We start from the raw sequence: 459,196 nt of genomic DNA, 5'->3' as shown, positions 1-459,196 counted from the left end.
TCTGCAGCCTTCCACCATGGGTGACGGACAGAGAGCGATCATTGACTCGAAAATTCCAGGGAAGCAGTCTTCCACCGCTCACAAAATGCAAACACTGGTGCTCTGAAAGGTCGTCGGGCCTTTGGGGCTGTGGATGCTCAGCCAGATACTTTGGTGAAGCACAGGTGATCATTTGTTGGTAGGCCACTGTACGTGTGAGTAACCGAGAGTCCTCCTTGGGCGGCCCGATACGCATGGCCAGATCAAATCCTTCATCGATCAGGTCGACCAACCTGTCCGAAAAAGTGATATCCACGCTCAACGAGGGCCAATCTTTCAGGCAGCATTCGATGTGCTGGAGAACATGGAGCCTGCCCAATGCAACCGGCAGGCTCATCCGCAGCCGTCCACTGGGTGTCGAGCGACGAAACGCCAAGGCGTCCTCCACATCGTCCAGATCCTGGAGAACACCCACACACCGCTCATAAAGAACCTGGCCGTCGTCCGTCATGCTCAAGCTACGAGTAGTGCGATTGAGCAGGCGTACTTGCAAACGAGCCTCAAGCCTAACTATCGACTTCCCCACCGCCGAACGAGTGAGCCCCAGCTGCTTCGCCGCCGCAGTGAAGCTGCCAGCATTTACGGAGCTTACAAAGGCGGCAATGTCGTTCAGGTTATGGAGTTCCATGGAGACCTCTGAGCGTCAACGTTCGGGCGGCTTAGCGCCTGTTATGGGGAACCCTATTCCCCAATACTAAGCATAGTATCTCAATTAGCTAATCCACTCCCAGCGATCAATTGAGGTCATTATGAACACTAAAGTACAAGCAGCCGTCCAAACCTGGGCCAACAGCCTGAGCGATCTAGTACCCGTTCTTAAGGGAATCGATACCACTACGAAAATGAGCGACATCCGCGACTCTTACGCAAAAATGCTCGCGCAAAATCCTGCGCCTGCTGGCGTCAAATTCGAAGCAGTCGACATGGGTGGCGTACCGGGCACACTGGTTACCCCTGATGAGATCAAAACCGACGCAGTCATCATGTACATCCACGGTGGTGCGTACATTGTTGGCCGTCCAGACGGCTACCGCGGCATCGGCGGCAACTACGCAAAAATGCTCGGCGCTCGTGTGTACATGCCGGACTACCGCCTTGCCCCTGAGCACAAGTTCCCAGCCTCTATTGACGACACACTGCGCGCCTACGAGTGGCTGCTTGAGCAGAAGATCCCAGCTAACAAGATCGCGTTGTCTGGCGAGTCAGCCGGTGGCGCGATGGTTGTCAGCGTGATGGTGGCTGCGAAATCGAAAGGGCTTCCACTGCCTGCGGTTGGCTCCTCCATCTCGCCTTGGGCGAACCTTGAACACACCGGGGCTTCCATGAGCAATCGGGAAGGTCTGGATCCGCTGAACTCCAAGCCTGTCCTGGATATCCTCGCTAGAGCGTTCCTGGGAGATACGCTGGCCAATCATCCTCTGGCTTCTCCTGTGTTTGCAGACGTCACCGGTCTCCCACCCATTTTGGTGCAGATCGGGGAGAACGAGTTGATGTTGAGCGATGCGATGCGACTTGCAACTCACCTCGCGGATAACCGCGTTCGCGTCAGCCTGGAGGTATGGCCCGCGATGTTCCACGCCTGGCACTTCTACGCCACCATGCTGCCGGAAGGTCAGCAGGCAATGGAAAGCTCCGTGCGCTTCATTGAGGATGGCCTGGCCGACGCTAGTCGCTGAAACGCACACCCAGCGCGACGGCTTTCTCGCTGTCGCGTCTCTGTTCACGCTCTAAAGAATCTGCTTCCGCTGTCCAAACCTTTGAACATGCGCCCGCCCACTCAGAGATACCTTCACCAGACGCCCCTTCCGTAAAATCATGTCCACGGAACTCAGAGGATGCACTGGTGATGAAAAATCAAACGCGAAGAGGCAAGCAAGCGAGACATCCTGCAACACCCACCCTTTGCTTTTACCCCGCAAACCCGCCACCCTGCGCGCCGCCGATCAGACCCTGCTGACGGCAAGGAACCACGGCCGCCACTGGCCCCTCTTCTTTAAACACCTTTGCAAGGCCCACCGTCATGACGAACGGACGCGACCATCGCATCGACTTCTTTCGGGGTCTGGCGCTGATTTTCATTTTTTGGGATCACGTGCCGGCCAACCCGTTCGCGCAACTGACGCTGCGCAATTTTGGTTTCAGCGACGCCGCCGAGGTGTTCGTGTTTCTCGCCGGCTACGCCGCAGTCCTCGCTTACGGCCGGGTGGCGCAGCGTGACGGTTATGTCGTGGCGTGCCTGCGTATCCTGCGGCGCACATGGGTGTTGTACGTCGCGCACATCTTTTTGCTGACGCTGCTGATGGGCATCGTTTTCGTCGCCAACAACCACGTCGAAACCCGCGACATGGTGCGGGAGATGGGGCTGGAGTATTTCGTCGGCAACCCGCAGCAGGCGCTGGCCGATGAATTGTTGCTGAGGTTCAAGCCCAACCTCACCGACCCGCTGCCGCTGTACATTCTGCTGATGGGCGCTCTTCCGATCATTCTGCCGATCATGCTGCGCAACGCGGCGCTGGCGATCGGCCTGTCGATTGCGCTGTACATGATGGTGCCGCTGCTCGGCTGGAACCTGCCCGCCTACGAAGGTGGCGGTTACTGGTATTTCAACCCGGTCGCCTGGCAGTTGATCTTCGTGCTCGGCGGGGCCTTTGCCTTGCACACCCAACGCGAGCTGACCGCAAAACCCAGCGCTCGCCCGCTTTGGCAACAGCCGCTGTTTCTTGTAGCGGCGACCTACCTGGTGATGGCCGGCGTCATCACCGTGCTGTGGAAATTTCCCGACGTGCATGACGCGCTTCTGCCTTCAGCGTTGACCCAACTGATCTATCCGATCAGCAAGACCGACCTGTCGCCGGTGCGCTTGCTGCATTTCCTTGCGCTGGTTTATGTCGTCGCAAAGGTACTGCCGACGTCGGTAACCTGGCTCGACAACTGGCCTGTCCAGCAGACCTGCCGGATGGGTCGCTATTCGCTGGAGATCTTCTGCCTGGGCGTGCTACTCGCCCCGCTCGCCGACATGGCGAACGCGCTGGCGGACGATGTCTGGCAAATGCGCGTGATCACCGCGCTGCTAGGCCTGGGGTTGATGCTGCTGTTGTCGAACTGGCTGGAGTTGAACAAGCGGTTGGGAAGCCCGAAGGCGACGCGGGTGGTGAAGGTTTGATGGGGACATCACCGCCGTTTTAAGGACCGGCATCTCATCACGCTTCAAACCGTTCAAAGCCCCCAAACTTTTCGGTCGGCGGGTCCATCATGATGGGGGACTCAGGTTGCACATCGGAAAAGTCTTACGCCCCAGCGCACAAAATCCCCTCCGCGCCCACCAGCGTCTACGCTTGTACCAAGTGCGATGTGCAGGCTGGACCGGGCTTACGATATGGGCGCTTTTTGGCATTCCGATACGAAGAAGGCTGCGGTCAAGGCTGACAGTCAGGGGAACGGATCAGTGCCAGGCCATGCTCGCCCACGACGTTACGTGTGGCGTTTTTTGCTGGCGGCGGTGCTGGTCGCAGCGGTGATTCTGGGATTTGTGGTCTCGACCGAAGTGCGCAGCTCGCGTTTGCAGGCCCAGGAATTCAGTCAACTGGCCCAAGGCCTGAGCTACACCGTCGAGGCCGGCCCCAGTGATGCTATTGTGTACCCTGGTGACGGGCCCTTTGACAAACGTCTGGGCTATTCTGCCCTCGACGAATTCCTGCCGCGCTTGCTCAAGCGTGACTACCTGATCAGCGCACAGGCGCGTTTCTCTCCCGATCTAATGTCCTACGCCAAGCGCGGTTTCTTCGTGCCGTATCAGGAGAAGATTCAATCCGGCCTGACCATTTCTGACTGTCGCGCCGAGCCTCTCTATCAATACACCTACCCGCAGCAGCTGTACCCGACCTTCGCCGCCATCCCGCCCGTGCTGGTCAACAGCCTGCTGTTCATCGAGAACCGCGACCTGCTGGATGAACAGCGCCCGCTGGCCAATCCGGCAGTGGACTGGCCAAGGTTCTTCAAGGCGGCGCTTTCTCAGGTGGGAAAAATGGTGGGGTTGCCGGGGCAGTCGGCCGGTGGCAGCACACTGGCGACTCAATTGGAGAAGTACCGGCACTCGCCGGACGGCCTGACGCTGTCGGGCAGCGAGAAGATTCGTCAGATGGTGTCCGCCAGCGTTCGCGCCTATCAGCCGGGCCAGCAGACCCTCGAGGCGCGGCAGCGGGTGGTGCGCGATTACCTCAACAGCGTGCCGCTGTCAGCGGTCCCCGGTCATGGCGAAGTCCACGGCATGGCCGAAGGTTTGCGGGTCTGGTACGGCGCGGACTTCGACCGGACCAATCAGCTTCTGATCGCAAAGACGCAGGACGAAAACACCCTCGCGGCGCAGGGATTGGCGCTGCGTGAAGTCCTGTCGTTGGTGATTGCTCAGCGCAGGCCCTCACACTTCCTGGCGAAGGGGCGCAAGGAACTCGCGGATCTGACTGACAGCCATCTGCGCGTGCTCGCACAGAACAATGTCATCGATCAACCGCTGGCCGACGCCGCACTGGCGGCCAGCGTGACGTATCGCGACTGGGTGCAGCAGCCGACGGTGCAGCCGATTGAGAGCAACAAAGGCATCACCGTCGCCCGCACGCGGCTGTCGAATATGCTCAATCGTTCGCTGTACGACCTCGATCGTCTGGATCTGTCAGCCACCAGCACGCTGCAAAATGACCTGCAGGTCAGCGTCGGTCAGTACCTGCGGGACCTCGCCAAACCCGAATTTGCCGGTCAGATGGGCTTGATCGGCGAGCACCTGCTCACTCCGGCGAGCACCCAGGCGGTGCGTTACAGCTTCACCCTGTTCGAGCGCGATCCTGATGGCTCGCGAGTGCGTGTGCAGACCGACAGCACGGATCAGCCGTTCGATATTAACGAGGGCAGCAAGCTGGAGCTGGGCTCGACGGCGAAAATGCGCGTGCTGACAACCTACTTGCAGATCATTGCCGAGCTGCACGACAAGTACGCCGATCAGCCCACTGGCGCCTTGAAGAAAGCCCCCGTTGAAGAGTCAGACAGTCTCAGCCGCTGGGCTATGGATTACCTGATTCAGAACACCGATCGTGACCTCTCGAAGATGCTCGCTGCCGCGCTCGATCGTCAGTATTCGGCCAGCCCCGGCGAAAGCTTTTTCACCGGCGGAGGCCTGCATCATTTCAACAATTTTCGCCGAGAGGATAACGCCCGAAACCCGACCCTTCGCGAAGCTCTGCGGGAGTCGATCAACTTGCCGTTCATTCGCCTGATGCGCGATCTGGTGCGCTACACCACTTATCAGGGGCCCAACAACAGCGCGGTGTTGCTCAAGGACGACAGCGACCCGAGGCGTCAGGAATACCTGGCCGAGTTCGCTGACCGCGAGGGCAAGTCATTTCTGTTGCGCTTCTGGAAGCGTTACAAAAACAAATCCACCCAGGACCGGCTCGACACCTTTCTCGATGGGGTGCATCCCGCGGCGAGCCGACTGGCCGCCGTGCACCGCTACCTGCTGCCGGATGCCACGCAAAGCGCTTTCAATGCATTCGTCCGGGCGCACATGGCCGGGGAAAAAAGCAAAACGGCGCTGACCGAGAAGCGTCTGGATGAACTCTATTTCGCCTACGGCCCCGGCAAGTTCGATCTGCCGGATCAGGGCTACGTTGCCCGCGTTCACCCGCTGGATCTGTGGCTGGTGGGGTATCTGCTGCAGAACCCGGACGCCAAGTTCAAGGATGCCGTCGCGGCCAGCCGTTTCGAGCGGCAGGAAGTCTACAGCTGGCTGTTCAAGAGCCGGCACAAGAGTGCTCGCGACAGCCGCATTCGCACGATGCTGGAGATCGAAGCGTTTCTCGACATCCATCAGCGCTGGCAACGGCTGGGGTACCCGTTCGATCATCTGGTGCCGTCGCTGGCGACTGCGATTGGCAGTTCCGGTGACCGACCCGCCGCGCTCGCCGAACTCATCGGCATCATTCAAAACGATGGCATTCGCCTGCCGGTGTTGCGCATCGACAGCCTGCATTTCGCGGCGCAGACCCCTTACGAAACACAACTGGTGAACAACCCCGAGCTGGGAAAACGCGTGCTGCCATCAGAAGTCGCTGCGGCCATGCGCGAGGCGCTTTCCCAGGTGGTGGACGCCGGCACGGCGCGGCGCGTGTCAGGTAGCTTCAAAACTCAAGCTGGCAGCGGGCTGGCCATGGGCGGTAAGACCGGCACCGGCGACAACCGCATCGAAAGCGTCGGCGCAGGCGGGCGAATCCTGGCGTCCAAAGCGATCAATCGCACCGCGACCTTCGTGTTTTTCATCGGCGACAACCATTACGGCACCCTGACGGCGTACGTCCCGGGACGCGCTGCCGAGAGCTTCAAATTCACCTCCGCCCTTCCGGTGCAAGTGCTCAAAGGCATGGCGCCGATTCTTAATCCCTACCTGGAACCGGGCACTTTCACACAGTGCAAGGCGCCCGTCCCGACGCAGGTGGCAACGCGTCTGTAGCCGGTTTTCATTGAAGTCATCGAGTGCATCACCCAGAAACCGGACAACAACCGTTCGTCTTAACGCGTCTTGTGGAGACAATAAGATATATCTTAAGGTATATCTAACTTGTACCAAGAGATGAAAAAAATGAAAGACCACTCACACGATCACCCCCACCATCACCGCCCTCACTTCGGCGAGCACGGTGACGGCCGCGATGGTTTTGAGAAACGTACCGGCCGTGAACGCGGCGGCCGCGGCCCGCGAGTATTTGCGCCGGGCGACCTGAAACTGCTGCTGTTGGCGCTGATCGCCGATCAGCCCTGCCACGGGTATGACCTGATTCGCCAGATCGAAGCGCTGTTCGACGGCGCCTACAGCCCGAGCCCTGGCGTGATTTATCCGACACTGACCTTTTTGGAAGAAAGCGAGTTGATCGAGGGCGATGCCGATGGTGGCAAGAAACGCTACCGCATCACCGACGCCGGTCAGCAGTTCCTGACTGAACAGGCCGTCGCGCTGGATGGCGTGAAAATGCGCATTGACGTCAGCAAGCGCTCGCTGCGCGGCCACGATCGTCCGCCGGAAATTCACGAGGCCGTGCACAACCTGCGTCATGCCTTGCAGATGCACCACGGCCGCTGGAACCCTGAGGAAATCCTGCGGGTTCGCGACCTGCTGAACGACACCGCGAAAGCCATCGTCGACGGCCAACAAACTGCTTCGGAGACATCGGAATGAATGCACCACAGGGGATTCACCGCGTCAGCCACGAGATCAAACGTCGCAAGCTGGCAGTGTTGAGGGTGACCGACATCACCCCGCGCATGCGCCGCATCACCTTGCACGGGCCGGAGTTGGCAGGGTTCATCAGTCTGGGCACGGACGACCACGTCAAACTGTTGTTCGCCACCACGCCCGAAGAGCAGGCAGCGCTGGACAGCGAGGCGCCGTTGCAAAACGCTGAAAGCCCACGTCCGGCGATGCGCGATTACACCCCGCGGCGCTACGACCCGCAGACCGGCGAGCTGGACATCGACTTCGTGCTGCATGGCGACGGTCCAGCGGCGACCTGGGCGGCCCAGGCTGAGGTCGGACAAACGCTGAATATCGCCGGGCCCCGGGGTTCGATGATCGTGCCGGACATGTTCGACAGCTACCTGCTGATCGGCGACGAGACCGCCCTCCCCGCCATCGGTCGTCGGCTGGATGCATTGCCAGTCGGTCGGCGTGCGCTGGTGGTGGTCGAAATCGATGACGCAGCGGAGCGCCAGGCGCTGACCAGCGAGGCGCAGATCGAGGTCATCTGGGTGGTGCGTGGCGAGCAGGATCTGCTTGATGTAACGCGCCAATTGACCCTGCCCCCAGGCAGCCTGTATGCCTGGGTAGCGACCGAATCGTCCCTGTCACGCAAGGTGCGGCGCGTGCTGCTGGATGACTTCAAGCTGGACGAAGCGACTGTAAAAGCTGCCGGATACTGGCGCGCGGACGGTTCGGACGAGGAGTGAGGTGTACGAGATCCTCGGGATGATTGAGTACTGCCAGCGCCCCAGATTCGGGGCGCGTCATCCATACAGGTTACGACTGCCCTCTACGGCCCAAAACCTTGTCTATCCCATAAACGACTGACCCAATGACCACAAAACCTGCCAGCACGCCCAGCGCATTGGTCAGCGCCTTGGCCACTCCCAACGTGCCGATATCGAGAAATGGATAGAGGTAGTCGCCGAAGGCATTTCCGCGCAGCAGCAAATAGCCGAAGTACACGACGGGATACAGCATCCACATCAGCACATGCCGAGGTTTCAACAGGCCTTTGGGGACGAAGAACAACCAGTAGGCCAGGAACAGCAACGGCATGATGTCGTGCAGCAATTCATCGGCGATCCACTGCCAGCCTTGGGGTGTCCACAGATGGCGCAGCAGCAGGTTGTAGGCAAGGCTCACCAGAACAATGCTGGTGGTGATCCCCGCGCAGACCACGGGGGAACGGAAAAACCGATACCCCGCTGAATGCCGGTCGATGACCGCACAGCTCAGCGCCACTGCCACCAGCGTGTTTGTCACCACGGTGAAGAAGCTGCAAAACCGCACCAGCCCGCCGAGAAGACTGGCGTGGTCGATCCATCGCCCCCAGAGAATCAGATAGAGCTGCACCGCAAGCCCGAACCAGCCGAGCATGGCGGCCGTGATGACAAAGCGGCGCCCGCCTGGGGACAGCTGCAACGTGGGGCTGGGCATTCGGATCAGTCCTTGGCAATCGGCGATTCAGGTCAAGTCAAGGCCGCTTGGTGCGCGCCAGCTTGATGTACAGCCCTTCAACCTTCTCCCGCGCCCAAGGCGTTTTGCGCAAAAACGTCAGGCTGGACTTGATGCTCGGGTCGCTCTTGAAGCAGCGAATGTCGATCCGTTCGGCCAGGCCCGACCACTCGTAATGCTCGACCAGCGCGATGAGGATCTGCTCCAGCGTCACGCCGTGCAGCGGATTAGTGTTGGGTGTGGTCATGGCGGGCCTATGGACGCTGAGGGGACGGGCTGGTTGGAAGAGGTTTCGCGAGCTGCGCACCTTAACGGACGCCGTAGTCAGTGTGAAGACTGCAAGCAGCCGACGAGGGCGACCGATTTCAAAATGATTGCTTTTTTATTGTTATGTTATAACACTAACATATCGCACATTTTGAATCGTTGTCCAAGGAAACGTCGCATGTCCCGTCCCTCACAAATCCGTCCGTGGCGCCTGACGCCGCTTGCTGCCGCATTGCTGATCACCTCACCTGCGTACGCCATCGAGGTGGAGCCGCAAGTCATCACTGCCAACCCGCTGGGGAGCGATCAACTTGCCTCGCCAAGCACTGTACTGACCGGCGATGCGCTGACCCTGCAACAGAAAGGCAGCCTGGGCGAGACGTTGAACAAACAGCCCGGCGTCTCATCCTCCTATTTCGGACCGGGCGCGAGCAGGCCGATCATTCGGGGACTGGACGGCGATCGCATCCGGCTTCTGCGAAACGGAGTCGGCGCGCTGGATGCCTCCTCGTTGTCTTACGATCACGCGGTGCCGCTGGATCCGGTCAACGTCGACCGCATTGAAATCGTGCGCGGCCCTGCAGCGCTGCTTTACGGGGGCAGCGCCATCGGCGGCGTGGTCAACACGTTCGACAACCGCATCCCCACCGAAGCCATCGAGGGCATCCAGGGCGCGGGTGAGTTGCGTTATGGCGGGGCCGACACAACCCGCAGCAGCGCGGGCAAGCTGGAAGCGGGCAATGGCACCTTTGCGTTGCACCTGGACGCCAACGCGCGGGAGTTCAACGACCTGAAGATCCCGGGCTATGCCCGCACCGCCGATGAGCGCGCGCGGGATCCGCAAGACAGCGACAGAAAACACCGCCTCGGCAACAGCGATGGGAGACAGGACGGAGGCGCGGTCGGAGGCTCCTACACCTGGGACGACGGTTACGCCGGGCTTTCCTACAGCAATTACGACGCCAATTACGGATCGCCCGCCGAGCAAGGCGTGCGCATCCGCATGAAGCAGGACCACTACGCATTTGCCTCCGAGATCCGCAATCTCTCCGGCCCGTTCAGCTCGGTCAAACTCGACGCCGGTTATACCGATTACAAGCACATGGAGATCGAAGACGGCGAAGTCGGCACCACGTTCAAGAACAAGGGCTACGAAGCCCGCGTCGAGGCCCGGCATCAGCCCATCGGCCCGGTTGAAGGCATCGTCGGCGCCCAAGTGACGCGCAGCGAGTTTTCAGCCCTTGGCGAAGAGGCCTTCGTCCCGCAGACCGATACTGACGCCGGTGCCTTGTTCATTCTGGAAGAGCTGCAGGCCACTGACCGCCTGAAGCTCAGCCTGGGTGGCCGCATTGAACACACCACCGTAGACCCGGACGGCGGGGGCAACGAGCGATTCACCAACGCCAACAGCTCAAGCAGCTTTACTGCAGGGAGCGTTTCGTCCGGTGCCGTATACACGCTGACGCCGATCTGGTCGCTGGCGGCGACCCTTGGCTACACCGAGCGGGCGCCGACGTTCTATGAGCTCTATGCCAATGGCGCTCACGTCGCCACCGGCACGTACGAAGTCGGGGATGCCGACCTGTCCAAAGAGAAAGCCGTTTCCAGCGATCTGGCGCTGCGCTTCGACAACGGTATCCATGTAGGAAGTGTCGGCGTGTTTTACAGCCACTTCTCCAACTACATCGGACTGCTGGGCAGCGGCCGGACCTTGAACGATGAAGGCGCTGAGGACCCTGAAGGCATCCCCGAATACACCTACTCAGGCGTGCGCGCACGGTTTGCCGGTTTCGAGGCCAAGGATCACTGGAAGCTCGGCGAAACCCGGTATGGCAATTTCGCCCTGGAGCTGTCCGGCGATTACACCCGTGCCAAAAACCTGGATACCGGAGAAGCCCTGCCGCGCATCGCCCCTTTGCGGCTCAACAGCGGATTGTTGTGGGAACTGGACAAGTGGCAAGCGAGGATCGACCTCGAACACGCTGCTTCGCAACGGCGGGTGCCGGATAACGAAACCGGCACCGACGGGTACACCACGCTGGGCGCCAGTGCCGGCTACACGTTCAAGGTGGGTGGCAGTCAGTGGCTGGCGTTCGTCAGCGGCGAGAACCTCACCAATCAGACCGTGCGTTACGCCAGCTCCATTCTGCGCGACATCGCCCCGGCTGAAGGCCGTAGTGTCGAGGTCGGGCTCCGGACGACATTTTAGAGCGGCCACCTGAACGGTGACGCCGCAACTTGAGCGGCCCCAACGGGCCCCTCACTGGGTAGGACCGGCTTCAGCCGGGAAAGCGCCAGCCGCCATGCCGTAAATCTACGGTTTTCGAACCGGCCTCTTCCCGGCTAAAGCCGGTCCCACAATTAGATCGCATGCATTCAGCCACTCTTGCTGGCACGACGCAGGGTCTTAGTGGGACCGGCTTCAGCCGGGAAAGCGTCATCCGCCACGCCGTACATCTACGGTGTTTGAACCCGTCTCTTCCCGGCTAAAGCCAGTCCTACATTTGGGTCGCGCGAGCCGCCAAGCCGCAGAATCCTACAATCTGGAGACCCCGTCTAAACGCCCATCCACGCTCCCTCTGTAAGGGTCGGCGGGACCTCAACCTGCTCTCTTACAAAGCAGACACCCGGGCCAGACGATGGACAGCGCTACCCGGACTCCCCGCCACTGTTACGCCGATCGCAACGATCCATGTCGCAATTTTGACTTTTTAAAAAATCGTTAGCGTCCTATCATCGCCGCCCTAAACGCTGAAACGGTTAATTCGTCCTTTGTTAAGACCTTGCAACGCGCCTCCAAAGTGTTGCGAGCGGCATCGCCTTTTGCTCTCGAATAACTCAAAAAGACCTTACGCCTTATGCCCAGTCATCTGAAACGCCCGTTCTGCACCCCGACCTGCCAATCGTCCCGAGCCCTTCGTCATGCCGGCACGCTAAGCCTGGCGGCACTGGGCTTCGCGACCTGCGCCCACGCCGCGCCGGCGTTCGACAGCACGTCGCCGTGGATGCTGGGTGACTGGGGCGGCAAGCGCAGCGAGCTTTCCGAACAAGGCTACGACTTCAAGCTCGACTCAGTCGTCGAAGTGGGCTCCAACCTGCACGGCGGTTACAACCATGACAAGGCCACCCGTTACAGCGACCAGGTCGCCCTTGGCGCGCACATGGACCTGCAGAAGATCCTCGGCTGGCACGACGCGGAATTTCAGCTGACCCTGACCAATCGCAACGGTGACAACATCAGCAATGACCGCGTGGGCGACCCGCGCACCGGCACCATTTCGTCGTCCCAGGAAGTCTGGGGCCGGGGCAACGTCACGCGCCTGACCGACCTCTGGTATCAGCAGAAATTTCTCGACCAGAAACTCAGCGTGAAGGTCGGCCGGTTCAACGAAGGCGAAGACTTCAACACCTTCCCGTGCGACTTCCAGAACCTGGCGCTGTGCGGTTCGCAGGTCGGCAACTGGGGCGGCGGCATCTGGTACAACTGGCCGATCAGCCAGTGGGCGATGCGCGTCAAATACCAGCTGAACCCCGAACTGTTCGTGCAGGTCGGTGCGTTCGAGCAGAACCCGTCGAACCTGGAAAACGATAACGCCTTCAAACTCAGCGGCAGCGGCACAAAGGGCGCGGTATTGCCGGTCGAAGTCGTCTGGTCGCCGAAGGTCAACGGCCTGCCGGGCGAATACCGCGCCGGTTACTACTACAGCACCGCCGACAGCAGCGACGTCTACAAAGACAGCAACGGTCGATACGCCGCCCAGAGCGGCGATGACTACGCCTCGTCGTCCAGCAAACACGGCATGTGGCTGACCCTGCGTCAGCAAGTTACCAGCGAGTCGAGCGACGACAGCCGCGGCCTGAGCCTGTTCGCGAACGGCACGCTGCACGACAAGAAAACCAACATGATCGACAACTTTGTTGCCCTGGGCGCGACGTACAAAGGCCCGTTCGACGCGCGGCCCGAGGATGACATCGGCGTCGGCATCAGCCGCATCCACGTCAACCCGGCGTACCGCAAGAACATCAACCTGCGTAATCAGGCCGCAGGCGTCTCGGATTACAACGACCCGGCGTTCCTGCCCGTGCAAGACACCGAATACAACGCCGAAATCTACTACGGCGTGCACGTCGCCAACTGGCTGACCGTGCGCCCGAACCTGCAATTCATCCGTCATCCGGGCGGCGTGAATCAGGTCGATGACGCGCTGGTCGCGGGGCTGAAAATCCAGTCCTCGTTCTGATCAGCTCCGCTCGTCCGTCTGTCTCCAGGCATCGGCATTGAAGGCATGGCTTAACCGCCAAGCCTTCACGCCAACACGCGTTAACCATCACATCGTTACGGAGTACAACACTTATGAGCACTGAGGGTGCTTTCGGTAAGGGTCGCCTGCTTCCGAGCTTGCTCGGGCTGGTGATTCTGATAATGGGTCTGGCCTTGCTGGTCGGCGGCATCAAACTGCTGACGCTGGGCGGGTCGCTTTACTACCTGCTGGCCGGCATCGGCTTCGCCATCACCGGCGTCCTGCTGATGATGGGTCGCAGCGCGGCATTCGGCCTGTACGCACTGGTGTTGTTCGCCAGTACCGTCTGGGCGCTGTGGGAGGTGGGCCTGGATTGGTGGCAACTGGTGCCGCGTCTGGCACTCTGGTTTGCCCTGGGTATCGTGATGCTGCTGCCATGGTTTCGTCGTCCGGTACTTCGTGGCCAGGTCGGCGATGCCGGTACTCGCGCACTGGGCGCCGCCGTGATTGTGGCGGGCATCGCCGCGCTGGCCAGCCAGTTCACCCACCCGGGCGAAATCAAAGGCGAGCTGGACCGCGAAACCGCCGGTACCACCAGTGCTGCGCCGGCCATGCCGGATGGCGACTGGCAGTCCTACGGTCGTACCGCTTTCGGCGATCGCTATTCGCCGCTGTCGCAGATCACCCCGGACAACGTCAGCAAGCTGGTGCCAGCGTGGACCTATCGCACGGGCGACATTCCGGGTCCGAAGGATCCGGGTGAAACCACGGCCGAAAACACCCCGCTGAAAGTCAACGGCATGCTCTACGTCTGCACGCCGCACAGCCAGGTCATTGCACTGGACCCGGACACCGGCAAGGAAATCTGGCGCTTTGATCCGAAGATCAGCAGCGGCAAAGCAGCCAACTTCAAGGGTTGGGCGCACATGACCTGCCGTGGCGTGTCGTATCACGATGACGCCGCCTATGCTGCCACTGCTCCGTCCGATGCTGCGGCGCCTGCGCAAAGCCCGGCCACTCCGGCCGCTGCCACTGCCGCCAATAGCTGCCCGCGTCGCATCTTCCTGCCGACTGCCGACACCCGTCTGATCGCACTGAACGCCGACACCGGCAAAATGTGTGAAGACTTCGGCACCAACGGCTCCATCGACCTGAGCGCCAACATCGGCACATACGCACCGGGCGGTTACTACTCGACGTCGCCACCGGCAGTGACCAAAGACCTCGTGGTTATTGGCGGTCACGTCACCGACAACGTTTCCACCGACGAGCCGTCGGGCGTGATCCGTGCCTTCGACGTGCACACCGGCCGTCTGGTCTGGAACTGGGACAGCGGCAACCCGGACGACACCACGCCGATCGCCGAGGGCAAGACCTACACCCGCAACTCGCCCAACATGTGGTCGATGTTCAGCGTCGACGAGAAGCTGGGCATGCTCTACTTGCCAATGGGCAATCAGATGCCTGACCAGTGGGGCGGTAACCGCACCGAGGCCTCGGAGAAATTCAGCGCCGGTCTGGTCGCGCTGGACATCGCCACCGGTCACGTGAAATGGCATTTCCAGTTCACTCACCATGACCTGTGGGACATGGACGTCGGCGGTCAGCCAACGCTGATGGACATGAAAACCGCTGACGGCGTGAAGCCTGCTGTTCTGGCTTCGACCAAGCAGGGCAGCATCTACGTGCTGGACCGCAGCAACGGTCAGCCCATCGTGCCGATCAACGAAATCCCTGTACCTCAGGGCGCGGTCGCCGGTGATCACACCTCGCCTACCCAGCCGAAGTCCGACCTGAACTTCATGCCGCCGCCGCTGAAAGAGCGCGACATGTGGGGCGTGACGCCGTTTGATCAGATGCTCTGCCGCATCGACTTCAAATCCCTGCGTTATGAAGGCCCGTTCACCCCGCCATCGCTGCAAGGTTCGCTGGTTTATCCAGGCAACTTCGGCGTGTTCGACTGGGGCGGCATTTCGGTTGACCCTGTGCGTCAGATTGCTTTCGTGAACCCGAGCTACATGGCGTTCCGTTCCAAACTGGTGCCGGCGGCTGAAGTCGCAGGCGGCCCGGGTCGCAAGAGCGAAACCGAAGGCGTGCAGCCGAACAAGGGCGCACCTTACGGTGTGATCCTCGAAGCACTGCTGTCGCCAATGGGTCTGCCTTGCCAGGCGCCAGCATGGGGTTACGTGGCGGCGGTCGATCTGACCAACCACCAGACCATCTGGAAGCACAAAAACGGCACCGTGCGTGACAGCTCGCCGGTTCCGATCCCGTTGACCATGGGCGTTCCAAGCCTGGGCGGCACGTTCATCACCGCCAGCGGTGTGTCGTTCCTCAGCGCAACGCTCGACCAATACCTGCGCGCCTACGACGTTCGTAACGGCAAGCAGCTGTGGGAAGGCCGCCTGCCAGCAGGCGCCCAGACCACGCCGATGACCTACACCGGCAAGGACGGCAAGCAATACGTGCTGGTCGTTGCAGGCGGTCATGGTTCGCTGGGCACCAAACAGGGCGATTACGTGATCGCCTACAAACTGCCGGACTGATCCGCGTCACTGATTAGCGTCGTGCAGTAACAGAAAAGGCGGTCCCGAAAGGTGACCGCCTTTTTTTCTGCGCACTGAAAAGTGGTTTAGCGTGAAGGCGACTCGAGAGACGCGCTAAAGGACTCGCTAAAGGGGACTGATTTATTCACAACGCTTCACCGTAAATTAATCTGTCCCCTTTGACTCACCTCCCTACTTCTCGATTACCTCCCCACGCTGGGGCGCCAGCCGGGCAATGAAGCGGTTCTGCGTCGTGACCGGAATGTGCTGCTCGTTCATCGCATCAATGAGGTTCTCGACCAGCGCATTGAAATCGCTGCGGCTGAGGTTCATGCCCTTGTGCACTTCTTCCAGGGAGTCACCTGTATACGTGCACGGCCCGCCTGCCTCGACGCAGAACCGCTCCACCAGTTTGTCGCGCACCCGGACGATGTCGACCTTGGCGAAGTATTTATAGATGCGGTCATCCTTCGCGATGTGCAGCAGCATGCCTTCGACGATTTTCTGAATCCCGGCGCGCTGGCCCAGGTCCTGATAAAGGCTGTCGTCCCTGGCAGGCTGTTGGGCGCAACCCACCAGCAGCGACAGACTGAGCCCGACGATCAGCCACAACGACCGCCCCATCAGAAACTCCCCTGCACGGAAAGGTAGGTGCCGTTCTGGTTGTCCAGCGTGGCGATTTCACCGAGCCGGGCGTAGGCCAGCACCACGGAAACATGCTTGTTGGGGAACCAGCCGACGAAGAAATCCGCCCAGTCGCTTTCTCCGGTGAATGAGAGGTTATCGGGCTTCTCGCGGTAGTCCATGCCCACCGCCCAGTGCGGGTTGAACAAGATGGCTGCGCCGCCCTCTTTCAGCACGCTGCGGGTATCCCGTCGGTCGCCGCCGAAGCCCATCAATCCGGTTTCATTGGCACGGCTGTAACGCAGACCAGCGTTGACCACCACGTTGTAGCCAAAGGCCGCGCCCATGAACAGACGGCTCGCCGTGACGTAGCCCTCGACATCCGAATCCCGCTTGGCGCCCACGAGGCTGGGGATGAGGAAATCGTTCTGGTGTTTGTATTCCAGCCCCGCCGAGACCTGTGGCAACTGATCGTAAATCAGGTCGCCAAACAGGCGAACCTTCACGCCAAAAATGTCCTGGGTGAGGTTGTCTTCCGGAAGATTGAGCTTGCTGACCAGGGAGCCCAGATCGAAGCGCTGGTGGGCGTAGGAAATCTCGACGCGATTACCATAGGACGCCGCAGCGCCGACCACATCCAGGGTGTAGTCCGGCAAGTCGACGTGGGTGGCGAACGCGTTGCCGCCCCACTCGCCCTGCTCGTCATACCCGGCCAGCATGGCCCAGGGAATGATCCCGCCGCCTGCGCCGCCTTCGATGCTGCTGGCGCCACCCGTGGCAATCAGTCGCCCCTGTTCGGCCTCAGCGGCTGGCGCCAGCCACGTCGCGCAGGCTCCAACCACGCTCGCCAGGACCACGGGGTTCAAATACGTCGAAAGGCCTCGTGCCATAGATCGTTGTTCCATCAATGCACCGTCATGCGTGGGGGGAGCTGGGACTGCGCGATCCAGGCTTCGAATGCGATCGCACTCAGCGGCCGGCTGATCAGGTAACCCTGCGCGGTGTCGCACTGCCAGCGCTCCAGCAAGCGCAGGCTATGGTCGTATTCGACCCCCTCGGCAACCACCTTCAGACCGAGGTTGTGGCTCATCTCGATGGTCGAGCGCACGATCACGGCGTCTTCACTGGTTTCATCCAGATCGCGCACGAAGGACTGATCGATCTTCAGTTCCTGCACCGGTAGCCGCTTAAGGTGCGCCAGCGAGGAATAACCGGTACCGAAATCATCCACCGACAGGCTGATGCCGAATTCGCGCAGGCGATTGAGCACTTTCAGCGATTGCTCGGGCTCGCGCATGATCGCGCTTTCGGTGATCTCGAAAATCAGCTGTTCGGCCGGCACGCGGTACAGCTTGAGCAGCGCAGATACGCGGTCAGCCAGATTGCGGTCCAACAGGTCGTCCGCCGAGATATTCACCGAGACCTGCAGAATCAGACCGCGCTGGGCCCATTCGGCCAATTGGCGCAGCGCTTCTTCGATCACCCAGTTGGTGAGAATCTGAATGCTGCCGGTGCGTTCTGCGAGCACGATGAACTCAGCCGGCGATACCGAGCCGAATTGCGGGTGCTGCCAGCGCAGCAAGGCTTCAGCCTGGGTGACCCGGCCGTTGCGAATGTCCAGTTTGGGCTGGTAATGCAGTGAAAGTTCGCCGTTGCGCGCCGCCAGACGCAGGTCGCGGATCAGGCTAATCTGGCGCAAGTGAGCCACATCCCGACCGTCCACATAGACCTGCAGACGTCCCGGCAACTGCGCCGCATCCTGCCGGGCGATGGACGCACGTCTGAGCAGCTCGGTTGCCGAATCGCCGTTGGCCGGATAGGCCGCGATGCCGATGCAGGCATCCATCGCGATGTCCTGCTCGCCGATGCGCTGCGGCTTGATCAGCAAACCCTGCAGCCGGTCAGCCACCGCGACGGCGCTGTCGGTTTCAGCGTTTTGCACCAGCAACAGAAATTCGTTATCGGAGAGCCGCGCCACCGTATCGCCGGGACGCAGCGGCAATTGCAGCTGCGCGCTGATGATTCGCAGCAGTTGCTCAATGCCTTCGAGCCCGACGTTGGCGCTGATCGCGCGGAAGTTATCGATGCCCAGATAAAGCAGGGCCACTGGCCGCTGAGCAACGACCGCACTGCCCAGGCGCTCCATGACCAGCGCGCGATTGGGCAGACCGGTGAGCGGATCATGCAGGGCGTTGTGCGCCAGTTGCAGCTCACGCTCGGCGATCCCGCTCTGCATCGAATTGATGGCGCTGGCGAGCAGGCCCAGTTCGTCCCTGCGATCGAGCACCACGGGCGTAGCGTAATCACCTTCGCCGATACGCCGCGCCGCCTGGGCCAGGGCACTCACCGGTCGCGACAGGCTGCGCGCCAGCAACAACGCGCCCACCAGCGAACCGGCCAGGGCGACGACGGTGATCCAGAACAGCGTCTTGTCCAGCGGCGCGAACGCCTGCATGGCCTGATCCAGGGGGCTTTGCAGCAGGGCCACGACCTCGCCGTCGCTGCCGCTGATGCTCCCCAGTCGCAGGGTTTTGCTCAGAAAACTCTGGCTCTGATGCTCGGTCATCTGCATCTCGTCGCTGGGCGGATTCATCATCACGCTGCGCAGGCTGTCAAACAACGGCGCAGGCTGGGTGCTGATCATCTGACCCGGCTGCTTTTGCACGATCGACAGAAACGACACCTGCAAACCGCTCAACGAGCGCAGTTCCTGAGCCAGATCACCGTCCATGCTGAAACCCATCACCACGCGGGCGATCGGCAGCGGTGCGAGCACGGTGCTGTCCACCAGCAAGTGAGGCTGGCCTTGCAACGGCACGATCAGCATCGACTGATTCTTGCCCTTGAGCTCACGCAACGCCTGGATGTACGGAAACGGCGAGCCTTCGGGGATCTGCGCGACGGTGCTGGCCATCACCGTGCCGTCCATGCCCAGCAGAAACATGTCATTGGCGTTGATTCGGGCGCCGTGGTTGAGCAACACCGAACGAATGGTCGCCGAGTCCGTTGATGCCACGGCATCCCGGAAGCCGAAATCGGTGGACAGTAATTGCACAGCGTCGCGCAGCCGCTTGCCGCGCATTTCCAGCAAGCCTTCAAACACCCGGGTGCCGACCTCGAGCTGCGCTTGCGCCTGTTTGCGCACGGCGTCCTGGGTCGCGGCTTTCACCGCGATAAACACCGCAAAGACGACGATCAGCAGCAGCATGATCAACACGCCGGCAATTCGCGCCTGAAAGCTGATGCGCAGCCTCATTCGTAAGCCGCTTTATGGAAGGCATCGCCGAACGCGCTGGACGGCGGTGCGTCGGGGGTGGCATCACCACTGGGCTGCACAGCGATGCTGAACTGCTGTTTGAGGCCGCCGGCCGGAATGTCGATGTCGCCACCGGACACCGGCAACATGTCGGGGGCTTCCGGATGCCAGAGGGTGACGGCGTAGCGACCGGCGGGTACTTGATCCAGGCTCAGGGAGCCTTTGTCGTTGCTTACGCCGAACCAGCCGTCGTCGGTGACGTACACATACCCGAGCATATTGTCGTGCACGTTGCAGCCGAGCACGACCACGCCCGACTTGTCGAACAGCACAGGGTCCGACGGCGTACCGCCATACAGCCGCAGCTCGAAGCGTTTAGGCGTCGAGAATGAATACACCTGATGGCGAATGTGATCGCTATTGGGAAAACTGATCTCTGTGCCGGTGCGCACCGCCAGCACGTGGGGGGCAAATTGCACATCACGCTGGTCCATGTCGGCTTTCAGCGACACGGCAGGGGGCGCAGTGGCGCCGCGCAGGGTGAGCACCGCGTCGCGAAGCGGCGTGCCCTGGGCATCGACGACCTCGGCGGTCAGGCCGGCCGCATGGGCGAAGGTGCCATACAGAGCGGTTACAACCAGCAACAATGAAATAAAGACATGGCGCATGACAGGTGTTCCAGACAGCGAGGCCCGCAAAAAGAGCCTACTTGGCGATGAATTCCAGCGTAGCCCACGGATCGGAGGTCGGCGATATCAGGCGAACTTCCGGCAAAGCACATGGCCACCACCTATTGGAGGTCACGGACTGGCGCAACGCCATACATGCTTTCAAATCGGCCTGCCTAGTCATTGCTATCGACCGACGCTATTGAAACCTGAGGCCATCCGCCCCATCTAAGGCTCATCTCCATTTATGCAGGTGCCCCATGAGCGACCAGCAGTCCGACGCCAACCAGCCGCACCCCGACGACGATCACGAGCACGAAATCCTCGGCTCTGGCGGAAAGAGCCTCGCCCTCCCCGGCCAGAACCTGCCGGATCAGGTGTACATCATCCCGATCCACAACCGTCCTTTCTTCCCCGCGCAGGTGCTGCCGGTCATCGTCAATGAAGAGCCCTGGGCCGAAACGCTGGAGCTGGTCAGCAAATCTGATCACCACTCGCTGGCGCTGTTTTTCATGGACACCCCGCCCGACGACCCGCGTCATTTCGACACCAAGGCATTGCCCGAGTACGGCACGCTGGTCAAGGTGCACCACGCCAGCCGCGAAAACGGCAAGCTGCAGTTCGTCGCCCAGGGCCTGAGCCGCGTGCGCATCAAGACCTGGCTCAAGCACCATCGCCCGCCGTTTCTGGTGGAGGTCGAATACCCGCACCAGCCCAACGAGCCGACCGACGAGGTCAAGGCCTACGGCATGGCGCTGATCAATGCGATCAAGGAGCTGCTGCCCCTCAACCCGCTGTACAGCGAAGAGTTGAAGAACTACCTCAACCGCTTCAGCCCCAACGACCCTTCGCCGCTGACCGACTTCGCCGCCGCCCTGACCTCCGCCACTGGCGTCGAGCTGCAGCAGGTGCTCGATTGCGTGCCCGTGCTCAAGCGCATGGAAAAAGTCCTGCCGATGCTGCGCAAGGAAGTGGAAGTCGCGCGCCTGCAGAAAGAGATCTCCGCCGAAGTGAACCGCAAGATCGGCGAGCATCAGCGCGAGTTCTTCCTCAAGGAACAGCTCAAGGTCATCCAGCAGGAACTGGGTCTGACCAAGGACGATCGCAGCGCTGACATCGAACAGTTCGAAGAGCGTTTGGTGGGCAAAACCCTTCCGGCACAGGCGCGCAAGCGCATCGACGAAGAGATCAACAAGCTGTCGGTGCTGGAAACCGGTTCGCCGGAATACGCCGTCACTCGCAACTATCTGGACTGGGCAAGCTCAGTGCCGTGGGGCGTGTATGGTGACGACAAGCTCGACCTGAAACACGCGCGCAAAGTGCTGGATCAGCACCACGCCGGCCTCGACGATATCAAGAGCCGCATCCTCGAATTTCTCGCCGTCGGCGCCTACAAAGGCGAAATCTCCGGCTCCATTGTGCTGCTGGTCGGCCCGCCGGGGGTGGGTAAAACCAGCGTCGGCAAATCGATCGCAGAATCCCTGGGCCGTCCGTTCTACCGTTTCAGCGTCGGCGGCATGCGCGACGAGGCCGAAATCAAGGGTCACCGTCGCACTTACATCGGCGCCCAACCGGGCAAGCTGGTGCAGGCGCTGAAAGACGTGGAAGTGATGAACCCGGTCATCATGCTCGACGAGATCGACAAGATGGGCCAGAGCTTCCAGGGCGACCCGGCCTCGGCGCTGCTCGAAACCCTGGACCCGGAACAGAACGTCGAATTCCTCGACCACTATCTGGACCTGCGGCTTGATCTCTCGAAGGTGCTGTTCATTTGCACCGCGAACACCCTGGACTCGATCCCTGGCCCGCTGCTGGACCGGATGGAAGTGATTCGCCTGTCCGGCTACATCACTGAAGAAAAGCTCGCCATCGCCAAGCGCCATCTGTGGCCCAAGCAACTGGCCAAGGCCGGCGTGTCGAAAAACAGCCTGATGATCAGCGACAGTGCATTGCGCGCGGTCATTGAAGGGTATGCGCGAGAAGCCGGTGTGCGGCAGCTGGAAAAACAGCTCGGCAAACTGGTGCGCAAGGCCGTCGTCAAGCTGCTGGACAACCCGGACACCGTGGTCAAGATCGGCCCGAAAGAGCTGGAGGCCTCGCTGGGCATGGCGGTCTTCCGCAACGAACAAGTGCTGTCGGGCACCGGCGTGATCACCGGTCTGGCCTGGACCAGCATGGGTGGCGCGACGCTGCCCATCGAAGCGACGCGCATTCATACGCTCAACCGCGGCTTCAAGCTTACCGGCCAGTTGGGCGACGTGATGAAGGAATCCGCCGAAATCGCCTACAGCTACGTCAGCTCCAATCTGGCGAAGTTTGGCGGCGATAAAAGCTTCTTCGACGAAGCCTTCGTTCACCTGCACGTGCCTGAAGGGGCGACGCCGAAAGACGGGCCAAGTGCCGGTGTGACCATGGCCAGCGCGCTGCTGTCCCTGGCGCGTAACCAGGCGCCGAAAAAGGGCGTTGCGATGACCGGTGAACTGACCCTGACCGGGCACGTACTGCCTATCGGCGGTGTGCGGGAGAAAGTGATTGCGGCGCGTCGGCAGAAGATTTACGAGCTGATCCTGCCGGAAGCCAACCGTGGCAACTTCGAAGAACTGCCGGATTACCTGAAAGAGGGCATCACCGCGCACTTCGCCAAACGTTTTGCGGATGTGGCGAAGATATTGTTTTAGGACGGGGCCAGCATCACTTCCACGGGGGCAATTCGTGACCTGTGGAAGTGGGCATCACAGACAAGGAATGCAACATGCTCGACTTCAACAACAAAGGCTTTTTCAAACTCAAGCAGAACAACGAATACGCTGAGCGTGTGGCTGCGCTGCTGCTTGATGATGAAACCGTCATCGATGCCTACAAGTCGATGCGCGACGGTGTTGTCTTCACAACCAAGCGGATCATTTCCGTCAACGTGCAAGGCATTACCGGCAGCAAGAAGGACTTCACTTCACTGCCGTATAAAAACATCGTGGCCTACTCGGTGGAAACCTCCGGGACCTTCGACCTCGATTCCGAACTCGAAATTTACTTCTCCGCTCTGGGCAAGGTGAAGTTCGAATTCACCGGGAAGACCTCCATCGTCGAAATTTCCAGGTACATCTCTCAATTCGTTCTCTGAACGATACCCGTTGACCCGGCAGCGACCCGTCGCGGCGTGATGCAGGCTGATCCCCGGTCTCGCGGCGTAGACGGAGCGGCAAGGTTTCAACACATCCATCTTCGGTTATCCTGCGCAAACGTTGCCTACGACCGGAGCCTTCATGACCCCTGCCCGCCTGCTCGTCCCGCTCAGCTTCAGCTTGCTTGCCGCTTGCGCCCAAGCGCCGAAACAGATTGTCTCCCTGGACGATCAGCAAGAATGCCCCCTCACCCTCAAAACCGGCCAGACCCTCATGCTGATGCTGCCCAGCAATCCCACGACCGGGTACCGCTGGCTGATGCAAAATCCTGCGCCGTCCGTCCTGAGCAGCCTCGGGCCTGAGGTGTTCAATGCTTCTAAAGATGTCGGGCTGGTAGGTGAAGGCGGTCAGTCGGTCTGGCGCTACCGAGCGGCCAATCCGGGCTCGGGTCACCTCATGATGGTCTACCAGCAGCCCTGGGCGCCGGAAGTGGCGCCGGAACGCACTTTCGATTGCGTCATTACGGTGAACTGATCGCCAACTGATGCCGCGCCCGCCCCCGCAGGAACGTCCGTGCCGGCGAAGGGCTATTCAGTCGCTGAGCACTGGCGTGAGCCTCTGTCATTCGGCCAGTAACTGCGCAGCATCGAAGCCCATGCGCAAGTTGCCCCAATGACGGCCTTCGAAGAAGAACGGCACGTCGATCTCGGTCATGATTTCGCCGGTATCGCGCAGGTAGGTTTGCAGCAGGAAGCGCTGTTGGTTAGCGGCTGCGCGCAGGCCGATGGGGTCGGCGAACATGCGCTTGTTGCGGCACACCGGCAGGTCAATAGCCCGGTCGCCCGTCGGTTTTTTCGACACCCAGCTGTTGTTCACCGGGCAGTAACCCTTGCTGTCGACGATGAAGGTGACCTTTCCGCCCCGCGTGCCTTTAGTGAGCGCGTCACACTCTTCCTGACAGATCTGCGCGAAGCGTTCGGTGTAGCTGGTCGTGTATTGCTTGGGGTCGGTACCGGGAATCAGTTTGTAGTTCTGATCGAACAGGTTGACGCCCTCACGTTGCAGCGCGGCCAGGCGTACCTGGAGCCGGTCGCGGCAATGACTGGCGCGTGTAATGCCAGCGTCCAGCGCGCCGTGCCCGAGAACAAACCGTCCCAGCAGCGCCTGGACCTTTTCCGCCACGCCCGACAGATCGCGGGTGGCGGTTGCGGAATGCTGCATGCGCTGGTCAATCGACTGGCTGTCCGCATGAATCTGCGTCACGCGGTCGTTGATGCCGGTGTTGCTGTCGGCGAACTGCTGGATGTGCGAGGCAATGTCCTCCAGCTTGGTGTGGGTGGATTCGAAGTCGCCAATCATGCTTTCGAAATGCCCTGACGCGCGCTCGACCACTTTCTGCGTCTCCCGGGCGCTGTGGCTGATCTGCGTGGTTTGCTCGTGGGTCGAACTGACTTCCAGCAACATGGCGTCGATGTTCTGGGAAATGTCCTCGGTGGCGCGGCTGACGTTCTGGGCCAGGGTCCGGACTTCGTCGGCAACCACCGCGAAACCACGCCCGCTCTCCCCTGCACGCGCCGCCTCGATCGCCGCGTTGAGCGCCAAAAGGTTGGTCTGGGAAGAGATCTGTTGAATCAATCCGACGATGGATTTGATGCTCGACGAACGTTGGTTCAGCGCCGAAACCAGCGTGCCGAACTCATTCAGGCTGCTGGAAATCTCACTGATGTTGCCGGTCACTTCCAGCAGTTCAGTGTAGGAATCACGGGCCATGCTGAGGTTCTGCGCGGTGGTCCCGGAAATGCCCTGGGTCTGCCGGGACACCTCGGCAATCCGCCCCACTGCGTCGTTACTCTGCTGCATGACTTCCTTGGCGAAGCGTGCCTGATGGGTCGCGCTGTCGCTGGAGTCGCTGATGTTTTTCAACGACCGCGCAGACTCCACGGCAATGTTCACGGTTAACGCCTGAACGCTGCTGATGATCTCCCGCTGCTTGGCAAGAAACCGGTTGCAGGTGCTTGCCAGCACGCGGATTTCATCGTGGGTCAGCAGCGGCAAGTCCTTGGACAGGTCGCCCTCGCCATTGGCAATACCTTCCAGCGCCAGGGTCATCTGGGTCACCGGCCGCACGATCAAGTGCCGGAAATACCAGACCATGAAGCTGACCAGACACAGGGTGAACAGCGTGCTGGCCAGAATGGCATTGCTTAGCACATCGAGCTTGCCCTCGATCATGCTTAGCGTCCCCGCCGGCAACTGCGCGCTGCGCAACTGCAGCAGCACGTCGGCGCGGATGCTCACGGCCACCCAGTACACCACGGCGCTCACCACCACCATCAGAAACAGGCTCGACAACTTCTTGGTCAAAGAGTCGAAAAACTGCCTCTCGACGGACTCGTACAACGCCTTGAACGCATGCATGCCACGGTTCCCTGTGCCAGTAATGAAATGGGTTGCGAATTAAGGTGTTTCGACTGCCGAAGTGAAAGCTTTAATGCTGCGGGGTGAAGGACACGCGATCATGGCCAGCGTTGCAGCCAACAGCAACGCAAGGAATAAATGACATTGATTCTCAATTGTAACTTCCCGATAATTGAGAACCATCATCATTTGTTACATTCGCCGGAGCGTTGCCCGCCATGCGTCACTCGATCCCCTTTTGCCCAAAGGCCCTTTCGTTAATTGCCCTGAGCGTGCTCAACACAGCGAATGCCGAAGAGACAGCGCTCAGCCTGCCGGCCACTGACGTGACGTCAACCGCCACCTACGGCGACACCGGCAACCCGCAGGGCTACCAGGGCAAACCCAGCAGCACCACCACTCGGCTGGACCTGACCAACCAGGAAACGCCCCAGGGCGTGACCAACATCAAGCGCGAGCAAATGGATGACTTCAAGCTCAACAGCATCCGCGATGTGTTGACCAGCACCCCCGGCGTCAACGTGCAGAAAGTCGAAACAGACCGCACCTACTTCACCGCGCGCGGTTTCGACATCAACAACTTCCAGTACGACGGCACGGCCATGCCGATGACCAATGGTTTGCTGGTGGGCGACATCGACCTGGCGCCCTACGAGCAGGTCGATATCGTACACGGCGCCAACGGCTTGATGTCCGGGGCCGGCAACCCCTCGGCCACGGTCAACTTCATCCGCAAACGCCCGACTTACGATCCCCAGGCAAAGATCGACGTAACCGCCGGTTCCTGGGACAAACGCCGGGTGGACATCGACGTCTCCGGCCCCCTGACCGACTCGGGCAACGTGCGGGGGCGCGTCATCTACGCCAACGAAAACGGCAACTCATACCTTGATCGTTACGCCCGCGAGAAGAACATCTTCAGCGGTCTGCTGGCATTCGACCTGAGCGACAGCGACACGCTGACCCTTGGTTACGAGGACCAGAAAACCAACGCCAATGGCTCAAGCTGGGGCGCACTGCCGTTGGTCGACGGCAATGGCAACGCCATTCATTACAGCAGCATCCATTCCAATATTTCCCAGCCGTGGGTGCATTGGGACGTTCACACGCAACGTGCGTTTGCCGAGTGGGAGCACACCTTCGCCAACGACTGGAAGTCGAAGCTGACGGTCGCCGGCGCCGAGCACCGCGAAGACACCGAGATGTTCTACATGTACGGCGACAGCACCTCACCCACCGGTTACACCGGGCTGGGCTCCAAGTACAAAGACAAGAACCTCGAACTCAGTGGTGATTACTCGCTGAGCGGGCCGTTCACGTTGGGCGGTCGCGAACATCAACTCACGCTGGGGGCGAACGCTGCACGCCAGCGCAATCGCGAATCCTCGCAGTACGGTGACGCCCTCAACTACTCGCCTGTGACCCTTGAAGATGCGCTGCATGGCTACCTGCCGCGTCCGACTTACGCTGCCGCGTTACCTGCTGCGACGTCGAACTACACCGATCGCCAGAAAAGCGTTTACGCCGGCGCGCGCTTCAGCCTGACCGACGACCTGCACCTGATCACCGGCGCGCGCATGCTCAGCGCGGACAGCAATGGCGACAACTACGGCTCCGCGCGGGAGGTGCGCATTCACGGCAAGGTCACGCCGTATGCCGGTATGGTCTACGACCTGACGCCCGAATACGCGCTGTACGCCAGTTACACCGAAGTCTTCAATCCGCAGTACTACCTCGACACCCAAGGCCGGGTGCTCGATCCCCTTGAAGGCAAAAGCTACGAGGCAGGCATCAAGGGACAGTTGATGGACAAGAAGCTCAACGTGAGCGCAGCGGTGTTCCATGCCAAGCAAGACAACGTGCCGGGCAGTTCGACCTATGACGCCAGCCTGGGCGGCTACGTGTACGAGGCGATGTCCTACGACAGCAGCGGCGTGGAGCTGGAGGCGTCGGGCGAAGTGGCGCCAGGCCTGCAAGTCAACGGCGGGTACACTTACGTTTACATCACAGACGACAACGACAGCCGTGCGCGCAAGTTCATCCCGCGCCACGCCTTGACGTCGTCGATGACCTACCAGTTGCCGATGGCACCGAAGGTCAAGGTCGGCGGCAGCCTGAGCTGGCAGAGCAAGACTCAGAACGACGACTCGCCGGCCGCCCGCCAGGATGCCTACGCGCTCATCGGCCTGATGACCCGCTACGACATCGATCAACACTGGAGCACCCAGCTCAATCTCAACAACCTCACCAACGAGAAATACCAACAGAGCCTGCGCTACAACCAGAGCAACTTCGGCGATCCACGCAACTTCACCGCGTCGGTGAGCTGGAAGTACTGATTACAAGGCTCGCCTCCAAGCCGCACACGGGCAACCGGCGCGGCTTTTTTACCCACGACGCAGACGTCAGCAAACCAGCGATGAGATGAGGTTCCAGCCGAGGGAAGGAATTGGCTAAAATGCCGCACTTTTCGCCTTGTCCCCCGGAATCGCCGTGAGCCCAGAACCCGACCGCCTATTCGCCCAGCCGCTGCCCCAGGTGCCCGACTTCGCCTTCAACGAAGACGTGGTGCGGGTGTTCCCGGACATGATCAAGCGCTCGGTGCCGGGCTACCCGACCATCGTCGAAAACCTCGGCGTGCTCGCGGCGCAGTTCGCCCAGCCCCATAGCGTGCTCTATGACCTGGGCAGCTCATTGGGCGCCGTCACTCAGGCGTTGCGTCGGCATGTGCGCACTGAAGATTGCCGGGTGATCGCCATCGACAACTCGACGGCCATGGTCGAACGCTGCCGCGAATATCTCAACGCTCAGGACTCGATGTACCAGGAGCTGCTGCCGGTGGAGGTGATCGACGGCGATATTTTGAATCTCGAGTTTCAGCCCGCCTCGGTGGTCGCCCTGAACTTCACCCTGCAGTTCATCGCGCCGGAACAACGCCTCGCTCTGCTGACGCGTATCCGCCAGTCGCTGCTGCCCGGCGGCGCGCTGATCGTGTCAGAGAAGCTGCGCTTTGATGACACCGAAGAGCACGCGCTGCTCACCGATCTGCACGTCGCCTTCAAACGCGCCAACGGTTACAGCGAGCTGGAGATCGCGCAGAAACGCAGCGCCATCGAAAACGTGATGAAACCCGACAGCCTTGAGCAGCACCGCGAACGCTTGCTGGCTGCCGGATTCAGCAAAGTCGTGCCCTGGTTCCAGTGCCTTAATTTCGCCTCGTTGATTGCTCTGCCATGATTGATCTCGCTCCCCTGGTCCGCCGTCTGGCGGGCACGCCACTGTATGCCTGGGCCCAAGGCCTGCAGGCGCAACTCGACGCGAAGATGGAAAAGGGTCATGGCGACCTGGAACGCTGGCAAGGCGCGCTGAATGCCTTGCCTGATCTGACCCCAAGCCGCATCGAGCTCAAGAACGATTTCATCCTCGACGCCGACTGCGATGACGCCACCCGCGAGCAGACCCGCGCCGCGCTGATGGGCTTGTCGCCGTGGCGCAAAGGCCCTTTTGATGTATTCGGCGTACACGTCGACACCGAATGGCGCTCGGACTGGAAATGGTCGCGGGTGTCGCCGCACCTTGATCTGAAAGGCAAGCGCGTTCTGGATGTCGGTTGCGGCAACGGCTATTACCAGTGGCGCATGCTGGGCGCCGGTGCTGACAGCGTCATTGGTGTCGATCCCAACTGGCTGTTCTTCTGCCAGTTCCAGGCCATGCAGCGTTACCTGCCCAATCTGCCAGCGTGGCACCTGCCGTTCACCCTGGAAGATCTGCCGGCGCGGCTGGAGGGTTTCGACACGGTGTTTTCCATGGGCGTGCTCTACCACCGCAAATCGCCGATCGATCACCTGCTGGCGCTGAAGGATTGCCTGGTCAAAGGCGGCGAACTGGTGCTGGAAACCATGGTGGTGGAAGGCGACGCGAATCAGGTGCTGGTGCCGGAAGACCGCTACTCACAGATGCGCAACGTGTGGTTTCTGCCGTCAGTGCCCGCGCTGGAACTGTGGCTGCGCCGCGCGGGCTTCGTCGATGTGCGCTGCGTCGACGTCAGCACCACCACGGTTGAAGAACAACGTGGCACCGACTGGATGCGCTTTCAGTCGTTGAGCGATTTCCTCGATCCGGCCGATCACAGCAAAACCGTGGAAGGACTGCCAGCGCCCCGGCGTGCGGTAATTGTGGGGCGCAAGCCGTAACCCGACAAAAGCGCTATTGCGCGCGCTCATTGAGCATGACAACACCGCAGATGTCAGTGCGGACAAATCACCCGTGGGAGCGAGCTTGCTCGCGAAGGCATTCTGTCTGCCGACATAGTGAGTGAGAGTGCCGGCCTCTTCGCGAGCAAGCTCGCTCCCACAAAGTTTGTGTCTGCTGCACGAAAGCGGAGTGTCAAGACGATGCGCAATCCCCTATCTGTCACTTGCCATGAGCAGAATCCGCCGCCGCCAGAATCAACGCCTTCATCTCCGACACTGCCGACTTGAAGCCGACAAACAGCGCATGGGCCACCAGCGCGTGGCCGATGTTCAGCTCGTTGATCCCCTTGATCGCCGCGACGGCTTCAACGTTGTGATAGTGCAAACCATGGCCGGCGTTGACGATCAGGCCCTGGGCCAAACCGAAGGCGACACCATCGGCAATACGCTTGAGTTCTTCGGCCACAGCCGCCGGGGTTTCGGCATCGGCATAACGGCCTGTGTGCAGTTCGATGGCCGGCGCGCCAACCCGGGCGGACGCTGCTATCTGTCGCTCATCGGCGTCGATGAACAACGACACTTCGCTGCCGATAGCCGACAACCGCTCAACTGCTGCCTTAATGCGCGCTTCCTGACCGGCAACATCCAGCCCGCCTTCAGTGGTCAGTTCCTGACGGGTTTCCGGCACCAGGCAGATATGCGCGGGCCGAATGCGCTCGGCGAACGCCATCATCGCTTCGGTGACGCCCATCTCGAAATTCATGCGCGTTTGCAGCACCTCTTTCAGCAGCAACACATCGCGTTCCTGAATGTGCCGACGGTCCTCACGCAAATGCACGGTGATGCCGTCGGCGCCTGCTTCTTCAGCATCCAGGGCGGCCTTGACCGGATCGGGATAGCGCGTGCCCCGGGCCTGGCGCAGGGTAGCAACGTGGTCGATGTTCACGCCGAGCAGAATGCGAGTGCTGTGGGTCACGGGGTTCTCCTGATTACTGTGGCGGTGCCAGCCAGTGGCGGCTGATTGCGCACGCGAGGAAGGATTTTCTAGGTTTGCGCGGCAGGACGCTAGAGTTTGCGAAACAATTCACGGCTGACCAGCGGCCGCCCGCCCAGATGCACGGCCAGGGCCTGGCGCATCAGACGCTTGGCCGCCGACAACGCGCCTGGCGAACTCCAGTCCGCCTCAGACATCGCCTGCAATTCGGCGCCCTGAAACAATCCCGGCTGAAACAGGTAAACCCGCTCAAGGCCAGCATCCACTTGAAGCCGGTACATGCCATCCCTCGCCAGTGGCTCGCCGTTCACATCTGCATCCAGCGCGAAGCCGTAACCGAGATCGTCCAGCAGCCGCCACTCGAATGAACGCAGCAACGGTTCGAGCGCGCGCCCTTCGGCCAAAGCGACAAGCGTCGCGGCGTAATGTTCGAACACGCTCGGGTGGGGGTCTTCGGCGGGTAGCAGACGAATCAGCAACTCATTGAGGTACAGACCGCTGAACAGCGCCTCGCCTTCCAGCCACGTGGCGACGCCGGAGCCTTCCATCCGCCCTACGTTCTTCAACTCGCCCCGCCCGCGAAACTCGACTTCCAGCGGCACGAACGGCCGCGCCATCGTCCCCGCCTTCCCCCGAGCGCTGCGCAACACTGCACGCAAGCGACCCTGCGGGGTGATGAAATCAACCAGTGCGCTGTTTTCACGATACGCACGGCTGTGCAACACATAGGCGAGCTGACCGACGGGAGGGGGCTGTGACATGGCTATCTCGATGAAAGAACACGGCAGAACGGGCCATCTGAAACGACTGTGGGAGCGAGCTCGCTCGCGAAGACACAGGTTCATGCGCTAAATCTTCAGCGACTGAAATGCCGTCTTCGTGAGCAAGCTCACTCCCACAGGATTGCATGTGCAGCGTGGATCTGGCCGACAGGGCAGTCCCTACAGACCAGCGATGCCGCCGTCTTACAAGTCGCCGTATCCCAGCGAACGCAACGCACGCTCGTCATCGGACCAGCCGCCTTTGACCTTGACCCACAGATTGAGCATGACTTTGGAATCGAACAGCACTTCCATGTCACGGCGCGCATCCGAGCCGATGCGCTTGATTCGCTCGCCCTTGTCGCCAATGATGATTTTCTTCTGCCCGTCCCGCTCGACCAGAATCAGCGCGTGGATATGCAGCGTCTTGCCCTGCTGCTTGAATTGCTCGATCTCGACGGTGATCTGATAAGGCAGCTCGGCACCGAGCTGACGCATGATCTTCTCGCGGACCAGCTCTGCCGCCAGAAAACGGCTGCTGCGGTCGGTGATCTGATCTTCCGGGAAGAAGTGCTCATTCTCCGGCAACTGATCGGCGATGACTTTCTCCAGCGCTTCCAGGTTATGCCCCTGCTGCGCCGAGATCGGGATGATCTGGGCGTTCGGCAGTTGCTCCTGCAGCCAGGACAAATGCGGCATCAGCGCGCCCTTGTCTTCGATGCGGTCAGTCTTGTTCAGCGCCACGATCAACGGGCCGGTCACGTACTGGACGCGCTCGAGGACCATCTGGTCTTCTTCGGTCCACTTGGTGCGATCAACCACGAAGATCACCACATCGACGTCTTTCAACGCTGCCGACGCGGTTTTGTTCATATAGCGGTTAAGCGCTTTGTCGCTGTTTTTGTGCATGCCGGGTGTATCGACGTAGACCGCCTGCACGGCGCCTTCAGTCTTGATGCCGAGCATGTTGTGACGGGTCGTCTGCGGCTTGCGCGACGTGATCGCCAGTTTCTGGCCGAGGATGTGGTTCAGCAACGTCGACTTGCCCACGTTTGGCCGGCCAACGATGGCGACATAGCCACAGCGTGTTGCAGGTGAATCAGTCATTGCCATTCTCCACACCCAGGGCGATAAGGGCTGCGGCCGCTGCTACCTGTTCGGCAATGCGACGGCTAACGCCTTGTCCCCGGCTTTTTTCATTCAATAAAGAGATCTCGCATTCGACGAAGAAGATTCGGCAATGCGGCTCGCCCTGGATATCCACCACTTCATAGCGGGGCAGATCACAGGCGCGTGACTGAAGGAATTCCTGCAGCCGTGTTTTCGGGTCTTTGTTGGTGTCGACCAGCGTCAGGGTGTCGAACTCGCTGGCCAGCCAGGCGAGCACGCGATCCCTTGCCATGTCCATGCCGGCGTCGAGGTAGATCGCGCCGATCAGGGCTTCCAGTGCGTCGGCCAGAATCGACTCACGTCGGAAGCCGCCGCTCTTCAGCTCACCCGAGCCCAGGCGCAAGTACTCACCCAGGTCGAATCCACGGGCCAGCAGCGCGAGGGTCTCGCCTTTTACCAAGCGAGCGCGCAGGCGGGACAACTGACCTTCCCGTGCCTGGGGGAAACGCTCGAAAAGCGCTTCACCGGCGACGAAGTTGAGAATGGCATCACCGAGGAATTCCAGACGTTCGTTGTTTCGCCCGGCAAAGCTGCGGTGGGTCAGGGCCAGGATCATCAGTTCCTGATCCTTGAAGGTATAGCCGAGCTGACGCTCCAGGCGACTCAATGAAACGCTCACGGTTTACCCACGCTGAATTCGTGGTCGAACTTGACCACCAGATCGAGGTTCTGGATCAGTGGCTCACGTTTTTCGTAGTTCAAATGGGCGAGGAACCTGTTGTTCTCCGTCGTCACAGTTAACGCCTTGTTCAAATCCAAATCCCGAATGTTATTGACCTGCATGCCTTTGGCCACGTAGGCGTAAAGGTCACCGGCGTTGGTGATGTCTGCCGTGCGATCGGTGCCGGCAGTTTCGATGATTTTCTTCATCGACAGGTAGTCCATGTAATGCGGCACGATCTTGGCGGCGGTGCTTCCGACAAAGGCCAGAATCGCCAGCAGCACCAGCCAGCCGATGAACGACAGGCCCTTTTGCGGACCGGCAGACGTCATGGTTGCTTTCAAGAGTAGCCCTTCCCTGTCACCTGCGAGATCAGCCACGCAACATGGCCCTGAATGACATACGGCGCTGCCAGTGGCAGCGCCGCATCGATTACTTGATCAGACCGACTCGCGAGAAGTTCGGAAAGTGGCTGAGCTTGGGTTCGGGCCAGCTCATCCAGACCGCGAACGCCTTGCCGACGATGTTCTTGTCGGGGACCATGCCCAGCTCGTCCTTGGGAATATTGGGGTCATCCCAGTAACGGCTGTCGTTCGAGTTGTCGCGGTTGTCGCCCATCATGAAATAGTGCGCGGCAGGCACGGTCCACTCGTGATCAGGCGGCGCGCGGTAGCGGCTCATTTCCTGTCGGATCTGGTGTTCCACCTCGCCCAGCTTCTCGTTGTAAAGCTCTGCGCTGCCCAGCGTGCCCGGCTCGGAACCGATCAGCTGCTTGGCCACCAGTTGCCCGTTGATGAACAACTGCTTGTCGTTGGTGTAGCGAATCACATCCCCTGGCAGGCCGACGACGCGCTTGATGTAGTTGACCGTGGGGTCGCTCGGGTAGCGGAACACCATCACGTCGCCACGCTGCGGATCGCCGACCGGGATGACCTTCAGGTCGATCACCGGCAAGCGGATGCCGTATGAGAACTTGTTCACCAGGATGAAATCGCCCACGTCCAGCGTTGGCTTCATCGAGCCCGACGGGATCTGGAACGGTTCAACCAGAAACGAGCGAAGCACCAGAACGATGAACAACACCGGAAAGAACGACTTGCCGTATTCGACGAGGAACGGCTCCTTGTTCAACCGGTCCACGACCGCGACATCAGGCTGGCTCACGCTGCCTTGATAGTTCGCTATCGCGTTGCGGCGACGCGGCGCCAATATGATCAGATCGAACAGGGCCAGCAAACCGCAGACAAACACGGCGACGACCAGCAACAGCGGGAAATTGAGTGACATAGGGCCTGACTATTCCAACCTGAGCACTGCAAGGAAGGCTTCCTGTGGAATTTCCACGTTGCCAACCTGCTTCATGCGTTTCTTACCGGCCTTCTGCTTCTCGAGCAGCTTGCGCTTACGGCTGACGTCGCCGCCATAACATTTGGCCAGTACGTTCTTTCTGAGCGCCTTGACGGTTGTACGCGCGATAATCTGGCCGCCAATGGCTGCCTGGATTGCCACGTCGAACATCTGACGAGGAATCAGTTCTTTCATCTTTTCAGTCAACGCGCGGCCTTTGTAGGCGGCGTTGTCACGATGCACGATCAACGCCAGAGCGTCGACCTTTTCACCGTTGATCATCACGTCCAGGCGAACCAGGTTGGCCGACTGATAACGATCGAAATGGTAGTCCAGCGACGCGTAACCACGGCTGGTCGACTTCAGTCGGTCGAAGAAATCCAGGACCACTTCGTTCATCGGCAAGTCGTAGGTCACTTGCACCTGCGTACCGAGGAACAGCATGTCGTGCTGAATACCACGTTTCTCGATACACAGCGTAATGACGTTGCCCAGGTGCTCTTGAGGCACAAGAATGTTCGCCCGCACGATCGGCTCACGCATGTCCTCGATCGTGGACAGGTCTGGCAATTTCGACGGGTTGTCGACGTAAATGGTTTCACCGGTCTTCAGCAGCAGCTCGAAGATTACCGTCGGCGCGGTGGTGATCAGGTCCAGGTCGTACTCGCGCTCAAGGCGCTCCTGGATGATCTCCATGTGCAGCATGCCGAGGAAGCCGCAGCGGAAACCGAAGCCCAGCGCGTCGGAGCTCTCCGGCAGATATTGCAGGGAAGAGTCATTCAGCGTCAGCTTCTGCAGCGCATCGCGGAAATCTTCGAAGTCATCGGAGCTGACCGGGAACAGACCGGCGTAGACCTGCGGCTGAATACGCTTGAAGCCGGGCAGCACCGGAACGTCCGGCGTGGTGCTCAGGGTCAGGGTGTCGCCCACTGGCGCGCCGTGAATGTCCTTGATGCCTGCGATGATGAAGCCCACTTCGCCGGCTTTCAGATCAGCGGTGGCGCTGTGCTTGGGGTTGAACACGCCCACGCTGTCGACCAGGTGCATCTTGCCGGTCGACTTGACCAGAATCTTGTCGCCCTTCTTGACCCGGCCGTGACGCACACGCACCAGAGAGACGACGCCCAGGTAGTTGTCGAACCACGAATCGATGATCAGCGCTTGCAGCGGGTCTTCGATGTTGCCGGTCGGCGCCGGAATGGTATGGACCAGACGCTCGAGCACCTCGTCAACGCCCAGGCCGGTCTTGGCGCTACAGACCACGGCATCAGTGGCATCGATGCCGATGATCTTTTCGATTTCTTCCTTGACGCGGTCCGGGTCGGCCTGAGGCAAATCGATCTTGTTCAGGACCGGCATGACTTCCAGGCCCTGCTCGATAGCGGTGTAGCAGTTGGCGACGGATTGGGCTTCTACGCCCTGACCGGCATCGACCACCAGCAACGCGCCCTCACATGCCGCCAGCGAGCGGCTGACTTCGTAGGTGAAGTCAACGTGCCCTGGGGTATCAATGAAGTTGAGCTGGTAGGTGATGCCGTCCTTCGCCTTGTAATAAAGCGTGACGCTGTGGGCTTTGATCGTAATCCCGCGCTCACGCTCCAAGTCCATGGAATCGAGGACCTGAGCTTCCATCTCGCGCTCGGTCAGGCCGCCGCACATCTGGATGAAACGGTCGGCCAGCGTCGACTTGCCATGGTCAATGTGGGCGATGATGGAGAAATTGCGGATATGACTCAAATCACTCACGGATCAACACTCGAAAAAGGTCGCAGGCAGACTGCCCGCCAAAAATAGCCGGGAATTGTACCTGAAGGAACGATCAGGCGTCACGTTCACGCGCAGAGCCTGCGCGCCATGCCTCGAGAGGGCACAAAAAAAGGAGCGGTCTGACCGCTCCTTTTCGCTGTGCCTGACGGATTATTCCGCCAGCTTGAACGTGATGAATGTCGCGCGGCCCTGACGCAGAACGCGCATGGAGACCGAGCGATTCTTCGGCAGGCCCTTGGCCACTTCAGTGAACTGCTTGGACGAAGTGATCGCCTGATTATTCAGGTGAGTGATGACATCACCCGCCTGCAAACCGATGAGCGAAGCAGGACCGTCCTGAACTTCCTTGATGACGACGCCGCCCTTGAGATCCAGCGATTTCATCTGCTCAGCGGTCAGATCAACCACCGAAACGCCCAGACGGTTGCTGCTGCGCTCGACACCAGTGTCGGCTGCGCCCATTTCTTCACCTTCGGCAGGCAACGCGCCCACGGTCACGGTGAGTTTCTGACGCTTGCCGTCGCGAATCACTTCGAGTTCGGCCTTGCTGCCGTCCTTCAGGTTGCCGATCAGGTGCGGCAGGTCAGCGGACATAACGATCGGCGTGCCGTTGGCGCTCAGGATCACGTCGCCTACCTGCAAACCACCCTTGGCGGCCGGACCGTCTTCAAGGACTTGAGCCACCAGCGCACCGGCCGGCTTGTCCAGACCAAACGACTCGGCCAGGTCTTTGTTGACTTCCTGAATCACGACACCCAGCCAGCCACGGTTGACCTTGCCACTGGCTTTGAGCTGGTTGGCAACGTCCATCGCCACGTCGATCGGGATCGCGAACGACAGGCCCATGAAGCCACCGGAGCGGGTGAAGATCTGCGAGTTGATACCCACCACTTCGCCCGCCATGTTGAACAGCGGACCGCCCGAGTTACCCGGATTGATCGCGACGTCCGTCTGGATGAACGGCACATACGTGTCATTTGGCAGGCTGCGGCCCTTGGCGCTGACAATGCCTTTGGTCACCGAGTGGTCGAAGCCGAATGGCGAGCCAATCGCCAGCACCCACTCACCGACTTTCAGCTTATCGGAGTTACCCAGCTTGACGGTGGGAAGGTCCTTGCCATCGATCTTCAGCACCGCAACGTCGGTACGTGGATCGGTGCCGATCAGCTTGGCTTTCATCTCGCTGCGATCCGAAAGACGCACGAGGATTTCGTCGGCGCCATCAATGACGTGGTTGTTGGTCAGGATGAAACCATCAGCGGAGATGATGAAGCCCGAGCCTAATGACTGCGCCTCACGCTGACGATCGCCCTTGCCCCCTCCTGGCGGGCGGGAGCCGGGCGGCGTGCTGCGCTCGAGAAATTCGCGCAGCATCGGTGGCAGGCCTTCCAGATCAGGCATCTGACCCTGGGCAACCGAGCGGTCCGGCAACTTCTGCCGCGTACTGATGTTGACGACGGCGGGGGAAGCCTGCTCCACCAGAGAGGTGAAGTCCGGCAAGGCTTCGGCCTGAGCGGTGATGACCTGTCCAAGCATCAGCACAGCGGCCATCCAGGCCAGGTAAGGTTTCAAGCGTGGTATCGACATATGGCTCCCGTTTACAACGAGCATGGTTAAGCGGTACGAGCCCGCAGGCTCGCGAAGCATCTGTGCGCTGCAGTCTCCTGCAGCACCTGTATCTGCTCCAGTTTCCTGGACCCTGAAACAACAAAGGCCACAGCTGCGAAGCTGTGACCTATAGAAAAAAACACATCCAATTGCAACCGACAAAGCGCACTAAACATTTCATCAGTACCAGTGAAGCCCATATTTAAAGGCTTGTGAACGTGAACCGACCGGATGAAACCTTTTTCATCGTGGGCATCACCGGTGTGTAAATCAGTTTTTACTCGTAGCCGCAGCGTCGTCTCGCATGGACAACGCGATGCGCTCGGCCGTCCCGATCGGGATCTCGCCCACCACCGTCACCATGGCATCCCCTTTCGCCGTCGAGACGCGACGGGAGACGGCAACGGTCGGGCCCAACTGAGTGCGAATATCCGTCACCGCCGCGCCGTTGACCGGCTCAACAAACACAGAGAAGCGTGCGAGGCCATCGTCATACATCAGACTCGTCACAAGATCCTTCGAGTCAGGATCCTTGCGTGCCGCAGCGCTGCTCAGGTCAAAACCCGGTGGCAGCCAATTGGAACGCCATGCCACCTTTTGCTTAGGAGCATCAGGCTTCGATTTGACCATTTCGAGCGGCTTGCAGTCAGCACTGGGCGAGAGCATCTGGTCGGTGAGTGACTGGGAGGTATTGAGGTCGGTGAATTGAAAACGCTCGAGCAGTTGGCCCTTGTCGCTGAGCAACAAAGATTTCAACGGCAAGCCGGTTTCACTGTCGAGGTGCAGTTCGATACCGTAACGGTGCTGATCGCGAGGGGTCAGTGTGACGACATTGGCCAGGCGTCCGGCGACACGCGAGGTGCCTGCCGACTTGATGTCATACCAGGAAGATAACCTGGCAGCATCAAAAGCTCGGGCCGCAGAGTCCGGAACACTGGAGGCGCCCTCTTCGAGGGTACCGCTGGCGCACTGGGTAACCCCATTGACGCGCAGCACCTCTTGAGGAGTGCCATCCAGTTGAAGGAGATGCTCCCGAACCTTGCCGTCGGCAACCCGCTGCCAGATTCGGTGAGTGGAGAAGCTGCCGTTACGTTCGTAGACGAATGTTCCGGTGTAGCTTTGCTGCTGCTCAGCCTGCGCAAGACGTTTCAACTGATCTTGCGCGTCATCGGCATGAGCTGGAAGGACCAGCCATCCGCCCAGCAAAAGCGGCAGTAGAGGGATGGCGCGCATGATCCTCCTTAACGGTTTTCCAGGCTTGCAGCGCGGGCGAATGGCAGAGCGCCTTCGGCACCTTTCATGGCTGCTTGCTGGGCATGCTGGCGCAGGTAACCTGGCAGACGCTGGTCATGCCAGCCAGCCTGGTTCTGCAGCACACCGCTTGCCATTGGACCCGGAGACTGTTCGCCTTCGGTGTAACCTGCCAGTACCGCCGGGCCTTTGGCCTGCGGCATGGCAACGTTGGTCGGCTGAGTCTGCTGGGCCAGTTGCGCCCCTGCGATTTCATCCTGGTTATACAAACGTACGCCTGCCAGGACGGCAACGGTCACCGAGGCGGCAACGGCCAGACGACCCAGCGTGCGCCAAGGACCGCGACCGGCCTTGAGCGGGCTGACTTCATCAGCGATCCCGGCAGCAACGGCGGCCGAAATATCCAGATGAGGGATCAGTAGTTCTTTATGCATGGCTGCACGGGCAATCTGATAACGGGACCAGGTGGCACGTGTATCCGCATCTTCAATAGCGCTAAGCACTCGACGCAGTTCCAATTCGTCCGCTTCGTTATCCATCACCGCGGACAGCGATTCCTGCAGGGCTTCACGACTCATGGCGGTTCCTCTCTTGTGGCTATCGCCGCTGTCTCAGGTTTCCTGCAACAGAGGTTGCAAGGCTTTGTCGATGGCTTCCCGAGCGCGAAAAATGCGAGAGCGCACGGTACCAACGGGACATTGCATGACACTGGCAATGTCTTCGTAACTCAGACCGTCGAACTCACGCAAAGTTAAAGCTGTACGCAAATCTTCTGGCAGTAGCTGGATAGTTCGGTGGACGGTGCCCTCGATCTCATCCCGCAATAATGCCCGCTCCGGCGACTCGATATCCTTGAGGCCGTGATCGCCGTCATAGAACTCCGCATCTTCGGATCTGACATCGCTGTCCGGCGGCCGCCGACCTCGCGACACCAGATAGTTCTTCGCCGTGTTGATGGCGATACGGTACAGCCACGTATAGAACGCACTGTCGCCGCGGAAGTTACCAAGTGCGCGGTAGGCTTTGATAAAGGCCTCTTGCGCAACATCCTGGGCTTCGTGGGTGTCGTGAACGAATCTCACGATCAACCCAAGAATCTTGTGCTGATATTTCACCACTAGCAGATCAAAGGCTCGCTTGTCGCCGCGCTGAACGCGTTCAACCAGCTGCTGATCTTCTTCCTGGGTTAGCATGAACACTCCTCATAAAGCTTAAAGGAGCATCGCATCGGCTCTTTCGCAGGCTTGCAAACATAGACTCGGGCTTTAAGCAAAAGTTCTCCCCCCTTCAAGCAAGTTTCCGGCGGGCGTCTGCTGCCCGCGCGAAAAACGCCGCTCGAACCAGGTCGGCTGCGTAAATAATCTTGTCGTCATAAGCGCTCGCATTGGCTTGAACCCCCAACGCGTAACGTCGACGCTGTTCCTTTATGGGCAACCCACTATTGAACGTACGGGTTCATGAAAAGTTCCCATCGTTCACCTTTGGGCGTAGGACCCGCGTCCCATCAGTTGTAGGACTCAATCCGAATGAAGCTGTAGGAAAGATCGCATCCATCAAACGGGGTGCAGGACGTCGCAGGGTGGCGCACACTTCGCTACCACCGCGATCTAACCTTGCCATAAAGCGCGGCTATTGTGCCGTTCCACCCTTGCTTATACTAGTGGCCATTTAGACGCCGGGACCGAGATGAGTCAGCATTTCCAGCACGACGTATTGGTAATAGGCTCCGGTGCAGCCGGTTTGAGCCTTGCACTGACATTGCCCGGGCATCTGCGCGTGGCGGTTCTCAGCAAAGGCGATCTGGCGAACGGCTCGACCTTCTGGGCCCAGGGTGGCGTTGCGGCGGTGCTGGATGACGCAGACACCGTTCAGTCCCACGTCGAAGACACCCTCAATGCGGGCGGCGGCCTGTGCAGAGAAGACGCGGTCCGCTTTACAGTGGAGCACAGCCGCGAGGCCATCCAGTGGCTGATCGACTTGGGCGTTCCGTTTACCCGGGATGATCCATCCACCGTGGTAGACGGCGGCTTCGAGTTCCACCTGACGCGCGAGGGCGGGCATAGCCACCGCCGGATCATTCACGCCGCCGATGCCACCGGCGCGGCGATCTTCCGCACATTGCTGGCGCAGGCCAGGTCCCGTCCCAATATCGAACTGCTGGACCAGCGCGTGGCGGTCGATCTCATCACCGAATCGCGGCTGGGCCTGGAAGGTCAGCGTTGCCTGGGCGCCTATGTGCTGGATCGTTCGACGGGCGAAGTCGACACCCACAGCGCGCGCTTCACCATTCTGGCGTCCGGCGGCGCGGCTAAAGTTTATCTGTACACCAGCAATCCCGACGGCGCTTGCGGCGACGGCATCGCGATGGCCTGGCGCTCGGGCTGCCGCGTGGGCAACCTGGAATTCAACCAGTTCCACCCCACGTGCCTGTATCACCCGCAAGCCAAGAGCTTTCTGATCACCGAGGCGCTGCGCGGCGAAGGCGCCTACCTGAAACTGCCCAATGGCGAGCGCTTCATGCAGCGTTTTGACCCACGGGCCGAGCTGGCGCCCCGCGACATCGTTGCCCGCGCCATTGACCACGAGATGAAACGCCTGGGCGCCGACTGCGTGTTTCTGGACATCAGCCACAAGCCCGAAGACTTCATCAAAGGGCACTTCCCAACCGTGTACGAACGCTGCCTCACGTTCGGCATCGACATCACGCGTCAACCGATTCCCGTGGTCCCGGCCGCCCACTACACCTGTGGTGGTGTTGTGGTTGATCAGCAGGGCCGCACCGACGTGCCCGGGCTGTACGCCATCGGCGAGACCAGTTTCACCGGCCTGCACGGTGCCAATCGCATGGCCAGCAACTCCCTGCTGGAATGCTTCGTGTACGCCCGCTCGGCAGCGGCGGATATCTTGACTCAGCTCGAGCACGTCCCGCAGCCGCAAAACCTGCCGGCATGGGATTCGAGTCAAGTGACCGATTCCGACGAAGACGTGATCATTGCCCACAACTGGGATGAGCTGCGTCGGTTCATGTGGGACTACGTGGGGATTGTGCGTACCAACAAGCGTCTGCAGCGCGCCCAGCATCGGGTGCGGCTGTTGCTGGACGAGATCGACGAGTTTTACAGCAACTACAAGGTGAGCCGCGATCTGATCGAGCTGCGCAACCTGGCCCAGGTCGCAGAGCTGATGATTGCGTCGGCGATGGCGCGCAAGGAGAGCCGAGGGCTGCACTACACGCTGGATTACCCGGACATGTTGCCCGAAGCGCTGGACACTATTCTGGTGCCGCCCACCTTCGCCGGCTGAACTTAAGCCGTAAACGCAGGCGTCGGTGGCTGTCTGGCGTCATGGCGTCTGCCGGGATGCACAGGCTTCGCACCCACAGACGGCTCAGCCAGTGGCCCGTCGGCACCCTGAAACGCAGCACGACCATGTGCGGCAGCGCCAGGCTGTCCGGGCGTAGCTGCACCGGTTGCCAGCCGCCCTCCTCGCTCCACAACGCCCAACCGCTGCTGTCACGCCGCAGCCCCGTGGATGACTGCGGCTGATCAAGCAAAATGGATGGGCGAAGACGACGTGATGCATGCAAAGCGCACAGCAGGATGCCGATAGCTTTGGCCCACAGGGGCACTGACAGAAGGACTATCGACGTCAGCGCAACGATTTGCGTGACGAGGTACGCCGTCAGCAGCGCCCGGGAGGCTTGCCAACGGCATTCGAAACGATCACTTCGGCTGGACACGGTCCAGAATCATCCGAACCATGCGCTGCAGCTCCGGGTCTTCAGACTCCGCGCGCTGCATGAACCAGCCGAACATGTCCTGGTCTTCGCAGGTCAGCAGGCGGACATAGAGGTCTCGATCGACCTGGTTGAGCGTCGGATATACTTCTTTGACGAATGGCACCAGCAACACGTCCAGCTCGAGCATGCCGCGACGGCTGTGCCAAAAGAGGCGATTGAGTTCAACATCTTCGACCATGGAGGGCTCCTCGAATTTGCCGGCGAGTATACAGGCGCATCGTCTCGGGGCGTACTTGCAGTTAGTCGCAGCTTTTTGCGTATACCCATTAGCGACACGCGGCACTATGATGGTGCCCCAGACTTCTACCCTGCGATGACTCATGGCCGTTCCAGCATTTTTCTGCCCCCTGTCCCATGAAGGTGTGCTCGCCGTTCGCGGCGTGGATGCCGGCAAATTCCTGCAAGGCCAATTGACTTGCAACATTGACTACCTCAGCGAAGCCAGGGCTACCCTCGGGGCGCGCTGCACGCAGAAAGGCCGCATGCAGTCGAGCTTTCGCATCCTGCTTGAAGGCGACGGCGTATTGCTGGCAATGGCCAGCGAGCTGATCGACGCGCAATTGCTGGACCTGAAGAAGTACGCCGTCTTCTCCAAATCCAAATTGACCGACGAAAGCGCGTCCTGGGTGCGATTCGGCCTGCAAGACGGCGACGGCGCGCTGGTCAGCCTCGGCCTTGATCTTGCGCACGAGACCGACTCGGTCGTCCGCGGCAATGACCTGATTGCCATTCGCGTCTCCCCTGCCCGCGCCGAATTGTGGGTACGTGCCGAACAGGCCGATGACGTGCGCAGCCGCCTGATCGCCCACGTGCCGGAAGCGCCCCTCAACGACTGGCTGCTCGGGCAGATCCGCGCCGGTATCGGCCAGGTGTTCGGGCAGACCCGCGAAGAATTCATCCCGCAGATGATCAACCTGCAAGCCGTGGGCGGGGTGAGCTTCAAGAAAGGTTGCTACACCGGCCAGGAAATCGTGGCGCGCATGCAATACCTCGGCAAGCTGAAACGCCGGCTGTACCGCCTGACCATGACCGGCACTGAATTGCCTGAACCGGGTGCGGGGCTGTTTTCGCCGGTTCATTCAAGCGCGGTAGGCAACGTTGTGATCGCGGCCTGGTCTGATGTCGGGATCGAGGTGCTGGCGGTCTTGCAGGCGGATGCGGCGGAAGATGGCCGGATCCACCTTGGTGCGGCAGATGGCGAGGCCCTGCAATTAAACGATTTGCCATACACCCTCGACGCGAAGCTCGAAACCCAGCGTTGAACCCGGTTGAAGCATGTGCGAGACGTCAGCGTAGTTACCAGCGCCGTCCCCTCGATTGGACGGCCGTTGGCCGGAATGCAATGTCCAGAGATCCAATATGAGTAGCATGGCTGACGAAGTGCAGAGGGATCTGATCAAGGCGATCGACAAGGATGCTCTGTTTCTGCCAACTCTCCCGGAAGTCGCGCTGAGGATCCGCCTGGCGGCGGAAGACTCGGAAATTTCCATTGCTGCGCTGAGCAAAGTCATCGGCAGCGACACGGCGCTTTCCGCCCGACTGATCAAAGTCGTCAACAGCCCCCTGCTGCGGCCCAACTTCGAAGTCAGCGACGTGCTGACCGCAGTTCGACGTCTGGGCGTGAATTACAGCAGTAACCTGGCCATCGGGCTGGTGGTGGAGCAGATGTTTCACGCCAAGTCTGCCGTCATCGAAGCCAAGATGCGCGACATCTGGAAACTCAGCATGCAGGTAGCCGGGGTCTGTAATGTCCTGAGCTACCGCAGCACACGACTGAAGGCCGACAAGGCCACGCTGGCCGGGCTCATTCACCTCATTGGTGTGCTGCCGATCCTGACCTACGCCGAGGACAACTACGAGTTGCTTTCCGACCCTGTCAGCCTCAATCACGTCATCGAACGCATTCATCCGATCATCGGTGAGAAGCTGCTGCGGTCATGGGATTTCCCGGACGCCCTGGCGATCGTGCCTCGGGAATTCCAGAGTTTCAGCCGTGTCTCGGGTCAGGCTGACTACGTTGACCTGGTGCAGGTCGCGACGATTCATATTCATGAAATGAACGGCACGCCGTACCCGAACCTGAGCTTCAAGTCCGTGCCGGCGGTAGCGCAGCTGGGCCTGAACATGGCCGACGGCGGGCTTATCAATGAGATGAACGAGGCGATGACGCTGCTGTACTGATCGCTACGGCTTGCCCGGTCAAACCAGCCCCACCAGCCCCGACTCCGGCACCATAAAGCTCACCCTTACTTTGAGGCCCCGTTGTGCGCCGTCGTGCAAGGTGATGCGCGCCAAATGTGCCCTGCAGATTTCTCCCACAATCGCCAACCCCAGGCCCGAACCCTTGCTCTGCTGGTTGCGCCGGTAGAAGCGCTCGAACACCCGGTCACGCTCGTGGGCCGGGATGCCGGGGCCGTCGTCCTCGACTTCCAGCACGCAGGGGGCATGGACACGCAGAATCACATTGCCGCCCGCCGGGGTGTGGGCCAGGGCGTTGTCCACCAGATTGCTCAGCAGCTCGTTGAGTAATGTGGGCTCACCCCGCATCCACACCGGCTCGTCGGCTTCCAGCGCCAATGCCACACCCCGGGCGTGGGCCAGCGGCGCCATGGCCATGCCCAGTTCACGGGCCAGTTGGCTGAGGTCGAGCAACTGCGCCCCACCTTCGGCGATGGCCCGCGCGCCATTCTCGATGCGCGCCAGCGACAACAACTGGTTGGCCAGATGGGTCAGCTTGTCGGTACCGGAGGCGGCGCTTTCGAGGGTGTTGCGCCATGCCGCAGGCTCGTGGTCTCGCAGACCCAGCTCCAGTCGCGCTTTCAATGCCGCCAGCGGCGTTCGCAACTCATGGGCAGCGTCGGCAATAAATTGCGCCTGACGCTCGAACTGCATGCGCAGCCTTTCGGTGAAGTGGTTAAGCGAGCTGACCAGCGGGCGCAACTCGTGCTGAACCTCGACCAGCGGCAGCGAGCGCAAATCGTCAGGCTGGCGTTCTTCCACCGCCGTGCGCAGGCGATCCAGGGGTCGCAATGCGGCGCTGACCGTGAACCAGACCAGCAGCAACGCGCCGCCGCCCAGCATGCCCAGCCGCAGCAGCGTATCGGCCATCAGCGCCTGGGCCATGTCCACCCGGGCCTCTTCGGTTTCGGCGACGCGAATCTCGGCCATGCCGTTCATGTTCGGTTCGCTGACGGCCTTGAGCAGGCTGACCACGCGCACGTCCTGGCCCTGATAACGGCCGCTGTAGAACTTGGCGAGGGCCGGATAAGCGTCGGTGCGCGGCGTGCCCGGCGGCGGCGCGGGGATGTTTTCGTAGCCCGAAATGAGCTTTTGATCGATGTCGTTGACCTGGTAGTAAATGCGCCCGGCGCTGTCGTAGGCGAAGGTGTCCAGGGCCACATAGGGCACGTCGGCGCTGAGGGTGCCGTCGTGTTCCGACAACCCGGCGGCGATGGTCCGCGCCGAGGCGAGCAAGGTGCGATCGTAGGCGGTGTCTGCCGCTTCGCGCCCGTTCCAGTAGGCGCTCATGCCGCTGGCGATCATCAGCACCACCAGCAGCAATCCCAGGTTCCACAGCAAGCGCCACCGCAGGCTGTTTTCGGCTGCGGGAAACGGATTAAGCATCCCGGCTTTCCAGCAGGTAACCCAGGCCCCGGAACGTCACGATCGCGATCGGGTGCCCGTCCAGCTTCTTGCGCAGGCGGTGCACATAGATTTCGATGGCGTCGGCGCTGGCCTCTTCGTCCAGACCAAACACTTGCGCGGCCAGTTGTTCCTTGCTCATGACCCGACCGGGCCGGGCGATCAGGGATTCGAGCACCGATTGTTCTCGGGAGGTCAGGGTGAGCAGTTCTTCACCGAGTGTGAACCTTCGGGTGTCGAGGTCGTAGACCAGCTCGCCGCAGCGTTGCTGGCGTTCGCCACCGAGCACGCTACGGCGCAACAACGCCTTGACCCGAGCTTCCAGCTCCGACAGTTCAAAGGGTTTGGCCAGGTAGTCATCGGCGCCGAGGTTCAGGCCGTGGACCCTGTCCTTGACGTCGCTGCGGGCAGTCAGCATCAGCACCGGAGTGTTCTTGCCCCGCGCCCGCAGACGTGCCAGCACCTCGAAACCGTCCATGCGCGGCAGGCCGACATCGAGCACCACCGCGGCATAGTCTTCGCTGCTCAGGGCCAGATCAGCTGCAACGCCGTCGTGCAGAACGTCAACGGTCAGGCCGCTGCTCTTGAGTGCCAGCGCGACACTTTCAGCCAGTTGCAGATGATCTTCGACGAGCAGGACACGCATCGACTTCTCCCGAGTGAGCATTTTATGGGCGGAGTTTACAGGCGCGCCGCCGTCAGGGAAGGCCCGGTGCGCGGGAAAGCCACCCTCCGATCTGGAAGCGGATGAGCTGAACGCTTTCTGAAAGGTAGTTGAAAGGTTGATGAAAGCTTCGCTGATTAGGATCCCGTCACGACTTGTCACGATTGCGTCCCGCGTGACGCTGCTGATGCCAGGGTCGTGACGAAAAACGCCTTGATGCGTTTTCAACAATAAAAACAATATCGGAGTCATCAGTGATGCCCTCACTGCAACCCTCGGCCCTCGTGCCGCCTGAATCCCGTTGTGTTTACTGTTCACCTCGCAGCCCTGTTGCGCGGTGTTTCGTCACGTCCGCATCTTTTCGGCCGACCTTTTCGCGAGGTCGCGAGACGACTGCCTGACGAACGTACGACTGCCTGCCCCATTAAAACAACAACTCCTCTGGAGACGGACCATGAACCTATCGTTGCGCCATATCAGCGTTGCCGCCAGCTGCCTGCTGATGGCCACCCAATTGTGGGCCGCCGAGCCCAATCGTCCTGAATGCATCGCGCCGGCCTCGCCCGGCGGCGGATTCGACCTGACCTGCAAGCTGGCGCAAAGCGCGCTGATCAACGAGAAGATTCTCTCCAAACCGATGCGCGTCACCTACATGCCGGGCGGCGTCGGCGCCGTGGCGTACAACGCGGTGGTCGCTCAGCGCCCGGCCGACGCCGGCACACTCGTGGCCTGGTCCAGCGGTTCGTTGTTGAACCTGGCCCAAGGCAAGTTCGGCCGTTTCGACGAGAACGCCGTGCGCTGGCTCGCCGCCGTCGGCACCAGCTACGGCGCGATCGCGGTCAAGGCTGATTCGCCCTACAAGAACCTCGACGATCTCGTCAAAGCCCTGAAAGCCGACCCGGGCAAAGTGGTCATCGGCTCCGGCGGCACCGTGGGCAGCCAGGACTGGATGCAGACCGCGCTGATTGCCAAGGCTGCCGGCATCAACCCGCGCGAACTGCGTTACGTCGCCCTGGAAGGCGGCGGTGAAATCGCCACTGCCCTGCTCGGCGGCCACATTCAAGTGGGCTCCACCGACATTTCCGACTCCATGCCGCACATCCTCAGCGGCGACATGCGCCTGCTGGCGGTGTTCTCCGAAGAGCGTCTGGACGAGCCGGAAATGAAGAACATCCCGACCGCCAAAGAACAGGGCTACGACATCGTCTGGCCGGTGGTGCGCGGTTTCTATCTGGGGCCAAAGGTCTCGGACGAGGACTACAACTGGTGGAAAGCGGCCTTCGACAAGCTGCTGGCCTCGGAAGACTTCGCCAAGCTGCGCGATCAGCGTGAGCTGTTCCCGTTCGCCATGACCGGTGAAGAGTTGGACAAGTATGTGAAAACCCGCGTCGCCGAGTACAAGACGCTGGCCAAGGAATTCGGCCTGATTCAGTGATTGAACTGCATCGACCGGTCTTCGATTGACTGAGGATCGCGCCGCCTGCGCGGTGGCGTGATCCGGGAGTTTTCCATGGTGATACAACGCATTTTCGCCGTCGTGCTGCTGCTGGTCTGTATAGGACTGGCAATGATGGCCTGGCCTTATCAGGCGCCCTTTTCCTACGAACCCGTAGGCCCCCGCGCCTTTCCGCTGCTGATGCTGGCGCTGATGGGCATTTCGCTGCTGTACATGGCGATTCGTCCGACGCCGATCGTGCACTCCGAGGAAGAGCCGGCGCTGGACCGTCCCACACTCATCAAGATCGGCATCTGCACTGTGCTGCTGCTGGTGTTCGCCGGGCTGTTCGAGCCGTTGGGCTTTGTGCTGAGCAGCATTCTGATCGGGATTCCCATGGCGCGTCTATATGGCGGCCGCTGGCTGCCGAGTGTCGTGATCATCATCTTCATGAGCATCGCGCTGTACGTGCTGTTCGACAAAGTGATGGATGTGCCCCTGCCCCTCGGCCTGCTCGACGTTCTGGAGAATTGATATGGACACTCTCGGCTATCTCGGCCAGGGCTTCGGCGTCGCGCTGACCCCTTACAACTTGATCACCGCCCTGTCCGGCACGCTGATCGGCACCGTCGTCGGCCTGCTGCCCGGGCTGGGCCCGATCAATGGCGTGGCGCTGTTGATCCCCATTGCATTCGCGTTGGGCCTGCCGCCGGAGTCGGCGTTGATTCTGCTGGCGGCGGTGTACCTGGGCTGCGAATACGGCGGCCGCATCAGCTCCATTCTGCTCAACATTCCGGGCGAAGCATCGACCGTGATGACCGCGCTGGACGGCTACCCGATGGCGCGTCAGGGCATGGCCGGCGTGGCGTTGTCGCTGTCGGCGTGGAGTTCGTTCATTGGCGCGTTCATCGCCACCTGCGGGATGGTCATGTTCGCGCCGCTGCTGGCGAAATGGGCAATTGCCTTCGGCCCGGCGGAATACTTCGTGCTGATGGTGTTCGCCATTGTCTGCCTGGGTGGCATGGCCGGTGATCGGCCGCTGAAGACCTTTGTCGCCGCACTGATCGGGCTGTTTCTGTCGAGCATCGGTATCGACGCAAATAGCGGCGTGTACCGTTTCACCGGAGACAACATCCATCTGGCTGACGGCATTCAGTTCGTCGTGCTGGTGCTGGGTCTGTTCTCGATCAGTGAAATTCTGTTGCTGCTGGAGAAAACCCACCGCGGCCAGGAGGCGGTGAAAGCCACCGGGCGCATGATGTTCAACTTCAAGGAGGCCAGTTCGGTCTTTTGGGTGAATATCCGTTGCGGTCTGATGGGCTTCATCATGGGCGTGTTGCCCGGTGCGGGCGCGACGCTGGCCAGCGCCGTGACTTACATGTCCGAGAAACGCATCGCCGGCGCAAGTGGCAAGTTCGGACAGGGCGACATGCGCGGTCTGGCCGCACCGGAGACCGCCATTGGCGCGACCGCCTGCGGCGCGCTGGTGCCAATGCTGACCCTGGGCGTGCCGGGTTCGGGTACCACGGCGGTGATGATCGGCGCCCTGTCGCTGTACAACATCACGCCGGGGCCGCTGCTGTTTCAACAGCAACCGGACATCGTCTGGGGCCTGATCGCGTCGTTGTTCGTCGCCAACATCATGCTGGTGATCCTCAACATCCCGATGATCCGCATCTTCACCCGCATCCTGTCGGTGCCGAACTGGGCACTGGTGCCGGTGATCGCGATCATCACCGGGATCGGCGTCTACGCGGTGCATGCCACCACCTTCGACCTGTTCCTGATGGTCGGCATCGGCATCTTCGGCTACATCCTGCGCAAGCTGGATTTCCCGCTGTCGCCGATTCTGCTGGGGTTCATCCTCGGCGGCCTGATGGAGCAGAACCTGCGCCGTGCGTTGTCGATTTCCAATGGCGGGCTGGAGATTCTGTGGTCCAGCCCGATCACCCTGGGCATGTGGGTAGTGACGGCATTCATGCTGGTGTTCCCGCTGATCCGCATCTGGCGCAAGCGCTCCAGACAGCGTCGCGCGCTGGCCGATGTCTGACCGGCCATTCAGCACATGGTGGGGTACGCCGCTGGTCGGCCTGCTGGGGGGATTTCTCGCCAGTCAGGTCGGCTGGCCACTGCCCTGGATGGTCGGCTCGTTACTGGCGATCATCCTGGTCCGCTGCCTCACGCCCTGGCAGCTGGCTGAAATCCCCGGCGGCCGCAAATGCGGCCAATGGGTGGTCGGCATCGGCATCGGCCTGCACTTCACCCCCGTCGTCATCGAACAAGTCCTCTCCCACTTCGGCCTGATCTTTATCGGCGCACTGGTGACCAGCGTTTCCAGCGTGGTCGGCGTGTGGCTGATGCTGCGCACCGGCGAAGACCGCGCCACGGCGTTCTTTTCCAGCATGCCCGGCGGTTCGGGCGAGATGGTCAACCTCGGCGCACGCAACGGCGCGATTCTCAGTAACGTCGCCGCCGGGCAGAGTCTGCGGGTGCTGGCGGTGGTGCTATGCGTGCCGGCGATCTTCAAATACCTGATGGGCGACGGCGGCCCGCCTTCCCACGCGACGGTGGTGGATTGGCGGTGGCTGATGCTGCTGTTTCCGCTGGGCGCGTTGGTGGCCTGGGGCTGGGAGCGGTTGAAACAGCCTAATCCGTGGTTATTCGGGCCGTTGCTGATCAGCGCGGTCATCAGTGTCAGTTTCGATTTGCACATCGGCCTGCCCCAGGGTGGCAGTCAATTGGGGCAGTGGCTGATCGGCAGCGGTCTGGGCTGCCACTTCAACCGCGCGTTCTTTCGTCGCGCGCCGTCGTTCATTGGCCGCACGTTGCTGGGGACAGCGCTGACCATGAGCATCGCGGCGTTGTGCGCACTGGGCTTGAGCACGCTGACTCATCTGGATTTGCGCTCATTGACGCTGGGGATGATGCCGGGCGGGATTGCCGAAATGAGCCTGACGGCGGAGGTGCTGCAACTGTCGGTCCCGCTGGTGACGGCGATGCAAGTGATGCGGTTGTTGTTTGTGTTGTTCCTGGCCGAGCCGTTGTTTCGGTATTGGGATCGACGGCTGGGTTGAGGCCTCGCACTCATCAAACATGACACTACCGCAGAGCTGCCTGCCGACACACACCTGGTGGGAGCGAGCTTGCTCGCGAAGAACCCAGTACATCCGCCAAATTTTCAGCGGTTGAAACTCCGTCTTCGTGAGCAAGCTCACTCCCACAGGGTCCGCGTCCCTCCTGGCGTAATCCCGCGCTAGGCAACAGGCGGCAGTCGCCACTCAATCGGCGCCAGGCCGTTCTGCTCCAGAAACTTGTTCGCCAGACCAAAATGCCCGCAGCCGAGAAACCCCTTGTAGGCCGACAGCGGCGACGGGTGCACGGCGGTCAGGATCAGGTGCTTGGAGGCATCGATCAGTTTTTTCTTGCTCTGCGCATGGGCGCCCCACAGCAGGAACACCAGGTGCGGCTGATGGGCGCTGACAGTTTCGATGATCTTGTCGGTGAAGTGCTGCCAGCCTTTGCCGGCATGGGACGCGGCGTTGGCGCGCTCGACAGTGAGCGTGGTGTTGAGCATCAGCACGCCCTGATCGGCCCAGGATTGCAGATAGCCGTGATTGGGGATGTCGATGTTGAGGTCACGCTTGAGTTCTTTGTAGATGTTGACCAGCGAAGGCGGCGCCGGCACGCCTGGTTGCACCGAGAAGCAGAGGCCGTGGGCCTGATTGGGGCCGTGGTAAGGGTCCTGTCCGAGGATGACCACTTTCACGTTATCCAGCGGCGTCGAGTTCAGCGCATTGAAGATCAGCGGCCCCGGCGGGTAGATTTCCTTGCCCGCCGCATGCTCCTGACGCAGAAAGTCGCGCAGCTCGCCCATGTAAGGCTTCTCGAACTCGTCGCGCAGGGCCTGCTTCCAGCTAGCCTCCAGTTTGATGCGGTCGTCGTTTGTCATGGTGTGATCCGGCAGAAACAATGCGCAACTTTAGGGACTGTGGCTGATTATTTCCAGCGCGGCGCCGTCGGATGTTCCTACACTCGTTCACAGCCGCCGGTTTGCAACTTCCGGGCGCCAAGGGGACTCACAACTCTCGATAGATCCCCGTACCACTGACAAGAGGTCACGATGAATCTGCAATTTGAAGAGCTCACCGCAACGGACGGCGCCCGCCTGGGCATCGCCACGCTGGATGCGGAAAAATCCCTCAATGCCCTGTCGCTGCCGATGATTCTCGCGTTGCAGGACCGCCTGAATGAATGGGCCAGCGACCCGCAAATCGTCTGCGTAGTGCTGCGCGGCAATGGTGAAAAAGCCTTCTGCGCCGGTGGCGACGTGCGAGCGCTGGTCGAGGCCGGGCGCGGTCAGCCGGGCACGGTCCCGCCCCTGGCTGCGCAGTTTTTCGCCGCGGAATATCGACTGGATTACACGCTGCACACCTATCCCAAACCGCTGATCTGCTGGGGCCACGGCTATGTGCTGGGCGGCGGCATGGGCCTTCTGCAGGGGGCGAACATCCGCGTCGTCACGCCAAGCAGCCGTCTGGCGATGCCGGAGATCAGCATCGGCCTGTTTCCTGACGTGGGCGCCAGTTGGTTCCTGTCGCGACTGCCGGGCAAGTTGGGGCTGTTTCTCGGATTGACCGGCGCGCACATCAATGGCCGTGACGCGCTGGATCTCGGGCTCGCTGATCGCTTTCTGCTGGACGATCAGCAGGAGGAAATGATTGACCGGCTGCTGCAACTCAACTGGCAGGAACAGACGAAGGTGCAACTGACCAGCCTGTTCCGGGCGCTGCAACTGGAGGCGGTGGATCAGATGCCCGCCGCGCAATGGCTGCCTCGGCGCGAGAGCCTTGATGAGTTGCTGGACGTGGCCGACGCACCGAGTGCCTGGAGTGCGTTGAAACATCGCCTGAATGGCGATGACCTGTTAGTGGCAAAGGCGGCGAAAACCCTGACCGACGGATGCCCGATGACCGCGCATCTGGTGTGGGAGCAGATTGAGCGAGCGCGACATCTGTCGCTGGCCGAGGTGTTCCAGATGGAATACACCATGGTGCTCAATTGCTGCCGACATCCCGAGTTCGCCGAGGGTGTTCGCGCTCGGCTGATCGATAAGGACCAAAAGCCTCACTGGCATTGGCAGGACATCGCCACGATTCCGCTGGCGGTGGTGGACGCGCACTTCGAGAAGGCCTGGGAAGGACGGCACCCGCTGGCGGATTTGTCGGAGTACTGAGATTGGGCGTTCGTTCATGTTACTGACGAAACGCACGCATTTAGTGGGACTGGCTTTAGCCGGGAAGGCGTCGTACGTCACACTGCAAAACTGATGGTGCCTGCGCTGTCCTCTTCCCGGCTGAAGCCGGTCCCACTATCGGAATACGTATCCTCTGTAGGACTGGCTTCAGCCGGGAAGGCGTCAGGTGCTGCACCGCACACATGAGGGTGAATGGACGGGCCACTTCCCGGCTGAAGCCGGTCCCACTATTGGAATGCGTTTCCCCTATAGGACTGGCTTTAGCGGGGAAGGCGTCGGGTGGTACACCTCAACCGTGAGATTCATCTCATAAAAAACGGCGCTCCTCGGAGCGCCGTTTTTGCGTTACTCAGCGATTGCCGCCGCCTCGTCCGCCCGGTCCGCCTTGACCACCACGACCGAAACCGCCGTCTCCCCGGTGGCCACCTCCGCCAGGCCCAAAGCCGGGACGTGGACCGCCGCCACCGCCACCTCCGGGATTGCCATGCCAGCCACCACCGGGGCCGGGGCCATTTCCGCCACCGGGTCGCGGACCTGGAGGCGGAGGGCGATAACCATTGCCGCCGCCGTGATAACCGCCGCCGTTGTAGCCACCCCCGCCGTGGTACCCGCCGCCATTCCAATTGCCGCCACCATAACCGGGGCGGCCGCCGTAGTCAGGGCGTCCATAACCGGGGCGTCCGTAGCCAGGCCCGTAATAACGGGGTGGCGGAGCGTAATAACGTGGAGGGGGCGCATAGTAGCGAGGCGCCGAGTAATAACGCGGCGAGGAGTAATACACCGCCCCTGCGGAATACACCGGAGCGACCGGACGGTAACTCTCGTACACGTAACCGCTGCTGTAGCCACTGCTATAGATCGGCTGCGTGTAGCTTTCTGATTCGTAATAACCTCCGTAACAACCTGCCAGGGACAACGTCATCAAAGCGGTAAGCAATCGTCGATACATGGCGGCCTCCCGGACCGCGGTAGAGCTCGAACCAGCGGCGCTGGTCGGCGTCCCCGAAACTGCCGAGAACGCTAACTCAGACTCTTGAATCATGAGCGAGTGCCCCACCGCGGTCCCCAGCCGCCAGACGGCGCCCTGCATCAGTGCACGTCTTGCCCTTCGTCAAACGACCTGTGCCCGCGCGGCTCAGGCGCCACAAGGGTTTGCGCAACTTGGCACAACTCTCGCTTGAGGGAGCTTGTGCAGGAGTCATCTCAGGTTCGCGGCACCACAATTTGCAATAGCCGACTAGGGTTCCGGCTCGCCTCAAGCGAGTGGCTGGTCCGAGAGTTGGCGACCTCCAGTAGAGGTTACACGGCGGGATAAAAGCCCGGGAGACAGGACACCAGTGGTGTCGCCGTACTCCTGACCGCCCTTTTCGCTACTGGAGACACCCCATGCAAAAGTCCCGTCTGTTCAGCCTGCTCACCGCCGGCGTCTTCGCCGCATTGAGCCTTTCGGCCACCGCCGCCCCGAAGAAAGATTTCGACGTCTGCTGGACCATTTATGCCGGCTGGATGCCATGGGAATACGCAGGGACTCAAGGCATCGTCGACAAGTGGGCCAAGAAATACGGCATCAACATCAAGGTCACCCAGCTCAACGACTACGTCGAATCCATCAATCAGTACACCGCCGGCCAGTTCGACGGTTGCACCATGACCAACATGGACGCCCTCACCATCCCTGCCGCCGGAGGCGTTGAAAGCACCGCGCTGGTGGTCAGCGATTTCTCCAACGGCAACGACGGCATCGTCATAAAGGGCGACGGCAAGAAAGTCACCGACCTCAAGGGCATGGACGTCAATCTGGTCGAGCTGTCGGTGTCCCACTACCTGCTCGCCCGCGCCCTCGACTCGGTGGACCTGACCGAAAAAGACCTGAAAGTCGTCAACACCTCCGACGCCGACATCGCCGCTGCTTTCAACACCAGCGAGGTCAAGGCCGTCACCACCTGGAACCCGATGCTTTCGGAGATCAAGGCCAAGCCCGGCGTCACCGAGGTGTTCGACTCCAGCAAGATCCCTGGCGAGATCATGGACATGATGGTGGTCAACACCCAGACCCTGAAAGACAACCCGGCACTGGGCAAAGCCCTGACCGGCGCGTGGTTTGAAGTGGTGGCGCTGATGAACACCAAATCCGCCGAATCCAAAGCCGCGCTGGAGCACATGGCCCAGGCGTCGGGCACCGATCTGGCCGGCTTCCAGTCGCAACTGGACACAACCAAGCTGTTCGCCACGCCTAAAGAAGCGCTGGAGTTTGCGACCAGCAAACAACTGCCGGCCACCATGCGCAAGGTCGCCGATTTCTCCTTCGACCACGGCCTGCTCGGCGAAGGCGCCAAAGACGCCAGCGCCGTCGGCATGACCTTCGCCAACAGCGTCACCGAAGGCGACAAGGCCTACCTCAAGCTGCACTTCGACACGAGCTACGTGCAGATGGCTGCCGACGGCACGCTGTAAAAACCAAAGGTCTTTGCCATGCGTTTGATAAACCGCCGCCCGGATCGCGCCAGTCGCCTGATCCTGGTGCTCCTGCCGTTCGCCCTGTTGCTGTTCGCCTATTTCACGGGCTCGGCGACACGGCTGACGGAAAACCCCAACGACAAGCTGCTGCCCAGCGCCGTGCAGATGACCGATGCGATCAAACGGGTGGCGGTCGTGCCCGATCAACGCACCGGCGAATACATCGTCTGGCAGGACACCGGGGCCAGTCTCAAGCGACTGGCAATCGGGCTGGCGATCAGCGCCGTGGTCGGGTTGTGCTTGGGCATCGCCTCGGGGGTGCTGCCGCTGTTCAGCGCGCCGCTGTCGCCGCTGCTGACCGTGCTGTCGATGGTGCCGCCGCTGGCGATTCTGCCGATCCTGTTCATCGTCTTTGGTCTGGGCGAGCTGTCGAAGGTGATGCTCATCGTCATCGGCATCACGCCGGTGCTTGCGCGGGACCTGGAGCAGCGCGCCCGGGAGATTCCGGTCGAGCTGCTGATCAAGGCGCAGACCCTGGGCGCCTCGACCTGGACGCTGATCCTGCGGGTGGTGCTGCCGCAATTGCTGCCGCGCCTGTTGATCTCGCTGCGGCTGGTGCTGGGGTCGGCGTGGCTGTTTCTGATCGCGGCCGAAGCCATCGCCTCCACTGACGGTCTGGGTTACCGGATCTTTCTGGTGCGACGCTATCTGGCGATGGACATGATTCTGCCCTACGTGGTGTGGATCACCCTCCTCGCCTGGCTGATGGACTGGGGCCTGAAAGCGCTCACGCGCAAGGCATTCCCGTGGTACGAGGGCGCGCGCCCATGAGCTTTATTTCGGTCAAAAACGTCTGGCAGCAATATGGCGATCAGGTGGTGCTCGAGAGCCTGAACCTGAGCGTTGCCGAAGGCGAGTTCTGCACCCTGGTGGGCGCGTCGGGCTGCGGCAAATCGACGTTCCTGCGCCTGCTGCTCGGCCAGGAAGTCGCCAGCAAAGGCACGATTCTGCTGGACGGTCAGCCGCTGGAGAAGGAACCGGATTCGACCCGTGGCGTAGTGTTCCAGCGCTATTCGGTGTTCCCGCACTTGTCGGTGCTGGACAACGTTGCCCTGGGCCTTGAATTGCCGCGCTCGGGGTTGCTCGGGTGGCTGTTCGGCGCCGCCAAACGTGACGCCCGCGAACAGGCGGCGGCGCTGTTGCACAAGGTCGGCCTTGATCACGCGCTGGACAAGTACCCGACGCAACTGTCGGGCGGCATGCAACAGCGTCTGGCCATCGCCCAGGCGCTGATCATGAAGCCCCGGGTTCTGCTGCTCGACGAGCCGTTCGGCGCGCTCGATCCCGGTATCCGCAAGGACATGCACGCGCTGCTGCTGGAGCTGTGGCGGGAGACGAAACTGACGGTGTTCATGGTCACCCATGACCTGTCCGAGGGGTTCAACCTCGGCACCCGACTGCTGGTGTTCGACAAGGTCCGCATCGACCCCCACGCCCCCGGCGCCTATGGCGCGCGCATCACTTACGACATTCCCCTGAACAGCGATCGTCGCGCCGCCCGCGTGGCGCTCGATTCGCTGAAAACGGCTTGAAGGACATTGCCCATGAATGAATCAACCCCGCTGTTTCCCGTGTTCGCCGAAGAGCTGCTACCCGGCGGTGGCCACCTGTCGTTCGTGCTCAAACGTGGCGAACTGCTGCGTCTGACCGATCTGAACGGCAACGCCAACGTCAGCCTGACGATGTTCAACGCCCATGAAAAAACCGAGCGCCTGAACCTGCCCGACAGCCTCAAGTGCCAGCACACCGCCAAGCTCACCACCGGCCACTGCCTGTATTCGGACATGGGTCGGGTACTGGCCGCGATCACCGCTGACACCTGCGGCTGGAGCGACAGCATCGGCGGCGTGCTCTGCGCCGAAGAGGTCACAGAGAAATACGGCCAGGGCCGCTACCAGGAATTGCGCAACGGCTTCTTCCGCAACGGCGCTGACAACTTGCTGGTGGAGATGGGCAAGTGGGGCCTGGGGCTTTCCGACCTGTTGATGACGCTAAACCTGTTCAGCCGGGTCAACGTCGACGATCACGGCGCACTGACCTTCGTCCCCGGCAATTCGAAGGCGGGTGACAGCATCGAGCTGTACGCGCCGATGGACACGCTGGTCGTCATGACCGCCCTGCAACACCCGATGGACCCAAACCCCGAGTACGCACCGCAGCCGGTCAAGCTGAGCTGGATGAGGGCTGACCCCAGCGTCGCCGAGCACTGCCGCACGTCCCGCGAAGAAAACGTGCGCGGCTTCATCAACACTGATCGCCTGTTCGCCTGAGGAGGCTTGCCATGAGCACCGCACACTCTCATCGCCACACGAACGCCCCCGTTTCCATCACCCACATCCCGGCGGGCGAGCCATCGTTGACCGAACTCAAGGCCGGGCAAACCCTGCGCCTGCTCGATCTCGAAGGCAATCAGGCGGTCGACACGCTGTTCTACAGCCTCGCCAACCCCCGCGAACGCTATGACGTGCAACGCACGCTGCGCCGCCAGAACAACGTTTACCTGAGCAAGGGCAGCGTCCTTTATTCGAACCTGGGCAAGCCGATGCTGACCATCGTCGAAGACACCTGCGGGCGCCACGATACCCTCGGGGGCGCCTGCGCCCAGGAGAGCAACACCGTGCGTTATGCGCTGGAAAAAAAGCACATGCACAGCTGTCGCGACAGCTTCCTGCGCGCCTGCATCCATGACGGCCGGCTGGGCAAGCGTGACATTAGCCCGAACATCAATTTTTTTATGAACGTCCCGGTCACGGCGGACGGCGGGCTGACCTTCGAGGACGGCATTTCCGGCGCCGGCAAGTACGTCGAACTGCGCGCCGAGATGGACGTGATCGTGCTGATTTCCAACTGCCCGCAACTGAACAACCCGTGCAACGGCTACAACCCGACCCCGGCAGAACTGCTTGTCTGGGACTGACCGCTGACCACAGATTCAAGTGTTCAGGGCTTCAAGGCTTCGGCGCGAGGGACGGCCTTCGTGCAACGCGTACCACAGCGGGACGGCCCGCTACCCAGTGTGGGGTTGATCGCTATCGGTCCCCGGGGTCTATGCCATGTTCGACAAACTGCTGATTGCCAACCGCGGCGCCATTGCCTGCCGCATCCTGCGCACCCTCCGCGACCTGCAGGTCGGCGGCGTCGCGGTGTACGCCGAAGCGGACGCTGCCAGTCTGCACATCCTGCAAGCCGACGAAGCCCACAGCCTCGGCGAAGGTGGCGCCGCCGGTACGTACCTGGCGATGGACAAGATTCTCGCCATCGCTCAAGCCACCGGTGCCAAAGCCATTCATCCGGGTTACGGCTTCTTGTCCGAAAACGCGGCCTTTGCCCAGGCCTGTGAAGACGCCGGCATCGCCTTTGTCGGCCCGACACCTGAGCAATTGCGGGTCTTCGGCCTCAAGCACACCGCCCGCGCCCTCGCGAAACAGCACGGCGTGCCGATGCTGGAAGGCACCGAATTGCTGGACAGCGTGGACGCCGCATTAAGCGCTGCTGAAACCATCGGCTACCCGGTGATGCTGAAAAGCACGGCGGGCGGCGGCGGCATCGGCATCCGCGTGTGCCGCAGCGCCAGCGAACTGAGCGAGTCGTTCGAGGCCGTCAAGCGACTGGGCCAGAACAACTTCAGCGACGCCGGCGTGTTCATCGAGAAGTACATCCAGCGTGCCCGCCATCTGGAAGTGCAGGTGTTCGGCGACGGTCGTGGCGAGGTGATCGCCCTCGGCGTGCGCGACTGCTCGGTGCAGCGTCGCAATCAAAAAGTCCTCGAAGAAACCCCCGCGCCGAACCTACCCGACGGCATGGCCGATGAACTGTGCGCTGCGGCGATCAAACTGGCGAAAGCGGTCAACTATCGCAGCGCCGGCACGGTTGAGTTCGTCTTCGACAGCGACGATCAGCGTTTCTACTTTCTGGAAGTGAACACTCGTTTGCAGGTCGAGCATGGCGTGACCGAGCAGGTCTGGGGCATGGACCTAGTGAGCTGGATGATTCAGCTCGCGGCCGGCGATCTGCCGCCGCTGGTTGAATTGCGCGCGGGTTTACAGCCTGTCGGCCATGCGATTCAGGCGCGTCTGTACGCCGAAGACCCGGGCCGGGATTTTCAACCGAGCCCGGGGTTGCTGACCTCGGTGCACTTTCCCGCCGCCGACGGCAAACACCTGCGCATCGACACGTGGGTTGAGGCCGGGTGTGAAATTCCGCCGTTCTTCGATCCGATGATCGCCAAAGTTATTAGTTGGGCGCCGGACAGGGCGTCCGCCAGCGACGGTCTGGCCCAAGCCCTTAGTGAAACGCGGCTTTACGGCATCGAGACCAATCGCGACTACTTGCGGCAGATCATCGCGGACGTGCCATTCGCCAGCGGTCAGCCGTGGACGCGGTGCCTTGAGGGGCTGAGCTATCGCGCCGACACGTTCGAGGTACTAAGCGGCGGGACCCAGACCAGCGTTCAGGATTACCCGGGGCGTCTGGGTTACTGGGCAGTGGGCGTGCCGCCGTCCGGACCGATGGACAGCCGATCGTTGCGCCTGGGCAATGCTCTGGTCGGTAACGCTGAAGGCTGCGCCGCGCTGGAAATCACCATGACCGGGCCGACGCTGCGCTTTAATACCGATGCGGTCATCGCCGTGACGGGCGCGGTCATTTCGCTGACGCTGAATGGCGACGTGCAGCCGATGAATCAGTCTTTGCTCGTTTCAGCAGGCTCGACGCTGGCCCTCGGCACCATCGCTGGCGCCGGTGCCCGCAGTTATCTGTGCGTGCGGGGTGGGCTGGATGTTCCGGATTATCTGGGCAGCAAGAGCACTTTCACCCTGGGCCAGTTTGGCGGGCATGGCGGACGAGCGTTGCGCGCAGGGGACGTGCTACATGTTGCGCCGTTGGTGGACCGCCGCGCAGGTGAACAGTTGGCGCCAGCGCAGATCGCCGAGTTGCCGGCAGTGCGAGACATTCGGGTGATCTACGGCCCCCACGCCGCGCCGGAATATTTCACTGAGCGCTACATCGAGACCTTCTTCGCCACCGACTGGGAAGTGCATTTCAACTCCAGCCGCACGGGCGTGCGCCTGATCGGGCCGAAGCCGGAATGGGTGCGTGCCGACGGCGGCGAAGCGGGTCTGCACCCGTCGAACATTCACGACAATCCGTACGCCATCGGCGCGGTGGATTTCACCGGGGACATGCCGGTGATTCTTGGGCCGGACGGGCCGAGCCTGGGCGGTTTTGTCTGCCCGGTGACGATCATCGAGGCGGATCTTTGGCAGTTGGGGCAGCTCAAGGCCGGGGACAAGGTGCGGTTTTATCCGGTGAGCGTCGAAGCGGCCCGTCACGCATTTGGTGGGACTGAGGTTGCTCATAAAGAGACCGGTACATCCGATGGATATGTGGCGGCTGGGGCATCGCATTCGCGAGCAAGCTCGCTCCCACAGGGTGTAGCGTCGACCTCGCCTGCTGTGCTTCCAAAAGGGGCAGCGTCGACCTCTCCTGCTGTCTTCCCAAAAGGGGCAGTGTTGACCTCGCCTGTTGTGCTCGACATCGGCAAGGACGACACCCGCCTCGTTGCTCGACTTTCTGGCGACACCCATCTGTTGCTGGAAATCGGCGCGGCGGAACTGGACCTGGTGCTGCGCTTCCGGGGCCATGCGCTGATGCAGGCGCTGGAACGCAAGCAACTCAACGGCGTGATCGACCTGACGCCCGGCATTCGTTCGCTGCAGGTGCATTACCAGCCCGAGCAACTGCCGCTGAACACGCTGCTCAAGTGGGTCGCCGGCGAGTGGGACGGCGTCTGCGCCAGCAAGAATCTGGAGGTGCCGTCGCGCATCGTTTATCTGCCGCTGTCGTGGGATGATCCGGCCTGCCAGCTGGCCATCGAAAAGTACATGACCACCGTGCGCAAGGACGCGCCGTGGTGCCCGAGCAACCTGGAATTCATCCGCCGCATCAACGACCTGCCGAACCTCGACGAGGTGCACCGCACCGTCTTCGACGCCAGCTATCTGGTCATGGGACTGGGCGACGTCTACCTCGGCGCGCCGGTCGCCACGCCGCTGGATCCCCGGCATCGACTGGTCACCACCAAATACAACCCGGCGCGCACCTGGACCGCTGAAAACTCGGTCGGCATCGGCGGCGCGTACATGTGCGTCTACGGCATGGAAGGCCCCGGCGGTTATCAGTTCGTGGGCCGCACGTTGCAGATGTGGAACCGCTATCGCGCGGTGGCGGCGTTCGATGGCAAGCCGTGGCTGCTGCGGTTTTTCGACCAGATCCGTTTCTATCCTGTCAGTGCCGACGAGTTGCTGACCATCCGCCGCGATTTCCCCCTCGGTCGATACCCACTGCAGATCGAGCACAGCACGCTCAATCTGACCGAGTACCAAGCCTTTCTGGCCGATGAAGCGCAGAGCATCGCAGCATTCCGCACTCAGCAGCAGAGTGCGTTCAGCGCCGAGCGCGAGCGCTGGATCGCCAACGGCCAGGCCTCGTTCGAGAGCGACGAAGCGGTGGCCGAAGCCACGGAAGAAGCCCCGCTGCAAAACGGGCAGACCAGCATCGACAGCCACATTGCCGGCAATCTCTGGCAGGTGCAGGTCAGCGTCGGTCAGCGCGTCGAAGCGGGGGAAACGCTGGTGATTCTGGAGTCGATGAAAATGGAAATCCCGCTGCTGGCACCCCATGCCGGTGTGGTCAGCGACGTCCGCGTGCAACCCGGCTCGGCGGTGCGCGCCGGGCAACGGGTTGTCGTGCTGGACGTCGACTGATTGGCGCTATTGGTCATTGCAGCTTGAGGCTTACCGCCTGAAGCTTTCGCTATGCATAAAACAAGGGCGCATACGCACTACATAGTTACCGCCATTGCATCCCGTCATCGCGCCATAGTGGGCACCTTTCCACGTGGCGCGATTTTCCATGAACGACCCCAGCAGCTCCGATTCCGCGAGCGGCCTTGATCTCCTTTCCAACGACACCCTGCCCCATGGCAGCGCGTTCAGCGTTTCGCCGTTCGCGGAGGACATGCGACCGGCAGAATCCCTGAAGCCCACCGCGGCAGCGCCCGCCGAACCTCACGCGCTGAACCACAAAAGATTGATGCGCCAGGCCATCAGTCCGGTTGCCGAATTGTTGTACGGGTCGGTCTGGGTACTGAAAGCCTGGCAACTGGATCTCGAGTTTCCGCCCTCGATCGTCCACCATCTGGACCAGCGGCTGGAGGAAACGCTGCAGGCCAGATTTGGCGCACCCATTGACCTTGATGAGCTGCACATGAGTTTCAGCACCGCGCTGGAGCCAGCCGTTGAAACCGACGGTCGGGAGCGGTTCGAGCTGCGCCTGACCTTACGCGAGCTGGGCCGGGAGACCCTGAACCCGCTCGGATTTCTCGCCCTTAAACGCTGCGCCGAGGCTGATCGCCCGCTGTCGGCCTCGACGCCCGCCCTGACCGTCTCGGCGTTTTTCGAGCTCCTCATTGAAGCGCGATGGACGCTGGAACACGAGCAGATGCAGCGCGAGTTCTGGGAGCAACACGGCGACACATGGGAGATGCTCGCCAGGCTGGCGTTTCTAGACGGTCTGACCCGTCTGCAGTCGCGCAAGCGGATCGATAACGACGGCCATCTACTGGCGCTGGATGCGCTGGGCCTTACTCGTTTCCCGCCAAGTCTCCAGGACCTGCAGTCGCCCAGGCCGCCGGCACGCTCGGTCGTGCACGGGCTGGCGCTGAACGGCGAGATCATCCCCGGTATCTTCCATGTACGTTCCAACACCACGGGGCATTGCTATGTCCATGTGCTGGGCAGCGCGCCCCTTTGCCATGAGTACATCAGCGATGACGCGCCCTGGAAGGCGGACAAGGTGCTGGAGGCGATCAACGCATCGGCCTGGCATCGGCTGAATCTCTCCCTCAATGGCGTGCACACCCTCCTCACGCTGGCGGCGCCTTCGGACGGCGTGTTCACCCAACTGCGCGTCGCCCAGCAACGCTTTTGCGCTGCACGACTGAGCGGCATCGATGCGGTTGAATCACCTGCCGCATTTATCGACGACGACCACTGCGCTCTCATGCCCATCGAGCCAGCGATGGCATTGGTCAGCGCCCTCGATTACTGGCAGCACCATGAGCCACTGCTGACGCGAATCCCTACGCCCCTCGGGGTTGCGAACCGGCTCATGGGCCAGTGGCTGAGGCAGATGTGTCCCCGGCTCAAGCCGGGACCGTTGAAGCAAATGCACACGCTGATCACGGACCCGCAGCGGGTGTTCATCCGCTACTTGCCCGGCACATCGAGGACGCCCTGGGGTCATCCGCGGATTGCGGCAGGCAACGTGATCGTCACGCCGGATGAAGCGCCCGTCACCCTGGCTCAGGCACTGATAAGCCGGTTCAGGGCGCTTCAGCCTCAGGGGTACGATGACGAAGGCGGTCGCTGGGTCGTCTATGCCGACCCCAGCGGCAAGGGGACATGGTCGCCCGAGGCGGAGCTGAACATCAGCGCGATTGGCGTCGAGGAATACATTCAGGGCATCGACTTTCTCGAAGTGATGCAACGCCAACTTGACCGGTTCTGGCAACAGCAACGCGCTGACGTCGAGCGCGGGCTCTGGTCGACGTTCGTTAGCCAGGCGCTGCTGGCCTTGAAAAGCGGTGAACTGCCCGGGGACAGTTTCCAGCGGGTCATCGATGCCGTCGAGCAGGCTCAGCAGGGGCATCTGCCCGAGACGCGGCTTTTGAGGTCAGCTCCCGTCCGCTGGAGCGCTGCGGGCTTTTACGTGAGCAACGGCCTGCCCCTCAGTGCTGACTGCCCTCCCTGCGTCGGCTTGCTGATAATCACCACTCCCGGCCGAGACGACGGCGTGCTGTATCAGGCCGGGCAGTCCACGCCCTTCGTGCCATTCAGCAATCGTCAGCAGCTCATCGATCATTTGACTGCTGCAGCCGCCAACCCTGCCTGGCGCGAGGCCGTGCTCAATTACATGCCGCGCCGTTTTCACGCCAGGCTCGGTTATGTCCTCGAGCTGTGGGGCGGGGTCCGCTCGCCGGCCGAACCGGTGTCGATCCTGCGTCCCTGGACCGAGCCGCTATACAGCCCGGACACCCATGCCGCCCGACAACATCATCTAAGCGAGCAGGAAGTGTCCGGCTCGCCCGTGGGATTCATCTGTGAGGGCCTGCGTCTTAACAGCCAGTACGACGCCGAGGACAGCATCGTGACCGACCGCGAGCAGGCGCTCAACACGTGGATTCAACACCTCGATCGCTTGCATCTGTTGTTGGCTCCGATGGCGCTCGTGCTGCCGGCGGCCTCGATTGCGGCACTGACGGCCAGCGCGGCAAGTGTTGCGCTGGGGATTCAGGCCGCCAACCTTCCCGGCGACCGTCAGGCAGAACGGCGCCAGGCGATGTTCGCCATTCTGTCCCTGGGGCTGTTGCACATGGCGCCGGCCACGCCACGTCTTTTGCAGGCGTTCGGTAAGCTCACCGCGCCCAGCGCAGCACTGGGCCGAGGGCTGACTCGAATGAAGATTGCGCTGCCGGCCCGTGGTTTCGGCGACTGGCTGCGCAGGGCGACCCACCCGCGCAAGACGCTGCTCAAGCCATTCTTCAATGGGACAGGCCTGATGAAGACGTGGAGCGTTGCAGGCAACGCCGAATTCGGCACTTCAGCGGTTCAGGTGTGGAAGCTGGGGCGCAAATTTCTGCTGTGGACATCGGACCGGACCCAGGCCCGCACGCTGGTCGTGAGCAGCCACGGCTACTACTTGCCGTGGACGCGCACGACGGCCATTCCCAACGGCACCGAACTGCGAACCTACGCCCCTCACGGTCACGAGCTGGTCGACCCGATGCTGCACCGGATCGCCAGCCAGTCGGTCCGGCCTTACGCAACGTTGAACACGGCGCAGCCTATGCCCGGTCCGGGCGTCGGGCCTTTTCCCGACATGCTGGCCCGGGACACGCTGATGGCCGGTACTTCGTTGCCGGGGCGCATCAAGAACTACACGCTGGCGAAATTTCAGAGCGAGCACTACGAGAGTTATCGGGACATCAGCCAGGTCGTGCGCAACAGTCACCAACCTCCGTTACCGAGCCCACTCCCTGCAACGCCCATGGATGTGCTGACCGTGCGCAACCGGTTCGGTATGGCCAACCCGACCCTGCAGGACCTGTTCGGTGAACTGCATCGACAAGGTATTCATTACGACAACATCCTGCTGGTGCATTGCCGCTGTCCTGCCGTGGGATCGATGCTGGGGCGCTCTCCCTCTTTTGTGGCACCCAGGGGCCCATCGCCGATCACCCCGTAGGCCCGTTGCGCGACAGCACATGCTCATGGCGTGAGACAAGGCGGCGCGCTAGCATTGGCGACCTTCAAAGACTGCGCCCTGCATGGACACTCACATCATCGACACCAGCATTTGCCCTGTTTGCGGCGCCAGTAACCGCTGCACCCTGGCTGATCCGCGCACAGTGGACCAGGCCTGCTGGTGTTTTACCGCCGAGATCGACCCGGCGGTATTGGCAGCGCTACCCGAAGAGGTCCGTGGACAGGCATGTCTTTGCCCGCAATGCGCAGGCGTCGAGGCGAAGCGTCGCGATGCGTCTTGACCGTTTCCTCAGCAACCTGCCGCGCTTCAGCCGCAAAGAGGTACGACTGGCGCTGATCGCAGGCCGCGTGCAGGTCGACGGGTTGCCGGTAAAAAACCCGCTGCATGAGGTCCGCGAATTCAGCCAGGTGCGGCTCGATGAAGAAGTCCTTCAGCACGGTAAACCCGCCCGGTATTTCATGCTGCACAAACCTCCGGGTTGCGTCAGCGCAACCGTCGATCCGCAGCACCCCACCGTGCTCGACCTGCTGGATGAACCCGACAAGGACGATCTTCACATCGCCGGCCGTCTGGATTTCAACACGTCCGGGCTCATGCTCATTACCAATGACGGCCACTGGTCGCGCCGTCTGACGCAGCCAACCACCAAGCTGGCGAAGGTCTATTGCGTCGAGACCGAAGACGACATCGGCGCGAACTACGTCGAAAAATTTGCTGAAGGATTTTATTTCGCGTTTGAAGACCTGACGACACAGCCCGCCGAGCTGACGATCCTGGACAGTCATCGCGCCCGGTTGAGCATCATCGAAGGGCGCTACCACCAGGTCAAACGCATGTTCGGCCACTTCAACAACAAGGTGACCCGGCTGCACCGCGAAAGCATGGGGCCACTGGTGCTCGACTCCGCACTGGCGCCTGGACAATACAGGGCGCTGAGTGCCGACGAAGTCGCGTTGATCTGAAACCTGCGTCACATTGCCTACCTGTCACGAAACCCGTGCAACGTGTCTCTGAGCACCCCGTTTTTTCGTCAGGAGACATGGAGATGAAGCCAGAAATCGCTGTGCTGGATATCCAGGGCCAGTTCCGGGTTTACACGGAGCTCTACCGCGCAGACGCCGCCGAGAAGACCATCATTCTGGTTAACGGCTCGCTCGCCACGACCACCTCCTTCGCCCAGACCGTGCGCAACCTGCATCCGCAATTCAACGTTGTGCTGTATGACCCGCCTTACGCTGGCAAATCAAAACCCCACAATGCCCATGAACGCCCGCTGACCAAAGAGCTTGAAGGCCAACTGCTGCTGGAGCTCATCGACCATTTCAACGCCGAACTCCTGATGTCGTTCTCATGGGGCGGCGCGGCGGCGCTGGTCGCCCTGGCCCACCGGCCCAAACGCATCGAAAAGGCAGTCATCAGCTCGTTCTCCCCCGTCATCAGCGACCCTCTGCGCGACTACCTCGAGCGCGGCCGGCAACACTTCGGCACTTACAACCGCCATGGCGTCGGGGAGTTGCTCAACAGCACCCTGGGCAAACACCTGCCCTCGCTGTTCAAGCGCTACAACCACAAGCACGTCAGCTCCCTGGATGCGCATGAGTACGCGCAAATGCATCACCACATTGATCATGTGCTGGACGCGAGCAATCATCCGCAGATGAAAGCGGCCAAGCGCATCAATGTGCCGGTGCTGTTCATGAACGGCGCGTGGGACGAATACACCTCGGCTGCCGACGCCCGGCACTTCGCCCACTACATTCGCGACTGCCATTTCAGCACCCTTCAGGATGCCGGGCACTTTCTCGACATGGAGAACAAGGCCGCGTGCCTGGCATCGAAAGAGGCGCTGCACGGGTTTCTGACGCCCACGCCTGAACCCCGCCGCGTTCATTACAGAACGGGTCAGTTGCAACAGGCGTTTGCGGTGTGATTGGACTGGGCAATGCAAGAGCAGAAGACGGGGAAGGAAGGGTCTGCTGCAGACCCTGATGAGCGCTATTGGACAGCGAATCAGGGGTGGACGAGATGGCATTGGGTCGGCGTGGCATTTAACGCTTCAATTAAAGCGCAGCATCTGGTACAAAGTCAGCCGCGCCAAAGGCGTCGATTTAAAAGCGGGTATAGTTTAGTGGTAAAACGAAAGCTTCCCAAGCTTTAGTTGAGGGTTCGATTCCCTCTACCCGCTCCATCTCCCCCAGTGTTTACGGGCCTTCCAGCCGCCCTCCCCCCTCTGAATCAACCTTGGTTCTTGCCCTCGATTTCAAAGACCGGGCCAGACCTCCCCCCTCTCAGGCACCGATTTTCGTTACCGCTAATCCCCTGCTGCAAATCCGCACCACAGATTTCAAGCCAGCCGCCGATACAGAGAAACCTGTCGCTCGAAATCCATGCATCGACCGACGAAACCTCAAGGCAGTGACGATCATGCAACATATCCCCTTGGCAACCTTCGAATCCATTGGTTGCGCTGAATGTCGAAATCTTGAAGGGCTGGGATTCGACTTCACCATGGCTTTCCAGCCTATTTTTAACGTCATCACGGGCGCGCCTTTTGCGTATGAGGCGCTGGTACGTGGCGTCAATGGCGAGTCGGCAGCGTTCATTCTGGGTCAGGTCAACGACGGCAACCGATACCGTTTCGATCAGGCGTGCCGGGTCAGGGCCATTGAGCTCGCTACCCAGTTGGGCCTGCCTGCGATTCCAGACTGCAAGCTGAGTATCAACTTCCTGCCCAAGGCGGTGTACCGGGCGGAAACCTGCATTCGTGCAACCCTTGAAGCGTCCCGGACGTTCGACTTCCCGGTGGACCGGCTCATGTTCGAAGTCACAGAAGGCGAGCGCGTCGAAGACCCGAATCATCTCAAGTCGATTTTCGAAGAGTACGCGCGGCAAGGTTTTACCACCGCTATCGATGACTTCGGATCAGGTTATTCCGGCCTGAACATGCTGGCGATGTTTCAGCCACAGGTCCTGAAAATCGACATGGCACTCACCCGTGACATCGACCGGGACACTGTACGCCAGGCGATTGTTGAAGGGATCGTGTTGGTGTCCAAGCGGCTTGGCATCACGGTCGTGGCCGAAGGTATCGAAACCCGCGAAGAGCGCGACGCCCTTTTGGAACTGGGTGTCGAGCTGATGCAGGGCTATCTGTTTGCCAAACCCATGGTGGGGCAATTGCAACCGATGCCGTTGGATCTGATCGCCGGCTCAGGTGTTGTCGAAGTGGCCTGATTCCCCAGGCAACCTTCGACGTTGCAGGGGTTACAAGTCGGTTGTGAAAGCGATACGTCAATCCGCCGCATGGGTGGCGGCCTGTTCGATCAACGCGGCCACCTCTTGGGGACGGGACTGGTACACCGAGTGACTGGCGCCTTTGATCTCGATGGTGTGGCTGTTGGCCCGCTTGGCGTACATGCGCTCAAGGTCCGGGTTGATGATCCGGTCTGCGCCGGCCACTGCGTACCAGCTCGGTTTGGTTTTCCACGCGGGCACGCCAGCGGGGGTGGTGAACACCGATGCCGCGGTCGGTTCCTGGGAAATGGCCTCGAACTCAGCCTGAGCCTTGGGCAGGTCAGCCGCGAAGTCCGCCGGGTATAGCGCAGGGTCGAGGGACAGAAAGCCGTCGGCGGTTTTCTTCACCGCCTTGGTGGCGTTGGGGTAGAGCTTGCCGTTCTGCGCCTCGGTTTCACCCTGATCCAGCGCGTGGGCGGCGATGTACACCAAGCCCACGACGTGGGCGTCATTGCCGACATCCGTGATGATCGCGCCGCCATAACTGTGGCCGACCAGAATCGTCGGGCCGTCCTGCTGATCAACAATGCGCTTCACCGCCGTCACGTCATCGGCGAACGACGTCAGCGGGTGTTCAGCGATCGAGACGTTGTAGCCGTCCTTGCGCAGGATCTCGTAAACCGGTTTCCAACCTGACCCATTCACAAAGGCCCCGTGCACCAGCACGATGTTTTTGACCGGTGCAGCCTGAGCCGCATCGGCAACGCCCAGCGCCAGGGCGCCCGCCGTAAAAACGCTTAACAGCAATGACGCGTTGATTCTGTTCATGGGGTACTTCCTCAGTATGCATTCATGGTCGGGGCTTGACCGTGATAGCCAAAGCCAGGCCCCGCGCTTCGCTGTGAACCATTGAATGCGCTGCACGTATCTGCGGTGTGTCGCTGAGGGCGAGTTTTCAGTGAGCACGTATCGGCAAGGGGTCTGGATACACAGGTATACAAAGCTCGCGTTTTTGTGGGGCCGGCTTCAGCCGGGAAGAGGCAAGTGTTCGCCAGCGATTTTCCAGCGTGACGGCTGACGCTTTCCCGGCTAAAGCCGGTCCCACAACGGGGGCCACCGCCAGTCCAGCTGAATGTATGCAATCCAAATGTAGGACCGGCTTCAGCCGGGATGAGGCAAGTAAGTGCGCTGCACCAGTAAACCGGACTAAAACTTTCACCCACAAAAAAGCCCGGAAAATTCCGGGCTTTTTCTGTCCATCAACGCTTACGCCGCAATGCTCGGCGACGACAGGGACTTCTTGTATTCAGCCCGCATCGCTTCCATCTGCGCACCAAGCTCTTCCAGCTTCTTCTTGCCCAGCAACTTTTCAGCCTGGGGGAACATCTCTTCCTCTTCTTCCTCGATGTGGTGCTCCAACAGCTCTTTGACCACTTTCACACGACCGGAAAACTCCGGGGTGGCAGGGTCGGTTTGCTTGAGGTCAGGGAGCACAAGGGCGTCGACAGTGCGGTGCTCTTCCTTGGCTTCGTAGTACATGATGTCCTGTTCTTTGCCGCCCGCTTCTTTAAACGCCGGATAGAGAATTTCTTCCTCGATCTTGGTGTGGATAGTGATTTCCATCTCCAGTTTGGCCAGCAAGTCAGTGCGCTTTTTAACGCCGCGCTCGGTGGACTCGCTCAGTTGGGTCAAGATGGCTTTTACGCGTTCATGGTCGGCTTTTAACAGTTCAATGGCGTTCATAGTCTTTTCCTCTGGATCACGGTTGGCGGATCGATCTAAGTGCCGATCCTGCAGGTTCATGACTAGAATTGCATCGAGCGTGCCGAAACAGCGCGTTGCTAAAAAGCTTGCTTAAACAACAAGTTGGATCGATTCAAGAACGACGGGATCGTGCAGGTTGCATGAAACTTCGCAAACGGATAGTGCAGTACACCCGTTGCCATCCGCCTGATCTGAGCTCGGGCAAAACCGGAGCTCAAGTCAGGACGAGCCGCATCATTAGTGCGCTTTGGCGGCAGGTGCTAACGCCGTCCGCTCTTGATAGGCCGGCAAGGAGGCTGCATAAGCCATGGCTTCTTCGCGCGTGGAGAACGAGCCTAATCGATCGTGGTGGGTGCAGACCCGCCAAGGCCCGTTGTTCACGTTGATCACATCGTAGCCGTTGAAGTGCGTTTTGCTGAGCATGCCGGTGTGCATGGTGATCTCCCCCTCATTCAAGAGAGTGTTGTGGGTTGTCGGATTAAACCTTACACCCGTCATTCACTCTATAGACGTTACCGAGACCAGCGGCACCCTCCTCAAATTGTTCGAAGCCGGGATGCCGCGTTGACAATGCCGACCTGGGTTTCTATAAGTCCCCTCCGTTCTGGCGTCCGGTCAGTACCTGCTCACCTGAAAGCGAAGCGAGATGATGGAATTCACGGATTTTGATGCCGAACTGGCCGACTGGAACACGCTGCAAGCCGTTAATCCCTGCTCGGGATTGCTGCTGGGCAACGGCGCCAGTCTTGCCGTGTGGAAGAACTTCGCCTACGACTCGCTGTTCGAGCTGGCGCAGACCACGCGCAACAAACCCTTGAGCGCCACCGAGCTGGCGCTGTTCAAATCCATGGAAACGGAGAATTTCGAGCCCGTACTCAGCGGCCTGAAAGTCGCGATGCGGGTCAACGCGGCGCTGACGATCGGTTCGTCATCGCCACGCAACCGCTATTTCGCGATCAAGGAAGCCCTGATTCATGGCATCCGCTCGGCCCACATTCCGTGGCGCCTGATGGAAGCGGCCACCATTGCCAGGATCAGCGAAGCCTTGAGCCAGTACCAGACGGTGTACTCCACCAACTACGACCTGCTGGCGTACTGGGCGGCAATGCATGGCGCACAGCCGTTCGATGACCTGTTCGACGACGACGCGATGTTCAACCTGCACCGCACCGGCAGCCACGCAACGCGCATTTTGTACCTGCATGGCGGCATGCACCTGGTGAAGAACTTCGATGGCACGGCGCGCAAGTTGCTGTCTTCGGAGAGCACGCTGCTGGGCAGTTTCGCGATCAACGCGCTGGAGGATGTGCCGCTGTTTGTCTGCGAAGGCCGCAGTGACGACAAGATGAAGATCATCCGCGGTTCGGACTATCTGTCGTTTTGCCACGCTCAACTGGCGCAGCATCAGGGCGCGCTGTGCGTCTTCGGCCACTCGCTGGGCAAGCAGGATCGACACATCCTCAACGCCATTCTCCAGGCCCGCCCGGAGCGTATCGCCATCTCGGTGCTGCCACGCAGTGACGCGTTCATCCAGCACCAGAAACGCCGCTACAGCGAATTGTTTGAAGGGCAGAACATCGAGCTGACATTCTTCAACGCCACTACCCACCCGCTGGGCGACCCGGCGCTTGCCGTGCCGGTGGCGCGATTGAAGGAAGCGTTGGAGTTGAAGAAGAGCTGAGGGTTAGCGCGGCGAGTGCTCATATTCCCAACCCCGACAGGCCAATGCCACGTGCTTGGGGATAAGTGCAGCACCGCTGCTGTAAGCAGTAATGGTTCGACGCGTAAAGCCTAGCTCGAGGGCCGCTGCCGAGAGCGAGAGGTTGTTCTTCGCCATCCACTGTTTGAAGTCCCGCGTCGGCATGACTTCACCGGCCTGCTCCAAAGCCAGGCGATGAAGCGTCGACGCAGCCAGCTCGATGTCCCCCCATGCGACGTCGAACCCCCAATCACCCACAGTCACGTGACTGAATAGCGTTTTATCCTTCAGCGGCGCCAGCGCTTCAAATTGGTCGATGTAGGCCGACAAATCAACGGTATGACGCTTGCCGTTGTTCCAATCGAGGATCAACGAGCGGCTGTTCGCGACAGGCTGCGCAGCGACGATGCGTAATTTGCTGGTCATGTCTCAAGTCCTCCGATTCTGCTCATACCAGATACGCCACAAGTCCCGTATATGATTCCTGGCCCACTGCAGCGCTTCTTTCAGCGCCTTGCCCTCAGCGCCCTTGCCTAAGACCCTTAAGCCATCAATTTGCACGAGCGACTCCCCGCCAGGCGTCTGGACGTGGAAATGGGGCGGGGCATGGTCGTCTGGATAGATTTTGATCTTCCAGTTGCGATTGTTATGTACGGTAGCCATGGCGGGATACTAGAGAAATTTTTTCCCCAGGACAAACTCTGCTGACAAAAACAAAAACCGGACCCTGCGAGGTCCGGTCCTCCAGTCGCTCACCGCTTCGAATCTTCCCAGCCGCTGGCCTTTACTCGTTACCTTCCGACAACGCCCCCACCATCACTGCCCCACTCTGATTGTGTTTGCTGACGCTGGTGGCGACCGATTCGGTGGTCAGGCGCATGCTGCTGAGGGCGGCAAGCCGATCACTGCTTGTGGTGTGGACAACGCTGCCTGACCATTGAGCGGCCACCGTCGCCAGCCATGCGAAAAGGAATACCACGACACCCTGCAACGCCCATTTTCCGATACCCGACACGATGGTTCTCCTGGCTGAATTCGACGGCATCAATTTGACCTTCAAACTGTTGCAGGAACGTTGCATTCAACTTCTGCACCAACATTTGAGGCGATAGAGTGCTCGCCAGGAAAATCCTCGAAAACGGCAGTTCCACCCTTGACCGATTCCCGGCTGAAGCCGGTCCTACAAAAGCATCGCGGTCGGTTAGTAGGACCGGCTTCAGCCGGGAAGCTTTTGAAGTGTACGGACGATTCAGCGCGAATCTGTAAAGGGCCGCCACCCAGGTTCTGTGGCTGAATACCCGTGCGTTTCGCACCCACAAGAACAAGGCAAGACCCTCTATGTCCTCTCGTGAAAATACCGGCATGGCCCTCGGACTGATCGGCGTGGTGATCTTCAGTCTGACGCTGCCCATGACCCGCATCGTGGTGCAGGAAATTCATCCCTTGCTCAACGGGCTGGGCCGCGCCTTGTTTGCGGCGGTGCCGGCGGCGGCGTTGCTGCTGTGGCGCAGGGAAAAATGGCCGACCCGGGCTCAGTTCAAGGCCTTGATGGTGGTCGCGCTTGGGGTGATCGTCGGGTTCCCGGTGCTCTCGGCCTGGGCCATGAAAACCCTGCCTGCCTCCCACGGCGCACTGGTCAATGGCCTGCAACCGCTGCTGGTCGCCATCTACGCCGCATGGCTTTCCCACGAGCGCCCGTCCAAAGCCTTCTGGGCTTGCGCGGCCATGGGCAGCGTTCTGGTGCTGGGTTACGCTCTGATCAGCGGCGCCGGCAATCTTCAGGCCGGTGATGTGCTGATGGTCGCCGCGGTGGCGATTGGCGGGCTGGGTTATGCCGAAGGTGGCCGCCTGGCCAGGGAGATGGGTGGCTGGCAGGTGATCTGCTGGGCGTTGGTGATTTCAATCCCGGTGTTGGTCCTGCCCGTCAGCTACCTGGCGTGGCAGCACCAGGGCCCGATCTCGCCCGGCACCTGGTGGGCCTTCGGCTACGTGTCGCTGTTCTCGCAATTTATCGGATTCTTCGCCTGGTACGCCGGGCTGGGCATGGGCGGCATCGCGCGGGTCAGCCAGATTCAGTTGGTGCAGCTGTTCTTCACCATGGCCTTCTCGGCGCTGTTTTTCGGCGAGCACATTGACCCGACGACCTGGATCTTCGCCGCCGGTGTTGTGGTCGTGCTGGCCATCGGACGCAAAACGGCGGTGATTGCACCCAAGCCCGTCGCCGCCGCTCGCATTTAGCCGAGCAGGCCATCCGCCTGGAGCAAGCGCTCCAGGCACTGCTCCTGAATGCCGTAGAACACTTTCAGCTCCTGAATCTTCGCCAGCAATTCAGCAGGGTCCGCCGGGGTGGCGCGCTTGACCGCCAGGATCATCTTGTTCTTGTTGGTGTGCTCCAGCGAGATGAACTCGAAAACCTTGGTTTCATAGCCGCAGGCTTCCAGCAGCAGCGCGCGCAAGGCATCGGTGACCATCTCGGCCTGCTGGCCCATGTGCAAACCGTATTGCAGCATCGGCTTGAGCAGCGTCGGGCTCTGGATCTGCAGGCGGATCTGTTTGTGGCAGCACGGCGAGCACATGATGATCGAGGCGCCCGAGCGGATGCCGGTGTGAATCGCGTAATCGGTGGCGATGTCGCAGGCGTGCAAGGCGATCATCACGTCCAGTTCGCTGGGCGCCACCGAGCGCACGTCACCGCACTTGAACACCAGCCCCGGATGCTCAAGCCGCGCGGCAGCGTTGTTGCACAGCGTGACCATGTCTTCGCGCAACTCGACGCCGGTGACGTTGCCTTCGGCCTGCAAGGTGTTGCGCAGGTAATCGTGGATGGCGAAGGTGAGATAGCCCTTGCCCGATCCGAAATCCGCAACCGTCACCGGCTTGTCCAGCTTGATCGGCGAGGTCGCCAGCGCGTGGGAAAACACTTCGATGAACTTGTTGATCTGCTTCCACTTGCGCGACATCGCCGGGATCAGCTCGTGTTGCTTGTTGGTCACGCCCAAATCGGTCAGGAACGGCCGGCTCAGTTCCAGATAACGTTTCTTCTCGCGGTCATGCTCGGCGGTTGGGGCTTCGCGTTCTTGCTGGGCCTTGTTGCGGAACAGCGTGGTTTTGCCCTTCTTGCTGAATTCCAGCTGCACTTCATCGGTGAGCGACAGCAGATGAGCGTTCTTGAACGACGCGGCCAGCAGGCTGGCAATCAGCGTCTGCGCCTCGGCCAAGGGGTGATTCTTGGTGATGTCGCGGGTCTTGTAGCGGTAGACGAAGGACAGGCAAGGCTGATCCTTCACCGTGACGGGCTTGATGATGACCCGCTGCAATTCCGCTTCACTTCCGACGTACTTGGCCAGCACCAGTTTGATCAGCGAATTTTGCGTCAGGCAGGTGTCCAGCAAACTCAGGAACTGAGCGCGGTGGTCCTGCGCAGGAACAGTGGCGGGTGCGGTAACGGACATCGGAAAGCGCCTCGGGAGCGGAAATGCGAGGCGCTATTTTAGGCGGGTCGTAAGCAGTAGGTGCAATTAAATGACGCGAAGCGTCGGAACAGGCATTCCCACGCAGAGCGCGGGAACGATCAGCACTCGGTCGGACACCTACGGATGATCGTCCCCACGCTCCGCGTCAAATCTCTGCGGCAATAGACCGAGTCACCCCAACACCACCAACCGGTTTGGCAACTCGTTGCGCGCCTGGGTCACGGGCACCTGCTCGCTCAGCACATCGCCGCACGAACGGATGCACCCGACAAACCCCTCCAGAATCCGGCCATCCTTCACTTGCCGGGTAAAGGTCTCGACCATCGCGCGCCAGACTTCGTTATCGACGCGTCGGGCGATGCCATCGTCGACGATGATTTCGACGTAGCGCTCGGCCTCGCTGACGAAAATCAGCACGCCGGTGCCATTGGCGGTGGCATGAAGATTCTGTTCGAGAAACTGCCGACGGGCGAGATTACCCGCCCGCCAGTGCCGCACGCGAACAGGCACCAGCCGCGTGGTGACGCCAGGCAACCGGCACAGCAGCGCCACCACAATGAACGTGATGACCTGCACCAGCAGCAGATGATTAGCGTTGAGCCAGCCGGTCAGCAGATTGATCAGCCCCGGCACGAGCAGCGCGATGACCCCGGCCCAGATCAGCGGCACGTAGGTGTAGTCGTCTGCACTGGTTGCCAGCACCGTCACCAGTTCCGCGTCGGTCTGACGCTCGACGGTTTCGATGGCGTGGGCAACCCGCTGCTGTTCGTCTTTATTGAGCAATGTCATGCACGTAAACCCTTCCTGAGCGAACGACTACCAGCCACCGGAGGCACCGCCCCCGCCAAAACCACCACCGCCACCGCGCGTACCGCCCGAGCCCGAGCCGCCTGAGCCGAAGCCGCCAGAGCCGCCGGAACCAAACCCGCCAAACCCGCCGCCCCCGGAGCCGATGGAACGGCCTCGCGCGGAACGTGCGCTGATGTAACTGATGACCACGAACAGCACCAGAAACAGCAAGGTCACTTTCCAGTCTACGCCTTCGTTCTCGCTCGCCGCTGCGCTGCCGGTGGCGCCGACTGCGGGTTCGGCAAGGGGATCGCCGCCGAGTACCTGGACCATCGCCTCGGTGCCTTTGGTGATACCGCCCACAAAATCGCCCTGGCGGAACGCCGGCGTGATGACCTGATTGATGATCACCGATGACTGCGCATCCGTCAGACGATCTTCCAGGCCGTAACCCACTTCGATGCGCACCTTGCGCTCGTCCCGGGCGACCACCAACAGAGCGCCGTTGTCCTTGCCCTTCTGGCCGATGCCCCAGTGACGACCGAGCTGATAGCCGTAGTCCTCGATGGTCGAGCCCTGCAGGTCAGGCAGCGTGACCACCACCACTTGCTCGGTGGTCAGTTCTTCGTGCGCGCGCAGCATCTGGTCGAGATGCTCTTTGCTCGGGCCATCGATCATCCCGGCGCTGTCGACGACACGCCCGGTCAGCGGCGGAAACGTGAGGTCGGCTTGCGCCCACTGGGTAAACACACCCACCGACATCGCCAGTAACGCGACCATCACTCCCCGGCGCGCGCGTCCCATCAGAACTTCACTTGTGGCGCTTTGTCAGCGTCAGCGGCAGTGGCTTCGAAGTTCGGACGCACCGGCAGATCGCTGTACATCACGGTATGCCACAGACGGCCCGGGAAGGTGCGGATCTCGGTGTTATAACGCTCGACCGCCGTGATGAAATCGCGACGGGCCACCGCAATGCGGTTTTCCGTGCCTTCAAGCTGGGATTGCAGCGCGAGGAAGTTCTGGTTGGATTTGAGATCCGGATACCGCTCCGAGACCACCATCAAACGGCTCAATGCACCGGTCAGCTGACCCTGCGCATCCTGGAACTGCTTGAGTTTGGCCGGATCATTCAGGGTGCTGGCGTCCACCTGAATCGACGTCGCCTTGGCCCGCGCCTCAATAACGGCGGTCAGGGTGTCCTGCTCTTGCTTGGCGTAGCCCTTCACCGTTTCCACGAGGTTGGGGATCAAGTCGGCGCGGCGCTGATACTGGTTCTGCACTTGAGCCCAGGCGGCCTTCACCTGCTCGTCGTAGGTCGGAATGTTGTTGATTCCGCAGCCGGACAACAGTGTCGTCAGCAGCATCATCAACGCCAGTGACAATTTGTAACGACTGCCCCGGCTGTGGTCATAACGCTCTGTTTGCATGGCGTGCGTGCTCCCTGTACTCATCAATAGTTAGTCCTGTCAGTCATGACTTTAGCCAAACCGGACGATCCCCGGCATAATCGCGCCCCATCACGTTGTCAGGGCTCTGGATTGCCGGGCCACAATCAGATAAAACTCGTTGCGCTACTGATGCTCATATGAGACAGGAGTTCAGCGACGTTGCCGTCCTGATGACAATAAAAACCAAAGGTTCGACACCTATAACAATGGCTGACCGGTATTACGCGCGAGTTGCCGGCAACGCCTTGAGAAAACCATTCATGAATAAGCTGTGTTTCCTGAGTCTCGTCATCGGCCTGGTCAGTCAGTCCGCCTGGGCCGAAAACGCCACCACCGGCGTCGGGGCGCCCTCTACCCTGCAAGCCAAGAATGCCTTCATCGCCAATCTGATGAAGCAAATGACCCTCGACGAGAAGATCGGTCAGCTGCGCCTGATCAGCATCGGCCCGGAGATGCCGAAGCCGGAAATCCTCAAGGAAATCACCGCAGGCCGCATCGGCGGCACGTTCAACTCTGTCGTGCTGCCGGACAACCGCGCCATGCAGGATGCCGCCGGTCACAGCCGCAACAAGATTCCGATGTTCTTCGCCTTCGACGTTGTCCACGGCCAGCGCACGGTATTTCCGATCAGCCTGGGCCTGGCGTCCAGCTGGGACATGAACGCCATCACCCGCACCGGTCGCGTGTCGGCGATCGAAGCCGCCGCCGACGGCGTCGACATGACCTTCGCGCCGATGGTCGATATCACCCGTGACGCGCGCTGGGGCCGCAGCTCCGAAGGCTTCGGCGAAGACACTTATCTGGTGTCGCGTATTTCCGCCACCATGACCCGCGCATTCCAGGGCACCAGCATGCAGGCGCCCAACAGCATCATGGCGGTGGTCAAACACTTCGCCCTGTATGGCGCCGTCGAAGGCGGTCGTGACTACAACACCGTCGACATGAGCCCGGTGCGCATGCAGCAGGATTATCTGCCACCGTATCGCGCATCGATTGATGCCGGCGCAGGCGGCGTGATGATCGCGCTCAACTCCATCAATGGCGTGCCTTCCACGTCCAACGCCTGGCTGCTGCAGGATGTCTTGCGCAGGGATTGGGGGTTCAAGGGCGTGACCGTCAGCGACCACGGCGCAATCAAGGAGCTGATCGACCACGGCGTGGCGAAAGACTTCCGCGAAGCCGCCAAACTGGCGATCAAGGCCGGCGTCGACCTGAGCATGAACGACAAGGCCTACGGCGAAGAACTGCCGGGCCTGGTGAAGAGCGGCGAAGTGTCGGAGAAAGAAGTCGACAATGCCGTGCGTGAGGTGCTCGGCGCCAAGTGGGAAATGGGCCTGTTCGCCAACCCGTACCTACGCATCGGCGCGGCAGTGGACGACCCGGCCGACCGCAACGCCGAAAACCGTCTGCACCGTGCCGAAGCCCGCGACGTTGCGCGCAAGAGCGTCGTGCTGCTGAAGAACCAGAACGATACCCTGCCACTGAAGAAGCAAGGCACCATCGCTGTGATCGGTCCGCTGGCCAAGAGCTCGATGGACATGATGGGCAGTTGGTCAGCGGCCGGGCTGGCACGTCAGACCGTCAACGCCTATGACGGCATTGCGGCGGCGGTCGGCGACAAGGCCAAGCTGGTTTATGCACTGGGCTCCAACATCACCGACAACCAGCACGCCATTACCTACCTGAACAAGATGGACGACCAGATCGCCATCGACCCGCGTCCCGAGCAGGAGATGATCGACGAAGCGGTCAAGGCCGCGCAGCAGGCTGACGTCGTCGTGGCGGTGGTCGGTGAGTCGCGCAACATGTCCCACGAAGCGGCGAGCCGGGTCGACCTGGTGATCCCGGGCCGTCAACGTGAGCTGATCCGCGCGCTCAAGGCCACGGGCAAACCGCTGGTGCTGGTGCTGATGAATGGCCGCCCGCTGGCGCTGGGTGAAGAAAACGAGCTGGCCGACGCCATGGTGGAAAGCTGGTTCCTCGGCACCGAGGGCGGCAACGCTTTGGCCGACGTGCTGTTCGGCGACTACAACCCGTCCGGCAAACTGCCGATGACCTTCCCGCGTTCCGTGGGTCAGGTGCCGGCGTACTACAACCACCTGAACACCGGCCGTCCGTATCGCCCGAACGATTCGAACTACACCTCGAACTATTTCGAAGAGCTGACCAGCCCGCTGTTCCCGTTCGGTTACGGCCTGAGCTACACCCAGTTCAGCGTGTCGGACATTACCCTGTCGATCAACAAGATGACCCGCAAGGACAAGCTGACCGCCAGCGTCATGGTCAAGAACACCGGCAAGGTCGCCGGTGAGACCGTGGTTCAGCTGTACCTGCGCGACGTAGCCGCTTCCATCAGCCGTCCTGTGAAGGAGCTGAAGAACTTCCAGAAAGTCATGCTGAAACCGGGTGAGGAGAAGTCCGTGAGCTTCACCCTGACCGAAGAAGACCTGAAGTTCTTCAACCCGTCGCTGAAGTACGCAGCCGAGGCTGGCGAGTTCAAGCTGATGATCGGCCTGGATTCGGAGAACGTGAAAGAGACGACGTTTAACTTGCTGTAAGGCAGGAATCCGGGGCGAATGCGCCAGCCACTGAAAGGAGGTCATGCCCATGCCCCGTTCCGTCCGCCTTGTGCTCTATGTGTTGCTGATCCTCGCCGGTGCCGTCATAGCGGCGACGCTGGCGATGCACCAGGCTCAGCGCCATTCCCTGGAAGATGACGCTGAACAATCCAGGGATCGGCTGGCGCTCTATGCCAATACGCTGCAAACCCTGATCGAGCGCTACCGCGCGTTGCCAGCCGTTCTGGCCCTCGATCCGCAACTGCGGGCGGCACTGGCCGGACCGGTCAGCGCCGACACCACCCAGGCGCTCAATCTCAAACTGGAGCAGATCAACGGCGCCGCCCAATCCTCCACCCTTGAACTGCTCGACCGCAAAGGCCTTGCCGTCGGCGCCAGCAACTGGCGTCTGCCGAGCAGTTATGTGGGCCACAACTACGGCTTCCGCCCCTACTTCACGCAAACCCGCACCACCGGTGTCGGGCGTTTTTATGCCGTCGGCGTGACCAGCGGCATTCCGGGTTACTTCCTGTCGAACGCCGTACGGGACGAGGCCGGGCAGTTCATTGGGGCCATGGTGGTCAAGCTGGAGTTTCCGGATCTGGAGCACACCTGGGCGCAAAACGATGACCTGCTGCTGGTCAGTGACGCGAAGGGCATCGTCTTCATCGCCAATCAGCCGGGCTGGCGGTACCGCGCTTTACACCCGCTGACCGAGCAGGACCACGCAGAGCTGGCGAGCACGCGTCAGTACGACAAGCAGCCGCTGACGCCCTTGCATCAGGCGTCGCTGCGAACGTTCGGCGAGAACAGCCATCTCAGCCGCGTCGACGCCCCCAACGAGCAGGCCGATTTTTTGTGGCAGTCGATGCCCTTGCCGACCGAGGGCTGGACCTTGCACCTGCTGCGCAAACCCCAGCCTGCCAGTGAAGATGTGCGCAATGCGGGTCTGGCGGCAGCAGGCATCTGGCTGACGCTGGTGTTCCTCGGGTTGTTTCTGTATCAGCGCTGGCGCCTCGCCCGGGTACGCCAGCGCAGTCGCGAAGAGCTTGAACGTTTGGTTGAAGAACGCACGCGGGATCTGCACACGGCGCAGGACGGTCTGGTGCAGTCGACCAAACTGGCGGCGCTCGGTCAGATGTCCGCCGCCCTCGCCCACGAAATCAACCAGCCGCTGACGGCGCAGCGCATGCAACTCGCGACCCTGCGCCTGCTGCTGGAGCATGGCCGCGTCGACGATGCGCACAAAGCGTTGAGCCTGCTGGACCAGCAACTGACGCGCATGGCCGCGCTCACCGGGCACCTGAAAACCTTTGCCCGCAAAAGCCCCAGCGGCCTGCGCGAACGCCTTGATCTGGCCACCGTTGTCGACCAGGCGCTGCTGTTGCTGGACGCACGTATTCGGGAAGAACGTGTCAGTTGCGTGCTCGACCTGACGCGTCCGGCGTGGGTGCGCGGCGACGCGATTCGGCTTGAACAGGTGCTGATCAACCTGATGCGCAACGCCCTCGACGCGATGGGCGATAAACCTCTCAAGCGCCTGGAGATCCGCATCGATGCAACCGGCGGGCACTGGTGCCTTTCCGTCATCGACAGTGGCGGCGGAATTGCCCAAGAACACCTGGCCAACGTCTTCGATCCGTTTTTCACCACCAAGCCGGTGGGCGACGGCCTGGGGCTGGGGCTCGCGGTTTCGTTTGCCATCGTGCATGAGCTGGGCGGCCGGCTCAGCGCCGAAAACGTCAACAACGGCGCGCGGTTTTTCTTCTGTCTGACCCAGGCCCCGGAGGCCGACGCCCCATGCTGAACGCGGTAATCGTGGTGGACGACGAGGCGCCTATTCGCGAAGCGGTGCAGCAATGGCTCACGCTGTCCGGGTTCGAGGTGCGCCTGTTCAGCCGTGCTGTGGAATGCCTGGCGCAGCTGCCGGATCACTTCCCCGGCGTCATCCTCAGCGATGTGCGCATGCCCGGCATGGATGGTTTGCAATTGCTGGCAGCGTTGCAGCTGCGAGACCGTGATTTGCCGGTGATATTGCTGACCGGCCACGGTGACGTGCCCATGGCCGTGGACGCCATGCGCGACGGCGCCTATGACTTTCTCGAGAAGCCGTTCAGCCCCGAAACCCTGCTCGGCAGTTTGCGGCGGGCACTGGAGAAGCGCGCGCTGGTGCTGGAAAACCGCGCGTTGCACGAGCGCGCGGATAACCGCTCGCGTCTCGATGCGACGCTGCTGGGCATGTCGCCGACGATGCAGACTTTAAGGCGGCAGGTGCTGGACCTCTCGCAACTGCCGGTCAATGTGCTGATTCGCGGCGAGACCGGCAGCGGCAAGGAAATGGTCGCGCGTTGCCTGCATGACTTCGGCCCGCGGGCCGACAAACCTTTCGTTGCGGTCAACTGCGCGGCGATCCCGGAGCAGCTGTTCGAAGCCGAGCTGTTCGGACACGAAAGCGGCGCGTTCACCGGCGCTCAGGGCAAGCGAATCGGCAAGCTGGAGTACGCCCACGGTGGCACGGTGTTCCTCGACGAAATCGAAAGCATGCCGCTGGCGCAGCAGGTCAAGCTGCTGCGGGTAATTCAGGAACGGCGAATCGAACGCCTGGGCTCGAACCAGAGCATCGATGTTGATTTGCGCATCATTGCCGCGACCAAGCCTGACCTGCTGGACGAAGCCAGGGCCGGGCGTTTCCGCGAGGACCTGGCGTATCGGCTGAATATCGCGGAATTGCGCCTTCCGCCGCTGCGCGAGCGGCGAGAAGACATCCCGATGCTATTCAGCCATTTCTCGCGAAATGCGGCAGAGCGCCTGGGTCGCAGCGCGCCGGTTTTGAGCGGTGAACAGCTGAGCCATCTGCTCAGCCACGACTGGCCAGGGAACGTGCGCGAGCTGGCGAATGCGGCCGAGCGCCAGGTCCTGGGGTTGGACGGTCCCGCCGCGGAAGGCAGCACGGTAGGTCAGTCTCTCGTGGCGCAGCAAGAAGCGTTCGAAGCCCATTGCGTTCGTTCGGCGTTGCGACGGCATAGAGGCGACATCAAAGCGGTCATGCACGAACTGCAACTGCCCCGCCGCACGCTGAATGAAAAGATGCAGCGGCACGGCTTGGTGCGCGAGGACTTTCTGGTCGAAGGTAATACACAGAGTTGAGCTGACCGGATGTAATCTGTGTAGGACCGGCTTCAGCCGGGAAGAGGCCCGCTTGATTGCCATCACATTTGTGGTGTAACCACCGACGCATTCCCGGCTGAAGCCAGTCCTACAGGATGATCGCAGCGCGTCAGTGGGACCGGCTTCAGCCGGGAACAGGCCAGCACGGACACCCTCGATTTTGCAGCGTGACACCCGACGCTTTCCCGGCTGAAGCCAGTCCTACAGGATGATCGCAGCGCGTCAGTGGGACCGGCTTCAGCCGGGAAGAGGCCAGCACGGACACCCTCGATTTTGCAGTGTGACACCCGACGTTTTCCCGGCTAAAGCCAGTCCTACAGAATGATCGCAGCGCGTCAGTGGGACCGGCTTCAGCCGGGAAGAGGCCAGCACGGACACCCTCGATTTTGCAGCGTGACACCCGACGCATTCCCGGCTAAAGCCAGTCCTACAGAATGATCGCAGCGCGTCAGTGGGACCGGCTTCAGCCGGGAAGAGGCCAGCACGGACACCGTCGATTTTGCAGCGTGACACCCGACGCATTCTCGGCTAAAGCCAGTCCTACAGAATGATCGCAGCGCGTTAGTAGGACCGGCTTCAGCCGGGAAGAGGCCAACTCGAACACCCTCGATTTTGCAGCGTGACACCCGACGCATTCCCGGCTGAAGCCGGTCCTACAGAATGATCGCAGCGCGTTGGTAGGACCGGCTTCAGCCGGGAACAGCTTTCTGGCAATGAGCGGATTTTCGCTCATGGGTTTCAGACAACAAGCGGATTTCCGCTTACCCTCGCCGCGATAACCCTTCTATTCCGGGCCTTTCAGCCTTTGGCACAGCTCCTGCTATCACTGTTGTCAGACCGCCTCGATGCGTTCCTTCTAACAACAATGACTTGCAGGAAATCCCATGGCCATCCCCAATTCTGCCTCCCACGGAACGGCTGCCACGCCAGCCGCCGAGAAAACCACCGGAAGTCGCCTGAAATCCATTTTCAGCGGTTCGGTCGGCAACATGGTTGAGTGGTACGACTGGTACGTCTACGCCGCCTTCTCCCTCTACTTCGCCAAAGTCTTCTTCCCCAAGGGCGACACCACCGCCCAGCTCCTCAACACCGCCGCGATCTTCGCCGTGGGCTTCTTGATGCGCCCTATCGGCGGCTGGCTGATGGGCCTCTATGCAGATCGCAAAGGCCGCAAGGCCGCACTGATGGCGTCGGTGCTGCTGATGTGTTTCGGTTCGCTGATCATCGCCCTCACCCCCGGTTACGAAACCATCGGCGTCGGCGCCCCAATCATGCTGGTCTTCGCCCGCCTGCTGCAGGGCCTGTCGGTCGGTGGCGAATATGGCACCTCGGCGACCTATCTCAGCGAGATGGCGACCAAGGAGCGCCGGGGCTTCTTCTCAAGCTTTCAGTACGTGACGCTGATCTCCGGCCAGCTCATCGCGCTGGCGGTGCTGATCGTGCTGCAACAAACGCTGACCACTGAACAGCTGCACGCCTGGGGCTGGCGCATCCCGTTTGCCATCGGCGCATTGTGCGCGGTGGTGGCGTTGTTCCTGCGTCGCGGCATGGAAGAGACCGAGTCGTTCAACCGCAAGAAAGACAAACCCAAAGAAAGCCTCATGCGCACACTGATGCGCCATCCTAAAGAGCTAATGACCGTGGTCGGCCTGACCATGGGTGGCACGCTGGCCTTCTATACCTACACCACTTACATGCAGAAGTATCTGGTGAACACGGTGGGCATGAGCATCACCGATTCGACGACGATTTCTGCCGCCACGCTTTTCCTGTTCATGCTGTTGCAACCGGTGATCGGCGCGCTATCTGACAAGATCGGTCGCCGCCCGATCCTGATTGCCTTTGGCGTGCTGGGCACCTTGTGTACCGTGCCGATCCTCACCACCCTCCACACCATCCAAAGCTGGTGGGGCGCGTTCTTCCTGATCATGGCCGCACTGATCATCGTCAGCGGGTACACCTCGATCAACGCCGTGGTGAAAGCCGAACTGTTCCCGACCGAGATCCGCGCCCTGGGCGTCGGCCTGCCGTATGCGCTGACAGTGTCGATTTTCGGGGGTACGGCCGAATACATCGCGCTGTGGTTCAAGAGCATCGGCATGGAAACCGGTTACTACTGGTACGTCACCGCCTGCATCGCGGTGTCGCTGCTGGTGTATGTGTTCATGAAGGACACCCGCAAGCACTCACGGATCGAAACCGATTGATTTGACCCGGCTGCGAGCCGCTTCGACCAGCGCTTCAAGACAGAAAAACAAGGGCAGCTCACTCACGTGAGCTGCCCTTTTGCGTTACAAGGCGCCGCTAAGTGCATGAATAACACTCGCTTTTGGCAGTATCAATTTCAGCGATGATCGCTACCAATGCGATTGACTTCTTAATAATTCTGAGGCGAGTAAAGTTCACTCCATACCGAGTGACCCACTAATTAAATCGATCTGGAGCAACTATCATGAAAACTAACAAACTGATCTTCGGCCTCGCTTTCTCCATTCTTGCAAGCAGCGCCTTTGCACTTCCATCCGTTGATGCGCACCACGCTGTTAATGCTGCGGTTGTTGCAGAAAACGGCTCGTCCCACACTAACATCGGGCGCGTTGCTGCTGACGGTGCCGATCATGTAGGTGCCAATCGTCAGGCCGCTGATGGCTCGGACCACGTAGGCGCCAACCGCCTCGCTGCTGACGGTGCCGATTATGTTGGTGCCAACCGTCAGGCCGCTGATGGCTCGGACCACGTAGGCGCCAACCGCCTCGCTGCCGACGGTGCCGACCACGTAGGTGCCAACCGCCTCGCTGCTGACGGTGCCGACCATGTTGGTGCAAATCGCCTGAGCTGATTCGCCCCTGTCTTTCTCTCAGCCCGGCTTTATGCCGGGCTTAATTTTTCTCCTCTACAAAACCTGAAACCTTGGTGTGACTGGGCGCATGCCGGAATCTTGCAGCAACGAAGCAGGTTGCACTCGCCGCGATTCCATTCGATGTCATCCCTTGGCCCCTTCTAGCCGCTCACGCGCTAGCAATATTTACCATTCTAGTCAACAGGCAAATTCGCCGCTGCTCGTGAAAATTGCCCCATCCCAGCGCAAATCTCCCGACAACGCCTTAAAACCGGGCACTCCAGCCAACTATCATTTTTAGCGATGGTCGATAGCAATAGCGTTAACTTCAACTTAATCTGCACGCGCGTAACATTGGCTCCATTCCCAAGTTGAAAAAATTATTGAACTTACTGGAGCAACACTCATGAAAACTTCAAATATTATCTTTGGTCTTAGTCTGTCAATTCTGGCATCGAGCGCATTCGCTCTGCCTGTGTCCGAACAGCACTCTGCATTTAACGGCACTGTAGTAGCAGAAGGCGGTTCTTCTCATACCAACGCATCGCACACCGGTTCTTACCGTCAGGCCTCCGACGGTTCTGACCATGTTGGCGCCAATCGTCTGGCCGCTGACGGCGCTGACCACGTAGGTGCCAATCGCCAGGCCGCAGATGGTGCTGATCACGTCGGCGCCAACCGTCTGGCCGCAGACGGCGCTGATCACGTCGGTGCCAACCGCGTCAGCTAAGTTGCCCGCATCACGTTGACTGCTTCACGTCCAACCGCTTCATGTTCCACCTCCTGAACTCCCTTTGTAGCCCGACGCGCGTCGGGCTTTTTTTTGTCCGGGGTTTGGAGGCTGCTGGAATCCTCATTCAATGCCTTGCACTATGTCGGCCCGCACCCCGTGCACGCGCACACCGTGGCCGATACGCCGGCACAACACTATTCAGGAACACACCATGTCAGACGATATTCATTTCTACGAACCGTCCAAGGGTCACGGACTGCCCCACGACCCGTTCAACGCCATCGTGGGCCCACGCCCGATAGGCTGGATCTCGTCCCAAGACGCAGAAGGCAAGCTGAACCTGGCGCCCTACAGTTTCTTTAACGCGTTCAACTATGTGCCGCCGATCATCGGGTTCTGCAGCATCGGCCGCAAAGACAGCCTGAACAATATCGAACAGACCGGCGAATTCGTCTGGAATCTTGCCACGCGCAGTCTGGCCGAGCAGATGAACATGAGTTGCGCGGCAGTGCCGGCGGACGTCAGCGAGTTCGAACTCGCGGGCCTGACGGCAGAACCGTCGCGCATCGTTTCCGTCCCGAGGGTCAAAGAGACGCCGGTTTCGTTCGAATGCAAAGTGACGCAGATCATCCAGCTGCAACGCGCCGACAAGGAAGTCGTGCCGAGCTGGCTGATTCTGGGGGAAGTGGTGGCCGTGCACATTGCCAAGCGGCTGCTGAAGGAAGGTGTGTATGACACCGCAGCCGGCGAGCCCATCCTGCGCGGCGGCGGCCCGGCCGACTATTTTCAGCTGAGCGCAGAGTCGCTGTTCAAGATGTACCGGCCGAAAGTCTGATCAATCCCGGGCGAATACCAGTTCGCCCTCTTGCGTGACGTCGGCGAGCCGCTCCAGCTCTTTCACAGCGGCGTCGTCAGCGGCGAGCGCGGTAGGGAATTTCTGCTCGGCCAGCACGCGGTGAAAAGTCGGCGCGCCGCCCATGACCCTGGCCTTGACGGCAATGGCGGCGCTGTAGCCGTCGTCACCGGGAACAGCTGCAGAAACGGCTTCGTGATGCTGGAATTCTTTGCGTGCCATGGTTCGACGCCTTGCCTTGAAAATGAGGCCGGGATTTTAAACGCAGGCGTTCTAACTCTCGAAAGGTTTTCTTTGCAGGCCCTTATAGGCTGAGCGCCGTGAGCACCAGCCACTGAACCCACTAGCCCGCCAGGCGAGCATCAACAGAGACATGATCCGTCTGTGCCTGAACCGTCGTCACGGTGGCAAACGTTTGAAAATCCAGGCTCGTCACCAGCATCTCGGTCACCAGTTCGGAAAAAAGGTTGAGCTCGGGGGCGGCGAACCAGTCGTTCATCGCGGAGGGATCGGCCCAAGTGCCGGTGATGACCCATAGATTTTCGTCGGTCAGGGATTTCTGCAGCGCAAAGTGCAGGCAACCCGACGCCGCAGCGGACGGGCTGATCAGGCTGCTCAAGCGGGCGCCCAGTTGCGTACTGTGTCCGGGGCGGGCGCGGACGGAGACCCAATGGCTCACGACTGAAGTGTTTGGCATGCTCGGCGCTCCTTCTTTTTTGCGTGCGTGTCTTTAGCGGACGAGCCGTGCTCCGGGACCGTGTATCCGGGAAGCAGGCTGCGGCTGAAAGTGAAGGTTAGGGGCGAAAGCACGCCCAACGGTAGCCGATTACTGCCCCGTTATTGCCTGATTCTGCGCCGACAGCTTCACAGCAAGAGCCGACCTCGACGCTGCGCCACGTGATTACCATGGACTTTCGAGCAATGATCTCAAACGAACAGGGCCCATTCATGGCAACGCAACACCTCGGTAACAGAATCAGGCAAGCATCCGGCAGGATTCGCCTAACGCTTGCGCTTGCCCAAAAATAAGCTGTGCTGCATCAATGCCCTGTCAGAGGAATTCCCCATGTCGCTATACGCTCTTGCGCCGTCCGCCCCGGATGCTCGACCTGTCGCCGAGCTGAGTGCGCAGATGACGCAACAGCGCGCCGAGCTGGCAGAACTGATCCGCCGGCATGCCCCGGCCGATGGCAGTTTCCAGACGGTGATCAAGTCGCTGTTCATGGTTCGCCACGATCGGCCGTCGCAATCGGTGCCCGGCTTGGTACAACCGGCGCTGTGCATCATGGCTCAGGGCCGTAAGGACGTGACGCTGGGCGGCGAGCTGTACACCTACGACCCGCTCAATTACCTGGTGCTGTCGGTGGCGTTGCCCATCAGCGGCAAGGTGATTTACGCGACGCCGGAAGAGCCGCATCTGGCCCTGCGCCTGGAAATCGACCCGGTGGAAATCAACGCGCTGATCGCCGAGGCCGGACCGATGAGCGTGCCGACGCGTCACAGCGGGCGCGGCATGTACGTCGAGCGGATCGACTCACAGCTGCTCGACGCCGTCATCCGCCTGATCCGCCTGCTGGACACGCCGAAAGACATTCCCATGCTCGCACCGCTGATCAACCGGGAGATTCTTTACCGACTCCTGCGTGGGAGCGAAGGGCACCGGCTGTACGAAATCGCCATCTCCAACTGCCAGACCCATCGCGTCACCCAAGCGATCAAATGGCTCAACGACCATTTCCAGGAGCCGCTGCGGATTGAAGATCTGGCGAAGGAGGTGAACCTGAGCGTCTCGACGCTGCACCACCGTTTCAAGTCCGTCACCGCCATGAGCCCGCTGCAATACCAGAAACAGCTGCGACTGCAGGAGGCCCGGCGATTGATGCTGGCGGACGGCCTGGAAGCGTCGGCCGCCGGTTACCGGGTCGGCTACGAAAGCGCTTCGCAGTTCAGCCGCGAATATAGCCGCCTGTTCGGCGCGCCACCGTTGCGGGACCTGGCACGCCTGCGCAGCACGGTCTGAAACGCCCTGATCAGTTGATGTGAAACATCAGCCGAGGCTGCTCATCCAGCGCTTTTGGTCGACCTCGATCAAGGTCGGGCCGTCACGCTGGCCGGCTGAGTTCAAGGCCGACGTCAGTTGCTCAAGGTTGACGACCGCTTCGGCGACGCATCCCAGTGCTTGGACCACACCGATGAAATCAGGCGTGTAGATGTCGACGCCGATGGGTTCAATGGCGCGGTTGACCATGTACTTTTTGATTTCTTCGTAGCCCTGGTTATTCCACAACAGCACGACGATGGGCGTCCGCGCCTCCACCGCACTCGCCAGTTCGGAAAGAGTGAACTGCAGGCCGCCGTCGCCAATAAGACACACCACCGGGTTGGATGCTCCCGCATCTTGAATGCCCAGCCATGCACCCACGGCGGCGGGCAAGGCGTAGCCAAGTGTTCCGTAACCGGTGGAGGAGTTGAACCAGCGGCGAGGCTTGTCGAGGTCGAGTGTCAGGTTGCCGGTGTAGACGGGCTGGGTAGAGTCGCCCACGATCACGGCCTCCGGCAGTGCTTCGAGCACCGTCCTCAGGAACAGGGTCCGGGCACGGGTGGCGTCGTCCCAGCCCGCCTCAAGACGCTTCCTCAGCGCAGCGACTCGCGCATGCCCCCAATCTCCGCTGCGTGGCGCCAGCACTTCGTTGGCCAACGCGTCCATCAAGGCCTCGGCAGCGTATTGAGCGTCGGACACCAGCCCGAGGGTCGGCGGGAAGTTGCGCACGGTCTGATCAGGGTCGATGTCGATGCGCAGCAACGCGCCCGGTATCTTGAAGTGGCCCTGAAAGGTGATGTCGTAATCGGTCTCGGCCAGTTCAGTACCGATGGCCAGCACCACGTCGGCGTTTTCAATGACCTCACGGGTGGCGTCGAGGGATTGCGTCGAGCCGATCAAAAGTGGGTGAGCGCTCGGCAGCATGCCTTTGGCGTTAATGGTCAGCGCGACCGGCGCGTCCAGCCGTTCCGCCAGACGCATCAGCGCCGGGGCGGCGTCAATGGCGCCGCCTCCGGCCAGAATCAACGGCCGTTGCGCCGTGGCCAACAAAGTCGCCATCTGCCGAATCGCTGCAGGCGCCGGCCCCGCGCGGGTCACCGATGCGGGTTGGCTATGCACCAGGGCGTCGGCATTTTCCACCAGCACGTCCAGCGGGATCTCGATATGCACGGGGCGCGGCCGCGCCGCTTGAAACACCGCAAAGGCCCGGGCCAGCACCGACGGCAATTCAGCCGCTGACATAAGGGTGTGGGAGAACGCCGCGACGCCTGCGACCAGTGCACTCTGGGACGGCAGCTCATGCAGCTTGCCGCGACCGCCGCCCAACTGGCTGCGTGACTGTACGCTGGAAATCACCAGCATCGGGATCGAGTCCCCATAGGCCTGCCCCATCGCCGTGGTGATGTTGGTCATGCCGGGGCCCGTAATGATGAAGCACACGCCGGGCTTGCCTCGCGTGCGCGCATAACCGTCCGCCATAAAGCCTGCACCCTGCTCATGACGCGGAGTGATGTGGGTTATCGGCGAACCCGCCAGTCCCCGGTAAAGCTCGACCGTGTGCACGCCCGGAATCCCGAACACCCGCTCGACCCCATAACCTTCCAGCAACCTGACCAGCACTTCCCCGCACGTCGCCATGTATCTGCCCCTTGTTAAGTCTTGCCCGACGCTGCCCGCCATTTGCCAGGATCAGTAGGCGACCATTGAAGCGGCGCGACCGTATCGACCACAACGCAAAAAATGTCATGCTTAGCCATGTCCTCAGATCATGGCTCATCCTGCCGATGAAACGCCTTCCTCCCCTACCGGCCCTGCACACGTTCCTGATCACCGCCAAGTGCTGCAATTTCACCCGGGCTGCCGAGGCGCTGCACATCACCCAAGGCGCGGTCAGCCGGCAGATCTCCGGCCTGGAAGCCCATTTGGGCTATCGCCTGTTCCAACGCCAGGCCCGAGGCTTGAGCCTGACCGCCCAGGGCCGCGAACTGCTGCCGCGCATGGAACAGGTGTTCAGCCTGATCGAAGAAGCGCTGGATCAGGTCGATGCCAAACCAAAGGCGCTGCGGATCAAGGCGCCGACCTGCATCAGCCGCTGGTTGTTGCCGCGCCTGATGCAGTGGCAGAAAGAGCGGCCTGATGTGCCGGTGCAACTGACCACGACCAGCGCCCACACCGTGGATTTTCGCCGGGAGGATTTCGATGCCGCCGTGGTGTTCGGCGCACGCCCGGGTGATTTCACCCACGTGCAGCACCTGTTCGATGAACAACTCACGCCGGTGTGCTCGCCATCACTGCCATTCAGCAATCCCCTCTCCCGCCTCGCCGATCTGGAACGGCACATGCTCTTGCACCCCACCCTCGACGAGCGGGACTGGACGCTGTGGCTGAAGGCCGCCGGGGCGAAGCTGAGCAATGTCGAGCAGGGCCAGCACTTCGACACGATGGACCTGGCGATGACTGTCGCGTCTCAAGGGTCCGGCATTGCCATCGGCGACTGGTCGCTGATCGGCGAAGACCTGAGCGCCCAGCGGCTGGTCATGCCGTTCGAGCTGAGAGTGCGGACCGGCGCGGCGTATTACGTCGTGCATCCCAGAGGCGCCAGCATCCCTTCCCCACTGCAGGATCTGCTGGACTGGTTGTCGCTGCAGGCGGCAGAAAGGCGCATTGGCTGAGCGGCGCAATGCTCGCTCTTCCTCCATGGCCCGCCTGATACAAACATTCAATCCCCCTCGCCCGGCCAACTCGCCGTTAGCGACCTACACTGACAGTGTCCGCTCTGAACCAGATGTCCTACCGGATCGAGGCAAATGTCATGAGAACCACAATAAAAAGACAGTGTGTTTATGTCGTCGCCGTTACTGCCGTATTGAGCCTGTATGCCGCAGGTGCTTACCGAATCGAACAAATGCGGCAAACGCCCCGCATGGCGGTGGTCTGCACGATGGGGCATTGCGTCCCTACGGATGCGACGTTCAGCGCCCTGCGTTGACGGCAAACGCCGGTCAATCCGACGCTTAAAAACCCCGCAGCCTGCTATCGATTAGCAAGCTAACGGACTAGACTTGGCACAAATTCCTGCGGGTGTTCAGCGGGTCAATCTGCCAGTCGAGTCCCTTCTGTGACGAGTCTCAATCAACCCCGTCCGGACATCCGCAGCATTCTGTTTGCGCTGATGATGGCCGTCTTCCTCAGTGCGCTGGATCAGACCATTGTTGCGGTCTCGATGCCGGCCATCTCCGCCCAATTCCAGGATTTCGACCTGCTCGCCTGGGTGATTTCCGCCTACATGGTCGCGTTGACCGTGGCCGTGCCGATTTACGGCAAGCTGGGGGACTTATACGGTCGGCGCCGCTTGATGCTGTTCGGGCTGGCGACGTTTACCCTGGCCTCGCTGTTCTGCGCCATGGCCCAGAGCATGGAACAACTGGTGCTGGCGCGAGTGCTGCAAGGCATCGGCGCCGGCGGCATGGTTTCCGTGAGCCAGGCGATCATCGGCGACATCGTCCCGCCCCGGGAGCGCGGTCGCTATCAGGGTTACTTCAGCGGGATGTACGCAGCGGCGAGCGTGGCCGGGCCGGTGCTCGGCGGCTTCATGACCGAGTACTTGTCGTGGCGATGGGTGTTCATCATCAACCTGCCACTGGGGCTGGCGGCATGGTGGGTCGCGCGCAAAACGCTGGTTGGCCTGCCGATCCCTCAACGCAAACCGGTGATCGACTACCTGGGTACGGTGTTGATGATCATCGGCCTGACCGCCTTGCTACTGGGGATTACCGAAATCGGTCAGGGCCACGGCTGGCGCGATGATTCGGTGGTCATGCAATTGTCGGTCGCGCTGCTCGCGCTGGTGATTTTTGTGTTGTACGAACGGCGCACCCGCGAACCATTACTGCCCATGCACCTGTTCGCCAATCGCAGCGCAGTGCTCTGCTGGTGCACTATTTTCTTCACCAGCTTTCAGGCCATCTCGCTGATCGTACTGCTGCCGCTGCGTTTTCAGACCGTCACCGGCGCAGGTGCCGACAGCGCGGCGTTGCACCTGATGCCACTGGCCATCGGCATGCCCGTAGGCGCGTACTTCGGCGGCCGCCGCACATCGCTGACGGGGCGCTACAAGCCAATCATCCTCACTGGCGCAGCGTTGATGCCGCTGGCAATCCTCGGCATCGCCCTCACGCCGCCTCAGTCGGTCATTCTGACCAGCCTGTTCATGGTTCTGACCGGCATTGCCAGCGGCATGCAATTCCCGACGTCGCTGGTGGGCACACAGAACTCGGTGGAGGTCAAAGACATGGGCGTTGCGACCAGCACGACCAACCTGTTTCGTTCACTGGGCGGCGCAGTCGGTGTTGCGACCATGTCGGCACTGCTGCTGGCAATGCTCGCCGGTTCCGGCATCGCCCAGGTTGGCGGCGGTTCGATCCCGGGCGAGGGCTCGGGCAATGTGCTGATGGACAGTCTGCATGCCGCCAGCGGCCCGGCCCTTGAATTGCTGCGCGGGCAACTGTCGATGACCTTCCAGCATCTGTTGATGGCCAGCGCGGCGGTGTCGCTACTGGGTCTGTCAGCTGCGCTGGCGATGCCCGATAACCTGCTGCGCGGGAGAGACGACAAGGACCGATAAACGAGCCTGACAGAGCGATCAGCCGCTGTAGTAACCCACCGCCACCAGGAATTCACCGACCTTGCGCACGTAAGCGTGCTTATGTTCGATCTTGCTGGTGACCGGATTGCGCCAGCGGTATTCGTACTCGCCTTCGGGCTGCTTCTTGATCAGCTCGAGCATTGGAATGCCAACCGGTTTGCCTTCCGGATCCTTGACCTTGCTGAAGTCGGTATTCACCAGCCGCAGGTTGGTGCCGTGGGCCACGTAGCGTCTGGTCTCAACGTTCACCACGAAAACATACAGATCGTCTTGCAGAAATCCACCCTTGAGGTCATTGATCGCACGGAGGGTGCCGTCTTTATCCTCTTCCAGCGCCCGTGACGCCTTGTCGAGCAACGCCCTGGCTTGCTCCGGCGAAGCACGGGGCAAGTAATAGCCGACAGCCAACACCCGATCGCCGATGCGCTGGAAATACACCCGCTTGCGCTCGACCTTGCCGTCGCGCCAGTTCTGCCAGCGATATTCGGCCTGTTGAACGCCAGCGCTTTCCGGGGTTAGCAGAACCTGCCTGAAGGTTTTCTGCAGTTCAGGATCAAGCACGGACGACACGTCACGGCCGATCAACGCGACCGATGGCCCGCCACTTGCAAGCATGATGCCCTTGGTATCGGTGACGAACACATAACGCTCGCCATCGACGAACTCGCCCTGGCGGCTGTACTCGGCCAGCGCTTTGTCTCCCTGAACGCGATACCGGGCAACGGCTTTTTCCAGCAGCGCCCTGGCCGCTGCAGCTTCCTCGGCTTCGTCGCCTGCTGCCCAGCCTTGCCCGATGCACAAGGCAGCGAGCACACCCATCAGGAGCCTTCTTAATGCGTTTTTTGACACGACTGCCATCGCTTCGCCCCCACTCTTATTGGTTATGGGGCAAGCGTAGACGGGAGATTGCGATAGGGCAGCATTCGGCACTTCAATGAGTACCCGGACCTGAATGAGCGCTGAATCACCGGTTTCGCTGAGTAAAGCGAAGGTAAACCGCCTTTTCAGCGAAGGTCAGGCGCGGTATAGATACAGGCCAAACGCCATTTAGCCCGACGTGGTATCGCGTAACGCCGGACTGAAGCGGAGCATGTCGAGAATGCTATCGACCAGACGCTCGGCGTCGTCATGCAGCGGGAAGCTTTCCGGCACCAGCAGCCACTGGCCGATGATGCCGTGGATATAGGCATGCAGGCAGATCGCAGCGCGTTGCGGATTGAGGTCAGCAGGGAGCTGGCCTTGCCGGGAAGCATTACTGAGTGCCAGCGCAATCCGCTCGTTGGCGTCAAGCCAGACGAATTGCCGTTGTTGCCGCATGTCACACATTTCGTCGGTAAATTCGAATTTATGAAACAGAATTTCATTGATGCGGCGGGTTTTAGGATCGTTGGCAACTTGCTGAAACAAATGAATGAGAAGCTTGCGCGTCCATCCCAGCGGGTCTACTTCATCTTCGCTTTCGCTCGCCCTCGCCATCTCTTCCAGAGGCTCATGCAGGCTGTCGAGCATGGCCTGGACCAGATCGGCCTTGTTGCTGAAATGCCAATAGATCGCGCCGCGGGTCACGCCAGCCAAGGCCGCAATGTCGGCGAGCGTCGTGCGGGAGACTCCTCGATCGTAGAAAGCCTGCTCGGCAGCTTCGAGGATCTGCTTGCGCGTTTCCTGGGCTTCTTCTTTCGTGCGTCGAACCATGGCAGTAAAAACCTCAATGAAAATGCCTCAGGCGCTCTGGTCGAGTGGCCTGCACAGCACGTCGGGCGGCCTTTGTAATGCCTTGTCCCGGACCTACAATCGATACCCTCGGTGCGTTGGAGTGTCGCACTCGCGGGTGTTTACAAACAACCGTGAATGTAAGTATATTCATTAGCATCCTACTTATCTAGCTGGAATCCTTTCCCGCCCTCTTTCCACTACCCATGAGTTCAGGCTCCTGACCCGAGGATCTTCATGCAATTCAAGCCAGCTGTTACCGTACTGGTCACTGCCGTCGCCCTGGCATCGCTGCTCTCCGGATGCAGCAAGAAGGAAGAAGCGGCCGCAGCACCACCGCCCCCTCAGGTCGGCGTCGTTACTCTGAAAACCCAGGCCTACACCCTCACCTCTGAACTTCCCGGTCGGACCACCGCGTTCCGTATCGCCGAAGTGCGTCCGCAAGTGAACGGCATCATCCTCAAGCGCCTGTTTACTGAAGGTGCGGATGTCAAAGCCGGTCAGCAGCTCTATCAAATCGACCCGGCGATTTACCAGGCCACCCTGGACAGCGCCAAGGCGACCTACGAATCCTCCAACTCCCTCGCTGGCCGCTATAAGCAGCTGATCAACGAGCAAGCCGTCAGCCGTCAGGAATACGACACGGCGGTGGGTTCGGCTCGTGAAGCGAAGGCGGCAGTGCAGACAGCAGAGATCAACCTGCGCTACACCAAGGTCTATGCGCCCATCTCCGGCCGTATTGGTCGCTCCCTGGTGACAGAAGGTGCGCTGGTCAGCAACGGTCAGGCCGATGCGATGGCCACCATTCAGCAGCTCGACCCGATTTACGTCGACGTGATCCAGTCTTCGGCCGAGATGCTCAAGCTGCGTCGCGAACTGGAAAGCGGCAAGCTGCAGAAAGCCGGCGAGAACTCCGCGAAGGTCAAGCTGGTGCTGGAAGACGGCAGCCTCTACCCCATCGAAGGCAAGCTTGAGTTCTCCGAAGTGTCGGTCGACCAGACCACCGGTTCCGTGACGCTGCGCGCCGTGTTCCCGAACCCGGATCACACCCTGTTGCCGGGCATGTTCGTGCATGCACGACTGCAATCGGGCGTGGCCGAGAACGCGATCCTGGTTCCACAGCAAGGCATTACCCGTGACCTGAAAGGCACGCCAACCGCATTGGTGGTGAACGCCGACAACAAGGTCGAGTCCCGCACGCTGGTTGCCAACCGCACCATCGGCAGCGACTGGCTGGTTGAAAAGGGCCTGAACGCAGGTGATCGCGTGATTACCGAAGGGCTGCAATACGTCAAGCCAGGCGCTGAAGTGAAAGTGGCCGAAGCCACCAACGTCAACGCAGCTAACCCGGCACCGAACCCGGCAACTGCCCCGGCAACTGATAAAGCCGCAGGCAGCAAAGGGGAGTAATTCATGTCGAAATTTTTTATCGACCGGCCGATCTTCGCGTGGGTAATTGCCCTCGTGATCATGCTGGTGGGGACGCTGTCGATCCTCAAGCTACCGATCAACCAATACCCGGCCATTGCGCCGCCGGCCATCGCGATCGCCGTGACCTACCCGGGCGCCAACGCGCAAACCGTGCAGGACACCGTGGTTCAGGTGATCGAGCAGCAGCTCAACGGCATCGACAACCTGCGTTATGTGTCGTCGGAAAGTAACTCCGACGGCAGCATGACCATCACCGCGACGTTCAACCAGGGTACCAACCCGGACATCGCTCAGGTTCAGGTGCAGAACAAGCTCAACCTGGCCACCCCGCTGCTGCCGCAAGAAGTGCAGCAACAGGGTATCCGCGTGACCAAGGCGGTGAAGAACTTCCTGATGGTCGTCGGTCTGGTGTCCGAAGACGGCAGCATGGGCAAGGAAGACTTGTCCAACTACATCGTCTCGAACATGCAGGACCCGATCTCCCGTACCTCCGGTGTGGGTGACTTCCAGGTCTTCGGTGCCCAGTACGCCATGCGTATCTGGCTCGATCCGGCCAAGCTGAACAACTTTCAGCTGACCCCGGTAGACGTCAAGACGGCCATCACTGCCCAGAACGTTCAGGTGTCTTCTGGCCAGATCGGCGGTCTGCCTGCGCTCAAGGGTCAGCAGCTGAACGCCACGATCATCGGTAAAACCCGTCTGCAGACCGCCGAGCAGTTCGGCAACATTCTGCTGAAGGTCAATCAGGATGGTTCGCAGGTTCGCCTGAAAGACGTCGCCAAAGTCGGTCTGGGTGGCGAGAACTACAGTATTGATGCGCAGTTCAACGGCAAACCGGCTTCCGGTCTGGCGATCAAGCTGGCAACCGGCGCCAACGCGCTGGACACCGCCAAGGCGATCCGCGCCACGATCTCCCAGCTGGAGCCGTTCTTTCCGCCTGGCATGAAAGTGGTTTACCCGTACGACACCACTCCCGTGGTTCAGGAATCCATCACCGGCGTGGTTCACACCCTGGGTGAAGCGATCATCCTGGTGTTCCTGGTGATGTACCTGTTCCTGCAGAACTTCCGCGCCACCATCATCACCACGATGACCGTGCCGGTGGTATTGCTGGGTACGTTCGGGATCCTTGCCGCTGCCGGTTTCACCATCAACACGCTGACCATGTTCGGGGTGATCCTTGCCATCGGCTTGCTGGTGGACGATGCCATCGTTGTGGTGGAAAACGTCGAGCGGGTGATGGCGGAGGACAAACTTTCGCCGCGGGATGCCACGATCAAATCTATGGAGCAGATCCAGGGCGCACTGGTCGGTATCGCACTCGTCCTGTGTGCGGTTCTGCTGCCAATGGCGTTCTTCGGCGGCTCCACGGGTGTGATCTACCGGCAGTTCTCGATCACCATCGTTTCGGCGATGGCGCTTTCGGTACTGGTCGCGCTGATCTTCACCCCGGCGTTGTGCTCCACCCTGCTCAAGCCAATCGATCACGAGAAGCACGGGCAGCCGAAACGTGGATTCTTTGGCTGGTTCAACCGTACCTTCGACCGCAGCGTAGTGAGCTACGAGCGCGGCGTCGGCAACATGCTCAAGCACAAGATTCCGGCCTTTATCGTTTACGCGCTGATCGTCTGCGGCACCATCTGGATGTTCACCCGCATTCCGAGCGCGTTCCTGCCGGAAGAAGACCAGGGCGTGATTTTCGCGCAGGTGCAGACGCCTCCAGGCTCCTCGGCTGAACGTACGCAGACCGTCATCGACAACATGCGTAAGTACCTGCTGGAAGAGGAATCCGGCGCGGTCAACTCGGTGTTCACCGTTAACGGCTTCAACTTTGCCGGTCGCGGTCAGAGCTCCGGTCTGGCGTTCATCATGCTGAAACCGTGGGGCGATCGTGATGCGTCCAACAGCGTGTTCGAACTGGCAAAGCGCGCGCAGCAGCACTTCTTCGGTTTCCGCGACGCAATGACTTTTGCGGTCGTACCGCCTGCGGTACTGGAACTGGGTAACGCCACCGGTTTCGACGTGTACTTGCAGGATCAGGGCGGCGTGGGCCACGCCAAGCTGATGGAAGCGCGTAATCAATTGCTGGGCATGGCGGCACAGAGCAAGATTCTGGCGGGCGTGCGTCCAAACGGTCTGAACGATGAGCCGCAGTATCAACTGGTCATCGATGACGAGCGTGCGCAGGCCCTGGGCCTGAGCCTGTCGGACATCAACACCACCCTGTCCATCGCGATGGGTGGCAACTACGTCAACGACTTCATCGACCGCGGTCGGGTCAAGAAGGTGTACGTGCAGGGCGATGCCAGTGCGCGGATGAAGCCGGAAGACTTGAAGAAGTGGTACGTGCGCAACACCGCTGGCGAGATGGTGCCGTTTGCCTCGTTCGCCACCGGCGAGTGGGTGTTCGGTTCGCCGAAGCTGTCCCGTTACAACGGTGTACCGGCCGAGGAAGTGCTGGGTACTCCGGCGCCGGGTTACAGCACCGGTGAGGCGATGGCCGAGGTCGAACAGTTGGCGAAGAAGTTGCCGGCCGGCGTGGGTCTGTCCTGGACGGGTCTGTCCTATGAAGAGCGTCTGTCCGGTTCCCAGGCGCCCGCGCTGTATGCACTGTCCATTCTGATCGTGTTCCTGTGTCTGGCGGCGTTGTATGAAAGCTGGTCGATTCCGATCGCGGTGTTGCTGGTCATCCCGCTTGGGGTTATCGGTGCGCTGGTCGCGACGAGCCTGCGCGGTCTGTCCAACGACGTGTTCTTCCAGGTAGGTCTCTTGGTGACGGTGGGTCTGGCAGCGAAAAACGCCATTCTGATCGTCGAGTTCGCCAAGGAGCTGCATGAACAGGGCAAGGGCATCGTCGATGCAACCATCGAAGCCTGCCGGATGCGTCTGCGGCCCATCGTGATGACGTCCATGGCGTTCATTCTCGGTGTGGTTCCGCTGGCGATTTCCTCGGGCGCCGGTGCCGGTAGCCAGCATTCGATCGGTACGGGCGTAATCGGCGGTATGATCACCGCGGTTATCCTGGCGATCTTCTGGGTACCGTTGTTCTTCGTTTCGATATCCTCGCTGTTCAAAGGCAAACAGAAACACACTCCACACGATGAGGCTGGCCAATGAGCAAGTCCCTGATCTCGCTGGCGGTCACCGCGTTCATTCTCGGCGGCTGCTCGTTGATCCCCGATTACAAGCAGCCCGCCGCTCCGGTGCCGGCTCAGTTCCCGCAAGGTCCGGCCTACTCGCCGGCCCAGGCGGCGAATCAGGCGGCGGCTGAGCAAGGCTGGCGTCAGTTTTTCCATGATCCGGCACTGCAGCAGTTGATTCAGACGTCGCTGCAGAACAACCGTGACCTGCGCGTCGCCGCGCTGAACATCGACGCCTACCGCGCGCAGTACCGCATTCAACGTGCGGACCTGTTTCCGGCTGTCGCAGCCTCAGGCACCGGCACGCGTCAGCGCGTTCCGGGCGACCTGTCGCAAACGGGCGAGTCCGGTATCACCAGTCAGTATTCGGTGGGTCTGGGCATCAGTTCCTATGAGCTGGATCTGTTCGGACGAGTGCGCAGCCTCAGTGAGCAGGCGCTGCAAACCTACTTCGCCGGTGAAGAAGGCCGTCGCAGCACGCAGATCAGTCTGGTCGCCAACGTGGCCAACGCCTATCTGACGTGGGAAGCGGACAAAGAGCTGTTGAAGCTGACCCAGGACACGTTGGGCGCCTTCGAAGAAAGCTTGCGTCTGACCTCTCGCAGCAGCGAAGTGGGTGTGGCCTCGGCGCTGGACCTGGCGCAGTCGCGCACCTCCGTCGAGAGCGCCCGCGTCAAGCTGGCTCAGTATCAGCGACTGGTCGCCCAGGACGAAAACAATCTGGTGCTGCTGTTGGGCACCAGTCTGCCGGCCAACCTGCCCGCCTCGAAACCGTTGAGCGCTGACATGCTCAATGAAATGCCAGCGGGTCTGCCGTCGGAATTGCTGCAGCGTCGTCCGGACATTCTTCAGGCCGAATACAGCCTGAAAGCCGCCAACGCCAACATCGGCGCGGCACGTGCCGCGTTCTTCCCGAGCATCAGCCTCACGGCCAGTGCCGGTACGGCGAGCGGCGACCTGAGCGGTCTGTTCAAGGGCGGTTCGGGGACGTGGCTGTTCGAGCCGTCGATCAATCTGCCGATCTTCAACGCGGGCAGTTTGCGCGCGAGCCTGGACTACTCGAAGATCCAGAAAGACATCGGCGTCGCCAACTACGAGAAGGCGATTCAGACGGCGTTCCAGGAAGTCTCCGACGGTCTGGCCGCGCGCAAGACCTACACCGATCAGCTCAAGGCGCAGACCGATTTCGTCAACGCCAACCAGGACTACTACCGTCTGGCCGAGCGTCGCTATCGCATCGGGATCGACAGCAACCTGACCTTCCTCGACGCCCAGCGCCAGTTGTTCAGCGCGCAGCAGTCGTTGATCACCGATCGTCTGTCGCAGCTGAACAGCGAGGTCAATCTGTACCGCGCTCTGGGCGGTGGCTGGTACGAACAGACCCCGACCGGCGAGCGTCAGCCAACCGCGGGCGATGTGCCGTCCACCCGCTTGTTCTGATAGACCGCGTATGAAAAAACCCACCGATTGGTGGGTTTTTTTTGACCGTTTTCCCAGGCTATCCACAGGACACATGTGGGAGCGAGCTTGCTCGCGAAGAGGCCGGCAAATCCACTACATCTCAGTGGCTGGAATGACGCTTTCGTGAGCAAGCTCACTCCCACAAGTACGGTGTCTGCCGCGCGACCGCAGTTGCCGGACAACACGTGATCTCCGACGGGGCCTGTTTTACGGCTCGCCCCCCCCCCCAGCAAGCAGACCTCACGCCAACAAAAACTCCGTCACACGCAGTGCAAAGACTTCACCCAGTTCAACGCTGGACAGGTGCGCGGCGTAATAGTCGGAGAGTTCGCTGCCGTGGATGTGGTTCTGCAGAAAGTGCCCGTCCGCCACCGTGGTGACGGCGTCATGGCTGCCGCAGATGATCAGCGTGGGCACGGTGATCGAACCGACTTCCTTGTGCAGGTCGGCATCCCGGACAGCCGCGCAGCAGGCGGCGTACCCCAGCGGAGAAGTTGCCGCCAGCACGTCGGTGATGGGCGTGACCTTGTCGGCGTGCTGGCTGGCAAAGTCAGGGGTGAACCAACGCCCTACGGCGCCAGCGCCCATTTCTTTCATGGCCCGCTCACCGCCCTTCTCCACCTGGGCGATGCGCGGCGCCCACGTCTCCGAATCACCGATCTTCGCGGCGGTGTTGCACAGAATCAGCTTGTGCAGCCGGTCGTTGGCGTGAATGCCCAGCCACTGCCCGATGAGGCCTCCCATGGACAATCCGCAGAAATGCGCGCGGTCGACCTTCAACGTATCAAGCAGCGCCAGCACGTCTCGGCCTAGCTGTTCGATGGTGTAAGGCCCTTGGGTGACAAGGGACTGGCCGTGGCCACGGGTGTCGTAACGCACGACGCGGAATGACTTGCTCAGCGCCGGGATCTGCGCGTCCCACATATGCAGGTCAGTGCCGAGCGAGTTGGACAGCACCAGCACCGGCGCAGACTCCGGGCCGTCGATTTGATAATGCAGCTCACCGTCTTCGAGTTGTACGAACGCCATGGCAGTCGCTCCGTGAAACACGTGGAATGAGTGGGATCAATATAGACAGCACGCGCCCTGCAAGGACGCGCGCTTCAACATCCGGGATCAGTGATCTTCGTGCAGGTAAGCAGGCTTCTTCGGCAGTCGCAGGCTGAACAGGAAAGCAATCGCCATCATCGCGGTCACGTACCAGTAGAACGTGTTTTCCATGCCCATGTTCTTCAGGCCCAGGGCCACGTATTCCGCCGAGCCGCCGAAGATCGCGTTGGCCACGGCATAGGCCAGGCCGACGCCCAGCGCCCGAACCTGAACCGGGAACATCTCGGCTTTCACCAGCCCGCTGATCGAGGTGTAGAAACTGACGATCGCCAGGGCCAGGGTGATCAGCACGAAGGCCATGATAGGACTGGTGGTGGTTTTCAGCGTCAGCAGCAGCGGCACCGTGCACAGCGTGCCCAGCCCGCCGAACCACAGCATCGAAGCGCGACGGCCGATTTTGTCGGCGAGCATGCCGAACACCGGCTGCATACACATGTACAGGAATAGCGCGCCGGTCATGATGTAGCTCGCGACCTTGGCGTCCATGTGCACGGTGTTCACCAGGTACTTCTGCATGTACGTGGTGAAGGTATAGAAAATCAGCGAGCCACCGGCGGTGTAGCCCAGCACGGTGATGAACGCCGCTTTGTGATCGCGGAACAACGCAGACATGCTGCCCGCGTCCTTGTTCTGACGGACTTCGGCGGTGGTGGTTTCTTTCAGCGACCGGCGCAGCACCAGCGAAATCACCGCCGCCACCGCACCGACCACGAACGGGATGCGCCAGCCGTAGGCTTTGAGCTCATCGGCACTGAGAAACTGCTGCAGGATGACCACGGTCAGCACGGCCAACAACTGGCCGCCAATCAGCGTCACGTACTGAAACGAAGCGAAAAACCCGCGCTGCCCCCGCAACGCGACTTCGCTCATGTAGGTGGCCGTGGTGCCGTATTCGCCGCCCACCGACAGGCCCTGGAACAAGCGCGCCATCAGCAGCAGAAACGGCGCCCAGGCACCGATGGTTGCATAGGTGGGCAGACAGGCGATGACCAGCGATCCCGCGCACATCATCAGCACGGAAATCATCATCGAGTTCTTGCGGCCATGTTTGTCGGCCACGCGACCGAACAGCCAGCCGCCGATGGGGCGCATCAGGAAGCCTGCGGCGAATACGCCCGCGGTGTTGAGCAGTTGAACGGTTGGGTCATCGGAAGGAAAAAACGCAGGGGCGAAGTAGATGGCGCAGAAGGCGTAGACGTAGAAGTCGAACCATTCGACGAGGTTGCCCGATGAGGCCCCGACGATGGCGAAGATCCGCTTGCGCCGCTCTTCTCCGGTGTAGTGAGTCGTTGTCATTATTATCTCCCCAGGTGTTAGTAAGGTCAGCCAGTCTAAGACATAACCTGCAACATTTAGACTTAAGCAGTAACGTTTCGACATCACAAGGACAACCACCCGAGTCAGCAAGTTGCCCCTTTCGCGGAGGCAACCGATGACTCGGGTGGCTGAGTTGCAAAAATGTCGTCTAGCGCTCTATTGCGAGGGCCAGCCCCTGCCCCACGCCGACGCACATCGTGGCCAGCGCTTTGCTGCCGCCGGTTTTCTCCAGTTGATGCAACGCCGTCAACACCAGCCGCGCGCCGCTCATGCCCAGCGGATGCCCCAGGGAAATCGAGCCTCCGTTTGGGTTCACCTTGGGTGAATCGTCAGCGATGCCCAATTCACGCAAGACCGCCAGGCCCTGGCTGGCAAACGCTTCGTTGAGCTCGATGACGTCGAAATCACTGACAGCCAGACCCAGCCGTGCCACCAGCTTGCGCACCGCCGGGACCGGGCCGATGCCCATGACGCGAGGCTCAACGCCGGCACTGGCCATCCCCAGTACGCGAGCGCGCGGCGTGAGGCCGTGTTTTTTGACGGCGTCGGCGGACGCCAGAATCATCGCCGCCGCGCCGTCATTCAGGCCTGCCGCGTTGCCCGCTGTGACGGTTTTGCCAGCCCCGTTGACCGGCTTCAGCTTGGCGAGCGCTTCAAGGCTGGTGTCGGCACGAGGATGCTCGTCGGTGTCGACGATGGCCTCGCCCTTTTTGTGGGCGACGCGCACGGGCACGATTTCCTCGGCGAAAAAGCCCGAAGCCTGAGCCGCCGCCGTACGCTGCTGGCTGCGCAGGGCAAAGGCGTCCTGATCCTCCCGAGAGATGCCGAAATCCTCAGCGACGTTGTCGCCGGTCTGCGGCATGGTCTCAACGCCGTACTGGTCCTTCATCTGCGGATTGACAAAACGCCAGCCCAAGGTGGTGTCTTCCAGCTTCTGGCCGCGTCCGAATGCCGTGTCGGCCTTGCCCATCACGAACGGGGCGCGGGACATGGACTCGACGCCGCCGGCAATGGCCAGCTCCATCTCGCCGCAGGCAATGGCGCGGAACGCTGAACCCACCGCGTCCAGGCCGGAAGCACACAAGCGATTGAGGGTCACGCCCGGCACGCTGGCCGGCAAACCCGCCAACAGCGCGGCCATGCGGGCGACGTTGCGGTTGTCTTCACCCGCCTGATTGGCGCAGCCGAGGAACACTTCGTCCAGCTCATTCCAGTTGACCGACGGATTGCGCGCCATCAGGGCTTTTATGGGCAACGCTGCCAGATCATCCGCACGAACGGTCGCCAGGGCGCCGCCAAAACGGCCAATGGGAGTGCGAATTGCATCGCAGATAAATACGTCGCGCATCATGCTTCTCCCGGGGCCTGGCCATGGGCGGCAGCGGTCCGCGCCTCCAGATCACGCAACGCGGTCAGTTCGTACGCGGTAGGCGCGTCGGATTGCACGACCGTGTCGGCAAAGCGCAGGTCCCAACCAGTGGCGGCAATCACCTGCTCGCGGGTCACGCCGGGGTGCAGCGTGGTCACGACGAATTCGTGAGTGCCCTCTTCCGGTTCCATGATGCACAGGTCAGTGATGATGCCGACCGGCCCGGCGCCCGGCAGCCCGAGGCGCTTGCGGGAGTCGCCGCCTTCGCCGTGGCCAACCGAGGTCAGGAAGTCCAGCGTGTTGACGAATGTCCGTGGCGACTGCTTGAGGATGATCAGCACCTCCTTGGCCGAGCCTGCGATTTCCGGCGCGCCCCCCGCGCCCGGCAGACGCACTTTCGGGTGGTGATAATCGCCGACGACTGTGGTGTTGATGTTGCCGAAACGGTCGACCTGAGCCGCGCCGAGAAAACCGACATCGACACGCCCGCCCTGCAGCCAGTAACGAAATATCTCGCTGGTGGACACCACGGTGTCAGCGGTTTCCGCCAGTTCGCCGTCACCGATGGACAGCGGCAGCACGTCTGGCTTGGCGCCGATGGGCCCTGATTCGTAAATCAGTACGACGTCAGGTGAGGAAGTGAGGCGCGCCAGATTGGCCGCTTTCGAGGGCAGGCCGATGCCGACAAAGCACACGGCGCCGTTTTTCAACCGGCGCGCGGCGGCGACGGTCATCATTTCGCTGGTGGAATAAGTCATTGGTGAGCCTCCGCCGCGTGGGCCAGCTTGTGCTTGAACTCACTGAAGTCACGGGTGCCATGGATGTATTCGTCGATCCAGGCGGTAAACGCCTCACGGTCGCGGGCGATGGCGTCCCACGCCTGATAGAAACGGTTGTCGCGCTCGTAGTAGCCGTGGGCGTAGGAAGGATGCGCCCCGCCCGGCACGACGCAAACCGCACTCAGCGCCCAGGTTGGGAGCACGCAGGCGTTCATCGGCGCCTTGAGGTCGTCGACAATTTCCTCGACCGTGACGATGCAGCGCCTGGCCGCCAACGCTGCCTCTTTCTGAACCCCGAGAATGCCCCACAGCAGCACGTTGCCTTTGCGGTCGGCTTTCTGCGCGTGGATCACGGTAACGTCGGGGTGCACTGCCAGCACTGCGGCCAGCACTTCTCCGGTGAACGGACAGGTGACTGATTTGATCAGCGGATTGACCTTCGGCAGATCGGAACCGGCGTAGGCGCGCAGCACCGCGAACGGCAAACCGGACGCGCCCGCCACATAGGCGTTGGCGAGATCGGCGTGGCTGTGTTCTTCAATCTCCATGGGCTGCGGCCATTGCCGTTCGACGGCATCACGAAGCCGATGCAACGAGCCAACCCCGGGGTTACCGCCCCACGAGAAAATCAGACGTCTCGCACAGCCTGCGCCGATCAACTGGTCATAGATCAGATCGGGAGTCATGCGCACCAGCGTCAGATCTTTCTTCTTCTGACGGATGAGTTCATGGCCAGCCGCTGTAGGAATCAAATGGGTGAAGCCTTCCAGTGCAACGGTATCGCCATCGTTGACGAACTGCTTCACAGCCTCGTGGAGGGAAAGAATTGCAGCCATGGGGTGCTCCAGGTTCACACTCGGTTGCCATGCCATTGAGGGCTTGGCGTCGAGAATGAGGTTATGCCTGGGCAAAGGACGGGACAATCCGATAATCGACTAAGTGTTCGATCACCGAACGGTTAGTGGAGACCGGAGCCAGCTACGGTCTCACTGCTTTATAGCCGTCAAGTAAACAACTGCGTGCTGAGGTCACGGCTGGCATCCAGCATGATCGGCAGAAACTTCTGCTCAAGTTCGTTGCGCGTGACCCGCCCCGCGCTGGTGCTGACATTCAGCGCCGCCAGGACCTGACCCGATGCGTCGTAGACCGGCACCGCAATGGAACGCAAACCCTGCTCCAGTTCCTGATCGACAATGCACCAGCCCTGCTGCCGCACTTGCTGCAGGCATTCGAGCAGGGCCTCGGGGGTGCGCAAGGTGCGACTGGTTTTGGGTTGCAGATCCACGTGGTCGAGGTATTCCTGCAACGACACATCGTCCAGCGCTGCCAGCAGAATCCTGCCCATGGACGTGCAGTAAGCCGGTAAACGCCCGCCTACCGCCAGATCCACGGAAATCAGTCGCTGAGTCGTGGCCGAGCGCGCAATGTAAAGAATGTCGTCGCCTTCCAGCGTGGCCATGTTGCAGGCTTCGTGCAGCTGATCACTCATGCGGTCCAGATACGGCTGCGACGAAACCGCGAGGGGTGTGGACGACAGATATGCATGGCCGAGCGTCAGCACTTTAGGCAGCAGCGAGTACGTTCGCCCGTCCGTGGTGGCGTAACCCAGTTTGATGAGTGTGTGCAGGCAACGACGAACCGCAGCCCTGGGGATTTCCGTGCGGTGGCTGATCTGGGCGATGGTCAGGTGCCGCTTGCGCTCTTGAAACGCATGAATGACGGCCAACCCCCGCGCCAGCGAGGTCATGAAGTCCGGATCACCGGTGAGCGCCTGAATCCTTTTAGCAGGGGACGCAACAATCGGCGGCGCAAGTGACGTGAAAGAATTACGCAATTGGTCGTTCATGCTGGCACCGTTCGTCGTGGCCGCGGAAGCCTTGTAGACCGCCACTCTCGCCTGTTTTCAGAGCCACGGCAAGTGAGCTTTGGGCGATTATCGAACGAGTGGGCGATAATCGCAATTGACCAGCCGCACCGTTGCTTATACCTTTCACCCTGCCATGAGGCTTCTTTGGATTACTGGTCAGGTACCCACTGAGAAGTCCCGGGCACGGCCTTGCTAATCGCAAGGCCGTTTTGTTTCCCCCCTCCGCGTTATCTGTAACCGAATAAATACACCTCTGCTATTCGCATCTTCATACCCGAGAATTTACGTCGCCAGAAAACTGCCTGTCGCGTTAAACATTTGACTCACAAAGTTCTGACGTAAAACCGAGTGTGCAACTTAGGAACCTTCGTACATAAAAAAGGTATAAATCCTCCATTGCTCGACTGCGACACTCTCGACAGTTGACTCGCCTGCGCATCTTCGCGATAGTGACCGCCATTGAAGCTCCGGAACGCTATCGCGTGGTTTAATCCCCCCGCCCATTCGGCATGGATCCAAACTCACGCAGGCATTGCCCGATTCGATCGCAATGTTCAGCGGCGGCAGGCCAATACCACGGTCATTTGCCATCCTGCAGACAATCAATAAAGAATGTTGCTACGACAGTTTTGTCATTCCGGTGTACGTAGCCGCCCCTGTTTGAAGTGTGAATCATCTTGCGCAGCGCTCCTGCCCGATGGTTATTCCTGATCCGATACAGTGCGATCGTCAGGCCCGACACTTTCAGACTCGGCGTCAGCACCGGAATTAAACTCAACCGATCAGGTATTAACGTGACCAAAGATGAACTGCGCGCAGAATTAGAGCGCCAGGAACAACGTTACAAGGAAGTCTACGGCGGCGAAGTCACAACATACGCCGCTCAGCCCGAGCCAGAACGCAAGCCGTGGCGCAAACGCGCGAGCCTGCTCGATCAGGCTTTCAAGCAAGAACTGCAAAAGATGGAAGAAGAACTCAAGGAAGAGCCTTGAGCAGGTGGCTTGCCTGCCGCTGACCCTGGCAGCCGACGGCGAACCCGCTATTGCTTGAAAGACCGGGCTTAATAGATTCGACCCTGATTCAGGGGTGCTTCGCACCGTCCTTCCGGACAGGAAGTCAACGGGCTGATGAGACAGAAATTGGGTTGCCGTTTGCTACCAATGATCCGCGCGCCTATCGCGCAGTTTTTTTTCTGTCATAATCCCGCCCCCTTAAGACCGGGTCAGAAAACCTTCCATGATCGATCTATTCAGCGGACTGGATGCTTGGGTAATTGTGAGCCTGTTGCTCGCCCTGGCGTTTGTCCTCACCTTCGAGTTCATCAATGGCTTTCATGACACCGCCAACGCGGTGGCGACAGTCATTTACACCAAGGCCATGCCGCCCCATCTGGCAGTCTTTTTCTCGGGCGTGTTCAATTTCCTCGGGGTGCTCCTGGGTGGCGTCGGCGTGGCCTATGCCATCGTCCATCTGCTGCCGGTCGAGTTATTGATCAACGTCAACACCGGTCATGGTCTGGCCATGGTGTTCTCGCTGCTGGCTGCGGCCATCACCTGGAACCTCGGCACCTGGTACTTCGGTATCCCCGCGTCCAGTTCGCACACGTTGATTGGTTCGATTCTGGGTGTCGGTCTGGCCAATGCGCTGATCAACAACATCCCGCTGGGCGAAGGCGTTAACTGGCAGAAAGCGATCGACATCGGCGCCTCGCTGGTGTTTTCGCCACTGGCCGGTTTCATCGTGGCAGGTCTGGTGTTGTTGGGTCTCAAAGCCTGGCGCCCGCTTTCCAAGATGCACAAGACCCCGGAACAACGCCGCAAGCTCGATGACAAAAAACACCCTCCATTCTGGAATCGCCTGGTTCTGGTGATTTCCGCGATGGCGGTGAGCTTCGTGCACGGTTCCAATGATGGCCAGAAAGGCATTGGTCTGATCATGCTGGTGCTCATCGGTATCGTCCCGGCGCAGTTCGTGCTGGACCTGAGCACCACCACTTACCAGATCGAACGCACCCGCGACGCGACCCAGCACCTGAGCCAGTTTTACCAGCGCAACAACGCGACGCTGGGCGAGTACCTGGCACTGGGTAAATCAGCGGCGGGCGACTTGCCTGAGCGCTTCAGCTGCAACCCTGAGCAGACCGAGCCGACCATTGATGCGCTGTTGAACAACCTCAAGGGCGTCAATGACTACCACAGCCTCGCACCGGAGCGTCGCATCGAAGTGCGTCGTTACCTGCTGTGTCTGGACGACACGGCACGCAAGGTCGGCAAGCTGCCGGCGCTGGATGCCCGTGAAAAATCCGATCTGGAGAAGCTGCGCAAGGACCTGACCGCCACCACTGAATACGCGCCGTTCTGGGTGATCTTCGCCGTTGCTCTGGCGCTGGGCATTGGCACCATGGTCGGCTGGAAACGTGTGGTGCTGACCATCGGCGAGAAGATCGGCAAGCAAGGCATGACCTACGCGCAGGGCATGTCCGCTCAGATCACCACCGCGAGCGCCATTGCGCTGGCCAACGTGTTCAGCCTGCCGGTTTCGACCACTCACATCCTGTCGTCCGGCGTGGCCGGGACCATGGTGGCGAACAAAAGCGGCCTGCAAGGCGGCACCGTACGTAACATTCTGCTGGCGTGGGTGTTGACCCTGCCAGCCACGGTCGCGCTGTCGGCAGGGTTGTTCTGGTTGGCGTCCAAAGCGCTGGCCTGACCTGACTGCACGGCATGATCTGAAGAAGCCCATTCATTGAATGGGCTTTTTTGTGGGTGCGAGATCAGCGAGGTGGTCTTCGGGGTGAGTGTGTGGGCGAACGTTTCAACGGCGTTTTTTGCCACCGCCCAGCAACGAGCCCATCAATCCCCGCACCAGCTCGCGACCGATCTGGGTTGCGGCCTGACGCATCGCACTCTTGACCGCCTGCCCTGCCAGTCCACCCAGAAAACCACCAGCCATGTCGGCAAAGCCGCCTTCTGACTTCTCCTCGGCGGGCAGTTTTTGCCCGGGGTCCGTCGAAGCGCCTTTGCGCGCCAGCAGCATTTCGTAAGCTGATTCGCGGTCCACGGGTTTGTCGTAACGACCGGCCAGTGGCGACCGGGCCATCAGGGCCGCGCGCTCGGCCTGGGTCAACGGCCCGATGCGCGATTGCGGCGGGGCGACCAACACCCGCTGAACCATTTCAGGCGTACCCTTGTCCTGCAGGGTGCCCACCAGCGCCTCACCGATACCCAGTTCGGTCAGCACCGAAAGCGCATCGAACTCGGGATTGGGGCGGAAACCATCCGCAACGGCTTTCAGCGATCGTTGCTCCTTGCTGGTGAACGCGCGCAGGCCATGCTGAATGCGCAAACCGAGCTGGGCCAGAATCGTGTCCGGCAGATCCCCGGGAGACTGAGTGACAAAATACACGCCGACGCCTTTCGAGCGAATCAGCCGCACCACTTGCTCCAGCCGCTCCTGCAGCGCCTTCGGCGTATCCGCAAACAGCAAATGCGCTTCGTCGAAGAACAGCGCCAGCAAAGGTTTATCGGCGTCGCCGCGCTCGGGCAATTGCTCGAACAGCTCGGCCAGCAGCCACAGCAGGAAGGTGGCGTAGACCTTCGGCGACTCGTGCACCAGCCGGCTGGCATCCAGCAAATGAATCTGCCCGCGGCCGTCGCTTGCAGGCTGCAGAATGTCTTCCAGTTGCAGCGCCGGCTCACCGAACAAGGCCTCGGCGCCCTGCTGCTCAAGGACGGCCAGCCGACGCAGCAGCGCCTGACTCGACCCCGTGGTCATCAGCGCGCTGTCGTCGCCGAGTACTTCGGGGTTGTCGCGCAGATGATTGAGCAGCGCCTTGAGGTCCTTGATGTCCAGCAACAACAGCCCTTCCCGATCCGCCACCTTGAACGCGGCGTAGAGTGCCGACTGCTGGCTGTCCGTCAATTCCAGCAGACTTCCCAACAGCAGCGGCCCCATTTCCGACAAGGTCGTGCGCAACGGATGGCCCGTTTCACCGTGCACATCCCACAGGGTCACCGGATAGCCCTGAGGTATATGGTGCAGCCAGGGCATACCGGCAATGCGCTCGGCGATCTTGCCTTGAGGTTCGCCAGCAGCGCCGAGCCCGCAGAGATCCCCCTTGATGTCGGCCGCGAACACCGCCACGCCGGCATCGCTGAACACTTCCGCCAAGCGCTGCAGCGTGACGGTTTTCCCGGTGCCCGTCGCGCCGGCCACCAGTCCGTGACGATTGGCCAGACGCATCGCCTGCCCGATCGGCTGGCCCTTCAGGTCAGCGCCAATAAGAATCTGTTGTGAGTCAGCCATCGGTTCACCCAAGCGTCGCGTTTGATAATCCCGAGGGCACTGCGGCAACGGTCCGAATGGACCGCCACCGCAGATCAGCCCCAAGGCCACTTCTCTACTCTAGCGCAAGCGCTGCGGCGCCCACCCATGGTCATAGGTGCGATGATCTGCAACCGAACATCTGTATCTGTGGATGGTCAACCGCAAGTACCGACCACCGGACGGAGCCTTACTGTGCATATCGCTGACATGACCATGTTCTACGCCCCTGCCAGCGGTGGCGTGCGCACGTATCTGGACGCCAAACACCGTCGCCTCGCGCAATACCCGGGCGTGCGACACAGCCTGCTGATTCCCGGACCGCAACGCAGTAATGAGGACGGCGTATACCGTGTGCCGGCGCCACCTGTGCCCTTTGGCAACGGCTACCGCTTTCCGCTGCGCGTGGGTCCCTGGCGAGAGGCCCTGCGAAGCCTGCGACCGGACCTGATCGAAGTCGGCGACCCTTATCTGACCGCATGGGCGGCACTGGACGCCCGACGCCAGCTGGACGTGCCGGTCATTGGCTTCTACCACTCCGACCTGCCGCTGCTGGTGCGCAACCGCATCGGCACCTGGCTGGGCGCCAACGCCGAGAATTACGTGAGCAAGCTCTACGGCAACTTCGACCGGGTGCTCGCGCCGAGCGCGGCGATGGCCGACAAGCTGATCCGTCTGGGTGTGATGAATGTGCATGTGCAGCCGTTGGGGGTTGATCTGCAGACGTTTCATCCTTCGCGGCAAGACCCCGGTCTCAAGGCCGAGTTGGGCCTGTCGGAAGAAACACACCTGCTTATCTTCGCCGGACGAGGTTCAAAAGAAAAAAACCTGACGGTTCTGCTGGACTGCATGAAAGCGCTGGGTGCGAATTACCACTTGGTGCTAGTGGGCTCTCATATGCCGACCGGCGTGCCAGCGAATGTGACGGTTGTGGATAAATTCCGCCCGACCGCCGAAGTCGCGCGGCTGCTGGCGAGTGCTGATGCGCTGGTGCATGCCGGGGATCAGGAAACCTTCGGCCTGGTGGTGATCGAAGCCATGGCCAGCGGAATTCCAGTGGTCGCAGTAGATGCCGGGGCGTTCCGCGAAATCATCCCCGCGCATTGCGGCCTGTTGTGCGAACCCAATCATCCGCTGGCCATGGCGTCAGCGGTGCGCCAACTGTTTGCAGAGAACCCGGCACGCCGAGGCGCACAGGCGCGGCTTCATGTGGAGACGCACTACGCGTGGGACACCGTGGTCGCCGGTTTACTCGGGCATTATCAGGCAGTCCTCGGCGCCCATCAGCCGGTCTATGCCCATGGGTGAGATCCCTGCAATCACCCAGCGCAGCCTGATGCTGGTGCTCCATGACGTGGCACCCCAAACCTGGCCGGATTATCGTCCGTTTGTAGAAGCCGTCGATGCACTGGGAAATGTGCCCATTACCTGGCTGGTGGTGCCGGACTTTCACAAGCAGAACGCCATCGACGCCAACCCGGACTTCCAGCGGGTGATGCACGACCGTCTTGCACGTGGCGATGAACTGGCGCTGCACGGTTATTACCATTGCGACGACAGCCCCGCGCCGCGCACGCCGCAGGACTTTTTCATGCGGCGCATCTACACCTGGGAAGGCGAGTTCTACACCCTCAACGAGCAGCAGGCGATGCAGCGACTGGAAGCCGGCATGGAAGTGTTCCGGCGCAACGACTGGCCGTTGCACGGATTCGTTGCGCCGGCCTGGCTGATGAGCAAAGGCACACGTGATGCCCTTCGAAAATTGCCGTTGGACTACACAAGTGATGCCCAACACTTGTATCGTCTGCCGGACTTTTCCGAGATCGATGCACCCGGCATCGTCTGGAGCGCTCGCAGCGCCTGGCGCCGGGGCGTATCGAAAATCGTCAGCAACCACCGTGAGGCTCAATTGCACAACGCCGCAACTATTCGTCTGGGTCTGCACCCCGTAGACATGCGCCACAATTTTTCCCGTCGTTACTGGCTGCAAGCCCTTGAGCGCTTGCTCAGCGACGGCCGTACGCCGACGAGCAAATTTGCCTGGTTACAGGGACTGAATGCCGCAAGGTCCGCGGCGTGAGGCGACTTGGCTGGCTCGCCGCAGCGCTGATACTCGCCCTGCTGATTCCGTTCTTTATGGGCGGCGCAGACATGTTTCATCGCCTGCGTAACTTCCCGGTGATGCTCCTGATCGGCATGTTTGTCATGGTGCTGGTGGGCTGGTGCATGAACACGATGCGCCTGCGCCTGCTGCTTGGCGACGCGGCCAGCGGGCTCGGCATGCGCAAAAGCCTCGCGGTGGTGATGGCCACGGAGTTCGCCTACTGCGCGACGCCCGGGGGCAGCGGCGCCCCGTTGACCCTCGTTGCACTGCTCTCGCGCAGTGGCATCGGCCCGGCGAAAAGCACAGCGGCCTTCGCCACTGACCAGCTGATGGATCTGGTGTTTTTCCTGCTCGCGCTGATCGGCATCCTGATTTACGCAGTGTTCCACCAGCTCAGCGAAAATCTGGAATGGATGCTCATTGCCAGCGCTCTCCTGATCGGTGCCGGGCTTTGTGCGTGCGCGGGCTTCGCGCGGTATCACCGACGCATCATTCTGTTCAACGGCCGGGTGCTCAAGCGCCTGAAACGCAAGAACACCACGCGTATTCGCTGGGCGCGCAAGCTGCTGCACTTTCGCGACGCCCTGGCTGAAACCTGGAAGATGCCCCATCGCATCCTGCTGCAGGTGTTTGCGTTGACCTGCGTGCACTGGAGTTTGCGTTACAGCGTGTTGTACCTGGCGCTGCAAGGGCTGGGCGTGAACATCGACTGGGCGTGGACGTTCCTGGTGCAGATGCTGTCATTGAGCGCTGGGCAGTTCAGCCTGTCGCCGGGCGGTGCCGGGGCGGCGGAGTTGACGTCGGCGGCCTTGTTGGCGCCGATGGTGGGCAAGTCGACGGCCGCGGCGGCGATCCTTATCTGGCGGATCGTCACCTACTATTTCTATCTGGTCGCAGGCGGTCCGGTGTTTCTGTTGATGGTCGGGCGCCCCCTGTTGAACAAGTTACTGCGGATCAAGACCGTCTGATTCGTCTTCCGGTCTGGCGGATGTCAGCTCTTTCCATAATGCTTCGGCCCCCTCGAAGTCCGTTCCGTCCTCCGGCGACATTGCGTCGACGTCATAACGGCTCAGGCATCCCTCGCCAAGGGTCGGCGGGGCTTTGGAAGTGGCTCTGTCGAGGGGGTCGGTCATGTTGTTCTGCCTGTCTCGCCATAGAAGCCTGATTGCTCGCAAACAATCATGTTGAAGTGGACCGCTGAAACTTCAGCGGCACATTAAAACCGGCTGATCACTTCTTAATCAAAGACCACTGTCTTGTTGTCATGCACCAGCACGCGGTCTTCCAGGTGCGCGCGCAGGCCGCGAGCAAGCACCATCTTTTCCACGTCGCGACCGAAACGCACCATGTTTTCAATGCTGTCGCGATGGCTGACGCGCACCACGTCCTGCTCGATGATAGGACCGGCGTCCAGTTCTTCGGTGACGTAGTGGCAAGTAGCGCCGATCAGTTTCACGCCCCGCAGCGACGCCTGGTGATATGGCTTGGCGCCGACAAACGAAGGCAGGAAGCTGTGGTGAATGTTGATGACCTGGTGCGCGTATTCCCGGCACAGTTGCGGTGGCAGGATCTGCATGTAACGCGCCAGCACAACAACGTCGGCTTCATGTTGTTTGACCAGACGCGAGACTTCGGCGAACGCCGGCTCTTTGTCTTTTGGATCAACCGGCACGTGGTAATACGGAATGTTGTGCCACTCGACCATGCTGCGCAGGTCCTGGTGGTTGGAAATCACGCAGGCGATTTCACAGTGCAGTTCATCGCTGTGCCAGCGGTGCAACAGGTCGGCCAGGCAATGGGACTCCCGGCTTGCCATGAGCACGACGCGTTTTTTCTGCGCAGAGTCGGTAATCCGCCAGTCCATCGAAAACTCTTCGGCGATGGGTGCGAAGGCTTGGCGAAAGCCTTCGAGGTCGAAAGGCAGAGAATCGGCGCGGATTTCATGGCGCATGAAAAACCAGCCGCTGAGGTTGTCAGAGTGATGGCTCGCTTCAGTAATCCAGCCGTTGTGTGATGCCAGAAAGTTACTGACCTTGGCAACGATACCGACACGGTCCGGGCAAGCAATCACCAGACGAAAAGTGCGCATGTGAAAAACTCCAGAACTTCGCAAAGGCCGCCATTCTAGCGATTAGCGATGGACTGTGCAGTACCTGTATGACACTCATTTCAGGCGGCAAAAAAGCGCACCCTGCCGAGGTCAATGCTTAAGTACCCTACAGGGCCATCGGCGGCAGAAACTCGACGCCAGATACTTCACTAAAAACGGTAAGGTCATTGGCGTTGTATAACGCGACATGTGTATCTGAATCGAGGATAAGTCTGCGGCTATTTCAAAATGCTACGGACAAAACTTTTCTTAAATGTTTACTTGCGCAAACACTCTGATTATTATGCGCCATCGCATCATGCCCATCACAACATAGGTACCCCCCATGTCACTGATCAACGAATACCGCGCAACAGAAGAAGCCATCAAAGAATTGCAAGCACGCCTGCAAAATCTGCAACAAGACGACAAACTGCAGAAAGAACTTGAGTTCGAAGGCAAACTGCGCACGTTGATGGGCGAGTATCAGAAATCCCTGCGCGACATCATCGCCCTGCTGGATCCCGATTCGAAAATGAAGGCTCCACGTGGCGCTGCTGTAAAGCCGGTTGGCACCAAACGCGCTCGCAAGGTCAAGCAATACAAGAACCCGCACAACGGTGAAATCATCGAGACCAAAGGCGGCAACCACAAGACGCTGAAAGAGTGGAAAGCCAAGTGGGGTGGCGACGAGGTTGAAGGCTGGGCAACTCTGCTGGGTTAATTACCGGGTGTAGAGTCAGCCGTCGCGCAGAAATGTTCGACCCAAGAAGACGCCAGCTTATGCTGGCGTTTTTTATTCCCTGCCGTTTACTCCTCTTCGCTTAAAGCCCCAGGCGCTGTTTCAACACCAGAGAGTATTCCTGCCACTGGGCGAGTACTTTGAGTTGCTCGGGGGTGGCCTTCAGCGAGAGTTCGATGAGCGCACGGCTGAATGCCTTGAACGTATTGGGCGCGCCGGCCTGAGGATCGCTCAGGCGCAACTGACAAAACGCCAACCAGCGCTGTTGCTCGGCAACATTGAGGGTTTCGGCGAAGTTGCGGGCGCGGTACCGGAATAGCAATTCAGGCAATCGGGGATCATCGAACGGCCAGCCATCGGTAGCCAGTTGCTGGGGCTCGGCAATTCGCACCTGCTCGCAGAGACGACGATCCCGATCATTGATGAAGCCATCGTACAACTGCTGTTCCGGATCCTCACTGGCAGCGAAGTTGTCGTTGGCATACACGCTCATCAACTTGTCCTGCCAGATCGCCTGCCCTTCATTCAAAGCGGCCACGCGCGTTTTATAAACACTCATGTCCAGTTGCAGACGCTGACGGTCCTCCTCGCGAAGCACGCTCAGCGGGGCAATGACCGGGCATTTATTAACATGCAGCAATTTGAGCGGAACCGGTAACTGGCCTTCGAGCAGATCTTCGCGGCGGGTATATAGACGCTGACGCAAGGTCTCTCCGTCTTCCTCCAGCAACGGGCTGTGGTCATGGAACAGGTCACAGACAATCAATGCATTTCGGTTAACCGGATGCCAGGCCAGCGGGAGTACGACGCTCACATAACTTCGCGCCGCGGAAAATCGACCCGATATATGCACAAGCGGCTGCATCAACCGAATCTGATCCTGGACCTTGTGCTTGAAGCGCAAGCCGAAAAGATAATCGTAAAGTTTGGGTTGTTTATCGCGGACCAGACGCGCCAGCGCGATGGTTGCACGGACATCGGAGAGCGCGTCGTGGGCATGGCCATGGTCGATCCCGTTGGCCGCCGTCAGCCGCTCGAGTTTCAGGGTGACCCGGCCCTCTTCTTCCGGCCAGACAATGCCCTCGGGGCGTAACGCATAAGCCGTGCGCACCACATCGATCAAATCCCAGCGGCTGTTGCCGCCCTGCCATTCCCGTGCATAGGGATCGAAGAAGTTGCGATAAAGACTGTAGCGGGTCATCTCATCGTCAAAACGCAACGTGTTGTAACCCGCGCTGCACGTGCCCGGCAGAGACATCTCCGCGTGCAGCCGGGTCATGAAGTCTGCTTCACACAAGCCTTTTTCCGCGAGCCGGTCAGGCGTAATGCCTGTCACCAGGCACGCCGCCGGGTGGGGCAGGATGTCATCGCTGGGCTGACAATAGAGGTTGATCGGTTCACCGATCTCGTTGAGTTGATCGTCCGTACGAATGCCCGCCACTTGCAGCGGCCGGTCGTTGCGTGGATTGATCCCGGTGGTTTCGTAGTCGTACCAGAAGATGCTGGAAGTCACGGGCTGATCCTGAACAAAAGACCGGACGAGTTTAACAGACGCCCCTCCGCGTCTGACGCCAGTCAATAAACCCTACGGCCTGGGATACTGCGACACAGTTTGTGCGAAAGTGGCGGCTGTCTGTGGCCAGCAAGTTGTAACAGGACTATTCCCACACTTCGACCAGAATCATCCTGTTGCTTAGCCGCTCCGGCGTGGCTAGCATCAAACCTCTTTCACCGGCGCGCCTTTCTTTATGTCCCTTTCCCATGCAGAGCCAGGAATTGCTGCACCGCTTGCCCTGCTGGACACTCGTGTTCGCATGGAAACGCCTGAGGGCATAGACCTTATCCTGCGCCCCGCCGGGTTGCTGTCCCGGTCAATTGCTTTCGGCATCGACCTGATGATTCGCGGCGCACTCCTGGGTGCGCTGTTTTTCGTGCTGGGAGCGTTGGGCGACTTCGGCACCGGGCTGTTCATGCTCGCGCTGTTTCTCGGAACCTGGGGCTATATGGTGCTTTTCGAGGTGCTGCATCAGGGACGCACGCCGGGGAAGCAGATCATGGGGCTGCGGGTCATTCACGATGACGGCACGCCAATCGGCTGGTCGGCTTCAGTGCTGCGCAACTTGCTGCGCTTCGTAGACATGCTGCCCTTCGGCTACTGCGTTGGCGCGTTCACCTGCCTGCAGCACCCGCTGTTCAAACGCCTTGGGGATCTCGCGGCCGGCACGCTGGTGATCTATCGAGATTTACCTCCTCAACGACCGCCGCTGGCTGAAGCCACAGCGATGAGTCCGCCGCTGCCCCTCTTATTGGAGGAACAGCGCGCCATACAAGCCTTTGCCGAGCGGCAAGGCACACTTTCTTCGGCGAGGGCTCAAGAGCTTGCTGCCATCGTCACGCAGCCGTTGCAATTATCTACCTCGCAAGATCCTCACTATCCCGTCCGGCAATTGAATGGCATTGCGCGCAGCCTGGCCGGCTCGCCATGAAGCAGAGCCTGTTCGAAAAACGCCATGCAGAAGACTGGCAACGCTTTGCAACACGCCTTGAGGTGCTGGAAGGGAGTCGCCGTAAAAGTGAATCCGGTGCCGGCTTCAGCCGGGAATACCGTCAGATCTGCCAACACCTTTCGTTGGCGATTGACCGTGGCTACGCCAGTCATCTGGTCGAGCACCTGCAACAGCTTGCGATGCGCGGCCACCAGCAGTTGTATCGCCACCGAAGTCAATTCACTGCGCAGTTGCTGAGTTTTGTGCTGGCGGACTTTCCGCGGCTGGTGCGTGCTCAATGGCGATGGGTCGCCCTCGCCGGCCTGCTGTTTTTTGGCAGCCTGACGTTCATGGCGCTGTTGGTTTACGGCTATCCGGATCTGGTCTACAGCGTCGTCAGCCCCGCCGATGTCGCCGAGATGCACGCCATGTACGAGCCCGCCGCACGGCGCATCGGGCAAACGGCCGAGCGCGCATCCAGCACTGACTGGCTGATGTTCGGTTACTACGTCATGCACAACATCGGCATCGCTTTCCAGACCTTCGCCAGTGGCCTGTTCTTCGGCGTCGGCAGTCTGTTCTTTCTGTTCTTCAACGGGCTGATGATTGGCGCGGTTGCGGGCCATCTGACCGACGCAGGCATGGGCTCAACCTTCTGGCCGTTCGTGGTCGGGCACAGCGCCTTCGAGCTGACCGGCATCACGCTGGCGGGTGCGGCGGGGCTAAAACTCGGATGGGCGCTGGTCGCTCCCGGCCGCCTGCGCCGAGGCGAGGCGCTTCGCCAGGCTGCCCAAATCAGCGTACGACTGATTGGCGGGGTCGCGATGTTCCTGCTCATCGCCGCATTCATTGAAGCGTACTGGTCGTCGATGAGCTGGCCGCCAGCGACGGCCAAATATGGGGTGGGCGCTTCTTTATGGCTGTTGGTCGGGGCCTACCTGACGCTTGCCGGACGCACGCCCCATGCGCCTGACTGACGCCAGCGTAGCGATACGTCCACGTACGCCCTGGGAAGCCATCGATCTGGGCGTCCTTCTGGCGCAACGGCATCGCGCCTTGCTGATGACCAGCTGGGCCATCGTTACCTTGCCAGTCTTCGCGCTCCTGACCCTGCTGCTGTGGGATTACCCGTCGGTGTCAGTCCTGGTGTTCTGGTGGCTGAAGCCGGCATACGAACGGCTGCCGCTGTTGATTCTGTCCCAGGCTCTGTTCGGCTCGACACCTTCGCTCAAGCAGGCGCTGAAAAGTTTTCCGTCCGCATTCAAACCGCAGATGATCGCGACCCTGAGCTGGCGGCGTCTGAGCCTCAGCCGCAGCTTCTACCAGCCGGTGCAGCAACTGGAGGGACTTGACGGGTTACCGCGGGCGCAGCGCATTGCCGTACTTGGCCAGAAGGATTCCCGGGCGGCGCGTCTGCTGACCGCACTGGGCAGCACCCTTGAAATGACCTTCTGGATCGGCCTGATGGTGTTGTTCTACGCCATGATTCCGCCGCAGATCGAAGCCGACTGGTCGTGGCGCAGCTTGCTGGACATTGAAGGTGAGTGGAACTGGCTTGAGCATCTGACCAACGGGTTTTATGCGCTGGTGTTGATCGTGTGGGGACCGGTTTACGTGTCCTGCGGGTTTTCGCTCTACCTCAATCGTCGAACTGCACTGGAGGCGTGGGACATCGAACTACGTTTCCGCAAGCTGCGCGAGCGTGTTCTGGGCAGTGCAGTGGCGTTGTTATTCGGCGGCGTACTTGCGCTGACGCTGTTGCCGTCTTCCGCTATGGCAGAGTCGGCGGCAAACCCGTTGATGGCAGCCCCGTCAATGGCGGACGAAATACCCAGCGAGTCGGGCAATAGCTGCCCGCTGCCGCCGCTGGACAACCCGCAGACTGACGAGGACGTGGCACCGCCCGACTCACCTCGCCTGCTCAATCAGCCGCTGACCAGCCAGGCGTCACAAAACACCATCCATTCAGTGCTTGAGCAACCCCCGTTCAAAAATCCCAAACCGGTCTCAGGGTGGCGCATCGCCCAACCTAAACACGATGCCAGCCATGATGCCAAGTCAACCGAGACACCAAATTGGGTGGCGCGACTGGTCGTCGGCGCGCTCAACCTGGGCAAAACCCTGTCGACGGTGTTTGGCGCAACGTTATGGACCCTGCTCGGCCTCACGGTCGCGTGGGTAATCTGGCGCTATCGGGCCTGGTTCGCCACCTTCGTGGATAAAAGCCCCCGCAAGGCAATTGCCCCCCGAGACATCCCCCACCAACTCTTCGGCTTGCAAGTTCGCGCTGAAACGCTGCCAACGGATGTCGCGGGTGCAGCGGAGAGGCTGTGGCAGCAGTCACCCCGAGAAGCTTTGAGTCTGCTTTACCGCGCACTGCTGAGCCGACTGTTGACGGATTACCAGTTGCCGCTGAAAAGCGCGGACACCGAGGGCCAGATATTGGCACGCATTGCCGAGCTCAAGCAGCCATTCCTCGATGACTTCAGTCATGAACTGACGCGCCACTGGCAAAATCTCGCGTACGGGCACCAGGTGCCGCCGGATCATGCACGACAGGCGCTGTGTTCAAGCTGGCGGAAGTTGTTCGCGCAGGAAGCACGCACATGAGCCGGCGCTGGATCATCGGGCTGGTCGTTGCGCTGATGCTGGCAAGCATCGTCATCGCCAGTGTGCCTGTGCTGAAGCGGCTCGAACGTTATGAGGACACCGTGGACCAGGGACCTTCGCCTGAAGCGCTGGCCAATCCTTATCTCGCCGCGCAGACGTTCCTGCGTCAACGAAACATTCAGGTGAAGACCGTTGAAACGCTCACCACGCTCCCTGACCTCCGTAACCAGCCGCAAACGCTGATGCTGCTGGATTTCCGCGAAAGGATGACGCCGTCCGAGGTCAAGCGCTTGCTGGCCTGGACCCGATCAGGCGGCCGCCTTCTGTTTGTTGCCGAACAGTTGTGGGACCCCGCCAAGGGGAGCAGTGGCGACCTGTTGCTGGATCAATTGCAGATTCATCAATTTCTCACCCAGGATCTGCAAGAGCAGGATCGCGAACGACAGCGCGAACAGCTCAAGCCGGTCATCCCGTTGAGCACGCCGGACATTCAAGGCCCGGAAACGCCGTGGCCCGAGTTGACCCGGCTGTTTGTGCAAAACGAAAACGATCCGGCCTACATGAGCTTCGACCCGGCCTTCCATCTCGATGACCCGGAGGATCATGCACAGTCATGGGCCAACAGCGCTGACGCCACGCACCTGCTGCAAATGGTGTACGGCTCCGGATTGATCACTGTCGTCACCGACGCCGATCTTTGGAAAACCCAAGCCATCGGTGAATACGACAATGCCTGGCTGCTCTGGTACCTGAGCCAGGACAGCACTGTCACGATGGTGCTGCGCACTGAACACGACAACCTGTTTGGGCTGCTCTGGAAATACTTTCCCCAGGCGCTGCTCGCCTTGGCGCTGTGCCTCGTTGCAACGCTGTGGCACGCAGGCATGCGCTACGGCCCGATGTTGCCCATCCCGCCGCGCGGTCGCCGTCAGCTCAGCGAACACCTGCGCGCAAACGCCGACTTCATGCTCCGCCGAGAAGGTCAGCATGCCGCGTTGCGCGCCTTGCAGCAGGACATCCTGCGCCGCGCCCGGCAGCGCCACCCCGGCTTCGAAACCCTGGCCGTCACCGAACAATGGCAAACGCTGGCGCGCATGACGCGTCAGTCCACCAGCAGCATCGGTCAGGCATTGCGCCCGCGGCCGGAGCAGCGCCTGTCCAGCAGCGAATTCACCCGTCAGGTTGCGTACCTGCAAACCATCAGGAATGCCTTATGAGCGATCAACCGACCGAGCCAAGTCACGCGTCCCATCACCTCCCCACTCCTGAAACCCCGGCTGTGGACCCTACGCACACCGAACCGGCCACCGCCTCGGGCAGCCACCCGGCGCAGCAGCGCCAGCGCGCGATTCATCTGGCACAGGCAGTGCGGCACGAGCTGCAAAAAGCGGTCATCGGTCAGGACACCGTGATCGATGATGTACTGACCGCACTGATCGGCGGTGGCCATGTCCTGCTCGAAGGTGTCCCCGGGCTTGGCAAGACGCTGTTGGTGCGGGCGCTGGCCCGGTGTTTCGGCGGCGAGTTCGCGCGGATTCAGTTCACCCCTGACCTGATGCCCAGCGACGTCACCGGCCATGCCGTGTACGACATGCAGAGCGAGCAGTTCAAACTGCGCAAGGGGCCGTTGTTTACGCATCTGCTGCTCGCGGACGAGATCAACCGCGCACCGGCCAAAACCCAGGCCGCGCTGCTTGAGGCGATGCAGGAACGTCAGGTCACGCTGGAGGGCCGTGCGTTACCGGTGCCGCAACCGTTCATGGTGCTGGCGACGCAGAACCCGATTGAACAGGAAGGCACTTACCCATTGCCCGAAGCCGAGCTCGACCGCTTCATGCTCAAAGTGCGCATGGATTATCCCCAGGCCGATCAGGAGCTGGAGATGGTCCGTCAGGTCACGCGTTCGACCCGCTCTGACATGCTCGACGTCCAGCCCTTGCGCACCTTGATGCAGGCAAAGGATGTGCTGGCGCTGCAACGCATCGCCGGCGATCTGCCGGTGGATGAACAGGTCCTCGATTATGCCGTGCGGCTTGCTCGCGCCACTCGCACGTGGCCGGGCCTGACACTCGGCGCGGGGCCGCGTGCGTCTATCGCACTGATTCGGGGAGCCCGCGCGCGGGCGCTGTTGCGCGGCGGCGAGTTCGTCGTACCTGACGACGTCAAGGGCTGCGCCCTGGCAGTGCTGCGTCATCGGGTGAGGCTTGCGCCGGAGCTGGACATCGAAGGCTTGTCGGTGGATCAAGTGCTCAAGCAAATGCTGGATCAGGTGGCGGCGCCGCGTCGATGAAGCAACTGCTCAAGCCGTCGACACGGATGCTCTGGTGGCTGGCCGTTCTGCTGAGCGTGTCGGTGCTGCTCGGCATTCTGCAGGCATTGGGGCGCGGTCCGGTTGCCCGACTGGACGGGGTTTTCTGGACCCTGCTAGGGGTGATGACTGCCGTCGCTGCGTTGGATGCGGCATGGCTGTGGCGTCTGCCCTCCCCTCGGGTCAAGCGGCGCTTGGCCGGCAGTCTGGGAATGGGGCGCTGGAGCGAGGTGCAGGTCGAGCTGGAACACGATTCCCCCCGCGCACTGCACATGACCCTCTTTGATCATGGCCCTACCGAGCCGGACGCCCGCTACGAAACCGAACATCTGCCCCAGAAAGTCGCGCTGCGCCCACAGCGCACGACGCAGCTGACTTACCGGCTGCGGCCGGCCAGTCGCGGGGATTTCACCTTCGAACAGACCGAGATCCTCATGCGCAGCCCGTTGCGCCTTTGGTCATCCCGGCGGCATGTACCCAACCATGACACCGTCCGGGTGTACCCGGATTTCGCCCGGTTGCACGACGGACAGCTGCTGGGCGTCGAGAACTGGCTCAGGCAGATCGGCATTCGCCAACAGCCGCGCCGGGGGCTGGGCCGGGAATTTCACCAGCTGCGTGAATTTCGTGAAGGCGACAGCCTGCGTCAGATCGACTGGAAGGCCACGGCCAGGCATCGCGCGCCCATTGCACGGGAATATCAGGATGAGCGCGATCAGCAAATCCTGTTCATGCTCGACTGTGGCCGACGCATGCGCAGCCAGGACGGCGATCTGACGCACTTCGACCACGGGCTCAACGCCTGCCTGCTGCTGAGCTATGTGGCCTTGCGTCAGGGCGACGCAGTCGGGCTTTCAACCTTTGCGGGCGAACAGGACCGGCATTTGCCACCCGTCAAAGGCGCGGGCCAGTTGAACGTGCTGTTGAATCACCTCTACAACGTCAACGCGACCCAGCGACCTGCGGATTACGCGGTAGCGATGCGAAACATCCTTGCGCGGCAGAAACGCCGGGCGTTGGTGGTCTTGGTGACTAATCTGCGGGACGAGGATGACGAGCAGTTACTGGAAGCGGTCAAACAGCTGAGTCGCCATCATCGCGTGCTGATAGCCAGTTTGCGCGAAGTTGTGCTCGACGATCTGCGCCAAACGCCGGTGCAGACCTGGCAACAGGCCGTGGATTATTGCGGTACGGTCGACCTGCTGAACGCCCGGAGCGGGCTGCATGAGCGTTTAGTCGCCCATGGCATCCCGGTGCTGGATGTGCGCCCCAGTGAGCTGGGCCCGGAGTTGGTCAGCCGATACATGAGCTGGAAAAAGGCCGGGGCCTTGTAGGGTGCCTGCCTTCAGGCGGACGCTTCCAGCGGATAGAAACTGAAGTAGTGCTGCAAAGCCTGAATGAGGACAAAGTATTCCGCCGGCGCCGCTTGCAGCCGGAAGCCGGAATCGAACACGCGCGGGGTTTCGTCTTCCTGACACCACAGGCAGCTGGCGTCGATATCAATGTTGTACAGGCCGTTCTTCCCGTCAGGCACTTTCAGGCGCAGCTGAAAATCAGCCCCCACCAGAATGGGCAGATCGCTGATCAGCATCAGGCCTTGTTCAGACACGTTACCAAGGCAACCCAACGGTTTATCGGTGTACCGGTTGAACACTTGCAGGTAGTAAGGCAGTTGGTGACGTTCTATTCGTCTTTCATTAAGCATTCGGACACTCGCCCTGAGATGACCATTGAGCATGGCCGCGCTAGTGCTTTGGGATTCGGTTGCACGAAACTGCCAGACCCGTGTCGCCAGAATCCATCAGCGGAAAAACCGATGACGACATCTGACTCATCCGGCACTGGCAAAAGTCACTGATACGAGCGGCCGATTTGCGCTAACCACACCTATCGCCCCGCTTTCGGATCAGTGGCGCTGTCACCTTCGTCAAAACACTTAGGTCCCTACTCATTGCAGCCTAGCTCACGTTTTCCCGATATCCACCCGGAAACGTGACCGTATATCCACTCGGGTGTAACTAGCGTGAAGCAGCACGCGGGGTGGCGGGCGGCGCCAGGTTGTCATTGCCCAGCTGATGCAGAGTGTCCAGACGGGCCTTGGCGCGGAACGCATATTCGCTTTCCGGGAACTGAGTGATGATGTACTGGTAGGTCTGCACCGCATCCATGTAGAACTTCTGGCGTTCCAGGCACTGGCCACGCAACATCGACACTTCGGGCTGTACGTAACGACGCGAACGGCTCTCTCGGTCGACTTTCGACAGGTTGTACATCACCGCGTCGCAGTCGCCTTGGGCGTAGGCGCGGTTGGCGTTGTTCAAATGGCTGTTCATTGCCCAGCGGGTGCAGCCACCCAAGGCAAGCAGCGCCACTAATATCATCACGATTCGCATGAGAGTCTCCTGTGCTCAGCCCTTGTATCGGCGTATTCCGAGATTTCTTCAAGGCCGATTTGAGTGCCGCCGGCCTGCCGATTGCCCAGCGATCAGGGGGTCAGGTAGTGCAAAGGAACAATGACTACAGAGCAATACAGTAGTAGCCTCTCGCTGCGCTTCATTTAAGGAGTTTGTGCATGACCGTTCGCCGCACCAAAATCGTAGCCACACTGGGCCCTGCCAGTAATTCGCCAGAAGTCATCGAGAAGCTGATTCTTGCTGGCCTGGACGTTGCCCGTCTGAACTTCTCCCACGGCACGCCCGACGAGCACAAGGCTCGCGCGAAGCTGATCCGCGACATCGCCGCCAAGAACGGCCGGTTCGTTGCGTTACTGGGTGACCTTCAAGGCCCGAAAATCCGCATCGCCAAATTCGTCAACAAGAAGATCGAGCTGAAGGTAGGTGACAAGTTCATCTTCTCCACCAGCCATCCTCTGACCGACGGTAACCAGGACATCGTCGGTATCGATTACCCCGATCTGGTCAAGGACTGTGGCGTCGGCGACGAGCTGCTGCTGGACGACGGACGCGTGGTCATGCGCGTTGATACACAGACCGCCGATGCACTGCATTGCACCGTGACCATCGGCGGCCCGCTGTCGGATCACAAAGGCATCAACCGTCGCGGCGGCGGCCTCACCGCGCCGGCGCTGACTGAAAAAGACAAGCAGGACATCAAGCTCGCTGCCGAAATGGACCTGGATTACCTGGCCGTTTCGTTCCCGCGTGATGCCGCCGACATGGAATACGCGCGCAAGCTGCGTGACGAGTCCGGCGGCACGGCCTGGCTGGTGGCGAAGATCGAACGCGCCGAAGCCGTTGCTGACGACGAAACCCTCGATGCGCTGATCCGCGCCAGTGACGCGGTCATGGTTGCCCGTGGCGACCTGGGCGTGGAAATCGGCGACGCCGAGCTGGTGGGCGTCCAGAAGAAAATCATCCTGCACGCACGTCGTCATAACAAGGCGGTGATCGTTGCCACGCAGATGATGGAATCGATGATTTCCAGCCCGATGCCAACCCGCGCTGAAGTGTCTGACGTGGCGAACGCCGTGCTCGACTACACCGACGCCGTGATGCTGTCTGCCGAAAGCGCCGCCGGTTCGTACCCGGTCGAAGCCGTGGAAGCGATGGCGCGTATCTGCGTCGGTGCCGAGCGTCATCCGACTGGCAAGACCTCCAGCCACCGCGTCGGTCACTCGTTCACCCGTTGTGACGAGAGCATTGCGCTGGCGGCCATGTACACCGCCAACCACTTCCCTGGCGTGAAAGCGATCATCGCGTTGACCGAGAGCGGCTACACCCCGCTGATCATGTCGCGCATTCGCTCCTCTGTGCCGATCTACGCGTTCTCCCCGCACCGCGGCACTCAGGCGCGCGCGGCGATGTTCCGTGGCGTGTACACCATTCCGTTCGACCCGGCCGCACTGCCGCCCGGTCAGGTCAGCCAGTCCGCTGTGGACGAACTGGTCAAGCGCGGCCTGGTCGAGCAAGGCGACTGGGTCATCCTGACCAAGGGCGACAGCTACCACACCATCGGCGGCACCAACGGCATGAAGATCCTGCACGTCGGCGACCCAATGGTTTAAGCGTCACTGCAACACGAAAAAGCCCCGCCTCGTGAGAGTGCGGGGCTTTTTCATGTCTTCAACGTACAGGCCGTCAGCCCTTCTCCACAAACACGTCCGCGAGCAACTGGCTGCGCGGCAGTCCTGCGATAAACAGCCGTTTCGAAAACGCCTCGACGCTGGCGGGCGACCCGCATACCAGCGCAACGGTCTGACGAGACGTTACGCGTAACGCACTCAGCTCGGCCGTAAAGTTTTCCTGCTCGATCAGCTCCATGTGCAGGTTCGAATGCTGGTTCCCCAGCTCACTCAACGCGTGACTCAGATAATGCTCTTGAGGCTCGCGCGCCAGATGCAGCAGGCGAATTTGACCCTGATGGCCCTGCCGCAGCGCCTCCCGCAGCACACCCCACAACGGCGCCAATCCGGTGCCCGCCGCCAGCAGCAGCAACGGCCGGTCCTGCCAGTCAGGCTCGTATTGCAGCGCGCCGCCCTGCAGTTCGCCGAGGCGGATCGGATCGCCTGGTTGCAGTGTACGGGCGACGTCGGCAAAGGCGCCCTGACGCTGGCAATCGATGTGAAATTCCAGAAAGGGATCGTCCCCCGGCACGCTCGCCAAGGAATAAGGCCGCGCCACGCCGCTTGCCGTCCAGAGCACCAGATGCTGGCCGGCGCGGTAGCGCAACGGGCGTTCGGGGTTCAGTCGCAGACGCAACACCGACGGGCTTAGCCAGTCAGCCCCGACGACGGTTGCCGGCAAGCCATCGCGCAGGGGATCGAAGATCTCAACAGTCAGATCGCTCGTTACCCGGCACTGGCACGACAGCCGCCAGCCTTGGGCGCGCTTGTCGGCATCCAGTGCATCGGGTGCGGCGTCCAGCGGATCGCCGATGACGCAACGGACCATGCACGCGTGGCAACTGCCGGCGCGGCAGCTGTAGGGGACGGACAATCCGGCATCGTTGAGGGCATCCAGCAAATTGGCCGCAGGCGCCACCGACCAGTGCCGATCGCCCACACGCAACTCAGGCATCGGCGTAATCCCAGGCGCCGTGGCAACGGTTGCGGCCCTGGTGCTTGGCGCGATACAGCGACTGGTCGGCACGTTGCAGGGCACGGTCCATGTGATCGCCGCGCTCGATCACCGTCATGCCGATCGACAAACTCAGGTCCAGCTCCGGAAGTTCGGGCAGCGTGACATGGGTGAAGGCGAGCCGAATGCGCTCGCAACATTCGACCAGTTGTGCACGGGTACAGCGCGGGATCAGCAGGACGAACTCTTCACCGCCATAGCGCGCGAGGATGTCGTCGGAGCGTAAGCACTCGGCGGCGGTTTTGCCGAACATCTGCAGCACCCGGTCCCCCGTCGCGTGGCCATGAATATCGTTGACCCGCTTGAAGTGATCAAGATCAATGAGCGCCAGGCCGGCGGTGTAATTGCCGTCCATGAGCTCGAGCTCACGGGTGGCAATGCGCAGGAAGTGCCGGCGATTACAGAGGTTGGTCAGTTCGTCGGTGGACGCCAGTTCTTCAAGCTGCAGCATCATGCCGCGCAGGGTTTCCTGATGCGCCTGTAAGGTAATCCGCCGCTGGTGCATGCGGTTGCGCGAGTTCTGCACGAACCTTGCGAACAGGCACAGCCAAGAGAAGACGATGAACAGCGCGCAGGTTTGAATCGCCGCCAGCCCCGGATCCGCAAGCCGTCCGCGACTGGCGTCCCACAGGTTGACGCCGGCAAACCCCAACAGGGCAAACAGGGCGCAGCGGGCGAAAATACTGGGGCGCAGGTGAAACAATCCGAACATCAGCACCAGCACGTAAATGACCAGAAAGGTGCCGCGGGAGGCTTCCATGTGGCTGATGAGAAACGTCTGCCAGGCCAGACCCAGCAGCACCTGGAATTCGGTGAGACTGGGGTCTTTGAAACGTCGGTTGTAACCGCCGAAAAATACCAGGCTCAGCGCGGCCTGGCAGAAGAGCACGAGTACGCTCGTGCACCAGATCCCGAAGAAAGTGGCGTTGTAGTAGCCGGTAAAATACGCCATCCATACGAGCATCAGCCCCAGCACGTAGGTGCCGGTAGCGAGCGCGAAACGTTTCAACAGCAAACGCTGGATGGTTTGGGCAGTCACTCGTTGACTCATCATGGGTATTAAGGGTCCGTCCCGTACCGGCAAGATGACCTGTGATACTTTTCAGGCAACAGATCAAAACATGCCTGCGCCGTGCGCGATAATGCAGGCAGCTTGCCACTGTAGTGCGTGCGCCAAAAAATGACTATTCAAATTCCTGTGTTTCCAGACGGCCGTAGCAATCTGTTTCATGGATGATTCAGTGCGCATGCCGTGGGCGCTTTCGACCATGGCTTAGTCGTTGGCAGATGTACCTTAATCGACCTCGGGTTATACTGCCGCGCCTTTTTTACCCTGACCCGCCGAGGTGTTGCCCGGCTGTCTGACGCCTGATCAAGATGCTTTCGTCCGGCCTAGGCGGTATCGTCGCCACCCGCAATTCGAATGTTCCCGCCAATCAGAGGAGCGCGCCCCATGACCGTGATCAAGCAAGATGACCTGATCCAGAGTGTCGCCGACGCCTTGCAGTTCATTTCTTATTACCACCCCGTTGACTTCATTCAAGCCATGCACGAGGCCTACCTCCGTGAAGAGTCGCCCGCCGCACGCGACTCCATGGCCCAGATTCTGATCAATTCGCGCATGTGTGCCACCGGTCATCGGCCGATCTGCCAGGACACCGGCATCGTCACCGTGTTCGTCCGCGTCGGCATGGACGTGCGCTGGGATGGCGCCACCATGGGCCTGGACGACATGATCAACGAAGGCGTGCGTCGCGCCTACAACCTGCCGGAAAACGTCTTGCGCGCCTCGATCCTCGCCGATCCGGCCGGCGCCCGCAAGAACACCAAGGACAACACACCGGCGGTCATCCACTACTCCATTGTCCCGGGCAACACCGTGGAAGTGGACGTGGCGGCCAAGGGCGGCGGTTCGGAAAACAAGTCGAAGATGGCGATGCTCAACCCATCCGACTCGATCGTCGACTGGGTGCTGAAAACCGTGCCGACCATGGGCGCGGGCTGGTGCCCACCGGGCATGCTCGGCATCGGCATCGGCGGTACCGCCGAGAAAGCTGCGGTGATGGCCAAGGAAGTCCTGATGGAATCCATCGACATCCACGAGCTCAAGGCGCGCGGCCCGTCGAACCGTCTGGAAGAAATGCGGCTGGAGCTTTTCGAGAAGGTCAACCAGCTGGGCATCGGCGCCCAGGGCCTCGGCGGTCTGACCACCGTGCTCGACGTCAAGATCATGGATTACCCGACCCACGCAGCGTCCTTGCCGGTGTGCATGATCCCCAATTGCGCCGCCACCCGTCACGCCCACTTCGTGCTCGACGGCTCCGGCCCGGCTTCCCTGGAAGCACCGCCATTGGACGCTTACCCGGAGATCGTCTGGGAAGCCGGTCCGTCAGCGCGCCGCGTCAACCTCGACACGCTGACGCCGGAAGACGTGCAGAGTTGGAAGCCGGGCGAAACCGTCCTGCTCAACGGCAAGATGCTCACCGGTCGCGACGCGGCGCACAAGCGCATGGTCGAGATGCTGAACAAGGGCGAAACCCTGCCCGTGGACCTCAAGGGTCGCTTCATCTATTACGTCGGACCGGTCGATCCGGTCGGTGACGAAGTGGTGGGCCCGGCCGGTCCGACCACGGCGACGCGTATGGACAAGTTCACCCGCCAGATCCTCGAGCAGACTGGCCTGTTGGGCATGATCGGTAAATCCGAGCGCGGCCCGACCGCCATCGAAGCGATCAAGGACAACAAAGCGGTTTACCTAATGGCCGTCGGCGGCGCTGCTTACCTTGTCGCCCAGGCGATCAAGAAGTCGCAAGTGCTGGCGTTCCCGGAACTGGGCATGGAAGCGATCTACGAGTTCGAGGTCAAGGACATGCCGGTGACGGTTGCGGTCGACAGCAAGGGCGAGTCGGTGCACATCACAGGTCCCGCCATCTGGCAGAAGAAGATCAGTGAAAGCCTGGCGGTGGAAGTGCAGTAACAGCTGCGTTGCATGAATAAACCCGGCATTGGCCGGGTTTATTTTTGCTGGTCCAACAGCGTCAGTACGAGCCTCTTATCAGCAATGGCGTTAATGACTATCGCAATTCGGTCTAACCCGACGAACGATGCGAGGCAATTGATTTGCCTGACAAATCCAGTGAATAAGGCCTCTGCTGGTATTTATGACAGGTGACAGGACGATGTCGCAGTGAAACGCTGAGTCACTGTTCTCAGGGAGATCACTGTCATGGAGACCCAGGCGCAACAACCCGGCATTTCAGCACCATCCTTGCCCAAGGGCGGCGGCGCGATTCAGAGCATCGGCAAGGGCTGGGGCGCGGTGGGCGTCAGTGGTTCGGCGTCATTTGGTATCTCATTGCCCATTACAGCGGGCCGGGGTTATGCGCCTGCGTTAGCTTTGGGTTACCAGAGCACCGCGGGCAATGGTCTGTTTGGCATGGGCTGGGGACTTAACGTTGGCTGCGTGGCCCGGCGCGCCAGCAAAGGCGTGCCGACTTACACCGATGACGATGTAATCCTTGGCCCGAGCGGCGAAGTCTGGCTGCCTGAACGTTCCGACGATGGCTCGCTGGTGTTCGAGACCGTCAGCAAGTATCTCGAACTGGAGCTGGACGAGACGTATCAGGTCATCCGTTATTTCGCCCGGGTCGAAGGCGCGTTTGATCGCATTGAACACTGGCGCATTGATCTTGGCGACCCAGGTTTCTGGCTGATTCATGGCGCCGATGGCAGCCTGGCTTTTTACGGCAAGAACCCCGGATCGCGCCGTACCGACCCGGCTAATCCCGACCACGTTGCCGAGTGGTTGCTGGAAGAAACGATGAATGCGCTGGGCGAGCACATCCTTTACGAGTACAAGGCCGAAGACGAAGTGGGCCTGGCTGATGATTCGCCGCGGGACTACATTGCCCAGTGCTACCTATGGCGTGTGCGCTATGGCAATAAAGCGCAATCGCCGGATCTGTATCTGTGGAAGCCGGAGCAGCTGGAGAGCCTCAACTGGCATTTCGACCTGCTGTTTGATTACGGCGAGCGCAATACAGACGCGGCAGGGATTCCAGCCTATACCGACGAGCACGCCTGGCCGGTGCGTTCCGATCCGCACTCAAGCTTTGCGTACGGTTTCGAGCTGGGCAACCTGCGTCTGTGCCAGCAGGTATTGATGTTTCACCACTTCCCCGACGAGGGGCTGGGCGAGGAACCACGGCTGATCACCCGCCTGCTGCTGAAATATCAGACGCTGGGCTTGGGCTACAACATGCTGCGGGAAGCTCATTTGCAAGGTGTGGCAGCTGATCCTCTTGATGCGAACAAGGATTACCTGCAGCCGCGCCCTCCGGTCGTATTCGAGTGGGGCGAGTTCGACGTCAGCATCGGCGGCTTCCATCCGTTCGATGACCTACCGGGCTTGAATGACGGTCAGCACTACCAGCTCGTGGACTTGTATGGCGACGGCCTCCCCGGCGTGCTGTATCAACAGGACAAGGCCTGGTACTACCGTGAGCCGTTGCGGGACGAAACATCGGAAGACCCGGACGCCATCCAATACGGCCCTTGGCAATGGCTGCAGGACATCCCTGCAGCCGACGCTACAAAACCTGTCCGCCAATCCCTTGTCGATCTCACCGGCGACGGTCGGCTGGATTGGTTGGTGGCACAGCCGGGCATGGCGGGATTTTTCACCCTGAACCCTGATCGCAGTTGGTCCAGGTTCGCGACGTTCGGCGCCTTTCCTCCCGAATTTTTTCACCCGCAAGGGCAATTGGCTGACCTGATCGGCGGCGGTCTGAGCGATCTGGCATTGATCGGCCCACGCAGCGTGCGTCTCTATGCCAACAAACGGGCTGGCGGTTTCGGCCCCGGAATCGATGTCCCGCACGATGACGACAGTCTTCCGCTGCTGAGCAACAGCCCTGATGAGCTGGTGGCCTTCTGCGACATTCTGGGCACCGGGCAACAGCATCTGATTCGTATCCGGCACGACGCCATCTGGTTCTGGCCCAATCTGGGCGCCGGGCGTTTCGGCAGCGGCAAACTGTTCGCCGCCCTGCCCTTCAGCCATGAAGCGTTTGATGCGGGGAGAATCAGACTGGCCGACCTGGACGGCTCCGGGGCCGCGGACCTTTTGTATCTGGAGCCCGATCATTTCAGCATTTTCATGAACCGCGGGGGCAATGGGCTGAATGAAGCCCACGTGCAAAACTGGCCGGACGGTGTGCGCTACGACCGGTTCTGTCAGGTCAGCATGACGGATCTTCGGGGCTTGGGCTGCTCTAGCTTGGTACTGACCACACCGCACATGAAGCCGCGCCACTGGTGCTTTGACTATTCGGAACGCACGGCGCCATTGAAGCCTTATCTCAAACCCTATTTGCTGCAGCGCAGCATCAATAACATGGGCGCGCTCAGCGAAGTGTTTTACCGCAGTTCCGCGCAGGAGTGGCTGGACGAAAAACACGAGCTGCTCGCATGCGCCGAAGCGCCAGTACCCGAGCTGCCGTTTCCAGTGCATGTGGTGGTCAGGCAGACCCAGTTCGACGAGATCACGCAAAACCTTTTGACCCAGAAATTCCAGTACCGCCAAGGCTTTTACGAGGGCAGCGAGCGAGAATTCCGCGGTTTCGGCTTGTTGATCCAAACCGACACCGACGCGCCCGCCGCTCCGGACAAAAATGAGGGTTTCACCGCGCCTGTCATGATCAAGACCTGGTTTCATACCGGCCGCTACCCGCAACGTGAACCTGACGACTACAACACAAGCGATCCCGACGCGCAGGTGCTCGGTGCTCATTTGCTGACCGAGTTCGATGGATCAGTCGACAGAATCATCGACAAGATCGATGACGCCACCGGCCGGGAAATGGCCCGCGCGCTGGCTGGCAGCGTGTTGCGCGTTGAGGTATTCGGCATCGACGGCGCCGCCACGCAATCAGTGCCGTATTCGGTGCAAAGCTCGCGCTACCTAGTCAGGCAACTGGCACCGCTCAGCCCGTTCCAGCCGTATGCGCGCATGCTGCCGCTGGCGCTTGAGTCAATCAGTTATCGATACGAACGCCAAGCGGACGATCCGCAGTGCGATCGAACAGTGAGCCTGGCCTGGGACACGTTCGGCACACTGATACACGTCGCCTCGGTCAACTGCGCCCGGCGCAAGACATTCGGCGACGACACTCCCTTCGACGACGAGTACCAGCAGACCTGGTGGCAGGCCTCCCATGATGATGCCCAACAGACCTTTTATTTTCAGGAGCAGCGTGTTGAGCCGATTCATCTTGAGGCACCACAAGGTTGGCGATTGGGCCTGCCTTACCGGCAGCGCAGCAACGCCATGCTCGCCCCCGCCACAGCGTTCTCGGTGGAGGACATCAGTTACGAGGCCTTCATCGATCCCTCAGGCAAATTCAACGGGCTGCCACGCACGCTGACTGCACTCTCCTTGCAGCGCTACGTAGACTGCACAGGAAAAGAGGCCACGTTCGTGGCGCTTCCCGATGCCGTCGAACTGGCCGAGCTGGATGATCACGCGCTGAGCGCTTACGACCGCGTGATGGCGCCCGAGAAACTGATCGAGCGCCTGGTCGCGCTCAAATATGAACGGATGCCGAGTTTTCTACCCGATGACGGGCTGAACCTGTGGTCGGTCAGACGCGGCTTCAATACTTACGCCCCAGCGGCGGCTTTTTACCATGTCACAGCGTTCAAGCCGACGAGCAGCCATGGCTGGAGCACTGTGGAGTACGACGCCTATTGGATGCTGGTTACGAGCATGACGGACCCGACAGGTTGTAAAACCACAGCCACCTATGAGTACCGGACCTTGCAGCCCGTCCGCCTCGTCGACCCGAACCAAAACACTCAGGAGGCGGCTTACGACGCCTTTGGTCAACTGCGTGCCACCAGCTTTTATGGCACCGAGCTGGGCGTCAAGGTGGGGTTTGACCCCATCGGAACACTGCCTTATCCGGTAACACCTGGCGAAGCTATCGCCTCGGCGCCTCTAACCCTGGGCCGGCGCGCCACTTATCACTGCTACGACGCTTTCAGCTGGATGGACCGGTCTTCACAGCATCAACCTGTGCACACCGCCACGCTGGTAGCTGACCGATATCCGGATGACCCGGAACGGCAGATTCGTCTATCACTGGTGTCCTACGACGGCTTCGGTCGCGTTCTGCAAACCCGCCAACGGGTGGAGGACGGTGACGCCTATAAGGTCGATCCCGACACTGGAAATCTGGAAGTCGCGAAAAGCAAACCCACAGTTGATCCCGTTACCGGAAACGAGAAAGAGGGGAAAGTCGGGCCGGTTGTTGTACCCGCCTCACCTCGCTGGCGGGTCAGCGAACGGGTGGAATACAACACCAAGGGCCTGCCGATCCGGATTTACAGACCCTACTTCGCCAACACGCACCGCTACGTAAACGACCAGTCCATCCGAGACTACGGTTACTGCGACAAGCAACATTACGACCCGCTTGGGCGCCCGACCGTGACCTACACAGCGGCTGATTTCATGCGACGCCAGACTTATCTGACCTGGTACAGCATCAGCGAGGACGAGAACGATACAGAAGAGGAGATGCTCGCCATCCGTGCAGCCCGAAACGTCAGCAACATCGGATTTTCAGATCTGTAGCAGCAGGCCTGAGTCGAATGCTCAGGCCTGATTGACCGCCAGCCGGCCCGGCGGCCGCAGACATGGATGATGCGCCACGAACCAGGCTCAAGGGGGTACAGCGATTCGATGCTGACTCAATTAGCGCCTGCAACTCACCCGTAGAAAGGAGGTCGCCTTCATGAACCTGCACAGTAAAACCCCACAATTACAGGTCGTCGACCCGCGTGCCTTGTTGGTGCGGCATATCGCCTATTGCCGAGCAGTCGAAGGGGAGGTCGCCGAGCCACGCATCACGCGACATCGCTGGGATGAAGCGGGTCGGCACGTTGCCGATCAGGATCCGCGCTTCGCGGGCACGGCATCGCCGCTCAACACCACTAGCATTCACTCGCTATCCGGCGTAGCACTTCTGCAGCAGAGCGTCGACGCGGGGTGGAAGCTGACACTGAGCGGAGCTGCCGGCCAGTTACTGGACAGTTGGGACGCCAGAGGGAGCAGTGTTCACGTCGATTACGACCCGATGTTTCGTCCCGCGTCATTCACTGAAAAACCGGCGGATGGCGAGCCCGCGATTGTCGAACGCTTCACCTATGGCGACAGTTCGACGGAATCGGCGCACCACAATCAATGCGGTCAACTGATACGTCATGACGATCCGGCAGGCACAGTGCTGGGGTGTGAGTTCGGGTTGGCGGGCGGCTTACTGCTGACAAATCGGCGACTGCTGCTCAGCCTGCAATTACCGGACTGGCCAGAAAGCGTCATTGAACGCGATCTGCTGCTCGAAGCCGGCGAAGGGTATTTCAGCTCGGCCGTTGTCGATGCGCTGGCGGAGGCCGTCCAACAGACAGACCCGGCGGGCAATCGGCGCACATCATCCTATGGCGTCAGCGGTCAGCTTCGGGAATCCAGGATAGAACTGGCGGGCACATCGGCGCCTCAGCGCCTGGTCAGCGCAATCGCTTACAGCGCCAGCGGCCAGGTCTTGGCGCAAACTTTCGGTAACGGGGTCATCCGCGAAATCACCTACGAGCCGGCAAGTGGACGTACAGCTCGAATGACCGCTAAAAAAGCCAATGGCACGCTGCTGTCGGACTTGAAGTATCAATACGATCCAGCGGGCAATGTCGTTCACGCTGAGGACGCCAGCCAGCCGACCCGTTTTGCTAACAACCAGAAGATTGAGCCCGTCAGTCACTACCGTTACAACACTCTTTATCAACTGATAGAAGCCAGTGGGCGTGAGGTCTCGACCGGCGCCAGTCACGGCCCCGCATTGCCCGACGCGATCATCCCGATTCCGGACCCTAATAACCTGGCCAATTACTCCCAGACTTACCGCTACGACGCAGGGGGCAACCTGCTGGAAATGCATCATGCGGGTGGGCAAGCCTTCACGCGCAAAATGGACGTGGCACCCGACAGCAACCGCAGCCTCCCCCACGATGAAACCGACGCGGACTTTGCATCCGGATTCGACTCAAATGGCAATCTGCAGGAACTGGTTCGCGGCCAGCCCCTGGAATGGGACGTGCGCAACCAGCTGCGGTTGGTCACCACCGTGCGCCGGGAGGCCGGAGCAAACGATGACGAACACTATATTTATGACAGCGGGGGCCAGCGCTTGCGCAAGATCACCAAGGCGCAAGCAAGTGGCCGAACGCTGGTGTCGGAGGTCCGCTACCTCGATGGGCTGGAAATCCGCAACCAGCCGGGTGGTGAGATTCTGGAAGTGGCAACGGTTCAGGCAGGAGGCAGCAGCGTACGGATTTTGCACTGGACGGCCAACAAGCCCGATGGGATCGATGACAATCAGGTGCGTTATGAGTTGAGTGATCATCTGGGCTCCAGCACGCTGGAGCTGGACGATCAGGGTGGCGTCATTACCCGGGAAGGTTATTACCCGTTCGGCGGCACCGCCTGGTGGACCGCGCGTAGCGCCATTGAAGCCAAATACCGAACCGTTCGCTACAGCGGCAAAGAGCGCGATGCCACAGGGCTCTATTACTACGGCATGCGTTATTACGCACCGTGGTTACAGCGTTGGATAAACCCAGATCCGCAAGGCAGTGCCGATGGGCTGAATCTTTACTGCTTCGTCAGCAACTCGCCCGCGAGTAAGTTCGATACCAACGGGCTGGTGGGTATGGACGTAACTCAAACTCAGGCCGCAGTCAAGATCCAGCGTCAATACAGGAGATTTAAATCGCCCATTCTTGAATCGCCCATTGTTGAATCGCCCATTAACGTTAAAACACTGACTAAAGGAGTTATCGGCGTATCGATTAAAGGTGACAACGCTGTATTCGCAAAAGTCGGCATTGAGCTTGATCGCGAAGCGGCAGCGCCACGCGAACTCACCTACCTGTCTCTGAGCAGCAGTCTTAAGGGCAAGGTATCAGGGGGCGATGCGGTCATAAAGCTGAGTAGGGCCTCAGGTGATGAAATCAAAACCGCAAGCGGTTCGATGCCGACGGCCTACGTAAACGGTGGATATTTCAATATGGGAGCCAGGCAACCCATATCAGGACATTCAGCATCATCCTCTCAAACTCCAAACCTGGAATACGCCTCAGTTGGAAGGAACTTCATCGACGGCCGTCATAAGCCTTATATCGACCCGCCTGAAGACTACAGTTCAGCTTATTCAAAACTGCAGCTAGGAGACGGTTCATTCATCCATGTGGCCCCCAAACTGACAACGAGAGGCATCATGGAGTTTTCACGCAGAGACAGCCTTCAAACAAAACACATCTATGGCGAAGAAACGGCCCACGTGGGCGCTTTGGGTCATGCCAGCGACCCCAATGCGCGCTCAGCGATCAGCCTTGCAGAAAACGCCACCAGCAGAACTCGTCTGGCTATCGCGCTTAACCAGGGCCGAGGCACCTTTCCTAGAAAAACCGATGAGCCTGGTTTCACGATGCTTGAATGGGCAACCGTCATGGCTGGACTGGACAGACTGAACCCTAAAAATGAAGAAGGCCTACCCGCCGCCTCATCCTGGAATCTCGACGGTGGCGATTCGTCAACGCTTGGCGTGCTGGACCCTGATGGCGAGCACCTGTTGCAGGTCCACACGCTGAGACTAGGCAGAAGCGGCGTCAAACCAGCCAGACCGATAGGAAACTTCCTGACATTCCATCGGTAAAAGAAAACGCAGCTGAATCTTTCTAGCCCCGCCGATCCAGCGCGTTGACGACCAGTCGATCCACCCAGCCCCAAACGCGCTGTTGCACGCGGCGCCACAGCGGCCGGGCTTTCCAGTCGTCGAGGCTGACCAGATTACTGGCGGTGAAGTCTTGTTCGAAGCTGCTGGCGACAGCCAAGGTGAGCGCGGGGTCCAGGGCTTCAAGGTTGGCCTCGAGATTGAAGCGCAGGTTCCAGTGATCGAAGTTGCAGGAGCCCACGCTGACCCAGTCGTCCACCAGCACCATTTTCAAGTGCAGGAAGCACGGCTGGTACTCGAAGATTTTCACCCCCGCGCGCAACAGGCGGGGGTAATAACGGTGGCCGGCGTAGCGAACCGAGGGGTGATCGGTGCGCGGCCCGGTCAGCAACAAGCGCACGTCGACGCCCCGAGAGGCCGCACGACGCAACGCGCGGCGGACTTTCCAGGTCGGCAGAAAATACGGCGTCGCCAGCCAGATGCGCGTCTTGCTGGTGTTCAGCGCGCGCACCAGAGACTGCACGATATCCCGATGCTGACGGGAATCGGCATAGGCCACGCGCCCCAGTCCATTCCCGCTGACGGGTGCCTTGGGCAAGCGCGGCAGACCGAAATTTTCCGCGGGCCGCCACGCTCGCCGCCGAGGGTTGGCGTGAAACTGGCGGTCAAACAGCGCTTGCCAGTCGATTACCAGCGGGCCGCGAATCTCGACCATCACCTCATGCCACTCACTGCTGTTCAGGTCCGGGCGCCAGAACTCGTCGGTAACCCCCGTTCCGCCCACTACCGCCAGTTCTTTGTCGACCAGCAGCAATTTGCGATGGTCGCGGTAGAGGTTTCGAAAGCCGCGTCGCCAATGCACCCGGTTATAGAAACGCAGGATCACGCCAGCGTCGGTCAGGCGCTTGCGCAAGCCGATCGTGAACGCCGCCGAGCCGAAGCCGTCGAACAGACAGCGCACGATGACGCCACGTCTCGCCGCACTGACCAGCGCCTGCACGATCGCTTCGGCACAGGCGCCGGCTTCGACCAGATACAGTTCGAGCTCGATCTGCTGCTGCGCGCCCTCGATCGCGGCGATCATGCGCGGAAAAAAAGCAGGGCCGTCGATCAGCAGGTTGAACTGGTTCTCTTCACGCCATGGGAAAATCGCGCCCTTCATGGGCGGCTCGCCATGGCGGTCAGCAGGCAGGTTTGGGCAGCGCTTGCCGGGCGGGCCAGCGAGGATGGAATGCGAATGGACATGCAGACTCCAGAGGGTGCGATACGCAACCCTATCCGGCTGTCTGACCGCAGGCAAACTTCAACGTTCTACGGCACCGGCGATGACAACCGGCAGCCCTGGCGTGCACCTTCCCAGCGGGCTTCGCTTTCGCGGCCCAGCCCTGTCGCGGTGATGCGCTTGTTCAGGGCATCCTCGTTGATCGTGCTGGGCAGCCACTGTTTGACGTAGCTGTGGCAGTACTCCGCCGGGTTGTTCATGACGAAGCGGCACGAGCAGTATTCCTTGGCGGTGTAGGCGCTGATGATGCTGGGGAACACCTGCAGTTGAATGCGCCAGTTCCAGATCAGGCCGGCGATGACCAGCAGCACCAATAGGCCGACACTGCTGAACGGGCGGCGTCGGATGAATGCTTTACGAGCGTTCATTGATCACCCTCCACGGCCTTCAGCGCCAGCTTGAGCAACTGGTTGTGGTCATAAGTGCCGTCGCGATCGTCGGCGTAGCGAACGATCGCCAGCTTCGCGCTGGGGATCACGTACAGCGCCTGCCCCCAATGGCCGAGGGCGGCAAAGGTGTCGGAAGGTGCGTCGCGCCACGGACCGGGCTTGCCATCGGCAGTCTTGTTCAGCCACCAGTGACCGCCGGGGGCTTCATCGGTTGGAGTCGGCGTCAGGGATTTGAACGGCGTCAGGTTGAAATCAACCCAGGCCCTGGGCAGCACCTGGTGGTCCTGCCAGCGCCCGCCGCGTTCCATCAAAAGGCCGATGCGCGCCAGATCGCGGGCCGTCATGTACGCGTAGGACGACCCGACAAAAGTGCCGGCGGCGTCGCGCTCCCACGTGGCGCTGGTGATGCCCAGCGGGTCGAACAAGGCGGTCCACGGGTAATTGGCGTAAGCGCTGTCACCGACCATGCTTTTGAGGGCGGCGGCGAGGACGGTGCTGTCGCCACTGGAATAGCGGTATGAGGTGCCCGGCGCACTGGCGACGCGGTGCTCGGCGGTGTACCGCGCCATGTCCCCGCTGCCTCGGGTGTAGAGCATCGCGACGACCGACGAGTTTAGCGGCGCGTATTCGTAATCCTCCTGCCAGTCCAGCCCTGAAGCCCAGTGCAGAAGGTCCTGAAGTTTGATATCGGGATGCGCACTGAATGGCGGGTAGAACCTGGCGACGGGGTCTTCAAGTTTGAAACGGCCTTCAGCAAAAGCGACGCCCAGCACGCTCGCCAAAATGCTTTTGCTGATCGACCAGGTCAGGTGCGGGGTGTCGGCTCGGGTCACGCCGCCATAACGTTCATACACCACTTCGCCGTCGTGAATGATCAGCAGCGCGTCCGTGCGCACACCTTGGCGGGTGGTTTCGTCACGGGTCGAGAAGGCGTAGGACTCAAGGGCGGATACAGCGTCTTTTCGAATGAGCAGGCGCTGGGACCACTCCGGCGCGGGCCAGGTTTCAGCGGCGATTGAACAGCTGATGAGCAACAGCGCGAGGGTGAAAAGCAAGCGGGTCATGGAGGGGGCTCGGGCTCGGATGAGATCAACCCTAGCAGTCAACTATGACAGCGCCGGGAACCCAAACCTCCTGTCACGCAACCATCACCAAAGCTTAATGGTCGTGACACGGCCCCTCCCTAGCCTGAATTCGGACAGCAATGCTCGAACAATCAGTCGACTCGCCTGGACGAAGGCGGGATTACGGAGACGCCGCATGACTCAGATCGCCAGCATTCGAGACACCCGAACCGAACGTCGCCTGCAGGCAGAACGCCTGATCGGTGATAAGGCCCTGCAGGAAGCACAGGCGTTGCGCTTCAGTGTGTTCAGCGGCGAGTTCAACGCCAGGCTCAAGGGCGCCGAGCTGGGCCTGGATATCGATGATTACGACGTTCACTGCATGCACATCGGCGTGCGCGACCTGAGCAGCGGTCGTCTGGTCGCCACCACCCGTTTGCTGGATCACAAAGCCGCCAACACCTTGGGCAACTTCTACAGCGAAGAAGAATTCAGCCTGCACGGCCTGCGCCACCTGCAGGGCCCGATTCTGGAACTGGGTCGGACCTGCGTCGACCCGGCCTATCGCAACGGCGGCACCATCGCCGTGCTGTGGAGCGAACTGGCCGAGATCCTCAACGAAGGCGGTTACAGCTACCTGATGGGCTGCGCCAGCATCCCGATGCAGGACGGCGGCATTCAGGCCCACGCGATCATGCAACGCCTGCGCGAACGTTATCTGTGCACCGAGCACCTGCGCGCCGAACCGAAGAATCCGCTGCCGACGCTGGACCTGCCCAACAACGTGATCTGCGAGATGCCGCCGCTGCTCAAGGCCTACATGCGCCTGGGCGCGAAGATCTGCGGCGAACCGTGCTGGGACGAAGACTTCCAGGTCGCCGATGTCTTCATCCTGCTCAAGCGCGACGACTTGTGCCCACGCTACGCTCGCCACTTCAAGGCAGCGGTGTGATGAGCACGTGGCGCAGTCATGCGCGCGTGGTGCGGGTGCTTTGGGTCATTGCGCTGGGCCTGAGCATCGCCGGCACCTTTGCCCTGATGGAACGCCTGCGCATCGGCAACTCCATGGCCCGTCGCCAGCGCTGGACCGCCTGGTTCATGGCGCGCCTGAGTGCCGCGCTGCCGTTCCGCGTGAAGGTCAGCGGCAAGCTGCCGAGCGAGCCAATGTTGTGGGTGAGCAATCATGTGTCGTGGACCGACATCCCTCTGTTGGGAATGCTGGCGCCGCTGTCCTTTCTGTCGAAAGCCGAAGTGCGCACTTGGCCGGTGGCGGGCTGGCTGGCGTTGAAAGCCGGGACACTGTTCATCCGCAGGGGCTCGGGGGACAGCAAGCTGATTCAAAAGCAGATGGGGCAGCATTTGCTCGGCAGGCATTCGCTGGTGATCTTCCCCGAGGGCACCACCACCGACGGCCGCAGCTTGCGCACGTTCCATGGCCGCCTGCTGTCGAGTGCGATTGAAACCGGCGTGCCGGTGCAGCCTGTTGCCATTCAATATGTGCGTGACGGCCAGCCGGATCAGATCGCGCCCTTCATTGGCGACGACGACTTGCTCTCGCACCTGCGTCGATTGTTTGCCAATGAGGTGAGTGAGGTGCACATCCAGCTGCTCTCGCCCATCGCTTCCCAGGGGAAAGAACGCGCGGCGCTGGCGTTCGAAGCCCAGCAGGCGGTGCAGGTCGCGCTGTTCGGCGAGGCGGTTCAACCGGCGATCTTACGTTCCGCCGCCAAAGCCGCTTGAGCAAACGCCTGAAGCTCAGGGTAAAACGCGCTGAAGTCGTCACTCAGCGGTCGATACAGCGCGTGCAACTCCTGGTAAACCCCGGCCAGCCCTTCAGGCCGTGACAAACGTCGCGAGATGCCGGCCAGCGCATCGCCCACCACCGAAAATTCCCGGTACGAACCTAGCCAGTCCTGCGCTGCCATGCGCGGCGCGATCAGCCCCAGACGCTCCGGCAATGCGGGCTCTTCCGCCAGCACGCGGTAGACCCTTGCGGTGAAGGTATCCAGTGGCTCGTCGGAATACACGTGCCAGTCCCGCGCCAGGCAATGGTCGAAAAACACATCCAGTGCGATGCCGGCATAGCGCCGACGGCCATCGGGGAAGCGCCCCAGTGCTTGCTTGGTCAGCGGGTGAGAATCGGTGAAGGCATCAATGCGCCGATGCAGACGAATCGCGCTTTCGATGTCCGCCGGGAAACGTCCGGGCAGCAGCCCTTTGACGAAGTCGCCGTACAGGCTGCCCAGCAATTGCGCCGGCGCCTGCCCGCCGAGGTGCAGGTGTGCGAGGTAATTCATGCTTGTTGCCTATTGCTGCGAGCCTTTTTTCTGCGCCTGACTCCGCCGAATGTGCGGGGACTCATGCGCAATGACGTTCGTACAGTCGCGACATTCCCTGCGCGTGTAAAGCGCGATTGCCGGTGAAGGCCCACCGAGGTATCAGGCCAAGCTCATATCGTTATAACCCGATATAACGATTCGACCTCTGCTAAGCACCTAATCATATTTGTATATCGCGATTTATAGATATAAGGTTCGCCCCATCGCGACACAGCGCACCTGCACTGAGAACGACATGCCTACCGACATCGACATTGACGACATCATCAAAGCCCTCGCCCACCCGGTTCGCCGGCAGATTCTGGACTGGCTCAAAGACCCGGTTGCGACCTTCCGCGATCAGCGTCACACCATTGATGGCGGCGTCTGTGCCGGCCAGATCGACCAGCGCGCGGGGTTGTCGCAGTCGACCGTTTCGGCCCATCTGGCAACGCTTCAGCGCGCCGGGTTGATCACTAGCCAAAAACACGGCCAGTGGCATTTTTTCAAGCGCAACGAAGACGTCATTCAGGCGTTCGTGCAGCAACTGGCGCAGCGGCTCTGAGCCCTGCGCTACACACCCGCCTTTCAGGAGACGCAACGTGCCCCTCTCATTACTCATTCTGGCCCTGAGCGCCTTCGCCATCGGGACGACCGAGTTCGTCATCATGGGCCTGCTCCCCGACGTCGCACGCGACCTGGGCGTCAGCATCCCCGGCGCCGGCTGGCTGGTCACCGGTTACGCCCTGGGGGTCGCGATCGGCGCGCCGTTCATGGCGATGGCCACCGCCAAACTGCCGCGCAAAGGTGCACTGGTCACGCTGATGGGGATTTTTATCATCGGCAACCTGCTCTGCGCGCTGGCGGCGGATTACAACATCCTGATGTTCGCCCGCGTGGTCACCGCGCTGTGCCACGGCGCATTCTTCGGCATCGGTTCGGTGGTGGCGGCGGGCCTGGTTCCGGCCAATCGTCGGGCATCGGCCGTCGCGCTGATGTTCACCGGCCTCACCCTGGCGAACGTCCTCGGCGTGCCACTGGGCACCGCGCTGGGACAACAGGCCGGCTGGCGCTCGACCTTCTTCGCGGTCACGGTGATCGGCGTCATCGCGTTCATTGGCTTGATTCGCTTCCTGCCGAGCAAACGCGATGAGGAAAAACTCGACATGCGCGCCGAACTGGCTGCGCTCAAAGGCGTAGGTATCTGGCTGTCGTTGAGCATGACCGCGCTGTTCGCCGCCTCCGTGTTCGCGCTGTTCACCTACGTCGCGCCATTGCTGGGCGAAGTCACGGGTGTTTCGCCGCTCGGGGTGACCTGGACGCTGATGCTCATTGGCCTCGGCCTGACGCTGGGCAACATCATCGGCGGCAAGCTGGCTGACCGTCGACTCGCCGCCACGCTCATCGGCGTGTTCATTGCCATGGCGGTGATCTCAACGGTCCTGAGCTGGACCAGCACGGCGCTGATCCCGGCTGAAATCACCCTGTTCCTCTGGGCCACCGCCGCGTTTGCCGCCGTGCCTGCCCTGCAGATCAACGTGGTGACCTTCGGTAAGGCCGCGCCCAATCTGGTGTCGACCCTGAACATCGGCGCCTTCAACGTCGGCAACGCGCTGGGCGCATGGGTCGGCGGCAGCGTCATCGCCCATGGCTTCGGCCTGACCACCGTGCCGCTGGCCGCCGGCGTACTGGCGGTGCTGGCCCTGCTGGTGACGCTGATCAATTTCCGTCAGCGCAGCGATGTCGAAATGGCCCCTGTGACGAACTGATTCCCCGAATTTGAAACCTGCGGATCCACCTTTTACCGATTGCACTAAGGATTTCACGATGACCACGATTTTTGACCCGATCAAGATGGGTGACCTGGAACTGGCCAACCGTATCGTCATGGCGCCGCTGACCCGCTGCCGCGCCGACGAAGGCCGCGTGCCCAACGCGATGATGGCGGAGTATTACGTTCAACGCGCCTCGGCCGGCCTGATCATCAGCGAAGCCACTTCGGTCATGCCAATGGGCGTTGGCTACCCTGACACCCCGGGCATCTGGTCCAACGACCAAGTACGCGGCTGGGCCAACGTCACCAAAGCCGTGCACGCGGCGGGGGGCAAGATCGTGCTGCAACTGTGGCACGTGGGTCGCGTTTCCCACCCGACTTACCTGAATGGCGAAACCCCGGTCGCGCCGAGCGCCATCCAGCCAAAAGGCCACGTGAGCCTGGTGCGTCCGCTGTCTGACTACGTCACCCCGCGCGCGCTGGAACTGGCGGAAATCGAAGAAATCGTCGACGCCTACCGTGCCGGTGCAGAGAACGCCAAGGCCGCCGGCTTTGACGGCGTAGAGATCCACGGCGCCAACGGTTACCTGCTCGACCAGTTCCTGCAAACCAGCACCAACACCCGCACCGATGCCTACGGCGGCTCGCTGGAAAATCGCGCACGTCTGCTGTTGGAAGTGACCGACGCCGCCGTTGAAGTCTGGGGCGCTGGCCGTGTCGGCGTACACCTGGCACCCCGCGCTGATGCCCACGACATGGGCGACGCCAACCTGGCCGAGACCTTCACCTACGTCGCCAACGAACTCGGCAAACGCGGCATCGCCTTCATCTGCGCCCGCGAACGCGAACTCGACGACAGCCTCGGCCCGCGCCTGAAAGAAGCCTTCGGCGGCGTGTTCATCGCCAACGAGAAGTTCACCAAAGAAAGCGCCAACGAGTGGCTGGCGAGCGGCAAGGCAGATGCAGTGGCGTTTGGCGTGCCGTTCATTGCCAACCCTGACCTGCCGGCGCGTCTGGCCAAGGATGCTCCGCTGAACGAGCCGCATCCAGAAACTTTCTATGCGAAAGGCGCTGAGGGTTATCTGGATTACCCAACGCTGTAAGCGCACCGCTCATAAAGTAATACAACGATAGTAAAAAAGCCCCGACTCGAAAGAGCCGGGGCTTTTTTAGCAACTAACGTTTTAACTTATAGCTCCGGATAATCAGTAGCCAACACATTGCCTTCCGAATCCGTCACAGTGCCATCCGGGAACCGCCAGGTACCGTCCGGATAACCAACGGTGCCATCAGGGTACATATAACTGCCGTCGGTATATTGGTAGGTGCCGTCCGGAAACTTGATCGTCCCGTCTGCGTACATAATGGTCCCGTCCAGATATTGGACGTTGCCATCGGCATCCGTGACGTACTCGCCTCCGGCGTCGGCTACGCGGCCGTCCGGCAACTGTCTGTCTCCGCTTGGCAGCAGATAGGTACCCAACGGATACAACAACGAAATGACACCGGTAATCGTATCAACCACCGACAGCACTTCAGCCAGACGAGGCGGGATCAGCGGCTTGGGCGGCAGCACCAACGACGCGGGTGGCTTGACCGGTCCCGCAGTGACAGGCTTCGGCGGACGGGGTTTAACCGCCGACTGTGGTGGTTTCACTGGCTTTACAACAGGCGGTCGGATGACCGGCGGTTTAATTGAGGGCGGAGTTGTCACAGGTGGTTTGATAACCGGTGGCTTTGTAACGGGTGGCTTGACGATCGGAGGCTTTGTAACAGGCGGCTTGATGACCGGCGGCTTCGTCACCGGAGGCTTGATGCCGGGTTTGATGCTGGGCGGCTTTGCAGCACTTCGGGCAAGGCCCGCACCGCTGACGATGCTTTTACCGATCGAGCGGCCTTGGCCGTGTTTAGTCTTGAATCCATTCATTTGAGTCATCCTTGATTGCTGTAACGAAACACCCCGTTGGAGTTGTATCGTTCTTCAAAAGAGCTTCGTCATTGAAGCGCTTCACTGTCTTGCGAGTTACTGAACAGAACCATAATTCAAATAAAAATAAACGCCATTCAAAATCCTAAAAAATATCAAAATCGGAAATAGCCTACAGGTTGGAGTTAAGCATTCACTCCTCGACTTCACTTTGTGTCAGTCCCCCCCGACAACATCACAACAGGCGCCGTCGTCGGGAGGGGGTGCTTCAAGGTCGAGCGTTGATCTGTTGCGACAACGTCTGAATCTGACTCTGCAACGTATTGATCGTCCGCGTCATCTGCGCACGAAACGCATCGAACTCCTGCAGACTCGCCCCTGACGAAGCAGCCGCCGCTGGACGATTTTCCAACTCGCTCTTCACCACCACCATATCCTGCTCAAGCTGCTCGATCGCCTGACTGCCGTTCGCTTTCTTCAGATTCGCCACATCTGCATTCAAACCCTTCAGTTGCGTCTCCAGCCGCTCCTGCTCAGTCTGAATCGACTTGCCATCCGGCACCGCCGCTTTCAACGCTGCCAGCTCCGTCGTCACGGCCTTGAGCTGGTCCTGCAACTGCTGGTTGGTTGCCTGCTGCTGCGCGCTCTGCGTACTGATCTGCTCCAGCCGCTTGTCCAGCCCGCCCTGCAAACCCGCCACACCCTGCTGCTGCTTGCTCTGATCCGCCAACTGATCCTGCAACTGCTTGATCTGTGCCTTCAACGCCTCGCTGCTGCTCGCCATCGACTCGGTGGCGACCACCTTCCCGGAAATATCCTGCAAGCGCCCCGCCGCCTCCTCACTGATCCTCGCAAAGCTTTCCTGCGTTGCAACCAGCTGCTGCTCCATCAACGACACCTGCTGAAAACTCCACCAGCCCAGGCCGCAAAAAGCGATAAACAGCACGCAGATCAACGCCCACAACGCGCCGGTGCCGGGCGCCTTCACCTTCACCACTGGCGTGTCGCGCGAGTACACCGTCGTGCGCTCGCGGGCACCCGGCGGCGGCAGAAAATCATCGTCATCGTCTTTGGCGCTGAGGCTCGGGACGTCATCGACGTCGTCATAGGGATCTTTGCGCATGGGTTTACCTTTGAAAAAACCGCTGAATCTGAATGGCTCGCAGTATAACCACGGATGTTGACGCCTTTTATAACGCGCCGCCGTGCTGGGCTTTCCACCAACCGCAGAACTCGTCGAGGGCAGTCCACACGCTGACGTCAGGCTGGTAATCCAGATAATGCCTGGCGCGATTGATATCAAGCGTGAAATCCCTGCTCATCACCTGCATCCCGATGCGCGACAGCGTCGGTTCAGGTTGCCCCGGCCAGATCAGGCACGCCGCCTCGTTCATGGCCGCCGCGGAGTACGCCAAGCCGTAAGACCGATAGCGTCTCACCGGTGGCAACTCCATCTGGCGCATGACGTAATTGACCACGTCCCAAAGCGGGACGGGCGCGCCGTTGCTGATGTTGTAAGCCTTGCCCAGCGCTGAGCCGGCGGCCAGCAGACTGCTGAGCAGCGCCTCATTGAGGTTCTGAATGCTGGTGAAATCAACCTTGTTCAAGCCGTTGCCGATGATCGACAAGCGCTTCTTCTGCTGCATCTGCAGCAGTCGCGGGAAAATGCTCGTGTCACCCGCACCCGTCACAAAACGTGGGCGCAGGGCGATGACTTCCAGACCGAACTCTTCGGCACCAAACACCTTCTGTTCGGCCAGGTATTTGGTCGCGGCGTAGTGATTGCCGAAGCGCTTGGGCACTTGTTCCTCACGGATATCGAGGTGCGATCGGCCATCGAAATAGATCGAGGGCGAGGACAGATGCACCAACCGCCGGACTCTCTGTTTCAGGCAGGCTTCAACGACGTTTTCGGTGACCTGAACGTTGCCCTGATGGAAGTCCTGACGTCGCCCCCATGTACCCACCGCCCCCGCGCAATGGACCACGGCTTCGACGTCGTCACACAGCGCATGAACAAGCTCCGGATCGGAAAGATCGCCCTGGATGAACTCGGCCCCGCGCCGCACCAGATGCTCGACACCCTCAGCGCGACGGCCGTTGACCCGGACGCTCAGACCTTGCTCCAGCGCGAAACGCGCGAAGCGTCCGCCGATGAAGCCGCCTGCGCCGGTGACCAGAATTTTCATTGCCTGCTCCGTTTCATCTTCTTTTGCCTGTGATCGCCGCGGCTATGCCGCGACCGATCCTACAATCTGCTGCGTCGACTACTGACGTTCACTCAGACTCCAACGGCACCAGCCACTGCCCGGCTTTTTTCGCCAGATGGTCCGTCAGCTCCGTCAACAACCGGCCGCCGTTGCGCCAATGATGCCAGTACAAGGGCACATCAATGCAGTGATCGGGCAGCAACTCGACCAACAAACCACTCGCCAATTGTCCACGGACCTGCAATTCCGGCACCAGTCCCCACCCCATTCCGGCTTCGACCATGCGCGTGAAACCTTCGGACGACGGACACAAATGATGCTCGAAACCGCCTTCGACACCCAGCGAAGCGAGGTAGCGATGCTGCAGGAAATCATCCGGGCCGAACACCAGCGCGGGCGATCGGGCGACCGCTTGAGGCGTGACACCCTGCGGGAAATGCCGATCAATAAAGTCAGGGCTGGCCAACGCCCGATAACGCATGGCGCCGAGTAATAAACTCCGCGCCCCCGCCACCGGCCGTTCACTGCCGCACAGACATGCGGCCACTTCACCGGCGCGCATGCGTTTGAGGCCGACATCCTGATCCTCGACGACGAGGTCGGTGAGGAGTCGATGCTCGGCACAAAAGTCTCCTACCGCGAGGGCCCACCAGGTCGCCAGGCTGTCGGCGTTCAGCGCGATGCGCAAACGTTCAGGCATGCCGCCTTCGTCCAGGGCCGGCACCACGCTCTGCAGGTCGCGTTCCAGTAAGCGCACCTGTTGGACATGGTTGAGCAACAGCCGGCCTATCTCCGTTGGGCTCGGCGGGGTTGCACGAACCAACACCGGCTGGCCGACCCGCGCCTCCAAAAGCTTGATGCGCTGGGACACGGCTGATTGGGAAAGGCCGAGCACCTGAGCGGCGCGTTCGAAACCGGCCTGCTCGATCACGGCCGCCAACGCGGAAAGTAACTTGTAGTCGAACATCAGTTTCCCTAATGGGGAATGAGCGTTATTGGTTTTTCTTATACTCGCGTTCAACCGACAATCGCCACCACTGACTGATGCGTCCTTTAGTAATGGCGAGATATCAATGACTGGCGAAACCTCCCTCGGCGCGCTGTTGCGCAGCATGAACCCTGAACTGAACGACGGTGAATACGTGTTCTGCACCGTGGCTGACGGCAGCCGCGTGGAAGGCATCGAGCTGGTCGGGAGCTTTCGCGAACGCGAAGGCCTGACCGTCATCCTCGAACGCAATCAGGCGCAGCGTTTGGGCCTTGACTGCGATTACGTCATGGCCTGGATCACCCTGACCGTTCACTCCTCGCTCGCGGCAGTCGGACTGACCGCGGCCTTCGCGAGCGCACTGGGCCAGGCAGGCATCAGTTGCAACGTGGTCGCCGGCTTTTACCACGACCATCTTTTCGTGGGTAAGGACGACGCGCTGAAGGCCATGACCACCCTGCGCGCACTGGCCACGAGCGCCTGATCACGCCCATTCCTGAACTGATCGAGGCCCGACATCATGTGGCAAAGTTACCTCAACGGCCTGCTGGTTTCTCTCGGGCTGATCATGGCCATCGGCACTCAGAACGCCTATGTGCTGGCGCAAAGTCTGCGTCGCGAACACCACCTTTCCGTGGCCCTGCTGTGCATCGTGTGCGATGCCGTACTGGTGGCCGCCGGTGTGTTCGGGTTGGCCAATGTGCTGGCCCACAACCCGACGCTGCTGGCGGTGGCGCGCTGGGGCGGCGTGGTGTTTCTGCTGTGGTACGGCACCATGGCCCTGCGCCGTGCATTGTCGCCGCAGAGTCTTGCTCAGCGCGATGCCGACGGCCAGCGGTCACGCCGCGCGGTATTGCTCACCGCGTTGACGGTGACCTTGCTGAACCCGCACGTTTATCTCGACACGGTGCTGCTGATCGGCTCCCTCGGTGCCCAGCAAGCGGTGCCCGGCGCCTATGTGGCCGGGGCAGCCAGCGCTTCGGTGTTGTGGTTTTCAACGCTGGCAATTGGCGCCGCCTGGCTGGCCCCATGGCTCGCCCGCCCGACAACCTGGCGTCTGCTGGACCTGATGGTCGCGGTGATGATGTTCAGCGTGGCGGTGCAATTGATCAGAACGGCGTGAATATTCGTCTCGCCGAAGCGCATTTCAGCGCAACGCTCTGGAACCTCTATCCCACACAGTTGTTGCGTGGTTAAGGTCAGGGGCCGGTGCTATGATCCAGCCCCTGCGCTGCAAAGAGTACAAACTCGCCGGCGTAAGTTCTGTCTGGCCGCCCGTGATCGGCCTTGCGCAAACCGCAACTGACCTGATTAGGAGAATTACCATGGCTTTTGAATTGCCTCCGCTGCCGTACGCACATGACGCTCTGGCACCGCACATCTCCAAGGAAACTCTGGAATACCACCACGACAAGCACCACAACACCTATGTCGTGAACCTGAACAACCTGGTGCCAGGCACCGAGTTCGAAGGCAAGACTCTGGAAGAAATCGTCAAGACTTCCTCGGGCGGTATCTTCAACAACGCCGCTCAAGTCTGGAACCACACGTTCTACTGGAACTGCCTGGCGCCAAACGCCGGCGGCCAACCGACTGGCGCTCTGGCGGACGCAATCAACGCCGCGTTCGGCTCGTTCGACAAGTTCAAGGAAGAATTCAGCAAGACCTCCATCGGCACCTTCGGCTCTGGCTGGGGCTGGCTGGTGAAGAAAGCTGACGGTTCCCTGGCACTGGCCAGCACCATCGGCGCCGGCAACCCGATCACCAGCGGCGACACCCCGCTGCTGACCTGCGATGTCTGGGAACACGCTTACTACATCGACTACCGTAACCTGCGTCCGAAGTACGTCGAGGCGTTCTGGAACCTGGTCAACTGGAAGTTCGTTGCCGAGCAGTTCGAAGGCAAAAGCTTCACCGCCTGATGAACGCTTGAATGCTCGAATAAAAAAAGCCCGGCACGTCCGGGTTTTTTTTCGCCTTCTGTTTGTCGTTTATGTATTGTCTGGAAGCGATAGCGGACTAATATCAAATTTCGTGCTGATTCAAACGGCTGGGCTCAAGTTTTCCCCGCGTATGACCGACACAGTACGGATAGCCTGAGTGGTCCGCCTATCAACTGTTTTCTCCGATTGATCGGGTCATGCGCAAGCCGGGAGCGCCTGATCCGAATGCCTGTATTGCCAGTGCCTGCACGCAGTCAGCCCGCTATCAGCATGGATAAAGGAATGGCCATTTGAAGCTGGAACTCAAACACAGCCTGTCGGTGAAGCTGCTTCGCGTTGTGCTGCTGTCCGCGCTGATCGTGGGGGTCGTGCTCAGTTGCGCACAGATCGTCTACGACGCTTACAAAACCCGCCAGGCCGTTGCCTCGGATGCGGCGCGTATCCTCGACATGTTCCGCGATCCGTCGACTCAGGCCGTTTATAGCCTGGACCGGGAAATGGGGATGCAGGTCATCGAAGGGCTGTTTCAGGACAAGGCCGTGCGGATGGCGTCCATCGGTCATCCCAACGAGACGGTGCTCGCCGAGAAATCCCGAGACCTCGAAACCACGCCCACCCGCTGGCTGACCGATCTGATCCTGGGCCAGGAACGCAGTTTCACCACGCAACTGGTCGGCCGCAGCCCGTACAGCGAATATTACGGCGACCTGCGCATCACCCTCGACACCGCCACCTACGGCGAAACCTTCCTCACCAATTCGATGATCATTTTCATTTCCGGCGTGTTGCGCGCGCTGGCGATGGGTCTGGTGCTGTACCTGGTTTACCACTGGCTACTGACCAAACCGCTGTCGAGAATCATCGAGCACCTGACCAGCATCAACCCCGACCGCCCCAGCGAACACCAGTTGCCGTTGCTCAAAGGCCATGAAAAAAACGAACTGGGGGTCTGGGTCAACACCGCCAACCAACTGTTGGCGTCCATCGAGCGCAACACCAATTTGCGCCACGAGGCTGAATCCAGCCTGCTGCGGATGGCGCAGTACGATTTCCTCACCGGTCTGCCGAACCGGCTGCAACTGCAGAAGCAACTGGACAAAATCCTCGTCGACTCCGGAAAAGTGCAGCATCGCGTCGCGGTGTTGTGCGTCGGGCTGGATGACTTCAAAGGCATCAACGAACAATTCAGTTATCAGGCCGGCGATCAGTTGCTGCTCGCCCTCGCCGATCGCCTGCGCAGCCACAGCGGCCGCCTCGGCGCCCTCGCCCGTCTGGGCGGCGACCAGTTCGCGCTGGTTCAGGCCGATATCGAACAGCCTTACGAAGCCGCCGAGCTGGCGCAGAATATTCTCGACGACCTGGAAGCGCCCTTCGCCGTCGATCAGCAGGAGATTCGTCTGCGCGCCACCATCGGCATCACGCTGTTCCCCGAAGATGGCGACAGCACCGAGAAGCTGCTGCAGAAAGCCGAACAGACCATGACGCTGGCCAAGACACGCTCGCGTAACCGCTACCAGTTTTATATCGCCAGCGTCGACAGCGAGATGCGTCGTCGTCGCGAGCTGGAAAAAGACCTGCGTGAAGCCTTGGCCCGCGAGCAGTTTCACTTGGTCTATCAGCCGCAGATCAGCTATCGCGACCACAGCGTGGTGGGGGTCGAGGCGCTGATCCGCTGGATTCACCCGGAGCATGGCTTCGTGCCGCCGGATCAGTTCATTCCGTTGGCCGAGCAGAACGGCACCATCATCGCAATTGGTGAATGGGTACTGGATCAAGCCTGCAAACAGCTGCGCGAATGGCACGATCAGGGCTTCACAGACCTGCGCATGGCGGTGAACCTGTCCACGGTGCAACTGCACCACGCCGAACTGCCGCGGGTGGTGAACAACTTGCTGCAGATCTACCGCCTGCCACCCCGCAGTCTGGAGCTGGAAGTCACGGAAACCGGTCTGATGGAAGACATCACCACCGCCGCGCAGCACCTGTTGAGCCTGCGCCGCTCCGGGGCGCTGATCGCCATCGATGACTTTGGGACCGGTTATTCATCGCTGAGTTACCTGAAAAGCCTGCCGCTGGACAAGATCAAGATCGACAAGAGCTTCGTGCAGGACCTGCTCGACGACGATGACGACGCGACGATCGTGCGCGCCATCATTCAGCTCGGCAAAAGTCTGGGCATGCAGGTGATCGCCGAAGGCGTCGAGACCGCCGAGCAAGAGGCCTACATCATTTCCGAGGGTTGTCACGAAGGTCAGGGCTACTTCTACAGCAAGCCTCTGCCAGCGCGGGAGCTACTGGTTTACCTGAAGCAGGCGCAACGGACCCACAGCGAGGCGCTGTAACACACGTGCCTCCCGGCACAAAAGCAGCCGTTGCGCCGATCACCGCCATTCACACGTGGGCCCGGCCGGCCCCTTTCTTGAAACAGCTTGAAATATCTCCCCCCGCCTGCCTGGGCTAATGGCCTTTACACCGAATGCAAATCTTTCGCATTATGGCGCAACATTTTTTGGCGTTCGCCACCTTTTACACCTCTTCTCGATGCAGGATTCCGTCATGATTCGTATGCCCCTGGCAACCGCAAGTCTGCTGGCTGTCGCTATTGCTCTGGCCGGTTGTGATCAAGGCAAGGACAAGCCCGCCGCTGCGGCGCCTGCCCCTGCACCTGCCGCAGCCGCTGCCCCGGCTCCAGGGCCGACCTCCGCCGCTGCGCCCGCCCAGCCCAACGAAACCGCCACCAGAGCAGTGGTCGCCAACTACGCCAATATCGTATTTGCCGTTTTCAGCGACGCCGAATCCACTGCCAAAAAGCTCAGCACGGCAGTCGACGCTTTCCTCGCCACACCCAATGACCAGACCCTGAAAGCAGCGCGCGCAGCCTGGATAGCAGCGCGCGTGCCGTACATGCAGAGCGAAGTATTCCGCTTCGGCAACACCATCATCGACGACTGGGAAGGTCAGGTGAACGCATGGCCGCTGGATGAAGGCCTGATCGATTATGTCGCCAAGGATTACCAGCACGCACTGGGCAATCCGGGTGCTACCGCCAACATCATCGCCAACAAATCAGTGCAAGTGGGCGAGGACAAAGTCGACGTCAGCGAAATCACCCCTGAAAAACTCGCCAGCCTGAACGAGCTCGGTGGTTCGGAAGCAAACGTGGCCACCGGTTATCACGCCATCGAATTCCTGCTCTGGGGCCAGGACCTGCATGGCACCCATCCGGGCGCCGGCGAGCGTCCGGCCAGCGACTACATCGAAGGCCAGGGCGGCACCGGCGGCCACAACGATCGCCGTCGCGCTTATCTAAAAGCCGCCACCGATCTGTTGGTCAGCGACCTCGAAGAAATGGTCAACAACTGGAAACCGGGCGTCGCCGACAATTATCGGGCCACGCTGGAAGCTGAGTCCGCCGAGAGCGGGCTGCGCAAAATGCTGTTCGGCATGGGCAGCCTGTCGCTCGGTGAACTGGCGGGCGAGCGCATGAAAGTCGCGTTGGAGGCCAACTCCAGCGAAGACGAGCACGATTGCTTCAGCGACAACACCCACAACTCGCACTTCTACAATGGCCTGGGCATCCGCAACGTCTACCTGGGTGGATACACCCGCGTCGACGGCAGCAAAGTGAGCGGCGCGAGCCTGTCCTCGCTGGTCGCCACCGCCGACGCCGCAACCGACCAGACCGTGCGCGCCGACCTTGACGCGACCCAGGCAAAGCTGCAGGTCATCGTCGACCACGCCAACAAGGGCGAGCATTTCGACCAGCTCATCGCGGCGGGCAATACGGCAGGCAACCAGGTCGTGCGCGACGCCATCGCCGCGCTGGTCAAACAGACCGGGGCCATTGAGCAAGCGGCCGGCAAGTTGGGCATCACTGATCTGAACCCGGACAACGCCGACCACGAGTTCTGATCCGCTTCACGTCCGCTTCAAATCGGCAAGGCCGCGCCTTCCCGGCTGAAGTCGGTCCCGTTGCAAACGAATGCCGACCCCGACCACGGGCCGGCATTTTTTTCGTCAATCGACGCTTCAAACACCACCAAAACGGGCCTTATCCGGGGACCGGTCTGTAAGCTTTGTAGGGCATTTCCTGTTCGGTCCTTGTCGGATTGAACACGCCTCCCCCGCCGCCGATCATGCGCACTTCCTTGACCCCACCCTATCCAGGAGGAGACAGAAAGTGCCCAAGAGAAACAATAAAAGGCGCCGCGTCAGCAAGCTCAAAGCCAACGATTACGGTATCCACCTGCTGGTCGGCGTCAAGGGGCCGCGTGCCTGGAAGGTGACGATCTACCGCGACGGCAGAACCTTCAACCGACTGTTTTCCTTCTCCCGCTATGGCGGCCGTGATCCGGCACGAAAAGCCGCCGACGCGTGCCGTGACCAATTGCTGCTGGCTCACCTGCCCAAGCTCAGCCGCGACATCCGCCAGCGCATCATCGCCACCAACACCAGCGGCTATCCGGGGGTGCATTACCGCTGCTATACCGGCATCGCCTATTGGGTGGCGCGGACCACACTGCGCAACGGCAGCAGCGTCACCAAGTCGTTCAGGGTCGAGCACTACGGTTACGAGAGGGCCAAGGAGCTGGCGATCCGCGAGCGCGAGCGGCAGCTCGACGGCATCGGCGATTACCGGTCATTCAAGGTGGTCGAGGGCGAGCGGCGTCTCATGCAACTGCTTGTGGAAAACCCGGCGCTGGAGATCGCCGGCGCATAAGTTTTGCGGGCCCATCACGCGCGGATGATTTGGTAACAACACGTTACGAGAGGGCCTGCAAACGCTAATCCCTCTTATTCATCAAACTCGGGGCTGGTAAGCTTGCTCGCCCCGATTTCCCCCCTTTGCAGGACCTGTATGACTGCGTGGTTCCGTCCTTCGTTTCTCCTGCTGATGGCGCTCGCCATGAGTGGGTGCGATGACGCCCCGCGTTTCACCGCCGCCGAGCCGGGCGAGTCGCGCTCTGGCGGCGCCACCACCGTCAACAAAAGCGATCGCAATGCGTTTTCCCTGCCTTCAGCCAACCTGTCGCCTGTCCGGCGGCTGGACTTCAGCGTCGGCAACAGCTTCTTCCGCAACCCCTGGGTGATTGCGCCGTCGACTACCACTGCCCGCGACGGCCTGGGTCCGTTGTTCAACACCAACGCCTGCCAGAACTGCCACATCAAGGACGGCCGTGGTCACCCGCCCGAGCCCGGCGCCGACAACGCCGTGTCAATGCTGGTGCGCCTGTCGATTCCCGACGATCCGGCGTTCGCCCAGGACATCAAGCGGCTGGGCCTTATCCCCGAGCCTGTTTACGGCAAGCAACTCCAGGACATGGCCATCCCCGGCGTCACGCCCGAGGGCAAGGTTCGGGTCGATTACGATTCCATGACCGTGCATTTTCGCGACGGCACTCCGGTGCATCTGCGCCGCCCTACCCTGCAGATCACCCAACCCGGTTACGGCCCGATGCACCCGCAGACGCGAGCCTCTGCACGCATTGCCCCGCCGATGATTGGTCTGGGCCTTCTGGAAGCCATTCCACAGGCGGCGATTCTGGCCAACGCCAACCCGAACGATGAAAAGGGCACCGGCATCACCGGTAAACCCAACTGGGTCTGGGACGACGAACAGCAGAAATCCGTCCTCGGCCGTTTCGGCTGGAAAGCCTCGCAGCCGAGCATCAAGCAGCAAAATGCCCACGCACTGGCGGGTGACATGGGCCTGACGTCCACTCTGATGCCGGTCGACGACTGCACACCGTCACAGAGCGCATGCCTGGCTGCGCCCAATGGCAATGGTCCGAACGGTGAGCCGGAGGTCAGCGACAACATCCTGCGCTTGATAACCTTCTACACCCGCAACCTCGGCGTTCCGGTGCGTCGCAATGTGGCTGAGCCGCAGGTGCTGGCGGGCAAGAGTCTGTTCTTCAAGGCCGGCTGCCAGCAGTGCCACACGCCACAATTCACCACTTCCGCCGACGCCGCCGAGCCCGAGCTGGCGAATCAGGTCATCCGTCCTTACACCGATCTGTTGCTGCATGACATGGGCGAAGGCCTGGCCGACAATCTGAGCGAATTTCAGGCCAGCGGCCAGCAGTGGCGCACCCCGCCGTTGTGGGGCATCGGCCTGACCCAGACTGTCAGCGGCCACACGCAGTTTCTGCACGACGGGCGCGCCCGTAACCTGATGGAGGCCGTGCTCTGGCATGGCGGCGAAGCGCTCCCCGCGCAGCGTCAGGTGCTGGCCTTCGACGCGGAACAACGCGCGGCCCTGCTGGCGTTCTTGAATTCTCTCTAACGTATTTCTGAAGATAAGGAGTCGGGCATGTTCCGCCCCAAGTTGTTGCTCACCAGCCTCGCCGCACTGGCACTGGGCGCGTGCGCGCCGTCGGACCCGCAAGCCGTGACGTCTGCCGCCATCGCCAGTCAGGTCATCCTTCCGACTTACAGCCGGTGGGTCGATGCCGACCGGCAACTGGCGATCAGCGCGCTGTCCTACTGCCAGGGCAAATCCGACCTGGACACCGCCCGCGCCGACTTCCTCCACGCGCAAAAAGCCTGGGCCGAGCTGCAACCGCTGCTCATCGGGCCGCTGGCCGAAGGCAATCGCGCCTGGCAGATTCAGTTCTGGCCGGACAAGAAAAACCTCGTTGGCCGTCAAGTGGAGCAACTGCTCACCGCACAGCCGCAGATCAGCGCTGACGCCCTGGCCAAATCCAGCGTCGTGGTTCAGGGGCTGTCGGCCTATGAATACATCCTGTTCGACGCCGACATCGACATGGCCAACGCCGAGCAGAAAGCTCGCTACTGCCCGCTGCTGATGGCCATCGGCGAGCGTCAGAAGGCGTTGGCCGAAGACATCCTCAACAGCTGGAACAGCAACGACGGCATGCTCGCTCAGCTGAGCAAGTTTCCCAACCAGCGCTACGCCGATTCCCACGAAGCCATTGCCGAGTTGCTGCGCGTGCAAGTGACCGCGCTGGACTCGTTGAAGAAAAAGCTAGGCACGCCGCTGGGCCGTGGCACCAAGGGCGTGCCGCAGCCGTTTCAGGCGGAAGCGTGGCGCAGCAAGGCGTCGCTCAGCAGCTTGCAGGCAAGTCTGGCCAGTGCGCAGACTGTTTGGGCCGGCGTCGACAACAAGGGTTTGCGCGGGCTGTTGCCCAAGGAGCAGAAGCCTCTGGCCGACAAGATCGACGCTGCCTACGCCGAGAGCAATCGACAGTTGGCCGCGCTGAAACCGCCGCTCGGGGATCTGCTGGCCACCGAAGCAGGCCGCCAGCAGCTCAACGCTTTCTACGACAGCCTCAACGTGGTCCATCGCCTGCACGAAGGCGAGTTGGCGAAGGCGCTGGGCATTCAACTGGGCTTCAACGCCAATGATGGTGACTGATATGTTGCGACGTCAGGCTCTGGGTCTGGGCAGCCTGCTGCTCAGTGCCGTCACCTTTGGCGGCTGGACGCTATTCACCAAAAAAGGCGAGAGCCCGCTGTTGTTGTCCGCGCGGGACGACGGCAACGGCCAGCACTTCGCTGTGGGTTATCGCGTCGATGGCACGCAAGTGTTTGCCACCGCCGTTGCCCAGCGCTGTCACGACATCATCAATCACCCGAACCTGCCGATCGCGCTGTTCGTCGCGCGCCGGCCGGGGACCGAGAGTTACCTGATCGACCTGCGCGACGGTCGTCTGCTGCAAACCATCACCTCGCAACCCCACCGACACTTCTACGGCCACGCGGTCATTCACAAAGAAGGCGAATGGCTGTACGCCACCGAAAACGACACGACAGAACCGGGCCGAGGGCTGTTGGGCGTGTATCGATTCGTTGATGAGCGGCTGCAACGCACCGGGGAAATTTCTACCCACGGCGTAGGCCCTCACCAAGTGTCATGGATGCCGGATGGCGAGACCCTCGCAGTCGCCAACGGCGGCATTCGCACCGAGGCCGAGAGCCGCGTCGAAATGAACCTCGACGCCATGGAACCGAGCTTGGTGCTGATGCAGCGCGACGGCACGCTGCTGAGCAAAGAGTCGTTGTCGCAGCAGATGAACAGCGTGCGCCATATGGCGATCGCCAGCGACGGCACCATCGTGGCGGGGCAGCAGTTCATGGGGCCTTCCCACGAGTCCGCCGAGCTGCTCGCCATCAAGCGGCCAGGGCAGCCATTTCAGGCGTTCCCGGTGGCCGAGCAACAGCTGCAGGCGATGGCGCATTACACCGCCAGCGTTGCCATTCATAACGACCTGCGGCTGGTGGCGCTGACCGCGCCGAGGGGCAACCGCTTCTTAATCTGGGACCTGGACAGCGGCGCGCTGAAGCTCGACGCACCGCTGCCTGATTGCGCCGGGGTGGGCGCCGTGGCGGACGGCTTCGTCGTCACCTCAGGCCAGGGCCGCTGCCGATTCTATGATTGCCGCGAGACAGTGCTGGTTGCTAAACCGCTGGAGCTGCCAGCGGGGTTGTGGGACAACCATTTGCATTTGGTTTGATCGGAGAAATGCAGCGGCCGCGCGGGCCTCTTCCCTGGCAAGCCCGCTCATCGAAATATGACCACGCTGCAGAGGTATCTGCCGACAGGTGAACTGTGGGAGCGAGCTTGCTCGCGAAGACGATGGAACATCCGCTAAATCTTCAGAGCCTGAAATACCGTCTTCGCGAGCAAGCTCACTCCTACAGGGACCTTGCTCGCTGATCCCAAAATCCATCACCGCCACTGGCAACTAAACCCCGACACGACTAACGTGCTCGCCTGATTCGTCGGTTTTCCAAGGAAGTGGAATATGTTGCGTCGCCGCATGTTGATCATGTTGGGTATTGTCCTGATCGTGGTCCTGGCCCTGGGCGGGTACAAAGCGTTTTCGGTCTATCAGCAGATCCAGCAATTCACGGCGCCGAAGCCGCCGATCAACGTCGCGGTGGCGGTTGCCGAGACGCGCGGGTGGCAGAATCGTCTGCCGGCCATCGGCACGCTCAAGGCCTTCCAGGGCGTGGACCTGTCGCTGGAAATCGCGGGCACGGTCAAGGCCGTGCAGTTCGAATCCGGCCAGAAGGTCAAGGTGGGTCAGCCGCTCCTGCAGCTCGACAGCGATGTGGAAAAGGCCCTGCTCGGCACCGCCGAAGCAGACCTCGGTCTGGCACAGGTGGAATACGGCCGCGGCAGCAAACTGGTGGGCGAATCCGCCATCTCCCGCGGCGACTTCGACAAGCTCGCCGCCACGCAGAAGAAAGCCGCTGCCACCGTCGCACAACTGAACGCCTCCCTGGCTAAGAAGCGCATCCTCGCGCCCTTCAGCGGCACCATCGGCATTCGTCAGGTCGACGTCGGCGACTACCTTGCCAGCGGCACAGTGATCGCCACCCTTCAGGACTTGACCAGTCTGTACGCCGACTTCTTCGTGCCGGAGCAGATGCTGCCGAAACTGGCCCTCGGCCAAGAGGTGCAGGTGAGCGTCGCGGCCTACCCCGAACGCGTCTTCACTGCACGCATCAGCGCCATCAACCCCAAGGTCGAAGACACCACCCGCAATGTGCTGATTCGCGCCACCCTGCCCAACCCCGACAGCCAGCTGCTGCCCGGTATGTTCACCAGCCTGCAGGTGCTGCTCGGGCAGGACACGCCGCAATTGGTGCTGCCGGAAAGCACCATCACTTACACGCTGTACGGCAATTCGGTGTACGTCGTCGTGCCGAAAAAGACCGCCGACGGCCAGCCGGAAAACAACAGCAAGGGTGAGCCTCAGCTCATGGTCGAGCGGCGCTTCGTCGAAACCGGCGAGCGTCGCGGCGGCCTGGTGATCATCAGCAAAGGATTGAAAGCCGGCGAACAGGTCGTCACCGGCGGCCAGCTCAAACTGGATAACGGCGCCGCCGTCGCCATCGTGGTCGACCCGGCAACTCCGTCGCACGCCACCCCGGCAGCGCAGAACAGCCAGCCCAAAGCGGACTGATCAAGGAATCGATCATGGCCTTTACAGACCCGTTCATCCGTCGCCCGGTGCTTGCCAGCGTGATCAGCCTGTTGATCGTGCTGCTGGGTTTTCAGGCGTTCAGCAAGCTGACCATCCGCCAGTACCCGCAGATGGAAAACGCGCTGATCACCGTGACCACGGCCTACCCTGGCGCCAACGCCGAAACCATTCAGGGCTATATCACCCAGCCGCTGCAGCAAAGTCTGGCGAGCGCCGAAGGCATCGACTACATGACCTCGGTCAGCCGGCAGAACTTCTCGGTCATTTCCATCTATGCACGCATCGGCTCCAACAGCGACCGCCTCTACACCGAGCTGCTCGCCAAGGCCAACGAGGTCAAGAACAAGCTGCCCCAGGACGCTGAAGACCCGGTCCTGAGCAAGGAGGCCGCCGACGCCTCCGCGCTGATGTACATCAGCTTCTACAGCGCCGAGCTGAGCAACCCCCAGATCACCGATTACCTGTCCCGGGTCATTCAGCCAAAGCTGGCGACGCTGCCAGGCATGGCCGAAGCGGAGATTCTGGGCAATCAGGTGTTCGCCATGCGCCTGTGGCTCGACCCGGTCAAACTCGCCGGTTTCGGCCTGACCGCCAACGACGTCACCGAAGCGGTGCGCAAGTACAACTTCCTGTCCGCGGCGGGTGAGGTGAAGGGCGAGTACGTGGTCACCAGCGTCAACGCCAGCACCGACCTGAAATCCCCTGAGACCTTCGCGGCGATTCCGCTTAAGACCATGGGCGACAGCCGCGTACTGCTGGGTGATGTGGCCCGGGTAGAGATGGGCGCCGAAAACTACGACACGGTCAGCTCGTTCGACGGCACGCCGTCGGTGTACATCGGCATCAAGGGCACGCCCAGCTCGAACCCGCTGGACGTGATCAAGGAAGTGCGGCGCATCCTGCCAGAGCTGGAAGCCCAATTACCGCCGAGCCTCAAAGCGTCCATCGCCTACGACGCCACGCTGTTCATTCAGGCCTCGATCCATGAAGTGGTGAAAACCCTGATCGAAGCGGTGCTCATCGTCATCGTCGTGGTGTTCCTGTTCCTGGGCGCCCTGCGTTCGGTGCTGATCCCGGTAATCACCATCCCGCTGTCGATGATCGGCGTGCTGTTTTTCATGCAACTGATGGGGTATTCGATCAATTTGCTGACGCTGCTGGCGATGGTGCTGGCCATCGGCTTGGTGGTCGACGACGCCATCGTGGTGGTGGAGAACATTCACCGGCACATCGAGGAAGGCAAGACGCCCTTCGATGCAGCCATCGAGGGCGCTCGCGAGATCGCCATGCCCGTGGTATCGATGACCATCACCCTGGCAGCGGTGTATGCACCCATCGGTTTTCTGGAGGGACTGACCGGGGCGCTGTTCAAGGAGTTCGCGCTGACGCTGGCGGGTGCGGTGGTGATTTCCGGGATCGTCGCGCTGACCCTGTCGCCGATGATGTGTGCCGTGCTCCTGCGCCGGGAAGAGAATCCCAGCGGCCTGGCGCACAAGCTTGATCACGCCTTCGAAAGCCTGAAGGTCCGCTACCAGCGCGTCCTTCACGGCACGCTGAATACGCGGCCGGTGGTCATCGTGTTCGCCGTACTGGTGCTCTGTCTGATTCCGGTGTTTCTAAAGCTCAGCCAGTCGCAACTGGCGCCGGACGAGGACCAGGGCATCATCTTCATGATGGCGACGGCGCCGCAGCCGACCAACCTCGACTACATGAACACATACACCGACCAGTTCATCAGCATTTTCAAAGCGTTCCCGGAGTATTACTCCTCGTTCCAGATCAACGGTTTCAATGGCGTGCAGACCGGCGTCGGCGGGTTCTTGCTCAAGCCATGGGACGAGCGCAGCCGCACGCAAATGGAGCTGTTGCCCGAAGTGCAAGCCAAGCTCAACGGTATTACCGGGCTGCAGATCTTCGGCTTCAACCTGCCGTCGTTGCCCGGCACCGGCGAAGGGCTGCCGTTTCAGTTCGTCATCAATACACCGGGTGACTACGCCGCGCTGCTGGAGGTGACGGATCGCATCAAGAAACGCGCCGCCGACTCGGGCAAGTTCGCGTTTCTGGACGTTGACCTGGCGTTCGACAAGCCCGAAGTGGTGGTCGACATCGACCGCGCCAAAGCCGCGCAGATGGGCGTGTCGATGCAGGACCTTGGCGGCAGCCTGGCGACGTTGCTCGGGGAGGCGGAAATCAACCGCTTTACCATCGACGGGCGCAGCTACAAGGTGATCGCGCAGGTTGAACGGGCCTACCGAGACAACCCGGCCTGGCTCTCGAATTACTACGTCAAGAACGCCGACGGCAAGATGCTGCCGTTGTCGACGCTGATTACTGTCAGCGATCGGGCCAGGCCGCGGCAGCTCAATCAGTTCCAGCAGCTCAACTCGGCAATCATCTCCGGTTTCCCGCTGGTGAGTCAGGCTGAAGCGATCGAGTTGGTGAGACAGATCACGATCGAAGAATCACCACCAGGTTTCGCCTACGACTACGCCGGCGCATCTCGCCAGTACGTGCAGGAAGGCAATGCGTTGTGGGTCACGTTCGGACTGGCCCTGGCGATCATTTTTCTGGTGCTCGCGGCACAGTTCGAGAGCTTCCGCGATCCGCTGGTGATTCTGGTCACGGTGCCGCTGTCGATCTGCGGCGCGCTGATTCCGCTGTTCCTCGGCATCTCGTCGCTGAATATCTATACCCAGGTGGGTCTGGTCACGCTGATCGGCTTGATCAGCAAACACGGCATTCTGATCGTCGAATTCGCCAACCAGCTACGCCGCGACAAGGGCCTGACGGCGCGGGAAGCGGTCGAAGAAGCGGCGGCAATTCGCTTGCGGCCCGTACTGATGACCACGGCAGCGATGGTGTTCGGCATGGTGCCGCTGATCCTGGCGACCGGCGCGGGGGCGGTCAGCCGCTTCGACATTGGCCTGGTGATTGCCACAGGGATGTCGGTGGGGACATTGTTCACGCTTTTTGTATTACCGTGCGTGTATACGCTGCTGGCGCGGCGCGATGAGGCGCAGCCAGACCACAACGACCATGCAAGTCCCGACAGGACTGCCGGTACCTGACATAAGAAAATAACCACACGCGCACAAAAAAGGCCCTGATTTTTTCGGGGCCTTTTGGTTAACGCAACAGGAAGGAGTCAGCCTTGCGGTCCACTCCCCTGGGCCAGGCCGAACATCAACAAAAGTAGATCGTGATCAGGTCGGGCCGTGTCAGACATCTTGGCCACTCGTGGCAGCGGGCAATGGCCTTCGCCATGCACTGCACTCAAAATCTTCGGACCGGGCTGATCCCAGGCAGCCAAAGCGATGGAAGTCACCCCCAACGCCCCAACCAAAAACAAACCTCGCGCCATTTCTAACTTCATCGCTGTAAACCTTTGATGGGCCTGCCAAACGCGGTCTCGTAAAAATAGACCAGCTTGCTCCAGTCCGCAGGCTGAAACGACGAATGGCGACGAAGCTGTTTCATGTCGTGCTGAGCGGCGGCATAAGACGTCAGGCGCTGACGGCACTTCTCGAGATCCAGCAGCGCGACCTCAGCCTTGGCGTTGGCGCCCTCGCCTACAACGCGAACAAAGACGTGCTTGATGTAGATGCAGCTGTGCTGCCAGCGACCCTTGTGCATGCGGGCCAGGTTGTTGGCGATTTCCTGAAGCATCTGCTCGTACACCACTTCGCCGTATTGTTCGCGACCGCCTGCACGCAGCCAGTTTTCGAACTCGTCGAAGCCGTCCAGCGAGGCTGTGACCAGCAACGCTCGCCACTCGTTGTTCTCGTCACGCTCGGCACCGCAGAACACCATGCGCGGCACATTGACGTCGAGCTGGCGGAGGCCTTCGAGGGCATCGCGCTCACGCAGAACGGTCGGGCGACCGAAAGGGTGCAACCAGCTGCGGTAGATATGGCCTGTCTGGCGCTTCACATACAGCAGCCGACCGTTTTCCGAGACGACACGCTGCACGCCACTTTCACCGCCACGGCGCACGTTGGGTTCTTCGACCCATTCGCCTCGCGTGTTCCAGAAATAGGCGAAGCGGTCCTTGGCGGGAACGGCTAACTCTGTTGCGAAATCCACGGCCATCCTGTTACCTCTTACGTAATAGATACACACGCCACATGGCGTACATCGGCAGGAAATCCAGGCGCTCCTGAATCCGAAACCCTGCCTGTTCAAATTCGGCTTCCACGGTCGCAACCGGCAGCACGAAGCGGTTCTGGTAATCACGTTGCGGCCTTGATTTTTCAGCGTGTCTGCGCTTCCAGGCCTTGAAATTGCCATCCACCCAGAGCGACACGATCACGCTATCCCGGCTCACCCGGTGAAACTCTTTCAGCAACACGGCGCGGTCTTCAGCCTTGCCGATGTGGTGCATCAGGCGCATGCAGAAGATGCTGTCGACAGCGTTGTCCGGCATCTCGATCGCAAAGGCCGAGGTCTGCAATGGCTGGACGCGTTTGACGATTTCCGCAGGTTGCGACTCGCAGGCGATCTTGACCATCGACGCCGAATTGTCCGCCCCGATAATCACCCGGTTGGCTTTTTCGGCCAGTACCGGCCAGAAACGTCCGGCGCCACAGGGCAGGTCCAGCACCAGGCCCGGTTCGCCCGCCAACGCCAGCGCGCGACGCGCCAGTTGTTTATCCCGGCGATCCGACAAGCGTCTTGCGAGTCCATCGTTATGTTTGCGTAGATACCTTTTAGCGTGTTCGTCGTCGTATTTGCGTGAAAAATCCAGCTCGATCCGCTTGCTCATGGCTGCCTCTCCTTTAATAAGAGGGCCAAACTAAGCAGCGAAGCGTCACGCTCAGGTCAGATGAATGTGAAAAAAGCGTCCGAAAAAGTGAACAAATGTTACGAGATTATTCAAGGACTTAGGGCCAGCATACGGCCATGTCCCGGTTCATTTCAGCACCTTTACACAGGCTGTACATTTGTCGACGGCAACCGCATGGGCTCTTTGCCAGGGCGCAAACCCATGTCTACGCTGAACCTGCAGCCGTTTGGCTCCATGGTGTCCAGGCTGACCGACCACCCTTGGTTTTCGCAGATGCGCTGCACCAACGACAGTCCCAGGCCCAGACCTTCGCCCCGTTGCTCGGTGCCGCGCACGAATGGCTGAAACATCGCCTCACGTTTTTCTTCCGGAATGCCCACGCCGGAATCCTCAACCATGAACCCGCCTTCGCGCAGCGTCAGGCGGATAAAGCCGGTCTCGGTGTAGTGCAGCGCGTTGCGCAGCAGATTGCCCATCACGGCGTAGAGAAAGGTCGCGTTATAAGCCGTTTCGGAAGGCTCACCGGGCAAGTATTCCAGGGTCAGGCCTTTGCGTTCGATCGGTTCGCGCCACAGGCTGATCAGCTGTTGGGCAGCGCCGTGCAGGGTCAGCTGCGGATAAAGCGCCAAGTCATCGCGCTGGGTGCGGGCGAGCATCAGGAAGGTCTGCACCAGATCGCGCATTTCTTCGCACGCCCGCGCCACGCGCTCGACCTGGGCCCGTGCGCGTTGATCTAGCGCCGGGTTTTCCAGCAGCAGCTCACAGGAACTCGCCAGCACCATCAACGGCGTGCGCAGTTCGTGGCTGACATCACTGGTGAACATCCGCTCGCGGGTCAGCGCGTCACGGAGACGGCCCAGCGTGGCGTCAAAAGCCACCGCCAGCTCACCTACTTCGTCGGCGGCGTAGTCGGGGGCCAAGGGCGGCGCGAGGCCGAGCAACTGATCGCGATGACGCACCTGCCGGGCCAGACGGACCACTGGCGCCATCACCCGACGTGCCAGTATCCAGCCAAGGAAAATCGCCAACGCCAATGCCAGCACAAAGCCCACCAGCACCACGGCGAACAGCACGCGCTCACGCTCTTCGAAATCGCTTTGATCCTGGAGCAATACATAGTGGCGACCGTCGACGATCTCAACCATGGCGTGGTACGACAAAGGCCCGCGAAACACTTCGTGAAAGCCCGGCTCCAGATGCCGCAGGTCCTTTGGCAGCTCGAAATCCCCCGGACCGCCGCTGAAGTAAAACAGCTGATCCGGCTCCGGGCGGTGGTTCCAGTCGTTGACGCTGTCCATCAGCAGCAGGCGCGTCAGGTCGCCGCCCAGTCCTGCCGAAATCAGCTTTTCTTCGACCAGGTGCACCGTCGCGACAATGCCCATCGCGAAGCACCCGGCAACCAACGCGCTCATCAGCGCAAAGGCAATGATGATCCGTTGGGCGAGGCTCTGCTTAAACTCCATCACGCCCCTCGGCGAGGCGGTATCCGACACCATGGACGGTCTGCAACAGTGGTTTGGCGAATGGTTTGTCGATGACTTGGCGCAACTGGTGAACATGGCTGCGCAAGCTGTCGCTGTCCGGGCAATCATCGCCCCACAGCGCTTCTTCCAGCACTTCACGACGCAGTACGTGAGGACTCTTCTGCATCAACACTGCGAGCAGTTTGAGCCCAACCGGGTTGAGTTTGAGCAGGCGCCCTTCACGGGTCACTTCCAGCGTGTCGAGGTCGTAGATCAGATCGGCGACCTGCAAGGTACGGCGCCCGCCACCCTGGGCACGCCGCAGCACCGCTTCAATACGCGCCGCCAGTTCCGATAGCGCGAACGGCTTGAGCAGGTAGTCGTCGGCGCCGGAGCGAAACCCCTGGAGCCGGTCGTCAAGCTGGTCGCGTGCCGTGAGCATGATCACCGGGGTGTCGCGACGTGCGTCTTCACGCAGGCGCTTGCACAGGGTGTAGCCGTCGATGCCGGGCAGCATGATATCGAGCACGATCAAGTCGTAATGCTCGGTGGCCGCCAGGTGCAGGCCGGACAGACCGTCTTGCGCGCAGTCAACGGTATAACCTTTCAAACCGAGGTAATCGGCGAGGTTTGCCAGGATGTCGCGGTTGTCTTCAACCAGCAGAATTCTCATGGCGCGTGTCTCCCTATGCGGTGTGGCGAGACCCGGGACACGGCGTGGGATGCCGCTCAACAAGGTCTGAGTTGGCGGCAGCTTACGGCGATGCGCGCTCGAGGGCCAGCACCGCCGTGCATAACGTTTTTTTCACTCGCGGTTCACGGCGCCGCGACAGCATTCTGCTCAGACTTCGCACCGCTCTGGCTCAATACGCCCCCGCTCTCCCCTCGCCCACTACACGGGATTCGCCATGTCACACGCACTTGAACGGCCTGCCTCACGTCCGATCAATTTCTGGGTTTACCTGGGCATCCCGGCAGTGACCGCGATCGTTCTGGTATTGCTGGAATTAACCTCGCTGGACATGGACATCGCCAAACTGGCCTACGACCCGGTAGCGGGCGAGTTCATCGGGCGGCACAGCTTCTTTCTTGAGGACGTGCTGCATGACCGCGCCAAACAGGCCGTTATCGCCATAGGCGTGTTGTCCTTCGTCAGCTTCATCGCCTCGTTCTTCGTCAGTGTGCTGAAGCCGTGGAAACGTGAACTGGGCTGCATGGTGCTGTCGATGGCGTTATCCACCAGCTTCGTCACGCCGGTGAAAGTCGTGACATCGGTGCAATGCCCGTGGAGCCTGAAAGAGTTCGGCGGCCAGGAAACCTACAGCGAACTCCTCAGCCCCCGCCCCCCCACCGACAAACCCGGCCGCTGCTGGCCCGGCGGTCATGCCGCTACCGGCTTCACACTCTTCGCCCTGTTCTTCGTCTTCCGCGACCGCAAACCCCGCCTGGCCAAAGCCGGCCTGATCTTCGCGGCGGGACTGGGCACCGTCTTCTCCATCGGCCGAATGCTTCAAGGGGCGCACTTCTTCTCCCACAACATCTGGACAGCGGTGTTCTGCTGGCTGCTTTGTTTGGGGGCGTACTACGTCGTGCTGTACCGACCGGCGAAGAAGGATGTGGCGGTGAGAGGGGAAGTGGTTTCGGGGTAATCGCTTCCAAAGTGACGCAGAGCGTCACGGCCTGCATGCCCACGCAGAGCGTCGGAACGATCGAGCGTTAGACTGCAAAATTGATGGTGTCCAAGCTGGCCTCTTCCCGGCTAAAGCCGGTCCTACAAGGAGACCGCGTGCATCCCGTGGGATTGCCTCTGCCTGTAGGACCGGCTTTAGCCGGGAAGCCTTTGATCTGCATCTGTCTTTGATCTGCTCTTGATCCGCTTTTGATTTTCATACACAAAAGGTCCAAACACCGCCATACGCGACTTGGGTGCAGGCTGAACGCAGGTCTCGCGCAGTGGGCCGAGCCGCAGGGATGCGGCGAGAGCGCCGTCAGGGCATAGATGCCCGTTCGGCGCGGGCCCACGGAGCGAGACCGGAGTGAAGGAACCCGACGAAGTCGGGCCCAACCAGGAGCAAGCACCCTTGGCTGCTCTTTAAAACCAAGAGGGGGGTGCTTTTCCAAGTAACTCGCCGGAGGCGAAATGTCTGCCCCTAGGCAGACGCTCTTGATCCTGAGGCTTGTCAAAGGTCACTCGCGGAGGGAGTCATTTAGCGCCGCCCATAAAAAAACCCCGCCTAAGCGGGGTTTTTTCTACATCGGGGTACGGCTGGCTTACATCATGCCGCCCATACCACCCATGCCGCCCATGTCTGGCATACCGCCACCCGCAGCCTTCTCGTCAGCCACATCAGCAATCATCGCCTCAGTGGTGATCATCAGACTGGCGATCGACGAAGCAGCCTGCAGAGCAGAGCGAGTCACCTTGGCCGGATCGAGAATACCCATCTCGATCATGTCGCCGTACTCGCCGCTCGCAGCGTTGTAACCGTAGTTACCGGTACCCTGCTTGACCTTGTCGACCACAACGCTAGGCTCGTCGCCCGAGTTAGCCACGATCTGACGCAGAGGTGCTTCAACAGCACGGCGCAGCAGCGCGATACCGACGTTCTGATCAGCATTGTCGCCACGCAGTTCGGAAATCGCCTGCAGCGAACGAACCAGCGCAACACCACCGCCAGGCACCACGCCTTCTTCAACGGCTGCACGGGTTGCGTGCAGGGCGTCTTCAACGCGGGCTTTCTTCTCTTTCATTTCAACTTCGGAACCAGCACCGACCTTGATCACTGCAACGCCGCCCGACAGCTTGGCCAGACGCTCTTGCAGCTTCTCTTTGTCGTAGTCCGAAGACGTGTCGCCGATCTGCTGACGGATCTGCGCGATACGACCGTCGATGTCGCCACGAACGCCGGCACCGTCGATGATTGTGGTGTTTTCTTTGTTCAGCACAACGCGCTTGGCGTTACCCAGGTGTTCCAGGGTAGCGGTTTCCAGGCTCAGGCCGATCTCTTCCGAGATAACGGTACCGCCCGTCAGAACAGCGATGTCCTGCAGCATGGCCTTGCGACGGTCGCCGAAGCCAGGGGCTTTGACCGCTGCAACTTTAACGATGCCGCGCATGTTGTTCACGACCAGAGTCGCCAGCGCTTCGCCTTCAACGTCTTCAGCGACGATCAGCAGAGGACGGCCAGCTTTCGCAACGGCTTCCAGAACAGGCAGCATTTCGCGGATGTTGGAGATCTTCTTGTCAACCAGCAGCAACAGCGGGCTGTCCAGCTCGGCAACCATGGTGTCCGGCTTGTTGATGAAGTACGGGGACAGGTAACCACGGTCAAACTGCATGCCTTCAACAACAGACAGCTCGTTTTCCAGACCCGAACCTTCTTCAACGGTGATAACGCCGTCTTTGGTTACACGGTCCATTGCTTCAGCAATGATGTCGCCGATCGAGTTGTCGGAGTTCGCCGAGATGGTACCAACCTGGGCAATGGCCTTGGAGTCGGTGCAAGGCTTGGACAGCTTCTTCAGCTCAGCAACAATGGCGATGGTCGCCTTGTCGATGCCGCGCTTCAGGTCCATCGGGTTCATGCCGGCAGCGACGGCTTTCAGGCCTTCGTTGACGATGGCTTGAGCCAGAACGGTAGCCGTGGTGGTGCCGTCGCCAGCGTCATCGTTTGCACGGGAAGCAACGTCTTTGACCAGCTGCGCGCCCATGTTTTCGAAACGGTCTTTCAGCTCGATTTCTTTGGCTACGGACACACCGTCTTTGGTGATCAGCGGAGCGCCGAAGCTTTTTTCGATGATGACGTTACGGCCTTTTGGGCCCAGGGTTGCTTTTACTGCGTCGGCCAGGACGTTGACACCAGCCAGCATTTTTTTACGGCCAGCATCGCCGAACTTAACTTCTTTAGCAGCCATGATCGTTATTCCTTAAATACTTTGTAGTAACGGGAAATGGGGTATCAACTCAGCCTTCGACGACCGCGAGGATTTCGTTCTCGCTCATCACCAGCAGGTCTTCGCCGTCTACTTTCACAGTGTTGCTGCCGGAGTAAGGGCCAAACACCACTTTGTCACCCACTTTCACGGCCAGCGCGCGTACTTCGCCGTTGTCCAGGATGCGACCGTTACCGACAGCGAGGATTTCGCCACGGTTAGGTTTTTCAGCAGCCGAACCAGGCAGCACGATACCGCCAGCAGTTTTTGTTTCTTCTTCGCTGCGACGGATTACGACGCGGTCATGCAGAGGACGAAGCTTCATTGTCGATCTCCTAATTATGGTTTTTAAACGCCCGGTGCGGACACCGGCGGGTTAAAACATCCGGGCTTGCCGGTTACGGTTCGCGAGCGAACCGCAGAATACGGTCTGACGAAACGCGCCAGAAACCTTGCGGTGACCCATACATAAGGGCGAGCAAGCCGAATTCAAGGCTGACCGTAGAAATTTTTTGCATGAATGGCGGTCGCGAAAACGAACACGGCACCTGCAGGTGCCGTGTCGTGTTGGCGCTGAATTACTTTTTATCCAGCGGCTCGTATTCGCCTTCGATCACCTCACCCTCGATGACTTCAGGGCGACGTGCTTCAGGACGGGCAGCCCCGGGGTGCATGGGACCCGCCGAATTTGCCGCGTGCATATTTTCGGCAAACGCACGCTGGCGCGCGGCCTGGGCCTCGGCACGGTTGCGCACCTTGCCGACGATCAGGCGACGGGTAAAAGGCATCAGGAAAAGCATGCCCAGCACGTCACTGATGAAGCCAGGCAGCACGAGCAAGCCACCGCCGATGGTCATCATCAAACCGTCGAGCATCTGCTGAGCGGGCAGTTCGCCACGGGCCAGACTCTGCCGGGCGCTCAACGCGGTGGCCACACCGGCGATCCGCACCACGAAAACACCGAGCATCGACCCGGCAACGACCAGCAGGAAGGTCGGCAGAAAGCCGATCGACATCCCGACTTTCACCAGCACGAACAATTCGAGCACCGGAAAAAGCAATAGAAGCAGAAGAAAAACGCGCATCAAAGTGAGTTCCTAGACGGAAGAAGGCTTCCAGTAGACCTTACGTGACGTCGCAAAGTCGTTAATTCAAGCCTCGGCCTGTTCAAGTGTGGGCCATTTTTCAGCGTGAGCCAGCTGAGTCAAGGCTTGGCGGACTTGTGTCGGCGTATTACAGGGCTCTGCGAAGGCCAGCCAGTACAGACCGTGGCCCACCCGCAGGTGCATGCCCTCGCTGTCGATGCCCACCAGCGTAGCGAGTTCAGTCTTCGGTAAACCGGCCAGTTCGACGTAGTGAGTGATGGCTTTCGCGTGGTCGGCATTCATGTGCTCGACCATGCTGATCTCGGCAGCGCCAGCGAAGGGATTGGCCAGCGCTGCGTCGTCCAGCCAGTGGATCGCGCCGAACCCGCCGATGAAGCGATAGCGCACCGGCTTCAGCACCCAGAAATCGAAATCGTGGGCGCTGTGGTAACTCTCGGATTCCGGGAAATAACGATAGTAACGCTGAGCGGCGGCTTCAACCTGGGCGTGGTCGATGATTTTTTCAGCCTCGGCCATCAGCGTGACGCGCCCCACCGCTTGCACATCCTCAGCACCGCGCTCGCCCACCAATAAAGAGCACTTGGCGTCGAGTTGCAGGTTGTGGGTGTGCTGTGCGATGCGGCTGATAAGGATCAGCGGACGGCCTTGATCGTCCAGACAGTAGGGCACCACCGAGCCAAACGGGTAACCGGGCATCGACTTGGAATGGGTCGACAACACGCCACGGTATTCCTTGAGCAGCAAGGTACGGGCTTGCCGGTTGGCGCTGGCGCTCATATGGGGCTCCTGAAGAGTAAAACGAAGGCATTGAGGGACGCGAAGCAGCTGACGGCGACGCATGCCACACGATAAGCGTTATCGGTGGAAGGTGCCAGATTGAGCGGGAGTGACGATTTTACGGAGGGTTCGCGTAAAAGAATACGCGTGGAAGATGAAACCGGCCGGCGCGCGAATCGGGATGCCGTTTATGCGCGCGCAGCCGTTATAGAGAAGACGTTACCAGGCCACACCGAAACCGGCGGTATAGCGGGTCTTGTCCAGATCGCCATTGTCGGAACCGCTGATGATGTCCTTCTCGGCTTTGAGATTGAGCGACGCCCATTCGGTGACTTTGTAGCGCAGGCCCACTTCCGTCTCGAGGCTATAGTCAGCTACGCCGCTGATAGGCTTGCCGACTTCACCGTTGGTGAAGAACTCGACCTTCTTGCCGATCAGGTAACGGTTGTAGTCCCAGGTGCCGGACACGGAGTAGAAGTTGTCCTTCTCGCCGTTGGAGTATTCGAAATCGGTGCGGTTAAGCAGCGCGCCGACTTTGAATGCGCCCAGTTCGTCGTCCCAGAACTGGTAGCCCGGACCGGTACCGACCGTGCGCTGACGGGCCAGGTCTTCAATGGTGTCACGCTTGTAGGTAATGCGACCGTCCCAGAACCATTTGTCCGTAAAGAACCTGTCGACCGAGTACTCGGCGTCCCAGTTGTTGGTGGTGGTCAGGCTGTCCTGCGACTCGCGGTTGTACTCGCCCTTGGCGTTGTGGCGCCACTGGCCGTGGGTCGCGGAGGTTTTGAAGGCGATGTTGTAATCGTCGGTGTCGTTCTCGGCGCGCTGGAAGTCGAGCGCGGCATCGATATTGCCCTTCCACACCAGATCGGTGACCACCGGCTTGGGCTTCATGATCTGCTGAATGCTTGCCAGCTCAACCGTCTTCGGCGCATCGCCGTTGGCCAGGGTAACCTTGCCGTCTTCGGCCGGCTGTAGCGATTTGGAGATCTCGCCTGTAGTGGCGTCCTGCTTTACCAGAAGGTGCTGGTCACTTTCCAGCGTCTTGATTTCCTTCCAGTCCAGCGGGATGTCGCCTGCATATTTGGTATTGAGCAGCAGCTTGCCGCCGTCGAAGACCTTGATAGTCCCCGTCAGCTTGTCACCGTTCTTCAACCAGACGGTGTCAGCGAGCAATGGAGTAGAGGCACTGGCAAACGCAACGCACAACAGGGTTCTGGACAACATAAGCAACGACAAGGCTCTGGTTCGCGGGAAATCGGGCATTATCCGGATGGATAACGTGGTGGCAATCGGCAGACCGCCGACACAGGTAACACTGACAGTAGGAAATTTCCCAAGTTCCTTATCGAAAATTCCCGTTCATCCCTTTTACAGGAACGAATGCGTGATCGAACAATCTCCCGCGCACGGCGACCCGAACGGTCTCTCTCCCGCAGAGGCACGGCGCACGGCGTTATACCTTACGTTGCATCAAGTACCGGAAGGCAAAGTGGTCAGTTATGGCCAACTGGCCGAGCTGGCCGGTTTGGGACGAGCGGCACGCTTCGTTGGCAGAGCGCTGAGTCAATTGCCGGACGGCAGCAGTTTGCCCTGGCATCGCGTAATCGGCGCTGGCGGGCGCATCAGCCTGGCCCCCGGAACCGTGTCGGGCGAGGAGCAACGCGCACGGTTGCGGGCCGAGGGCGTGACCATCCGTAACAATCGTGTGGATATGCAGCGTCATGGCTGGCGCCCGACAGAGCACAACGGTTAGAGTGCGCGCTTTGTTTACGTAACCTGAGGCAGATTCCAGCCCATGCCCCGCAAAACCTGGCGCGCCGCGCTCGCCGCATATGCCAGCCCCTCTACGTTTGTGCTCCTGTTGCTCGGCTTTGCCGCGGGCATGCCCTACATGTTGGTGTTTTCCACGCTGTCGGTCTGGCTGCGTGAAGCCGGCGTCGCGCGTGAAACCATTGGCTACGCCAGTCTGATCGGTCTGGCCTATGCCTTTAAGTGGGTCTGGTCGCCGCTGCTCGATCAATGGAGCCTGCCTTTGTTGGGCCGGCTCGGCCGACGGCGCTCGTGGCTGGTGCTCTCGCAATCGCTGGTGACCCTGGGCCTGATCGGCATGGGCTTCTGTGATCCGCAGCAGCACCTGTCGTGGCTGATCGCGATTGCCGTGCTGGTCGCGTTCTCCTCGGCGACCCAAGACATCGCCATCGACGCCTACCGCCTGGAAATCGCCAGCGACAGCCAGCAAGCGACCCTTGCCGCCAGCTACATGGCGGGTTACCGCGTCGCCGCCCTCCTCGCCACTGCCGGCGCGCTGTACTTCGCCGAAGGCTTCGGTTCGACCGGCTTTGCCTACAAACACTCGGCCTGGGCCGGCACCTATGTGCTGTTCGGCTTGCTCATGGTGCCCGCGCTGATCACCAGCCTGATCATGCGTGAACCGTCCGTGCCGATCCGCACGCAGCTGTCGGCCGTGCGTTATGGCTTCGCTCATCAGCTGGCCTCGGTGTTCGTGCTGATCATTCTGCTGGTCTCGGTGCCAGCGATGTTCACCCAGCTGTACAACACCGACTTCGCCAGCGTGCTGTTTCAGGGCACCACCTGGAAAGACCTGCTGATGGAAGACCGCGCCTTTTTGCGTGCGATCCTTTACACGCTGCTGACCGTGGCCTGCCTGTCGTCCATGGGCCGCCGCGGCCTGGCGCCGGTGCTGACGCCGATCAACGATTTCATTCTGCGTTATCGCTGGCAGGCCTTTCTGCTGCTGGGGCTGATCGCCACGTATCGCATGTCCGACACGGTCATGGGCGTAATGGCGAACGTGTTTTACATCGACCAGGGCTTCACCAAGGATCAGATTGCCAGCGTCAGCAAGATCTTCGGTCTGGTCATGACCCTGGCCGGCGCGGCGTTTGGCGGACTGGCCATCGTGCGTTTCGGCATTCTGCCGATCCTGTTCATCGGCGGTATCACGTCGGCAGCCACCAACCTGCTGTTCCTGATGCTGGCCGACATGGGCCCGAACCTGAAGATGCTGATCGTCACGATCTCGCTGGACAACTTCAGCTCGGGGCTCGCGACATCGGCGTTCGTGGCCTACCTGTCGAGCCTGACCAACCTCAAGTTTTCGGCCACCCAATACGCGCTGCTCAGCTCGATCATGCTGCTGTTGCCGCGTCTGATCGGCGGCTATTCCGGGGTCATGGTGGAGAAGCTGGGGTACCACAACTTCTTCCTGGCGACCGCGCTGATGGGCGTGCCGACCTTGTTCATGATCGCCCTGCACTGGGCGCAGGAAGCACGCCGAGAAGCGCGGGAAGAAGCGGCAGAAGCCGAAGAGCCGGCCAAGCCTGCAGATTCGGTGCTCTAGGCAGCGCTTATCGTCCGGACCATGTGCGATCGCGCAGGATACTCCGTAAATGTGGGAGTGAGCTTGCTCACGAAGACTTTAGCCCGACCGCTAAAGATGCTTCGGATGCTCCGGCCCCTTCGCGAGCAAGCTCGCTCCCACAAGTTGTCGTCCGCGTTCACGATCCGCAGTGTCGCCATGTTTGACGAGCACGCTCCCGTGGCCCACTCAACAAAAAGCCCCGCACTCTCACGAGCCGGGGCTTTTTGCTTTCTGCGATCGAGCGTTACGCCTTCGTGGGCTGCTCGTCCTGCACCACACGAATCACCCGCTGCGGGAACGGGATGTCGATGTTGGCCGCGCGCAGACGGTCGCGAATTTCCGCGTTGAAGCGGTTCGACACGTCACCGAAGTCACCGGTCTTGGTCCACACGCGCAGGGACACGGTAATCGAGCTGTCGCCCAATGCCGCGACCACCGCCTGTGGCGCCGGATCCTGCAAGATGCGCGGATCGTCCGCCATGTCCATCAACACTTGCAGCGCCTGCTTGAGGTCGGCGTCGTAGTCGATGCCCACGTCGAAGGTGATCTTGCGCGTTGGCTGGCGGTTGGTGTTGGTAATGATCCCGTTGGACAGGTTGCCGTTGGGCAGGATCACCGTTTTGTTGTCGCCGGTGCGCAGCACGGTGTGGAAGATCTGAATCCCGTCCACGGTGCCGGATACACCTTGGGCTTCGATCCAGTCGCCAATGCGGAATGGACGGAACAGCAGAATCAGAACGCCCCCGGCGAAGTTCGCCAGACTGCCTTGCAACGCCAGGCCGATCGCCAGACCCGCCGCACCGATCGCGGCAACGAATGAAGTGGTTTCTACCCCAATCATCGAGGCGACACTGACGATCAGCAGGATCTTCAGAATGATGTTGGTGATGCTGCTGATGAAACCCTGCAACGCCAGGTCGACGTGGCGCAGCGCCAACAGCGCACCCACGCGGGACGTCAGTCTATTGATCAGCCACCAGCCGACCAGCAGGACGACCACTGCCAGCAGCACTTTGCTGCCGTATTGCATGACCATCGGGATCCAGGCCTGAGACGCTTTCACCAGATGGTCTACCTGGCCGTTTAAATCCAAGTCCATCTATTTCTCCTCGGGGTCGCGACATGGAAGGCTGAAGCAACGGCGCCGAGTGGGCCCGTTATTTCAGCGAGACCTGCATTCGGACGCACAGGAACCCCTCGGGTTCCTGAGCCAGCATGAAATCGCAGGGCAAATCGCGGGGCGATCAGTCGCGGAAGTTGTTGAATTGCAGCGGCATGCCGAACTCGTGACCACGCAGCGCAGCGATCGCTTCTTGCAGGTCGTCACGCTTCTTGCCGGTGACGCGCACTTGCTCACCCTGAATGGCAGCCTGAACCTTGAGCTTGGCTTCCTTGATGTGAGCGACGATCTTCTTCGCCAGCTCCTTGTCGATGCCTTCCTTGAGGGTGGCTTCCTGCTTCATGACCTTGCCGGACGCGAAGGGATCTTTCAGTTCCAGGCACTGCACATCGATCTTGCGCTTGACCAGGGCCAGCTTGAGGATCTCGATCATGGCTTCGAGCTGAAAGCCTTCTTCGGCGGTCATCTTGATCAGCAGGTCTTTTTCCGTGAACTCGAAGCTGCCTTTGCCTTTGAGGTCGTAGCGGCGGTCCAGCTCCTTGATCGCGTTGTCGACGGCATTCGTGACTTCGTGTTTATCCAGTTCGGACACTACGTCGAACGAGGGCATGTAGATTCTCCAATTGATACGGCGCGGCTCAACATGTGGATGGAGCACGCCTGACTTGACGGTATGAAAGCCCGGTTATTATAACGAGACTTTTCCCACGTTCATGTGAGCCTGCAATGTTGATTTCGTTTTCCCCGCGCACTGAGATCTTCGTCGCCGGGCGTCATTTATTTTGAAATCCGTGTGCTGGCACGTTCTGGGCGCAGGCAGCTTGGGCAGTCTGTGGGCCACTCGACTGGCCCGGGCGGGTCTGCCCGTGCGGTTGATCTTGCGCGACGAGGCCCGACTGGCGGCCTATAACGCGCAAGCGGGTCTGGCACTTTACGAAAACGGCGAGCGTCAGCGGTTTGCCATCCCGGCACAGACCGCCAGCGCAGGCGAGCCCATCGAGCGTCTGTTGCTGGCGTGCAAGGCCTACGACGCTGAATGCGCGGTTGCAGCCGTCGCCCATCGCCTGACCGACAGGGCTGATGTCTTGCTCCTGCAAAATGGTCTCGGCAGCCAGGACGCCGTGGCCGCGATGATTCCTGAGGCACGCTGCATTTTTGTCTCCAGCACCGAAGGCGCCTACCGCGATGAAGACTGGAGCGTGGTATTTGCCGGACAGGGCTCCAACTGGCTGGGCGACACACCGCACGGCGCGGCGCCGGCCTGGCTGGAAGACCTCAAGCAGGCAGGCATCCCTCATCGATGGACCGCCGACATCGCCGAACGCCTCTGGCGCAAACTCGCGCTCAACTGCGCGATCAACCCGCTGACCGTGTTACACCAATGCCGCAACGGCGAGCTGCAGGCTTATGAGGACGAAGTGACGGCGCTGTGCGTTGAGCTCGGACACGTATTGCACGGCTGTGGTCAGCCCGGCGCGGCTGAAGGGTTGCTGGATCAGGTGCAGCAGGTGATTGCCGCCACCGCCGGTAATTATTCCTCGATGTATCAGGACGTTGTCCAAGGCCGTCGCACCGAGATCCGCTACTTGCTCGGGCATGTCTGCGCCACGGCGGCTGCCCTCGATTGTCCTGCGCCGATGCTGAACCAGTTACGCCTGCGCCTGATCGAACACCTCAACGCCCGCGGCCTGCCCAGCGACTGACGGTTTGCTCAACGGCTGAACAGCGCTAACCTGCCCGCTCCTCATTCCGGTGACCTGCCCCATGCCATTGCGCCAGCGCCTCGAAAACCTGCCGGTCGGTCAAAAGCTCCTGGCCGCCCTGCTCGTACTGCTCACCACAGTGCTGGTGGTCGCCAACCTGACGTTTATCAGCGCCGCCTATTACATTTCCCAGGAAGCGATGGCGCCCCAAGCTTTGCAGACGATCGGTCGGCTGATCAGCAATCCCGGCCTGTCCGAGCACGCTCTGTCTTCGACCTCCAACGCCCAGACGTTGCTCAGTGAACTGAAAAACTACGGCCCGTTACGGGCGGCGGCGGTGTACGACAGCAGCGGTACGCGTCTGGCGCAGATGCAGCAGGGCAACAAGCTGCGCATGCCCGACCACTACCGGGATCTTGAGAGCTGGCGCATTACCGAGTTTCGCAACACTCAGGTCATCCCCATTCCCAAAGCCGGACAAGCGCAGGGCCATCTGTTGCTGGTCGCCAGCAGCGAATTGCCGACGGCGTTCTACACCGGCACGCTGACCGCCAGCCTTGGCATCCTGATTTTCAGCATCCTGCTGTGGGCCGGCGTGGCCCGGCAGATTCGGCGCTTTATCACCGAGCCGATCTACCAGCTTGAAGACCTGTCGCGGCGGGTTACCCGCGAGGAGAACTACGCGCTGCGGGCGACGCCCGGCAACAAGGACGAAATCGGTTCGCTGGCCGAGGCGTTCAACACCATGCTCTCGCGCATGGAAGCCCGTGAGCAGCAGCTCAGACGCGCCCGCGATGAATCCCAGGACGCTTACGATCAGGCGCAGGGTCTGGCGGAAGAAACCCGCCACACCAACCGCAAGCTGGAGCTTGAAGTTCAGGTGCGCAGCAAGATCGAGAAGAAGCTCACGGGCTTTCAGAACTACCTCAACAGCATCATCGACTCCATGCCGTCGGCGCTGATCGCCCTGGACGAGCAGCTGTACGTTACCCAGTGGAATCAGGAGGCCGGCGCCCTGTCCGGTACGCCACTGGACGAAGCGCTGAACCAGCCGATTTACTCGGCGTTCCCGCCGATGCGCGCGTTTTTGCCGCAGATCAAACAGACCGTCGAACGCCACACCGTCACCAAAATCGAGCGCGTGACTTGGGTCAAAGGCGACGAGTCGCGCCATTACGCCCTCACCTTCTATCCCCTGACCGGCGATGCCGGCCGTGGCGCGGTGATCCGCATCGATGACATCACCCAGCGCCTGTCGCTGGAGGAAATGATGGTTCAGTCGGAGAAAATGCTCTCGGTGGGTGGGCTCGCCGCCGGCATGGCCCATGAAATCAACAACCCCCTCGGGGCGATCATGCACAACGTGCAGAACATCCGCCGTCGGCTGTCGCCCGATTTGCCGAAGAATCTCGAGCAGGCCCAGCAGGAAGGCATCGAGCTGGCGGCGGTGAATCAATACCTGATCGCGCGCGAAGTACCGCAGTTGCTGGACGGCATCCAGTCAGCCGGAGCGCGGGCGGCTAAGATCGTCAGCCACATGCTCAGCTTCAGCCGCCGCAGCAACCGTCAGTTGGCGCCCTGTGATCTGCCGGCACTGATTGATCAAGCGGTGGAGATCGCCAGCAACGACTTTGACCTGACCATCGGTTTTGACTTCAAGGGCCAGAATATCATTCGCCAGTTCGATCCTGATCTGGGCCCGGTGCCTGCGACGGCCAACGAGCTGGAACAGGTGCTGCTCAATCTGCTGAAGAACGCCGCTCAGGCCATCCATCAGCGCGAAAATCCCGGCGAGCCGGGGCGCATCATTTTGCGCACGCGCCTGAACCCGCCGTGGGCGGAAATTCAGGTCGAGGACAACGGCATCGGCATGCCGGAAAGCGTGCGCAAGCGCACCTTCGAGCCGTTTTTCACGACCAAGGAAATCGGCCAGGGCACGGGCCTCGGGCTGTCGGTGTCGTATTTCATCATCACCAACAATCACAAGGGCCAGATGGAAGTGCATTCCACCCTCGGCCAAGGCACCTGTTTCACCTTGCGTCTGCCGCTGGTGGACAATTCGATAGATATGCCTGCACCACAGGTCATTGGTCAGAACGACCGGGAGTAGAGCCATGGGATTTCGCTTGTCGAAAATTTACACGCGCACGGGTGACACCGGCGAAACGGGCCTGGGCGATGGTCGCCGAGTGCCGAAGGATCATCCGCGGGTCGAGGCCATTGGGGAAGTCGACTCACTGAACAGCCAGGTCGGCGTGCTGCTGGCGGGGCTTAAGGTATCGGTGGCGACTCATCCGGCGTTGCAGGAAGTTATCGACGTGTTGGCGCCGTGTCAGCATCGCTTGTTCGACCTGGGCGGCGAACTGGCGATGCCGGAATACAAGGCGCTGAATGCAGCAGAGATCGAGCGTCTGGAAACGGCGATCGATCATTGGAATGAAGAGCTGGGGCCGCTGGAGAATTTCATCTTGCCGGGCGGCTCGACGCTGATCGCCCAGGCCCACGTTTGCCGGAGCCTTGCGCGCACGGCGGAGCGGAGTTGTCAGCACCTCAACGCGGTCGAGCCACTGGCCGGGGTTGGTCTGGCCTACATCAATCGGCTGTCGGATTTGCTGTTTGTCGCGGCGCGGATCATTGCCCGGCGTGAGGGCGTGGCGGAGATTTTGTGGGAGCCTGCGAAGAAGCCGCAGTGATTGGTGAGACAGTGCTGCGGTGCTGAGGGGCTACTGTCCTGACGTGCTGCTGTCCTGATACACCGCAACTCAGCTGGCAAGCGCAAATCCTGTGGGAGTGAGCTTGCTCGCGAAGACTGCGTTTCAGCCGCTAGAGATGCGGCGACTGATAAAGCTTCGCGAGCAAACTCGCTCCCACAGGGGCTTCATTCGCCGTTGAATCTGCGGTGTAGCAACCTTTGTTCTCGAACTCAGATCGGAACAGCTTTTAGCCCTGCGGCCAGAACGCGCGAATTCCGGCCACACCCTGCGCGCCACATTCCCACGCGTGCTGACGGTCCGTCGGCCCTACCCCGCCGAGCAGATAAACCGGCTTGCTAAAGCCCTCGATCAACTCACGGGCCTTTTCCCAACCCAGCGGCTGGGCGTCCGGATGGCTTTGCGTCGGCAGCACCGGCGAGAGGGTGACGAAATCCACGCCCATCTGCTCGGCCAGACTCAACTCTTCGGCGTCGTGACACGAGGCCGCCAGCCAGCGGTCTTCAGGAAACGGACGGCCCTTGCTGGCGTATTTGCGCAACTGTTCGCTGGTCAGGTGCCAGCCCGCCGCCGGAAAGTCCCCCAGCCATTCCCTCGGCCCCTTGAGCATCAACTGCGCCTTGCCCGCGCACAGCCCGACCGCGTCAACCGCGACGTCACGGTATTTCGGGTCGTACATGTTCGGCGCGCGAAGCTGAACCAGCTTGATGCCGCCAGCCACCGCCGTGCGTATGCCGCGCAGCAGCTCTGGGGTATCCAGATCGTCCGGGGTGATCAGGTACTCACCCGGCAAACGCGCAGCGGCCACAATTGGCCGATTCGCCGCCGGAAATTCATACTCGGCCAGTTCCCGTTGCGATACCCACGCAAGGGGTTGGCCTTCAACACCATGGGGTTCGCCGGTGAACGACGAGACTTCCCAGACGTCCAGCAACACTTGTTTGTCCGGGTAGTCGTGCTTGATCTTGATCAGCGGACGCGCCGCCGTCACGACGATGCCGAGCTCTTCAAGCAACTCGCGGGACAACGCGGCCTCGACCGATTCATCCGGTTCAACCTTGCCGCCGGGAAACTCCCACAGACCGCCCTGATGCTGCTTGTCGGCGCGTCGGGCGATGAGGATCTTGCCGTCGGTGCCACGGATAACCGCCGCGGCCACATGGATGCGTTTCACGTTCAACCTTCCTCCAGACCCGCTTTCTGCCAGCGTTTGAACTCAGGCCACTGATAAATCGTTTCAACGTAGGCTGCCGCGTCCGCCGGCAGCTCGACGTGATAGGTACGAAAGCGCACGGCGACCGGTGCGAAGAACGCATCGACGATGCCCGGCGTGCCGAACAGGAAACCCTCGCTCACACCCGACACCGCGCGGCATTCACGCCACAGCGCAACCATGCGGTCGATGTCTGCCTGAGCTTCGACGGCAATCACTTCCAGCGCCTCGTCCTGACGCAAATCCATCGGCAAGCGCGAGCGCAGTCCGACAAAGCCGCTGTGCATTTGCGCGCACGCCGAGCGGGCCTGAGCGCGGGCGGCGATATCCGCCGGCCACAAGCCTGCATTCGGAAAACGCTCCGCCAGATACTCACAAATCGCCAATGAGTCGACGATGGTGCCGTGCTCGCACTTCAGCGCCGGCACTTTACCGGTCGGCGAATGCTCCAGAATCAGGCGCGTGGTGTCAGCCTGATTCAGGCGAATCACCTGATCGGTGAACGCCTCGCCGGTCAGCGCAAGCGCCAGCCACGGGCGCAGCGACCAGGAGGAATAACGTTTGTCGCCGATGATCAGGTGCAGGCTCATGTCTTGGCTCCGTTGAAACCGATGGACTCGCTCGTCACTCAGGTGCGGTATTCCGCGTTGATCTTCACGTACTCGTGCGACAGGTCAGTGGTCCAGATGGTTTCGCTGCAATCGCCACGGCCCAGCTCGATGCGGATGGTGATTTCTTCCTGCGCCATCACCAGCGAGCCTTGCTCCTCAGTGTAGGTGCTGGCCCGAGCGCCTTTGCTGGCGATGCAGACGTCCCCCAGAAACACGTCGATTTTGCTGACGTCGAGGTTCGGCACGCCTGCGCGACCCACGGCCGCCAGGATCCGGCCCCAGTTCGGGTCCGAGGCGAACAGCGCGGTTTTGATCAGCGGCGAATGCGCGACGGTGTAACCCACGTCCAGGCATTCCTGATGATTGCCGCCGCCGTTCACTCCAACGGTCACGAACTTGGTGGCGCCCTCGCCGTCACGGACGATAGCTTGCGCGACGTCCATGCACACCTCGAATACGGCCTTTTTCAATGCTTCGAACAGCGGGCCCTTGGCCTCGGTTACCGCGGGCAAATCGGCCTGGCCAGTGGCGATCAGCATGCAGCAGTCATTGGTCGATGTATCGCCATCGATGGTGATGCGGTTGAACGACTTGTTGGCGCCGTCGCGAATCAGATCCTGCAGCACGCCCGGCGCCACCTTGGCGTCGGTGGCGATGTAACCGAGCATGGTCGCCATGTTCGGACGAATCATGCCCGCGCCTTTGCTGATGCCAGTCACGGTGATGGTGACGCCATCAAGCACGAACTGGCGGCTCGCGCCCTTCGGCAGCGTGTCGGTGGTCATGATGCCGGTGGCCGCTGCAGCCCAGTTGTCGACGGACAAATCATCCAGCGCCGCCTGCAGCGCGCCTTCGATCTTCTCGACAGGCAATGGCTCGCCGATCACGCCCGTGGAAAACGGCAGCACGGCGCTGGCTTCCACCCCGGTGATCTCGGCCAGCTTCGCGCAGGTCCGCTCGGCGGCGGCCAGCCCAGGTTCACCCGTGCCCGCGTTGGCATTGCCGGTGTTGGTCAGCAAATAACGCACGGTGCCCTGCACGCGCTGTTTGGCGACGATCACCGGCGCCGCGCAAAAGGCGTTCAGTGTAAACACACCCGCGACGCTGGAGCCTTCGGCGCAGCGCATGACCACGACATCTTTGCGCCCCGGGCGCTTGATGCCGGCGGAAGCGATGCCAAGTTCAAAACCGGGAACCGGGTGCAGCGTCGGCAAAGGACCAAGACCAACAGCCATGAAGTGCGCTCCTTGAAAGACAGTCACACCGCGCGGCCTTGCCGACACGGCTCGATTGATTGAAAAACGCCGCGACGGCAGAGCCGGTCGCGGCGTGATTTTACAGTTCAGCTACAGCCTGTCGCGGTCGGCGATTCAGCTGATCTGACCGTGACAGTGCTTGAATTTCTTGCCCGAACCACACCAGCACAATTCGTTGCGACCCAGCTTCTGGTCGTTACGAACCGGCGACAGTGCGGCAGCAGCGGCTACCGCGACGTCTTCTCCGTCTTCAGCGAGCAGGTCCGGCTGCTCCAGGCCTGGTGCTTCGGCGTGCTGGAACTGCATGCGCTGGGCCAGTTCCTCGGCTTCCCGACGCAGACGCGCCTCTTCCTCGGCCGGATCTTCGCGGCGAACCTGAACGTGGGACAGCACGCGGATGGCGTCGCGCTTGATCGAATCGAGCAGCTCCTGGAACAAGGCAAACGACTCGCGCTTGTATTCCTGCTTCGGGTTCTTCTGAGCGTAACCGCGCAGGTGAATGCCGTGACGCAGGTGATCCATGGTCGACAGGTGGTCTTTCCACAGGTCGTCCAGTACGCGCAGGAGAATCTGCTTCTCGAACGTGCGCAGGGCCTCGGCACTGGCCTGGTCTTCTTTCTCGTTGTAGGCCGCCAGAATGGCTTCCATCAACTTCGGACGCAGGGTGTCTTCGTTCAGGTGATCGTCTTCGTCGAGCCACTGCTGGATCGGCAGCTTCACGCCGAAATCGCTGTTCAGCGCGGCTTCCAGACCGGCCACGTTCCACTGCTCAGGCAACGACTGCGGCGGGATGTGCGCGGAGATGGTGGCGTCGAGAACTTCTTCGCGGAACTCGGCAATGGTGTCACCAATGTTGGTCGCAGCCAGCAGGCTGTTACGCATGTGGTAGATCACTTTCCGCTGTTCGTTGGAAACATCGTCGAACTCGAGCAGTTGCTTGCGGATGTCGAAGTTGCGGCCTTCGACTTTGCGCTGCGCTTTTTCGATCGCGTTGGTCACCATGCGGTGCTCGATCGCTTCACCGGACTGCATGCCCAGCGCCTTCATGAAGTTCTTCACCCGGTCAGAGGCGAAGATGCGCATCAGGCTGTCTTCAAGCGACAGGTAGAAACGGCTCGAACCCGTGTCACCCTGACGACCGGCACGACCACGCAGCTGGTTGTCGATACGGCGGGATTCGTGGCGCTCGGACGCAATAACATGCAAACCGCCCGCTTCGATCACCTGCTGATGGCGCTTCTGCCAGTCGGCCTTGATCTGCGCGATCTGCTCTGGGGTCGGGTCTTCCAGGCTGGCAACTTCAACTTCCCAGTTACCGCCCAGCAAAATGTCGGTACCGCGACCGGCCATGTTGGTGGCGATGGTCAGCGCGCCCGGACGACCGGCCTGGGCAATGATTTCAGCTTCTTTTTCATGGAACTTGGCGTTCAGAACCTTGTGTTCGATGCCTTCCTGCACCAGCAGGCGGGACATGTGCTCCGACGTTTCGATCGTCGCCGTACCCACCAGCACCGGACGTTGCTCGGCCAGACAGGCCTTGATGTCGGTGATGATCGCCGCGTACTTCTCTTCGGCGGTCAGGTAGACGAGGTCGTTGAAGTCCTTACGCGCCAACGGCTTGTTCGGCGGGATGACCATCACCGCCAGCGCGTAGATCTGGTGGAATTCGAACGCTTCGGTGTCCGCCGTACCGGTCATGCCGGACAGCTTGTTGTAGAGACGGAAGTAGTTCTGGAAGGTGGTCGAGGCCAGGGTCTGGCTCTCGGCCTGGATGTTCAGGCCTTCCTTTGCTTCGATGGCCTGGTGCAGGCCTTCGGACAGACGACGACCCGGCATGGTACGGCCGGTATGTTCGTCAACCAGCAGGATCTGGCCGTCTTGAACGATGTATTCGACGTTGCGGTGGAACAGCTTATGGGCACGCAGACCGGCATAAACGTGGGTCAGCAGACCCAGATTGTGCGCGGAATACAGGCTCTCGCCTTCAGCCAGCAAGCCGACTTCAGTGAGCATCTCTTCGATGAACTGGTGACCGGACTCGTTCAGCTCCACCTGACGGGACTTCTCGTCGATGGAGTAGTGACCCTGCTGGGTGACCTGGCCTTCCACTTCCTCGATGTGCTGCTCGAGCTTGGGGATCAGCTTGTTGATCTCGGTGTAGAGCTTGGAGCTGTCTTCGGCCTGGCCGGAGATGATCAGCGGCGTACGGGCTTCGTCGATGAGGATCGAGTCCACTTCGTCGATCACGGCGAAATTCAGTTCACGCTGGAATTTGTCTTCCAGGCTGAATGCCATGTTGTCGCGCAGATAGTCGAAACCGAATTCGTTGTTGGTGCCGTAGGTGATGTCGGAGGCGTAGGCGGCGCGCTTCTCTTCCGGCGGCTGGAAAGGCGTAACCACGCCTACGGTCAGACCGAGGAATTCATACAGCGGGCGCATCCAGTTGGCGTCACGACGGGCCAGGTAGTCGTTCACCGTGACCACGTGCACGCCCTTGCCGGACAGTGCGTTGAGGTAGACCGCGAGGGTCGCGACGAGGGTTTTACCCTCACCGGTACGCATCTCGGCGATCATGCCTTCGTGCAGTGTCATGCCGCCGATCAGCTGTACGTCGAAGTGACGCATGCCCATGATGCGTTTACCCGCCTCGCGGCAGACCGCGAAGGCTTCGGGCAAGAGCTGGTCGAGGGTCTCACCTTTGGCTATGCGGGCCTTTAACTCATCGGTCTTGGCGCGCAGCTGTTCGTCCGAGAGGGCGAGCATTTGCTCTTCGAAGCTGTTGACGACCTGGACCGTCTTGAGCATGCGCTTCACTTCGCGCTCGTTTTTGCTTCCGAAAAGTTTTTTTAACAAAGGTGCAAACATATCGAAAGGATCTTCCACACATAGGGATGGAGGGCGGCCCCGTGAGTCGCCCGAGCAGCCCTGATGGCCGCATGCGAACGAGCATTCTACCCGGAAATGGTGGTGAGGAAAGTGGCGTTATTCCACGATGCTGGCACAGCAATGTTACGGGGCAGAAGTACAATAGGGTCATTTCCCGTGACTTCAACCCATGAAGGCCAGAAGTTTTATTAATGTTTTTTCATGATCGCGCAGCGCGCTTGCACCCGAAACGGCTGACCTGAGGGTGCTTCAGCCGATTCTGCTAAGATCCCGCACTGGCAACACAAGGCAACCCTATCATGGCATTTCGTCCCCTACCGGCGCGCGCACCGGCTGTTCTTCTGCGCGAAGCCCGGCCGCTCAAAGCCATCTTCAACCACGCCCAACGCCTCGCGCACTTGCAGCGTCTGCTGGAAAGCCAGCTACAACCCGCAGCGCGCGAGCACTGTCACGTGGCGTCGTGGCGCGAAGGCACCCTGCTGCTCATCGTCACCGACGGGCACTGGGCCACTCGACTGCGCTATCAACAGAAGCGTTTGCAACGGCAACTGGTGGCGTTCAAGGAATTCGCCAACCTCACCCGGCTGCACCTGAAGGTACAGCCCGCGAGAACGCACCGAAGTGAGACGGGCCATACGCGCGATCTTTCCGTTGCAGCGGCCGAAACCATCTCGGCAACGGCCGAAGGCATCACCGACCCGAAACTGCGTGCTGCGCTAGAACGGCTGGCGGCCCATGCGGCGCCGAAAGAGGCTGGGGGATCATAAGCTCCGAGAATGCCGGCGCTCGCACCGGCCTCTTCCCGGCTAAAGCCGGTCCTACATGAACTCCGAGTACACCCAGTGGGATCGACGGCGCCTCGTAGGACCGGCCTCAGCCGGGAAGCTTTTGATCTGCTTTAAACGCGCTTTTGATCTGCTTTTGATCTTGATCTTCATACGCAAAGGGTTCAGACACCGCAGAACGCGACTTGGGTGCAGGCTGAACGCAGGTCTCGCGCAGTGGGTCGAGCCGCATGGATGCGGCGAGAGCGCCGTCACGGCATGGATGCCCGTTCGGCGCGGGCCCACGGAGCGAGACCGGAGTGAAGGAACCCGACGAAGTCGGGCCAAACCAGGAGCAAAGCGTTTTTGGTTACTTTTGGGGCGCTCTTGCCAAAAGTGACCCGCCGTAAGGGCGGAACCATAATTCCAGTACACACAAAAAACGGATATGCACGCTATCCAATCGACAATCCATAAAAAAGGCCACCCGAAGGTGGCCTGAAAACATCAAAAACTAGGAAGAAGAGACTGTTTACACCGCCGCAACGGGGCGCATGTAAGAGATCGGTGCGGTGCTGGCATCTTCGAAGGTCACAACTTCCCAAGCGTCTTCCTGAGCGATCAACGCACGAAGCAAACGATTGTTCAGACCGTGTCCAGACTTGAAGCCCTGATACTCGCCGATCAGACTGTTGCCCAACAGATACAGGTCACCGATGGCATCCAGAATCTTGTGCTTCACGAACTCGTCTTCATAACGAAGACCGTCTTCGTTCAACACGCCGTCCTTGTCCACGACGATCGCGTTTTCAACGCTCCCGCCAAGGGCCAGGTTGTGCTTGCGCAGGTATTCGATGTCTTTCATGAAACCGAATGTCCGCGCACGGCTTACTTCTTTAACAAACGAAGTGCTGGAAAAATCCACGCAAGCGGTTTGAGTGCGGTTCTTCAGATAAGGGTGATCGAAATCGATCTCGAACCCCACTTTGAAACCTTCAAACGGTAAGAACTTGGCGGACTTGCCGTCTTCTTCTACGCACACTTCTTTAAGTATGCGGATGAATTTCTTCGGTGCGTCCTGTTCTTCCAGGCCAGCCGATTGAATCAGGAATACGAAGGGACCTGCGCTGCCATCCATGATTGGAACTTCGGAGGCAGAAAGCTCAACGTAGGCGTTATCGATGCCAAGGCCGGCCATGGCCGACAGCAAGTGCTCGACCGTATCGACCTTCACGTCGCCATTGAACAGCGTCGTGGAAAGCGTGGTGTCACCCACATTCAACGCGTGAGCGTTGATCTGGACTACCGGCTCAAGGTCGGTACGGAAAAACACAATGCCAGCGTTCACAGGCGCTGGTTTGAGGGTCAGGTAAACCTTCTCACCAGAGTGCAGGCCGATACCTGTGGCACGGATAATATTTTTCAGGGTGCGTTGTTTAATCATGGCATTGGCCGCTTCAGCGCGTATCGCGAATTAGTATCAACAAAGGCTGGCGATGATAGCAGACCCCGCCTTTGCTGAACACCAATCACCCTTATACCCCTGATAGAACCCATTAATCAGCCTGACGACGCAGGAACGCTGGAATGTCCAGGTAATCCAGATCGTCTTGCGGGTTCATCTTCGCGGCGGCTGTTGCGCCCGCATGTGCCTGATTGCGCATCACGGTTGGACGGTCCAGATCGCGGTAGTTGACCGAAGGCAGCTCCTGGCGTGCGGCATGTTGCTGCGCAGGTGCGGCTTGAGCGGTCTGCATGGTGTTGTCGATGACCTTCACAGGCTTCTCGATTTTTGCACCCAGGCCAGTAGCAACAACAGTCACGTGCAGCTCGTCGCGCATGTCCGGATCGATAACCGTACCGACCTTGACCATGGCGTGCTCGGAGGCGAACGCTTCGATGATGCTACCCACGTCGGAGTACTCACCCAGAGACAGGTCAGGACCGGCAGTGATGTTGACCAGAATGCCGCGAGCGCCTTGCAGGTTCACGTCTTCCAGCAACGGGTTGCGGATCGCCGCTTCAGTGGCTTCACGCGCACGGTTCGGACCGCTGGCGCAGCCAGTGCCCATCATCGCCATGCCCATTTCGGACATCACGGTGCGTACGTCGGCGAAGTCGACGTTGATCATGCCTGGGCGCTTTATGATGTCGGAGATACCGCGAACGGCACCGGCCAGTACATCGTCAGCCTTGGCGAAAGCCGACAGCAGGCTGGCGTCTTTACCGAGGATGGTCAGCAGTTTCTCGTTGGGAATGGTGATCAACGAGTCGACGCTTTCGGACAGCGCGCGGATGCCTTCATCAGCGATCTGCATGCGCTTGCGGCCTTCGAACGGGAACGGACGCGTCACGACCGCAACGGTCAGAATGCCCATTTCCTTGGCCACTTCGGCAATGATCGGTGCAGCACCAGTACCGGTACCGCCGCCCATGCCAGTGGTGATGAAGACCATGTTGGTGCCTTGCAGCACTTCAGCGATGCGCTCGCGGTCTTCCAGTGCAGCCTGACGGCCGACTTCAGGATTCGCACCTGCGCCCAGGCCTTTGGTCACGCCGGTACCCAATTGCAGAATGGTACGTGCGCCAATGTTTTTCAGTGCCTGAGCATCGGTGTTGGCGCAGATGAACTCGACGCCTTCGATGTTGCTCTTGACCATGTGATTGACTGCGTTGCCGCCGCCACCACCAACGCCGATAACTTTAATTACCGGGCTTTGTGGGATGTTGTCTACGAGCTCGAACATGTTCCCTCTCCTTCAGTTCTCTAGTTTTATGTCGCCTGTTGCCTGCCTACCACTTTTTGAATCTTAGAAATTCCCCTGAACCCAGCGCTTCAGACGCTCTAACACTGGGGCCTTCGGTTCATCGCTATAACTGCTACCGGAGCCGGAAAGGCCGGACAGCGAGATGCCGTCAGACTGCTTTTGCAGTCCGTACAGCAACAGGCCGACGCCGGTTGAGTAGATCGGGTTGCGAACAACGTCCGCGAGCCCTTTGACGCTGTGCGGCACGCCGAGGCGGACCGGCATGTGGAAGATTTCTTCGGCCAGTTCGACCGCGCCTTCCATTTTCGAGGTGCCACCGGTCAGCACGATGCCGGCCGGGATCAGGTCTTCGTAGCCGCTGCGACGCAGTTCGGCCTGAATCAGGGTGAACAGCTCGTCATAGCGCGGCTCGACCACTTCGGCGAGGGCCTGACGGGACAGTTCACGAGGCGGACGGTCGCCGACGCTTGGCACTTTGATGGTCTCGCCGGCACCGGCCAGTTTGGCCAGGGCGCAGGCGTAACGGATCTTGATCTCTTCGGCGTACTGGGTCGGTGTACGCAGCGCCATGGCGATGTCGTTGGTGACCTGGTCGCCAGCAATGGGGATCACGGCGGTGTGGCGGATCGCGCCTTCGGTGAAGATCGCGATGTCGGTGGTGCCGCCGCCGATGTCCACCAGGCACACGCCCAGTTCTTTCTCGTCGTCGGTCAGCACCGAGTAAGCCGAGGCCAGTTGCTCAAGGATGATGTCGTCGACTTCGAGGCCGCAGCGGCGCACGCATTTTTCGATGTTCTGCGCCGCGTTCACCGCGCAAGTCACCACGTGAACCTTGGCCTCCAGACGCACGCCCGACATGCCAAGTGGCTCGCGAACGCCTTCCTGGTTATCGATGACGTAGTCCTGTGGCAAGGTGTGCAGCACGCGCTGGTCAGCCGGGATCGCCACGGCCTGGGCAGCGTCGAGCACGCGTTCAAGGTCGGCCGAGCTCACTTCGCGGTCGCGAATCGCCACGATGCCGTGGGAGTTCAGGCTGCGGATGTGGTTGCCTGCAACGCCGACGAACGCCGAGTGGATCCGGCAACCGGCCATCAACTGCGCTTCTTCTACAGCGCGCTGGATCGATTGCACGGTGGATTCGATATTCACCACCACGCCCTTCTTCAGGCCGCGGGACGGGTGAGTGCCGATACCGACGATTTCCAGCGTGCCATCAGCCGCGACTTCGCCTACCAGCGCCACCACCTTGGAGGTGCCGATATCCAATCCGACGATCATTTTGCCGCTTTGCACGTTTGCCATGGGTCCTGCCTCTTATCAATTCTTCGCGACGGCGGGTTTGTCCGTCGTTGGCGCTGCTGCCTGCTCGCGCCAACCAACGGCCAGGCCGTTGTTGTAACGAAGGTCGACTCGCGCAATGTTCGTGATCTGGTCTTTCAGTGTCTTGTCGTAGATGGCGATAAAGCGGCGCATCTTTTCAAGCAGGTTGCCTCGTCCCAGCAGCAGTTCCAGGCCAGGGCCTGCATTGCCTGCGCCGGTGGTCAGAAACCAGCTGCCTCGCTCGCGCAGTTCCAGGCGAGCGATGGAGAACCCCAATGGGCGCAACATCTGGCTCAGGACCTGGTACTGCTGCATCACCTGCTGTTGAGCCCGTTGCGGCCCGAACAACTGCGGAAGGTGTTCGTAGTTGGCCAGTTCACGCGGAGTGAATGCCTGACCCTGGTTGTTCAGCAGGGATTGATCGCCCCAGCGCGCAACCGGTAGTTGTTCTTCCAGCCGGATCACCACCTGATCCGGCCAGACGCGGCGAACCTCGGCGTGGGCAATCCACGGCATTTGCTCAAGCTCTGTGCGCATGCCGGCCAGGTCGACGTTGAAAAAACTCGTCGCCACGTACGGCGCGATTCGCTGCTGCACGGCCTGCTGGCTGATGTAGCTCAGGTCGCCCTGAACGTTGATCCGCGAGATCGGACGGTCGGCGTACGGCAACAGACGCTGGGCGGCTTCGTACGTCCCGAACCCCAACACGACCAACAATACCGGCCACATCAGACTGCGCAGGAAACCGAAGTTCGGTCGCGACAGGCGCGACGACATTGGCTCCTTGGCGACCATGCGGCTGGCACCCCGCGGCACCGGCTTGTTGCGGCCGGTAGCGGATTGCTGATGACGAACCGTTGCGCCGTGCATGATCTACCCTTCCACCTGGACGCTGTCGGCCAGAATCGCTAACACCAACTGTTGGAAATCGAGCCCGGCCGCACGTGCAGCCATGGGCACAAGACTGTGATCGGTCATGCCGGGAACGGTGTTCACTTCCAGCAACCAGAATTTGCCGTCGGCGTCCTGCATGACATCGGTGCGCGCCCAGCCGGCAATGCCGACCGCTTCACAGGCCCGAGCCGTGAGTGCCTTGAGTTCATCTTCTTTGGCTGCATCGAGGCCGCATGGAATCCGGTACTGGGTATCGGAAGCCAGGTATTTGGCGTCGTAGTCGTAAAAACTGTGGGGAGTACCCAGACCGATGGGAGGCAATACCTGCCCACGCAGAGAGGCGATGGTGAACTCCGGACCTTCGATCCATTGTTCAACCAACACTTGCGAATCGTAGGTACGGGCGGCGTTCCAGGCGGCGATCAATTCGTCGACGCCAGTCACCTTGGCCATACCGATGCTGGAACCTTCATGGGCGGGTTTGACGATCAAAGGAAAGCTCAGTTCCGTCGCCGCAGAAATACAATCCGCTTCGCTGCTCAGCACGGCATGGCGGGGCGTCGGCAAGCCGAGACTCTGCCAGACCTGCTTGGTGCGCAGCTTGTCCATCGCCAGCGCCGACGCGAGCACGCCGCTGCCGGTGTAGGGGATTTCCAGGCATTCCAGCAGACCCTGCATGGTGCCGTCTTCGCCACCGCGACCGTGCAGCACGATGAACGCGCGGTCGATTGTTTCGCTGACCAGCCGCTGCAGGAAATCCTCGCCCACATCGATACCGAACGCATCGACGCCTGCGCTTTGCAGGGCTTCAAGCACTGCGCTGCCGGATTTCAGGGAAACCTCCCGCTCTGCGCTCTTGCCGCCAAACAGCACGGCGACACGCCCGAAGCGTTTCGGCTCCAGCGTCGAGAACAGGGCGGACTGCAGGGCGGCTGTCATTTCAGCTTACCTTCGGTTGAGGCCACGATGGCGCCGGTGAACAGCGGGCTCTTCAGCAATTGCGGTGCGAGCCCGCCAATGTCGCCGGCGCCCTGGCACAGCAGAATGTCGCCGGCGCGCAGCAGCGGTTTGACCAGCGGGGCCAGCTCGACGCCACGCTCGATGTAGATCGGATCAAGCTGACCGCGCTGACGAATGCTATGGGCCAGCTGACGGCTGTCCGCACCCGGAATCGGTTCTTCACCGGCGGGATAGACTTCCATCAGCAGCAGCACGTTGGCCTCGTTGAGCACCTGCACGAAATCGTCGTACAGATCGCGAGTGCGGCTGTAACGGTGCGGCTGGTAGACCATGACCAGACGACGGTCCGGCCAGCCACCGCGCACGGCATTGATCACGGCAGCCACTTCGCGCGGGTGATGACCGTAGTCGTCGACCAGCATCACGTTGCCGCCTTCCACCGGCAGCTCGCCGTAGACCTGGAAACGACGACCGACACCCTGGAAGCCCGACAGCCCCTGAATGATGGCTTCGTCAGAGACGCCCTCGTCAGTGGCGATGGCGATGGTTGCCAGCGAGTTCAGCACGTTGTGCTTGCCCGGCATGTTGACCGACACGTCCAGCGGCTCGCGGTCACGACGCAGCACGGTGAAGTGCGTGTGCATGCCGTCCTGACGCACGTTGATCGCGCGCACGTCGGCGGCGTCATCGAAGCCGTAGGTCATGATCGGACGCTTGACCGAAGGCAGGATGTCGCGCACCACCGGATCGTCGATGCAAACCACGGCCAGACCGTAGAACGGCAGGTTATGGAGGAATTCGACGAAGGTCTTCTTCAGCTTGTTGAAGTCGCCTTCGTAGGTCGCCATGTGGTCGGCGTCGATGTTGGTGACCACGGCCACCAGCGGCTGCAGGTGCAGGAAGCTCGCGTCGCTTTCGTCGGCTTCGGCGATCAGGTAACGGCTGGTGCCGAGCTGCGCGTTGGTGCCGGCAGCGTTCAGACGCCCGCCGATCACGAAGGTCGGATCAAGGCCACCGGCCGCGAACACCGAGGCGATCAGGCTGGTGGTTGTGGTTTTGCCGTGGGTACCGGCGACTGCAATGCCATGGCGATAGCGCATCAGCTCGGCCAGCATTTCAGCGCGCGGCACCACGGGAATGCGACGTTCAAGAGCAGTGGCCACTTCCGGGTTGGAGGTGTTCACTGCGCTGGACACCACCAGCACGTCCGCCGTCGAAGCGTTTTCTGCGCGATGGCCGATAAAGATCTGCGCGCCGAAAGATTCGAGACGCTCGGTCACCGGCGAAGCCTTGAGGTCGGAACCGGACACGTCATAGCCCAGGTTCAGCAACACTTCGGCAATACCGCACATCCCCACGCCGCCGATGCCCACAAAGTGGATACGACGGATGCGGCGCATTTCCGGCTGTGGCATGGCGCGTTGATTCTCAACCATGGGCCACCTCCAGGCAGATGTCGACGACGGTGTTGGTGGCATCAGGCTTTGCCAATTGGCGAGCGGTGACGGCCATGCGGTTCAATTGTTCGGGTTGCATCAAAACCTCTTTCAGGCGAGCGGCCATTTCGGCGGCGCCAGTTGTCGCTTGCGGCATGACGAAGGCAGCGCCCTCGCGAGCCAGATATTCGGCGTTGCGCGACTGGTGATCGTCGATCGCGTGGGGCAAAGGCACCAGCAACGACGGCAGCCCGGCAGCAGCCAGTTCACTGACGGTCAGCGCACCTGCGCGGCAGACCACCAGATCCGCCCAGCCATAGGCTTGGGCCATGTCTTTGATGAACGGGGCGACCTGCGCCTCGACACCGGCGGCGCGGTAACGCTCGGCGGTCACTTCATCGTGATGCTTGCCGGCCTGGTGAAACACTTCAGGGCGCATGTCGGCAGGCACTTGCGCCAGGGCTTCCGGCAGCAATTTGTTCAGCGGCTCGGCGCCCAGGCTTCCGCCCAACACCAGCAAACGCGGCCGGCGACCGATCAGGGTCTGGCGCGGCGTCTCGAAAAACAGCTCGGCGCGCACCGGATTACCGGTGGTGCGACGCTTGGCCGATGCGGCGAACGTCTGCGGGAACGCTTCGCAGACCCGCGCGGCGAAGGACGCCAAGCTGCGATTGGCCGTGCCCGCGACGGCGTTTTGCTCGTGGATAATCAGCGGCACGCCAGCGAGTTTCGCCGCCAGACCGCCAGGGCCTGTCACGTAGCCGCCGAAGCCAACAACGCAGACCGGCGACAGCTCACGCACGACCTTGCGCGCCTGCAACAACGCCTTGATCAACATGAACGGCGCCTTGAGCAACGACAGTCGCCCCTTGCCACGCAAACCGGTGACGTTGATCAAATGCAGCTTCAAACCAGCCGCGGGCACCAGCTCGTTTTCGATACCGCGCGGCGTCCCGAGCCAATGCACGGTGTAACCGCGGGCCTGGAACTCACGGGCGCACGCCAGCGCCGGGAAGACGTGTCCGCCGGTGCCGCCCGCCATGATCAAAACGTTACCGACGGCCATGGGTCGGCTCCTCGGCAAAGTCGCTTTCCTGGAACTCGGCTTCTTCACTGCCCATGTTGTTGCGCGATTCCCATTCGATGCGCAGCAACAGCCCCAGACTCGCGCAGCAGATGATCAACGAACTGCCGCCGTAGCTGAGGAATGGCAGGGTCAGGCCCTTGGTCGGCAGCAAACCAACGTTCACGCCGATGTTGATCAGGAACTGACCAATCCACAGGAAGGCCAAGCCGTAGGCGGTGTACGCGGCGAAGAACTGTTTGGCGCGCTCGGCCCACATGCCGATGTACATCGCACGGATACTCACGAAGACAAACAGCCCGACCGTGGCCAGCGAACCCACCACGCCCAGCTCTTCGGCGAGTACCGAGAACACGAAGTCAGTGTGGGCTTCCGGCAGGTAGAACTGCTTCTGCACGCTGTTGCCCAGGCCGACGCCGAACCATTCACCGCGCCCGAAGGCGATCAGCGCCTGGGTCAGCTGGTAGCCGGAACCGAACTGATCGGACCACGGGTCAGTGAAGGTAATCAGACGCGCCATCCGGTAAGGCTGAGCCTGAACCAGCACGAACACTGCACCGACCGCCAACGCGACCATCAGGCTGAAACGGAACAGGCCCACGCCGCCGAGAAACAGCATTGCCGCCGCTGCGCCCATCATCACGACCGTGGCGCCGAAGTCCGGCTCCATCAGCAGCAGACCCGCCATGGGCAGCAGCACGATGAACGGCTTGAAGAAGCCCATCCAGCTCTCGCGCACTTCCTGCTGGCGACGAATCAGGTAACCGGCAAGGAAGATCACCACGAAGACTTTGGCGATTTCCGACGGCTGCACGTTGAACATGCCGAAGCCGATCCAGCGCATCGAACCGTTCACCTCGCGCCCGATGCCGGGCACGATCACCGCGATCAGCAGACCGAACGCGCCGATCAGCATCAGCCAGCCCAGACGCTGCCAGGTGGCGACCGGCACCATCATGGTCGCGACGCAGGCGATCAGGCCCAGCACCAGATAGATCAGGTGACGGGTCATCATGTACAGCGCGTTGCCTGACTGAACGGCGGCCACTTCCGACGACGCGGAAGTGATCATCACCAGGCCCAGGCCCAGCAACGCGAGGCAACCGGCGAGCATCGGGAAATCGACGTCAACGCCACGGCCGCTGATGATCGGCGACGGGTACGGCTTGATCACGCCAAAAATCATGACAAGTCCCCCACGGCCCGGGCGAACAGTTGTCCGCGCTCTTCGAAATTCTTGAACATGTCCAGGCTTGCGCAGGCGGGCGACAGCAATACGGCGTCCCCTTCCTGAGCGATATCAGCAGCACGTTGCACGGCTTCTTCCAATGTAGTGACGCGTACCAGAGGCACCGAATCGCCGAAGGTGGCGGCGAGCAAATCCGCATCGCGGCCCAGCAGGACCACGGCGCGGCAATGGGCGGCAACCGGGGCTTTGAGCGGGGTGAAATCCGCGCCCTTGCCATCGCCGCCGGCAATCAGCACCAGCTTGCCGTCGATGTCGGCGCCAAGGCCTTCGATCGCTGCCAGTGCCGCACCGACGTTGGTCGCTTTGGAGTCGTCGTAGTAATTCACGCCGTTGAGCTCACGCAGCCACTGGCAGCGATGAACGAGACCTGCAAATGTCTTGAGGCTGGCAAGCATGGCGTCGAACGGCAGACCCACCGCATGACCCAGCGCCAGCGCAGCAAGGGCGTTGGCCTGATTGTGGCCGCCACGGATTTTCAGCGCGCGGACCGGCAGCAGGTTGTCGAACTGGAAGGCCAGATATTTCTCGCCGTTCTCTTCGCGCAAGCCGAAGCCGTTTCTGTCGGGCTTGTTCAAACCGAAGGTCCAGCACGGCACGCCTTCACCTATCAACGGGCGGGTCAACGCGTCCTGACGATTGACCACCACCTGCCGCGCGCCACGGAAAATCCGGTGCTTGGCCAGGTGATAAGCCGGAAGGCCTGTGTAGCGGTCCATGTGGTCTTCGCTGATGTTCAGCACGGTCGCCACTTCAGCGCCGAGCTGATCGGTGGTTTCCAGCTGGAAGCTCGACAGCTCCATCACATACAGCTCCACGTCATCGCTGAGCAGATCCAGCGCCGGCGTGCCGAGGTTGCCGCCCACAGCAACACGCTTGCCTGCTGCCGCAGCCATCTCGCCCACCAGCGTGGTGACCGTGCTTTTCGCGTTCGATCCGCTGATGGCCACGATCGGCGCCTTGGCATTGCGAGCGAACAGCTCGATGTCGCCGGACAACTTCACGCCGCGCATCGCCGCTTGCTGCAGGGCCGGGGTGGCCAATGCCAGACCGGGGCTGACATACAGCTCATCGGCGCGGCACAGGAATTCAACGTCCAGCGCACCACAGCGCACTTCGACCTGCGGGTAATCACGGCGCAACGTCGCGAGTTCTGGCGGGTGCTCCCGCGTATCGGCGACAGCAAACGACACGCCCCGGTTCGCCAGGAAGCGAACCAGGGACATGCCGCTCTTGCCGAGGCCGACAACGATGCGGAAGTGGTCAGAAGCGATCAGTGACACTCGTTCTACCTCAGTTTCAACGTGGCAAGGCCGACCAACACCAGAATCACGGTGATGATCCAGAAACGGACGATCACACGCGGCTCGGGCCAGCCCTTGAGTTCAAAGTGGTGATGGATGGGCGCCATGCGGAAAACGCGGCGGCCGGTCAACTTAAACGATGCGACCTGAATGACGACTGACAGGGTTTCCATTACGAAAACGCCGCCCATGATGAACAGGACGATTTCCTGACGGACGATGACCGCTATGGTGCCTAATGCCGCGCCCAGTGCCAGTGCACCGACGTCGCCCATGAAGACTTGAGCCGGGTAGGTGTTGAACCAGAGGAAGCCCAGACCCGCACCGATCAGCGCGCCGCAGAACACAATCAGTTCGCCCGCGCCCGGCACGTAAGGGATCAGCAGGTATTCCGCGAACTTCACGTTACCCGACAGGTAGCAGAAGATCCCCAGCGCGCCACCGACCATCACCGTGGGCATGATCGCCAGGCCGTCGAGGCCATCGGTCAGGTTCACGGCGTTGCTGGAGCCGACGATGACGAAGTAGGTCAGCACGACGAAGCCAATGCCCATCGGGATGCTGAAGTCTTTGAGCATCGGAACCAGCAGCGTGGTTTCCACTGGCGATTGCGCAGTCATATAAAGAAAGATCGCCGCGCCCAGGCCGAACACCGACTGCCAGAAGTATTTCCAGCGGCTCGGCAGGCCTCGCGAGTTCTTCTCGATCACTTTGCGGTAGTCGTCGACCCAGCCGATGGCGCCAAACAGCAACGTGACGATCAGCACGACCCACACGTAGCGGTTGCTCAGGTCGGCCCACAACAAAGTCGCGATGCCGATTGCAGACAGAATCAGCGCGCCACCCATAGTCGGCGTGCCGGACTTGGACAGGTGCGATTGAGGTCCATCGTTGCGCACGGATTGACCGATCTGCTTGCTCTGCAGGGCGCGGATCATCCACGGGCCCAGGCACAGGGAAAGTGACAATGCAGTGAGCACGCCAAGGATCCCGCGCAGGGTCAGGTACTGAAAGACCGCAAAGCCTTTGTAGAACTGTTGCAGATACTCGGCCAGCAGCAGCAGCATTAATGTTTCTCCAGGCGTGTTCCGCATAAGGCCGCTACGACGTTTTCCATCGCAGCGCTGCGTGAACCTTTAATCAAAATGGTGGTGTTTTTATCGTGCTCGGCGCCGAGCGCTTCGATCAGCTCGGCCTGAGTTTCAAAATGGCGGGCATCCTGCCCGAAAGCCTTGACCGCATGGGCCATCAACGGACCGACGGCATACAGCGCGTCGACTTTGCCGACTGCGTATTCGCCGACATCGCGATGGCCCTGCTCCGCCCAGGCGCCCAGCTCACCGATATCGCCCAGCACCAGAACCTTGCGGCCCGGGAAACCGGTGAGGATGTCGGTCGCGGCAGCCACGGAGGTGGGGTTGGCGTTGTAAGTGTCATCAATGACGCGCATGCCGCTCGGCGCGAGTTGCGCGACGGTGCGGCCTTTGACGGGCTGTACGTTGTCGAGCCCGGTGACGAGGCCTGCCAGCGATACATCCAGCGCGTGGGCAGCAGCGGCCGCGGCCAATGCATTGGCAACGTTGTGGGTGCCGAGCAGGTTCAACTGCACCGGCGCGGAGCCGTTCGGGGTGTTTAGCGTAAACGACGGGCAACCGCGCGCATCGATGCCCAGGTCGCTGGCGTAGAAGTCAGCACGGCTGTTGTTGAGCGCGAAGCTCAACACCTTGCGCGAGCCGGCGCGAGCCACCCAGATATCGAACGCCTTGTCGTCAAGGTTAAGCACCGCAGTACCGCGAGCGTCCAGACCTTCGATGATCTCGCCCTTGGCTTCAACGATCTTTTCCGGACCACCAAACTCGCCCACATGAGCGGTCCCGGCATTGGTCAGGACGGAGACGTGGGGTTTGGTGAGGCTGACCGTGAAAGCGATCTCGCCCACACGGGACGCGCCCAGTTCGATGACAGCTGCATCGAATTCCGGCGCCAGTTCCAGCAGCGTCAACGGCACGCCCAGTTCATTGTTCAGGTTGCCGCGCGTCGCCAGCACAGGACCGCGCGTGCGCAGGATGCTCGCAAGCATTTCCTTCACGGTGGTCTTGCCGCTGGAGCCGGTGATCGCAGCGACCGGCTTGTCTATAAAGGCATTGCGGTTCAGCGCGCCGAGTTGCGCGAGGGCTTTGCGGGTGTCGATGACGATCAACTGCGGCAGCGAACTGCCCGGGACCTCGCGCTCGACCAACGCGCCGACCGCCCCTTTGGCGGCTACTTGATCGAGGTAGTCGTGCCCGTCAAAACGCGGGCCGGTCAGCGCCACGAACAATTGGCCGGGCGTGATCGCACGGCTGTCGATGCTGACACCGGAAAAACTGCAGTCATGGCCCACACGACGCGCGTCGAGCGGCACGAGCAGTTCGCTGAACGAGAGCGGCTTAAGCATGTGCGGCCTCCCAGGCGTCGAGCGCTTTGGTGGCTTCTTCAAGATCGGAAAACGGCTGACGTTCTCCGTTGATTTCCTGGTAATCCTCGTGGCCCTTGCCGGCCAGCACGATCACATCGGCGGCGGACGCCTGTGCAACGATTTGCGCGATGGCCTGACCACGCCCGGTAACGAAGTCCACTGCGTTAGCCGAGACGAATCCGGTGCGGATGTCATCGAAAATACGGGACGGGTCTTCGCTGCGCGGGTTGTCGTCGGTGACCAGCACTTTGTCGGCCAGACGCTCGACCACTTCCGCCATCAGCGGGCGCTTGCCGCGATCGCGATCGCCGCCGCAGCCGAACAGGCAGGTCAGTTGACCTTTTGCATGGGGACGCAACGCCGCGAGCACTTTTTCAAGCGCGTCAGGGGTGTGGGCGTAATCGACCACCACCAGCGGACGTGAACCTCCGCCCAGACGCTGCATCCGGCCAGCAGGGCCTTCCAGCGTCGGCAGCACTTTCAAGATGTCGTCGAGCGGATAATCAAGGCCCATCAACGCGCCGACCGCAGCCAGCACATTGCTCAGGTTGAAACGGCCCAGCAGGCTGCTGCGCAACGCATGGCTGCCCTGTGGCGTCACCAGGGTCGCGCGAACGCCGTCGTCATCGAAATGCGCATCGCGGCAGAACAGGTAACCGCTGCTGTTTTCCAGGCTGTAGGTAATCAGCCGTGAAGAGTGCGGCGCCGCAGCGAGCTGGCGACCGAACGCGTCGTCGAGATTGACCACACGGCAGCGCAGGTCATTCCAGGCGAACAGCTTGGCCTTGGCGGCCGCGTACGCCTCCATGGTGCCGTGGTAATCGAGATGGTCACGGGACAGATTGGTCATCACCGCCACGTCGAAAGCCAGCGCGGTCACCCGCCCCTGATCCAGCCCGTGGGATGAGACTTCCATGGCAACCGCTTTGGCCCCGGCCCTTTTCAGGTCGTACAGGGTCGACTGCACAGAGATCGGATCCGGCGTGGTGTGAATGCCGCTTTTCAGCTCGCTGTAGAAGCCGGTGCCCAGCGTGCCGATGATGCCGCAGTGCTGCCCAAGCGTGTCCAACGCCTGCGCCACCAACTGAGTCACGCTGGTTTTGCCGTTTGTGCCGGTCACGCCGATCAGGTTCAGGTTGCGGCTCGGGTCGCCATAGAAGCGCCCGGCGATGTCGGAAAGCTGTGCTGCCAGGCCTTTGACCGGAATCATCGGAATGTCAGTGATCGGCAGCACCTTGGCGCCTTCGGCTTCATAAGCGATGGCTGCGGCGCCATGGGCGATGGCGTCAGTGATGTGCTCGCGGCCGTCGAACTTAAGGCCCGGAATCGCCAGAAACAGATCGCCCGGACGCACTTTGCGGCTGTCGAGGGTCAGTTCGCGAATCAGCAGATCACGATTGCATTGCGCAAACAGCTTGCTCAAATTCAAAGACATCAGCCACGCCCTCCCTTGACTGGAGCGACGGCGGGCACGGCATTGGCTTGTTGCTCAGGCGGAACCGGTGCGAGGTTGTCCGGGCGCACGTTCATCAAGCGCAGCGTGCCCGACATCACCTTGCTGAACACTGGAGCGGAAACCAGACCACCGAAGTAGCCGCCTTTGCTCGGCTCATCGATGACCACAACGACCGCGTAACGCGGGTTGCTCATCGGGCCGAAACCGGCGAACAGCGAACGGTAGGAATTTTCGGCGTAGCCCTTGGTGCCCACGGACGTTTTCCGCGCGGTACCGGACTTGCCCGCCACGTGATACGACGGAACGCGCGCACGGTAAACGCCGCGCGGGTCTTCGATCACTTGCTGCAACATGCCCTGCACGGTCTTGGCCGTCGCTTCCGGAATGGCCTGAACCGATTCGGCTGGATTATCGGTCTTGAGAATGGTCAGCGGCACGATCTTGCCGTTGTTGGCCAATGCCGCATAAGCGTGCACCAACTGCAACGCTGTGACCGACAGGCCGTAGCCGTACGACAGCGTTGCGGTTTCAGCCTTGCGCCACTCGCGGTAGTTCGGCAGGTTGCCGACGCGCTCACCCGGGAAGCCGAGGCCGGTGTATTGACCCAGGCCCACACGCTGCATGGCGCGGAAAATCGCTTCGCCACCCACATCGAACGCGACTTTACTCATGCCGACGTTACTGGAGTTGATCAGGATGCCGGTCAGGTCGAGGATCGGGCCTTCGGTTTTGGTGACGTCACGGATGGTGTATTTACCGATCTGCAACGTACCCGGGTATACCTCGACCTTGTCGCTCGGCTTCCAGCGGCCGCTTTCCAATGCAGCGGTCATGGAGATCGGCTTCATGGTCGAACCCGGCTCGAACACATCGATGATCGCGCGGTTGCGCATCGCGGCCGGCACCATGGTGCGACGGTTATTCGGGTTGTAAGTCGGCTGGTTGACCATCGCCAGCACTTCGCCGGTCTTCACGTCCATGATCACCAGGCTGCCGGCCTTGGCGTCGTTTTCCTGAATCGCGTTACGCAGCTCGCGGGTCGCCAGGTATTGCAGGCGCAGATCAATAGACAAAGCCAAGGTCTTGCCGGCCTTGGCGTTTTTCTTCACTTGCAGGTCTTTGATCATCCTGCCGCGCCGGTCCTTGATGACCTGCCGCTTGCCGGGGACGCCGGCGAGCCAGTCTTCATACGCCAGCTCTACGCCTTCACGACCGTGATCATCGAGGTCGGTAAAGCCGACCATGTGCGCAGTGACATCACCCGCCGGGTAGAAGCGGCGGAATTCTTCCTTGCCGTAAACGCCCGGGACTTTCAGATCGAGCACCGACTGACCCTGTTCCGGGGTCAGGCCACGGACCAGATAGATGAATTCTTTGCTTGCCTGCTCGTTGAGGCGATCCGTCAGTGCCTTGGGGTCCTGCCCCAGCGCCTGCGCGAGTTGACCCCACTTGGTCTTGTCGGCCTGCATTTCGGACGGGTTCGCCCAAATGGTAGTGACCGGCGTACTGACGGCAAGGGGCTCACCATTGCGGTCGGTGATCAGACCACGGTGGGCAGGAATCGAAACGGTACGCAGGCTGCGCGCATCGCCCTGTTCGATCAGGAAGCGATGGTCAATGACTTGCAGGTCGACAATGCGATAGCAGATCGCGATAACCATGACCGACAGCAGACCGACCACGACACGGAACCGCCACGGGTAGAGCGCCCCTTCAAGTTTCATCATGGCGACACCATCCGGATATCGGCGGCGTTCGGAATGCGCATTTTCAGCTGATCGGTGGCCAGGGCTTCGATACGGCTGTGGGCGGTCCAGGTGCTTTGTTCAAGAATCAGGCGGCCCCACTCGGCCTGCGCCTTGTCGCGCACGCTGAGTTCACCGTAAAGGGAGTTGAGCAACTGACGGTTCCAGTGCGCGCTGTACGCCACACCGATCGCCGACACCAGCACGGCGATAAACAGCATCAGCATAAAGAAGCTGCCGCCCGGCAGGGGCTTGAAGAAGCCGCGGCTCATCGGAGTTTCTCCGCGACGCGCATGACGGCGCTGCGCGAACGCGGATTGGCGCGGGTTTCATCATCGGACGCAAACTGCGCCTTGCCGATCAATTTGATACGCGGCTCGAACGCCTGATGACGGATCGGCAGGTTGCGCGGCAGGTTGTCGGCTTCGCCCTTCACCAGTTTGCGCATGAACAATTTAACGATGCGGTCTTCCAGCGAGTGAAAGCTGATGACCACCAGACGGCCACCCACTTCAAGGGCCTCCAGCGCAGCCTCAAGGCCTGCCTCCAGATCGCCCAGCTCGTTGTTGACGTGAATGCGCAAGCCCTGAAATGCACGAGTCGCCGGGTTCTTGCCCTTCTCCCACGCCGGGTTGGCCACTTTCAGCACTTCGGCGAGATCGCCGGTGCGCTCGAACGGCTGAGTCTCGCGGCGGGCCACGACAGCACCGGCCATGCGGCGGGAGAAACGCTCTTCGCCGTATTCCTTGAAAACGCGGGCGATCTCTTCGGCGGGCGCAGTGTTGACGAACTCGGCTGCGCTGATGCCGCGGGACGGGTCCATGCGCATGTCGAGGGGGCCATCGTTCATGAAGCTGAAGCCGCGCTCGGGGTCGTCCAGTTGTGGCGACGACACACCGAGATCCAGCAGAATGCCGCTGACCTTGCCCGCCAACCCGCGTTCTTGAGCTTCGGCGCCCAGTTCAGCAAAGCTGCGCTGCACAATGACAAAGCGGCCGTCTTCGGCCGCCAGCGTTTGCCCGGTGGCAATCGCTTGGGGATCTTTATCGAATCCGAGAAGCCGACCCTCCGGCCCCAGGTTCTGCAATATAAGGCGGCTATGTCCGCCACGACCGAACGTGCCATCCAGATAGCAGCCATCGGCGCGCACCGCGAGAGCCTCGACGGCTTCTTCGAGCAGTACGGTGATGTGGGTAAAGCCGCTATTCGTAGTCACAGGATCAAATCACGCAGTTCATCGGGCATCGCACCCGGTTTTTGAATGGCCGCAAGGTCCGCATCAGCAAGTGCGTTCCAGGCGTCCTCATCCCACAGTTGAAACTTGTTGAGCTGGCCTACCAGCATCACTCGCTTATCGAGCTTGGCGTACTCACGCAAACGTGGCGGCACCAGGAAACGCCCACTGCCGTCCAGCTCCAGATCCACTGCGTTACCGATCAACAGCCGCTGCAGACGACGGTTTTCTTCACGGAATGTGGCGAGCTCGCGCAACTTGGCCTCAATCAGCTCCCATTCCGGAAGCGGATAGATGCACAAGCACGGGTCGACGGTATCAATGGTGACGATCAGCTGCCCTGCGCTACGCGAATCCAACTCGTCACGGTACCGGCTCGGCATAGCGAGACGGCCCTTTGCGTCGAGATTGATTGCGTTTGCACCACGAAACACGGCGCGATCTCCAAATATTATCTTTTTGAGCTCAAAAAACCCACTTCACGCCACTTTCCGCCACTCGCGCACACTATAGGAATGCGCCCACCACACCGTCAAGGCGACTTCACGAGGAAAACCCTTACAGGACGGATATTTAGGAGCACTTACGAAGAAGATGTGGCGGATTTCGGATCGGTCCTACGGATATTTCCTAGGACGAACAAAAGGATGGCGTACGAAGTTAAAGTGATTTGTGAGGTTTAAGATTTTTTTGGTATTACCGGAGGGGATAAATCGTACAAACGAGGGGAAGAAAAGAAGGTGGAGAGTCGATCTGTAAGCCGGGTTCTGTCGAGGACAGTCATTCCTCTACGATGGCCATCACTGGACATCTTTAGCAACCTACCCGGTTCCAGCGCGGGCCACGCCTTGGAACCCTATTTGGTCTTGCTCCGAGTGGGGTTTACCTAGCCACGACCTGTTGCCAGACGTGCGGTGCGCTCTTACCGCACCTTTTCACCCTTACCGGCACCGAAGTGCTTAGGCGGTTATTTTCTGTGGCACTTTCCGTAGGCTCGCGCCCCCCAGGCGTTACCTGGCACTCCGCCCTATGGAGCCCGGACTTTCCTCCCCCCTTCATTGCAGAACAATGAAAGGCAGCGACTGTCCAATCGACTCTCCGCCGCCAAGGTTAATGGGAGGACGGCTCGAGAACAAGCTTTAATCGGCTCTCGCGCCATTTGCAGAGCCACCCGCGACATCCCGTCACACGCCCTTCTGTTTATCCAGCGCCACCTGATAAAGCAGGTTCTTGCGTACGCCTGTGATCTCCGCAGCCAGTGCGGCGGCACGCTTGAGGGGCATTTCTTCCAGCAGCAGATCCAGCACCCGCCTCGCTTCGGCGCCAATCGCATCCTCGCCCTCCGGCTCACTCCAGCCCGCTACGAGCACCACGCACTCACCGCGCTGCTGATTGCTGTCCCCTTCAACGAAGGCACGCAACTCGGACAGCGGCAGTCCCTTGAGGGTTTCGAACGTTTTGGTTAATTCGCGACCGAGCACCGCGGGACGGTCCGGGCCGAAGATTTCTTTCATGTCCTGAAGGCACTCAAGAATGCGATGGGGCGCTTCATAGAAGATCAGCGTGCGGGGTTCTTCCTTGACGAGTTCGAGCCGCGCCTTGCGACCCACGGATTTGGCCGGCAAGAAGCCTTCGAAGATGAAGCGGTCTGAAGGCAGGCCCGCCGCAGACAGCGCCGCGATCAAGGCGCAGGCGCCCGGGACCGGGATCACTTGAATACCTGCTGCCCGGGCCTGCCGCACCAGATGGTAGCCAGGATCGGAAATGAGCGGCGTGCCGGCATCGGAAATCAGCGCAACGTTATCGCCCGCCAGCAAGCGTGTGATAAAGCGGCTGCCCTCCTCGCGCTCGTTGTGCTCATGGCATGCCGCCAACGGCGTGGGGATACCGAAATGCTGCATCAGCCGTAACGAGTGCCGGGTATCCTCCGCCGCGATCAGCGAGACATCGCGCAGCACCTTCAAGGCACGGGCGCTCATGTCATCCAGGTTGCCAATCGGCGTGGCCACCACATAAAGCGCGCCTGTAGTGGAATTCGAAGCACCCGGAGCAGTCAAAGCGCACACCTCATGTTGTGTAAAAGCCTGCATTGTACAGGCTGCGGCCGACAAAACAGGACGTCGCACCCCGTAAGGCCAGAAAAGCAACTCGAACCGCGGCATCACGACAGCGACTCCGCGACCTTGCGACTCAGGTCCACTGACGTGCCCGGAGACGACCGATATCAACGCTTTAACACCTTCAACGTCGCGCCCCGGCCAGTGCTTGGGTACACTTCCACGCTAATTTGCTCGAGTATCAGGAACATACACATGATCGCTTGCCTGCGGCTGTTCTCTGCCCTCTGCCTTGCCGCCCTCCTGGCTGCCTGTGCCGGTTCGCCCTCCTCCAGCCTTGGCGAACTGCCTCGCTCCCCCGATGCCAGCATCGAACAATTGCTCGAACAGGCCGCAGCGGCCAAGTCGCCTGATCAGGCCGCACTGTTGAAACTGACGGCGGCCGATCTGGCAGCCCGCCAGAACAACCCGAGCCGCGCCGCGAGCATCCTCGAGCAGGTGCAAATGGACCAGCTCAAGACCGACAAACAAATCTACGCCAACACCCTGTCTGCCGAACTGGCATTGGGTCGCAGCCAGCCGAAAGCCGCGTTGACCGCTCTCAACCACCCGAGCATGCAGCATCTGGGCGAAATGCCGGTTGATCTGCAAACCCGTGCTCACACTGTGCGCGCCCGTGCTTTTGAAGCAGACGGCCAGACCCTCGCCGCTGCAAGCGAGCGCGTCTTCATGGGCCCGCTGCTGCAAGGCGATGCCCTGAACGCCAACAACGACGCCATCTGGACGCTGGTTGCCGCGTTGCCACCCGAGCAGCTGCAAAGCTCGGCCAACGATGACATGGGCGGCTGGCTGAGCCTGGCCCGCGCGGTCAAGGGTGCCGGCACACTGGAACAGCAACAGGCGGCCATCGACAACTGGAAGGCGCAGAACCCGCAGCACCCTGCGGCGCGTCAGCTGCCGACCGCCCTCGCGCAATTGCGTGACCTGAAGAGCCAGCCGTTGACCAAGATCGCGTTGCTGCTGCCGCAAGACGGTCCTCTCGCCGCGGTATCGCGCGCTCTGCGTGACGGCTTCATGGCCGCCAACTATCAAGCCCAGCAGGCCGGCGAGAAGCCACCGGCGATCGAAGTGTTCGACAGCTCCCGCGTGACGTCGATGGACGCCTTCTATGCGCAAGCCAAGGCGGCCGGCGTGCAGCTGGTGGTCGGTCCGCTTGAGAAACCACTGGTTAAACAGTTGAGCGCACGTCCGCAGTTGCCGATTACTACGCTGGCGCTGAATTACAGCGATTCAGTCACTCAAGGCCCTGCGGAGCTGTTCCAGTTCGGTCTGGCCGCTGAAGACGAAGCCCGCGAAGTAGCGCGCCGTGCCTGGGCCGATGGCAAGCGCAGTGCGGTGGCCATGGTGCCGAAGGGCGAATGGGGTGATCGCGTGCTGGAGGCCTTCCGTCAAAGCTGGCAGGCCAAGGGCGGCACCTTGCTGGGTGCTGAACGCATCGATCAGCCGGTCGCACTCGCTCAACAGGTTGCCGATCTGTTCCAGCTGCGCAACAGCGAAGGCCGCGCCCAGCGAGTGCAAAGCGCCACTGGCACGCAGATGGCCGCTCAGCCTTCCCGCCGCCAGGACGTGGACTTCATGTTCCTCGCTGCAACGCCTCAACAGGCTCAACAGATCAAGCCAACCATGGTCTTCCAGTACGCCGGTGATGTTCCGGTTTACGCCACTTCGCACCTGTTCACCAACAGCGGCGACCCGGCGATGTACAACGACCTGAACGGTGTGCGCTTCTGCGAAACCCCTTGGCTGTTGAACGCAAACGACCCGCTGCGCCAACAAGTGACCGCTCAGTGGCCACAAGCTGCCGGCAGCCTGGGCCGTCTCTACGCCATGGGCATCGACGCGTACCGTCTGGCGCCACGATTGACTCAGCTGAAAACCCTGCCTGACAGCCGCATCGACGGCTTGTCCGGCAGCCTGGCGATCGGTCAGGGTCAACGCATCGAGCGTCAGCTGCCATGGGCAGAGTTTGTGGATGGCAAGGTCCAGCGCCTGCCGGACACCGCGCCTTGACCTCAGGCACCACCCGTCAAACGGCAGGGCGCGAGGCCGAAGCCTACGCCCTGCGTCACCTGCAACAGCATGGATTGCAGCTGATTACCCGCAACTGGTCATGCAAACGCGGCGAGCTTGATCTGGTCATGCTCGACGGCGATACAGTAGTATTCGTCGAAGTTCGGTATCGTCGCCACGCCGGTTGGGGTGGCGCACTGGAAAGCGTCGATTTTCGCAAGCAGAAAAAGCTCACGCTGGCGGCTCAATCCTTTCTGCAAAGCGAGGTACGCTGGGCCGATTCACCGTGTCGCTTCGACGTCGTCGCGATCAATGGCGACCCTGGCACATCACCGGTGCTGAATTGGCTGACAAATGCGTTCGATTGCTGAAAACGCGATGATTCCGTGGGGTTTGCAGCGTAAGATCGGCCGCCTTCCCGGCTAAAGCCGGTCCCACTGGAGGCGCATCAAGCCCTGTAGGACCGGCTTTAGCCGGGAACCGTATTGCGCTTTATCCCTTACCACCCAACGAACCACACTGGCTCTTTTGCTCTTTGCTTTGCGGGCTGCACAGTTTTGTGCCGGGACGCCGATGACTTATCGGACGCCGCCCCGACCAGCCGCCCCTATTAAGGTTTTCATAGATGGACATGCAATCCCGAATTCGCCAGCTTTTTCAGGCCAGCATCGACACCAAGCAACAGGCGATGGATGTTGTTGCACCCCACATCGAGCAAGCCAGCCAAGTGATGGTCAACGCCCTGCTCAATGAGGGCAAGATGCTCGCCTGCGGTAACGGCGGTTCGGCTGGCGATGCGCAGCACTTTTCCTCGGAGCTGCTCAACCGTTTCGAACGCGAACGACCGAGCCTGCCGGCCATCGCGTTGACGACCGACACGTCCACCATCACCTCCATCGCCAACGACTACAGCTACAACGAAATCTTCTCCAAACAGATTCGTGCGCTGGGTCAGCCGGGCGATGTGCTGCTGGCGATTTCCACCAGCGGCAATTCGGCGAACATTATTCAGGCCATCCAGGCCGCACATGATCGTGAAATGATTGTCGTAGCCTTGACCGGTCGCGATGGCGGCGACGTTGCGTCGTTGCTGTTGCCGGAGGACGTCGAAATCCGCGTCCCGGCAAAAGTCACCGCACGTATCCAGGAAGTCCACCTGCTGGCGATCCACTGCCTTTGCGACTTGATCGACAGCCAACTGTTCGGGAGTGAAGAATGATATCCAAACGTCTTAGCCTGCTGGCCCTGACGCTCTGCCTGGGCATCAGCGGATGCAGCTCGGTGATCAACGCCAGCCGCGAAGCGCCAATCGATGACGACCGCGGTACACGCACCTTCGGCAGCAAGATCGACGACTCGCTGATCGAGACCAAGGTTTCGGTCAACATCGCCAAGGCCAACCCTGATCTGGACAACGCCTCGCACATCGTCGTGACCAGCTTCAACGGCATCGTGCTGTTGGCGGGCCAGACACCGCGCGCCGACCTCAAGCAACTGGCCGAGCAAACCGCCAGCCAGGTGCAGAAGGTCAAGAAGGTCAACAACGAGCTACAGGTCACCGGCCCGTCCTCGATGCTGGCGCGCAGCAATGACGCCTGGCTGACGAGCAAGATCAAAACCGAGATGCTCACCGACAGCGCCATCCCGGGCTCGCGCATCAAGGTCGTGACTGAAAACGGCATCGTCTACCTGCTGGGCCTGCTGACCCAGGCAGAAGCCACCCGCGCCACCAACCTGGTGCAAGGCGTCGGCGGCGTGCAGAAAATCGTGAAGCTGTTTGAGTACATCGACTGATTGTTTGACAAGAGCCAATTTGCTCGCGCTAAAACGCCAGCTAGGTTTTTAATGCCCAGATGCACCAGAACCATCTAAAGCCCTCTAAGTGAGGGCTTTTTTATGCACGGCTATGGCGTGACGAACCCTGAAGGTGATTGACGTGGATATCACCCCTCATTCATACAAGCCCCTCCCGGAAAGCAAGCCGAGCATGCCACACACCATGCAGTACAGACCCATGCTGTTACATCTGGGCAATACATATACTACGTTGACAGCACCTCATAGGCGCCGGCCACATTGCATGGCTCGCGCCGTATCCACTTAAAGGACTAAGAACTGATCATGAATGAACAGCAGAGGAAATTTTTCCGCGAAGCCTGGTTGAGTAGCACCGTGGTTTTTGCACTCATTTCCGCCATAGTTGTTTTCGATGACGGCGTTCTGGACGCGCCCAAGGGTATCGTCTATTGCCTTGTGGTGGTGATAGTCAGCCTCTGCCTGCGAGCTTTTAGCAAGCAGGAGGCGCTTAAACGGGATGTCTAAGTGCAAGCGGGAATTCCCGGTGCCATGCACGCGCACAGGGAATATGCCTTGGGCGGATCAGGCAGCCATCAATCCATCCACTGATGCGGCATTAATAGGCGGACACCATCACGTTTAACTCCGGATCTCTGAAGGTGTGTTCGCTGGCCGCTTACGAACCTGGTATGAATGGGCAACCGCTACTCGGCGCGCACAAAAAAGGCGATCCCTCGGGATCGCCTTTTTTGTTATTGCAGAAGCGACTTACTTGACCACTTTCAGACTCGGCCGGCCCGTAGGGCGTGGCGGCTCGTCGTTCGGTGGCGGCATGTCGTCTTCGACGTCCAGATCTTCGTCTTCGTCCACAGCAGGCTCCAGATCGAAGACCATGCCCTGGCCGTTCTCGCGGGCATAAATGCCCATGATGGCGGCAATGGGCACGTACAGGCTGTGGGGAACGCCACCGAAGCGGCCTTCGAAACTCACCGCATCGTTGTCCATGTGCAAATGGCGAACGGCGCTCGGTGAAATGTTCAGAACGATCTGCCCGTCATTGGCAAAGCCTTGCGGGACTTGCACCGCGGGAAACTCGGCATTGACGAGTACGTGCGGTGTGCAATCGTTATCCACGATCCACTCATACAAAGCGCGGATCAGATAAGGGCGACTGGAGTTCATCAAACGGCTCCTAAGGCCTTAGCGCATGTCGCGTTCGACACCAGACAGACTTGCCTGAAATGCCTCACGCGCAAATTGGCGCTCCATATAGTCAAGCAGCGGCTTGGCGGGCCGCGGCAATTCGATACCCAGAATCGGCAGGCGCCAGAGTATGGGCAATAGACAGCAGTCGACCAGACTTTGCTCGTCGCTCAGGAAAAAAGGCTTGTCCGCGAACAACGGCGACACGCCGGTCAAACTTTCACGCAGTTCCTTGCGCGCCTGAACACGTGCAGCTTCTTTGCTGCGCGGGTCCAGAATCAGATCCACCAGGCCGCACCAGTCGCGCTGAATCCTGTGGATCAGCAAGCGGCTGTTGGCACGCGCTACCGGATAGACCGGGAGCAGCGGCGGATGGGGGTAACGTTCGTCCAGGTATTCCATTACCACCGTCGACTCGTACAACGCCAGGTCACGATCAACCAGGGTCGGCACGCTGCCGTACGGATTCACCTCGATCAATTTGGGCGGATGACGGCCCTCGACAACTTCAATGATCTCGGCGCTGACACCTTTCTCGGCGAGCACAATGCGCACGCGATGGGAATAGTGGTCGGCGGGGTCGGAGTAACAGGCCAACCGATTGGTCACGCCCATGGCGGTCCTCCTCGCTTGTAGATATTCAAAAAGCAGAAATACGGATGCGCCGCGAGGGCGCTTTCGGCGACGTCCACGATGATCGGGTGTTCAACGCGGGCGACAAGATAGCTCATTTACTCAAGGTAGATTCTGCAATCTTCAGCCCGCCACTATACCTGCTCTCCCCTCATTACCTGAAACAGTGCAGCTGCAAGCGGCGCAGACCCGCGAATCAGACGGCTGCTCAATTGATGTCTTTCCAGAATTCGCGCTTGAGCAGGTAGGCCAGGATGAGCAGCACGGCGAGGTAAAGCAGCACGTAGGTGCCGATGCGCTGGTGCCGCAGCTTGTCCGGGTTGGCCGAATAGGCGAGGAAGGTGACGAGATTCTTTATCTTCTCGTTGAACTGCGCTTCGGTCAGCGTGCCGGTGTTGGGGACGGCGACCAGTTGATCGCAGGCTTTGTCGGTAAGGGGCATGTCTGCATGTTCTTCTTCCATCCCGCGCCGCTGAACCTCCCTGCAGCCGAGCCTCTGACGCCCCTGAAGCCCTTCCAGCACATTGGGCATGGCCACGTTGGGGACGACGGTGTTGTTCACGCCCCAGGGCCGCGTTGGGTCCTCGTAGAACGAACGCAGGTAGCCATAGAGCCAGTCCGTCCCGCGTACCCGCGCGACGAGGGTCAGATCGGGCGGTGCTGCGCCGAACCATGTTTTCGCGTCTGCCGGCTGCATGCCGATGGTCATGTGATCGCCGATCTTTGCCCCGGCAGGCGCCAGCTTTTCCAGCATCAGCGCGTGGGAGATACCGAGATCGTCCGCAACGCGCTCGTACCGTTGGAACTTGGCGCTGTGGCAACCCATGCAGTAATTGACGAACGTGCGCGCACCATCCTGCAGAGCGGCCTTGTCAGACACGTCGATGTCGACGCTCTCCAGGTCCGCAGCGTGCTCAGTGGCGAATGACAACGCCGGCAACAGGGCAATGAGCAAGACAGCGAGCAGCCGCTTCATCAGCTCGTCACCCTGTCCGGCACCGGCTTCGTCCGCTCCATGCGCGTGTAGAACGGCATCAGGATGAAGTACGCGAAGTACAGGAAGGTGCAGGCCTGCGACAGCAATGCCCGCCCGGGGCTCGGCGGCAATACGCCCAGCACCCCGAGGGTCACGAAGGACCCGCAAAACAACAGCAGCCATACCCGGCTCAGCCAGCCCTTGTAGCGCATCGATTTGACCGGGCTGCGGTCAAGCCACGGCAGCACGAACAGCACGGCGATGGCTGCGCCCATGGCCATCACGCCGAGGAGCTTGTCCGGGATGGCGCGCAAGATCGCGTAGAACGGCGTGAAGTACCAGACCGGCGCAATGTGCTCCGGGGTCTTTAAGGCGTTGGCCTGCTCGAAGTTGGATTTCTCGAGGAAGTAACCGCCCATCTCCGGAAAGAAAAAAACCACTGAGCAGAAGATAAACAGAAACACCACGACGCCAAGCAAATCCTTGACCGTGTAGTACGGGTGAAAGGGAATGCCATCCAGAGGATTGCCGTTCTCATCCTTGTACTTCTTGATGTCGACGCCATCAGGGTTGTTGGAGCCCACTTCATGCAGCGCCAGGATATGCAGCACCACGAGCCCGAGCACCACGATTGGCAGCGCCACGACATGCAGCGCGAAGAAGCGATTGAGGGTGATTCCTGAAATCAGGTAATCGCCGCGAATCCACTGCGCAAGGTCGTTGCCGATAAAGGGGATGGCGCCGAACAGGGAAATGATCACCTGGGCGCCCCAGTACGACATTTGCCCCCACGGCAGCAGGTAGCCTGTGAACGCCTCGGCCATCAGCGCCAGATAAATCAGCATGCCGAAGACCCAGACCAGCTCCCGCGGCTTCTGATACGAGCCGTACAGCAGCCCGCGGAACATATGCAGGTAGATGACGATGAAGAACGCCGACGCGCCTGTCGAATGCAACAGCCGCAGGATCGAGCCGTATTCAACGTCACGCATGATGGACTCGACCGAGGCAAAGGCCCCCTCGGCCGTAGGCGTGTAACTCATCGTCAGCCAGATGCCCGTGAGGACCTGGTTGACCAGCACCAGCAGCGCCAAAACACCGAAAATGTAAAAGAAATTGAGGTTCCTGGGCACGTAGTACTTGCTCAGGTGGTTTTCCCACATTGAGGTCGCAGGAAAGCGCGCATTGATCCAGCCCATGAGCCTGCTCATTACGCCTCCTCCTGATCCAGACCAATGACGATAACTGAGTCCGACTCGTAGGAATGCGGCGGCACTGGCAGATTCAGCGGTGCCGGCTGCGCCTTGTACACGCGTCCGGCAAGGTCATACCTGGAGCCATGACAAGGGCAAAAATATCCACCGACCCAGTCCTTGCCCAAGTCAGCGGGGGCGACTTCGGGGCGAAACGTGGGCGAGCAGCCGAGATGGGTACAGATGCCGACCAACACCAGGATTTCCGGCCGGATGGAACGGACCACCGGATCGACGTAGCCAGGCTGGGTAGAATCCTTTGATTCGGGATCGGAGAGCCGGCTCGTGAGCTGGCCCAGACCGGAAAGGATCTCGGGCGTACGACGGACAATCAACACCGGCTGACCGCGCCACTCGGCGATCATCTGCTGGCCGGGCTCGATCTTGCTGATGTTGACTTTGACAGGGGCTCCCGCAGCCTTGGCTTTGGCGCTCGGGAACCATGAGCCAACGAACGGCACGGCGGCGCCGACCGCTCCTGCTGCGCCTACTACAGACGTGGCAGCTACAAGGAAACGACGCCGACCCGTGTTTACGCCGCCATTGCCCATGGCACCCTCTCCCGTCAGCATCCGAGATCTCCTTGGCCAACGCCTGCGGAATCAATAAAAGACAGCCATAAAAAAACGCCCAGCTTCGTATAGAAACTGAGCGTTCTTTTTGAACGGAAGCGAATTAACGCTTCGAGTACTGCGGACGCTTACGCGCTTTACGCAGACCGACTTTCTTACGTTCAACTTCGCGAGCATCGCGAGTGACGAAGCCTGCTTTGCGCAGAGCGCCGCGCAGGGTTTCGTCGTATTGCATCAGAGCGCGGGTGATACCGTGGCGGATTGCGCCAGCTTGACCACTCACACCACCGCCGATGACAGTGACGTAGATGTCGAATTTCTCGACAGTCTGAGTCAGTTCCAGCGGCTGACGAACTACCATGCGGGCAGTTTCGCGACCGAAGAACGAGTCCAGGGAACGGTTGTTGATGGAGATGTTACCGGTACCCGGACGCAGGAAAACGCGAGCGGTTGCGGTCTTGCGACGGCCAGTGCCGTAATTTTGAGTCGCCGACATAATGAACTATTCCGTTAAAACTTCAGTTCTTGGGGCTGCTGAGCAGTATGAGGGTGTGCAGCGCCCGCATAGACTTTCAGCTTACGATACATGTCGCGACCCAGCGGGTTCTTAGGCAGCATGCCTTTGACCGCGGTCTCGATCACGCGCTCAGGAGCTTTGGCGATCAGCTTTTCAAAGTTGATCGACTTGATCCCGCCCGGGAAACCGGAGTGAGAGTAGTAGATCTTGTCGGTGGTCTTGGCACCGGTCACACGGATCTGCTCAGCATTGATCACGACGATGTAGTCGCCAGTGTCAACGTGCGGAGTGTATTCCGGCTTGTGCTTGCCACGCAGACGGCTCGCGATTTCAGTGGCCAGACGACCCAGGGTCTGACCAGCAGCGTCGACGACGAACCAGTCGCGCTTTACTGTTTCCGGTTTAGCGGTAAAAGTTTTCATTCTTTATAGCCTCAAAGGCCGCCCTGAAAAATAGACGGCGGAGCATACTCATTAGTACGGTCTTTGACAAGTCAAAGGCCGCCGGGCACGAACGCTATAGGGGGCTCGGGTCAGCGCGTTCGATCGCAGCGGTTTCTTTTGTCGCGGGGCATCACTCCAGCGACAAAGAGGAGCGGAATTATGCAGATTGCGAAAAAAATTTCAACCTGCTTTTATGGCTCTTTTAAACAGGAGAGCCAAATGGACTACCGCCAACTGGGCAGAACCGACCTCAATGTCAGCGCAATCTGCCTCGGCACGATGACCTGGGGTGAGCAGAACAGCCAGTCCGAGGCCTTCGCGCAGATCGAACGGGCCAAGGCTGCCGGCATCAATTTCATCGACACCGCCGAGATGTATCCGGTGCCACCTAAGAAAGAAACCTACGCCAGCACCGAAACCATCATCGGCAACTGGTTCAAACAGAGCGGCGACCGCGCTGACTGGATTCTCGCCAGCAAAATCGCCGGTCCCGGCAACGGCATCGACTACATCCGTGACGGTCAGCTGAAATTCAACCGCGATCACATCGTCGCGGCGCTGGATGCCAGCCTCAAACGCCTGCAGACCGATTACCTCGATCTGTATCAACTGCACTGGCCTGAGCGCAGCACCAATTTCTTCGGCAAGCTGGGTTACAACCACAGTGAGGAACAGTTCACCCCGCTGCTGGAAGTGCTCGAAGCGCTGGACGAGCAGGTCAAGGCCGGCAAGATCCGCCACGTGGGTCTGTCGAACGAAACGCCGTGGGGCACCATGAAGTTTCTCGCCGAGTCGGATGCCCATGGTTTGACGCGTCCGGTGTCGATTCAGAACCCCTACAACCTGCTCAACCGCAGCTTCGAAGTGGGTCTGGCGGAAGTGGCGATTCGCGAGCAATGCGGCCTGCTGGCCTATTCGCCCATGGCGTTCGGCATGTTGTCCGGCAAATACGCAGACGGCGCTCGCCCTGCCAAGGGCCGTTTGAGCCTGTACAGCCGCTTCACGCGCTATTTCAATCCGCAATCGGAAGCAGCCTGTGCGCGCTACGTTGCGCTGGCCCGCGAGCACGGTCTTGATCCGGCGCAAATGGCGTTGGCGTTCGTCACCAGCCGCAGCTTCGTTACCAGCAACATCATCGGTGCGACCACGCTGGAGCAGCTGGAAAGCAACGTGGCGAGCGCGGAACTGGTGCTGTCGGATGAAGTGCTGGCGGGCATTGAAGCGATTCACAAGGATCAACCGAATCCTGCGCCTTGATCGGTCATTGCGTGATCGCTGATTGACTGTGGAACCGCAGAGGGTCTTTACAAGGCCCCTCTGGGTTCAGCACAGGATTACAGAGACCGGGCAATGATCTCTTTCATGATTTCATTGGTCCCGGCATAGATCCGCTGCACCCGCGCATCGGCCCACGCCCGGGCGATCGGGTATTCCCACATGAAGCCGTAGCCGCCATGCAACTGGACGCATTCATCCAGCACCTTGCATTGCAGGTCGGTCGACCAGTATTTCGCCATGGCCGCCGTCGGCACATCCAGCTTTCCTTCCAGATGCAACTCCAGGCATCGATCAATGAACGTACGACCAATCTGAACTTCGGTAGCGATTTCAGCCAGTTTGAAACGGGTGTTCTGGAAGTCGATGATCGCCTTGCCAAACGCCTTCCGTTCCCGCGTGTACTCGAGTGTCCATTGCAAGGCGGCTTCGGCAGAAGCTATGGCGCCGATGGCCACCGTCAGGCGCTCCTGCGGGAGCTCCTGCATCAGATACGCAAACCCCATCCCGGCCTGACCGAGCAGATTCTCCCTGGGCACTCTGACGTCCTGGAAGAACAATTCCGACGTGTCCTGCGCCTTCATGCCGACCTTCTCCAGTCGCTTGCCTTTCGCGAAGCCCGGCGTGCCCGCCTCCACGACAAACAGACTGGTGCCCTTCGCGCCCGCCTTGGGATCGGTCTTGGCGACGACAATCGCCAGATCAGCAAGAAATCCGTTGGTGATGAAAGTCTTCGAGCCATTAATGACGTACTCGTCCCCGTCCAGCACCGCAGTGGTCTTGACCCCTTGCAGGTCAGAACCTGCGCCTGGCTCGGTCATCGCAATGGCGGTGACCAGCTCCCCGGAGACCAGTTTGGGCAGATATTTGAGCTTCAGCGCCTCGCTGCCGTAGTGCAGGATGTAGGGCGCGACGATGTCCGAATGAAGGGAAAAACCGATACCGGTCAGGCCGAGTCGGGAAATTTCTTCGATCACCACGGTGGTGTAGAGAAAATCCGCGCCCATGCCGCCGTACTCTTCCGGCAAGTGCGAACACAACATGCCCTGCTCCCCCGCCCGATTCCACAGCGTGCGGTCGATGTGGCCCTGCTTCTCCCACTGGGCATGAAACGGCGCCGCGTGCTGCTCGAAGAACTTGCGCACGCTGTTTCGGAAAAGCTCGTGCTCTGAGCTGAAGAGTGTTCTGGGAAGCATGGCTGCACCTGACGCGAAGGATTGTCGGACAAAACGTCAACAGAGCGTAGGCGCAGCCGGATGACGGCGACACTGGACACATCCGACAAAAAATAAGACGATCACGCCGTTGCTTGACCACTTTCCCATATAAGAACAAAAGACTATGTCTATCCAATCCATCACGCCGTTGCGGCGTGTCAGCATTCTTGCGATCGATGGAATTTTTGCCTCCACGCTCATGCAAGCCAAAGACTTCTTTCACCTCGCCAGCCTGCGCTATGGCAAGCAGTTGGGACAGGGCTTCAAGCCGGCCTTCGAAACCCGACTGGTCAGCCCGGACGGCAAGGAAGTGCGCAGCTTCAGCGACGTCGTCATCCCTGTAGACGGCGTGCTAGAACACAGCGACATCATCATCCTTCCCGCTTTCGTCGAAGATTTCGACACCCTGCGTGAGCGCTATCCGCAAATCCTGCCGTGGCTGCGTGAGCAACATGCGCGCGGCGCCGTGCTCTGCGGCGAGGCCAGCGGCGTGTTCTGGCTTGGGGATGCGGGGCTGCTCGACGGCAAGGAAGCGACCACCTACTGGCGGTTTTTCAACGAGTTTGCTGAGCGTTTTCCGAACGTGCTGCTCAATCAGGAAAAGCACCTGACCGACGCCGATAACCTGTATTGCGCAGGCGGCACGATTTCAGCGTGTGATCTTTATATCTACCTGATCGAGCGCTTCTGCGGCGCCCATGTCGCGCAGACCGTCGCCCGCGACATTCTCTACGAAGTGCAACGCAGCTACGCCCCGGGACGGATTGGTTTCGGCGGGCAGAAGCTGCACCAGGACGTGATCATCCTGCAGATTCAGCACTGGCTCGAAGAACACTTCGCCGACAAATTCCGTTTCGAGGATGTGGCTCGCGAGCATGGCATGAGCATCCGCAACTTCATGCGCCGCTTCCAGACCGCAACGGGCGACAAGCCGCTGCATTACCTGCAACGCCTGCGCATCGAAACCGCGAAGGGCTTGCTGTCGGGCTCTCGCAAGAGCATCAAGACCATCAGCTATGAAGTCGGCTACGACGATGCCAGCTTCTTCGCGCGGCTGTTCCGTCAACACACCGACCTGTCTCCGAACCAGTATCGGCAGCAGTTTCAGCAGGCGGCCTGACAGCAGCTTCAAGCTTCAAGCTGCAAGTGAGCGAGATCTCCTCTTGCAGCTTTCCGCTTGAAGCTTGCAGCTCCCGCCTAGGGTTTATGCGCCCGCGACAGGAATTCGTGGGACTGCATTTCCAGCAATCGGCTGAGCGTGCGCTGGAATTCGAAGTTCAAGCGGCCGCCGGTGTACAGGTCTTTCAATTCGACTTCCGCCGAGATGATCAACTTGACGTTGCGATCGTAGAACTCGTCGACCATGTTGATGAATCGACGCGCGATGTCGTCGGTGGTCACGCTCATCTGCTCGACGCCGCTGAGCAGCACCGCATGGAAGATCTTGCCCAGTTCGATGTAGTCGTTCTGGCTACGCGGCCCGTCGCACAGCTCGCGGAAGTCGAACCACGCCACGTCGTCGCAGGTACGGATCGCCTTGATCTGCCGATTCTCGATGATCAGCACATCGTTCTCGATGGCCTTGGTGCATTCAGGGGTCAGCGCACGGAAGCTCTTGCGCAGACTCTCCTCCGCCGCCTCGTTCAGCGGGAAGTGGAACAGCTCGGCTTGCTCCAGATGGCGCAGGCGATAATCGACACCGCTGTCGACGTTGACGATCTCGGTGTTCTGCTTGATCAGCGCGATCGCCGGCAGGAAACGCGCACGCTGCAAACCGTCCTTGTAGAGACCGTCGGGAACGATGTTCGAGGTCGCGACCAGGGTCACGCCATTCTTGAACAACTCTTCCATAAGCGTCCCGAGGATCATCGCATCGGTGATGTCCGACACGAAAAATTCGTCGAAACAGATCACCCGCGCTTCTTCGGAAAACTGCTTGGCGATCAGGGTCAGCGGGTTCTTTTCGCCCTTGAGGTTTTTCATCTCCTCATGCACACGCTTCATGAAGCGGTGGAAATGCGTGCGCGTCTTGTCTTCAAACGGCAGCGCTTCGAAGAAGGTGTCGACCAGGTAGGTCTTGCCCCGGCCGACACCGCCCCAGAAATACAGCCCCTTCACAATCGGGACTTCTTTCTTGCCGAACAGCTTGCCCAGCAATCCCGGCTTGCGGTCATGGGCGGCGACCAGATCGTCGTACAGACGCTGCAGATGGCGCACTGCATTCTCTTGCGCGGCGTCGTGGAAAAAGTCCGGACGCTTGAGGTCAGCTTGGTATCGTTCTAGAGGGGTCATAGTCGCTTGCAAGGGAGCAAAAACGGGCCGTCACTGTAGCGATGGCCCATTGGAATGGCAATTAATCCTGTTGTGGCGCGAGCGCCAGTTTCAGGCTCTCGATCGCGGCGTCACGGGCGGCGGCATCGGCGAACGTCGGGCTGTCGGCGACACACGCATCATTCAGCCACAGGGTGAAGGCATCGCCTTCGGGCCGGATGTCCAGCTCACCGCCCTGCTGTAACGCTTTGGTCACCGCACCGGCGGCTTTGCCGTCTGCGAAATTGCGCGACAGCAGCAGTTGCTCGCCATCGGCCGCCAGCAGCCGGAAGCGGAAACTGCCGTCGTCTTCACGGAAGCTAACGAAGCGTGGGCCTTTGCCGGCTTTCTTCTTGGTCGCTGTGGCGGTTTGCGCGGCGGTGCGGAATGTGCGGAATGAACGCAGGCCGACCGCCTCGCGCAGCTCGCCGAGAAACGGCGTGGCCACACGACGGGCCTTCTCGGCGCCTGCCTGCAGGATGTCTTCCAGATCAGCGGGGCGCTCGATCAGGCGATGGTAATGCTCGCGCGCTTCGCCCAATTCGGCGTCCAGCAACTGAAACAGGCGCTGTTTGGCATCGCCCCAACCCAATCCCTGCAACAGGTCGGCGCGGAACTCGTCGCCTTGCTCTTTGCTGGCGAATGCCTGGTACAGCGTGAACAGGTGCGACGTCTCCGGATCCTTGGCTTCCCCCGGCAGGCGCGAGTCAGTGACGATGCGGGAAATTGCTTCCTTCATGTCTTTGGCACTGGTGAACAGCGGCACGGTGTTGTCGTAGCTCTTCGACATCTTGCGGCCGTCCAGGCCAGGCAGGGTCGCGACGCTCTCTTCGATCAGTGCTTCGGGCATCACGAAGAACTCTTTGCCGTTGCCGAACAGGTGATTGAAGCGCTGACCGATGTCGCGCGCCATTTCGACGTGCTGGATCTGATCGCGACCGACCGGCACTTGATGGGCGTTGAACATCAGGATGTCGGCGGCCATCAGCACCGGGTAGCTGAACAGGCCCATGGTGATGCCGGCGTCCGGGTCTTCACCGGCTTCTACGTTCTTGTCCACCGAGGCCTTGTAGGCGTGGGCGCGGTTGAGCAGGCCCTTGCCGGCCACGCAGGTCAACAGCCAGGTCAGCTCGGGGATTTCCGGAATGTCGGACTGGCGATAGAACGTGACGCGCTCGACGTCCAGCCCTGCCGCGAGCCAGGTCGCGGCGATTTCCAGACGCGAGCGCTGAATGCGCAGCGGGTCATCGCATTTGATCAGCGCGTGGTAGTCAGCCAGGAAGTAGAAAGAGTCGGCATCGCTTTGGCGGCTGGCAACGATGGCCGGGCGGATGGCACCGGCGTAGTTGCCAAGATGCGGTGTGCCGGTGGTGGTGATACCGGTGAGGATACGAGTGGTCATGGCGAGTCGCTTATTTTGGGTGCTGCGATCAATTCGAAAGGCGCGGCAGAATCAGATCCTTGAGATCGGTCAGCTTGCCGTGAAAAAAGTGCCCGCATTCTGCCACTTTCAGCAGCTCATGGGGGCGCTGAAGCGTGTCAGACCACGCGTACACACGTTGTGGGTCAACGACTTCGTCGGTTTCCGGCTGAATGAGCGTCAGCGCGCCCTTCTGCGGCAATGCGTCCACGTTGGCGATGCGCATCACGGCAGGCGCAACCATGAACAGATGCTTCAGGGTTTCGCCTTCAGCCTCAAGACGCCCGCCCAGGGTAGCCGCCACGAAACCACCGAAGGAAAAACCGAACAAGGTCATGGGCAGATCGGGATGTTTATCCCGCAGCCACGTCGCGGCAGCCTGTGCGTCGTCGACTTCGCCCTCCCCCATGTCCGAGCTGCCGGCGCTGGCGCCAACGCCACGATAGTTGAAGCGCAGGGTGATCAGGCCGGCATCGCGCGCAGTGCGCTGCAGTGTCGAAATCACTTTATTGAGCATGGTGCCGCCCTGAACCGGGTTAGGATGGCATATCAGCGCGATGCCTTTGGCCTCGTCCAGATCGAGGTACAACGCTTCGAGTGGGCCCACCGGGCCGTCGATGAATACAGGGGTCTCACGCATGAGCAAGAATGAACTCCGTGACCTTCAATTGGGTCGACTCGTCTAGCTGATTGTCTGTGGCTGGCAGGCTGGCGACGCGTCGCCGCTATACAGCGCAGGTTCGAGCCGTTAACGTAAAGCAAAGCCGTTTATAGAGGAAGGACTCGTGGATTACTCGCTCTTAGTTTGGTTGCTGCCGACCATCGCCCTGGTGGTTGGTGTAATCATCGGTTTCTTCGTGGCGCGCGCGCTGCCCAATGCCGTGCCTAACGGGACTCAGCGCCAGCTGGATGACGTTCAGGAGCGTTTCGATACGTATCAGAACGAGGTGATCACCCACTTCAACAGCACGGCCAATCTGGTGCAGAAGCTGTCGCAAAGCTACCACGATGTTCAGGAGCATCTGGCCGAAGGCGCCAACCGTCTGGCCACCGACGACATCACCCGTCAACGACTGCTCGCCGCGCTGCACCCTGACGCGCTCCATCCACACCGCGACCGCCTGACGCCACCACGCACCGCCGCTGAACCGCCGAAGGACTACGCGCCCAAGTCGGCTGATTCCCCAGGCATGCTGGATGAGCATTACGGTTTGAAGAAGTAGCCAACACGTTTCACAGAAAGCCCGCCCCTGAGGTGATCAGGGGCGGGCTTTTTTGTGGCGAGTGGTTGGCCGTGATCCGCAATGGGCCGGAAACAAAAAACCCGCCATCGCTGGCGGGCTTCTTGTAGGGCAAGCGGTATTTAGATCACGCCACGGGTCCGCAGCAGATCCAGCACTTGCTTGACGCTTTCTTCGACATTCAGCGACTGCGTGTCGATGACCAGATCGGCGTCCAGCGGGACGTCATACGGGAAGGATTCACCCGGGATGTTGTCCTTGTCGGCGGCATAGAGCCCTTGCGGATCACGCTCGCGACAGACCTGTGGCGACGCCTGAACGTACACGGTGATCAATCGATCATCGCCGATCAGCGCCTTGGCATTCTGCCGACCGCCCGCGTCCGGCGCGACGAACGCCGCGAGGGTCAGCAGGCCCGCTTCGTTGAACTGACGGGCAACGTGGGCGGCACGACGCCAGTTCTCGGTGCGACCGGCGCGATCTTGCGGCAAGCCCTTGTTGACGTCGTGACGCAGATTCTGGCCATCAAGAACGAACACCCCACGGCCCATGTCGAAAAGCTTGCGCTCTACGGCATACGCCAGCGTGCTCTTGCCTGCACCCGACAGACCGCTGAACAGCACGGTCGCCGGCTTCTGGCCGAAGCGCTGAGCGCGCTCTTCTGCGGACACGTGGGCCGGCGCGCCGTGATGACTGCCGCCACCCGCAACCACCGGTTTGGCGATGATCATGCCGGCCGCCACGGTGCCGTTGGTCAAACGGTCGATGACGATGAACGCCCCCGTCGTGCGGTTGCTGTCGTAGCCGTCGAGGGCGATCGGCGCGTCCAGTGCGATCTTCACGCGACCGATTTCATTCAGCTGCAGCGAACTGGCAGGGCCTTCTTCCAGCGTGTTCACGTCAACACGGTGGGTGATGCTGGCAATCGAACCCGGCACGTAGGACGTGGCGCGTTTGATGTCGTATTTCTTGCCCGGCAGCATCGGCTCTTCGGCCATCCACACCAGCATGGCGTCGAAGGCGTCGGCCACCTGCGGGACGTTGTCGGCATGCACCAACAGGTCGCCACGGGAGATGTCGATCTCGTCTTCCATGGTCAGCGTCACGGCCTGACCCGGGCCCGCGTGCTCCAGCTCGCCTTCGAAGGTGACGATGGATTTCACGCGGCTGCTCTTGCCGGACGGCAGCACAACCACTTCATCGCCCTTGTGCACGATGCCGCTCGCCAGGGTGCCGGCGAAACCGCGGAAGTTCAGGTTAGGACGGTTGACGTACTGCACCGGGAAACGCAGGTCGGTGAAATTGCGGTCGTTGGCGATCTCGACGGTTTCGAGAATCTCCATCAGCGACTTGCCGGTGTACCACGGCGAACGCTCGCTGCGGTTGACCACGTTGTCGCCCTTGAGGGCTGACATCGGCACGAATTCCATGGTGGTCGGCTTCAGCGCAATGCGGTCGGCGAACGCCAAATAATCAGCCTTGATCTGCTCGAAGACTTTCTCGTCGAAGCCGTTGAGGTCCATCTTGTTGATGGCGACCACGATGTGCTTGATGCCCAGCAACGAGGCGATGTAGCTGTGGCGCTTGGTCTGGGTCTGCACGCCGTAGCGGGCGTCGACCAGAATGATCGCCAGGTCACAGGTGGACGCACCGGTGGCCATGTTGCGGGTGTACTGCTCATGGCCGGGGGTGTCGGCGATGATGAATTTGCGCTTGGCGGTGGAGAAGTAACGGTACGCGACATCGATGGTGATGCCCTGCTCGCGCTCGGCCTGCAGGCCGTCGACCAGCAGCGCCAGATCGACTTCATCGCCCGTGGTGCCGGATTTTTTCGAATCACGGGTGATGGCTTCCAAGTGATCTTCGTAGATCATCTTGGAGTCGTGCAGCAGACGCCCGATCAACGTGCTCTTGCCGTCGTCGACGTTGCCACAGGTCAGGAAGCGCAGCATTTCCTTGCGTTCGTGCTGGCCCAGATAGGCGAGGATGTCCTCGCTGATCAATTCAGATTGATGGCTCATTGGGTTCAAGCTCCAAGCTGTAAGCTTCAAGCGGCAAGCTCGTCGGCATACAGCTAGTCAAAATTCTTCCGGTTCAAGTGAGCTTCAGCTTTTCGGCTTGAAGCTTCCAACTTGCTGCTTGCCGCTAGAAGTAGCCTTGGCGCTTCTTCTCTTCCATCGAGCCGGCGCCATCGTGGTCGATGACCCGGCCCTGGCGCTCGGAAGTTCGCGTCAGGAGCATTTCCTGAATGATGTCGGTGAGGCTGGTGGCCTCGGACTCGACAGCGCCCGTCAACGGGTAGTCGCCCAATGTGCGGAAGCGGACCTTCTTCTTGACGATGCGCTTCTTGTCCTCGTCGGACAGGTGATTACGCAGGCGGTCGTCGTCGATCATGATCCAGGTGCCGTTCATCTCGATGACTTCGCGCTCGGCAGCGAAATACAGCGGGACGATCGGGATGCCTTCGAGGTAGATGTACTGCCAGATGTCCAGCTCGGTCCAGTTGGAGAGCGGGAACACGCGGATCGACTCGCCTTTGTTGACGTTGCCGTTGTAAACATTCCACAGCTCGGGACGCTGGTTTTTGGGGTCCCAGCGGTGCTTGGTGTCACGGAAGGAATACACGCGCTCCTTGGCGCGGGATTTCTCTTCGTCACGACGCGCGCCGCCGAACGCGGCATCGAAGCCGTGCTTGTCGAGGGCCTGTTTGAGGCCCTGGGTTTTCATGATATCGGTGTGCTTCGAGCTGCCGTGGGTCAGCGGGTTGATACCCTGCGCGACACCTTCCGGGTTCACGTGCACGATCAGGTCCAGGCCCATCTCCTCGACCATCTTGTCGCGGAAGCGGTACATCTCCTGGAATTTCCAGCGGGTGTCGACGTGCATCACCGGGAACGGCAGCTTGCCCGGAAAGAAGGCCTTGCGCGCCAGATGCAGCATCACGGCAGAGTCTTTACCGACGGAGTACAGCATCACCGGGTTATCAAACTCGGCAGCGACCTCGCGGATGATGTGGATGCTTTCCGCCTCCAGCTGTTTCAGATGCGTCAGTTTGTCGACCATGGTTACTCACGGGATAACGTACATGTATGGAGAGCCTGCGGGCTCTATCGAGCGAGGCACTTTATCATGGGGCCTGATTCTATTCAGCGCCGGGGATAGATCGAAACGATCTAACCATATAGCTCAGGCTTCGGACCTCCGAACTCGCTAGATCGGGTTCGGGCAGTCGATGAACAGATGCTCCAGGGCAAAGCGCCGCGCCAGATAATCGCCCAAGGCCTGCACACCATACCGCTCGGTGGCGTGATGGCCGGCGGCGATGAAGCTGATACCGTTTTCCCGCGCGCTGTGAAAGGTCTGCTCGGACGCCTCGCCGCTCAAATACAGGTCCACGCCGGCCAGCACGGCTTGATCGATGTAGCCCTGCCCGCCGCCGGTGCACCAGCCGACCCGGCGAATCATGCCATCGCCCTCAATCAGCAGCGGCTCGCGCCCCAACGCACTCTGCACACGACGGGCGAAGTCCCGCGGTGTCATGGCCTCGCTGAGTGAGCCGACCAACCCGACGATGCGCGGATTGTCCGGGTCCAGCGGCCCTTCAACGGTGATCTCCAACTGCTGGGCCAATTGAACGTTATTGCCCACGTCGGCATGAAGGTCGAGGGGCAAGTGATAGGACAGCAGGCTGATGTCGTGCTTGAGCAGCGTCTTCAGCCGGCGCTGTTTCATGCCGGTGATGCAGGGATTCTCGCCCTTCCAGAAATAGCCGTGATGAACCAGCACCAGATCGGCATTGGCCTCCACCGCCGCGTCCAGCAGCGCCTGACTGGCGGTGACGCCGGAGACGATTCGGCTGACCTGCGGCCGACCCTCGACCTGCAGGCCGTTGGGGCAATAATCCTGAATCCGCGCGCTCCCGAGATAACGGTCCGCTTCTTCAACCAGGGTGCTCAAGGCAACCGCCATAAAAGTCTCCTAAATATGCAGTCCAGACCGTGTCGGTCCTCGTATAATGCCGGCCATTATGGCGCAGCTAGGCGCTTCTACCTTCAGGACTCCGCTCAATGTTTAAAGCGCTGCGTTTTCTCGGCTGGCCCTTGCTCGCTGGTGTGCTTATCGCTTTATTGATTATCCAGCGCTACCCCGAGTGGGTCGGGCTTCCAAGCCAGGACGTGAACCTGCAACAAGCGCCGCAGCAGACCTTCGTGCAACAAGGCCCGGTGTCGTACGCGGACGCCGTCAGCAGCGCCGCCCCCGCCGTGGCCAATCTGTACACGACCAAGATGGTCAATAACAACAATAAACCCAACCATCCGCTGTTCGACGACCCGCAGTTCCGTCGTTTCTTCGGCGACAACCTGCCTAAACAAAAGCGCATGCAGTCGAGCCTGGGATCGGCCGTGATCATGAGCCCGGAAGGCTACCTGCTGACCAACAACCACGTGACCTCTGGTGCGGACCAGATTGTCGTGGCGCTCAAGGATGGCCGCGAGACGATTGCCAAAGTCGTCGGCAGCGACCCCGAGACCGACCTTGCGGTCCTGAAGATCGATCTGAAGAACCTGCCCTCCATTACCCTCGGCCGTTCTGATGCCATCCGCATCGGCGACGTTGCATTGGCCATCGGTAACCCGTTCGGCGTTGGCCAGACCGTGACCATGGGCATCATCAGTGCCACCGGACGCAACCAACTGGGCCTCAATACCTACGAAGATTTCATTCAGACCGACGCGGCGATCAACCCGGGTAACTCGGGCGGCGCGCTGGTGGACGCCAACGGCAACCTGACAGGGATCAACACGGCGATCTTTTCCAAGTCCGGCGGCTCCCAAGGCATCGGTTTTGCGATCCCGACCAAGTTGGCCCTGGAGGTGATGAAGTCGATCATCGAGCACGGTCAGGTGATTCGCGGCTGGTTGGGCATCGAGGTACAGCCGCTGACCGAGGAGCTGTCTGAATCGTTCGGGCTTAAGGATCGTCCGGGCATCGTGGTCGCCGGGATTTTTCGCGACGGCCCGGCGCAGAAGGCAGGCTTGCAACTGGGTGACGTGATCTTGAGCATCAACGGCGAGCCGGCAGGTGATGGCCGTCGTTCAATGAATCAGGTGGCCCGCACCAAGCCGACTGACAAGATCGCCATTGAGGTCATGCGCAACGGCAAGGAACTGAAACTGAACGCCGAGGTGGGCGTGCGCCCACCGCAGACAACGGCGCCTGCGGCAGAGAATTGATCGGTTGCCGTTAGGCAACCGTCAACTCAGTTCGACAAATCCCCCAACGCATCCACTAGCGCCTGGTTCTGTTCAGGCGTGCCGATGGTGATGCGCAGGAACTGCGCGATGCGCGCCTGCTTGAAGTGGCGCACGATCACACCCTGCTCGCGCACCTTTGCCGCCAGACCGGCCGCGTCATGCTGAGGGTGGCGGGCGAAAATGAAGTTCGCCGCCGAGGGCAGTACTTCAAAGCCCTTGCCCTCCAACTGCTCGACAAGCGCTTCACGGCTGGCAATGACGCGCTGGCAGGTGTGCTCGAAATACTCACAGTCATCGAATGCCGCTGCTGCGCCGACAATGGCCATTCGGTCCAGGGGATACGAGTTGAAGCTGTTCTTGACCCGTTCCAGCGCTTCGATCAGGTCCGGATGCCCCACCGCAAGGCCCACCCGCAGCCCGGCGAGTGAGCGCGATTTGGACAGCGTTTGAGTGACCAGCAGGTTCGGGTAGCGATCCACCAGACTGATCGCGGTCTCGCCGCCGAAGTCGATATACGCTTCGTCGACGATCACCACTGAATCCGGGCTGTTTTTGAGGATTTGCTCAACGGCATCGAGGGCCAACAGGCAGCCGGTGGGTGCGTTGGGGTTCGGGAAAATGATCCCGCCATTGGGGCGAGCGTAATCTTCGACGCGAATCTGAAACTGCTCGTCCAGCGGCACGGCTTGGTAATCGACGCCATACAGGCCGCAGTACACCGGATAGAAGCTGTAGCTGATGTCCGGAAACAGCAGCGGCTTATCCTGCCGGAAAAACGCGTTATAAGCGTGGGCCAGTACTTCGTCCGAACCGTTGCCGAGGAACACGCGACTGGCGTCTACGCCGTAATAACGCGCCACCGCCTGCTTCAGCAGATCGCTGTTTGGGTCGGGGTATAGACGCAGTTCGTCACTGATTGCAGCACGCATGGCATCGATCGCCTTGGGCGACGGGCCATAGGGGTTTTCATTGGTGTTGAGCTTCACCAGCTTGGTCAGCTTGGGCTGCTCGCCCGGCACATACGGCACCAGGTCGTTGACGAAGGGACTCCAGAATTTGCTCATGTTCAGTTGCCCTCTTGTTCGGTGTCGACGATGCGGTATTCGGCGCTGCGGGCGTGGGCGGTCAATGACTCGCCACGTGCCAGCACCGAGGCCGTTTTGCCCAGCTCGGACGCGCCCTGCTCCGAGCAGAAAATGATCGATGAGCGTTTCTGGAAATCGTACACGCCCAAGGGCGATGAGAACCGCGCGGTGCCCGATGTTGGCAGCACATGGTTGGGACCGGCGCAGTAGTCACCCAGCGCTTCGGACGTGTGGCGGCCCATGAAGACCGCGCCGGCGTGGCGAATCTGCGGCAGCCAGGCCTCAGGATCTGCCACCGACAACTCCAGGTGCTCCGGCGCAATCCGGTTGGCGACTTCAATGGCCTGAGTCATGTCGGCGACTTTGATCAAGGCGCCGCGGCCATTGATCGAGGTCTGAATGATTTCCGCGCGCTCCATCGTCGGCATCAATCTGGCGATGCTGGCCGCGACGCGATCAAGGAATTCCGCATCCGGGCTGACCAAAATCGCCTGGGCGTCTTCATCGTGCTCGGCCTGGGAGAACAGGTCCATGGCGATCCAGTCCGGATCGGTCTGGCCGTCGCACACCACCAGAATCTCCGACGGGCCGGCGATCATGTCGATGCCCACCTGACCAAAGACGTGACGCTTGGCAGTGGCCACATAGATGTTGCCCGGGCCCACAACCTTGTCCACTTTCGGGACGCTTTCAGTGCCATACGCCAGCGCCGCAACTGCCTGCGCGCCGCCGATGGTGAACACGCGATCGACGCCGGCGATGCAGGCCGCCGCCAGTACCAGCTCGTTGAGCTCACCGCGCGGGGTTGGTACGACCATGACCACCTCGCCCACGCCGGCGACTTTGGCCGGAATGGCGTTCATCAACACCGAAGACGGGTAAGACGCTTTACCGCCCGGGACGTAAAGCCCGGCGCGATCCAGCGGAGTGACCTTCTGGCCGAGCACGGTGCCGTCAGCTTCGGTGTAGCTCCAGGAATCCTGCTTCTGCCGCTCGTGGTAACTGCGCACACGGTCAGCTGCTTTCTCGAGGGCCTGGCGCTGGGCGGGCGTGATGCGGGTCAGTGCCAGCTCCAGACGCTCGCGCGGCAGGATCAGGTCCGCCATCGACGCGACGTCCAGGCCGTCGAAACGGCGGGTGTACTCCACCAGCGCCGCATCGCCGCGCTCACGCACGTTCTTGATGATGTCCAGCACACGCTCATTGACCGAGTCGTCAGACACACTTTCCCAGCTCAGCAGATGATCCAGATGACGGGCAAAGTCCGGATCGGCAGCGTTGAGTCGGCGAATAGCGTTGGGAGTGGTCATAGCGTGGGCCTCAATGATGGCGATTTCTCAGGTGGCGATTTCAGTTGCAAGGATAGGCAGATGCCTAAGCTAGCAAGCCATCCGCGCGGGCACCTGAGAAATTTGGCTATGACACGGATAGCTGGGCGTGATCCCGTTGAGGGTCACGCGAAACAGTCAACCGCGGTGTCGCGACTCCACGGCAGTGCGCAGGGTGTCGATCAGCGACTGAATGCGGGCGTGCTGCATTTTCATGGATGCCTTATTCACTACCAGACGCGAACTGATGTGGGCAATCATGTCCTGGGGTTCGAGACCGTTGGCACGCAGCGTGTTGCCGGTGTCGACGACGTCGATGATCTTGTCGGCCAGACCCACCAGCGGCGCGAGCTCCATGGAGCCATACAGCTTGATGATGTCGACCTGACGGCCCTGTTCGGCGTAGTAGCGCTTGGCAACATTGACGAACTTGGTTGCAACGCGCAGCCGACCCTTGGGTTCGACGGCGCCAACTGCGCCTGCGGTCATCAGCTTGCACTGGGCGATTTGCAGGTCAAGCGGCTCATACAGCCCCTGACCCCCGTACTCCATCAGCACGTCCTTGCCTGCGACGCCGAGATCCGCAGCGCCATGCTCGACATAGGTCGGCACGTCGGTGGCCCGCACAATCAGCAAGCGCACGTCGGCCTGGGTCGTGGGGATGATCAGCTTGCGGCTCTTGTCCGGATTCTCGGTCGGCACGATGCCCGCAGCAGCGAGCAGCGGCAAAGTGTCGTCGAGGATACGGCCCTTGGACAGTGCGATGGTCAACATGGGAAACGTCAGTCCTTATCAGCAGCGCGTGCCGGGTCGCGACTGGCGCCCGGCAACCTCCGGCTCAAGGAGCCGGAGTGAAACGAATCAGAAAGTCTTGGCGCGATGGCCAGACACGTCGCCCGCGTCGATGACATTGACCCGGGCGAACGCGCAGCAGCTGACTAGCCCGGAACGCGACGGATCTTCGCGCCCAGCATCTGCAGTTTTTCTTCGATGCACTCGTAACCACGGTCGATGTGGTAGATACGGTCGATCAGCGTGTCGCCTTCGGCAACCAGCGCCGAAATGACCAGGCTTGCCGAAGCACGCAGGTCGGTCGCCATGACTGGCGCGCCCTTGAGCTTGGTGCAGCCGGTGACGATCGCGGTGTTGCCTTCGACCTGAATCTGCGCGCCCATGCGGTGCATTTCATACACGTGCATGAAGCGGTTTTCGAAGATGGTCTCGATGACCGCACCGGTGCCTTCGGCGATGGCGTTCAGCGAGATGAACTGCGCCTGCATGTCGGTCGGGAAGGCCGGGTACGGCGCAGTGCGCACGTTGACCGCTTTCGGACGTTTGCCGTGCATGTTCAGCTCGATCCAATCCTTGCCGGTGGTGATCTCGGCGCCGGATTCACGAAGCTTCTCGAGTACGGCTTCGAGAATCGTCGGGTCGGTGTCCTTGAGTTTCACACGGCCGCCGGTTGCCGCCGCCGCCACCAGATAGGTGCCGGTTTCGATACGGTCGGGCATGACGCGATAGGTCGCCGAACCCAGGCGTTTGACGCCATCGATGGTGATGGTGTCGGTGCCGGCGCCAGAGACTTTACCGCCCATGGCGTTGATGAAGTTCGCCAGATCGACGACTTCAGGCTCACGGGCGGCGTTTTGCAGGACGCTGCGGCCGTTGGCCAGTGCAGCAGCCATCATGATGTTCTCGGTACCGGTCACGCTGACGGTGTCGAAGAAGAAGTTCGCGCCACGCAGGCCGCCTTCCGGCGCCTTGGCCTTGATGTAGCCGCCTTCGACGTCGATGACCGCGCCCATGGCTTCCAGACCACGGATGTGCAGATCGACCGGACGTGAACCAATGGCGCAACCGCCAGGCAGCGCCACTTCGGCTTCACCGAAACGGGCAACCATCGGGCCCAGCACGAGGATCGACGCACGCATGGTTTTCACCAGCTCGTACGGAGCGACCAGGGTCTTGATGGTGCGCGGGTCGATTTCGACGCTGAGCTTCTCGTCGATGATCGGCTCGATGCCCATGCGACCGAACAGCTCGATCATGGTAGTGATGTCGTGCAGGTGCGGCAGGTTGGCGACGGTCACAGGACCATCAGCCAGCAGCGTGGCTGCGAGAATCGGCAGGGCAGAGTTTTTCGCCCCGGAGATGCGGATTTCGCCGTCAAGACGAATGCCGCCAGTAATAATCAGTTTATCCATTGGAATCTCGACGCCGTGTTGGCTCAGGTGCGCTCGGCCCATGCAGCGCGGCTGAAAAATTTCATGGTGACCGCGTGGATGCTGCCATCGGCGATCCATGGGTTCAAATGCGTGTAGATCTGCTGCTGGCGCTTGACCGGGCTCAGTGCGGCCAGTTCATCGCTGATTACGTTCAGCTGGAAATTGCAGCCTTCGCCCTCAACTTCGACCTGGATATCTGGCAACTTAGCTTCCAGGAAGCTTTTAACTTCTACGGCCTGCATGCTTAACCTCTATCGGCGCCCTACGCGCGCGGGTCGGCCATCATACAAAAAAGCCCTCTCGTTGCGAACCCTACTTTGCAGGGGCCGGACGAGGGGCTTGATCGATGAAAGCAATTAGTGATGCTGCAACAGCTCGGTCAGCTCAGAGACTTTGGCGATTTCCTGCATGTCTTCAGGCAACGCGCGGACGGTGACTGACTTGCCCGCGGCCTGCGCATCACGCATGAACGCAAGAAGCAAAGCCAGGCCGACACTGCTGGACTTTTCGACGCCGGAGCAATCCAGTGTCAGGGTCGCTGCGGTATTTGACTTGATCAGCGCCGCACCCTGCTCACGCAAGGCCGGGCCGGTCCGATAGTCGATCACGCCGGAGAGCATCAGCTCTCCGGCGCCAGCGGCAATGACAGACGCTTGACTCATTTGACGACCTTGTCGCTGGAGGCTTCGGAGGTCTCCTTGGCCTTGGCGACTTCGCCAGCCCAACCGTCAATGGTTTTGTCCAGGTTGTTACCGTTGCGCTGCATGGCGTCAGCGAACTGATCGCGGAACAGCTTGCCGATGTTGATGCCGTTGATGATCACGTTCCGCACCTTCCATTCACCGCCGAGTTTCACGAGGGTGTAGGAAACAGGGTAGACCGCGCCGTTGTTGCCCTTCACGGACATGTCAACGGACGTGCGATCAGCCGCTTCCTGCTTGGCCGGAGAAACCGTGATGCCCTGATTGTTGTACTCGAGCAGCGCGTTGCCATAGAACTGGATCAGGCTGCGCTTGAAGTTATCCTGGAAGCGTTGCATCTGCGCCGGGGTGGCGTTGCGCGAATACTTCACGGTCATGATGCTTTTGGAGATGCCGTCAGCGTCGATGACAGGGCCAACGATGCCGTTAAGGGCATCGTAAAAGGCTTGGGGATTGGACTTGTAGGTTTCCTTGTTGGCGGACAGATCGGCCAACAATTGTTTGGTGGTGCGATCAACAAGATCGTGAGCGGAATCGGACGCTGCTGCGTTAGCGAACAAAGGCAGGGCGGCCAGTAGCACCAGAAGGCCACGGCGCAGAATCGAGATCATGAAAAAACTCCTCATTTGGCGTCTTTGCCCACTGAATTGAGCAGGAATTTACCGATCAGGTCTTCGAGTACCAACGAGGACTGGGTGTCATGGATGACGCCGCCGTCTTTCAACAGCTGGTCATCGCCACCGACACTGATGCCGACGTATTTTTCACCCAGCAGGCCTGCGGTCAGGATAGAAGCGGTGGAGTCCGAAGGCAGGTTGTTGACCCGCTTGTCCACTTCCATCGTCACACGACCGGTGAAGGTATCGTGATCCAGATCGATTGCAGTGACCTTGCCGATGGTCACACCGGCCATGGTCACTTTCGCTCTGACAGTCAAACCGGCGATATTGTCGAAATTTGCATAAAGTTTATAACTGTCGTTGGTGGCGCTGGCGCTCAGACCGCTGACGCGCAGGGCGAGCAGGAGCAAAGCCAGGATCCCGGCCAGCAGAAACAGGCCTACACCGGTTTCGAGGGTGCGGTTTTGCATCAGAAGTCTCCAAACATCAAGGCGGTCATAATAAAATCCAGGCCCAGTACGGCCAACGAGGCGTAGACCACGGTCTTGGTCGTGGCGCGACTGATCCCTTCGGACGTGGGCTCGCAGTCGTAGCCCTGGAACACGGCAATCCAGGTGACGACAAAAGCGAACACGACGCTCTTGATGACACCGTTGAGTACATCATCGGAAAACGAAACGCTGTTCTGCATGTTGGCCCAGAAGGAGCCTTCGTAGACGCCCAGCCAGTCGACCGCCACCCACGAACCACCCCAAATGCCCACCACACTGAAAATCAGTGCCAGTACCGGCAGTGAGATGAAGCCGGCCCACAGACGCGGCGCAACGATGTATTTGAGCGGGTCAACGCCGATCATCTCAAGGCTGGACAGCTGCTCGGTGGATTTCATGTTGCCGATTTCAGCGGTCAGAGCAGAGCCTGCACGACCGGCGAACAATAGAGCAGTAACGACCGGCCCTAATTCACGCAGCAGCGTCAGGGCAACCATCTGCCCCACAGCCTGTTCAGAGCCATACTTGGCAAGAATGCTGAAGCCTTGCAACGCCAGTACCATGCCGATGAACACGCCGGACACGACAATGATGGCCAGGGACATGACGCCCACAGAGTGCAGCTGACGAACCAGCAGCTGAAAACCGCCGCCGATTCCGCCGCGCCCAAGCAACGCATGAACCAGAAAAATCCCTGAACGACCCAGCACTGCAACTATATCGATCGCCGAACGCCCCATCAGGCGTACGCGATCCATTAAAGACTTTCTGCGCATCAGCGCTTCCCCAAAAGATCGTCGCGATAATCCGGCGCCGGATAATGGAAAGGCACCGGCCCGTCGGGATCACCCGTCATGAACTGACGTATACGAGGGTTATCCGACTCCATCAGTTCCTGCGGCGTGCCCTGCCCCAGCACCTGACCGTCACCAACGACATAGAGGTAGTCGGCGATGCTGGCGGTCTCGGCGAGGTCGTGGGACACCACAATACTGGTGATGCCCAGCGCATCATTGAGCAGCCGGATCAAACGAACCAGCACGCCCATGGCGATCGGGTCCTGGCCGACGAAGGGTTCGTCATACATGAGGATCTGGGGGTCCAGCGCGATGGCACGCGCCAGCGCAACACGGCGCTTCATGCCACCCGACAATTCGTCGGGCATCAGGTCGACGGCGCCACGAAGCCCGACCGCCTGCAGTTTCAGCAGGACGATGTCGCGGATCATGTCTTCAGGCAGCTTGGTGTGAACCCGCAGCGGGAACGCCACGTTTTCGAAAACGTCGAGGTCGGTGAACAGCGCGCCGCTCTGAAAGAGCACGCCCATTTGCTTGCGCGCATCGAAAAGATCGCTGCGCGAAAGCTTCGGCAAGTTCTGGCCATTGACCCAGACTTCACCTGCGCTCGGACGCAGTTGTGCGCCCATCAATCGCAGCAGGGTGGTTTTACCACTGCCCGACGGCCCCATGATGCCGGTGACTTTGCCCCGGGGGATGCGGATGTCCACATTATTGAAGATGCTGCGCGCACCGCGCTTGAAGGAAACGCCCTTCAGCTCGACCGCGTAGGCGTTATCGGCACTCATCTAAACTCCTTGCGATGCAACCTGTCTCTCAGATGCCGCGTTCTTGACGAACGACACACTTTTGGAGGGGCCGAACAAGCGGCGGACTATACCACCGCTGTCGCACGCCGCCCAAGCTCCAACGTGTCAAGTCGCAAACAAAGAAGGGTATTAAGGACGGTGTGGAATTTTCTTATCCTTCGTCAGCCTTTATCACGCAGTTGCTGAAGGACGTGTCCCTTCATTAAACAAACAGCACCGATGAAGCGTGAGGCTTTTGAACATTGCCGCTATAATCCCCGGCTTTTCACCAAGCGACCCCTTCCGATATGTCCACTGCGCGCAATCTGATTGAATCGGCACAGAGCACCATCCGCCTTGAAATAGAAGCAGTGGAAGGTTTGCTTGCGCACATCAATGCCGATTTCGTCAGCGCGTGCGACATGATCCTGGGCAGCCAGGGCCGCGTAGTCGTGGTCGGCATGGGTAAGTCCGGGCATATCGGCAAGAAGATCGCCGCCACCCTTGCCAGCACCGGCACCCCTTCGTTTTTTGTGCACCCGGCTGAGGCCAGCCACGGCGACATGGGCATGATCACCAGCGCCGACATCATTCTGGCCCTGTCCAATTCGGGAACGACGGCTGAAATCGTCACGCTGCTTCCGCTGATCAAGCGCCTGGGCATCAAGATGATCAGCCTGACCGGCAACCCGGAGTCAACGCTGGCCAAGGCCGCAGACGTCAACCTCAATGCGCGGGTCGAAAAAGAAGCCTGCCCGCTGAATCTGGCGCCCACCTCCTCCACCACGGCGGCGCTGGTCATGGGCGACGCCCTGGCCGTTGCGCTGCTGGACGCCAGAGGCTTCACCGCCGAAGACTTCGCTTTTTCCCACCCGGGCGGTGCGCTGGGTCGTCGGCTGCTGTTGAAGGTCGAGCATGTCATGCACACTGGCGTCGACCTCCCGCAGGTTGCGCGGGGCACGCCGCTTCGCGATTCTCTGATGGAAATGACCCGCAAGGGGCTGGGCATGACCGCCATCATCGAGAGCGATGGCCGCCTTGCCGGTATCTTCACGGACGGTGATTTGCGTCGCACCCTGGATCGCCCGATCGACATCCGCCAGGCCAGCATCGATGAAGTGATGACCGTCCATGGCAAGACCGTGCGCCCGGAGATGCTTGCGGCCGAAGCCTTGAAAATCATGGAAGACAACAAGATCGGCGCACTCATCGTGGTCGACGAGAACGATCGCCCTGTTGGCGCGTTCAACCTTCAAGACCTGCTCCGCGCAGGAGTCATGTAAATGAGCGCCGATATGAATGACCTGATGCAACGCGGCAAGAACATCAAACTGGCGATCTTCGATGTCGATGGCGTGCTCACCGACGGGCGCCTGTATTTCCTCGAAGACGGCAGCGAATTCAAGACGTTCAACACGCTCGATGGCCAGGGCATCAAGATGCTCATCAACTCGGGCGTTACCACCGCCATCATCAGCGGACGCAAGACCCCCGTGGTTGAGCGGCGGGCGAAGAACCTCGGCATCGCACATCTTTATCAGGGCCGAGAAGACAAACTCGTGGTTCTCGATGAGCTTTTGCAGCAACTGAATCTAAGCTACGAACAGGTCGCGTATCTGGGTGACGATTTGCCTGATCTGCCGGTCATTCGCCGGGTCGGTCTGGGCATGGCCGTTGCCAACGCTGCCGGCTTCGTCCGCGAGCATGCCCACGGCACCACCCAGGCACGTGGCGGCGAAGGCGCTGCCCGCGAATTCTGCGAGTTGATCCTGAAAGCTCAGGGCAACCTCGAAGCGGCTCACGCCGCCTACCTATAGAAGTGCATTTATGCTGAGCAAAAAGTTTCGAACATTTCTGCTGTTCGGCGTGCTGGCACTGCTGCTGGCAGCGGTCGGCTACTGGAACATCAGTCCGGAGAGCTTCCTCGATCAACCCAAGGCTGCCGTGGATGAAAGCGCTGTCGATTACTATGCGACCAACGCCCACAGCATTCAGTACCTGCCCGACGGGACCATGCAGTACGACATGACCGCCGACAAGGTCGAGCACCTCAAAGCCACCGACGTCACCCTGATGACCACGCCGGTGCTGCAGATGTATCGAGGTTCGACCTTCCCGTGGCACGTACAGAGCGTTCGCGCCGAAGTGTCGCCGGGCGGTGATCACGTCGAGCTGATCGACTCGGTGCGCATCAACCGCACCGACGAAAAGAACCGCACCACTATCATCACAAGCAGCCGCATGACTGTATTCCCGCAGAAGCAATATGCGGAGACTGCCCAACCCGTTAGAATCGACGGCCTTGGCGGTGTAACGACCGGCACGGGTATGAAAGCGTATCTGAAAGAAAGCAGGATGAACCTGCTATCCAACGTAAGAGGACAGTATGAGGCTCGTTAAAACCCTTCCTTTTTTGCTCGGCCTGGGCGCAGCACTGGGAAGCGCGAGCGCCTGGTCTCTGCCGACGGATCGCGATCAACCCATCCACATCCAGTCGGATGACGCGCAGCTGGACGACAAGCAAGGCATCGCCACGTACAAAGGCAATGTCATCATCACCCAGGGCACGATGAAGATCACCGGCAACACTGTGACCATCACCCGCACGCCGCAAGGCGACGTGGACGTGTTCACGTCCGTGGGCAACCTGGCCTACTACGAGCAGAAGCCATCGGTGGACAAGCCGATCGTTCAGGCCTGGGGTGTCACTATTCAATACTTCGCGGCGCAGAACCGCATCGTGCTGATCGACAAAGCCAAAGTGGTCAACGATGGCAACACGTCCGAAGGCGAGAAAATTGTCTATGACACCGTCAAGCAGGTCGTGAACGCCGGCCGCGCCAACGGCACCAAGGTCACCGCACCACGCCCTCGCATCGACATGGTCATCCAGCCGAAAAAGAAAACCGACCAGCAGAAGGCCCAGTAATGGCAACGCTGAAAGCCCAACACCTGGCCAAGGCCTATAAAAGCCGCCAGGTGGTACGTGACGTCAGCCTGTCCATCGAGAGCGGCCAGATCGTTGGCCTGCTCGGCCCCAACGGCGCCGGCAAGACCACCTGCTTCTACATGATCGTCGGCCTGGTTCAGGCGGATCAGGGTCGCGTGCTGATCGACGACCAGGATGTCAGCCACCAGCCGATGCATGGCCGCGCCCGGGCCGGTATTGGCTACCTGCCACAGGAAGCGTCGATCTTTCGCAAGCTTTCCGTCTCGGACAACATCATGGCGATCCTTGAGACTCGCAAGGAGCTTGATCGCGCGGCCCGCCGCAAAGAGCTGGAAAGCCTGCTGCAGGAATTTCACATTACCCACATCCGCGACAACCTGGGTATGAGCCTGTCGGGCGGGGAACGTCGCCGTGTGGAAATTGCACGCGCCCTCGCCACTTCGCCGAAATTCATTCTGCTCGACGAACCGTTTGCCGGTGTTGACCCTATTTCGGTAGGCGACATCAAGCAGATCATTCACCACCTCAAGGCCAAAGGGATCGGCGTGCTGATCACTGACCACAACGTGCGTGAAACGCTGGATATCTGCGAAACCGCCTACATCGTCAACGATGGCCAGCTGATTGCCGAAGGCGACGCCGAGTCCATCCTGGCCAACCAGTTGGTCAAGGAAGTGTATCTGGGTCACGAGTTCCGCCTGTAACCGCAGTGATGACATGAGGTCGTGCGCCCTCCCGTAACGGATGCCATCGCCGACCTCGTTTTTTAATTGTCATCACACTCTAGGCAAACCCTCCAGCTTCAGGCATATAATTTGCTTAAGTTGGCGCCATCGGCGCCCTGGTAGTAAATGGCGCGCAGTGCGCCGGCGAATAAGGTGTTAAGCCCTGCCATGAAACCTTCGCTAGTCTTGAGAATGGGCCAGCAGCTGACGATGACACCTCAGCTGCAACAGGCAATCCGCTTGCTTCAGTTGTCGACGCTGGATCTCCAACAGGAGATTCAGGAGGCGCTGGAGTCGAACCCGATGCTGGAACGGCAGGAGGAAGGCGACGATTTCGACAACGCCGACCCCTTGGCCGATAACGTAGAGCAAAAGCCCAACGCTGACGTTCAGGAACCCACTTATCAGGAGTCTGCGCCTACCGTCGACAATCTGGATGAGGGTGACTGGAACGAGCGCATCCCCAACGAACTGCCGGTCGACACGGCGTGGGAAGACGTCTATCAGACCAGCGCCAGCAGCCTGCCCAGCAATGATGATGACGAGTGGGATTTCACCACCCGCACCTCCGTTGGCGAGAGCCTGCAAAGCCACCTGCTCTGGCAGCTCAATCTGGCGCCGATGTCGGACACCGATCGCCTGATCGCCGTGACCCTGATCGATTGCATCAACAACCAGGGCTACCTCGACGAAACACTCGACGAATTGCTCGACGCGTTCGATCCCGAGCTCGATATCGAGCTGGACGAAATCGAAGCCGTTCTGCACCGCATCCAGCAGTTCGAGCCTGCGGGCATCGGCGCTCGCAACCTGAGCGAATGCCTGCTGCTGCAACTTCGCCAGTTGCCGGCCAAAACCAAGTGGCTGGCAGAAGCGCAGAAGCTGGTCAGCGAGTACATCGATCTGTTGGGCAGCCGCGACTACGCGCAACTGATGCGCCGCATGAAGCTCAAGGAAGACGACCTGCGCCAGGTCATCGAGCTGGTCCAGAGTCTCAACCCGCGCCCCGGCTCGCAGATCGAATCCAGCGAACCCGAATACGTCGTACCTGACGTCATCGTGCGCAAGGACAACGAGCGCTGGTTGGTGGAGCTGAACCAGGAATCCGTGCCGCGCCTGCGGGTCAATCCGCAATATGCAGGCTTTGTGCGTCGAGCCGATACCAGTGCCGACAACACGTTCATGCGCAATCAGCTGCAAGAGGCGCGCTGGTTCATCAAGAGCCTGCAGAGCCGCAACGAGACGCTGATGAAGGTGGCCACGCAGATCGTCGAACACCAGCGCGGCTTTCTGGAGTACGGGGACGAGGCCATGAAGCCGCTGGTTCTGCATGACATTGCTGAAGCGGTTGGCATGCACGAATCGACGATTTCCCGGGTGACCACGCAGAAGTTCATGCACACGCCGCGCGGGATTTACGAACTCAAATATTTCTTTTCCAGCCACGTCAGCACCTCCGAAGGCGGCGAGTGCTCGTCCACGGCGATTCGCGCGATCATCAAAAAACTGGTCGCCGCGGAAAATCAGAAAAAGCCGTTGAGTGACAGCAAGATCGCTGGTTTACTGGAAGCACAAGGCATTCAAGTGGCCCGTCGCACAGTCGCCAAGTACCGCGAATCCCTCGGGATCTCGCCGTCCAGCGAACGCAAGCGACTGATGTAAAGGTCACACGTCAAAGCGTTCCAGTGGCAGGCATTACGCCTGCCTCTTAATGCACTGGCAACGAAGGAGAAGCTGTATGCAAGTCAACATCAGTGGACACCAGCTGGAAGTGACTGAACCTCTGCGTACCTACATCGGCGAGAAACTCGCCCGATTGGAACGCCACTTTGACAAGATCACGAATGTGCAGGTCACCATGGAGGTCGAGAAGCTCAAGCAGAAAATCGAAGCCACCCTGCACGTTCCTGGCGCTGAAGTGGTTGCCAACGCCGAACACGACGACATGTATGCAGCCATTGACCTGCTTGCCGACAAGCTTGACCGCCAACTCAAAAAACATAAGGAAAAACAGCAAAGTCTGCTGCAAGGCGCGACTGCTCGCTGACACTCCCCACCCATGATCCGACTTGAAAATATCCTGACCCCTGGCCGTTCACTCGTGAACGTGCCAGGCGGCAGCAAAAAAGCTGTACTCCAGAACATCGCCAAAATGATCGGCACGCAAGTGCCTGATCTGGATGAGCAGGAGGTGTTTGAAAGCCTCATTGCCCGTGAAAAGCTCGGTTCCACCGGATTCGGTAACGGCATCGCCATTCCCCACTGTCGGCTGAAGGGCTGTTCAACGCCTGTCAGCGCCGTACTGCATCTGGAAAAGCCCATCGATTTCGACGCCATCGACGGCGCTCCGGTTGACCTGCTGTTTGTGCTGCTTGTCCCGGAAGCGGCCACCGATGCTCACCTTGAATTGCTCCGCCAGATCGCCAGCATGCTCGACCGTGAGGATGTGCGTAAGCGGCTGCGCGGTGCCAAAACCGCTGAAGAGCTCTACAACGTCGTGCTCGACGTCCAGAACGGTCACTGACCATGCGCATGATCATCGTCAGCGGCCGCTCCGGCTCCGGCAAGAGCACAGCCCTCGATGTCCTTGAAGACAGCGGTTTCTACTGCGTCGACAACCTGCCTGCCGGCCTGCTGCCGGAGCTGGCCGAACGCGCGCTGATCAACAGCGAACTGGCTGAGCCCCTGCTGGCGGTCTCGATCGACGCACGCAACCTGCCCAGTCACCTGACGCGATTCCCGCGCATGCTCGCCGAGGTTCGCGCCCGGCACATCCAGTGCGACGTGCTGTTCCTCGATGCCGATGAACCTACCCTTCTCAAGCGCTTTTCCGAGACCCGTCGCCGTCATCCGCTGAGCACGGCGACGCGCTCGCTGGCCGAAGCGATCCGTGACGAGAAAACCCTGCTGGGTCCGATCATCGATCTGGCTGACCTGACGGTCGACACCACGCACCTTAATCTCTATCAGTTGCGCGACATCCTCAAGTTGCGCCTGCTGAACAAACCCGAGCCGGGCACTGCCTTCCTCATCGAATCCTTTGGCTTCAAGCGTGGCATGCCCGTGGATGCCGATCTGGTGTTCGACGTGCGCTGCCTGCCGAACCCGTACTGGAAGCCCGAACTGCGTGAGCAGTCGGGCCTCGACAAGCCGGTGGCCGATTACCTGGCCGCTCAACCGGACGTCGAGGAAATGTTCCAGGACATCTTTTCGTACCTCAATAAGTGGTTGCCGCGCTTCGCCGCCAGCAACCGCGCCTACGTCACTATTGCCATTGGCTGCACCGGCGGACATCACCGCTCTGTCTACCTGACTGAACGTCTGGGTCAGGTGCTGCAGCAATCGCTCAAGAATGTTCAGGTCCGCCACCGCGACCTAAGCTGAAAGGACCTCCCTCGCGATGCCCGCTCTAGAAATCACCATCACCAACAAGCTGGGTCTGCACGCCCGGGCCGCCGCCAAATTCGTGGGTGTCGCCGGCAAGTACCCTTGCCAGATCAGGGTCGGTCGCACGCCGGAGACCATGGTCGATGGCAAAAGCATCATGGCCGTCATGATGCTGGCTGCCGGGAAAGGCACCCTGATCCACCTGGCCACCGAAGGTGACGAAGCCGATGCCGCCCTGGCCGGGTTGGTAGAACTGATCAACAACAAGTTCGACGAAGGCGAATAAGCCTTACCGCTGCACGACGCTTTCCTTCCCCGTCAGAGATGATCGATGCCACTGACAGCCATGCCTCCATTAGCGCGAGGGATCAGATCAGGGTCCGAGAAGATGCTGATGCTGGGCAGCGCCCTGGCGGTGGGAGCCATCCTGGCCATCGTCACTTGGTTGTTGTTTCGGGAGCTGGGCACCGCCAACGAAGCCGCCGTGCGCTCGGCGAACAACGTGGTGCAGTTGATCGATGCGGATGTGCAGCGTAACGCCGAGCTGTACGACACCTCTCTTCAGGGCCTGATCGCTGCATGGCGACGACCCGATGTCATGACGATTTCGCCGGAGTTACGGCAGTTGGTGCTGTTCGACCGGGCTACGGCGGCGCCCTACAAGGGCGATCTGGTGCTGCTCGATGAAACCGGGCGCATCGTTGCCGATTCCACTTCTCTAACGCCTCGACTGGACAACTTTTCCGATCGGCCAGGCTTTCAAAAACACCGGGAGAGCAGCTCGCTGGCGCTGGTGGTAGACGGACCGTTCCTGTCGCGCTGGGGCTTCAAGGACCTGTGCATCAGTTTCAGTCGGCGTCTCCCCTCCGACACCGGCCAGTTCATCGGCATCGCCAGTGCATCAATGCGCCTGTCGTATTTCAACCAGCTGTTTCGCACGCTGGACATCGGCCCCACCAGCACCGTCAACTTGCTCAGCGCAGATGGCGTGCTGCTCGCCCGCCAACCCGATGAAAACAATCGCACCTTTGTCGGCCAGAACTTCAGTATGCGTCCCAATTTCAAACGCATTCTGGACGAGGTCAACGGCAGCTTTGCCGCCGTGTCCGAACTCGACGGCGCCAAGCGGCTGTACACGTTCTCACGGGTCGGGGATTTGCCGTTGATCGTCGTGGTCGCTCAATCGCAGGATGATGTCTACGCCGTGTGGAAGCGCAATGCCCTGCTGGTGGCGGGCGCCACCGGTCTGCTGTGTATCGGCATCCTTTCGCTGTCGTGGCTGTTGGGCCGCCAACTGCGGTTGCGCCAGAACGCCGAGCGCGAACTGGCTGGTCTGGCGTCCACGGATGGGCTGACGGGTTTGGCTAATCGCCGCAGGCTGGATCAGGCGCTCGCGCAGGAATGGGCGCGCGGGATACGTTCAGGGCGACCTTTGGCGCTCCTGATGATCGACGTAGACCACTTCAAGGCGTTCAATGACCGCCATGGGCATCATGGCGGCGACGTCGCCTTGCGCAGTGTTGCTCAGACACTGGCTGCCAGCATTCGCAGGCCGGGTGACCTGGCCGCGCGCTACGGCGGTGAGGAATTCATGGTAGTGCTACCAGAGACCGACAAGGCAGGTGCCTGCGTTATCGCAGAAAAGCTGCGTCTGGCAATCGAAGCGCTGCCGCCGTTCGCCAATGACACAGCGCCCATCACCGTGAGCATCGGCGTCGCCACGCATCTGCCGGTGACCCACGACTTGCCCGGGGCTTTGTTTCAAGCCGCTGACCGGGCTCTGTATCGCGCCAAAAGAAATGGCAGAAATCGGGTAGAAGTCGGAGCGTACGACCCGCCTTCCGCCGAACTGCAGACATAAAAAAACGCCAGACTGGCTGGCGTTTTTTCGAACCTGCTGCAAATTACTTGTTGGCAGCACGAACGGTGTCACGCAGGGCTTTGACCTTGTCGTGGTTCGCTTGCACGCCCTGCAGCTGACGCTGGATCAGGCTCGTAACGTTGACTGGCAGGTTCTTCTCGGTCGCTTCCTGAGCAGCTTTTTTGTAAGCCTTCAGGGCGTGGTCTTCGCCGCTTTCGACTTCGTTCAGGACCGCTTCGTCGTTCTTGCCGCTCAGAGCGCTTTTCAGGTTGACCCACAGACGGTGTGCGCCGCCCGCGATGCTGGAGGAGTCTTCTGGATCGCCGCCCAATGCGCGGACCTCAGCTTGCAATTCGGCAACCGAAGTCTTGCAGCCGGAGGAACGCGAAAGCAGGTAAGCCTTGATTTCCGGGTTCTTGGCATCTTCAGCGGCAGTGTGAAAACCTTTCTCACCGTCAATGCTGGTCTCGATCAAGTCATTCAGAACAGAGATGGCTTCTTTGTTGATATCCGACATTTTGCGGTTCCTTTCTGGCAGGTTTATCAAAGGTTGAGTTAATGAAACATTCGATAGAGGGGATATTGCATTGTGCATGCCAGCTTTCCACAGCATTAAATACCTATATTTTTCAATCAGTTAACAATATCAAGCGACAGTTGTTCCGCGCTTTATGCATGATCTGTGTGTTTGAGCAATTGCAGAATGCACGTATCTTTCAGGTTCACTCGAACGGATAAGCGGTTTTTGAATGAATCCAGAGAAACTCAAGCTGTTGGTCACGCGCGACATGCCGTTCGGCAAGTATCAGGGTCGGTTGCTGGCAGATCTGCCTGGGGACTACCTGAACTGGTTCGCCCGCCAGGGGTTTCCCGCCGGGGAACTGGGCAGCCTGCTGGCGCTCATGCACGAGATTGATCACAACGGTCTCTCGGCACTGCTGGACCCCTTGCGCACCCGACCTCGCGAGCCTTTGCGTCCAGGTCCCTCAAAAGCCCCCATACGCTTCAACTAAACGTCCATTGATAAAAGCGAGCCGCGTGATGAACAGCACTGCATACGCAATAACGGATTTGGCGGATGAACAGGCTCGGGACGAAGGGTTCTGGCAGCAGGTCGCGGCGCAGTACGACGTGGAGCCTGGGCCGGTCAATTTCGAATACGGCTATTTTGGCCGCATGACCCGCGCGGCACTCAAGGATTACGAGCAGAACCTCTCTTACGTCAATCGCAGCAACTCGGTCTACGTGCGGCAGAAGTTCGATACCGACGACAGCGAGATCATTCGCGCCGACCTTGCCGATCTGCTGAACGTACCCGTCCGCGAAGTCGCCCTCACCCGTTCCGCCTCGGAGTCGGTGCAAGCGCTGATTCGCAACTACAACGGGCTCGCGGCAGGCGACCAGGTGCTGGTCAGCGACCTGGATTACAACAGCGTACAGACCGGCATGCGCTGGCTGGCGAAAAACCGTGGCGTGGAAGTGATTGAGGTCACTCATCAGCACCCTGCGAGCCATGATGCGCTGCTGCAAACTTACCGCGACGCCTTTGCCGCACATCCACGGCTCAAGCTGGTGGCGCTGACTTACGTCACCCACCGGACCGGGCTGGTAATGCCGGTGAAGGCCATCGCCGAGCTCGCCAAAGCCCACGGCATCGAAGTCATTCTGGATGGCGCCCATGCCTTGGGCCTGCTGGATTTCGAACTGGCTGACCTTGGCGTGTCGTTCGCCGGCTTCAACCTGCAGAAATGGATTGGCGCGCCGCTGAGCCTGGGCTTCATTTATGTGAAGCAGGACCGCCTGAGCGCCATCGATCCCGACATGGCAGACGAGCGCTATGGTGCGGACGACATCCTTGGGCGCGTGCCTTACGGGACGCCGAATATTCCGGCATTGATGACCCTGCCCAAAGTCTTCGCCGAGCATCGCGCCATGGGCGGCGCACCGGCCAAAGGCGCACGTTTGGCCTACCTGCGAGACCTGTGGGTGACTCAAGCGCGCAGCATCGATGGCATCGACGTGTTAACCCCGGACGACCCTCGGCTCTATTGCGGCATCACGTCTTTCCGGTTCAGCCGTCACGCGGATCAGGAACTCATGGTCAAGCGACTGCTCGATGAGCACGGCATTTTTGCAGTGACGCGGGAAGGCTCGGCCTGTGGGACGTGCATCCGCATCACGCCGGGATTCACCACGTCGGCAAAAGACGTTGAACAGCTGGTAGCAGCACTCCGCGCGCTGGCTTGAGGTCTGCCTCGATAGGCGGCACCGGGATCAGCGCCTTCGATAAGCCCGTAGAAAAAAAGACGGCGCCTCCATGACGGAGGCGCCGTAAATCCATCGAGAAACGAACTACAAAGGAGCGGCAAAGATAAGCGCTCCTGCCACCGCCTGTGCGGTACATATGTATCGCGTATAAAAAGCGCAAAAAAAAGGCGTTCCCGACCAAGGAACACCGTAAAAAAGCCATGCAACAACGACTTCTGCAGCAACGCCCCGACAGGGCGCCATAAACGGATCATGCTCAGCAGTTAAACAGCCTCCACTTGAACGAAAGCTGTCGGAGCCTGCGCCTGACCGGCAAATCCTGACTCAGTCGAACAACGCGATGGCTTCGGCAGTGGCGTCGGTAATCCGCTGCCAGTCGCCGTTCTTCACCCACGCGTTATCGATCATCCAGGTGCCGCCAACGCACATCACGTTGGGCAGCGCCATATAGCTTTTCAAGTTGGCCGCACTGACGCCGCCGGTTGGGCAAAAGCGCACTTCCGGGAAGGGGCCGCCAAGCGCCTTGATGGCACCCACACCGCCACTGATTTCCGCCGGAAACAGCTTGAAGCGGCGATAACCCAGCGCGTAACCGATCATGATTTCCGAAGCGCTACTGATGCCTGGCAGCAGCGGCAATTCGCTCAGCGCGGCGGCTTCCAGCAGATCCTGGGTGCTGCCGGGGGTGACGATGAACTGTGAACCCGCTTCCTCGGCCGCTTTGAGCATATGGCGGTCAAGGATGGTGCCGGCGCCAACGCTCAGCTCAGGGCGCGCGTCACGCAGCATGCGAATGGCTTTGAGGCCGAACTCCGAACGCAGGGTGATTTCCAGCGCATTCAGACCGCCAGCGGCCAGGGCATCGGCCAGCGGCAGAACATCCTGTTCACGGGCAATGGTAATGACCGGCAGAATCTTCGCTTTTGCGCAGAGTGCGTCGATCTGGGCAATCTTGCTCGCCATGCTATTCAACGGCTGTTTCACTTGGGTATTTTTCATGGCGGCTGATCCTTTGCTTATGGGCACCAGTAGATCTCTAGAGACGGGTTGAGGAACGCGCGCACCGGCATTTCGGCAAGGTCATCGCCTGCCAGTGCAGCGCGCAGTGTGTCGAGTTTGGCCTGGCCGGAAACGGACAGAATGGTGGTCGCTGCCGATGCCAGGACCGGACGTGTCAGGGTCAGGCGCTGATGCGGGACGGTCGGCGCGAGCATGGGCAGGCAACGACGCTCGCTATTGAGGTCCAGCGCTTCCTTCAGATGCGGACTGTCGGGGAACAGCGACGCGGTGTGGCCGTCGTCCCCCATCCCCAGAATGAGCACGTCGATGTTCGGCAGCGCCTTGAGCGCTTCGTCCGTTGCAGCCGCGGCTTCATCCACTGTCGTGGTCGCACGGTACAGGCTAAAGAACCGCGCCTCGGCCGCCGGGCCCTGAAGCAGGAAACGCTTGAGCAGGCCTTCGTTGCTGTCGGCGTGCTCGGTCGGTACCCAACGCTCGTCGGCCAGGCTCACGCAGACTTTCGACCACTCGAGCGGCTTCTGCGCCAGCGCCTTGAAAAACGCCACCGGACTTTTGCCGCCCGACACCACCAACGTGGCCGTGCCGTGGGGGTTGCTGGAAATCGCAGCCGTCAGTCGCTCGGCCACCTGATCAGCCAGCGCGTTCGCCAAAACTTCGGGGCTATCGAATTCGTGGGCCTTCAGGCCCGCCGGAAATTCAAGTTCACATATCGCCATACCAGGACCTCCCGTCACGCGTAATAAGAGCAATGGAGCTCATCGGCCCCCAGGAACCGGCCGGGTAAGGCTTGGGCGCATCGCCCGCCTTTTTCCAGCCAGCGATCAACTGGTCACACCATTGCCAGGCGTATTCAATTTCGTCTTTGCGGACAAACAGGTTCTGATTGCCACGCATGACCTCCAGCAACAACCGCTCGTAGGCGTCCGGCACGCGGGCGCTGCGGTAGGCGTCGGAGAAGCTCAGTTGCAAAGGGTTGCTGCGCAGCTGCATGCCCTTGTCCAGGCCCTGATCCTTGGTCATCACTTGCAGCGAGATGCCTTCATCGGGCTGCAGGCGGATAATCAGTCGGTTGCTGATCTGCAAGCGCTGCTCTGGGGCGAAGATGTAATGCGGCGGCTCTTTGAAGTGGATCACGATCTGCGAGAGCTTTTGCGGCATGCGCTTGCCGGTACGCAGGTAGAACGGCACGCCTGACCAGCGCCAGTTACGGATGTCGGCACGAATGGCGACGAAGGTTTCCGTGTCGCTCTGGGTATTGGAGTTTTCTTCCTCCAGATAGCCCGGCACCGGCTTGCCCTCGCTGTAGCCGGCGATGTACTGACCACGCACCACCTGTGTGGCGAGACGCTCCGGGGTGAACGGCGCCAGTGCCTTGAGCACTTTCACCTTCTCGTCACGGATGCTGTCGGCGGACAGGTCGCTGGGCGGGTCCATCGCGATCAGGCACAGCAGCTGCAGCAAGTGATTCTGGATCATGTCGCGCAGCTGACCGGCCTGGTCGAAATAGCCCCAACGCCCTTCGATGCCGACCTTTTCCGCCACGGTGATTTCCACGTGAGAAATGTGGTTCTGGTTCCACTGCGTCTCGAACAGGCTGTTGGCAAACCGCAGGGCAATGAGGTTCTGCACCGTGTCCTTGCCCAGGTAGTGGTCGATCCGGTAGATACGGGTTTCAGGCAGGAACTTGGCAACGGCATCGTTCACCCGGCGCGACGACGCGAGGTCGTGGCCAATGGGTTTTTCCAGCACGGCGCGGGTGCGATCGGTCAGGCCAACCAGCGCGAGGTTTTCGCAGATGGCGCCATAGACCGACGCCGGGGTCGCGAAGTAGGCAATCATGGTCGGCGCGTCGCCCACGGCTTCGGCGAGCGCGACGTAATCCTCGCCCTTGAGAAAGTCGACGTGCAGGTAACTCAGGCGGGCCTGAAAACGCTCCACGTGTTCGGTCTCAAGCTGCGCCTCGGGAACAAAGCGACGCAGGCTTTTATCGATGTAGGCCAAGTGCTCCTCAGGAGTGCCGGGCTCACGGGCCAACGCAATAATTCGGGTCTCGGCATGCAGCAGTCCAGCTCGGTCAAGCTGATACAACGCAGGAAACAGTTTGCGTACCGCCAGGTCACCCAAGGCGCCAAACAACGCAAAAGTGCACGGTTCAACCGTAATCGAGAGCATAATGTTGGTTCTTTTATCAAGTTAAGCTACAAATACCTTTTTTAAAGGCGTTACTCAAGGCCGAATGTAGTAATAACCACAACATCCCCACCAGAATCACATTAGAGTGGTGATCACCACAGGCCCTCAGTACGATAGGCCACCTTTGCGACAGGCTAAAGGCCAAATTCCCACTCTTCAAATAAAGGCCTGTCCACCGGCCTGTCGCCGTTTCATCAGAAGGACAAACAATGGACCGCGTACGCAATCTTCTGGAGCAGATCCAGAGTCGCCTGGAAGAGCTGAACAAGGCCGAGCGCAAGGTCGCCGAGGCGATTCTGAGCAATCCGCAGCAGGCCACCCGTTTCAGCATCGCTGCGCTGGCACAGGCTGCGAAAGTCAGTGAACCGACGGTCAACCGCTTCTGCCGCTCATTCGATGTCAGCGGCTATCCGGAGCTGAAACTTCAGCTGGCCCAGAGCCTGGCCAGCGGCGCCGCCTACGTCAGCCGCGCGGTGGAAGCCGATGACAACCCGGAAGCCTACACCCGCAAGATTTTCGGCAGTGCCATCGCGTCCCTCGACAGCGTGTGCCAGGTGCTTGATCCCAACCTGATCAGCAAAGCGGTCGACTTGTTGATTCAGGCGCGGCAGATCCACTTCTTCGGCCTCGGGGCTTCGGCGCCTGTGGCATTGGACGCGCAGCACAAATTCTTCCGCTTCAATCTCGCGGTCACGGCCCATGCCGACGTGCTGGTGCAGCGCATGCTGGCCTCGGTGGCGCACACCGGCGAGCTGTTTGTGATCATTTCCTACACTGGGCGCACCCGCGAGCTGGTGGAAGTGGCGCGGATCGCCCGGGAGAACGGCGCGTCAGTGCTGGGCCTCACCGCCGCCGACTCGCCGCTGGCAAAGGCCAGCACGCTGAGCCTGAACATCCCGCTGCCCGAAGACACCGACATCTATATGCCCATGACGTCGAGGATCGTCCAGCTGACGGTGCTGGATGTGCTGGCAACGGGCATGACCCTGCGTCGGGGCGTCGACTTCCAGCCACACCTGCGCAAGATCAAGGAAAGCCTGAACGCGAGCCGGTATCCCGCGGACGATGAGTTGAATTGAGGGAACGCCTCACTGGGAGGCGATCCCCGCCTCGACACTCAGTGAACCAGAGTGGCCTGCAGGCTCAGACTGGCGTGCTGCCCGGGCGCCAGGCTGAGGCAATCATCAACACCTGACGCCGCCTCGATACGCAAGAAGCCCATGGCTTCATCGCCACCCACACCGAGCAAGGGTCGGCTGCCGGGATGCCAGACCACCGTGCTGTCGCTGTCTCCGGTGTCGATGCACAGACGCCGCTGCCAGGTGTCATCCTGTAGCTCAAGCAGTCCGGCATGCTCGAATACCCGCTGACAACTGCCCTGGACCCGTAGCTCGCCCCGCTGCTCGCAGGCGCTGCGGCTGAGTTCATCGTAGCCGTGGGCACCGTCGAGCCCTTGGAGCGCAACATCTGCCACGTCGCTGATGCGCCAATAGGCGTGCAAGCCATGGCCGAAGTGGCAAGGCTCGCTGTCGTCGTGACGCGTTTCAAGGCGCAGGTCCATCGCCTGCCCCAGCTCAGCGAAGAGCTCGGCCTGCCAGTCCCACAATCTGAGCTGCCAGCGCAAGGTCACTCCCAGCGCGTGCTCATGGCTTTCAACCAGTTTCCAGTCGAGCAGCCGGCCCCAGCCATTCGCCGGCCAGCCACTCTCCCCCGGATGACGCCCGACCCAGGGCCAACTGACCGGCACGCCGCCGCGGATCGCACCGACCAGAGGCCAATGGGCAGCACACCACAACCACGGCTTCTGCCCGGCAGGTTCGAAATGCAGGAGTTGAGCGCCCTGCCGACTGAACACGGCCTGGCACTGGGCATGGTTGATCACCAGCACATCGCGCTGTTGGTAGCGTTCCCACTGAAAAGTCGGTTGCGGTCGCACCGAAGTGAAAAAACGCTGAAGAGGATGCTCGGTTGAGCCGGAATCCCTGAAGGGCATCGTGGTAGCACTCCAGATTGCGGTCACTCGTCACGCGAGAAAAAATGCTCCGAACACGGAGCCATTGCTGCGGAATAAATAGCGGAAAAAAAACGGGCAGCCAGGCTGCCCGTAAAGCACACACGACCCTTGATCGTTTGTGGAGCGCGGAGGAGCGTCCGCTTTAACTTAGAACTTCGACTGAATCTTGATACCGGCAACCAGTGCGTTCTGAACGTCGTCCACACCGCCCGGGCTCTTCACGTACTGCAGGTTGGGACGCACGGTCAGCCAGTCGGTTACGTGCACGCCGTAGTAGATTTCCGAGTTGTATTCGGTCTTCTGGATCGGCAGATAGCCTGGGTTGTCGTAGTCTTCGATACCGTTGACGGCGTTGACCAGGCGACGGTTGTCCTGAGCATCATCGTTCACGTGGATACGCGCGACGCCGATACCGATGTCATCCTTCGGACGTGCATCGAACGGGCCTTTGTAAACGAAGCCGACCTGCTGGTAGTTGTCGACGAAGTTGGTGGCTTTGTCATGCACAGTCGCGTTGGCGAAAATGCTCAGACCACGGGATGCGTCGCCGTTGTGCGCGGTCAGCTGTTGCTGAGCCACGACCCACCAGCCGTGCTTGTCTTTGTGAGACTTGAAGTCACCGCCAGCAGTCGCCTGAGGCTGGCCGTTTTCGTTCTCGTAGAGATCGTCGGCGCTCGGATTGCTCACGTAGTAGCCCAGACGGTATTCGCCTGGCAGCGAGTTGACGCTTGGCGACCACACCACTTCAACCGGTACGACGGTGCCTTTGGAGCCGCTGCCGCTGAGCTTGAAGCTGTTGCCGGTTTCGAGGTACGAAGGGTTCTGCTCGTAGACACCGATCTGGGCGAACAACTCAGGCGTGATGTTGTACTTCACGCGTGCAGCCCACTGGCTGACCGGCCAGTTGTACCAGGTGTTTACGTAGTTACCGACTTGCGAGCCGCAGAACGACAGGTTCTGGAAGTCGCAAGGGAAGCTGTTGAAGTCTTCGCCTTCGCCGAAACGGCCGACCTTGATGTCCAGTTTGCCGTCGAAGTACTTCTGCTTGACCCACATCTGGGTCAGACGCCAGGTCTGGCCACGGCCCCAGACTTCCTGGGAGGAGCTGAGCGTGCCGGCACGCGGATCGCCGATACGGTCGTTGGAAATGTTGTTGCCACTACGCTCGGTGATCGCGAGCTTGAACTCTGCGTCGTGCCAGCCGAGGATTTTTTGCAGGTCCATCTGAACGCCAAACGCAAACTGGTCGCTGTAGCGGCCGGTTCTGTCGTCGTTGTAACCACCGTTGAGGTTGGAGGCGGCTTCGCCTACATACTCGATCGGGAAGTCGTAACCCTTGTCATACAGCTCTTGACGCAGACCACCCCAGTCACCGGTCATGTGCTCGCTGGCCTTGAAAGGCTCCATTGCAGACGCCGTTCCGGAAATCGTCAACGCGCTCAGGACAGACAACCCACCGATCAGCTGAAACTGGTTAAGCGACTTGTTACGTACCTTTTTCATCCCTTGGATCCTCGTTTTATTGTTATTAGCTTTTGAACAGCGTTGTAACCACGTACATCGTGTGCATGACGGGTTTTGTACGGCAGACATCCACCCGCCACAGGTGCTCGTTTGTGCAGTGCTCCTGCACGTCGGGATCAGTTGCGGTTGAGCCGCGTGACATTCCCCATGTTCTCCACCGACTGACTCGGTGCCAACACGCCAAGGCGCTCGCCGGTTTTGGCGTCGAACAGCAGAACCTTCGCCGGATCGAACTGCAGCGTCAAGGTCTCGCCCACAGCAGGTGCAATATCCGGAGCCAGACGGCAGCAGACCTTGCTCTCGTTGAGGGTAACGAATACCAGCGTATCCGGGCCAGTCGGCTCCGTCACCTGGACTTCGGCGCGAATGGTCGGCAGACCTGCAGCATCACCGGACGCTAGCACAATCTGCTCGGGACGCAGGCCCAGAATCACCTCACGGTCTTCAAGGCCGGCGTCGTTCATGCTCATCGGCAGTTCGCAACGGGCCTGACCGCTGTCGAGCAACGCGACGAGGCGACCGTCCTTGCGTTGCAGACGCAGCGGGATGAAATTCATGGGCGGCGAGCCGATGAAGCTCGCCACGAACAGGTTGGCCGGGTCGTTGTAGATCTGCTTGGGCGTGCCGAACTGCTGAATGATGCCGTCCTTCATGACCGCCACCTTGTCGCCCAGGGTCATCGCTTCGATCTGGTCGTGGGTCACGTAGACCGTGGTGGTCTTCAAGCGCTGGTGCATCAGTTTCATTTCGGTCCGCATCTCGACGCGAAGCTTGGCGTCGAGGTTGGAAAGCGGCTCGTCGAACAGGTAGATCTTCGGACGACGGGCCAGTGCCCGGCCCATGGCCACACGCTGTTGCTGACCACCGGACAATTGCCCCGGCTTGCGGTTGAGCAGGTGCTCGATCTGCAGCAGCTTGGCGACCCGCGCCACTTCGGCGTCGATATCAGCCTGATTCATCTTGCGAATCTTCAGCCCGAACTCGATGTTTTCGCGCACGCTCATGGTCGGATACAGCGCGTAGGACTGGAACACCATTGCGATGTCACGATCCTTCGGGCTCATGCCGCTGACGTCCTGATCACCAATCATGATCGCGCCGCCGGTAATGTTTTCCAGGCCAGCGATGCAGTTCATCAGGGTCGACTTACCGCAGCCCGAAGGACCGACCAGAATCAGGAACTCGCCTTCTTTGATCGAGAGCTCGATGTTCTTCAGGGTGTCCGGCAGACCGGCCCCGTAAGTCTTGTTTACATTGCGTAGTTCAAGCGTTGCCATGATTACCCCTTGACTGCGCCGGCCGTGAGCCCGCGCACGAAATACTTGCCTGCGACCACGTAGACCAGCAGGGTCGGCAGACCGGCGATCATCGCCGCCGCCATATCAACGTTGTATTCCTTGACGCCGGTGCTGGTGTTGACCAGGTTGTTCAGCGCGACCGTGATCGGCTGCGAATCACCACTGGAGAACACCACGCCGAACAGGAAGTCGTTCCAGATCTGGGTGAACTGCCAGATCAGGCAGACCATGATGATCGGCGTCGACATCGGCAGAATGATCCGACGGAAGATGGTGAAGAAGCCCGCACCGTCCAATCGTGCCGCTTTCACCAGAGCGTCCGGAATACTCACGTAATAGTTACGGAAGAACAGCGTGGTGAACGCCAGACCGTAAACGACGTGGACGAACACGAGACCTGTGGTGGTGCTGGCCAGGCCCATTTTGCCGAGGGTGAAAGACGCCGGCAGCAGGACGGTCTGGAACGGCAGAAAGCAACCGAACAGCAGCAGACCAAAGAACAACTGCGAACCGCGGAAGCGCCACATCGACAGTACGTAGCCGTTCAGCGCACCAATGGTGGTAGAGATCAGCACCGCGGGAACGGTGATCAGGAACGAGTTCCAGAAGTAGCCCTTCACCGTCGCCCAGGCTTTGATCCAGCCGATGGCGGTCACTTCGGTCGGCCAGCTGAGCAGGTTGCCGCTGCCGATGTCTTCCGGCGACTTGAAGCTGGTCAGCAGCATGACCACCAACGGCACCAGATAAATGAACACCGCCACGATCAGCACCGCATATATGGCGACGCGGCTCAGGCTGAGGGCAGGCTTGTTGACGAGACTAGTCATTGCGCTTGGCCCTCAGCTCGGAATACAGATAAGGCACAAGGATGGCGAGAATTGCGCCGAGCATCAGAATCGCACTGGCGGAACCCATGCCCATCTGGCCACGGCTGAAGGTGAACGAGTACATGAACATCGCGGGCAAGTCGGACGAGTAGCCCGGGCCACCGGCCGTCATGGCTGCTACCAGGTCGAAGCTCTTGATGGCGATGTGCGCCAGGATCATGACCGCACTGAAGAACACCGGACGCAGGCTTGGCAGCACGACCTTCCAGTAGATTTTCGGCATGCTCGCGCCGTCGATCTGCGCAGCACGGATGATCGACTGATCGACACCGCGAAGGCCCGCCAGGAACATCGCCATGATGAAGCCTGACGCCTGCCATACCGCAGCGATCACCAAGCAGTACACAACGCGGTCCGGGTCGATCAGCCAGTCCAGGCGAAAGCCTTCCCAGCCCCAGTCACGCAGCAGTTTGTCCAGGCCCATGCCCGGGTTGAGCAACCATTTCCAGGCCGTACCGGTGACGATCATCGAGAGCGCCATCGGGTACAGGTAGATGGTGCGGATGAAACCTTCGCGGCGGATGCGCTGATCCAGAAAGACTGCCAGCAGCACGCCAACCACCATGCTGATGCCGATGAACATGCCACCGAACACCGCGAGGTTTTTGCTGGCTACCCACCAGCGGTCGTTGTCGAACAACCGCGCGTATTGCGCCAGACCCACAAATTTGTAGGTCGGCAGGAAAGTCGAGTTAGTGAACGACAGAACGAACGTCCACAGGATATAGCCGTAGAAGCCCACCAATACGATGAACATGCTGGGCGCCAGCACCAGTTTGGGTAGCCAGCGCTGCAGTGCATCGAACGGCGAGGCTTTGCTGAACACAGCAACAGAACTCATGGTGAAAATCCAATAAGAAGTGAAAGCGGCCGCAAGTCGCAAGCCTCAAGCTGCAAGTCAGAAGCCAATCATCGATCAGCTTGAGACTTGCAGCTTGCCGCTAGTCGCTGGCCTTTATTTGGCAGACTTGATCGCAGCGCCCAGCTTCTTCGCCGCGTCGGCCGGATCGGCTTTCGGGTCGTTGATGAAGTTGGTCACGACGTCAAAGAACGCGCCTTGCACGGCCAGTGTGGTGGCCATGTTGTGCGCCATGCTTGGTTGCAGGCCGCCGGTTTTGGCGTCAGCCAGGAAGTCCTTGGCAGCGGTCTGGGCGCACGAGTCGAAACCGTACTTGCCCATGTCAGCCAGCATGTCGTTGCGAACAGGGATCGAGCCTTTGTTGATGCTGAAGACTTTCTGGAAGTTTTCACCCAGCACGACCTTGGCGATGTCCTGCTGACCCGCAGCAGTACCCGCATCCTTCTGCTTGAAAACAGCCAGGGAGTCGATGTTATAGGTGAACGCCTTGTCGGTGCCCGGGAACGCTACGCACTCGTAGTCCTTGCCGGCGACTTTCTTGGCGGCGGTCCATTCGCTCTTGGCCCAGTCACCCATGATCTGCATGCCGGCCTTGCCGTTGATGACTTTGGCGGCTTCCAGGTTCCAGTCCTGGCCTTTGCCGTCGGCATCCATGTAGGTGGCGACCTTCTTCAGCTCGGTCAGCGACTTGACCATTTCAGGGCCGGTCAGCGCAGCGTTGTCGAGGTCGACCAGTGCCTTCTTGTAACCATCGGCGCCCATGACAGAGAGAACGACGGCTTCAAAAACGGTGCTGTCCTGCCAGGGTTGGCCACCGTGGGCCAGAGGGATGAAGCCTGCCGCTTTGAGCTTGTCGCCCGCTGCGTAGAATTCTTCGAGGGTGGTAGGGGCTTTTTCGATACCGGCTTTCTTGAAGACTTCCGGGTTGATCCACAGCCAGTTGACGCGGTGGATGTTCACCGGCACGGCCACGTAATCACCGTCGTACTTCACGGTATCGGAGACTTTCTTGTCCAGCAGGCTGTCCCACTTCTCCTCTTTGGAGACGTTTTTCAGCACATCGGTATCAAGCAGGCCAGTGGACGCCCATTCCTGAATGTCCGGGCCTTTGATTTGGGCAACGCCAGGCGGGTTGCCAGCAACGGCGCGGCTCTTTAGCACGGTCATTGCAGTTGCACCGCCGCCGCCTGCGACAGCGCCGTCTTTCCAGGTGAAACCGTCTTTTTCAACTTGCGCGCGGAGCACATCGACAGCGGCTTTTTCGCCACCGGACGTCCACCAGTGCACAACTTCGACGGTGCCTTTGGCATCAGCCGCCATGGCGCTCAGAGGGAACAACGAGGCGAGGGAAATAAGTGCAGCGAGACGGGAAATCGAATTCATATCTGACCTTTCTTGTTGTTATGCATGAGCAAGTCGTGGCGCTTGCGCTGCGTGGATTCTAACCAAGGGGTTAGAGCGGACGGTAACGAAGGGATGCGCAAATGTCACAGAGCTGTGACATTCAAGAAAGGGGCCGAATTACTCCACACCACGCGGCAGATACAGCGTGACCCGCAACCCGCCTTCGCGCATGTTCCGCAACGTTACTTCGCCGCCATGGCTATGGGCAATGTTGCGCGCAATTCCGAGCCCTAGTCCGTAGCCCTGCTGGTGTTTGCCGGCCAGCCGGAAGTGCGGCTCGAAGACCTGCTCCAGCCGCTGTTCCGGTACGCCCGGGCCTTCGTCTTCGACGTGCAGAATGAACGCGTCGGCGTCGTCTTCGACGAACAGGTGCGCGCGGTCGCCGTACTTGATCGCGTTATCGATCAGGTTGCCCATGCAGCGACGCAGCGCCAGAGGCTTGCCGTAGTACATCGACATCGCCTTGCCCTGCAACGTGACACGGCCCGCGCCATCAGGGGCGAGATAGGGTTCGATCAGGCAATCCAGCGCGTGGTTGAGGTCAACCGGCTCGATATTCTCGTGAATATCGGTGTCCTTCACGCACTGCAACGCGCCTTTTACCAGCAGCTCCAACTCGTCCAGGTCACGGGTGAATTTAGCCTGCATCTGTTCGTCTTCGAGCAGTTCAACGCGTAGCCGCAAGCGGGTGATCGGCGTGCGCAAGTCGTGAGAAATCGCGCTGAACAACTGGCCGCGCTCGGTCAGGTAACGGCTGATGCGATCGCGCATGGTGTTGAACGCCCGCGTCACCTCCACCACTTCACTGCCGCCGCCCTCCACCACCGGCTCGACGTCGGCACCCAGCGACAGATCCCGCGCAGCATGAGCCAGACGCTTGAGCGGGCCGCTCTGCCAGTGCACCAGCAGGCCGATGAAGACCAGCAGAAAGAGACTGGTCAGCGCAATGAACCAGACCTGCTGAGAAGGCAGACCTTCGGCTTCGAGCATGGTGTAGGGCTCAGGCAGCAGCGAGGCGATGTACAGCCATTCGCCAGGCGACAGCTCGATCTGCGTCACCAGCACGGGCGGATTCACCGGTTCGAGGGTCAGCGCGTAATGAGCCCACGAGCGTGGCAGCTCATCGAGCCTGAGGCCGCTGTTGAAAATGCGCAGGTCTTCGGGACGCACGAAGCGCACGAGGATATCCGGGTCGGCGCCAAGGTTCTGCCGCAACACCTGACCGACCACATCGATGACCGCTGTCTTGCGCACGGTGGGCTCAAGCACCTGCATTTCCAGCGGGCGGTCATTAAGTGAAACGAAGAAACGCGTGCCGCCCATGCTGCGCAGTTGATCGAGTACCAGCGGCCGAAACGCGACAGGCAGCGAGCGGAAGTAACTCACGCTTGCCGCCATGGAAAAACCCAGGCTGCGGGCACTGGTGACCAGGCCTTCCATTTGCGTCGCGCGCAATTGCGAGAGCCAGATCAGGCTGGACAGGGTTTGCGCCAGCAGCACGGCGAGCAAGGTCAGCAGCAACATGCGCCCGAGCAGCGAGCGAGGCACCGGCAAGCGACGTTTCCTGTCGACCACCATCAAGGGCTAGTAGCCGTTGCCGGCTTGCGGCAGCACATTGGCTGCCAGCAGATAACCGCTGCCTCGCACGGTGCGGATCAATCGCGGCGCCTTGCCGGTGTCACGCAAACGCTGACGCAGGCGGCTCACCGCCATGTCGACGATGCGCTCCAGCGGCATCAGCTCACGGCCACGGGTGGCGTTGCCGATGGTGTCGCGATCGAGAATCTGTTGGGGGTTGTCGAGGAACAGCTTGAGCAGCGCGAAATCGGCGCCGGACAAAATCACCTCCTCGCCGTCGTTGTGAAACAGACGATGACTGACCATGTCCAGCCGCCATTCATCGAACACCAGCACTTCACCGCCGCTGCGTTCCTGGCCGAATTGGGCACGGCGCAACAGGGCTTTGATCCGGGCCTGAAGCTCACGGGGGCTGAAGGGTTTGGCCATGTAGTCATCGGCGCCGAGCTCCAGACCAATGACGCGATCAGCCTCGTCGGAGCTGGCGGTGAGCATGATGATGGGAATATGCGGCTGACGCGGATGCTGCCTGACCCAGCGACACAGGCTGAAGCCGTCTTCATCGGGGAGCATGACGTCGAGAATCAGCAGGTCGCTGGCCTCTTCGTTGAACGCCTGACGAAACTCCGCCCCATCGCCGACCGTGCGCACCTGAAAACCGGATCGGCTCAGGTAGGCTTGCAGCAACTCGCAAATCTCCTCGTCATCGTCGACCACCAGAATCGATTTACTGACAGCGTTCACATGGTCGTCCTTGTGAGCAATGGTGGGTAAGGCAGCTTCAAGCTTCAAGCTCAAAGCGGCCAGCGAGACGTACGCGGTCTTTGCTTGCAACTTGCAGCTTGCAGCTTGCAGCTTGCAGCTTATAGCTTGCCGCTAGCGCTCGCCGCATATTGATCCAGCGCTACGCCCGCGCCCATCAGGCCAGGGTATTCGGCAGTGACCAGCCAGACCGGCACGTCATTGAAGTAATCCTTCATCAAGCCCTTCTCGGCGAACGCCTTGTTGAAGCCGCTCTGCATGAAGAAATCAACGAAGCGCGGGATCACGCCACCGGCAATATACACGCCGCCGCGTCCGCCGACAGTCAGTACGTTATTGCCCGCCACGCGACCGAGGAACACGCAGAACTGCTCGAGCACCGCGCTGGCGACCGGATCGCCCTTGAGCGCCGCCGAAGTGATGGCCGCCGGGGATTTGAGTTCCGGCTCGATCTCGTCCAGCCCGCAGCTGACTTGATACAGCAGCAACAGTCCGGCGCCACTCAGAATGGTCTCGGCGCTGACATGCTCATGGGTCGCCATCAACCGCATCCACAGCAGGGCTTCGCGAGGGGTACCGATCGGCAGATCAACGTGACCGCCCTCGCCCGGCACCGCAGTCCAACGCGCTTCGCCGCTGCGGATCAACGTACCGACACCGAGCCCGGTTCCAGGCCCGATCACCACCCGCGCGCCGCGAGGATCGCCCTTGCCATGACGCACGGTCAGGTACTCGTCGTCCTTCAGGCGGGTCATGCCCAGCGCCATGGCGGTGAAGTCGTTGACCAAGATCAGGTGGTCGATCTTCAGCTCGGCGCAGAATGCCTGCCGGTTGATCTTCCAGTGGCTGTTGGTGAAGTGAAAATCGTCGCCGGTCACCGGCCCGGCCACGGCGAGGCAGATGGAGGTGACATCACCGCGCTGCAATTCCAGGTCCTGCAAATAGACCGTCAGGGCCTTTTCAGGACTGGCGTAATCGACCGTCGCGAACACGCGGATCGAATGCAACTGCTCGTCTTCCCAAATGGCAAACCGCGCATTTGTGCCGCCGATATCACCCACCATCGCCAATGTCACTTGAGCGTCTCCAGATTCGAAGTAAAGGCGCTGGCGCCCTTCTCTGCCGAGCTGAAGGCCATACGCATGAAGCCGAACAGTTCGCGGCCGCTGCCCACGTTATGGGACAAGCGACCGATCGCCGGCTCTCTGGCGGCCAATTCTGCCGGTTCGACCAGAACTTGCAACGTTCCTTTCACGCCATCGACACGAATGAGATCCCCATCACGCACCAACGCCAGCGGTCCGCCGTCGGAGGCCTCGGGGCAAACGTGGATCGCCGCCGGGATTTTCCCGGAGGCGCCGGACATGCGCCCGTCAGTAATCAGCGCCACTTTGAAGCCACGGTCCTGCAGCACGCCCAGAAACGGCGTCATCTTGTGCAGCTCCGGCATGCCGTTGGAGCGCGGCCCCTGGAAGCGCATGACCGCCACAAAATCGCATTCCAGCTCACCGGCCTTGAAGGCGTCGGCGAGATCCTGCTGGTCTTCGAATACTTTTGCGGGCGCTTCGACGATCTGATGCTCCAGCGCAACGGCAGAAACTTTCATCACGCCACGCCCCAGGTTGCCTTCCATGACCCGCAGGCCACCCTCAGCCGAGAACGGACGCGCGATGGGGCGCAGGACGTTTTCGTCGAGGCTTTCGATTGGGCCATCGCGCCACACCAGTGTGCCTTCTTCAAGGAACGGCTCCTGGGTGTAGCGACGCAGACCACGGCCCATCACTGTGTTGACGTCTTCGTGCATCAGGCCCGCGTCGAGCAGTTCACGAATCAGGAAGGACATGCCGCCGGCGGCCTGGAAGTGGTTGATGTCGGCTTTGCCGTTCGGGTAGACGTGGGACAGGGTCGGTACGACTTCCGACAGGTCGGCCATGTCCTGCCAGGTCAGCTGAATGCCCGCGCACTGGGCAATCGCCGGCATGTGCAGGGTGTGGTTGGTGGAACCGCCCGTCGCGTGCAGGGCAACAATCGAGTTGACCAGCGAACGTTCGTCCACAATCTCTCCGAGAGGGATGAAGTCGCCGCTTTGTTTGGTCAGACGCGTGACCTGGAACGCCGCCTCGCGTGTCAGGGCATCGCGTAGCGGTGTGTAGGGATTGACGAAAGAGGCACCCGGAAGATGCAGACCCATGACTTCCATGATCAGCTGGTTGGTGTTCGCCGTGCCGTAGAACGTGCAGGTGCCCGGACCGTGGTAGGACTTCATTTCCGAATCCAGCAGCTCTTCGCGCGTCGCCTTGCCTTCGGCGTAGCGCTGACGCACGTCGGCTTTCTCTTTGTTGGAGATGCCCGACACCATCGGCCCGCCCGGCACAAAAATCGTCGGCAAATGACCGAAGCGCAGCGAGCCCATCAGCAGACCCGGAACGATCTTGTCGCAGATGCCCAACATCAGCGCGCCGTCGAACATGTTGTGGGACAACGCCACCGCTGTTGCCATCGCAATGACTTCTCGGCTGGCGATACTCAGCTCCATGCCAGGCTCACCTTGGGTGACGCCGTCGCACATGGCCGGAACGCCACCGGCAAACTGCCCCACCGAGCCGATTTCGCGCAGCGCTTTTTTGATCTGTTCGGGGAAGTGTTCGTACGGCTGGTGGGCCGAGAGCATGTCGTTGTAGGAAGAGACAATGGCGATGTTGGCCGCATTCATCATGCGCAGGCTGTTCTTGTCTTCGGGACCACATGCCGCAACGCCGTGGGCGAAGTTGGCACATTGCAGCTTGCCGCGCATCGGCCCGTCGCTCGCCGCACCCCGGATCAATTGCAGGTAGCGTTGACGGGTTTCACGGCTGCGAGCAATCAGCCGTTCGGTTACCTCAAGGACGCGGGGATGCATGTCATGGACTCCAGGCTAGCGATGTGGTCACTCGTTCAGGCGCTTTCACCAGGCTGCGATCATTCCGGGCTCAGACGAGAGCGGCGGCAAGCGCTTGATTTTCAGCCAGTTGTGACGGCCAGACGGGTTTCTATTTGTAGATAAAACAAAATACTGCCACTAAAAGGGGTTGTTTTCTATTTTTATGAGAATAATCTTGTAATTCCAACAACAAATTCCTGAGGACGGGTGTATGACTCTCCGCATCGCAATCAATGGCTTTGGCCGAATCGGCCGCAACGTCCTACGCGCACTCTATACCCAAGGCTACCGTCAGGACCTGCAAGTCGTCGCCATCAACGACTTGGGCGACAGCGAGATCAACGCCCACCTGCTGAAATTCGACACGGTGCACGGGCCGTTCGACGGTACCGTCGAGCACGATCAGGAAAGTCTGACCGTCAATGGTGACCGAATTTCGGTCAGCGCCATTCGCAACCCGGCCGAGCTGCCGTGGAAATCCCTGAACATCGACGTGGTGTTCGAATGCACCGGTCTGTTCACCGACCGCACCAAGGCTGCTGCCCACATCACTGCCGGCGCCAAAAAAGTGATTATCTCGGCTCCGGCCAAAGGCGCCGATGCGACGATCGTCTACGGCGTCAACCATGACGTGCTGCGCCAGTCCCATCAGGTCATTTCCAACGCCTCCTGCACCACCAACTGCCTGGCGCCGGTTGCCCAGGTGTTGAACCGTGAGTTGGGCATCGAGAGCGGTCTGATGACCACCATCCACGCCTACACCAACGACCAGAACCTGATCGACGTCTACCACACTGACCCGTACCGCGCGCGTTCGGCTACCCAGTCGATGATTCCGAGCAAGACGGGCGCTGCTGAAGCGGTCGGCCTGGTGCTGCCGGAACTGGCGGGCAAGCTGACCGGCATGGCCGTGCGTGTGCCGGTGATCAACGTTTCGCTGGTGGACCTGACCATTCAGCTCAAGCGCGATGCGACGGCCGAAGAGGTCAACGCGATCATGAAAGAAGCGGCTCAGCATTCGAAAATCCTCGGCTACAACACCCTGCCGCTGGTTTCCCACGACTTCAATCACAACCCGCTGTCGTCCATCTTCGACGCGAACCACACCAAGGTCAGCGGTCGCCTGCTGAAGGTGCTGGCGTGGTACGACAACGAATGGGGCTTCTCCAACCGCATGCTGGATAACTGCCTGGCGTTGATGAACGCCGAGTAAGTAAGTAACGGGATCATCCTGTGTAGGAGCGAGCTTGCTCGCGAAGAAGGAATGCACGCCGCTGAAGAGTCAGCGGACTTTCCAAGCTCTTCGCGATCAAACTCCCTCCTTCAGTAATGGCTACCGTCCCCGGACAACGCCTTTACAATCTGTGCAAATCCCTGCCTTGACCTGACCTCTAGATGATAAGCATTATCATCTGCTGAATTCTGGTCGGGTGTCCCCGTGACTCAGTCGCACTTCAATGCTGTCTTTCTAGCCCGGCGAACCATGCTGTTGCGCACGCTTCAGCGCATGGTCCGTAGCCACACCACCGCCGAAGACCTGCTCCAGGAAACCTACCTGCGGGTCACCCGTGCACTCGCCGAGCGGGCCATCGAACACCTCGAACCCTTCGTCTTCCAGACCGCGCGCAATCTGGCCCTGGATCATCTGCGCGCAAGGCGCGTTCACGCGCGCACCATCATTGACGATGCGCCCCTCAGCGATATCCATAATGTCGTCGCCCCCGACACCTCACTGGAGGATGCCGCCCACGCCAACCGTCTGCTGGAAAGTCTTAGCGCAAGCCTGGAAACCCTGTCGCCGCGGCAGCAGAAAATCTTTAACCTCAGTCGACTTCACGGCGCGAGTTATCTGGAAATCGCCGAGCAACTGGGCGTGTCCACCAGCACCGTGCAAAAAGAATTGAAGCTGATCATGACGGTTTGCCTGAGTGTGGCCGCGCGTCTGGATCACTGAGCTTCGCCGGCAAGAATCGTCAGCTGGTGCTACAGAGTGACGCTACACTGCCGGCCAAACCGTGGACCCGAGGACGCTGCTTGACGGACGCTCAATCACCCCGCCGCGCTAAGGCCAATGCAGTGCGCGCTGCCGAGACGATGGACCAGGCCCTGACCTGGCTGATCGAGCTGGAAATCGCCGATGTTGCAACACACGCGCGCTTTCTGGAATGGCTCGACGCCGATCCCGCCCACCGCGAAGCGTTTGCCAGCGCCGAGGCCGTGTGGCACTCGCAACCGGTATTCGATGCAGCTGCGGTGCTGGCGGCGCGGAAGAAAACATAGCGCCGGTTGATGTACCGACAAAACTGCAGTGCCATTGCGTTAAACCTGAAGATCTGAAACTGACCGAAATTATTTTTACGCGATAGCCGCGGCCCGTACGTCTAGTCATAGCCAATGCAACTGATTCCTATTTGAATCATCTCGCAACAACTATGACGACCCGCACGACAGGGAGCGCTATCCATGCTGTCCAGTTTCAACCCCGCGCCGCCCGCCTCGCCGACACCCACCCACCCCCTGGGGCTTTCGTTGCTGACGATCGCCGTTATCGCCGCAACTCTGCACAGTCCCGCCATTGCTGCTGCGGAACAGGGCAATGCGCTGGAAATCGAGCAGATTACGGTCAGTGCCACACGTCACGCGCAGTCGGTGGAATCGGTGCCCGGTACAGTGACCGTGCAGGACCGCGCAACGCTGGATCGGCGCAACGTCAACAGCATCCGCGACCTGGTACGCGACGAGCCGGGGGTCTCCGTGGGCGGGGCCGGCCAACGTGCGGGCACCAGCGGCTACAACATTCGCGGCATCGACGGCGATCGGATCCTGACGCAGGTAGATGGCGTCGAAGTGCCGGACAACTTCTTCCAGGGTCCTTTCGCCAACACCCATCGCAATTACGTTGATCCGGAGATCATCAAGCGCGTCGAGATCCTGCGCGGGCCTGCGTCGGCGCTGTATGGGAGCAGCGCCATCGGCGGTGCCGTGAGCTATTACACCCTCGACCCCGAGGACATCATCAAGCCGGGCAAGGACGTCGGCGCCCGCCTGAAAACCGGCTACAGCTCGGCGGACAACAGCTGGCTGAATTCATCCACGGTTGCCGGACGCGTGGGAGATGTCGACGGTTTGCTGCACGTCAGTCAACGTAACGGCCACGAGACCGAGTCCTACGGTGAGCATGGCGGCACAGGGCTGTCCCGGACGGCGGCCAACCCGGAAGACGCACGCGCAACGAATGTGCTGGCCAAGCTGGGTTGGAACTACGGCAACAATGATCGTCTGGCGTTCACGTACGAGAAGTACAAGGACGACACGCATACGAATCAGAAGAGTGTGGTGGGTGGGCCTTTCAATGCCGGTGTTGGCTTCGGCTACTACGGTTCACGCGAAGGAAACGACGTTATCACCCGAGAGCGGTTTGGCCTGGAAAACAGCTTTGCGCTGGACAGCGTGTTGGCTGACAACGCCAAGTGGAGCGTGAACTACCAGATTGCCAAGACCGATCAAAATACGCTTGAAAGGTATCTTCCCTCTAACCCCAGAAGCGGGGCGGTTTTGCGAGATGTCTGGCGCACCCGCGACACCCACTACAAGGAACGCCAGTGGATCCTCGACGCACAGCTGGATAAAGCGTTCGACCTTGGCGACACCCAGCACTTGCTGACGTACGGCACGACCCTCAAGCAACAGAAGGTGACAGGACTGCGGACAGGATCAGCCACCTGTGCGTCGGTCGTCGGGACCTGCCGCACCCTCGGCGCAGTCAGTGCCAGCGCGAACGACATCGTGGCACCCACCAATGACTTCCCGAACCCGACGATCACCACCTACGCGCTGTTCGCTCAGGATCAGATCAAGTGGGGCGACTGGACCTTCATGCCCGGCGCCCGCTACGACTACACCACGCTAGAACCAAACGCCACAGATTCATTCCTCAAAAGCGTCAACCTGAAAAACAAGAGCGAGTTCGACGACAGCACGAAAAAATGGCATCGCCTGTTACCCAAGCTGGGGCTGACCTATGCGTTCAACGACGCCTACACCTGGTACGGCCAATACGCCGAGGGTTTCCGCACGCCGAGCGCCAAAGCCATGTATGGCCGCTTCGAAAACACCCGGGGCAATTACGCCGTCGAGCCCAATCCCGACCTGAACCCGGAGACCAGCAAGAGCTACGAAACCGGGCTGCGCGGTCACTTCGACGAAGGCACGTTTGATCTGGCGGTGTTCTACAACACGTATCGCGACTTCATTAATGAGGACGCAGTGATTCCAGCCAACGCCACCACCACGACCTTCCAGTCCAACAACATCAAGCACGCCACGATCAAGGGCGTCGAGCTCAAGGGTCGCTTGAACCTGGACAGCTTCGGCGCACCCGAAGGCCTCTACACCCGAGGCTCGCTGGCCTATCTGTACGGCCGCAACAACGACACCGGCCAGCCCCTCAATAGCATCAATCCGCTCACCGGCGTAGTCGGGCTGGGTTATGACCAGAACAACTACGGCGGCGTGCTGAACTGGACGCTGGTCAAGCGCAAGACGCGGGTCGACACCAGCAACTACTACGCCCCCGACGGTGCCACCCGGTTCAAGACGCCGGGCTTTGGCCTCGTCGATCTGACGGGCTATTACAAAGTCACCAACGACGTCACGGTCAGCGGTGGCCTGTACAACCTCGCGGACAAAAAATACTGGCTGTGGGACGACGTGCGCGGCTACGACAACGTCGGCGAAGCAGGCGCCACTGCTCCCGCCAACCTCGACCGTCTGACCCAGCCCGGCCGCAATTTCGCCGTGAACGTGGTGTGGGACATCTGACCGATCCCCGTCGCAGGAACGTGGCTTTTTACGCGCCTGCGACGCTCGTTCGTCTTGTTAACAAACGCCTCATTTCCAAGGAAGACCCCATGACCGACAACTCGATTCGTCGCTCGCAACGACTGAACCAGATCACCCATGCCCCCCATGAACAACTGGACAAGGCAGTGAAGGCCAACGCGCCGTTCGAAACACTGGCCAGCTACAGCCGATTCCTCAGCGCCCAATACCTGTTTCAGGAAGAGCTGAAAACGCTGTACACGCACCCGCAGTTGATCGAGCTGATTGCCGACCTGCCGGATCGATGCCGCGCCGAACAAGCCAAAGCCGATCTGATTGATCTTCAGGCTGCCATCCCTGCTCCGGTCGCCGGCGCCGTCAATGGGCCCAGCCTTGCCGAGGCGCTGGGCTGGCTGTTCGTGTCGGAAGGCTCGAAGCTGGGCGCAGCGTTTTTGATCAAGCGCGCCGTGGACTTGAACCTCAGCGAGACCTTCGGCGCCCGACATCTGGGCGAACCGGCGGGCGGTCGCGCCGAAGGCTGGAAACGCTTTATCCGGATCATTGACGATCTGCCGTTCAACGCCGAACAAGAGCGTGAGATAGACCGTGGCGCAGTGGCGGCCTTCGAACGCTTCAACGTTCTGCTGCAACACACCTATGCAACAACGTCTCAAGCCGAACCCGCCTGACGCCGGGCCTTTTGCGCCCGGCACTGATAAGCTGAGCGCCTTTGCGGGACGTGAAAATCCCGCAGCACCTGCTCACTCTGCATTACCGAGACCATGACCCGTACTCCACCTGGCAGCAAACTGTCCCGCATCCTGTTTGGCATTCTCGCCTACGTGAGCCTGACCATCGGCATCATCGCGATTTTCATTCCTGGCCTGCCCACCACCGAATTCATTCTGCTGGCGGCTTGGGCGGCCACTCGTAGCTCGCCGCGTTTAAGCGCCTGGCTGGAAAACCACCGGTTGTTCGGACCGATGTTGAGCAACTGGCGGAACGGCAAGATGATTGCGCGCAGGGCCAAAATCAGCGCCACGGTCACCATGCTGATCTGCGCGGTCATGATGCTGGTGTTGCTGAAACACAATTGGTGGATCTACTTCGCGGTGGCCGGCATGGTGCTGGTCAATCTGTGGATCTGGTCACGGCCCGAGCCTTCGCGCCTTCAACCGGAAAAAAGCGAGGTGTAGGACCGGCTTTATCCGGTAAGAGGCCGGTTTGAACACCCTCTATTCTGAGGCGTGACGTCTGACGCTTTCCCGGCTGAAGCCGGTTTGACCGATAGCACTCGGCATATGAACCTGAACCCGAGGCGGTCCTATGGGTCTGTCCCTTTAGGTCCATTCACCTTCCCAGGAGCCACCGCCATGTTCGAGCCAGGCCATCTGCACATCGTCCACCCCGCAGTGCAACCCCACGACGTCGGCTACGACCTTCACATCCGCTACGAAGTCAGCCAGATCGACTCGGGGCCGGGCATGCAGTTCACCCTGGAAGGCGACGTCAGTGGCCAGCCGGTCAATGAAACGTTCGAACTGCCCAAGGACAAAGCCTACAACTTCGCCAGCGAAGCGTCCCGCAGACTCGAAAAGCATGGCCTGCCAAAAACCACTGACCTGCACGCGATGCACGGTGAATACGACCAGATGTTCGAAGACATCCGTCACAAGCTCGACATGAAATCCGGTGACCCGGTAAAGCCGGAGCATCTGGAATAGCCAGCGCGCTTTCAGGGTCTCGGGATGGCTAATGAGATTACTGGCATAATCGCCCCCCTCACTCCCGCGAACCCTTTCCTTCCCCATGCGCATTCACGTCACGTTCATTGATCGCGTCGGCATCACCCAGGAAGTGCTGGCCATTCTCGGCGCGCGCAACCTGAACCTCGATGCAGTGGAAATGGTGCCGCCCAACGTCTATATCGACGCGCCTACGCTGAGCCATGACGTGCTTGAAGAACTCAAGGACCGGCTGTTTCGCGTGCGCGGCGTGGAAGCGATCACGGTGGTCGACATTCTTCCCGGTCAGCGCCGTCACCTGCAGCTTGACGCCTTGCTGGCAGCGATGACCGACCCGGTGCTCGCCCTCGACAGTGCCGGCCATGTGTTGCTGGCAAACCCGGCGCTGGTTGCGCTGTACGGCCGGGAACCGGCGGGCGAGTCGATTGGCGAGCTGTTTTCCGATGCGGGCCTGCAATCGGCGCTGCTGGAAAACGGCTTTCGCCTCCCACTGCGGGAAGTCACGCTGAACGGAGAGGCCTTGCTGCTCGACGCGACGCCGATCACCGACGCGGGCGCATTGCTGACCCTTTATCAACCGAGCCGAATCGGTGAGCGCCTGTCAGCACTGCACCACGATCACGCTGAAGGCTTCGACGCGTTGCTGGGCGATTCTGCGCCTATACGCACCCTCAAGGCGCGGGCGCAACGGGTCGCGGCACTGGATGCGCCACTGCTGATTCAGGGCGAAACCGGTACGGGCAAGGAATTGGTGGCGCGGGCCTGCCATGCCGTCAGCGCGCGCAACGGAGCGCCTTTTCTCGCCCTGAACTGTGCGGCATTGCCGGAGAACCTCGCCGAAAGCGAACTGTTCGGTTACGCCCCCGGCGCCTTCACCGGTGCGCAGCGGGGCGGCAAACCGGGGCTGATGGAGCTTGCCAACAAAGGCACCGTGTTTCTCGACGAGATCGGCGAGATGTCGCCGTATCTGCAGGCCAAACTGCTGCGCTTTCTCAATGACGGCAGCTTTCGGCGTGTTGGCGGCGACAAGGAAGTGCAGGTCAACGTGCGCATCTTGAGCGCCACCCACCGCGACCTGGAGAAAATGGTCGCCGAGGGCACCTTTCGCGAAGACCTGTTCTATCGCCTGAACGTGCTTAATCTGGACGTGCCACCGCTGCGTGAACGCGGTCAGGACATCCTGATGCTGGCGCGCTATTTCATGGAGCAGGCCTGCACGCAGATTCAGCGACCGGTCTGCCGCCTCGCCCCGACCACCTACCCTGCCCTCCTTGGCAATCGCTGGCCGGGCAACGTGCGCCAGTTGCAGAACGTGATCTTCCGCGCGGCGGCCATCTGCGACAGTTCGCTGGTCGACATCGGCGACCTCGACATTGCCGGCACGTCGGTAGCGAGGGGCAGTGATGGCGAAGTAGAAAGCCTCGAAGGTGCGGTCGAGGATTTTGAGAGGTCCCTGCTGGAGAAGCTCTACAGCCAATACCCATCGACCCGGCAACTGGCCGCGCGGCTACAGACATCCCACACCGCAATCGCGCACCGGCTGCGCAAGTACGGGATTCCGGGGAAAGGCTAAAGAGCCCAAGGAAGATGGGAGGGAGCTTGCTCGCGAAGACAGTGTCCCGCTTAAAACTCAGCGAATGTAACTGCCTCTTCGCGAGCAAGCCCGCTCCCACAGGATGGGGTTCGGCTTGGAATCTCAGCCGTTCCGCGAAACGTGTGGGAGTGAGCTTGCTCACGAAGGCAATATTCCAGCCGCTGAAGATCTAGCGCGAGAGCTGGGCTATTTGCGAGCATGCTCGCTCCCACCAATCCGTGTACCTGCATGAAATTCAGCGCATTACTGCCGTAACGATACCGCAACACTGTATTGAAAGCATTCCAGAGCACACACTCAGCGGCTTATAACGCCGCTGTGGCGAAATCCTGCTCAAGCCTCAAAGCTGCGTATCGATTTCGTTCCAGCAAGTGTCGAATTCCAAACCATTTAAACCGCCACCGCCCAACGTTTACGCGCCCCTCCCGACCTTGGCCGCAAACTTGCTATGCACTCCCCCATCACGCCCGGGCATAACGGGCGATTTACCATCTGGGGAGAGTTCATGAGCGAGTTGCGTTTTACCGAAGACCACGAGTGGCTGCGCGCCGAAACTGACGGCAGCGTCACAGTCGGCATCACCGCCTTCGCGCAGGACGCACTGGGTGACGTGGTTTTCGTGCAACTGCCGGAGCTGCAGGCCTACGACAAAGGTGCTGAAGCTGCCACCGTCGAATCGGTCAAAGCTGCCAGCGGCGTGTACATGCCCCTGGACGGTGAAGTTGTCGAAACCAATCCCGCGCTGGACGCCAACCCCGAACTGGTCAACGAAGACCCGCTCGGCCAAGGCTGGTTCTTTCGCTTTATTCCTTCCAATCCCGATGCTGTCGGCCAACTGCTGACTCAAGACGCCTATGATCGTCTGATCAAAGCCAACGCCGAAGCCTGAGGAGCGCGCAATGACTGACCGTATTGAATTGAGCACCGCCAACGAGTTCATCGCCCGCCACATCGGCCCGCGTGCCGCTGATGAAAAAGCCATGCTCACCACCCTGGGCTATGACTCCCTCGACGCGCTGACCGCCAGCGTCATCCCTGAATCCATCAAAGGCACCAGCGTTCTCGGCCTGTCCGCCGGGCAAAGCGAAGCCGACGCACTGGCCGACATCAAAGCCATCGCCGGCAAGAATCAGCTGTTTAAAACCTACATCGGCCAGGGTTACTACAACACCCACACCCCAGCGCCGATTCTGCGCAACCTGCTGGAAAACCCGGCCTGGTACACCGCTTACACACCGTATCAGCCGGAGATTTCCCAAGGCCGTCTGGAGTCGCTGCTGAACTTCCAGACCCTGATCAGCGACCTGACCGGCCTGCCGATCGCCAACGCCTCACTGCTCGACGAAGCCACCGCCGCCGCCGAAGCCATGACCTTCTGCAAACGCCTGAGCAAGAACAAGAGCAGCAACAAGTTCTTCGCCTCCGCCCATTGCCACCCGCAAACCCTCGATGTGCTGCAAACCCGCGCCGAGCCGCTGGGCATTGAAGTGGTCGTCGCGGATGAGTCTCAACTGACCGATGTCAGCGCGTTCTTCGGCGCGCTGCTGCAATACCCTGCCAGCAATGGCGACGTGTTCGACTACCGCGAACTGGTCGAGCGCTTCCATGCCGCCAATGCCTTGGTCGCCGTGGCAGCCGACCTGCTGGCCCTGACCCTGCTCACCCCACCGGGCGAGTTTGGCGCAGACGTGGCCATCGGCAGCGCGCAACGCTTCGGCGTGCCGCTGGGTTTCGGTGGTCCGCACGCGGCCTACTTCTCCACCCGCGACGCCTACAAGCGCGACATGCCCGGGCGACTGGTCGGTGTGTCCATTGACCGCTTCGGCAAAACCGCCCTGCGTCTGGCCATGCAAACCCGCGAGCAACACATTCGTCGCGAGAAGGCCACCAGCAACATCTGCACCGCGCAGGTGCTGCTCGCCAACATCGCCAGCATGTACGCCGTGTACCACGGTCCGTGCGGCCTGATCCGCATCGCCAATCGCGTGCATCACCTGACCGCGATTTTCGCCGAGGGCCTGAGCCAGCTGGGCCAGAAGGCCGAGCAGTCGTTCTTCTTTGACAGCATCACCCTGAACACCGGCGCCAAAACGGCCGATCTGCACGCCAAGGCCCGCGCACACGAAATCAACCTGCGTGAAGTAGACGCTGAGCGTCTGGGCGTTTCCCTGGACGAAACTACAAAGCAAGCCGACGTCGAAGTGCTGTGGTCCCTCTTCGCGGCAGAAGGCCAGGCCCTGCCTGATTTCGCCGCGCTGGCAGACAGCGTCGAAGCGCGCCTGCCTGCCGAGCTGAAGCGCCAGTCGGCGATCCTCAGCCACCCGGTGTTCAACCGTTACCACTCCGAAACCGAGCTGATGCGCTACCTGCGTCGCCTGGCGGACAAAGATCTGGCGCTGGACCGCACGATGATCCCGCTGGGCTCGTGCACCATGAAACTCAACGCCGCCAGCGAAATGATCCCGGTGACCTGGGCTGAATTCGGCAACCTGCACCCTTTCGCCCCGGCCGAACAAAGCGCCGGTTATCAGCAACTGACCGACGAACTGGAAGCGATGCTCTGTGCCGCCACCGGTTACGACGCGATCTCCCTGCAGCCGAACGCTGGCTCCCAGGGCGAGTATGCCGGTCTGCTGGCGATCCGCGCTTACCACCAGAGCCGTGGCGATGAGCGTCGCGACATCTGCCTGATTCCGTCCTCTGCCCACGGCACCAACCCGGCGACCGCCAACATGGCCGGCATGCGCGTGGTCGTGACCGCCTGCGATGCACGCGGCAACGTCGACATCGAAGACCTGCGCGCCAAGGCCATCGAGCACCGCGAACACCTCGCTGCCCTGATGATCACCTACCCGTCGACCCACGGCGTGTTCGAAGAAGGCATCCGCGAAATCTGCGGCATCGTTCATGACAACGGCGGCCAGGTGTACATCGACGGCGCCAACATGAACGCCATGGTCGGCCTCTGCGCACCGGGCAAGTTCGGCGGCGACGTGTCGCACCTCAATCTGCACAAAACCTTCTGCATCCCCCACGGCGGCGGCGGCCCGGGCGTTGGCCCGATCGGCGTCAAATCACACCTGGCGGCGTTCATGCCGGGTCACGCCCGAATGGAACGCAAGGAAGGCGCGGTCTGCGCGGCGCCGTTCGGCAGCGCGAGCATTTTGCCGATCACCTGGATGTACATCCGCATGATGGGCGGCGAAGGCCTCAAGCGCGCCTCGCAGTTGGCGATCCTCAATGCCAACTACATCTCCCGTCGCCTGGAAGAGCACTACCCCGTGCTCTACACCGGCAGCAACGGCCTGGTCGCCCACGAATGCATTCTCGACCTGCGCCCCCTGAAAGAAACCAGCGGCATCAGCGTTGATGACGTCGCCAAGCGTCTGATCGACTTCGGTTTCCACGCACCGACCATGTCTTTCCCGGTCGCGGGGACGTTGATGATCGAGCCGACCGAAAGCGAATCGAAAGAGGAGCTGGACCGCTTCTGCGACGCGATGATCAAGATCCGCGAAGAAATCCGCGCGGTCGAAAGCGGCGTGCTGGACAAGGACGACAACCCGCTGAAAAACGCGCCGCACACCGCCGCTGAACTGGTGGGCGAATGGAGCCACCCGTACAGCCGCGAGCAGGCTGTTTACCCGGTGGCGTCGTTGATCGAAGGCAAATACTGGCCGCCGGTCGGTCGCGTCGACAACGTGTTCGGCGACCGCAATCTGGTCTGCGCCTGCCCGTCGATCGAAGACTACGCTTAACCCAGCCACGAGCTTCAAGCCGCAAGCTACAAGTGAAAGCCGATCAGCTTTTACTTGCGGCTTGTAGCATGCTGCTTGTTACTGCTTCACTTCCCGGAACCCCATCATGTCGCTGAGCGTATTTGACCTGTTCAAGATCGGCATTGGTCCCTCCAGTTCCCACACGGTGGGCCCGATGCGAGCGGCGGCGCGTTTTGCCGAAGGCTTGCAGCGCGATGGCCTGCTGGAAACCATCATCTGCGTCAAAGTCGAGCTCTACGGTTCCCTCGGTGCTACCGGCAAAGGCCACGGCAGCGACAAGGCTGTTTTACTGGGCCTTGAAGGTGAGCACCCGGACACCGTCGACACCGAAACCGTTGATGCTCGCCTGCAGCAGATACGCAGCAGTGAACGCCTGAACCTGCTCGGCCAGCACAGCATCGAATTCATCGAAAAGCATCACCTGGCGATGATTCGCAAGCCCTTGGCCTACCACCCCAACGGCATGATTTTCCGTGCCTTCGACGCCTCTGGCATACAGGTCCGCAGCCGCGAGTACTACTCCGTTGGCGGCGGCTTCGTGGTCGATGAGGACGCGGCTGGCGCGGATCGCATCGTGGAAGACCAGACGCCTCTGGTGTATCCCTTCAAAACCGCACGGGATCTGATGCTGCATTGCACCGCCAGCGGTCTTTCCATCAGCCAGATCATGCTGGCGAACGAAGCCGCGTGGCGCCCCGAAGCCGAAACCCGTCAGGGCCTGTTGCACATCTGGCAGGTCATGCAGGACTGCGTCGAAGCGGGTTGCCGCAACGAAGGCATTTTGCCGGGTGGCCTGAAGGTCAAACGGCGTGCGGCGGCACTGCATCGCCAGTTGTGCAAAAACCCGGAAGCCGCGCTGCGCGATGCGTTGTCGGTGCTCGACTGGGTCAATCTATACGCGTTGGCGGTCAATGAAGAAAACGCCAACGGCGGCCGTGTGGTCACCGCGCCCACCAACGGCGCAGCAGGGATCATCCCGGCCGTGCTGCATTACTACACACGCTTCATCACCGGGGCGAACGAGGACGGGGTCGTGCGTTTCCTGCTCACGGCGGCGGCCATCGGCATTCTCTATAAAGAGAACGCGTCGATCTCAGGCGCCGAAGTCGGCTGTCAGGGCGAAGTCGGCGTGGCCTGCTCCATGGCCGCCGGTGCGCTGTGCGAAGTGTTGGGCGGCAACGTTCAACAAGTGGAAAACGCTGCTGAAATCGGCATGGAACACAACCTCGGTCTGACCTGCGACCCGATTGGAGGCCTGGTTCAAGTGCCATGCATTGAACGCAACGCCATGGGTTCGGTGAAGGCCATCAACGCGGTCCGCATGGCCTTGCGCGGCGACGGCCAGCATTTTGTCTCGCTGGATAAAGTGATCCGCACCATGCGCCAGACCGGCGCCGACATGAAAAGCAAATACAAGGAAACAGCCCGTGGCGGGCTGGCCGTGAACATCATCGAGTGCTGATCTCAGCCCCTATTCACAGACTTCCCTGCCCTGGGCGGGGAAGCCGGAACCGCTTTCAAGGAGTGACCCCATGACCACCGAATTGCTGAAGACCCCGCTCAACGCCCTGCACCGTGAACTGGGCGCGAAAATGGTCGAGTTCGCCGGCTACGACATGCCCGTTCAGTACCCTGCTGGCGTCATGAAAGAACACCTGCACACCCGGGATCAGGCCGGCCTGTTCGACGTTTCGCACATGGGTCAGATCCTCTTGAGCGGCGCGAATGCAGCGAAAGCGCTTGAAACCCTGGTGCCAGTGGACATCATCGATCTGCCGGTCGGCATGCAGCGTTACGCGATGTTCACCAATGAAACCGGTGGCATTCTCGACGACCTGATGGTCGCCAATCTGGGTAACGATCAACTCATGCTGGTGGTGAACGCCGCCTGCAAGAATGAAGACCTGGCGCACCTGCAGCAGCACATCGGCCATCAGTGCGAGATAACGCCGCTGTTCAACGAACGCGCATTGCTCGCGCTGCAAGGTCCGCAGGCCGTCACCGCACTGTCGCGGCTGGCGCCGGAAGTTGAACAGATGACCTTCATGCACTACACCTCGACGAAGATCGACGGCATCGACTGCTATGTCAGCCGCTCGGGCTACACCGGTGAAGACGGCTACGAGATTTCAGTGCCGGCAGATCAGGCAGAAGCCCTGGCGCGTCGACTGCTCGCGGAGCCCGAAGTGGCGCCGATTGGCCTGGGCGCACGCGACTCGCTGCGACTGGAAGCCGGCCTGTGCCTCTACGGCCACGACATGAACACCGACACCACGCCGATCGAAGCCAGCCTGCTGTGGGCGATTTCCAAGGTTCGTCGTGCCGATGGTGCACGTGCAGGCGGCTTCCCCGGTGCCGACAAGATCTTTGCCCAGCACCAAAGCGGTGCGGCGCGTAAACGTGTCGGCCTGCTGCCACAGGAACGCACACCCGTGCGAGAAGGCGCTGAAATCGTCGATGCCGATGGAAAGACCATCGGGACTGTCTGCAGCGGCGGTTTTGGCCCGACGCTGAGTGCGCCGTTGGCCATGGGTTATGTCGATGCGGGTTTCACTGCGCTGGGAACAGCTGTCTGGGCAATCGTCCGCGGCAAGAAAGTCCCTATGCAGGTGACGAAAATGCCATTCGTTCCGGCACGTTACTTCCGCGGTTAAGTAACACCGTCAAAAAATGCGGCACCGCAACAGTGCATTAAACTGTGCGGATGCTGCAGTCTGGCGCCAGGGTTAAGTGCATCCAAACTGTCAAAATATTGAACTTCGATAACCCTCTAAACATTAAAAACTATCGATCTTGCGAACGTGGTTAATGTTTTCAAAAAGCCAAAAACCCCTATGAATGCTGGCCCGAGCGGGGCTTGTTTTTTCGGCGAGAGTTAGCGTAGAGTTTCTCGACTGTGTTTGCATGGGTCGCTGGGATCGTGACCCGGGCAGTAGCGCCAAAAGCAATGCTACATCCCGCTCTACGTTTCTTCTTCCTGCAACCAGCCCCAGTACTCTTTCGCGTGAAAGAGACTGTCATTAATTTAATGCGTCAAGGAATAAGAAAATGTCTACACGTCAGAGCGGCACCGTTAAGTGGTTTAACGATGAGAAGGGTTTTGGTTTTATCACGCCTGAAAGCGGTCCGGATCTGTTCGTCCACTTCCGCGCTATTCAAGGCAACGGCTTCAAAAGCCTGAAAGAAGGCCAGAAAGTGACGTTCGTCGCAGTGCAGGGCCAAAAAGGCATGCAGGCTGACGAAGTACAAGCCGAGGCCTGATCAGCCGACGCAAAGAGCCCCTGATGGCCAACATCAGGGGCTTTTTTGTGCCTGCGATTCCGTAAACTGCCCGCCTCCGATTTAACGAGCGCCGCCATGATCCGACACGTTTTACACCCCCAGGGCGACTTCCCCGCCGCGGGATTGGGCCGGCGCCTGGCTGCGATCAGCTACGACGCGCTGTTATGCGTAGCACTGCTGATGGTCACTGCGTTTCTCTACAAACTGGTCTGGATGGGGTTTGTCGGCGAAGCCAGACTGCGCCAGCTGTCCGAGTCCGGCGCGCTTGATGCCGATCCCCTGCTGTCCTCGATTCTGCTGATCACGCTGTTCGGTTTCTTCGCCCATTTCTGGACCCGCGCGGGCCAGACCCTGGGCATGCAGGTCTGGGGAATACGCGTGCAGAACGCCGACGGAACTGCTATCAGCCTGTGGCAAGCGCTGCTGCGGTTCGTCGTGGCAATCGCCTCATGGCTGTGTGTCGGGCTGGGTTTCTTCTGGAGCCTGTTCGACAAACAGAAACGCTGCTGGCATGACCTGTATTCCGAAACGCAGCTGGTGCGAGTACCCCGGGAGTGGAAGCGAAATTAAGACACACGCCGGTTGCTGCGGAAGGCACGCTTGTCGGACATGGCGTCGCCAATGCTCCGGCAGATGACCGAAATGTGGGAGCGAGCTTGCTCGCGAAGGGGCCGGCACATTCGCTGGATGCTCATCGACAGTAACGCCGTCTTCGCGAGCAAGCTCACTCCCACAGGGATTGTGTTTGCTGTGCGACAGCACCCTTTACCCCACAAAAAAGCCGACCCAGGGGTCGGCTTTTCATCGCGCAGCAGGTATCAGCCCGCGCGGCGCAGCAACCATATACCCGCCAGGGCGCACACGCCCGCCGGCACCAGCACGGCGAAAAGTGGCGAGAAGCCGAACACAAGGCTCGACGGCCCCAAGAGATCCTGAGCGATACGGAAGGTGAAGCCCACGAGCACGCCCGTGAACACGCGTTGGCCCAGCGTCACCGAGCGTAAAGGCCCGAAGATGAAGGAAATCGCCATCAGCACCAGCGCGACCGTCACCAGCGGCTGGAGGATCTTGGTGTAGAACGCCAGCCAGTAACGACCGTTGTTCAACCCCTGATCGGCGAGATAACGCGCATAGCCATAAAGCCCGGTCATCGACAGTGACTCAGGCGGCAGCACCACCGTGCTCAGCAACTGCGGGCTCAACGCCACGTTCCAGCGCTCTTCAGGGGCGGTGACCACTTCGGTGCGACCGTCGTGGAACACTGTGGTGGTAACGTCCTTCAACAACCAGTAATCGGTCATGAAGTTGGCTTGCCTGGCGAAGCTTGATGTCAGCATGTGGCGCTGGTCATCGAAATGGTAACGGGTGACGCCATACAGCAGGCCGTTCGGTTGCACCGTGTTGATGTGGATGAACTCCTCACCTTGACGGTGCCACAGACCGTGCTTGGCGCTCTGCGCGTCGCCGGTGCCTTGAGCGAGGGAACGCGCGGCCTGGGCCGAGGCTTCGGTCACCGGCGCGACATACTCGCCGATCAACAGACCCGCCACCATCAGCACCAGCATGGGCTTCATGACCGCCCAGACGATACGGCCGATCGACACACCGGCGGCGCGCATGATGGTCAGTTCGCTGCTGCTCGCCAGTGCGCCAAGACCGATCAGGCAACCGATCAGCGCGGCCATCGGCAGCATGTCGTAGAGACGACGCGGCGCGGTCATCAACACGAAACTGCCAGCGTCCCAGAAGGTGTAGGTGTCGCTGATGTCAGCCATTTCGTCGATGAAGGCGAACAGCGAGGCCAGCCCGAGGATGATCCCCAGTACCGCAAGGATCGCCATGAACACGCTTTTGCCGATGTACCGATCGAGCTTAACCATGAGCCACCCCCGACACGCTGCGGCGACTCGCAAGCTTCAGGCGCAGAGGCTCCCAGTAGAGCAACCCCAGTCCGATGGACAGAAACAGCGCATGCACCCACCACAGGCCGAGGCCCATCGGGATCTTGCCCTTCTCCAGCGCGCCGCGCGCGGCAATCAGGATGGTGAGGTAAGCCATATAAAGAAGAATTGCCGGAAGGAGCTTGAGGAAGCGGCCCTGACGCGGGTTGACCCGTGCCAGTGGCACCGCCATCAGCGTCACGATGAACACCAGAATCGGCAGCGAAACCCGCCATTGCAGCTCGGCCCGGTTGCGCAGGCTGTCTTCGCCGGTCAGCAGCTCGCTGGTGGAGATGGCATCACGGTCAGTGACTTCATCGCTGATGTCCGGCTTGGGCAGCAAGGCACCGTAGGTGTCGTATTTGATCGCGCGGTAATCGGCCTGACCGGGATTGCCGTCGTAGCGATAGCCGTTGTCGAGAATCAGGTAACGCGTGCCGTCGGGTTTGATTTCCTGCCGGCCTTTTTCCGCGACCAGCACGGTGATGCCGTGGTCTTTCTTCTCGTCGAGCTTCTTCTCGGAGATGAACACGCCGCCCAGGTTGATGCGGTCGTCGCTCATGGTCTCGGTGTAAGTCACGCGGCTGCCGTCACGCAGGAGCTGGAAGCGACCCGGCACCAGCGTGTCGAATTCAGTCATCGCGTCCTGCTTGTTGATCAGCAGCTGGAACTGCGTAGCGCCCTGGGGCGCGAGGCTGAAGCTGAGCCAGGCCACCAGCAGTGAAACCAGCGCAGCCGGCGCGAGGGTGATCAGCAGCAGACGTTGCTGGCTCATGCCGGTGGCGGCCAGTACGGTCATCTCACTTTCGAGGTACAACCGGCCGTACGCCAGGAGAATCCCGAGGAACAGCCCCAGAGGGAGAATCAGTTGCAGGAAGCCCGGCAGACGGAAACCCATGATCAGAAACAGGACACCCGGATCGAGTGCGCCCGATGCCGCCTGGGCCAGGTACTTGATGAAACGGCCACTCATGATGATTACCAGCAGCACAGCACTGACAGCGCTCAGGGTAACCAGCACTTCTCGGGACAGGTAACGGAAGACAATCAAACCAGACACTCCAGGGTTGTCACGCTAAGGCGGCATGACAATGAAATGAATCAGCCATGATGCGCGCGACGGCGTACCACCAAAAAAATATGCGGCATTATCCTGTGATTGGGTGTGTCTGTCACTGCGCGCGCGGGATACTTCTGCAACCGGCACACGCGCGCACCCGGACGGGGTTGTCATCCATTGGCTCGCAGGGTCAAACTGCGGGCCTTGCCGCAGGCATGCCGGTGTAAATACTTCTGCGCCGCTGCCGAGCCGTGTGCTCAAGTGCGATAACTCACAGTTTATTCGGGGACCCCGACATGGAATTGGTTGTTAAAAGCGTCAGTGCAGAAACCTTGAAGACCGCCACGCTGGTGGTCGCCGTCGGTGAAGGCCGCACGCTGAGCGACACCGCAAGCACCCTCGACACCCTGAGCGGCGGCGCCATCAGCGCTGTGCTCAAGCGCGGCGACCTGTCCGGCAAGATCGGCCAGAGCCTGTTGTTGCACAGCCTGCCCAACCTGAAAGCCGAGCGCGTATTACTGGTGGGTTCGGGTAAAGAGCCGGAATTGAACGATCGCCAGTTCCGCAAGATCATCAGCGGCGCGCTCAGCACCCTGAAAAGCCTGGGCGGCGTTGATGCCGGCTTCGACCTTGATCAACTGAACGTCAAGAATCGCGACGTTTATGGCAAGAACCGCCTGTTGGTCGAGACGCTGGCCGACGGCGAATACGTTTTCGATCGGTTCAAGAGCCAGAAAGTCGATCCTCGCGCCCTGAAAAAAGTCACCCTGCTGACCGCGAAAGCCAACGTCGCCGACGTCGAGCGCGCGGCCAAGCATGCACAGGCCATCGCTGCCGGCATGGCCGTGACCCGCGACCTGGGCAACATGCCGCCGAACATCTGCCATCCGACTTATCTGGGCGAGCAGGCCAAGGCGATGGGCAAAGCCAACAAGGGCCTCAAGGTCGAAATCTTCGACGAGAAAGACATCGAAAAGTTGGGCATGGGTTCGTTCCTCGCGGTCGGTCAAGGCAGCGCTCAGCCGCCACGCCTGATCGTCATGCAGTATTCCAACGGCAAGAAAAGCGAAAAGCCTTTCGTGCTGGTCGGCAAGGGCATCACTTTCGACACGGGCGGCATCAGCCTCAAGCCGGGCCTGGGCATGGACGAAATGAAATTCGACATGTGCGGCGCGGCGAGCGTATTCGGCACCCTGAACGCCGTACTCGAACTGCAACTGCCGATCAACCTGGTGTGCATCGTTGCGGCGGCTGAAAACATGCCGAGCGGCAACGCCACGCGTCCGGGCGACATCGTCAAGACCATGAGCGGCCAGACCGTCGAGATCCTCAACACCGACGCCGAAGGCCGTCTGGTGCTGTGCGACGCGCTGACCTACGCCGAACGCTTCAAGCCACAGGCTGTTATCGACATCGCGACCCTGACAGGCGCTTGTGTCGTCGCGCTGGGCGGTCACACTTCGGGCTTGCTGGGCAACAGCGACGCGTTGATCAACCAGGTGCTCGAAGCCGGCAAACGCGCCGACGACCGTGCCTGGCAGCTGCCGTTGTTCGATGAGTATCAAGAGCAGCTGGACAGCCCGTTTGCCGACATCGCCAACATCGGCGGCCCGAAAGCCGGCACCATCACCGCTGCCTGTTTCCTCTCGCGCTTTGCCAAAGCCTACGAGTGGGCGCACCTGGACATCGCCGGTACGGCATGGCTGAGCGGCGGCAAGGACAAGGGCGCAACGGGCCGTCCGGTTCCGCTGCTGACCCAATACCTGATCGACCGCGCTGGCGTTTAAGCCGCTGCAAACGCGCCGGCCTCCCCGGTCGGCGCGTTCAGCGTTCTGGAATCACCCATGACCCAAGTCGACTTCTACATTCTGCCGAGTGCCGACCCCGTCGCGCGCCTGGACTTCGCCTGCAAACTCACCGACAAGGCCTGGCGCCTCGGCCATCGGGTGTACCTGCATTGCAGCGATGCCGGACAGCGCGAGGAACTGGACGCCCGACTGTGGCGCTTCCGGGGCGAAGCGTTCGTACCCCATGGATCGGTCGAAGACGACCAGGACGCTCCCGTGGCGCTGGGTATCGGCAGCGACCCCGGCCAACATCAGGATCTGCTGGTCAATCTCGACCTGCGCATCCCGGAATTCTTCAAACGATTCGCGCGTGTCGCCGAGATCGTTGTCGAGGATCCAGCCATCCGCCTCGCGGCGCGCGAGAGTTTTCGCTTCTACCGCGAACAGGGCTATCCTCTGCAGGATCACAAGCTGCAGCGTCTTTGAGCACACGATGGATAATTCAAAACACCTGAAAGATTCAGCGCACCTGCTGGATGACCTCGAGTCGATTCGCCAGCTGTTGGGCGATGATCCGGCCCAGCCGCCCCTGCTGACCGAGTCCGTGAACAGCGACGAGCAGATCCCGCTGCTGTTTGACGTGGTCACCGGCCAGGTCGTGACGCTCGATGAGCACGAAGCCAACCTCAATGACATTCCCCTGCTCACGCCCGAGCCGGTTGCGGCTGTTACCCCTGCCGCACCCGCGGCCAACGCATCGAGCGCGTCGAGCGCGTCGAGCGCATCGAGCGCGTCGAGCGCCAAGGCGCCGAACGCTGACGCGCTGCTGCACCTGGATGCCGAACTACGGGCCGCTGCGCAGTTGATCATGCAGGACGTGATCGACGACTTCGCCCCGCACATCGAGAACGAGATCAAACGCCGTCTGGATGCGCGGATGGAACGGCTGCTGAGTCAATACACCAGCTGAACCCGTTCGCTTTTCGATCCGGGATCGCGGGTAAGCGCAGTCCTACAGATGCCCGCGACGATTCCGGGCATCACCGCTCGTAGCACCTGACCTAGCGCTTGTAGCTTGACGCCGCCTTGAAAAGCTATACTCGTCGGCTTTTCCGACTCAAAGCAGATCAGGTTCCCGCCTCGCATGGACAAGACCTACCAGCCGCACGCCATCGAAACTTCCTGGTACCAGACCTGGGAGTCCGAAAACTATTTCGCTCCGCAAGGCGCGGGCGACTCGTACACCATCATGATTCCGCCGCCGAACGTCACCGGCAGCCTGCACATGGGCCACGGTTTCAACAACGCGATCATGGATGCCCTGATCCGCTTCCGCCGCATGCAGGGTCGCAACACCCTGTGGCAGCCAGGCACCGACCACGCCGGTATCGCCACGCAGATGCTGGTGGAGCGTCAGCTCGAGGCCTTGGGTCAGAGCCGTCACGATCTGGGTCGCGACAAATTTCTCGAAAAAGTCTGGGAATGGAAGGATCAGTCCGGTGGCAACATCAGCCGCCAGATCCGTCGCCTGGGCTCGTCGGTCGACTGGAGCCGTGAGCGCTTCACGATGGACGACGGCTTGTCCGAAGCGGTTAAAGAGGCGTTCGTGCGACTGCATGAAGACGGCCTGATTTACCGTGGCAAACGTCTGGTCAACTGGGACACCAAGCTGCACACCGCCATCTCTGACCTCGAAGTGGAAAACCACGACGAGAAAGGCCATCTGTGGAACCTGCGCTACCCGCTGGCCGATGGTGCCAAGACCGCTGAAGGTCTGGATTACCTGATCGTTGCCACGACCCGTCCGGAAACCATGCTTGGCGACGCCGCCGTCGCCGTGAACCCGAACGATGAGCGCTACCAGGCGCTGATCGGCAAGTTCGTCGAGCTGCCGCTGGTAGGCCGTCGCATCCAGATCATCGCGGACGACTACTGCGACCCTGAATTCGGCACCGGCTGCGTGAAGATCACCCCGGCCCACGACTTCAACGACTACGACGTCGGCAAGCGCCACAACCTGCCGCTGCTGAACATCTTCGACAAGAACGCTGCCGTTCTGCCCGCAGCCCAGGTGTTCAACCTCGACGGCACGCTGAACGACACGGTCGACGGCACCCTCCCTGCCGAATACGCCGGCCTCGACCGCTTCGAGGCGCGCAAGCAGATCGTGGCTGCGTTCGACGCCGCGGGTCTGTTGGTCAGCGTTGACGACCACGGTTTGAAAGTACCGAAGGGCGACCGCTCCGGGACCATCATCGAGCCGTGGCTGACGGATCAGTGGTACGTGTCGACCAAGCCGCTGGCTGAACCGGCCATCGCCGCCGTTGAAGACGGCCGTATCGCCTTCGTGCCCAAGCAATACGAGAACATGTACTTCTCCTGGATGCGTGACATTCAGGACTGGTGCATCAGCCGTCAGCTCTGGTGGGGCCACCGCATTCCGGCCTGGTACGACGAGTCCGGGAAGGTCTACGTCGGCCGCGACGAAGCCGAAGTCCGCGCCAAGCACAACCTGGGTCCCGATGTTGCCCTGCAGCAGGACAACGACGTGCTCGACACTTGGTTCAGCTCCGGCCTGTGGACGTTCTCCACCCTGGGCTGGCCTGAACAGACCGACTTCCTGAAAACCTTCCACCCGACCGACGTATTGGTCACCGGTTTCGACATCATTTTCTTCTGGGTTGCCCGGATGATCATGCTCACCATGCACCTGGTGAAGAACGAAGACGGTACGGCGCAGGTGCCGTTCAAGACCGTGTATGTGCACGGTCTGGTGCGTGATGGCCAGGGCCAGAAGATGTCCAAGTCCAAGGGCAACGTCCTTGATCCGCTGGACATCATCGACGGCATCGAGCTCGAAGCCCTGGTGCAGAAACGCACCTCCGGCATGATGCAGCCCAAGCTGGCGAAGAAGATCGAGAAGCAGACCCGCGACGAGTTCGCCGACGGCATCGCCAGCTACGGCACCGATGCCCTGCGCTTCACGTTCTGCTCGCTGGCGTCCACCGGCCGTGACATCAAGTTCGACATGGGCCGCGTCGAGGGCTATCGCAACTTCTGCAACAAGATCTGGAACGCCGCGCGCTACGTGCTCGACAAGGGCGAAGACTGCGGTCAGAACGGCGAAGCGTTCGAGCTCTCGCTGCCGGATCGCTGGATCATCTCGCAGCTGCAACGCACTGAAGCCGAAGTGACCCGTCAGCTGGATCAGTTCCGTTTCGACCTCGCGGCGCAGGCGCTGTATGAGTTCATCTGGAACCAGTATTGCGACTGGTACCTGGAGCTGTCCAAGCCGGTTTTGTGGGACGAGACGGCGCCGGTCGAGCGTCAGCGTGGCACCCGTCGCACGCTGGTGCGTGTGCTGGAAGTCGCACTGCGTCTGGCGCATCCGTTCATGCCATTCATCACCGAAGAAATCTGGCAGCGCCTCGCGCCGCTGGCCGGCGTTGAAGGCAAGACCATCATGCTGCAACCGTGGCCGGTGGCGAATGATGCGCGCATCGACGTCGCGGCCGAAGGCGACATCGAATGGCTCAAGAGCCTGATGCTCGGCGTGCGCAACATCCGCGGCGAGATGAACATCGGCCCGGGCAAGCCGCTGCAGTTGTTCCTCAAGAACGTCAGCGCCGAAGACCAGCGCCGCCTGAACGAGAACGAGCACCTGCTGAAGAAGCTGGCCAAGCTCGAATCGTTCACCGTGCTGGAAGCCGGCGCCGAAGCACCGCTGTCCGCGACCGCGCTGGTTGGTGAGATGGAAGTGCTGGTGCCGATGGCCGGATTGATCGACAAAGATGCCGAACTGGCGCGTCTGGACAAGGAAATCCAGCGTCTGCAGGGCGAAGTTCAGCGGGTTGGCGGAAAGCTGTCCAATGCCGCGTTCGTCGACAAGGCGCCGCCTGAAGTCATCGCCAAGGAACGCGCGAAGATGGCCGAAGCCGAACAGGCGCTGGGCAAGCTGGCAGAGCAGCACGCGCGGATCGCGAGTCTGTAATCCGATCAAATCAGCCGGCCTGAATCGCAGGCCGGTTGACGACCATGACCCCTGTAGGCGTGAGCGTGCTCGCGATAGCGGTATATCAGCAACCCAACCGTTGACTGATACACGGTTATCGCGAGCAAGCTCACGTCTACAGGGGTTGTGCTTTCACGAGAATGCATCACCGATGACCAGCACCGACGCCCCCAAGCCCCAGCGCAGCTCCCCACGCAAGAAAGCCAAACCTGCCCAACAGGCCAAGCCTGCCGCGCCGCGTGAGAAAGCCACCCTGCACCCGCGCAACCGCCATCAGGGTCATTACGACTTTCCGCGCCTGATCAAAAGCAGCCCCGAACTGGGCACGTTTGTGATCCTCAATCCCTATGGCAAGGAAAGCATCGACTTCGCCAACCCGGCTGCCGTGCGAGTGTTTAATCGCGCGTTGCTCAAGGCGTTCTACGGCATTGCCCATTGGGATATTCCCGCGGACTACCTGTGCCCGCCAATCCCTGGGCGCGCCGATTATCTGCACTTTCTGGCGGACCTGCTGGCGGAGCGCAACGACGGCGTCATTCCTCGCGGCGCATCCGTTACGGTGCTGGACATTGGCACGGGCGCCAACTGCATCTACCCACTGATCGGTCAGGGCGAATACGGCTGGTCGTTTTTGGGCTCTGACATCGACAAGATCGCCCTCGCCTCGGCGGCGACCATCGTCAAAGCGAACGGCTTGAGCAAGAGCATCAGCTTCCGGGAGCAGACCAACCCTAAACACATCCTGACCCACCTGCTGCAGCCCGATGAGCGCTTCGACATCAGCGTATGTAACCCGCCCTTCCACGCCTCGGCTGAGGAAGCGTTAAGCGGCAGCCAGCGCAAATGGCGAGCCCTCGGCAAGGCAGACCCCAAACGCAAATTGCCGGTGCTGAATTTCGGTGGCCAGGCGGCTGAGCTGTGGTGCGAAGGTGGCGAGGCGCGCTTCGTGACGCAGTTGATCAATGAAAGTGCTCAGGTGGCGGCCCAGGTGTTGTGGTTCAGCACGCTGGTGTCCAAAGCGTCGAACCTGCCTCTCATCCAGAGCGCGCTGAAAAAAGCCGGTGCTGTTGAAAGCCATACGGTGGAGATGGGCCAGGGTCAGAAACAGAGCCGCTTCGTGGCCTGGACCTTTCACGACAGCGCTCGTCAGCACGCCTGGCGGGAGGAGCGCTGGATCGCACGCAAGCCCTGAGCCCCAAACGGCAGTGTCATTTCTGCCAGTAGACGGCCAACCTCCCCGTTCATAAGCTGACTCCTCGTCGCGTGTCCGAGCACAAGGAGGTCAGCCATGCGCGCTATAGCCTGTGTTATCTGCGTATTGATGGTCTGGAACTGCCCGTCCTGGGCAGTTGAATTGAAGACGAATCTCGATCCGGTCGAAACGGTCCGGCGCATCAACGCCAGTTACAACCGCATCGACAACCACTGCACAGAGCCGGACACCGGCGCCGCCCGGGGCCATTACTACTGCAGCGGCATCACCTTGCGCATGGTCAATGACGGCAATTTCAATCCCTGGGACTACAGCCCCTACGCGCTGCAAACCGGCGCAACGTCCTACACGTGGATACGCCGTGACCTGAGCACAACAGTCCTGGTTCACCCTGCCGGCTTCATCCTCAGGACGCCAACGGACGGACTCGCGCTACAGCTCCCGGTCAAGCAGGAGGGCTGGGCCTGTATCTACACGTTCGATGGTTACACAGGACCGGATCGCAAGTGGTACGGCTGCGGGCCCTTCAATGACGCCACCTTCGTGCCCCCTGCCCAACCTACGACAGTGAACAAGAACGCTCAATGGGCCTACGGCACCTGTGCCGATCAGAACGTCAACACGGCCGAGCAGTGGAAACAGAAATATCAGGGCGGCGCCCGACAGCCTATTCAGACGACGCAGTGCTCGTGGAACGCCGAAGTGCCTGCGCAGTGGGACGCGATGATCCAGGCCCATGAAGCCAGAGTGACCACCACCAACGCCGACCCTTATTCGCGCAAGGACTTCTTCAACGAATTCATGCTCAAGAATGCCGCCGGCGGCAGCGACATCATGGATGACATCGATGCGTTTATTTACCAAGGTAAAAGCGCTTTCAACTACCCCGTCCGAGGCGACAACGGCAAAGCCGCGGTGCAGCAGGACGGCCTGGCCAATGCGCGCACCTTCCAACGAAAACTCTATGGGCAAGGCTACGCAGTACCTATCCTGAAAGTCGATTTCACACGGGCGCCGGAGCAACGATTCACCTACAGCGCCGCCGATCAAGGGGTTTCGCTTAACCTCAACAGCAACATAAGCGCGAAATTCATCGCAAAGAGCAACTGGGAACAGCGCCTGGACCCAGGCACCGGGAAAACAGAGTGGACCCTGAATGTCGTGCTGACGGAGCTCGGGAAAAAAGTACAAGCGAGTCAACAGCAAGAGGTCTATCAGGAGCTCTACGACTTGCGCGGTTCAGACCCGCAGTGGCGGGACGAAGAAACAGACGCGGGCAGCATGAAGCAACAAATCGCCTGCATCGTGCGCAACTATCCGCAACGCACTGACTGGAACCTGGAGCCCTTCCGCCCGGTGGTTTCCGAAGCGGCGGCCAAAGCGGCCGGGTGCAACCCTTTCAAGAAATAGCGGGCACAAAAAAACCGTGTCCGGATCACTCCGTCACACGGTTCCTCATCCAAGCAGCGTTTTCGCTTACTTGTTGACCGAGTCAGTCAGCACTTTGGCGGGTACGAACTTGACCACTTTCTTGGCAGCGATTTCGATGGCTGCGCCAGTCGAAGGGTTGCGGCCGGTGCGTGCTGGACGCTCGGTGACTTTCAGTTTGCCGATGCCTGGCAGAGTGATTTCACTGCCGTTTTCCAGTTGGTCAGCGACGATTTGACCCAATTGGTCGAGAGCGTTGCGCGCGGTGGTTTTAGGCGCGTCGATTGCTTCTGCGATATCGGCGATCAATTGGTCTTTAGTCAGAGCCATGGTGGTGTTCCTTCCCTATCAAATTCGAATGGTTTGCAGAGTGTGGTACAGACGCGAAATGTAGATACTGTAAACGGCCTTTGGTTCGGCCGAACGCCCACAAACTGCACGCCTGGCGCGCTTGGGCGCTCAGGACCGGGCAAAACTAGCACAGCGCAACGCAAATATCCGCCCCTACCTACCCATTTGGTCAGCTTTATCGCCCGAGAGGCGTAAAAAAGTCATATTAATGGGCGCAGGTCAGCGTTTTCGGCCCTTCCAGAGCGTTCCCAGGCCCGTCTGCGGTACACTTGCCGACTTTCGCACGGGCCTGGTCTGGTCCCGTTCAGTTTCCCTTCAGCAGCCGAGAAATCCATGCCGATCCGTCACGCCATCGTCCACCTGATCGACAAAAAACCCGACGGCACGCCCGCCGTGCTCCACGCCCGGGACTCCGAACTTGCCGAGTCGCAGGCCATCGAGAACATGCTGGCAGACCTCAACGAAAGCTATAACGCCAAGCAGGGCAAGGCCTGGGGGCTGTTTCATGCCGAGTCCGGCGCGCACCCGTTCAGTGGCTGGCTGAAGGAGTATCTCGATCAGGGCAAGGATTTCACCCAGTTCAGCCGCATTGCGGTCGAGCATCTGCAGAAGCTGATGGAAGAGTCGAACCTGTCGGTCGGCGGCCACGTGTTGTTCGCTCACTATCAGCAGGGCATGACTGAATACCTGGCGATCGCACTGCTGCACCACAGCGAAGGCGTGGCCGTGAACGAAGCCCTGGACGTAACGCCATCCCGGCATCTGGACCTTGGCCAACTGCACCTCGCGGCCCGGATCAATATTTCCGAGTGGCAGAACAACAAGGCCTCTAAGCAGTACATCTCGTTCATCAAGGGCAAGAACGGCAAGAAGGTTTCCGAGTACTTCCGCGACTTCATCGGCTGCCAGGAAGGCGTCGACGGGCCGGGCGAGACCCGCACCCTGCTCAAGGCCTTCAGTGACTTCGTCGAGAGCGAAGACCTGCCGGAAGAATCCACTCGCGAGAAGACCAAGGCGCTGGTCGACTACGCCAGCAGCCAGAGCAAAATGGGCGAGCCCATCGCCCTGGAAGAATTGTCAGGCCTGATCGACGAGGACCGCCCGCGGGCCTTCTACGATCACATCCGCAACAAGGATTACGGCCTGTCGCCCGAGATTCCTGCGGATAAGCGTACCCTCAGTCAGTTCCGTCGCTTCACCGGCCGCGCAGAAGGTCTGTCGATCAGCTTTGAGGCGCACCTGCTGGGCGACAAGATCGAGTACGACGAGGAGAAAGGCACGCTGATCATCAAGGGGCTGCCCACTCAGTTGACCGATCAACTTAAACGCCGCTGATCCCTGCCGAGGAGCCAAGACCCGAATGTTCGTTCGTACCGTGAAGAAGTTCTTGCTCATCATGCTGGTGGTAGTCGTTTACCAGAACTGGGGCAAGATCGAAAACCTGGTCCACCCTTCCTCCACTCTATCGGAGCATGCGCAGGCCAACGCGCAAGTGACGTTATACGCCACCGACTGGTGCGGCTACTGCAAACAGACACGGCGTTTTCTCGACAGCCAGGGCATCCGCTATACCGAGTTCGATATCGAGAAAGACGCCGCCGGGCGCAAGGCCTATGAGGCCCTGGGTGGCCGCGGCATTCCCCTGATCGACGTGAATGGCACGTTGATCAGGGGGTTTAGCGAAGAGCAGATTCTCGCTGCGCTGAAGTGACACCTGACGCTCAGCTGCTGGGGGTCACACCGGATTGCAACCCGCCGCCTCGGCTTTCTCTTCAGAGAGATCGGGGCGGAACGGCTCCAGATTGAATTCATCCTTATTGCGCGCAATGCTGAAGTGGCATACCAACTGACGGCGCATGCCACCGCCATCATTTTGTTTCCATTGAAAATCGTTTTTATACTTGCGGACCAGTTCGGCATACACCGTGTCAGAGCCTGAAGAGCCTGTTTGCTTCTTGCCCAATTCGGTCAGCACGACCGACAGCGACCACTCCTCTTCTCCCGTGCCCGGGTCAGGGCGCAGTGCCCACGTGGCGGACTTGATATAGCGATTGATTGTCTTGCCCGATTCGGAGACGGCCTGATCATCGGCGTCGCAGGCAAACGTTGCATCTTTAGACGGGGAGTCCGGAAGTGTCATTGCGATAATCGGCACCCAGATACCCGTTTGTGAGTAATAACGTTGTTGATCAAACCGGGCATCGTCCTTGCCGCCCCCAGGTTCGGGCAAATAGAAAAAAGCCTGAATCGGCAAGTCTTTATCAGGCGTTTCAGCGCTCCAGGTAGCCAGCCTGAGTTCATTCTGTTTATTGAACGACGTCTTTCCCATTTCACGCATGGCGCTCAGACTTGCATTGAAGTTGTCAGTTGCGTGCCGGTCCAGTGGATCGCGAACATCAAAGCCGCACTCATTGCGATTGTCGCCCTTGGTCTGCGTCTTGTACTGCTCTGCCCATTGGCGACCGGTCTCGATCTTTTGAGAAAAGCACTCAGCGCCTTTGCCTGGCGCGGTCGCCACCGGAGAGGAGCCACAGCCCTTGTCGACCCGCGAATCAGTGCCGCCATCCATCGGGAACGAGCACAGCACGTTATAGGGGCTTTTGTCAGTCGGCAGCGCCTGAATCGGAAAGAGCACGTAGCCATTGTTTTCATAGCGGACGAGCCGGGAAAACTTGGCGTCCTTGCGCAGGTAAGAGAAGGATGTACCGCCACTTTTGACCGAGGCCGGGCTCGGGTCCCATGAATTGTAGTCGTCCGACGGAATGGTCGCCCTGAAGATAACCCCGTTGCACAAAAACGCAGGTGACGAGGCTTTGCCGCAGTTGTCTCGCGTATCGTAATACTGACGCGTCAGTGCCTTGGCCGTATCAGCGCAACTGGCCGCATAAACATCAGCGCTTTGCATTGCAATAACAAGTAGCGATACACCGAACGTATTGGCCTTGACCATGACATGCTCTCCCGTCCTGGAATAAACCGTCCGACATCACTGAACATTGAGAATATCGACGGCACAAGGGGGCACCGACGTTCTCAAGGACCGGACGAGTTTTGTTCACGTTGAAAGAAGAGAGTAAACCGAGTGTTTTTTTTAACAACTGTCACAACTGACAGTTACGACCGTCGTGCGTTAATCCGTCAGATTGATAGGCAATTAAAACACAGCGATTATTCGGCGCCGCGATAAAGCCCGGCATTGCGCCGGGCTTACTTCTCTATCAACTTGTCAAATCGTCTTGATTTGAAAACCGAAACGCGGGAAGTGCACATGCACGGTGCCTGCGCGTTCATCTTCGCGACGCAGGATGATCGCTTCGCGCCCGCTGAAAATCAGCTCGCCCGCCACTGCGTCAACGCCGTAATCCACTGCGGACACGGTGACCTGCTGGCCGATGGTGAAACCGTTGGGGTCGGTGAAATCTTCATCGGGCACCGGCGCCGGAGTAGCAGCGCGAGCGATCTCAACGGCGTCGCTCGAGCTCAATTCACTCGGCGCGCCATGGCTGAACGCAATAACGCGCTCGTACCAACTCAACACCGCCGGATAGGCGTCGACGAGCGGGGACGTCACAGGGGTTTGTTTGAGGAACCACAAGGTGTGAGCCACCGAGAAGTCGGCAATCGAGGGCGCACCCAGGAGGAAATCACCGTTGCGCTCAAGCTGGGTTTCCAGACGCGCCATCAGCGTCGGCCATTGATGCTGAGCCACTTCCAGCGGCACGCGATTGGCGCTGCCGCCGTTGAACAGTGTGGCACGGTCGGCAACGAATGCCTTCACGGCCTCAGGCGGGACTTTGGCGAAACGCACAGCAAGGGATGCCGGCTGAAACACCAGGCTGACCGCATGCAGGAACAGCACCGAATCCGCCCACGCCGCGAGGCTGGCCGCCGTGAACTCCTGACCTTCGGGATAGAACGTGGGAGACGATTTTTCCTGCTCAAGACGCCGGGCGATCAACGCGGTGTCGCAGTAGATGTCGGCGCCCACTTGCAGAACCGGGGTTTTGCGATAGCCGCCGGTGAGGGCCATGAGGTCGGGCTTGGGCATGATCGACGGGATGTTGACCGAGCGCCATGACAGGCCTTTGAAGCCCAGCATCAGGCGGGCTTTCTCGGCGAACAGTGACGTTGGATAGTGATGAAGAATCAACTCAGACATGCTTCGGGCCATCCGCAGGGATAAAGCCCCAGCTTAGCCTCCTGCGCGCTTACGGCATACCCGCTCGGCCTGATGGCGCAGCATCACTCGGCTGGATGTAGCTGGCGGCGAGGTATTCCTTGGCGCTTTTACGCAGCTTTTTGATCAGCCTTTCCTGCCGCAGGGCATCCCCCTTGTCGCGACAAGCTTCGACATACACCAGCGCCACCGCGGGGCTCGAGCTGAAAAAGCGCGCGCCTTTGCCGGCTTGATGTTGGGCGAACCGGCGCTGCGGATCATTGCTGATGCCGCAGTACAAAGAACCGTTGGCCGCGCGCACCAAGTACACGAACCAGGATTTGACCGGCACGGCTTCGGACACAGGTGCGGTGGCGATTTCGGCTTCAGACATGCGGGACCGTGGACCAGTAGCGAGGGGAACGGACTCTATCAAACGTCAGCGACTGGCCTGAAAAGCGTTCAGCCCTTTCTGGCCCTGCGCACGGATGGCGTTTTGCACAAGCGCCGTCCAGCCCAGTAATACGCCCTTTGTGCCGAGCGCCTGACGCGACCAGCGCCATAGATCAAACTGATCGTGGTGCTCGCAGATCTTGCCGTCGCGAAACACAAACCGCGCCTGAATGTCGTTGACCACCGTGCGGCCGGTCTGGCTGAACAGGTAGGTCGCGACCCAGTGCGCCGCGCCAGTCGTGGCATCGGCACGAACGTGATCGAACACCACCGAGAAGTCACGGGCCCGGGAGGTCAGCATGCGCCACATGTCGCCTGCATCCCGCCCGTGCAACTCGCCAAACACCGGGTCGGAGAACACCACGTCCTCGCTGTAGCACGCAGCCATCGCCTCGGCGTCGAGGCGGCTGAACGCCTCGTAGAAGCGCGTGATGACCGCGCTGTTGTGTTCGCTGGTAAAGGTCTCGCTCATGGGAACGCCGTCCATGGATATAGGATGCCTGCACGATAAGCGGCCCCACCGCGTTTTGCCACGGGCATTCGCATCACAAATGCTTCCCCTCAGACTTTCTCGCTGGTCACGCCCACGTACAGCGCACGCCCGGCGCCCAGACCAGCGATGATAGCGGCGATGCCGATGATCCCGAAGATCCAGCCCACCGAGTCCCAGTTGCCGGTCCAGTCATGCACGACGCCGACCGCGAAAGGCCCGAGCGACGCGAGGGTGTAGCCGAAGCCTTGAGCCATGCTCGACAGGTTGGCGGCGACATGGGAGTCCCGCGAGCGCAACACGATCAGGGTCAATGCCAGGCTGAACGTGCCGCCCTGCCCCACGCCGAGCACCACGGCCCAGCCCCACAACTGTTCAAGTGGCGCATACAGGCAGCCGAACAGACCGGCCAGTGTCAGCAGCATCACCAGCACAATAGCGATGCGCTGATCCTTGCCGCGAGTGGCCAGCCACGGCGCGGTCAGCGAGCTGACCAATTGCACCATGATCGAACCGGACAACAGCAGGCCGGCGTCAACGGCAGTCAGTCCTCGCCCGATGAGGATCGACGGCAGCCAGCCGAACACGATGTAGGCCAGTGACGATTGCAGGCCCATATAAAGGGTGACTTGCCAGGCCAGAGGATCGCGGCGCAAACCGCGTACCCGATAAGCCACCTGGTGCTGGCCATGACGTTGACGCGTCTGCGGCCACCAGAAGATTGCAGCAAGAATCGCCGGGACGATCCAGAAACCCAGGCCCAGTGTCCAGTCGCGGCCGTCGCCGTTACCCAGCGCCTCGCTCAACGGCACCGTGGAGCCGGCCGCAACGGCGGCGCCCAGGCACAGCGCCATGGTGTAAACGCCCGTCATGGCACCGGCCTGCCTGGCGAAGTCACGCTTGACGATGCCGGGAAGCAGAACCCCGATGATGCCGATGCTGGCGCCAGCCATGATGCTGCCGGCGAACAGACCGAACTCGCCCAACGAGCTGCGCAGAATGATGCCGCAGGCCAAGGTCAGCAGAATGCCGAGTACCACGCGCTCACTGCCGAATCGCCGCGCAAGGATCGGCGCAAGGGGCGCGAACAGGCCCAGGCACAACACCGGCAGCGTGGTGAGCAACCCGGCCGTGGCCGCAGAAAGTCCCAGGCTTCGTGACACCTCACTCAACAACGGCGCCATGCTCGACAACGCCGGACGCAGATTCAGCGCCACCAGCACCAGGCCCAACAACAGGAACCATGGGCGCTTGAGCACGGGATGATGCTGCTGCACCTGCTCGTCATCCGCTTCCGCGTCGATCAGCAGTTTGTCAATTTCATGGGGAGTCGAAGCATTGGAACGGGAACTGCTCGCCGTCGGCGCCTTGGTCGTCATGGGATTCTCGTGGGGGCAGGAGGATGTAACAGCGCATTGCGCAAAGGAGTAATCCTGTTGGAGATCGGCAGAGAACACAAGTTTTACGAGAATTGGGTACAGTTTTGCGGCAGACGTCAGGCGACCGGCCATAAAAAACCCGGGCACAGGGCCCGGGCTCTTTGTATTGCTGCTACTGACTCAATGCAGGATCTGGCTGAGGAACAGCCTTGTACGGTCGCTTTGCGGATTATCGAAGAAGTCGTTCGGCGCGGCTTGTTCGACGATCTCGCCTTTGTCCATGAAGATCACGCGGTTGGCGACGGTCCGGGCGAAACCCATCTCGTGAGTCACGCAGAGCATGGTCATGCCCTCTTCCGCCAAGCCGACCATGGTGTCGAGCACCTCTTTCACCATTTCCGGATCGAGGGCCGAGGTCGGCTCGTCGAACAGCATGATCTTCGGCTTCATGCACAGCGCGCGGGCAATCGCCACACGCTGTTGCTGACCGCCGGAGAGCTGGCCCGGATATTTATGCGCCTGCTCGGGAATACGCACGCGCTCCAAATAATGCATGGCGATTTCTTCGGCCTTGCGCTTGGGCATCTTGCGCACCCACATCGGCGCCAGCGTGCAGTTCTGCAGGATGGTCAGGTGCGGGAACAGGTTGAAGTGCTGAAACACCATGCCGACTTCGCGACGAATCGTCTCGATCTGCTTCAGGTCCGACGTCAGCTCGGTGCCATCGACCACGATGCGACCCTGCTGGTGCTCCTCCAGACGGTTGAGGCAACGGATGGTCGTCGACTTGCCCGAACCCGACGGGCCGCACAACACAATGCGCTCGCCCTGACGCACGTTCAGGTTGATGTCTTTCAACACGTGGAACTGGCCGTACCACTTATGTACGCCTTCCATCCGGATCATGCCTTCGGCGCCCAGAGGCTTACTGATAGCTTCACTCATCACAAAACTCCTAACGCTTGTGGCCTGTGTCCAACTTACGCTCCAAATGCATGGAGTAGCGGGACATGCCGAAACAGAAGATCCAGAACACCAGGGCCGCGAACACGTAACCCTCGGTCGCCATGCCGAGCCACTTGGGGTCGGCGGCAGCTTGTTTGACGCTGTTGAGGAGGTCGAACAGGCCGATGATGATCACAAGGCTGGTGTCCTTGAACAACGCGATCACGGTGTTGACCAGACCCGGAATGACCATCTTCAGGGCCTGCGGGAGAATCACCAGGCCCATGCGGCGCCAGTAGCCGAGGCCCATGGCGGCAGCCGCTTCGTACTGACCTTTTGGAATGGCCTGCATGCCGCCCCGAACCACCTCGGCCACATACGCCGACTGGAACAGAATCACGCCGATCAGTGCGCGCAGCAGTTTGTCGAAGTTCATGCCTTCAGGCAGGAACAGCGGCAGCATCACCGACGACATGAACAGCACCGTGATTAAAGGAACGCCCCGCCAGAACTCGATGAACGTCACGCATAAGACGCGAATGGCCGGCATCTCGGAGCGACGTCCCAGTGCCAGCACCACGCCCAGCGGCAACGCGCCGGCGATACCCACCGTGGCGATCACCAGGGTCAGCATCAAGCCGCCCCACTGATTGGTGGCGACCTGGTCCAGGCCGAATACGCCGCCATGCAGCAGGAAGTAGGCGATGATCGGGTAGATGAACAGGAACGACAGGCCGTAGATCGCCTTGCGCGGCATCACTTTGATGAACAGCGGCGCAACGCCGATGATCGCCAGCCAGACGGTCAGATCCACCCGCCAGCGCAGCGCCTGCGGGTAATAGCCGTACATGAACTGGCCGAAGCGCTGTTCGATGAACACCCAGCAGGCGCCCGCCTTTGTGCAGTCTTCGCGCGTCGTGCCGACCCAGTTGGCATCGAAGATGGCCCAACTCAGCAACGGTGGAACAACCAGCCAGATCAGGTAGATCGCGAACAGGGTCAACAGCGTGTTGATCCAGCTCGAGAACAGGTTCTGGCGCATCCATGCCACGGGGCCGAAGACTTTGCTCGGCGGCGGCATGTCGGGTTTGAAAGTATGGGATGTCATGCGCGTTTCCTCACCGCTCGATCAGCGCAATGCGCTTGTTGTACCAGTTCATCAGCAGGGAAATGCTGATACTGATCGCCAGGTACACGCTCATGGTGATGGCAATGACTTCGATGGCCTGACCGGTCTGGTTGAGCACGGTACCGGCGAACAGCGAAACCATTTCCGGGTAACCGATACCGGCGGCCAGCGACGAGTTCTTCGCCAGGTTCAAGTATTGGCTGGTCAATGGCGGGATGATCACTCGCAGCGCCTGGGGAATGATGACCTTACGCAGCGTCGGCCCTGGACGCAGGCCCAGCGAACGTGCCGCTTCGGTCTGGCCGTGACTCACCGACTTGATGCCCGAGCGTACGATCTCGGCGATAAACGCCGCCGTATAAACTGTCAGGGCCAATGTCAGCGCCAGCAGTTCAGGGATCAGTACCCAGCCGCCGACAAAGTTGAAGCCTTTCAGTTCAGGAACCTCCCAATGCACCGGTGCACCGAAGATCAGCGCGCAGAGCGCCGGGATCACGATGAACAGCGCAAGGCCTGCCCAGAACTTGTGGAACGGTACGCCCGTGGCTTCGAAGCGCTTGTTCGCCCAACGCGTCATGAACACGATGGCAACAATGGCCAGCACTACGCTGATCACGAACGGCCATGCCGCATCGGTAGCAATCGCGGCCGGCATGTTCAGGCCACGGCTGCTGACGAAGAACGAGCCGAGAAAGCCGTGGGCAGCCCGCGGCCCTGGCAGGGTCAGGAACACCGCGAAATACCAGAACAGGATCTGCAGCAGCGGTGGAATGTTACGGAAGACTTCAACGTAAACCGTCGCCAGCTTGTTGATGATCCAGTTGTTGGACAGACGCGCGACGCCGACGATGAATCCCAGCAGGGTCGCAAGGACCACGCCGATGAATGTCACCAGCAGCGTGTTGAGCAATCCGATCAGGAAAACCCGCGCGTAGGTGTCCGACTCCGTAAACGGAATCAGGTGCTGCGCGATGCCGAAGCCGGCACTGTTTTCAAGGAAACCGAAACCTGAGGTGATACCCCGGTGTTGCAGGTTGGTCTGGGTGTTATCGAACAGATACCAACCCATCGCGACTACGGCGACAACCGTAATTATCTGAAATAGCCACGCACGCACTTTAGGGTCGCTGAGGCTGAGCCTCTGCTTGGGTGCGCTGATTTGATTTTGCATGGAGTGCCCCGGAAGAAATGCAACAAAGCGCCCGGCTGCAATTCACGCAGCCGGGCGCAGGTCAATCAACGCACAGGTGGTGCGTATTGAATGCCGCCAGCGTTCCACAGAGCGTTCTGACCGCGAGCGATCTCCAGAGGAGTGGCTGCGCCCAGGTTCTTCTCGAAGATTTCGCCGTAGTTACCGACTTGCTTGACGATCTGCACGACCCAGTCTTTCTTCAGTTTCAGCTGACCGCCGTACTCACCGTCGGCACCCAGCAGACGAGCGACGTCCGGGTTCTTGGTGGACTTGGCTTCGGCTTCAACGTTTTTCGACGTCACGCCTGCTTCTTCCGCGTTCAGCAGCGCGTAGCCCACCCAGCGAACAACGGTGGTCCAATCTTCATCGCCACGTGCGACAACAGGACCCAGCGGTTCTTTGGAGATGGTTTCAGGCAGAACGACGTAGTCCTTCGGCGAGGCCAGCTTGGAGCGCTGTGCGTAGAGCTGGGACTTGTCGGAGGTCAGTACGTCGCAACGACCGGATTCCAGCGACTTGGCGCTTTCGTCGGAGGTGTCGAACGTGATCGGGGTGTACTTGAGGTTGTTGGCGCGGAAGTAGTCCGACACGTTCAGCTCAGTGGTGGTACCGGCCTGAATACAGATGGTCGCGCCGTCCAGTTCCTTGGCACTTTTCACGCCCAGCTTGCTGTTGGCCAGGAAGCCAACGCCGTCGTAATAAGTGACGAAGCCCGGGAAGACCAGGCCCATGCTCGCATCACGGGAGCTGGTCCAGGTGGTGTTACGCGACAGGATGTCGATTTCGCCGGACTGCAGCGCGGTGAAGCGCTCTTTGGCGTTCAGCTGGCTGAACTTGACCTTGGTCGCGTCGCCAAACACCGCGGCAGCCACAGCGCGGCAGAAGTCGGCGTCGATGCCCTGGATCTTGCCGCTTGCGTCTGGAACCGAGAAGCCTGGCAGACCGTCACTGACGCCGCACTGAATAAAGCCCTTCTTCTGAATGGCGTCCAGCTTGGCACCCGCTTGAGCGAACCCGGTCAGGCCGAGCGCTGCAGCGGCGGCCACTACAGCCAGGGTGGATTTCAACATCTTCATTCAAACCTCCAGTTTGCTCTTTGTTGTGTAGGAGCCTTAGCCCCGTCGCACCCTTGTGAGGCATTCATGACCCGTGTTGGCTTGTTTTTGGGTCAGGCGACGTTGAACCCGTTGGCCGCCACCGGCGCCAGGCATCTGGTCATCCCGTGTTCGGCCTGTTGCGAGCCCTGCAGACTGAAGCCCCATGATGTCCTTGAACCCCGAGGTTCAAAGCGAATCGTGCCCGGAATCCTGCTCGATGATTCCATGCTGCCCCTGACGCAACACTCGGCTGTCTGCTTGATAGCCTATTAGTGTTACCGCCCGAGGTGAGCGCCTTCACTCCGCGGGTTGTGTAGCAAAGCCCGTACCACCATGCTGGCAATGTCGAATTAGCGACAGGTCAAGATCAAAACTTGTAACCTTGCGACATCTTTCCTACATCCGCACACGACCCGACGCACCGCCTTAAAGCGCTGCGCCAGAGGCGTCGCACACTAATGGAGCACACATGACTGAACCGTTGATCATCGAGCCGGAATTGGCAGTCGATGCCTGCGTGATCTGGCTGCATGGCCTGGGCGCTGACCGCTATGATTTTCTGCCAGTCGCCGAGATGCTGCAGAAGGCGCTGAAGACCACGCGTTTCATCCTGCCCCAGGCGCCGACCCGTGCCGTCACCATTAACGGTGGCTACGCGATGCCCAGCTGGTATGACATCAAGGCCATGAGCCCGGCCCGCGCCATAGACAGCGGCGAGCTGGAAGGCTCGGCGCAAGACGTCATCAAGCTGATCGAACAGCAACGTGACAGCGGCATCGACCCGGCCCGAATCTTCCTGGCGGGGTTTTCCCAAGGCGGCGCCGTGGTGTTGCACACTGCCTTCCTGCGTTGGGAAGGCCCCCTCGGTGGCGTGCTCGCGCTGTCCACTTATGCACCGACGTTCAGCGACGAAATGAGCCTGTCCGCCAGCCAGCAACGCATCCCGGCCTATTGCTTGCACGGCAGCAATGACCCGGTGGTGTTGCATGCCATGGGGCGAGCGGCTTACGAGCATCTGAAGGCCCAAGGCGTCACCGTGACATGGCAGGAATACCCAATGGAGCACGAAGTGTTACCGCAGGAAATTTCCGACATAGGTGTCTGGCTCGCGGATAAGCTTCGCTAGTCCACTCATTTGATCCTTCCAATTACGTTGCGGATTTGCTAGGACACTACGCCGCGCCGGGTTCTTGCTTTACACTCCCCGGCGTACATTCCTAAATCAATCGATGAGATGACCGTGCTCAAAGCACTTAAAAAGATGTTCGGAAAAAGCGAGGCTGAGCCGCTCGCACCTGCTGCTCCCCTTCCCGTCCCCCAGCGCCAGACCGAAAGCGTCTCGCGGGAACCGTCAGCAGCAGAAGTGCACGTGCCAATGCCAGAGCATTCGGCAGTCACTGCACCGCCCGTCACTTCGCCCACCAGGGCGGAACGCCCGCGCCGCGAACGTGCACCCAAGCCTGTCGTTATTCCCTGGAAACCCGAAGACTTCGTCGTCGAACCCCAGGAAGGCAAAACCCGTTTCCACGATTTCCCCCTCGCCCCTGAATTGATGCACGCCATCCAGGACCTGGGCTTCCCGTACTGCACGCCCATCCAGGCGGGCGTTCTGGGTTACACCCTCAAAGGCCGCGATGCCATCGGCCGCGCCCAGACCGGCACTGGCAAGACCGCCGCGTTCCTGATTTCCATCATTACCCAGTTGACCCAGACGCCTCCGCCGAAGGAGCGCTACATGGGTGAGCCCCGTGCGCTGATCATTGCGCCGACCCGTGAGCTGGTGGTGCAGATCGCCAAGGACGCCGAGGCGCTGACCAAGTACACCGACCTCAACGTGATGACGTTCGTCGGCGGCATGGATTTCGACAAGCAGCTTAAACACCTCGAAGCCCGCCACTGCGACATCCTGGTCGCCACGCCTGGCCGGTTGCTGGACTTCGCCCAGCGCGGCGAAGTGCACCTGGACATGGTCGAAGTCATGGTGCTGGACGAAGCCGACCGCATGCTCGACATGGGCTTCATCCCTCAGGTCCGCTCGATCATTCGCCAGACCCCGCACAAGGGCGAGCGTCAGACGCTGCTGTTCTCCGCCACCTTCACTGAAGACGTGATGAACCTGGCCAAGCAGTGGACGACGGATCCTGCGATCGTCGAGATCGAATCGCTGAACGTCGCCAGCGACACGGTCGAGCAACACATCTATGCCGTCGCCGGCGCCGACAAGTACAAGCTGCTGTTCAACCTGATCAATGATCACGGCTGGGAGCGGGTGATGGTCTTCGCCAACCGCAAGGATGAAGTGCGACGCATCGAAGAGCGTCTGGTGCGAGACGGCATCAATGCCGCGCAGTTGTCAGGCGACGTGCCGCAGCACAAGCGCATCAAGACGCTCGAAGGCTTTCGCGAAGGCAAGATTCGCGTGCTGGTGGCCACTGACGTGGCGGGTCGCGGGATTCACATCGACGGCATCAGCCACGTGATCAACTTCACTCTGCCGGAAGTACCGGACGACTACGTACACCGCATCGGACGGACCGGTCGTGCAGGCGCTGATGGCGTGTCGATCAGCTTCGCCGGTGAAGACGACTCGTATCAGCTGCCGTCGATTGAAGAGAAGCTGGGTCGCAAGATCAGCTGCGAAACGCCGCCAACCGTGTTGTTGCGGCCGGTGGTGCGTGTGCAGCGGGCGATTCCTGCGGCGGAGTAAGTCACTTGGCGCGTTGTCCGCGCTGACTGCGAATCACTGGAAATTCCAAGCGCGGTGGCGTGCCTGGCACCCTGTGGGAGTGAGCTTGCTCACGAAGGCTGCAGTCGGGTCACTACCGATTCAGCTGCCCCGGCCTCTTCGCGAGCAAGCTCGCTCCCACATGATGAGTCGCGGGTTACTTCCAGCGATCCGCAGCCTTGTGATCGCTGTCGCGACCCTCAACCCAGCGCGGCCCTTCTGAAGTGTTTTCCTTCTTCCAGAACGGCGCGCGGGTTTTCAGGTAGTCCATGACGAAATCGCAGGCCTCGAACGCGGCCTGGCGGTGGGCGCTGGCGGCCGCGACGAACACGATAGGCTCACCCGGCGCCAACTCGCCCACCCGATGAATCACTTCCAGCTTGAGCAACGGCCAGCGCTGCTGCGCTTCACTGACGATCTTGAGCAGCGCTTTCTCGGTCATGCCGGGATAGTGTTCAAGGAACATCCCCGCCACGTCACGTCCATCGTTGAAGTCCCGCACGTAGCCGACAAAGCTGACCACCGCACCCACGCCGACGTTGGCGTCGTGCATGGCATTGACTTCAGCCCCCGGATCGAACGCATCGGGTTGCACTCGCACGCTCATATCAGCCCCCGGTGACGGTCGGGAAAAACGCCACTTCATCGCCCGGCTCGACAGCCGTGTCCAGCGGGCACAGCTCTTGGTTGCGGGCACACATGATGCCTCTCTCGCTCAGCACCTCCCACACACCGCCACGCTCAAGCAGATGCTGGCGCACCGCGTCGACGGTGGCGAATGCGCCTTCGAGGTTCTCGCTCTCGGTGCCGAGGGTTTCGCGAAAACGCGCAAAATATTGGACGTGTACGTGAATGGTCATTGGGCGCTCACCTGCTCATCAGCGATGAAATGTCCGCTTTTGCCACCGAGCTTTTCAAGCAACCGGACGTGTTCGATGGTCATGCCGCGGTCAACCGCCTTACACATGTCGTAGATGGTCAGGGCCGCGATGCTCGCGGCGGTCAGCGCTTCCATTTCCACCCCGGTCTGGCCGGAGAGTTTGCAGCGGGCAAGGATATGCACGGTGTTTGGGCTTTCTGCGGTGAGTTCGACCTTCACGCCCGTGAGCATCAGCGGATGGCAAAGGGGAATCAGATCGCTGGTTTTTTTCGCGGCCTGAATGCCGGCGATGCGCGCGACGGCAAATACATCCCCTTTGGGATGTCCGCCTGCGACGATCATTTGCAGGGTTTCGGGCAGCATGCGCACGCGCGCTTCGGCCACGGCTTCACGGAACGTCACGTCTTTTTCAGTGACGTCGACCATGTGGGCGCGACCTTGGGAATCGAGATGAGTGAGCACGGGATGACTCCTGAACAGGAGCGGGGATTGTAGGGAGTTAGGGCTAGAAGCCACAAGCTGCAAGCTACAAGCTACAAGCTACAAGCTGACGACCGTTAGTGGACGCCGGCTAGCAGCTTGCGGCTAGAGGCTAGAGGCTAGAGGCTTGAGGCTGATGTCAGTTTACAAATGGCTCTCCGCATATTCGGCCAGGATCGAGCGTGGAACACCTTGCAGACTGATGTGCACGCCGTTGGGGAAGTCCTTGAAACGCTCCGTCAGGTAAGTCAGCCCCGAGCTGGTGGCCGACAGATAAGGCGTGTCGATCTGTGCCAGGTTACCCAGGCAGACCACCTTGGAACCAGCGCCTGCACGGGTAATGATGGTTTTCATCTGGTGCGGTGTGAGGTTCTGGCATTCATCGATCAGGATCAGGCTCTGCTGGAAGCTTCGACCGCGAATGTAGTTGAGGGATTTAAACTGCAGCGGCACCTTGCTGAGGATGTAATCGACACTGCCATGGGTGTTTTCGTCATCCATGTGCAGCGCTTCCAGGTTGTCGGTGATCGCGCCAAGCCATGGTTCCATCTTTTCCGCTTCGGTACCGGGCAGAAAGCCGATCTCCTGGTCGAGCCCCTGCACGCTACGGGTGGCAATGATACGGCGATAACGCTTGCTGACCATGGTCTGCTCGATGGCAGCGGCCAGGGCGAGAATGGTCTTGCCCGAACCGGCCGCGCCGGACAGGTTGACCAGATGAATATCCGGATCGAGCAGCGCGAACAGCGCCAGCCCTTGATAAATGTCGCGCGGTTTCAGCCCCCACGCTTCCTGGTGCAGCAGCGGCTCTTGATGCATGTCCAGCAACAGCAGCTCGTCAGGCTTGACGCCCTTGACCCAACCGACGAAGCCTTGCTCATCAATGATGAACTCGTTGATGTGCACAGACGGAATCTGCTCGATCATCTGCACTTTGTGCCAGGTACGGCCGTGATCCTGACGGGTATCGACTTTGCTCACCCGGTCCCAGAAAGAGCCGGTCATGTTGTGATAACCGCGGGACAGCATCGACACGTCGTCAACCAGTTGGTCGGTGCTGTAATCCTCGGCCTCGATGCCGCAGGCCCGCGCCTTGAGGCGCATGTTGATGTCTTTGGTGACCAGTACGATGCGCGTGTCCTTTTTCCGCGCATGCAGGTCGATCAGCTGATTGATGATGATGTTGTCATTGAGGTTGTCAGGCAGGACCCGGTTGGGCTCTTGCCGCTTGTTCATGAGGATGGACAGGTAACCCTTGAAAACGCCTGTACCGCGATCGATCGGTACGCCTTTTTCGACCTCCTCCGGGGTCGCTTCGCCGAGTGTCTTGTCAATCAACCGGATCGCCTGCCGACATTCAGCAGCCACCGAGTGCTTGCCCGCCTTGAGCTTGTCCAGTTCTTCCAGGACGGTCATGGGGAGTGCAACGTGATGTTCTTCGAAATTCAGAAGCGCATTTGGATCATGGATCAATACGTTGGTATCGAGCACGTAGAGGATTGGCTGGTTAGAGGAAGGGGTGCGTCCGTGGTCATCCATACTCGCTCACCTTTGTAGTAGCCAAGTGACGCAACACACAGCGATGCTGCGCCACGAAAAGGCCGCCGAGGCTTTCCCCTTGAGGCAGGAGAAAATTGCGCAAAGTGGGTCTGGGATGACGCCACCTGTGTTGCAGGGTTCGGCGGTCTGTTGTCGTAATACCGCAAAACCGATGACATAAAAACGCGTTTCGGCGCTTTTTGAGGTTTATTTCTCAAGGGGCACATTAGGCCTTGGCGGATGGGTCAGCCGCGTTTAAAGTCGGAAGTCCGGTCCGGGACAAATCCTCAGAAATTTCCCACCTCCCCCTCGTCATTCCCCTTCTTTCACTGGCGGCACTGTCTGCTCAACCGCTGCACCCGGCTGCTCGGCTGGCTCCTCTACGGCGTCATCGTCCGGCGCGTCAGCCTCGTCATCCTCATCTTCTTCGTCCGCCAACTGCTGCGGATAGATATGGCAGTCCTCCCACATCACGCCGCTTTGCGCGGTATTGGCCATCAGCCACGGCACCGCCTGCTGCGCCTTGTCCGTGCTGTCATGGAACACCACGTTCCCGCGCCGCCACAGCAGCATCAGCGTAAGCACCCGATTGGCAGCCTGCTCAGCGCTGATGCGTCCGGTGCTGTCCTGGGAATCGATGTTCCACAGCGAAACACGCAGCTGCTGATCCCGGAAGAACGACGCGCTGTCGGCACGACGATGGCCGTAAGGCGGGCGAAACAGCGGCACGAAATTGTCCGGCAGCACCTGTTGGACCAGTGCGGCGGTGCGCTCTATGGAGTCTTGCCAGTCGCGCCAGTGGGCATGGGACCTGAACTCCCAGCCTTGCAGGCCGACGCATTGCTGCCGGTAGACGTTTTGCAGCGCCTGAGCCGAGGTGCTGTCCAGACGACTCTGCAGGCTTTTGCCCAGAACGAAGAAGGTCGCGGTGATTTTCTGCTGGCGCATGAAATCAGCCAGCCAGTCGGTGGCGCCATCGGCGACGGTCGGACCACTCTCGAAATTGAGCAGGAAGGTCCGGTCCGGCATTTCTTCGCCGCTGAGCTCGTCGGAGTTGTAGCGCTCGATCTCGCTGCTGGTCTGCGGGAACAAGGCGGCCATGCGCAACAGTTCGTTGAGATAGCGCTGGTTGAAGGCATCGGCCGGCGCGGCCCACTGCGCATAAAAGGAATCATCGGCCACTTTGTACTCGGCGGCACGCTGGCGCAGCATCGGTACGTCATCAACCAGTACACAGAAGGACGCGTCGGCTCCGCAGGTTTTTTCAGCGAAGGTCCAGTTCTCGAACAGGCGCGTCCATAAGCGTGTGCGGATCAGGTTCACCGTCGGCAGGTTGATCTGGCGCAGGCCCAGGCGCGCACTCAGCTGGGCGTCGCTGAGGCTTTCGCTCTCCAGCAACTGATGGGCGAAGCTGAGAATTTGCGCGCGCGAAGCGACGTCGAACAGCTGCGGCGTTTCCAGTGCCTCCGGCCAGACTGCGCGATCCAGCATCGCAATTTCGCCCGTGGCCGCCTGTGCGTTGAGCCCCAATAAACAGGCTCCAATCAATACCAGCATGCGCAACACGACGTGCTCCCAATCCTTGATAAAGAGGCCGAAAACCGGCGAGGCACTATAGCGGATTTGCCTCAGACCAGAATGCCGGATTCCGGCACCGCTTCCGCAGGATGGCGCCTATCGACACCATAGCTGGAGTGATAAGCACGCAACCCCTAGAATCGCCCGACGATCAAAGGAGCCCTGCCCATGCTGATGGTGATTTCCCCAGCCAAAACCCTCGACTTCGAAACGCCGCCTACTACCAAGCGCTACACCCAGCCGCAATTTCTGGATCACTCCCAGGAGCTCATCAGCCAATTGCGTGACCTGACGCCAGCACAGATCGGTGAGCTGATGCACCTGTCCGACAAGCTCTCCGGCCTCAATGCCGCCCGCTTCGGCAGCTGGAATCCGGCGTTTACGCCTGAAAACGCCAAACAGGCGCTGCTGGCCTTCAAGGGCGACGTGTACACCGGTCTCGACGCCGACACCCTTAGCGCAGCTGACCTCACTTACGCCCAGAAGCACCTGCGTATGTTGTCCGGGCTTTATGGGCTGCTGCGTCCTCTGGACCTGATGCAACCGTATCGGCTGGAAATGGGTACAAAGCTGGCGAACGCAAGGGGCAAGGATCTTTACGCATTCTGGGGCGACCGCATCAGCGAATGGCTCAACGAGGCGCTGAAAGAACAAGGCGACGACGTGCTGCTCAACCTGGCGTCGAACGAATATTTTTCAGCGGTCAAGCGGCCGGCACTCGATGCCCGGGTGATCGAAACCGAGTTCCGCGACCAGAAAAACGGTCAGTACAAGATCATCAGCTTCTACGCCAAGAAGGCCCGGGGCATGATGGCTCGCTTCGTGATTTCCGAGCGCATCAGGAAGCCCCAGGACCTGATGCAGTTCGATGCCCACGGCTATCGCTACAGCAAAGAGCAGTCCTCTCCAGGCAAGCTTATTTTCCTGCGGGATGAGCAAGACGCCTGAGCTTCACCGCCCTGAACGTTCGCCAGTCAGCGTCGCCCGTTTCCACTTCATGGCGGGCAACGCGACGGCATTCAATCCCTTCTTCGGTGCACTTCCCAAGACACAAGTGTCACCACTTTAGTGTGCATGCTGTGACCCCATCATTCGAATGTGTCCATCCATCCAACCGGAAGCAAAGAAAAACAGTGACGTTGTTCGCGAATTCCCACACTAACTTAGTTCATAACCGACCGGTTGCGCGGACGAACGGTAGTGCTGCCGGCTAATTGGCGCCAACTTAAAGTCAAAATTTAACGCGTTCTTTTTTTCTCAAAAATTTAACAACTTTTTTTGCAGATTTTCGCCCCGTCGTTTGAACGAGAGGCACTCCAGGCTTGATACCGACGAAAGCCCTGCAAACTAAGGCTCGGACCATCATCGCCAGCACGGCGGAACCTGTCCGAAACCGCTCAGTGTTACGAAAAATCTCAAAAAGAGGACGAGCGGCCCGGAACTTATGGGGAATGCCCACGCTCCTACATCCCGTAACAATTCTCGTCCCCCATGTAGGACATCTCTTACATGGCACATGGACAGATCTGGAAGTTGCTTCTCAACGAAGTTAGACCCATGGGTCAAGTGGTACGTACAAGGAGTCACGCACCAAACTAGTTGAAGTGAATTGAGCTAGCACCATTCGGGTGCCCGCAGTCGTGAATCGGGGCTGATTCATCGGGAGACGGCCAAAAGCCTTGTCCTGGAACGCCTGAGCATGACGCGCAAACCATCCGCTGGAGTGCCTGCCACATCCCAGATCGGGAACCTATATAAATATGTATGGGCTACTCGACACTTTTGATCTGTAACATTCGGGTTTGCCTTTCATATAGGTAACTCACCCCTTAATTCTGCCTGTGCTTGTCACGCGACATTCATTGCCGCGCGTACGAGTGCGCAAAAAAAGTTGTAAGACAGTTTTTATATTCGGCCAACTAATGGCGTAAACATCGAGGAGATTACTATGCGTATCAGCATCTTTGGTTTGGGCTATGTCGGTGCAGTCTGCGCAGGCTGCCTCTCGGCGCGTGGTCATGATGTTGTTGGCGTTGACATCTCCGCCGCCAAGATCGACCTGATCAACAAAGGCAAGTCACCAATCGTTGAGCCAGGTCTGGGCGAGTTGCTGGAAACCGGCATCAAGACCGGCAAGCTGCGCGGCACCACCGATTTCTCCGAAGCCATTCGCGACACTGATCTTTCGATGATCTGCGTCGGCACGCCAAGCAAGAAGAACGGCGATCTGGAGCTGGACTTCATTGAGTCGGTCTGCCGCGAAATCGGCTTCGTACTGCGTGACAAGAGCACCCGTCACACCATCGTCGTGCGCAGCACCGTTCTGCCGGGCACCGTCGCAAACGTTGTTATCCCTATCCTCGAAGACTGCTCGGGCAAGAAAGCCGGCGTCGACTTCGGCGTAGCGGTCAACCCTGAATTCCTGCGTGAAAGCACCGCGATCGCCGACTACGACCATCCTCCGATGACCGTCATCGGCGAATTCGACACAGCGTCCGGCGACGTTCTGCAGTCCCTGTACGAAGAACTCGACGCACCGATCATCCGCAAGGACATCGCCGTTGCCGAGATGATCAAGTACACCTGCAACGTATGGCACGCGACCAAGGTCACCTTCGCCAACGAAATCGGCAACATCGCCAAGGCAGTCGGTGTCGACGGCCGTGAAGTGATGGACGTGGTCTGCCAGGACAAGGCTCTGAACCTGTCGCAGTACTACATGCGCCCAGGCTTCGCTTTCGGCGGCTCCTGCCTGCCGAAGGACGTACGCGCCCTGACCTACCGCGCCAGCACCCTGGACGTTGAAGCTCCCCTGCTCAACTCCCTGATGCGCAGCAACGTTTCCCAGGTTCAGAACGCTTTCGACATCGTTGCTGCCAGCAACACTCGCAAGGTTGCCCTGCTGGGTCTGAGCTTTAAGGCCGGCACCGATGACCTGCGCGAAAGCCCACTGGTCGAGCTGGCAGAAATGCTGATCGGCAAGGGCTACGACCTGAGCATCTTCGACAGCAACGTCGAATACGCTCGCGTCCACGGCGCCAACAAAGACTACATCGAGTCCAAGATCCCGCACGTTTCGTCCCTGCTGAACTCGGACTTCGACGCGGTCATCAACAACTCCGACGTGATCATCCTGGGTAACCGCGACGAGCGCTTCCGTGCACTCGCCAACAACGCGCCAGCCGGCAAGCGTGTGATTGACCTGGTGGGCTTCATGAAAGGCACCACCACCGAAAACGGTCAAATCGAAGGTATCTGCTGGTAACACACAGCGAGCTGCAAGCCACGAGCTGCAAGTTTCAGGCTTCATCCCTCCCGTCCCGGGCGTCAGCGCCTGCGACGGGAGGTTTGAAGCTTGCGGCTTGAGGTTGCAACTGACTTAGGGATACACACTATGCAAAGGCTGAAGCACGGCTTCCTCCAGGCCGCAGGTTGGCTGTTTTATCTAACTTTGCTGGCTGCCATTGCCATGGCGCTGCCTGCATCGCTGTTTGACTCGCATTCCAAAGATTTCATTTTCCTGATCGGTATCGTCGGCATCTGGCGCTACTCGATGGGCGCAACGCACTTCGTGCGCGGCATGATCTTCCTGTACATCGTCTACCCGCACCTGCGCCGTAAAGTGCGCAAGCTGGGCAAGGCAGCCGATCCGTCCCACGTGTTCCTGATGGTCACCAGCTTTCGTATCGATGCGCTGACCACCGCTCAGGTGTACAGCTCGGTGATCCGCGAAGCCATCAACTGCGGCTTCCCGACCACCATCGTGTGCTCCCTGGTGGAAATGTCCGACGAGCTGCTGGTCAAGGCACTGTGGGCCAAGTACAACCCGCCGGAGCACGTCAAGCTCGACTTCGTGCGCATCGCCGGTACCGGCAAGCGTGACGGTCTGGCGTTCGGTTTCCGCGCCATCTCCCGCCACATGCCGGACGACCGCGCCGTTGTTGCGGTGATCGACGGCGACACCGTTCTGGCTGAGGGCGTGGTGCAGAAAACCGTGCCGTGGTTCCAGCTGTTCGGCAACGTCGGCGGCCTGACCACCAACGAGTTCTGTGAAGTACGTGGCGGCTACATCATGAGCGAGTGGCACAAGCTGCGTTTCGCTCAGCGCCACATCAACATGTGCTCGATGGCGCTGTCCAAGCGCGTGCTGACCATGACCGGCCGTATGTCGGTGTTCCGCGCCACCGTGGTGACGGACCCGGCATTTATCGCCGACGTGGAAAGCGACTCGCTGCAGCACTGGCGTCTGGGCCGCTTCAAGTTCCTGACCGGCGACGACAAGTCCAGCTGGTTCAGCCTGATGCGCCTGGGCTACGACACGTTCTACGTGCCGGATGCCGCGATCAACACGGTTGAGCACCCGCCGGAAAAAAGCTTCCTGAAGGCCAGCCGCAAGCTGATGTACCGCTGGTACGGCAACAACCTTCGGCAGAACTCCCGCGCATTGGGTCTTGGCGTTGGTCGTCTCGGCGTCTTCACCAGCATCGTGCTGTTCGATCAGCGCGTGTCGATGTGGACGTCGATCCTCGGCCTGACTGTCGCCATGCTGGCAAGCCTGAAATTCGGTATCGAATACCTGCTGGCGTACCTGCTGTGGATCGGCATCACCCGCCTGATCCTGACGCTCCTGCTGTCGTGCAGCGGACACAAGATCGGCCCTGCCTATCCGATGATTCTCTATTACAACCAGATCGTCGGCGCACTGATGAAGATCTACGTCTTCTTCCGTCTCGACCGACAGTCCTGGACCCGCCAGGACACAAAACTGAGCCGCGACATGGCCAGCTTCCAGGGTTGGTTCAACACCTGGTCGTCGCGGACCATGACTTTCTCGGCTGGCAGCATCTTCGTTGCCGTGCTGCTGACAATGGTCTGACCGGGCCTCTGACCGAAACAATGGATCAACTCGATTAATCAGGAATTACCACCATGAATACAGCCGTGAATGCCAATGTCGTACATGAATCCGAAGCCCAGCGTCAGCACGCACGGGTCAAGATCCCGGCCAAACTGCGACTGCTCAATGGTCAGCCGAACGCTCCGCTGGTGCGTGTCGAAGACCTTTCTGCAGGCGGTCTGAGCTTTGTTGCTCCTGCCAACCTGCGCCCAAGCGTCGGTGAGGTCATCAAGGGTCGCCTGCAGTTCCTGATCGATAACCTCGGTCTGGCAATGGACGTTGCCCTGCAGGTCCGCACGATCGATTCGAGCACCGGCCGTGTCGGCTGCCAGTTCCAGAATCTCGAAACCCAGGACATCTCGACCCTGCGTCACCTGATCACGTCGCACCTGTCGGGCGATCTCATCAGCATGGGTGAAGTGCTTGCGACCCTGCAGCGCGACAACTTCACCAAGGCACGCAAATCCAAGGACAGCGGCAGCGGCCTGAGCGCGTTCGGTCGTCTGCGCGCCGTGACCTTCAGCGTCGGTATCTTCGCCGTCGGTTTGATTGCTTTCGGCTTCGTCGCCAAATCGGTCTACGGCATGTATTTCGTCAGCCACTCCACGTCTGGCCTGGTCAGCGTGCCGAGCCTGGATGTAACGATGCCCCGCGAAGGCACCGTGACCAGCCTGGTCGCTCCGAACGGCAACGTCGCGAAAGGTGCTCCGCTGGCGACCTTCAACACCAGCATGCTGGACATGTTGAAAGGCAACCTGGACCCGGATGAAATGCAGCCGGCCAAAATCGAAGAGCTGTTCGGTCGTCAACTGGCCGGCACCATGACCAGCCCGTGCGATTGCGTCGTGGCCAAGCAACTGGTCGCCGACGGTCAGTACGCAAGCAAAGGTCAGGTGATCTTCCAGATGGTCCCGCGCAACGTCGCCGCCAATGTCGATGCTCGCTTTACCTACCGTCAGTTCGCCGATGTACAGCCGGGCGCTCGCGTGACCTTCCAGGTCGCTGGCGAAGACGGCGATCACAGCGGCAAGATCGTCAGCGCTACGGCCCTGAGCCCTGCTGACCTGTCTTCCGATATCCGCGTTCAGATCCAGCCTGACGAAGCCATCAATAGCAGCCTGGCAGGTCGCCCGGTTGAAGTGGTGAGCACTCGAGGCCCGTCGCTGAACTGGTTGATCGATAAAGCCACGGCGGCAGGTTTCTAAACATGGCTAGCCCACTACGAAGCTTGTCAGCCCCTACATTGTTGAGCCTGGCGATCGCTATCGGTTTGGGCGGCTGTGCCGGCCTGCCCGATCAGCGCCTGGCAAACGAAGCCCTGAAACGCGGCGACACCGCGATGGCGGAGCAAAACTATCGGCAACTGGCGGACCTGGGCTATAGCGATGCACAGGTCGGCCTCGCGGATATCCAGGTGGGTACCCGCGATCCGGAGCTGATCAAGCAGGCCGAGGCGACGTATCGCGCTGCAGCGGCCACTTCGCCCCGGGCGCAATCGCGCCTGGGCAAGTTGCTGGCGGTCAAGCCGAACTCCACCGAAGCCGAGCAACGTGAAGCCGAGGGCTTGTTGAAGAAGGCCTTCGCCAATGGCGAAGCCGGCACGCTGATCCCCTTGGCGATGCTCTATCTGCAATACCCGCACACGTTCCCTAACGTGAACGCGCAGCAGAAGATCAACGAATGGCGCGCTGGCGGTTATCCGGAAGCGGGTCTGGCCCAGGTGCTGCTGTATCGCACCCAAGGGACCTACGACCAGCATCTGGGTGAAGTCGAAAGCATCTGCAAGCAAGCGCTGCGCACCACTGACGTTTGCTACACCGAGCTGGCGACGGTCTACCAGAAGCGCGGCGAAGCCGACAAACAGGCTGCGCTGATCGAGCAGATGCAAAGCGGCTACGCCATGGGCAGCGTACCTGCCATGCGGGTCGACAGCGTCGCTCGCGTGCTGGCGGATTCGACCCTCGGCAAGCCGGACGAAAAGACCGCGCAATCGCTGCTGGAGAAAGTTGCCCCCGGTTACCCCGCTTCGTGGGTCAGTCTGGCGCAATTGCTGTACGACTTCCCCGAACTGGGTGACGTCAACAAGATGATGGAATACCTGGACAACGGCCGTGCTGCGGATCAACCGCGCGCCGAGCTGCTGCTGGGCAAGCTGTATTACGAAGGCAAGCTGGTCTTGCCGGATGCGAAGAAAGCCGAAGAGCACCTGACCAAGGCGGCTGCGACGCAAATCTCCGCGCATTACTACCTGGGTCAGCTTTATCGTCGGGGTTATCTGGGCCATCCAGACCCGCAGAAAGCTGTTGACCAGCTGCTGACCTCCGCACGCGGTGGCCAGAACAGCGCCGACTTCGCCCTCGCGCAGTTGTTCTCGCAAGGCAAAGGTATCAAGCCTGATCCGGTCAACGCATGGGTCTTCGGCCAACTGGCACTGGCTCAAGGCACGCCGCAAGCGACGGATCTTGCGCAACAACTGAACGAACAATTGCCGCCTGAGAAGCGCGCCCAGGCGCAAAGCCTTCTCCAGCGAGAACAGCAGGTCCGCGGCACAACCGCTCAAAACGCGTTGGCCTTGCAGACACTGCAAGAAGAAAAAGACGGCGGGGACGCACCTCTATGAAGCTTAAGTTGAACCCTCTGATGGCGGCCGGATTCGGTCTGGGCTTCTCCCTGATCTGGGCCACGCCGACACTGGCGGCCCTGACCGACACTCAGAATTTCGGCATCGAAGTCAAAGCGACGGGCCAGATGGAAGACGACCGTGACCTCGGCACCCGCAGCGGTGGCGACGTCAACGGTGTCGGTCTGGATCTGCGCCCGTGGGCGTATGGCGAGTGGGGCAACTGGAGCGGTTACGCGATGGGCCAGGTCGTCACCGCGACCGACACCATTCAGACCGACCCGCTGGATCAGCAGGTCACTGACTCAAACGGTCAGAGCGCTCAGCGTTCGCGCAGCACTTCGAATAGCCGCAAGGTTGACGACAGTTATGCTGCGCTGCGTGAGTTCTGGATCGGCTATAGCGGTTTCACGCCCTACCCTGGCGAGATACTCAAAGTCGGTCGTCAGCGCCTGCGTAATGACGATGGCCAGTGGCACGACGTCAACATCGAAGCGGTGAACTGGACCTTCGACACCACCCTGCTCAAGGCAGAAGTGGGTGCCGCACAGCGTTTCAGTGAATACCGTACCGACCTGACCGAACTGTCGGCGCGAGACAAAGATCGCTCGCACCTCTATGGCGACGTGGAGTACCAGTGGACGCCAGGACAATGGGCAGGCATTCGTGCTCACCACAGTCATGACGGCGGCAGCCTGAAAAGTCAGGGTGAAGCCATCGACGATCTGGACAAGACCACCCGTGGCGACCTGACCTGGCTGGGTCTGCAGGCCAACAGCGACGCGTACAACTACCGCAACCTGAACACCGTCAACTATTGGGGCAGCCTGACCTGGCTGACCGGCGATCGTGACCGCATCGGCACCACTTACGACCCTGTTGGCGATCAGTACGTGGCCGGTGAGAAGAACAACCAAAACGTCAACGGCTGGGCGACCGACCTGGGCCTGCGTTTCCGTCTGGACCCGATGTGGCAGGTGGGCGGCGCCTACTCCCGCGCCAGCAAGAACTACGAGCAGAACGGTCTGGAAAGCAACCGCTCGAACTGGACCGGTACCCGCTCGCGCGTGCATCGCTTCGGTGAAGCGTTCCAGGGCGAAATGGCCAACGTAGAGTCCGGCTCGCTGTTCGCCTCCTGGCAGATGCAGGACGAATACGACGCCTCGCTGATCTACCACAAGTTCCGTCGTGTCGACGGCCATTCGGGCATCGGCGGCGCGGGTGTGAACCCTGCTCAGGAAAATGTCGACTCCGATGGCGTCAGTACTTTTGCTTCATTGCCGCTGGAAGACGGTCGCAAGGACCTGGGCCAGGAAATGGACCTTGTCGTCACCAAGTACTTCAAGCAAGGCCTGCTGCCGGCTGCGGTAAGCCAATCGTTCGACGAGCCATCGGCGCTGATTCGTCTGCGTGCGGGCGTGTTCAAACCGGGCGATGCGTATCACAGCGGTGTGGACGATTACATGCACCGCGCCATCGTCGACGTCATCTGGCGCTTCTGATGCAAGCCGCGATAGGAGTGCAATGAGATGAACAGTCAAGCAAGCAGATTGCGTTACCGGGCATGGCCGTATGCCCTGCTGGAAAGCGCTGTGCTGAGTAGCGCCTTGCTGCTCGCCAGCACTGCGGCCATGGCCAATAGCCCGCTGCCGGTGCCCGCCCCGGCGGCGCATCCGGCCGACAACAAGGTTGAAGTGGTCAAAGGCCTGCATCAGGCCAAGACCTACACCATCAGCAGCCCGCCCATCGAGCCGCTGTTGATGGACAAACCAAAACTGCCTGACCTCTCGGGGTACACCCAGCAGGCCATGCAGAAGAAGATCGTGCGCAGCAAGCCGGGCAAGGTTGCGATCAAACGCATGATGCAGGAAGACTCGCTCAAGGAATTCATCGGCGGTGACAACAAGATGGCCGAATGGGTAGCCCGTCAGCACGGCATCCCACAGGCAATCTTCATCGAAGACGGCTACATGACGTTGCAGGACCTCGCCAAAAAGGTGCCTAAACAGTACTTGAGCGAAACCTCGCCGGGCGTCTACTTGGCACGTCTGCCGATCGTCGTCGGCAAGAACGGCATCTTCGAAGTCGACAAGAAAACCACCGAGCTGCGCCTGTCTCAGGACGCCGGTGCGTTTCTGGTCAACGACAACCTGCTGTTCATGTCGGACACCAAACTGACCGGCTGGAGCGAGAAGTCCAACGGGCCGTCGACGTTCAAGGCGCCGAAGGAATTCCGTCCGTTCCTGCTGTCCTGGGGCGGTACCCAGACCTACATGTTCAACACCAAAGTGGCGAGCCTGGGTTACAACAACAGCAAGTCGTACGGCATCAGCATTTCCCAGTACACGCCGAACATGAAGGCTCAGATGAACCGCGCCGAGCCAACCGGCTGGATCGTCAATTCTGACTTCTCGGACATGTGGTACGGCTTCTACTGCTATGAAACCCGTGACTTCGTGGTGAAGGGCAGCACCTACCACGACAACATCATTTACGGCATCGACCCCCATGACCGTTCCCACGGTCTGATCATTGCCGAAAACACGGTGTACGGGACCAAGAAAAAGCACGGGATCATCGTATCCCGTGAGGTGAACGACAGCTTCATCATCAACAACAAAACCTACGACAACCACCTGTCCGGCATCGTCCTTGACCGTAACAGCGTGAACAATCTGGTGGCATACAACGAGATTTACCGCAACCACACCGACGGCATCACCCTGTATGAAAGTGCCGACAACCTGCTGTGGGGCAATCGTGTGTTCGCCAACAAGCGTCACGGCATCCGGGTTCGCAACAGCACCAACATCAAGCTGTACGACAACCTGGCCATCGGTAACGGTTTGATGGGCGTCTACGGCCACATCAAGGACCTGTCGGACACTGACCGCGACATCAAGCTCGACCCGTTCGATGCTGAAGTCTCGCTGGTACTTGTCGGTGGCGAACTGACCTCCAACGGTTCAGGCCCCCTGTCCATCGACTCGCCTCTGAGTGTCGAGCTGTACAAGGTCTCGATGCTTGCACCGACCAAATCCAGCGGGATCAGCTTCAACGGTGTACTGGGCGAACGTCAGGACGAAATCCTCGATCTGCTGGTGCGCCAACAGAAAGCCGTGTTGATCGACCCGGTCGAAAGCCAGAAACAACTCCGGGACTGAGGAAGATATTTCTATGCACGCACATTTGATCAAACTGCTCAGCCTCTCGGGCCTGACCGCTGCACTGTTCGCCGCCAGCAATGGCGCGTATGCAGCGGACACCACTGCCCCGAGCTTCACGGCCGAGCCTTGCTGCAGCCTGTGCCCTGAGGCACATGACGAGAAGAACTACGTCAGCCGTTATCAGCAAAACTTCACCACCCTGGTCCAGGCGCAGGGCGACTGGCTGTTCCGGACCCGTGAAGATCTTCGCACCGAATTCGACACCACGCCTGAAGGCTATCGCCGCATGCAAATGCTCCACGATGCCTTCAAGAGCAAGGGTGTAGAGCTGGTGGTCGTGTATCAGCCGACCCGCGGGCTGGTTGATCGCAACAAGCTGTTCCCGGCTGAACGTGACAAGTTCGACTACAACAGAGCGCTGCGCAACTACCAGGCCATGCTCGGCCGTTTCGCAAAAATGGGCTACACCGTGCCGGACCTGTCGCCGTTGACCAACGAGCAACAGGCCCACGATTTCTATTTCCGCGGTGACCAGCACTGGACGCCGTACGGCGCTCAGCGCACAGCAAAAATTGTCGCTGACTCCGTGAAGAAGATGCAGGCCTTTGCAGGCATTCCGCGCCGTGAATTCGAGACCCACCTGTCAGGTCGCATGGGCAAGAAGGGCACTCTTCACAATATGGCCGGTCAATTGTGCGGCACGAGCTATGCCATCCAGTACATGGACCAGTTCGAGACGGAACCCAAAGGCGAAGCCGCCGACGGCGACCTGTTTGGTGACTCCGGCAATCCGGAAATCACCCTGGTCGGTACCAGTCACAGCGGGAAGAACTACAACTTCTCCGGCTTTTTGCAGGAATACATTGGTGCTGATGTGCTGAACGTCGCCTTCCCGGGCGGCGGCCTTGAAGGTTCGATGCTGCAGTACCTGGGCAGCGAAGACTTCCAGAAACACCCACCGAAGATTCTCATCTGGGAATTTTCGCCGCTTTACCGCCTGGACCAGGAGACCATCTATCGCCAGATGATGTCGCTGCTGGACAACGGCTGTGAAGGCAAACCGGCGGTCATGAGCGCCAGCACCACCCTTAAACCAGGGATCAACGAGTTGCTGGTCAACGGCAAAAACGGCATCAAGGATGTGCGCAACGGCAGTAATCAGATCGACATCAAGTTCGCCGACAACTCAGTGAAAACCCTTCAGGCGCGCCTCTGGTACATGAACGGTCGCCACGAAGACTTGAAGATCGAAAAACCTGAAACATCTGAAACCGACGGGCGCTTCTCCTTCGAACTGCGCGACGACAAGGACTGGGCTGACCAGCAATTGCTCGCACTGGAAGTGCAGGGTCCCGAAGCGGGCACTGCGCCACAGCAGGTCGAAGCGAAAGTATGCAAACGCAACGTGTTCCCGAATGTCGCGCATCAAACCGCGCAAGCCGGGTTATGAGGCTCTTATGCACACTCCAAAACTGATGCTCCCTACCCTTCTGTCGCTGGCGATGATGTCTTCGGCGCTGTTCGCCACAGGCGCCAGCGCTGCATCGACACTCGTGCCGCCGCAGGGCTACTACGAAGGTGTCGAGAAATTCAAGACGGGCCAGGGCAAGTTCAGCTGTGACTCGATCCCGCAACCCTATACCGGCCCGCTGCAGTTTCGCAGCAAATACGAAGGCTCGGACAAGGCCCGCGCCACGCTGAACATGGTTTCGGACCAGGCCTTCCGTGACGCGACCAAAGACATCACGAGCATGGAGCGCGCCACCAGCAAAGTGGTGATGCAGTACATGCGCGACGGTCGTCCGGAGCAGCTCGATTGCGCGCTCAACATGCTGACCACCTGGGCCAAAGCCGATGCGCTGGAATCCACCGACTTCAACCACACCGGCAAGTCGATGCGCAAATGGGCACTGGGCAGCATGTCGTCCGCCTACCTGCGCCTGAAGTTCTCCGAATCGCATCCTTTGGCCACCCGCCAGCAGGAAGCGCAGGTGATTGAAGCCTGGTTCAGCAAACTGGCGGATCACGTCGTCAGCGACTGGAACAATCTGCCGCTCGACAAGACTAACAACCACTCGTACTGGGCGGCCTGGGCCGTGATGTCCACGGCAGTCGCGACCAATCGCCAGGACCTGTTCGATTGGGCGGTGAAGGAATTCAAGATCGGCGCCAATCAGGTCGATCCGCAAGGGTTCCTGCCGAACGAGCTCAAGCGCAAACAGCGTGCGCTGGCGTACCACAACTACGCACTTCCGCCTTTGGCCATGATCGCGAGTTTCGCCCAGGCCAACGGTGTCGATCTGCGTCAGGAAAACAACGGCGCCCTCAAGCGTCTGGGTGATCGAGTGCTGGCTGGCGTGAAGAACTCAGGCAGTGAATTCGCCGCCCGCGATGGCGAAAAGCAGGACATGACGGACCTGAAAACCGACATGAAATTCGCCTGGCTTGAACCGTACTGCTCGCTGTACGACTGCGGCCCGGATGTCCTTGAGCAGAAACACAAGATGCAACCGTTCAAGAACTTCCGCCTCGGCGGCGACCTGACCCGCACTTATGACCCAACGCACGACAAGGGTGACAAGGGCGACAAGGGTGGTTCGTAAGAGCAGCAGAGGCTGAAGTGGGAGCGAGCTTGATCGCGAAGGGGCCATGAGAGGCACCCATTTATTTGCGAGTAGGCTCGCTCCCACAGGGTAGTTCCGGGTTAAACCGAACATGTTTCACCCCTCCACTTTTCGTGGGGGGTTTGGGGGGGCTCCGGCCCTTGATGTTGGACAAATGGAGAGATAAAGGATGGTTTTCTCATCCAACGTGTTCCTGTTCCTGTTCTTGCCGGTGTTTCTCGGCTTGTACTACCTGAGCGGGCAACGCTATCGCAACCTGCTGCTGCTGGTCGCCAGCTACGTGTTCTACGCGTGGTGGCGAGTGGATTTCCTGGCACTGTTCGCAGGTGTGACGCTGTGGAACTACTGGATCGGCCTGCGCGTAGGCGCCGCCGGGGTCAGAACCAAACCCGCACAGCGCTGGCTGCTGCTCGGCGTGGTGGTCGACCTGGGCATTCTTGGCTACTTCAAGTACGCCAACTTCGGCGTGGACAGCATCAACGCAATGATGACGTCGATCGGCCTTGAGCCGTTCATCCTCACCCATGTGTTGCTGCCGATCGGTATCTCGTTCTACATCTTCGAGTCCATCAGCTACATCATCGACGTCTACCGTGGCGACACGCCGGCAACGCGCAACCTTATCGACTTCGCAGCGTTCGTGGCGATCTTCCCGCACCTGATTGCAGGGCCGGTATTGCGCTTCCGCGACCTGGTTGATCAGTTCAACAACCGCACGCACACCCTCGACAAGTTCTCCGAAGGCTGCACGCGGTTCATGCAGGGTTTCATCAAGAAAGTCTTCATTGCCGACACGCTGGCAGTGGTCGCCGATCATTGCTTCGCCCTCCAGAATCCGACGACGGGTGACGCATGGCTTGGCGCGCTGGCGTACACCGCTCAGTTGTACTTCGACTTCTCCGGCTACAGCGACATGGCCATCGGCCTGGGTCTGATGATGGGTTTCCGCTTCATGGAAAACTTCAAACAGCCTTACATCAGTCAGTCGATCACCGAGTTCTGGCGTCGCTGGCACATCAGCCTCTCGACCTGGCTGCGTGACTATCTGTACATCACGCTGGGCGGCAACCGTGGCGGCAAGGTCGCGACCTACCGCAACCTGTTCCTGACCATGTTGCTGGGCGGTTTGTGGCACGGCGCCAACATCACTTACATCGTCTGGGGTGCCTGGCACGGTGTGTGGCTGGCGATCGAGAAGGCCATCGGCCTGAACACGGCACCGCGCACGTTCAACGTCGTTCGCTGGGCGTTCACCTTCCTGCTGGTGGTCATGGGCTGGGTCATCTTCCGCTCGGAAAACCTGCACGTTGCCGCTCGTATGTATGGCGCCATGTTCAGCTTCGGCGATCTCGGTCTGTCGGAACTCAACCGTGCCAGCCTCACCGGCCTGCAAGTGGCAACCCTGGTCGTGGCGTACATCACTCTGGCCTTCTTCGGCCTGCGTGACTTCTACCGCAACCGCGCCCCGGCCAAGCCGACTGACAAAGCCGTGCAGGCCGATGGCCCTGCCGCTGCCGAGCCAGGCCTGATCAAGGCCGTGCCGGGCGACAAGCCAGGCAGCATTCATCAACCGGGTTACATCGTCGGCACCGAAGCGCAGGTTCAGCCTGCCTACTGGACCGTCGACTGGTCGCGCTATGCCATGCGCGCCCTGATCCTGCTGATGTTCGTTGCCTCAATACTGAAACTCTCGGCGGCCAGTTTTTCGCCGTTCCTTTACTTCCAGTTCTGAGGAGCCTGACATGACCCGTTCATTACGTTTCCTCTACATCTTCCTGTTCCTGGCAATTCTGCTGGTGCTGGGCCTGTGGTCGCTGCGCAGCTTCATCGGTTTCTCGACGTCGAAAGAAACCACCGTGCTCAATGGCCACTGGACCAAAGCGGTGGAAACCCATTACGACGAAGAATTCCCGATCAAGCGCCTGGGCACCAACCTCTGGGCGGCGCTGGACTACAAGGTGTTCAACGAAGGTCGTCCGGGCGTGATCCTGGGCAAAGACCAGTGGCTGTACACCGACGAAGAGTTCGACGCCGTTGCCAACAGCGAGCAGAACGAAGCCGACAACCTGGCGATCATTCAGGGCGTGCGTGACACCCTGAAAAAGCAAGGCACGCAATTGGTACTGGCGATTATCCCGGCCAAGACCCGTCTATACCCGGAGCACGTCGGTGACAACAAACCGGCCACGCTGCACACCGATCTGTATCAGCAGTTTCATGCTCAGGTGAATCAGGCTGGCATCCTCGCCCCTGATCTGCTGACGCCGCTGCAGGGCGCCAAGGAGAAGGGCCAGGTATTCCTGCGCACCGACACTCACTGGACGCCAATGGGCGCCGAAATTGTCGCCCAGCAGTTGGGTGACGTGATCAGCAAGCAAGCGCCGCTGAACGTTGAACCGCAGAACTTCGTCACCGAAGCCAAGTCGACCGAACCCTACAAGGGCGATCTGACCAACTTCCTGCCGCTGGACCCGCTGTTCACCAACCTGCTGCCCAAGCCGGATGACCTGCAGCAGCGCAGCACCAACCCGGCCCAGGCTGACGCCGAAAGCGGTGATGCCCTGTTCGCAGACAATTCGGTTGCGGTGGGTCTGGTCGGCACCAGCTACAGCGCCAACCCCAACTGGAACTTCGCCGGTGCGCTGAAACAGGCCCTGCACGCAGACGTCGTGAATTACGCCGAAGACGGCCATGGCCCGATCCTGCCGATGCTCAAGTATCTGCAGACCGACGCCTTCAAGAGCAGCCCGCCGCAGGTGCTGATCTGGGAATTCCCGGAACGCTACCTGCCCGCTCACAACGACCTGACCGAGTTCGACCCACAGTGGATCGCTGAACTCAAAAAGGCCCGTGACCCCCAACAGAATCTGGCGGACAACGCCAACAACTCCAAGTCGCCCACCCGGGCGCAAAACTGAGAGGACTCTTTGACTATGACTTCGCAGAACCCAATGCCAGTTCGTTCGAGCAAAACCAACCTGCTGAAAACCTGCGTACTGGCCGCGAGCCTGGGCTTCGTCTCCCTTTCCGCATTCGCCGGTGGCGACGCCGCCCTGTATGGCCCGACCGCACCAAAAGGCTCGACCTTCGTGCGTGTTTACAACGCCAGCAGCAGCGAAATCTCCGCCAGCGTTGGCAACACCAGCCTCAACGAAATCGGCCCATTGGCCAGCAGTGACTTCGGCTTCATGCCACAGGGCGACTACACCGCCAAAGTCGGCAGCCAGTCGCTGCCGGTGAAACTGGCCAGCGATCACTACTACACCATCGTCAACAATACCTCGGGCGCGCCGCAGCTGGTAGAAGAGCCGCCGTTCAAGAACAAGCAGAAGTCCCTGGTTCGCGTCCAGAACCTGAGCGACAAGGCGCTGACCCTGAAAACGGCTGATGGCAAGACCGACGTGGTCAAGGCTGTGTCTGCCAAGGGCACCGGCGAGCGTGAAATCAACCCGGTCAAAGTCAGCTTCGCGCTGTTTGACGGCGAGAAGAAAGTCGCCGACCTGAAGCCGGTTGCACTGGAGCGCGGTGAAGCTGCCGTTCTGTATGTCACTGGCAGCGGCAGCAGCCTGTCGCCAGTCTGGGTCAAGCGTCCGACGGGCACTCAGTAACACACAGTTGAATCTGGCCGAGAGGCCTCAGGCGCGCGCTTGATCGCAAGCGCGCTGCCACGGATTTACGGGATTAAGCGTTCGGCGTCAGGCACTGCGGAGCAAGCAGACAGCCAGGAGGACGCCGGGCGATGCAAGACAAAAACCAGAAAGACCGAAAAGACCTACAGCCCATTCGAACGATTTTTGCTTAACGGAGAAACAAAATGATTCCAGTGATCTTGTCAGGTGGTAGCGGTTCCCGACTCTGGCCTCTTTCGCGTAAACAGTTTCCAAAACAGTTCCTGGCGCTGACCGGCGAACACACCCTGTTCCAACAGACCGTCGAGCGTCTGCAGTTTGACGGCATGCAGCACCCGGTTGTGGTGTGCAACAAGGACCATCGCTTCATCGTCACCGAGCAGCTCGGTGCATTGGGTCTGGAAACTCAGGCCGTGATCATGGAACCGTTTGGTCGCAACACCGCGCCTGCTGTCGCCATCGCCGCGATGATGCTGGCCAATGAAGGTCGCGACGAGCTGATGCTGGTACTGCCAGCCGACCACGTGATCGACGATCAGAAAGCCCTGCAACGTGCACTGGCCCTGGCCACCGTCGCTGCAGAACGCGGCGAAATGGTGCTGTTCGGTATTCCGGCGACCAAGCCTGAAACCGGCTACGGCTACATTAAGTCCACCGCCGATGCCCTGCTGCCAGAAGGCGTCAGCCGCGTGCAGCAGTTCGTTGAAAAGCCTGATGAACAACGCGCCCAGGAATTCGTCCAGGCCGGCGGTTACTACTGGAACAGCGGCATGTTCCTGTTCCGCGCCAGCCGTTATCTGGAAGAGCTGAAAAAGCACGATCCGGACATCTACGACAACTGCCTGCTGACCCTTGAGCGCAGCAAACACGAAGGCGACAGCATCTCCCTGGACGAGGCAAGCTTTGCCTGCTGCCCGGACAACTCCATCGACTACGCCGTCATGGAAAAAACCCAGCGCGCGTGCGTCGTACCGCTTGATGCGGGCTGGAGCGATGTCGGCTGCTGGTCGTCCCTGTGGGACGTGCACGCCAAAGACGAGAACGGCAACGTTGCCAAAGGCGATGTCGTTATTCAGGACAGCCGCAACTGCATGATCCAGGGCAACGGCAAACTGGTGACCGTGATCGGCCTGGACAACATCGTTGTCGTCGAAACCAAAGACGCCATGATGATCGTGCACAAAGACAAGGTTCAGGGCGTCAAGCAACTGGTCAACACGCTGAACGAGCAAGGCCGCAGCGAAACCCAGAACCACCTCGAAGTCTATCGCCCGTGGGGCTCGTACGACTCCGTGGACATGGGCGGCCGTTTCCAGGTCAAGCGCATCTCCGTCAAGCCGGGCGCCAGCCTGTCGCTGCAGATGCACCACCACCGCGCTGAGCACTGGATTGTTGTATCGGGTACCGCTCAGGTCACCTGCGACGACAACGTGTTCCTGCTGACCGAGAACCAGTCGACCTACATCCCGATCGCCTCGGTTCACCGCCTGCGCAACCCAGGCAAGATCCCGTTGGAAATCATCGAAGTCCAGTCGGGCAGCTACCTGGGCGAAGATGACATCGAACGTTTCGAAGACGTCTACGGCCGCTCCACCCCAGGCATCGAAGCCGGCGTGAAGACCCAGACCATCGCGCGTTAATACCGCTTCACCCCGTAGTACTAGCCCCCGTCAATCCTCTGCGTATTCCCCATCCGCAGAGGGTTTTCGGGGGCTTTTTTAATCGTAGGAAAGCAGCACAACCCCGATGAACGCTTTGCTCCGGGTTTATTTCCGAATCCGCCTTTATTGAAAATTCTTATTGCGACATGTTATGACCTACTGTCATTGATGACAGTACTCAGGATGAATGGATTGTTTTAGTGTGGCGGTGCAGTATTTACCCTTCACTTTCAAGGAATGATCATGAAACATTCATCCGATTCAAAGAACGAATTTCCATTCGACTCGACGGCTATTCTTCCGACCCCTTCCCTAACGGAAGGAAAGATAGTCATTGGCAAACCTGTAACCGTTTTTTTTGATTTAACTAAATTAGAAATTTCAAGTCCGTATCAAATTGATTTTTCTTTCAGAAATGAGAGAGACGCTGGGCCTGATGCTGGCCGGGCGCCCTATCTCCCTGGTAAGGTTATTGATAAGAAGGTCGAGCTCGTGAGTTTTTTCAAGAGCGGCGAAAAAGTTAAAGTACGCGCCAACCTCTATTACTTGGTCAATGGCGCTGGCTCTGAGCCCATTGTGTCCGAGACAGCTTTTTCGGAAGCCTATACGGTAGTCTAATAAAAAACGATAGACGTAATTAGCCCTATTAAAGCCGCGCTGCGCCGCCACTTATCGCACCGGCTTTTTTCTAACAGAGACTGTTGCAGGTGCCTATGTCAGGCATGCTCGAATCCTGTGCGCGACGAATCAGCGCGCGTGCTATGACGGTTGGCAGGCCGCATACGCATATACCGGATTCAACAGCGCGCATCCTGCGGCAAGAGGTCCGCCGTAACTCAGGCGTTCGATGCACGACGCGTCAGTGCCGTCGCCTTCGAATATCGCCCGTGAGCGCAGCAACTGATCGTACTTAACCCGCCGTCGATTTCCACGCCCATCCAGTGATGATCCGCTGCACCGGCCTGACATGACTGCTCGGAGCGCGCGTCGAGCGACTCCGGTCTTGATCTGCATTTGTCAGTCCTGCTTGCGCAACCATCTTTCAGGAAACCGGGTTGCGTTGACCAATGCGGGAAAAGTGTCTGCATTCATCTGTAACAGCGAGGATCTCACGCCTCCATTGCCCACAAAGGTGGCCCTGCGTTGATGCCGGTTAGCCGCATCATCTGTTAACCCTTGCATGCTGGTCTCGTAAACAGGAGCAGTGCCACGCCTCTCGGAAGGACCTGATTTGACAACTCGCGACAAGGATTTTCTTATTTGTTTGCTCCAGGCTCGCACAGCCTTAGTGGTAGCATCGGCCTCAAGTTTCGGGTGCTTGTAATAATGGGTATCAACGGTGAAATTGACTGCATGGGTAGTTTCATGGATCAACGTCCAGGCAACTTCAAGCACATGATCCTGTTCAAGATGGGGGCGTGAAACGCCAAAGCTCTGGACAACATCCTGGAACTCTCCCGCAAATGAAGTACGTCCCATAAGCATGGATGGACCGTCAAAAAGCTCGATCTCAAGATCCGCGTGCGGCTCACCGAATGCTGTTAAGAGGTTCAAATAACTGTCGAGGCTTTCTGCTACGGCCTCTTTCGTTTCAGCGCGAATAGGTGCCGGCAGTTCACCAAACGTCGCGTCGAACGCTTTGACTACATCCTGGCTGGGTGACACTTCGCGAAGTTGATCACGCGTTCCAGCCACCAGATAACGTGCAGCGTCCAGCGCCTGCCTCATTTTCGCCAGCTGTCCAGGGCTGAAATCCCCCATTCCTGCGGCGACCACCACGACCTGGGGAACATCGTAAGGGGCTGCGCCTTGGGAGTCGCGATAGCGGATCGGTGAGTTACTGCAAAAGCAAAACAGATTGACCCCGCCTTGTTCACCCGTCGGATCCGGATTGATCCAGCGCATCAGCCACGGTGCGTAATACCGCAGGCCATAGTAGTAAAGCCCGGTCGCGTCCCGTTCTTTTCCTGAATAACGCACGGTTTTGTAGTGCGCTTCAATTTGGCATCGGCCGGCCCACCAGGCTGTGCCTCCAAAGGGGTAATAACTTTCCTGACTGATCAACAGGCATTGCTGATCCAGCTCCACCAGGCTTGACCCCAAGTGATCACTCAGCGTGTAACGCATCTGATCGTTGTCTATCGTCTCCGGCTTGCCCTCTACCCAGTGCAAAACCCGCACCGCGTTGCGTCCGCCAGGAGCGGTGATGACGTGCAGCGTTTCGCCAGTCGCGCTATTGGTGCGGATTTCCAGGCCCGGCAGATAACGTACGTCGTTCAAATGGACGACGTTTTTAGCCTGAACAGTCCGAATCTTGCGCACACGCAGGCCGGTTGCGTCATAGACGTAAACCTCACGGTCATCCAGTCCCGAGGGCCTGGCCACCAGGGTTACCCTGCGCAACTGGTTACGCGGGTTCCACTCAATGTTTTGCCCGGGCTCCAGCCGCTGCAAATTACCGTTGGCATCGAATGCGGCAGCAATCTCGGCGTCAGTTGGCGGCGTGTCAGTCAGTTGAGCCAGACACCGGTTGCTACCTTGGGCCGCCGCCAGCCTTTGCGAATGAATTTGCACGCCAACGTGACTGCGCTTGAGCAAATTGCCGCCCGCATCGTATTCGTAGTTCTGCCGGTAATTCGTCAGTCGGGAGGGGTCGATCGGCGATTGAAACACTGCACAATCCGGGCCTCGATTGACCGACGCCAGCTCCCGACCGGTGGCCTCGACAAGCTGATACAGCGTGTCGTACGTGAATGTGCTGATGGGCTTGGTGAGCTGATTGATGAAATGGCTTTGAGGGAGCGAAGCATCTTCAATGCTGATCACGTTGCCGACCGGATCGTAGGCGTAATGCAGATCCTGCAGTCTTTCGCCACCGGGAAGCGTCGACTGAACGTTCACCAGACGAGCGTTTTGTGTTGAATACGCCGAAGAGGTGACGACGCCATTTCCGGCTGTTTCTGAAACCGCGTGATTGAAAGCGTCGTATTGAATATCGCCCACCAGCGTTTCCGCTGGCAGGCCGGCTAGCTGCAAGCGGGTTTGCTTGAGCAGCCCGGCGACCGTCTGGGCAAAAAACCGGGTGTTTCCCATGGCATCGCGTTGTTCGAACATTTCGCCTGTGGGAGCGAATCGCCAGGCCATCCCGGCGCCGTCTCCGGGTTCCAGAAGCTGGTCGCAAGCTTCGTCGGAGTCAGGCCAACTGGACATGTTCGGATCATTGAGAAAACGCCGCACCTGCGAGCGCGAATTCCGGTTTATATCGAACGACGTATTGCACAGCGAGCCGGCCGGATCGTAATGCCTGACTAGTTGATTGCATTGGTTGGCGTGATGGTCATCAGGCCCTCCATAGCTCAAGCGCTCGACGCAGGTTCGTGCCGTACCGTCCCGTACGCACTGTTTTTCAAATAAGGCGATCGGCCGCAGCTGCTGGTCGTAGTCGACCCGCTGAACCATTCCGCGTCCGTCCCAGCCCCCGTCACGCTGCCCACCTTCCCCCACTGATTGAAGGCGCCACCCCGCATCGACGCTCTCGTAAAGCAGCCGCTCCCCGCTGAGCGAGAACACCACACTCACATTGCTCGTCGCGTCCGATGCCAGATCGGCGGCAGCCCATAGTCGTGGGTCCCAACGCGCCGTTTGCCTTCCTGCGGGGTCATAGCCAAGGCGGTCAACCCGCGCGGTCATGGGCACATCCGTTTGAGCCCGATAAAAGGACACCGTACGAACCGGCAGCCTGCGCGGCTCTATTACCGTGAGTGTCGGAGTATGGGTATGTAGCGGGCAGGAATGAGCCATGACCAGTGCAATCCGTTGCAGGAATACCGTAAGACTAGTGTGGCTCCGGACTTCTGACTGACCGCCGGTCCGGCTGGACGGTTGCGCTGGGCGGTTCGGGTTGAGCCATATCCATTAGCCCAACCCCCTCCCCTTTCGGTACGATGCCCGCATCTGCAATCGCGAGATCGACACGATGATTTTCGGCGCCGTACTCCTGTTCACCTGGCTGGTCCTGCTTTTGCGCTACCCCTCCAGAGCCCTGCCCGTTTCCTTGGCAGCAGCGGTCGGATTGGGCGTGGTGGCCGCGTTTGTGGTCTGGGAAGACAGCCGCGATGAGCAGCGCCTGGAGCGTCTGCAACTGCGCGTGAACTATATGCCGCAGCAATGCCCGACAGGTCGCCCGTTGCTGGTACTGATCGATAACGGCAATAAGGTTTCGCTGACTGAACTGCGCTGGAAAATCGCGGCCTACGCGCCGGGCGATACCGTCAACCTGGCCGAGGACACCTACACCGCGCCGCGGTATCGCGGGCCGGGCGATTTGTTGCCTGGCAGCCAGTGGCAAGATTGCTTGCCGATGCCGCCGCTGCGTCCGGGTTATCGGCCGCAAACCCTGGAGTTTCGTGCCGAACGCTTGCAAGGCACCTTCTCCGGCTGAGCGCCGCTCCTCTCTTTTTTCAAGGACTGAACCATGTCTGTGGTGTTGATCACCGGGTGTTCCAGCGGCATCGGCCGCGCCATGGCGGATGCCTTCAAAGCGGCAGGCCATGAAGTCTGGACAACCGCACGCAAGCCGGCGGATGTGGAAGCACTGACCGCTGCAGGTTTTCGCGCTGTCACGCTGGACGTCAATGACAACGCTGCGATTGATCGACTCGTCTCCGAGCTGGATCAACAGGGCAAAGGGCTCGACGTGCTGATCAACAACGCAGGCTACGGCGGCATAGGCCCGCTGCTGGATGGCGGTGTCGAGGCCCTGCGCAGGCAATTCGAAACCAACGTATTTTCCGTGGTCGGCGTGACGCGCGCGCTGTTTCCTTCGCTGCGCCGCAACAAGGGATTGGTGGTCAATATCGGCAGCGTGTCGGGCGTGCTGGTGACGCCGTTCGCGGGTGCGTATTGCGCGTCCAAGTCCGCCGTCCATGCCATGACCGATGCGCTGCGCATGGAACTGGCGCCTTTCGGCATCCGCGTGATGGAAGTGCAGCCAGGCGCTATCGACACCCGATTCGCGCAAAACGCCAGCCACGAGGCCGAGCAGGTGATTTACGAACATTCGCCGTGGTGGCCGTGGCGTGAAGGCATCCGCGCCAGAGCCAATGCGTCACAGGGCAATCCGACACCCGCCGCCGAGTTCGCCCGCGACGTGCTTACCGCCGTGCAACGCCGTCATCCCCCGCGCTTGCTGCGATCCGGCAACGGCAGCCGCGCGCTGCCACTCATGGAACATTTGCTGCCCAAGGCACTGCTCGAATGGATTCTGAGCAAGCGATTCAAGCTGGATAAGAAGGCTTAGCTGCCACAGCAAGCCCACTCAGGCGCGTACTAACCTGAGGTCGATGCAAGACTTGTGGGAGCGAGCTTGCTCGCGAAGGGGCCAGTACATCCGCAGCATTTTTAGCTGTCGGGCTGAAGTCTTCGCGAGCAAGCTCGCTCCCACAAGTCCTGCGTCCACTCGAAGCTGTGAGCTAGTAAGAGATGCCGAGTCCACCCCGATCCTGTGAGAGCAACCGGGGTGGTGCGCCACCTTGCTCGCGAAGGCTTACGTTCAGCCTCCATGTATCCCAGGCGCTACTGCAACGAACCTTCCTGCTCAGGATTCACAATCACCGTGCAGGTGATCCCCGCCGCCAGCACAACGCCTTCCGGCACGTGGTCCAGATGAATGCGTACCGGCACGCGCTGGGCCAGGCGCACCCAGTTGAAGGTCGGGTTGACGTCGGCAATCAGCTCGCGGCTCTCCGGATTGTCACGATCATAGATGGCGCGGGCGATGCTCTCGACGTGGCCCTTCATCACTTCGCCGCTCATCAACTGCATGTCCGCCGGATCGCCAACTCTGACGTGGGGCAACTTGGTCTCCTCGAAGAAGCCGTACACCCAGAACGAATTCCTGTCGACGACGGCCATCTTCGCTTCGCCGATGCGCGCGTAGTCGCCGCGATGCACGTTGAGGTTGGTGACGTAGCCGTCCACCGCTGCCAGCACCTTGGTGCGCTGCAGGTTCAACTGCGCGGCTTCGAGCTGCGCGACCGCCAGTTGATAATCCGCCTGGGCAGAGGTGGCGACGTTGCTGGCGTCTTCGCGGCTCTCGGCGGAGATCACCAGGGCGTCCATGTCTTTGCGTCGATTGGCGTTGACCTTGCGCATCTCCCACGTCGCCTTGCGCGACGCCACCATCGCCTCGGCCTGCTTCACCGCCAGCTGATAATGCTCAGGGTCGATCTGCATCAGCAGGTCACCTTTTCTCACCGGCTGGTTGTCCTTCACCGGCACATCCATCACCACACCGCTGACATCGGCAGCGACGTTGATCACGTCGGCGCGCACCCGGCCGTCGCGGGTCCACGGCGTGTCCATGTAGTGAATCCACAGCAGCCGGCCGATCCAGATGGCCAGGGCCAGAATCAACAAAGTCGCGATCAGACTGAAGAGCTTTTTCATCTCAACCAACGTGCCTCAACGGTAAACAGTGAGCGCCATGGCGCCGAAAATGCAGCTGAACAGGCTCAGACGCAGCAGCGCCGGATGCCAGAAAAAACGGTACAAGTCGAGCCCGGACATGAAGCGGTCCAGCGCCCAGGAAAGCACCATGGCCACCAGAAACATGACGGTCACGGTCGGCATGTAAACGCCGTGGAAGGCGAGTTCACGAGGCATTGAGTTGTCCTTGCGGCGAGGCCACAGATGCCTGCTCTGAAGTGGCGCCTGCCAGCGGCGATTGCGGGTCCAGCAGGCAGGTGCGGATGAAGTGCAGGTAGCTTTTCACCCGGCGCAACGCCGAGGTGTCGAAGTGCGGCGCGAAGGGCTCGTCGGTGCTCTGCACGCAGACGATGGCGTGATCGACGGCCGACAGGCTGCGCGCCAGGTTGTGGCGATCAGGCTGGATGAACAGACGAATCAGCGAGCGGCCCATGGCGCGAATCGCCTGCCGCCAGGGTTGCGATTCGGCGTAGCTGGGGTGTACCGGCAGGATGTCCTGCTCGCGGCGTAACTCGATGATCGCGTGGCCGATCTCCAGTACCACGAACATCCAGCGCAGCAGGTTGCGCTGCACCTCGGGTTTGCCGGCGGCCAGGCCATAGGCCTGATGCATCAGGTCACGGGTGCGGCTTTCGAAGCTGGAGCGAATCCCGCGCAGCGGCGCGCTGATGGCGAAACTCACTTGCTGGCGTAGATTGCCTTCCAGCCGCTGCCACAACCAGCGACTGTTCGGCGGCAGAATGATCGCCCCCGCTGCCGCGCACAGCAGCATGCCGAGGACCATGGCGATGTAGTCATTGATGAACGCATAGGGGTTGTAGACCGTGAGGTTGTCCGGCGCCGAACCGATGCTGAAGAAAATCAATAGCCCCAGTCCGTAGCCGACCCACTGCGGCCGTGTGGTCAGGAAGGTGCCGAGCACGAACACCGGCGCCAGCACCATGCACAACAGCGGAAAACCATCGATGCGCGGCAGCACGAAAAAGGTGATGAAAAAACCCAGCACGGCGCCCAGGAATGTCCCGCACGCCATCTGAAACGACATACGCCTCGGGTTCGGCGTGGTCGCGGAAAGCGCCACCGTGGCGGCGGACACGAGGGTCATCGACGCACCGCTCGGCCAGGCCGTGGCCACCCAGTAAACCGACATGACCGCGAGGATGAACGTCGCGCGCACGCCGGACGCCAGCGACGACAGCCAACTGGTGGTGGACACGAACGGCTCGACCCACTTTTCCCGCACATGGCGGTGATCGGCCAGGGACGCGTGGGTCTGGGCGTAGTCGTGCATGTCGTCGACGAAGCGATACAGCAACTCGTAAGCGGTGTGGAAATCCAGCAGGTCCTCATCGCCGGGCTCGGTCTTGACGAACGCGGCGCGCAGGCTGCGCACGTGTTCTGGCAAATCGGCCTTGTACACGCTCAACCGATTGGCGAGCAGCGCGGCGTCGGCGTTGGTCAGCGCGCGCCCGGCGAAAGGCTCCAGCAATCCAGTCAGCGACTTCAGGCCGGGCTCGATGGCCTGCACCGCCGGCGTCACGCCGCGCCGACGCAAGCGCTCAAGCAACTGATGCAAGGCGTTGAAGCGCGTGGTGATGGTCATGAACTCGCTGTTCAGGCGATTCAATCGACCGTTGCGGCGGCGCATGTGCGGGTCTTCGAACACCGTGACCGCGCGCAGGCCTTCGAGCCCGACGGCATCGGCGATGAAGCGCACATTGCTGGCTTCGAACGACGCCGGATCGCTCTCGCCGCGCAGGCCGGTGATGACGAACTGGGCGAAGGTCCCGAAGCGCTGGTACAAGGTGTTGCGCATCGCTGCGCCGGCGCTTTGCGGCAGGATCGCGGCGCTGACCAATGTCGAACAGACGATGCCCAGAGAAATTTCCAGGACACGCCACATTGCTGCCATGAACGAGGTGTCGGGGTGAGCAAGCGCTGGCAACCCGGTCATTGCGGCGGTGTAGCCAGCCAGCACAAAACCATAGGCACGGAAGTTGCGATAGCGCGCGGCCCCGGCGCAGCAGAAGCCGACCCAGATCGCCAGACTGCCGAGGAACAGCTCGCTGTTTTGCGCGAACAGCGCCATCAGCGTGACCATCACCACAGAACCAGCGACGGTGCCAAGCAGGCGGTAAAAACTCTTGGCGAACACCTGACCGCTCTGGGGCTGCATGACGATGAACACGGTGATCATGGCTGTACGCGGCTGCGGCAGTTCCAGGCGCATGGCGATCCAATAGGTCAAAAATGCCGCAGTCAGCACCTTGGCGATGTAGATCCACGTCACGCCATCGCTGCGCGCCCAATCATTAAGGCCGCGCCGCCATTCGAGGGATTTGAGCCAGTTAAAAGCGGCGTTCATCGCCAGGCCCTGCCGAAGCGCATCATTTATCAAACACCGCCAGTGACACCGGCGTTTTCGGGGCAGCGGTCTTTTCCGGCGCAGGCGAGTCATTGCCGGCCATCAAGCCGCCGCCCAGCGCCACCACCAATTGCGCGTGCACCGTCAGGCGTTCGGCCTGGACGTGTTGCTGGACCTGCTGCTGATGGAACAACAGCGTCTGCGCGTTGAGCACATTGAGGTAATCGGTCAGGCCGCGTGTATAGGCAACCATCGCGATGTCGTAGGTTTTCTGCGCGGCGGCCACCGATTGATCGGCGAACGCTTGCTGCTTGTCCATCGATTCGCGACGAATCAGCTGATCGGAAATGCTCTTCAGCGCCATCACCAGGGTCTGGTTGTACTGCGCGACGGCTTCGTCATAGCCCGCCGACGCCACGTCCAGTTCCGAACGCAAACGCCCGCCGTCGAAGATCGGCAAGGTGATCGCCGGGCCCACGCTGTAGTTGAATTTCTTGCCGGCGAGGAATTCCAGCATGCCGCCGCCAGTGGCCATGTAACCCAGGCTGCCCATCAGATCGACGTTCGGATAAAACCCGGCATGGGCCACATCAATGCCCCGCGCTTGCGCCGCCACCCGCCAGCGACTGGCGACCACATCCGGGCGCTGCCCCAGCAATTCGGCGGGCAGCGCCGACGGCAACTTCAACGCCGCGTTCAACGACAGCGTCGGACGCTGCAAACTCGCGCCCTCGCCCGGGCCTTTGCCCGCCAGCGCGGCGATCTGATTGCGGCTCAGGGCAATGGCCTCATCCAGCGCGTCAATCTGACGTTGGGTTTCAGGCAAAGGGGTTTGCGCCTGGCTGACTTCGAAATGGGTGCCGATGCCGCCTTTCAGGCGACGCTGGGCCAGTTCAACGATCTGCTGCTGTTGCGCGAGGGTCGCTTCGGCGATATCGCGCTGGGCGTAGGTGAGCGACAGCTGGATGTACGCGCGGACGATGTTGTCCTGCAATTCCAGCTGTGCCTGACGCTCCTGGGCCGCACTCATGTGCGCCATGTCCAGCGCCTGTTCGGAGTGATTGCTTTCCTGGCCCCACAGATCAAGGGAATAACTCAGGCCCAGCGAGGCGTTGTTATCCCACGTGCTGGTGTTCGACAGCTCGCCCGGGCCGTAGAACTGATCCGTCGGCCAGTTGTGCCGTTTCAAGGTGCTGTCGCCGGAGATGTGCAGGGATTCCGCCGACTCCGCGATGCCCGCCATGGCCTTGGCCTGACGCACGCGCGCAGCGGCGATCGCCAGGCTGGGGCTGCCCAGCGCGGCCAGTTCGATCCAGCGATTGAGTTGGTCGTCGCCATAGGCGCGCCACCACTGACCGGCCGGCCAGTGGGCGTCTTTGTCGGCCGCCTTGATGGCGTCGTCGGTGGCCAGCACGTCGGGCGACAACGCTGTGCCTTGTGGGGCGATTCCGCCAGTTCCGATGCAGCCGCTGATGAGTAACGTTAAAGCCCACACACTGAGGGGCTTGAGCCCTCTGACGAGACGACGCGGCACTGCTGCAATTACCTAATGGAGGGGGAATCGATGATGCGGCGATTCTAGGGGGCGTCTAGTCCGGCGATAAGCCGGGACTTCTGCGAATCTTTGTTACCGAACAGGAGATAATCCTTTGGTATGGCTGACATGGATCAGTTACTTCATGTCACAATTTGCTATCTCACCTGAGAACGGCCAATGGACACTCTGCAAAACATGCGCGCCTTCACTTGCGTGGCGCAGGCGGGCAGCTTCACCGCTGCCGCCGCTCAACTGGACACCACCACCGCAAACGTTTCGCGCGCAGTCTCCAACCTCGAAGCCCACCTGCAAACCCGACTCCTCAACCGCACCACGCGACGCATCGCCCTGACCGAAGCGGGCAAGCGTTACCTGCTGCGTTGCGAGCAGATCCTCGGCTACGTGGAAGAAGCAGAAGCCGAAGCGAGCGACGCCCATGCGCGCCCTTCCGGACAATTGAAAGTCCATTCAATGACCGGCGTAGGCCAGCATTACGTTATCGACGCGATTGCCCGCTATCGGCGCAATCACCCGGACGTGTCGTTCGACCTGACCATGACCAACCGCGTCCCCGACCTGCTCGAAGAGGGGTACGACGTGTCCATCGTGCTCGCCAGCGAGCTGCCGGACTCGGGCTTCGTGTCCCAGCGACTGGGCATCACCTACAGTATCGTTTGCGCCTCGCCCGCCTACATCAAGGCGTTCGGCATGGCGCACCGGCCGGCCGACTTGCTCAATCACGCCTGCCTGCGCCTGGTCAGCCCGGTGTTCCCCCTGGAAAAATGGGCCTTCGACGGCCCCGAAGGTCAGGAAACCGTGACCATCGGCAACTCGCCGTTTCTGGTGAATTCGGCCGACGCCATGCAGGCGGCGATCAGCAGCGGCATGGGCATCGGGATTCTGCCGATCTACTCGGCGATCGAAGGTTTGCGCAATGGCTCGCTGGTGCGGGTATTGCCGCAGTACCGGTCCCACGAGCTGAACCTGTACGCGATCTACCCGTCGCGGCAGTACCTGGATGCGAAGATCAAAACCTGGGTCGAGTACCTGCGCGGCTCGCTGCCGGAAATCATGGCCGCCCATGAAGCGGACCTTCAGACCCATGTGTTGCCGGAGACGGTTTAGTCATCATCCACGCGCAACGGCGGTGACCCTGCCAATCCCTCGGCAAGAATGTTAGCGTGCTACGCATTGCCCTTCTGACCTGCCGAGAGAAGCTATCCGATGAAAAAGACCGTCCTTGCCTTCAGCCGCGTGTCCCCGGAAATGGCCGAGCGCCTGCAGCAAGACTTCAACGTGATCATCCCCGATCCGAAAAAGGGTGATCTGAACGAGCAGTTCAACGAAGCCCTGCCCCACAGCCACGGCATGATCGGCGCCGGTCGCACGCTGGGCCGCGAGCAGTTGGAGAGCGCGAAGCAGCTGGAGGTGGTGTCGAGCATTTCGGTCGGCTACGACAACTACGACGTCGGCTACCTCACCGAACGCGGCATCATGCTGACCAACACCCCCGACGTGCTGACGGAAAGCACCGCCGATCTGGGCTTCTCGCTGATCATGAGCAGCGCCCGCCGCGTCGCCGAACTGGACGCCTACACCAAGGCCGGCAACTGGAAGCGCAGCATCGAGGCGCCGCATTTCGGTACCGATGTCTACGGCAAAACGCTGGGCATCGTGGGGATGGGGAACATCGGCGCGGCGGTCGCGCGACGGGGTCGTCTGGGTTTCAACATGCCGATCCTGTACAGCGGCAACAGCCGCAAGACCGCCCTCGAGCAGGAACTGGGTGCGCAATTTCGTACGCTGGACCAACTGCTGGCCGAGTCGGATTTCGTCTGTCTGGTGGTGCCGCTCAGCGAAAAGACCCAGCACATGATCAGCACGCGCGAACTGTCACTGATGAAAAAGAGCGCCATTCTGGTAAACATCGCCCGCGGCCCGATCGTCGACGAACCGGCGCTGATCAAGGCGCTGCAGGACGGCACCATTCGTGGCGCCGGGCTGGATGTGTACGAGAAAGAGCCGCTGTCTGAATCGCCGCTGTTCGCCCTGAGCAACGCGGTGACGCTGCCCCACATCGGTTCGGCGACTGACGAAACCCGCCAGGCCATGGCCGACCGCGCCTACACAAACCTGCGCGCCGCGCTGCTCGGCGAGAAACCGCAGGATTTGGTGAATGCGCAGGTGTGGAAGGGCTGAGTGTCACAGCTCTGATGATCATTCCCACGGTCCCCGTGGGAATGGCGCTCCCGGCGCTCCGCGCCATTTCAGCGGGGATGACGCGGAGCGTCACAGGCTGCATTCCCCCGCAGAGCGCGGGAACGATCAACGCTCTCAGGCCCGTCCGTGATCGTTCACACGGCCCCCGTGGGGATGCCGCTCCCGGCGCTCCGCGCCAGCCAGCCTCTCAGGCCAGTTTCGCACCCACCGGCGTAACCACCCTCGGTTTCCTGAACACCAGCACATTCCCGGCCATCACTAGCATGAGCCCCATCAACGCCGGGGCGGTCCATTGGTAGCCTTCGGCAAACGCCGACACATTCAACGCCACCACCGGAAACAGCACCGTGCAATACGCCGCGCGCTCCGGCCCCATGCGGCCGACCAGGGTGAGGTAAGCCGTAAAGCCAATCACCGACCCCGGCACCACCAGATACAGCAACGAGCCGATGTACCGCGCGTTCCACTCAAAACCGAACGGCGTACCGCTCAGCACGCAATACACGCACAGCATCGTTGCGCCATACAGCATGCCGTAGGCGTTGGTGGTCAGCGGACGCAGACCGGCCTTCTGTTGCAGGCTGGAAAGCATGTTGCCCGCCGAGAAACACAGCGTGCCCAGCAGGGTCAGTGCCAGGCCGATCAAGGTCTCGCGGCTGGCGCTGTGCCCGGCCAACTCCGGCCAGAACAGGCACGCCAGACCCATCAGCCCCAGCGTCCCGCCCAACACGACGTTGCGCGCGATTTTCTGTTTGAAAAATATCCGGGCGTTGAGGGCGTTCCACAGTGTCGCGGTGGAAAACACCACTGCCACCAGACCGGTCGGGATCCACTGGCTGGCGGTGTAGAAGCACGTGAAGTTGACGCAGAACAGGCACAGCCCTTGCGCCAGGCAGATGAGCTGGCCGCGACGATTGACCTTCTGCAGTTTCCCGGTCGCCAGCAACAACGCGAAGATGATCAGCGCCGCAAGGCCGAAGCGGTAGACGATCGACACTGGAATGGCGACTTCGCCCACTTGCAGTTTCAAGGCAATCCAGGTCGTGCCCCAGATCAAAACGGTCAGCAGATACAACGTGATGTTCATGTCAGGCTCCCCAGTGAAGCCTCAGTCTGGCGGCGCGCCGAGGCGCCCACTTGCAGAAACTTGCGCATTTGATCGTCACGCCGCTGGCAGGCGGCAGCGCTCGGAGTAGGATGCGAGGCGTAGAGGAGCCCCTATGTCGTCACTCGAAACCATCCAGGTTTTTCAATCCCTGAACAGCTCGCCCCACGCGCAGCTGGAAAAGTGCGCGCCCTTGGGCGACGGAGTGATGGCGGCCCTGTGGAACAACCGCCATGACGCACAGAACTATCACGCGCCGACGCACCACACGCTGTCGTGTTACATCGACGGCGGCACCGGAACCTTCCGCCGCGATCAGCCAGACCGAAAAGGCGCTCCCGACAAGATCTGCACGCTGCCCGCCGGCCATCAATCTTCCTGGGTAGTAAACGGTGAAATCCGTCTGGCGCATCTGTACATCAGCCCCGAACAGTTCGCCCTCAATTGCGTCACGCTGCTGGATCGCGAGCCGCGCCAGCTGGCGTTGCAGGAGCACACGTTTCTGGACGATCCGCTGCAGGCCGAGCGCTTTCATCGTCTGATCCGCATGGACTGGTGCGAGCCGGGCGAACGCATGCTCACCAGCAGCCTGGCCCATGAACTGCTCGATCACATGGTCCTGCGCCAAGTAGGACTGCGCGAAGGGTTGCGATTGAAGGGCGGGTTGGCCCCACACTTGCGCCGTCAGTTGGTGGAGTTTATCGAGCAGAATCTTGCCGATCCCTTGAGCCTCGGCCAGTTGGCGGGCATGTGCGCGCTGTCGGAATACCACTTCGCGCGGATGTTCCGCGAAAGCTTCGGCCTGCCGCCCCATCAATACCTGCTCGCCCGGCGCCTCAACCGGGCACGGGAACTGCTGCGCTCACCGCGCAAGCCGTTGGGCGAGATTGCGCTTGAATGCGGCTTCGCCAGCGCCAGCCATTTCAGCAACCGCTTCAAACAGTCAGTCGGCGCAACGGCGGGCGAGTACCGGGCTGCGTTTGAGGCGCGTTAAAACTCCAGCGTCGTCGCCATGACCACCTGCCGCGAATCCCCCAGCGACACGAAGTAACGGCTCACCGCCGAACTGTAATAGGTGCGATCAAACAGGTTCTTCACGTTCAGCTGAAACTTCACTTTTTGCCCGTCCAGACGGGTTTCGTAAGTCGCGAAGGCATCGGCGACGGTGTAACCGGGCAGCTCAAAATCATTGTCCGGATTGCCCGCGCGTTCGCCCACATAATGGGCACCTGCTCCCGCGCGCAGCCGATCCGCGCCCAGCACGGCGCCAAAGTCGTACACCGCCGAAACCGACCCGCTGTGCCGGGGTACGTTCTGCAAGCGGTTGCCTTTCAGGGTCGGGTCTTCAACCACCCAGGCGTCGGTGAAGGCGTAACCGCCAATCAGGCTCCAGCGTTCTGACAGCTGCCCGCTCACGTCAAGTTCTACCCCCCGCGAGCGCACCTGACCCGCCGTGGTGTACACGGTGTTCGCTGTCACCGAGTCAAAATTCGCCACCAGCACGTTGCGTTTTCTGATGTCGAACAGCGCCAGTGTCGCACTTATGCCATCGGAAGAATCCCACTTGGCGCCCAGCTCCCACGCTTTTGATTCTTCGGGCAGCGTCGCCGAATCCAGAACGGTGCCGCCCGCCAGCGTGGCGATGCTGGAGTTGGGCTTGAATGCCTCGGTGTAACTCCCATACACCGACAGCTCATCGCTGTAGCGGTAAACAAGGCCGGCTCGGGGAATCCACTTCTGCCCGTTCAAATCGGTGTTTCGCGTGAACGGCGAGCCTTTACCAGCCTGTTGATCAAACACTTGATAACGCGCGCCCGCGACGAAAATCCAGCGATCGCTGAGGTGCACGGAGTCCTGAGCAAACACCGAGTCGCTGCGCAGGATGTCGAGCTGATGGCTGTCCGCCGCACTGACCTGAGTGCCCTCCGCTTCCCGGCCATACACCGGATTCACGTAGCTGAACGTGCTTTGGCTTTTCTGGCGGATCAGTTCACCGCGCGCGACTTTGCGGTATTCGTCGTCGACGCCGATCAGCAGTTCATGCCGCATGCCGGCCAATGAGGTATCGCCATTCAGGGTCAGGGTGGTGAAGCGATCGGTGCTGAGGGCGTTGCCGGTACCGTCGATGGAGCGGGTCAGTGTGCCGGTGGCCGGATTGACGGCGGTCACCCGCACCTGACTGGCGTCGTAGGTCTCACGGTTGTAGCTGTAACCGAGGTGGGCTTTCCAGGTGTCATCGAAGCTGTGATCGACCTCGAATCGATACAGATCCGAGCGCCCTTCCATGTTGTTGAAGGGCTCGTCCAGACGGCGGGTCGCGGGGATGTTCAACGGACGGTTGGTGCGCGGGTCGATTGCCGTGCCGCGATCAAACGGCGAGAGAAATTCCCGGTGCTCGTAGGACGCAAGCACTTCGGTGTCATCGCCATACCAGGCAAGGGACGGCGCCACTAACGATTCACGGTGCACGCCGTAATTGCGCCAGTAATCTTCGTCCTCGTGGTCAACGATCAGGCGGTACGCCAGACCGGTCGACGCCCCTTCAGCGCCATCAATGGCGCCGGTGCTATCGAACGCTGCGCCGCTGCCGTTCTTGCCTGAACCGTAACTTGAACCTCGGGCCGTCAGGGCGTTGGCCGACGGCAACTGCGGGCGCTTGCTGACCACATTGATGACCCCGCCCGGGTCCTGAATGCCATACAACAGCGACGCCGGCCCTTTGAGGACTTCGACGCGTTCGGCCGTGGCATTCAGGTTGCGGCCCTGCACCACCGGCATGCCATCGCGCATGATCGACCCGTCACGATTGTCGCCAAAACCGCGCTTCATCAACGTGTCCTGGGTGCTGCCGAGGGTATTACCCTGGGTCACGCCGCTCACGTTGGCCAGCGCATCGTCGAGGTTGCGCGGCGCCTGATCGCTCAGCACCTGCGCAGGAACGGTACTCACCGCCTGCGGGCTTTCCAGCGACGGGGTTGTGCTGCGCATCACTGATGCCACGGCGGGCGGCTGATAGCTGTAAACGGTGCTGCGAGTGGAGGCGATCTGCGTCGCGCCAAGGGTGACCGCGCCCTCGGCTGGCGGGGACTGCAGCGTAAAGGTGTCGTCGGTGGCGCGGCGGAATGTGAGGGCGGACGTACTCAAGAGCAGGCGTAATGCCTGTTCCGCACTGAATGAGCCGATCAACGCAGGAGCATCGACCGCGTAGGGCGCATCCTGGGTGTAAATCACGCCCTGCCCCGTGACCCGACTGAAATCCCTCAGTGCTTGAGGCAGCGGTTTGGCCGGGATCGAAAAGTCGTAGGCCGGCACGGCTGCCTGGGCGCATGCGCTCCAGACCGCTACCACCGAAACGCCACACCACCTTTTCACATCAATCAATCCCGTTTGAATACGAAACACCTCAACCGCTCGCGTGCGATCTACGGATCACAATGACCCGCCCGAGGGCTTCGAACTGCTCAAAACCAAGGACGGACTTCAGAGCTGCCAGCACGGCCTGCGGGTCGCGGCTGGGGAAACTGCCGCTGACGGTCTTCGCGGCCAGCTCATCGTTAAGCAACATGATTCGCCCCGGGTAATAGCGGTTAAGGTCGTTAATCACATCGGCGAGGGGCGTACGGGAATAATTGAGCCAACCCTGACGCCAGGCCAATTGGCTTTCAGTGTCGACGGGCTGCGGATCAGTGACGCGTTCGCGGTCATAACGGGCCTGCTGACCTGCCGTCAGGATCAGCTGCGGCGCATCGGCGTCTGCCTTCACGCCAACGCGGCCCGACAGCACGGTGACTTGCGCGCCGGCAGGTTGCAGTCGCACCTCGAACTGTGTGCCCAGCACCCGCGTTTCACCGCGCCCGCCGTCGACCACGAACGGCTCGCCGTTGTGGATAACCTGAAAGAATGCGGCGCCACGGCGCAGCTCGACATGCCGTTCTCCGTCGCCGAAATGCACGGCGATGGCGCTGTCGGCGTCCATCGTGACCTGCGACCCGTCTGCCAGGATCAACGTTCGGACCTGCCCCGGCGCCGACACATAATCGGCGTTCAAATCCTCTGCCCAGCGCTGAGGATTCCAGCCCGTCGCGACGCTCACCATTAGCAGCAGACACGCCGCCATCGCCAGCGCCGCTCCCCAGCCCGGCAAGCGTTGCGGCGGGGGTGCGTCCATTTTCCGCAGCAAGGCGTCGAGCGCGACGGCGTCTTCGCTGGCCAGTGTGGTGGCAGGCTCTTCACTGAGTTCCCATAGCACCTGAGCCTGAGCGTAAGCCTGGGCATGGGCCGGGTCGGCGTGCAGCCAGCGGCTGAAACGCGCCTGATCGGCGATCGTCGGCTGGTTATGCAGCACACTGAGCCAGCTCAGGGCCATGGTGTCGGGATCGGCATTTGAATGAGTTTTCGGATCGGGGAAGGCGTTCATCGACGACCCCCTCCGGATTTCCCGACAGGGGGTACAACCCAAGCGACGTCCTGGTTAACGCTCGCCTTGCAGGCCTGCAGGGCCCGCATCATGTGTTTCTCCACGGCACTCTGCGAAAGCCCCATGGCCTTGGCGATTTCGGCATATTTGCGTCCGTGGATACGATTGAGCAGGAAGATCTGCCGGGTTTTCTCCGGCAATGCGCGCAACGCCGTTTCGATGTGGCGCAGATCATTGCTCGCCTCCAGCGCCGCCTGGGGTTCGTCAGTGTCGGGCCGATGCGCGTCAGGCAGCATCTCGTCGCTGAGCCGGGCACGGGTGCCTTCATTGCGCAGATGGTCAATGGCGATATTGCCAGCACAGCGCAGCAGATAAGTGTTGAGCTCTTCGACCTGGACCAGCGGGCGCCTCCAGAACCTGAGGAACAGGTCCTGCACCAGATCCGCTGCCGTCGCCCGGCAACCCACTCTTCGGCTGACCAGCGCCTCCATTTGCGGACGCTGGGACAGAAACACTTCCAGAAACCGTGCGCGTGCAGCCTTCGGAGCCTCGTGGTCGAGGTCCTGGCACGCTGAGTTCAAGGATGGAGGTGGATCGATCATGGTTCAGGCACGGCAGTGGGAATGATGCGAGGCGCGATATTAATGATAAATATTCTCATGCGCAAAAGATGTCCGACGAATCTCGCAACAAATCTGCAGCGGCTGAAACCCGACCGTGAAAAGACGTGGCCCAGCAAAAATGGACTTGCCGGTCGAGTTCCCGCATTCGCGAAATATATTCTCGGTTCCAAGGGGTTGAATTGTTCGTGGATCGGCGCCAACACTGTGAATGAGGGCAGACGAAAAACACCTCGTCCAGACTCTCCCGAGCAAGCCAAAGTAAGGGAAGAACTATGCAAATCCAGGTCAACAGCGATAACCACATCGAAAACAGCGTCCGTCTGGAGGAGTGGGTACGAACCACGGTTGAAACTACGCTCGAACGATACGAAGAGGATCTGACCCGCGTTGAGGTCCACATCAACGACGAAAACGGCGACAAGCCCGGCCCGCATGACATCCGTTGCCAGATGGAAGCCCGGCCAAAAGGACACCAACCTATTTCCGTGACCCACAAGGCCGATTCGATTGATCAGGCAGTGGATGGCGCAGCGGTCAAACTCGACCACGCGCTGGAACATCTTTTCGGAAAACTGCGCGGCAACAAACGCGGTGCGGCTCCGGTAATTGAAAGCGATCTGGACGACGAGCCGGTCAGTGCTGACGCGCTGCTCGAAGAAGAATTTCTCGAGAAGGATGACGCGTTGCACGGCTGATGCGGCAGCCTTGAAACACTGAACTGCTGAACGAGGGGCGGGCCTGGAAACGGGCCCGCCTCTTTTTTTTGTGCGGCCATCCAGCGGCGAGCGCAAGAGTGATTAGCTCCGCTAAACACAGCCGCCAGTTCATTTGCCAACCCGGTGCACACTAACAACGCATGAAGCGCGCAAATGGTGCCGGGTTGTAAACACCCAAGCGATTGGCCAGTACACGATGGACGTCGGAACCGTGACCTTGTTGGCAACTCAGCGCCTCGCGGTCCGCCCATTGGGAGCATTTACACCTTTCGTCCCTTGTGGCCCAAACCCTGCAAGCTTTGTATCGTCGAGCTTACAACTCACCTGCGCGGCGCGAGCTTATTGGCCCCCCGCGCAGTGACTCGCTCAATGAGACGACCTTTCAACGGAACACTTATGGATACCACCGTGACTTCAGCGAGCGCGGCCAGGGCAGGAATCATCAACCGTTGATCGGCTTCGAGAACTAAAGGGATTCACCCCCAGTCAACTTATGCAGATCGTTAACAGGTAACAGGCCATGGATAACCCTTTTCAACTGATCACCGACGCCTTCCATCCCGATTATCGGGTCAACCTGAGTATCCAGGGCCTCGACGGGACCATCATGCTGACGCTGTCGAATGAATCAGGTGTGGTCGCCAAACGCTTGCTCAGTGCTGAGCAACGCAATTCGCCCAAGCGCCTGCGTCGCTTGATCGAAAGTATCCAGTTCGGCATCGCCATCGAACAGGGCCACAGCGCCATCAAAATCCTGGCAGCCATGACCGACGGTGACCTTAAGCAACTTTCGCCGCCGCCTGCCCGATCCAGTTTCCTGAGCCGTTCGCAGTCGGCAGCCGGCATCTGATTTCTGATACGCATGGAGTGAGGTGATATCCATCGCCTCGCCAGCGCAGCCTCTTCGGGGCATCATTCTTGATGCGCCCTGCCACCTGCCGACGATCGCCAACGCCCCTGTAACTCCCGCCGATTCAGCCCCCAGACAGAAAGCACCTGTTACAACAAACCTGTAGCAAGCCGGCTGCCCCGTCTGAACAAAAAACGGCGAGCAGCAGAGTCTGGACAAGTCTGAGGTGACGATATGTCTCTACGATACATAGCGCTGATTGGCGCGCTGGCGCTCGCGACCGGCTGCGTGGAAGAAAGAGTGGTGCACGAGCGCCGAGTGGTCGACCGACCCGCGCCCCGCGCCGAATACGTCGAAGTCGTCGCCCCGCAAGCGCCGCCCGTGCGCGTTATCGAAGAAGAACCGGCTCCGCGTCCAGGCTACATCTGGTCCCGCGGCTACTGGCGCTGGAACGGCAACCGCTACGTCGCCGAACACGGCCATTGGGAAGCGGTACGGCCGGGCTATCGCTATCAACATCCGTACTGGGAAAGCCGAGGCGATGGCTGGCATTACCATGTTGGGGTGTGGGTGAACTGACTGTTCTTCGCACATGAAAATGCCCCGCTGAGACGGGGCATTTTTTATGGGGTTGCTCACTGGCTTGGTGGTGACCAAGTGAATCGGCTTACTCCACCTTCTCCTGCACCGACGGATACCTCGACGAGGAATACCTCACGACCAGAATCGAAAAAGCCAGCAAAAGCACGCCGCCACACACATAAATAATCCCCAGATCCGGCGCCTTGTGATGGGATACGTCACTGATCAGCAAGCGGATCAACGCGGTCACCCCGATATAGAGCAAGAACCGCAGGGGCATGTGGTTGGTCTTGAAATAAATCCCGACCATCGCACCTAGTTCGAGATAGATGAACAACAGCAAAATATCATCCACGGCGATGTATTCTTGCCCGAGCATGCCGATGAAGGCTTTTATCGCGGCATAGGCAGTCACCGCGCCGATGCCGAACAGCGCCAGGTAATGAAACGCCTCAACGGCCAGATTGCCCAGGCTATTGGCGCCGCCATGAAGCTTGGCCCGCATTCGATCTGCCCATCTCACACCACCCATCCCTCACCTCCCCTGACCAAACCAAAACTGTTCATAACTAACGCTGCGATTGAGCACAGCGGTGGAGCGGTCGACGCAGGGCTATGGCCACGTTGATGTTCACGATGTACTTCCTTGAGTAACCCGGACCGGATGATGCTACGCGCGCCTGACGATTTGCTCGTGCGCGCATGGCTGTAGGCAAGCATTAATAGGGCCATCGGCTAAGGTTGAGAACGTGACCAGATGTCGCAAGGTGGCGCCCGACAAAAAAGTGAGCGCGCACCCCCTACCCAAGCTGCGACGATTCACCTATGCTGCGCACTGTATAAATACACAGTAAAAAGACGGAGTACGCTGTCTTTGCATCATCTGTCGGCCACAAGCGTTGAGCGCCCGGGCTGATCCCTTACAACTCTGGAAATGACGACGAGGCCAACAATGGCTGTTGAAACCCTTTACCGCAGTACCCGTGATTTGGAGACTACGTTCGTGGACCGCAAACTCGCCGATGCCCATGATCAGATGCTGGAACTGGCCGAACTGCTCACCGACGTGCTGATGAAAAACGTCGATGGCCTCTCCGAAAAACATGCAGAAGACGCCAGCATTTTCATGGCGAAAAACCGTGCCGTCTTCGCGGCCGCTTTCAAGAGCAACGCCCTGGCCCTCAACGAGCTGGCACCTGCGGCTGAGCAGGCAGAGTGATCAGACCCGCGACGTCAGCTTCAGCCAGTTGAATGCGGAGTTGTCACGAAACGAATCAGTCCATGTCCAGCAGCCGCTCGGCCAGCTCATCTGCAACCCGTGCGGGTGAGCGCTTTTCGGCTTGCGCATGGGCGAACACCTCGGTCAGCCGCGTGCCGATCTGAGAAAGATGCGCGGTAATGGTGCCCGGGCTCTGCCCCTGATGATGCAGCGCCACATAAATCAGACCGCCTGAATTGATCACATAATCCGGGGCATAAAGAATGCCGCGGGCTTCCAGTTGGTCGGCAATGGCGGCGCAGCTCAGTTGGTTATTGGCGCCACCCGCCACTGCGGCGCACCGCAACTTGGTGACACTGTGGCTGTTGAGCACACCGCCCAGCCCGCACGGGGCAAGAATATCGCAAGGCGTGCTGAGCAACGCTTCGCAAGCGATCGGCTTGGCCCCCAACTGCTCCATGGCGAGTTGCACCTTGCCGCTGTCCAGATCAGCCACCAACAACTCGGCGCCCGCCGCATGCAACTGTTCCGCGAGCGCGTAACCCACATGGCCCAACCCCTGAATCGCCACGCGCAAACCTTCCAGATTGTCGCTGCCCAATCTCGCCATGGCCGTAGTCCTAATGCCGGCGTATAAACCCAAGGCGGTATGCGCTGATGGGTCGCCTACCGCCGTGGTGCTGGTGACATGCTGGGTGTATTGGGCAATGCAGTCCATGTCTTCCCTGGAAGTGCCGCTGTCCATGGCCGTGACGTAACGGCCGTCGAGGGTCTGCACGAATTGCCCGAACGCCTCGAACAAGGCGGCACGATCAGGCACGTGGGCCGGACGCATGATCACCGCCGTCCCACCGCCCAGTGACAGCCCGGCGAGTACGGCTTTGTAGCTCATGTTCCTTGCCAGCTGAATGGCATCCTCGATAGCACTCTCTTCGTTTGGATAGGAGAGGTAGCGACAGCCTCCCATCGCCGGGCCTTTGCGGCTGCTGTGGATCGCGATCACCGCCTTCAGGCCGGTGCGCGGCTCAACTATCATGTGCAGTGATTGCACGTGTGAGCTTTGCATGAGAGCGAACATGGGCACTGCTCCCCCTTTTTCGTACTGGCGAGTATAGGCGCTGATTGAAAAAAAGAAGGCTGGCCCGGGAGGATCCGGACGACGGACTGCCGTTGGCCACGCCCGATCAATCAACGCTGGACGAAGGCGGCGGCCAGGGCTAAAACAGAGCCATCCGTTAACTCTTCTCAGCCGTCTTATCCTGCCGGAGAAGTCGATGAATCCGCGCCAGCAATGCATTGCCTGTCTAGAACGGACCCCGCCGTCTACCTTTGAAGCCGCTGCGTGGATCGCCACAGAGCACGACGGCCAGGTTGATTTCCAGGCTGTCCGCGACCAGCTGAACGCTCTGGAACGCAGCGTCAGTGCGGCGCTTGCGTCGTTACCGGCCGCAGAGCTTGCCCAGCCCTTGCTGCGGCAACTGGCGACGTTGGGATTTCAGCAGGACGATGCCGCTCAGCCCAAACCCCAGGCTGCTCTGATCCATAAAGTCCTTGAACGTCGTCGGGGCCAACCGCTAGGGCTGGCGATGGTCGCCCTGGAAATTGCCAGACGTCTGGAGATCCCACTCGAAGGCGTTAATTTCCCCGGGCATTTTTTGTTGCGCGTGCCCGGTGCCGACCATTCGCTGGACCCTTGCGGCGGGCGCAGACTCTACCCAAAGGACTGTCGTGAATTGTTGCTGCGCCAGTTTGGTGCGCAGATGCAGCTCAAGGCCGAGCACATGCAAACGGCGACGCCTGCGGCGATGCTGCAGCGTTTGTCACGCAACCTGCGTTACCTGCATCAGTTGAATGACGACCTGATCGCGGCGCTCAAGGACGCGACCCGCGTAATGGAACTGGGCCAGGCCAACACCAGCGATTACCTCGCTCGTGCCAGCCTGTACCAGCATCTGGATTGCCCACAGGCCGAACGTTTCGACCTGGAGCATGCGTTGATGTTGAGTGAGGACCCGGTTCAACGGGTGCGGCTCACTCAACGTCTGGTTCAACTGCCCGGGGTGGGCGCTTTGCACTGATTATCGAAACTGCGGCACACTGCCAGACGACCGTTTTGCCGCCTTGCCCAGGCGCTTCACTTTCTCGGCCTTGCGGATCTTGCGGACTAGCTTGGCGGTTTTAAAGGCTCCCATTGCAGCCTGCAGGAAATAGTCCCTCGCGCGGGCACGGTCGCCTTCCTGATAGGCAAAGATTCCCCGAAAAAGGTCGACACCGGCATGCAGCCCCGTCCATACCGCTTTGGTTATCGGGTGGAGATTTGCCAGATAGCCGCCGTATTTACGGACGAAGTTATAGGTGTTGAGCATGCGCCGTTCGTTGACGCTCTCAGTCTGGGCGTCAATGTCCAAGATCAAAAGCTGCACCGCGACCCCATGCAAACTCTCCAGTGTCACCGGCGCCGAGTGAGAAACCTTGTAGGGCTTGCCGTCGACGAGGGGCGACACCTCAAGCTTTTGCATCAAGGTACCGATGATGCGCTGAGCGCTGTAATGCACCTGATCATAGTAATAACGGCTCATGCCGGGGCGGGACACAGAGCGAACAACGTCATCCTCCTGGCGGAACAAATAGCCATCGGGCGCACCGGGTGTATAGACCAGTGTTCCCAGGCGAGCGTTGGCTTTATCCGGCTTGAAAACGTAGATATTGGGGAAGGTTTTGTACGCCATGATCAGCAGATGGAGTGTCCCCGGCGCTTTCGTCCTGTGCCCGACGATACTGCTGTCGAGGCTTGAGACCATCCGCACAACCCAGTTGTACTGATCAGCGTCAAGCCGGCCTGCGGCGTACTCAATCAACGCATCACGGCGCAGTTCACAGTGGGTTTTGCGCGCGAACAGGGCGCGAACCCTGGGCGGCGGGGAATTGGTCAGACCCCACGTGTGCTGGCGCAGTTTTTTGATGTATTCATCGGCATAGTTGGAACCGCGGATCATCTGGTCAACGAAAGCACCCGTAAGCGCGGAGACATCCTGGCCAATCGACGAATACACGGCAGCATCGGGATCAAAATCGTATTCCTCTTCCGAGTAGCCGACCATGAACAGGTCCGTCAGGCACTTGAGCGTGGTGTAGCGGCCAAAGTCCGGTTCACCCTCGCCAGCGTTACCCTCCACATCAAAAAACACAGTGTCCGGGTCGATGCGGCCCGGCACCCCGGACGCCTTCAGGTGCCTGTCGATCAAGCGCTCGCATTCACCACGGGCAGCCTGGCGCCAAGGCGTGATGCCGAAAGCATCGTAGGCTTTGTTCAGTGCTGCAATCCGATGGGTCAACACCACCTGCGCCATCCGGTGCTGCTCGGTGAAATGCTGCATCCGCCCACTGGCGACAATCTGATTGCGCGCCAGCATTTGATCGACCTTGTAGCGGCTCAGGCCCGATAGCGCGTCGGTGAACGAGGCGCCGTTGACGGCAAGGAACTGGAGGCTGTCCGTAGACCATTGCGAAGGCATCAGCTGAATGCTTTCAATGTACGGAACGATGTGCTGGTCTGCCTTGACGACGGTCTGGTCGAGGAGATACTGCGCGCCGCGCGCATTACCGGTCCAGCTGCCGACTTCGAGGGACAGCTTGCGCCACGTGTCGAAGTCAAACATCTCGCGCCCATTTGGCTGACCCGGTGCATACAGCACATAGAACTCGTCGTCGCCGTTGATCTCACGAATGACGACCACATCTTCCAAACGCCGATTGCCACCTTTGAGGTACAGAGCACCTACCTTTATCGCTGGGCTGCCGAGAAGGTTCGACTGCACTTGCTCAATCAATGCCAGACCGCGATCAGAAAGATGACCTTGCAGTTTCGCCGCCCAGGCACTCAATGCGATATTGCTGGCGCGCATTGCGCTCATGGCATCCACTGCGGTTTGGTCGCGGTAGCGACGTTCCACTTCGCTTCCGTAACGCTGCTTCACATTGAGTTCTCGCACCAGGCGGCACACGAAATCGAAGTCCAGGCGTACATGGGCGTAAGCGGCATCGACCTCGATACTCGGGGCCAGATTCAAGTCCGTGTCCGGCATGCCGTCGAGGGCAAAGCCCAATAGAGTGTTTGTGTAAACAGTCTCCAGCGGCGCATCTGCGAACTGCATCTCATCGGGCAGATGGATCGTCACGCTGGACGGGTCAAGCGTGTAACCCAGATGCTTCATCAGATAAGCCGCGATCTCTTTCCGCGCAAAGATTTCGGGCGTCTCGATGCCAACCAGTTGCGCCTGCATTCGCGTTTCACACAACGACTGCTCAGCGGCGAGTGTGTCGTAGCGCTGACGATCTGGCGGCGCAGCGAACCGCAGCCATTGCGGCAGGCGCCGCTCATGCACGAATGCCAGCAGATCCATGTAGCGAGCATTCAGAGCCTGCTCCAGGTCGTCGAGACGGCTAACGTCGTCGAACATCTGCAACAGTGCATCCGGGTCGCCATTGCTTAAAGGTGCGTGAGCAAGCAAGTGGTCGATATCGTGCAGCTGTTTTTCCCGAAGACTCTTGATAAATCGCGGCGCTGGCTTTTCGTTCATCAGTGAATAATCAAGCTCCAAAGCCTCCGCCGGGGTGTCGTTGAGCAGCATCTGGTGTTCGAGCGAGAGACAACCCAGAATCAGATCCCGCGAGTCGGTCTGCGCCAGGCGCTGCTTGAACTCGACTTCCATCGCGTCCAGCGTTGCGAACTTCTCCACCCCGCCAGACGGGCTGAAGAGATAGACGATGGCATCGGGGCCAATTGAATCCAGCGGCATGACATCGACGTCTTCGGCAGTCGCTACGCAGGTGCCGATCAGTGGCAGCACCGAGCCATCCGATGTCCGCAACGACAGTGCATAACGGCCCATGCAGTCGGGAGAGTCGACAATGCGTAGCAGCCGCTCTTCTTCCTGAGGGGTGAGCTCGTGAGTGCCGACGGCCAAACCGATGGCGTGGCCAAGCACCCACGACTGCAGGGTTTCGAAGACTTCCTCGCGCGTGCCGCGGACCGCGTCTTCGCCGGGAATCCGGGTAAAAGTCTGCTCGTCAACTGCCCAGTACTGATCAAGACTGAACTTGAAAAATCCGGGCAGCCTTTTCAGCAGATCGGGCAACATTTCCCTGATCGCGCCGATGTCCAGACCTGCCGGTGCATATGCAGTGTGCGCGGAGTCTCTTCGCGTCGACAACGCTGCTTGTTGATCATCGAGGTGAGTGGTGTCTCCAACAAATGCGCGCAGCAGGACTTGGGTCAGTGAGAGCGGTGCGGGATCGAGCCCGCCTGCATTGTTCGTATGAATGAACAGCGCGTCAGGGTTGGGAAATCGCGTAACTCTAACCAGTGCGTTGGCCAGCAGTTGCCTCGCCGCCTGATGCACAGTCGGTGCCTCCCGAAAATGCGCGACCATCAATGCCGAAAGCTCGCCCTCTTTATCGGCGTGATCGAGCAGCGAACCCGCCGTCGGGCCGGTGTGTTTTTTAAAATGATCAGTCATCTTTACAGCTCCATAATGACCGCCCGCGCCACAGAGGCATCCAGCCAAAGTGTGAAATACGTGGGCGGTCCGAAAGAGCTGTCATCTAACCCGCTGAATCGCAGACCGATGGAATAACTATTGATAGCGATGAGCGCGACCAGCCGATCAATGACGCAGGAAAAAGGAGCGATTGTTTGGCACTCGTTGCGCGTTCCTACTGTTGCTGTGGCGGTAACACTGCTTGTCACAACGCGAGCTGTTTCGAGTTCCTCAGGCCCTTTATCCTTCGCAGCCTCTGAGCAACCACTGGCCCTTGAACGGCTTGGGGAAGCGCTCAACTCTCGTCACCGACGTTGTGTTTTGAAGCTCCTGGATTCAACGTCTTATTTGGCCGCTGCGATTGCAGCGGTTTTTTTTGCGTGAACGGGCCGCACGCAAAGAAATGCTTCAGGCGCGGATGTTTACCAGCGAAGGTTCGCGTGGCGTGTTCGCATACTCAGCAAGCGCCATCACGACGGAAATGACCGTTTTTAATTCCACCAGGCCACTTTTGGCCACATCATTTTCCCGGTTCATCAGGTCATGAAGCGCGCCCAACTCCTTCTCAAAAAAGGCATAAGCATTCACTTCGCGCTCCATGTTGATTTCCTTTCCATCAGCGTCGAATTCGATATCGATGCTGGACATCGCATCAACAAGCCCTTCATCGATAAATCCGCGCTCCGCCAACACCGCACCGATCTCCCTCAACTGTTTGTTGTTCGTCCGGGTAGGGTCGAAGCCAGCCAGATCAAGATTCAACCCTTGTAGTTTTTTGATGTTGGAAAGACTCTCATCTGCCCAGTACTGTCGGACCTTTTGTTTGACCGCCTGCTCCTCGATACTTAGCCCGGAGTTGGCCTCGAAGCGTTTGTAGGGAGCAGCCACATACACACTCAGCCGCTCTTGCACTTTGCTCAAATTGCCAATCATAAAACCTCCTGAAAATCGGTTGATCCTCAGGAAATGTCGGGCGACTCGGGGCGGGGTTTAGGCTGAACAAGTGAAGACGGAATCATTGCCTCATTCAGAGACCGTTCCTACGTCGTGGCAAATAACTTTCCTACAAAAACGGCCAATCCGATCGCCCGGACTGGCCGTTATGTGAGCACAGAGAGGTCAGGCGAATTTCTGCAAATTCGCCATCATTTCCTTGAGCGCTTCGACATTGTCGGCGGGGTGCACAGCGTCGCTGAAGTCACTGATGGTCTGCCACTGCGCAGCGACGTCTTCCGGCGAGAAGCCTGCATGAGGGTTGAAGCCGGCGCCCAGGCTGCGCTCCCAGCGGACTTTGCCGATCCAGCCGCCACCCACTTCATACAGGCCGGCGCTGTCCTGGCACTGCTGGCTGCCCAGGTACACCACCAGCGGGCTGACCAACTCGGGCTTGAGCAGATCGAACACACTGGCTGGAATCAAACCTTCGGTCATCCGTGTTCCGCCGGTGGGGGCGATGGCGTTAACCAGGATGTTGTTTTTGCGCCCTTCAACGGCGAGCGTGCGCGTCAAACCGTACAGCCCGAGCTTGGCCATGCCGTAGTTGGCCTGACCGAAGTTGCCGTAAATGCCGGAAGTGGACGAGGTGAAGATGATGCGGCCATAGTTCTGGTCCCGCAGGTGGGGCCAGGCAGCACGGGTGACTTTGTAGGCGCCTTCGACATGCACGCGGTAAACCAGGTCCCAGTCGGCGTCTTCCATCTTGGCGAAGCTTTTGTCGCGGAGAATGCCGGCGTTGTTGACCACGACGTCGACGCGGCCGAAAGCATCGAGAGCGTTCTGAACGATCTTGTCGCCATCGGTGACCGAGTCATGATTGGCAACCGCCTCGCCGCCCGCTTCACGAATTTCCGCAACCACTCGATCCGCTGCCGATGCATTGGCGCCTTCGCCGTGGGCCGAACCGCCGAGGTCGTTGACGATCACCCGCGCGCCGTGCCGGGCGAACAACAACGCATGGGCTCTTCCCAACCCGCCGCCCGCCCCGGTGACGATCACCACTTTGTCTTCAAAACGCACGGACTCGCTCATGTTGCTCTCCCCGATGATGAAGCCGGCGCTGCTGCCGCTGCCCTGGATTCATCAGGGCGTCAGCAGCAGACGCGGGCGTAATGGTCATCGAGTCTCGCCGACCCGATGCACGGTCACAATCAACACGGGGCACGCTGAATGGTGGTCGATAACGCTGAGGGATGGCTTGGCCATTGCCAGGCCAGCACCTGAAGCATTGATGGCTGGCCATTGCGCCGGGCTGCCCATGAGCAACAGGCTCGCCGCTCAGGCGTTCAGCTGTCCGATGAACTCCGCCAGCCACGGCTCGGCATCGCTTTCCGGGGTCACGGTTTCGCTGGCGTCCAGACGCAGCATCTCCTGCACCTCGCGAATCCCCAGCTCGGCAAAGAGCTCACGCATCAACTCGCCGCCCGCGCAAAACGTATCGCCGTAACTCGCGTCGCCCAATGCAATGACGCCACCCGGCAATCCGCGCCAGGCAGCGGGCAGCACGTCGCGGATCTGGTGATAGAGCGGCTGAATGTTGTCCGGCAGCTCGCCCATCCCAGTGGTCGAACTCACTGCCAGCAGGGCTTCCGGCGCAAAGGTTTGCAAATCGGCAAGGGTGGCGCGTGGATTGAAAAATACTTCGTGCCCTGCATCCTTAATAAGCTGTTGGGCGTGGCGGGCAACCTCTTCAGCCGAGCCATACACCGAGCCCGCAATAATCGCGACTTTCATGGGTTCATCCTGTGACGGGTAAAATCGTGCGGCATTATGCCTCAGCGCGGCGCGATGTCTTGGACTCCTGACCTTGTGCTGCCAAACGCGAAGCGGATCGACGAGCACGGCGTTTATGCAAAATAAGGTTCAACGATGCTGGAACATTCCTGTCTCAATTGAGTACTTCTACTACTTTCAGATTGGTAGTCGAACCCGTCCGGACGCCGTGACGATCCGGCCGGCGGAAAAGGCGTCGAGTTAAACGCCGAACGGGCGCAACCTCGGCTGGAGAATGAAATCCTGAAGGGGTAACATCCTGCAACTGACGAACGGCCGCAACCTACCTGCGAACGATCTGTCTGCTCCTTCAATAACCGGTTAATCGAGCCTGGCCATGCAGCGCGACAACATCCTCACGCCTGATGAACTGGAGTTCATTCAGAAGATGCAGCACAACCCCACGCTGAATCTGGGCGACAAGTCCAGCAGCCTGGTGGTGAACGGCGGCGTGCAAATCCAGGATCTGCTGACCCGTCTGGCGGCCCATGAGCAAGTCACGATTCAGGCCCAGTTCGATAATCAGCAAATGACTTTCCCGCTGCATCTGGTGGAAGACGAATTTCATGCGCTGCACCTGGAGCTGGGTGCGCCGAGCATCTTCGAAGAAGGCCCGCGCATTCGTCCATGGCGCTTGATACTGCCTGAGCCGATGCCGCTGCAAACTGAAAAAGGTTCGCCCACCGCGCTGTGGGTGCATGAAGTGTCCTTCAAAGGCATCCTCCTGGAAATACGCAAGCAGACCAAGCCGCCGAAGTCCTTTGCCGCCTGGTTCTGTCCGGAGGGCCATGCGCCGATTTCGTTGCGCGGGACCTTCGAACGTCTGACTCAGCATGGCCTGGCAGCGTATCGGTTGAGTCAGAACAGTAAAGAAGACACTGAGCGTCTGCGTCAGTACATTCTTCAGGAACACCGCAAGATTCACCCTTCGATGCACCTCTAGGATTGTCTGATCAGGCGATCCTCTACGACACCCTCTTTGTCCGATAAACACCTCTGGCTTTATTGCAGGATTCAGGAATAATCCTTGCTTGCTTTTTCCAGTGAAGCTGCCGCATCGCCACCACCCCGGCGCCGCGTCATGTGATTTCCCTACCCGGGAAGCTCACTTGTTTATCGGAGATACACAATGTCTACCTCACCCGTCACGCTGATGGTTGCCCGTCGCGTCGCCCATGGCCGCTATCAGGAACTGATTGCCTGGCTGCATGAAGGCGAACAGCTCGCTACCGACTTCCCCGGCTATCTAGGGTCCGGCGTGCTTGCTCCGCCGCCTGGGGATGACGAATTCCAGATTATTTTCCGCTTTGCCGATGAAGCTACCATGCACGCCTGGGAGCATTCCGCCTCCCGACGCTCCTGGCTGGTGCGCGGCAGCGGCCTGTTTGCCAAGAATTCCGTGCACCGCGTAAGCGGTATCGACGGCTGGTTTGGCGCCGTTGGTCAGCGCCCGCCGCGCTGGAAGCAAGCCGTTGCCATCTGGCTGGCGTTCTTCCCGGTGTCACTGCTCTTCAATTTCGTGCTGGGACCGCTGCTCAGTCAGCTGGATCTGTTCCCGCGCATCATGATCAGCACGTTGATCCTCACACCGCTGATGGTGTTCTGGTTTATTCCGCTGTCGACCCATCTTCTGGCGGGGTGGCTGCACAGCAGCACGCCTGCACAGGTCAGCGGAACGGAGCCGGCGTCTACCCGCTAGCGCTCATCCACAAGCGCTTTCCCGATCAGGGCGCCGCCGAACTGCCTGGCAGCGCCCGACATGGCGCCAATTCAAAAACATGTACAGCCCTGCCGGTGTTGTACAAGAACCGACCGTTGGGGTAACTTTGCCCCACGGTCGTTTTCGATGGTGCACGCGAGCCTTCACTGCTCGCCATTCAGCACCGACTCGCCCGACCTCTCTCCCCGTTGATGAATGCGTGACGACCATGGCCTGCTCCCCTGCCCCTGTCTTGATCACTGGTGCCAGCCAGCGCGTTGGCCTGTATTGCGCCGAGCGTCTATTGGCGGAAGGCCAGCCGGTGATCATCACCTACCGCAGCGAGCGGCCGGGCATGCAGCGTCTAAAGGCGCTGGGCGCGGTGGTGCTTCAGGCTGATTTTTCGTCAGAGACGAGCGTTCTGGATTTCATCGCCCGACTCAAGGAGCAGACTGGCAGCCTGAGGGCCATCGTGCACAACGCGTCCGACTGGCTGGCCGAAACGCCGGGGGAGGAGTCGGATGTGTTCATGCAAATGTTCAATGTCCACATGCTGACGCCCTACCTCATCAATCTGCATTGCGCCGAGCTGTTGCGGCGCTCGGAGACGGCCGACATTATTCACATCAGCGACGACGTCACGCGCAAGGGCAGCAGCAAGCACATCGCTTACAGCGCCAGCAAGGCAGGCCTGGAAAATCTGACCCTGTCCTTCGCCGCCAGATTTGCGCCCCATATCAAGGTCAACGGCATTGCCCCGGCCATGCTGATGTTTCAACCCGATGACGACGCGGCATACCGCGCACGCACGCTGGAAAAGTCGGCACTGGGCATCGAACCTGGCGCCGAGGTGATCTACCAGAGCCTGCGCTATCTGATGGATACCTCCTACATCACCGGCACCACTCTGACCGTAAACGGCGGACGGCACGTCAAGTAAGCCGCCCCGAGGAAACATAGATGACCCTGTCACTGCCACAGCATTACCGTGAGATCCTTGTCGGCCTGGGTGAAGATCCTGAACGCGAAGGCCTGCTGGATACGCCCAAGCGCGCCGCCAAGGCGATGCAATACCTGTGTCATGGCTACGAGCAGACGCTGGACGAGATCGTCAACGGCGCGCTGTTTGCCTCCGCGAGCGACGAGATGGTGATCGTCAAGGACATCGAGCTGTATTCGCTGTGCGAGCATCACCTGCTGCCCTTCATTGGCAAGGCTCACGTGGCCTACATTCCCACCGGAAAAGTTCTGGGCCTGTCGAAGATCGCACGCATCGTCGACATGTACGCGCGGCGCCTGCAGATTCAGGAAAATCTAACGCGGCAGATCGCCGACGCGATTCAGGGCGTGACCAAGGCCGCAGGCGTGGCCGTGGTCATTGAGGCTCAACACATGTGCATGATGATGCGCGGCGTTGAAAAGCAGAACTCCACCATGAACACCTCGGTGATGCTCGGCGCCTTCCGCGAGTCCACCACGACCCGCATGGAATTTCTGCAATTGATCGGACGGAGCAAGTAGTCCATGGCAAGACTCGAACCCGGTACCGCACGCATCAGGGTCAAAGACCTGTGCCTGCGGACGTTTATCGGCATCAACGAGGCCGAAATCCTCAACAAGCAGGACGTGCTGATCAACCTGACGATCCTGTACGCGGCGCAGGAAGCGGTGCGCGACAACGACATTGATCACGCGTTGAACTACCGGACCATCACCAAGGCCATCATCCAGCACGTCGAAAGCAACCGCTTTGCCCTGCTTGAGCGCCTGACCCAGGAAGTGCTCGACCTGGTGATGACCCATGAAGAAGTGCAATACGCCGAGGTCGAAGTGGATAAGCCCCACGCGCTGCGGTTTGCCGAATCGGTGTCGATCACCCTGGCGGCAGCGCGCTGATTCCTGCGCTCGCCTTTGCGGGCGCGCGCTTGCCCGGCCTGACTGCCACTCTTATCATCCGCCCATCTTTTACTTCCAACAGAGCACACCATGACCGAGCAACAACGTCTTGAACTTGAAGCCGCCGCTTTCCGCCGTCTGGTTGCGCATCTGGACAGCCGCAAGGACGTGCAGAACATCGACCTGATGAACCTCGCCGGTTTCTGTCGCAACTGTCTGTCCAAGTGGTACAAGGCCGAGGCCGACGAGAAGCACATCGACATAACGCTCGATGACGCCCGCGAAGTGGTTTACGGCATGCCGTACAGCGAGTGGAAATCCACGTACCAGAAAGAAGCCAGCGCCGAGCAGCAAGCCGCGTTCGTCAAGGCACCGAAGCATGACTGACCTGAGCGCCCTGCGCGCCAGCCTCGCCAGCGGCAATCATCTGTTCGCCGACACGCTGGCCTTCATCGCCGCGCATTACGAGTATCAGCCCCAGGCGTTCAGCAACGGCCCGGTGGAAAACACCGCTGGCCAGAACGAAGGTTCGTGCAAGACCCTCGGCCTGGCGCTGCTGGAAGGCCTGAGCGACGAAGAAGCGCTGCTGGCTTTTGGCGAGCACTACCGCTCAGTGCTGGAGACGCCGGAAGGCTCTGACCACGGCAACATCCGGGCGCTGATCGCGAACGGTCTGGCCGGCGTTAAGTTTTCCGCCGAGCCGCTCAAGCCCAAGGTCTGAGTGCGAGCTTAAGTCTGTAGGACAACCCGACCACGCACACACCGGGCTTCTCGTGCAGTAAACACATTCATGTGGGAGTGAGCTTGCTCACGAAAGCGGCATGTCGGGCGCCGAAGGTTTAGCGGATGCCAGGACCTCTTCGCGAGCAAGCTCGCTCCCACAGTTCGTGCGTCGGCAGAACATCCGCGGCGTTTTCAGGTTCGATGAGCGCCTGCTCGGCAAACATAAAAAAACCGGCTCAATGAGCCGGTTTTTTTGCAGCTTAAGATCAGGTCAGAACGAAACGTTCGCCAGGCCGTCCAGGTAGCGCTCGACGTCCAGTGCAGCCATGCAGCCTGCACCAGCCGAGGTGATGGCCTGACGGTAGACGTGATCCGCCACGTCGCCGGCAGCAAAAACACCGTCAACGCTGGTGGCCGTCGCATTACCTTCGCGACCGCCTTGAACGACCATGTAGCCGTCTTTCAACGCCAGCTGACCGTCAAACAGGCTGGTATTCGGCGTGTGGCCGATGGCGATGAACACGCCGTCGACGGTCACTTCGGAATAGCTGCCGTCGTTGTTCTTCAAGCGCGCACCAGTCACGCCCATGTTGTCGCCCAGCACTTCGTCCAGGGTGGCGTTGAGCTTGAGCTCGATCTTGCCCTCGGCGACACGTGCATGCAGCTTATCGATGAGGATCTTCTCGGCGCGGAAGGTATCGCGACGGTGAACCAAGGTGACCTTACTGGCGATGTTGGCCAGATACAGGGCTTCCTCGACGGCAGTGTTGCCGCCGCCGACCACGGCGACCGGCTTGTTGCGATAGAAGAAACCGTCGCAGGTCGCGCAGGCCGACACGCCCTTGCCCATGAACGCTTCTTCGGACGGCAGACCGAGATAACGGGCGCTGGCGCCGGTGGCGATGATCAGCGCGTCGCAGGTGTAAGTCGCGTTGTCGCCTTTCAGGCTGAAGGGCTTACCGGCCAGATCGACCGCATTGATGTGATCGAACACGATCTCGGTCTCGAAACGCTCGGCGTGTTCACGCATACGCTCCATCAATGCCGGGCCGGTCAGGCCATGGGGGTCGCCCGGCCAGTTGTCGACTTCGGTAGTGGTGGTCAACTGACCACCCGCCTGCATCCCGGTGATCAGCAACGGCTTGAGGTTGGCGCGCGCGGCATAGACTGCAGCGCTGTAACCGGCAGGGCCGGAGCCGAGAATAATCACTCGCGAATGACGTACATCAGACATGACACACTCCTATTGACCGGCCATCGTTACGCGTGGTCGGAGTCACTGGGTCTGAACCGGCGTACCGGTTGAGAGGGTTGGGACTGACGGGGGCTTGTGGCTACACAGGGCGCACGACAATCCTGAAAACGAGAAGCTGCCACTCGGGGCACAGCAACGGTGAAAGTTGGCCGCAAGCTTATCGGGGCGGAGAAGATTAAGGAAATATCGTTTCACAATCCAGCTCATAGGCCAGCCCTATCCTCAACCTCCACTTTGCGCATGCAGTCCTGCATAGACTTCACCGCTGCACGATTGTTTCAGCGAGTGTCGCCCCTCCTGCTGCGCTTCCGCCCCCGCGGCAAAGCCGGTATGGTCGGCGCGATATCACTGCCTGGAGGCACACATGCCTGCACCCGTCCTGTCTGGCCCGCAATACCTGCGCGAAGGGCTGAAACTGGTCCTGAGCCCTGGCCTGCGCCTGTTCGTCCTGCTGCCGCTGGCGATCAATCTGGTGCTGTTCAGCGCCATGATCTACTTCGCCGGCCACGAATTCAGGTTGTGGGTCGACTCCTTCATACCCACCCTCCCCGGCTGGCTCAGCTTTCTCAACTACATTCTGTGGCCGTTGTTCGTGGTGCTTGTGGCGCTAATGGTTTTCTTCACCTTCACCATGATCGCTAACATCATCGCCGCGCCGTTTAATGGCTTTCTCGCTGAAAAGGTAGAAGTGGTCCTGCGCGGGACGGATGATTTTCCCGCGTTCAGTTGGGGCGAGCTGGTGGAAATGGTCCCGCGCACTTTGAGCCGGGAGATGCGCAAACTGGGCTATTTCCTCCCGCGTGCCGTGGGCCTGTTCATCCTTTCGTGGATTCCCGTGGTGAACCTCGTCGCCGCGCCGCTGTGGCTAATATTTGGGGTGTGGATGATGGCCATCCAGTACATCGACTACCCCGCCGACAACCACAAGATGAGCTGGCAAGACATGCTCGCCTGGCTGCGCGCCAAGCGGTGGCAGAGCATGAGCTTCGGCGGGATTGTGTATCTGGTGCTGCTGATACCGGTGGTCAACATCCTGATGATGCCGGCGGCGGTGGCCGGGGCGACGTTATTCTGGGTGAGGGAGCGTGGCGCGGAGACGCTGGCAGAGCGGATTCGCTGATGCCGAGAAAAAGCCTCGATTGAGGCCTTTTTTGTGTAAGACGCAGGTTCTATCAGTGCATCCACTCGTTCATACGGCTACAGGCCACGGCTGGAAAAATACATTCTGATAGCTTCAATCATGACAACGATGATTATCACAACGACCCAGCACATTAAGCCCAGCATCGCCCATACGCCTTCGCCGAAGGTGGAACCACACTTGCAACTTCCTTCGGCGTCTCGGTTTAGCTGGTTAATGAACGACTGCACTCTGAGCATGATCAGGAACTGTGCGAACGTCGAAATGACGGATATCCCTAACGGGATAAGTCCAAGGCCTGCCGAAGCGACGCCTTTCGAGCTTGTTGCGATGTTGTGGACGAACACGACAAGTGACGGGGCGAGTGCCAGAAGAATCATGCCTGCCGCAAGCGTGCCCCAATAAGGCATCCCCCGCTGCCCTTTCTCCTTCAGCAAGGCGTCGACCTTGCCAAACATGGACGGCACATAAATCAGTCCGAAAATGGTGCGCAGAACCGGCCAGATCGGCTTCGCCGAATATGCTTTGTATCGCGACCAGTTTTTGTAATACCAGTAAAGCCCGTACAACCCGCAAGTGATAAACATCATCACCGTCAACTTGACCAGCGATACCGTATAAAACGGCGGACCGCTCGTAGGCAAATCCGTCAAATCGGCAGCAGGTGGCGTGTTGAATTGTTCGGACACAGCGTTTCCTCCAGAAGTTGAGGCGACGCATGCTAAAGGCGGAAACACTCTTTTAATCAACCTCGGGAAAATCAGGACGGTTCCTACGACGGTATTCGCCACGTCCCACACCCTTCCTGTTTAACCATGGACATGCCCACTCCGGGCGAGCATTTGCCGCCGCGTTCAAGCGCCCGGCGTATTCATCAGCAGGAGTCATATGCCCATGGAATCGACACCGCTTAAAACCACTGCTCATCTTGCGTCGTTTGTGATGGACCGACAGAAGAAGCCTGAACCCCACGCCCCTGCGTTCATGCAAGCACTGGCGCAGGCGACTCAGCCGTTCGTTTCACAAACCCTCAAGGCTGAATCTGCGAACCTTGCCAAGCCCGCTGCCCCCCGTTCGCACCTGCAAATGACCAGCCTGAACCCGGTGCAGACCCACTACGTGCCAGAACCGGCTGCCTTCGAGCGCATCGGTGAGTCGCGGCTTGTGCCCTTCACCGTTGGCGGATAATGCATCCTTCGTCTGCGCAGTCATGCTCGAACCTGATCGGGGCAAGTGCCCGTAAAAACCGGTCAGGTTCGGACGAGGCTACTGCCAAATCCCAGCAAGCCATGTGCAGTCACAAATCCATCACTCAACCGCCACACAAGCGCAATGACCCGCTCAGAAACTGATCTCATGAGTAAATCCCTGCGCATTACCCTGATCACCGAGACGTATGCACCTGAAATAAACGGCGTGGCCAATACGCTCAGCCGTTTGTGCGACGGGCTGCGCCTGCGGGGGCATCGGGTTGAGGTGATTCGGCCGCGGCAGAGCGACGATGAAATGCGCGCGGCCGAGGAAGATTTGATGCTGTGCCGCGGCTGGCCGATTCCGGGATATCCCGGGCTGCAGTGGGGGCAGTCATCTATGCACAAGCTGCTGCGCCGCTGGCAGCGCAATCGCCCGGATGTGCTGTATATCGCGACAGAAGGACCGCTTGGTCTTTCGGCGCTGCGTGCCGCGCGGCGACTGGGGATTGCCATCGTCAGCGGGTTTCACACCAACTTTCAGCAGTACACGCGGCAGTACGGGCTGAGCTTCATCACGCGCCTGCTAACGACTTACCTGCGCTGGTTTCATAACCGCTCAAACGCCACCCTCGTGCCCAGCTTCACGCAGAAAACCGAACTCGAACGCCGAGGCTTCGAGCGACTGGAACTGTTGTCGCGGGGTGTTGACTGCCAATTGTTTCACCCGTCGAAGCGCTCAAGTGCGCTGCGTGAGAGTTGGGGTCTTGAACCAGGCGATACGGCGGTTCTGCATGTCGGACGGCTGGCGGCGGAGAAAAACCTCGGCCTGCTGAAGACCACCTTTGACGGCTTGGTCAGCACCTATCCCGAGAAAAACCTGCGGCTGGTGATTGTCGGCGATGGACCTGTCCGGCCCACTCTGCAGCGTCAGCTCCCGAACGCTATCTTCTGCGGCACCCAGCGCGGGGATGCGCTGGCGGCGCATTATGCGTCGAGTGATTTGTTTCTGTTTCCGAGCCTGACTGAAACCTTCGGCAACGTGGTGCTGGAAGCCTTGGCATCAGGGCTGGGGGTGATCGCCTATGACGAAGCGGCGGCTGCCCAGCATATTCGTCACGGCCATAACGGCGCGGTCGCGATGCCGGGGGATGAGGAAGGCTTCATCGATGCCGCGCGGTGGATGCTGGAAGATGAGGAAACCTTGCGTCGGGTCAGGCTGAATGCCCGGCAGCACGCGAGTCGTCAGGGATGGGCCGGGATCATCGACTCATTCGAGACTTACCTGCGCGCTGCGAGCGAGACGCGGGATGGGGTTGTGCTGGGGGTGTAGTCGCTCACGAATAGTTTCACACTGTCTCGAACGCTGCGTATGTGGGAGTGAGCTTGCTCACGAAGAGGCAAGATCATCCGCTAAATCCTCAGCGACTGGAATGCCGTCTTCGCGAGCAAGCTCACTCCCACACGGACGGTGTTTGCTGCGCGACAGGGCGGCGTCAGGACGACGGAAATCTCCCACAATAGGGTGTAGTACCCGGTGATTTCTTAACGATGAAGACCGGGCAGGCGCAACTGGGCTTCACTCCAGTCGGGTCAGCGCCTCACGGCTGAACGGCAAAATGTCGTGCTCGCGGCCTTCCTTCACTTTCAACGCCCAGTCCGGGTCGACCAGCAGGGCGCGACCGACTGCGACCAGATCGAACTCCTCGTTGCCCAAGCGCTTGAGCAGGTTTTCCAGGCTCGCGGGCTGGGCGACTTTGTCGGTGTTGACCATGAATTGCAAAAACTCTCCGTCAAGTCCGACGCTGCCGACCGTGATGGTCGGTTTACCGGTGAGCCTGCGCGTCCATCCGGCCAGGTTCAGGTCAGATCCTTCAAACTCAGGCTCCCAGAATCGCCGCGTCGAGCAGTGGAAAATGTCGACGCCCGCCTCGGACAGCGGTTTGAGGAACGCGTCGAGCTCTTCCACCGTTTGCACCAGACGCGCGCTGTAATCCTGCTGTTTCCACTGCGAGTAACGAAAAATGATCGGGTAGTCCGGACCTACTGCTTCCCGCACGGCCTCAATCAGTTCGATGGCAAAGCGTGAACGGTGCGCGAGGTCGCCGCCATACTCGTCGGTACGCTGATTGGTGCCTTCCCAGAAGAACTGATCAACCAGATAGCCATGGGCGCCATGGATCTCGACGCCGTCCATGCCGATGGCTTTCGCGTCTTTCGCCGCCTGGGCGAACGCTGCAATGACCTCGTTGATGTCTTGCTTGCTCATGCCGTGAACCACGACGTTGCCGTCTTTTAGCTTCTCGGTCGGGCCATAGGCCGGCACCGTACCGTCGGGCTCTGTGCCCAGACGGCGCACAGCGCCCACGTGCCAGAGTTGCGGCACGATCTTGCCGCCTTCTTCGTGAACCGCTTCCACCACCTTGCGCCAGCCTTCCAGTGCCGCTTCGCCAAAGAACTGTGGCACGTTGGGGTAGCCATTTGAGGCCTTGTGCCCGACTGTGGTGCCTTCGGTGATGATCAAGCCAACGCCCGCAGACGCACGACGACGGTAGTACTCGATGACTTTGGAATTGGGTACACCGCCCGGTGAAAACGAGCGGGTCATCGGCGCCATGACGATGCGCGTTGGCAACTCGAGGCTGCCCAAGTGGAAGGGTTTGAACAAGGCTTGAACAGGCATGCAGGCGTCCTCGGCATTCTGGAAATATGATGAAGGTCATACAGAATGAGCCGAAGCGCAGGGGATACGAAGCACTATTGACTGGAGTGATTAAGGCTCAGAAGAAGGACAGCGAATTGAAATGCTAGGGCAGTGCCTTCTCGATCGCACTCACCACTTTGGCGTCATCCGGAAGCGTACTGGGTGAGAAGCGTGCCAGAACGCGGCCGTCCTTTCCGACGAGGAACTTCTCGAAATTCCAGGTGATGTCGCCAGGAAACTCGGCGCCTTCGCCCGCGAGCATCTGATACAGCCGATGGCGGTGCGGTCCATTGACTTCAAGCTTGTCGCCCAGCGGAAAGGTCACGCCGTAGTTGAGCGAACAGAACGTCTGAATCTCTTCCTGACTACCAGGCTCCTGACCAGCGAACTGATTGCACGGCAGCCCAAGGACGCTGAAGCTCTGATCTTTGTATTTCTGATAAAGGGTTTCCAGCGCAGCGTATTGCGGCGTGAGGCCACACTTTGACGCGACGTTGACCACCAGAACCACTTTGCCCTTGAGCGGGGCGAGGGGCAGCTCCTGACCATCCAGAGCCTTCAACTTCAGCTCGTGAAATACACTCATGAAAACTCCCCTGGAAACCCTAGGCCGCAAAAAGCGCCCTGTCAGACCGCAAAAACAGATGTTTTCACAAGACCGCTAGGACGCCTGGCCAGCTCACTCAGCTTAGCAGGACAATCAGTGGTGATGACCACCTTCGCCGTGCACGTGACCGTGGGCCATTTCTTCTTCGCTGGCATCACGGATGGCAACGATCTTCACGTCGAAGTTCAATCGTTGACCAGCCAGCGGGTGGTTACCGTCGACAGTGACGTCGTCGCCGTCCAGATCGCGGATGGTCACGATCTGCATCTGGCCATCCGGGGCGGAAGCGTGAAACTGCATGCCGACTTCCAGCTCGTCGACACCTTCGAACATGCTGCGATTGAGGGTGCTGACCAGTTCGGCGGAGTATTCGCCGTACGCATCTTCAGGCTCGATGGCCACTTTCAGTTCGTCGCCGACTTCCTTGCCATCCAGCGCCTTTTCCAGACCCGGGATGATATTGCCTGCACCTTGCAGGTAAACCAGCGGCGCGCCGCCGGCAGAACTGTCGATGACCTCACCAGCGTCATTGGTCAGGGTATAGTCGATGGAGACAGCCTTATTGGCGGCGATCGGCATGGGGCGAGACCTTTTGCAAATAGATATGAGCGGCCAAGTCTAACCAAGCACTCGCGCGAAAGCGAACGCAACTCAGACGGACGGCCCCGATTGGAATCCCCGAAAGCCCCCTCTCCCCGCTCGATCATTACCGGCTTTGTTCAGGACCTGGACGGTCACTGGGTGGTTGAGCTGTCCTGCGGGCACACCCAGCATTTGCGCCACGACCCGCCTTGGCAATCCCGCGCCTGGGTACTGGATCCGGCGCAGCGCCAGGCAAAAATCGGCCAGTCCTTTCAATGCGGCTGGTGCGCGTCGGGGTCAGATAACGATAACCTTGGGCCCCGTTGAGACGCTGCGACTGAACAGCGTCCTGATTTATCCGGTCCGATGGCTGAATTCATAGCGCCACGACCCTTGCACTGCTCATCTTCGAGAAGCCCGCATGCAGACTTTCTTTATCGCGCCCACAGATTTTGGTGTGGGCCTGACGTCCATCAGCCTGGGGCTGGTGCGCACCCTGGAGCGCGCCGGGCTCAAGGTCGGTTTTTTCAAGCCGATTGCTCAGCCGCATCCCGGGGATCTGGGCCCGGAGCGTTCAACTGAACTGATCGCGCGCACCCACGGCCTCAAGCCGCCCAAGCCGCTGGGGCTGGCTCACGTTGAACGTATGCTCGGCGAAGGCCAGCTCGACGAGTTGCTTGAAGAAATCATCAACCTGTATCAAGAGGCATCGATTGGCCGCGACGTGCTGATCGTCGAGGGCATGGTCCCGACACGCAGCGCCAGCTATGCCGCCCGGGTCAATCTGCACATGGCCAAGGCACTGGATGCGGAAGTCATTCTCGTATCCGCACCGGAAAACGAAGTGCTGACCGAGCTTTCCGGCCGTGTCGAGCTGCAGGCGCAGATGTTCGGCGGCCCAAAGGACCCGAAAGTGCTCGGCGTGATCCTCAACAAAGTACGCACCGACGAGAGCATGGAAGTGTTTTCGGCGCGGCTCAAGGAACACTCGCCGCTGTTGCGCAGCGGTGATTTCCGCCTGCTCGGCTGCATTCCGTTTCAGGCCGACCTGAACGCCCCGCGCACCCGCGACGTGGCGGATCTGCTCGGTGCGCAAGTGATCAATGCTGGCGACTACGAACAGCGGCGCATGTCGAAGATCATCATCTGCGCCCGCACGGTGCTCAACACCCTGCAGTTACTCAAGCCGGGCGTGCTAGTCGTTACACCGGGCGATCGCGATGACATCATTCTGGCCGTGAGCCTGGCGACCCTCAACGGCGTGCCGTTGGCCGGGCTGCTGCTGACCAGCGACACCCTGCCCGATCCGCGCATCATGGACCTGTGCCGAGGCGCGCTGCAGGCCGGGTTGCCCGTGCTGTCGGTGAGTACCGGCTCGTACGACACCGCGACGCAACTCAACCAGCTGAACAAGGAAATCCCTATCGATGACCGCGAACGTGCGGAGATCATCACCGATTTCGTCGCCAGTCACCTTGACGCCAACTGGCTGCATCAGCGCTGCGGTACGCCCCGCGAGATGCGCCTTTCGCCAGCAGTGTTCCGTTATCAACTGATCCAGCGCGCCCAGGCGGCAAACAAACGCATTGTGCTGCCCGAAGGCGCCGAGCCGTTGACCGTCCAGGCGGCGGCGATTTGCCAGGCCCGCGGCATTGCCCGTTGCGTGCTGCTGGCCAAGCCCGAGGACGTGAATGCCGTGGCGCGCGCCCACGGCATCGAGCTGCCGCCGGGGCTGGAGATTCTCGATCCGGACCAGATCCGCGAGCGCTACGTCGCCCCGATGGTCGATCTGCGCCGCAGCAAAAACCTGAATGCGCCGATGGCCGAGCAGCAACTGGAAGACCCGGTGGTGATCGGCACCATGATGCTGGCCCTCGACGAAGTGGACGGGCTGGTGTCGGGGGTGATCCATTCGACCGCCAACACCATTCGGCCTGCGCTGCAGCTGATCAAGACGGCACCAGGCTGTACCCTCGTTTCATCGGTGTTTTTCATGCTGTTTCCGGAGCAGGTGCTGGTGTACGGCGACTGCATCATGAACCCGCACCCGACCGCCACCGAGCTGGCGGAGATCGCGGTGCAGAGCGCGGACTCGGCCGTGGCGTTCGGCCTGTCACCGCGGGTGGCGATGATCAGCTATTCCAGCGGCAACTCGGCCAGCGGTGAGGAAGTGGAAAAGGTCCGCGAAGCTACCCAACTGGCGCGCGAGACCCAGCGCGGTCTGCTGATCGACGGGCCGTTGCAATACGATGCCGCCGCCAACGAGCACGTCGCCCGGCAACTGGCACCGGACAGCCCGGTGGCAGGTCGCGCCAACGTGTTCGTGTTTCCGGATCTCAACACCGGCAATACGACCTACAAAGCGGTGCAGCGCAGTGCGGACTGCGTAAGCCTCGGCCCGATGCTGCAAGGCCTGCGCAAGCCGGTCAATGACCTGCCGCGCGGCGCTCAGGTCGACGACATCGTCTATACCATTGCCCTGACGGCGATTCAGGCGGCCACCTTGCCGCACTAACATTGCGCTGCAATATCGCTTGCCCACAATAACCCCGCCGGGACCCACCGGCGGCTGACTGACCCCGGAGTTCGATTCAGATGGATTTCCTGCCCGCCCCTTTGCGCGGCGTCATCGCCTCGTTGCTGTTGGCGCTCAACACGATTCTCTGCTGCACGCCTCTTTTCGTCGTTGCCATCTTCAAACTGTGCCTGCCCTTCCCGGCCGCGCAGAAGGTCACCGACTGGCTGATGAGCCATATCCACGAAGCGTGGATCAGCAATAACAACGCCTGGATGGACCTGCTCGGTCACACCCGCTGGCATTTGAGCGGGCTGGAAAGCCTGGACTATCAGCATTCTTATCTGGTGACGAGCAATCACCAGAGCTGGGTCGACATCATGGTGCTGCAGTACGTGCTGAACCGGCGCATCCGCCCGCTGAAGTTTTTCCTCAAGCAGGAGCTGATCTGGGTGCCGGTGATTGGCCTCGCCTGGTGGGCGCTGGGCTTTCCGTTCATGAAGCGCTACAGCAAGGCTTATCTGGCCAAGCACCCGGAAAAGAAAGGCAAGGACCTCGCCACCACCCGACGCACTTGTGCGAAGTTTCGCAACAACCCGGTGGGCATTTTCAATTTCGTTGAAGGCACGCGCTTCACCGAAACCAAACATGCGCAGCAGAACTCGCCATTCCGTTACCTGTTGAAGCCCAAGGCAGGTGGCATTGCCTTCGTGCTGGACGCCATGGGCGAGCAGTTGGAGTCCATCGTCAACGTGACCATTCATTATCCGGCCGGACGCCCAGGGTATTGGGACTTGCTCTGCGGGAACGTTCGCGAAGTGGTCGCGCATTTCGAAGAAGTGCAGATTCCGCCGCAGTTCATTGGCAAAAGCTACGACCAGGATGATGCCTATCGCCTCGAGTTTCAGCAGTGGATCAACCGGCTGTGGGAAGACAAGGACGCGTTGCTCGCGCAGATGCATGAGCGGTACCCGGGCTGAGTGCTCGTAGGCCTCAACGAAAAACCCCGGCTCACTGGCCGGGGTTTTATCTTCACGTCATGCGGTTACTGCTGTTGTTGGTACTGCTGGCCAGGAATCGGCTTGAGATTGACCTCAACACGGCGATTCAGGGCGCGGCCGTTGACGTCGGCGTTGCTGGCGATGGGTGAATCAGGGCCGGCACCACGCACCGACAAGTGAGCGGCATCAACACCCTGCGAGGTCAGGTAGGTCGCCACGCTCTGGGCGCGCTGCTGCGACAGGTCCATGTTGTGCTGACGGCTGCCGGTGCTGTCGGTGTAGCCGACGATTTCGATCATGTTCTGGTTGTATTGCTTCAACGAACCGGCCAGGTTGTTCAGCGGCGAGTAGAAGCTGCTGGCGATGGCCGACGAATCAGTGGCAAACGTGATGTTGCCTGGCATCACCAGTTTGATGTTGTCGCCCTGACGTTGAACTTCAACGCCAGTGTTGGCCATGCTCGCGCGCAACGCGGCTTCCTGCTTGTCAGCGTAGTAACCGTAACCCGCTGAGGCGGCACCCGCCACGGCAGCGCCAATCAGCGCACCTTTGCCTCGGTTGTTGTGATCGATGGCAGCGCCGGCGACGGCGCCGGCCAAAGCACCCAGGCCGCCGTACTTGGCGGTCTTGCTCATGCCGCCGGAGTTCTGCGCCTGCCCCTGATTGTCGTATGGATTCTGCGTTGCGCAGCCGGAAAGCACAGTCAATGCGGTGGCAGCGATGATCAAACGGCGAAAGGTCAACATCAAGGAGAGCTCCTGTTTTGCTTTTCTACGGCCAAACATAAAGGCCGACGATTTGGGCAATTAGAGCATGGTCGCCGTCAAAAATTCCTTAACGCTGGCTGAACCGCCTGTGCACGGCCAACGGCAGTATTTCTTTAATAACAAAAGCAAATATTTATGTGCAGCATCAACATACTGTTCATCGTATTTACGCCACTCAAATTGCCCCGAATCATTTAGCTAACTTGCTCAAGCCACTGATTAATATCGCTATTCATCCGTCAGCCAGCAAAGCCCACAAAATTTAAGGCAGTTTCATTTCTCGGAAGCTTTCCTATACTGGCCTTGCGCAACCACAGGAAAGCGCAGTGATGAAGCAAACTATAAAAATCGCTCTCACTTTCAGGCAAGGCAGCGCTGTATCCACGCGCAAGAGCTGACTCTATGCTAAGAAAAATCCCCGTTTCCGACCTCACGCTCGGCATGTACATCCACGAATTCTGCCGCCCGCGGATCAACGATCCGTTCTGGGCCGCGAACGTCGAACGCGAGCTCAGTGACGCCGCCGTACTGCGGCACATTCAGGCGTCGACCCGTGAAGTCTGGATCGACACTCGCCTTGGCAAAAACTCCGTCGACCGCTCGCCTGCCGAAGAGACTCCCCCCGAGTGTTTTGACGCTGCCGAAACCGCGCCTTGCAGCCTTGAGCTGGAGCTGGCCCGTGCACGCCTGATCTGCGGCCGCGCGAAAGCGGCAGTGATGACCATGTTCAGCGATGCCCGGATGGGTCGGGCGATGAATACCGAAGACGTCGACCTGTTGGTCGAGGAAATCTCTACGTCCGTGATGCGCCATCCCCACGCACTCATCAGCCTGTCGCGCCTGAAGACGACCGATGAGTACACCTACATGCATTCGGTGGCCGTGTGTGCATTGATGGTCGCGCTCGCTCGGCAGATGGATCTGAATGAGGATCAGGTGCGTGAAGCTGGCGTTGCCGGGCTGATGCATGACGTCGGCAAAATGATGATCGACTCGGCCATTCTCAATAAACCCGATCGCCTGACCTACGAAGAATATGAGGTCATGAAGCATCATCCGCAGGCCGGTCTGGAAATCCTCCAAGGCTGCGAGCGAGTGACCCGGCTGGTGATGGACGTGTGCCTGCATCACCATGAAAAAGTCGACGGGAGCGGTTATCCCCACGGGCTGAAAGGCGACGAGATCAGCCTGCTGGCGAAAATGGGTGCTATTTGCGACGTATATGACGCGGTGACGTCAGACCGCCCCTACAAGAAGGGTTGGGACGCCGCGCATTCCGTTCGCGAAATGGCGTCCTGGAAAGGTCACTTCGATGTGAAGGTGTTTCAGCACTTCGTCAAAACCGTCGGCATCTACCCCGTTGGCGCGTTGGTCCGACTGAAGAGTGAACGCTTGGGGGTGGTTGTCGAACAGGATGAAAAGTCTCTGTTGCACCCAAAAGTGAAAGTTTTCCTGTCCACCCGAACCCGGATGCCCTTTGAGCCGCACGTCATCAACCTCGCCTGCACCACTGTGGGAGACGGCATCCTGAAATTTGAGCTGGCTGAAGATTGGGGCCTGCTGGACGTCGCCAGCATGTGGGCCGGTCAGCCCGCGGCTTGAACCTGCCGTCGGGCTGATCGGCGCGATGACCGCTTAAAGGCTGGCCGACACTGGCCTGCGTCGCAACGGAATAATGCCGACCTGCATACCAAAGGGCCTGAACACGGCATTGAGGGTCTGCACCGTTGGATTACCCTCGTCCTGCTCGATCTGGCGCAGCGTGCGCAGCGAGATTTTGCACATGCTTGCGAACTGTTCCTGGCGCAATCCTGTGATCTCGGTTCGCAGCCGCTTGACGGCAGCACCCATCGTCACGGTCCCGTCCAACAATTGATTCCGAAGCTCGTCGAGGATGATGCCGCGCTGGCGTATTTCGTCGTTCATGGCAGGCCCATCGCGTCGTGCCATCGTCCCGACAGATAGAGTTGGAGGGTTAGCTGCATCACAGGGTGCTCGGCAATTTAATGCCTAAACCTTAGGGCTAGAGCGAATAAAAGGCAATTAAATGCCTAAAATTGAAGTTTCTAATGAAGAGCCGGTATTTGAATACCGATCAGTTAGCCTAGCAGTCCCAGCTCTTGCGCGCGGGCCACCGCCTGGGTGCGTCGTTCGACGCCAAGTTTGCCGTTGATGTGGCTGGCGTGGGTTTTGACGGTATGCAGAGAAATGAACAAGCGCTCACTGATCTCCTGATTGGAGCAACCGTGCGCGATCAGCTGCAGCACGCTGAGTTCGCGGGCACTGAGGTGGTCGCCGCTGTTACAGGCGGGCGGCTCACTGGTGACGCGCAGGCAAGGCAGTCCCTGACCGGGCGCAGCTTCAGGAAGTTGCTGGAGCAGGTAATCAACCAGTCGGCATGAGGGTCGTTTATGCAGTTGCTCGCGCAGCCAGTCGGGATGGCCACGGATCAGGCGCTGGAAGGGTAAAACCGCACCGCCCGTGGCGACTTGGAGGCTTTGTTGAAAAAGCTCATCGGCCTCGGGCACGCGGGATGTGTCGAGCAACAACAGGATGTGCTGACTCAGCGCATTAAGGCCGAGCAGTCCTGCACCGATCCGCTGGGCGTACTCCACCAGACCGCGCAGCCGAGCCATCGCCTCTTCGGTGCGGCCCTGAATGTGGTCGAGACCCGCCCGCAGCGTTTCGATCTGCTGAGGAAGTTGCGGCGAGCATTCGGGGGCGGCCGCAGGTTGGTTGCCGCCATAGGTCTGCCCAAGCCGCAGCAGCCAGGCGTCGGCCAGATCGATACGGCCCAGGGCCAGCCACAGTTCGCATTTGGCGAGGGTGATCATTGCCAGATAATACACCGGCGGCACGTCCCAGATGTGCATCAGCCGCTCGGCCTCGGCCAGTTCGGCGAAGGCCTCGGCGTAGCGTCCTTCGCGCCCCTCCATCCCGGCAATCACGCAGTGGCCGATCAGCACGCTGATGTCGCGGCAGGCGCGCGCCTCGGCCAGCCCGGCATTCAAGCGCTCGCGCCCTGCCTCCGGTTGAAGAAACTGCACCAGCAGATAACCTTCGTACAACGTCAGCCGCGCGCGGACCGCATAGAGCTTTTGTGAAGACAGGCCGTTCAAACGTCTCAAGCCCTGGCGCACCTCCTCCATTGAGCGAAGGGTTTCACCACGGGCCTGCAGCGTGCGAGCGCGGTCGTAATGCGCCAGCGCTTCGAACAACGGATTGGCGACGCGCTGCGCCAACTCAAGGGCATCACGGTTCAGCGCCCGGGCGCGCCACAAATCACCGTCAGCGATGGCCAGATTTGCCAGCGTCGACAGGCACAACAAACGCTGGCCGTAGCGTTTGGGCGGCAGACTGACCAACGCCTCGCTGCAATAACGCCGGGCCGTTTCACTGTCGCCACGGCCCCGGGCGATGATCCCGCTCAGCGCCAGCCACTGCGCCAGCATCGAATTTTGCGCGGTCGCGGAAGGGGCCGGCAGGAATCGACTGAGGTGATTGCCCAGCTCCTCGGCGGCATCCAGTTGACACGCCAGACCCAGGGCCCAGGCGTACAGCACGATCAGACGCGGCGTGCTGACCAGCAGGCTGTCGGGCAAGTCCATTTTCCAGCGCAGCAGCATGCCGACGTTTTGCTCGGCGAGGAGTTGTTCCTCGGAAAGGTTTTGCACCAGATTGGCCGCCACATCCAGGTGCCCGGCCCGCAACGCCTGTTCAATGGCTTCGTCTAGCAGACCCTGGTCGCTGAACCAGCGGCAAGCGTTCAGATGCACCCGCCGTTGTTGCGGCGTCACGCTGGCCCCGGCCCGCGCGCGCAGCAGGTCAGAGAACAAGTGGTGATAGCGAAACCAGCGACCCTGCTCGTCCAGCGGAACCAGGAACACCTGATGGGCTTGCAGGTACTCCAGCATGTCGTCGCTGTCGTGACTGTCACGCGCGGCGTTGCACAGAGCACCGCTGAAGCGCTCCAGGCAGGCGGTTTCATAGAGAAAGGCCTGAACGTCGGCCGGCAGACAATCAATGACTTCTTCGAGGAGGTAATCACGGATCAGCCCTTCCCCGCCGTTGAGCCCCTGGGTCAGCGCGTTACTGCCCGCTTCGTTGGCCGCCAGCAGCCAGAACCGCAGGCCGGCCACCCAGCCTTCACTGCGTTGCAGCAAGGCCCGCAGTGCCTCATCGCTCAAGGAATTGCGCTGCGGATCCAGCACCGCCAGCGACTCGTCGTCGGTCAGACGCAGATCCTGCTCGGACAATTCCAGCAATTGACGGGACAGCCGCAACCGCGCGAGGTGCCAGTTCGGCCTCTGCCGGCTGGTGACCATGATGTTCATGCCCGCAGGCAGATGATTGAGGAGAAACTGCAGGCAGCGATCCAGCACGGGGCCCTGCACCAGGTGATAGTCGTCGAGCACCAGCAACAGCGGTTTGCTCAACATCAGGTGCATCGCCAGCTCGTCCAGCAAACCGTCCAGCCACTCTTCGAAGGCAAAGGGCTGGTGACGCTGACGCATCTTCAGAAGGCCGAGCGCCTGGCCGCCGAGTTGAGGAAAAAATTGCTGGAGACCGCAGAGCAAACGTTCGAGAAACCGGCCGGGGTCGCTGTCCCGGTGGCTCAGCCCCAGCCAGAGGTTCTGCCACTGATCGGGCAGGCTCTCGCAGAACTCCACCGCCAATGAGCTTTTGCCGAAACCGGCCGGCGCACTGATCAACAAAAGGCGCCCCGACAGACCCGCACTCAGCCGCTCGCACAATCGAGGCCTCGATACGTAACCTTCAGGCAGTGGCGGACGGAAGAAACGGCCTTCCAACGCAGTGACTGCGTGATTTGCGAATCCTTGCAAACGCGACAGATCAGTCATGGCCGGCTCTTGTTGGAGTGCTTGTTGTTCGGCGTTCAGATGTCGGGAGACTAGCGGCTATGGGAAGCCTTTTGAACATTGTTAGACGAAAGACTGTAAGAAAACGTATCCCATCAACAGGGGGAATGTTGGTTTATATGTCTGGAGAGGTACATTCACGGCCGTCGGGAGACTCGGCATGTGGCAAAGGAACGCTGCGCAGGTTGCCTGACAGCGAGAACCTGTCAGCTCAGGCAAAAAAAAACACCCCGACCACTCGGGGTGTTTCCTTTCTGCGCTATGGGGTTCAGCCATAGGGTGAAACAGCGAAGGACTTCAGTGCGCTGTAGCTGTGATCAACATTGCACGCTCTCCGCTCATTCGATCAGCCGTTAGCGCACGCCATCCTGGCGCAGGGCGTTGGGCGAGAAGTCGCTGGCAGTGGCGGTGAAGCCGAAGTCATACGCCCTCTTCTCTTCGTTCTTCATGCCCAGCGCCAGGTAGCGACCTGATTGCAAGTCGTACAGGGCTTCCAGGGCGTACCACGGCACTTGTTTGTCGTAGTAGTTTTCGGCGTGGGCTTCCGCCACGCGCCACAGTTGACCACGGCCGTCGTAGTGATCGATGACCGCGGCCTGCCAGGTGTCTTCGTCGATGAAGAAGTCACGTTTGGCGTAGATGTGGCGCTGGCCTTCTTTCAAGGTGGCGGTCACGTGCCAGACGCGACGCAGTTCATAACGCGCCAGGTCCTGATTGATGTGGCCGGCCTTGATGATGTCGGCGTATTTCAACTTCGGATCGTCGAGCTTGTAACTGTCGGACGCGATGTACATCTCTTGTTTGCCGATCAGTTTCCAGTCGTAGCGGTCTGGCGCACCGTTGAACATATCGAGGTTGTCGGAGGTGCGCAGGCCGTCGGCGGCAGTGCCCGGCCCGTCATAGGACACTTGCGGAGCACGGCGTACGCGACGCTGCCCGGCGTTGTAAACCCACGCCGCACGCGGCTCTTTGACCTGATCGAGGGTCTCGTGCACCAGCAACACCGAGCCCGCCAGACGCGCCGGCGCCGTCACTTCCTGCTTGAAGTAGAACAGGATGTTGCCCGGATTCTTCGGATCGAAATCTTTCATCTTGTCGCGGAAGACGAACTCGTCGTGGAAATACACCGGGTTGAACGAGCCGTTGGTTAGCGGCGTGGCCTGAGTGACCAGGCGCGAGACGCTGCCGCCGCGATAACGGGTGATGTGGTTCCAGATCACCTCGAGGCCGTCCTTCGGAATCGGAAACGGCACAGCGGTCTCGAAATTCTCCAGACCGTTGCCGCCGCCGACCAGTTTGGTCTTGGTGGCGTTGTTCTTGATCGCAGCGAACACCTCAGCGGGAACGGTAGCGCCACGGTGGGACGGGTACACCGGCATCTTGTAGGTGTCCGGGTAACGCTTGAACATCGCGTATTGGCCCGGCGCAAGCTTCTCCTTGTACTGATCCACGTTCTGCGCAGTGATGGTGAACTGCGCTTTTTCGCTGGCGTACGGATTGGCCAGGAAACCTTTGTCGTCGACGGCGCCGGCATTGACCGGCATCGGGCTCCAGGCCGGGATGGTGTTGGCAGCGTTGCCGGCTTTTTCCGCGCCCATCGGCGTCAGCGTGGTGCCCAGCTTGGCGGCTTCGGCATCGGACACCGCCGCCATCACGCTGGTCGCCAACAACGACAGACCCAGTACGCCTACCTGCAACAGACCCTTCGTGATTTTCATTTTCATTATTGTCCTTAGAAGTTCATGCCGAAGCTGAGCGCCACGAAGTCGCGGTCGTCCACGGTGGTGTACTTGCCGTCGAAGAAGTTGGTGTAGGAAAGGTTGGCGGTGTAGGTGTTCTGGTACTCGGCGTCGAGGCCCAGGCTCACGGCCTTGCGACCTTCCTCGAAGTTGCCGCCAGGGCCCGGCGAGTAGCCGTCGACGTCGTGGGACCAGGCCACGCTCGGGCGCAGGTTCACACCGGCGAAGACGTTGTTGTAGTCCCAGATGGCGCGGGCGCGATAACCCCACGAATCGGTGGTGGTGAAGCCTTCGTTTTCGCAGTAGCGGCTGAGGTTGTTCTGCGCGGCGGTGCCCAGGGTACTGGCGTTGAGGGTCTGGCATTGACCACCCGGCAGCGGGCCAGGGCCGTAGCTCGGGTCGCGGCCGTAACGCAGTTTGGATGTGCTCTCCAGACCGCCAACGTGGGTCCAGCCCACCTCACCCACCACGGTCAGCCGTTCGGCGCCCATCACTTGATCGAAGAAGTGCGTAAACGTCGTTTGCGCCTGGCTGATTTCCTTGCGGCGGTAGCCTTTCTGGTCCTGACCGGGCGCGCCCTGCAGCAGGGACACGTTCGAGTTCAGCGGCGACAGGCCGGAATACAGAATGTCGGTGGTGTTTAACTGCACCGGAGCGTTGGGGCGATAGCTGAGTTCACCACTCCACGCCGTGCCGGTGGGCAAGGTGGTGGAGAAGCTCAGGCCGAACAGGTGGATGTCTTCCGGGTATTCAACGTAGTAACTGGAGTTGCCGGCGACCACGACGGGCAACAGTGTGGGCGCGAGTGCCGCCGCAACGCCCCGGGGAACGCCATTGGCCGCCAGACCGCCCACCAGACCCGCTGCACTGTAGGCGCTTGCCGGCCCGCCTTTGCCGCTGAAGATCGGCAGACGGCTGTGGTAGTTCATGTAATAGGCGCCAAACTCAGTGTCCAGCGGCTCGAAGTTATAGTGCATGGCCAAGCCATACTGACCACTGTCCCGGGCATCGCGATCAGGGCCGCGGGCAACCACGGCACCCTCGTCAGGGTTGCCGAAACTCACGCCGCGGGCGGCCAGTGTTCTTTGAACGGGACCACGCAACGCGGCTGGCAGAGCCGAATTGAGGCTGTCGCGGGTGCGCAGCACGGCAAGGTTGCTGTTGCAGCCGTCCGCGATGACGTCGGGTTGCGAGAAGAAGGTGCCGCAGTTGTCGACGACGGTCTGATCCCACTCCAGCTGGTAAAAGCCTTCTGCAGACAGGTTTTCCGTCAGGCTTTGCGACAGGTAGAACATGTTGACCGGAATCAGGCCTTCCTTGATTTCCGAGCCAGGGCGACGGAACGCGGACACGTCGACCGGGTTGATGCTGTTGATGCCGCCCTGGATGAAGGTACTTTCACCCCAACTGACGACTTGCTTGCCCAGACGCACCGAACCCGGCTCGTCGGCAATGGAATAGTTGTGATAAACGAAAGCGTCGAGCAGCTCGAAACCCGAGGATTTGGCGCCTTCCTTGCGGCCGGAATCGCTGATGTCCTTGAAGTCGCGGCCTTCGTCCTTGAGCTCGAAGTCGTACCAGTATTTGCCCCGCAGGAACACGCCGGTGTCGCCGTACTTCAGTTCAAGATCGTGGATACCCTTGAAGATCTTCGAAAAGGTTTCGCCGCTTTTGAAGTTCAAGTGACCGTCGTCGGAGGTTTGCGAAAGACCGTGACCGCCGTTGTTGGAGCCGATCAGGTTTTTGTTGGCATTCTCGGTGGACCAGCTCGCCCCCACCGAGAGCGACGAGTCGAAGTTGCCTTCGATTTCTCCGATATTGAAACTGACGCCGAATGCAGGACCGGCGAGCGTGGAAGCAAGGCTGACGGCCAGAGGCAATTTAGCCCGGCGCCAGAACTGGTTAGCTGATGTCATCGACGCTACTCCATGTGCTTTTATTTTTATGGCAGTGGGTGCTTCCAGAAACGACTCAGGCGGACGGGCCGCAGCGCCTGTGTGTCAGCGCCGATCGGGCAGCCAAACAACTGCGAAACGATCAGGGCGCTTTTCTCCGGTAACGACCTACTGCCGACTATAGCCAGCAGGTGCTGCTGCTTGATCCCTCTAAAGTGTGATTTATAGCGCCGACACCTCTGGCACGCCGACTCCAGAGTGGCCAATCACAACGCAGGGGGAGCATGGCTGAAAAAGAGGAATTGGCAAGGAAGACGGCGGAGTAGAGCCTTCGCGGCACATTTTGACCGTAATCAACCGATAAAATGGCCGCGAAGGAAAGCGTCAGAGCGTAGAGAGGAAAGCGCTGTTGCTGCCCTGCCATTCGAGGATGCTCTGGCGGATCTGCTTCTTGTCGAGCTTGCCGACACTGGTCTTGGGAATTTCGGTAACAAGGGCGATCTGGCTCGGAATCGCCCACTTGTTAATGTGCCCCTGTTCCACAAACGGCTTGAGATGTTCCTTCAGGATCTTCGCATCCAGGACGTGGCCCTCGCGGGCGACCAATAACGCAAACGGGCGCTCGCCCCACTGCGGATCGGCGATGCCCACGACGGCCACTTCGCGCACACCGGGATGGCGGCTGCAGAGGTCCTCCAGTTGCAGCGACGACACCCACTCGCCGCCGGTCTTGATGACGTCTTTGATCCGGTCACGAATGTCGATCCCGCCCAAGCTGTCCAGCGTCGCCACGTCGCCTGTGTGCAGCCAGCCGCCGGCCCACAGTTCGGCGCCCTTCTCCGGCTCGCGGTAATAGCCTTCGCTCAGCCAAGGTGCGCGCAATACCAGCTCGCCCTGGGTCTCACCATCCGACGGGAGAAAGTTGCCTTCGCCATCGACAATCGCCGCCTCGACCAGCACACCCGGCGCGCCCGCCTTGATTCGGTACGCGGTGCGTTCGTCTTCACTGGCGGCCATCAGGTCGTCGTTCAGGTGCGCAACCGACACCAATGGCCCGGTCTCGGACATGCCGTAGGCCGCAGACAGCTGAATGCCCTTGGCCTTGGCAGCCTCGTATAGCGAACGATTGAGTGAGCTGCCGCCGATGATGATGTGCCAGCCGGTGAAGTCCATGTTCTGGGCGGCTTTGGCGTTGAGGACCATTTGCATGATGGTGGGCACGCAGTGGGAAAACGTGACCTTCTCTTTTTGCCAGAGCTCTACCAGCAACTCGGGGTCGTAACGACCGGGATACACCTGTTTCGCGCCCAGCATGGTCGCGGCATACGGCACGCCCCACGCATGAACGTGGAACATCGGCGTGATCGGCATGTAGACCTTGTCACCGCCGAGCATGCCTTCGACGCTGCCCATGATTGTCGCGACGGCCATGGTGTGCAGCACGAGCTGGCGATGGGTGAAATACACCCCCTTGGGGTTGCCCGTGGTGCCGGTGGTGTAGAACGTGGTCGCCACCGAGTTCTCGTCGAAATCCTCGAACTGATAGTGCGGACTCGCGGCGGCCAACAATGCTTCGTACTCGCCGACGAGGTTGGGCAGGTCGGCGTTAGCGCCATCGGTGTCGGTCAGTAACAGTGTTTTTTCCACGGTCGTCAGTTGCCCGCCGATAGCGTTGTAGAGGGGCACGAATTCGCTGTTGACGAGCACGACCTTGTCTTCGGCGTGGTTCATGGTGAACAGAATCTGCTCGGGCGACAGCCGCACGTTGATGGTGTGGATCACTGCGCCAATCATCGGAATGGCGAACATGCATTCCAGGTAACGGTGACTGTCCCAATCCATCACCGCGACGGTGTCCCCCGCTTTCACCCCCGCTGCGGTCAACGCACCGGCCAGCCGGCAGATGCGCTCATTGAGCATTTGATATGAGTAGCGCGAATGGTCCCGGTAAACGATTTCACGGTTTTTTTCGTAGCGCACGCCTGACAGCAGCAGTCGTTTGATCAACAGAGGGTACGGGTACGCCCCTTCGGCGGGCGGAATCACGCGGGTGTGCAGCATAGGAATCCCTTTTCACGGTGCAGGTGCGGGGGCTTGAAAATATGCACTGTAGGGGCTTGGCGCGTCGATCGGATCAGCCGAAGGGATGAATTGTGCGTCGGAAACGATGCACTCCCGGCACTGTTTACCAACGCGAAAATCACAGGCTCGGGAACGACGCGGATCGAAACTGTAGGAGTGAGCTTGCTCGCGATCTGGCGCGCAGCGGCAGTTAACCAGCGCATATGGTGTGTCAGGTATAACCGAGGCGCCCTGTTTGACGGCTGCTGCGCAGCCGATCGCGAGCAAGCTCACTCCTACATGGGCGTCGTCTGGCGCGGAATGTGCGCACGGCGATACGCGGTTCGTGGTCCGGGGCGAATGCCTCGGACACCGCCAATACTTCTCGTCACGCCGCCCGCCTCCATTTGCTTTCTGTAACGCTCAATCAATGCATTTCCGTCAACGCCAGCTTCAAACCCAGCGCAACCAGCACGCCACCCATCGCCCGATCAAACCAGTGCCCCATCCGCGCAAAACCCGCGCGGACCCGAGGCTGGCTGAACAGGCGTGCTACCAGGCAGAACCACGCGCCGGTCGCGAATGCCAGGTAAACCCCATAGCCCGCCTGAACCAGCATCGGCGTGTGCGGGTTGATCACGACGGTGAACAGTGACAGGAAAAACAGCGTTGCCTTGGGGTTGAGCCCGTTGGTGACGAACCCCGCCGTGAAGGCGCCGCGCGCGGTGCGTACGCCTTTGGCGATGTCCACGGGCGCATCCGAAGCGCTGGCAGGTTTGGCGCGCAGTGCTTTGATGCCGATGTAAATCAGGTAAGCCGCCGCAGCCCATTTCAGGGCGTTGAACAGCACGATGGACTGCGAAACGATCAAGCCAATCCCCAGCAGCGAATAGCCGACGTGCAGGAATATCGCGGTGCCCACGCCCATGGCGGTGTAGGTGCCGGCCTTGCGCCCGTGGGTCACGCTCTCGCGCACGACGACCGCGAAATCCGGACCGGGGCTGGCGACGGCCAACAGGTGAATCAGGGCAACGGTTAAAAATTCGGGCCAGTACATTGAAGTTCTCCAGGCGTTATGGCGAGCGGCAGGCTCTGGTAGGCTCGTCACATTACGCCTCCCACCCACCGAGCAAAAGGTACAGCTGATGCCCAGTCAACGCCGAGCAGTTTTCCTGGATCACTCCTCTCTGGATCTGGGGGATCTCGACCTCGCGCCGTGGCGTGAAACCTTCACCGAACTGGTGCTTCATGGCAGCACCACAACCGATCAGGTGGCCGAGCGTTTGAAGGACGCCGATGTGGCCATTTCCAACAAGATCATGATCAATGCCGACACGTTCGCCGCCTGCCCGAATCTGAAACTGGTGCTGGTGACCGCCACCGGCGTCAACAATGTCGACCTCGACGCCGCGCGTAAACATGGCGTGGTGGTCAGCAATTGTCAGGGCTACGGCACGCCTTCCGTGGCCCAGCACACGCTGATGTTGCTGCTGGCAATGGCCACCCGCTTGCCGGATTATCAACAGGCCATTCATCTGGGCCAGTGGCAAAAATCGAAGCAGTTCTGCTTGCTGGACTTCCCCATCGTCGAGCTGGAAGGCAAGACACTGGGGCTACTGGGCCATGGCGAACTGGGGGGCGCCGTCGCGAAGCTGGCTGAAGCCTTCGGTATGCGCGTGCTGTCGGGTCAGATTCCCGGTCGTCCTGCCCGCCCTGATCGCGTGCCACTGAATGAGCTGCTGCCCCAGGTCGACGCCCTCACCCTTCATTGCCCGCTCAACGAGCATACGCGGGACATGATTGGCGCCCACGAGTTGAGCCTGCTCAAGCCCAAAGCCTTCATCGTGAACACCGCGCGCGGTGGCTTGATCAATGAGCAGGCATTGGCCGATGCCCTGCGCAACGGCCATCTCGGCGGCGCTGCCACTGACGTGTTGACGGTCGAGCCACCGGTCAACGGTAATCCGCTGCTGTCGGGCGATATTCCGCGATTGATCGTCACGCCCCACAGCGCATGGGGCAGCCAGGAGGCGCGGCAGCGCATCGTCGGCCAGATCAACGAAAACGCTTTGGCGTTTTATGAAGGCAAGCCGGTCCGGGTCGTGAGCTGACACGCAGCGCTTCGCAGCGCCCGCCGATCCGCCGCACAGGGCACGTGCGCGGCGTGGCAGGCCTGTTAAACTTCGCCCTTTTTTTCGAGGAGCCGATGATGGACCCGCGCAGTGAAGTGTTACTCCGGCAGGCCGATTTGTTTCAGGGCTCCTTGTTGCTGACCGGCCTCCCCGCCGACGACCTGCTAAGCACGCTGCCCAATGCACGTGGCTGGAGCTGGCACGCTGGCGACTTCGATACCCTTGGAGCGCGTTTTCCCGAGCGCGTGCACTTCGGCACCGAAGCACCGGCGGAACCCTTTGACGCTGCGGTCCTGTTTTTGCCCAAGGCCCGCGACCTCGCTGATTACCTCATTAACGCGCTCGCTTCCCGCCTGGCCGGACGTGAGCTGTTTCTGGTGGGCGAAAAACGCGGTGGCATTGAAGCCGCGGCCCGCCAGCTGAGCCCGTTCGGGCGTACGCGCAAACTGGACAGCGCCCGCCATTGCCAGCTCTGGCAAGTCACCGTCGAAACGCCTCCGCAAGCCGTTGAACTCGACAGCCTGGCCAAACGTTTCGACATCGAAGTCGAAGGCGGCACGTTGAAGGTGGTGAGTCTGCCAGGCGTGTTCAGCCACGGCCGTCTCGACCGAGGTTCGGCTCTGTTGCTGGAAAACATTGACCGGCTTCCCGCCGGGCATTTGCTGGATTTTGGCTGCGGCGCGGGGGTTCTCGGTGCAGCGGTGAAACGTCGTTATCCCGAAACACATGTGACGATGCTGGATGTCGATGCGTTTGCCACCGCGAGCAGCCGGCTGACCCTGGCGGCCAATGGCCTTGAAGCCGACGTCATGACCGGCAATGGAATTGACGCCGCGCCGAACGACCTGGACGTGATTCTGACCAATCCCCCATTCCATACCGGCGTTCATACCGATTACGCCGCGACCGAAAACCTGCTGAAAAAAGCACGAGAACATCTGAGAAAAGGCGGCGAACTACGGCTGGTAGCCAACAGCTTTCTGCGCTATCAGCCGATCATCGAGTCGCATCTCGGACCGTGCGCAATCATGGCCGAGGGCCAGGGTTTCCGGATTTACCGCGCGAAACGTGCGTGATAATTAGCGCTTGCCGAACGGCAAACGGCTAGGCAGAATCCGCTCCGTCCTAGGGGAGTAGTCTCCCACGAGCGCCATGCTCGTCCGGCACGCATCAACATACTTGGTCCTCAGACCATGGTGCGTGCGACCCCAGATCCGCTCAGACGGATCGGTGGTTTGACAAGACCTATGACACGAACATCCTGACCCGGGGCGGGGAGGTTGTACGTGTCATAGCCGTGTTGACCCGCCCCTTAGGAAAACCCTGATGCTGGAATCCCTGTTGGTCCCCACCGCTGTCGTCGCACTGGCTGAAATCGGTGACAAGACCCAACTCCTCGCACTCGTTCTCGCCGCTCGCTTCCGCAAGCCATGGCCCATCATTGCCGGGATTGTCGCAGCCACGCTGGCCAACCATGCCGCGGCCGGGGCCGTCGGCGCATGGTTCAGCAGCTACCTCTCGGATTCCGTCCTGCACTGGATTCTTGCAGCGAGCTTTACCGCCACCGCGCTGTGGACGCTGGTTCCGGACAAGCTGGACGACGACGAAGCCAATACCGGGCGCAAGTTCGGCCCCTTCCTGACCACGCTGATCGCATTTTTCATCGCGGAAATCGGCGACAAGACGCAGATCGCCACGGTCATGCTGGCGGCGCAGTATTCCAACTTGTGGCTGGTGATTATCGGCACAACGCTGGGTATGTTGCTGGCCAATGTGCCGGTGGTGCTGGCGGGGAATTTCGCTGCGGAAAAACTGCCACTGACGCTGATCCGTCGTCTGGCAGCGGGGGCGTTTTTCGTTCTGGCGATCGTTGCGGTGTACAAGGCGATGCAGATCAGCGGCTGGGTGTAGGCGCTAACGATAACCCCTGTAGGAGTGAGCTTGCTCACGAAGACGGCATTCCAGTCGCTGAAGATGCAGCGGATGTCCCGACCTCTTCGCGAGCAAGCTCGCTCCCACATGACCGTGTCTGCTACCGGGATCAGGCGCTGATCAGCCCTTCGGTGCCTGCTGATACAACGGCATCACTTTCGGGATCGCTGCCTGCAATGAGGCGATCCGGTTGGACGAGGCCGGGTGGGTGCTCATGAATTCTGGCTGCGACCCGCCGCCTTGGGCTTCCATCTTCTGCCACAGCGTGATCGCGGCATTCGGGTTGTAACCCGCGCGAGCCGCCAGTTCGAGGCCCAGCAAATCCGCCTCGTTTTCATTGGCGCGGCTATTCGGCAGCGTCAGGCTGTAATCGACCACGGTGTCGGCCAACGCCAGACTGTCCTGCCCCAATCCCAACAAGGCACCGGCACCCTGCTTGGCCATCTGCACACCGTAGGCCTTGGACATCGCTTCACGACCGTGTTCGCGCAGCGCGTGAGCGATTTCGTGCCCCATGACCGCTGCCAGTTCGTCATCGCTGAGTTTCAGCGTATCGATCAGGCCGCTGTACACGATGATCTTGCCGCCAGGACCGCAGTTGGCGTTCAGCTCGTCGCTCTTGATTAGGTTGACGTCCCACTGCCACTGCGCCGCGTCGGGCCGCAATTTCGGCGCCTGGGCGATCAGTCGCTTGGCGATGGCCTGAACGCGCTTGCCCTCGGCGCTGCTATTGTCGAGCACGCCTTTGGATGACGCTTCACTGACCGTCTGTTGATAAGACTGGGCGTACATCTGGTTGACTTCATCAGTCGACAGCATGCTGAACATGTATTGCTTGCGCTCGACACCCACCGAATCGCCGGTGGTGGTATTGACCGCCTGACACCCGGCAACCAGCAACGCTGCCGTCACGCCACAAAGAGCAAAAATCCTGCGCATCTCGTATCTCCATTGAAACAATCGCGCCATCCTAGGCAATACGCAGGCTGAGCACCAGATGCCAGCCGTCTGCCATGTAAAAAGCCGCAAGCAAATCGCGCCTGTGTAACAGCAGCGAAATAACGGAATGACGATTTAAACGGGCCAGAGCGGATTACAACGGGGTCAGGCATTCCGGTGCGTTGAGCTTCGGATCATTCACCAGATTGGCCAGAGGCCTTTCGCGCAGTTGCGTCTGCGGGGCGGCGAGCAAGGCCTGCAAGGTGATCAGCGGGCAGTCCGGATCAAGCCAGGCGCGCTGCCCTTCTTCGTCGAGGATCAACGGTCGACGCTGGTTCATTGCCGACTGCGTGACCACGGCAACGCTCAGGTAGGTGTGGCCTTCGACGGGATAGGCCTCCCAGATCGCCGCGAAATACAGCGTCGATCCTTCCGCCGGCGTCAGCCAGAACGGCCGCTTGCGGACGCTGCCACGCCATTCATAAAAACCGTTGGCGGGCAGCAGGCAGCGTCGTTCGCGAAAGGCCTGCTTGAACATCGGCTGCTCGGCCACGGTTTCAGCGCGGGCATGGGCCGGCGTGCGCGACATGTCGGTCAGCCAGGGCGGCGTCAGCCCCCAACGCGCCCGCGCCACTTCGCGTCCGCGCTCACCACCCTGCTCGACCTCGCCCGGTGCAGCCCGAACCATCAACACAGAAGCGGCAGGAGAAATATTCCACTGCGCTTGCTGGTCGCTCGGGAATCCGGGCAGGGCCGCAAAGGCAGGCGACCAACGAAACAGGGCATAGCGTCCACACATGGGTTCAGCACAACTCTTTTTGAAAGCGAATGAGGCGCGCGCGAACCGGATTCAGCACAGCAACACATCGGGGTAGCTGTCTGGCTCGTCACCGGGCAGCGGAAAGGCGGCATTGTACTCGGTGATCAACAGACGCGCCCGCTCGGCCTGGTCATCCTCGACCGTCAGGCCCAGCAACCCGAACGCCGGCAAATCCCCAACAGCGCCCAACAGATGACGCCCGGTGATGTGGGACTCGATGCCTTCGCTGGCCAGCATGGACTGCAGCAGTTCGCCTTCCATCAGGTGTTCGGGCTCGTAAATTTTGCGCATCACTCGTTCTCGCTGCGGACGTCCAGCGTCCACTCTTCCCCATCGGTCTGCAGACTGAAGATGATCGGCCGGCAGCAGACGGGGCAGTCCTCAATGTAGGTCTGATCGCCGCCGGAAATATCCAGCACCGCCTCCACCGGTTCGCCGCAATAAGGGCAGTCGTAATCCTGTATTTCCTGCATCGCAGTCTCCGGGCCCAGTTTTGCGTATAATCGCCGACTTGTTTGCCGGTCGAGCTTTATTCCTCAGCATCCGGGCATCAGCCTGAGTCGACATCTTCAGCGAAGCCGCTTTATCGAGCGGCCGCCGCCCAGGCACCACGCCTGCGGTGTCGTGACTCGCTGCTGCACCGGACTCGACCTCCTTTACCTTAGCCGTTTCCGACAAGAGAGCATGATGGGCGAATTCGATGCCATCCGACCATACGACGACACCGAAGTAAAAGCCGTGCTTGATCGGCTGCTGGGTGACAAGGCGTTCCTCGCGATCCTCACGCATTTCCGATTTCCGCGTCTGGCCGGCTCCCTCGGCTGGATTCTGCAGCCGGCCATCGCGCGCAAGCTGCGTCGCCAGTTCGCCGGTATCGACACTGTCGCGGCCCTGCAGGACAAGGTCGAACATTACGTCGATCACACCATCGAACGCGCCACTGACGGTGTGACCTACACCGGCGTCGAGCAGTTCAAGTCCGGGGTGGCGTACCTGTTTCTGGCCAATCACCGCGACATCGTGATGGACCCGGCCTTCGTCAATTACGCGGTCTATCACGCGGGTCTGCCGACGCCACGCATTGCCATTGGCGATAACCTGCTGCAGAAGCCTTTTGTCAGCGACCTGATGCGCCTGAACAAAAGCTTCATCGTGCACCGCTCGATCATCGGGCGACGGGAGAAGATGGCGGCCTACCAGTTGCTGTCGGCGTACATCAACCACTCCATCCGCAATGACTGCCAGTCGATCTGGATCGCCCAGGCCGAAGGCCGCGCCAAAGACGGCGACGACCGCACTGAATCGGCCATCCTCAAGATGTTCCACATGAGCCGCAAGGACGAGCCGTTTGGCGAAGTCATCCAATCGTTGAACCTGACGCCAGTCTCGATCAGCTATGAATACGACCCGTGCGATCACGCCAAGGCGCGGGAGCTGTACATCCGCGCCACCACCGGCAGTTACACCAAAGTGCCGGGCGAGGACGATGTCAGCATCGCGTTGGGGATCACCGGCTACAAAGGCCGCGTGCACGTGAACTTTGCCCCGCCGATCACCGAGCTGTTCGAGGACACCAAATTACTGGCTATCGAGATGGACCGACAGATCCTCGGCGGCTATCGACTGTTCCCGGTGCATTACCTGGCGTATGCGCAGTGGGCCGACGCCGAGCCCGAACTCAAGGTGCCGAAGGCCGCCGAGGTGTTCCCGACGGACGAGCTGGAACGTGCGGAGGATGAATGGCAGCGCCGACTCAATGGCTGCCCCGCCGAGCACCGTCCGTTTCTGATTCAGCAATACGCCATGCCGGTACGCAATCAGTACCGGGTGAAGGCTGGATTGCCGCTTTAAGGCCCCCGTCTCGTCAACGAAAACGGCGCTCTCGAGGCGCCGTTTTTTCTTGTGCGCCCTCCGTTGTTGCCAAAACCGGCCTTCACAAATGTGTCACTGCTGAAACACTCAAGCGTAAGACTCGCTCGTTAAGGTCGTCGCCTATCCAAACGAGTGAAGGCGTACGCTATGCGATCCAGCAATCAGGTTGCCCGTGTCATGGTGTCCTCCCTGGCACTTTCAATGCTCGCCGTGTCGGTTCAGGCGGCGAGCCGTGCGGGAGACGACACCCTCAACGGCGTTGACCTCCTTTCCGGATTCGACACCTTGTGGACAACCGGCGCGACCTGGGACACGGGCACACCGACCGCCCTGGGTCAGAGTCTGCTAAGGCGCAACCTGCAAATCGTGGTCGACCGCGCCAACACCCGGACCCTCGCCCAGGAAACCGCCGCCTACTTCGATGACCGCCGAGATCAGAGCTACAGCGCCATCAGCGGCCTCGGCTCGTTGAGCGCCGCCTACAAGGCAGGTGCCGGCGCCTTCACGACCATCACGCAGTTCGACGACAGCAACAAAACCGTCAAATACGACGACAAAGGCAACGGCGCAGGCAGTTCGTCTTCGGCGCTGGGCAAAGTCGTAGACCTGGTCAGCGCTGTACGCAACGACGCCTCGACCACGCCGGCCAAATCCCACTACTTATATCCGCGACCATGGCGGCAGAGTCTGGACGGTCAGAGTCTGGCTTTTGTGGTTGCGCCCTCCCTGCGCCCGGCGCAAAGCACCACGCCCGCCAGCGACTCGGGTTTCCCCAGCGGCCATACCAATGCGGCGTACCTGTCTTCATACGCACTGGCGTACGCCATTCCCGAGCGTTTCAGCGAGTTGATGCTGCGGGCCTCGGAGATTGGCGACAACCGCATTGAAGCCGGCATGCATTCGCCGTTCGACGTGATGGGCGGGCGCATCACCGCGACGTATTTCGCCATCGACAACCTCTCCAACCCGGCCAACGCCCAACTGCGCGCCGATGCTCGCGCACAGGCACTGAGCTATTTCACGGCGCAGTGCGGCGGTGACGTCAATAACTGCATGGCGACCATCGACCCGGCCACCGATCGCACGTCTCAACACGCTCAGGACAAGGCGCTGTTCACCTCGCGCATGACCTACGGCTTCGATCCGGTTGGGCCGACCAACCTGGCCGCCGTGGTGCCGACCAACGCCGAAGTGTTGCTGGAAACCCGCTTCCCGTACCTGGATGCCAGTCAGCGCCGCGAGATACTGGCGACCACCGAGATTTCGTCCGGCTATGCGGTGATCGATCAGTCAGGCGGCTACGGCCGTCTGAACCTGTTCGCAGCGGGGGATGGTTACGCGGCGTTTAATTCCAACGTGACGGTCAACATGAACGCCAGCCTCGGCGGCTATAACGCCGTTGATGCCTGGCGCAACGACATCAGCGGCAGCGGCGGGCTGATCAAGAACGGCAGCGGCAACCTGATGCTGACCGGTAACAACACTTACTCGGGCGGCACGGTGATCAACGGTGGCGTGCTGACCGGCCATGCCAAGGCATTCGGCAGCGGAACGATCACCGACAACGGGACGCTGGTCGTCGATCAATCGACCAACGACACCCTCGCCAACACCCTCACGGGCAACGGTGCGTTGATCAAACGTGGCGTCGGCTCGCTGAACCTGACCGGCAACAACAGCCTGTCCGGCGCAACAACGGTGCAAGCGGGTCGGCTGGCGGTCAATGGCAACCTGGGCAACTCCATCGTCAGCGTGCAGCAAGGCGCAACGCTAGGTGGCAACGGCACCGTTGGCGGCATCAATGTCGCTCAGGGCGGGGTGGTTGCACCGGGTAACTCGGTCGGGCAACTGAACGTCAACGGCGACGTCAACCTTGCTCAGGGCTCGGTCTACCAGGTCGAATCGGACGCCAACGGCAATGCCGATCGTATCGTCGCCAGCGGCCGCGCGACGCTCAACAACAGTACGCTTTCGCTGGTTGAAGGCGGTAACTGGCTGGCCGCAAGCCGTTACTCGATTCTCTCGGCAGCCGGTGGCGTCACTGGTGCGTTTGCCAACGTGCAAACCAACTACGCCTTCCTCACCCCGACGCTGAACTACACGGCGACCGATGTCGGGCTGACGCTGGATCGTAACGCACAAACCTTCGCCAGCCTGGCGACGACCCGTAATGCCCGAGCCGTCGCCCAAGGGTTGGACAGCGCGGGCGCTGGCAACGCGCTCTGGCGTCAGGTGGTGCAGGACGACGCGTCGACCGCGCAGGCCACGTTCAAGGCGCTGTCCAACGAGCTGCACGCCTCGACCCAGTCCGCGCTGATCGAAGACAGTCGCCTGGTGCGCAACGCCGTCAATGATCGCCTGCAGCAAGCGCAGTCGGCAGCGGCACTGGGCAGCACGACGCAAACCCTCGCCGGAGATGATTCCCGTGGCGTGGTGTGGACTCAAGCCATCGGTGCGACCGGCAAAACCGACAGCACCGGTGATGTGTCGGGCCTCGACACGCACACCAGCGGCGTGCTGTTCGGCGCTGACGTGCCGCTCGACGAGACCTGGCGCGTGGGTGCGCTGGCCGGTTTCAGCAACAGCAGCTTCGACCTGCGCCATGCCTCCGGCTCCACTGACAGCGACAACTACCATCTGGGCGTCTATGCGGGCGCCAAGTGGGGCCAACTGGGTCTGCGCCTCGGCGCGGTACGCACTTGGCACGAGCTGACGGCCAAGCGCACGCTGGACTTGCCGGGTGCTTCCGAGCGTTTCAAGGAAGATTACAACGCGGCGACCAATCAGGTATTTGGCGAACTGGGTTACGCCATCGAGCTGGGCAACGCGCAGCTTGAACCCTTCGCCAACCTCGCCCATGTGCGACTGGACACGGACTCCTTCGATGAGAACAGCAACGCGATCAGGCTGGAGAACAAGTCTCAGGACAACAACATCACCTTCAGCACCGTCGGCCTGCGTGCCGCCACTCGCTTGAATGCGGGCAGCGTCGCGATCAAACCCAACGCGACACTGGGCTGGCGTCGGGCCTATGGCGACGTGACGCCAGAGAGCCGCGCGGCCTTCAGCGGCGGCGACACCTTCGAACTCTCGGGCGCGCCCATCGCACGCAGCGCAGCGGTCCTTGGCGCGGGTGTCGATCTGGGGTTGAGCGACACGCTGAGCGTCGGGCTGAGTTACAACGGACAGGTGAGCAACGATGCGTCGGATCAGACGTTGAATGCGCGAGTGACGCTGGCGTTCTAAGCGATCACAGCTTCGTGCTCACCCACGACAGCAAGAGCGCGAACGCCAGGCAGGCGGTGCCGAACCGGTAACTAAGACGGATCATGCGAATGGTGGGCACGTCCATCAGGTGCACGGGTTCGTCGATCGGGGCTTGTTCAGTGAGGTGGTGCAGGTGCGCCATCTCTCGCTGCTCCCGAGTGCGTGTGGTGTGCAGCAGCCAGATGCCGGGGCCGGCGGCAAGCAAGGCGCAGAGGTTGATGGCGAGACCGGGGGCGTGATGGATAAGCGACATGGTGCCTCGATGACGCCGGATCAATGGGCGCCGCAAACTCTGTTTGGATCTGCCGCTCACACTAGTCGCTGTCACCTTAACGTCACCTGAACCGGGCACTGTGTGGGACCCCAAACCGACCCACCGCCACGGAGAGCGTCATGCTTCACGCCCACAACCAGGACCGCCTTTACCTCATCTCCCCCAGCGACGAACAGGAAGCATTGATCGACGCACTGGCGTTCAACGTCCAGGACAGGCACTGGCTGGTGTACTGCGCGCTCGGCGGTCATGCGCATAACGATCTGCCGGAAATGGATCTGCAGACCGGTTTCAGTTTTCTGGATTTCTATCAGGCGGCTTGACCCCCCGGCATTGCGAATCCCGAGCGACCCCGCTGAATGAAAAAAGCCCCGGCTTCTCGCGAAACCGGGGCTTTTTTGCACATCAGAACCAGGCGTTAAGCTTACTGGCCCAGGGTGCGGCCAATCGTCTGATCCTGGAACAGGCGAGTCAGCGCGTCGCTGAGTACGTCGCTGATCAGCTTGGTGTTGGTCTCTTCATTCGGCGCCATGCCAAAACGTTGATCCATCGAAGCCGCGTAACGGCCGCTGTAGTTACGACCGCCATTCTGAACGTCAGCGCGGAACGTGGAGCTGATGTTGGCTTCGGTGACGTACAGGCCTTCTTTCGGCGATTGGTACTTCAGGTCGGCCAGGGTAACGGTCAACTGCGGACCACTACCGTTCGGCACGGGCGTGAAACCGAGCAACCGCACGCCCGCCTCAGCCTGAGCCTGCAACCTTGGCAACAACTGCTGACCGTTGACGGTGATCGAACTGGTTTCCGGGTATAGGCCACCGCGGGTGCCCAGCGTCTGCGACTGACGACCGTCAACCACGCGAACGACCACTTGCTGACCGTGACCGACCGGTGCGAGTTGAGCGTTCAGCTTGGGTTCCGGGGTGAGGGATTGCGGGCTGTGGGCACAGCCCGCCAGGGTCAGACTGCCAGCGGCAAGCAAACCGAACAGAACGCGACGCAACATGCTCATTTCTCCATGGGCCAAGGCACAAAATGTGCCGCAGTATAGCGACCTCCCAAGGCCGCTCACTAGGGTAAAGATACGACAGAGTGCCATCGCCCCGGTTCCGGCGCGGCGGCGCGATGGCTCATCCGCTCGAAATCAACACAATTGCGCAATCGCAACGTCACAGCGATGTCATGCCCGCCGGCCATACTTTTTTCAACTCTCCAGCAAGGAGTCCTGCCATGGACTTTCTTTGGTCGTTGTTCTCGTTGCGCCGCCGTCATCGTCACTATGCACGTCTGGACCAGCAGGGCATCTGCCTGGCGTTCAAGCACTGCGCTGAAACGCCTTGCGGTCAGGGCTGGGTCGAAGTCCACGAAGCAAACCTGTGCTGGCTGCAGCGCCCACTCCCCTCCAGCGCCCGCGTGACTTCCCGGTCACGTGCGATTACCGCCCGGCATATGCTCAGCATCTGACCGAAAGGCGAATAAAAGTCATTTTTCCTGGATCATTTCTGCCCGATTCATCGCTATAATCTTCCCCCGATTATAAGGACGTCTCCTGATCGGGCCTCGCAGCATCGTCGATAGCCACTATCGACTCCTCCGTATCGCCCACAGAGAGCCTTCCACACAGACATGTGCAGCCCGATGTGGCCGCAGCGCAGACGCCGGATCGTCGATTAATCCGAACGTCCTTCGCCAGTTCTTGCCTCACATCGCGTATGAACCTGATCTGCAGAGCTGCCATCGCGCAGCCCTTTTTGAGGTTCGCGTCTCCAAAAGAGCGTGAAAAAAACGGGTTTTCACAACTTCACAAGAGTGTGGCAAGCAAATGAATAGTTTCGCGTTTGTAAATGCACCGTTAGCGTCTGACCCAGCCCCCTTGCAAAGGACCGACCGCAACGCAGTCTCCGTCAAAAGAGCCTGAAGCCTGTCCGCTACGGATTTGGTTGCACAACCGGACGTCTTGACGATAGTCGAATGGCTGTACGGGCCGAAAAATGCGTTCATGCTTGCCTTATAAAAGCATCAACCAGGCTCGTTCGGTGGCGTCCGCTGAAGATGCAAAAAATTGCGAAGAATCGGACATGGATCCCGGCCGGGTTGAACGAGGCACTGCGCGAACACCGCGCCGCCCGAACCAGGCGACTGACCACGGGAACGCATGCCGTCAATTTGGTGCTGCAGATTTTGGAGACGCGTTAATGGCGCATAACGAAGCAGTCGACGTAGTGCTGGTCGGGGCGGGCATCATGAGTGCCACCCTCGCCGTGCTGCTCAAAGAGCTGGACCCGAACCTCAAGATTGAAGTCGTCGAGCTGATGGATTCCGGTGCGGCAGAGAGCTCCAACCCCTGGAACAACGCAGGCACCGGCCACGCCGGGCTGTGCGAACTGAACTACACGCCGGAAGCGGCTGATGGCTCGATCGACACCAAAAAAGCGATTCACATCAACACCCAGTTCGAGGTCTCCAGGCAGTTCTGGGCCTACCTGGCGCGCAAAGGCACGTTCGGCTCCTCCCGTTCGTTCATCACGCCGGTTCCGCACCTGAGCTTCGTTCAGGGCGAAAAAGGCATGGCGTACCTGAAGAAGCGTTACGAAGCGCTGCGCACCCACCATGCTTTCTCCTCGATGGAATACACCGAAGACAAAAGCAAACTGGCTGAATGGATGCCGCTGATGATGCCCGGCCGTCCCGCCGATGAGCCCATCGCCGCGACCCGGGTTATGCATGGCACCGACGTCAACTTCGGCAACTTGACCAACATGCTGCTCAAGCACCTGGCAGCGGCGCCCGATGCGCAGGTCAAATACTGCAAACGCGTGACCGACCTGAGCCGCAAGGGTGACGGCTGGACCGTTACCATCAAGGACGTAAACAACGGCAGCACCCGCGACATCGACGCCAAATTCGTGTTCCTGGGCGCAGGTGGCGCGGCACTGCCGTTGCTGCAGATGTCCGGCATCGAAGAAGGCAAAGGCTTCGGCGGCTTCCCGGTGAGCGGTCAGTGGCTGCGTTGCGACAACCCTGAAGTGGTCAAGCGCCATCAGGCCAAGGTGTACAGCCAGGCAGCGGTGGGTTCGCCACCGATGTCGGTGCCGCACCTGGACACCCGCGTCGTCGACGGCAAAAAGTCCCTGCTGTTCGGTCCTTACGCCGGCTTTACCACCAAGTTCCTCAAGCACGGTTCGCTGCTGGACCTGCCGCTGTCGATCCGAGCGGCCAACATCGCGCCGATGCTGGCGGTGGCCCGCGACAACATGGACCTGACCAAGTACCTGATTAGCGAAGTGCGGCAGTCGATGGAACAGCGGCTTGATGCACTGCGCCGTTTCTACCCTGAGGCGAAAGCCGAAGACTGGCGTCTGGAAGTGGCCGGTCAACGCGTACAGATCATCAAAAAGGACCCGAAAAAAGGCGGCGTTTTGCAGTTCGGGACTGAGCTGGTGTCGGCGAAGGACGGTTCCCTTGCCGCACTGTTGGGCGCCTCGCCGGGCGCTTCGGTGACGGTTTCGATCATGCTGGACCTGATCGAGCGTTGCTTCCCGGACAAAGCCCGCACCGAGTGGGCCACCAAGCTGAACGAGATCTTCCCGGCTCGCGAAAAAGCACTGGAAACCGATGCGCAGCTTTATCAGCGCGTCAGTGCTCAGAGCGATGCCAGCCTGGACCTGGTGCCGAACAGCGAAGCAGCCACTTTCGCCTGATCGACGGGTTGCTCCAAAGAAGCTGTACTGGAAAACCCCGCCCTATCAGGCGGGGTTTTCTTTTTGCACTCAGGTACCGGCCTGGGCCGGAAAGCAGTTTCGCAGCTTCAGCATCACTTCATCACGAATCGGACGGAATACGCCTGCATCGAGTTTGTGCCTTTGGTCACCGACGCAGTGCACTCTGCCGGTACGGTCCCGATTGATCTGCCGGTTGCGGATTTCTCCGGCGCTGGGGTAATCGAGACCCAACTGAACGTGACCGCGTGGGCTGCCCTGAACTCGCATATTTTGCCCTCCCCGCTTACGCGGAAACTCGCAGAGTCATTGCGCGGGTTCTTCAGCGGGATGGACACGGACGCAGTGGGGTCGTCAGCCGCAAAGCCATAACCGGTGTAATCGGCATTGGGTTTGGCCCAGCTGGCCCATACCAGCGCGAGGTCGATGCCTGTCTGATTCCACATTTCCATGTTGAGCTGAATTTTTTTGGGGTAAGCCGCCTGAGCGGATGCTGCTGCGACCAGCATTGCGATGGCGGCGATGGTGCGGGTAAAGCAAGTCTTTACGTTTTTCATGTCATGAACTCCCTTTCAGTCATCAATGCGAGCGTCCTGCTCGCGGTTCTGTGAACGTCGTCACAGGGCTGAGTATGATTCAGCGTGCCGCTTTCGGTAGTCGTAAACGCCGAGGCATGCAGTAGGAAGGGTCTTTCGATTGCGTGGTTACGGCGCGGGAGGCGGCTGGTTTCGTAGGAGGGGAGCATCGGGCGCCGAAGGATGGCGCCCGGAAATTGCGCGATTCAGCCTTTCGCCTTCTCGATCAATTCGATGTATTCATCGGCGTTGCGTTGATCCCTGATCAGGGTAACGAAGTCATTGCCGTGTTCGTCTTTGCCGTCGAGGTCGTAACCGGCTTCCTTGAAGAACGTCAGAAAACGACCGAAGTCATCGATGCGCAGGCCACGGTAGGCCTTGATCAGCTTGTGCAGCGACGGCGACGTGGCATCGACCGGTTCGAAATCCAGGAACAGCTTGATCTGGGCGTCGCCGATTTCATCGCCAATCACCTGCTTCTTATCTTTACGCATTGCTGACTCCAACTGACTTGCGGGACATTTCACGGGCGGGCAGTTTACCCCCCGCCCGGTCGCGGGCTCAACGCGCGCGTACGCTGCCGGTGTGCAGGTCAGCCCAGACGTGACCGTTGGCATAGCTGAGGAACTGGCAGTAGACCTTTTCATTACGCAGCAAATCCACGAACACCCGGTATTGCGTCGCCGGGTAGTAGAGCGTCAGCGTGCGCGAAGGCTCGTCGTAAGTCGGTTTCTTCAGGCTTTTGCTTTCGCCGTCGAAGTGAATCAGCACGTCGGCAATCGTCGCGCCCTTGTTCATGGGCTTGCCTTTCAGGCGCAGGATCAGCGGCGAGGTGACAGGGATCGGTTGCTGATTGGACTGACGCTGGCTGCCCACCACCACCGAATACTCAGTGATCTGCAGCAATTGCTGCTGCTCGGGTTCGCCCTCGCGCACGGACAATTCGTCCGGCGGCAAGTATTGCGCGTGCATGGGTTCGGCGAGTGCGGGGAGTGGCAGCGTCAACAGCAACATCAACGCAGCGGTACTTCGAACAGATAACGGCATGGGCGCCTCCCGAAAAAGTGGGGGGCACTCTAGCATGCAAGACCTGGCGATCTTCCACTCCCCTCGGGCGTTAGTAAACCCCGGCAGCATCCGAAATCGTCAATGGACGAGGCATCTGTGGGGGCGAGCTTGCTCGGGAATGCGGTGAGTCAGTTAGCACCGATGGCGAGTGACCCGACGCATTCACGAGCAAGCTCACTCCCACAACATGATGATGCTTGCCTTACATGCCCTTTACGGCATAGATCCCGGCCGCGTTGCGCCAGTAGCCTTTGTAGTCCATGCCGTAACCGAAGATGTAGCGATCGATGCACGGCAGGCCAACGAAATCGGCTTTCAGGTCAGGCCGCGCCTTGCGGTCGTGGTCCTTGTCGATCAGCACGGCGGTGTGTACAGCGCGCGCGCCGGCGTGTTTGCAGAAGTCGATGATCGCGCCGAGGGTGTGGCCTTCGTCGAGGATGTCGTCAATGATCAGCACATCGCGGTCGATGAACGAGACTTCAGGCTTGGCTTTCCAGAACAGGTCGCCACCGCTGGTTTCGTTGCGATAGCGGGTGGCGTGCAGGTAGGACGCTTCCAGGGGGAAGTTCAGATGAGTGAGCAGCTTGCCGGCGAAGATCAGGCCACCGTTCATGACGCAAAACACCACCGGGTTACGGTCGGCCAGCACGCCATTGATTTGCTCGCCGACGCGGGCGATGGAGGCTTCGACTTCGGCCTCATTGTAAAGGCAGTCAGCCTCGCGCATGACTTGACGGATATGCTCGAGATCAGCGGACATGACGCTCTCCAAGGGGGCTGTGTAAGGAAAAGCGGGCAAAGGTACGCATCCGCCGACATCAGGGCAAGTGTTTCTGGACTAACGTTGCACTGCCGTTCCATAAATCTCGGCGCGCGAACCTAACCGTCAGGACAAGTTACAGCTGAATAGATTAATCTAAGCCGTTTTTTTTGCCCGCCCGCTGGAGCCTTCCCCCTATGCCCATTCGTGAGATCCGCCATCCGCTGATCCGCCACAAGCTCGGCCTGATGCGCCGTGCCGATATCAGCACCAAGAATTTTCGTGAACTGGCTCAAGAAGTCGGCGCGCTGCTGACGTACGAAGCGACCAAGGATCTGCCGCTGGAAACCTACGACATCCAGGGATGGGCCGGCACGGTTCAGGTCGAGAAGATCGCCGGCAAGAAGATTACCGTGGTGCCAATCCTGCGGGCGGGCATCGGCATGCTTGAAGGTGTGCTCAGCCTGATCCCCGGCGCCAAGGTCAGTGCCGTGGGCGTCGCACGCAATGAGGAAACCCTCGAAGCCCACACGTACCTGGAAAAACTCGCCCCCGAGATCGACCAGCGTCTGGCGCTGATCATCGACCCGATGCTCGCCACCGGCGCCTCCATGGTCGCCACCATCGACCTGCTGAAAAAAGCCGGTTGCCGCGACATTCGCGCGATGGTGCTGGTTGCCGCGCCGGAAGGCATCGCCACCGTCGAGCAGGCCCACCCGGACGTCAACATTTACACCGCGTCCATCGATCAACAACTGAACGAACACGGCTACATCATCCCGGGCCTGGGCGATGCCGGTGACAAGATTTTTGGCACCAAGCAGAAGGACGCCTGATGAAGTCGGATGAGTTCAACGACCCACTCTGGCGCACGATCCTCTCGGGCGCGCAGATGCTGTTCGTGGCATTTGGCGCACTGGTATTAATGCCGCTGATCACCGGCCTCGATCCCAACGTCGCGTTGTTCACGGCAGGCTTGGGCACCCTTTGTTTTCAGGTGGTGACAGGCCGTCAGGTGCCGGTCTTCCTCGCGTCCAGCTTTGCCTTCATCACCCCGATCATTCTCGCCAAGGGCCAGTTCGGCCTGGCGGCGACCATGGGCGGCGTCATGGCAGCGGGCTTCGTCTACACCTTCCTGGGTTTGGCCGTGAAGATCAAAGGCACCGGCTTCATCGACCGCCTGCTGCCGCCGGTGGTCATTGGCCCGGTGATCATTTCCATTGGTCTGGCGATGGCACCCATTGCCGCCAACATGGCGATGGGCCGGACGGGTGATGGCGCAGCAGAACTGATCCCGTACAACACCGCCATCATCATTTCGATGGCGGCGCTGCTGACGACGTTGATTGTTGCGGTATTCGGCAAAGGCATCTTCCGCCTGGTGCCGATCATCTCGGGCGTGCTGGTGGGTTTTGCGTTGTCGTTCTATTTCGGCGTGGTCGATGTGGCGAAAATTGCTGCAGCGCCCTGGCTGGCCTTGCCGCACTTCACGGCGCCGGAATTCAACTGGCAGGCGATACTGTTCATCGTTCCGGTGGCACTGGCCCCGGCCATCGAGCACATCGGCGGCGTGATAGCGGTCGGCAGCGTGACAGGCCGTGATTACCTGAAAAAGCCTGGCCTGCATCGCACGCTACTGGGTGACGGCATTGCAACCACCGTGGCCGGCGCGTTTGGTGGCCCGCCCAACACCACCTACGCCGAAGTCACCGGCGCGGTGATGCTGACGAAAAACTACAACCCGAAGATCATGACCTGGGCGGCGATTTTCGCCATTACCCTGGCCTTCATCGGCAAGTTCGGCGCGTTGCTGCAGAGCATTCCGGTGCCGGTCATGGGCGGGATTCTGTGCCTGCTGTTCGGCTCGATTGCTGCGGTGGGCATGAACACGCTGATCCGCCACAAGGTCGACCTGGCTGAAGCGCGCAATCTGGTGATCGTGTCCGTCACGCTGGTGTTCGGCATTGGCGGCGTGCTGATCGGCACCGGCAACGGCCCTGATGATTTCGGCATGAAAGGCATCGCGCTCTGCGCCGTGACCGCGATTGTGCTGAACCTGATCCTGCCGGGGAATGACGCGTGGAAGAACAAGCACCTGGATGATCAGTTGCCGTAGTTCTGAAGCGTTATGAAAAGGGGCATCACTCACGTGATGCCCCTTTTTTTGGGATTCTGTAGGAGTGGCTTAGATTTGCGGCGTACATCGAAACTATGGGAGTGAGCTTGCTCACGAAGGCGGCGCATCAGGTTCATCAATGCCGCTTGAACAGACGCATTCGCGAGCAAGCTCGCTCCCACGGGGATCTACGTTAAAGCTAGGCTCGGGTTATTCCACCAACATCGCTGGGGCCTTTTCGCACAATGTGTTCAGCGCCTTCGCCCAGTTCGGGTCGTCGTTCAGGCATGGAATCAGCACCAGCTCCTCGCCCCCCGCTTCCCTGAATTGCTCGGCACCGCGGTCGCCAATCTCTTCCAGCGTTTCGATGCAGTCCGCGACAAACGCCGGGCACATGACCAGCAGCTTCTTCACGCCTTGAGCCGCGAGCTCGGCCAGGTGCGGCTCGGTGTAGGGTTCGATCCATTTGGCGCGGCCCAGACGTGACTGAAACGACACCGACCATTTGCCATCGGGAATCCCCATCAGCTTGGCGAACTCTGCCGACGAACGCATGCACTGCGCGCGGTAGCAGACCGCCAGAACTTCGGGAGACGCCGTCTCGCAGCAGTTGCCGCTCTTGAAACAGTGATTGCCCGTCGGGTCGAGCTTGGTGATGTGACGCTCGGGCAGGCCGTGAAAACTCAGCAGCAGGTGATCGTAATCCTGCTGCAGATGCGGCCGCACGCTCGCCACCAGGGCGTCGAGGTATTCCTGTTGATTGAAGAACGGCTTCAACAACGAAAAGTCGAAGTTCAGCTTTTTGTCACGCACTACGCGTTTGGCTTCTTCGATGACCGTGGTCACGGTGCTGTCGGCGAACTGCGGATACAGCGGCGCCAGGGTGACCTTTTTAATGCCCTGGGCTGCCAGGCGGGTGAGCACGGTCTCAATCGAAGGCTCGCCGTAGCGCATCGCCAGCTCGACCGGCCCGTGTTTCCATTCCTTGACCATGGCCTGCTGAAGTCGTTTGCTCAGCACCACCAGCGGCGAACCCTCGTCCCACCAGATCGAGGCGTAAGCGTGGGCCGACTGCTCCGGGCGCTTGATCAGAATCAGCGAGACGATCAGGCGACGCACTGGCCACGGCACGTCAATAACGTAAGGGTCCATCAGAAACTGATTGAGGTAGCGGCGCACGTCGGCAACCGACGTGGACGCTGGCGAACCCAGGTTAACCAGCAATAAAGCGTGATCGGTCATGCAACACCTTGATGTCAGTGGCGGCCCAGAAGGTTTTCCAGGGCCGCACGCAGATCAGTGAATCGGAAAGTGAAACCCGCCTCCTGGAGACGGTCTGGCCGGGCGCGCTGACCGCCCAGCAGCAGGATCGACAGCTCGCCCAGCAGTACTCGGAGCGCAACGGCCGGCATCGGCATGAATGACGGGCGGTGCAGCACGGACGCAAGGGTCTTGGCAAAATCCCGGTTGCGAACAGGTGATGGCGCGCAGGCATTATAAGGACCTCGGGCATGGTCCCGACTCATCAGAAAATCAATCAGGGCGATTTGATCCTCGATGTGAACCCATGGCATCCATTGGCGTCCGTTGCCGATCGGCCCGCCCATGCCCAGCTTGAACGGCGGCAACAGTCGTTGCAGCATGCCGCCTTCATCGGCCAACACCAGACCGGTGCGCACCAGCACCACGCGAATGCCCAAGGTTTCGGCACGTTGCGCGGTCTCTTCCCAGGCAATGCACAGGCGACTGGCGAAATCTTCACTGACCGGTTGCGCATTTTCGTCGAGCTCGCGCTCCCCGCCGTCGCCATACCAGCCCACCGCCGAGCCGGAAATCAGTACGTCAGGTTTCTGCTCGCGGCGCTCAAGCCACGTGACGAGTTGTTCGGTCAGGGTAATGCGGCTGTCCCACAGCAGTATTTTGCGTTTGCGTGTCCAGGGGCGGTCGGCGATGGGCGCGCCGGCCAAGTTGACCACCGCATCGACGTGTTGAGTGCCAATGTCATCGAAGTGAGCAATTCCGCGAACATTGGCGCCGCAGAGCCGCGCCACGTCATCGGGTTTGCGACTCAAGACCGTCAATTGATGGCCCTGTGCGAGCCAGTGCTTACACAAACGACGCCCTATCAAGCCTGTACCGCCGGTCAGCAAGATGTGCATGACTGAGTTCCTTACGTGGCGTTCATCGCAATTGCGGAGTCTATTTCTTCACAAGCCATGAGCTCGTGTGCGGAGTGATCACTCAACTCTAGGTCACCTTGGCGTGATCCACTCCCTCGCTGTTCTTTAGGACAGCCCGATCGTGCAGTTGAACGATTGAAGCAAAGCGTCAGACTTGTCAGCGAGCCCTTGGAAAGGTCCGCGTCCTGCGTGTGCAGGGCGACAACTTATACCGAAAAACGGCATTGTACAGCTTTTGCCTGAGGCGTAGTCTGTGCAGACAAGGTAACGAGGCCCCTATGACTGTCCCCATCGCAATCATCGGTACCGGCATCGCCGGACTCTCCGCCGCCCAGGCGTTGCAAGCTGCCGGGCATAGCATCCACCTTTTCGACAAGAGCCGCGGCAGTGGCGGCCGGATGTCCAGCAAACGCAGCGATGCTGGCGCACTGGACATGGGCGCGCAGTACTTCACCGCCCGGGATCGTCGTTTCGCCGCCGCCGTGCAGCAGTGGCAAGCCGAGGGCCACGTGGCCGAGTGGAAGCCGCTGCTCTATAACTATCACGGTGGAAAACTCAGCCTGTCGCCCGACGAGCAAGTGCGCTGGGTCGGCGCGCCGCGCATGAGTGCAATCACCCGGGCCATGCTCGGCGACATGCCGGTGACCTTTTCCTGCCGCATCACCGAAGTCTTTCGTGGCGAACAACACTGGAATCTGCTGGACGCCGACGGCCAGAGCCATGGCCCGTTCAGTCAGGTCGTGATCGCCATCCCCGCGCCTCAGGCCACGACCCTGCTGGCCGACGCCCCCAAACTGGCGAGCGTCGTCGCAGGCGTGAAAATGGAGCCGACCTGGGCCGTTGCGCTGGCCTTCGACACTCCGCTGGACACGCCACTCGAAGGCTGCTTCGTGCAAGACAGCGCTATCGACTGGCTGGCCCGCAATCGCAGCAAACCCGGGCGCGACAGCCAGATGGACACCTGGATTCTGCACGCCACCAGCGCCTGGAGCCGCCAGCATGTCGACATGCCAAAGGAAGAGGTCATCGATCAGTTGCACGGCGCGTTCGCCGAGTTGATGAATTGCGCGATGCCGGCCCCGGCGTTCACCCTCGCCCACCGCTGGCTGTACGCAAGGCCTGCTGGCGGGCGCGAAGTCGGCGCGTTGTCCGACCCCGATCTGGGTCTGTATGTCTGCGGCGACTGGTGCCTGTCGGGCCGGGTCGAGGGGGCATGGCTAAGCGGTCAGGAAGCCGCGCGGCGTTTGCTGGAACACCTCAAATGAATCGACTCAATCCGCGTAAGCTGCTGCTGTCAAAATGGACGGCAGCAGCCCCCCAAAATCGTGAAAAACACTTTCTGGTCACCGAGCTGTTCTGTGATGAAGAAGGCACGGTCCTGGAGATCGAACTGCAGGCAGTGATGACCAAGCGCACTCAGAAGCTGGCTTGGCAGACGTTGCAGAATGACCAGACCTGGCAAATGGGCTGGAAGTAAACCATACGCAAATTACCGAACCGTCCTCTTGCTGCGCCTGAAACGCAGCACTTGTCGCTTCATGCCTCAGATCTTGTACAAATTATTTGACTTGCAGAACCACAAACCTATGATGAGCAAAGTTGTACAGACCAAAGGATCTGTATAAGAAGTTCTTCGAGGGGTTGTCATGTCTGCAGTACTCGGTCACTCATCAGAGCAAGTCTCCAAACCCAAGCTGGGCGTCAGTGCCTGCCTGATGGGTGTGGAGGTCAGGTTCAATGGCGGGCACAAGGAATCACACCTTCTGACCCGCGCCCTCACCGAATATTTCGATTTCGTGCCAGCTTGCCCCGAGGTCGCCATTGGTATGGGCATCCCTCGCGAAGCCATTCGTTTGGTGGGTGACACGGATCATCCTCGGGCGGTTGGTACGGTTCATCACTCGATGGATGTGACTGAGCAACTGGCTGACTATGGCGAGCACATGGCCAAGGAGATGAGCGATATCTGCGGCTACATCTTCATGCAGAAATCGCCGTCGTGTGGCCTGGAACGCGTCAAGGTTTACCGCGATAACGGCGTGCCGTTCGAAACAGGTGGACGCGGCATCTATGCCCAGGCGTTCTGCGCGCGTCACCCTGATCTGCCGGTCGAAGAAGACGGTCGTTTGAACGACCCGGTTCTGCGGGAGAATTTCATCACCCGCGTGTTTGCCTACGCCGCCTGGCAGACGCTGCTGAAGAGCGGCATCACTCGACGCTCGTTGACCGAGTTTCATGCCCGCTATAAATACCAGCTTATGGCCAACGATCCGGTTCAGTACAAAACGCTGGGGAATCTACTGGGCACCATGGGCCGAAACGACCCGGCTGAAATCGCCCCGCGCTATTTCAGTCAACTGATGAGCGCGCTGAAGAAACCGGCCACCCGACGTACCCACACCAACGTGCTGCAGCATCTGTGCGGTTATCTGCGCCAGACCCTCAGCGCTTCCGACAAGAAAGAAATTCAGGGCGTCATCAATCAGTACCACCAGGGCATCGTGCCTCTGGTCGTGCCGCTGACGCTGCTCAAACATCATTTCCGCCGACACCCCGATCCGTACATTGCGCTGCAGGTTTATCTGCAGCCACATCCGGAAAACCTCAGTCTGCGCAACGCGATTTGAACATGACCACTACCGAGCAAGAACCGCCGGAAGGCGACCCGCAGGACGCCGCGAACGCTTTTGAAAACGGCTGGCTGCCGATTCGCGAAATTGCCCGACTGACCGGCGTAAACGCAGTGACCCTGCGCGCCTGGGAACGCCGATACGGTCTTATCGTTCCGCACCGCACGCCCAAGGGACATCGTCTTTACAGCAATGAGCATGTGGACCGCGTGCTGACCATTCTCACTTGGCTTAACCGTGGCGTGTCGGTCAGTCAGGTCAAGCAGCTGATCGACGACCAGCAGGCGGCACCGCCGAATGTCGAGAACGACTGGGACATTCTTCGCCAGACCCTTCAGGAAGCCATCGGCGCCCTGGCCGAGCGGCGCCTGGACGATTCACTCAACCGCGCCATGTCGTTGTACCCGCCGCGCACGCTCTGTGAACAATTGTTACTGCCGCTGCTGGCGTCACTTGAGCAGCGCTGGCAAGGCCAGTTCGGCGCGCAGCTGGAGCGGGTGTTTTTCTATTCGTGGCTGCGCAGCAAGTTTGGCGCCCGGCTGTACCACAACAACCGTCAGGTCAGCGGCGCGCCCTTGCTGCTGGTCAACCAGTCCGATCTGCCGCTCGAGCCGCATCTGTGGCTGACCGCGTGGCTGCTCAGCAGTGCCGATTGCCCTGTGGAAGTGTTCGACTGGCCTTTGCCGGCAGGCGAGCTCGCCCTGGCCTGCGAGTACCTCAAGCCGCGCGCAGTGCTGTTGTACTCCAGCAAGTCTCTGAACGTCGGCCAACTGCCCCGCCTGCTGCACAACATCGAGTGCCCGAAGCTGATCGTCGGGCCCGCAGTGCGCATTCATTCGACGGAATTATCCGCCGCCGAGGGTGAAGTCTCCGGCCTCTCGCTGGCTGAAGACCCTTTGACCGCCCAGGCCACTTTGCAGCGGCTAGGGCTCCTCTAAGGAATAACTATGCAATTGATATGGCTGCGCAGCGATCTGCGTGTGCATGACAACACGGCGCTGAGCGCTGCCATGGAGCAGGGCCCGACGCTTGCCGTGTACATGATCAGTCCGGGCCAGTGGCAAAGCCATGACGATGCCCCATGCAAAGTCGATTTCTGGCTGCGCAACCTTCGCGAATTGAGCAAGGCACTTGCGGCGCTCAATGTCCCTTTGCTGATCGTCCATGCGGACACGTGGTCGCGGGCGCCCAAGGCGTTGCTTGGCTTGTGTCAGCAACACGGGATCGACAGCGTGCACGTCAACGACGAGTACGGCATCAACGAGACCAAACGTGATTGTGACGTTGAAAAGGCACTCGATGGCGCCGGCGTTCTGTTTCATCGCCACCTCGACCAGCTGTTCTTTCAGCCTGGCAGCGTGCTCACCAAGAGCGGCGGGTATTTCAAGGTTTTCACGCAATTCCGCAAGGTCTGCTACGCCCGTTTGCATTACTCGATGCCGGCGCTGGTTGCGCTGCCCAGGGCGCAGCAGAAGCTGTCTGTCAAAAGCGATGTCGTGCCGGATGCAGTCAAGGGTTTCGCCGCACCGACTGATACCCTGCGTTCGCTCTGGCCGGCCGGCGAAGATGAGGCGCGTGATCGCCTGCAAAACTTCACCGACGAGCAAGTGCATTACTACGATCAAGAGCGCGACTTCCCCGCCAAGCCCGGGACCAGCCAGTTGTCTGCGTACCTGGCTGCCGGCGTGATTTCTCCGCGCCAGTGCCTGCATTCGGCACTGCGCAGCAACAATGGCGAGTTCGAGACCGGTAACTCGGGCTCAGTCACCTGGATCAACGAACTGCTCTGGCGTGAGTTTTACAAGCACGTGCTGGTGGGCTTCCCCCGTGTCTCCCGTCATCGCGCCTTCCGCCCGGAAACCGAAGCGCTGAAATGGCGCAACTCGCCCGAGGATCTCGAGGCCTGGCAGCAGGGCCGAACCGGCCTGCCGATTGTCGACGCCGCCATGCGTCAGCTGCGTGAGACAGGCTGGATGCACAATCGCCTGCGGATGATTTCGGCCATGTTCCTGACCAAGAATCTGCTGATCGACTGGCGTGAAGGTGAGCGCTTCTTCATGCAGCACCTGATCGACGGCGATCTCGCCTCGAACAACGGCGGCTGGCAGTGGAGTTCATCAACCGGCACCGATGCGTCGCCTTACTTCCGGATCTTCAATCCGCAAAGTCAGTCGGAGCGCTTCGACCCTGAGGGCCGATTCATCAAACAGTGGGTGCCTGAACTGGCCGAGCTGAACAAGCGCGACATTCATAACCCCGCCGCACTGGGCGGCCTGTTCAGCGCTGAGGGTTATCCCGCGCCCATCGTTGATTTGAAAGCCAGCCGCGAGCGCGCCCTGCAAGCGTTCAAGTCGCTGCCCCAACGGCAGGCGGAGACGCAGGAGAATGGGTGAGCATTCGTCACGCCGGTTCGCGGTCCGCTGCGCGGTGATTTAAACTGCGGCCCATGACGACCGTTATCCCTTCGCTTCAACTCCCTGCCGAACCCGCAATCACGTGTTCCACCTGCGCGGCCTGCTGCTGCCAGCTGGAAGTCATGCTGATCACCGACACCGGCGTGCCCGAGCGGTACATCGACACCGATGACTGGGGAGGCGAAGTCATGCTGCGCCTGGACGATGGCTGGTGCGCGGCACTGGATCGCGACACGATGATGTGCACGATCTACGACCGTCGGCCGTTGATTTGCAGGGAATTCGAAATGGGTGCGCCAGAGTGTATTGCCGAGCGAGAGGGGATTGCCACGGCGTATCTGTGATTGCTGTTTGCCTGAGTCAGCCGCGTTGGCTGACCTTCCCGGTTAAAGCCAGTCCTACCATGTGCTGCGTCGGTTGGACCGGCTTCAGCCGAGAAGAAGCGCAGGGTACGTTGCAATTGCGGTCAAGCCCGCTCCTGCAATGAAACACTCGAGCGCTTAGAACGGCATCGTGTAGTGGATCGCGTAGCTTTCGATACCGTCGTTGTTGGTGGTCATGCCGCCGTTGGAGTAGTGAGTGGCGCGCAGGCCGACTTCATGTCCACCGGCAAAGCGCAGACCAAAACCCAAACGGTCTTCAAACTGGAACGCGCTGCCCAGCTTGTTACCTTCCACTTCGGTGCGCTGGAACACAGCGGCGCCGATACCCGCTTCGATGTAAGGCTTGACGCTTTCACCCGAGAACTCATAAACGAATACCGGGGAGAACGACAGGCTGTTGTTGCTGGAGTTCTTGTCGCCTTCCCAGTATGTATAGGCGCCGCTCCAATAGCCGGTCAGGCGACCGACACCGGTTTGCCACCAGCTTTTATCCCAATCAAACTGCGCACCTAGACGATAAGTCATGGTGGATTCGCCAGTTTGTCCTACGGAAAACTCGACCCCATCAGCTTGAGCCATTGCGCTTTGCCCCAAAAGAGCAGCCGCAATCGCAGCCAAACAAAACAGTCGCTTCATCTGAAACATCCTATTTTCGAAAGCAGTTAGAAATTTTTTATATCGACAGAAGTGCTGTAGAAGCCGGCAGCTGAACTTTAGTTCACCCACAGACGAAGCGATTCACGTTTTTTTCACGAAACGAAGCTTCGCACATTGTCGGAGTTGTTACAAAGCACGCGTAGGACGTTTCTGAAATCTTCTGGATCGCCGGTCGTCCAGAACTGGGCAGTCCGAGGATGACCGCTCGCCAGCAGCTCACGCTCACCCAATAAGCGCTGCAACTGCCGGGCTACAGCGGCGCCGGTGTCGATCAGCGTGATGGACGCAGGGATCATTTCCCGCAGCAATGGCTTGAGAAACGGGTAATGCGTGCAGCCCAGAATGATGGTGTCGCAGCCTGCGGCGAGTAATGGCGCGACGTAACTCTGCAGCAGTTGCCGAATCGTCGGGCTGACCAGGTCGCCCGTTTCGATCAACTCCACCAGTCCCGGGCAGGGCTGCGTGATGACTTGCACATCTGCTGCGAAGCGATCAAGCAATGCAGCGAATTTAGCGCTCTGCAGGGTGCCCGTAGTTGCCAGCACGCCGACGACACCGGTCCGCGTCGCCGCAGCGGCTGGTTTGACCGCAGGCTCCATGCCCACCAGCGGCCAGTCAGGGTAGCGGACGCGCAAGTCAGCGATGCCGGCCACCGTTGCCGTATTGCAGGCAATGACCAGCGCCTTGGCGCGCTGACGGTGGAAGAACTCGGCAATCGTTGCGCAACGTTCGCGAATGAATTCGGGGGTTTTCTCGCCATAGGGGATGTGGCCGCAGTCGGCGACATAGAGCAGGGATTCCCGTGGCAGCAACTGCCGTATTTCCGCCAGCACCGACAACCCGCCGACGCCGGAATCAAACACCGCCACCGGCGCATCGCTGTCTCTATTCATGCTCGACGGCAGCTCCAAGCCCGGTACCGCACACGCTGCAGCCCGGATCGCGTTTGACTTTCAATTCGCGGAATCGCGTGCTCAATGCATCGATCAGCAGCAGTCGCCCGACCATCGGCTCGCCGAATCCGGCCAGCAGCTTCAGGGCTTCGAGAGCCTGCAAACTGCCCACCAGTCCCACCAAAGGACCGATCACGCCGGCCTCGCTGCAGGTCAATTCGGTTTCGCTGCCGTGCCCGTACAGGCAGTGGTAACAGGGGCTTTCGGCACGACGCGGGTCAAACACCGACAGTTGCGCTTCCAGGCGAATTGCAGCGCCGCTGACCAGCGGTTTGCAGGCGGCGACGCAGGCCGCATTGACCGCCTCGCGCGTCGAGAAATTGTCCGAGCAGTCCAGCACCAGATCGACCCCGACCACGGCTGCCGCCAGTGAGTCGGCATCAAGCGCCGCGCGATGGGCCACCAGTGTTATCTGCGGGTTGATGGCAGTGAGCCGGGTGATGGCTGAGTCTACTTTGCTTAAGCCCACGCTCGGGGTGTCGTGAATGATCTGGCGTTGCAGGTTGGTCAGATCGACACTGTCGAAATCAGCCAGATGCAATGCTCCGACGCCGGCCGCCGCCAGATACAACGCTACAGGCGAACCCAGTCCCCCGAGGCCGACAATCAGAACGCGGCTCTGTTTGAGGCGCAGCTGGCCGTCGATGTCGACCTGTTGCAGAAGGATCTGCCGGCTGTAGCGCAGCAGTTCCTCGTCCGTCAGCACGGCACTCGCCCGAAGGTAATGCGCTCGTGGTCGCCCAGGTCGCGGCGGGTCTTGATCTCTTCGAATCCGTGCTCAAGCAACAGCTCGCGCACCGCCGCGCCTTGATCGTAACCATGCTCCAGCAACAGCCAGCCGCCGGCTTCAAGGTGTGCGGGCGCTTGCGACACGATCAGGCGCAAATCGTCCAGGCCATCGGCGCCGGAGACCAACGCGCTGCTTGGCTCGAAGCGCACGTCACCTTCGACTAGATGAGGGTCGTCGGAGGCTATGTACGGGGGGTTGCTCAGGATCAGGTCGAAACGCTGCCCCTCGACGGCACTGAACCAGTGACTATGCAAGACCTTGGCGTTATCCAGATGCAGGCGCTGGCGGTTGCGTTCGGCAAGCTCGACCGCGTCTGCGACGCGATCCACCGCCGTGACGCTCCACTGCGGACGATCCTTGGCCAGCGACAGCGCGATGGCACCGGTGCCAGTGCCGAGATCGAGCAGTGTGTGAGGAATCGCACCGGGTAAAAGCTCCAGCGCGGTTTCCACCAGCATCTCGGTTTCGGGCCGCGGGATGAGCGTATGGGGCGCGACTTCCAGGTCGATGTTCCAGAACCCTTGCAGGCCCAGGATGTACGCGACGGGTTCACCGGTTCGACGACGCTTGAGATAGCCGTCGAAAGCGTGCGCCGCTTCGGTGCTGACAATACGCTCGGGCCAGGTGTGCAGAAAACTGCGCGGCTTGCCCAGGGCAGCGGCCAGCAACAATTCTGCATCCAGACGCGCTGTCGGAGAATCCGGCAACTCGGCGCTTCTTAACAAGCTGGCGATGATGGTCATTTAATCACCCAGTGCCGCAAGTTGATCTGCCTGATACTCGGCAAGTAACGGTTCTATCACTGCATCGACCCCGCCGGCCAGAACTTCATCAAGGGAATAGAGCGTCAGGTTCACGCGGTGATCCGTGACTCGCCCCTGTGGGAAATTGTACGTACGAATGCGTTCCGAGCGATCCCCGGAACCTACCAGCAACTTGCGCTCGCTGGCGATGGCGTTGGCCGCCGCAGCGGTCTGCTGATCGTTGAGCTTGGCCGACAGCCAGGACATCGCCCGCGCACGGTTTTTGTGCTGCGAACGTTCTTCCTGGCATTCCACCACGATGCCGGACGGCAAGTGCGTAATACGGATGGCCGAATCGGTCTTGTTGACGTGCTGACCACCGGCGCCGGAAGAGCGATAGGTATCAACGCGCAAGTCTGACGGGTTGATCTCGATGGTCTGCTGTTCGTCAGGCTCTGGCAACACCGCTACCGTACACGCAGACGTGTGAATGCGTCCTTGGGATTCGGTTTCCGGCACTCGCTGAACGCGATGCACGCCCGACTCGAATTTCAGCTTGCCGTAGACGTGCTCGCCTTCGACCCGCGCAATGACTTCCTTGTAGCCGCCATGCTCGCCGATGTTCTCGGACAGAATCTCGACACGCCAGCCACGTCGCTCGGCGTAGCGGGAATACATGCGAAACAGGTCGCCGGCAAAGATAGCGGCTTCGTCGCCACCGGTGCCGGCGCGGATTTCCAGAAACACATTGCGGCCATCGTTCGGGTCTTTGGGCAGCAGCATTTTCTGCAGGTCAGCCTCAAGCACGAGTAACTGATCCTTGGCTTCGCGCACTTCCTCGACGGCCATTTCACGCATGTCGGGGTCGCTGTCCTTGAGCAGCGCCTGCGCGCCTTCGAGGTCGGCCTGTACTTTCTGCAGTTGCCGGTACACCTGGATCACAGGCTCGACTTCGGCGTACTCACGGGAATACGCGCGAAATTTGGTTTGGTCGGAGATGACTTCGCCATCGCCAAGCAGCGCGGTCAATTCCTCGAAACGGTCGCTGAGCACGTCCAGCTTATTAAGCAGTGAAGCTTTCATCGCGGGGATTTATCCGTGAAGCCCTCGTTGAGGGCAAAGAGTTCCTGGGCCATGGCCAGCGCATCAACGCGGCCTTCAGCGGAGAGCTTTTTGAGTTGCACACTGGGAGCGTGCATCATTTTGTTCGTCAGGCCACGTGCCAGCGCCATCAATACATCCTCGGCGTTGCTGCCATTGGCGAGCATGCGCTGGGCCTTCTGCAATTCTTCGTCACGCAGGCGTTCGCTCTGCTGACGATACGCCTTGAGCACGTCAACCGCCGCCAGCTCGCGCAAGCGCGACATGAAGTCGTCGACGCCCACGCTGACCAGCTCTTCGGCCGCCTGCGCCGCGCCCTGGCGACTCTTGAGGTTTTCTGCGACGACTTCGTGCAGATCGTCCACGGTGTAGAGGTAGACGTCGTCCAGCTCTCCAACTTCGGGTTCGATATCGCGCGGCACGGCGATGTCGACCATGAAGATCGGCTTGTGCTTACGCAGCTTCAGCGCGCTTTCAACGGCGCCTTTGCCCAGAATCGGCAACTGACTGGCCGTTGAGCTGATGACGATGTCGCTGTTAACCAGCTCGGCCGGGATGTCAGCCAGCAGCACAGCATGGGCACCGAACTGCTCGGCGAGAATGTTCGCGCGTTCGAGCGTGCGGTTGGCAACGACGATACGCTTGACCCCAAGATCATGGAGGTGGCGCGCGACCAGGGTGATGGTCTCCCCCGCGCCTATCAACAGCGCCTGACTGCGCTGCAGGTCGCTGAAAATCTGCTTGGCCAGGCTGACGGCCGCAAAGGCGACGGACACCGGGTTCTCGCCGATGGCCGTGTCGGTGCGGACCTGTTTGGCAGCGCTGAAGGTGGCCTGAAACAGCCGCCCGAGCAAGGGGCCGACCGTGCCAGCCTCCCGGGCAACGGCATAGGCCGATTTCATCTGGCCGAGGATCTGCGGCTCGCCCAGTACCAGCGAATCCAGGCCCGACGCCACGCGCATCATGTGACGCACCGCTGCGTCGTCCTCATGCACATAGGCACTGGCGCGAAGTTCATCGACATTCAGGTGGTGATAATCCGCCAGCCAGCGCAAGACGACGTCGGCGGTCAGTTGATCCTGTTCGATGTACAGTTCGCTGCGATTGCAGGTGGAGAGAATGGCGGCTTCACGGCTGCGAGTCAGACGACAGAGCTGCTGCAGCGCCTCAACCAGCTGTTCAGGCGTAAATGCCACGCGCTCGCGGACATCGACTGATGCAGTCTTATGGTTGATACCCAGAGCAAGAAAGGCCATTAAGGTCGCAGATGGTGACGTGAAGCCGACAATTGTCCTACTTCGGTAGATTCAGGACAACCACCGCAATACATTCAGAACGTCCGCAGCGCACTATTGTCCCTATACAGGTTGCGTATCACCGGCTCTGGCCTGCGACAAAATGTCCGCGCTCAGGCTGTAGATCGAGCGTATCCAGATTTCGCGCGGGCTGTGGGTTTGCTCCCGGCCTTGTGTCATGATGCTTCCAAACCGCAGGTAAGCCGCCCCTCTTCTATATGAATAAATCCTCCGCGCTGTTCCTTGCCCTTGTCGCTCTGAGTGGCTGTCAGTCTACGGCCTCCGTTTCTACGGAGCCGTCCGTTCCGGCGAAAGAAGCGCCGCCCGCGCCCGAGGCCAAACCTCAGGTGTACGGCTCGTTTACTCAGGACACCGTCGTCAGCCTGTTGACCGCCGAGCTTGCCGGCCAGCGCAACCGCTTTGACATCGCGCTGGACAACTACGTGACCCAGGCGATCCAGACCCAGGATCCGGGGATTTCCGAACGCGCCTTCCGCATCGCCGAGTACCTGGGCGCCGATCAGGCCGCTCTCGACACGTCGATGATCTGGGCGAAAAACGACCCAGGCAATCTCGAGGCACAGCGCGCGGCAGCCATCCAGCTGGCGCGCGCCGGGCGCTACGACGACTCAATGCGCTATATGGAGAAAGTCCTTCAGGGCCAGGGCGACACGCATTTTGACTTCCTCGCGCTGTCGGCATCGGAAACCGATTCCAGTACGCGCAAGGGGTTGATCACCAGCTTCGATCGGCTGCTGATGAAGTACCCGAAAAATGGTCAGCTAATCTTCGGCAAGGCGCTGTTGCTTCAACAGGAAGGCGACAGTGCCGCCTCGCTGAAACTGCTCGAAGACAACCCGCCGGGTGAAGGCGAAGTGGCGCCGATTCTGCTCCGCGCTCGCTTGCTGCAAAGCATGGACCGCGGCAAGGAAGCGATCCCGCTGCTGGAAAAAAGCATCAAGAAATACCCGGACGACAAGCGTCTGCGCCTGACCTACGCGCGCATGCTGGTGGAGCAGAACCGCATGGAAGACGCCAAAGTGCAGTTTTCCAGCCTGGTTCAGCAGTACCCGGATGACGACGAGCTGCGTTATTCGCTTGCCCTCGTGTGCCTTGAAAACAAGGCATGGGATGAAGCGCAGGGTTATCTCGAAGACCTCGTTGCGCGCGGCAGTCACGTCGACTCGGCCCATGTAAACCTCGGCCGCATTTACGAAGAGCGCAACGATCCGCAAACCGCGCTCAGCGAATACGCTCAGGTGGGTGCCGGCAGCGACTTCCTGCCAGCACAGCTGCGTCAGGCCGACATCCTCATGAGCAATGGCAACACTGCCGAGGCGTCGAAGCGGCTGGCTCAGGCACGTGCCGATCAACCCGATTACGCCATTCAGCTGTATCTGGTCGAAGCCGAGACCCTGACCAATAACAACCAGAGCGATCGCGGCTGGCAGGTATTGAGCCAGGCGCTCAAGCAGTACCCGGACGATCTGAATCTGCTCTACACCCGTTCGATGCTGGCCGAGAAACGCAACGATCTGAAGCAGATGGAGAGCGACCTGCGGGCCATTCTCAAGCGCGAACCGAACAACGCCATGGCGCTGAACGCTCTGGGCTATACGCTCTCTGACCGAACGACGCGCTACGCCGAAGCCAAGGAGCTGATCGAACGCGCGCATCAGCTCAACCCGGAAGACCCAGCGGTGCTCGACAGCCTCGGCTGGGTCAACTACCGCCTGGGCAATCTGGACGAAGCTGAGCGCCTGCTGCGCCAGGCGCTGGAGCGCTTTCCGGATCACGAGGTCGCCGCGCACCTGGGCGAAGTCCTGTGGGCCAAAGGTGAGCAGCGTGAAGCCCGAAAAGTGTGGGGCAAGGCCCTTGAACAACAACCTGACAGCCCGGTCCTGCGCAGCACCATCAAACGCCTGACCGGCGCCGAGACCCTTTGAATTTATGCAACTGCGCCACGTACTCGTATTCAGTCTGATCGCCCTGCTCGCCGGTTGTGCCGGCATGTCCTCCCGCGAAGCCGTACAAGGCAAGGGCGACGCCAATCAATGGCGTGTGAACAAAGAACAACTGAGCAGCCTCGACGGCTGGCAGATCAACGGCAAGGTCGGCATCCGCGCGCCAAAGGATTCCGGCAGCGGCACGCTGTTCTGGCTGCAACGCCAGGATTACTACGACATTCGCCTGTCCGGTCCGCTGGGTCGCGGTGCTGCCCGCCTGACCGGTCGCCCTGGCGCTGTGTCGCTGGAAGTCGCTAATCAGGGCCGCTATGACGCGCCGGATCCGGAAACCCTGCTCAAGGATCAGCTCGGCTGGAAACTGCCGGTGTCGCATCTGGTCTGGTGGGTACGCGGCCTTCCCGCCCCCGACAGCAAAAGCAGCCTGACCCTTGACGGTGACAGTCGCTTGTCCAGCCTCGAACAGGACGGCTGGCAGATCGAATACCTGAGCTATACCCAGCAGAACGGTTTCTGGTTGCCTGAACGCATGAAGCTGCACGGGCAGGATTTGGACGTCACGCTGGTTATCAAGGACTGGCAACCACGCAAACTGGGGCAATGAGCATGTCGCAAGCACGCCTGACACTGCCCGCCCCTGCCAAGCTGAATCTGATGCTGCACATCACCGGACGCCGCGCCGACGGTTATCACGAACTGCAGACGCTGTTTCAGTTTCTCGATTACGGCGACGAACTCAGTTTCGCGCTTCGCGACGACGGCGAAGTGCGGCTGCAGACGGAAATCGCCGACGTCCCTCACGACAGCAATCTGATCGTCAGAGCGGCTCGTGCGCTAAAGGAAGCATCCGGTTCTCCGTTCGGCGTTGATATCTGGCTGAAAAAAATCTTGCCCATGGGTGGCGGCATTGGCGGCGGAAGCTCGGATGCGGCAACCACATTGCTCGGCCTGAATTATCTCTGGCAACTTGGCTGGGATGAGGATCGGCTGGCGGGGCTGGGCCTCAAGCTTGGGGCAGACGTGCCGGTTTTCGTGCGTGGACACGCTGCTTTTGCTGAGGGAATCGGCGAGATACTGACCCCCGTCACCCCCGAAGAACCTTGGTATCTGGTGCTAGTGCCGCAAGTATCTGTAAGTACAGCAGAAATTTTTTCAGATCCGCTGTTGACACGTGACACTCCGCCCATTAAAGTGCGCCCCGTTCCCAAGGGAAACAGTCGAAACGACTGCTTACCGGTTGTAACGAGGCGATATCCAGAAGTTGGTAACGCTTTGAATTTGTTAGGTAAATTTACCGAAGCAAAATTAACCGGAACTGGAAGTTGTGTGTTTGGGGCCTTCCCAAGCAAAGCTGAAGCTGATAAAGTCTCGGCCCTTCTTACAGGGACCCTTACAGGGTTTGTAGCAAAAGGCGCAAACATCTCGATGTTGCACCGGAAGTTACAGGCACTGCTCTAAAAGGAACCGAGTGCCAGGCACTCGTGCAACAGATACAGGGGCGTCGCCAAGCGGTAAGGCAGCAGGTTTTGATCCTGCCATGCGTTGGTTCGAATCCAGCCGCCCCTGCCATTTTCCTATAGTCATCCAGGCATACCCTAAGCCTCCAGGTACTGCGCGTGTCCAAGATGATGGTCTTTACGGGGAACGCCAACCCCGATCTGGCTCGGCGTGTCGTACGTCAGCTGCATATCCCTCTCGGTGACATCTCTGTTGGAAAGTTCTCCGACGGTGAGATTACCGCTGAGATCAATGAAAACGTTCGCGGTAAAGACGTCTTCATTATCCAGCCGACCTGCGCTCCGACCAACGATAACCTGATGGAACTCGTCGTGATGGCTGATGCCTTCCGTCGTTCCTCGGCCACTCGTATCACTGCTGTAATTCCTTACTTTGGTTATGCCCGCCAGGATCGCCGTCCGCGTTCCGCCCGTGTGGCTATCAGCGCTAAAGTGGTTGCGGACATGCTCACCGTCGTCGGTATCGACCGTGTGCTGACTGTCGACCTGCACGCTGACCAGATTCAAGGCTTCTTCGATATTCCGGTAGATAACATCTACGGCTCCCCGGTTCTGGTGGATGACATCGAAGACCAACGCTTCGAAAACCTGATGATTGTCTCCCCGGATATCGGCGGCGTCGTGCGTGCACGTGCTGTTGCCAAATCCCTGGGCGTCGATCTGGGCATCATCGACAAGCGTCGCGAGAAGGCCAACCACTCCGAAGTGATGCACATCATCGGTGATGTCGAAGGCCGTACCTGTATTCTCGTCGACGACATGGTCGATACCGCCGGCACCCTGTGCCACGCGGCCAAGGCGCTGAAAGAACACGGCGCTGCCAAGGTCTTCGCGTATTGCACACACCCCGTTCTGTCGGGCCGTGCAATCGAGAACATCGAAAATTCCGTGCTGGACGAACTGGTGGTGACGAACACCATCCCGTTGTCCGCTGCAGCACAGGCCTGTGACCGTATCCGTCAACTGGATATCGCACCGGTCGTCGCTGAGGCGATGCGTCGCATCAGCAATGAAGAATCGATCAGCGCGATGTTCCGATAAGGGCCCTGCCCTGCCGAACCATCCGTTGACGAAAAGCGCCCCGCCCCGACACCAAATGCCGGGGCGGGGCTTTTTTGCCCATACCGTGTCTGGCGCTGGTCGCAAACGCCGCTCGGTCATGGCTATATTGGAGATACAAAATGAACGAATTTACTCTGAACGCCCAAGCGCGTACTGACCTGGGGAAAGGTGCGAGCCGCCGCCTGCGTCGTCTCGCCGCCCAAGTCCCAGCCGTTGTCTACGGTGGTGGCAAGGAAGCTGTTTCGATCACCATCGAAGCCAAGGAAATTGCCAAGCTGTTCGAAAACGAAGCTGCTTTCAGCCACGTTATCGAGCTGAATGTCGATGGCGCCAAGCAGAACGTACTGATCAAGGCCATGCAGCGTCACCCGGCCAAGCAGTTCATCATGCACGCTGACTTCATCCGCGTCGTGGCTGGCCAGAAACTGACCGCTATCGTTCCAGTGCACTTCATCAACGAAGAAGCACCGGTCAAGAAAGGCGGCGAGATCTCGCACACCACTACCGAGCTGGAAGTGACCTGCCTGCCGAAAGACCTGCCTGAGTTCATCGAAGTTGACCTGGGCGCGCTGGAAATCGGCGACAACGTTCACCTGTCCGACGTTAAAGCACCTAAAGGTGTTGAATTCGTTGCTCTGGCGCACGGCAAGGACCTGGACATCGCTAACGTCCACGCCCCTCGCATCGTCCAGGACGAAGAAGAAGGCACCGCAGAAGGCGAAGCAGAGTAATTATTACTCGCTAGCCGGTTGAACCCGTGATGATGCTCGCCATCATCACACTCGACCCAAGGAAGAGCCCCTGACGTGACCGCCATCCAACTGATCGTCGGCCTGGGAAATCCAGGCCCCGAATACGAACAGACCCGGCATAACGCAGGGGCTCTTTTCGTTGAGCGCATTGCCAGCGCCCAGCGTGTCAATCTGACCGCTGACCGCAAATATTTCGGCCTGACGGCTAAGTTCAGTCATCAGGGCCAAGACGTTCGTCTGCTGATTCCTACCACGTACATGAACCGCAGCGGCCAGTCCGTCGCGGCTCTGGCGGGTTTCTTCCGGATTCCTCCGCAAGCCATTCTGGTGGCCCACGACGAACTCGACCTGCCTCCGGGCGTCGCCAAACTCAAACTGGGTGGCGGGCACGGCGGGCATAACGGGTTGCGCGACATCATTGCGCAGCTCGGCAACCAGAACGGCTTCCACCGCCTGCGGCTTGGCATCGGCCACCCGGGCGACGCCAGTCTGGTGTCCAATTTCGTCCTGGGTCGAGCGCCACGCGCCGAGCAGGAAAAGCTGGATGCCAGCATCGACTTTGCCCTCGGCGTGCTGCCGGATGTACTCGCTGGCGACTTCGCCAAGGCGATGCGCGTCCTGCACAGCCAGAAGGCCTGACATCACTCGAGGGGAAACACCATGGGATTCAACTGCGGCATCGTCGGCCTGCCCAACGTCGGCAAGTCCACCCTGTTCAACGCCCTGACCAAGTCCGGTATCGCGGCGGAGAACTTTCCCTTCTGCACCATCGAACCGAACACCGGCATCGTGCCCATGCCGGACCCGCGCCTGCAGGCCCTGGCCGATATCGTCAACCCGAAGCGTATTCTACCGACCACGATGGAATTCGTGGACATCGCCGGGCTGGTAGCCGGTGCCTCCAAAGGTGAAGGCCTGGGCAACAAGTTCCTCGCCAACATTCGCGAGACTGACGCCATCGCCCACGTTGTGCGCTGCTTCGAAGACGAGAACGTGATTCACGTTTCCAACAGCGTCGACCCGAAGCGCGACATCGAGATCATCGATCTGGAACTGATTTTCGCTGACCTCGACAGCTGCGAGAAGCAACTGCAGAAAGTCACGCGCAACGCCAAGGGCGGTGACAAGGACGCAGTGGTCCAGAAAGGCCTGCTGGAACAACTCATTGCTCACTTCACACTGGGCAAACCTGCCCGCAGCCTGATGAAGAGCATGAGCGCCGATGAGAAAGCCGTGATCAAGGGCTTCCATCTGCTGACCACCAAACCGGTCATGTACATCGCCAACGTTGCTGAAGACGGCTTCGAGAACAACCCGCACCTGGACGTGGTTCGCGCCATCGCCGAAGAAGAAGGCGCAATGCTGGTGCCGGTCTGCAACAAGATCGAGGCGGAGATCGCCGAACTCGAAGATGGCGAAGAAAAGGACATGTTCCTGGAGGCCCTGGGCCTTGAAGAGCCTGGTCTGAACCGCGTGATCCGTGCCGGCTACGAAATGCTGCATCTGCAGACCTACTTCACTGCCGGTGTTGAAGAAGTTCGTGCGTGGACCGTCCGTGTCGGCGCTACCGCGCCACAGGCTGCCGGCGTGATCCACACCGATTTCGAGAAGGGCTTTATCCGCGCCGAATGCGTCGCTTACAACGATTTCATCCAGTACAAGGGTGAGGCCGGTGCCAAGGAAGCGGGCAAATGGCGCCTGGAAGGCAAGGACTACATCGTCAAGGACGGCGACGTTCTGCACTTCCGTTTCAACGTCTAACGCGATCGAGGGCCTTCACGGCCCCCGCTGAACACCAAAGCCCGCGCATCACTCGGTGATCGCGGGCTTTGTGCTTTCAGCGCTTTGTCTCTGTCAGTAACGCTCGCCTGCCTCGGTGCGGCTCAGACAATCGGCTGCGCTGCGCGGAACAGCAGAACGACGCCTTCGCGCCTGAGCGTCACATCGCGAAAATGCATGCGCAAATGCGCTTCGAAACCGGCCTGGGTGTCGTGGCTGTTTCCGAAGATGCCTTTCTTGTTGTACACCGCCATCAGCTTGCGGCCAAAGCCGTTGTGCCCCGCTTCATCCCCCAGAATAGTCGCGCCAAACAATACGCCGTCCGGGGTCAGATTGTGCTTGAGGTGAGCGAAAATCGCCGCCTTGGCGTTCAGCGGGCCTGGCAGGCAATGCAGCAGATAGAACAGTGATATCGAGTCGAAGCGTTCGTTACCGGGGATCGGCGTCATCACGTCATGCTGAAGGGTGCGCGTGTCTGGCCGGCCGATCCTGCGCTTGGCGGCAGCGAGGCTGCTTGGGTTGAGGTCCATCAAGGTGATTTGGGTGCTCGGTGGCAACTTGGCTTTCGCCAGGTAGTAACCCGTGCCGACGCCAATATCCAGATGGTGCGCACGAACAGTGGCGCGGAAGAACGGCAACAGCACCTCATCGGTCGGGCAGCGCCAGGCATACCGATTGGAAATGCCCAGCACCCAGGCGTCGTACAACGCCAACGTAAGGGGCGAATAAACCGCCGCACCTGCGGCACTGCTATCGGTCATGGAAAAATCCCCTACGGCTATGGGTATCGAAATACGAAGAGAAGGCGACGAATCTTATACGTCGCCATGCTTTCGTCTTTCAACCCACGCCGCACGCGCGCGTATGAGGACGTGAACGTCATTCGCACTCATGCCTTGTATGCGCGGCTTACCCCAGCTGGAATCTCGCGGTGTTGTCGCTCAAGGCCCGGCTGCCTTTGGTCAGGGTGTCCGCAGCCTGATTGACCGCACGCGCGCCTTCCAGCAAACGGCCCGCAGCCTGATCCACCTGCTGGATGTTGCCACTCACCTCATCCGCCGTCGCGGCCTGCTCTTCAACCGCCGTGGCGATCTGCGCCAGCGTGTCAGTGACGATCTGCACCGCGCTGGCAATTTCTTCCAGCCGCTCGCCCAGCCCGGTCACTGACTGCGCGTCACTCACCGCCTGACCACACGCCGCTTCCATCAGGCTGACGGCCTGGCTGACGGTCGAGCGCAAACTGTCCACGGTCCCGGCAATTTGTGCAGTTGAGGCCTGGGTCCGCTGCGACAAGCTGCGCACTTCGTCGGCAACCACGGCGAAACCGCGCCCTTGTTCGCCCGCACGTGCTGCTTCTATCGCAGCGTTAAGCGCCAGCAAATTGGTCTGTTCGGCAATGCCGCGAATGGTGTCTACCACGGACTGGATCTGTTGCCCCTGCTCACTGACCTTGCCCAGCGCGTTGGCGGTGTCGGTCAGCTTCTGGTTCAGCTGCTGAATGCTCGCCGTGGTGCGTTGGCTGTCGCGACTGCTGTCCTCGGCGATGCGTCGGGTGGCCTGGGCGCTGCCGGACGCTGCTTCACAGCTGCGGGCGACGCCCATGGACGTCGCGGCCAGCTCGGTGGCCGCCGCCGCAATCTGGCTGATCTGCTGCTGTTGATCTTCGACTTCGTTGAGCGTGCTGCCGGATTGCGCGTTGAGGGTCAGCACCGCAGAGCCCAGCTGCTGGGTTTCGTGATTGACGCCCAACAGACTGGTGCGCAGTTGCACCACCGCAACGTTGAGTGCGGTGCTGATGACTGCCAGTTCGTCACGCCCTTCAACGGCGACCTCAACGCACAAATTGCCGTCGCGCAGGGACTCGGCCAAGGTCGTAATGCCCTTGGCGCTGCGTTGAATTGACGCCTGGAGGCACATGAAGAGATACAGCGCCGCGAGCGCGAGAATGCTGAAAATCGCGGCCACCGGCACGAACTGCTGAGTGGCTTGTTCATGGTAATAATCGAGCCGACTGGTGAGTGACGACAGTGACTGCTTGCGCAGGGCCGCCAGTCCGTCGCTGACGTTATCGACGCTGCGTTCGAAAGCGGCCGGGTCGAGCTTGATGCTGCCGCCGAACACACCGTCGTCGAGCACTTTCAGCTCGGTATCAAGGCGCTGAAGACTGTCTTCATACTGACGCGTCCAGACCTCCATGCCCGGGTAAGCCTTGGCTTTTAGCGAGCCTACTGCTTTGACCAACTGATCGCGGGCGTCGCCGATGCGACTGCGCAGGTCGCGCATCTGAAGACGGCTCTGCAATGAGAACTGACCGGACGCGATCGACGACTGGCCGATACTTGCCATGCGCCCTACCCGCTCGACAAGGTCCGGCGCCTGCTGCGTGGCGATTTGCATCAGCAAGTAGGTTTCAAGCCAGGGATCGAGGATCAACCCGCTGTCCATGGCGATCTGTTCACGCAGACTCTGCAGCGCCGTGAGCGCGGACGTGAAGCGATCATAGCCATCCGGCCACCAGCCGACTGTACGCAGGGAATCTGAATCCATCCCTTTGACTGAGGCTTGCAGCGCCTGATAACGAGTCATGATGTCGCCACTGGCGTTCTGCGCCTTGAGCTCATCGCCAAGGGACGCCAGGGTTCGGGTCAACTCAGGGTTGGCAGCATCCAGCGCGTTCATGGCAGCCTTCGCGGCCGGTGTCGGATCCCGAAGAATGTCGACGGCCTTCCAGCGCGCGGCGCGGTTGCGCTGGGCCGTCAGCTGCACATCCAGCGCATCGAGCGCCATCAGTTGGCGCACGCCAGCTTGTTCCTGGGAAATCACCGCAAGCTTGCTGCGGTAATCCTGGCCGATCATCCACAGGCTGCCCGCGAGCGGCAAGATGAACAGAAAGAAGAGCACCTGAAACTTGCGCGCGAACCCGAGACGTCCGAGCAGGCGGATGCCTGGCGACAAAAGACTCTGCATAGCCGACTACTCCTCACCGACAGACCGCTGCTTGACCCATGATGATCACAGCGCTGCCTTACATTCTTACCGGCAAAATGCCATGTCTATGTTTAGAAAACGATAACCGCCCATCTTCGATGCAAAGAGCGGGGTTGGGCTTATCGAGATCTGCGGCCGCTTTTATCTATAGCGGCAGCGATGCGGCAGGCATAAGCAAGAACCGGACCGATAGCACGAAGCCATCAAACCGGGCACCTGATCGAGGACAGTGCAGGGTGCATGCGCGAAAGTGGGGCAAAAGCACTCAGCGTGGGGAGTAAAACTGTCACCGACGTGCAGGGATGAAGAAAGGTTGAAGGGCCGGGAGGCTAACCGATTGATCACGTGGATAAATTTTTTCGAAGGGACGCTTGACACATATCCGATCTGAGCGAATAATGCGCGCCACTTGGCTACATAGCTCAGTTGGTTAGAGCATAGCATTCATAATGCTGGGGTCCGGGGTTCAAGTCCCTGTGTAGCCACCAAGTACCTCAACAAAGCCCGCCTTGTGCGGGCTTTGTTGTTTCTGGCGTTCCGTGGCTAATGTGGGAGCCCAAATCGCCGATACCCCTGTACTGCATCTCGCAGTGCACGGAGGCAATATGAAGAAGATAGCTATCGCTGGACTGGTCGCTCTGCTTTCAATCGTTTCTCTCTCCGCGTCGGCGTGTCCGAAAGGCACGCACCCCTCTGGCGGAACGGGGTCACACCACAAAGGCGGGACCTGCGTTTAAGACTAGCCCGGCAAGCGCCGGGCTTTTTTAGGTCCGGATGTTGGCCTTCCAGGCTACATGCAATACCGCCTCGCCCCCGGTTCATTCGCAGAAACCCACCTCAAGCAGCCCGAAACGCCCAGACTACTTCCACCAATCGGGCAGCGATCAGCAAGTACACCAGCGACACCAGAATCTGAATCGCCACGTGATAGCGCAACTTGCCGAGGCGGCGAATGCCGTCGCTGACGTTCAGGAACATCAGCACGGCGGACACGCCAATCAGCCCCCATCCGGTAGCGCCAGACACCAGCACGCCGATGAACTGGTGGTAATCAGCCCTCAACGCACTGGTGCCCGCCGCGAACAACAGCGCGCACACCAGCAGGTTTTTGATGTTGTCGAAGATTTGCGTGCTGAGGTCGTTTTCCAGCCAATCGATGTAGCGCGCCCAGATTTTTCGCATGGCCTGATGCCTGTGGGTCGATGAACTCATAGCGTAGCGCGCATGGGGCGGGATGCCTGGATGTTGCCCTGCGGTCCGGGCGCGAGCAGCAATCCGTGACAACAGCGCCCTCGTCCAATAGATTACGCCCCTCGAAACGCCCCGAGCTTTTCGCGCCTCAACCCCAGTTAACGAAGCAGTGGATGTTCAATGTCTGATTCCCATACCGATCCGGTGGCAAACGCCGTGTCGTCGAAGCAAGCCTACGAAGAAGCCATCAACCTTTCACAACATGTGCCCCAGGCCAAAACCATCAGCGAGATGGTGCTCGACGCCTTCCAGAGCGCCAAGGAAAGCGACCAGATTCGCGATCTGCGCCTGGCCATACGCGCCGCCCATGACCGATTCGATGATGACCAGGCCTACGAACTGATGGGTCAGCTTAAACAGCTCAAGGACGCCGAAGCCGCCGACATGGCCGCCCTCGAAGACCTGAGCGCGAAATTTCCGATCAGCCGGATTCTCTCCAGCTACAAGGACGACCCGAGTTTCCAGGAACTCGTCTACAGCCTGGCGTTGAAGGTGCTGAACCAGACGCATCAAGCGGTCAGCAACCCGAGCGGCGGCAAGAGCAAAGCGGCACGACCGAAGAAGGAAGCCGAGGTGTTCGTTATCAGTAAGGACGGCATCAGCGTCACCCTGCCTCTGCGCACGCCGCGCTCGAAAGCCAACGCTGACCGCGAAGCCTATGAATTCCTGGGGTTCTCGTTCATCGGTGAAGGCGATGAAGCCGAGCTGCAGAGCGAAGTGTTCGTGGACAAGGATGGCAACCAGCAGCCGGCCACGCGCAAGAACATTGTCAGCGCGATCCAACAGCAGACAGCGTTCGAAGGGTTCAGCGCCGCTCAGCAATAAGCTTGGCCGTAAGCTCAACACGCGGATGGGTGGCGATCGTAGCGCCATGATGTAACCTCAAGGGCTGGCCACAGCGGTGCCAACTGACGGTCGCCGCCCCTCGAGAGGTGTTGAGCAATGCAGATTCTTGGTGAAACGATCATCGGACAACGCGCTGTGCGGGGTCAGGCCGGAGAGGTGTTCGCCCTCGCTGCCGCCACGGGTGAACCTCTGACACCGTCGTTTGGCGCCAGCACGCTGGATGATGTCAACGCTGCGTGCGAACTGGCCGAAGCGTCATTCGACAGCTACCGGCAACTGAGTGACGACCAACGCGCCAGCTTCCTCGAAGCCATCGCCCAAGGCCTTCTGGACCTGGGCGATGTGCTCACCGAACGCGTTCACATCGAAAGCGGCCTGCCCAAGCCCCGCCTTGAAGGCGAGCGGATGCGCACGGTCAATCAGCTGAAACTATTTGCGACCCTGCTGCGGGATGGGCGCTGGCACGGCGCCGTGGTCGATACTGCAATGCCGGAGCGCCAGCCACTTCCGCGTGCCGACCTGCGTCTGCGGCGCATTGGCCTCGGCCCGGTGGCGGTGTTCGGCGCCAGCAACTTCCCCCTCGCCTTCTCCGTGGCCGGCGGCGATACCGCTTCCGCGCTGGCGGCCGGTTGCCCGGTTATCGTAAAGGCGCACCCGGCTCACCTGGGCACCAGCGAACTGGTGGGCCGTGTGATTCAAAAAGCAGCGCGCGACACTGGCATGCCTGAAGGCGTGTTCTCGCTACTGATCGACAAGGACATTTCCGTCGGCCAGGCGCTGGTCAGTCACCCCCTGATTCAAGCCGTGGGCTTCACTGGCTCTCGCCGTGGCGGCCTGGCGCTGGTGGCGGCGGCGCAAGCGCGTCCGGTCCCGATTCCCGTGTATGCCGAGATGAGCAGCATCAACCCGGTGTTCCTGCTTCCCGCTGCTTTACTGGCCCGCGCCGAAACCATCGCCAAGGGTTTTGTTGAATCGCTGGTCATGGGTGCGGGGCAGTTCTGCACCAACCCCGGCATTCTGCTTGCACTGGAAAGCGACGCGCTGGAGACGTTCGTGTCGGCATCGGCCAAGGCACTGTCCGAGAAGCTACCGACCACCATGCTGACGCCGAACATCCACGGCGCTTACTGCAACGGTCTGAATAACCTGCACAGCGCATCAGGCGTGACGCTGGTAGCAGAGGGTCAGGAGGCCGAAGGTTCATTCCAGGCCCGCGCGGCCTTCTTCCGGACCGACTCGGCCACCTTCCTCGCCAACCCCGCGCTGGAGGATGAAAACTTCGGCCCAAGCGCGCTGCTGATCGTCTGCTCCGACGTCGCCGATCTGCAGAAGGTCGCTGCCAGCTTCGATGGTCAACTGACCGTGACGCTGCAGTTTGACGACGGCGACGAGGCAACCGCCCAGTCGCTGATGCCGATCCTGGAGCGCAAGGCGGGACGGATTCTGTTCAACGACTTCCCGACAGGTGTCGAAGTGAGTTATTCGATGGTCCATGGCGGACCGTTCCCGGCCACTTCCGACAGCCGCAGCACCTCGGTGGGCGCGACCGCTATTGATCGCTTCCTGCGTCCTGTTTGTTACCAGAACGTGCCGGACTCGCTGCTGCCAACTGCGTTGAAAGCCAGCAATCCGTTGAAGACCTGGCGTCTTGTGAACGGCGAACTGTCGAAGGACTGAGCTGCTTCCACGTCCGGCGGCTGAGCCTGCTTCACCGCGCCCCCTTCGATCAGGGGCGCGGTCATAGCAGACGCGCCACAGTCAGTCAGCAGATCGCTGCAGCACCTTGCCGTCCACCCCATTGCCGATCACCAGAAAATGCCCGCCCGCCACATGGTGGAGGGTGCGCAGCGCGTCATGCCCCTCGAAATGCCAGTGCCCGTCGGAGAACACGCGCTCATCCGCCCACGCCGCGACCACTTCGCCGATGAACAAATCGTGGGCGCTCTGGTTGTGCGGCTCGGGAATCAATCGACACTCCAGCCAGCCCGCGCAGCCTTCCAGCAGCGGAGCTTCAACGTGGGTGCCCGCGAAGGTCTGCAGGCCATACGCCTTGAATTTATCCAGGCCCTGCTCCTGGGAGATGTCCAGCCCCGAGGTGGAGCCGACCGTTTCGACGATATCGATCTGGCTGAGGGTCGGCACGTTGATCACAAACGCGCCGGAGGCCTCAAGCAACTGCCGCGTCCAGACAGACTTATCCAGCACGACCGTGACTTTCGGCGGCTGGAAGTCCAGCGGCATTGCCCACGCCGCTGCCATGATGTTGCGTTGACCGTCGTGGGCTGCGCTGATCAGCACGGTCGGGCCGTGGTTGAGCAGGCGATAGCATTTGGCGAGGGGTACGGGACGCCGATGAGAAGCGGTCATGAAAATCATCCTGGCTGCGAAAAAAGTGATCGAAAACTACAGGGTTTATCGCGCCGGGGAAACGCTGAGCTTCGCTGGCAGAAAGAAACTGTCGCCTCCCTGAACTTCGCCCAAATCGCGCTTTGCAGAGGAAGCCAAAGGTGATGTAATACTATAACAAAGTATTTCAGGCAGTCCTTTCTGTGAAACGCGATTCCCGGCTTTCCCCTTCCCTGGCAACGTCCGCACTGGCTCAATCGGCTGGCAAACGCGTGATGATTTCCCTCGCCGTGCTGGTCCTGCTGTGGATCGGCGTTGCCTGGGCGGTGGCAATTCCATGAGTGCCGCCATCGACCTCCATGATCTGACACTGACCTATGAGCGCCGTCCCGCAGTGCATCACGCCAACGGCCGATTCGCGGCGGGCAGCCTGACGGCAATCGTCGGTCCCAACGGCGCCGGCAAATCCACGCTGATCAAAGCCATCGCCGGCACGCTCAAACCCGCCGTCGGGCGCGTCGAGCGTAATCAGTTGGCAACGCGGCACATCGGTTACCTGCCCCAGGCCGCCGAAATCGACCGCAGCTTTCCGCTCAGCGTCGTCGACACCGTAATGATGGGCGCCTGGCGCAGCATCGGCGCGTTCCGAGGCGCCACACGAAAACACGCTCAACAGGCCCAGGAGGCGTTGGGTGCCGTGGGTTTGGCGGGGTTCGAGCAACGCAGCATCAGCTCGTTGTCGTCGGGTCAGTTTCAGCGCGTGCTGTTCGCCCGGCTGTTATTGCAGGACGCCTCGGTGATTTTGCTCGACGAGCCGTTCACGGCCATCGATGCACGGACCACGCGGGACTTGTTGCAGTTAATCAGCACGTGGCACGGCCAGGGCCGAACTGTCATCGCGGTGCTGCATGACATCGAGCAAGTGCGCCAACATTTTCCGAGCACACTGTTGCTGGCCCGGGAAATCATTGCCTGGGGCGACACCGCCGACATCCTCAACGACGACAACCTACGCCGCGCCAAGAACATGGCCGAGCACTGGAACCCTGACGCGCTGCCCTGCGACGCCGATACGGAGCGAACGCTGTGACGCTCTATAGCCTGTTGATCCAGCCCTTCGTCGATTTCGGTTTCATGCGCCGTGCCCTGGTGGCGTGCCTGGCGCTGGGCATCGGCTCCGGCCCGGTGGGCGTGCTGCTGATGCTGCGGCGCATGAGTCTGGTGGGCGACGCCATGAGCCACGCGGTGCTGCCGGGGGCTGCCGTGGGTTTTCTGTTTGCCGGGTTGTCACTGCCAGCGATGGGGTTTGGCGGCCTGATCGCAGGTCTCGCCGTGGCGTTGCTTTCAGGGTTGGTTAGCCGCTATACGACGCTGCGTGAAGACGCCAGCTTCGCCAGTTTTTACCTGACGTCCCTTGCTGCCGGCGTGTTGATCGTTTCTCTGCATGGCTCCAACGTGGACCTGCTTCACGTGCTGTTCGGTACCATTCTGGCCATCGACGATCAGGCGATTTTCATGGTCGGCGGCATTGCTTCGTTCACCTTGATTCTGCTCGCGCTGATCTATCGCCCGTTGATCCTGGAATGCTTCGACCCGGGTTTCCTGCGCGCCGTGGGTGGTCGCGGGTCGCTGTATCACGTGCTGTTTCTGCTGCTGGTGGTGCTCAATCTGGTGGCGGGGTTTCAGGCGTTGGGCACGTTGATGGCCGTCGGCATGATGATGCTGCCCGCCACGGTTGCGCGGTTCTGGGCGCGCTCGCTCACCGGCATGATCGTGATTTCGACCGTGGTGGCGACGCTCTCGGGCTTCATCGGCCTGATCGTCTCCTACCACGCCAGCGTCGCTTCGGGCCCGGCCATCGTGCTCACCGCCAGCGCCTTTTACGGGTTCTCACTGTTCTTTGGACGCAGCGGTTTTGTACGCCGGCTGTTCCCGAGGGTTCATCTGTCCGGCTGATCGTTCTCTTACCGCAAGGAAACCACCATGAAACGTTTCACGCTTCTGACCGCCGCGCTGGCGTTGTCGGGCCTGGCCAACTTCGCCCAGGCAAAAACCCTGGAGACCGTCGCATCGTTCACCGTCATCGCCGACATGGTGCACAACGTCGGCGGCGATCACGTGCACGTGACCTCACTCATCGGACCCAACGGCGATCCGCACGTCTACGAGCCCACCCCCAATGACGCCCAGGCGCTGAAGAAAGCCGATGTGGTGTTTGTCAGCGGCCTGCATCTGGAGGGCTGGCTGGATCGGCTGATCACTGCTTCCGGCTACAAAGGCCAGCCGATCGTGCTATCCGACGGCATCATGACCCGCAGCATGGAAGAAGACGGCAAAAAGATTACCGACCCCCATGCCTGGAACAGCGCGGTAAACGGCGTCGTTTACGTCAGAAACATCATCAAGGCCCTGCAGAAAGCTGACCCTGAAAATGCTGCCGATTACCAAGCCAACGGTGAGAAATACATTGCCCAACTGCAGGACATGGACACCTACGCCCGCGCGCAGATCAGCGCCATACCGGTCGCACAACGCAAGGTGCTGACGTCCCACGACGCCTTCGGCTATTTCGGTGATGCCTATGGCGTGACCTTTCTCTCGCCACTGGGCTTTTCCACTGAAACCGAAGCATCGGCGGCTGACGTCGGCAAGCTGATCAATCAGATCAAGCAGGAGCACGTCAGCGCCTACTTCTTCGAAAACTCTGGCGACCCGCGGCTGGTGCAGCAGATCGCTAAAGCCAGCGGCGCGCACCCGGGCGGCGAGCTGTATGTGGAATCGCTGTCACCGGCCGACGGCCCGGCGGCGACCTACGTGGCGATGTTTCGCTATAACGTGGACAAGCTGACGGCGGCAATGAAGGGCCAGTGATGTAGCGTCGCGACGGCTCACTGATCTCTGCCGCGCAACGTGCGTGGCAGAGATCCGCGAACCGCCTGAGCGAACCGGCAGCGCGGAAGTGGGTCAATCGGTATGCTGGCGCTCCGTTCGCCGACATCGACAGGATGATCCATGACCGCCCTCTCCTTCGCGCCTTTTCAGTCCCTCGCCGACCTGCTGATTCCCCACACCGTGGCGGAGCGGCTCGACGGCTCCCACGACGTTTCTCACCTGCACCGGGTCTGGAGCAACGTCTGCGCTATTCGCGATAAGAAGGCGGCGATCATCAGGTCCTGCTCGCCGCCACCCTGCTCCACGACTGCGTTTCAGTGGAAAAGAACTCGCCTTTTCGCTCAAGCGCCTCGCGTCTGGCCGCCGCAAAAGCGACGGAATTGCTCGCGCAGATGGGCTGGGACGAAGAGCGCACCCAGGCCGTCGCCCACGCCATCGAGTCCCACAGCTATTCGGCCGACATCACGCCCACCTCGCTGGAAGCAAAGATCCTGCAGGATGCCGACCGTCTCGACGCCCTCGGCATGGTCGGTGTGGCGCGGCTGTTCTACGTGTCCGGGCGCATGGGCAGCCACCTCTACGACCCGGCCGACCCGCAGGCGCAACAGCGAGGCCTGGACGACAAACGCTTCGCCGTCGATCACTTCACCACCAAGATATTCACTTTGGCGCAGGGCTTTCAAACGGCCACGGGGCGCCAAATGGCGCAGGTCAGGCATGCCCGTGCGGAGCGGTTCTTGCGGGAGTTTATGGAAGAGATTGGTGCTTAGGGGGCCTGGAAGGTCATAGCGCTATTTCGGACGGCTCATGGGTTTTCAGCCAGTCTACCAGCGCGGCATTCATTCGCGTCTGCCAGCCCGGTCCTGACGCCCGGAATTGCTCCACCACATCGTGCTCCAAGCGAATGGTAATCCGCTCTCGCACAACCACAGCACGTGGTCGGCCACGCTTGACCAACTGATCACCCACGTATTCATCAGCCTGATCGAAGTATGCATCGGACAATTCGGGTGCATCGTCTGGATCAACCCAGTCGATGCCGGTAGAGGTTTTGTTCGCGCTCATTGGCTTTTCTCATGGAAATGATACGGCGAGCCGCGCCGCGCGGTGTCCAGACCAGGACCACCATACGTTCTGACAACACACCGACCGTGATGTAGCGGGTCTCCCCGTAATCCTGCCGGCAATCTTCGCTGGTCAAATGTCTGCCGGCGAATACCAAGCCGGCATCCCCAAAGTCGAGGCCACGCTTAAGAAGGGTGATGTCGCGTTTTGCGAAGTCGAAGATTATCTGCATTGAATTATTGTATGTACAGAAAATAACTCAACAAGGCCGCCGAGACTCGCAGAGACCTGTCCCACAAACAGCGTTGACATTGCCCACCCAACTACCCGCTGACATCATTTTCAGTCGCATCATCTGACCGTACCGCAACAATTCCGAAACAATCCCGGCAGTGTCATAAAGACATCACGGAACACCTCTATAACCATCACTCCGGTGTTTTCGTCGATGGGATGGGTGGCAGTGAAAAGGTTATTGCGTCGTGTAGTCCGTCCGTCTTCCAGGCCCGCTTTCCTGCGTCGCTTCAGAATTACTCAGCGGTTGGTGCTGTGTTTCGGCGTGACCGCGTTGCTGCTGGTGGCGCTCGGTGTGTTCTGCCTGCTGCAGATGCAGAGCATCCGCGATCAGGGCGAAGCGGTTGAGAGTGGGTCGCTGCCCAGCATTGCCATGGCAGACGCAATCGCCATCGACCTGATCAAGTTGCGCGGCGAGAGTGCCCGGCTGATTGCCAATGCCGACGATCCCGGCGCGATGGTGACCAGCAAGATCAATGTCGAGCAGCTGAAGAATGAGGTTGAGAAAGGCTTCGTCGATTATCTCGCCCACGCCACCGACAGCACTGAGCGAGATTCCATCAAAGCCTTGCAAGAGGCTTATGGCGCTTTCATGCCAGGGCTGCACGACGAAATCGCGCTGATCGAACAACGCAAACTCGACGACGCGCGCATGCTGCTCAACACCACGCTGAGCCTGCAGGGTGACCTGATGGACATGCAGGTGCAGTTGCTGCGCGAGCTGAACAAGCAAAGTGTGTCGGGCACCGTCGACGCGGCCGGCGCACGGTTCCAGCAAACCCGAATCATCGCCGTCAGCGCCATCGTGGTGGCGCTGGTGCTGACGTTGCTGCTGGCGTGGCGACTCAGCCTGAGCATCATTCGCCCTTTGCGGCAGGCGCTGCATATCGCCAGCACCATTGCTCAAGGCGATCTGAGCCCGCAGCCGATTCCGGAAGGCAAGGACGAAACGGCTCAACTGCTGAAAACCCTCGGTCTGATGCGCGCGAATCTGCATGGCACGATCGATCAGATTTACGCCGCAGCGGGCCAGTTGAGTCAGTCGGTCCACGAAATGGGCACGATTGCTGAAGCCAGCGCCAAGAATCTGCAACTGCAAAACGATGAGATCGAGCAGGCGGCCGTTGCCGTGAACCAGATGAGTCAGGCTGCCGGAGAAGTTGCCGACAATGCCAGCAGCACGTCGAGCGAATCGAAGGCGTCCAACGAAGCGGCCGCCGAAGGGCGTCTGCGCCTGACCGGCACCATTGATTCGATCAAGGAGCTGACCGACAACGTTCTCGATTCCTCGCACCAGGCCGACGGTCTTGCCGAGCGCACGCTGAGCATCAGCAAGATTCTCGAAGTCATCCGCGCGATTGCCAACCAGACCAACCTGCTTGCACTGAATGCCGCCATCGAGGCCGCACGGGCGGGCGAAGCAGGCCGCGGTTTCGCCGTGGTCGCCGATGAAGTGCGCTCTCTTGCCCAACGGACCAGCGCGTCGACCACCGAGATCGAGACGCTGATCAACGATGTGCAGAAAAGCACTCAGGAGACCGCGCAAACCTTACGCGTCACTGCGGCTCAGGCCAATCTCACCCTGGAGCAGGCCGCTGCAACCGGTCACGCGCTGACTGTCATCATCAGCGCAACCTCGACCATAAGCGACCGGAACACGCTGATCGCCAGCGCCGCCGAACAACAGGCGCAAGTGGCTAACGAAGTCGATCGCAACCTCAGCAGCATTCGTGACCTGTCGACGCAGTCGGCGTCGGGCGCTCAGCAAACCACGGTGGCGAGCAATGCGCTGTCGATGCTGGCAACTGACCTGAACACGATGGTTCAGCGGTTCGTGCTTTGACGCGCGCGCCAGTAAAAAAATGGCCCGAAGCCAGCCTTGCCCATTCCCAGTCATGCCCAGGTGTTTCATCATCGAAACACCACCCACGCAGAGGGGTGTCTACGCCAACAAGGACATGAGCATGAAAAAAAACGCCGTATTGAGCATCGCGCTCTCCGCATTGACGCTGAGCCTTGCCGCTCAGGCCGACGTCAACGTCAAACTGGGGAGCAAGGAACGCGTCACACACCTGTTTGCCTACCCGAACAACTGCAATGTCATCTGTTTCCGAAACTGGACGCTGGAACAGACCGTCGAGCACTACCTCACGCAAAGCGTGCAGCGTGACGGCTACGCCTCGGCCAAAGTGGCGGTGCACAACGACAACGACCTGATCTACGCCAACATCACCGGCGTGCCGGACGGCTACGACAAACCACTTTCAGCGCTGCTCGACGCAGGCGACCTGGCCTACGCCGGCGCGAGCAAACTCAACGCCGATAACAAATTCGCCTACAACTGGTATCTGTTTTTGCCGCTGGGCATGGCGCTGGAAAACCGCAAGAGCGTCGAGCTGCTGCATTTTCCGCCGGACTATTCGCTGACTCAGGCTCAGGACTATCTGTTCTCGGCCACCACCGATCGCTGGTCCGAGCTGCTCACGGATAACGGCATCCCCAAGGAACAGACGCCTGCCTATCAGACCATCATCGACATCGCGCCCATCGCTGCGCCGTCGAACGCCGGCAAGGACCTCGAGAACGTCTACAGCTATTTCACCGATTACCAGACGAGCATGGTGAAGCAGCTCACCCAAAGCACGGCGGGCACATCGCTGCCGATGGTCGCGTTCGGTGCGCCGGTACGTGCCTGGCTCAAGCAGCAGTACAACGTCACGGTCCCGGTACTGGGCCTGGCAAGCATCAGCCCGGCTAGCGGGCAAAGCGTCGCGGTGCTAGGTTCAAATCACCCGAGTTATATCTGGAATGCGGCGGACAAGAGCAACTACGGCGGGGACGAAGCCAAGGCCGATGAAGCGGGTTTGAAGGTCATGGGCCAGGACCTGAGCGCGGCGTGCTGGCAGGCCGGCATGGGCCAGAAACCGACAACTGACCCGGCGGCGCTGTTGAGCCAGTGCGCCACGAACTGGCAGGTGACCAACAAGGTTGAGACCTGCAAGTTGTTCTTCACCACGGTGCGCAAGTTGACGCCGGATCAGGCCGCAACGAAATGCCGCACGGGCGAGGTGTCGCGGCAGATCAAGCAGCTGCAGAAGCCGCTGCCGGAAATGAACAAAGCTCAGCTCTAACACCCCGATCCTGTAGGCACGATCCTGTAGGAGTGAGCTCGCTCGCGTTGTCTTCAGCTCACATAGGTGAGCCTGGACTAACGCTATCGCGAGCAAGCTCACTCCTACCATGGGATGAACGATCGCCCTACCCGATCACTCCCCCTGCGGACGCAACCGATACTGCGGCGGCAATTGCTCCGGGCCGCTGATGGTCGTGTTCAGACTCTTCCAGCGCCCGTCCTTGATGCCATAGATGCAACCGTGGACCGACAACTTTTGCCCGCGGTGCCAGGCGTTCTGCACAATGCTGGTATGGCCGACGTTGGCGACCTGCTGAATCACGTTCAGCTCGCAGAGCCGGTCGACCTGTTCTTCCTCAGTCGGCAGCTTGGCCAGCAACTCACGGTTTTCGTAGTACAGATCGCGAATGGTGCGCAGCCAGCCGTCAATCAAGCCGAACTGGCGATCCTGCATCGAAGCGCGCACGCCGCCGCAACCGTAGTGACCGGTGACGAGGATGTGTTTGACCTTGAGCACATCGACGGCGTACTGAATCACCGACAGGCAATTAAGGTCGGTGTGCAGCACAACGTTGGCCACGTTGCGGTGCACGAACAGATCGCCCGGCAACATGCCGACGATTTCATTGGCGGGGACACGGGCGTCCGAACAACCGATCCAGAGGAATTCCGGCGTCTGCTGGCGCGCCAGCTTGGCAAAGAACTCAGGGTCTTCTTCCTTGATGGCGGCAGCCCAACGTTCGTTGTTGTCGATCAAGTCTTGTAGTTCGTTCATGCGTTGATGCCTCGGAAATGATGCTCAGCTATGACTGGAGCTCGGCGCTTCGGGTCACGCAGGAAGATGGCCCGATCAGCAACGACCGATCAGGAAGCGGATGGAATTTCCGCCATGGCGTCCGGTCCACCCATTAGGCCCGACATTATTGAGGATTTGCCATGAACGATTCACGCCGTCCATTCGATGCCACTCAACCCGAGCCCATCGATGACAACGAAGACCGCATGGGATCTATGGAAGAGCTCAACTTCAACGACAACAATGAGCCCAGCGGGCGCATTGGTGACGTCATCCCTGAAGATGAGCTCGACACGTTGATCCCTGATGAACGCGTACGTGAAGCCGGGCTGACCGGTGCTTCCACCGAAGATCACAACCCGACCGACGATGACATGAGTCCTGAAACGCTGATCCGGGAAGACGGAGCGCGTTCGCCTCGTGAAGCCGGCGAAGACGGCCCGGCTGATCTGGACCTGAGCATTGTCGATGAAGATGACATTGGCGGCGGGGATGGTTTGGACGAAGAAGAAATGGCCATTCTTGATCCGCTGGACGGTAAGCCTGGCTTCTGATCGGCGGCTGGCGCTTTGTGGGAGCGAACCTGGTTCGCCCCACTATGGCCCGGGATTATTCAAACAGTGTGCACGCCATGACAATGGCATCCTCACGCCCGCCCACTGCCGGGTAGTAGTCCCGACGCCTGCCTATTTCGTTGAATCCGTAGCGCTCGTACAAGCGATAAGCCGACCGGTTGCTGTCGCGCAATTCGAGAAAACACTCCCGGCCATTCATTTCGTAGGCGCGCTTCATCAGCTGTTCCAGCAGCACCAAACCCAGGCCACGGCCCTGACTCTCCGGCTTGACGGTGATGTTGAGCAAGTGCGCTTCATCAATGATCACATTGATCACGCCGTGCCCCACTTGCTGACTGCCTTCGAACATCAGCCAGACCTCGTATGATTTCAGCGCATCCATGTAAATGCCCCGCGTCCAGGGATGGCTGAAGGCGGCGTATTCGATTTTCAGGACAGCGTCCAGGTCGGCTTCGGTCATGCGGCGAAACGTTACTGCGTCATTCATCTACGGTCTTCCAACGGCCCATCAATTGACGCATGGAGCGCCATACGTCGGCCTTGCGCTGCGGCTCGTCCATCAACAGCTCCAGACCCGGCAGCGCCCAGGCTAACCCCAGGCCGTCGACCTGAAGTTCAAGATTGTAGGATTCGGCGTCGGTTTCAGCCGCAAAACGCAACGCCGGAAGCCCGATCAGCCACAGGCAGGTGCAGGGCTGTTCTTCGACGCGGGCGTACAGAAAACCCTGGACGAAATCACGCGCCGCTTCCGGTCCCTGGTCCATCTGCCCACGCACAAGGAGCGGCCAGCGCACAGGCTCGCCGATGATCTGCGGGCTGTCCGGCAGGCCGGCGGCGCGGAGCATGTCCTTGAGCAACAGATAGGAAGGGTCGCGGCTCTGAAATGGCTCACCAGTCACCAACTCGACCAGCAGCAGGCAACTTCCGGCGCGCAGGAGTTGCAGGGCAAAACGCGGCGGCGGCACAACCGGCGCTTTCACCACAGCCGGTGCCACCTCTTCTTCCTGCACTGGCTTCGGCTTGGGCGCGCTGGAGGGGCGAGGGATTTCGATCTTTGGCCGCTCGACGGTACGCGCAACGGGTGTCGGCACGACGGAGGGCGAATCGCCATCCGGTGCGCGAGGCGTATCCGCCTGAATAACCGGCGCAGGCGCTTCCTCAAGCTGCGGCACGGGCGCAAGCAGTTCGGGACGCGACGGCGCGGCGAAAGGCAATTCGGTGCGCGGCAGCCAGCTGACCACCTGCATGGCGGTCAGATAAGCGCGACGACGAGGCTCATTGAGCAAAGGTCAGCTACCTGTGGATAAAGTCAGGCGGGAGATTCTACAGGCCTTCACCGCTTCCCGCCGCTGTTGATCGACTGAGGGTGAAAAACGAGCCCGGCGATGCAGTACAATCGCCGCTTTTATTGGCCAGTCAGCGACCATCCGATGATCGAACCTAAGCGCGTCCTGCGCGCCCTTGCCGAACACTGGGCGCTTCTCGAGCCACTCTGCGAGCACTTCGACCAGGGCACTCTGAGCCTGAGCGAACTGCGCTTGCAGCTGGCGGCCCAGCAACTGGAGAGCACGCCCCAGGACATTACCACTCTGCTGGACGTCTGGATTCGGCTCGACATTCTGGTACCGGTGGCGAAGAGCCCGAACCGTTTCGAGCTGAATGCGCAGATCCACGATTTCCTGTCGTACCTGCGGCGCGAGCATCGCTTGGGCCTGTGCCTGGAAATCGAAGCGTACCTGCGCCACCTCGAACGGCTGGCTGGCTACATCCAGGAAGCCTTCGACGCCCGCGACGCCAGTGACCTGGCGCGGCAACTGCGCCTGCTCGACATGCGCGTGCGCGATGTCCTCAAGAAGCTCGCCAATGACGAACAGGCCCTTGTGTCCGTGGCCGAACGCGCCAAGACCAGTGACAGGCAGATTCCACTGCGTCAGCGTTACGCGGAAGTGCTGGCAACCTGGGATGAATACGTCGAGCCGATGATCCAGCTGGTGAACGCCGATGGCGCCTTCGAACAGGGCGTGCGCAAGGTAGAGAACGTGCTGCTGCGCATGCTCACGGACCAGCAACGTCTCGGCCACCTCGTTGACGACGACATGCTGCTGCGTACCCACGCGCGCATCCTCGAAATGCAGACCAGCGCGCAACTGACCTTGCGTCATGCCCGTGAGCTGTTGCTCCCGCTGCGTGAAGAGGCGCGTCGCCATAATGCCGTGACTCGTGGTGCGGCACTCGCGCTTTCGGCGATTCGTCGACGAGGTCTCGACGCCGTGCCGCAGGCAGCGATGCCAATGTTCACCCGCCCGCAAAGCACCTTCCTCGGCAGTGCCAATCAGGTTGAGGCGTACGTGTATGCGCTGGCGCGATTCGAACCCAAGCCCGCGCGGTTCCCCAAGGCCAATATCACCCGAAATGGCGAGCCGCCTCGCGCACCGCGTACGGTCAAAGAGATGATCGAGCGCTGCGAAGACGCCCTGCCAATGCCGGATCTGATGGTCTGGCTGCTGGAGCAGGAGCCCACCGGCGCAACTGATGAATTGCTGTACTGGTTTTCGCGCCTGTCACGGGACAAACGCTTCAAGCGCGAACGCCTTGAGCGCGGCGAATACCTGACCCGGGAGCACCGCGTCAGCCTGCGCTCCTTCGCCCTGCTCTCGAGCAAAGACGCCACCCCAGAGAATTCCGAGGGCACCGCCCATGCATCTTGATCTATCCGAAATGACCCAACTGGCGCCGATCTTCCGCGAGCTGTTCAAGGGTTATCACGTCAGCCGACGCGACCCCGAACTGTACGCGCAGCTGTCCAATCTCCAAGACCAGTATCGCGGCCTGTTCAAGGCCCTGGGCTTCGAACTGGTCTGCGACACCCGCGGTTTTTACTACTTCGTGCCTGATCTGGCGGCCGCGCAGGTCAACAAGACGGCGCAACGTCTGGCCCTGTTCACATTCATCCTCGTCGAGCATTTGGCGGACCAGGGCCGCGACCCGGTCGCCGTGCTTGATGGCGGCAGCCTGGGCCGCGACGAACTGCCCTCGCTACTGGAAAAGTACCGCGATCTGTTCCTGCAAGCTGAAGTCCAGACCCAGGAAGAGTTGGAAGAAAAAATCATGCGCCGCATGACCCAGCTGGGATTCGCCGCAGAAGAAGTCGGCATCTATCGCTTCCTGCCGCCAATGCATCGCTTCCTTGACGTCTGCCTGTCCGTGCAGCAAGACCGAGATCTGGCGGCCAGCCTTCACAGCGCTCTGCCGTTGCCGGCCCCGGTGTTGATCGACGAAGACAGCGATGAGCGATTGCTGGAAACCGACGACCCGCTGGACCTCACCGAATTCGATGAATCCGCAGAAACCGAAGAGCAAGCGCTAGCCCGGGCGATCGCTGAAGAACAGGAGCATGAAGCATGAGCCAGGAACGCTACGGCATACGCCGCTTTGCGCTGCTGAACACCGCTGGTTACAGCCTCGGGCTGTTTCCACTGGAGCATCCACTCTCGGTCTACGGCGCAAACAACCTGGGCAAGAGTGCGTCGATCAACGCTCTGCAGTTCCCGATTCTGGCGCGCATGTCGGACATGAGCTTCGGCAAATACAGCCTGGATCAATCGCGACGCTTCTATTTCGCGTCCGACACCAGCTACATCCTCGTCGAAGTCTCCCTGCCCCACGGTCCCCATGTCATCGGCGTGGTGGGTCGTGGTCCGGGAGGCGGATTCGGTCATCAGTTCTTCGCCTATGCCGGCAAACTGGATCTGGCCCACTACCAGAAAGACGATACCTGCCTGCGCCAGAAGGAGCTGTTTGCCAATCTGGAGAGCCAGGGCCTGAAAGCCTATGAGCTGAAGCCCGATGAACTGCGCCGCTTGCTCGTCGGTGGCCACACGTCGATTCCGTTGGACCTCACGCTGATTCCCCTGCGCTCGACCAGTGAACAGAGCCTGAAGACCTTCCGCGCGCTGTTCATCAACCTGCTGCACATGCGCGAGATCACCGCTGCCAAATTGAAGCAGCTGTTTCTCGACGCGTTTGAGCACAGCCTGCGCTCCGGCAGCGTCGATTACATAGCGGCGTGCGAAGAAGCGTTCCGCGACGTACGACGCATGGAGCAGGACTACAACGCACTGGTGCTCGCCGGCCCGCTGGTCGAAGCACTGGCCAACGGCGTCAGACAGCGCGACATCCTGCGCGGCAAGCTGCATCGCCTGTCGCCGTTGCTCGACTCGTTGCTGGGCACATGGCAGGACTATTCCAATGCGCGCAAAGAAGAGCTGGTCATTCAGAGCGAGCACTACCGTAACGAACAGGATTCGCTGCAGAACGATCAGCGTGGCGGCACGCAAGAATTGATGCGCCTGGAGCGCGAGATCAGCAACATCCAGCGCTGGATCGGCGAACTGGCAGTCCTGAAGAACCGTTTTGCGCTGGTCGACGATGTGAGAGTTCTGGAACAGCAATTACTGGCTGCAAAAGACGCTCACGATGAACTGGCCGGAGCGCTCGCGCAGTCGCGTCAATTCAGCGCCGAGGATCTGGATGAGCGCCTGCGCGATCTGGAAAAACGCCTGAAGTCAGTGAAGCAACAGCTTGATCATGCGGACAACAACAGCTATGCCCGCCTGCGCGAAGAGTTTTCGCAGCCTGATGTCGAGCGCCTGATGCGGCTGTTCAATAGCGCGCTGTTCAGCTTGCCGCTGGGCGAGCAAGGCATCGCGCTGGATGATGGCGATGCATGGGTTAAGTCCCTCGAAGCGATTCTCGATGGGTTCAAAGGCGAGCGCTTCGAAGTGCCCGGCCTGACCGTCAATCTGTCGAACATCGAGCCCCCTGCCCTGCAAGCGCTGGCCGATCGCGCCGCGCTGCGTGATCAGAAGGAGCGCTTGGAGAAAGAGCTCAAGCAACTGAAGACGCAGCAAGCCGTCGCAGCTGACCGCGCGGCCAGCAAGACCCAGACGGAAGCGTTGTACCAACAGGTGCTGGATGCGCAGAAGGCGCTCGAGGACTTCCGCCGCGCTCAAACCTTGAGCGCCGAAGAATGCGAAAATCTTGAACAGTTGGCCCAGATGGAAGCGGCGCAAGACGAACTCAAGCGCGCCAGTGATGCTTTCACTGAGCGCGTTCAGCAACTGTCGGCCAAGCTGCAACTGGTCGGTCGTCAGATCGGCGATCTCGAGTCCAAGCAACGCACGCTGGATGACGCGCTGCGTCGTCGTCAGTTGCTCCCGACCGACCTGCCCTTTGGCACGCCGTTCATGGAGCCGGTGGATGATTCGCTGGAGAACCTGCTGCCGCTGCTCAATGATTATCAGGACAGTTGGCAGGGCCTCTTGCGCTGCGATGGTCAGATTGAGGCGCTCTACGCCCAGGTTCGGTTAAAAGGCGTCGCGAAGTTCGACAGCGAAGACGACATGGAGCGGCGTCTGCAATTGCTGATCAACGCCTATGCGCATCGCACTGATGAAGCCCTTACCCTGGGCAAGGCACGCCGTGCTGCTGTGACCGACATCGCTCGCACGCTGCGCAACATCCGCAGTGACTACGACAGCCTCGAGCACCAACTGGCGCTGTTTAACCGGGAGATCAACCGCCGGCAGGTTTCCAACCTGGAGAGCTTCCGCATTGTGCTCGCGCCGAATAAAGAAGCGCTCAAGCATATCGACCAGATCATCCACAGCGCCGGTCAGTACGAAGAGGGCGAGACCCTATCGGTATTCGATCTGAGCCAGAGCGCCGAGCAGGACAACAAGAACGAGGAGGCTAAGGAGTATCTGGCACGCCTGGTTGCGGCTAACCACAACCAGCTCGGTCTGAAAGACTTGTTCGAACTTGCGTTCGAGATCACCAAAGTAAACAGCCAGCCGGTTATCCACACCGACATCGATGGCGCGGCGTCCAACGGCACGACCATGACTATCAAGGCACTGACCAACATGTACCTCTTGCTGCACCTCATGGACCGCGAGCAGGCCGGTCGGATTCGTCTGCCCTACTACCTCGACGAGGCCGCTGACATTGATGAAAGGAATCAAGCGGCGCTGCTGGAAACCAGCCTGCAGCTGGGCTTTGTGCCTATCCTGGCGAGCGTTAAGCCTCAAGTGTCGGCGCATGTGGCGATTGACCTGGAGGGCGGCAGTGGGCCTGCCGGGATCTACATCGACGAAGCAGACTGGAAGTACATTCAACGTCGTGATGTGGTTACTGCGGTAGACGCGACCCTAGCAGTTGAAACGCTAAGCGAGTAAGCAAGTCGCTTGGAAGTTGAAAGCCCCGCAGTGATGCGGGGCTTTTTTATGGGCGCTGATTGAGCGGCTATTGGCTATTGGCTATTGGCTGTTGCTGTTGCTGTTGCTGTTGCTGTTGCTGTTGCTGTTGCTGTTGCTGTTGCTATTGCTGTTGACTGGGTAAAGAACTTTTCCGCGCGCAAAAACAAAACCCCATCTGCTTTCGCAGATGGGGTTTCGGAATTTAATCTTGACGATGACCTACTCTCACATGGGGAAACCCCACACTACCATCGGCGATGCATCGTTTCACTGCTGAGTTCGGGATGGGATCAGGTGGTTCCAACGCTCTATGGTCGTCAAGAAATTCGGGTACTGACTCGTCCTCTCGAACGCTTCAGCAAATCGGGTATGTGATCAAGGTACAGCTTGTGTGTTCGCAAACTTTCGTCTTCATGCGTCTTCACACACCGCAACCTGCTGTCTTTCTGCAGATTGCTTGGGTGTTATATGGTCAAGCCTCACGGGCAATTAGTATTGGTTAGCTCAACGCCTCACAGCGCTTACACACCCAACCTATCAACGTCGTAGTCTTCGACGGCCCTTCAGGGAACTCAAGGTTCCAGTGAGATCTCATCTTGAGGCAAGTTTCCCGCTTAGATGCTTTCAGCGGTTATCTTTTCCGAACATAGCTACCCGGCAATGCCACTGGCGTGACAACCGGAACACCAGAGGTTCGTCCACTCCGGTCCTCTCGTACTAGGAGCAGCCCCTCTCAAATCTCAAACGTCCACGGCAGATAGGGACCGAACTGTCTCACGACGTTCTAAACCCAGCTCGCGTACCACTTTAAATGGCGAACAGCCATACCCTTGGGACCGGCTTCAGCCCCAGGATGTGATGAGCCGACATCGAGGTGCCAAACACCGCCGTCGATATGAACTCTTGGGCGGTATCAGCCTGTTATCCCCGGAGTACCTTTTATCCGTTGAGCGATGGCCCTTCCATACAGAACCACCGGATCACTAAGACCTACTTTCGTACCTGCTCGACGTGTCTGTCTCGCAGTCAAGCGCGCTTTTGCCTTTATACTCTACGACCGATTTCCGACCGGTCTGAGCGCACCTTCGTACTCCTCCGTTACTCTTTAGGAGGAGACCGCCCCAGTCAAACTACCCACCATACACTGTCCTCGATCCGGATAACGGACCTGAGTTAGAACCTCAAAGTTGCCAGGGTGGTATTTCAAGGTTGGCTCCACGCAGACTGGCGTCCACGCTTCAAAGCCTCCCACCTATCCTACACAAGCAAATTCAAAGTCCAGTGCAAAGCTATAGTAAAGGTTCACGGGGTCTTTCCGTCTAGCCGCGGATACACTGCATCTTCACAGCGATTTCAATTTCACTGAGTCTCGGGTGGAGACAGCGCCGCCATCGTTACGCCATTCGTGCAGGTCGGAACTTACCCGACAAGGAATTTCGCTACCTTAGGACCGTTATAGTTACGGCCGCCGTTTACCGGGGCTTCGATCAAGAGCTTCGCGTTAGCTAACCCCATCAATTAACCTTCCGGCACCGGGCAGGCGTCACACCCTATACGTCCACTTTCGTGTTTGCAGAGTGCTGTGTTTTTAATAAACAGTCGCAGCGGCCTGGTATCTTCGACCGGCATGAGCTTACGGAGCAAGTCCTTCACCCTCACCGGCGCACCTTCTCCCGAAGTTACGGTGCCATTTTGCCTAGTTCCTTCACCCGAGTTCTCTCAAGCGCCTTGGTATTCTCTACCCAACCACCTGTGTCGGTTTGGGGTACGGTTCCTGGTTACCTGAAGCTTAGAAGCTTTTCTTGGAAGCATGGCATCAACCACTTCGTGTTCTAAAGAACACTCGTCATCAGCTCTCGGCCTTGAAACCCCGGATTTACCTAAGATTTCAGCCTACCACCTTAAACCTGGACAACCAACGCCAGGCTGGCCTAGCCTTCTCCGTCCCTCCATCGCAATAACCAGAAGTACAGGAATATTAACCTGTTTTCCATCGACTACGCTTTTCAGCCTCGCCTTAGGGACCGACTAACCCTGCGTCGATTAACGTTGCGCAGGAAACCTTGGTCTTTCGGCGTGGGTGTTTTTCACACCCATTGTCGTTACTCATGTCAGCATTCGCACTTCTGATACCTCCAGCAAGCTTCTCAACTCACCTTCACAGGCTTACAGAACGCTCCTCTACCGCATCACTTGCGTGATACCCGTAGCTTCGGTGCATGGTTTGAGCCCCGTTACATCTTCCGCGCAGGCCGACTCGACTAGTGAGCTATTACGCTTTCTTTAAAGGGTGGCTGCTTCTAAGCCAACCTCCTAGCTGTCTAAGCCTTCCCACATCGTTTCCCACTTAACCATGACTTTGGGACCTTAGCTGACGGTCTGGGTTGTTTCCCTTTTCACGACGGACGTTAGCACCCGCCGTGTGTCTCCCATGCTCGGCACTTGTAGGTATTCGGAGTTTGCATCGGTTTGGTAAGTCGGGATGACCCCCTAGCCGAAACAGTGCTCTACCCCCTACAGTGATACATGAGGCGCTACCTAAATAGCTTTCGAGGAGAACCAGCTATCTCCGAGCTTGATTAGCCTTTCACTCCGATCCACAGGTCATCCGCTAACTTTTCAACGGTAGTCGGTTCGGTCCTCCAGTTAGTGTTACCCAACCTTCAACCTGCCCATGGATAGATCGCCCGGTTTCGGGTCTATTCCCAGCGACTAGACGCCCTATTAAGACTCGCTTTCGCTACGCCTCCCCTATTCGGTTAAGCTCGCCACTGAAAATAAGTCGCTGACCCATTATACAAAAGGTACGCAGTCACCCAACAAAGTGGGCTCCCACTGCTTGTACGCATACGGTTTCAGGATCTATTTCACTCCGCTCTCCGCGGTTCTTTTCGCCTTTCCCTCACGGTACTGGTTCACTATCGGTCAGTCAGTAGTATTTAGCCTTGGAGGATGGTCCCCCCATGTTCAGACAAGGTTTCTCGTGCCCCGTCCTACTCGATTTCATTGACAAGAGATTTTCGCGTACAGGGCTATCACCCACTATGGCCGCACTTTCCAGAGCGTTCCGCTAATCTCAAATCAACTTAAGGGCTGGTCCCCGTTCGCTCGCCACTACTAAGGGAATCTCGGTTGATTTCTTTTCCTCAGGGTACTTAGATGTTTCAGTTCCCCTGGTTCGCTCCATACACCTATGTATTCAGTGTAAGGTAACTGTCTTATGACAGCTGGGTTCCCCCATTCAGACATCTCCGGATCACAGTCTGTTTGCCGACTCCCCGAAGCTTTTCGCAGGCTACCACGTCTTTCATCGCCTCTGACTGCCAAGGCATCCACCGTATGCGCTTCTTCACTTGACCATATAACCCCAAGCAATCTGGTTATACTGTGAAGACGACATTCGCCGAAAGTTTGCATTTCACAAACTTTACCTTAGCCTGGACACGCACCAGTGAAAGAGGTGCCCAGTCTATATTTCAATCACATACCCAAATTTTTAAAGAACGATCCAGTCAAAAGACCAGAAATCAACACTCAGCATCCCAGTGGATGGAGCGCTCATTTCTAAGCTTTCACAATTCAGAAGCAGTTATGGTGGAGCCAAACGGGATCGAACCGTTGACCTCCTGCGTGCAAGGCAGGCGCTCT

At 60.3% G+C, this 459,196-nt stretch carries 406 protein-coding genes, 4 tRNA genes, 2 rRNA genes, 1 other RNA gene, 8 pseudogenes and 2 riboswitches (2 of these 423 only partly in view); of the genes and pseudogenes, 212 read left to right on the top strand and 209 right to left on the bottom strand.

Annotated features, from left to right (window positions below):
• Positions 1 to 667, bottom strand: the 5' portion of a protein-coding gene (locus tag AC3ISG_RS05480; RefSeq protein WP_122536085.1) for a LysR family transcriptional regulator. Its footprint begins 272 nt before the window's first position; 667 of the gene's 939 nt are visible here — the first part of the coding sequence; the start codon lies at positions 665 to 667; its stop codon lies beyond the left edge, outside the window.
• Positions 668 to 788: 121 nt separating this feature from the next.
• On the opposite strand from AC3ISG_RS05480, the gene AC3ISG_RS05475 reads away from it, so the two are divergent.
• The 5 genes from AC3ISG_RS05475 to AC3ISG_RS05455 all read left to right on the top strand — a co-directional run bounded on the left by AC3ISG_RS05475 (position 789) and on the right by AC3ISG_RS05455 (position 8,028).
• A complete protein-coding gene (locus AC3ISG_RS05475; protein WP_489298687.1) occupies positions 789 to 1,715 on the top strand; it encodes an alpha/beta hydrolase in 927 nt (308 codons plus the stop codon).
• A 344-nt stretch (positions 1,716 to 2,059) separates the two neighbouring features.
• Positions 2,060 to 3,202, top strand: coding sequence for an OpgC domain-containing protein (locus tag AC3ISG_RS05470; protein ID WP_489298686.1), 1,143 nt, complete (start codon positions 2,060 to 2,062; stop codon positions 3,200 to 3,202).
• A gap of 213 nt (positions 3,203 to 3,415) precedes the next feature.
• A complete protein-coding gene (locus tag AC3ISG_RS05465) occupies positions 3,416 to 6,538 on the top strand; it encodes a transglycosylase domain-containing protein (RefSeq protein WP_489298685.1) in 3,123 nt (1,040 codons plus the stop codon).
• A 129-nt stretch (positions 6,539 to 6,667) separates the two neighbouring features.
• Positions 6,668 to 7,261, top strand: a complete 594-nt coding sequence (locus tag AC3ISG_RS05460; RefSeq protein WP_122622360.1) for a PadR family transcriptional regulator — start codon at positions 6,668 to 6,670, stop codon at positions 7,259 to 7,261.
• Complete coding sequence (locus AC3ISG_RS05455) at positions 7,258 to 8,028, top strand: siderophore-interacting protein (protein WP_489298684.1); 771 nt, start codon at positions 7,258 to 7,260, stop codon at positions 8,026 to 8,028. Before AC3ISG_RS05460 ends, AC3ISG_RS05455 begins: the two co-directional genes overlap by 4 nt.
• A 70-nt stretch (positions 8,029 to 8,098) precedes the next feature.
• Here AC3ISG_RS05455 and AC3ISG_RS05450 read toward each other — a convergent pair whose 3' ends face one another.
• Complete coding sequence (locus tag AC3ISG_RS05450) at positions 8,099 to 8,761, bottom strand: Pr6Pr family membrane protein (protein WP_489298683.1); 663 nt, start codon at positions 8,759 to 8,761, stop codon at positions 8,099 to 8,101.
• 37 nt (positions 8,762 to 8,798) lie between these two features.
• A complete protein-coding gene (locus tag AC3ISG_RS05445) occupies positions 8,799 to 9,026 on the bottom strand; it encodes a VF530 family protein (RefSeq protein ID WP_122622363.1) in 228 nt (75 codons plus the stop codon).
• A 198-nt stretch (positions 9,027 to 9,224) separates the two neighbouring features.
• On the opposite strand from AC3ISG_RS05445, the gene AC3ISG_RS05440 reads away from it, so the two are divergent.
• The 3 genes from AC3ISG_RS05440 to AC3ISG_RS05430 all read left to right on the top strand — a co-directional run bounded on the left by AC3ISG_RS05440 (position 9,225) and on the right by AC3ISG_RS05430 (position 15,833).
• Positions 9,225 to 11,255: a TonB-dependent receptor gene (locus AC3ISG_RS05440; protein WP_489298682.1), complete on the top strand. Its 2,031-nt coding sequence runs from the start codon at positions 9,225 to 9,227 to the stop codon at positions 11,253 to 11,255.
• A gap of 649 nt (positions 11,256 to 11,904) precedes the next feature.
• Positions 11,905 to 13,287 (top strand): carbohydrate porin, encoded by a 1,383-nt coding sequence (locus tag AC3ISG_RS05435; RefSeq protein ID WP_489298681.1) that lies wholly within the window; start codon positions 11,905 to 11,907, stop codon positions 13,285 to 13,287.
• A gap of 113 nt (positions 13,288 to 13,400) precedes the next feature.
• A complete protein-coding gene (locus AC3ISG_RS05430) occupies positions 13,401 to 15,833 on the top strand; it encodes a glucose/quinate/shikimate family membrane-bound PQQ-dependent dehydrogenase (protein WP_489298680.1) in 2,433 nt (810 codons plus the stop codon).
• 192 nt (positions 15,834 to 16,025) lie between these two features.
• Here the strand turns inward: AC3ISG_RS05430 and AC3ISG_RS05425 are convergent, their stop codons facing one another.
• Genes AC3ISG_RS05425 through AC3ISG_RS05410 form a run of 4 tightly spaced genes read right to left on the bottom strand, consistent with a single transcriptional unit; the run spans position 16,026 to position 20,381 of the window.
• Positions 16,026 to 16,457, bottom strand: a complete 432-nt coding sequence (locus tag AC3ISG_RS05425) for a group I truncated hemoglobin (RefSeq protein ID WP_427684805.1) — start codon at positions 16,455 to 16,457, stop codon at positions 16,026 to 16,028.
• Positions 16,457 to 17,347, bottom strand: a complete 891-nt coding sequence (locus AC3ISG_RS05420) for a DUF3034 family protein (RefSeq protein ID WP_489298679.1) — start codon at positions 17,345 to 17,347, stop codon at positions 16,457 to 16,459. The genes AC3ISG_RS05425 and AC3ISG_RS05420 overlap by 1 nt, the downstream gene beginning before the upstream one ends.
• A 14-nt stretch (positions 17,348 to 17,361) precedes the next feature.
• On the bottom strand, positions 17,362 to 19,713 hold the full coding sequence (locus AC3ISG_RS05415; protein ID WP_122536073.1) for a bifunctional diguanylate cyclase/phosphodiesterase: 2,352 nt from the start codon (positions 19,711 to 19,713) through the stop codon (positions 17,362 to 17,364).
• Positions 19,710 to 20,381, bottom strand: coding sequence for a methylamine utilization protein (locus tag AC3ISG_RS05410; RefSeq protein ID WP_489298678.1), 672 nt, complete (start codon positions 20,379 to 20,381; stop codon positions 19,710 to 19,712). The genes AC3ISG_RS05415 and AC3ISG_RS05410 overlap by 4 nt, the downstream gene beginning before the upstream one ends.
• A 260-nt stretch (positions 20,382 to 20,641) precedes the next feature.
• On the opposite strand from AC3ISG_RS05410, the gene lon reads away from it, so the two are divergent.
• From lon to AC3ISG_RS05395, 3 genes are all read left to right on the top strand, one after another.
• Positions 20,642 to 23,059 (top strand): endopeptidase La, encoded by a 2,418-nt coding sequence (gene lon, locus AC3ISG_RS05405; RefSeq protein WP_272629993.1) that lies wholly within the window; start codon positions 20,642 to 20,644, stop codon positions 23,057 to 23,059.
• A gap of 74 nt (positions 23,060 to 23,133) precedes the next feature.
• Positions 23,134 to 23,502 (top strand): PH domain-containing protein, encoded by a 369-nt coding sequence (locus AC3ISG_RS05400; protein WP_122536070.1) that lies wholly within the window; start codon positions 23,134 to 23,136, stop codon positions 23,500 to 23,502.
• 142 nt (positions 23,503 to 23,644) lie between these two features.
• The gene (locus tag AC3ISG_RS05395) at positions 23,645 to 24,037 is read left to right on the top strand and encodes a protease inhibitor I42 family protein (RefSeq protein WP_489298677.1); all 393 of its coding nucleotides are present in this window, start codon (positions 23,645 to 23,647) and stop codon (positions 24,035 to 24,037) included.
• Between the two features lie 87 nt (positions 24,038 to 24,124).
• Here AC3ISG_RS05395 and AC3ISG_RS05390 read toward each other — a convergent pair whose 3' ends face one another.
• The gene (locus tag AC3ISG_RS05390) at positions 24,125 to 25,921 is read right to left on the bottom strand and encodes a methyl-accepting chemotaxis protein (RefSeq protein ID WP_489298676.1); all 1,797 of its coding nucleotides are present in this window, start codon (positions 25,919 to 25,921) and stop codon (positions 24,125 to 24,127) included.
• A gap of 218 nt (positions 25,922 to 26,139) precedes the next feature.
• Here AC3ISG_RS05390 and AC3ISG_RS05385 point away from each other — a divergent pair, with 218 nt between their 5' ends.
• The 3 genes from AC3ISG_RS05385 to cmoB all read left to right on the top strand — a co-directional run bounded on the left by AC3ISG_RS05385 (position 26,140) and on the right by cmoB (position 30,114).
• Positions 26,140 to 28,260 carry a TonB-dependent siderophore receptor gene (locus AC3ISG_RS05385; RefSeq protein ID WP_489298675.1) on the top strand — a complete coding sequence of 707 codons (2,121 nt, stop codon included), beginning with the start codon at positions 26,140 to 26,142 and terminating at the stop codon, positions 28,258 to 28,260.
• A 154-nt stretch (positions 28,261 to 28,414) separates the two neighbouring features.
• The gene (gene cmoA / locus AC3ISG_RS05380) at positions 28,415 to 29,158 is read left to right on the top strand and encodes a carboxy-S-adenosyl-L-methionine synthase CmoA (protein ID WP_423572241.1); all 744 of its coding nucleotides are present in this window, start codon (positions 28,415 to 28,417) and stop codon (positions 29,156 to 29,158) included.
• On the top strand, positions 29,155 to 30,114 hold the full coding sequence (gene cmoB, locus AC3ISG_RS05375) for a tRNA 5-methoxyuridine(34)/uridine 5-oxyacetic acid(34) synthase CmoB (protein WP_489298674.1): 960 nt from the start codon (positions 29,155 to 29,157) through the stop codon (positions 30,112 to 30,114). Before cmoA ends, cmoB begins: the two co-directional genes overlap by 4 nt.
• A gap of 220 nt (positions 30,115 to 30,334) precedes the next feature.
• Here cmoB and pdxJ read toward each other — a convergent pair whose 3' ends face one another.
• From pdxJ to rpoE, 11 genes are all read right to left on the bottom strand, one after another.
• Positions 30,335 to 31,090 (bottom strand): pyridoxine 5'-phosphate synthase, encoded by a 756-nt coding sequence (pdxJ, locus tag AC3ISG_RS05370; protein WP_122622376.1) that lies wholly within the window; start codon positions 31,088 to 31,090, stop codon positions 30,335 to 30,337.
• Positions 31,091 to 31,179: 89 nt separating this feature from the next.
• The gene (gene recO / locus AC3ISG_RS05365; RefSeq protein ID WP_489298673.1) at positions 31,180 to 31,869 is read right to left on the bottom strand and encodes a DNA repair protein RecO; all 690 of its coding nucleotides are present in this window, start codon (positions 31,867 to 31,869) and stop codon (positions 31,180 to 31,182) included.
• 204 nt (positions 31,870 to 32,073) lie between these two features.
• Positions 32,074 to 32,976 (bottom strand): GTPase Era, encoded by a 903-nt coding sequence (era, locus tag AC3ISG_RS05360; RefSeq protein ID WP_172609468.1) that lies wholly within the window; start codon positions 32,974 to 32,976, stop codon positions 32,074 to 32,076.
• Positions 32,969 to 33,658, bottom strand: coding sequence for a ribonuclease III (rnc, locus tag AC3ISG_RS05355; RefSeq protein WP_122536062.1), 690 nt, complete (start codon positions 33,656 to 33,658; stop codon positions 32,969 to 32,971). The genes era and rnc overlap by 8 nt, the downstream gene beginning before the upstream one ends.
• The gene (locus tag AC3ISG_RS05350; protein WP_122536061.1) at positions 33,655 to 34,032 is read right to left on the bottom strand and encodes a DUF4845 domain-containing protein; all 378 of its coding nucleotides are present in this window, start codon (positions 34,030 to 34,032) and stop codon (positions 33,655 to 33,657) included. Before AC3ISG_RS05350 ends, rnc begins: the two co-directional genes overlap by 4 nt.
• Positions 34,033 to 34,132: 100 nt before the next feature.
• Entirely contained in the window at positions 34,133 to 34,987 is an 855-nt protein-coding gene (lepB, locus tag AC3ISG_RS05345; protein WP_122536060.1) for a signal peptidase I, read from the bottom strand.
• 9 nt (positions 34,988 to 34,996) lie between these two features.
• Positions 34,997 to 36,793 (bottom strand): translation elongation factor 4, encoded by a 1,797-nt coding sequence (lepA, locus tag AC3ISG_RS05340; RefSeq protein WP_122536059.1) that lies wholly within the window; start codon positions 36,791 to 36,793, stop codon positions 34,997 to 34,999.
• 171 nt (positions 36,794 to 36,964) lie between these two features.
• Complete coding sequence (locus AC3ISG_RS05335) at positions 36,965 to 38,401, bottom strand: DegQ family serine endoprotease (RefSeq protein ID WP_122536058.1); 1,437 nt, start codon at positions 38,399 to 38,401, stop codon at positions 36,965 to 36,967.
• 291 nt (positions 38,402 to 38,692) lie between these two features.
• Positions 38,693 to 39,655 (bottom strand): MucB/RseB C-terminal domain-containing protein, encoded by a 963-nt coding sequence (locus AC3ISG_RS05330; protein WP_489298672.1) that lies wholly within the window; start codon positions 39,653 to 39,655, stop codon positions 38,693 to 38,695.
• A gap of 8 nt (positions 39,656 to 39,663) precedes the next feature.
• Positions 39,664 to 40,251 (bottom strand): anti sigma-E factor RseA C-terminal domain-containing protein, encoded by a 588-nt coding sequence (locus AC3ISG_RS05325; RefSeq protein WP_122536056.1) that lies wholly within the window; start codon positions 40,249 to 40,251, stop codon positions 39,664 to 39,666.
• Between the two features lie 33 nt (positions 40,252 to 40,284).
• Positions 40,285 to 40,866 carry an RNA polymerase sigma factor RpoE/AlgU gene (gene rpoE / locus AC3ISG_RS05320; protein ID WP_037014368.1) on the bottom strand — a complete coding sequence of 194 codons (582 nt, stop codon included), beginning with the start codon at positions 40,864 to 40,866 and terminating at the stop codon, positions 40,285 to 40,287.
• A gap of 493 nt (positions 40,867 to 41,359) precedes the next feature.
• On the opposite strand from rpoE, the gene nadB reads away from it, so the two are divergent.
• A complete protein-coding gene (gene nadB / locus AC3ISG_RS05315) occupies positions 41,360 to 42,976 on the top strand; it encodes an L-aspartate oxidase (RefSeq protein WP_489298671.1) in 1,617 nt (538 codons plus the stop codon).
• Here nadB and AC3ISG_RS05310 read toward each other — a convergent pair.
• Positions 42,945 to 43,412 carry a protein YgfX gene (locus AC3ISG_RS05310; protein ID WP_122536054.1) on the bottom strand — a complete coding sequence of 156 codons (468 nt, stop codon included), beginning with the start codon at positions 43,410 to 43,412 and terminating at the stop codon, positions 42,945 to 42,947. The two genes, nadB and AC3ISG_RS05310, sit on opposite strands and share 32 nt — an antisense overlap.
• Positions 43,396 to 43,650 carry an FAD assembly factor SdhE gene (locus AC3ISG_RS05305; protein WP_065992433.1) on the bottom strand — a complete coding sequence of 85 codons (255 nt, stop codon included), beginning with the start codon at positions 43,648 to 43,650 and terminating at the stop codon, positions 43,396 to 43,398. The genes AC3ISG_RS05310 and AC3ISG_RS05305 overlap by 17 nt, the downstream gene beginning before the upstream one ends.
• A gap of 142 nt (positions 43,651 to 43,792) precedes the next feature.
• Between AC3ISG_RS05305 and ygfZ the strand changes: the two genes are divergently transcribed.
• Positions 43,793 to 44,734 carry a CAF17-like 4Fe-4S cluster assembly/insertion protein YgfZ gene (gene ygfZ, locus AC3ISG_RS05300; protein WP_489298670.1) on the top strand — a complete coding sequence of 314 codons (942 nt, stop codon included), beginning with the start codon at positions 43,793 to 43,795 and terminating at the stop codon, positions 44,732 to 44,734.
• A gap of 97 nt (positions 44,735 to 44,831) precedes the next feature.
• Positions 44,832 to 45,653 carry an HDOD domain-containing protein gene (locus AC3ISG_RS05295; RefSeq protein WP_272630023.1) on the top strand — a complete coding sequence of 274 codons (822 nt, stop codon included), beginning with the start codon at positions 44,832 to 44,834 and terminating at the stop codon, positions 45,651 to 45,653.
• 18 nt (positions 45,654 to 45,671) lie between these two features.
• Here AC3ISG_RS05295 and AC3ISG_RS05290 read toward each other — a convergent pair whose 3' ends face one another.
• Positions 45,672 to 47,096 (bottom strand): sensor histidine kinase, encoded by a 1,425-nt coding sequence (locus AC3ISG_RS05290; protein WP_122536051.1) that lies wholly within the window; start codon positions 47,094 to 47,096, stop codon positions 45,672 to 45,674.
• A complete protein-coding gene (locus AC3ISG_RS05285; RefSeq protein WP_122536050.1) occupies positions 47,089 to 47,760 on the bottom strand; it encodes a response regulator in 672 nt (223 codons plus the stop codon). Before AC3ISG_RS05285 ends, AC3ISG_RS05290 begins: the two co-directional genes overlap by 8 nt.
• A 472-nt stretch (positions 47,761 to 48,232) precedes the next feature.
• Between AC3ISG_RS05285 and AC3ISG_RS05280 the strand changes: the two genes are divergently transcribed.
• The 4 genes from AC3ISG_RS05280 to AC3ISG_RS05265 all read left to right on the top strand — a co-directional run bounded on the left by AC3ISG_RS05280 (position 48,233) and on the right by AC3ISG_RS05265 (position 52,287).
• A complete protein-coding gene (locus AC3ISG_RS05280) occupies positions 48,233 to 49,213 on the top strand; it encodes a Bug family tripartite tricarboxylate transporter substrate binding protein (protein ID WP_122536049.1) in 981 nt (326 codons plus the stop codon).
• A gap of 75 nt (positions 49,214 to 49,288) precedes the next feature.
• Entirely contained in the window at positions 49,289 to 49,747 is a 459-nt protein-coding gene (locus tag AC3ISG_RS05275; RefSeq protein ID WP_489298669.1) for a tripartite tricarboxylate transporter TctB family protein, read from the top strand.
• Between the two features lies 1 nt (position 49,748).
• Complete coding sequence (locus AC3ISG_RS05270; RefSeq protein WP_065992418.1) at positions 49,749 to 51,263, top strand: tripartite tricarboxylate transporter permease; 1,515 nt, start codon at positions 49,749 to 49,751, stop codon at positions 51,261 to 51,263.
• Positions 51,256 to 52,287: an AbrB family transcriptional regulator gene (locus AC3ISG_RS05265; RefSeq protein ID WP_122536047.1), complete on the top strand. Its 1,032-nt coding sequence runs from the start codon at positions 51,256 to 51,258 to the stop codon at positions 52,285 to 52,287. The genes AC3ISG_RS05270 and AC3ISG_RS05265 overlap by 8 nt, the downstream gene beginning before the upstream one ends.
• 179 nt (positions 52,288 to 52,466) lie before the next feature.
• On the opposite strand, the gene ung is transcribed toward AC3ISG_RS05265, so the two are convergent.
• On the bottom strand, positions 52,467 to 53,162 hold the full coding sequence (ung, locus tag AC3ISG_RS05260; RefSeq protein WP_485617485.1) for a uracil-DNA glycosylase: 696 nt from the start codon (positions 53,160 to 53,162) through the stop codon (positions 52,467 to 52,469).
• Between the two features lie 171 nt (positions 53,163 to 53,333).
• Between ung and AC3ISG_RS05255 the strand changes: the two genes are divergently transcribed.
• Complete coding sequence (locus tag AC3ISG_RS05255; RefSeq protein ID WP_489298668.1) at positions 53,334 to 54,446, top strand: enoyl-CoA hydratase/isomerase family protein; 1,113 nt, start codon at positions 53,334 to 53,336, stop codon at positions 54,444 to 54,446.
• Between the two features lie 436 nt (positions 54,447 to 54,882).
• On the opposite strand, the pseudogene AC3ISG_RS05250 reads toward AC3ISG_RS05255, so the two are convergent.
• Positions 54,883 to 55,389, bottom strand: a pseudogene (locus AC3ISG_RS05250) (hypothetical protein); the annotation flags it as partial.
• A gap of 304 nt (positions 55,390 to 55,693) precedes the next feature.
• A riboswitch (guanidine-I (ykkC/yxkD leader) is annotated at positions 55,694 to 55,795 on the top strand.
• A 58-nt stretch (positions 55,796 to 55,853) separates the two neighbouring features.
• On the opposite strand from AC3ISG_RS05250, the gene AC3ISG_RS05245 reads away from it, so the two are divergent.
• From AC3ISG_RS05245 to AC3ISG_RS05190, 12 genes are all read left to right on the top strand, one after another.
• Positions 55,854 to 56,921, top strand: a complete 1,068-nt coding sequence (locus tag AC3ISG_RS05245) for a putative urea ABC transporter substrate-binding protein (protein WP_489298667.1) — start codon at positions 55,854 to 55,856, stop codon at positions 56,919 to 56,921.
• Between the two features lie 18 nt (positions 56,922 to 56,939).
• The gene (locus AC3ISG_RS05240) at positions 56,940 to 57,755 is read left to right on the top strand and encodes an ABC transporter permease (protein ID WP_489298666.1); all 816 of its coding nucleotides are present in this window, start codon (positions 56,940 to 56,942) and stop codon (positions 57,753 to 57,755) included.
• On the top strand, positions 57,752 to 58,516 hold the full coding sequence (locus AC3ISG_RS05235) for an ABC transporter ATP-binding protein (RefSeq protein ID WP_489298665.1): 765 nt from the start codon (positions 57,752 to 57,754) through the stop codon (positions 58,514 to 58,516). Before AC3ISG_RS05240 ends, AC3ISG_RS05235 begins: the two co-directional genes overlap by 4 nt.
• A gap of 12 nt (positions 58,517 to 58,528) precedes the next feature.
• Positions 58,529 to 59,254, top strand: coding sequence for an urea amidolyase associated protein UAAP1 (locus tag AC3ISG_RS05230; protein WP_272630040.1), 726 nt, complete (start codon positions 58,529 to 58,531; stop codon positions 59,252 to 59,254).
• A gap of 11 nt (positions 59,255 to 59,265) precedes the next feature.
• Positions 59,266 to 59,901 carry an urea amidolyase associated protein UAAP2 gene (locus AC3ISG_RS05225; RefSeq protein WP_122622393.1) on the top strand — a complete coding sequence of 212 codons (636 nt, stop codon included), beginning with the start codon at positions 59,266 to 59,268 and terminating at the stop codon, positions 59,899 to 59,901.
• A gap of 136 nt (positions 59,902 to 60,037) precedes the next feature.
• Positions 60,038 to 63,748, top strand: a complete 3,711-nt coding sequence (gene uca / locus AC3ISG_RS05220) for an urea carboxylase (protein WP_489298664.1) — start codon at positions 60,038 to 60,040, stop codon at positions 63,746 to 63,748.
• A 148-nt stretch (positions 63,749 to 63,896) separates the two neighbouring features.
• Positions 63,897 to 67,289 carry a dermonecrotic toxin domain-containing protein gene (locus AC3ISG_RS05215; RefSeq protein WP_489298663.1) on the top strand — a complete coding sequence of 1,131 codons (3,393 nt, stop codon included), beginning with the start codon at positions 63,897 to 63,899 and terminating at the stop codon, positions 67,287 to 67,289.
• Positions 67,290 to 67,371: 82 nt separating this feature from the next.
• Positions 67,372 to 67,590, top strand: coding sequence for a cysteine-rich CWC family protein (locus tag AC3ISG_RS05210; RefSeq protein ID WP_122536037.1), 219 nt, complete (start codon positions 67,372 to 67,374; stop codon positions 67,588 to 67,590).
• Positions 67,580 to 68,272 (top strand): pseudouridine synthase, encoded by a 693-nt coding sequence (locus tag AC3ISG_RS05205; RefSeq protein ID WP_489298662.1) that lies wholly within the window; start codon positions 67,580 to 67,582, stop codon positions 68,270 to 68,272. The genes AC3ISG_RS05210 and AC3ISG_RS05205 overlap by 11 nt, the downstream gene beginning before the upstream one ends.
• Positions 68,273 to 68,355: 83 nt before the next feature.
• Positions 68,356 to 69,240, top strand: a complete 885-nt coding sequence (locus AC3ISG_RS05200) for an alpha/beta fold hydrolase (RefSeq protein ID WP_122536035.1) — start codon at positions 68,356 to 68,358, stop codon at positions 69,238 to 69,240.
• 184 nt (positions 69,241 to 69,424) lie between these two features.
• A tRNA-Gly gene (locus tag AC3ISG_RS05195) sits at positions 69,425 to 69,498 on the top strand.
• A 236-nt stretch (positions 69,499 to 69,734) separates the two neighbouring features.
• Positions 69,735 to 70,544, top strand: a complete 810-nt coding sequence (locus AC3ISG_RS05190; protein ID WP_489298661.1) for an EAL domain-containing protein — start codon at positions 69,735 to 69,737, stop codon at positions 70,542 to 70,544.
• A 57-nt stretch (positions 70,545 to 70,601) separates the two neighbouring features.
• On the opposite strand, the gene AC3ISG_RS05185 is transcribed toward AC3ISG_RS05190, so the two are convergent.
• The 3 genes from AC3ISG_RS05185 to AC3ISG_RS05175 form a co-directional block, all read right to left on the bottom strand.
• On the bottom strand, positions 70,602 to 71,372 hold the full coding sequence (locus AC3ISG_RS05185) for an alpha/beta fold hydrolase (RefSeq protein ID WP_489298660.1): 771 nt from the start codon (positions 71,370 to 71,372) through the stop codon (positions 70,602 to 70,604).
• A 438-nt stretch (positions 71,373 to 71,810) separates the two neighbouring features.
• Entirely contained in the window at positions 71,811 to 72,287 is a 477-nt protein-coding gene (locus AC3ISG_RS05180; protein WP_489298659.1) for a PA2171 family ribosome-binding persister protein, read from the bottom strand.
• Positions 72,288 to 72,545: 258 nt separating this feature from the next.
• Positions 72,546 to 72,743, bottom strand: a complete 198-nt coding sequence (locus tag AC3ISG_RS05175; protein WP_122536031.1) for an SPOR domain-containing protein — start codon at positions 72,741 to 72,743, stop codon at positions 72,546 to 72,548.
• 214 nt (positions 72,744 to 72,957) lie between these two features.
• Between AC3ISG_RS05175 and AC3ISG_RS05170 the strand changes: the two genes are divergently transcribed.
• Positions 72,958 to 73,989, top strand: coding sequence for a DUF4917 family protein (locus AC3ISG_RS05170; protein WP_489299457.1), 1,032 nt, complete (start codon positions 72,958 to 72,960; stop codon positions 73,987 to 73,989).
• A gap of 3 nt (positions 73,990 to 73,992) precedes the next feature.
• Here AC3ISG_RS05170 and AC3ISG_RS05165 read toward each other — a convergent pair whose 3' ends face one another.
• The 3 genes from AC3ISG_RS05165 to AC3ISG_RS05155 form a co-directional block, all read right to left on the bottom strand.
• Positions 73,993 to 74,433: a DUF2442 domain-containing protein gene (locus AC3ISG_RS05165; RefSeq protein ID WP_489298658.1), complete on the bottom strand. Its 441-nt coding sequence runs from the start codon at positions 74,431 to 74,433 to the stop codon at positions 73,993 to 73,995.
• 3 nt (positions 74,434 to 74,436) lie between these two features.
• Complete coding sequence (locus AC3ISG_RS05160; RefSeq protein WP_489298657.1) at positions 74,437 to 74,670, bottom strand: DUF4160 domain-containing protein; 234 nt, start codon at positions 74,668 to 74,670, stop codon at positions 74,437 to 74,439.
• A gap of 121 nt (positions 74,671 to 74,791) precedes the next feature.
• The gene (locus tag AC3ISG_RS05155) at positions 74,792 to 75,022 is read right to left on the bottom strand and encodes a hypothetical protein (protein WP_122536029.1); all 231 of its coding nucleotides are present in this window, start codon (positions 75,020 to 75,022) and stop codon (positions 74,792 to 74,794) included.
• 323 nt (positions 75,023 to 75,345) lie between these two features.
• Between AC3ISG_RS05155 and AC3ISG_RS05150 the strand changes: the two genes are divergently transcribed.
• Positions 75,346 to 76,245, top strand: coding sequence for a DMT family transporter (locus AC3ISG_RS05150; protein WP_489298656.1), 900 nt, complete (start codon positions 75,346 to 75,348; stop codon positions 76,243 to 76,245).
• Here the strand turns inward: AC3ISG_RS05150 and AC3ISG_RS05145 are convergent.
• The 4 genes from AC3ISG_RS05145 to AC3ISG_RS05130 all read right to left on the bottom strand — a co-directional run bounded on the left by AC3ISG_RS05145 (position 76,242) and on the right by AC3ISG_RS05130 (position 79,636).
• The gene (locus AC3ISG_RS05145) at positions 76,242 to 77,459 is read right to left on the bottom strand and encodes a class I SAM-dependent methyltransferase (protein WP_489298655.1); all 1,218 of its coding nucleotides are present in this window, start codon (positions 77,457 to 77,459) and stop codon (positions 76,242 to 76,244) included. The two genes, AC3ISG_RS05150 and AC3ISG_RS05145, sit on opposite strands and share 4 nt — an antisense overlap.
• Before the next feature lie 192 nt (positions 77,460 to 77,651).
• Positions 77,652 to 78,269 (bottom strand): TPM domain-containing protein, encoded by a 618-nt coding sequence (locus AC3ISG_RS05140; protein WP_122536026.1) that lies wholly within the window; start codon positions 78,267 to 78,269, stop codon positions 77,652 to 77,654.
• A gap of 27 nt (positions 78,270 to 78,296) precedes the next feature.
• Complete coding sequence (locus tag AC3ISG_RS05135) at positions 78,297 to 79,073, bottom strand: TPM domain-containing protein (RefSeq protein ID WP_489298654.1); 777 nt, start codon at positions 79,071 to 79,073, stop codon at positions 78,297 to 78,299.
• Positions 79,073 to 79,636 carry a LemA family protein gene (locus AC3ISG_RS05130; protein WP_420793016.1) on the bottom strand — a complete coding sequence of 188 codons (564 nt, stop codon included), beginning with the start codon at positions 79,634 to 79,636 and terminating at the stop codon, positions 79,073 to 79,075. Before AC3ISG_RS05130 ends, AC3ISG_RS05135 begins: the two co-directional genes overlap by 1 nt.
• A gap of 341 nt (positions 79,637 to 79,977) precedes the next feature.
• On the opposite strand from AC3ISG_RS05130, the gene bglX reads away from it, so the two are divergent.
• From bglX to AC3ISG_RS05095, 7 genes are all read left to right on the top strand, one after another.
• Positions 79,978 to 82,275, top strand: coding sequence for a beta-glucosidase BglX (gene bglX / locus AC3ISG_RS05125; protein WP_489298653.1), 2,298 nt, complete (start codon positions 79,978 to 79,980; stop codon positions 82,273 to 82,275).
• Positions 82,276 to 82,318: 43 nt separating this feature from the next.
• Positions 82,319 to 84,082, top strand: a complete 1,764-nt coding sequence (locus tag AC3ISG_RS05120; protein WP_489298652.1) for a sensor histidine kinase — start codon at positions 82,319 to 82,321, stop codon at positions 84,080 to 84,082.
• Positions 84,076 to 85,422 carry a sigma-54-dependent transcriptional regulator gene (locus AC3ISG_RS05115; protein WP_489298651.1) on the top strand — a complete coding sequence of 449 codons (1,347 nt, stop codon included), beginning with the start codon at positions 84,076 to 84,078 and terminating at the stop codon, positions 85,420 to 85,422. The genes AC3ISG_RS05120 and AC3ISG_RS05115 overlap by 7 nt, the downstream gene beginning before the upstream one ends.
• Before the next feature lie 905 nt (positions 85,423 to 86,327).
• Entirely contained in the window at positions 86,328 to 87,650 is a 1,323-nt protein-coding gene (locus AC3ISG_RS05110; protein WP_065992311.1) for an MFS transporter, read from the top strand.
• A gap of 245 nt (positions 87,651 to 87,895) precedes the next feature.
• Entirely contained in the window at positions 87,896 to 88,282 is a 387-nt protein-coding gene (locus tag AC3ISG_RS05105; protein ID WP_489298650.1) for a hypothetical protein, read from the top strand.
• A gap of 406 nt (positions 88,283 to 88,688) precedes the next feature.
• Complete coding sequence (locus AC3ISG_RS05100) at positions 88,689 to 89,012, top strand: hypothetical protein (RefSeq protein ID WP_081955396.1); 324 nt, start codon at positions 88,689 to 88,691, stop codon at positions 89,010 to 89,012.
• A 214-nt stretch (positions 89,013 to 89,226) separates the two neighbouring features.
• Positions 89,227 to 89,850 (top strand): flavin reductase family protein, encoded by a 624-nt coding sequence (locus tag AC3ISG_RS05095; RefSeq protein ID WP_122536018.1) that lies wholly within the window; start codon positions 89,227 to 89,229, stop codon positions 89,848 to 89,850.
• Here AC3ISG_RS05095 and AC3ISG_RS05090 read toward each other — a convergent pair whose 3' ends face one another.
• Complete coding sequence (locus AC3ISG_RS05090; protein ID WP_122536017.1) at positions 89,851 to 90,090, bottom strand: hypothetical protein; 240 nt, start codon at positions 90,088 to 90,090, stop codon at positions 89,851 to 89,853.
• Positions 90,091 to 90,211: 121 nt separating this feature from the next.
• Complete coding sequence (locus AC3ISG_RS05085; protein ID WP_122622412.1) at positions 90,212 to 90,565, bottom strand: antibiotic biosynthesis monooxygenase family protein; 354 nt, start codon at positions 90,563 to 90,565, stop codon at positions 90,212 to 90,214.
• A gap of 369 nt (positions 90,566 to 90,934) precedes the next feature.
• Between AC3ISG_RS05085 and AC3ISG_RS05080 the strand changes: the two genes are divergently transcribed.
• Positions 90,935 to 91,888 (top strand): AraC family transcriptional regulator, encoded by a 954-nt coding sequence (locus AC3ISG_RS05080; protein ID WP_489298649.1) that lies wholly within the window; start codon positions 90,935 to 90,937, stop codon positions 91,886 to 91,888.
• A gap of 27 nt (positions 91,889 to 91,915) precedes the next feature.
• On the opposite strand, the gene AC3ISG_RS05075 is transcribed toward AC3ISG_RS05080, so the two are convergent.
• Positions 91,916 to 93,547 carry a 5-guanidino-2-oxopentanoate decarboxylase gene (locus AC3ISG_RS05075; protein WP_489298648.1) on the bottom strand — a complete coding sequence of 544 codons (1,632 nt, stop codon included), beginning with the start codon at positions 93,545 to 93,547 and terminating at the stop codon, positions 91,916 to 91,918.
• A 146-nt stretch (positions 93,548 to 93,693) separates the two neighbouring features.
• Here AC3ISG_RS05075 and AC3ISG_RS05070 point away from each other — a divergent pair, with 146 nt between their 5' ends.
• Positions 93,694 to 94,581 carry a LysR substrate-binding domain-containing protein gene (locus tag AC3ISG_RS05070; protein WP_489298647.1) on the top strand — a complete coding sequence of 296 codons (888 nt, stop codon included), beginning with the start codon at positions 93,694 to 93,696 and terminating at the stop codon, positions 94,579 to 94,581.
• Between the two features lie 446 nt (positions 94,582 to 95,027).
• Positions 95,028 to 96,533, top strand: a complete 1,506-nt coding sequence (locus AC3ISG_RS05065) for an MDR family MFS transporter (RefSeq protein WP_489298646.1) — start codon at positions 95,028 to 95,030, stop codon at positions 96,531 to 96,533.
• Positions 96,534 to 96,551: 18 nt separating this feature from the next.
• On the opposite strand, the gene AC3ISG_RS05060 is transcribed toward AC3ISG_RS05065, so the two are convergent.
• Positions 96,552 to 97,412, bottom strand: a complete 861-nt coding sequence (locus AC3ISG_RS05060; protein ID WP_122622417.1) for a cache domain-containing protein — start codon at positions 97,410 to 97,412, stop codon at positions 96,552 to 96,554.
• Between the two features lie 189 nt (positions 97,413 to 97,601).
• The gene (locus AC3ISG_RS05055; RefSeq protein WP_489298645.1) at positions 97,602 to 98,246 is read right to left on the bottom strand and encodes a TetR family transcriptional regulator; all 645 of its coding nucleotides are present in this window, start codon (positions 98,244 to 98,246) and stop codon (positions 97,602 to 97,604) included.
• Positions 98,247 to 98,501: 255 nt separating this feature from the next.
• Here AC3ISG_RS05055 and AC3ISG_RS05050 point away from each other — a divergent pair, with 255 nt between their 5' ends.
• Genes AC3ISG_RS05050 through AC3ISG_RS05040 form a run of 3 tightly spaced genes read left to right on the top strand, consistent with a single transcriptional unit; the run spans position 98,502 to position 104,275 of the window.
• Entirely contained in the window at positions 98,502 to 99,674 is a 1,173-nt protein-coding gene (locus AC3ISG_RS05050; RefSeq protein ID WP_272630098.1) for an efflux RND transporter periplasmic adaptor subunit, read from the top strand.
• Between the two features lie 3 nt (positions 99,675 to 99,677).
• Positions 99,678 to 102,812 carry an efflux RND transporter permease subunit gene (locus tag AC3ISG_RS05045; RefSeq protein ID WP_122622420.1) on the top strand — a complete coding sequence of 1,045 codons (3,135 nt, stop codon included), beginning with the start codon at positions 99,678 to 99,680 and terminating at the stop codon, positions 102,810 to 102,812.
• Entirely contained in the window at positions 102,809 to 104,275 is a 1,467-nt protein-coding gene (locus AC3ISG_RS05040) for an AdeC/AdeK/OprM family multidrug efflux complex outer membrane factor (RefSeq protein WP_489298644.1), read from the top strand. The genes AC3ISG_RS05045 and AC3ISG_RS05040 overlap by 4 nt, the downstream gene beginning before the upstream one ends.
• Before the next feature lie 261 nt (positions 104,276 to 104,536).
• Here AC3ISG_RS05040 and pcaD read toward each other — a convergent pair whose 3' ends face one another.
• The 6 genes from pcaD to pcaR all read right to left on the bottom strand — a co-directional run bounded on the left by pcaD (position 104,537) and on the right by pcaR (position 110,717).
• A complete protein-coding gene (gene pcaD / locus AC3ISG_RS05035) occupies positions 104,537 to 105,325 on the bottom strand; it encodes a 3-oxoadipate enol-lactonase (protein ID WP_489298643.1) in 789 nt (262 codons plus the stop codon).
• Between the two features lie 87 nt (positions 105,326 to 105,412).
• Positions 105,413 to 106,702, bottom strand: coding sequence for an MFS family transporter (locus AC3ISG_RS05030; protein ID WP_122536005.1), 1,290 nt, complete (start codon positions 106,700 to 106,702; stop codon positions 105,413 to 105,415).
• 169 nt (positions 106,703 to 106,871) lie between these two features.
• Positions 106,872 to 108,074, bottom strand: a complete 1,203-nt coding sequence (gene pcaF / locus AC3ISG_RS05025; protein WP_489298642.1) for a 3-oxoadipyl-CoA thiolase — start codon at positions 108,072 to 108,074, stop codon at positions 106,872 to 106,874.
• Entirely contained in the window at positions 108,071 to 108,850 is a 780-nt protein-coding gene (locus AC3ISG_RS05020; RefSeq protein ID WP_122536003.1) for a CoA-transferase subunit beta, read from the bottom strand. The genes pcaF and AC3ISG_RS05020 overlap by 4 nt, the downstream gene beginning before the upstream one ends.
• Positions 108,847 to 109,707 carry a CoA transferase subunit A gene (locus AC3ISG_RS05015; protein ID WP_489298641.1) on the bottom strand — a complete coding sequence of 287 codons (861 nt, stop codon included), beginning with the start codon at positions 109,705 to 109,707 and terminating at the stop codon, positions 108,847 to 108,849. Before AC3ISG_RS05015 ends, AC3ISG_RS05020 begins: the two co-directional genes overlap by 4 nt.
• Before the next feature lie 167 nt (positions 109,708 to 109,874).
• On the bottom strand, positions 109,875 to 110,717 hold the full coding sequence (pcaR, locus tag AC3ISG_RS05010; RefSeq protein ID WP_065993181.1) for a pca regulon transcriptional regulator PcaR: 843 nt from the start codon (positions 110,715 to 110,717) through the stop codon (positions 109,875 to 109,877).
• 815 nt (positions 110,718 to 111,532) lie between these two features.
• On the opposite strand from pcaR, the gene AC3ISG_RS05005 reads away from it, so the two are divergent.
• Both AC3ISG_RS05005 and AC3ISG_RS05000 read left to right on the top strand, forming a co-directional pair.
• The gene (locus tag AC3ISG_RS05005) at positions 111,533 to 111,730 is read left to right on the top strand and encodes a hypothetical protein (protein WP_037014498.1); all 198 of its coding nucleotides are present in this window, start codon (positions 111,533 to 111,535) and stop codon (positions 111,728 to 111,730) included.
• Positions 111,731 to 111,974: 244 nt separating this feature from the next.
• Positions 111,975 to 113,447 carry an inorganic phosphate transporter gene (locus tag AC3ISG_RS05000; RefSeq protein WP_122536001.1) on the top strand — a complete coding sequence of 491 codons (1,473 nt, stop codon included), beginning with the start codon at positions 111,975 to 111,977 and terminating at the stop codon, positions 113,445 to 113,447.
• 105 nt (positions 113,448 to 113,552) lie between these two features.
• Here the strand turns inward: AC3ISG_RS05000 and AC3ISG_RS04995 are convergent, their stop codons facing one another.
• Positions 113,553 to 115,043 (bottom strand): helicase HerA-like domain-containing protein, encoded by a 1,491-nt coding sequence (locus AC3ISG_RS04995; RefSeq protein ID WP_122536000.1) that lies wholly within the window; start codon positions 115,041 to 115,043, stop codon positions 113,553 to 113,555.
• A 213-nt stretch (positions 115,044 to 115,256) separates the two neighbouring features.
• Here AC3ISG_RS04995 and gpgS point away from each other — a divergent pair, with 213 nt between their 5' ends.
• Genes gpgS through gpgF form a run of 3 tightly spaced genes read left to right on the top strand, consistent with a single transcriptional unit; the run spans position 115,257 to position 118,133 of the window.
• Positions 115,257 to 116,369: an N-acetylglucosaminyl phosphatidylglycerol synthase gene (gpgS, locus tag AC3ISG_RS04990; RefSeq protein WP_489298640.1), complete on the top strand. Its 1,113-nt coding sequence runs from the start codon at positions 115,257 to 115,259 to the stop codon at positions 116,367 to 116,369.
• Positions 116,362 to 117,141: an N-acetylglucosaminyl phosphatidylglycerol deacetylase gene (gene gpgD, locus AC3ISG_RS04985; protein ID WP_489298639.1), complete on the top strand. Its 780-nt coding sequence runs from the start codon at positions 116,362 to 116,364 to the stop codon at positions 117,139 to 117,141. Before gpgS ends, gpgD begins: the two co-directional genes overlap by 8 nt.
• Positions 117,138 to 118,133: a glucosaminyl phosphatidylglycerol flippase gene (gene gpgF, locus AC3ISG_RS04980; protein ID WP_122622428.1), complete on the top strand. Its 996-nt coding sequence runs from the start codon at positions 117,138 to 117,140 to the stop codon at positions 118,131 to 118,133. Before gpgD ends, gpgF begins: the two co-directional genes overlap by 4 nt.
• Here the strand turns inward: gpgF and AC3ISG_RS04975 are convergent.
• Positions 118,110 to 118,298, bottom strand: coding sequence for a hypothetical protein (locus AC3ISG_RS04975; RefSeq protein WP_122622429.1), 189 nt, complete (start codon positions 118,296 to 118,298; stop codon positions 118,110 to 118,112). The two genes, gpgF and AC3ISG_RS04975, sit on opposite strands and share 24 nt — an antisense overlap.
• Positions 118,299 to 118,402: 104 nt before the next feature.
• A complete protein-coding gene (purU, locus tag AC3ISG_RS04970) occupies positions 118,403 to 119,254 on the bottom strand; it encodes a formyltetrahydrofolate deformylase (protein WP_122535996.1) in 852 nt (283 codons plus the stop codon).
• A 346-nt stretch (positions 119,255 to 119,600) separates the two neighbouring features.
• Here purU and mvaT point away from each other — a divergent pair, with 346 nt between their 5' ends.
• A complete protein-coding gene (gene mvaT, locus AC3ISG_RS04965; RefSeq protein ID WP_122535995.1) occupies positions 119,601 to 119,978 on the top strand; it encodes a histone-like nucleoid-structuring protein MvaT in 378 nt (125 codons plus the stop codon).
• 100 nt (positions 119,979 to 120,078) lie between these two features.
• Here the strand turns inward: mvaT and sbcB are convergent, their stop codons facing one another.
• Positions 120,079 to 121,509 carry an exodeoxyribonuclease I gene (sbcB, locus tag AC3ISG_RS04960; RefSeq protein ID WP_489298638.1) on the bottom strand — a complete coding sequence of 477 codons (1,431 nt, stop codon included), beginning with the start codon at positions 121,507 to 121,509 and terminating at the stop codon, positions 120,079 to 120,081.
• 235 nt (positions 121,510 to 121,744) lie between these two features.
• Here sbcB and AC3ISG_RS04955 point away from each other — a divergent pair, with 235 nt between their 5' ends.
• Genes AC3ISG_RS04955 through AC3ISG_RS04930 form a run of 6 tightly spaced genes read left to right on the top strand, consistent with a single transcriptional unit; the run spans position 121,745 to position 128,734 of the window.
• The gene (locus AC3ISG_RS04955) at positions 121,745 to 122,482 is read left to right on the top strand and encodes an RDD family protein (RefSeq protein ID WP_489298637.1); all 738 of its coding nucleotides are present in this window, start codon (positions 121,745 to 121,747) and stop codon (positions 122,480 to 122,482) included.
• The gene (locus AC3ISG_RS04950) at positions 122,479 to 123,459 is read left to right on the top strand and encodes a stage II sporulation protein M (protein WP_489298636.1); all 981 of its coding nucleotides are present in this window, start codon (positions 122,479 to 122,481) and stop codon (positions 123,457 to 123,459) included. The genes AC3ISG_RS04955 and AC3ISG_RS04950 overlap by 4 nt, the downstream gene beginning before the upstream one ends.
• Positions 123,446 to 125,092: a DUF4129 domain-containing protein gene (locus tag AC3ISG_RS04945; RefSeq protein WP_489298635.1), complete on the top strand. Its 1,647-nt coding sequence runs from the start codon at positions 123,446 to 123,448 to the stop codon at positions 125,090 to 125,092. The genes AC3ISG_RS04950 and AC3ISG_RS04945 overlap by 14 nt, the downstream gene beginning before the upstream one ends.
• Entirely contained in the window at positions 125,089 to 126,309 is a 1,221-nt protein-coding gene (locus AC3ISG_RS04940; RefSeq protein ID WP_489298634.1) for a DUF4350 domain-containing protein, read from the top strand. The genes AC3ISG_RS04945 and AC3ISG_RS04940 overlap by 4 nt, the downstream gene beginning before the upstream one ends.
• Positions 126,306 to 127,382, top strand: a complete 1,077-nt coding sequence (locus AC3ISG_RS04935) for an AAA family ATPase (RefSeq protein WP_122535989.1) — start codon at positions 126,306 to 126,308, stop codon at positions 127,380 to 127,382. The genes AC3ISG_RS04940 and AC3ISG_RS04935 overlap by 4 nt, the downstream gene beginning before the upstream one ends.
• Positions 127,379 to 128,734, top strand: a complete 1,356-nt coding sequence (locus AC3ISG_RS04930; protein ID WP_489298633.1) for a DUF58 domain-containing protein — start codon at positions 127,379 to 127,381, stop codon at positions 128,732 to 128,734. Before AC3ISG_RS04935 ends, AC3ISG_RS04930 begins: the two co-directional genes overlap by 4 nt.
• A gap of 11 nt (positions 128,735 to 128,745) precedes the next feature.
• Here the strand turns inward: AC3ISG_RS04930 and AC3ISG_RS04925 are convergent, their stop codons facing one another.
• Both AC3ISG_RS04925 and AC3ISG_RS04920 read right to left on the bottom strand, forming a co-directional pair.
• A complete protein-coding gene (locus AC3ISG_RS04925; RefSeq protein ID WP_122535987.1) occupies positions 128,746 to 129,105 on the bottom strand; it encodes a PilZ domain-containing protein in 360 nt (119 codons plus the stop codon).
• Positions 129,106 to 129,418: 313 nt separating this feature from the next.
• Positions 129,419 to 129,793, bottom strand: coding sequence for a tetratricopeptide repeat protein (locus tag AC3ISG_RS04920; protein ID WP_489298632.1), 375 nt, complete (start codon positions 129,791 to 129,793; stop codon positions 129,419 to 129,421).
• Between the two features lie 179 nt (positions 129,794 to 129,972).
• Here AC3ISG_RS04920 and pyk point away from each other — a divergent pair, with 179 nt between their 5' ends.
• Positions 129,973 to 131,424: a pyruvate kinase gene (gene pyk / locus AC3ISG_RS04915; protein ID WP_122535986.1), complete on the top strand. Its 1,452-nt coding sequence runs from the start codon at positions 129,973 to 129,975 to the stop codon at positions 131,422 to 131,424.
• A gap of 73 nt (positions 131,425 to 131,497) precedes the next feature.
• On the opposite strand, the gene AC3ISG_RS04910 is transcribed toward pyk, so the two are convergent.
• Positions 131,498 to 132,436, bottom strand: a complete 939-nt coding sequence (locus tag AC3ISG_RS04910) for an iron-sulfur-binding ferredoxin reductase (protein WP_489298631.1) — start codon at positions 132,434 to 132,436, stop codon at positions 131,498 to 131,500.
• A complete protein-coding gene (locus tag AC3ISG_RS04905; protein ID WP_122535984.1) occupies positions 132,429 to 133,535 on the bottom strand; it encodes a GGDEF domain-containing protein in 1,107 nt (368 codons plus the stop codon). Before AC3ISG_RS04905 ends, AC3ISG_RS04910 begins: the two co-directional genes overlap by 8 nt.
• A gap of 414 nt (positions 133,536 to 133,949) precedes the next feature.
• Here AC3ISG_RS04905 and AC3ISG_RS04900 point away from each other — a divergent pair, with 414 nt between their 5' ends.
• The 3 genes from AC3ISG_RS04900 to AC3ISG_RS04890 all read left to right on the top strand — a co-directional run bounded on the left by AC3ISG_RS04900 (position 133,950) and on the right by AC3ISG_RS04890 (position 143,265).
• Complete coding sequence (locus AC3ISG_RS04900; RefSeq protein ID WP_081567934.1) at positions 133,950 to 135,473, top strand: fumarate hydratase; 1,524 nt, start codon at positions 133,950 to 133,952, stop codon at positions 135,471 to 135,473.
• A gap of 249 nt (positions 135,474 to 135,722) precedes the next feature.
• Complete coding sequence (locus AC3ISG_RS04895) at positions 135,723 to 140,132, top strand: SpvB/TcaC N-terminal domain-containing protein (RefSeq protein ID WP_489298630.1); 4,410 nt, start codon at positions 135,723 to 135,725, stop codon at positions 140,130 to 140,132.
• Between the two features lie 160 nt (positions 140,133 to 140,292).
• On the top strand, positions 140,293 to 143,265 hold the full coding sequence (locus AC3ISG_RS04890) for an RHS repeat domain-containing protein (protein WP_489298629.1): 2,973 nt from the start codon (positions 140,293 to 140,295) through the stop codon (positions 143,263 to 143,265).
• Between the two features lie 22 nt (positions 143,266 to 143,287).
• Here AC3ISG_RS04890 and AC3ISG_RS04885 read toward each other — a convergent pair whose 3' ends face one another.
• The 3 genes from AC3ISG_RS04885 to AC3ISG_RS04875 all read right to left on the bottom strand — a co-directional run bounded on the left by AC3ISG_RS04885 (position 143,288) and on the right by AC3ISG_RS04875 (position 146,018).
• The gene (locus tag AC3ISG_RS04885) at positions 143,288 to 144,445 is read right to left on the bottom strand and encodes a phospholipase D-like domain-containing protein (protein WP_489298628.1); all 1,158 of its coding nucleotides are present in this window, start codon (positions 144,443 to 144,445) and stop codon (positions 143,288 to 143,290) included.
• A gap of 149 nt (positions 144,446 to 144,594) precedes the next feature.
• Positions 144,595 to 144,933, bottom strand: a complete 339-nt coding sequence (locus AC3ISG_RS04880) for an amidase (RefSeq protein ID WP_489298627.1) — start codon at positions 144,931 to 144,933, stop codon at positions 144,595 to 144,597.
• On the bottom strand, positions 144,930 to 146,018 hold the full coding sequence (locus AC3ISG_RS04875; protein WP_489298626.1) for a serine hydrolase domain-containing protein: 1,089 nt from the start codon (positions 146,016 to 146,018) through the stop codon (positions 144,930 to 144,932). Before AC3ISG_RS04875 ends, AC3ISG_RS04880 begins: the two co-directional genes overlap by 4 nt.
• Before the next feature lie 196 nt (positions 146,019 to 146,214).
• On the opposite strand from AC3ISG_RS04875, the gene olsB reads away from it, so the two are divergent.
• Both olsB and AC3ISG_RS04865 read left to right on the top strand, forming a co-directional pair.
• On the top strand, positions 146,215 to 146,970 hold the full coding sequence (gene olsB / locus AC3ISG_RS04870) for an L-ornithine N(alpha)-acyltransferase (RefSeq protein ID WP_122535978.1): 756 nt from the start codon (positions 146,215 to 146,217) through the stop codon (positions 146,968 to 146,970).
• Entirely contained in the window at positions 146,970 to 147,758 is a 789-nt protein-coding gene (locus AC3ISG_RS04865) for a lysophospholipid acyltransferase family protein (RefSeq protein ID WP_122535977.1), read from the top strand. Before olsB ends, AC3ISG_RS04865 begins: the two co-directional genes overlap by 1 nt.
• On the opposite strand, the gene AC3ISG_RS04860 is transcribed toward AC3ISG_RS04865, so the two are convergent.
• Positions 147,719 to 148,315, bottom strand: a complete 597-nt coding sequence (locus AC3ISG_RS04860) for an ACP phosphodiesterase (RefSeq protein ID WP_122535976.1) — start codon at positions 148,313 to 148,315, stop codon at positions 147,719 to 147,721. The two genes, AC3ISG_RS04865 and AC3ISG_RS04860, sit on opposite strands and share 40 nt — an antisense overlap.
• 277 nt (positions 148,316 to 148,592) lie before the next feature.
• Here AC3ISG_RS04860 and AC3ISG_RS04855 point away from each other — a divergent pair, with 277 nt between their 5' ends.
• From AC3ISG_RS04855 to AC3ISG_RS04845, 3 genes are read left to right on the top strand one after another with little or no spacing between them, the layout of a single operon-like run.
• On the top strand, positions 148,593 to 148,901 hold the full coding sequence (locus AC3ISG_RS04855) for an ArsR/SmtB family transcription factor (protein ID WP_489298625.1): 309 nt from the start codon (positions 148,593 to 148,595) through the stop codon (positions 148,899 to 148,901).
• Positions 148,902 to 148,938: 37 nt separating this feature from the next.
• A complete protein-coding gene (locus AC3ISG_RS04850; RefSeq protein WP_205486847.1) occupies positions 148,939 to 150,105 on the top strand; it encodes an MFS transporter in 1,167 nt (388 codons plus the stop codon).
• 58 nt (positions 150,106 to 150,163) lie between these two features.
• Positions 150,164 to 151,213 carry an alkene reductase gene (locus AC3ISG_RS04845; RefSeq protein ID WP_489298624.1) on the top strand — a complete coding sequence of 350 codons (1,050 nt, stop codon included), beginning with the start codon at positions 150,164 to 150,166 and terminating at the stop codon, positions 151,211 to 151,213.
• Positions 151,214 to 151,299: 86 nt separating this feature from the next.
• Here the strand turns inward: AC3ISG_RS04845 and AC3ISG_RS04840 are convergent, their stop codons facing one another.
• The 4 genes from AC3ISG_RS04840 to AC3ISG_RS04825 all read right to left on the bottom strand — a co-directional run bounded on the left by AC3ISG_RS04840 (position 151,300) and on the right by AC3ISG_RS04825 (position 155,214).
• Positions 151,300 to 152,037: a hypothetical protein gene (locus tag AC3ISG_RS04840; protein WP_489298623.1), complete on the bottom strand. Its 738-nt coding sequence runs from the start codon at positions 152,035 to 152,037 to the stop codon at positions 151,300 to 151,302.
• 268 nt (positions 152,038 to 152,305) lie between these two features.
• The gene (locus tag AC3ISG_RS04835) at positions 152,306 to 153,160 is read right to left on the bottom strand and encodes an ATPase (RefSeq protein WP_172609541.1); all 855 of its coding nucleotides are present in this window, start codon (positions 153,158 to 153,160) and stop codon (positions 152,306 to 152,308) included.
• A gap of 67 nt (positions 153,161 to 153,227) precedes the next feature.
• Positions 153,228 to 154,226 (bottom strand): NAD-dependent epimerase/dehydratase family protein, encoded by a 999-nt coding sequence (locus tag AC3ISG_RS04830; protein WP_489298622.1) that lies wholly within the window; start codon positions 154,224 to 154,226, stop codon positions 153,228 to 153,230.
• Positions 154,227 to 154,314: 88 nt separating this feature from the next.
• A complete protein-coding gene (locus tag AC3ISG_RS04825) occupies positions 154,315 to 155,214 on the bottom strand; it encodes a LysR family transcriptional regulator ArgP (protein ID WP_122535969.1) in 900 nt (299 codons plus the stop codon).
• Between the two features lie 106 nt (positions 155,215 to 155,320).
• On the opposite strand from AC3ISG_RS04825, the gene AC3ISG_RS04820 reads away from it, so the two are divergent.
• The 11 genes from AC3ISG_RS04820 to AC3ISG_RS04770 all read left to right on the top strand — a co-directional run bounded on the left by AC3ISG_RS04820 (position 155,321) and on the right by AC3ISG_RS04770 (position 170,202).
• Entirely contained in the window at positions 155,321 to 155,719 is a 399-nt protein-coding gene (locus AC3ISG_RS04820; RefSeq protein WP_489298621.1) for an ACT domain-containing protein, read from the top strand.
• 36 nt (positions 155,720 to 155,755) lie between these two features.
• Positions 155,756 to 156,358, top strand: coding sequence for a LysE/ArgO family amino acid transporter (locus tag AC3ISG_RS04815; protein WP_489298620.1), 603 nt, complete (start codon positions 155,756 to 155,758; stop codon positions 156,356 to 156,358).
• 202 nt (positions 156,359 to 156,560) lie between these two features.
• Positions 156,561 to 157,157, top strand: a complete 597-nt coding sequence (locus AC3ISG_RS04810) for a superoxide dismutase (RefSeq protein WP_065992213.1) — start codon at positions 156,561 to 156,563, stop codon at positions 157,155 to 157,157.
• Between the two features lie 311 nt (positions 157,158 to 157,468).
• Positions 157,469 to 159,520 carry a putative bifunctional diguanylate cyclase/phosphodiesterase gene (locus AC3ISG_RS04805; protein WP_122535966.1) on the top strand — a complete coding sequence of 684 codons (2,052 nt, stop codon included), beginning with the start codon at positions 157,469 to 157,471 and terminating at the stop codon, positions 159,518 to 159,520.
• Positions 159,521 to 159,734: 214 nt separating this feature from the next.
• A complete protein-coding gene (locus AC3ISG_RS04800; protein ID WP_489298619.1) occupies positions 159,735 to 161,090 on the top strand; it encodes an imelysin family protein in 1,356 nt (451 codons plus the stop codon).
• Positions 161,091 to 161,358: 268 nt separating this feature from the next.
• The gene (locus tag AC3ISG_RS04795) at positions 161,359 to 161,898 is read left to right on the top strand and encodes an AP2/ERF family transcription factor (protein WP_163021986.1); all 540 of its coding nucleotides are present in this window, start codon (positions 161,359 to 161,361) and stop codon (positions 161,896 to 161,898) included.
• 138 nt (positions 161,899 to 162,036) lie between these two features.
• Positions 162,037 to 163,464: a di-heme oxidoreductase family protein gene (locus AC3ISG_RS04790; RefSeq protein WP_489298618.1), complete on the top strand. Its 1,428-nt coding sequence runs from the start codon at positions 162,037 to 162,039 to the stop codon at positions 163,462 to 163,464.
• 27 nt (positions 163,465 to 163,491) lie between these two features.
• A complete protein-coding gene (locus tag AC3ISG_RS04785; RefSeq protein WP_489298617.1) occupies positions 163,492 to 164,556 on the top strand; it encodes an imelysin family protein in 1,065 nt (354 codons plus the stop codon).
• 1 nt (position 164,557) lies between these two features.
• Positions 164,558 to 165,655: a DUF1513 domain-containing protein gene (locus AC3ISG_RS04780; RefSeq protein WP_489298616.1), complete on the top strand. Its 1,098-nt coding sequence runs from the start codon at positions 164,558 to 164,560 to the stop codon at positions 165,653 to 165,655.
• 291 nt (positions 165,656 to 165,946) lie between these two features.
• Positions 165,947 to 167,113 carry an efflux RND transporter periplasmic adaptor subunit gene (locus tag AC3ISG_RS04775; protein ID WP_122622463.1) on the top strand — a complete coding sequence of 389 codons (1,167 nt, stop codon included), beginning with the start codon at positions 165,947 to 165,949 and terminating at the stop codon, positions 167,111 to 167,113.
• A 14-nt stretch (positions 167,114 to 167,127) separates the two neighbouring features.
• Entirely contained in the window at positions 167,128 to 170,202 is a 3,075-nt protein-coding gene (locus tag AC3ISG_RS04770; RefSeq protein WP_489298615.1) for a multidrug efflux RND transporter permease subunit, read from the top strand.
• A gap of 77 nt (positions 170,203 to 170,279) precedes the next feature.
• Here AC3ISG_RS04770 and AC3ISG_RS04765 read toward each other — a convergent pair whose 3' ends face one another.
• The 5 genes from AC3ISG_RS04765 to colR all read right to left on the bottom strand — a co-directional run bounded on the left by AC3ISG_RS04765 (position 170,280) and on the right by colR (position 174,053).
• Positions 170,280 to 170,507: a hypothetical protein gene (locus AC3ISG_RS04765; RefSeq protein ID WP_108120736.1), complete on the bottom strand. Its 228-nt coding sequence runs from the start codon at positions 170,505 to 170,507 to the stop codon at positions 170,280 to 170,282.
• A complete protein-coding gene (locus tag AC3ISG_RS04760) occupies positions 170,504 to 171,223 on the bottom strand; it encodes a lipopolysaccharide kinase InaA family protein (RefSeq protein ID WP_122622465.1) in 720 nt (239 codons plus the stop codon). The genes AC3ISG_RS04765 and AC3ISG_RS04760 overlap by 4 nt, the downstream gene beginning before the upstream one ends.
• A 4-nt stretch (positions 171,224 to 171,227) precedes the next feature.
• Positions 171,228 to 171,896, bottom strand: coding sequence for a class I SAM-dependent methyltransferase (locus AC3ISG_RS04755; protein WP_172609556.1), 669 nt, complete (start codon positions 171,894 to 171,896; stop codon positions 171,228 to 171,230).
• A gap of 161 nt (positions 171,897 to 172,057) precedes the next feature.
• On the bottom strand, positions 172,058 to 173,380 hold the full coding sequence (locus AC3ISG_RS04750; protein WP_122622467.1) for a sensor histidine kinase: 1,323 nt from the start codon (positions 173,378 to 173,380) through the stop codon (positions 172,058 to 172,060).
• Positions 173,370 to 174,053, bottom strand: a complete 684-nt coding sequence (gene colR, locus AC3ISG_RS04745; RefSeq protein ID WP_037014624.1) for a two-component system response regulator ColR — start codon at positions 174,051 to 174,053, stop codon at positions 173,370 to 173,372. Before colR ends, AC3ISG_RS04750 begins: the two co-directional genes overlap by 11 nt.
• A 235-nt stretch (positions 174,054 to 174,288) precedes the next feature.
• Between colR and AC3ISG_RS04740 the strand changes: the two genes are divergently transcribed.
• Positions 174,289 to 175,029, top strand: a complete 741-nt coding sequence (locus AC3ISG_RS04740) for a phosphatase PAP2 family protein (RefSeq protein ID WP_489298614.1) — start codon at positions 174,289 to 174,291, stop codon at positions 175,027 to 175,029.
• A gap of 622 nt (positions 175,030 to 175,651) precedes the next feature.
• On the opposite strand, the gene groL is transcribed toward AC3ISG_RS04740, so the two are convergent.
• The 5 genes from groL to AC3ISG_RS04715 all read right to left on the bottom strand — a co-directional run bounded on the left by groL (position 175,652) and on the right by AC3ISG_RS04715 (position 180,423).
• The gene (groL, locus tag AC3ISG_RS04735) at positions 175,652 to 177,295 is read right to left on the bottom strand and encodes a chaperonin GroEL (protein ID WP_122535952.1); all 1,644 of its coding nucleotides are present in this window, start codon (positions 177,293 to 177,295) and stop codon (positions 175,652 to 175,654) included.
• Between the two features lie 49 nt (positions 177,296 to 177,344).
• Entirely contained in the window at positions 177,345 to 177,638 is a 294-nt protein-coding gene (locus tag AC3ISG_RS04730) for a co-chaperone GroES (protein ID WP_037014630.1), read from the bottom strand.
• Between the two features lie 253 nt (positions 177,639 to 177,891).
• Positions 177,892 to 178,398 (bottom strand): FxsA family protein, encoded by a 507-nt coding sequence (locus AC3ISG_RS04725; RefSeq protein ID WP_489298613.1) that lies wholly within the window; start codon positions 178,396 to 178,398, stop codon positions 177,892 to 177,894.
• 66 nt (positions 178,399 to 178,464) lie between these two features.
• Entirely contained in the window at positions 178,465 to 179,196 is a 732-nt protein-coding gene (locus AC3ISG_RS04720; RefSeq protein WP_122535950.1) for a HugZ family pyridoxamine 5'-phosphate oxidase, read from the bottom strand.
• A 219-nt stretch (positions 179,197 to 179,415) separates the two neighbouring features.
• Positions 179,416 to 180,423 carry a DUF481 domain-containing protein gene (locus AC3ISG_RS04715; RefSeq protein ID WP_122535949.1) on the bottom strand — a complete coding sequence of 336 codons (1,008 nt, stop codon included), beginning with the start codon at positions 180,421 to 180,423 and terminating at the stop codon, positions 179,416 to 179,418.
• Between the two features lie 160 nt (positions 180,424 to 180,583).
• Here AC3ISG_RS04715 and AC3ISG_RS04710 point away from each other — a divergent pair, with 160 nt between their 5' ends.
• Positions 180,584 to 180,952, top strand: coding sequence for an MGMT family protein (locus AC3ISG_RS04710; protein ID WP_240356873.1), 369 nt, complete (start codon positions 180,584 to 180,586; stop codon positions 180,950 to 180,952).
• Positions 180,953 to 180,994: 42 nt separating this feature from the next.
• The gene (locus AC3ISG_RS04705) at positions 180,995 to 182,560 is read left to right on the top strand and encodes an AmpG family muropeptide MFS transporter (protein ID WP_122622472.1); all 1,566 of its coding nucleotides are present in this window, start codon (positions 180,995 to 180,997) and stop codon (positions 182,558 to 182,560) included.
• A 265-nt stretch (positions 182,561 to 182,825) separates the two neighbouring features.
• Here the strand turns inward: AC3ISG_RS04705 and AC3ISG_RS04700 are convergent, their stop codons facing one another.
• Together AC3ISG_RS04700 and AC3ISG_RS04695 are read right to left on the bottom strand one after the other, a co-directional pair.
• Positions 182,826 to 183,674 carry a mechanosensitive ion channel family protein gene (locus tag AC3ISG_RS04700; protein ID WP_065993168.1) on the bottom strand — a complete coding sequence of 283 codons (849 nt, stop codon included), beginning with the start codon at positions 183,672 to 183,674 and terminating at the stop codon, positions 182,826 to 182,828.
• Between the two features lie 151 nt (positions 183,675 to 183,825).
• Positions 183,826 to 184,311, bottom strand: a complete 486-nt coding sequence (locus tag AC3ISG_RS04695) for a YajQ family cyclic di-GMP-binding protein (RefSeq protein ID WP_065992166.1) — start codon at positions 184,309 to 184,311, stop codon at positions 183,826 to 183,828.
• A 172-nt stretch (positions 184,312 to 184,483) separates the two neighbouring features.
• On the opposite strand from AC3ISG_RS04695, the gene AC3ISG_RS04690 reads away from it, so the two are divergent.
• The 3 genes from AC3ISG_RS04690 to AC3ISG_RS04680 all read left to right on the top strand — a co-directional run bounded on the left by AC3ISG_RS04690 (position 184,484) and on the right by AC3ISG_RS04680 (position 188,097).
• On the top strand, positions 184,484 to 185,404 hold the full coding sequence (locus AC3ISG_RS04690; protein WP_489298612.1) for a putative 2-dehydropantoate 2-reductase: 921 nt from the start codon (positions 184,484 to 184,486) through the stop codon (positions 185,402 to 185,404).
• Between the two features lie 61 nt (positions 185,405 to 185,465).
• The gene (locus tag AC3ISG_RS04685; RefSeq protein ID WP_489298611.1) at positions 185,466 to 187,514 is read left to right on the top strand and encodes a sensor histidine kinase; all 2,049 of its coding nucleotides are present in this window, start codon (positions 185,466 to 185,468) and stop codon (positions 187,512 to 187,514) included.
• Positions 187,515 to 187,518: 4 nt separating this feature from the next.
• The gene (locus AC3ISG_RS04680) at positions 187,519 to 188,097 is read left to right on the top strand and encodes a cob(I)yrinic acid a,c-diamide adenosyltransferase (RefSeq protein WP_489298610.1); all 579 of its coding nucleotides are present in this window, start codon (positions 187,519 to 187,521) and stop codon (positions 188,095 to 188,097) included.
• A gap of 247 nt (positions 188,098 to 188,344) precedes the next feature.
• On the opposite strand, the gene AC3ISG_RS04675 is transcribed toward AC3ISG_RS04680, so the two are convergent.
• The 4 genes from AC3ISG_RS04675 to secA all read right to left on the bottom strand — a co-directional run bounded on the left by AC3ISG_RS04675 (position 188,345) and on the right by secA (position 194,060).
• Entirely contained in the window at positions 188,345 to 189,289 is a 945-nt protein-coding gene (locus tag AC3ISG_RS04675; protein ID WP_489298609.1) for a Nudix family hydrolase, read from the bottom strand.
• A gap of 2 nt (positions 189,290 to 189,291) precedes the next feature.
• Positions 189,292 to 189,918 (bottom strand): glutathione S-transferase family protein, encoded by a 627-nt coding sequence (locus AC3ISG_RS04670; RefSeq protein WP_489298608.1) that lies wholly within the window; start codon positions 189,916 to 189,918, stop codon positions 189,292 to 189,294.
• Between the two features lie 38 nt (positions 189,919 to 189,956).
• Entirely contained in the window at positions 189,957 to 191,174 is a 1,218-nt protein-coding gene (gene argJ / locus AC3ISG_RS04665) for a bifunctional glutamate N-acetyltransferase/amino-acid acetyltransferase ArgJ (RefSeq protein ID WP_489298607.1), read from the bottom strand.
• Between the two features lie 135 nt (positions 191,175 to 191,309).
• Positions 191,310 to 194,060, bottom strand: coding sequence for a preprotein translocase subunit SecA (gene secA, locus AC3ISG_RS04660; protein WP_122535943.1), 2,751 nt, complete (start codon positions 194,058 to 194,060; stop codon positions 191,310 to 191,312).
• 320 nt (positions 194,061 to 194,380) lie between these two features.
• On the opposite strand from secA, the gene AC3ISG_RS04655 reads away from it, so the two are divergent.
• Positions 194,381 to 194,848, top strand: coding sequence for a DciA family protein (locus AC3ISG_RS04655; RefSeq protein ID WP_122535942.1), 468 nt, complete (start codon positions 194,381 to 194,383; stop codon positions 194,846 to 194,848).
• A gap of 529 nt (positions 194,849 to 195,377) precedes the next feature.
• On the opposite strand, the gene lpxC is transcribed toward AC3ISG_RS04655, so the two are convergent.
• The 18 genes from lpxC to rsmI all read right to left on the bottom strand — a co-directional run bounded on the left by lpxC (position 195,378) and on the right by rsmI (position 214,840).
• Positions 195,378 to 196,289, bottom strand: coding sequence for a UDP-3-O-acyl-N-acetylglucosamine deacetylase (lpxC, locus tag AC3ISG_RS04650; protein WP_065992158.1), 912 nt, complete (start codon positions 196,287 to 196,289; stop codon positions 195,378 to 195,380).
• A gap of 112 nt (positions 196,290 to 196,401) precedes the next feature.
• Complete coding sequence (gene ftsZ, locus AC3ISG_RS04645; RefSeq protein WP_074884474.1) at positions 196,402 to 197,592, bottom strand: cell division protein FtsZ; 1,191 nt, start codon at positions 197,590 to 197,592, stop codon at positions 196,402 to 196,404.
• Between the two features lie 63 nt (positions 197,593 to 197,655).
• On the bottom strand, positions 197,656 to 198,915 hold the full coding sequence (gene ftsA, locus AC3ISG_RS04640; RefSeq protein ID WP_037014678.1) for a cell division protein FtsA: 1,260 nt from the start codon (positions 198,913 to 198,915) through the stop codon (positions 197,656 to 197,658).
• Between the two features lie 15 nt (positions 198,916 to 198,930).
• Positions 198,931 to 199,803: a cell division protein FtsQ/DivIB gene (locus AC3ISG_RS04635; RefSeq protein WP_122535941.1), complete on the bottom strand. Its 873-nt coding sequence runs from the start codon at positions 199,801 to 199,803 to the stop codon at positions 198,931 to 198,933.
• Positions 199,804 to 199,806: 3 nt separating this feature from the next.
• Positions 199,807 to 200,766, bottom strand: coding sequence for a D-alanine--D-alanine ligase (locus tag AC3ISG_RS04630; RefSeq protein ID WP_122622478.1), 960 nt, complete (start codon positions 200,764 to 200,766; stop codon positions 199,807 to 199,809).
• Complete coding sequence (gene murC / locus AC3ISG_RS04625; RefSeq protein ID WP_122535939.1) at positions 200,763 to 202,223, bottom strand: UDP-N-acetylmuramate--L-alanine ligase; 1,461 nt, start codon at positions 202,221 to 202,223, stop codon at positions 200,763 to 200,765. Before murC ends, AC3ISG_RS04630 begins: the two co-directional genes overlap by 4 nt.
• Entirely contained in the window at positions 202,216 to 203,289 is a 1,074-nt protein-coding gene (murG, locus tag AC3ISG_RS04620; RefSeq protein ID WP_489298606.1) for an undecaprenyldiphospho-muramoylpentapeptide beta-N-acetylglucosaminyltransferase, read from the bottom strand. Before murG ends, murC begins: the two co-directional genes overlap by 8 nt.
• Positions 203,276 to 204,493, bottom strand: a complete 1,218-nt coding sequence (gene ftsW / locus AC3ISG_RS04615) for a putative lipid II flippase FtsW (protein ID WP_037014687.1) — start codon at positions 204,491 to 204,493, stop codon at positions 203,276 to 203,278. The genes murG and ftsW overlap by 14 nt, the downstream gene beginning before the upstream one ends.
• Complete coding sequence (gene murD, locus AC3ISG_RS04610; protein WP_489298605.1) at positions 204,490 to 205,836, bottom strand: UDP-N-acetylmuramoyl-L-alanine--D-glutamate ligase; 1,347 nt, start codon at positions 205,834 to 205,836, stop codon at positions 204,490 to 204,492. Before murD ends, ftsW begins: the two co-directional genes overlap by 4 nt.
• Before the next feature lie 5 nt (positions 205,837 to 205,841).
• A complete protein-coding gene (gene mraY, locus AC3ISG_RS04605; RefSeq protein WP_122622481.1) occupies positions 205,842 to 206,924 on the bottom strand; it encodes a phospho-N-acetylmuramoyl-pentapeptide-transferase in 1,083 nt (360 codons plus the stop codon).
• Entirely contained in the window at positions 206,924 to 208,294 is a 1,371-nt protein-coding gene (locus AC3ISG_RS04600; RefSeq protein WP_489298604.1) for a UDP-N-acetylmuramoyl-tripeptide--D-alanyl-D-alanine ligase, read from the bottom strand. The genes mraY and AC3ISG_RS04600 overlap by 1 nt, the downstream gene beginning before the upstream one ends.
• On the bottom strand, positions 208,287 to 209,750 hold the full coding sequence (locus tag AC3ISG_RS04595) for a UDP-N-acetylmuramoyl-L-alanyl-D-glutamate--2,6-diaminopimelate ligase (protein ID WP_489298603.1): 1,464 nt from the start codon (positions 209,748 to 209,750) through the stop codon (positions 208,287 to 208,289). The genes AC3ISG_RS04600 and AC3ISG_RS04595 overlap by 8 nt, the downstream gene beginning before the upstream one ends.
• A complete protein-coding gene (locus AC3ISG_RS04590) occupies positions 209,750 to 211,495 on the bottom strand; it encodes a peptidoglycan D,D-transpeptidase FtsI family protein (protein WP_206084628.1) in 1,746 nt (581 codons plus the stop codon). Before AC3ISG_RS04590 ends, AC3ISG_RS04595 begins: the two co-directional genes overlap by 1 nt.
• Positions 211,495 to 211,788 carry a cell division protein FtsL gene (ftsL, locus tag AC3ISG_RS04585; RefSeq protein WP_037014701.1) on the bottom strand — a complete coding sequence of 98 codons (294 nt, stop codon included), beginning with the start codon at positions 211,786 to 211,788 and terminating at the stop codon, positions 211,495 to 211,497. Before ftsL ends, AC3ISG_RS04590 begins: the two co-directional genes overlap by 1 nt.
• Positions 211,785 to 212,732: a 16S rRNA (cytosine(1402)-N(4))-methyltransferase RsmH gene (rsmH, locus tag AC3ISG_RS04580; RefSeq protein WP_489298602.1), complete on the bottom strand. Its 948-nt coding sequence runs from the start codon at positions 212,730 to 212,732 to the stop codon at positions 211,785 to 211,787. The genes ftsL and rsmH overlap by 4 nt, the downstream gene beginning before the upstream one ends.
• Positions 212,729 to 213,184: a division/cell wall cluster transcriptional repressor MraZ gene (gene mraZ / locus AC3ISG_RS04575; protein WP_037017349.1), complete on the bottom strand. Its 456-nt coding sequence runs from the start codon at positions 213,182 to 213,184 to the stop codon at positions 212,729 to 212,731. The genes rsmH and mraZ overlap by 4 nt, the downstream gene beginning before the upstream one ends.
• Before the next feature lie 306 nt (positions 213,185 to 213,490).
• Positions 213,491 to 213,848, bottom strand: an RNA gene (gene rnpB / locus AC3ISG_RS04570) — RNase P RNA component class A.
• 86 nt (positions 213,849 to 213,934) lie between these two features.
• Positions 213,935 to 214,840 carry a 16S rRNA (cytidine(1402)-2'-O)-methyltransferase gene (gene rsmI, locus AC3ISG_RS04565; RefSeq protein WP_489299456.1) on the bottom strand — a complete coding sequence of 302 codons (906 nt, stop codon included), beginning with the start codon at positions 214,838 to 214,840 and terminating at the stop codon, positions 213,935 to 213,937.
• A gap of 222 nt (positions 214,841 to 215,062) precedes the next feature.
• On the opposite strand from rsmI, the gene AC3ISG_RS04560 reads away from it, so the two are divergent.
• From AC3ISG_RS04560 to AC3ISG_RS04540, 5 genes are all read left to right on the top strand, one after another.
• A complete protein-coding gene (locus AC3ISG_RS04560; RefSeq protein WP_205486815.1) occupies positions 215,063 to 216,877 on the top strand; it encodes a penicillin-binding protein activator in 1,815 nt (604 codons plus the stop codon).
• A complete protein-coding gene (locus AC3ISG_RS04555) occupies positions 216,874 to 217,248 on the top strand; it encodes a YraN family protein (RefSeq protein ID WP_122535928.1) in 375 nt (124 codons plus the stop codon). The genes AC3ISG_RS04560 and AC3ISG_RS04555 overlap by 4 nt, the downstream gene beginning before the upstream one ends.
• Positions 217,249 to 217,502: 254 nt before the next feature.
• Positions 217,503 to 218,096: a phosphoheptose isomerase gene (locus AC3ISG_RS04550; protein ID WP_065992135.1), complete on the top strand. Its 594-nt coding sequence runs from the start codon at positions 217,503 to 217,505 to the stop codon at positions 218,094 to 218,096.
• Entirely contained in the window at positions 218,093 to 218,671 is a 579-nt protein-coding gene (locus tag AC3ISG_RS04545; RefSeq protein ID WP_065992133.1) for a BON domain-containing protein, read from the top strand. The genes AC3ISG_RS04550 and AC3ISG_RS04545 overlap by 4 nt, the downstream gene beginning before the upstream one ends.
• Positions 218,672 to 218,998: 327 nt before the next feature.
• Complete coding sequence (locus AC3ISG_RS04540; protein WP_489298601.1) at positions 218,999 to 219,199, top strand: hypothetical protein; 201 nt, start codon at positions 218,999 to 219,001, stop codon at positions 219,197 to 219,199.
• A 243-nt stretch (positions 219,200 to 219,442) separates the two neighbouring features.
• On the opposite strand, the gene AC3ISG_RS04535 is transcribed toward AC3ISG_RS04540, so the two are convergent.
• The 7 genes from AC3ISG_RS04535 to rplM all read right to left on the bottom strand — a co-directional run bounded on the left by AC3ISG_RS04535 (position 219,443) and on the right by rplM (position 224,250).
• On the bottom strand, positions 219,443 to 219,856 hold the full coding sequence (locus tag AC3ISG_RS04535) for a ClpXP protease specificity-enhancing factor (RefSeq protein ID WP_122535926.1): 414 nt from the start codon (positions 219,854 to 219,856) through the stop codon (positions 219,443 to 219,445).
• 18 nt (positions 219,857 to 219,874) lie between these two features.
• The gene (locus AC3ISG_RS04530) at positions 219,875 to 220,492 is read right to left on the bottom strand and encodes a glutathione S-transferase N-terminal domain-containing protein (protein WP_037014722.1); all 618 of its coding nucleotides are present in this window, start codon (positions 220,490 to 220,492) and stop codon (positions 219,875 to 219,877) included.
• Between the two features lie 226 nt (positions 220,493 to 220,718).
• Complete coding sequence (locus AC3ISG_RS04525; protein ID WP_489298600.1) at positions 220,719 to 221,486, bottom strand: cytochrome c1; 768 nt, start codon at positions 221,484 to 221,486, stop codon at positions 220,719 to 220,721.
• On the bottom strand, positions 221,486 to 222,697 hold the full coding sequence (locus tag AC3ISG_RS04520) for a cytochrome b (RefSeq protein WP_489298599.1): 1,212 nt from the start codon (positions 222,695 to 222,697) through the stop codon (positions 221,486 to 221,488). Before AC3ISG_RS04520 ends, AC3ISG_RS04525 begins: the two co-directional genes overlap by 1 nt.
• Positions 222,697 to 223,290 carry a ubiquinol-cytochrome c reductase iron-sulfur subunit gene (gene petA / locus AC3ISG_RS04515; protein WP_489299455.1) on the bottom strand — a complete coding sequence of 198 codons (594 nt, stop codon included), beginning with the start codon at positions 223,288 to 223,290 and terminating at the stop codon, positions 222,697 to 222,699. The genes AC3ISG_RS04520 and petA overlap by 1 nt, the downstream gene beginning before the upstream one ends.
• 124 nt (positions 223,291 to 223,414) lie before the next feature.
• A complete protein-coding gene (gene rpsI, locus AC3ISG_RS04510; RefSeq protein ID WP_065992123.1) occupies positions 223,415 to 223,807 on the bottom strand; it encodes a 30S ribosomal protein S9 in 393 nt (130 codons plus the stop codon).
• A gap of 14 nt (positions 223,808 to 223,821) precedes the next feature.
• A complete protein-coding gene (gene rplM / locus AC3ISG_RS04505; protein WP_019693576.1) occupies positions 223,822 to 224,250 on the bottom strand; it encodes a 50S ribosomal protein L13 in 429 nt (142 codons plus the stop codon).
• Between the two features lie 240 nt (positions 224,251 to 224,490).
• On the opposite strand from rplM, the gene AC3ISG_RS04500 reads away from it, so the two are divergent.
• Positions 224,491 to 225,528: an NADP(H)-dependent aldo-keto reductase gene (locus AC3ISG_RS04500; RefSeq protein ID WP_489298598.1), complete on the top strand. Its 1,038-nt coding sequence runs from the start codon at positions 224,491 to 224,493 to the stop codon at positions 225,526 to 225,528.
• Between the two features lie 77 nt (positions 225,529 to 225,605).
• Here the strand turns inward: AC3ISG_RS04500 and AC3ISG_RS04495 are convergent, their stop codons facing one another.
• The gene (locus tag AC3ISG_RS04495) at positions 225,606 to 226,742 is read right to left on the bottom strand and encodes an acyl-CoA dehydrogenase family protein (RefSeq protein WP_489298597.1); all 1,137 of its coding nucleotides are present in this window, start codon (positions 226,740 to 226,742) and stop codon (positions 225,606 to 225,608) included.
• Between the two features lie 220 nt (positions 226,743 to 226,962).
• On the opposite strand from AC3ISG_RS04495, the gene AC3ISG_RS04490 reads away from it, so the two are divergent.
• Positions 226,963 to 227,883, top strand: a complete 921-nt coding sequence (locus AC3ISG_RS04490) for a GlxA family transcriptional regulator (RefSeq protein WP_172612965.1) — start codon at positions 226,963 to 226,965, stop codon at positions 227,881 to 227,883.
• Positions 227,884 to 227,960: 77 nt separating this feature from the next.
• On the opposite strand, the gene zapE is transcribed toward AC3ISG_RS04490, so the two are convergent.
• The 3 genes from zapE to AC3ISG_RS04475 all read right to left on the bottom strand — a co-directional run bounded on the left by zapE (position 227,961) and on the right by AC3ISG_RS04475 (position 231,133).
• Positions 227,961 to 229,055 carry a cell division protein ZapE gene (gene zapE, locus AC3ISG_RS04485; protein ID WP_122535921.1) on the bottom strand — a complete coding sequence of 365 codons (1,095 nt, stop codon included), beginning with the start codon at positions 229,053 to 229,055 and terminating at the stop codon, positions 227,961 to 227,963.
• Between the two features lie 61 nt (positions 229,056 to 229,116).
• Positions 229,117 to 230,475 carry a tryptophan--tRNA ligase gene (locus AC3ISG_RS04480; protein WP_489298596.1) on the bottom strand — a complete coding sequence of 453 codons (1,359 nt, stop codon included), beginning with the start codon at positions 230,473 to 230,475 and terminating at the stop codon, positions 229,117 to 229,119.
• Positions 230,476 to 230,503: 28 nt separating this feature from the next.
• Positions 230,504 to 231,133 (bottom strand): alpha/beta fold hydrolase, encoded by a 630-nt coding sequence (locus tag AC3ISG_RS04475; RefSeq protein WP_122535919.1) that lies wholly within the window; start codon positions 231,131 to 231,133, stop codon positions 230,504 to 230,506.
• 145 nt (positions 231,134 to 231,278) lie between these two features.
• Between AC3ISG_RS04475 and AC3ISG_RS04470 the strand changes: the two genes are divergently transcribed.
• Positions 231,279 to 231,716: a Z-ring associated ZapG family protein gene (locus tag AC3ISG_RS04470; RefSeq protein WP_122535918.1), complete on the top strand. Its 438-nt coding sequence runs from the start codon at positions 231,279 to 231,281 to the stop codon at positions 231,714 to 231,716.
• A gap of 140 nt (positions 231,717 to 231,856) precedes the next feature.
• Here the strand turns inward: AC3ISG_RS04470 and cysN are convergent, their stop codons facing one another.
• The 3 genes from cysN to AC3ISG_RS04455 all read right to left on the bottom strand — a co-directional run bounded on the left by cysN (position 231,857) and on the right by AC3ISG_RS04455 (position 235,703).
• Positions 231,857 to 233,755: a sulfate adenylyltransferase subunit CysN gene (gene cysN / locus AC3ISG_RS04465; RefSeq protein WP_122622494.1), complete on the bottom strand. Its 1,899-nt coding sequence runs from the start codon at positions 233,753 to 233,755 to the stop codon at positions 231,857 to 231,859.
• A gap of 124 nt (positions 233,756 to 233,879) precedes the next feature.
• Positions 233,880 to 234,797 (bottom strand): sulfate adenylyltransferase subunit CysD, encoded by a 918-nt coding sequence (gene cysD, locus AC3ISG_RS04460; RefSeq protein ID WP_122535916.1) that lies wholly within the window; start codon positions 234,795 to 234,797, stop codon positions 233,880 to 233,882.
• Between the two features lie 147 nt (positions 234,798 to 234,944).
• Positions 234,945 to 235,703 carry a Nif3-like dinuclear metal center hexameric protein gene (locus AC3ISG_RS04455; protein ID WP_122535915.1) on the bottom strand — a complete coding sequence of 253 codons (759 nt, stop codon included), beginning with the start codon at positions 235,701 to 235,703 and terminating at the stop codon, positions 234,945 to 234,947.
• 98 nt (positions 235,704 to 235,801) lie between these two features.
• Here AC3ISG_RS04455 and algW point away from each other — a divergent pair, with 98 nt between their 5' ends.
• The gene (gene algW, locus AC3ISG_RS04450; protein WP_122535914.1) at positions 235,802 to 236,968 is read left to right on the top strand and encodes a Do family serine endopeptidase AlgW; all 1,167 of its coding nucleotides are present in this window, start codon (positions 235,802 to 235,804) and stop codon (positions 236,966 to 236,968) included.
• Positions 236,969 to 236,994: 26 nt separating this feature from the next.
• Here algW and hisC read toward each other — a convergent pair whose 3' ends face one another.
• From hisC to AC3ISG_RS04400, 10 genes are all read right to left on the bottom strand, one after another.
• Positions 236,995 to 238,053 (bottom strand): histidinol-phosphate transaminase, encoded by a 1,059-nt coding sequence (hisC, locus tag AC3ISG_RS04445; protein WP_489298595.1) that lies wholly within the window; start codon positions 238,051 to 238,053, stop codon positions 236,995 to 236,997.
• Between the two features lie 2 nt (positions 238,054 to 238,055).
• Positions 238,056 to 239,384 (bottom strand): histidinol dehydrogenase, encoded by a 1,329-nt coding sequence (gene hisD, locus AC3ISG_RS04440; protein ID WP_489298594.1) that lies wholly within the window; start codon positions 239,382 to 239,384, stop codon positions 238,056 to 238,058.
• A gap of 156 nt (positions 239,385 to 239,540) precedes the next feature.
• A complete protein-coding gene (hisG, locus tag AC3ISG_RS04435) occupies positions 239,541 to 240,176 on the bottom strand; it encodes an ATP phosphoribosyltransferase (protein ID WP_065992096.1) in 636 nt (211 codons plus the stop codon).
• 164 nt (positions 240,177 to 240,340) lie between these two features.
• Positions 240,341 to 241,606 carry a UDP-N-acetylglucosamine 1-carboxyvinyltransferase gene (murA, locus tag AC3ISG_RS04430; protein WP_122536135.1) on the bottom strand — a complete coding sequence of 422 codons (1,266 nt, stop codon included), beginning with the start codon at positions 241,604 to 241,606 and terminating at the stop codon, positions 240,341 to 240,343.
• A gap of 23 nt (positions 241,607 to 241,629) precedes the next feature.
• A complete protein-coding gene (locus AC3ISG_RS04425; protein ID WP_065992095.1) occupies positions 241,630 to 241,869 on the bottom strand; it encodes a BolA family protein in 240 nt (79 codons plus the stop codon).
• 114 nt (positions 241,870 to 241,983) lie between these two features.
• Positions 241,984 to 242,289, bottom strand: coding sequence for an STAS domain-containing protein (locus AC3ISG_RS04420; RefSeq protein ID WP_122535911.1), 306 nt, complete (start codon positions 242,287 to 242,289; stop codon positions 241,984 to 241,986).
• The gene (locus AC3ISG_RS04415) at positions 242,286 to 242,939 is read right to left on the bottom strand and encodes an MlaC/ttg2D family ABC transporter substrate-binding protein (RefSeq protein WP_122535910.1); all 654 of its coding nucleotides are present in this window, start codon (positions 242,937 to 242,939) and stop codon (positions 242,286 to 242,288) included. Before AC3ISG_RS04415 ends, AC3ISG_RS04420 begins: the two co-directional genes overlap by 4 nt.
• 11 nt (positions 242,940 to 242,950) lie before the next feature.
• Entirely contained in the window at positions 242,951 to 243,418 is a 468-nt protein-coding gene (gene mlaD / locus AC3ISG_RS04410) for an outer membrane lipid asymmetry maintenance protein MlaD (RefSeq protein WP_122535909.1), read from the bottom strand.
• Positions 243,418 to 244,215 carry a lipid asymmetry maintenance ABC transporter permease subunit MlaE gene (gene mlaE, locus AC3ISG_RS04405; protein ID WP_122535908.1) on the bottom strand — a complete coding sequence of 266 codons (798 nt, stop codon included), beginning with the start codon at positions 244,213 to 244,215 and terminating at the stop codon, positions 243,418 to 243,420. Before mlaE ends, mlaD begins: the two co-directional genes overlap by 1 nt.
• Entirely contained in the window at positions 244,215 to 245,024 is an 810-nt protein-coding gene (locus AC3ISG_RS04400; protein ID WP_122535907.1) for an ATP-binding cassette domain-containing protein, read from the bottom strand. Before AC3ISG_RS04400 ends, mlaE begins: the two co-directional genes overlap by 1 nt.
• Before the next feature lie 308 nt (positions 245,025 to 245,332).
• On the opposite strand from AC3ISG_RS04400, the gene AC3ISG_RS04395 reads away from it, so the two are divergent.
• The 11 genes from AC3ISG_RS04395 (at position 245,333) to AC3ISG_RS04345 (ending at position 253,947) form a co-directional block, all read left to right on the top strand.
• On the top strand, positions 245,333 to 246,307 hold the full coding sequence (locus AC3ISG_RS04395) for a KpsF/GutQ family sugar-phosphate isomerase (RefSeq protein ID WP_122622498.1): 975 nt from the start codon (positions 245,333 to 245,335) through the stop codon (positions 246,305 to 246,307).
• Positions 246,308 to 246,841, top strand: coding sequence for a 3-deoxy-manno-octulosonate-8-phosphatase KdsC (kdsC, locus tag AC3ISG_RS04390; RefSeq protein WP_172609601.1), 534 nt, complete (start codon positions 246,308 to 246,310; stop codon positions 246,839 to 246,841).
• Between the two features lie 10 nt (positions 246,842 to 246,851).
• A complete protein-coding gene (lptC, locus tag AC3ISG_RS04385) occupies positions 246,852 to 247,424 on the top strand; it encodes an LPS export ABC transporter periplasmic protein LptC (protein ID WP_037014789.1) in 573 nt (190 codons plus the stop codon).
• Complete coding sequence (gene lptA / locus AC3ISG_RS04380) at positions 247,411 to 247,953, top strand: lipopolysaccharide transport periplasmic protein LptA (protein WP_037014791.1); 543 nt, start codon at positions 247,411 to 247,413, stop codon at positions 247,951 to 247,953. The genes lptC and lptA overlap by 14 nt, the downstream gene beginning before the upstream one ends.
• Entirely contained in the window at positions 247,953 to 248,678 is a 726-nt protein-coding gene (gene lptB / locus AC3ISG_RS04375) for an LPS export ABC transporter ATP-binding protein (RefSeq protein ID WP_074884367.1), read from the top strand. Before lptA ends, lptB begins: the two co-directional genes overlap by 1 nt.
• Before the next feature lie 189 nt (positions 248,679 to 248,867).
• Positions 248,868 to 250,361 (top strand): RNA polymerase factor sigma-54, encoded by a 1,494-nt coding sequence (locus AC3ISG_RS04370; RefSeq protein WP_122622499.1) that lies wholly within the window; start codon positions 248,868 to 248,870, stop codon positions 250,359 to 250,361.
• A 76-nt stretch (positions 250,362 to 250,437) separates the two neighbouring features.
• Entirely contained in the window at positions 250,438 to 250,746 is a 309-nt protein-coding gene (hpf, locus tag AC3ISG_RS04365) for a ribosome hibernation-promoting factor, HPF/YfiA family (protein WP_037014798.1), read from the top strand.
• A gap of 12 nt (positions 250,747 to 250,758) precedes the next feature.
• On the top strand, positions 250,759 to 251,223 hold the full coding sequence (gene ptsN, locus AC3ISG_RS04360; protein ID WP_489298593.1) for a PTS IIA-like nitrogen regulatory protein PtsN: 465 nt from the start codon (positions 250,759 to 250,761) through the stop codon (positions 251,221 to 251,223).
• Positions 251,224 to 251,225: 2 nt separating this feature from the next.
• A complete protein-coding gene (gene rapZ / locus AC3ISG_RS04355; protein WP_122535903.1) occupies positions 251,226 to 252,083 on the top strand; it encodes an RNase adapter RapZ in 858 nt (285 codons plus the stop codon).
• Between the two features lie 16 nt (positions 252,084 to 252,099).
• Positions 252,100 to 252,372, top strand: a complete 273-nt coding sequence (locus AC3ISG_RS04350) for an HPr family phosphocarrier protein (RefSeq protein WP_489298592.1) — start codon at positions 252,100 to 252,102, stop codon at positions 252,370 to 252,372.
• Positions 252,373 to 252,417: 45 nt separating this feature from the next.
• Entirely contained in the window at positions 252,418 to 253,947 is a 1,530-nt protein-coding gene (locus tag AC3ISG_RS04345; RefSeq protein ID WP_163021987.1) for a sensor domain-containing diguanylate cyclase, read from the top strand.
• Between the two features lie 43 nt (positions 253,948 to 253,990).
• On the opposite strand, the gene AC3ISG_RS04340 is transcribed toward AC3ISG_RS04345, so the two are convergent.
• On the bottom strand, positions 253,991 to 254,464 hold the full coding sequence (locus tag AC3ISG_RS04340) for a PA2169 family four-helix-bundle protein (protein WP_122535900.1): 474 nt from the start codon (positions 254,462 to 254,464) through the stop codon (positions 253,991 to 253,993).
• Positions 254,465 to 254,696: 232 nt separating this feature from the next.
• On the opposite strand from AC3ISG_RS04340, the gene AC3ISG_RS04335 reads away from it, so the two are divergent.
• Both AC3ISG_RS04335 and AC3ISG_RS04330 read left to right on the top strand, forming a co-directional pair.
• Positions 254,697 to 254,960 (top strand): DUF3820 family protein, encoded by a 264-nt coding sequence (locus AC3ISG_RS04335; protein WP_122535899.1) that lies wholly within the window; start codon positions 254,697 to 254,699, stop codon positions 254,958 to 254,960.
• Positions 254,961 to 254,988: 28 nt separating this feature from the next.
• Positions 254,989 to 256,194, top strand: a complete 1,206-nt coding sequence (locus tag AC3ISG_RS04330) for an aminotransferase class V-fold PLP-dependent enzyme (protein ID WP_489298591.1) — start codon at positions 254,989 to 254,991, stop codon at positions 256,192 to 256,194.
• 345 nt (positions 256,195 to 256,539) lie between these two features.
• Here AC3ISG_RS04330 and AC3ISG_RS04325 read toward each other — a convergent pair whose 3' ends face one another.
• Genes AC3ISG_RS04325 through zwf form a run of 3 tightly spaced genes read right to left on the bottom strand, consistent with a single transcriptional unit; the run spans position 256,540 to position 259,407 of the window.
• Positions 256,540 to 257,214, bottom strand: coding sequence for a bifunctional 4-hydroxy-2-oxoglutarate aldolase/2-dehydro-3-deoxy-phosphogluconate aldolase (locus tag AC3ISG_RS04325; RefSeq protein WP_489298590.1), 675 nt, complete (start codon positions 257,212 to 257,214; stop codon positions 256,540 to 256,542).
• 17 nt (positions 257,215 to 257,231) lie between these two features.
• A complete protein-coding gene (gene pgl / locus AC3ISG_RS04320) occupies positions 257,232 to 257,951 on the bottom strand; it encodes a 6-phosphogluconolactonase (protein ID WP_489298589.1) in 720 nt (239 codons plus the stop codon).
• Complete coding sequence (gene zwf / locus AC3ISG_RS04315) at positions 257,938 to 259,407, bottom strand: glucose-6-phosphate dehydrogenase (protein ID WP_122535895.1); 1,470 nt, start codon at positions 259,405 to 259,407, stop codon at positions 257,938 to 257,940. The genes pgl and zwf overlap by 14 nt, the downstream gene beginning before the upstream one ends.
• Before the next feature lie 230 nt (positions 259,408 to 259,637).
• Here zwf and AC3ISG_RS04310 point away from each other — a divergent pair, with 230 nt between their 5' ends.
• Positions 259,638 to 260,507 (top strand): MurR/RpiR family transcriptional regulator, encoded by an 870-nt coding sequence (locus AC3ISG_RS04310; RefSeq protein WP_065992054.1) that lies wholly within the window; start codon positions 259,638 to 259,640, stop codon positions 260,505 to 260,507.
• Between the two features lie 38 nt (positions 260,508 to 260,545).
• Here AC3ISG_RS04310 and AC3ISG_RS04305 read toward each other — a convergent pair whose 3' ends face one another.
• From AC3ISG_RS04305 to edd, 10 genes are all read right to left on the bottom strand, one after another.
• Positions 260,546 to 261,421 (bottom strand): aldose epimerase family protein, encoded by an 876-nt coding sequence (locus AC3ISG_RS04305; RefSeq protein WP_489298588.1) that lies wholly within the window; start codon positions 261,419 to 261,421, stop codon positions 260,546 to 260,548.
• A gap of 168 nt (positions 261,422 to 261,589) precedes the next feature.
• Positions 261,590 to 262,945, bottom strand: a complete 1,356-nt coding sequence (locus tag AC3ISG_RS04300; protein ID WP_122535893.1) for a carbohydrate porin — start codon at positions 262,943 to 262,945, stop codon at positions 261,590 to 261,592.
• Between the two features lie 137 nt (positions 262,946 to 263,082).
• Complete coding sequence (locus AC3ISG_RS04295) at positions 263,083 to 264,243, bottom strand: ABC transporter ATP-binding protein (RefSeq protein WP_122535892.1); 1,161 nt, start codon at positions 264,241 to 264,243, stop codon at positions 263,083 to 263,085.
• A gap of 2 nt (positions 264,244 to 264,245) precedes the next feature.
• The gene (locus AC3ISG_RS04290) at positions 264,246 to 265,091 is read right to left on the bottom strand and encodes a carbohydrate ABC transporter permease (protein WP_122622506.1); all 846 of its coding nucleotides are present in this window, start codon (positions 265,089 to 265,091) and stop codon (positions 264,246 to 264,248) included.
• The gene (locus tag AC3ISG_RS04285; protein WP_037014845.1) at positions 265,084 to 265,992 is read right to left on the bottom strand and encodes a carbohydrate ABC transporter permease; all 909 of its coding nucleotides are present in this window, start codon (positions 265,990 to 265,992) and stop codon (positions 265,084 to 265,086) included. Before AC3ISG_RS04285 ends, AC3ISG_RS04290 begins: the two co-directional genes overlap by 8 nt.
• A 114-nt stretch (positions 265,993 to 266,106) precedes the next feature.
• A complete protein-coding gene (locus tag AC3ISG_RS04280) occupies positions 266,107 to 267,393 on the bottom strand; it encodes an ABC transporter substrate-binding protein (RefSeq protein ID WP_122535890.1) in 1,287 nt (428 codons plus the stop codon).
• Between the two features lie 138 nt (positions 267,394 to 267,531).
• On the bottom strand, positions 267,532 to 268,992 hold the full coding sequence (locus AC3ISG_RS04275; RefSeq protein ID WP_489299454.1) for an ATP-binding protein: 1,461 nt from the start codon (positions 268,990 to 268,992) through the stop codon (positions 267,532 to 267,534).
• Between the two features lie 6 nt (positions 268,993 to 268,998).
• The gene (locus AC3ISG_RS04270) at positions 268,999 to 269,736 is read right to left on the bottom strand and encodes a response regulator (protein ID WP_122622508.1); all 738 of its coding nucleotides are present in this window, start codon (positions 269,734 to 269,736) and stop codon (positions 268,999 to 269,001) included.
• 119 nt (positions 269,737 to 269,855) lie between these two features.
• Entirely contained in the window at positions 269,856 to 270,830 is a 975-nt protein-coding gene (locus AC3ISG_RS04265; protein WP_489298587.1) for a glucokinase, read from the bottom strand.
• Positions 270,827 to 272,653 (bottom strand): phosphogluconate dehydratase, encoded by a 1,827-nt coding sequence (gene edd / locus AC3ISG_RS04260; protein ID WP_122535885.1) that lies wholly within the window; start codon positions 272,651 to 272,653, stop codon positions 270,827 to 270,829. The genes AC3ISG_RS04265 and edd overlap by 4 nt, the downstream gene beginning before the upstream one ends.
• Before the next feature lie 232 nt (positions 272,654 to 272,885).
• Between edd and gap the strand changes: the two genes are divergently transcribed.
• The 14 genes from gap (at position 272,886) to AC3ISG_RS04190 (ending at position 288,465) form a co-directional block, all read left to right on the top strand.
• On the top strand, positions 272,886 to 273,887 hold the full coding sequence (gene gap / locus AC3ISG_RS04255) for a type I glyceraldehyde-3-phosphate dehydrogenase (RefSeq protein WP_172609614.1): 1,002 nt from the start codon (positions 272,886 to 272,888) through the stop codon (positions 273,885 to 273,887).
• A gap of 225 nt (positions 273,888 to 274,112) precedes the next feature.
• A complete protein-coding gene (locus AC3ISG_RS04250) occupies positions 274,113 to 274,628 on the top strand; it encodes an RNA polymerase sigma factor (RefSeq protein ID WP_485617657.1) in 516 nt (171 codons plus the stop codon).
• Positions 274,629 to 274,708: 80 nt separating this feature from the next.
• Entirely contained in the window at positions 274,709 to 274,954 is a 246-nt protein-coding gene (locus AC3ISG_RS04245; RefSeq protein ID WP_489298586.1) for a FecR/PupR family sigma factor regulator, read from the top strand.
• A 183-nt stretch (positions 274,955 to 275,137) separates the two neighbouring features.
• Positions 275,138 to 277,495, top strand: coding sequence for a TonB-dependent hemoglobin/transferrin/lactoferrin family receptor (locus AC3ISG_RS04240; RefSeq protein WP_489298585.1), 2,358 nt, complete (start codon positions 275,138 to 275,140; stop codon positions 277,493 to 277,495).
• A gap of 89 nt (positions 277,496 to 277,584) precedes the next feature.
• A complete protein-coding gene (locus AC3ISG_RS04235) occupies positions 277,585 to 278,184 on the top strand; it encodes a biliverdin-producing heme oxygenase (RefSeq protein WP_489298584.1) in 600 nt (199 codons plus the stop codon).
• Positions 278,185 to 278,277: 93 nt separating this feature from the next.
• Positions 278,278 to 278,691: a YbaN family protein gene (locus tag AC3ISG_RS04230; RefSeq protein ID WP_489298583.1), complete on the top strand. Its 414-nt coding sequence runs from the start codon at positions 278,278 to 278,280 to the stop codon at positions 278,689 to 278,691.
• A gap of 177 nt (positions 278,692 to 278,868) precedes the next feature.
• Positions 278,869 to 279,219, top strand: coding sequence for a DUF5064 family protein (locus tag AC3ISG_RS04225; protein WP_122535878.1), 351 nt, complete (start codon positions 278,869 to 278,871; stop codon positions 279,217 to 279,219).
• 85 nt (positions 279,220 to 279,304) lie between these two features.
• On the top strand, positions 279,305 to 280,813 hold the full coding sequence (locus AC3ISG_RS04220) for a sigma-54-dependent transcriptional regulator (RefSeq protein WP_272630272.1): 1,509 nt from the start codon (positions 279,305 to 279,307) through the stop codon (positions 280,811 to 280,813).
• Positions 280,814 to 281,339: 526 nt separating this feature from the next.
• Positions 281,340 to 281,723, top strand: coding sequence for a glycine cleavage system protein GcvH (gene gcvH, locus AC3ISG_RS04215; protein WP_122622516.1), 384 nt, complete (start codon positions 281,340 to 281,342; stop codon positions 281,721 to 281,723).
• Positions 281,724 to 281,733: 10 nt separating this feature from the next.
• Entirely contained in the window at positions 281,734 to 284,592 is a 2,859-nt protein-coding gene (gene gcvP, locus AC3ISG_RS04210; RefSeq protein WP_489298581.1) for an aminomethyl-transferring glycine dehydrogenase, read from the top strand.
• Between the two features lie 106 nt (positions 284,593 to 284,698).
• Positions 284,699 to 286,075: an L-serine ammonia-lyase gene (locus AC3ISG_RS04205; RefSeq protein WP_122535873.1), complete on the top strand. Its 1,377-nt coding sequence runs from the start codon at positions 284,699 to 284,701 to the stop codon at positions 286,073 to 286,075.
• 70 nt (positions 286,076 to 286,145) lie between these two features.
• Positions 286,146 to 287,267: a glycine cleavage system aminomethyltransferase GcvT gene (gcvT, locus tag AC3ISG_RS04200; RefSeq protein WP_489298580.1), complete on the top strand. Its 1,122-nt coding sequence runs from the start codon at positions 286,146 to 286,148 to the stop codon at positions 287,265 to 287,267.
• Positions 287,268 to 287,661: 394 nt separating this feature from the next.
• Entirely contained in the window at positions 287,662 to 287,874 is a 213-nt protein-coding gene (locus tag AC3ISG_RS04195; protein WP_003227496.1) for a cold-shock protein, read from the top strand.
• Positions 287,875 to 287,970: 96 nt separating this feature from the next.
• A complete protein-coding gene (locus tag AC3ISG_RS04190) occupies positions 287,971 to 288,465 on the top strand; it encodes an RDD family protein (protein ID WP_122535871.1) in 495 nt (164 codons plus the stop codon).
• 248 nt (positions 288,466 to 288,713) lie between these two features.
• On the opposite strand, the gene lptG is transcribed toward AC3ISG_RS04190, so the two are convergent.
• Complete coding sequence (gene lptG, locus AC3ISG_RS04185; protein WP_122622521.1) at positions 288,714 to 289,775, bottom strand: LPS export ABC transporter permease LptG; 1,062 nt, start codon at positions 289,773 to 289,775, stop codon at positions 288,714 to 288,716.
• Positions 289,768 to 290,886 carry an LPS export ABC transporter permease LptF gene (gene lptF, locus AC3ISG_RS04180; protein ID WP_489298579.1) on the bottom strand — a complete coding sequence of 373 codons (1,119 nt, stop codon included), beginning with the start codon at positions 290,884 to 290,886 and terminating at the stop codon, positions 289,768 to 289,770. The genes lptG and lptF overlap by 8 nt, the downstream gene beginning before the upstream one ends.
• A gap of 305 nt (positions 290,887 to 291,191) precedes the next feature.
• Here lptF and AC3ISG_RS04175 point away from each other — a divergent pair, with 305 nt between their 5' ends.
• The 6 genes from AC3ISG_RS04175 to AC3ISG_RS04150 all read left to right on the top strand — a co-directional run bounded on the left by AC3ISG_RS04175 (position 291,192) and on the right by AC3ISG_RS04150 (position 299,317).
• On the top strand, positions 291,192 to 292,682 hold the full coding sequence (locus AC3ISG_RS04175; RefSeq protein ID WP_122535869.1) for a leucyl aminopeptidase: 1,491 nt from the start codon (positions 291,192 to 291,194) through the stop codon (positions 292,680 to 292,682).
• Between the two features lie 57 nt (positions 292,683 to 292,739).
• Positions 292,740 to 293,168 (top strand): DNA polymerase III subunit chi, encoded by a 429-nt coding sequence (locus AC3ISG_RS04170; RefSeq protein ID WP_122535868.1) that lies wholly within the window; start codon positions 292,740 to 292,742, stop codon positions 293,166 to 293,168.
• A gap of 7 nt (positions 293,169 to 293,175) precedes the next feature.
• Positions 293,176 to 293,652, top strand: a complete 477-nt coding sequence (locus tag AC3ISG_RS04165) for a DNA polymerase III subunit chi (protein WP_489298578.1) — start codon at positions 293,176 to 293,178, stop codon at positions 293,650 to 293,652.
• Between the two features lie 174 nt (positions 293,653 to 293,826).
• Positions 293,827 to 296,673, top strand: coding sequence for a valine--tRNA ligase (locus tag AC3ISG_RS04160; protein WP_489298577.1), 2,847 nt, complete (start codon positions 293,827 to 293,829; stop codon positions 296,671 to 296,673).
• A gap of 172 nt (positions 296,674 to 296,845) precedes the next feature.
• On the top strand, positions 296,846 to 297,886 hold the full coding sequence (rlmF, locus tag AC3ISG_RS04155; RefSeq protein WP_489298576.1) for a 23S rRNA (adenine(1618)-N(6))-methyltransferase RlmF: 1,041 nt from the start codon (positions 296,846 to 296,848) through the stop codon (positions 297,884 to 297,886).
• 96 nt (positions 297,887 to 297,982) lie between these two features.
• Entirely contained in the window at positions 297,983 to 299,317 is a 1,335-nt protein-coding gene (locus tag AC3ISG_RS04150; RefSeq protein WP_489298575.1) for a DUF2599 domain-containing protein, read from the top strand.
• A 66-nt stretch (positions 299,318 to 299,383) separates the two neighbouring features.
• Here AC3ISG_RS04150 and AC3ISG_RS04145 read toward each other — a convergent pair whose 3' ends face one another.
• Complete coding sequence (locus AC3ISG_RS04145; protein ID WP_037014905.1) at positions 299,384 to 299,665, bottom strand: HU family DNA-binding protein; 282 nt, start codon at positions 299,663 to 299,665, stop codon at positions 299,384 to 299,386.
• A gap of 354 nt (positions 299,666 to 300,019) precedes the next feature.
• Here AC3ISG_RS04145 and yejK point away from each other — a divergent pair, with 354 nt between their 5' ends.
• Positions 300,020 to 301,021, top strand: coding sequence for a nucleoid-associated protein YejK (yejK, locus tag AC3ISG_RS04140; protein WP_074884246.1), 1,002 nt, complete (start codon positions 300,020 to 300,022; stop codon positions 301,019 to 301,021).
• 25 nt (positions 301,022 to 301,046) lie between these two features.
• Positions 301,047 to 301,397, top strand: coding sequence for a glutaredoxin family protein (locus AC3ISG_RS04135; RefSeq protein ID WP_489298574.1), 351 nt, complete (start codon positions 301,047 to 301,049; stop codon positions 301,395 to 301,397).
• 24 nt (positions 301,398 to 301,421) lie between these two features.
• On the opposite strand, the gene AC3ISG_RS04130 is transcribed toward AC3ISG_RS04135, so the two are convergent.
• The 9 genes from AC3ISG_RS04130 to AC3ISG_RS04090 all read right to left on the bottom strand — a co-directional run bounded on the left by AC3ISG_RS04130 (position 301,422) and on the right by AC3ISG_RS04090 (position 310,506).
• A complete protein-coding gene (locus tag AC3ISG_RS04130) occupies positions 301,422 to 302,636 on the bottom strand; it encodes a DUF2599 domain-containing protein (protein WP_489298573.1) in 1,215 nt (404 codons plus the stop codon).
• Between the two features lie 276 nt (positions 302,637 to 302,912).
• Entirely contained in the window at positions 302,913 to 303,845 is a 933-nt protein-coding gene (locus tag AC3ISG_RS04125; protein WP_489298572.1) for a glutathione S-transferase family protein, read from the bottom strand.
• Between the two features lie 49 nt (positions 303,846 to 303,894).
• On the bottom strand, positions 303,895 to 304,236 hold the full coding sequence (locus tag AC3ISG_RS04120) for a GIY-YIG nuclease family protein (protein WP_489298571.1): 342 nt from the start codon (positions 304,234 to 304,236) through the stop codon (positions 303,895 to 303,897).
• Between the two features lie 45 nt (positions 304,237 to 304,281).
• Positions 304,282 to 304,767 carry a nuclear transport factor 2 family protein gene (locus AC3ISG_RS04115; RefSeq protein WP_489298570.1) on the bottom strand — a complete coding sequence of 162 codons (486 nt, stop codon included), beginning with the start codon at positions 304,765 to 304,767 and terminating at the stop codon, positions 304,282 to 304,284.
• Positions 304,768 to 304,856: 89 nt separating this feature from the next.
• Entirely contained in the window at positions 304,857 to 306,164 is a 1,308-nt protein-coding gene (locus tag AC3ISG_RS04110) for a CynX/NimT family MFS transporter (protein WP_205486782.1), read from the bottom strand.
• 180 nt (positions 306,165 to 306,344) lie between these two features.
• Entirely contained in the window at positions 306,345 to 307,109 is a 765-nt protein-coding gene (locus AC3ISG_RS04105; protein WP_037014923.1) for an amino acid ABC transporter ATP-binding protein, read from the bottom strand.
• 10 nt (positions 307,110 to 307,119) lie between these two features.
• A complete protein-coding gene (locus tag AC3ISG_RS04100; RefSeq protein WP_122622534.1) occupies positions 307,120 to 308,217 on the bottom strand; it encodes an amino acid ABC transporter permease in 1,098 nt (365 codons plus the stop codon).
• Positions 308,218 to 308,227: 10 nt separating this feature from the next.
• On the bottom strand, positions 308,228 to 309,409 hold the full coding sequence (locus AC3ISG_RS04095) for an amino acid ABC transporter permease (RefSeq protein ID WP_122535856.1): 1,182 nt from the start codon (positions 309,407 to 309,409) through the stop codon (positions 308,228 to 308,230).
• A 65-nt stretch (positions 309,410 to 309,474) separates the two neighbouring features.
• On the bottom strand, positions 309,475 to 310,506 hold the full coding sequence (locus AC3ISG_RS04090; protein WP_489298569.1) for an amino acid ABC transporter substrate-binding protein: 1,032 nt from the start codon (positions 310,504 to 310,506) through the stop codon (positions 309,475 to 309,477).
• A gap of 490 nt (positions 310,507 to 310,996) precedes the next feature.
• Here AC3ISG_RS04090 and AC3ISG_RS04085 point away from each other — a divergent pair, with 490 nt between their 5' ends.
• Positions 310,997 to 311,653 (top strand): alpha/beta fold hydrolase, encoded by a 657-nt coding sequence (locus AC3ISG_RS04085; RefSeq protein ID WP_122622536.1) that lies wholly within the window; start codon positions 310,997 to 310,999, stop codon positions 311,651 to 311,653.
• Between the two features lie 297 nt (positions 311,654 to 311,950).
• A pseudogene (gene rhlB / locus AC3ISG_RS04080) lies at positions 311,951 to 313,234 on the top strand (ATP-dependent RNA helicase RhlB); the annotation flags it as partial.
• A 175-nt stretch (positions 313,235 to 313,409) separates the two neighbouring features.
• Here the strand turns inward: rhlB and moaE are convergent.
• The 5 genes and pseudogenes from moaE to AC3ISG_RS04055 form a co-directional block, all read right to left on the bottom strand.
• On the bottom strand, positions 313,410 to 313,859 hold the full coding sequence (gene moaE / locus AC3ISG_RS04075; protein WP_489298568.1) for a molybdopterin synthase catalytic subunit MoaE: 450 nt from the start codon (positions 313,857 to 313,859) through the stop codon (positions 313,410 to 313,412).
• Between the two features lies 1 nt (position 313,860).
• Entirely contained in the window at positions 313,861 to 314,106 is a 246-nt protein-coding gene (locus tag AC3ISG_RS04070; RefSeq protein ID WP_489299453.1) for a MoaD/ThiS family protein, read from the bottom strand.
• Positions 314,107 to 314,108: 2 nt separating this feature from the next.
• A complete protein-coding gene (gene moaC, locus AC3ISG_RS04065; protein ID WP_489298567.1) occupies positions 314,109 to 314,594 on the bottom strand; it encodes a cyclic pyranopterin monophosphate synthase MoaC in 486 nt (161 codons plus the stop codon).
• Between the two features lie 162 nt (positions 314,595 to 314,756).
• Entirely contained in the window at positions 314,757 to 316,151 is a 1,395-nt protein-coding gene (locus AC3ISG_RS04060; protein WP_122535850.1) for a PhoH family protein, read from the bottom strand.
• A 387-nt stretch (positions 316,152 to 316,538) separates the two neighbouring features.
• A pseudogene (locus tag AC3ISG_RS04055) lies at positions 316,539 to 317,714 on the bottom strand (polysaccharide deacetylase family protein); the annotation flags it as partial.
• A gap of 183 nt (positions 317,715 to 317,897) precedes the next feature.
• On the opposite strand from AC3ISG_RS04055, the gene yaaA reads away from it, so the two are divergent.
• The 14 genes from yaaA to AC3ISG_RS03985 all read left to right on the top strand — a co-directional run bounded on the left by yaaA (position 317,898) and on the right by AC3ISG_RS03985 (position 336,945).
• Positions 317,898 to 318,677: a peroxide stress protein YaaA gene (gene yaaA, locus AC3ISG_RS04050; RefSeq protein WP_272630319.1), complete on the top strand. Its 780-nt coding sequence runs from the start codon at positions 317,898 to 317,900 to the stop codon at positions 318,675 to 318,677.
• Positions 318,678 to 319,677: 1,000 nt separating this feature from the next.
• Complete coding sequence (locus tag AC3ISG_RS04045) at positions 319,678 to 320,994, top strand: nucleotide sugar dehydrogenase (protein ID WP_122535847.1); 1,317 nt, start codon at positions 319,678 to 319,680, stop codon at positions 320,992 to 320,994.
• A 129-nt stretch (positions 320,995 to 321,123) separates the two neighbouring features.
• Positions 321,124 to 322,605 (top strand): mannuronan synthase, encoded by a 1,482-nt coding sequence (gene alg8 / locus AC3ISG_RS04040; protein WP_122535846.1) that lies wholly within the window; start codon positions 321,124 to 321,126, stop codon positions 322,603 to 322,605.
• 53 nt (positions 322,606 to 322,658) lie between these two features.
• The gene (locus AC3ISG_RS04035) at positions 322,659 to 323,831 is read left to right on the top strand and encodes an alginate biosynthesis protein Alg44 (RefSeq protein ID WP_122535845.1); all 1,173 of its coding nucleotides are present in this window, start codon (positions 322,659 to 322,661) and stop codon (positions 323,829 to 323,831) included.
• 2 nt (positions 323,832 to 323,833) lie between these two features.
• Positions 323,834 to 325,246 (top strand): alginate biosynthesis TPR repeat lipoprotein AlgK, encoded by a 1,413-nt coding sequence (algK, locus tag AC3ISG_RS04030; protein WP_122535844.1) that lies wholly within the window; start codon positions 323,834 to 323,836, stop codon positions 325,244 to 325,246.
• A complete protein-coding gene (locus AC3ISG_RS04025) occupies positions 325,243 to 326,748 on the top strand; it encodes an alginate export family protein (protein ID WP_489298566.1) in 1,506 nt (501 codons plus the stop codon). The genes algK and AC3ISG_RS04025 overlap by 4 nt, the downstream gene beginning before the upstream one ends.
• A gap of 27 nt (positions 326,749 to 326,775) precedes the next feature.
• Entirely contained in the window at positions 326,776 to 328,410 is a 1,635-nt protein-coding gene (gene algG, locus AC3ISG_RS04020) for a mannuronan 5-epimerase AlgG (protein WP_489298565.1), read from the top strand.
• Between the two features lie 13 nt (positions 328,411 to 328,423).
• Positions 328,424 to 329,863: an alginate O-acetyltransferase gene (locus AC3ISG_RS04015; protein ID WP_489298564.1), complete on the top strand. Its 1,440-nt coding sequence runs from the start codon at positions 328,424 to 328,426 to the stop codon at positions 329,861 to 329,863.
• Between the two features lie 7 nt (positions 329,864 to 329,870).
• The gene (locus AC3ISG_RS04010) at positions 329,871 to 331,016 is read left to right on the top strand and encodes a mannuronate-specific alginate lyase (RefSeq protein WP_122536133.1); all 1,146 of its coding nucleotides are present in this window, start codon (positions 329,871 to 329,873) and stop codon (positions 331,014 to 331,016) included.
• A 190-nt stretch (positions 331,017 to 331,206) separates the two neighbouring features.
• Positions 331,207 to 332,769 (top strand): MBOAT family O-acyltransferase, encoded by a 1,563-nt coding sequence (locus tag AC3ISG_RS04005; protein WP_122535840.1) that lies wholly within the window; start codon positions 331,207 to 331,209, stop codon positions 332,767 to 332,769.
• Between the two features lie 10 nt (positions 332,770 to 332,779).
• Positions 332,780 to 333,955, top strand: a complete 1,176-nt coding sequence (locus tag AC3ISG_RS04000; protein ID WP_272630331.1) for an alginate O-acetyltransferase — start codon at positions 332,780 to 332,782, stop codon at positions 333,953 to 333,955.
• A gap of 33 nt (positions 333,956 to 333,988) precedes the next feature.
• On the top strand, positions 333,989 to 334,645 hold the full coding sequence (locus AC3ISG_RS03995) for an alginate O-acetyltransferase AlgF (protein ID WP_122536132.1): 657 nt from the start codon (positions 333,989 to 333,991) through the stop codon (positions 334,643 to 334,645).
• A 206-nt stretch (positions 334,646 to 334,851) separates the two neighbouring features.
• A complete protein-coding gene (locus AC3ISG_RS03990; protein ID WP_122535838.1) occupies positions 334,852 to 336,306 on the top strand; it encodes a mannose-1-phosphate guanylyltransferase/mannose-6-phosphate isomerase in 1,455 nt (484 codons plus the stop codon).
• A gap of 264 nt (positions 336,307 to 336,570) precedes the next feature.
• Positions 336,571 to 336,945 (top strand): hypothetical protein, encoded by a 375-nt coding sequence (locus tag AC3ISG_RS03985; protein ID WP_489298563.1) that lies wholly within the window; start codon positions 336,571 to 336,573, stop codon positions 336,943 to 336,945.
• A 399-nt stretch (positions 336,946 to 337,344) separates the two neighbouring features.
• Here AC3ISG_RS03985 and AC3ISG_RS03980 read toward each other — a convergent pair whose 3' ends face one another.
• A complete protein-coding gene (locus AC3ISG_RS03980) occupies positions 337,345 to 340,017 on the bottom strand; it encodes an RHS repeat domain-containing protein (RefSeq protein WP_489298562.1) in 2,673 nt (890 codons plus the stop codon).
• 286 nt (positions 340,018 to 340,303) lie between these two features.
• On the opposite strand from AC3ISG_RS03980, the gene AC3ISG_RS03975 reads away from it, so the two are divergent.
• Both AC3ISG_RS03975 and AC3ISG_RS03970 read left to right on the top strand, forming a co-directional pair.
• Entirely contained in the window at positions 340,304 to 340,768 is a 465-nt protein-coding gene (locus tag AC3ISG_RS03975) for a multidrug transporter (protein WP_122535835.1), read from the top strand.
• Positions 340,769 to 340,801: 33 nt separating this feature from the next.
• Entirely contained in the window at positions 340,802 to 341,626 is an 825-nt protein-coding gene (locus tag AC3ISG_RS03970) for an SDR family oxidoreductase (RefSeq protein WP_489298561.1), read from the top strand.
• A 275-nt stretch (positions 341,627 to 341,901) separates the two neighbouring features.
• On the opposite strand, the gene AC3ISG_RS03965 is transcribed toward AC3ISG_RS03970, so the two are convergent.
• Genes AC3ISG_RS03965 through AC3ISG_RS03950 form a run of 4 tightly spaced genes read right to left on the bottom strand, consistent with a single transcriptional unit; the run spans position 341,902 to position 346,712 of the window.
• Positions 341,902 to 342,774 (bottom strand): efflux RND transporter periplasmic adaptor subunit, encoded by an 873-nt coding sequence (locus AC3ISG_RS03965; RefSeq protein ID WP_489298560.1) that lies wholly within the window; start codon positions 342,772 to 342,774, stop codon positions 341,902 to 341,904.
• A 15-nt stretch (positions 342,775 to 342,789) separates the two neighbouring features.
• Positions 342,790 to 342,990, bottom strand: coding sequence for a DUF1656 domain-containing protein (locus AC3ISG_RS03960; protein ID WP_065991906.1), 201 nt, complete (start codon positions 342,988 to 342,990; stop codon positions 342,790 to 342,792).
• Positions 342,980 to 345,178: an FUSC family protein gene (locus AC3ISG_RS03955; RefSeq protein ID WP_489298559.1), complete on the bottom strand. Its 2,199-nt coding sequence runs from the start codon at positions 345,176 to 345,178 to the stop codon at positions 342,980 to 342,982. Before AC3ISG_RS03955 ends, AC3ISG_RS03960 begins: the two co-directional genes overlap by 11 nt.
• A 22-nt stretch (positions 345,179 to 345,200) precedes the next feature.
• Entirely contained in the window at positions 345,201 to 346,712 is a 1,512-nt protein-coding gene (locus tag AC3ISG_RS03950) for an efflux transporter outer membrane subunit (protein ID WP_489298558.1), read from the bottom strand.
• Positions 346,713 to 346,892: 180 nt separating this feature from the next.
• On the opposite strand from AC3ISG_RS03950, the gene AC3ISG_RS03945 reads away from it, so the two are divergent.
• Positions 346,893 to 347,840: a LysR family transcriptional regulator gene (locus tag AC3ISG_RS03945; RefSeq protein ID WP_122535312.1), complete on the top strand. Its 948-nt coding sequence runs from the start codon at positions 346,893 to 346,895 to the stop codon at positions 347,838 to 347,840.
• Positions 347,841 to 347,939: 99 nt separating this feature from the next.
• Positions 347,940 to 348,914 (top strand): 2-hydroxyacid dehydrogenase, encoded by a 975-nt coding sequence (locus AC3ISG_RS03940; RefSeq protein ID WP_205486763.1) that lies wholly within the window; start codon positions 347,940 to 347,942, stop codon positions 348,912 to 348,914.
• Between the two features lie 208 nt (positions 348,915 to 349,122).
• Here the strand turns inward: AC3ISG_RS03940 and AC3ISG_RS03935 are convergent, their stop codons facing one another.
• Positions 349,123 to 350,022 carry a DMT family transporter gene (locus AC3ISG_RS03935; RefSeq protein WP_489298557.1) on the bottom strand — a complete coding sequence of 300 codons (900 nt, stop codon included), beginning with the start codon at positions 350,020 to 350,022 and terminating at the stop codon, positions 349,123 to 349,125.
• A 133-nt stretch (positions 350,023 to 350,155) separates the two neighbouring features.
• On the opposite strand from AC3ISG_RS03935, the gene AC3ISG_RS03930 reads away from it, so the two are divergent.
• On the top strand, positions 350,156 to 351,034 hold the full coding sequence (locus AC3ISG_RS03930; protein WP_489298556.1) for a helix-turn-helix domain-containing protein: 879 nt from the start codon (positions 350,156 to 350,158) through the stop codon (positions 351,032 to 351,034).
• On the opposite strand, the gene AC3ISG_RS03925 is transcribed toward AC3ISG_RS03930, so the two are convergent.
• Genes AC3ISG_RS03925 through AC3ISG_RS03915 form a run of 3 tightly spaced genes read right to left on the bottom strand, consistent with a single transcriptional unit; the run spans position 351,031 to position 355,059 of the window.
• On the bottom strand, positions 351,031 to 353,388 hold the full coding sequence (locus AC3ISG_RS03925; RefSeq protein WP_489299452.1) for a TonB-dependent siderophore receptor: 2,358 nt from the start codon (positions 353,386 to 353,388) through the stop codon (positions 351,031 to 351,033). The genes AC3ISG_RS03930 and AC3ISG_RS03925 overlap by 4 nt on opposite strands.
• Before the next feature lie 55 nt (positions 353,389 to 353,443).
• The gene (locus tag AC3ISG_RS03920; RefSeq protein ID WP_489298555.1) at positions 353,444 to 354,457 is read right to left on the bottom strand and encodes a FecR family protein; all 1,014 of its coding nucleotides are present in this window, start codon (positions 354,455 to 354,457) and stop codon (positions 353,444 to 353,446) included.
• Positions 354,454 to 355,059, bottom strand: coding sequence for an RNA polymerase sigma factor (locus AC3ISG_RS03915; RefSeq protein WP_489298554.1), 606 nt, complete (start codon positions 355,057 to 355,059; stop codon positions 354,454 to 354,456). The genes AC3ISG_RS03920 and AC3ISG_RS03915 overlap by 4 nt, the downstream gene beginning before the upstream one ends.
• A gap of 293 nt (positions 355,060 to 355,352) precedes the next feature.
• On the opposite strand from AC3ISG_RS03915, the gene AC3ISG_RS03910 reads away from it, so the two are divergent.
• The 3 genes from AC3ISG_RS03910 (at position 355,353) to AC3ISG_RS03900 (ending at position 357,225) form a co-directional block, all read left to right on the top strand.
• A complete protein-coding gene (locus AC3ISG_RS03910; RefSeq protein ID WP_122535302.1) occupies positions 355,353 to 355,775 on the top strand; it encodes an HPF/RaiA family ribosome-associated protein in 423 nt (140 codons plus the stop codon).
• Positions 355,776 to 356,316: 541 nt separating this feature from the next.
• Positions 356,317 to 356,646 carry a DUF3509 domain-containing protein gene (locus AC3ISG_RS03905; protein ID WP_205486759.1) on the top strand — a complete coding sequence of 110 codons (330 nt, stop codon included), beginning with the start codon at positions 356,317 to 356,319 and terminating at the stop codon, positions 356,644 to 356,646.
• Between the two features lie 234 nt (positions 356,647 to 356,880).
• A complete protein-coding gene (locus AC3ISG_RS03900; RefSeq protein WP_122535300.1) occupies positions 356,881 to 357,225 on the top strand; it encodes a YXWGXW repeat-containing protein in 345 nt (114 codons plus the stop codon).
• A gap of 88 nt (positions 357,226 to 357,313) precedes the next feature.
• On the opposite strand, the gene AC3ISG_RS03895 is transcribed toward AC3ISG_RS03900, so the two are convergent.
• Positions 357,314 to 357,760, bottom strand: a complete 447-nt coding sequence (locus AC3ISG_RS03895) for a phosphate-starvation-inducible protein PsiE (RefSeq protein WP_122535298.1) — start codon at positions 357,758 to 357,760, stop codon at positions 357,314 to 357,316.
• 420 nt (positions 357,761 to 358,180) lie between these two features.
• Here AC3ISG_RS03895 and AC3ISG_RS03890 point away from each other — a divergent pair, with 420 nt between their 5' ends.
• Entirely contained in the window at positions 358,181 to 358,447 is a 267-nt protein-coding gene (locus tag AC3ISG_RS03890; protein WP_122535297.1) for a YebG family protein, read from the top strand.
• Positions 358,448 to 358,502: 55 nt separating this feature from the next.
• Here AC3ISG_RS03890 and AC3ISG_RS03885 read toward each other — a convergent pair whose 3' ends face one another.
• On the bottom strand, positions 358,503 to 359,525 hold the full coding sequence (locus tag AC3ISG_RS03885; protein ID WP_489298553.1) for a Glu/Leu/Phe/Val dehydrogenase family protein: 1,023 nt from the start codon (positions 359,523 to 359,525) through the stop codon (positions 358,503 to 358,505).
• A gap of 196 nt (positions 359,526 to 359,721) precedes the next feature.
• On the opposite strand from AC3ISG_RS03885, the gene AC3ISG_RS03880 reads away from it, so the two are divergent.
• Positions 359,722 to 360,525, top strand: coding sequence for a SirB1 family protein (locus AC3ISG_RS03880; protein ID WP_489298552.1), 804 nt, complete (start codon positions 359,722 to 359,724; stop codon positions 360,523 to 360,525).
• Here the strand turns inward: AC3ISG_RS03880 and AC3ISG_RS03875 are convergent, their stop codons facing one another.
• The 4 genes from AC3ISG_RS03875 to AC3ISG_RS03860 form a co-directional block, all read right to left on the bottom strand.
• Positions 360,526 to 363,966 carry a dermonecrotic toxin domain-containing protein gene (locus tag AC3ISG_RS03875; protein ID WP_489298551.1) on the bottom strand — a complete coding sequence of 1,147 codons (3,441 nt, stop codon included), beginning with the start codon at positions 363,964 to 363,966 and terminating at the stop codon, positions 360,526 to 360,528.
• A gap of 429 nt (positions 363,967 to 364,395) precedes the next feature.
• A complete protein-coding gene (locus AC3ISG_RS03870; RefSeq protein WP_122535289.1) occupies positions 364,396 to 364,920 on the bottom strand; it encodes a hypothetical protein in 525 nt (174 codons plus the stop codon).
• A gap of 186 nt (positions 364,921 to 365,106) precedes the next feature.
• Positions 365,107 to 366,015 (bottom strand): SDR family oxidoreductase, encoded by a 909-nt coding sequence (locus AC3ISG_RS03865; RefSeq protein WP_489298550.1) that lies wholly within the window; start codon positions 366,013 to 366,015, stop codon positions 365,107 to 365,109.
• 246 nt (positions 366,016 to 366,261) lie between these two features.
• On the bottom strand, positions 366,262 to 366,717 hold the full coding sequence (locus AC3ISG_RS03860; RefSeq protein WP_122622560.1) for a flavodoxin: 456 nt from the start codon (positions 366,715 to 366,717) through the stop codon (positions 366,262 to 366,264).
• Positions 366,718 to 367,093: 376 nt separating this feature from the next.
• Here AC3ISG_RS03860 and AC3ISG_RS03855 point away from each other — a divergent pair, with 376 nt between their 5' ends.
• The 7 genes from AC3ISG_RS03855 to AC3ISG_RS03825 all read left to right on the top strand — a co-directional run bounded on the left by AC3ISG_RS03855 (position 367,094) and on the right by AC3ISG_RS03825 (position 371,072).
• Entirely contained in the window at positions 367,094 to 367,699 is a 606-nt protein-coding gene (locus tag AC3ISG_RS03855; protein WP_122535285.1) for a hypothetical protein, read from the top strand.
• Positions 367,700 to 367,885: 186 nt separating this feature from the next.
• Positions 367,886 to 368,455 carry an antibiotic biosynthesis monooxygenase gene (locus tag AC3ISG_RS03850; RefSeq protein WP_122535283.1) on the top strand — a complete coding sequence of 190 codons (570 nt, stop codon included), beginning with the start codon at positions 367,886 to 367,888 and terminating at the stop codon, positions 368,453 to 368,455.
• Between the two features lie 229 nt (positions 368,456 to 368,684).
• Positions 368,685 to 369,395, top strand: a complete 711-nt coding sequence (gene folM, locus AC3ISG_RS03845) for a dihydromonapterin reductase (protein WP_489298549.1) — start codon at positions 368,685 to 368,687, stop codon at positions 369,393 to 369,395.
• A 20-nt stretch (positions 369,396 to 369,415) separates the two neighbouring features.
• Positions 369,416 to 369,976 (top strand): GTP cyclohydrolase I FolE, encoded by a 561-nt coding sequence (folE, locus tag AC3ISG_RS03840; protein WP_122622561.1) that lies wholly within the window; start codon positions 369,416 to 369,418, stop codon positions 369,974 to 369,976.
• A gap of 3 nt (positions 369,977 to 369,979) precedes the next feature.
• Positions 369,980 to 370,351, top strand: a complete 372-nt coding sequence (folX, locus tag AC3ISG_RS03835) for a dihydroneopterin triphosphate 2'-epimerase (protein ID WP_122535279.1) — start codon at positions 369,980 to 369,982, stop codon at positions 370,349 to 370,351.
• Positions 370,352 to 370,441: 90 nt separating this feature from the next.
• The gene (locus AC3ISG_RS03830; RefSeq protein ID WP_122535277.1) at positions 370,442 to 370,738 is read left to right on the top strand and encodes a DUF1244 domain-containing protein; all 297 of its coding nucleotides are present in this window, start codon (positions 370,442 to 370,444) and stop codon (positions 370,736 to 370,738) included.
• Positions 370,731 to 371,072: a HopJ type III effector protein gene (locus AC3ISG_RS03825; protein ID WP_489298548.1), complete on the top strand. Its 342-nt coding sequence runs from the start codon at positions 370,731 to 370,733 to the stop codon at positions 371,070 to 371,072. The genes AC3ISG_RS03830 and AC3ISG_RS03825 overlap by 8 nt, the downstream gene beginning before the upstream one ends.
• Before the next feature lie 273 nt (positions 371,073 to 371,345).
• Here the strand turns inward: AC3ISG_RS03825 and trxB are convergent, their stop codons facing one another.
• Positions 371,346 to 372,308, bottom strand: a complete 963-nt coding sequence (gene trxB / locus AC3ISG_RS03820; RefSeq protein ID WP_122535273.1) for a thioredoxin-disulfide reductase — start codon at positions 372,306 to 372,308, stop codon at positions 371,346 to 371,348.
• A 385-nt stretch (positions 372,309 to 372,693) separates the two neighbouring features.
• Between trxB and cysZ the strand changes: the two genes are divergently transcribed.
• Positions 372,694 to 373,449 (top strand): sulfate transporter CysZ, encoded by a 756-nt coding sequence (gene cysZ, locus AC3ISG_RS03815; RefSeq protein WP_489298547.1) that lies wholly within the window; start codon positions 372,694 to 372,696, stop codon positions 373,447 to 373,449.
• A gap of 77 nt (positions 373,450 to 373,526) precedes the next feature.
• Here the strand turns inward: cysZ and AC3ISG_RS03810 are convergent, their stop codons facing one another.
• Entirely contained in the window at positions 373,527 to 374,159 is a 633-nt protein-coding gene (locus AC3ISG_RS03810; protein WP_489298546.1) for a hypothetical protein, read from the bottom strand.
• Positions 374,160 to 374,364: 205 nt separating this feature from the next.
• Between AC3ISG_RS03810 and AC3ISG_RS03805 the strand changes: the two genes are divergently transcribed.
• Positions 374,365 to 374,658, top strand: a complete 294-nt coding sequence (locus tag AC3ISG_RS03805) for a hypothetical protein (RefSeq protein WP_489298545.1) — start codon at positions 374,365 to 374,367, stop codon at positions 374,656 to 374,658.
• A 168-nt stretch (positions 374,659 to 374,826) separates the two neighbouring features.
• Positions 374,827 to 375,993, top strand: coding sequence for a glycosyltransferase family 4 protein (locus AC3ISG_RS03800; protein WP_489298544.1), 1,167 nt, complete (start codon positions 374,827 to 374,829; stop codon positions 375,991 to 375,993).
• Positions 375,994 to 376,239: 246 nt separating this feature from the next.
• On the opposite strand, the gene AC3ISG_RS03795 is transcribed toward AC3ISG_RS03800, so the two are convergent.
• From AC3ISG_RS03795 to AC3ISG_RS03785, 3 genes are all read right to left on the bottom strand, one after another.
• A complete protein-coding gene (locus AC3ISG_RS03795; RefSeq protein ID WP_489298543.1) occupies positions 376,240 to 377,343 on the bottom strand; it encodes an NADH:flavin oxidoreductase in 1,104 nt (367 codons plus the stop codon).
• 124 nt (positions 377,344 to 377,467) lie between these two features.
• Positions 377,468 to 377,950, bottom strand: coding sequence for a glutathione peroxidase (locus AC3ISG_RS03790; RefSeq protein ID WP_489298542.1), 483 nt, complete (start codon positions 377,948 to 377,950; stop codon positions 377,468 to 377,470).
• Between the two features lie 114 nt (positions 377,951 to 378,064).
• Positions 378,065 to 378,550, bottom strand: a complete 486-nt coding sequence (locus tag AC3ISG_RS03785; protein WP_074884740.1) for an FKBP-type peptidyl-prolyl cis-trans isomerase — start codon at positions 378,548 to 378,550, stop codon at positions 378,065 to 378,067.
• Between AC3ISG_RS03785 and AC3ISG_RS03780 the strand changes: the two are divergent.
• The 3 genes and pseudogenes from AC3ISG_RS03780 to yihG all read left to right on the top strand — a co-directional run bounded on the left by AC3ISG_RS03780 (position 378,519) and on the right by yihG (position 382,048).
• Positions 378,519 to 378,880 (top strand): annotated as a pseudogene (locus tag AC3ISG_RS03780) (DUF3565 domain-containing protein). The gene AC3ISG_RS03785 and the pseudogene AC3ISG_RS03780 sit on opposite strands and share 32 nt — an antisense overlap.
• 94 nt (positions 378,881 to 378,974) lie before the next feature.
• Positions 378,975 to 381,068 carry a phosphate acetyltransferase gene (pta, locus tag AC3ISG_RS03775; protein ID WP_122536157.1) on the top strand — a complete coding sequence of 698 codons (2,094 nt, stop codon included), beginning with the start codon at positions 378,975 to 378,977 and terminating at the stop codon, positions 381,066 to 381,068.
• 80 nt (positions 381,069 to 381,148) lie between these two features.
• Positions 381,149 to 382,048 (top strand): 1-acylglycerol-3-phosphate O-acyltransferase, YihG family, encoded by a 900-nt coding sequence (yihG, locus tag AC3ISG_RS03770; RefSeq protein WP_489298541.1) that lies wholly within the window; start codon positions 381,149 to 381,151, stop codon positions 382,046 to 382,048.
• 65 nt (positions 382,049 to 382,113) lie between these two features.
• Here the strand turns inward: yihG and AC3ISG_RS03765 are convergent, their stop codons facing one another.
• A complete protein-coding gene (locus AC3ISG_RS03765) occupies positions 382,114 to 382,815 on the bottom strand; it encodes a YiaD family glycine zipper/OmpA-like lipoprotein (protein WP_489298540.1) in 702 nt (233 codons plus the stop codon).
• 423 nt (positions 382,816 to 383,238) lie between these two features.
• Here AC3ISG_RS03765 and AC3ISG_RS03760 point away from each other — a divergent pair, with 423 nt between their 5' ends.
• On the top strand, positions 383,239 to 384,438 hold the full coding sequence (locus AC3ISG_RS03760; protein ID WP_489298539.1) for a cyclic di-GMP phosphodiesterase: 1,200 nt from the start codon (positions 383,239 to 383,241) through the stop codon (positions 384,436 to 384,438).
• A gap of 33 nt (positions 384,439 to 384,471) precedes the next feature.
• On the opposite strand, the gene AC3ISG_RS03755 is transcribed toward AC3ISG_RS03760, so the two are convergent.
• From AC3ISG_RS03755 to AC3ISG_RS03730, 6 genes are all read right to left on the bottom strand, one after another.
• Positions 384,472 to 384,762: a helix-turn-helix domain-containing protein gene (locus AC3ISG_RS03755; protein WP_489298538.1), complete on the bottom strand. Its 291-nt coding sequence runs from the start codon at positions 384,760 to 384,762 to the stop codon at positions 384,472 to 384,474.
• 173 nt (positions 384,763 to 384,935) lie between these two features.
• A complete protein-coding gene (locus AC3ISG_RS03750) occupies positions 384,936 to 387,698 on the bottom strand; it encodes a winged helix-turn-helix domain-containing protein (RefSeq protein WP_489298537.1) in 2,763 nt (920 codons plus the stop codon).
• 371 nt (positions 387,699 to 388,069) lie between these two features.
• On the bottom strand, positions 388,070 to 389,434 hold the full coding sequence (locus AC3ISG_RS03745; RefSeq protein ID WP_489298536.1) for a DUF1329 domain-containing protein: 1,365 nt from the start codon (positions 389,432 to 389,434) through the stop codon (positions 388,070 to 388,072).
• Between the two features lie 14 nt (positions 389,435 to 389,448).
• On the bottom strand, positions 389,449 to 391,371 hold the full coding sequence (locus tag AC3ISG_RS03740; protein WP_122622572.1) for a DUF1302 domain-containing protein: 1,923 nt from the start codon (positions 391,369 to 391,371) through the stop codon (positions 389,449 to 389,451).
• Between the two features lie 363 nt (positions 391,372 to 391,734).
• The gene (locus tag AC3ISG_RS03735) at positions 391,735 to 393,411 is read right to left on the bottom strand and encodes a fatty acid--CoA ligase (protein ID WP_489298535.1); all 1,677 of its coding nucleotides are present in this window, start codon (positions 393,409 to 393,411) and stop codon (positions 391,735 to 391,737) included.
• Positions 393,412 to 393,838: 427 nt separating this feature from the next.
• Complete coding sequence (locus tag AC3ISG_RS03730; RefSeq protein WP_489298534.1) at positions 393,839 to 394,468, bottom strand: LysE family translocator; 630 nt, start codon at positions 394,466 to 394,468, stop codon at positions 393,839 to 393,841.
• Positions 394,469 to 394,556: 88 nt separating this feature from the next.
• Between AC3ISG_RS03730 and AC3ISG_RS03725 the strand changes: the two genes are divergently transcribed.
• The 3 genes from AC3ISG_RS03725 to AC3ISG_RS03715 all read left to right on the top strand — a co-directional run bounded on the left by AC3ISG_RS03725 (position 394,557) and on the right by AC3ISG_RS03715 (position 397,454).
• Positions 394,557 to 395,522: a 2-hydroxyacid dehydrogenase gene (locus AC3ISG_RS03725; RefSeq protein WP_489298533.1), complete on the top strand. Its 966-nt coding sequence runs from the start codon at positions 394,557 to 394,559 to the stop codon at positions 395,520 to 395,522.
• Between the two features lie 98 nt (positions 395,523 to 395,620).
• The gene (locus tag AC3ISG_RS03720; protein WP_489299451.1) at positions 395,621 to 396,619 is read left to right on the top strand and encodes a methyltransferase; all 999 of its coding nucleotides are present in this window, start codon (positions 395,621 to 395,623) and stop codon (positions 396,617 to 396,619) included.
• 39 nt (positions 396,620 to 396,658) lie between these two features.
• A riboswitch (yybP-ykoY riboswitch) is annotated at positions 396,659 to 396,780 on the top strand.
• An 89-nt stretch (positions 396,781 to 396,869) separates the two neighbouring features.
• On the top strand, positions 396,870 to 397,454 hold the full coding sequence (locus AC3ISG_RS03715; protein ID WP_205486734.1) for a TMEM165/GDT1 family protein: 585 nt from the start codon (positions 396,870 to 396,872) through the stop codon (positions 397,452 to 397,454).
• A 141-nt stretch (positions 397,455 to 397,595) separates the two neighbouring features.
• On the opposite strand, the gene AC3ISG_RS03710 is transcribed toward AC3ISG_RS03715, so the two are convergent.
• The 4 genes from AC3ISG_RS03710 to AC3ISG_RS03695 form a co-directional block, all read right to left on the bottom strand.
• Positions 397,596 to 398,414 (bottom strand): M48 family metallopeptidase, encoded by an 819-nt coding sequence (locus AC3ISG_RS03710; protein ID WP_172609703.1) that lies wholly within the window; start codon positions 398,412 to 398,414, stop codon positions 397,596 to 397,598.
• 154 nt (positions 398,415 to 398,568) lie between these two features.
• Entirely contained in the window at positions 398,569 to 399,213 is a 645-nt protein-coding gene (locus AC3ISG_RS03705; protein ID WP_489298532.1) for an SOS response-associated peptidase, read from the bottom strand.
• 51 nt (positions 399,214 to 399,264) lie between these two features.
• Complete coding sequence (locus AC3ISG_RS03700) at positions 399,265 to 399,525, bottom strand: putative signal transducing protein (protein ID WP_122536174.1); 261 nt, start codon at positions 399,523 to 399,525, stop codon at positions 399,265 to 399,267.
• Positions 399,525 to 399,707, bottom strand: a complete 183-nt coding sequence (locus tag AC3ISG_RS03695) for a CPXCG motif-containing cysteine-rich protein (protein WP_122536175.1) — start codon at positions 399,705 to 399,707, stop codon at positions 399,525 to 399,527. The genes AC3ISG_RS03700 and AC3ISG_RS03695 overlap by 1 nt, the downstream gene beginning before the upstream one ends.
• A 214-nt stretch (positions 399,708 to 399,921) precedes the next feature.
• On the opposite strand from AC3ISG_RS03695, the gene AC3ISG_RS03690 reads away from it, so the two are divergent.
• Together AC3ISG_RS03690 and AC3ISG_RS03685 are read left to right on the top strand one after the other, a co-directional pair.
• Entirely contained in the window at positions 399,922 to 401,085 is a 1,164-nt protein-coding gene (locus tag AC3ISG_RS03690; protein WP_172609706.1) for a 1-acyl-sn-glycerol-3-phosphate acyltransferase, read from the top strand.
• A gap of 198 nt (positions 401,086 to 401,283) precedes the next feature.
• Complete coding sequence (locus AC3ISG_RS03685) at positions 401,284 to 404,352, top strand: autotransporter domain-containing protein (RefSeq protein WP_489299450.1); 3,069 nt, start codon at positions 401,284 to 401,286, stop codon at positions 404,350 to 404,352.
• A 4-nt stretch (positions 404,353 to 404,356) separates the two neighbouring features.
• Here AC3ISG_RS03685 and AC3ISG_RS03680 read toward each other — a convergent pair whose 3' ends face one another.
• Positions 404,357 to 404,626, bottom strand: a complete 270-nt coding sequence (locus AC3ISG_RS03680) for a hypothetical protein (RefSeq protein WP_122536178.1) — start codon at positions 404,624 to 404,626, stop codon at positions 404,357 to 404,359.
• Between the two features lie 140 nt (positions 404,627 to 404,766).
• On the opposite strand from AC3ISG_RS03680, the gene AC3ISG_RS03675 reads away from it, so the two are divergent.
• Positions 404,767 to 404,970, top strand: a complete 204-nt coding sequence (locus AC3ISG_RS03675) for a hypothetical protein (protein ID WP_122536179.1) — start codon at positions 404,767 to 404,769, stop codon at positions 404,968 to 404,970.
• Positions 404,971 to 405,071: 101 nt separating this feature from the next.
• Here the strand turns inward: AC3ISG_RS03675 and AC3ISG_RS03670 are convergent, their stop codons facing one another.
• Entirely contained in the window at positions 405,072 to 405,653 is a 582-nt protein-coding gene (locus AC3ISG_RS03670; RefSeq protein ID WP_122536180.1) for a YajG family lipoprotein, read from the bottom strand.
• 224 nt (positions 405,654 to 405,877) lie between these two features.
• On the opposite strand from AC3ISG_RS03670, the gene AC3ISG_RS03665 reads away from it, so the two are divergent.
• The gene (locus AC3ISG_RS03665; RefSeq protein WP_122536181.1) at positions 405,878 to 406,111 is read left to right on the top strand and encodes a hypothetical protein; all 234 of its coding nucleotides are present in this window, start codon (positions 405,878 to 405,880) and stop codon (positions 406,109 to 406,111) included.
• 731 nt (positions 406,112 to 406,842) lie between these two features.
• A complete protein-coding gene (mqo, locus tag AC3ISG_RS03660; RefSeq protein WP_485617778.1) occupies positions 406,843 to 408,348 on the top strand; it encodes a malate dehydrogenase (quinone) in 1,506 nt (501 codons plus the stop codon).
• Between the two features lie 113 nt (positions 408,349 to 408,461).
• Here mqo and AC3ISG_RS03655 read toward each other — a convergent pair whose 3' ends face one another.
• The 4 genes from AC3ISG_RS03655 to AC3ISG_RS03640 all read right to left on the bottom strand — a co-directional run bounded on the left by AC3ISG_RS03655 (position 408,462) and on the right by AC3ISG_RS03640 (position 410,769).
• A complete protein-coding gene (locus AC3ISG_RS03655; RefSeq protein ID WP_489298531.1) occupies positions 408,462 to 408,923 on the bottom strand; it encodes a hypothetical protein in 462 nt (153 codons plus the stop codon).
• A 224-nt stretch (positions 408,924 to 409,147) separates the two neighbouring features.
• Positions 409,148 to 409,435: a PA4642 family protein gene (locus AC3ISG_RS03650; protein WP_122536184.1), complete on the bottom strand. Its 288-nt coding sequence runs from the start codon at positions 409,433 to 409,435 to the stop codon at positions 409,148 to 409,150.
• A 67-nt stretch (positions 409,436 to 409,502) separates the two neighbouring features.
• Entirely contained in the window at positions 409,503 to 409,988 is a 486-nt protein-coding gene (locus AC3ISG_RS03645) for a hypothetical protein (protein WP_122536185.1), read from the bottom strand.
• 223 nt (positions 409,989 to 410,211) lie between these two features.
• On the bottom strand, positions 410,212 to 410,769 hold the full coding sequence (locus tag AC3ISG_RS03640) for a hypoxanthine-guanine phosphoribosyltransferase (protein WP_037018287.1): 558 nt from the start codon (positions 410,767 to 410,769) through the stop codon (positions 410,212 to 410,214).
• A gap of 197 nt (positions 410,770 to 410,966) precedes the next feature.
• Here AC3ISG_RS03640 and upp point away from each other — a divergent pair, with 197 nt between their 5' ends.
• Both upp and AC3ISG_RS03630 read left to right on the top strand, forming a co-directional pair.
• Positions 410,967 to 411,605 carry a uracil phosphoribosyltransferase gene (gene upp / locus AC3ISG_RS03635; protein WP_122536186.1) on the top strand — a complete coding sequence of 213 codons (639 nt, stop codon included), beginning with the start codon at positions 410,967 to 410,969 and terminating at the stop codon, positions 411,603 to 411,605.
• A complete protein-coding gene (locus tag AC3ISG_RS03630; RefSeq protein ID WP_489298530.1) occupies positions 411,605 to 412,885 on the top strand; it encodes a uracil-xanthine permease family protein in 1,281 nt (426 codons plus the stop codon). The genes upp and AC3ISG_RS03630 overlap by 1 nt, the downstream gene beginning before the upstream one ends.
• A gap of 210 nt (positions 412,886 to 413,095) precedes the next feature.
• Here AC3ISG_RS03630 and hemH read toward each other — a convergent pair whose 3' ends face one another.
• The gene (gene hemH, locus AC3ISG_RS03625; protein ID WP_489298529.1) at positions 413,096 to 414,127 is read right to left on the bottom strand and encodes a ferrochelatase; all 1,032 of its coding nucleotides are present in this window, start codon (positions 414,125 to 414,127) and stop codon (positions 413,096 to 413,098) included.
• 14 nt (positions 414,128 to 414,141) lie between these two features.
• Positions 414,142 to 415,044, bottom strand: a complete 903-nt coding sequence (locus AC3ISG_RS03620; protein ID WP_489298528.1) for a TIGR01777 family oxidoreductase — start codon at positions 415,042 to 415,044, stop codon at positions 414,142 to 414,144.
• Positions 415,045 to 415,343: 299 nt separating this feature from the next.
• Here AC3ISG_RS03620 and AC3ISG_RS03615 point away from each other — a divergent pair, with 299 nt between their 5' ends.
• The 6 genes from AC3ISG_RS03615 to AC3ISG_RS03590 all read left to right on the top strand — a co-directional run bounded on the left by AC3ISG_RS03615 (position 415,344) and on the right by AC3ISG_RS03590 (position 420,453).
• Positions 415,344 to 416,330, top strand: a complete 987-nt coding sequence (locus AC3ISG_RS03615) for an NAD(P)/FAD-dependent oxidoreductase (protein ID WP_122536189.1) — start codon at positions 415,344 to 415,346, stop codon at positions 416,328 to 416,330.
• A complete protein-coding gene (locus AC3ISG_RS03610; protein WP_122536190.1) occupies positions 416,327 to 416,542 on the top strand; it encodes a TIGR02450 family Trp-rich protein in 216 nt (71 codons plus the stop codon). Before AC3ISG_RS03615 ends, AC3ISG_RS03610 begins: the two co-directional genes overlap by 4 nt.
• A gap of 169 nt (positions 416,543 to 416,711) precedes the next feature.
• Entirely contained in the window at positions 416,712 to 417,692 is a 981-nt protein-coding gene (locus AC3ISG_RS03605) for a YbgA family protein (protein WP_205486727.1), read from the top strand.
• A 2-nt stretch (positions 417,693 to 417,694) separates the two neighbouring features.
• A complete protein-coding gene (locus AC3ISG_RS03600; RefSeq protein WP_489298527.1) occupies positions 417,695 to 418,633 on the top strand; it encodes a MerR family transcriptional regulator in 939 nt (312 codons plus the stop codon).
• Between the two features lie 9 nt (positions 418,634 to 418,642).
• Entirely contained in the window at positions 418,643 to 420,088 is a 1,446-nt protein-coding gene (gene phrB / locus AC3ISG_RS03595; RefSeq protein WP_489298526.1) for a deoxyribodipyrimidine photo-lyase, read from the top strand.
• A gap of 53 nt (positions 420,089 to 420,141) precedes the next feature.
• The gene (locus AC3ISG_RS03590) at positions 420,142 to 420,453 is read left to right on the top strand and encodes a YkgJ family cysteine cluster protein (RefSeq protein ID WP_074883972.1); all 312 of its coding nucleotides are present in this window, start codon (positions 420,142 to 420,144) and stop codon (positions 420,451 to 420,453) included.
• A 156-nt stretch (positions 420,454 to 420,609) separates the two neighbouring features.
• On the opposite strand, the gene AC3ISG_RS03585 is transcribed toward AC3ISG_RS03590, so the two are convergent.
• From AC3ISG_RS03585 to hemA, 6 genes are all read right to left on the bottom strand, one after another.
• The gene (locus AC3ISG_RS03585; protein ID WP_122536195.1) at positions 420,610 to 421,128 is read right to left on the bottom strand and encodes an acyloxyacyl hydrolase; all 519 of its coding nucleotides are present in this window, start codon (positions 421,126 to 421,128) and stop codon (positions 420,610 to 420,612) included.
• A 113-nt stretch (positions 421,129 to 421,241) separates the two neighbouring features.
• Positions 421,242 to 422,042: a glutamate racemase gene (murI, locus tag AC3ISG_RS03580; RefSeq protein WP_122536196.1), complete on the bottom strand. Its 801-nt coding sequence runs from the start codon at positions 422,040 to 422,042 to the stop codon at positions 421,242 to 421,244.
• Positions 422,035 to 422,808: a molybdopterin-synthase adenylyltransferase MoeB gene (locus AC3ISG_RS03575; protein ID WP_122536197.1), complete on the bottom strand. Its 774-nt coding sequence runs from the start codon at positions 422,806 to 422,808 to the stop codon at positions 422,035 to 422,037. The genes murI and AC3ISG_RS03575 overlap by 8 nt, the downstream gene beginning before the upstream one ends.
• Positions 422,802 to 423,635 carry a peptide chain release factor N(5)-glutamine methyltransferase gene (gene prmC, locus AC3ISG_RS03570; RefSeq protein WP_489298525.1) on the bottom strand — a complete coding sequence of 278 codons (834 nt, stop codon included), beginning with the start codon at positions 423,633 to 423,635 and terminating at the stop codon, positions 422,802 to 422,804. The genes AC3ISG_RS03575 and prmC overlap by 7 nt, the downstream gene beginning before the upstream one ends.
• The gene (gene prfA, locus AC3ISG_RS03565) at positions 423,636 to 424,718 is read right to left on the bottom strand and encodes a peptide chain release factor 1 (protein ID WP_122536199.1); all 1,083 of its coding nucleotides are present in this window, start codon (positions 424,716 to 424,718) and stop codon (positions 423,636 to 423,638) included.
• Positions 424,715 to 425,992: a glutamyl-tRNA reductase gene (gene hemA, locus AC3ISG_RS03560; protein WP_122536200.1), complete on the bottom strand. Its 1,278-nt coding sequence runs from the start codon at positions 425,990 to 425,992 to the stop codon at positions 424,715 to 424,717. Before hemA ends, prfA begins: the two co-directional genes overlap by 4 nt.
• Positions 425,993 to 426,249: 257 nt before the next feature.
• Between hemA and AC3ISG_RS03555 the strand changes: the two genes are divergently transcribed.
• From AC3ISG_RS03555 to ychF, 8 genes are all read left to right on the top strand, one after another.
• Entirely contained in the window at positions 426,250 to 427,977 is a 1,728-nt protein-coding gene (locus AC3ISG_RS03555) for a tetratricopeptide repeat protein (protein ID WP_122536201.1), read from the top strand.
• 4 nt (positions 427,978 to 427,981) lie between these two features.
• Positions 427,982 to 428,599 carry a lipoprotein insertase outer membrane protein LolB gene (lolB, locus tag AC3ISG_RS03550; protein ID WP_122622592.1) on the top strand — a complete coding sequence of 206 codons (618 nt, stop codon included), beginning with the start codon at positions 427,982 to 427,984 and terminating at the stop codon, positions 428,597 to 428,599.
• A 2-nt stretch (positions 428,600 to 428,601) separates the two neighbouring features.
• Entirely contained in the window at positions 428,602 to 429,453 is an 852-nt protein-coding gene (gene ispE, locus AC3ISG_RS03545; protein WP_489298524.1) for a 4-(cytidine 5'-diphospho)-2-C-methyl-D-erythritol kinase, read from the top strand.
• A gap of 36 nt (positions 429,454 to 429,489) precedes the next feature.
• Positions 429,490 to 429,564 (top strand) — tRNA-Gln (locus AC3ISG_RS03540).
• 47 nt (positions 429,565 to 429,611) lie between these two features.
• On the top strand, positions 429,612 to 430,553 hold the full coding sequence (locus AC3ISG_RS03535) for a ribose-phosphate pyrophosphokinase (protein WP_037018241.1): 942 nt from the start codon (positions 429,612 to 429,614) through the stop codon (positions 430,551 to 430,553).
• Positions 430,554 to 430,693: 140 nt separating this feature from the next.
• Complete coding sequence (locus AC3ISG_RS03530; RefSeq protein ID WP_489298523.1) at positions 430,694 to 431,305, top strand: 50S ribosomal protein L25/general stress protein Ctc; 612 nt, start codon at positions 430,694 to 430,696, stop codon at positions 431,303 to 431,305.
• A 75-nt stretch (positions 431,306 to 431,380) separates the two neighbouring features.
• The gene (pth, locus tag AC3ISG_RS03525) at positions 431,381 to 431,965 is read left to right on the top strand and encodes an aminoacyl-tRNA hydrolase (RefSeq protein WP_108120616.1); all 585 of its coding nucleotides are present in this window, start codon (positions 431,381 to 431,383) and stop codon (positions 431,963 to 431,965) included.
• 21 nt (positions 431,966 to 431,986) lie between these two features.
• Positions 431,987 to 433,087, top strand: a complete 1,101-nt coding sequence (ychF, locus tag AC3ISG_RS03520; protein WP_191945871.1) for a redox-regulated ATPase YchF — start codon at positions 431,987 to 431,989, stop codon at positions 433,085 to 433,087.
• Between the two features lie 122 nt (positions 433,088 to 433,209).
• On the opposite strand, the gene AC3ISG_RS03515 is transcribed toward ychF, so the two are convergent.
• Complete coding sequence (locus AC3ISG_RS03515; protein ID WP_489298522.1) at positions 433,210 to 433,866, bottom strand: class I SAM-dependent methyltransferase; 657 nt, start codon at positions 433,864 to 433,866, stop codon at positions 433,210 to 433,212.
• A gap of 148 nt (positions 433,867 to 434,014) precedes the next feature.
• A complete protein-coding gene (locus tag AC3ISG_RS03510) occupies positions 434,015 to 436,072 on the bottom strand; it encodes a methyl-accepting chemotaxis protein (protein WP_489298521.1) in 2,058 nt (685 codons plus the stop codon).
• Between the two features lie 432 nt (positions 436,073 to 436,504).
• Here AC3ISG_RS03510 and AC3ISG_RS03505 point away from each other — a divergent pair.
• Positions 436,505 to 436,581: transfer RNA gene (locus AC3ISG_RS03505), tRNA-Met, on the top strand.
• Between the two features lie 349 nt (positions 436,582 to 436,930).
• Here the strand turns inward: AC3ISG_RS03505 and AC3ISG_RS03500 are convergent.
• On the bottom strand, positions 436,931 to 437,275 hold the full coding sequence (locus AC3ISG_RS03500; protein WP_272634953.1) for a hypothetical protein: 345 nt from the start codon (positions 437,273 to 437,275) through the stop codon (positions 436,931 to 436,933).
• A 189-nt stretch (positions 437,276 to 437,464) separates the two neighbouring features.
• On the opposite strand from AC3ISG_RS03500, the gene AC3ISG_RS03495 reads away from it, so the two are divergent.
• Both AC3ISG_RS03495 and AC3ISG_RS03490 read left to right on the top strand, forming a co-directional pair.
• Positions 437,465 to 438,169, top strand: a complete 705-nt coding sequence (locus AC3ISG_RS03495; protein ID WP_272634952.1) for a hypothetical protein — start codon at positions 437,465 to 437,467, stop codon at positions 438,167 to 438,169.
• Positions 438,170 to 438,286: 117 nt separating this feature from the next.
• Positions 438,287 to 439,867 carry an aldehyde dehydrogenase (NADP(+)) gene (locus AC3ISG_RS03490; protein WP_489298520.1) on the top strand — a complete coding sequence of 527 codons (1,581 nt, stop codon included), beginning with the start codon at positions 438,287 to 438,289 and terminating at the stop codon, positions 439,865 to 439,867.
• Between the two features lie 81 nt (positions 439,868 to 439,948).
• Here the strand turns inward: AC3ISG_RS03490 and AC3ISG_RS03485 are convergent, their stop codons facing one another.
• The gene (locus tag AC3ISG_RS03485; RefSeq protein ID WP_489298519.1) at positions 439,949 to 440,557 is read right to left on the bottom strand and encodes a flavin reductase family protein; all 609 of its coding nucleotides are present in this window, start codon (positions 440,555 to 440,557) and stop codon (positions 439,949 to 439,951) included.
• Positions 440,558 to 440,739: 182 nt separating this feature from the next.
• Between AC3ISG_RS03485 and AC3ISG_RS03480 the strand changes: the two genes are divergently transcribed.
• From AC3ISG_RS03480 to AC3ISG_RS03460, 5 genes and pseudogenes are all read left to right on the top strand, one after another.
• Positions 440,740 to 440,877, top strand: coding sequence for a hypothetical protein (locus AC3ISG_RS03480; protein WP_158273366.1), 138 nt, complete (start codon positions 440,740 to 440,742; stop codon positions 440,875 to 440,877).
• On the top strand, positions 440,874 to 441,626 hold the full coding sequence (gene aztA, locus AC3ISG_RS03475) for a zinc ABC transporter ATP-binding protein AztA (RefSeq protein ID WP_122536211.1): 753 nt from the start codon (positions 440,874 to 440,876) through the stop codon (positions 441,624 to 441,626). Before AC3ISG_RS03480 ends, aztA begins: the two co-directional genes overlap by 4 nt.
• The gene (locus tag AC3ISG_RS03470; RefSeq protein WP_489298518.1) at positions 441,623 to 442,492 is read left to right on the top strand and encodes a metal ABC transporter permease; all 870 of its coding nucleotides are present in this window, start codon (positions 441,623 to 441,625) and stop codon (positions 442,490 to 442,492) included. The genes aztA and AC3ISG_RS03470 overlap by 4 nt, the downstream gene beginning before the upstream one ends.
• Before the next feature lie 27 nt (positions 442,493 to 442,519).
• A complete protein-coding gene (locus AC3ISG_RS03465; RefSeq protein WP_122536213.1) occupies positions 442,520 to 443,407 on the top strand; it encodes a metal ABC transporter substrate-binding protein in 888 nt (295 codons plus the stop codon).
• Positions 443,408 to 443,548: 141 nt separating this feature from the next.
• Positions 443,549 to 444,198: pseudogene (locus AC3ISG_RS03460) on the top strand (HD domain-containing protein).
• 13 nt (positions 444,199 to 444,211) lie between these two features.
• On the opposite strand, the gene AC3ISG_RS03455 reads toward AC3ISG_RS03460, so the two are convergent.
• Positions 444,212 to 444,493, bottom strand: a complete 282-nt coding sequence (locus AC3ISG_RS03455; protein WP_122622602.1) for a BrnA antitoxin family protein — start codon at positions 444,491 to 444,493, stop codon at positions 444,212 to 444,214.
• Positions 444,453 to 444,725: a BrnT family toxin gene (locus AC3ISG_RS03450; protein ID WP_489298517.1), complete on the bottom strand. Its 273-nt coding sequence runs from the start codon at positions 444,723 to 444,725 to the stop codon at positions 444,453 to 444,455. Before AC3ISG_RS03450 ends, AC3ISG_RS03455 begins: the two co-directional genes overlap by 41 nt.
• Before the next feature lie 216 nt (positions 444,726 to 444,941).
• Between AC3ISG_RS03450 and AC3ISG_RS03445 the strand changes: the two are divergent.
• From AC3ISG_RS03445 to AC3ISG_RS03435, 3 genes and pseudogenes are all read left to right on the top strand, one after another.
• Positions 444,942 to 445,772 (top strand): annotated as a pseudogene (locus AC3ISG_RS03445) (MCP four helix bundle domain-containing protein); the annotation flags it as partial.
• Positions 445,767 to 446,630, top strand: coding sequence for a methyl-accepting chemotaxis protein (locus AC3ISG_RS03440; protein ID WP_420793080.1), 864 nt, complete (start codon positions 445,767 to 445,769; stop codon positions 446,628 to 446,630). The pseudogene AC3ISG_RS03445 and the gene AC3ISG_RS03440, both read left to right, overlap by 6 nt.
• Positions 446,631 to 446,751: 121 nt before the next feature.
• The gene (locus tag AC3ISG_RS03435; RefSeq protein WP_489298516.1) at positions 446,752 to 447,918 is read left to right on the top strand and encodes a hypothetical protein; all 1,167 of its coding nucleotides are present in this window, start codon (positions 446,752 to 446,754) and stop codon (positions 447,916 to 447,918) included.
• 135 nt (positions 447,919 to 448,053) lie between these two features.
• Here AC3ISG_RS03435 and can read toward each other — a convergent pair whose 3' ends face one another.
• A complete protein-coding gene (gene can / locus AC3ISG_RS03430; RefSeq protein ID WP_037018205.1) occupies positions 448,054 to 448,695 on the bottom strand; it encodes a carbonate dehydratase in 642 nt (213 codons plus the stop codon).
• A 161-nt stretch (positions 448,696 to 448,856) separates the two neighbouring features.
• On the opposite strand from can, the gene AC3ISG_RS03425 reads away from it, so the two are divergent.
• Positions 448,857 to 449,270, top strand: a complete 414-nt coding sequence (locus AC3ISG_RS03425) for a serine kinase/phosphatase (protein ID WP_489298515.1) — start codon at positions 448,857 to 448,859, stop codon at positions 449,268 to 449,270.
• A gap of 55 nt (positions 449,271 to 449,325) precedes the next feature.
• On the opposite strand, the gene rimI is transcribed toward AC3ISG_RS03425, so the two are convergent.
• From rimI to AC3ISG_RS03410, 3 genes and pseudogenes are all read right to left on the bottom strand, one after another.
• Positions 449,326 to 449,778: a ribosomal protein S18-alanine N-acetyltransferase gene (rimI, locus tag AC3ISG_RS03420; RefSeq protein WP_122536220.1), complete on the bottom strand. Its 453-nt coding sequence runs from the start codon at positions 449,776 to 449,778 to the stop codon at positions 449,326 to 449,328.
• A pseudogene (locus AC3ISG_RS03415) lies at positions 449,771 to 450,373 on the bottom strand (energy transducer TonB); the annotation flags it as partial. The pseudogene AC3ISG_RS03415 and the gene rimI, both read right to left, overlap by 8 nt.
• An 80-nt stretch (positions 450,374 to 450,453) precedes the next feature.
• Positions 450,454 to 450,577 (bottom strand): annotated as a pseudogene (locus AC3ISG_RS03410) (energy transducer TonB); the annotation flags it as partial.
• 144 nt (positions 450,578 to 450,721) lie between these two features.
• Here AC3ISG_RS03410 and mksB point away from each other — a divergent pair.
• Genes mksB through mksF form a run of 3 tightly spaced genes read left to right on the top strand, consistent with a single transcriptional unit; the run spans position 450,722 to position 455,527 of the window.
• Complete coding sequence (gene mksB, locus AC3ISG_RS03405; RefSeq protein WP_122536225.1) at positions 450,722 to 451,999, top strand: Mks condensin complex protein MksB; 1,278 nt, start codon at positions 450,722 to 450,724, stop codon at positions 451,997 to 451,999.
• The gene (gene mksE / locus AC3ISG_RS03400) at positions 451,989 to 452,696 is read left to right on the top strand and encodes an Mks condensin complex protein MksE (protein ID WP_489298514.1); all 708 of its coding nucleotides are present in this window, start codon (positions 451,989 to 451,991) and stop codon (positions 452,694 to 452,696) included. The genes mksB and mksE overlap by 11 nt, the downstream gene beginning before the upstream one ends.
• A complete protein-coding gene (mksF, locus tag AC3ISG_RS03395; RefSeq protein WP_489298513.1) occupies positions 452,693 to 455,527 on the top strand; it encodes an Mks condensin complex protein MksF in 2,835 nt (944 codons plus the stop codon). Before mksE ends, mksF begins: the two co-directional genes overlap by 4 nt.
• Positions 455,528 to 455,754: 227 nt before the next feature.
• Here mksF and rrf read toward each other — a convergent pair.
• The 3 genes from rrf to AC3ISG_RS03380 form a co-directional block, all read right to left on the bottom strand.
• Positions 455,755 to 455,870: ribosomal RNA gene (gene rrf / locus AC3ISG_RS03390) — 5S ribosomal RNA — on the bottom strand.
• 146 nt (positions 455,871 to 456,016) lie between these two features.
• A 23S ribosomal RNA gene (locus AC3ISG_RS03385) occupies positions 456,017 to 458,907 on the bottom strand.
• 233 nt (positions 458,908 to 459,140) lie between these two features.
• A tRNA-Ala gene (locus AC3ISG_RS03380) sits at positions 459,141 to 459,196 on the bottom strand (it continues 20 nt past the right edge of the window).

This window comes from Pseudomonas sp. GL_135, from assembly GCF_057834665.1.
The sequence above is the reverse complement of the archived record's forward strand: the minus strand, read 5'-3'. Positions and strand labels throughout refer to the sequence as shown.

Coding starts and splice junctions, on each gene's coding strand:
- AC3ISG_RS05475 (WP_489298687.1), top strand. CDS start 789: ATGAACACTAAAGTACAAGCAGCCGTCCAAACCTGGGCCAACAGCCTG.
- AC3ISG_RS05470 (WP_489298686.1), top strand. CDS start 2,060: ATGACGAACGGACGCGACCATCGCATCGACTTCTTTCGGGGTCTGGCG.
- AC3ISG_RS05465 (WP_489298685.1), top strand. CDS start 3,416: ATGGGCGCTTTTTGGCATTCCGATACGAAGAAGGCTGCGGTCAAGGCT.
- AC3ISG_RS05460 (WP_122622360.1), top strand. CDS start 6,668: ATGAAAGACCACTCACACGATCACCCCCACCATCACCGCCCTCACTTC.
- AC3ISG_RS05455 (WP_489298684.1), top strand. CDS start 7,258: ATGAATGCACCACAGGGGATTCACCGCGTCAGCCACGAGATCAAACGT.
- AC3ISG_RS05450 (WP_489298683.1), bottom strand. CDS start 8,761: ATGCCCAGCCCCACGTTGCAGCTGTCCCCAGGCGGGCGCCGCTTTGTC.
- AC3ISG_RS05445 (WP_122622363.1), bottom strand. CDS start 9,026: ATGACCACACCCAACACTAATCCGCTGCACGGCGTGACGCTGGAGCAG.
- AC3ISG_RS05440 (WP_489298682.1), top strand. CDS start 9,225: ATGTCCCGTCCCTCACAAATCCGTCCGTGGCGCCTGACGCCGCTTGCT.
- AC3ISG_RS05435 (WP_489298681.1), top strand. CDS start 11,905: ATGCCCAGTCATCTGAAACGCCCGTTCTGCACCCCGACCTGCCAATCG.
- AC3ISG_RS05430 (WP_489298680.1), top strand. CDS start 13,401: ATGAGCACTGAGGGTGCTTTCGGTAAGGGTCGCCTGCTTCCGAGCTTG.
- AC3ISG_RS05425 (WP_427684805.1), bottom strand. CDS start 16,457: ATGGGGCGGTCGTTGTGGCTGATCGTCGGGCTCAGTCTGTCGCTGCTG.
- AC3ISG_RS05420 (WP_489298679.1), bottom strand. CDS start 17,347: ATGGCACGAGGCCTTTCGACGTATTTGAACCCCGTGGTCCTGGCGAGC.
- AC3ISG_RS05415 (WP_122536073.1), bottom strand. CDS start 19,713: ATGAGGCTGCGCATCAGCTTTCAGGCGCGAATTGCCGGCGTGTTGATC.
- AC3ISG_RS05410 (WP_489298678.1), bottom strand. CDS start 20,381: ATGCGCCATGTCTTTATTTCATTGTTGCTGGTTGTAACCGCTCTGTAT.
- lon (WP_272629993.1), top strand. CDS start 20,642: ATGAGCGACCAGCAGTCCGACGCCAACCAGCCGCACCCCGACGACGAT.
- AC3ISG_RS05400 (WP_122536070.1), top strand. CDS start 23,134: ATGCTCGACTTCAACAACAAAGGCTTTTTCAAACTCAAGCAGAACAAC.
- AC3ISG_RS05395 (WP_489298677.1), top strand. CDS start 23,645: ATGACCCCTGCCCGCCTGCTCGTCCCGCTCAGCTTCAGCTTGCTTGCC.
- AC3ISG_RS05390 (WP_489298676.1), bottom strand. CDS start 25,921: ATGCATGCGTTCAAGGCGTTGTACGAGTCCGTCGAGAGGCAGTTTTTC.
- AC3ISG_RS05385 (WP_489298675.1), top strand. CDS start 26,140: ATGCGTCACTCGATCCCCTTTTGCCCAAAGGCCCTTTCGTTAATTGCC.
- cmoB (WP_489298674.1), top strand. CDS start 29,155: ATGATTGATCTCGCTCCCCTGGTCCGCCGTCTGGCGGGCACGCCACTG.
- recO (WP_489298673.1), bottom strand. CDS start 31,869: ATGTCACAGCCCCCTCCCGTCGGTCAGCTCGCCTATGTGTTGCACAGC.
- era (WP_172609468.1), bottom strand. CDS start 32,976: ATGACTGATTCACCTGCAACACGCTGTGGCTATGTCGCCATCGTTGGC.
- AC3ISG_RS05350 (WP_122536061.1), bottom strand. CDS start 34,032: ATGACGTCTGCCGGTCCGCAAAAGGGCCTGTCGTTCATCGGCTGGCTG.
- lepB (WP_122536060.1), bottom strand. CDS start 34,987: ATGTCACTCAATTTCCCGCTGTTGCTGGTCGTCGCCGTGTTTGTCTGC.
- AC3ISG_RS05335 (WP_122536058.1), bottom strand. CDS start 38,401: ATGTCGATACCACGCTTGAAACCTTACCTGGCCTGGATGGCCGCTGTG.
- AC3ISG_RS05330 (WP_489298672.1), bottom strand. CDS start 39,655: ATGCGCGCCATCCCTCTACTGCCGCTTTTGCTGGGCGGATGGCTGGTC.
- AC3ISG_RS05325 (WP_122536056.1), bottom strand. CDS start 40,251: ATGAGTCGTGAAGCCCTGCAGGAATCGCTGTCCGCGGTGATGGATAAC.
- rpoE (WP_037014368.1), bottom strand. CDS start 40,866: ATGCTAACCCAGGAAGAAGATCAGCAGCTGGTTGAACGCGTTCAGCGC.
- nadB (WP_489298671.1), top strand. CDS start 41,360: ATGAGTCAGCATTTCCAGCACGACGTATTGGTAATAGGCTCCGGTGCA.
- AC3ISG_RS05305 (WP_065992433.1), bottom strand. CDS start 43,650: ATGGTCGAAGATGTTGAACTCAATCGCCTCTTTTGGCACAGCCGTCGC.
- ygfZ (WP_489298670.1), top strand. CDS start 43,793: ATGGCCGTTCCAGCATTTTTCTGCCCCCTGTCCCATGAAGGTGTGCTC.
- AC3ISG_RS05295 (WP_272630023.1), top strand. CDS start 44,832: ATGAGTAGCATGGCTGACGAAGTGCAGAGGGATCTGATCAAGGCGATC.
- AC3ISG_RS05290 (WP_122536051.1), bottom strand. CDS start 47,096: ATGCTTAATCCGTTTCCCGCAGCCGAAAACAGCCTGCGGTGGCGCTTG.
- AC3ISG_RS05285 (WP_122536050.1), bottom strand. CDS start 47,760: ATGCGTGTCCTGCTCGTCGAAGATCATCTGCAACTGGCTGAAAGTGTC.
- AC3ISG_RS05280 (WP_122536049.1), top strand. CDS start 48,233: ATGAACCTATCGTTGCGCCATATCAGCGTTGCCGCCAGCTGCCTGCTG.
- AC3ISG_RS05275 (WP_489298669.1), top strand. CDS start 49,289: ATGGTGATACAACGCATTTTCGCCGTCGTGCTGCTGCTGGTCTGTATA.
- AC3ISG_RS05270 (WP_065992418.1), top strand. CDS start 49,749: ATGGACACTCTCGGCTATCTCGGCCAGGGCTTCGGCGTCGCGCTGACC.
- AC3ISG_RS05265 (WP_122536047.1), top strand. CDS start 51,256: ATGTCTGACCGGCCATTCAGCACATGGTGGGGTACGCCGCTGGTCGGC.
- ung (WP_485617485.1), bottom strand. CDS start 53,162: ATGACAAACGACGACCGCATCAAACTGGAGGCTAGCTGGAAGCAGGCC.
- AC3ISG_RS05255 (WP_489298668.1), top strand. CDS start 53,334: ATGAATCTGCAATTTGAAGAGCTCACCGCAACGGACGGCGCCCGCCTG.
- AC3ISG_RS05245 (WP_489298667.1), top strand. CDS start 55,854: ATGCAAAAGTCCCGTCTGTTCAGCCTGCTCACCGCCGGCGTCTTCGCC.
- AC3ISG_RS05240 (WP_489298666.1), top strand. CDS start 56,940: ATGCGTTTGATAAACCGCCGCCCGGATCGCGCCAGTCGCCTGATCCTG.
- AC3ISG_RS05235 (WP_489298665.1), top strand. CDS start 57,752: ATGAGCTTTATTTCGGTCAAAAACGTCTGGCAGCAATATGGCGATCAG.
- AC3ISG_RS05230 (WP_272630040.1), top strand. CDS start 58,529: ATGAATGAATCAACCCCGCTGTTTCCCGTGTTCGCCGAAGAGCTGCTA.
- AC3ISG_RS05225 (WP_122622393.1), top strand. CDS start 59,266: ATGAGCACCGCACACTCTCATCGCCACACGAACGCCCCCGTTTCCATC.
- uca (WP_489298664.1), top strand. CDS start 60,038: ATGTTCGACAAACTGCTGATTGCCAACCGCGGCGCCATTGCCTGCCGC.
- AC3ISG_RS05215 (WP_489298663.1), top strand. CDS start 63,897: ATGAACGACCCCAGCAGCTCCGATTCCGCGAGCGGCCTTGATCTCCTT.
- AC3ISG_RS05210 (WP_122536037.1), top strand. CDS start 67,372: ATGGACACTCACATCATCGACACCAGCATTTGCCCTGTTTGCGGCGCC.
- AC3ISG_RS05205 (WP_489298662.1), top strand. CDS start 67,580: ATGCGTCTTGACCGTTTCCTCAGCAACCTGCCGCGCTTCAGCCGCAAA.
- AC3ISG_RS05200 (WP_122536035.1), top strand. CDS start 68,356: ATGAAGCCAGAAATCGCTGTGCTGGATATCCAGGGCCAGTTCCGGGTT.
- AC3ISG_RS05190 (WP_489298661.1), top strand. CDS start 69,735: ATGCAACATATCCCCTTGGCAACCTTCGAATCCATTGGTTGCGCTGAA.
- AC3ISG_RS05185 (WP_489298660.1), bottom strand. CDS start 71,372: ATGAACAGAATCAACGCGTCATTGCTGTTAAGCGTTTTTACGGCGGGC.
- AC3ISG_RS05180 (WP_489298659.1), bottom strand. CDS start 72,287: ATGAACGCCATTGAACTGTTAAAAGCCGACCATGAACGCGTAAAAGCC.
- AC3ISG_RS05175 (WP_122536031.1), bottom strand. CDS start 72,743: ATGCACACCGGCATGCTCAGCAAAACGCACTTCAACGGCTACGATGTG.
- AC3ISG_RS05170 (WP_489299457.1), top strand. CDS start 72,958: ATGGAATTCACGGATTTTGATGCCGAACTGGCCGACTGGAACACGCTG.
- AC3ISG_RS05165 (WP_489298658.1), bottom strand. CDS start 74,433: ATGACCAGCAAATTACGCATCGTCGCTGCGCAGCCTGTCGCGAACAGC.
- AC3ISG_RS05160 (WP_489298657.1), bottom strand. CDS start 74,670: ATGGCTACCGTACATAACAATCGCAACTGGAAGATCAAAATCTATCCA.
- AC3ISG_RS05150 (WP_489298656.1), top strand. CDS start 75,346: ATGTCCTCTCGTGAAAATACCGGCATGGCCCTCGGACTGATCGGCGTG.
- AC3ISG_RS05145 (WP_489298655.1), bottom strand. CDS start 77,459: ATGTCCGTTACCGCACCCGCCACTGTTCCTGCGCAGGACCACCGCGCT.
- AC3ISG_RS05140 (WP_122536026.1), bottom strand. CDS start 78,269: ATGACATTGCTCAATAAAGACGAACAGCAGCGGGTTGCCCACGCCATC.
- AC3ISG_RS05135 (WP_489298654.1), bottom strand. CDS start 79,073: ATGGGACGCGCGCGCCGGGGAGTGATGGTCGCGTTACTGGCGATGTCG.
- AC3ISG_RS05130 (WP_420793016.1), bottom strand. CDS start 79,636: ATGATGCTGCTGACGACACTGTTGTCCGGCTGCGGAATCAACAACATT.
- bglX (WP_489298653.1), top strand. CDS start 79,978: ATGAATAAGCTGTGTTTCCTGAGTCTCGTCATCGGCCTGGTCAGTCAG.
- AC3ISG_RS05120 (WP_489298652.1), top strand. CDS start 82,319: ATGCCCATGCCCCGTTCCGTCCGCCTTGTGCTCTATGTGTTGCTGATC.
- AC3ISG_RS05115 (WP_489298651.1), top strand. CDS start 84,076: ATGCTGAACGCGGTAATCGTGGTGGACGACGAGGCGCCTATTCGCGAA.
- AC3ISG_RS05110 (WP_065992311.1), top strand. CDS start 86,328: ATGGCCATCCCCAATTCTGCCTCCCACGGAACGGCTGCCACGCCAGCC.
- AC3ISG_RS05105 (WP_489298650.1), top strand. CDS start 87,896: ATGAAAACTAACAAACTGATCTTCGGCCTCGCTTTCTCCATTCTTGCA.
- AC3ISG_RS05100 (WP_081955396.1), top strand. CDS start 88,689: ATGAAAACTTCAAATATTATCTTTGGTCTTAGTCTGTCAATTCTGGCA.
- AC3ISG_RS05095 (WP_122536018.1), top strand. CDS start 89,227: ATGTCAGACGATATTCATTTCTACGAACCGTCCAAGGGTCACGGACTG.
- AC3ISG_RS05090 (WP_122536017.1), bottom strand. CDS start 90,090: ATGGCACGCAAAGAATTCCAGCATCACGAAGCCGTTTCTGCAGCTGTT.
- AC3ISG_RS05085 (WP_122622412.1), bottom strand. CDS start 90,565: ATGCCAAACACTTCAGTCGTGAGCCATTGGGTCTCCGTCCGCGCCCGC.
- AC3ISG_RS05080 (WP_489298649.1), top strand. CDS start 90,935: ATGTCGCTATACGCTCTTGCGCCGTCCGCCCCGGATGCTCGACCTGTC.
- AC3ISG_RS05075 (WP_489298648.1), bottom strand. CDS start 93,547: ATGGCGACGTGCGGGGAAGTGCTGGTCAGGTTGCTGGAAGGTTATGGG.
- AC3ISG_RS05070 (WP_489298647.1), top strand. CDS start 93,694: ATGAAACGCCTTCCTCCCCTACCGGCCCTGCACACGTTCCTGATCACC.
- AC3ISG_RS05060 (WP_122622417.1), bottom strand. CDS start 97,412: ATGGCAGTCGTGTCAAAAAACGCATTAAGAAGGCTCCTGATGGGTGTG.
- AC3ISG_RS05055 (WP_489298645.1), bottom strand. CDS start 98,246: ATGGTTCGACGCACGAAAGAAGAAGCCCAGGAAACGCGCAAGCAGATC.
- AC3ISG_RS05050 (WP_272630098.1), top strand. CDS start 98,502: ATGCAATTCAAGCCAGCTGTTACCGTACTGGTCACTGCCGTCGCCCTG.
- AC3ISG_RS05045 (WP_122622420.1), top strand. CDS start 99,678: ATGTCGAAATTTTTTATCGACCGGCCGATCTTCGCGTGGGTAATTGCC.
- AC3ISG_RS05040 (WP_489298644.1), top strand. CDS start 102,809: ATGAGCAAGTCCCTGATCTCGCTGGCGGTCACCGCGTTCATTCTCGGC.
- pcaD (WP_489298643.1), bottom strand. CDS start 105,325: ATGGCGTTCGTACAACTCGAAGACGGTGAGCTGCATTATCAAATCGAC.
- AC3ISG_RS05030 (WP_122536005.1), bottom strand. CDS start 106,702: ATGACAACGACTCACTACACCGGAGAAGAGCGGCGCAAGCGGATCTTC.
- pcaF (WP_489298642.1), bottom strand. CDS start 108,074: ATGATGCGCGACGTATTTATCTGCGATGCAATTCGCACTCCCATTGGC.
- AC3ISG_RS05020 (WP_122536003.1), bottom strand. CDS start 108,850: ATGACTTATTCCACCAGCGAAATGATGACCGTCGCCGCCGCGCGCCGG.
- AC3ISG_RS05015 (WP_489298641.1), bottom strand. CDS start 109,707: ATGGCTGCAATTCTTTCCCTCCACGAGGCTGTGAAGCAGTTCGTCAAC.
- pcaR (WP_065993181.1), bottom strand. CDS start 110,717: ATGAACGACCAATTGCGTAATTCTTTCACGTCACTTGCGCCGCCGATT.
- AC3ISG_RS05000 (WP_122536001.1), top strand. CDS start 111,975: ATGATCGATCTATTCAGCGGACTGGATGCTTGGGTAATTGTGAGCCTG.
- AC3ISG_RS04995 (WP_122536000.1), bottom strand. CDS start 115,043: ATGGCTGACTCACAACAGATTCTTATTGGCGCTGACCTGAAGGGCCAG.
- gpgD (WP_489298639.1), top strand. CDS start 116,362: ATGGGTGAGATCCCTGCAATCACCCAGCGCAGCCTGATGCTGGTGCTC.
- AC3ISG_RS04975 (WP_122622429.1), bottom strand. CDS start 118,298: ATGACCGACCCCCTCGACAGAGCCACTTCCAAAGCCCCGCCGACCCTT.
- purU (WP_122535996.1), bottom strand. CDS start 119,254: ATGCGCACTTTTCGTCTGGTGATTGCTTGCCCGGACCGTGTCGGTATC.
- mvaT (WP_122535995.1), top strand. CDS start 119,601: ATGTCACTGATCAACGAATACCGCGCAACAGAAGAAGCCATCAAAGAA.
- AC3ISG_RS04955 (WP_489298637.1), top strand. CDS start 121,745: ATGTCCCTTTCCCATGCAGAGCCAGGAATTGCTGCACCGCTTGCCCTG.
- AC3ISG_RS04950 (WP_489298636.1), top strand. CDS start 122,479: ATGAAGCAGAGCCTGTTCGAAAAACGCCATGCAGAAGACTGGCAACGC.
- AC3ISG_RS04945 (WP_489298635.1), top strand. CDS start 123,446: ATGCGCCTGACTGACGCCAGCGTAGCGATACGTCCACGTACGCCCTGG.
- AC3ISG_RS04940 (WP_489298634.1), top strand. CDS start 125,089: ATGAGCCGGCGCTGGATCATCGGGCTGGTCGTTGCGCTGATGCTGGCA.
- AC3ISG_RS04935 (WP_122535989.1), top strand. CDS start 126,306: ATGAGCGATCAACCGACCGAGCCAAGTCACGCGTCCCATCACCTCCCC.
- AC3ISG_RS04930 (WP_489298633.1), top strand. CDS start 127,379: ATGAAGCAACTGCTCAAGCCGTCGACACGGATGCTCTGGTGGCTGGCC.
- AC3ISG_RS04925 (WP_122535987.1), bottom strand. CDS start 129,105: ATGCTTAATGAAAGACGAATAGAACGTCACCAACTGCCTTACTACCTG.
- AC3ISG_RS04920 (WP_489298632.1), bottom strand. CDS start 129,793: ATGCGAATCGTGATGATATTAGTGGCGCTGCTTGCCTTGGGTGGCTGC.
- pyk (WP_122535986.1), top strand. CDS start 129,973: ATGACCGTTCGCCGCACCAAAATCGTAGCCACACTGGGCCCTGCCAGT.
- AC3ISG_RS04910 (WP_489298631.1), bottom strand. CDS start 132,436: ATGCCTGAGTTGCGTGTGGGCGATCGGCACTGGTCGGTGGCGCCTGCG.
- AC3ISG_RS04900 (WP_081567934.1), top strand. CDS start 133,950: ATGACCGTGATCAAGCAAGATGACCTGATCCAGAGTGTCGCCGACGCC.
- AC3ISG_RS04895 (WP_489298630.1), top strand. CDS start 135,723: ATGGAGACCCAGGCGCAACAACCCGGCATTTCAGCACCATCCTTGCCC.
- AC3ISG_RS04890 (WP_489298629.1), top strand. CDS start 140,293: ATGAACCTGCACAGTAAAACCCCACAATTACAGGTCGTCGACCCGCGT.
- AC3ISG_RS04885 (WP_489298628.1), bottom strand. CDS start 144,445: ATGAAGGGCGCGATTTTCCCATGGCGTGAAGAGAACCAGTTCAACCTG.
- AC3ISG_RS04880 (WP_489298627.1), bottom strand. CDS start 144,933: ATGAACGCTCGTAAAGCATTCATCCGACGCCGCCCGTTCAGCAGTGTC.
- AC3ISG_RS04875 (WP_489298626.1), bottom strand. CDS start 146,018: ATGACCCGCTTGCTTTTCACCCTCGCGCTGTTGCTCATCAGCTGTTCA.
- olsB (WP_122535978.1), top strand. CDS start 146,215: ATGACTCAGATCGCCAGCATTCGAGACACCCGAACCGAACGTCGCCTG.
- AC3ISG_RS04865 (WP_122535977.1), top strand. CDS start 146,970: ATGAGCACGTGGCGCAGTCATGCGCGCGTGGTGCGGGTGCTTTGGGTC.
- AC3ISG_RS04860 (WP_122535976.1), bottom strand. CDS start 148,315: ATGAATTACCTCGCACACCTGCACCTCGGCGGGCAGGCGCCGGCGCAA.
- AC3ISG_RS04855 (WP_489298625.1), top strand. CDS start 148,593: ATGCCTACCGACATCGACATTGACGACATCATCAAAGCCCTCGCCCAC.
- AC3ISG_RS04845 (WP_489298624.1), top strand. CDS start 150,164: ATGACCACGATTTTTGACCCGATCAAGATGGGTGACCTGGAACTGGCC.
- AC3ISG_RS04840 (WP_489298623.1), bottom strand. CDS start 152,037: ATGAATGGATTCAAGACTAAACACGGCCAAGGCCGCTCGATCGGTAAA.
- AC3ISG_RS04835 (WP_172609541.1), bottom strand. CDS start 153,160: ATGCGCAAAGATCCCTATGACGACGTCGATGACGTCCCGAGCCTCAGC.
- AC3ISG_RS04830 (WP_489298622.1), bottom strand. CDS start 154,226: ATGAAAATTCTGGTCACCGGCGCAGGCGGCTTCATCGGCGGACGCTTC.
- AC3ISG_RS04825 (WP_122535969.1), bottom strand. CDS start 155,214: ATGTTCGACTACAAGTTACTTTCCGCGTTGGCGGCCGTGATCGAGCAG.
- AC3ISG_RS04820 (WP_489298621.1), top strand. CDS start 155,321: ATGACTGGCGAAACCTCCCTCGGCGCGCTGTTGCGCAGCATGAACCCT.
- AC3ISG_RS04815 (WP_489298620.1), top strand. CDS start 155,756: ATGTGGCAAAGTTACCTCAACGGCCTGCTGGTTTCTCTCGGGCTGATC.
- AC3ISG_RS04810 (WP_065992213.1), top strand. CDS start 156,561: ATGGCTTTTGAATTGCCTCCGCTGCCGTACGCACATGACGCTCTGGCA.
- AC3ISG_RS04800 (WP_489298619.1), top strand. CDS start 159,735: ATGATTCGTATGCCCCTGGCAACCGCAAGTCTGCTGGCTGTCGCTATT.
- AC3ISG_RS04790 (WP_489298618.1), top strand. CDS start 162,037: ATGACTGCGTGGTTCCGTCCTTCGTTTCTCCTGCTGATGGCGCTCGCC.
- AC3ISG_RS04785 (WP_489298617.1), top strand. CDS start 163,492: ATGTTCCGCCCCAAGTTGTTGCTCACCAGCCTCGCCGCACTGGCACTG.
- AC3ISG_RS04780 (WP_489298616.1), top strand. CDS start 164,558: ATGTTGCGACGTCAGGCTCTGGGTCTGGGCAGCCTGCTGCTCAGTGCC.
- AC3ISG_RS04775 (WP_122622463.1), top strand. CDS start 165,947: ATGTTGCGTCGCCGCATGTTGATCATGTTGGGTATTGTCCTGATCGTG.
- AC3ISG_RS04770 (WP_489298615.1), top strand. CDS start 167,128: ATGGCCTTTACAGACCCGTTCATCCGTCGCCCGGTGCTTGCCAGCGTG.
- AC3ISG_RS04765 (WP_108120736.1), bottom strand. CDS start 170,507: ATGAAGTTAGAAATGGCGCGAGGTTTGTTTTTGGTTGGGGCGTTGGGG.
- AC3ISG_RS04760 (WP_122622465.1), bottom strand. CDS start 171,223: ATGGCCGTGGATTTCGCAACAGAGTTAGCCGTTCCCGCCAAGGACCGC.
- AC3ISG_RS04755 (WP_172609556.1), bottom strand. CDS start 171,896: ATGAGCAAGCGGATCGAGCTGGATTTTTCACGCAAATACGACGACGAA.
- AC3ISG_RS04750 (WP_122622467.1), bottom strand. CDS start 173,380: ATGGAGTTTAAGCAGAGCCTCGCCCAACGGATCATCATTGCCTTTGCG.
- colR (WP_037014624.1), bottom strand. CDS start 174,053: ATGAGAATTCTGCTGGTTGAAGACAACCGCGACATCCTGGCAAACCTC.
- AC3ISG_RS04740 (WP_489298614.1), top strand. CDS start 174,289: ATGTCACACGCACTTGAACGGCCTGCCTCACGTCCGATCAATTTCTGG.
- groL (WP_122535952.1), bottom strand. CDS start 177,295: ATGGCTGCTAAAGAAGTTAAGTTCGGCGATGCTGGCCGTAAAAAAATG.
- AC3ISG_RS04730 (WP_037014630.1), bottom strand. CDS start 177,638: ATGAAGCTTCGTCCTCTGCATGACCGCGTCGTAATCCGTCGCAGCGAA.
- AC3ISG_RS04725 (WP_489298613.1), bottom strand. CDS start 178,398: ATGCGCGTTTTTCTTCTGCTTCTATTGCTTTTTCCGGTGCTCGAATTG.
- AC3ISG_RS04720 (WP_122535950.1), bottom strand. CDS start 179,196: ATGAGCGCCAGCGCCAACCGGCAAGCCCGTACCTTGCTGCTCAAGGAA.
- AC3ISG_RS04715 (WP_122535949.1), bottom strand. CDS start 180,423: ATGTTGTCCAGAACCCTGTTGTGCGTTGCGTTTGCCAGTGCCTCTACT.
- AC3ISG_RS04705 (WP_122622472.1), top strand. CDS start 180,995: ATGCCCCGCAAAACCTGGCGCGCCGCGCTCGCCGCATATGCCAGCCCC.
- AC3ISG_RS04695 (WP_065992166.1), bottom strand. CDS start 184,311: ATGCCCTCGTTCGACGTAGTGTCCGAACTGGATAAACACGAAGTCACG.
- AC3ISG_RS04685 (WP_489298611.1), top strand. CDS start 185,466: ATGCCATTGCGCCAGCGCCTCGAAAACCTGCCGGTCGGTCAAAAGCTC.
- AC3ISG_RS04680 (WP_489298610.1), top strand. CDS start 187,519: ATGGGATTTCGCTTGTCGAAAATTTACACGCGCACGGGTGACACCGGC.
- AC3ISG_RS04670 (WP_489298608.1), bottom strand. CDS start 189,918: ATGAGCCTGCACCTGATCATCGGCGACAAACGTTATTCCTCCTGGTCG.
- argJ (WP_489298607.1), bottom strand. CDS start 191,174: ATGGCTGTTGGTCTTGGTCCTTTGCCGACGCTGCACCCGGTTCCCGGT.
- secA (WP_122535943.1), bottom strand. CDS start 194,060: ATGTTTGCACCTTTGTTAAAAAAACTTTTCGGAAGCAAAAACGAGCGC.
- AC3ISG_RS04655 (WP_122535942.1), top strand. CDS start 194,381: ATGGCATTTCGTCCCCTACCGGCGCGCGCACCGGCTGTTCTTCTGCGC.
- lpxC (WP_065992158.1), bottom strand. CDS start 196,289: ATGATTAAACAACGCACCCTGAAAAATATTATCCGTGCCACAGGTATC.
- ftsZ (WP_074884474.1), bottom strand. CDS start 197,592: ATGTTCGAGCTCGTAGACAACATCCCACAAAGCCCGGTAATTAAAGTT.
- ftsA (WP_037014678.1), bottom strand. CDS start 198,915: ATGGCAAACGTGCAAAGCGGCAAAATGATCGTCGGATTGGATATCGGC.
- AC3ISG_RS04635 (WP_122535941.1), bottom strand. CDS start 199,803: ATGCACGGCGCAACGGTTCGTCATCAGCAATCCGCTACCGGCCGCAAC.
- AC3ISG_RS04630 (WP_122622478.1), bottom strand. CDS start 200,766: ATGACAGCCGCCCTGCAGTCCGCCCTGTTCTCGACGCTGGAGCCGAAA.
- murC (WP_122535939.1), bottom strand. CDS start 202,223: ATGGTTGAGAATCAACGCGCCATGCCACAGCCGGAAATGCGCCGCATC.
- murG (WP_489298606.1), bottom strand. CDS start 203,289: ATGGCCGTCGGTAACGTTTTGATCATGGCGGGCGGCACCGGCGGACAC.
- ftsW (WP_037014687.1), bottom strand. CDS start 204,493: ATGATTTTTGGCGTGATCAAGCCGTACCCGTCGCCGATCATCAGCGGC.
- mraY (WP_122622481.1), bottom strand. CDS start 206,924: ATGCTGCTGCTGCTGGCCGAGTATCTGCAACAGTTCTACAAAGGCTTT.
- AC3ISG_RS04600 (WP_489298604.1), bottom strand. CDS start 208,294: ATGCTTAAGCCGCTCTCGTTCAGCGAACTGCTCGTGCCGCTCGACGCG.
- AC3ISG_RS04595 (WP_489298603.1), bottom strand. CDS start 209,750: ATGTCTTTGAATTTGAGCAAGCTGTTTGCGCAATGCAATCGTGATCTG.
- AC3ISG_RS04590 (WP_206084628.1), bottom strand. CDS start 211,495: ATGAAACTTGAAGGGGCGCTCTACCCGTGGCGGTTCCGTGTCGTGGTC.
- ftsL (WP_037014701.1), bottom strand. CDS start 211,788: ATGAGCCGCGGCTTCTTCAAGCCCCTGCCGGGCGGCAGCTTCTTTATG.
- rsmI (WP_489299456.1), bottom strand. CDS start 214,840: ATGCAGGCTTTTACACAACATGAGGTGTGCGCTTTGACTGCTCCGGGT.
- AC3ISG_RS04560 (WP_205486815.1), top strand. CDS start 215,063: ATGATCGCTTGCCTGCGGCTGTTCTCTGCCCTCTGCCTTGCCGCCCTC.
- AC3ISG_RS04550 (WP_065992135.1), top strand. CDS start 217,503: ATGGACATGCAATCCCGAATTCGCCAGCTTTTTCAGGCCAGCATCGAC.
- AC3ISG_RS04545 (WP_065992133.1), top strand. CDS start 218,093: ATGATATCCAAACGTCTTAGCCTGCTGGCCCTGACGCTCTGCCTGGGC.
- AC3ISG_RS04540 (WP_489298601.1), top strand. CDS start 218,999: ATGAATGAACAGCAGAGGAAATTTTTCCGCGAAGCCTGGTTGAGTAGC.
- AC3ISG_RS04535 (WP_122535926.1), bottom strand. CDS start 219,856: ATGAACTCCAGTCGCCCTTATCTGATCCGCGCTTTGTATGAGTGGATC.
- AC3ISG_RS04530 (WP_037014722.1), bottom strand. CDS start 220,492: ATGGGCGTGACCAATCGGTTGGCCTGTTACTCCGACCCCGCCGACCAC.
- AC3ISG_RS04525 (WP_489298600.1), bottom strand. CDS start 221,486: ATGAAGCGGCTGCTCGCTGTCTTGCTCATTGCCCTGTTGCCGGCGTTG.
- AC3ISG_RS04520 (WP_489298599.1), bottom strand. CDS start 222,697: ATGAGCAGGCTCATGGGCTGGATCAATGCGCGCTTTCCTGCGACCTCA.
- petA (WP_489299455.1), bottom strand. CDS start 223,290: ATGGGCAATGGCGGCGTAAACACGGGTCGGCGTCGTTTCCTTGTAGCT.
- rpsI (WP_065992123.1), bottom strand. CDS start 223,807: ATGTCGGCGACTCAAAATTACGGCACTGGCCGTCGCAAGACCGCAACC.
- rplM (WP_019693576.1), bottom strand. CDS start 224,250: ATGAAAACTTTTACCGCTAAACCGGAAACAGTAAAGCGCGACTGGTTC.
- AC3ISG_RS04500 (WP_489298598.1), top strand. CDS start 224,491: ATGGACTACCGCCAACTGGGCAGAACCGACCTCAATGTCAGCGCAATC.
- AC3ISG_RS04495 (WP_489298597.1), bottom strand. CDS start 226,742: ATGCTTCCCAGAACACTCTTCAGCTCAGAGCACGAGCTTTTCCGAAAC.
- AC3ISG_RS04490 (WP_172612965.1), top strand. CDS start 226,963: ATGCAAGCCAAAGACTTCTTTCACCTCGCCAGCCTGCGCTATGGCAAG.
- zapE (WP_122535921.1), bottom strand. CDS start 229,055: ATGACCCCTCTAGAACGATACCAAGCTGACCTCAAGCGTCCGGACTTT.
- AC3ISG_RS04480 (WP_489298596.1), bottom strand. CDS start 230,475: ATGACCACTCGTATCCTCACCGGTATCACCACCACCGGCACACCGCAT.
- AC3ISG_RS04475 (WP_122535919.1), bottom strand. CDS start 231,133: ATGCGTGAGACCCCTGTATTCATCGACGGCCCGGTGGGCCCACTCGAA.
- cysN (WP_122622494.1), bottom strand. CDS start 233,755: ATGAGCCATCAATCTGAATTGATCAGCGAGGACATCCTCGCCTATCTG.
- cysD (WP_122535916.1), bottom strand. CDS start 234,797: ATGGTCGACAAACTGACGCATCTGAAACAGCTGGAGGCGGAAAGCATC.
- AC3ISG_RS04455 (WP_122535915.1), bottom strand. CDS start 235,703: ATGGCGGTTGCCTTGAGCACCCTGGTTGAAGAAGCGGACCGTTATCTC.
- algW (WP_122535914.1), top strand. CDS start 235,802: ATGTTTAAAGCGCTGCGTTTTCTCGGCTGGCCCTTGCTCGCTGGTGTG.
- hisC (WP_489298595.1), bottom strand. CDS start 238,053: ATGAGCAAATTCTGGAGTCCCTTCGTCAACGACCTGGTGCCGTATGTG.
- hisD (WP_489298594.1), bottom strand. CDS start 239,384: ATGACCACTCCCAACGCTATTCGCCGACTCAACGCTGCCGATCCGGAC.
- hisG (WP_065992096.1), bottom strand. CDS start 240,176: ATGTTGACCATCGCACTGTCCAAGGGCCGTATCCTCGACGACACTTTG.
- murA (WP_122536135.1), bottom strand. CDS start 241,606: ATGGATAAACTGATTATTACTGGCGGCATTCGTCTTGACGGCGAAATC.
- AC3ISG_RS04425 (WP_065992095.1), bottom strand. CDS start 241,869: ATGCAGGCCGTAGAAGTTAAAAGCTTCCTGGAAGCTAAGTTGCCAGAT.
- AC3ISG_RS04420 (WP_122535911.1), bottom strand. CDS start 242,289: ATGAGTCAAGCGTCTGTCATTGCCGCTGGCGCCGGAGAGCTGATGCTC.
- AC3ISG_RS04415 (WP_122535910.1), bottom strand. CDS start 242,939: ATGATCTCGATTCTGCGCCGTGGCCTTCTGGTGCTACTGGCCGCCCTG.
- mlaD (WP_122535909.1), bottom strand. CDS start 243,418: ATGCAAAACCGCACCCTCGAAACCGGTGTAGGCCTGTTTCTGCTGGCC.
- mlaE (WP_122535908.1), bottom strand. CDS start 244,215: ATGCGCAGAAAGTCTTTAATGGATCGCGTACGCCTGATGGGGCGTTCG.
- AC3ISG_RS04400 (WP_122535907.1), bottom strand. CDS start 245,024: ATGAGTGCCGATAACGCCTACGCGGTCGAGCTGAAGGGCGTTTCCTTC.
- AC3ISG_RS04395 (WP_122622498.1), top strand. CDS start 245,333: ATGTCCACTGCGCGCAATCTGATTGAATCGGCACAGAGCACCATCCGC.
- kdsC (WP_172609601.1), top strand. CDS start 246,308: ATGAGCGCCGATATGAATGACCTGATGCAACGCGGCAAGAACATCAAA.
- lptC (WP_037014789.1), top strand. CDS start 246,852: ATGCTGAGCAAAAAGTTTCGAACATTTCTGCTGTTCGGCGTGCTGGCA.
- lptA (WP_037014791.1), top strand. CDS start 247,411: ATGAGGCTCGTTAAAACCCTTCCTTTTTTGCTCGGCCTGGGCGCAGCA.
- lptB (WP_074884367.1), top strand. CDS start 247,953: ATGGCAACGCTGAAAGCCCAACACCTGGCCAAGGCCTATAAAAGCCGC.
- AC3ISG_RS04370 (WP_122622499.1), top strand. CDS start 248,868: ATGAAACCTTCGCTAGTCTTGAGAATGGGCCAGCAGCTGACGATGACA.
- hpf (WP_037014798.1), top strand. CDS start 250,438: ATGCAAGTCAACATCAGTGGACACCAGCTGGAAGTGACTGAACCTCTG.
- ptsN (WP_489298593.1), top strand. CDS start 250,759: ATGATCCGACTTGAAAATATCCTGACCCCTGGCCGTTCACTCGTGAAC.
- rapZ (WP_122535903.1), top strand. CDS start 251,226: ATGCGCATGATCATCGTCAGCGGCCGCTCCGGCTCCGGCAAGAGCACA.
- AC3ISG_RS04350 (WP_489298592.1), top strand. CDS start 252,100: ATGCCCGCTCTAGAAATCACCATCACCAACAAGCTGGGTCTGCACGCC.
- AC3ISG_RS04345 (WP_163021987.1), top strand. CDS start 252,418: ATGCCACTGACAGCCATGCCTCCATTAGCGCGAGGGATCAGATCAGGG.
- AC3ISG_RS04340 (WP_122535900.1), bottom strand. CDS start 254,464: ATGTCGGATATCAACAAAGAAGCCATCTCTGTTCTGAATGACTTGATC.
- AC3ISG_RS04335 (WP_122535899.1), top strand. CDS start 254,697: ATGAATCCAGAGAAACTCAAGCTGTTGGTCACGCGCGACATGCCGTTC.
- AC3ISG_RS04330 (WP_489298591.1), top strand. CDS start 254,989: ATGAACAGCACTGCATACGCAATAACGGATTTGGCGGATGAACAGGCT.
- AC3ISG_RS04325 (WP_489298590.1), bottom strand. CDS start 257,214: ATGAAAAATACCCAAGTGAAACAGCCGTTGAATAGCATGGCGAGCAAG.
- pgl (WP_489298589.1), bottom strand. CDS start 257,951: ATGGCGATATGTGAACTTGAATTTCCGGCGGGCCTGAAGGCCCACGAA.
- zwf (WP_122535895.1), bottom strand. CDS start 259,407: ATGCTCTCGATTACGGTTGAACCGTGCACTTTTGCGTTGTTTGGCGCC.
- AC3ISG_RS04310 (WP_065992054.1), top strand. CDS start 259,638: ATGGACCGCGTACGCAATCTTCTGGAGCAGATCCAGAGTCGCCTGGAA.
- AC3ISG_RS04305 (WP_489298588.1), bottom strand. CDS start 261,421: ATGCCCTTCAGGGATTCCGGCTCAACCGAGCATCCTCTTCAGCGTTTT.
- AC3ISG_RS04300 (WP_122535893.1), bottom strand. CDS start 262,945: ATGAAAAAGGTACGTAACAAGTCGCTTAACCAGTTTCAGCTGATCGGT.
- AC3ISG_RS04295 (WP_122535892.1), bottom strand. CDS start 264,243: ATGGCAACGCTTGAACTACGCAATGTAAACAAGACTTACGGGGCCGGT.
- AC3ISG_RS04290 (WP_122622506.1), bottom strand. CDS start 265,091: ATGACTAGTCTCGTCAACAAGCCTGCCCTCAGCCTGAGCCGCGTCGCC.
- AC3ISG_RS04285 (WP_037014845.1), bottom strand. CDS start 265,992: ATGAGTTCTGTTGCTGTGTTCAGCAAAGCCTCGCCGTTCGATGCACTG.
- AC3ISG_RS04280 (WP_122535890.1), bottom strand. CDS start 267,393: ATGAATTCGATTTCCCGTCTCGCTGCACTTATTTCCCTCGCCTCGTTG.
- AC3ISG_RS04275 (WP_489299454.1), bottom strand. CDS start 268,992: ATGGTGGTCGACAGGAAACGTCGCTTGCCGGTGCCTCGCTCGCTGCTC.
- edd (WP_122535885.1), bottom strand. CDS start 272,653: ATGCATCCCCGCGTCCTTGAGGTAACCGAACGGCTGATTGCTCGCAGC.
- gap (WP_172609614.1), top strand. CDS start 272,886: ATGACTCTCCGCATCGCAATCAATGGCTTTGGCCGAATCGGCCGCAAC.
- AC3ISG_RS04240 (WP_489298585.1), top strand. CDS start 275,138: ATGCTGTCCAGTTTCAACCCCGCGCCGCCCGCCTCGCCGACACCCACC.
- AC3ISG_RS04235 (WP_489298584.1), top strand. CDS start 277,585: ATGACCGACAACTCGATTCGTCGCTCGCAACGACTGAACCAGATCACC.
- AC3ISG_RS04230 (WP_489298583.1), top strand. CDS start 278,278: ATGACCCGTACTCCACCTGGCAGCAAACTGTCCCGCATCCTGTTTGGC.
- AC3ISG_RS04225 (WP_122535878.1), top strand. CDS start 278,869: ATGTTCGAGCCAGGCCATCTGCACATCGTCCACCCCGCAGTGCAACCC.
- AC3ISG_RS04220 (WP_272630272.1), top strand. CDS start 279,305: ATGCGCATTCACGTCACGTTCATTGATCGCGTCGGCATCACCCAGGAA.
- gcvH (WP_122622516.1), top strand. CDS start 281,340: ATGAGCGAGTTGCGTTTTACCGAAGACCACGAGTGGCTGCGCGCCGAA.
- gcvP (WP_489298581.1), top strand. CDS start 281,734: ATGACTGACCGTATTGAATTGAGCACCGCCAACGAGTTCATCGCCCGC.
- AC3ISG_RS04205 (WP_122535873.1), top strand. CDS start 284,699: ATGTCGCTGAGCGTATTTGACCTGTTCAAGATCGGCATTGGTCCCTCC.
- gcvT (WP_489298580.1), top strand. CDS start 286,146: ATGACCACCGAATTGCTGAAGACCCCGCTCAACGCCCTGCACCGTGAA.
- AC3ISG_RS04195 (WP_003227496.1), top strand. CDS start 287,662: ATGTCTACACGTCAGAGCGGCACCGTTAAGTGGTTTAACGATGAGAAG.
- AC3ISG_RS04190 (WP_122535871.1), top strand. CDS start 287,971: ATGATCCGACACGTTTTACACCCCCAGGGCGACTTCCCCGCCGCGGGA.
- lptG (WP_122622521.1), bottom strand. CDS start 289,775: ATGGTTAAGCTCGATCGGTACATCGGCAAAAGCGTGTTCATGGCGATC.
- AC3ISG_RS04175 (WP_122535869.1), top strand. CDS start 291,192: ATGGAATTGGTTGTTAAAAGCGTCAGTGCAGAAACCTTGAAGACCGCC.
- AC3ISG_RS04170 (WP_122535868.1), top strand. CDS start 292,740: ATGACCCAAGTCGACTTCTACATTCTGCCGAGTGCCGACCCCGTCGCG.
- AC3ISG_RS04165 (WP_489298578.1), top strand. CDS start 293,176: ATGGATAATTCAAAACACCTGAAAGATTCAGCGCACCTGCTGGATGAC.
- AC3ISG_RS04160 (WP_489298577.1), top strand. CDS start 293,827: ATGGACAAGACCTACCAGCCGCACGCCATCGAAACTTCCTGGTACCAG.
- rlmF (WP_489298576.1), top strand. CDS start 296,846: ATGACCAGCACCGACGCCCCCAAGCCCCAGCGCAGCTCCCCACGCAAG.
- AC3ISG_RS04150 (WP_489298575.1), top strand. CDS start 297,983: ATGCGCGCTATAGCCTGTGTTATCTGCGTATTGATGGTCTGGAACTGC.
- AC3ISG_RS04145 (WP_037014905.1), bottom strand. CDS start 299,665: ATGGCTCTGACTAAAGACCAATTGATCGCCGATATCGCAGAAGCAATC.
- yejK (WP_074884246.1), top strand. CDS start 300,020: ATGCCGATCCGTCACGCCATCGTCCACCTGATCGACAAAAAACCCGAC.
- AC3ISG_RS04135 (WP_489298574.1), top strand. CDS start 301,047: ATGTTCGTTCGTACCGTGAAGAAGTTCTTGCTCATCATGCTGGTGGTA.
- AC3ISG_RS04130 (WP_489298573.1), bottom strand. CDS start 302,636: ATGGTCAAGGCCAATACGTTCGGTGTATCGCTACTTGTTATTGCAATG.
- AC3ISG_RS04125 (WP_489298572.1), bottom strand. CDS start 303,845: ATGTCTGAGTTGATTCTTCATCACTATCCAACGTCACTGTTCGCCGAG.
- AC3ISG_RS04120 (WP_489298571.1), bottom strand. CDS start 304,236: ATGTCTGAAGCCGAAATCGCCACCGCACCTGTGTCCGAAGCCGTGCCG.
- AC3ISG_RS04115 (WP_489298570.1), bottom strand. CDS start 304,767: ATGAGCGAGACCTTTACCAGCGAACACAACAGCGCGGTCATCACGCGC.
- AC3ISG_RS04110 (WP_205486782.1), bottom strand. CDS start 306,164: ATGACGACCAAGGCGCCGACGGCGAGCAGTTCCCGTTCCAATGCTTCG.
- AC3ISG_RS04105 (WP_037014923.1), bottom strand. CDS start 307,109: ATGAGTGAAGCTATCAGTAAGCCTCTGGGCGCCGAAGGCATGATCCGG.
- AC3ISG_RS04100 (WP_122622534.1), bottom strand. CDS start 308,217: ATGACATCCCATACTTTCAAACCCGACATGCCGCCGCCGAGCAAAGTC.
- AC3ISG_RS04095 (WP_122535856.1), bottom strand. CDS start 309,409: ATGCAAAATCAAATCAGCGCACCCAAGCAGAGGCTCAGCCTCAGCGAC.
- AC3ISG_RS04090 (WP_489298569.1), bottom strand. CDS start 310,506: ATGAAGATGTTGAAATCCACCCTGGCTGTAGTGGCCGCCGCTGCAGCG.
- AC3ISG_RS04085 (WP_122622536.1), top strand. CDS start 310,997: ATGACTGAACCGTTGATCATCGAGCCGGAATTGGCAGTCGATGCCTGC.
- moaE (WP_489298568.1), bottom strand. CDS start 313,859: ATGAGCGTGCGAGTGCAACCCGATGCGTTCGATCCGGGGGCTGAAGTC.
- AC3ISG_RS04060 (WP_122535850.1), bottom strand. CDS start 316,151: ATGGATGACCACGGACGCACCCCTTCCTCTAACCAGCCAATCCTCTAC.
- yaaA (WP_272630319.1), top strand. CDS start 317,898: ATGCTGATGGTGATTTCCCCAGCCAAAACCCTCGACTTCGAAACGCCG.
- AC3ISG_RS04045 (WP_122535847.1), top strand. CDS start 319,678: ATGCGTATCAGCATCTTTGGTTTGGGCTATGTCGGTGCAGTCTGCGCA.
- alg8 (WP_122535846.1), top strand. CDS start 321,124: ATGCAAAGGCTGAAGCACGGCTTCCTCCAGGCCGCAGGTTGGCTGTTT.
- AC3ISG_RS04035 (WP_122535845.1), top strand. CDS start 322,659: ATGAATACAGCCGTGAATGCCAATGTCGTACATGAATCCGAAGCCCAG.
- algK (WP_122535844.1), top strand. CDS start 323,834: ATGGCTAGCCCACTACGAAGCTTGTCAGCCCCTACATTGTTGAGCCTG.
- AC3ISG_RS04025 (WP_489298566.1), top strand. CDS start 325,243: ATGAAGCTTAAGTTGAACCCTCTGATGGCGGCCGGATTCGGTCTGGGC.
- algG (WP_489298565.1), top strand. CDS start 326,776: ATGAACAGTCAAGCAAGCAGATTGCGTTACCGGGCATGGCCGTATGCC.
- AC3ISG_RS04015 (WP_489298564.1), top strand. CDS start 328,424: ATGCACGCACATTTGATCAAACTGCTCAGCCTCTCGGGCCTGACCGCT.
- AC3ISG_RS04010 (WP_122536133.1), top strand. CDS start 329,871: ATGCACACTCCAAAACTGATGCTCCCTACCCTTCTGTCGCTGGCGATG.
- AC3ISG_RS04005 (WP_122535840.1), top strand. CDS start 331,207: ATGGTTTTCTCATCCAACGTGTTCCTGTTCCTGTTCTTGCCGGTGTTT.
- AC3ISG_RS04000 (WP_272630331.1), top strand. CDS start 332,780: ATGACCCGTTCATTACGTTTCCTCTACATCTTCCTGTTCCTGGCAATT.
- AC3ISG_RS03995 (WP_122536132.1), top strand. CDS start 333,989: ATGCCAGTTCGTTCGAGCAAAACCAACCTGCTGAAAACCTGCGTACTG.
- AC3ISG_RS03990 (WP_122535838.1), top strand. CDS start 334,852: ATGATTCCAGTGATCTTGTCAGGTGGTAGCGGTTCCCGACTCTGGCCT.
- AC3ISG_RS03985 (WP_489298563.1), top strand. CDS start 336,571: ATGAAACATTCATCCGATTCAAAGAACGAATTTCCATTCGACTCGACG.
- AC3ISG_RS03980 (WP_489298562.1), bottom strand. CDS start 340,017: ATGACCGCGCGGGTTGACCGCCTTGGCTATGACCCCGCAGGAAGGCAA.
- AC3ISG_RS03975 (WP_122535835.1), top strand. CDS start 340,304: ATGATTTTCGGCGCCGTACTCCTGTTCACCTGGCTGGTCCTGCTTTTG.
- AC3ISG_RS03970 (WP_489298561.1), top strand. CDS start 340,802: ATGTCTGTGGTGTTGATCACCGGGTGTTCCAGCGGCATCGGCCGCGCC.
- AC3ISG_RS03965 (WP_489298560.1), bottom strand. CDS start 342,774: ATGAAAAAGCTCTTCAGTCTGATCGCGACTTTGTTGATTCTGGCCCTG.
- AC3ISG_RS03960 (WP_065991906.1), bottom strand. CDS start 342,990: ATGCCTCGTGAACTCGCCTTCCACGGCGTTTACATGCCGACCGTGACC.
- AC3ISG_RS03955 (WP_489298559.1), bottom strand. CDS start 345,178: ATGAACGCCGCTTTTAACTGGCTCAAATCCCTCGAATGGCGGCGCGGC.
- AC3ISG_RS03945 (WP_122535312.1), top strand. CDS start 346,893: ATGGACACTCTGCAAAACATGCGCGCCTTCACTTGCGTGGCGCAGGCG.
- AC3ISG_RS03940 (WP_205486763.1), top strand. CDS start 347,940: ATGAAAAAGACCGTCCTTGCCTTCAGCCGCGTGTCCCCGGAAATGGCC.
- AC3ISG_RS03935 (WP_489298557.1), bottom strand. CDS start 350,022: ATGAACATCACGTTGTATCTGCTGACCGTTTTGATCTGGGGCACGACC.
- AC3ISG_RS03930 (WP_489298556.1), top strand. CDS start 350,156: ATGTCGTCACTCGAAACCATCCAGGTTTTTCAATCCCTGAACAGCTCG.
- AC3ISG_RS03920 (WP_489298555.1), bottom strand. CDS start 354,457: ATGAACGCCTTCCCCGATCCGAAAACTCATTCAAATGCCGATCCCGAC.
- AC3ISG_RS03915 (WP_489298554.1), bottom strand. CDS start 355,059: ATGATCGATCCACCTCCATCCTTGAACTCAGCGTGCCAGGACCTCGAC.
- AC3ISG_RS03910 (WP_122535302.1), top strand. CDS start 355,353: ATGCAAATCCAGGTCAACAGCGATAACCACATCGAAAACAGCGTCCGT.
- AC3ISG_RS03905 (WP_205486759.1), top strand. CDS start 356,317: ATGGATAACCCTTTTCAACTGATCACCGACGCCTTCCATCCCGATTAT.
- AC3ISG_RS03900 (WP_122535300.1), top strand. CDS start 356,881: ATGTCTCTACGATACATAGCGCTGATTGGCGCGCTGGCGCTCGCGACC.
- AC3ISG_RS03895 (WP_122535298.1), bottom strand. CDS start 357,760: ATGGGTGGTGTGAGATGGGCAGATCGAATGCGGGCCAAGCTTCATGGC.
- AC3ISG_RS03890 (WP_122535297.1), top strand. CDS start 358,181: ATGGCTGTTGAAACCCTTTACCGCAGTACCCGTGATTTGGAGACTACG.
- AC3ISG_RS03885 (WP_489298553.1), bottom strand. CDS start 359,525: ATGTTCGCTCTCATGCAAAGCTCACACGTGCAATCACTGCACATGATA.
- AC3ISG_RS03880 (WP_489298552.1), top strand. CDS start 359,722: ATGAATCCGCGCCAGCAATGCATTGCCTGTCTAGAACGGACCCCGCCG.
- AC3ISG_RS03875 (WP_489298551.1), bottom strand. CDS start 363,966: ATGACTGATCATTTTAAAAAACACACCGGCCCGACGGCGGGTTCGCTG.
- AC3ISG_RS03870 (WP_122535289.1), bottom strand. CDS start 364,920: ATGATTGGCAATTTGAGCAAAGTGCAAGAGCGGCTGAGTGTGTATGTG.
- AC3ISG_RS03865 (WP_489298550.1), bottom strand. CDS start 366,015: ATGAGCGAGTCCGTGCGTTTTGAAGACAAAGTGGTGATCGTCACCGGG.
- AC3ISG_RS03860 (WP_122622560.1), bottom strand. CDS start 366,717: ATGAAAGTCGCGATTATTGCGGGCTCGGTGTATGGCTCGGCTGAAGAG.
- AC3ISG_RS03855 (WP_122535285.1), top strand. CDS start 367,094: ATGCAGCGCGACAACATCCTCACGCCTGATGAACTGGAGTTCATTCAG.
- AC3ISG_RS03850 (WP_122535283.1), top strand. CDS start 367,886: ATGTCTACCTCACCCGTCACGCTGATGGTTGCCCGTCGCGTCGCCCAT.
- folM (WP_489298549.1), top strand. CDS start 368,685: ATGGCCTGCTCCCCTGCCCCTGTCTTGATCACTGGTGCCAGCCAGCGC.
- folE (WP_122622561.1), top strand. CDS start 369,416: ATGACCCTGTCACTGCCACAGCATTACCGTGAGATCCTTGTCGGCCTG.
- folX (WP_122535279.1), top strand. CDS start 369,980: ATGGCAAGACTCGAACCCGGTACCGCACGCATCAGGGTCAAAGACCTG.
- AC3ISG_RS03830 (WP_122535277.1), top strand. CDS start 370,442: ATGACCGAGCAACAACGTCTTGAACTTGAAGCCGCCGCTTTCCGCCGT.
- AC3ISG_RS03825 (WP_489298548.1), top strand. CDS start 370,731: ATGACTGACCTGAGCGCCCTGCGCGCCAGCCTCGCCAGCGGCAATCAT.
- trxB (WP_122535273.1), bottom strand. CDS start 372,308: ATGTCTGATGTACGTCATTCGCGAGTGATTATTCTCGGCTCCGGCCCT.
- cysZ (WP_489298547.1), top strand. CDS start 372,694: ATGCCTGCACCCGTCCTGTCTGGCCCGCAATACCTGCGCGAAGGGCTG.
- AC3ISG_RS03805 (WP_489298545.1), top strand. CDS start 374,365: ATGGAATCGACACCGCTTAAAACCACTGCTCATCTTGCGTCGTTTGTG.
- AC3ISG_RS03800 (WP_489298544.1), top strand. CDS start 374,827: ATGAGTAAATCCCTGCGCATTACCCTGATCACCGAGACGTATGCACCT.
- AC3ISG_RS03795 (WP_489298543.1), bottom strand. CDS start 377,343: ATGCCTGTTCAAGCCTTGTTCAAACCCTTCCACTTGGGCAGCCTCGAG.
- AC3ISG_RS03790 (WP_489298542.1), bottom strand. CDS start 377,950: ATGAGTGTATTTCACGAGCTGAAGTTGAAGGCTCTGGATGGTCAGGAG.
- AC3ISG_RS03785 (WP_074884740.1), bottom strand. CDS start 378,550: ATGCCGATCGCCGCCAATAAGGCTGTCTCCATCGACTATACCCTGACC.
- pta (WP_122536157.1), top strand. CDS start 378,975: ATGCAGACTTTCTTTATCGCGCCCACAGATTTTGGTGTGGGCCTGACG.
- yihG (WP_489298541.1), top strand. CDS start 381,149: ATGGATTTCCTGCCCGCCCCTTTGCGCGGCGTCATCGCCTCGTTGCTG.
- AC3ISG_RS03765 (WP_489298540.1), bottom strand. CDS start 382,815: ATGTTGACCTTTCGCCGTTTGATCATCGCTGCCACCGCATTGACTGTG.
- AC3ISG_RS03760 (WP_489298539.1), top strand. CDS start 383,239: ATGCTAAGAAAAATCCCCGTTTCCGACCTCACGCTCGGCATGTACATC.
- AC3ISG_RS03755 (WP_489298538.1), bottom strand. CDS start 384,762: ATGAACGACGAAATACGCCAGCGCGGCATCATCCTCGACGAGCTTCGG.
- AC3ISG_RS03750 (WP_489298537.1), bottom strand. CDS start 387,698: ATGACTGATCTGTCGCGTTTGCAAGGATTCGCAAATCACGCAGTCACT.
- AC3ISG_RS03745 (WP_489298536.1), bottom strand. CDS start 389,434: ATGAAAATCACGAAGGGTCTGTTGCAGGTAGGCGTACTGGGTCTGTCG.
- AC3ISG_RS03740 (WP_122622572.1), bottom strand. CDS start 391,371: ATGACATCAGCTAACCAGTTCTGGCGCCGGGCTAAATTGCCTCTGGCC.
- AC3ISG_RS03735 (WP_489298535.1), bottom strand. CDS start 393,411: ATGCTGCACACCCGCGTGATTCCGCCCGCCGAAGGGGCGTACCCGTAC.
- AC3ISG_RS03730 (WP_489298534.1), bottom strand. CDS start 394,468: ATGTACTGGCCCGAATTTTTAACCGTTGCCCTGATTCACCTGTTGGCC.
- AC3ISG_RS03725 (WP_489298533.1), top strand. CDS start 394,557: ATGCCCAGTCAACGCCGAGCAGTTTTCCTGGATCACTCCTCTCTGGAT.
- AC3ISG_RS03720 (WP_489299451.1), top strand. CDS start 395,621: ATGGACCCGCGCAGTGAAGTGTTACTCCGGCAGGCCGATTTGTTTCAG.
- AC3ISG_RS03715 (WP_205486734.1), top strand. CDS start 396,870: ATGCTGGAATCCCTGTTGGTCCCCACCGCTGTCGTCGCACTGGCTGAA.
- AC3ISG_RS03710 (WP_172609703.1), bottom strand. CDS start 398,414: ATGCGCAGGATTTTTGCTCTTTGTGGCGTGACGGCAGCGTTGCTGGTT.
- AC3ISG_RS03705 (WP_489298532.1), bottom strand. CDS start 399,213: ATGTGTGGACGCTATGCCCTGTTTCGTTGGTCGCCTGCCTTTGCGGCC.
- AC3ISG_RS03700 (WP_122536174.1), bottom strand. CDS start 399,525: ATGCGCAAAATTTACGAGCCCGAACACCTGATGGAAGGCGAACTGCTG.
- AC3ISG_RS03695 (WP_122536175.1), bottom strand. CDS start 399,707: ATGCAGGAAATACAGGATTACGACTGCCCTTATTGCGGCGAACCGGTG.
- AC3ISG_RS03690 (WP_172609706.1), top strand. CDS start 399,922: ATGGGCGAATTCGATGCCATCCGACCATACGACGACACCGAAGTAAAA.
- AC3ISG_RS03685 (WP_489299450.1), top strand. CDS start 401,284: ATGGTGTCCTCCCTGGCACTTTCAATGCTCGCCGTGTCGGTTCAGGCG.
- AC3ISG_RS03680 (WP_122536178.1), bottom strand. CDS start 404,626: ATGTCGCTTATCCATCACGCCCCCGGTCTCGCCATCAACCTCTGCGCC.
- AC3ISG_RS03675 (WP_122536179.1), top strand. CDS start 404,767: ATGCTTCACGCCCACAACCAGGACCGCCTTTACCTCATCTCCCCCAGC.
- AC3ISG_RS03670 (WP_122536180.1), bottom strand. CDS start 405,653: ATGTTGCGTCGCGTTCTGTTCGGTTTGCTTGCCGCTGGCAGTCTGACC.
- AC3ISG_RS03665 (WP_122536181.1), top strand. CDS start 405,878: ATGGACTTTCTTTGGTCGTTGTTCTCGTTGCGCCGCCGTCATCGTCAC.
- mqo (WP_485617778.1), top strand. CDS start 406,843: ATGGCGCATAACGAAGCAGTCGACGTAGTGCTGGTCGGGGCGGGCATC.
- AC3ISG_RS03655 (WP_489298531.1), bottom strand. CDS start 408,923: ATGAAAAACGTAAAGACTTGCTTTACCCGCACCATCGCCGCCATCGCA.
- AC3ISG_RS03650 (WP_122536184.1), bottom strand. CDS start 409,435: ATGCGTAAAGATAAGAAGCAGGTGATTGGCGATGAAATCGGCGACGCC.
- AC3ISG_RS03645 (WP_122536185.1), bottom strand. CDS start 409,988: ATGCCGTTATCTGTTCGAAGTACCGCTGCGTTGATGTTGCTGTTGACG.
- AC3ISG_RS03640 (WP_037018287.1), bottom strand. CDS start 410,769: ATGTCCGCTGATCTCGAGCATATCCGTCAAGTCATGCGCGAGGCTGAC.
- upp (WP_122536186.1), top strand. CDS start 410,967: ATGCCCATTCGTGAGATCCGCCATCCGCTGATCCGCCACAAGCTCGGC.
- AC3ISG_RS03630 (WP_489298530.1), top strand. CDS start 411,605: ATGAAGTCGGATGAGTTCAACGACCCACTCTGGCGCACGATCCTCTCG.
- hemH (WP_489298529.1), bottom strand. CDS start 414,127: ATGACCGATCACGCTTTATTGCTGGTTAACCTGGGTTCGCCAGCGTCC.
- AC3ISG_RS03620 (WP_489298528.1), bottom strand. CDS start 415,044: ATGCACATCTTGCTGACCGGCGGTACAGGCTTGATAGGGCGTCGTTTG.
- AC3ISG_RS03615 (WP_122536189.1), top strand. CDS start 415,344: ATGACTGTCCCCATCGCAATCATCGGTACCGGCATCGCCGGACTCTCC.
- AC3ISG_RS03610 (WP_122536190.1), top strand. CDS start 416,327: ATGAATCGACTCAATCCGCGTAAGCTGCTGCTGTCAAAATGGACGGCA.
- AC3ISG_RS03605 (WP_205486727.1), top strand. CDS start 416,712: ATGTCTGCAGTACTCGGTCACTCATCAGAGCAAGTCTCCAAACCCAAG.
- AC3ISG_RS03600 (WP_489298527.1), top strand. CDS start 417,695: ATGACCACTACCGAGCAAGAACCGCCGGAAGGCGACCCGCAGGACGCC.
- phrB (WP_489298526.1), top strand. CDS start 418,643: ATGCAATTGATATGGCTGCGCAGCGATCTGCGTGTGCATGACAACACG.
- AC3ISG_RS03590 (WP_074883972.1), top strand. CDS start 420,142: ATGACGACCGTTATCCCTTCGCTTCAACTCCCTGCCGAACCCGCAATC.
- AC3ISG_RS03585 (WP_122536195.1), bottom strand. CDS start 421,128: ATGAAGCGACTGTTTTGTTTGGCTGCGATTGCGGCTGCTCTTTTGGGG.
- murI (WP_122536196.1), bottom strand. CDS start 422,042: ATGAATAGAGACAGCGATGCGCCGGTGGCGGTGTTTGATTCCGGCGTC.
- prmC (WP_489298525.1), bottom strand. CDS start 423,635: ATGACCATCATCGCCAGCTTGTTAAGAAGCGCCGAGTTGCCGGATTCT.
- prfA (WP_122536199.1), bottom strand. CDS start 424,718: ATGAAAGCTTCACTGCTTAATAAGCTGGACGTGCTCAGCGACCGTTTC.
- hemA (WP_122536200.1), bottom strand. CDS start 425,992: ATGGCCTTTCTTGCTCTGGGTATCAACCATAAGACTGCATCAGTCGAT.
- AC3ISG_RS03555 (WP_122536201.1), top strand. CDS start 426,250: ATGAATAAATCCTCCGCGCTGTTCCTTGCCCTTGTCGCTCTGAGTGGC.
- lolB (WP_122622592.1), top strand. CDS start 427,982: ATGCAACTGCGCCACGTACTCGTATTCAGTCTGATCGCCCTGCTCGCC.
- ispE (WP_489298524.1), top strand. CDS start 428,602: ATGTCGCAAGCACGCCTGACACTGCCCGCCCCTGCCAAGCTGAATCTG.
- AC3ISG_RS03530 (WP_489298523.1), top strand. CDS start 430,694: ATGAACGAATTTACTCTGAACGCCCAAGCGCGTACTGACCTGGGGAAA.
- ychF (WP_191945871.1), top strand. CDS start 431,987: ATGGGATTCAACTGCGGCATCGTCGGCCTGCCCAACGTCGGCAAGTCC.
- AC3ISG_RS03515 (WP_489298522.1), bottom strand. CDS start 433,866: ATGACCGATAGCAGTGCCGCAGGTGCGGCGGTTTATTCGCCCCTTACG.
- AC3ISG_RS03510 (WP_489298521.1), bottom strand. CDS start 436,072: ATGCAGAGTCTTTTGTCGCCAGGCATCCGCCTGCTCGGACGTCTCGGG.
- AC3ISG_RS03500 (WP_272634953.1), bottom strand. CDS start 437,275: ATGCGAAAAATCTGGGCGCGCTACATCGATTGGCTGGAAAACGACCTC.
- AC3ISG_RS03495 (WP_272634952.1), top strand. CDS start 437,465: ATGTCTGATTCCCATACCGATCCGGTGGCAAACGCCGTGTCGTCGAAG.
- AC3ISG_RS03490 (WP_489298520.1), top strand. CDS start 438,287: ATGCAGATTCTTGGTGAAACGATCATCGGACAACGCGCTGTGCGGGGT.
- AC3ISG_RS03485 (WP_489298519.1), bottom strand. CDS start 440,557: ATGACCGCTTCTCATCGGCGTCCCGTACCCCTCGCCAAATGCTATCGC.
- aztA (WP_122536211.1), top strand. CDS start 440,874: ATGAGTGCCGCCATCGACCTCCATGATCTGACACTGACCTATGAGCGC.
- AC3ISG_RS03465 (WP_122536213.1), top strand. CDS start 442,520: ATGAAACGTTTCACGCTTCTGACCGCCGCGCTGGCGTTGTCGGGCCTG.
- AC3ISG_RS03455 (WP_122622602.1), bottom strand. CDS start 444,493: ATGAGCGCGAACAAAACCTCTACCGGCATCGACTGGGTTGATCCAGAC.
- AC3ISG_RS03450 (WP_489298517.1), bottom strand. CDS start 444,725: ATGCAGATAATCTTCGACTTCGCAAAACGCGACATCACCCTTCTTAAG.
- AC3ISG_RS03440 (WP_420793080.1), top strand. CDS start 445,767: ATGCGCGCGAATCTGCATGGCACGATCGATCAGATTTACGCCGCAGCG.
- AC3ISG_RS03435 (WP_489298516.1), top strand. CDS start 446,752: ATGAAAAAAAACGCCGTATTGAGCATCGCGCTCTCCGCATTGACGCTG.
- can (WP_037018205.1), bottom strand. CDS start 448,695: ATGAACGAACTACAAGACTTGATCGACAACAACGAACGTTGGGCTGCC.
- AC3ISG_RS03425 (WP_489298515.1), top strand. CDS start 448,857: ATGAACGATTCACGCCGTCCATTCGATGCCACTCAACCCGAGCCCATC.
- rimI (WP_122536220.1), bottom strand. CDS start 449,778: ATGAATGACGCAGTAACGTTTCGCCGCATGACCGAAGCCGACCTGGAC.
- mksB (WP_122536225.1), top strand. CDS start 450,722: ATGATCGAACCTAAGCGCGTCCTGCGCGCCCTTGCCGAACACTGGGCG.
- mksE (WP_489298514.1), top strand. CDS start 451,989: ATGCATCTTGATCTATCCGAAATGACCCAACTGGCGCCGATCTTCCGC.
- mksF (WP_489298513.1), top strand. CDS start 452,693: ATGAGCCAGGAACGCTACGGCATACGCCGCTTTGCGCTGCTGAACACC.